This is a genomic window from Methylobacillus flagellatus KT (genome assembly GCF_000013705.1).
Lineage (GTDB): Bacteria > Pseudomonadota > Gammaproteobacteria > Burkholderiales > Methylophilaceae > Methylobacillus > Methylobacillus flagellatus.
In genome coordinates, this window is record NC_007947.1 from 1,251,630 (window position 1) to 1,713,002 (window position 461,373).

A 461,373-nucleotide genomic window follows, 5' to 3' on the forward strand; every position below is an offset into this window, starting at 1 on the left:
AGCAGGAAGCACGAAAACTATGTTGTTCATGCAACTGCTGCCACTTTACGCCAAGTTCCGGTTTTCCAGCGCTTCCCAGCGCGACATGGCCTGGTCGATTTCCGTGTCGATCTCGTTTAGGCGCTGTTGCAATGCACGTACTTGCTCAGCGTTTTCCCGATAGATTTCTGGATTAGCAAGTGCGGCATTGATGGAGGCTTGCTCTGCCTCAAGCGCTTCAATCCTGGCGGGCAGGCTCTCTAGCTCGTGCTTTTCCTTGAAGCTGAGCTTGGTCGCGGGTTTTCTGGTAGTCGCCTCCGGCTTGGGTTTGTCGACGTGCGCTTTGGCAGCGGCCTCAGTGGCTCGGGCTTGTGTATGCCGGAACCAGTCATCGTAGCCTCCGCCGAATTCACTCAACACGCCGCCGCCTTCAAAAGCGATGATCTGGGTGACGGTGTTTTCCAGGAAGGCCCGGTCGTGACTGACTAGGAATAATGTGCCCTCGAATTCCTGCAGCAGGCTTTCGAGCAATTCCAGTGTTTCGATATCCAGGTCGTTGGTCGGCTCATCCAGTACCAACACGTTGGCTGGGCGGGCAAACAAGCGGGCCAGCAGCAGCCGGTTGCGTTCGCCGCCGGAGAGCGACTTGACGGGCGATCTCGAGCGCTGCGGCGGAAACAGGAAGTCTTCCAGGTAGCTGATGACATGCTTGCGCTCATTGCCGATCTGTACAAACTCGGAACCGGGGCTGATCGTGTCAGCCAGCGTAGCTTCTTCATCCAATTGCTCACGCATCTGGTCGAAATACGCCACATTGAGGTTGGTGCCGCGCTGGATACTGCCGCTGTCAGGTTCGAGCTCACCCAGAATCAGTTTGAGCAGGGTGGATTTGCCTGCGCCATTCGGCCCAATGAGCCCAATGCGGTCGCCGCGCAGGATGCGGGTGCTGAAATTCTGGATCAGTAGTTTGCCGTCATAACCCATGGAAACCTGCTCCAGCTCGGCAACCAGTTTGCCGGAGCGTTCTCCGCTATCCAGCGTAAGCCTGACATTGCCCTGACGTTCACGACGGGCAGCCCGTTCCAGACGCAAGGCTTCCAGCCTGCGTACCCGGCCTTCGTTGCGGGTGCGCCGCGCCTTGATGCCCTGGCGTATCCAGGTCTCTTCCTGCGCAAGGAATTTGTCGAACTTCGCGGCATGGGTCGCTTCGACCGCCAGCAGTTCTTCCTTCTTTACCTGATATTGGCTGTAATTGCCCTGGAAGTCCGTCAGGCGCCCCCGGTCCAGCTCGACGATGCGGGTGGCCAGGCGATCAAGAAAGCGGCGGTCATGCGTGATGAAGAGTAGGCTGCCGTGGAAGTCCAGCAATAGGTTCTCTAGCCATTCGATGGCGGCAAAGTCCAGATGGTTGGTGGGTTCGTCGAGCAGCAATACCTCGGGCTCAGCCACAAGTGCGCGGGCGAGGGCGACCCGCTTGCGCCAACCGCCAGAGAGCGTGCCGATTTTCGCTTCCGGATCGAGATGCAACCGGCTCAGTACGGCATCAACGCGTGCCTGGGACTGCCATCCATCCTGTGCCTCGAGCTCATGTTGTAGGCTCTGGATCCGAGCAACCAGGTGATCGATGTCCGCATCTGGCTCTGCCATCTGCTGCGATACCTGATGATAGTCCATCAATACCTGGCGCAGCCCACCCAGGCCTTCTGCCACGGCCTCGAAAATAGTGTGTTCCGGCGCCAGGGATGGTTCTTGCGGTACATAGACGACACGGGTGTCGGGGGCGCGCCAGAGGTTGCCGTCATCCAGCTTGCTTTCTCCGGCAATGACCTTGAGTAGGCTGGATTTTCCCGCGCCATTGCGGCCAATCAGGCCAACCCGTTCACCAGCATCAAGCTGGAAGTCGGTATGATCGAGCAAGGGGTAATGTCCATAAGCCAGGCTGGCTTGATCTAGGGTGATATAAGGCATAGGGGCGTATTGTATCAGCGGAGCGCTGTCGGCTATATGGCCCATTCGGGCCTAGTCAAGACCCTGGCAGGTATTGGTTTCAATGCCCTGGAACCACCGGCAAGGGAGATGGTGGCGGCGGGGAGGATACATTTTCCGGAGGTGTCCCGGAATCTTGGGGTGAGGAGGCGCTGAGTGCTTGGCCGCAAGGGTGGGTGGCGCTACTGGAACCGCTGTCCAGGTAGGGCAGGATGGCAGCCAGCGGATTGACGAAAGCCAGCGCCACACTGCCAAGCAGGCGGGCAGCAATCGGCGCAGCTTCGGGGCGCACCTTGGGGGCGGCGAAGCTGCCTTGCACCCTGATCGGCGAGCGTACCGTGAAAGGCGAGAAGTTCTTGGGTTTGGCGGCAAGCAGCAGATCCAGCTCTTCCTGCCCGAGATTGATACTGCCATCAATCAGTACCAAGGTGACAGGCGTGTCGATAAGCGCGACTTCGGGCCTCACCACGCCATCGGATGCCTTGAGGTCCATGACGGCACACTGCAGGCGTTGCGACTGGTCGCCCCCCAGCCAGGCACTCACGCTTTGCGCAATGTCCAGCCCCAGCAGCTCCATGATCAGCCGCGATATTTCCCCATGCTCGACGAACAAGGTGGTTTTGCCGTTGAGTGAGCCCAGCAGCTCGGCGGTGGTCGAACCCTTGCCGGTGAGATCGGTGTGGCCGTTGAGAGTGCCTGTAATATAGGCAGGCGGCACTGGCTTACCTTGCTTCCTGGCTTCTTCCTGCCGCGCTTTGGACACTTGCAGCCACTTGCCGAGATCGATGTCTTTCCAGCCAAGCTGGATCCGCCATTGGGGCGGGTATTGAGCCTGGTCGAGATTTTTGTCCTCATGGGCATCGACCGAGAAGCTGCCTGTCAGGGTGCCATCCGCCGTCTGTGCCAGGATTTCGCCGATCATGAATTTGCCTTTGTCCAGGCCGAGCTTTGCCTTGAACGGGGAAATCGGCAGGGCGAAGGCGTTACCGAGTTCCATGTAATCCAGCTTGATTGTGATATCGGCATCCATGAGGTTGAGTGAGGGCAGGTCCAATGGCCGATCGGGGATGACGCGTCCCTCGACAGGCTCGGGCTTACTGCCGTCTGCTTGCAGTGTGCCGAATGCGGGCGCCAGGTCAGCCAGGTAGAAGCGGCTGCCATCGATATGCCCGCTCAATATCGGAATCCCGGTGGTTTTGCTGCGCGGATCATACTGGAACGTGGCGGCAAGACTGCTCCTACCGATCTTCGCCGAATCCACATTGACCTCCCATACATCCTTCTGCTTGCTCAGGCTGGCGCTGAGGCGGAATGGATCGGTCGTGGGGAAGACGCTACCGACTAGTTCGCCCAGCACTGAAAGCGAAGGACCGGTCACAACGGCGCTGCCCTCGATGTTCAGCCTCCCGAACAGGTCAGCGGCCTGGCCGTCGAAGTCCACGCGGAGCTTGCCATATTCCAGCCAGCCCTTGGACTTGATCGGCGGGGAATCCTCGTCATGGGTGGCGACCGGGAGGAATCCGGGGGTTTCGAGGAAAGCCTTCAGCGGACGATGCTTAAACTGGCCGTCGACGCTGACTTCGGAGCGCAGTGCTGCCTGCTTGGCACCTTCGTCGGTCTTGAATGTCGCTTTCAGCTTGGTGGCGCTGATCGCGTCGTCGATATGACCACTGCCGTTTCTTACGATGAGTGTTTCAATGATGGGGAAGGGAGAGGCCGGTTGACTCTCATCCTTGGGAAAATCCCATGAGGCGCTGCCGTCCGCGTGACGTACCAGTTGTCCATCAATGGCATCCACGATGATTTCGTGAATGCGCAGTTCGCCTTGCTTCCTATAGTGCCAAAGGTCGCGGTAGCGCAACTTGAGGCGAATGTTGTCAGCGTCGACCAGGTGTGGAACATTGAATTTTTCTGGAGCAGAGATATAAAGATGGCCCAGGTCGAGCTGGATACCCGATAACAAGCGCAGCCTGAAGGGTTTGTCCAACCTGACGTCGCGTTCCAATTGCTTGCTCAATAGTGACTGGGCAGGTTCGCGCAGGAAGCTCCAGCCCTGGACTTCGCAAATGACGAAAGCCAGGATCACGCCCAGGAATAGCCAAAGCAGGATTTTGCCGAATTTGATCAATCTGCGGGCAGTTTGCCCGGCAAGCGGTTGCGCCATGGTTTACCTTTGCGATTATCCAGCCCAGGCAAAGTTTGCAGGAGCTGATGGTTACAGGTTCTTTTTTCCGTAGTGCCGCATGCTGTACACGGTCAATAATGCCCCGCATACGGCAACGGCTGCGCTGGCCAGTGCCACAGCAGGCAAGCCGAAACCGAAGTGGATCACGGCACCGCCCAGGAAGGCGCCGCCCGCATTGCCCAGGTTGAATGCACTCTGGTTGACGGTGGAGGCCATCAGCGGTGAGTCGCCGGCCTGGGCCATGGCATTGGTCTGCAGGCCGGGGCCGACGGCAAAGCTCACCATTCCCCAGGCAAATGCCGTTAGCACGGCTGCCAGCGTGAACTGCATGCTCCAGGCGAACAGCATTCCCAGTAAGGCCATGCCTGTCAGTGAGATGGCGATTGTCGGCAATAGTTTCCAATCCGCCATTTTCCCACCGATATTGAGCCCGATGGTGGCTGCGATGCCCATCGCGACCAGCATGGCACTGACGTTGCGGGGAGAGAGTCCTGCCATGTCTTCCAGGATAGGCGTGATGTAGGTGAAGATGGTGAACACCCCGGCGAAGCCGATGGCCGTAATGGCCATGGCCAGCAATACACTGGGTTTGAGCACGGCTCGCATTTCGCGGCGAATGTCGGGCCTGGGCATGGCGCTGAGGTCGTGGATGAAGCGCCAGATGGCATAGAGGGCGACTGCCCCGCACACTGACACCGTCCAGAACGGGATGCGCCAGCTGGTTTCCTGGCCCAGCAATGTGCCCAGCGGCACGCCGAGCACGTTCGCCATGGTGAGCCCGGTGAACATCAGTGCCAGGGCGCGGTTGCCTTGGCCCGGAGGAGCCAGATAGAGCGCGACCACTGCGGCGATGCCGAAAAACGAGCCATGGCTCAATGCGGTGAAGATGCGGGCAGCGGCCAGGGTGAGGTAGTTCGGCGCCAACGCGCACAGCATGTTGCCGAGAGTGAAAATCGCCATCAACCCCAGCAGCGTGGCCTTGCGTGGACGGTTGATCGTGAGCGCCACCATCAGGGGGCCGCCAATCACTACACCGAGAGCGTATACGGTGACGAGGTTACCGGTGGCCGGGATGGAGACATCCAGGTCGTGCGCAATGTCGGGTAGCAAACCCATGGGGAGAAACTCGGTCATGCCGATGCAGAACGCACCAGCGGCCAGTGCAATCATCCAACTGCCCATACTCGCCTTACGATGAATTGAGAAAAACAGGACTTGAAAAGAATACCCTGTGCTTCCGAATGAGCGGAGCGCACGAAAGGAAAAGCCATTCAGGCGCGCTACTTTACCATGCCGCGGTGTCTTGAGGATGAATTTATGGGACGTAAAACAGCATCAGGAAACATTGCCAGTCCCACTGCCCAGCATAGCCCGGATTTGTGCCATGCGCTGCCGTGCGTTTTCCTTGCTGGCAGCCGGGTCGCTCTGTGGTTGACCGGAATGGCGCACATCTTCTTCCGGCAGCTCGGCAATGAAGCGGCTGGGCTCGCAGGACTCAAACTCTCCAGCACGCTTGCGTTTGCGGCACCAGGAAATGTGCAGTGACTTCTGCGCCCGGGTGATGCCGACATACATGAGGCGCCGCTCTTCCTCAATCTTGCCCTGATCCACACTTTCACGGTGTGGCAGGATCCCTTCCTCGCAGCCAACCAGGAAAACGTGGCCGTACTCCAGCCCCTTGGACGCGTGCAAGGTGGAAAGCTTGACGGCATCGGGCTCTTCATCCTCGCGGCCTTCGAGCATGCTCATGAGTGAAATCATTTGCGTCAGCGCGAGCAGGTTCTTTTCGTCCTCGTCGCCTTTGCGTGTCAGCCAGCCGACGAAATCCAGCACGCTCTTCCATTTATTTTCCGCACTGCGGGGCTCTTCGGTATCGTAGAGGAAGGCTTCGTAGTTGATGGCGTTGAGCAGGTCGTTCAAGACCTCGCCTGCCGGGTCTTTCTCTGCACGCACCTGAATGCGGTTGATGAATTGGCAGAAGGTCAGTAAATCTTCCAGTTGTCGGTTGCCCATGGTGCGCTGGAAGTCTCCCTCGAACGCGGCCTCGAACAAGGACATCTTGTGCGCGCTGGCATACTCGCCCAGTCGTTCAAGCGTGGTATTGCCTATGCCTTTTTTCGGCGTGGTCGCAGCGCGGATGAACGCAGGATCGTCGTCCTCGTTGGCAATCAGCCGCAGATAGCTGACAAGATCCTTGATTTCCGCCTTATCGAAAAACGACTGCCCGCCCGAAATAGTGTAGGGAATCTTGTGCTGGCGCAGCTGCTGCTCAAAAATGCGCGCTTGGTGATTGCCACGGTAGAGAATGGCGTAATCGAGGAACTTGGTGCGGTGTTCGAACTTGTGCGCGAGCAGCTTCATGACGACGGATTCTGCTTCGTGCTCCTCATCCTTGGCGGCGCTGACCTGGATCAGGTCGCCCATGCCGAGCTCGCTCCAGAGTTTTTTCTCGAACAGTTTGGGATTGTTGGCAATCACCTGGTTGGCGGCACGCAAGATGCGCACCGTGGAGCGGTAGTTCTGCTCCAGCTTGATCACCTTAAGCCGGCTGAAATCCTCGGTAAGCTGGCGCAGGTTCTCCACGTCGGCGCCGCGCCAGCCGTAAATCGCCTGGTCATCGTCGCCCACCGCGGTGAAGCGGCCCTCTACGCCGGTGAGCATCTTGACCAGCTTATACTGGCAGGCATTGGTATCCTGGTATTCGTCGATCAACAAATATTTCAGCTTGTGCTGCCATTTGCGCAATGCGTCGGGATGCTGCTCGAACAACTCCACCGGCAGCTTGATCAGGTCATCGAAGTCCACCGCCTGGTAAGCTTTCAGTGTCTGCTGGTAAACCTGGTATACCTTGGCTGCGGCATGGCTGAGTTCTTCATCCGCAAGCGCTGCGGCCTGGTCGGGGTTGATGAAGGCATTCTTCCAGCTGGAAATCTGCCATTGCGTCTTGCGCAGTAACTGCTTGTCCGTGGTGGCCAGCGCATCGGAGAGGATCTTGAAGCTGTCGGAGGAGTCGAGGATGGAGAACTGCGGCTTGTAGCCAAGTAGTTCGGCTTCCTGACGCAGCATCTGCAAGCCGAGCGAGTGGAAGGTAGCGATGGTAAGCCCTTTGGCGTTGGTGCCTTGCAGCAATTGACCAACGCGCTCCTGCATTTCCCGTGCTGCTTTGTTGGTGAAGGTGATGGCGGCAATTTCCTTAGGGGCGTAGCCACACTGCTCAATCAGGTAGCTGATTTTCTGCGTGATGACACGGGTCTTGCCGCTGCCGGCACCGGCCAGCACCAGCAGGGGGCCGTCCAGATATTTCACAGCTTCCCGCTGCTGGGGGTTCATGGAATTCAGCATGTTGATCTGCCTGCAGGCTCTATGGATGAATCTTGGAGAAAAGCTGCTACAAGCGTGTAACAACATCGGGTGGGATTTTAGCCTGTGACAGCTTGACTGGTCTAGGGCGGTGTGAGAGAGAGGCAAAAAAAAGCCTTGCCCAATCTCCGGGCAAGGCTGTTCAAACAGGGGCTGAGCTTGATCAGGCGTACAACCGGTTCGCCTTGCGGCGCGAAAGGAATCCTACCAGGCCCAGGCCTAGCGCCAGCATGGCATAAGAGCTAGGCTCTGGCACTGCAGTGACGCTGTAGAAGGTGAAGTCCGATTGCTTGACATTGGCAGGCGAGGTAAGGGCGAAAGACTTCACCGCATTGTCGCCAAATGGATTGTCCAGGCTCCAGACGCCACCCATATCGTAGCTAGCAGGGCTGAGGTTGGTGACTGTGCCGAAGGGAGCTGTCCAGGTGGCGGTGCTTTCCCCAATCGCGGTCAGGCTGAATGTTGAAACTGTGTCATCGAAAAAGGTCACAGTGATGAGGGCAGTTTCGTGGTGGTCGTTGTATTCAGGTCCATCGAATAACAATCCGAGAGTAAGGTTGCTGACGACGCGGGCGTCACTGAAATCCGCAATGATCCACTCGTGCTTGTCGATTTCCCCTACATGGGCATCTGACCCTTTAATGGGAGAAACCCCTACGCCTTGATAACCATCTTGCCCAGGCTTGAAGCTGAATTTGCCATTGGTGAGGTTGTCAAGGTCTGGGCCTGTTTTTGCAGTGAATGTGACGGTAGTGCCGGCAATGGATTCAGTTGTGCTACTGCTGCCAGCAGTAAAGGTGTTGCCATAGACGGTATCTGCCGCAAACGTGGTCAGGGATGAAGCCATCAATACGCCACTTGCCGCAGTGACCAGTATCTTGGAAATGCTCATGTTGTTTCTCCTCATTAGCAGTCAATTAGGTTGATTGTTTTTATTTCGATGTATTTGCAATCCCATCCTAGCGCTGCATTGCGGAAGTGCTCAATAGTCTGTTGTGGCTGATACGTTTGGACTAATTCATGAAGATTGACATGAGAATTTATATCTATGTAATTGAATTTATTGTCTATTTTATAAATGATAAAAATGAAATGACGTGTCTTAAGGTTCTGTCTTGGTTTTTTCTTCCTGGCTTTCCTCCCTTGCCTTCTGCCGGGCCAGCGCTTCTGTCATCATGGCTGCGCGTGATTCCGGCGTTTCGAGGCTAATGCGCCCGAGGGTGCCGGAACGATAGTCCACGAGAAAGGCCATCGCGGTCTTTTCCATGTCCAGCGCGCCGCCCTTGAGCAGGTAGCCTCGTCGTTTGCCGATCGCTTCGAGCAGGTCAATCGCATCCATGTTGCTTACATCTATCTTGTATCGCGACTGTAGCAGGGCGGGGTAGCGCTCCAGCAGGATACCGGCGAGAAATTCCGCGACTTCCTCATCGATCACGGCATTGCGGCCAATGGCATGGCTGGCGGCGAGCATATAGCCGTCGGAGTCGTACTTGATTTTCGGCCACATCATGCCCGGGGTGTCGGTAATGGTGAGCTGGGGACTGAGTTCGAAGCGCTGCTGGCTCTTGGTGACGGCGGGCTCGTCGCCGACCTTGGCAATGCGGCGGTTGAGTAAGGCGTTCATGAGCGTGGATTTGCCGACATTGGGAATGCCCATGATCATCATGCGCAGTGGCTTGAGGTGGCTGCCACGATGCGGTGCCAGGCTGCGGCAGAGGTCGGGAATTTTCTTTGCGTCGCCCGGCTTCTTGCAAGACAGCGCCACTGCCTTGATGCCGTCCTGGCGGTTGAAGTGGTTGAGCCATGCCTGGGTGACGGCAGGGTCGGCCAGGTCGGCCTTGTTGAGGATTTTGAGGCTCGGACGCTGGCGGTGCAGGCGCAATTCCTCAATCATGGGGTTGTGGCTGGCTTCCGGCACGCGCGCATCCAGCACTTCGATCACTACATCAGTGAACTCCATGGTTTCTTCCGCTTTTTTACGGGCGGAGGTCATGTGTCCGGGGAACCATTGAATTGCCATGATGAACTGCTCTACCTGAAAGTCGATGATGAAAGTATGCGGTTTTTTGCTCGAGGGTGCAGCCTAGTCCCGTGCGGCTGTCATTTTAGCATTCCGCTTGCTATTTCGGCCCGTCTTTGCATCTTTGTTGCAAAAATGAAGGCTAGGCACCGTTTTGACATAGTCCATTCGGACTATTCTGTGTCCATCTGGTTAACACAACTGCTTCCTACTATGGCTCCCGGATTGTTTCCAACTCTTACCTAAACAAAGGGGAATCACCATGAAGTTTCAAAAACATGGCGTAGCGCTGGCCCTGGCCAGCTCCATGCTGTTTGCTGTGCCTGCATTTGCGCAGGAAGTCATTGTCAATGGCGGCTTCGAGGCCGATGCTGCCGAAAGTTACAACCCTCAAGGTTGGCAAGTGGCCGAACAGGGGATTTATGGTTCTGTGCTGGCGACGGATGCCACCGAGTCCTATGGCAGCGGTTACAAGACAGTTGGCGCTGCCAGCGGTCAGTTCTACGGCTTCCTGGATTCTGCTTATCCTAGCAGCCAGGCGCTTTACCAGAATTTCTCGATCAGTGCCGTGACTTCCGCCGTACTGTCCTTCCAGATGTTCGTCAATGACCAGAGCGACAACGGTATTGTGTATATCAATCAGGCTGGCCTGGATGCCACCACCGGCGGCAGCTACGAAGCCAACCAGCACGTCCGTGTGGATATTCTCCGTGCGGACGCAGATCCATTTTCCGTTCATGCTGCTGACATCATCGGTACGTACTATCTTGGCGGTGCCAATGGCCGTCGCTTTGATGGAGCAGACAATGTGAACCAGTATGTGGACTACAGTTTTGATGTGACCGATGCACTGGCTGCCGGAGGCGAATACACCTTGCGTTTTGCCGCAGTGAGCAACCAGGGCGCCTTGCAGGTCGGTCTCGACAATATCAGCCTGAACGTTACCCCAGTGCCTGAAGCCGATACCTACGCCATGCTGCTTGCTGGCCTAGGCGTACTTGGCCTGGCTTTGCGTCGTCGTCAAACAATTTAATCAACCCCGGGAGAGCATAAAATGAAAAAGGCAACAATGAAGGTATCCGCCTTGGCGGTCACGATGGCCCTGGCTGGCCAGGCGCTGGCAGAGGATGCCAATACCTGGTACCAGGATGGACAAGATGCGCTGGCAGCTGCCAAGAAGCTTTATCCCAATAACCGCAAGGCCAAAAACGTGATCCTGTTCGTGGGTGACGGTATGGGTATTTCGACTGTGACGGCAGCCCGCATCCTCGAGGGCCAGATGAAAGGCCGTGATGGAGAGCGCAACAAGCTGGCTTTCGAGACGCTGCCTTACCTCGCCTTGTCCAAGACTTACTCTGCCAATCAGCAGACACCTGATTCCGCGCCCACCATGACGGCCATGGTGACCGGCGTGAAGACCAACGACGGCGTGATTTCGGTAGATCAGCGTGTGTTGAACGGCGATAAGGACAACAGCAAGGTACAGGCCGCCAAGCTGGCGACCATTCTTGAGCTGGCAGAGCAGAATGGCCGTGCCACTGGCGTGATTTCCACAGCCCGCATCACGCATGCGACGCCTGCGGCAACTTATGCCCACACCTCCGCCCGTGACTGGGAGTCCGATAACAATGTGCCTGCCGATTCCGAAGTCAAGGATATTGCCTCCCAGCTGATCGACAATTTTGGCGCCGGCGCGATTGGCGACGGGATTGAAGTGGTACTGGGTGGTGGCCGCAGCCGCTTCCTGCCCAATACTGTCGATGATCCTGAAAATGCAGGCCGCAAGGGCGAGCGCCGTGATGGCCGTAACCTGGCCCAGGAATATGTGGAGAAGTTCGGCGGCAAGTTCGTCTGGAACCAGGCACAATTCGATGCCATCAATCCAGCCAATACCAACCGTTTGCTGGGCTTGTTCGAGCGCTCCCACATGCAATACGAGCATGACCGCCCGAATGACACAGGCAAGGAGCCATCCCTGGCTGACATGACAGGCAAGGCAATCGATATCCTCAAGAAGAATCCCAAGGGCTTTTTCCTGATGGTGGAAGCTGGCCGCATCGACCATGGCCACCACGCCAACAATGCGTACCGTGCGCTGACCGATACCATTGCCTTGTCTGATGCGGTGAAAAAGGCCCTGGAAAAGGTTGACCTCACTGATACCCTGGTCATCGTGACTGCCGACCATAGCCATACCATGACCATTGGCGGCTATCCAGAGCGCGGCAATCCCATCCTCGGCAAGGTGATGGTCGATGGGCGTCTGAGCCTTGCGACAGACGGTAACCCATACACCACCATTTCCTATGCCAATGGCAAGGGCTACTACCCAGAAGTGCCGGGTGAGGAAGTCTATAACTACCCAGCACGCAGTGGCCGTATCGAAGACATGACCAATGTCGACACCAGCCACCCTGATTTCCACCAGGAAGTGACTGTGCCGCTGAACTCTGAAACGCATTCAGCCGAAGAAGTGCAGATTTTTGCCGGCGGCCCCAAGGCGCACTTGTTCCATGGTATGCATGAGCAGAATTACATCTTCCATGTCATGAAGGATGCCTTCGGCTTCTAAACAGTGGCTTGATGCTGTGTCATTGAGACGGATGGAATGGCGGCAAGCCATTCCATCCATTTTGTTTTATTAGTATGCGAGAGTATTCAACATGCAAAACAACATGAAATGTATCGGGTTGGTCGCGCTAGCCTTGTCGTCCAACCTGGTCTTTGCTGACACGCTGCCCGCGCTTGATGCGCGGTTTGAAACTATCCAATGTGCCTTGCCTTGCCAACGACCAGTGACGCGAGCATGGTTGATGCTGCGTGAGGCCGGGCAGGTTGAGTTGCGTGACGTGGGTGCAAGCCAGAGTGATCTGTGGCAACGCCATCCCAATGGTGATCTGGAGTATCTCTACCTGATGCACGAGCAGCAGCGTGCCATCAATTACAATAGCGTGGATATGCGGATGCTGGGGATGCCGGTTGGCGATTCCAAATGGCAGGCCCTGACCCAACTAGTGACCAAAAACGAACTGGCGCAACTGGAAAAGAAACCAGGGCAGCCTTATCAACAGATGCCTACGGAGATCTACAGCGGCAAGCTGAATAATGTCGATACTGAAATTACCTGGATTCCCGCGCTCGCAATTCCATTGCAGGTGGAATACCGCCATCCCACGCATCATGTGACAGTGAAGCTGGTGGAACGCTACCAGGGCAAGCTGCCCGTGGAGAAAACGACCGAAAAGATCCTGCAAGGATATCAACACGTCGATTTTGCCGATATTGGGGATATGGAGCATGACAAGAATGCCCTGGCATGGCTAGCACATGCGCAAGGCGCCCCAGGCGTACATGCCCATGCGCATGACAAGCATGGCGAGCAGCAAGATCACGCGCATTAACCGTTGTGTCTGGCTGACATCGCGATGATGTCAGCCACCTCGTGGGTGAGTGTTAAAATGCCGTCATGACACTCATCCCGGAAATCAAGCCCCAGCAATCAATCGAGCTCCTCAAGGAGCTGCATATCCTCACGCGGGAAGGCAAGCTCAACCAGGATACACGGCGGAAACTCAAGCAGGTATACCACCTGTATCACTTCATCGAGCCCTTGCTGCTGGAAGTGATGGAAAGCCGCGCCGATCCCATTCTCATCGATCATGGCGCGGGAAAATCCTACCTGGGATTTATCCTTTACGACCTGTTCGTCAAGCAGCAGGCGGCCGGCCGCATTGCTGGCATAGAAGCACGCGGTGAGCTGGTGGAGAAGTCGAAGTCGCTTGCGCAAAAGCTGGGTTTCAACCGCATGGACTTCTTTCACCTGACGGTGGAAGAGGCCATGGCCTCACCTGCATTGCCTGACCAGGTTGATATCGTCACCGCATTGCACGCCTGCAACACGGCGACTGATGATGCTATTCGATTTGGCCTGGAGAAAAAAGCCCAGTTCATGGTACTGGTGCCTTGCTGCCAAGCCGAGGTGGCCGAAGTGTTGCGCAAGCACAAGAATGAATCCTTCGGAAAAACACCGCTGTCCGAGATATGGCGCCACCCGATCCATACGCGCGAATTCGGCAGCCAGATCACCAATGTGCTGCGCTGTCTGCAGCTGGAAGCTCACGGTTACCAGGTGACCGTGACCGAGTTGGTAGGGTGGGAGCATTCCATGAAAAACGAACTTATCATTGCACGCTACAAGAACAGCCCGCGCCGCAATGCCCAGGCCAGGCTGGAACAGATACTGGAACAGCTTAATCTGCAGGATCTGCGCGACCGCTTTATCTACTAAGGTCGCGAGGTGGGTTGTGATCCGCCCACCGGCATTACTTGAGCGGAATCTTGTCTGTGGGGATGCCGCGCAGGCTGCCAAATGTGAGGGCGTATTGCCGCGTGATTTCGGCGCCGAAGAAAAAAATCTGCGCGGAGTAATACACCCATAGCAACAGGGCGATCAAGGAGCCTGCCGCACCGAAGCTTGATGCCACCGCGCTGTTGCCCAAATATATCCCGATCAGGTATTTCCCAAGGCTGAACAGGATGGCGGTGAAGGCGGCCCCTATCCAGACATCCGACCATGGCAGCTTCACGTCAGGCAGCATCTTGAAGATGACGGCAAACATCGAGGTGATCACGCCAAAGCTTACCAATGCGGAAATGTGCTTGAATACGCCGATGGCCGTAATGAAGCGGCCAACGAACTCCGCGAAGAACTGCTCGACCAGCGCCAATCCGGCATTCACCAGCAATGAAGTCAGCAACAGGAAGGCGAGCGAGACGATGATGCTGAATGAAAGCAGCCTTGTCTTGACCAAGTTGCCAATGGCTGCCTTGCCGCCCCGGGCCGTGTCCTTTGAGACTTCCCAGACTTCATCCAGGCTGGCCTTGAGTTCGGCAAACACTGTCGTCGCCCCGATGAACAGCAGGGCAGAGGCGATCAACGTCGCCACGATGCCGGACTTGGGATTGCTCGACTTAGCCAGCATGCTCTGGATCACCTGCGCGCCGCTCTCGCCCACCAGGTCCGATATCTGCGCCACAATTTCGCCATGTGCGGCACGCTCACCGAGGAAGTATCCTGCAATCGCAATCACCAACACCAGGATAGGGGTCAGCGAGAACATGGTGTAAAAAGCCAGCGCGGCCCCCTTGCTGGTGGCGCGATGGGAAAACCATGACAATACCGATTGCACCAACAGTTGGCGCAAACACTTGAGCCTATGCAGGGCTTGTTCGCTCAAGCCTTGTAGCAGTTTGGCAACCAAAAGCGTACTCCTGTTTATATTCGGCGGCGGATATGTCAGTGTGCGTGATGCTCCATCCCTTGGTGGGAGACGGCCCGTCCGTTGAATACCGCGGAGACACTCTCCTGCACGGCTTGCCCGTCTTCAAATACCAGGGTCAGCGGAATGGCATCGCCCACCTTCACAGGGCTTTTGATCCCAATGAGCATCAGGTGCGCTCCGCTAGGCTTCAATTCTACAGGGGTGTTGGCCTTGAGTTCGAGTCGCTGCAGCGGGCGCATTTTCATGATGCCGTCATCCATCAGCATTTCATGGACTTCAACCTTGTCCGCATGACTGGAGCTGGCCGAGACCAACACGACATCCTTGTCCGATACGATGCGCGCATAACCAGCTGCCACCTTTTGCCCAGGTGCAGTGGTGCGCACCCACGGCTCGACGATGGTAACCTCGGCCTGTGCATGGAGACTGCAAAGCAATAGCAGGCTTAGGCAGATGTGTTTCATTGTGGATCTCCTAGGGAAAGAGGTTCAGTGTAGGCGCTGATGCCGGGCAGGGCGAGTGCCGCTGGCCCAAGCGTCAATGTTTGCGAGACGAGCTGGTGCGAAAGCGCCACGCACGCGATACATGGCGTAAGCGGCTTGGTGCTAGAAGCCGGGGCAACAATGCAAAGCTCGCCAAAGAAATCCGCACCGGCAGGGCCGTCGCCCATGGTCGCGGTCTGCAGCAATAACCAGCAGCCGAATCCCAACAGCAGGAAAAAGGCGCTCATCCCGCCTACCAGCTTCAATTGATCAAATTCCATCCCGCTATCTTAACATGCGTCTTTCAACAGATAACGCCCTGCGTCGAGTCAGCTTTGCTAGGAAAAGGTGGATTGACCCTTAGTTCATACAATGAGAAATGCATGAATATCCCCTGCATGCAGGGGTGTAAGTTGTGTTCTGCTCATTGTTTATTGCAGGTTTTGATTTTGGGTTTTGGTTTCGCGGCGAACATTGCTGATAAGCACACCCAGGCCAGCGAGCAGCAGCGCATAAGTGGCAGGCTCGGGCACCGGTGTGAGCAGGTAGGCGTGGTAAAAATTGTCGTCATCTATTCTTCAGCATTGATGAAATTGTGGGTGTTGAGACTGTCTCGTTGGGCATAAAGCACTATTGTCAGGGCCTGAAAACAAGGGCAGCCATGCTAAAATCCATTCCCATCTATGACGACAACCAGTTCTATCAATGAGCGCCAAGTGCTGAAGCACTTGCAGGCGCAACTTCCCGATTGTTTATTGCTTGACCGCTTCCATTTAAAGCGCCGTTTGCAGCAGGTTGGTGCCATGCTGGAGCAGGGCAAACCGGTTGATAAACTGATGACAGAGCTGGCAACAAAAGTCCAGACCTCTCTTCAACGCCGACAGTTAAGGCAGGAACAGTTACCTAAGCCCGAATATCCGGCTGAATTGCCCGTTAGTGCACGCAAGGATGAAATTGCGCAGGCGATTGCCAAGCACCAGGTGGTCATCGTGAGTGGGGAGACAGGCTCTGGTAAGACGACACAATTGCCGAAAATCTGCCTTGAGCTGGGGCGTGGTGTTGCCGGGTTGATCGGGCATACTCAGCCGCGGCGGATTGCTGCGCGCTCGGTGGCGTCGCGCATTGCACAGGAGCTGAAATCCCCATTGGGCGAGGCGGTAGGTTACAAGGTGAGATTCAACGACCGACTCTCGGAAACCACCTATATCAAGCTGATGACGGACGGTATTCTGCTTGCGGAAACGCAGGGTGACCGTTTCCTCAACGCCTACGACACCATCATCATCGACGAGGCGCACGAGCGCAGCCTGAATATCGATTTTCTGCTTGGCTATCTCAAGCAATTGTTGCCGCGCCGGCCTGACCTCAAGGTGATTGTCACCTCGGCGACCATTGATGCCGAGCGCTTTTCACGCCATTTCAACGGCGCGCCGGTGATCGAGGTCTCCGGGCGGACTTATCCGGTGGAAATCCGCTACCGACCCCTGGGCAGTCGCCGCATGGTGGTGGCGCCGCCAGCGCCAGTCGCTGCGCCGGTGCCAGTCGTGGCGCAAAAAGAAGAGGCGCCGCAGGAGGATATCATTGATATCGGCATCAAGCGCAAGGCAGGCAATATCGATCCTTCCATCCGCAAATGGCTGGAGGACGATAATGACGTGGAGGTGCTGGGTCAGGACATCATGGGCATCCAGCGCAAGCCGCGTGCCGAAGCCAAATGGCTGGAAGAGGACGATGCCGAGGAAGCGATGGAGGAGGCGATCCTCGATTCCGTGGAGCAACTGTCGCGGCTCGGCGGCGGCGACATCCTGGTGTTCCTGCCGGGCGAGCGCGAGATTCGCGAGACGGCGGATTACCTCAACAAGCACCTGCGCCATGTGGAGATATTGCCCTTGTTCGCGCGCCTCTCCATAGAAGACCAGCAGAAAGTATTCCGCTCCAGCGGCGGGCGGCGCGTGGTGCTCGCCACCAATGTCGCCGAGACTTCGCTCACCGTGCCGGGCATCAAGTATGTGATCGATACCGGTCTGGCGCGGGTCAACCGTTACAGCGCACGCGCCAAGGTCGAGCAATTGCAGGTGGAGAAGATCTCCCAGGCGGCGGCGCGTCAACGAGCCGGTCGCTGCGGACGCGTGTCCAACGGTATCTGTATCCGGCTGTATGACGAAGCGGATTTCAATCACCGTCCCGAATTCACCGATCCCGAAATCCTGCGATCCTCGCTAGCCGCTGTCATCCTGCGCATGGCTGCGCTCAAGTTGGGCAACGTGCAGGACTTTCCATTCATCGAAGCACCAAGCTCGCGCTATATTGCCGATGGCTACCAGCTATTGCAGGAGCTGGGCGCGGTGGATGCAGAGCAGAATATCACCGATACCGGACGTCAGTTGGCGCGCCTGCCGCTGGATCCACGCGTCTCGCGCATGATCCTGGAAGGCAAGAAGCAGGGCTGTGTGCGTGAAATCCTCATCATCGCCAGCGCGCTGGCGATACAGGATCCGCGAGAGCGTCCCATGGACAAGCGCGAGGCGGCTGATCAGGCACATGCCAAGTTCAATGTCGAGCATTCCGATTTTCTTGGCTTCATCAAGCTGTGGGAGTGGTACGAAGACGCGCTCAAGACCAAGAAATCGAACAAGGACTTGCTCAACAAGTGCCACAGCAATTTCCTCTCGTTCCTGCGACTCAAGGAGTGGCGCGAGCTCTACCAGCAGCTCAGGGAAATTGCCGAGGAGCTTGAACTTAAGCTCAACGAGCAGCCTGCTTCCTATGAGCAGGTGCACCGTGCCTTGCTTGCCGGGTTGCTCGGCAATATCGGTTTCAAGGATGGCGAAGCGGACAATTATCTCGGCGCGCGAGGCATCCGTTTCCATATCGCGCCGGGTTCCACGCTGAAGAAAGCGCGGCCCAAGTGGGTGATGGCCGCCGAATTGATGGAAACCACCAAGCTCTATGCGCGCTGTGTGGCGCGTATAGAGCCGGACTGGATAGAGCCCCTGGCGCGCGGCCTGACACAAAGCCACTATAGCGACCCGCGCTGGGACCGCAAGGCTGCCCAAGTCGTGGCATGGGAACGCGTGAGCCTGTATGGCCTCACCGTGGTGCCGCGCCGCCGCGTGCATTACGGCCCGATCAATCCCCAGGAGTCGCGAGAGATATTCATCCGCGAGGCATTGGCGAACATGGAATTCGATACGCGTGCGCCGTTCTTTGCCGCCAACCGCAAGCTGATTGCAGAGATCGAGGAGCTGGAGCACAAGGCGCGGCGGCAGGATGTGCTGGTGGACGAGCATACGCTGTTTGCGTTCTACGATGCCATCATTCCGGCAGGCATCGTCAATGGTGCAGGATTCGAAAAATGGCGCCAGGAGGCGGAAAGGGAAACCCCGCGCCTGCTGTACCTCACGCGCGACCACCTGATGCGTCATGGCGCAGCGGGTGTGACCGAGGTGCAGTTCCCGGAAAGCCTGGAGCTGGATGGCGTGAAACTGCCGTTGAAATACCGTTTCGAGCCGGGCCATCCGCTTGATGGCGTGACGGCGACCGTGCCGCTGGCCTTGCTCAATCAGCTCAACCCGGTCGAGGCGGAATGGCTGGTGCCGGGCATGATACGCGAGAAGGTCACGGCGCTGATCAAGGCGCTGCCCAAGACGCTGCGACGTGTCTGCGTGCCGGTGCCGGATTTCGTGACCGGCTTCCTGGAAACCGCAACCAGGAAGGACGGCGCATTGTTGCCTGCATTGGCGAGCTATATCCAGCAGCGCACCGGCTTGAAGCTGAGTGCCAGCGAATGGCAGGCCGATGCGCTGGACGCGCACCTTTACATGAACTTCCGCGTGGTGGACGAGAAAAACCGCGAGCTTGGCAGCGGCCGCGACTGGCACGCACTCAAGGCCCAGCTTGGCCAGGCCGCGCAGCTGACCTTCCGCAGCAATTCGCCCGGTATCGAGAAAGCCGGCCTCAAGCAATGGGATTTCGGCGACTTGCCGCCGACATTGAGTTTCAGCCGTGACGGGCGCCAATTGACTGGGTACCCGGCGCTGGAGGACAACGGCGACAGTGTTGCCATCAAGCTGTTCGATACCGAGCTGGCCGCGCGGCAATCCCACCGGGCAGGAGTACGCCGGTTGATGCGTTTCGAGCTCAAGGAACAGATGAAGCAACTGGAAAAAGGCCTGCCGGGCTTCAATCAATATGCCTTGCAGTTGCGCAGCATCATGAGTCCGGAAGAGTTGCGCGAGGACATGCTGGTCGCGATCAGTGATCGCGCCTTCATCGGCGAGGATGAGCTTCCGCGCAACAGCCAGGACTTCATGGCATTGAAAGCCCGTGCCCGCACGCGCCTACCGGCAGTCGTGGAGGGCGCAGGCCGGTTGGCAACCGCAATTGCTACGGAATACACGCAGCTCACACAAAAGTTGAACGCCGCTCCGGCCAGCCTGTCCAGAGTCAAGAAGGAGCTGGAGGGCCAGCTTGCGCGCTTGCTGCCCAAGCGTTTTTTCAGTGCGACGCCTTGGGATACCCTGCAGCACCTGCCACGTTATATCAAGGCCATGCGGCTGCGTCTGGAGAAATATCCCGGCGCGATAGAGCGTGATACTCGCAGCGGCCAGGCCGTGCAACAGATCTGGGAGCGCTGGGAATCTCATGTGCAGGGATTGCGCAAGGCAAACCAGGAAGTGCCGCCAGCCGTGCTGGACTATCGCTGGCTGATCGAGGAACTGCGCGTTTCCCTGTTTGCGCAGGAGCTCAAAACACCGTTCCCGGTATCGGTGAAGCGCTTGGATAAGGCCTGGGAAGACATGGTTCGTGCTTAGCGCCGCTCACAAAACCCTTTTGGCGTCGTTGCTCCGCCTTGCCGTACTTGTTGTATTGTCTGCGGCAGAGCGTCTAGCCAAAATCGCTTCGCTGGGCTTTGTCCGTAGCGCTTAATACGCGAATTGTCGCCAGCCAGGTCCATTTGATGATGCATCAAAGCATCGCGAGATTGAGGAGGAAGCGTTGTTGAAATTGCGCCGTTCACTAGCTTTTATATTGGTTTGCAGCCTGTTTTACAGCGCGCTGTCGCATGCTGACGGGCAAAGTTTCGACGAATGGATGCAAGACTTCAACCGTGATGCCCTGTCGCAGGGGATTTCCGAAACGACTTTGCAGGCGGCCTTGGCTGATGCCGAGCCGATCGCGCGCGTGGTCGAACTGGACCAGGCACAGCCTGAATTCGTGCAGACCTTCCTCAATTACCTCAATCGGCGCGTCACCCCCAAGCAGATCGCGCGCGGGCAGGCCTTGCTGCAGGAACAGGAGCATCTGCTGCGGTCTGTGGAGCAGCAGTACGGCGTGCCTGCCGCCATACTGCTTGCATTCTGGGGGCTGGAAACCAATTACGGACAGACGCTGGGCGGTTTTTCCACGCCCCAGGCACTGGCAACGCTGGCTTATGAAGGGCGCCGTCATGCGTTCTTCCGCAGCCAACTGCTTGACGCCTTGCGCATCATCGATGCAGGCCATATCGAGGCTGGCAACATGGTCGGGTCATGGGCTGGCGCGATCGGGCATATGCAGTTCATGCCCTCGACCTTCCTGGCCTATGCCGAAGATGGCGATGGGGACGGCAGAATCAATGTCTGGCAATCCATTCCCGATGCCATGGTTTCCGCCGGGCGTTATCTGCATTCGATAGGCTGGAGGCGTGGTGAGCCAGTTGCCATCGAGGTCACGCTCCCTGATGATTTTGCCTGGCAGTATGCCGCCCTCAACCAAAAGCGCAGCGTGGAACAATGGCAGGAGCAGGGCGTACAGGCGGCGGACCAGCAGGCACTGCCCATTGGCCTCAATGCGGCGATTGTCTTGCCGCAAGGCTGGCGCGGCCCTGCTTTCATGGTGTTCGACAATTTCAGCGTGGTGATGCAATGGAATCGTTCCACCAGCTATGCGTTGACGGTGGCGCATCTTGCCAGCCGCCTGCAGGGTGGGCCTGCCTTGATTGGCGGTATAGGTGCCGAGCAGGAGGCGGTGAGCATTGATGCCGTCAAGCGCCTGCAGCAGCAGTTGACGGAACTGGGTTTCGATACCGGGGGTAGCGATGGCTTGCCTGGCCCCCGGACGCAGGCAGCCATTAGGGGATACCAGTTCGCACATGCCTTGCCGGCGGATGGCTACGCATCACCTAGTCTGCTGCAGCATGTGGCAACTACGCTTGCCAGCCAGGCAGAGGACACAGAATTGATCCCGGGCTTTCCTGGCACCCAGCCTTGACCATGCCTGCTGTAGCAGAAGTGCCAGGCCAGTGCGCACAGGTAAGAGTAGTATCCAAATAATAGCCAAAGGAGAAACCGTACATGAGCCAGAGTAACGTGAGCCCCCAGCGCAAACTGCGCTGGGGAATACTGGGCGCCGCGCGCGTCAATGAGCGCCTGTTGCCCGCTATCGTGGATGCAGCCAACGCCGAGCTGGTGGCGATTGCCAGCCGCCGTCCGGGTGCTGCCGCTGCCACAGTGCAAAAGCATGCACCCCAGACGGCAAGCACTGTCAAGTGCTATGACGTGCCCGACGCATTGCTCGATGATGCCAATGTCGAAGCGGTCTACTTGCCCATGTCCAATCACGAACATACCGAATGGGCGCTGAAGGCCATCGCGAAAGGCAAGCATGTCCTGATCGAAAAGCCGCTGGCGCTGACGGTGGCAGATGTCGATGCCATCGCGAACGCAGCGAAGCAGCAGGGTGTGACGGTGATGGAGGGCTTCATGTATGTCTTCCATCCGCAATTTGCGCGCGTGCAGGAGCTGCTGCGTTCCGGCGTGATCGGCGACATCAAGTTCGTGCGCGCGAGCTATTCCTTCCTCATGAAGCCGGCCCGCCTCTATCGCCTGGAAAGAGACGTGAACCATGGCGGCGGCGCGATGTGGGACATCGGCCCTTATGCGGTCCATTCATTGAGGCGCTGCTTTGGCACCGAGCCCAAGCGCGTGGTGACGATCGCCAAGTATGCCGAGAGCGGTGCGGATATCGCCACCAGCGGTGTCTTCGACTTCGGTGAAGGCAGGCATGGCCATTTCGATATCAGCTTCGAAACCTCCCGGCGCTCCGAATATGAGGTGACAGGCAGCAAGGGTGGCTTGAAATGCCATACTGTCTGGCAGCAGGCAGGCGATGTGCCCGTGATTACCTGGTGGACCGAGGATGGCCGCTTCTGGGAAGAGCGCTTGCCCGTGAGCAGCCATTTCATCCTTGAAGTCGAGCATTTCAGCGACTGCGTGCTCAATGGCAAGCCACCGTTCCTCAGCCTGGCGGATGCGCGTGGCAACTGTCAGGCGATTGTGGCGGCAATGCAGTCGGCAGCGGAAGGGCGGAGCATTAATATTGAGTAAGAAGGCAGCTATCGAACTTCCCTATAGATAGCTGATAATGGCATTGATCCTGTAGAATTCAGTGCTTTGGAACTCAATTAAGTCGTGAGGATGAATATCACTGAAAGCCAGATTGAGCAGAATCTAATTAACAAGCTAGCCGATCTCAAATATACCTTGCGTCCAGATATCCGAGACCGTGCGACCTTGGAAGCTAACTTCCGAACCAAGTTCGAAGCGCTTAATCGCGTACGCTTGACTGACAATGAATTTCAACGCCTGCTTGACAGCATCATCACGCCCGACGTTTATAGCACTGCTCAAACATTGCGCAACATCAACAGCTTCGAGCGCGACGATGGCACACCGCTGAACTACACTCTGGTCAACATCCGGGACTGGTGCAAGAACGACTTCGAGGTTGTCAACCAGCTACGCATGAACACTGACAACAGTCATCACCGCTACGACGTGATGCTGCTGATCAATGGCGTGCCCGTGGTGCAAATTGAGCTGAAGACGCTGGCCGTTAGCCCACGCCGCGCCATGCAGCAGATCGTTGATTACAAGGCTGATCCCGGCAATGGCTACGGCAAAACGCTGCTGTGCTTCCTGCAGCTCTTCATTGTCAGCAACCGCACGGATACCTGGTACTTCGCCAACAACAACTCACGTCACTTCAGCTTCAACGCGGATGAGCGTTTTCTGCCGGTTTACCAGTTCGCCAGCGAAGACAACAAGAAGATCACCCAGCTAGATAGCTTTGCCGAGAAGTTCCTGGCCAAGTGCACCTTGGGCCAGATGATCAGCCGCTACATGGTACTGGTGGCTAGCGAGCAGAAGCTGCTCATGATGCGGCCTTACCAAATCTATGCCGTCAAAGCCATTGTGGAGTGCATCCACCAAAATTGCGGCAACGGCTACATCTGGCATACCACCGGCTCAGGCAAGACGCTGACTTCCTTCAAAGCGTCCACCCTGCTCAAGGACAACCCGGACATCGACAAGTGTCTGTTTGTGGTAGATCGCAAAGACCTGGATCGGCAGACCCGCGAAGAATTCAACCGCTTCCAGGAAGGCTGCGTCGAAGAGAACACCAACACCGAGACCCTGGTGCGCCGCCTGCTGTCGGATGATTATGCCGACAAGGTCATCGTCACCACCATTCAGAAGCTGGGTCTGGCGCTGGATGGCGCCAACAAGCGCAACTACAAAGAACGGCTGGAACCGCTACGCAACCAACGCATGGTGTTCATCTTTGATGAGTGCCACCGCTCGCAATTTGGTGACAACCACAAAGCCATCAAGGAGTTCTTCCCCAACGCCCAGCTTTTTGGCTTCACCGGCACACCTATCTTCGAGAAAAACGCCAGCTACCAGCAAATCGAAGGCCAACAGGCCAGCTATCGAACCACCGACGATTTGTTCCAGCGCTGCCTGCACCAGTACACCATCACCCACGCCATTGAAGATCGCAACGTACTGCGCTTCCACGTGGACTACTTCAAGCCTGAAGGGAAAAAACCGCCCAAGCCCGGCGAAGGCATCGCCAAAGCCAAGGTCATCGAAACCATTCTTGCCAAGCATGACACCTCCACCAATGGCCGCAAGTTCAATGCCGTGTTGGCAACCGCCAGCATCAATGACGCCATCGAATACTTCGAGCTGTTCGCGGAAATTCAGCAGCAAAAAGCCGAGCAAGATCCGGAGTTCCGCCCGCTGAACATTGCCTGCGTATTTTCTCCGCCTGCAGAGGGCAACAAAGACGTACAGCAGATTCAGGAAGACCTGCCGCAAGAGCAGGAAGATAACAAAAAAGACCCAGAGGCCAAAAAGGCAGCGCTTACACGCATCATCGCTGATTACAATACCCGCTTCGGTACCAATCACCGCATCAGCGATTTCGATCTGTATTATCAGGATGTGCAAAAGCGCATCAAGGATCAGCAGTATCCCAACAGCGATCTTCCCGCCGCGCAAAAGATCGACATCACCATCGTGGTGGACATGCTACTCACCGGGTTTGACTCCAAGTACCTCAACACCCTGTACGTGGATAAGAACCTCAAGCATCACGGCTTGATCCAGGCATTTTCACGCACCAATCGCGTACTGAACGACAGCAAGCCTTACGGAAATATTCTCGATTTTCGCCAGCAGCAAAGCGCGGTGGAAGAGGCCATTGCCCTGTTTTCCGGCGAACGGATCGACAACCCCCGGGAAATCTGGCTGGTGGAATCCGCGGCAGAGGTTATTCGCAAATACGAAGCCGCTGTGGCGGGCATGTCGGACTTCATGGCAGACAAGAACCTCGTTTGCGAACCCGAAGCGGTCTACAACCTCAAGGGCGATACGGCGCGTATCGAGTTCATCAACCGTTTCAAGGAAGTGCAACGGCTGAAAACCCAACTTGACCAGTACACCGATCTGGCACCCGAACAGAAAACCCGCATTGACACCATCCTGCCACCCGACCAGTTGCAGAGCTTCCGCAGTACCTACCTGGAAACGGCCAAGCAGCTGAAAGAAATTCAGAGCAAGGAAGGTGATCAAGCTCCGCCGGAAATACAACAACTGGACTTTGAGTTCGTGCTTTTTGCGTCGGCAGTGATCGACTACGACTACATCATGGGCCTGATTTCACGCATGACGCAGCAAGGCCCCTCGAAACTGAAGATGAACCGTGAGCAGTTGATCAGCCTGATCCAGTCCGATGCCAAGTTTATTGACGAGCGCGAGGATATTGCCGAGTACATCCGCAGCCTGCCAGCCAATGAGGCGCTGGATGAAAAGCAAATCCGGGCGGGCTACAACCGCTTCAAGGATGAAAAGAAGGCAAGAGAGCTGACTGACATTGCCAGCCGTCATGGGCTGGAACCCGATGCCTTGCAAGATTTTGTCGATGAAATCCTGCGTCGTTGCATTTTTGATGGCGAGCGCCTTTCCGAGCTAATGGCACCGTTGAACCTGGGCTGGAAAGCACGCACCCAGAAGGAGCTGGCACTGATGGAAGAGCTGGCACCGCTGCTGCACAAACTTGCTCAGGGGCGTGAGATTTCCGGGCTCAAGGCCTACGAGGAATAAGCATGGACAAGCAAGGCAAGAAGGCGCTGGTGCCACGGTTGCGGTTTCCGGAGTTTTGCGAGGATCGACCTTGGAGCTTTCAGCCACTCGGGAAACTTGCAAGACGCTCAACCAAAAAAAATGCCGATGGCGATATCACTCGTGTTTTGACCAATTCTGCTGAATATGGCGTGATTGATCAGCGCGACTTCTTTGATAAGGATATAGCCAATCAAGGAAACCTAGAGGGCTATTACATTGTTGAGATGGGAGATTACGTTTATAACCCCCGTGTCTCTGTTAGAGCCCCCGTCGGACCTATTTCGAAAAACAGGATAGGGCTCGGTGTGATGTCGCCGTTGTACACAGTATTCAGATTCGGTGACAAGCAAAACGACTTTTACGCCCACTATTTCAAATCGACGCATTGGCATCACTACATGCGTCAGGCATCGAGCACAGGCGCTCGCCATGACCGTATGAGCATCACGAACGATGATTTTATGGCGTTACCACTTCCGGTTTCGAAGCCCGAAGAACAACAAAAAATCGCCGATTGTCTGACTTCGCTGGATGAGGTAATTGCTGCCGAGAACCAGAAACTCGATACCCTCAAAACCTATAAAAAGGGCCTGATGCAGCAGCTGTTCCCCCGCGAAGGCGAAACCGTTCCACGGCTGCGGTTTCCGGAGTTTCGGGAGACGGGGGAGTGGTGCGAGAAACCGCTTTCCAAAGTGTGCAACGTGCTCCAGGGCTACGGATTTCCTGAAGTTCTACAGGGCAAGAGCGAAGGAAAATATCCATTTTGCAAGGTGAGCGATATTTCGAGAGCTGTTGCCGAAAAAGGTGGTGTTCTGGACGAAGCGACTAACTACGTTGGCGACGACGAGCTGTTGAAGCTGAAAGCAAAGCCAGTCCCGAAAGGTGCAACGGTGTTTGCCAAGATTGGCGAGGCGCTTAGGCTAAATCGGCGTGCCTACGTTCAGAAAGCGTGCTTGATAGACAACAACGCCACAGGATTGAAAGCAATCGATGGCATTGCAGATGATTATTTCGTCTATTTGTTAAGTCAGCTTATCGACCTCAACAGGCATTGTGGTGGAGCTGTGCCATCTGTGAACAAGACCACCCTAGAGGAAATCGAAGTTGTTGTCCCCGGTCTTGATGAGCAAAAGCGAATCGCAGAAAACCTGTCGTCTCTCGACGACCTTATCACCACCCAAAGCCAGAAAATCGACGCCCTCAAGAACCACAAGAAGGGCCTGATGCAGCAGTTGTTCCCTGTGCTGGATGAGGTTCCGGCATGACCTGGCTGGCAGCTTACCAAGCCGGACACAACTGCGTTTCCTGGCAGGGGCACTGCGCGCAAGAAGGCGATGCGTTTGATGCTTTCCTGCAAGGGCCGGTGGCTGCTCGTCTTCATGATGCGGCAGGCCATGATGCCCTGACCGAGCATCTGCGTGGGCTGAGCCTGACCGGCATGGGGCAGGAAGCACTGGAAGAAGTGCTGGCGGCTGAGGTGCCGGAAACCCGTGATTGGGCCGCCGGTGAGGCGCTGGCCGAAGCCGTGCTGGAAGCGCAGCACGATGTGGTGTTGCCGTGGAATACCGAGCGCGACAAACGCAATCCCCTTGCCTCCCTGCCCGGCGCGGATATCGTGGGCTTTCAGCGCGATGGAGAATCCCACCGGCTGGCACTGGGGGAAGTCAAATGCTCGTCCGAAGTCCAGTCGCCGCCGCAAGTCATGAGCGGCCGCAGCGGTATGATGCACCAGCTGGATACGCTCGCCAGCAACCTTGCCACCCTCTGCCAGTTGCTCAAGTGGCTGCTGCCCCGGGTCAAGGGTACTGAGCATGAAACGGCGTTCAACAATGCTTGCACGCGCTATTTGAATAGCGGGAAGCGTGATCTGGTGTTATTTGGCGTGCTGATTCGTGACCAAGCCGTGCGTGAATCCGATTTACAAGCGCGTGGCCGCACCCTTGCAGCTCGCCTGCAAGCCCCCAGTTGCTGCCAGCTGCTGGCGTTGTATCTGCCCTGGCCGATTGCCCAACTGCCCGAGCGTGTCGGGCAGGGAGGCGGCGTATGAGCCATTGGTTGCTCGATGCCATTGCAGACAAGCGTAGCCTGGCGCTGCACGAAGCCGATCGGGTGCAGTTCTATCGCGAAATGTCGCCGGAAGTACCAGTCTTCGATACACAAGCCATGCAGGATGTGGTCGCCGCGCTGGAGTTGGCAGTGCTGGATATGGAGCTGGATCGCTTTGCCGATGAGGAAGCTTCCCTAAAAGTGATGCGTCAAGCGGCTGAAGATGCTTTCCGCCTGCTGCGCGTTCTGCCTCTGCCTGAAGCGCCGATGGACGCGGCCACACAGCTTTTGCGGGCTTCAGCCCTGGCTGTGATCGGTGATCGTGGTGCGGATGCCGCCCGCTGGCTACGAGCGATGGAGGGCGATCAAACCGCGCCAGCCCTGCCGCTGGAGTCTGAAGATTGGGGCGAGCGCTGCCGGGCGGTGCTGACCGACATCTGGCTGCGCTTGGTGCGCAAAAAAGGCTGGTCAGACCGTGATGCCGTTCTGGAGCGCGTGGCGGCATTGCGAGCTGCCCAGCAGGAGTTCGAGCGTGACTATCTGGGCACCTTCGAGCCACTTGCCGCCAAGCGCTCGGCGCTGGAGCTGATTGCCATCTACCACTTGGCCAAGGCAGCCGAGGTGCTGGCTCACTACATTACTGACGGCGTGGTGGACGACAGCTACCAGATTCAGCCTTTACTGGATTCACATTTCGACCGCGCCATCGCTGCTTGCGATACGGGTCAGTTGCTGGAGTTGGGGCCACTGACCCGCCTGTTGGCGCGCGCTGCTGCGCAGATGGTGGAGAACTCGCTGTGGACAGTAACCCGCGCCGTGAACTCGCGGGTTACCCGATTCGTGCGTGAGCTGGTAAGCCGGGGGCGCGGTGACCGGGCGCTATTTGAAGTGTTGCCACCGCAACGGCGCACACTGGCAGAACAAGGCTTATTGGGCTCCAGCCGCCGTGCAGTAGTGGTCAGTTTGCCGACCTCCAGTGGCAAGACGCTGATTGCCCAGTTCCGCATGTTGCAGGCGCTGAACCAGTTTGATGACCAGAAAGGCTGGGTGGTCTATCTCGCGCCCAGCCGGGCACTGGTGAATCAAATCACACGACAGCTGCGGCGTGACTTCCAGCCCCTGGGTGTGGTTGTTGAGCGTGTCAGCCCAGCGCTGGAAGTCAATGGCATCGAAGCCGGTCTGCTGGCGGAATCGCAGGACGATACCCAGTTCCGTGTTCTAGTGGCGACACCGGAAAAGTTCGACCTGATGCTGCGTCAGGGTTGGGAGGAAAAGATTGGTCGTCCCCTCACGCTGGTGGTGGTGGATGAGGCCCATACCATTCAGGACAAGGAGCGCGGGCTACGGCTCGAACTGTTGCTGGCAACCATCAACCGGGAATGTCGTGAAGCGCAGTTCCTGTTGCTGACCCCCTTTATTGAAAACGCCCGAGAGGTTGCGCGCTGGCTGGGCGGGCAAAATTCGGACGACATCAGTCTGGGCGTGGATTGGCAGCCTAATGACAGAGCGATTGGTATTGTCAGCCCGGTGGATGCTGGCGCTATAGATGGTCGCAGTCGAGATTATCAGCTGAACTTCCAGACGGTGCATACCTCGCGCCCAAGCATTCGTTTGGATGAGGACTTTTCCCTGGGCAAAGAAGAAGCGCTGGCTGCTTCTCTATCAAAAGCCAAGGATATTGGCACCTTGGCTGCGATGACAGCCCGCAAGCTGTCGGCGCGAGGCCCGGTGATTGCCATGCACAGCCGCCCGGATTATGTCTGGAAATTGGCTGAGAAGCTGAAAGGCAATCGCTGCGACACCTTGCCGGATGATGTGCGCTTTGTTCAGAACTACGTGGCTGCCGAGTTGGGGGCAGCCTTTCCGCTGGTCGATTTGCTTGCGCACAAGGTCGGGGTGCACCACGGCGGCCTGCCTGAAGAAGTTCGAATGTTGATGGAGTGGCTGTTCGAGCAAGGCCATCTTGATGCCTTGGCGGCCACCACCACGCTTGCGCAGGGGGTGAACTTTCCGGTCAGCGGTGTGGTGATGGCGGCAATCCAGTACCCCTTTGGCCAGGACATGCCGCCTGAGGATTTCTGGAATATTGCCGGTCGTGCCGGGCGCGTTTCTCAAGGCCAACTCGGTGTGGTTGCTCTGGTCGCGAAGAATGAAAGTGAAGTAGCACAAAGGCGAGAATTTATTAATCGAAACACGGGCGACTTGAATTCTGCACTGATTCAGATTGCGCGTGCTGCAGCCGATGGACTGGAAGACCTGGGGCTCATCGTTTACCACCATCCGGAATGGTCGAGCTTCTTGCAGTATCTGGCTCATACCTATCGCCAGATGGGGCAGCCATCGAACTTTGCGGATCAGATCGAACAGGTACTGCGTGGCACCTTTGGTTTTGAGAAATTGCGCGTATCGGATAGCCAGATTGCCCGCCGCTTGCTGAATGGTATCCATCGCTATGTCGATTATCTCGCCAGCCCTTCCCAACCGCTAAAGCTGGTCGACAGTACCGGATTTTCATTGCAAAGCATCAGGACGGTGTTGACGCATAAAGGCGACCTGGGGCCGGATTCCTGGAATCGTGAGCGGCTGTTCCGTTCTGGTGACAACACCCTACAGAACATGATGGGCGTGCTGCTGCGAGTACCCGAATTGCGCGACAACCTGAATTCGGTGCTGGGTGGCAGATCACCGGATGGTGACAAATTAGCACGAATTCTGAAGGATTGGGTAAACGGGGCAGATATTGCCCATATCGCGACGCAATATTTCAGCGAGGGTGGTGCAGATGCTGTTACTGCCTTGACCAAGTGCGGACAAAACCTGTTTGGCAAACTGACACATACCACGTCCTGGGGCTTGAATGCCCTGTTGGCTATTACCACAGCAGAACTGGATGATGATGAACGTAGCCAGCTATCCAATCTGCCATCGCAGGTGTACTACGGTGTCTCCACGGATGAAGCTGTATCTCTGCGGCTGCTAGGTGTTCCGCGCCGTGCTGCGCCGCGTTTGGCAGAAGCATTGCGTTTAACTCGGCAAGACTCACTGCCTTCGATTCGCCAACGCTTGGAAAACTTGCCGGAGCAGGTTTGGAGTGAGGCCTTGGGTAGTCAAGGCGCTATCTATCGCAAGGCCTGGATGATTCTGGATGGGGCTCAGTGATGACACGAAATACTCCGCCCATTTTCTCTGATCTCACCGCATTAGCTACACACCTGCGTAGCGAGTTGGAGAACAAAAAGGCCATCCTGCTCTATGCCTACAACGGCACGGGTAAAACACGCCTGTCCATGGTCTTCAAGGACATCGGCAAGCAGGGCGAGGCTCGCGATACGCTGTATTTCAACGCTTTCACCGAAGATCTGTTCCATTGGAACAACGATCTGGAAGGTGATGAGGATAGGCGCTTACTGATCAATAAAGATTCACGCTTTTTCCAGGGCCTGTTCGAGATGGAGATGGACAACCGTATCCGCCCGCTGCTGCGACGTTACGCGGATTTCGATTTCCGCATCGACACTCAGGAGCCAGAGTGGGCCGTGCGCTTCTCGCGCTTGGTGGATGGACAGACCATTGACAATATCAAGGTATCGCGCGGTGAGGAAAACATCTTCATCTGGTGCTTCTTCCTCGCGGTAGTCGAATTGGCGATGGACCCGGAAATCGAGGCGTACCAGTGGGTGAAGTACCTGTATATCGACGATCCGATCTCATCGCTGGATGAACACAATGCCATCACTGTCGGCAACCATTTGGCTCAAATATTGGGCAAAGCAGGCAATCCGTTAAAGGTGGTGATTTCGTCGCACCATCCGTTGTTCTTCAATGTGATGCACAACGAGCTTGATGCGCGAAAGTCGAAGAAAGTCTCCGCTCACTTCCTGTCGCGTTCCAAAGTGGATGGCTCGTACACTCTGGCCCACACCGGAGCGACACCGTTCTTCCATCATGTCGCTGTGTTGACCGAGTTGTACAAAGCCGAGCAGTCGGGAGAGTTGTATACCTACCATTTCAACATGCTGCGCTCCGTGTTGGAGAAGTCGGCGAGCTTTCATGGTTTCTCGAATTTCTCGGCCTGTATACCGACCGATGATGTCGACGATCCGGACGGCGTGCTTCATGCACGGCTCATCAATATCCTCAGTCACGGCAATTATTCCTTGTTTGAGCCGCAGCCGATGCTGGAAGAAAATAAGGTCTATTTTAAGAAAATTCTGGACGATTTCCTGAAGCGTTACCCCTTCAATCCCGATTTATTTCCTCAGACCGCTGAGGCTGAAAATACAGGTACACCATGACTGAATCTGAAAAACAGAAACTGGGCAAGACCCTCTGGGCCATCGCCGACCAGTTACGTGGCGCAATGAATGCGGACGATTTCCGCGATTACATGCTGGCTTTTCTCTTCCTGCGCTATCTGTCGGACAACTACGAGGCCGCCGCGCAAAAGGAGCTGGGGACGGACTATCCAGACCTTCCTTCCGATGTGTTGAGGCAGACCGGCGTGAATACGCCGCTTCAAGCGTGGTACGAGGAAAATCTGGACGACGTATCCGAATTCGAGAAGCAGATGCGCCGCAAGGTGCATTACGTGATCGAACCCCAATACCTGTGGGGCAACATCGCAGAGATGGCGCGTACGCAGGATGACGAACTGCTGCACACCTTGCAGAAAGGGTTCAAGTATATCGAGGAGGAATCCTTCGCCAGCACCTTCCGTGGCTTGTTCTCGGAGATCAATCTGGCGTCGGATAAGCTGGGCAAGACCTACACCGAGCGCAACGCCCGCCTGTGCAAGATCATCGCCGAGATCGCCAAGGGACTGGGGCAGTTCTCTACCGATAGCGACACGCTGGGTGATGCTTACGAGTACCTGATCGGCCAGTTTGCAGCAGGCTCTGGCAAAAAGGCTGGCGAGTTCTACACGCCGCAGCGTATTTCAGACATCTTGTCGGCCATCGTTACGCTGGACAGTCAGGAGCCTGCCACAGGCAAGCGCTCGCATCTGGATAGTGTCTTCGACTTTGCCTGTGGCTCGGGCTCCTTGCTGCTCAATGTGCGCCGCCTGATGGGGCCGCACGGCATTGGTAAGATTTACGGCCAGGAAAAGAACATCACCACCTACAACCTGGCGCGCATGAACATGCTGCTGCACGGGGTGAAGGACTCGGAGTTCGAGATTTTCCATGGCGATACCCTGCTCAACGAGTGGGATATGTTGCGCGAAACCAACCCAGCGAAGATGCCGAAGTTCGACGCGGTGGTGGCCAACCCGCCGTTCAGCTATCGCTGGGAGCCGAGCGAGGCGCTGGGCGAAGACGTGCGCTTCAAGAATTATGGCCTGGCACCGAAGTCCGCCGCTGACTTTGCCTTCCTGCTGCATGGCTTCCATTTCCTCAAGCAAGACGGTGTGATGGCAATCATATTGCCCCACGGCGTGCTGTTCCGTGGTGGTGCCGAGGCTCGCATTCGTACCAAACTGCTGAAGGATGGGCATATCGACACCGTGATCGGCCTTCCGGCGAATCTGTTCTTCTCCACCGGCATCCCGGTGTGCATTCTGGTGCTGAAAAAATGCAAGAAACCGGATGATGTGTTGTTCATCAACGCTGCCGAGCACTTCGAGAGGGGGAAACGGCAGAACCAGCTCTTGCCGGAGCACATTGACAAAATCATCGACACCTACCGCTACCGCAAGGAAGAGCCGCGCTACTCGCGGCGGGTAAGCATGGAAGAGATCGAAAAGAACGATTTCAACCTCAACATCTCACGCTATGTCAGTACTGCTATTACAGAGGAGGAGGTTGACTTAAACGCGGTAATTGGTCAGTTAAAAGCAATAGAACAGGAAATTTACCAAGCTAAATCTAAGCATAATGAATTTCTAAAAGAGCTTGGATTGCCATTATTGCCTTAAGAGTTAATTTTTCATATTTAGGTTTGCTTCTCGAAAGGTATGTCCATGTATCAGGTAATGCTCGTGGCCCTGGGTGGCGCGATCGGCTCCGCCGCCCGTTTTACGCTGTCAGGGTTGGTCTTGCGTTATAGCCTGGACTGGCGGTTTCCTTTGCCCACCTTTACGGTCAACATCATCGGTTGCCTGGTCATCGGGATGTTGGCCGGGCTGGCCTCAAAAGAGGGGTTCATTTCCCCCGACATGCGTGTGCTGCTTTTTACCGGGCTTGTCGGCGGGTTTACCACGTTCTCGGCATTCGGCTTGGAAACATTGGTCTTGTTGCGGGAAGGGCTTGTCGGGATCGCCGCTGCCTACATCGTGTCGAGCATCGTCGTCGGCTTGGTCCTGATGTGGTTGGGCTTCGAGCTGGTCAAAATGACGATGCAGGCATGAACGGATGCTCTCGCTGAAACGCGGCTGATGGGCCTGGCAATCTATATCCACTCCATATGCCGCTGATGCCGCAGCGCGATCACGCCATACTAGTATCAGCAAGGGGAAACGCTATGAGGAAGGCCAGCAGCGTCGAAGCCAGGTTCGCGACATGGCTCGCTACATTGATGATGCAACTGGCTAGAGAAATCACCGCTTGGTGGATGCGCATGATTCGGTCGCCTGCGTGAGAAGCTGGGAGATCTCTTCTGGGCGCTGAGGACGCACCACCCGCCCGACTTCGACGCCATTGTGCAGCAGAACCAACGTAGGCCATAGTTTGACCTTGAAGCTGCGTCCCAACCGTTTGCCCCTGCCGTCCTCGATGCGTTCGTGACGCAGGCCGGGAAATTGTGCTAGTGCCTTGCCGAGCATGGGTTGGATCGCTTGGCAAAATCCGCACCAGTTGGCGCCGAATTCCAGCAACAGCCATCCTGTCATGGCGTCAAGATCGCTTCTGTGTGGTTCAGGGTTCCAGGCTGGTTTCATCGCGTTGCTCGGCAGTCATGGTGTTTTAGGTTGGTTGGTGATGGGGGCTGCGGTGTGCCATGAGTGACCGCAACGAGGGCTGAAAATTCGCTGAAAATTTACCCTTAAAAATCCAGCATATACCTCATTGGAACAATATATAGTGTTTTTTGGTGTACACAAACACATTTTATTGCGATATAGTCCACACCATCTACGGTGTCCGGCGATTGTTCGATCCAGCCGGAAACAGGGAATGCGGTCAAGGGAATATCCTGTCAAGCCGCAGCTGCCCCCGCAACTGTGACCAGTGAGCGGCAAGCCAAATAGAAGGTCACTGGGCCTGGAAGTTTGAGGCCCGGGAAGACAGGCTGTCCGCGTGGACCTGGGAGCCAGGAAACCTGCCGTAGATCATTTTCATAACGTTTGAGGCGGGGTGTCCTCGGCTGGATAGGGTATCGCTGATGCGTCGGCGCCTTACCTGTCATGCTGTTTCATGATTGTTGCTTGATTGCCTTGGGCAATTCATGTCCGCTCATGAGGAAACCCTGCTTCCTGACTGGGAGCCTAAGATGACACAGTACGAATCCATGAAAGCCACCAAGCGCGATGGCCGCCAGGAACCGATCAACCTGGACAAGATCCATCGCGTGATCGATTGGGCGGCGCAGGGGCTGGACAATGTATCGGTATCGCAGGTCGAGCTGAAGTCGCATATCCAGTTCTATGACGGGATTCGCACCGACGTCATCCATGAAACCATCATCAAGTCCGCCGCTGACCTGATTTCCGAGGAAACGCCCGACTACCAGTACCTGGCTGCGCGCCTGTCGATTTTCCATTTGCGCAAGATCGCCTATGGTCAGTTCGAACCGCCGCATTTGTTCGATCACGTCACCAAGCTGACCGAGATGGGCAAGTACGACAAGCATATTCTGCAGGATTACAGCCGTGAGGAGTTCGACGCGCTGAACGATCATCTCGACCACTGGCGGGACATGAATTTTTCCTATGCTGCGGTGAAGCAGCTGGAAGGCAAATACCTGGTGCAGAACCGGGTGACCAAGAAAATCTACGAAAGCCCGCAATTTCTCTACATGCTGGTGGCGATGTGCCTATTCGCCAGGTACGAGGGCAAGACGCGCCTGGAATACATCAAGCGCTTCTACGATGCGGTGTCCACCTTCAAGATTTCACTGCCCACGCCCATCATGTCCGGCGTGCGCACGCCGACGCGCCAGTTCAGTTCCTGTGTGCTGATCGAGTGCGATGATAGCTTGGACAGCATCAACGCCACGACCAGCGCCATCGTGAAATATGTATCGCAACGTGCCGGCATCGGTGTCAATGCTGGCCGCATCCGTGCGCTGGGCAGCGAGATCCGGGGCGGGGAGGCGCAGCATACCGGCTGCCTGCCGTTCTACAAGCTGTTCCAGGCGGCAGTGAAGTCCTGCTCACAGGGCGGCGTGCGCGGCGGCGCTGCAACCTTGTTCTACCCGTTGTGGCACCTGGAGGTCGAGTCGCTGCTGGTGCTCAAGAACAATCGTGGCGTCGAGGAGAACCGTGTGCGCCACCTCGATTACGGTGTACAGATCAATCGCCTGCTGTACCAGCGCCTGATCAAGGGCGGCAACATCACGCTGTTCTCACCGCATGACGTGCCTGGCCTGTATGACGCTTTCTTTGCCGACCAGGATGAGTTCGAGCGCCTATACACGCAGTACGAGGCGAACGACAGCTTGCGCAAGCGCATCGTGCCTGCGGTGGATTTGTTTTCGCTCCTGATGCAGGAGCGTGCAGGGACGGGGCGTATCTATATCCAGAACGTCGACCATTGCAACACGCACAGTCCGTTCAATCCCAGACTGGCACCGGTACGCCAATCCAACCTGTGTATGGAGATTGCGCTACCGACGCGACCGCTCAATGACATCAATGATGAGAACGGCGAGATTGCATTGTGCACTTTGTCGGCGTTCAACCTGGGGGCGCTGGAAAGCCTGGATGAACTGGAAGGGTTGGCCGACCTGGTGGTGCGTGCGCTGGATGCCTTGCTGGATTACCAGGATTATCCGGTCAAGGCCGCGTTCAACGCTACCCAGAAGCGCCGCTCGCTGGGCGTGGGCGTCATCAATTACGCCTATTACCTCGCCAAGAATGGCACCGGTTACACCGATGATGCGGCGCTGGGGCTGACCCACCGCACCTTTGAGGCAATCCAGTACTACCTGTTGAAAGCCTCGGTGCAGCTCGCGCGCGAGTTCGGCCCGTGCGGCGCATTCAATGAAACCACTTATTCGCAAGGCATCCTGCCCATCGACACCTACAAGAAGGACCTCGATGCCGTCTGCCAGGAAGCACTGCAACTGGACTGGGAGCAGCTGCGCAAAGACATCGTCGCACACGGATTGCGCAACTCCACCCTGACCGCGCTGATGCCTTCCGAGACTTCCAGCCAGATCGCCAACGCTACCAACGGCATCGAGCCGCCGCGTGGCCTGGTGTCAGTCAAGCAGTCCAAGGACGGTATCCTGCGCCAGGTGGTGCCCGAGATCGAGCGCCTGCGCAACCAGTACCAATTGCTGTGGTCTTTGCCCAACAACGACGGCTATCTCAAGCTGGTGGGTATCATGCAGAAATTCGTCGACCAGTCGATTTCATCCAATACCAATTATGACCCCAAGCGCTTCGAAGGCGGCAAGGTGCCGATGAAGCAATTGCTCAAGGACCTGCTGCAGGCCTATAAGCTCGGCATCAAGACCCTGTACTATCACAACACTCGCGACGGCGCGAGCGAAGGCGGCGCCGAGGCCGGGGATGATGGCTGCGAAAGCGGCGCGTGCAAGATCTAGGGGCGAACCCCAGTCAGGGCAATGGAATGGGCAGCAGCTTTGCTGCCTGATTGAAGGGTATAGAGACGAATCATGGCATATAGCATTTTTTCCAAGGTCGACAACGAGCAACTGAAAGAGCCGATGTTCTTCGGTCAGCCGGTCAACGTGGCGCGTTACGACCAGCAGAAATACCCGGTGTTCGAGAAGCTGATCGAAAAGCAGCTTTCCTTCTTCTGGCGTCCGGAGGAGGTGGACGTGTCGCAGGACCGCATCGATTACCAGGGCCTGCCTGAGCATGAAAAGCATATTTTCATCAGCAACCTGAAATACCAGACGCTGCTGGATTCCATCCAGGGGCGTAGTCCCAACGTGGCCTTGCTGCCGCTGGTGTCGCTGCCGGAGCTGGAAACCTGGGTCGAGACCTGGGCGTTCTCGGAAACCATCCATTCGCGTTCCTATACCCACATCATCCGCAACATCGTCTCCGACCCAGCGCTGATCTTCGACGATATCGTACGCAACGAGAACATCGTGGCGCGGGCGAGCGATATCTCCGCCTATTACGACGACCTGATCCACTACACCATGCTGTATTCGCAATTGGGGAAGGGCGACCACGTCATCAACGGCGAGACCAAGACGGTCAACCTGCGTGAGTTGAAGAAGCTGCTGTACCTGTGCCTGATGAGCGTCAATATCCTCGAGGCAATCCGTTTCTACGTCAGCTTTGCCTGCTCATTCGCATTTGCCGAACGCAAGGTGATGGAAGGCAATGCCAAGATCATCCGGCTGATCGCGCGCGACGAGGCGCTACACCTCACCGGCACCCAGCATATGCTCAACATCATGCGCAGCGGCCAGGACGACCCCGAATTCGCCGGCATTGCCAGCGAGCTGCAGGACGAGTGCTTCGAGATGTTCAAGCGCGCGGCGGAGCAGGAAAAGAAATGGGCCGACTACCTGTTCAAGGACGGTTCCATGATCGGCCTCAACCGCGACATTCTCTGTCAGTACGTGGAGTACATCACCAACAACCGCATGGCCTCGGTCGGCCTGTCTGCCGCGTTCCCCAATGCCAAGAATAATCCCATTCCCTGGATCAATACCTGGCTGGCATCCGATACGGTGCAGGTCGCCCCGCAGGAAGTGGAGCTGAGTTCCTACCTTATCGGCCAGATCGATGCCGAAGTCAGTTCGGAAGATCTCGGCGACTTCGAGCTTTGAGCACGGTCCGCACCCGGCACACCAGCTTCAGCCTCATTCCTCAGGAAACCCTGCTTGAGGGGCTCGAGCGTACCGGGCACGAAGTGGAATACCAGTGCAGGGGCGGCTATTGCGGCCTGTGCCGGGTGCGCCTGCTGGATGGCGAGGTGCAGTACCTTGAGCAACCATTGGCATTCATTGCCTCCGACGAAATCCTGCCATGCTGTTGCGTGCCCCGGTCGGATCTCAGGGTGGATTGCGAACTCAGGCCGGAATTCAGGGGCTGGCAGGAGCAGGAAGATATGTTCCCAGTTCAGGCCAGCCTGTTTGCAGATGACGCATCATTGCAGATGAGCCAGCCGCGCCAGCCAAGCAAGCGCCCGCGGAAGAGGAGGCCGCCTAGCAGGCTTCCAGCGCAGGGAGTTCTGTTCGACTAGCCTCTGTCCAGTGGACGGGCGGTGGAAAAAATATCCCACATGGTGATGAACAGCGCGGCAATCAGCGGTCCGATCACGAAACCGTTGAGACCGAATACTGCCATGCCGCCTAGCGTGGAGATCAGCACGACGTAATCCGGCAGCTTGGTATCCTTGCCAACCAGGATGGGCCGCAGGATATTGTCCACCAGGCCGATCACGAATACCCCGAATGCAATGAGAATGACGCCTTGCCAGATGGCGCCTGTGGCAAGAAAGTAGACGGCAACCGGTGCCCAGATCAGGCTGGCCCCCACTGCTGGCAACAGCGAGAGGAATGCCATGATCACGGCCCACAGCAGCGCTGCCTGGATGCCGAGTATCCAGAAAATCAGCCCCCCCAATGCGCCCTGGGTGATGGCGACAAGAATATTGCCCTTGACCGTAGCACGGATGACAGTGGTGAATTTGTTGAACAGGTGGCGTTTATGCTCTGCACTGAGCGGAATGGCTTGCTTTACCCGGATGGAAAGGGAGCTACCGTCCCTTAGCAGGAAGAACATCAGGTAAAGCATGACGGCAAAGCCGACCACGAATTGGAAGGTATTCTGCCCGATGCTGAGTGCTTTGGTGGCCAATAGCTGGCTACCCTCCATGGCAAGCTGGGAAAGCTTCTCCTGGAAGCTTTGCACGTCGGACAGGCCAACACGTTCCAGGATGCGATGCACGGGTGCTGGAGTTGCATCAAGTATTTGCTGGGTATACAAGGCAGGGTTGATCTGTCCTGTCTTGATCTTCTGGAACAACATGGTGCCTTCGTGTACCAGGGAGCTGGCAATGATAATGACAGGCACGATGACAATGATGATGCAGGCGCTCAGGGTGCCCAGTGCAGCGAGGTTCTTGCGATTGCGTGTGGTGACGAGCAGGCGCCGGTACAAGGGAGTGAAAAGGATGGAGAGGATGACGCCCCAGAACACTGCTCCATAGAATGGTAGCAGGATGATGATGAGCCCGGCGGAAACCAGCAGGAGCAGGAAGACGAACGTTTTATGGTGGAAATCGGCGCTGTTCATGAATGAGGAGGTCTACTAAAGGGTGCGCTGCTGCCAGCCTGTTATTTCCACGTGACATCGCTTTGGTTTGTGACTGCAGATTGTAGCAGTTCCACCAATGGCAAGGCGCGTTGCTTCAAGCTGATATGACGGGCTTCACCATCCCCTGTCGGTTCGGCACCATCTGGCCCACCAGCACTTTCCAATGCGCGTTGAAGACGCTGTAGCGCATGAGGCACATCGGCAGCAAGAATCGCACCTGGAATCGTACCGCTATGCCCCATGAGATGAAGAAGCTGCTTGGCGACATCACCAAACAGCATGATGTCGCTATAACGCGCCGTGGAAAAAGTGACAAGCATATTGTGACCTTAAAAGCGATGGAACAGGTAAGTGGACTGGCCATCCCGTGAACGCCGGATGGCCGATGTGCATATCAGTCGGTTTTACTGCCTGGGCCGGCTAAGTACCAGACAATCAGGCCAAGCACTGGGAAAATCAATACACCAAGAATCCAGAGGATTTTCTTTACCGTGTCTGCCGAGCTCTGGATAATCTTAACTATCGCATAAATGTCGGCGATGAGGATCAATAGACCGATGATACTTTCCATGATGTTTTCCTTCTTGTGGATAGTGAAAGAAACGGCAGAAACTCCCTGCTGCAGCCTGAACAAGAGTATATGCTGTACATGCGATCCGTAATATCAGACTACACTGACTTACAAGTAGGACTTTACCGACTCGCCGTAAGGCTTGGCAAGCGGAGATTGCATGACATGATGAAGCAGATACATGATTGAAAATACGCGCCTACCCATTACCGTGCTGACCGGGTTTCTCGGTGCCGGAAAGACCACATTACTCAACCGGTATTTGCGGCATCCGCAGGTGCAGGATACCCTGGTCATCGTCAACGAGTTTGGTGAAACCGGCCTCGATCACCTGCTGGTGGCGTACCAGTGCGACCAATCCATGCTAGCGCAGCCCATGGTGGTGGAGCTGAACAATGGTTGTCTATGCTGCCAGCTGCGTACCGACCTCAAGCAAACGCTGAAGGACATTCATTGGCGCTTTTCCCGCAACGGCGTGCGGCAATTCAAGCGTGTGGTGATCGAAACCAGCGGCCTGGCCGACCCCGCCCCTGTGCTACATACCCTGATGACCGACGCCTATGTCGCAGCAGCCTACCAGCTGGATGGTGTGGTCACGCTGGTCGATGGACTGCTGGGGAAGGCGACCTTGCAGCATCACCCGGAAGCACTGAAGCAAGTGCAACTGGCAGACCGCTTGCTGGTTTCGAAGGCCGACCTGGCCGGCAGCGACACATTGCATCAGCTGGAGGCTTATCTTCATCAACTCAACCCTGTGGCGGCGCTGACCAGGCTGGATTCATCCCGGCCTGAGGCATCAGGGCCTGCGCTGTTGTTCGGGGCGGGGGCAACCGCAGGCTTTCCGCATTGGTTGTCAGCACTGGCGGCGCCGGCCCTGCATGGCGGGGAGGCCGCCTCCTTGAGCCTGTCGCTGGCCAGGCCTGTACCCAGGGCGGATTTCGAGCGCTGGCTAGATATATTGCGCGATGACACCAGCCCCGGCCTGTTGCGCCTTAAAGGCGTGTTCCACATTGAAGGGGAGCCCGACCCGATAGCGGTGCACCGCGTGCAGCACGTATTGCATGTGCCCGAGGCCTTGCCGCATTGGCAAGGCCGTGACCGGCGCAGCCAACTGGTGCTGATTACCCAGTCGGGGATCGGCAATGAGGAGAAGCGACTATTGCAGCCGCTTGCCAGGTTCCTGGATTAAAGACGATTGATCGTGCCCGCTCCGTGTTGACGTTTTCACCTCGCCTATACCTGCATCAACGCATCGCGGATCTTGATTTCATCCAGTCCCTTGCCGATCAGGACAATGCGGGTGATCGGCTCATCTTCGTCCCATCCTTGCAGCAGGTTGGGTGGGTACAGCGTATGGTGCACGGCATGCACTGCCAGTGGCGCGGGCTGGTCTTCGGCATGGATGATGCCTTTCATGCGCAGCAGGTTTTCGCCATGGGTCGCGCAAAGCCATTGCAGCACAGGTTCGAGCTGTAGCCAGGTCAGCGGCTTGGGCATGGTCACGGTAAAGCTGCTGATCTCGTCCTCATGCACTGCTTGTGGCAGCATGCCGCGCCTGGCCTTGGAGCGGGACGGCGCACGCAGCCAGCGTTGCGGCTGCGCTTGTGTGCCGCCCGGGTTGAACAGGCCTGCATCAATTACCGCCGCGGGATCTATCTCGCCATGGCTGATGCGGTATTGGGTGGCGCCGGGGTTGAGTTCCTGCAGCGCAGCCGAGAGCGCCTCCAGGCTTTCCTCTGATGCCAGGTCTGTCTTGGTGATGAGCAGTACGTCCGCCACGGCGGCCTGCTTGCGTGCCTCTGCGTGCCCTGCGATCTGCTGCAGGCCGTAGGTGCTGTCTATGGTGACCACTACCGCATCCAGGCGATAGGTGGAGGAAATCACCGGCTCATTGAGCAGGTTGGCCATGATGGGGCCGGGGTCCGCCATGCCGGTGGTTTCGATCACCAGGCGGGAAAAAGCGGGTATCGCTTCCAGCTGGCGCTTGAAGAACAGGTCACGCATGGTGTCTGCCAGCTCGTTGCTTAAGGTACAGCACAGGCAGCCCGACTCCAGCAGCACGGTGTTGTCGGCAATATGCTGGCTCTCGACGGTACGCGCGAGGATATGGTCCAGCCCGGCGCTACCGAGCTCGTTGATGATGACTGCGGTGTCCTTCATACCGGGGTGGTTGAGCAGTTTGTTGAGCAGCGTGGTCTTGCCGCTGCCGAGAAAACCGGTCAGCAACGTCACCGGGATGCGATGGTCCAGCGTCATTGATAAATTCCTTGATTGCCTTGAGGTTGTGGTGATGGTAGCCAGATGCCGTATTGCGGTGGCGGCATTCGCATTTTAAACGAGAATGGCAGTGCCTGGCTTAAAGACAAGCGTGCCAGCAGGATTCAGGCCGAGCTTTCTTCCGGTTGGCGATCCCAGGCTGGGAAGGGGTCGTTGAAATTCTTCCATGCCTGCATGCCGAGCCTGAGTTCGGCATCGGTCAGCAGGCAATGGTCGAACGCCTGTCTCAGGGCAACTTTGTCCATGCTGCTCCCGATCAGCACGATCTCCTGCTGGCGGTCGCCAAATTCACCGGAAAAGCGCTCACGGATGGCGCTGAGCGATTCCATGTCCTCGGGCCAGTAGGCCTTGGGTGTGGCGGCCCACCAGTATCCGGCCGGTCCGTGCCGGGTGATGGAGCCGGCCTGCGACCAACTGCCGCAATGGGCGGGGCGGCTCGCCATCCAGAAATACCCCTTAGAGCGAATGACGTTCGGCCATTCGCGCGAGAACCATCGCCACAGCCGCTCAGGGTGGAAAGGCCGGCGCGCACGGTAAACGAAGCTCGTGATGCCGTATTGCTCGGTTTCCGGCGTATGTTCGCCGCGCAATTCCCTCAGCCATCCTGGGGCAGACTGGGCTGCGGCAAAATCGAACAGCCCGGTATCGAGCACCCGGGCTAGCGGCACACGGCCGAATTCGCTTTCCACGATCCGGGCGCGTGGATTGAAGCTTTTCAGGATGCCGTGCAATTGCTGCAATGCTTCCTGGTTGACTAGGTCGGTCTTGTTCAGCACGATGACATCGCAGAACTCCACCTGCTCGACCAACAGGTCGACGACGGTGCGCTCGTCGCCTTCACCCATTGATGAGCCGCGTTCTGCCAGCATGTCGCGCGAGGCATAGTCGCGTAGGAAATTGAAGGCGTCCACCACAGTGACCATGGTGTCGAGCCGGGCAATATCGGAAAGGCTGGCGCCGTTTTCATCGCGGAAGGTAAAGGTCTCGGCAACGGGCAGCGGCTCGGAAATACCGGTGGATTCGATCAGCAGGTAGTCGAAGCGTCCGGCCTCCGCCAGACGCTTGATCTCGACCAGCAAGTCTTCGCGCAGGGTGCAGCAGATGCAGCCGTTGCTCATCTCCACCAGTTTCTCTTCCGAGCGCGACAGACCGGCTCCGCCTTCGCGGATGAGTTGCGCGTCGATATTGACCTCCGACATGTCATTGACGATGACGGCAACGCGCTTGTCCTCGCGGTTGTTCAGGATGTGGTTGAGCAGGGTGGTCTTGCCGGCGCCGAGAAAGCCGGATAGCACGGTGACGGGAAGTTTGCGGGTGATTTTCATGATAATTCCTGGAGTTTGATGATGCTTAGAGAGTGACTAACAACACGCTCCTGGCGTTTTTGCCTTGCTACTCGTACTGCCGCAGCTGAGTGTCTAGCCAGACCGCCTTACTGAGATTGGTGAGCCGTTTTTCGTTAGTGGCTGTATTGGCGCTCGCGCCTTTCATGCCGCTCCTGTGCCTCCAGCGCAAGGGTGGCAGTCGGGCGGGCGAGCAGGCGCTGCAGGCCGATAGGCTCGCCGGACTCTTCGCAATAGCCGTATTCGCCATCGCGGATACGCTGCAATGCCGCGTTGATTTTCTTTTCCAGCTTGCGCTCACGGTCACGCGTGCGCAGTTCCAGTGTATGCAGTTCTTCCTGCGTGGCACGGTCGGCTGGATCGGGAAATTCTTCGTGTTCTCTCAAGTGTTTGCTGGTTTCGGCAGCGTTGTGGCGAATATGGGCGAGCTGCTGTTCGAGCAATCGTTGGAAGAAGGCGAGCTGCTGCGGATTCATGTAATGGTCGTCAGGCATGGCAAGCAGTTCTTCAACGCTGACGATATCTAGGTTCAACATGGCTTTGGCTAATAATGCAACAATGTTGCATTTTAGGGTGGGGCGACTTTATATGCAACTATGTTGCAATTAATTTTGTTTCAGGGGAGATTGATACCTTGGATGTGCAATGGCAGGCCCGCTTGGTGAGAAAAGCCCTGCCGGGAGGGATCAGTTAGCTACGGAATTACAGTGGTCGCATTGACCTTTTATATTGAGTTCGACCGACTCGACGGTAAAATGGGAGGGAACGCTATTGGGAATGCGCGGCTTGACTTCGTCCAGGCAAAATATCTTGCCGCAGGATGAGCATTCGAAATGCGCATGGTGGTGCTTGGCATTGCGCTGGGTGAGCTGGAAGCGCCTGGCGCGGTCGTCGCCCATGATAGGATGCACGAGGTTGCATTCCACCAGCCAGTCGAGAACGCGATACAAGGTGACGCGGTCAAAGGGGGCTTCCTGGGTCAGGGTTTGCAATATTTCATGATGCGTGAGTGGGAATTCCGACTCCATCAGAACATTCAATACGGCAACACGTGAGGAGGTCGGGCGCTGCCCAATCTCATGTATCATTCGTTCGGCGTTATGCATAGGCGCTAAATTACAGACAATCATCACGTGCCGTCAACAGGGCACGTCCAAAAAGCAGGATTATGAACGTATTTTTTGAAGAAGAGGGCAGTTTCAAGGTTGCCTCGGTCATGACGGAAAACCCCAGCTCTCTCCAGGTGGAGGCCATTTCCGGCAAACGCTCCAAGATCAAGTCCGCCAACGTATTGATGCGCTTCGAAGGCGCATTGTCGGGATTCATGGAAAGCGCCAGCGCAGAGGCCGAGGGCCTCGATGTGCCATTCCTGTGGGAATGCTGCGGCGAACCCGAGTTCGGTTTCGAGGAGCTTGCCGAGGAGTATTACGGCGGCAAGCCGACTTCCATCCAGGCGGCCGCCATTGCTATCCGGCTGCATAGCGCTCCCATGTATTTCTATCGCAAGGGCAAGGGGCGTTACAAGGCCGCCCCCGAGGAAACCTTGCAGGCCGCGCTGGCGGGGCTGGAAAAAAAGCGCCAGCAAGCCGAGAAAGTGGCGCAGTATGTGGAGCAGCTCAAGGCCGGGCAGTTGCCTGCCGAGTTCGATGGCAAGGTGATCGATGCCTTGCTCTACCAGCCCGACAAGAACAGCCTGGAATGGAAGGCACTGGAGCAGGCGGCAAGTGAAACCAATCAGCATGTCGTGCGCGTGCTGGCGTCGTGCGGTGCGATTGCATCCGTGCATGACTACCATCTCGGCGCATTCCTGCGGGAATACTTCGCCGAAGGGCAGGGCTTCCCCGACATGGAGCCGCCCATCGTGCCGAGCGATCTGCCGCGCGCCGAGGCTGAGGCATTCAGCATCGACGACAGCACCACCACCGAGATCGACGATGCCTTCACAATTGTGCCGTTGGCCGATGGCGTGGTCAGGGTAGGCATCCATATTGCTGCACCGGCGCTCGGCATTCTGCCGGGCAGCCAGCTGGATCAGGTTGTCATGCAGCGGCTTTCCACCGTCTATATGCCGGGCCACAAGATCACCATGCTGCCGGATGAAGTGGTGGCGCCGTTCAGCCTGAACCAGGGCGAGTGGCGGTCGGCGCTTTCGCTTTACCTGGACGTGGCGCCCGACTTGAGCATCGTTAAGCGGGAAAGCCGCGTCGAGCAGGTCAAGGTTGCCGAGAACCTGCGCCATGACACGCTGGAACCTTTCTTCAACGAAAACACACTGGATCAAGACACGGGACATCCCTATTGGCAGCGACTGCTGTTCCTGTTCCGGCTGGCCGAGTCGCTGGAAAAGGCGCGTGGCAAATATGACCCTACACGTCCGGTCCAGCTCGACTACAGTTTCTATGTGAACGATGGCCGGGTGCGCATCCTGGCGCGCCGTCGCGGCGCACCGATCGACAAGCTGGTGGCCGAACTCATGATCGAGGCCAACAGTCATTGGGGAGGCCTGCTGGCCGAGCACCATGTGCCGGGCATTTACCGTGCCCAGAACGGTGGCAAGGTCTACATGACGGTCAAGGCCGAGCCGCACCAGGGACTGGGTGTGAGCCAGTACAGCTGGAGTACCTCACCATTGCGCCGCGCGGTGGACCTGGTCAACCAGCGCCAGATCATCTCGGTGGTGCAGGGAGATGAGCCTGTCTACCCACCAGGCAGCGACGATCTGGCCGTGGTGATGCGCAACTTCGACCTGACCTACAACGCCTATAACGAGTTCCAGACACGCATGGAGCGTTACTGGTGCCTGCAATACCTGCTGCAGGAAGACATCCATGAGATCGGCGCCACTGTCTGGCGCGAGAGCCTGGTACGCCTCGACGGCATGCCGCTGATCGCGAAGGTGCACGGAATGCCCGAGCTGGCGCCCGGCAGTCGCGTGAGGATTGAAATCCAGAAGGTCGATACCTTGCTGATCGAGCTCGAAAGCCGCTTCAAGTCGATGGAGCATGCCGAAGCCGCGGCAGAAAGCGAGGCGGCCTGATGTTCAGAGTGGGGCGCAAGATTGCGCGCAGCATACACAAGGCCATTACCAGCGAAGACAGTGTCGATGTAAGCGAGCTGGACGGCGTGCGTTCCCTGCACCTGGGGTCGGACACCATCCAGAGCTCAATGCGCATCAAGGATCCGTATGCGCTGGAACTGCGCTATTCGCGCGGCATGATGGTCTACCTACTGTTCCAGAAGCAACCGCGTGACCTGGTGGTGCTAGGCCTGGGCGGCGGTTCGATTCCCAAATACGTTTACCACCACCTGCCGCAGGTAAAGACGCGGGTGGTGGAAATCAACCCGCGCATCATCGAGGTGGCGCGCAGCCATTTCTTCACTCCGGAAAACGACGAACGCTTCGAGATCATCGAGGGCGACGCGGCTGCTTTCCTGCGCGACAACCCGGCCACGACTTCCATGCTCATGATGGATGCGTTCGGTAGCAATGGCTTGCCTCCCGACCTATGCTCGCAGGATTTCTTCGACTCCTGCTTTGAGGCGCTGACGCTGGATGGCATGTGCGCGATCAACCTATGGGGCAGCGACAAGCATTACGATGTCTACCTGCAGCGCATCGAGACCAGCTTTCATGGTCGCATCCTGGTGATGCCCACGGGCAGGCCTGGCAATGTAGTCGTGTTCGGCTTCAAGCGCGCGCCTAACGACCTGCGCTGGAGCACGCTGCGCGTTCGCGCCAAGGCGCTCGAAGCCGAGCACAAGATCGAGTTCCTTGAGTTCGTCGAGCGCTTGCGCGAGCACAACCCGAGTACTAGCAACCGCTTGTTGCTGGAATCCTAACAAGCCTTCAGGATACCGCATGCATTATCAGTTTTTTGCCACTTGTCCGCGCGGACTGGAACCTCTGCTCGAAGACGAGCTGAACAGCATCCGTGCGCGGCAAATCAAGCCGACCGACGGGGGCGTGGGTTTCGCCGGGGACATGCTGCTCTGCTACCGTGCCAACCTCGAGAGCCGTATTGCCACGCGCATCCTGCTGCAAGTCGGCAAGGGGCGCTACAGCAACGAGGATGAGCTCTACCAAGGCGCATACAAGATTGACTGGGTGCAGTGGTTCGAGGTGGAACAGGATTTCATGGTCAAGGTGACCGGCGTGAGGTGCCCGCTCAAGAGTCTAGAATTCGCGACCCTGCGTATCAAGGACGCCATCTGCGACCGCTTCCGCGAGGAAGTCGGCAGCCGGCCTTCCATCGATACCCGCGAGCCGGACGTGCGTGTGCATGCCTACCTGGGAGCCGAAGAATACCAGCTTTACGTGGATACTTCCGGCAATGCCTTGTATCAGCGTGGCCTGCGCCGCGCCAGCATCGAGGCGCCGTTGCGCGAGAACCTGGCGGCAGGCATCCTCAAGCTGTCGGGCTGGCAGCCTGGCACACCCTTGCTCGATCCGATGTGCGGTAGCGGGACGTTTCTGCTCGAGGCAGCGATGATCTCGCTGGATATCGCGCCGGGGAGCAACCGCAGCTTCGGTTTCGAACGGTTGAAGAACTTCAATGCCGGCGCATGGCAATCCCTGCTCAAGCAAGCCAAAAGCCGGGCCAAGCCTGTGGCATTCCAGGGTATCTACGGCAGCGATGCGGACCTGCGCGCGGTGAGGATAACCCGTAAGAATCTGGAGCAGGCCGGGCTGCTGGACGCGATGCAAGTCGCCCATCGCGAGTTCACCGATGTGGTGCCTCCCGCTGCCGAGGGTATCCTGGTCGCCAACCCGCCGTACGGGGTGCGAATCGGCGAAGATGAGGAGCTGGCGGCGCTCTATCCCAAAATGGGCGAGGCGCTGAAAAAGAAGTTCGCCGGCTGGAACGCCTATTTCCTCACCAACGACATGCGCCTGCCCAAGCTGATGCGGCTATCGCCTACCAAGCGCACACCATTGTTCAACGGCCCGCTGGAATGCCGCGTGTTCGAGATCAAGATGGTGGCCGGTTCCAACCGCAAGGAGAAAAGCAATGACTGATGACAGCATCCGGCCGGATTCCCTGGAAAACCTGCGCGCGCGGATCAACCACTTTGTCGCCGAGCGCGAATGGGACCAGTTCCATACGCCCAAGAACCTGGCCATGGCGATGATCGTGGAAGCGGCAGAGGTGGTGGAGCACTTTCAGTGGGACAGCCCGGCTGAGAGTAGCACGCTGACCGATGAACGCAGAACCGAGATCGGTCACGAGCTCGCCGATACCTTCGTATACTTGCTGCGTATTGCCGAGGTATGCGGTATCGACCTGATTGCGGCAGCCAATGCCAAGATAGACCTCAACGCGAAGAAATATCCCGCTGACAAGGCGCGTGGCAGCAACGCCAAATACACCGCATACCAGGAGCAGTGATCGTTGGCGAATCACCGACAGGCTTGCTTGCATGATGAGGTCGAACGACATGTCGGAGACAGCATCTGTTGCTACTATTGAACCTATTTAACCTGAAAATCCAGCCAAAGAAGAAATGCCATCCATGTTCCCAGCTACCGAAACCGCGCCAACAACGATCTATCTCAAAGACTATACGCCCGCACCTTATCTCGCCTCTCGCATCGCACTCAAGTTCGAATTGTTCGAGGACAAGGCCATCGTCAGGTCGGAAGTCGCCTATGTGAAGAACCCAGCGACCAACTCGAACCGGCTGGTACTGAATGGGCAAGACCAAGTCATCCGGGCCGTGGAATTGGATGGGGCACCGTTCGACGGCTATGTGCTGGACGGCGATAAGCTCATCATCAATGATGCGGCCGAGGCATTCACGCTTGCGATCACGTCCGAGATCCACCCGGAAAGCAATACCGCGCTGGAGGGGCTGTACAAGTCCCAAGGCACTTTCTGCACCCAGTGCGAGGCAGAAGGGTTCCGTCGTATCACCTACTTCCAGGACCGGCCCGACGTCCTGAGCATCTTCTCGGTGCGCATCGAGGCGGACAAGGACAAGTACCCGGTATTGCTGTCGAATGGCAATCTGATGGCATCGGGTGAACTGGCGCAAGGACGTCACTTCACTGAATGGCACGACCCGTTCCCCAAGCCTTGCTATTTGTTCGCGTTGGTGGCCGGCGACCTCGTGCGCATTGCCGATACCTTCCGTACCAGGTCTGGCCGCCATGTGGACCTGCACATCTACGTGCGCCAGGGGGACGAGGGGCAATGTGGGCATGCCATGGCATCGCTCAAGAAGGCCATGAAGTGGGATGAAGACAAATACGGGCGTGAATATGAGCTGGACCTGTTCAACATCGTGGCGGTCAGCGACTTCAATATGGGGGCGATGGAAAACACTTCGCTCAATATTTTTAATACCAAGCTCGTGCTGGCTCACCAGGAAACCGCGACCGATGCCGATTTCACCAGCGTCGAGGCGGTGATTGCGCATGAGTACTTTCATAACTGGACCGGCAACCGCGTGACTTGCCGCGACTGGTTCCAACTGTCATTGAAAGAAGGCTTGACCGTATTCCGTGACCAGGAATTCAGCGCGGACATGAACTCGCGCGCGGTCCAGCGCATCGATGACGTCGACCAATTGCGCAGGCTGCAGTTTCCCGAGGATGCGAGCCCGCTGGCGCATCCCGTGCAGCCCGATCACTTCATCGAGATCAGCAATTTCTACACCATGACCATCTATGAAAAGGGGGCAGAGCTGATCCGTATGCAGCATACCCTGCTTGGCGAGGAGAGGTACCGACAGGCTACCGATCTTTATTTCCAGCGCTACGATGGTCACGCGGTCACCATCAACGATTTCGTCCAGTGCATGGCGGATGCCTCGGGGCGCGACATGACGCAGTTTTTCCGCTGGTACAAGCAGGCTGGTACGCCTAACCTGCAGGCAAGCGGACGTTACAACCCGGAAGCCGGGCAATACATCCTGACCCTCAAGCAATCCCAGCCGGATACGCCAGGGCAGACCGACAAGCAGCCGTTGCTGATCCCGGTTGCGGTGGGATTGCTCAATGAAGCGGGTGAGGAGACGCACGCCACCCGAGTGCTGGAAATGACGGAGCCCGAGCAAAGCTTCATTTTCGATAATGTGCCATCGCGCCCCGTGCCTTCCATTTTGCGTGGTTTTTCCGCGCCGGTGAAATTATCCACAGACCTCAGCGACGACGACCTGCGCCTGCTGCAGCTCAAGGATACAGACGGTTTTAATAAGTGGGAGGCCGGCCAGACCATTGCGCTGCGCACCATTCAGCGAGTCATGGCCGACCCTGGGGCGGACATCGCACAATTCATTGCCGACTTCGGCGTCCTGCTAGAACAAGGCTTGAGCGAGGACACAGACAAGGCCCTGTTGGCACGCGCCTTGTCACTGCCCTCCATCGCGGTCATCAGCCAGGCACAGGAGGTGGTTGACCCCGCGGCTATCGATGCTGCCCGGACCAGCATCCTCAAGGCCATCAAGCAGGAGCACAGGGAGATCCTGGCTAGCCTGTATGAGCACCACCGTGGCAATGGAGCGTTCTCCATTTCGCCAGCCGAGATGGGCCGCAGAGCATTGCGCAATACCGTGTTGCAACTGCTGACCGTGACCAATGGCACCGGATGTGCCGCGCGTGCCAAGGCGCATTACGACAATGCCGACAACATGACGGATCGCGTGGCCGCCTTATCTAGCCTGGCAGATAGCAACAAGCCTGAACGCGATGAGGTGTTCGCGGATTTCTATGAGCGTTTCAAGGGCTACCAGCTTGTGGTGGATAAATGGTTCTCCCTGCAGGCGATTGCCAACCGGGAAAGCATCTTCGAGGATTTCGCCCGATTGCGCCAGCATCCCGAATTCAATATCCGTAATCCGAACCGTGTCAGGGCGCTCTATTCGGCGTTTGCCGTCAACAACCCGGTGAAGTTCCATGACCCCAGCGGGCAGGGCTATGCCTTGCTTCGGGATGTGATCATCGAGTTGAATGCGATCAATCCGCAGATCGCTGCGCGACAGGTGACGCCTTTCCGCGAATGGAAACGCTATACGCCGGTGCTCCAAGTGCAGATGCAGGATGCGCTGCGCGCCATCATGGATACGCCCAACCTGTCCAACGACGTGTTCGAGGTGGTGAGTAAATGCCTGCAGGCATAGCAGAACAGTAAGTCTGGGCCGGCAGGGCGGGCGCGCCTGGGGCCGATGCTCGACGGGCATATCGACTACAGGGATGTGTGCGTTTTTCCGGGACACCCATGCTCAAGCATATTGCCGACAGTTTGTGGATGGGCTGCCAGATGCACCGACATATGCACCGCAAACCGGGAGAGCTGCCGACTGGCCTGGCTCACAGCGCGATGAAGGTGAGCGCGGGTGTGCAGGGCGCCCATTTCAAGGTCTTCCTGAAACCGGAATCTGGCGCCTGCGATGCCGAACTGCACGATGATGACATCCCGCTCCCTGTCGCTGCGATTGGGGTTGCCGCCATGCAAAAGGCGCGGGTGGATGGCCAGCACATCGCCTGCCTCCACATCCGGGTGGGCAATAGCGTCTTTATCCAGTGTGTGCTTGTTCATGCTGTGATCCAGATGGCTGCCAGGCACGACTGCTGTTCCGCCGTTTTCCTGCGACATGTCCTGCAAGGGGATCAGCAGGCGTAAAAAGTCGTCCCCTTCCGGGCAGAAGTAAGTATTTTCATTGTCGCGGTGCCAACTGATCGCCGGACCTATTCCCGCGGGTTTGCGCGTCAGGTTGGCGTAGTGGAATATGATGTTCCCGGCTTGCGTCTCCAGCAGGTTCGCCGTGATCGACCAAAGCGGATATTCTGACAGCAATGAAACAAAGCGCCTGTCCAACGTGAGCATATCGCCGATGATGTACGGCTCATGGATCAGCTTGCTGCCATCAATGCCGGGATTGCGTTCGGGTTTCGCGAGCGAGAACTCTCCCAGGCTGACGCCGTTCCGCTGCGCCAAGGGCGCATTGGTGCGGTATTGCCTGATGATGGATGCCACGGCATCGCGCGTACAATGCAGCCAGGATGGTGAAAGCACACGCCTGAAAACCTGGAACCCATGCGTGGAGTAACAGGCAGTATTGGCTGGGTTCATGATGGGAGAAAGGCCGCCGCGGGCTGGCTGCGGCGGCGTAGTGCGTTACAGTGCGGCTAGTGCGGCGTCGTAGTTGGGTTCGTTGGCAATTTCCGCGACCAGCTCGCTATGCAGCACCTGATTGTTTTCATCGAGCACCACTACGGCACGTGCAGTCAGGCCAGCCAGGCTACTATCCAGGATTTGCACGCCATAATCCTTGGAGAACTTGGCGGTATCGCGGAAAGTGGAGAGGGTGATGACATTTTCCAGGCCTTCGGCGCCGCAGAAACGGCTTTGTGCAAACGGCAGGTCGGCGGAAATGCACAGTACCACGGTATTGGCCAGGCCGCTGGCCTGCTTGTTGAATGTGCGGACCGAGGTGGCGCAGGTTGGGGTGTCAATGCTGGGGAAGATGTTCAAAACCTTGCGCTTTCCGGCAAAGTCGGCAAGGCTGACCAGGTTGCGTTTCGCATCAGCTAATTGGAAATCGGGCGCGGTTTCGCCTTTTTGTGGCAGGTTTCCGCCGATTTGTACCGGATTGCCTTTAAGGGTAACGGTTGCCATAAATCAAGTCCTTTTCTGTCTGGTTGAGAGGTGTTGGTGATTGACTAGCCATCAGTGTGGCTATTGTTTAATAGTTTCGCTATTTAGCGCTCGGCTATCATAACGCTTCGCTCAGATAACCGATGGTCATGGTCTGGTTGTGCAATACATTATCCGTGGTGTTGGGCCGCGGACAGAATTCCCCGTAAGAATAGAAGCCGGTTAGCGCAGTCTGGCTACCCAGCGTTTGTTGCACCGCCTGGATCTCATCCGCAATCTGCTCGGCCATCACCAGTTTGCGCCCGACGCAGCTGACACACAAGGCCAGGCCGGGCTGGCTGGTATCCAGGTTTGCGGTCACCAGCCTCGCAGCGCCGCCTGCGCCCTCGACCAGCCGGTCATGCGTGGTTTGGCAGAGGCGCACGGTTTCGCCTTCCTCCACGTTTCCGGCAAAGGTCAGGCTGTTTTCTTCCGGATCGATGGCAAGCAGGGTGCGCACTTTTTCCACTTCGCGCTTGCCTTCCTCGATGACTGCAAATGGGAAACGGAGGCCCGAGCCGGGCAAGGCTTTGGCGTTTTGTTCGCCGATGTACATGCGATAGAGCGGTAGCGCCGGTTTGCCGTCCATTTCATACACCACATTTTTTTCCGAGCGCGTGATCTTGCGTGGCGGACCGTAGGGTTTCCATCCGCCCAATGCGCCACTGGCGGTGATGAGCTTGTCGCCATAGAGGCCGATGGCAACCACCAGGCCTTCTTCAATGCTGTCGTTAAGCAGCTGTAGTGTCCGGGAGAACTCGGCATTGTCGCCCGCCATGCCGCCGACGATCGGGATGTCGCCCAGCACGCTCTGAAAGCCCTGCAGCAGTTCCGAGCCGTTGATATGCAGGCCGTCGGAGAAGACCAGGATGGTGCGCAGACTGTCCGATTTGAGTTGCTTGGCAAGGTTGATGGCCGTTTCGGCCGATGTCTGCATGTTGTTGGCGCGAGCATAGGTGACGCGCTGCATGGTGTTGTCCCAGGCGATGGCGGTGATCTGCAGACTGTCGTCGCTGACGCCATGGGGGCCGATTTCACCGGAGGTGGTGCAGCCGACGATCTGGGCGGCTGGGTAGCGCTCCTTGAGCTGGGTCGGCAGTTTGCCATCGCTGAAGCGCCTGACCGAACCAAATACCAATACGAGATTGGCATTGGGTAATGGTGAAGACGATGGCAAATCCTTGATGCTCATCTTCGACGATAGAGCTTCCTGTCTGACTAGCATGATCTCCGTTCCCTAGATGGCCGCTGATGGTTGGCGCGGCGCTTCTGGTTATTGTTGTTTTGTGCGACTATGCAGATGACGTTCCAGGTCATCGTACTTAGCAGGCAGGTTATTTAACCTTTTTGTTCGCGGATTGACAACCTGCTTTTTATGGCACCGGTATTGCACGGCGTCGAAGTCTGTAGATAGAATGGTGCGAAAACCGGGCGCTTTTTCATGAGCGCTGAACTCAAAGTGGCTAACAACATTCAATGCAGCGTTCCTGGATAGGCGTCTTGTCGAAAGCTTTACAAGACAGGGTGCCGCTGCCGGGGGTCAGCCGCGCTAAGCCTGCTGCTCAATGCAGCCTGTCAATACAGGGGATAAAGGGTGGGGGATACTGATCTATCTGGTGTGAAGGTCATGGTCATAGATGACAGTCATACCATACGCAGGAGCGCCGAGATTTTCCTCCGGCAATCGGGGTGCGAGGTATTTCTGGCCGAGGATGGCTTTGATGCCTTGTCCAAAATCGCCAGCCATCCCCCCGATGTGATCTTCGTCGATATCATGATGCCGCGCCTGGATGGCTACCAGACCTGTTCCCTGATCAAGCGCAACCCCCGCTTCAAATCCATTCCCGTGATCATGCTGTCCAGCAAGGACGGCTTATTTGACCGCGCGCGCGGCCGCATGGCCGGTTCCGACCAGTACCTGACAAAGCCTTTTACGCAAAATGCCCTGCTCGACGCTGTGCGCCAGCATAGGCAGCACAGTCCGGGCGAGCTAACCATGGAACAAGAGTAAATGACGATCAAGAAAATCCTCGTGGTGGATGATTCGGCGACTGACCGTTTGTACTTGAGCGAGCTCCTGCAGAAAGCTGGCTTTGAAGTGAGTACGGCAGAAGATGGCCAGGACTGCCTGGAGAAGGTCAGCGCATCTATGCCGGACTTGGTACTGATGGATGTGGTCATGCCGCGCCTCAATGGTTTCCAGGCCACGCGGTCCTTATCCAGGAATCCCGACACTGCGCATATCCCCGTTATTGTCTGCACAGGCAAGGAGCAGGCCACCGACCGGATGTGGGCGTTGCGGCAAGGGGCCAGGGATTGTGTCATCAAGCCTGTGGATGCGGACGAGCTTTTGTCCAAGATTGCGGAGATTTGCTGAGGTGGCCAGACCGAGGATTAATCTGCAGGCTTATCAGCAAGGTATCTTGGAGCGCCTGCAGCATGTCGCGACGGACTCGGGTGCGGCGGACAATGCCAGGCTGGGTATCCATGCCGGGGGGCAGCAATACCTTGTGGCCTTGCGGGATATTAAGGAAGTCTTGCCTGTACCGGAAATCCACGCCGTGCCTCTGGTACAGCCCTGGTTTCTTGGCATGTGCAATATTCGCGGCAACCTGTACGCAGTCACCGATTTGGCCAGGTTTCTGGGGAGCAGGCACCAGCCGGCCGTCATGACGGCCGAAAGCCGGTTGATGCTGGTGCATGATGACTTTGACATCAATGCTGCCTTTCTCATCGACAGCCTGGCCGGGCTGAGAAGTCTTGGGGATTTCAAGCCGCTGGAAATGGTGGCTGATGGGCCATCCTATATCACGTCGCGGCATGAGGACGATCAACATCACCTGTGGGAGGAGCTGAACATGGCCCTCATCCTTGAAAAGCAAGAATTCCTGCAGGTTGCCGCCTGACGGAAAAGGGAGATAGTAATGGCAGTAAGTTTTGCGAGACTCAATCATTTATTCAAGAGAAAAAAAACCAAGGATCAGGCTACGGCGTCTCCACAAGTAGGAAAAGCCAGCCGGGTCTTGGTGGGGGCCTTGCTGCTAGCCATGGTGCTCGCCTTGCTAGGATTGCTATTCAATCAATTGCAGGTGGTGCGTAACAATCAGTTTGCCGACATTGCCACCAGCCTGAAGGTGGCGGCACAGCAGGTGGCGCGTGATGCCGCATTGAGCGCTGGCGGGGAAACTACCGCCAGCGAACGTCTGCGCATTACGCTGGACCAGGCTTTTGCCAGCTTGGCAGCGTTGCGCGAATTGCAGCAGGTAGCCTTGCTGCAAAGCGACGAAGTGACCGGCAGTCTTTTGCGCCTGGAGCAGGTCTGGAGCGAGCTGCGCAGCCAGGCATTGGCATCCGGGGAGCTCGCGCAACTGGCAGCACAGAGCGATCTGGCCGTACAGGCAACGCACCAGGCCTGGCAAGCCTATCTTGATCAAGGCAAGGCAGGATGGTGGCTGGCGTTGTCAGTGATTGCAGGTCTGCTTGCCCTGGCGTTGTTGATTCGCATCGGCTACCAACAGGTTGCAAGTGCGCGCAGCAGGTTTGAGGAAATCGAGCGGACCAACCTCAGCAACCAGGAAGCGATCCTCAACCTGCTGGATGAAATGGGCGATCTGGCGGACGGTGACCTGACAGTAAAGGCAGAGGTGGCAGAAAACATCACTGGCGCGATTGCAGACTCCATCAACTACACCATCGACAGCCTGCGCGACCTGGTGGCCGAAATCAACCGCGCGACAGAGCAAGTGAACCAGGCGACGGCACAGGCACAGGAAACCTCTGCCGAGCTGTTGAAAGCAGCCGAGCTGCAATCGCAGCAAATCACGGATACGGGCGAGGCGGTCAATCATATGACCCAGTCCATCATGCAGGTGTCGAGCAATGCGGAGGAGGCTTCCAAGGTTGCCCGCCGCTCCCTGGACGCGACCAGCCAGGGCACGAGGGCTGTGCAGAATACGATTGCCGGCATGAACGAAATCCGCACCCAGATACAGGAAACCTCGAAGCGCATCAAGCGCCTGGGCGAAAGTTCCCAGGAGATCAGCGAGATCGTCGACCTTATTTCCGACATTACCGAACAGACCAATATCCTGGCCTTGAATGCCGCCATCCAGGCGGCATCTGCTGGCGAGGCTGGCCGCGGCTTTACTGTGGTGGCGGAGGAGGTGCAACGCCTCGCTGAACGTTCTTCTGAGGCGACCAAGCAGATCAGTGCCATCGTGAAAACGATTCAGACCGATACCAATGGCGCCGTGGCCGCGATGGAAAAAAGCACGGAAGGCGTGGTGGAGGGCGCCCGCCTGTCTGATGCGGCAGGCAAGGCGCTGGGCGAAATTGAGAATGTGACCAATAACCTGGCTCGGTTGATTGAGGAAATCTCGAGTGCAACAGAGGCGCAGACCAAGGCCGCTGCTACCGTCAGTATGAATATGCAGCAGATTCAGAATATTACGTCTCAGACCTCGGAAGGTACCAGGAAAACGGCCAGTTCCATTGGACAGCTCACCAGCCTGGCGGAGGAGTTACGGGCTTCGGTGGCAGGCTTCAAGCTCAACTAGGACATATTGGTGGAAGATTTCGATATCGGCCCGCTGAGCTGGGTCAAGGGGGAGATAGACCAGGCCCTGGAGCAGGTGTTGATGCAGCTGGATGCGCTAAGTACCAATGCCAGCGATTTGTCGCCGCTGCGTTTCGCCAAGACGCATCTCTACCAAGTCAATGGCGCGCTCGACATGGTCGGGCTGGAAGGGTGCAGGCGCTATTGCAGCGAGATAGAAACGGTCGTTTCCAAGCTGGACAAGGCAGAGCTCAGCCTGGAGCCGGAATGTCTGGATGCTCTACGCTACGCTATCCTGCATTTGCAGCAATACCTGCAGGACCTCATGAACGGCGAACCGGATCGACCCCTGCGCCTTGCCCCGCCCCTGCACAGGCTGGCAGCTTTCCATGGTGCAGCGTTTGAGGACGCCGAACTGTTCTTCCCTGATATCAGTCAGCGCCTTCCCAAGGATATCCCGACAGAAGCACTGGATTCCCCAGCCTTGCTAGCCACTGTCAAGGAGCAGCGCGCGCACTTCCAGAAATCCCTGCTTGCCTGGCTGAAGGGGGATGCCGAGGCGCCGCAAGACATGGCTGCTGCGCTGGAGCGAGTGCAGCTTGTACAGTCTCACCCCGCCCAGAAAACCTTGTGGTGGGTGGCGGTTGCATTCACCGACACCCTGGCCGATGAATCGCACCGTAGGAATGCCGGTATCAAGCGGCTGTGCCGCCGTCTTGATCAGGAATTGCGCTCCGTCAGCGAGGGGGCAAGCCGACCGGCAAGCGGCCTGTTGCGCGACTTGTTGTATTTCATCGCGGTGAGCAAGCCTTTGAGCGCACGTATTGCACAAGTGAAGGCGCTGTTCGAGCTGGATGAGCTGATCCCTTCAGGGGAAATCTTTGTCCCAGACGGCGAGGAGCGCCAATATATCAGGCAATGCCAGGTGGCCCTGGATGCGCTGACGGAGCTGTGGACGCATGCCAATGAAGGCGACGGCGCCTTTGATCAATTCATGACCCGCTTTGCGGGTATCCTCAACACCTATCCGGCGTTATCGTCTGCACCGGTAAAGCAGCTGTTTGCCGCCGTGTATGACCAAGTGGCCGCTCTGCAGAAAGGCAACCACCCTCAACAGGAGGCTGCCTTGGTCGAAGTGGCATCTGCCTTGACCTTGTTATCCGACGCATTGCAGCACTATGGGCAGCAAGGGGAGCAGGCGGCACTTGAAATGGAAAAGCAACAGCAACGCCTGCAAGCCCTGCTGCAGGGGGAGTTGCCTACACTGGCGCCTGCGCCTGGCGTGCAGCAGGCCGCGCAACAGGCATTGGCGCGCGAAACGGCTGCGTCGCTCCAGGAAATAGAGCAGCTGTTGGACGCTTATTTCCGGCAGCCGGATGATGTTGCTCCACTGTCGCAGGTAGGCACTCCGCTGCAACAAGTCTCCAGTGCGCTGGATATGCTCGACATGTCTGAAGTGAAGGGCTTGGTGACGACTGCTCATGAAGTGATTGGCGGGCTGCATCAGGGGCAGATTGCCAAGAGCCAGGAGGTGTTTGAGTCGTTGGCGGACAGCCTGAGCCTGGTCAGGATGTATGTTGAGCAATATCCTCATGTGGTGGGCGGGGCATTGGCGCTCAAGGATGCGCTGGAAAGGCTGCAGGCCGTCCAAAGCGCTGGGCCGGCAGCACAGCCCATCGAAACCGCAAACGTTCCGGACGCCGATACTCCAGCGGTTGGACTGCCTGATGACGAGCTGCTGGACATCTATCTGAGCGAAGCCGAGGAGGTGTTGGCAAATGTCGCGCAGCATTTGCAGACATTGCGCGTCAATGCTACCGCCCACCAGGCGTTGGTCGAGGTGCGCAGAGGTTTCCATACATTGAAGGGCAGTGGACGGACGGTGGGCCTTGCCGAACTCGGCAATGTGGCAGCCATTGTCGAGACCCTGCTTAACCGCTTGATCGAACGCAAACTGACACCCACCACTGCCATCATCTCTTTTGTTGAAGAGGCGACGGCTGCTTTCGCCGGCTGGGTCGCAGCGTTGCGCGGAAAAGAACATCCTGTGGTTGATGCTGCCTTGTGGCAGTCGCGGGCTGACGAGCTGGAATCCAGCATGTCTGGCTTGCCAGCCAAGGGACAAACGGAGGAAGTGCTGATCGGCGGCACGCGTAAGATCAGCCGTGCCTTGTTCGAAGTATTCCTGCAGGAGGCAGGGCAACACCTGGAGCAATTGCAGGATTGGCTGCAGCTTGTCCTGCATCGCAGCGAACCTGTGCTCAAGCCTGGTCAGGAAACCTGCAGGGCAGCCCACACCCTGGCAAGCAATGCCGGCTCCACCGGCTTCAAGGCAATGTCGGACTTGGCACGTGCGCTGGAGAGCTGGCTGGATGTACATCAGGGCAATTGGACGGAGCAGACCGTTACCCTGCTGCAGAATGCCGTCAGCACGCTGGAAAAGATGCTGATCAAGGCGCGAGAGCGTAAACAGTCGCGAGCGGCGACAGCATTGCTGCGTGCGCTCAAGAAGGCTGCGCAGGATGCGGCTATTCCAGTGATTGATGCGGCTACTGGCAGCAATGTCGTGCCATTGGCCCCGCGTCTGGCCAAGGCTGAGGATGTCGTCGCCAGCCTGCTGGAGGCCGAGGCCAACATGAAAGGCCTGGTCGATGGCTCCTTGTCCCTGCCGGAGGCTGGGACGGATACCCACGATGCTGGGCCTGAGGGGCATGCCCCAGAGCAGCCCGAACCAGAAGCACCCACTGAGGAGGCTGTTGTCTCACCGCAAGCAGTGGACCAGGAGCTGTTTGCCTTGTTCGTGGAGGAGGCGAGCGACCTCATGCCCGTCATCGGCGGCGAATTGCGCGCGTGGCATGCAGCTCCCGATGAGGCTGAGCATCCAGACATGTTGCAGCGTGCGTTGCATACGCTCAAAGGAAGTGCGCGCATGGCGGGCCAAGGCAGTCTGGGTGACGCGGTGCATGGCATGGAAGACTTGGTGATGCGTGCCTTGAAGCGGATGCCGCAGGCCGATGACTTTGCCGAGATGTTTGCAGCGCTGGATCATATAGGCGCACTGCTCGAGGATGCACTGGGAGGGCAGACCACATTGGTGGCGGGCCGCCAGTCGGCAACCCAGCATTCCGGGCGGGAACGGCGGACGCAATACCTGCGGCTGCGCGCTGATACGCTGGACCGCTTGATCAACGAAGCGGGTGAGGTGAGTATTGCACGCTCACGCCTGGAGCGTGAAATGCAGGCATTCAAGCAATCCTCGTCGGACCTGACCGAAAGCTTGCAGCGTCTTCGCGGTTATCTGCGTGAGCTGGAAATCGAGGCAGAAAGCCAGCTGCAATCGCGCATGACATTGCTGCAAGAATCGAACGAGACCTTTGATCCACTGGAATTTGACCGCTTTACGCGCTTGCAGGAGCTGACCCGCATGATGGCGGAAAGCGTCAACGATGTCGCCACTATTCAGCAGGGCCTGCTGCGCAACCTCGACGAGGCCGATGCCGCATTGCTGCATCAGGCGCGCATGAGCCGTGACTTGCAATACGGTCTCATGAATGTGCGCCGGGTGCCGTTCTCCCTGGTGACGGAGCGGCTGCACCGTATCGTGCGTCAGACCGCACGCGAACTCGATAAGCGGGTTGAGCTGACGCTCGAAGGTGCCGACACCGAGATTGACCGCAGCGTACTGCACCGCATGGGCGCAGCAGTTGAGCACATCCTGCGCAATGCAGTGGCGCATGGCATAGAGCCGCCCGACGTGCGGCGGAAACAAGGTAAGCCTGTGGCAGGAAGCATCACGCTCAAGGTGAGCCAGCAACATGACGAAATCATGCTCACGGTCAGTGACGATGGCGCCGGGATTGATCTGGACCAGGTGCGGGATCGGGCATTGGCGATGCATTTGTTGCAGCCAGGCCAGGAAGTGGGTAGCCAGGCACTGCTGGCACTGATTTTCGAGCCGGGCTTTACCACGGCGAGCAGCGTGTCGCAGATATCTGGCCGCGGAGTGGGGTTGGATGCCGTACGCAGCGACATTACGGCATTGGGTGGGCGTATCGAGGTCAGCAGTACCCAAGGGGTTGGGAGCATTTTCAGAATATTCCTGCCCGTGACCCTTTCCGTGTCGCAGGCGGTATTGGTCAGGTACGGCAACCGCCAGTTTGCATTGCCTGCGGTGATGGTGGAGCAGGTGATGAAGCTGAAGCCGGATGTATTGACGGCTGCCTATACGGATGGCAAGTTGCGCTGGGCTGATCATGATTATCCTATTCATTTCCTGGGCAGGCTGTGTGGCGACCCCCAGGCGGTAGCGCAAAGCCAGCGTTATACGCCAGTCATGCTGTTGCGTAGCGGCGAGTACCGTCTCGCATTGCATGTGGACGACATTATCGGCAACCAGGAAGTCGTGATGAAGCAGATTGGCCCTCAACTTGCACGCGTGCCCGGCATGGTGGGGGCCACTGTGCTGGGGGACGGCGGTATCGTGCTGATCATCAATCCCTTGCAGCTTGCCAATCGGGAGGCTTTGTCGGCCGGCAGCCTGAATGTGGCGGTAACAGCGGCTACACCGTTGCCGTTGGGCAAGCCGGTGGCATTGCTGGTGGATGATTCCCTCACCATGCGCAAAGTGTTGGGGCGCTTCCTCGAGCGAGAGGGATATGAGGTCGTCACGGCCAAGGACGGCATGGAAGCCCTCCAGGCCATGCAGCAGTCCCTGCCGGCGGTGATCGTGACCGATATCGAGATGCCACGCATGGACGGGTTCGAGCTTGCACGCAATGTGCGCGATGACGAGCGCACACGCCACATTCCGCTAGTGATCGTCAGCTCTCGCACGGCGGAAAAGCACCAGACGCTGGCAAAAAGCCTGGGCGTTGACGCATTCTTCGGCAAGCCGGTGCAGGAGGAAGAGTTGGCGGCCACGTTGCGCCAGTTGCTGGCCTGATACCAGTGAAGGGCAGGGGTGCGGATGCAATCTCCTGGCATCAAGCGAGCCTGAATCAGGTAAAATCCAGGCAGTATGTCGAAACCTTCATTCATCCATCTCCGTTGCCATAGCGAGTACTCGGTGGTCGATGGCACCGTGCGTATTGGCGATTATGTCAAGCAGGCGGTGGCAGACCAGATGCCCGCATTGGCCCTGACCGACCTGAGCAACTTATTCGGGGCAATCAAATTCTACAAGGCAGCCCGCGGTAAAGGTGTCAAGCCCTTGATCGGTGCCGATATCTGGCTGGAAAACGAATCCAAGCGTGACCAGCCTTACCGCTTGCTGCTGTTATGCCATTCGCATGTGGGCTACCTGCGCCTGTGCGAGCTGTTGAGCCGTGCTTTCCTGCATAACCAGTACCGTGGTCGCGCCGAGATCAAGCGTGAATGGTTGCGCGAAGGCGGAACCGAAGGCTTGATCCTCCTGTCTGGCGCCATGGCAGGCGACATCGGACAAGCCTTGCTGCAAGGCAATTTCAGCCAGGCGCAGACGCTGGCCGGGGAGTGGGCCGCCCTGTTCCCGCAGCGCTTTTATATTGAGCTGCAGCGAGCAGGCCACCCCCAGCAGGAGGCCTATATCGCCAGCGCCCTTGCCCTCGCCAGTGAGCTGGAGTTGCCGGTCGTGGCGACCCATCCAGTGCAGTTCATGGCGCCGGACGATTTCAAGGCGCATGAGGCGCGCGTCTGTATTGCCGAAGGCTATGTGCTCGCCGACAATCGCCGCCCCAAGCTGTTCACCCCGGAACAGTACTTCAAGTCACAGGCGCAGATGGCGGAACTGTTCGCGGATATTCCCGAGGCGCTTGCCAACAGTGTGGAGATCGCCAAGCGTTGCAATCTCACCCTGACGCTGGGCAAGAATTACCTCCCGCAATTCCCCACGCCTAATGGCGAAAGCCTGGATGAATACCTGGTTGCCCAGGCCAAGGCTGGCCTGGAAGAGCGGCTTAAGGTGCTCTTTCCCGACGAAGGTCAGCGCGAGGCGAAGCGCCCGGAATACGAGGCGCGGCTGCAGTTCGAGACCAATATCATCATTCAGATGGGGTTCCCGGGCTATTTCCTCATCGTGGCAGACTTCATCAACTGGGCCAAGAATAACGGCGTGCCGGTCGGCCCGGGTCGTGGTTCCGGCGCCGGCTCGCTGGTGGCCTACAGTCTGGGGATCACCGATCTCGATCCGATGCGCTATGCACTGCTGTTCGAGCGTTTCCTCAACCCGGAACGGGTTTCCATGCCCGATTTCGACATCGATTTCTGTCAGGAGGGCCGCGACCGCGTCATCGACTACGTCAAGCGCAAGTATGGCCTGGATGCCGTGTCCCAGATTGCTACTTTCGGGACCATGGCTGCCAAGGCTGTGATCCGCGATGTGGGTCGGGTGCTTGACCTGCCATTCACCTTCGTCGACAGTGTGGCCAAACTGATCCCGAACGAGCTGGGCATCAGCCTGAGCGAGGCACTGGAGAAGGAGCCGCAGCTCAAGGAGCGGCGGGAGCAGGAAGAGGAAGTGGCAGAGCTGCTGGAGCTTGCGCTGAGGCTGGAGGGCTTGACGCGCAACATTGGCATGCATGCTGGCGGCGTGCTGATCTCTCCGGGGAAGATTTCTGATTTTTCCCCGGTCTATTGCCAAGCGAGTGGGGAAAGCGTGGTGAGTCAGTACGACAAGGACGATGTCGAGGCAGTCGGTCTAGTCAAGTTCGACTTTCTCGGCCTGCGGACATTGACCATCCTGGCCATGGCGCTTGAAAGTGCCAACCTGCAGCGCGCAGAACATGGCCTGGAGCCGCTCGACTTCGAGACATTGCCCATCGACGACAAAGCCAGCTATCAATTGCTCAAGGCGGCTAACACAACGGCTGTGTTCCAGCTGGAATCGCGCGGCATGAAAGACATGCTGAAGCAGGCCAAGCCGGACGTCTTCGAGGATATTATTGCCCTGGTGGCGCTTTACCGCCCCGGACCGATGGACCTGATTCCGGATTTCTGCCGCCGCAAACATGGCCTGCAGCGCGTGGAATATCCGCATCCTGCGACCGAGCCCATCCTCAAGGAGACCTATGGCATCATGGTCTATCAGGAGCAGGTGATGCAGATTGCCCAGGTGGTGGCAGGTTACAGCCTGGGCGGTGCGGATCTGTTGCGCCGCGCCATGGGCAAGAAGAAACCTGAGGAAATGGCCAAGCAGCGCAGCATTTTCATCGAGGGAGCCGTCAAGAACGGCACCTCTGAAAAGCAGGCCGGGGAACTATTCGACTTGATGGAGAAGTTCGCTAGCTACGGCTTCAACAAGTCGCACGCTGCTGCCTACGCCTTGGTGGCCTATCAGACCGCCTATCTCAAGGCACATTACCCGGCGGCTTTCCTTGCCGCCACCATGTCAGCCGACATGAACAACACGGATAATATCCATCTGTTTTATGACGACTGCATTTTCAATGGCCTGGAAGTGCTGCCTCCGGACATCAATGCCAGTGAATACCGTTTTAAGCCGATCAATGCCAAGCAGATCCTTTACGGGCTGGGTGCGATCAAGGGCACGGGCTGGGCGGCGATCGAGTTGATCCTGGCAGCCCGCCAGGAGGGCGGGCCATTCAAGGATTTGTTCGATTTCTGCAGTCGCCTGGATTTACGCAAGGTGAACCGCCGCGTGATCGAATCCCTGATCCGTGCTGGCGCCTTCGACAAGCTGGAGCCCAACCGCGCCGCGTTGCTGGCTGGCGTGAGCCTGGCAATCAGTGCTGCAGAGCAGAGTGGTGCGGCCAGCGGGCAGGATAGCCTGTTTGGCTCGGTGATCGACAGTGCCGTGCATGTACTGCCTGAGACGCCACCATGGACGGAGAAACAGCGCCTGCAGGAAGAAAAGGCGGCACTGGGCTTTTATTTCAGTGGCCACCCTTATGCCGATTACCAGAAAGAAGTCGCGACTTTCGTGCGGAGCAATCTGGCAAACCTCAAGCCCAGCGATCAGCCGCAACTACTCGCAGGGGTGGTGATGGGCGTGCGCATACGCATGACAGGCCGGGGCAAGATGGCGATTGTGACCCTGGACGACATGGCAGGACGCGTTGATATCGTGGTGAGTGGAGAGCTGCTCAACGAGCATGCTACGCTGCTCAAGGAAGACCAGCTGCTCGTGGTGGAGGGGCGCGTCAGCCATGACGATTTCTCGGGCGGACTGCGCGTCAATGCACGCCGCCTGACCGATATTGCTGGCGCGCGCAATGCCTATGCCAACCTGCTCAAGCTGAGCTGCAACGGCCAATCCGATGCGGGCAAGCTGCGCGCGCTGCTCTCTCCTTACCGCAGTGCCGGTTCTCCGGAAGCAGGGCGGGGTTGTGCCGTGAAAATAGCCTACCACAACGATGAGGCGCAGGCCGAGCTCATGCTTGGCGATGATTGGCGTGTAGCGCTGCAAGATGAATTATTGCATGGGCTAAAGAGTTGGCTCAGCGATGAAAACGTGAAAATACTTTATAATTGACGCCCTATGAACGCCAAAACCAACAACGTGAAAACCAGTTTCCTGGAATTCGAGCAACCCATTGCCGAACTGGAAGCCAAGATCGAAGAGCTGCGCTACGTGCAGGACGATTCCGCACTGGATATCTCAGAAGAGATAGAGCGCCTGCAACAAAAGAACAAGACACTGACCAAGGATATCTATGCCAAGCTCACTGCATGGCAGATTTCCCAAGTGGCGCGCCATCCCCAGCGGCCCTATACCCTGGATTATATTCGCGGGATATTTACTGATTTTGAGGAACTGCATGGCGACCGCGCCTTTGCAGACGACCCGGCCATCGTCGGCGGCGTCGCCCGCTTTGAGGGGCAGCCGGTCATGGTGATCGGCCACCAGAAGGGCCGCGACGTGAAGGAGCGCCAGTATCGGAACTTCGGCATGCCGCGTCCTGAAGGCTATCGCAAGGCGCTGCGTTTATATCGGCTCGCCGAGAAGTTCAGGTTGCCGATCATCACCTTGATTGATACGCCGGGTGCTTATCCAGGCATCGGAGCCGAAGAGCGTGGCCAGTCCGAGGCGATTGCGCGTAACCTGTATGTGATGGCGGAACTGACTGTACCAATCATCGGCGTGATCATTGGTGAAGGCGGCTCAGGCGGCGCATTGGCGCTGGGTGTGGTCGACCACCTGATGATGCTGCAATATTCCACTTACTCCGTCATCTCGCCCGAGGGCTGCGCGTCCATCCTCTGGAAGAGTGCTGACAAGGCATCGGAAGCCGCCGAAACGCTCGGCATTACCGCTACGCGCCTCAAGGCGCTGGGTCTGGTGGACCGTATCGTGCCGGAGCCCATGGGTGGTGCACACCGTGCCCCCGAGGACATGATGCAGAACCTGCGCCGTGCATTGGCCGACGAGCTGGCACATTTGCAGGTCAAGTCCATCGATAACTTGCTAGAGGCCCGCCATGAGCGCCTCATGAGCTATGGCAAGTTCAAGGAAGTCCCTGTCAAGTAACCCTTCATCCGGGCGTGCAGAAGATCCTCAGCACGCCCGTGCTTCCGCTGTTCAGTCCAGCCAGCCATCTGCGCTGGCGCACCGCATAGACAAATTCCTGTCGACACATACCCGGCCCGGGCAGCGCTTGCTGATCGCATTCAGCGGAGGGCTGGATTCGCGTGTGCTGCTGCAACTGCTTGCACAATGTAGTCAGCAGCATGGTGTCCTGCTCGAAGCCATGCACGTGCATCACGGCCTGAGCCCAAATGCTGATCGCTGGGCGGCTTTCTGTGCGGCAGAGTGCCAGGGCTTGGGCATTGCATTCCACTGTCAGCGCATATGCGTCGATACGTCGTCAGGCCTGGGTATAGAAGCGGGTGCCAGACTGGCGCGCTACACGGCCTTGCTGTCCCACGACGCTGATTATGTGTTGCTGGCGCATCACCAGGACGACCAGGCGGAGACCCTGCTGCTGCAATTGCTGCGCGGGGCGGGCGCCAAAGGGCTGGCAGCCATGGCGATACACGATCCATCCCGCAGGCTGCTGCGCCCCTTGATCGATGTTTCCCGTGATGAGATTCAGGCATATGCGAAGCATGCCGGCCTGCAGTGGGTGGATGACGAAAGCAACCTGGATACGCGTTATGACAGGAATTTCTTGCGGCATATGGTGTTTCCTGTGTTGGCGCAGCGGTATCCTGCTGTACGAAGTACATTGGCACGCTCGGCGGCACATCTGGCTGAAGCGGCATGCCTGCTGGATGAGCTTGCAGCGCTGGATGCTGATGGTATGGTGGTGGATGGCAAGGTCAATGTCGACAGGCTGGGCATGTTGTCGAGCCAGCGTGCGCGCAACCTGTTGCGCTGGTGGCTGGATGCGCATGGCTTGCCGATGCCAGGATTGCCGCGCCTGCAGGAGATGTTACAGCAGTTGTTGCACGCCGGAGGGCAGGCTGCCATCAAGATTCGGGTATGTGAGTCCACCTATCTGCGGCGATATCGTGGCTGGGCCAGCCTGAGCGCTGAGCCGCCTGTACCAGAGCCTGCAGGCTTGTGCTGGCAGGGTGGCGATAGGCTGTTGCTGCCGGCCAACGGACAGCTGATGGCCCGGCATGTGATGGGAGACGGGCTGGCCATATCACGATGGCAGGGATGCAGGCTAGATATACGTTATCGTAGCGGTGGCGAACGTTTCAGGCTTGATGCCCGGCGCCCCAGCCGTACGCTCAAGCAACTTTTTCAGGAGGCGGACATTGCCCCCTGGCTGCGGGAGCGCCTGCCATTAATTTATATCGAGGATGAGCTCGTGCTGGTGCCCGGCGTCGGGGTGGCCGCCGGCTGGCGGGCACAGCCTGGAGAGCAGGGCTTAATGCTCGACTGGCAGCCGCTGCGGCCAAGCCGCGATGAACCATTCAGGCATTAGGTTGATTTGTCGCGCTTGAGCAGTGGCTCCAGTTGCTTCCAGACGTTTTCCAGGATCTTTTCCTGTGCATTGGCCTTGGGATGCAGGCCGTCCTGCTGGGTGAACTCTGGCTTGCCGGCAACGCCCTCCAGCAGGAAAGGGACAAGACGCAGGTTGAATTCTTTTGCCAGTTCCGTATAGCTGGCAATGAACTCTCGCGTGTATTTAGGGCCATAGTTTGGCGGGATCATCATTCCTGCCAACAGCACTTGCGCCTTGGCTTCGTGGCTGGATTTGATCATGCTGGCAAGGTTGTTGCGCATCTGGTCGACTGGTAGGCCTCGCAGGCCGTCGTTTGCGCCCAGCTCGAGAATGACGATATCGGGTTTGTGCTGGGTGAGCGCAGCCGCAATACGGCTGACTCCGCCACTGGTAGTTTCTCCGCTGATACTGGCATTGACGACCTTGTAGCCGGGATATTGGTGTGCAATGCGCTTTTCAAGCAAGGCTACCCAACCTTGCTCGCGTGGGATGCCATAGGCGGCTGAAAGGCTGTCGCCATAGACCAGGATGGTGGCGGCATGGGCAGTGCTGGCCAGCATGGCGCAGGCAAGACTGAATAACAATATGAAACGGAACATCATTGATGCAAACACCTTTGGCTGTTGAAGCGGTTAATCTCGATAAATATATAGAAAATGGGGACGGCAGGCTTGATATCTTGCGGTCACTCTCACTCCAGGTAGCAGCAGGGGAGAAAGTCGCCATCATCGGCAGCTCCGGATCAGGCAAATCAACATTGCTCAGCCTGCTTGCAGGCTTGGACAGCCCCAGCGGTGGAAAAGTGCTGGTCAATGGTACGGAAATCAGTCACCTCGATGAAGACGGCAGGGCTGCCATCCGCGGCAAGCGCATGGGATTCGTCTTCCAGTCATTCCAATTGTTGCCCTCCCTCACGGCGCTGGAAAACGTCATGCTGCCCTTGCAGCTGGCTGGACGCAAGGATGCCCGTGATAGGTCGAGCGCCGCGCTGGAAAGGGTAGGGCTTGGTCAGCGGCTCTCACATTATCCGCGCCAGATGTCAGGAGGCGAACAGCAAAGGGTTGCGATTGCGCGGGCCTTTGCCCCGCAACCTGCCATCCTGTTTGCCGATGAGCCTACCGGCAACCTGGATGAGCATACCGGCGAGCGCATTGTCGAGCTACTGTTCGGCCTGAATGCTGAGTCCGGTACGACCTTGATTCTGGTGACGCATGACATGCAACTGGCATCGCGCTGCCAGCGCAAGCTGCGCTTGCATGATGGTCAACTGCACGAGGAAGGTCCGACATGATGGCGTTCATGATTGCCTGGCGCCAGCTGCGCAGCCAATGGGCGGCTGGCGAGGTGCGCGTCCTGGTCTTCGCCCTCATATTGGCCGTCGCCGCCACGACCTCGGTCGGTTTCTTTACTGACCGCATTGAGTCTGCCCTGGTGCGGCAGGGCGGCATGCTGCTCGGAGGCGACATCATGGTGGCTGCGGATCATGTCATTCCTGACAGTTATATCGAAGAAGCCAGGCGGCGTGGCTTGCAATCGACGCATGCCACCGAGTTTGCCAGCATGGTCCTGTTTGGCGATGAGAGTCAGCTCGCGGAAATTAAGGCCGTAGGGGCAGGCTTTCCCTTACGCGGCGAATTGACCGTGCTGGAGCAACGAGTTGAGCCCGCCATGATGCTGACGGGCGGACAAGCTGCAAACGGTATTCCTGCGCCGGGTACAGTCTGGATAGAGCCGCGCCTGGCCTCCAATCTGGGGGTGAACATAGGCGACACCCTAGAAGTCGGCGAACGTAGCATGCAGGTGTCTGCCATCCTGCAGCGCGAGCCATCGCGTGGCGGGGATATGTTCAGCATCGCGCCCCGCGTGATGATGAATGCGGCAGACCTTGCCTCGACCGGATTGATCCAGTTTGGCAGCCGGGTCAAGTACCAGCTGCTGTTGGCAGGCGACGCCACACAGGTCGATGAGTTCTCTGGCTGGCTCAAGCCCAGACTGGAACGGGGAGAGCAGTTGCAGAAGGTGACCGATGCCCGACCCGAGATGCGCAATGCCCTGGAAAAAGCGCAGCAGTTCCTTGGTTTGTCAGCCATGGTGAGCGTGATCCTGGCCATGGTGGCAATGTTCCTTGCCAGTCAGCCCTATGTGCAGAAAAGTCTCGACAGTTATGCGCTCATGCGCTGTTTCGGTGCCTCGCGGCGTTTCATTTTTCGCATCCTCATGAGCCAGACCTTGCTGATCGCCGCTTTCGGCAGCGGCATGGGCGTATTGCTCGGCTTTGCCGCGCAGGCTGGCCTTGCGGTGCTTGCGGACAGGTTGCTGCTGGAAACACTACCGGCGCCCGGCTTCATGCCGGCAGTGTCGGGGGCGGCGGCGGGGTTTGCCGCCATGCTTGCCGTGGTCTGGCCACACCTTGCCCGCCTGCGTGACGTACCTGCCCTGCGCATCCTGCGCCGTGACCTGGGTGAGCAATACCGGGTACATTGGCTGCATTTCGTCCCGGCCCTGCTGGTGTTGGCGGGCTTGATTCTGTGGCATGCGGGAAGCGTAAGGCTGGGTGGCATCGTACTGCTGGCGCTGGCAGGCTTGGTATTGGCCGTGGCATTGCTTGCCTGGCTGGGCATGCGCCTGTTGGCGCGCTTGCCGCAGAATGTGACGGGCTCCTGGCTGCTGGGCCTGGCAGCCCTGAAGCGCAGGCCTGGCTTGGTGGTTGCCCAGGTGCTGGGATTCAGCCTGGGGCTGATGGCGCTGATCCTGCTGGCCATCGTGCGGGGCGACTTGCTGTCGAGCTGGCAGCAGAGCTTGCCTGAGGATGCGCCGAACCGCTTTATCATCAATATTCAGCCTGGCCAGGTTGCACCGCTCAGGCAGTTTTTCGACCGCAGCCATCTTCCTCATGTCGAAATATTCCCTATGGTGCGTGGGCGCTTGCTGGAAATTAACGGCAAGCCGCTCAACGTGGAGGATTACCAAGATGACAGGGCGCGGCGGCTGGCGGAGCGTGAATTCAACCTGTCATGGGCGGCGGATATGCAGCAGGACAACCAGCTGCTCGAAGGGCGTTGGTGGCAGCCGTCGGATCATGGCAAGCCCATGCTGTCGCTGGAGCAGGGAATTGCACATGACCTGCACCTGAAGCTGGGTGACCGCTTGACCTATGATGTCGCCGGGACGCGGCTGGAACTGGAAATTACCAGCTTGCGCAAGGTGGATTGGGATACCATGCGGGCGAATTTCTTTGCCGTGACGCCACCGGGCGTGCTGGAGGGATATCCTGCCAATTACATCACCAGCTTCCATCTTCCGAGCGGTCAGGAACAGCTCCTCAATCAGCTGGTACGTGAATTTCCCAACCTGACTGTGATCGATGTCGCAGCTTTGCTCGATCAGGTGCGCGAGATCATGAGCAAGATGAGCCATGCATTGGAATACGTGTTTGCCTTCAGCCTGTTGACAGGCTTGGCGGTGCTCTATGCGGCCCTGGTGGCGACCCGTGAAGAGCGCGTCAAGGAAGCAACGCTGTTACGCGTGCTGGGCGCTTCCAGGCGGCAGGTGTTGCAGGCGCTCTGGACCGAGTTCGCAGTCATTGGTGCATTGGCTGCGCTGGTTGCCACGCTGGCGGCTGCCATCATGGCGTATTACCTCAGCAGCCAGGTGTTCAATATTCCTTACCAGTTTAATTTGCGGGGTGCTTTGGGCGTCATGGTGCTGGCTGCTTTGCTGGTGCCTGCCGCCGCATGGCTGGGCATGCGGCGCTTCCTCAACCAATCTCCGCGCGCTATATTGCAAAGTATATGAATGGGGTGGTTATATACAGCCAATTTGGCTGTATATAACCACAATAATTGGTTGTTTATAACCGATTCAAACGAAGTTCTGATATTCTCTTTCACAGAAATCCATGAATACAATCACTTACCGCCTGCCTGAAATCCGGCATGAAACTTGATAGATGGAGATGCCGGAATCATAAATATAAACCGGCGATCACAACAACTATGGAAGGATTGTATGTTAAAAAGAGAGAATCTGAGGTTGAGTACGGTTGCAGTGCTGGTTGCCAATGCCTGTATCAGCTTCCAGGCATATGCAGCAGATGCAACGCCTATCACTACGGATAAGGTCAATGTGGTGGGCACGACGCCGCTGCCTTCGCTCGGTCTGCCATTGGCGCAAGTGCCTGCAGGCATCCAGCTCATCACCGGCCCTCAAATGCAAAAGCAGCGCAGCGTCACGATTGCAGACTTTCTGCAAAACAATGTGCCTGCGGTTAACGTCAACGATACACAGAATAATCCTTTCCAGCCCGATATCAGTTTCCGCGGCTATTCGGCCTCCCCATTGCTCGGTACGCCCCAGGGCTTGTCCGTTTATGTGGACGGCGTGCGCGTCAACGAGCCGTTTGGCGATGTCGTGAGCTGGGACCTGATCCCTGTCAATGCCCTGGCCAATATGGCCTTGATTCCGGGTTCCAATCCATTGTTCGGCCTGAACACGCTTGGCGGAGCCTTGTCCTTGCAGACCAAGAGCGGCCGCGACAATCAGGGCGCCGCTCTGGAGGCCAGTGTCGGCTCATGGGGCCGCAAGGCGGGATCTGTCGAGTATGGTGGTGTATCGCAGGACGGTTCGGTCGATTTCTTCATCACGGCCAATTCGTTTCGTGAAGATGGCTGGCGTGACTACTCCCCGACCGATGTGCGGCAATTGTTCGCCAAGGTGGGCTGGCAGAATGAAACCAGCAAACTGGACCTGAGCTACACCGGCGCCGACAACGATATGATCGGCAATGGCATGACGCCATCCGACATGCTGCGCACGCTGGGCCGCGATACCATCCTCACTCGACCCGACCAGACCCGCAATACCCTGTCGTTCCTCAACCTGACCGGTTCGCACTGGTTCAATGACGACGTGATGCTGAGTGGCAATGTCTACTACCGCCAATCCAGGACCCGTACCTTGAATGGGGATGGCAATGATGATGTGGAAGATGCGGCGATCAGTGCTGTGGGGATTTGCGGCACAGATGCCAATTGGGGCTTTGAGGATTCCTGTAGTGGCGCCTTGAATCGCAGCAAGGCGCGCAAGGATTCTTATGGCTTGACTACCCAGCTCAGCTTCAACCAGGATTGGATGCAAAAGAAAAACCAATTGATTGTCGGACTGGGGCTTGATCAAAGCAAGACTCGGTTCGGGCAGTCTTCCGAGCTTGGCACGCTGACTTCCAGCCGTGGCGTGTCGGGGATTGGTGAATTCAGTGATGAGGGGGAAGTGAGCCTGACAGGCCGTACCCGCACCTGGAGCGTGTTCGCTACCGATACCCTGTCGCTCAATGATTTCTGGCACCTGACAATGTCGGCGCGTTACAACCATACCAAGGTGGAGAATCGTGATCACCTGGTTGCAAGCGGTGCCGAATCGCTGTCCGGCGATCACGGCTTCAACCGCATCAATCCGGCAGTGGGCCTGAACTTCACGCCCACCAAGGATTGGACATGGTATGGCTCGTATAACGAGGGCAGCCGTGCGCCAACCGCGATCGAACTAGGTTGTGCCAATCCGGATGTACCTTGCAAACTGCCCAATGCCATGGCCGGCGATCCGCCCTTGCAGCAAGTGGTGGCGAAGACATATGAGGCCGGCGTGCGGGGCACGCTGGCGGAAGGCTTACGCTGGACTGCCAATGTGTACCGTGCGCAGAATGACAACGATATCCAGTTTATCTATGCCAATTCCTCGGGTTACGGCTATTTTGACAATGTCGGTAAAACCCGCCGTATGGGCTTGGATACGAGCCTGGTAGGCAGCCAGGGCAATTTCAACTGGATGCTGGGCTATAGTTACATCAAGGCTACCTATGAGAGCGATATCAGCCTCGCCAACGAGGTGAATACCTCCTCAGACGGCGATAGCATCAATGTCGGCAAAGGCAGTCGATTGGCCGGCATTCCCGCCCATCGCCTGAAGTTCCGTGGCGAATACGCCATTACGCCTCAATGGAGCATAGGCACCAACGTCCTGGTGTTCTCCGATCAATATGCCCATGGCAATGAGAACAATAAGGACCAAGGAGAAGGTGCGAAGCTGGGCGGTTATACCATCGTCAATCTGGATACCCGCTATCATTTCGGCAATGGCTGGCAATTGTTTGCCAAGGCCGTCAATATCTTCGATCGTGAATATAGTAGTGGCGGCATGATCGGCGAGTCCTACTTCCTGGCTGACGGCACTTATGACGGCGGCGAGGATCACCGGGCGAGCTTGCGTGCCCCAGGTGCTCCGCGCGCAGGGTGGATTGGTGTGCGCTGGGATTTTGGTGGCGCCAAGCAAGCGTCTTTCACCAATTAAACTGACTTATTATTGATTACGTTAAGGAGTGACTTCGCGATGCAGGAGCAGGTGACTGGGCAAGATCAAAAGTTTCAGGCCGGACGATCTAGGCCCAAGCTGCGCGTCCTGCTCGTCGAGGATGAAGTGATCTTTGCGCGTGCCGTGGCCAAGCGACTGCAGCAGGCAGGATATGACTGCGAGCACGCCGCCACCTTGCAGGCCGGGCGTGAGCTTGTGCGGCAGATGGCACCCGATATGATATTGCTGGATATGCGCCTGCCCGACGGCAACGGCCTGGATTTGCTGCCGGAGTTGGTTGCCAAGGGGATTTCCGTGATCTCCATGACGGCCTACGGGGAAGTGGCAGATGCTGTCTATGCAATGAAGCTGGGGGCGACAGACTACCTCAAGAAGCCCGTGGATCTTGACGAGCTGCTCCTGACGATAGAAAAGGCGCAAGCCGCCACCCGGTTGAAACATCATCTTGATTATTCACGGCAGCGCAATATGCATGCCACTGAAGGCGTCGAACTGCTCGGGGACAGCCCCGCGATGAGCAGCGTGAAGGCACAGATAGAGCGCTTCGCACAGTTGGTCACTTTTTCCGATGCCATTCCACCCACCGTCCTGATCCAGGGGGAAACCGGCACGGGCAAGGACGTGGCCGCCCGGCTGCTGCATTTGTCATGTGCGAACAGCGACCGGCCTTTCGTGCATGTAGATTGTGCCTCCTTGCCGGCCGAGTTGATCGAGAGCGAGCTGTTCGGTCACGAAAAGGGCGCTTTCACGAGTGCGCAAGGTTCTCGTTGCGGCCTGATCGAGGCTGCTGAAGATGGCACCCTGTTCCTGGATGAGATTGGCGAATTGCCATTGGCGCTGCAGGCCAAACTGCTCAATGTGCTGGAAAGGCGCATGGTGCGCAGGCTGGGCTCAACCAAGGAGCATCCCGTGCTGGCGCGGTTTGTGGCTGCGACCAACCGCGACCTGCATCAAATGGTGCTTGAAGGCCGCTTCCGCTCGGATTTGTTCTACCGCCTCAATGTGTTGACCATGAACATGCCACCCTTGCGCGAGCGCGGGGATGACATCCTCTTGCTGGCAAAGCATTTTGCCGTCCAGACCGAGCGCCGCTATGGGTTGCAGCCGCGGCCATTTTCCGCTGGCGCCACGAGTATGATTCGTGAGTATCACTGGCCCGGGAATGTGCGTGAACTCAAACACCAGGTGAGCCGGGCCGTGCTGCTTGGTCGCGAAAGCCAGATCATGCCACATGACCTGGCCTTGCCCGGAAGCTTGCAGCCCGAACAGGCCATGACCATTCCGGAGCGCGGTGTCACCCTCGAGTCTGCAGAGAAGGCGCTGATCGAGAACGCACTGCGTCAATCCAATAACAATGTATCCGAAGCTGCCCGCCAATTGGGCATTACCCGCATGGCAATGCGCTACCGCATGGAGCGCCACGGCATCAAGGTTTGATCCGCCTGCCCTCGCTACGGCCTGTGCCTGCCTGGGCGGCAGCATGGGGCGGCTCGTGGTATCATGCCGGGCATTTCCATGCCATTCAATTGCGGAGCGTTCATGAATATCGGTACCCCTCTCAGTCCTGTTGCCACGCGTGTCATGCTGCTGGGGAGCGGGGAGTTGGGCAAGGAGGTAATCATCGCCTTGCAGAGGCTGGGGGTCGAGGTTATTGCAGTGGATCGTTACCAGAATGCGCCCGGCCATCAGGTCGCGCATCGCGCCTATGCCATCGACATGACGGACCCCGTTGCCCTGCGTGAGCTGATCGACAAGGAAAATCCCCACCTGATCGTACCTGAGATCGAGGCGCTGAACACCCAGTTATTGGCCGAGGTCGAGTTGGCCGGCCATACCCGTGTGGTTCCCACAGTCAAGGCCGTGCAGCTCACCATGAACCGGGAAGGCATACGCCGCCTTGCTGCGGAGGAACTCAAGCTGCCGACTTCGCCTTATGCGTTCGCCGATAGCGAGCAGTCGTTGCGGACAGCGATTGAAAGCGGCATCGGTTATCCCTGTTTCATCAAACCCACCATGTCGTCCTCCGGCAAGGGCCAATCCCGCATCACTTCCCCCGAGCAGATTGCCGCTGCCTGGGAATATGCAGCCACTGCCGGGCGCGTCAACCAAGGCAAGGTGATTGTCGAAGGACAGATTGATTTTGACTATGAAATCACCTTGTTGACCGTGCGCGCTCTGGATGCAGAGGGCAAAGTGGAAACGAGCTTCTGCGAGCCGATCGGCCATTTGCAGGAGAAGGGCGACTATGTCGAGAGCTGGCAGCCTCAGCCCATGACGGCATTGGCATTGGGGCGTGCGCAGGAAATTGCCCGGGCCGTGACGGAAAGCCTGGGCGGTCTGGGCTTGTTCGGGGTCGAATTGTTCGTCAAGGGCGACCAGGTATGGTTCTCCGAAGTCAGTCCGCGTCCGCATGATACCGGCATGGTGACAATGGGCAGCCAGCGGTTCAGCGAGTTCGACCTGCATGCGCGCGCCATTCTCGGTTTGCCGGTCAATGTCGCCTTGAGCCGGCCGGGGGCCAGTGCTGTTATTTACGGCGGGCTGGATAGCAGCCAGCTCGTGTTCGAGGGTGTCGAGCAGGCGTTGGCAGTTCCGGAGTCCGATATACGCCTGTTTGGCAAGCCGGAGTCATTCGCGCGCCGCCGCATGGGCGTGGCCTTGGCGACCGCCGACGATGTTGAGAAAGCACGGGCGCGTGCCCGCACGGCGGCAAAGCTGGTCAAGACGCGCGATGGAAAGTAAGAGAAATTAGACATGCTGGACAAGATAGGCGAGCCAGGGAGCAGTAAAGCCACCCTGTTCGAATTGCTGGGCGGGGCGGAGCAAGTTCGTGCCATCGTCGAACGCTTCTACGACATCATGGATACCGATCCGCGCGCTGCGGGCATCCGCGCGATGCATGCGCCCGACCTTACCTCTGCGCGTGAAAAGCTGTTCATGTTCCTCACCGGGTGGACCGGCGGGCCACAGCTTTATATGGAGCGTTACGGGCATCCCCGTCTGCGCATGCGGCATATGTCATTCCCGATTGATGACTCTGCCCGTGACCAATGGATGTATTGCATGGTCAAGGCCATGCACGATACCGGCGTGGATGAGGCCATCATCGAGAAAATGGGCGCTGCGCTGTATGGCGTGGCTGACTTCATGCGCAACCGTGAAGGTTGAGAGAGGCCCAGGGCGATTCGAGGGCGTATCTGAGGATAATTAAAAAGGCGCCAAAGGCGCCTTTTTAATTATTTGCGGTTCAACCCGCCGAGCAGGGCGGGAATTTCCTTTTTCGATTTTTCCCGGGAATGCATGGGCTTGGGCGCCGGCGCATCTGTGGAAGGCTCATACGGCTTGAAAAACCATTCGTCTTCCTTGTTGCGGCCAGCATGCCGTTGGCGCGGAGCAATACTTGCCGGAGCCTTCTGTCGTTGGGTATCCTGCCCGCGGCGTACAGGCTGGGGAGCATTCGCCTGTTCTTTTGGCAATTCCCGCTTGATGAGCTTTTCGATTTCCTTGAGGAACTTCTCCTCCTCACTGGATACCAGGGAAATGGCGATGCCGGAAGCACCGGCGCGACCAGTGCGGCCGATCCGGTGTACGTAGTCCTCGGCGGCGCTGGGCAACTCGTAATTGACCACCATGGGGAGCTGGTCGATATCCAGGCCGCGTGCGGCCACATCGGTCGCCACGAGTGCTGTGATTTTGCCTTGCTTGAAGGCATCCAGCGCCTGAATACGCTCAAGCTGGCTCTTGTCGCCATGAATGGCGCCGGCGGCAATGCCTTCGCGCTCAAGATGGCGCGCCAGGCGGCTTGCGGAAAGCTTGGTCTTGGTGAAGACGATGACCTGTGTTGCTTCCTTGCGCAACAAGTCGGCCAGCACGTGCTGCTTGTGCTCGCTTTCCACCAGCAGGATTTTTTGCGTGACGTTTTCTGATGTCGCATTGCTGCGGGCGACTTCGATCAGTACAGGCTTGGTCAGGAACTCTTCGGAAAGCTTCTTGATTTCAGGTGAGAATGTTGCGGAAAACATCAGGTTCTGCCGTTGTTTCGGCAGCAGTGCGAGAATGCGCTTGAGATCTGGCATGAAGCCCATGTCCAGCATGCGGTCTGCTTCATCGAGCACTAGCATCTGCACTTGGCCCAGCTGCACTGTGCGCTGTTCGACATGGTCCAGCAGGCGCCCTGGAGTGGCTACCAATATCTCCACTCCTTTCATGAGGGTGGGCGTCTGGGATTTGATATCCACTCCACCGAAGACAACCAGCGAACGTAGCGGCGTATGCTTGGCATACGTCTTGACACTTTCTTCCACCTGGATTGCCAGTTCCCGGGTCGGGGTCAGGATCAAGGCCCGCACCGGATGCCTTGCGGGCGAGGCACTACTGCTGGCCAATGGCAGCAGCTTCTGCAGTAAGGGCAAAGTAAAGGCGGCTGTTTTGCCGGTCCCGGTCTGTGCGCCGGCCATCAGGTCGCTGCCTTCCAGCACGACAGGAATCGCCTGGGCCTGAATCGGGGTTGGCGTGGTATAGCCTGACTCATCCAGCGCCTTCAGTAACTCGGGCGCCAGATTGAGCGATGCAAAACTGATAGTGTCTGTATTCACGTTGTCTTCGGGTTGAGCGTTCACAAATTAACTACTTAAAGAGGCGATTAGGCAAAGCTGCGCGAGCGGCGTGCCGGACGGTCACTGTCCTGGCGCTTGGCTGGGCCACGATTTGCATCGGTGCGGCTGCCTGCTGCCCGGTCGCCAAATGAGCGGCCTTCCGAACGGTTGCCATCGCGGCTGGCGTAACCCTGGCCGCGTGGCTTGTAACCGCCACCACCTGGACGTTGACCAGGGCGGCCACTGCGTGGCTTGTCATTGTGATCCATACGTGGGGCTGGGCGCTTTGGCTCCAGGCCTTCAATCACGGAAATCTCCAGGCGCTGGCCTGTATATTGTTCGATCTTGCGCAACTGGTGCCTGTCCATGTGCGAAGCAAACGAGAGTGCCACACCGGTATTGCCTGCACGTCCTGTGCGGCCGATGCGGTGGACATAGTCTTCCGCAAACTTCGGCAGGTCATAGTTGATGACGTGGGTAATGCCTTGCACATCGATGCCGCGGGCCGCGACATCGGTTGCAACCAGCACGCGTACATCACCATGGCGCAGCTTGGTCAAGGTGCGATTGCGCGCGCCCTGGGTCATGTCGCCATGCAGTGCGGCAGATTTGTGGCCTGCAGCATACAGGTCTTCCGCCAGCAGGTCGGCGTGACGCTTGGTGGAAGTGAAAACGATGGCCTGGTTGACACCGGGAGCAATGAGCAGATGTTCCAGCAGCTTGTTCTTGTGCGCCATGTCATCGACGAACAATAGCTTTTGCTCAATATTGGCGTGCTTTTCCTTTTGTGCCGCGATCTGAATGACCTTGGGGGTTTTCAGCAACGTCTTGGCAATGTTGGCGATCTGGCCTTCGAAGGTGGCGGAGAACATCAATGTCTGGCGCTCGCTAGGCAAGGCGGAGGAAATGCGCTCGATATCCGGCATGAAGCCCATGTCCAGCATGCGGTCGGCTTCGTCTAGGATCAGCATTTGCAAGCGGGACATGTCGATGCGTCCGCGTTCCATATGGTCGAGCAGACGGCCCGGCGTGGCCACGAGAATGTCGATTGGCTGCGACAATAACTTGTTCTGCAATGGATAGGGCATGCCGCCGACAATACTGACAGTGCGGGCGCGCAGGAACTTGCCGTATTTGCGCGCTGCTTCGTTGACCTGTGCAGCCAGTTCGCGGGTCGGGGTCAATACCAGGATGCGGGGGCCGCGGCTCTTGGCAGGGTGCGGCGTAGCCAGCAGGTTGAGTGCTGGCAGGGTGAAGGCAGCGGTCTTGCCGGTGCCGGTCTGGGCAGAGGCCATGAGGTCATGGCCTTCTAGGACTTCAGGAATCGCCTGGGCCTGGATGGGTGTGGGGGTGCTATAGCCAGCCTCGGTCAAGGCACGCAGGATGGCTGGATGTAAGTTCAAATTTTCAAAAGACACAAAATTCCCTTTCAAGGAAAACTGAAGAGGTCTTGGATAAGACCCCAAAAGGGCGCAAGCAGCCATCGTGAGCATGCCTTGGTAGGCAGTTCAATATCAGGCGCAATGACTAAAATTTTTTAGCATTCTTACCGGCGCACGGGCATAGCCACTAACCGGTAACAAATGCAAGAGAGCCGTAAAATTGCACAGGCTTCGAGAGGCTAGGGCGATGAATCATCGATTCAGTGTGAATCGAATCAGGTCGCCAGTATATAGGTTGGATGCAATTTGTCAAAGGTTTTAACGCGGATTTAATCAACTATGTGTTAAAATCGCGCACTTTTTCGCATATAGAGTAATTACATATCATGTCGCGCGCCCTTCGTAATATCGCCATCATCGCCCACGTGGACCATGGCAAGACCACCATGGTGGACAAGCTCCTGCAACAGGCCGGTACATTTGCCGCCCACCAGCAGGTTTCAGAACGTGTCATGGACTCCGGTGATATTGAAAAGGAACGTGGCATCACGATTCTTGCCAAGAATACTGCCGTCAATTATGAAGGCACGCATATCAATATTGTCGATACGCCAGGACATGCCGACTTCGGTGGCGAAGTCGAGCGCGTACTGGGCATGGTGGATGGTGTGGTATTGCTGGTCGACTCCGTGGAAGGCCCGATGCCGCAGACCCGCTTCGTGACCAAGAAAGCGCTGGCGTTGGGATTGCGTCCCATCGTGGTCATCAACAAGGTGGACCGCCCGGGCGCACGTCCTGACTGGGTCATCAACCAGACATTCGACTTGTTTGCCAACCTGGGGGCCACAGACGAGCAACTGGATTTCCCGGTTGTCTATGCCTCTGGCTTGAATGGTTTCGCAACACTGGACCTCAACAAACCGTCGGATGACATGCGTCCCCTGTTCGAGACCATTCTCAGCCATGTCCAACCGCCCGCTGGCGACAGCAATGCTGGCCTGCAGCTACAGATTTCTGCGCTGGACTACTCTACTTATACCGGCCGTCTTGGGATTGGTCGTATCCGCAATGGCCGGATCAAGCCAGGCCAGATAGTGGCGGTCATGAAGGGCGATGAGCAGGTGGCCCAGGGCCGCATCAACCAGGTGCTGGGCTTCCGCGGCCTGGAGCGTGTACAGGTGGAAGAAGCCGAAGCTGGGGATATCGTCATCATTTCCGGGATCGAGGAAATCGGTATCGGCGTCACTGTGGCCGACCGTGATAACCCTGTCGGCCTGCCTATCCTGGCTGTGGATGAACCGACGCTGACCATGGACTTCATGGTGAATACATCGCCGCTGGCTGGCACCGAGGGCAAGTTCGTCACCAGTCGCCAGATCCGTGATCGCCTGAACAAGGAATTGCTGACCAATGTGGCACTTAAGGTCGAGGATACTGAAGATGCAGACGTGTTCCGCGTTTCCGGCCGGGGCGAACTCCACTTGACTATCCTGTTGGAAAACATGCGCCGCGAGGGCTATGAAATTGCTGTTGGCAAGCCGCGCGTGGTGTACAAGGAAATCAACGGACAGAAGTGTGAGCCTTATGAAATCCTGACAGTAGACCTGGAAGACGACTGCCAGGGCGCCGTGATGGAAGAGCTTGGTCGCCGCCGCGGAGAGCTTCAGAACATGGAATCCGATGGCAATGGCCGCACCCGCCTGGAATACAAGATTCCGGCACGCGGGCTGATCGGCTTCCAGAGCGAGTTCCTCACCATGACGCGTGGCACTGGCTTAATGGCACACATTTTCGATGAGTATGCCCCGGTCAAGGCCGACATGCCCGGCCGCCGCAATGGTGTCCTGATTTCTTCCGAGCAGGGCGAGGCCGTGGCCTATGCCTTGTGGAAACTGCAGGACCGTGGCCGCATGTTCTCTTCACCCGGTGACAAGTTGTATGAAGGCATGATCATCGGTATCCACAGCCGCGAGAACGACTTGGTGGTGAACCCGATCAAGGGTAAGCAGTTGACCAACGTCCGGGCCTCTGGCACCGATGAGGCTGTCCGGCTGGTACCACCTGTGCAGCTGACGCTGGAGTCCGCAGTCGAGTTCATCGACGATGACGAGCTGGTGGAAATCACGCCCAAGAGCATCCGTATCCGCAAGCGCCACTTGCTGGAGCATGAACGCAAGCGTGCCGCCAAGGACTAAGCGCCTTGACTTCGTGAAGTAGTTAAACCATGCACAACCCCGGTTTTCCCGGGGTTTGTTATTTGTGATCACGCTTTTTGTCACACTGGCCAGTGTCCATGATCTTTGGCAATTCATTAATAACGTGCAGCCGATGGCTGCGTTACGCGGCCAGGGGAGGAGTTGAAATCATATACAAGCTTGCTTGCGGGCATCACCTTTTGTCGCCGCTAAAACAATAGCCGAGGGGCCTGAATAGGAGCTCGCATCAATAGATAACCCGCTACGGCGGGTTTTTTATTGACGGAAACATGAGTGAAATGTAAAAAATGTTTCTAATTTGTAACAGAATCTATTGCCAGCAGGGGGCACATTCATGCAGAATACTTACTGAATATACAAATTTGTATATCTGCCGGGCCGGGAGAAGCGGAACGGTATTGCATGAGCAGCCGACAGAGTTGCAATGCATCAAGTGAACTATGGAGATGAGCTATGAAGCAAGGTATGCAGGTAGCCCGGCAGCCTGGCCAGGGCGAAGTTCATGCGCTGTTCAACTTATATAATACCGGCCAGCTTCATGAGGCGGAAATGAAAGCGCGTGCATTGATTAAGCAATATCCCGGCGCGCTGGTTGTCTACAACGTGCTGGGCGTGGCGCTTGAGGGGCAGGGCAAGCTGCAGGAGGCGGTACAGTGCTACCGCAGGGCGCTGGCTTTGAATCCTTCTATTTCAGAAATGCACTTTAACTTGGGATCGGTGTTGTCCCAACTTGGACATGAAGACGAAGCGATCACTTCGTACAAGCGTGCTATCCAGATCAGCCCGGGTCTTGCAGTGGCCCATTTCAATCTCGGTACCCTGTTGCAGAAAAAGCAGCTGCTTGAGGAGGCCATTGCACACTACCGCCAAGCAGTCGTGATCGAGCCGGGGTTTTTCGAGGCTTACGGTGCCATGGGTACGGCCCTGCAGCAGCAGGGCCACCTGGATGATGCGATTGCATGTTATCGCCAGTCGTTGGCAATTTCCGACCATGCGCTAGGACATTTCAACCTGGCCACTGCCTTGCGTGACCGTGGTGCGCTGGAACAGGCGGTTTCGCACTACCGGCAGGCTATTGCCTTGCAGCCCAATTATGCCGATGCGCACAACAATCTTGGTGAAGTGTTTCGTGATCAAGGCGACATGGAAAATGCCGTGGCTTGTTATTTGCAAGCACTGCGCATGAAGCCAGGGCACCAGGCTGCCTCTTTCAACATGGCGCAGTTCCTGTACGATGCCGGGCGCTTCCTCGAGGCGATCCCTTATTTCGAGGATTCACGACAAGAGGATTGGCAGGAAAGAATACTCTACTGCCTTTATAAATCGGGGCAGTATGAAATATTCCGGCGCCGCTTGCTGCCCCTGCTGGAGGCCAAAGACCATGTTTCGCCTTTTCTTGCTACCTTGTCCACGCATTACGCGACCAATTTCCGCGTGGAGGATCACTACCGCTTTTGCCCGAACCCGATGGATTTCGTCTTCCATCGCAATATCAAGTCATTGGCGGAGGCGGGCAGCACCTTGCGGGCACAACTGCTGGAAGACATCCAGCTGACTGAAATTGCCGAGCGCAAGCAAGGGCGCCTGCATCACGGCATGCAGTCTGCAGGCAACCTGTTCAAGCGCAAGGAGGAGTCGTTCCGCCAGCTTGCCGACTTGATTCGCGCTGAAGTATTGGCTTATGCGCAGGCGTTCGAGGGCCGGGATTGCGACCTCATGCGCCATTTTCCCGAACAGGTTGAATTTGCCAGCTCCTGGTATGTGCGCATGCGCCAGGGGGGACATCTTACATCACACATCCATGAAATTGGCTGGCTGAGTGGCTGCGTCTATCTCACATTGCCGCAAGCGCTGGAAAACCGAGATGAAGGCTGCATTGAATTCAGCACTCATGGCGATGATTATCCCAGGTTGCACGATGACTTTCCGGTCCGCGCGATCAGGCCTCATGTGGGTGATATCGTATTGTTTCCATCTTCGCTGTTTCACCGTACCGTGCCGTTCCATTCGGACGAAGAGCGTATCTGCATTGCATTCGACATCAAGCCGCGGGCATGCTTTTCCCAAGGTGCTTTGCGCTTGGACAGCATGAAGGTCATGCTGGTCGCAGGCTTCAACCTGCTTGTGACTGAGCTTGCAGAAATTTCAAGCTGGTCGTTGGTGGTGCTGGCCTGACACTTTTTACTGACTGTCCCGGATTTCTCCTTGCTTTTTCCTAATCTGATCCGGGGCGGTCACTTTTTATCTCGAGCTTCTGCAGGCATGAGGTCGCTTGCCTGCATCGCTATCAATAGGAGGGCCAACAGGGCCCGACGAAGCGGTCCTGGCTGAGCGTTGCGTAGCAGATAGACAAGCCGTATGACAAGGCAGAGCAACAGCGTCAGGCGCGTTTTGTCAGTCACTCCAAAACGGGCCGCGGGGGTAGGCGGGCGATGCGGTATAATTCCACCGCTATGACAGACATTCTGCTTCTTTCCGCTGCTTTCGCTTCCTTGCTGCTTTTGCTCTGGATCGCCTATCGTCAATCGCGGGGCGGTGATGCCGGCCAGCTGTTGCTGCAGCAGTTGGAGGAAAAGCACCGCGAAATGCTGCGCGACCTGAATGACGGTCTCAACAAATTGGGCGACCGCCTCAACCAATCCTCGCATGATCAAGCCGAGCGCTTGCGTACAGCAGTGGCGCAGGAGTTGCAGCAGACGCGCGACGCCATGAGGGCACTGGAGCTGAGCCAGACAGCAAGCCTGGCCCAAACACGCGAGACCATGCTGGAGCGCCTGCATATCACCCTGGCCGAGCAAGGCAAGGCGGAACAGTCCATGATCCAGGAAAGCATGCTCAAGACCGCGACCCAGCTGACCAATACGATAGAGTTGCTGACCAAGGCGGTGGATGCTCGCCTCGAGGAAATCGGCGGCAAGGTGTCGGAGCGTCTTGATGAGGGATTCAAGAAGACCAACGATACCTTTGTGCGCGTGATGGAGCGCCTGGCAACCATTGACGAGGCGCAGAAAAAAATCGACGGATTGACGACCAATGTAGTGAGCCTGCAGGAGCTGCTGGGCGACAAGCGATCGCGCGGCGCCTTCGGCGAGGTGCAACTGGAGGCGCTGGTGCGTAATGTACTGCCGGTGACTTCCTACGCCATGCAGCATGTGCTCGGTAACGGCACACGCGTGGATTGCGCCTTGTTCCTGCCAGAGCCTACGGGCACGGTCGCCGTGGATTCTAAGTTTCCCCTGGAAAACTACCATCGAATGCTGGACCGAGACATTGGCGAGGCGGAGCGCATCGCCGCGCAACGTCAATTCAAGGCAGATGTCAAAAAGCATGTGGATGATATTGCAAATAAATACATCATCCCCAATGTCACTTCCGACGGTGCCGTGATGTTCATTCCGGCGGAAGCGGTGTTTGCCGAAATCCACGCCTACCATCCGGACCTCGTCGATTACGCAATGAGCCGCAGGGTATGGGTGGTGTCCCCCACTACCCTGATGGCGGTGCTCAATACCGCGCGCGCAGTGCTCAAGGATGTGGAAACGCGCAAACAGGTGCATATCATCAAGGATGAGCTGGGCAAGCTTTCCAAGGAGTTCTCGCGCTTCGACGTGCGCATGAAGAAGCTTGCCGACCATATTCGGCAGGCGCACGAGGACGTGCAGGATGTACATACGACCAGCCAGAAGATCTCGCGCCGCTTTGCGCAGATCGAGCGCGTGGAGCTGGAAGGCGAGCCGCAGGCCGGCCTGGCACTACCTGACAATGACTTAGAGGAGTAAATCATATGAGCGATGAACAAGGACTGATCATGCTGATTCAGCAATATGCCAGCAAATTCGGGATTACCTTCAGTTCCAGCCTGATGGACAACGAAGAGCACAAGCAGAAATTGTTGGTGCTCATGATGGAAGCGATCAATGGCAAGCGCGGCCCGGTGACCGATCAGGACGTGACCGGCGCATGATTCAGCTACTGTACTTCGCCAGGCTGCGTGAAGCGCTTGGGACCGAAAGCGAAAGCCTGCACTGGCCGGAACCAGCGACGGTTTCTGCATTGATGCAGTCGCTGGCTACGCGCGGTGGAGTATGGGAAGAGCAGTTTTCTGGCAATACTCACCTGAGGGCGGCGGTCAACCAAGAGCTGGCGCCGGAGTCGGCGCTGGTCAGGCCAGGCGACGAAGTGGCTTTTTTCCCACCCGTCACAGGAGGGTAGATGACGGTACGCGTACAGGAGCAGGATTTCGACGTAGGCGAGGAAATCACGCGCCTGCGACTGCAGTATCCACAAGCGGGCGCGGTCGTGTCGTTTACGGGGCAAGTGCGTGACCTGAACGATGGCCAGTCAGTTGCCAGCCTGAAGCTGGAGCATTATCCGGGCATGACGGAGAAATCGCTGGCTGCCATCGTTGAGCAGGCGAGAAAGCGCTGGCCCATCTTCGATGCCGTCGTGATCCATCGCATCGGCACACTGGCGCCGCAGGCGCAGATCGTGCTGGTTGTTGTGGCAAGCGCACATCGGGGAGATGCCTTTGCCGCCTGCGAATTCATCATGGACTACCTCAAGACCGAAGCGCCTTTCTGGAAGAAGGAAGCGACACCGGAAGGTGAAAAATGGCTGGATTCCCGCGAAAGCGATCAAGCCGCTCGCGGGCGCTGGCAATAGTACACTCCTGCAAATTCAACCCTGACCATACTTTTACCTGATGCTAAGCAAGCTGACACCGCAACAACTCAATATATCCATTGATCCGCAAAGCCTGGGCTTTGACACTACCGCAGAATTGTTACTGCATGGTCAGCATGACGTGGCGCAATGGATAGGCCAGGAGCGGGCATTCGCTGCAGCCAGCCTTGGCTTGCGCATGCAGCATCCCGGCTATCACATGCTGGTGATCGGCGAGCCAGGTTCTGGCCGGATTTCCCTGGTTAGGAAGATGATGGAGCAGGCGCTGGCAGAAAAACCTGCGCCGGCGGATCTGGTGTATCTGCTGAATGTTCAATTGCCGGAAAAGCCGATTCTGCTGCGCCTGAAGGCCGGCAGGGGGAGTGAGCTCAGGCATTTGCTCGAGCAGTTCGTTCGCAAACACTTGCGCATCATCCCGGCATTGCTGCAGCGCAGGCCGTCCACGGAGACTGGGAGCGGTGCGGGGGGCGAAGCCAGCCTCAAAGCATCGCTGGAGCAGGAGCTGGGAAGGATTCGCCAGCAGATACTGCCGGGATTGCTTGAGCCGGAGGTGTTTGAGCGTTGGTCGGCAGGGCTGGTGCAGGAAGTGCTCGATCATATCGAACTGTTCTCCACGACAGCCAATCACCAGGAGGCCGACGATATGCAGGACGCCTTTCTCGGGCGGTTTCGTGCCAACCTCTTGCTTAGCAATGACGGCCTCTCTGGCAGCCCTGTCATCTATGACGCTGATCCCAGCCATGCTTCCTTGTTCGGCGGTGTGGAAGCGATGGCCGATCACCACTTCGCAGATTTCATGCGCCTCAAGGCGGGCAACCTGCTGCGGGCAAATGGCGGGGTGCTGATCCTGCATCTGGAAGATATTCTTGGCGACCGGCAGGACGGTAGCAGTCCATTATTGGAAAAACTGGGGCGCGTGTTGCGAAACCGTAAGCTACAGATCGAGGATGCAGGCAGCGCCTCGGGCAATGCCGCGCTGAACACATTGATGCCGGAAGCCTTGCCCCTCGACTTCAAGCTGATCCTGGTGGCGAGCCGCGACGATTATTACTACCTGCATGAACAGCATGCCGACTTCCTGCAGTATTTCCGCATCAAGGTCGAGTTCGCGGACAGTGTCAAAGCCACACCGGACATTTATCGCCAGATAGCAGGCTATATAGCGCACCATGCTGACGGCAACGGCTTGCCGCATTTTTCTGCGCCTGCGGTGGCGCGGTTGCTCCAGGTATTACATGAGTGGGAAGAGGACAAGTGCCGCGTCAGTCTGGCGCTTGGTCGTTTGCTGCCCTTGCTGCAGGAAGCTGCAGCATTGACCCAGCCCGGCAATCCGACCGGTGTGGCCGAAGTCGAGCAGGCCCTGGCAGCAACACGGCAGCGCCATGATTATGCCGAGGAGCAGATCCGGGATTCCATCCTTGACGGTGAGCTGAAAATTGCAGTGACGGGCCGCCAGGTCGGGCGCATCAACGGCCTGACGCATATTGATATGGGAGACGCTGCGTTCGGGTCTCCCGTGCAGATTTCCGCGCGCTGCCATCCTGGCCGGCAAGGCATCATCAATATCGACCGCGAGGTCAAGCTGACAGGACCGCAGCATGACAAGGGCATGTTCATCCTGCAGCACTGGCTGGCCGCCATGTTCGTGCAGCAGGCTCCCTTGTCGCTCAATGCTTCGCTGGTGTTTGAGCAGGAGTATCACGGCGTGGAAGGTGATTCCGCTTCTTGCGCGGAGCTGTACGCCTTGCTTTCCAGCCTTTCTGGCCTGCCGCTGGCGCAAGGCATCGCCGTGACCGGGGCAATGAACCAGCATGGCGATGTGCTGCCGATAGGCGGCATCAATGAAAAAATAGAAGGGCACTTCCGCTTGTGCGAGAAACTCGGGCTGAATGGACAGCAAGGCGTGTTGTTGCCCGCGAGTAATCTGCGCCATGTGCTGCTGCACCGAGATATCATCCTTGCAATGGCCGAAGGCAAGTTCCATCTGTACACCATGGAGCACGTACTGGATGGAATCGCGCTACTGACCGGGCTTCCGGCAGGTAGCGCGGATAAGGAGGGCGCTTATCCCGCAGATACGGTGCTTGGCCATGTGCAGCGCAGCTTGCGGGCTTACCAGGATATCTACCGACGCAATCACTACCATACAGGTTGAATCGCATGAGTGAACAGGAAAGCAAGTGCCGCCTGGACAAATGGTTATGGGCGGCAAGATTCTTCAAGACCCGCAGCCTGGCGTCGGAAGCCGTGGACACCGGCAAAGTGCATGTGGACGGAGACAGGGTGAAGCCCGCCAAGGAAGTCCGCCTGGGGCAACGTATCCACATCCGCCGCAAGGAGATGGAGGTGGAAGTTGTCGTGCGCGGCCTGAGCACGCAGCGCCGTGGCGCACCTGAGGCAGCGCTGTTGTATGAAGAAACCCCTGAAAGCATCAGCAGGCGCGAAAATCTCACGGTTACCCGCGAGCATGAGCATGCTAGGCGCGAGCGCGGCATGGGTCGGCCAACCAAGCGCCAGCGCCGCGACATCAAGAAGTTTACCGGGATAGACTGGTAAGCGGGTTGGGATTAGAGGCGTAGCGCTGGTACCGAAAAATGCCGGATGGAGTCCGGCATTTGACTGAGGGGCATGCTCTCATCACGAGACCCCAGGAGAAAGCTGGGTCCGCAACTGCCAAGCAAGGTGCGCCGGCTGGCTTTATATCCTGCTCACAATCTTAGAACAGCCCCAATTGTTCCGGTTTTCCAGGAGGCCGGAACAATGAAGTATCCATTTCCATGCTGCGCTGGTTGAGCCCCAGCTTTCTGCATGCCAGCCTGAAACGCTGGCGTATCATCTCTGCGAACAAGCCATTCCCTCGCATACGTGCATGGAAGTCCGTATGGTTGGTTTTGCCGTCGCGACTCTGGCGAATGATGCTCATCACATGGCTGGCTTTGAGCGGGTAATGGTGCTGTAGCCATTCCTCGAACAGCGGCGCGACTTCCAGTGGCAGGCGCAGCAGAACATAACCGGCGCTGCTCGCTCCGGCTTCGCTTGCAGCGGCCAGGATATGTTCAAGTTCCGGATCGGTCAGCACAGGAATGACAGGAGCTGTCATCACCCCCGTGGGGATGCCGGCTTGATGCAGACGCCTGATGGTGTCGAGCCGGCGTTGCGGTGCGGCAGCGCGAGGCTCCAGCGTGCGGCTGACCTGGTTGCTCAGCGTGGTGATCGAAATGAACACCTGCACAAGCCCTTGGCTGGCCATGGGGGCAAGGATGTCGATATCGCGTTCCACCATGGCTGCCTTGGTGACGATGCTGACGGGATGCCTGAATTCTGCCAGCACTTGCAGGATTTGCCGCGTGAGCTGATGCTGCTTTTCCAGCGGCTGGTAAGGGTCGGTATTGGTGCCCATGGCGATAGGCGCGCAGCGGTAATGCTGTTTGCTCAACTCCTGGCGCAGCAGGCGGGCTGCATCCGGCTTGACCAGGATGCGGCTCTCGAAATCCAGCCCTGCCGACAGTCCCAGATATGTATGGGTGGGGCGCGCAAAGCAATAGATGCAGCCATGCTCGCAGCCGCGATAAGGATTGATCGAGCGGTCAAAAGGTACGTCAGGCGAGTTGTTCCAGTTGATGATGGAGCGGGAATTGTCGATCAGTACTTCAGTGGGTAGGGGAGCAAGGTCTTGGTCTAGATTGTGCCAGCCATCGTCGATATCCGCATGCTGCAGGTGGTCGAACCGACCATCGTGGTTACTGAGTGCGCCACGCCCCTTGAAAACCAGGGGGCGTAGTACTCCATGGGGATGCAACGGCTTACCAGGGGATCTCTTGTCCGTCATACGCATAAAACTTGCCTGCATCCGCAAGCGTGGCGCGGTCTATCACCTCACGCAGGCCGCTGATGCTTTGCTCGACAGTGATCAGAGCATTGGGGCCGCCCATGTCGGTCAACACCCAGCCGGGATGCAGCACCAGTGCTGTAATGCCTTCTCTTGCTAGCTCGATGGAAAGACTCTTGGTGACCATGTTGAGGGCGGTTTTACTGGAGCGGTAGATGTAGCTGCCGCCGCTGGTATTATCGCTGATGCTGCCCATCTTGCTGGTCATGTTGACCAGCTTCTTGAGCTGCCCTTGCTTCAAATGTGCCGTGAATGCCTGGGCCATCTTGAAAGGCGCGATGCTGTTGATGCGGAATGCCTGCAACCAGGCCTCGTAATCAGCATCTCCAAAGATATGATGGGGGCTATCGGGATAAATGCCCGCATTGTTGATCAATACATCAATAGGCTGGCTTGCCAGCGAGGCCGCCAGCTCATCGATCTGGTAGAAATTCCCCACATCCAGCTTGTGCACGCTGACTAGGTGCTTGAAGCGTGAAGCAAGCTGCAGCAGCTCCTCGGCCGTTTCTGGGTGACGGCAGCAAGCCAGTACGTGCCAGCCAGCCTCGGCATATTGCCTGGTGAATTCCAGCCCCAGGCCACGGTTGGCGCCGGTGATCAATACATTTGCCATGTGAGGAGACTCCTTGATGAACGTAGTTTAAACATACTCTTGTAATCCAAGAGTTTAACTTGGGATGAGATATTCTGAATTGGTTGAAGCGTAATCTTTTAAAATTTTTGGGATGTGTGTTATTTAGTATTATGATTTTTATGATGTTTTTTTATTGTTAAATATTGTTTTTAGTAGCAATATTTTTTATATAATTAGATTTCATATTGAATGCTCAAGATTTAATTTAATTCAGTATTTAAAACTCTTTAGGTATAATGAGCCAATTTTATAAAAAAGTTTTTTAATGCTGCTTCCTGTCATTATGTCTGGCGGGGCCGGTTCCAGATTATGGCCGGTTTCTCGTGAAACTCTAACTAAGCCATTTATCGAATTACCTGATGGCAGAACCCTTCTGCAGAAGACTTTGCAACGTACTGCTTGCCTGGATGGTGTGAGCGAAGTGCTCACAGTAACGAATAAGGAATATTACTTCCTGACACGTGATGTCTATGAGGCAACAGACACTAATGTTTCCCATAGCTACTTACTAGAGACGATAGGGCGCAATACTGCTCCTGCCATTGCAGTTGCTGCACTACATGCCGCTGCGAAACATGGGGAAGATGTAGTGCTGTTGGTGATGCCGGCAGATCATCTTATTGGTAATCAAAAAGTTTTTTCAAAAGCAGTGACTGTTGCGACAGATATGGCGGTGAATGGCTGGATAGTCACGTTTGGTGTAGAGCCAAGCACGCCTGAAACAGGTTATGGCTACATTGAAGGCGGAGAGTCAATTGGGGACTCAGGCGCGCGTAGAGTCGTTCGATTTGTCGAAAAGCCAGATTTGGAAACTGCTGAGAAATATATTGCTTTAGGTCGATTTACATGGAATGCAGGTATATTCTGTTTTACTGCAAAAACCATTATTGCTGCACTTGCGGAGTATGTTCCAGAAGTGCTTGAGATAGCAAAAAAGACCCTGGCATCTAGTGACTCCAAAACTGAGCCTGTTGTATTGGGCGAGGAGCACTTTGCATCAAGTCCAGATATTTCCATAGATTATGCCGTCATGGAGCGTGCTTCAAAAGTGGCGGTAGTCGCAGCTGATTTTGACTGGAGCGACATTGGTTCATGGAGCGCCATGGCTGAGTTGGTCCAGTCAGATGAGCGTGGGAATAGGGTGAATGGCGAAGCTTTATTGGTGGATGCTAATAATTGCTATATCCAAAGTGATTCCCGTCTTGTGGCTGGTATAGGTATTGATAACCTGCTGGTGGTCGATACACCCGATGCCCTGCTTGTGGCTCATCACTCCAGAGCTCAGGATGTCAAAACCGTTGTGAAGCAACTCAAGCTTGAGTCCCATAGTGCGGCAAATTACCATCGCAAGGTACACCGTCCATGGGGCACATACACCGTATTGGAAGAAGGCGCTAATTTTAAGATCAAATGCATCAAGGTAAAGCCTGGTGCCAGCCTGAGCTTGCAAATGCACCATCATCGTAGTGAGCATTGGGTTGTAGTAAGCGGTATAGCTAAAGTTGTCAACGGCGAGCGCGAGCTGCTCATTAATGCCAATGAGTCTACTTACATTCCAGCAGGACACAAACACCGTCTTGAAAATCCAGGTTTGCTTGACCTGGTGATTATTGAAGTTCAATCCGGGGAATATTTGGGCGAAGACGATATTGTTCGTTTTCAAGATATCTACGGACGCACTTGATGATCAGCATGTTAAAAGCCTTATGGCTTTATCGCGGCTTTGTGTTGGGCAGCGTCAAGCGCGAGTTTCAATCCAAGTACCGTAATTCGCTGCTAGGCGCAGTCTGGACGGTCTTGAACCCCCTCGCAATGATCGTAGTGTACACAGTGATTTTCTCGCAGGTAATGAAGGCTCGTTTGCCTGGCGTGGACAGTACTTTTGCGTTTAGCATTCATTTATGCGCTGGCATACTCACCTGGGGCTTGTTTGCTGAGATTGTCGGGCGCTCACAGACCACGTTCATCGATAATGCCAACTTGCTCAAGAAACTGAGTTTCCCCCGTCTATGTCTGCCAGTCATCGTCACCGCCACCGCGCTAGTTAACTTTGCCATTGTTTTTGGGTTGTTCACAGCGTTCTTGCTGCTGATCGGTATGTTTTCGGGTTGGCCTTATTTGGTGCTGATCCCGGTATTGATACTGATGATCGTCTTTGCTCTAGGCTTGGGTATTATATTGGGCGTTCTCAATGTGTTTTTCCGCGATGTAGGTCAGTTCTTTGGCATTGTGCTTAGTTTCTGGTTTTGGCTTACGCCGATTGTCTATCCGGTCAGCATTCTTCCAGAACGGGTACAAGATTATATGCGGCTTAACCCCATGGCGCGCTTGATGGAGGCTTTCCAAGGAATATTGGTACAAGCAAAATGGCCGGACTGGTACAGTCTATGGCCAGTGTTTGCGCTGTCTATCGTGTTGTGCCTGCTGGGGCTGTCTTTATTCCGCAAACATGCGGGCGATATGGTGGATGAACTTTAATGGGTACTATTGTTGTCACCAACCTGGGTAAGGCCTACAAGCAATACCCCAGTCGCTGGTCTCGGTTGTTGGAGTGGATAGATCTGAGGCGTAAGCCGCACCACCAATTGAAGTGGATTCTGCAAGGAGTAAGTTTTCATATCCAGCCAGGAGAGACGGAGGCAGCTTTGCCGTGACTGCTGCCAAGCGTTCTAATACGAGTATTAAGCCTAACCTTGCAGTGATCAATTGGATGCTTGAGCAAGAAGACCGGATGGGATTATCTACCCCAAGGCCTTATCGTGAATTTGAGGAGCGTGTATATCGTCATCGCGATGATCTCAGGCGCTTAATTCATTCGTTAGTAGCTGACGGCAAAAAAATATATGGGTATGGAGCTTCTGCCAAAGGTAATGTAGTACTACAATTTTGTGGCTTTACTTCTGAGGAAATCCCTGCCATTGCAGAAGTAAACGAAGAAAAATTCGGACGAGTCACTCCGGGAACGCATATTCCCATTATTTCGGAAAAAGAGGCGCGCGCTGCCAAGCCCGACTACTTCTTGGTGCTTCCATGGCATTTCAAAGATGGTATCCTGCGCCGTGAAAAGGACTTTCTAGCTGATGGCGGCAGGTTTATCTTCCCATTTCCTGAGATCGAAATCGTCTAGTTTCCAAAAAAAGATGAAGGAAAATAATAAGATAATTTAGACGCTGTTCTAACGAATCCATTATTTACATACCATATATACATATACAGTAAGACTTTAAATACATAAGGCATAATACGATGACCATAAAAACTGCCATCATTACCGGCATCACAGGCCAAGATGGTGCATATCTCGCAGAACTTCTCCTTAGTAAAGGCTATAAGGTTTACGGTACCTTCCGCCGTACAAGCTCGGTCAACTTCTGGCGTATTGAAGAGCTGGGAATTGAAAATGACCCAAATCTTCTTTTGGTTGAATACGACCTGACCGATTTGTCAGCAAGCATCCGTCTATTGCAGAGCACAGGTGCAACAGAAGTGTACAACTTAGCTGCGCAAAGTTTTGTGGGCGTGTCTTTTGAGCAACCTATTACTACCGCGGAGATCACAGGTGTCGGTGCGCTCAATCTTTTGGAGGCCATTCGTTTAGTAAATCCCAATATTCGCTATTACCAAGCATCCACATCCGAAATGTTCGGCAAGGTGCAGGCGATTCCACAAACGGAAGATACGCCTTTCTATCCACGCAGTCCTTATGGTGTCGCCAAGCTGTATGCGCACTGGATGACTGTTAACTATCGTGAAAGCTATGGAATCTTCGGATCTAGCGGTATTTTATTCAATCATGAGAGTCCGTTGCGTGGTCGCGAGTTCGTGACGCGCAAGATCACGGATTCGGTGGCCAAGATCAAGCTGGGGAAACTTGATTGCCTGGAGTTGGGTAACTTGGATGCAAAGCGTGATTGGGGCTATGCCAAGGATTATGTGGAAGGCATGTGGCGCATCCTGCAGGCGGATGAGCCGGATACCTTTGTACTGGCGACCAATCGTACCGAGACTGTGCGCGATTTTGTAAGCATGGCGTTCAAGGGGGCTGGCATTGCTGTTGAGTTCAAGGGCAAGGGCGAGGACGAAGTTGCCGTGGATACTGCAACCGGTAAGATAGTGGTTCGGGTCAATCCGAAGTTTTACCGTCCAGCGGAAGTGGACCTACTGATCGGTAGCCCAGCCAAGGCCAAGGCCAAGCTGGGTTGGGAACCGAAGACAACGCTGGAGCAACTCTGCCAGATGATGGTCGAGGCCGATCTGCGCCGCAACACGGAAGGTTTCTCATTTTGAGAATTCTGCTTACTGGTGCTGATGGATTCACCGGGCGCCATTTTCTGACGGCCGCGAAAGCGGCCGGCCATGAGGTTGTTGCACTGAGGGCCGATTTGACGGACAAGGCTGTATTGCAACGCGAAGTTGAGGCGGCTCGTCCGGAAGCAGTGGTTCATCTGGCAGCGATCAGTTTTGTTGGTCATGCGGATGTTAGTGCCTTTTATGACGTCAATGTGATCGGTACCCTGAACCTGTTGGATGCGCTGGCTGGCTTGTCCGTGACGCCGCGCAGCGTACTGCTGGCAAGCAGTGCGAATGTGTATGGCAATGCAGCGCATTCACCTATCACCGAAGAGCAGGCGCCGGCGCCGGTCAATCACTATGCAATGAGCAAGCTGGCCATGGAGCACATGGCCCGTACCTATCTGGACAGACTGCCGTTGTTTTTTGTGCGGCCGTTCAATTACACGGGGCCGGGGCAGGCTGAGTCTTTCGTGATTCCCAAGCTGGTGGCGCATTTCGCGTGCAAGGCGCAGACCGTGGAACTGGGCAATCTGGATGTGGAGCGCGAGTTCAATGATGTGGCTTTCGTTTGCGAGGCCTATCTGCGTTTGTTGGACAAGGCTGTGCCGGGTGAGGTGTTTAATATCTGCAGCGGTGCTCCGGTGACATTGCGTGCAGTAATCGGGATGTTGAGGGAATTGACGGCGCATGATATCGAGGTCAAGGTAAATCCGCAGTTCGTGCGGAATAACGAGATCAAGACATTATGCGGTGATCCATCAAAGCTGTTCCGTACTATTGGAGAGGGGAGGCTGGTTCCTTTAGCGCTTACCTTGAAGATCATGCTGGAACACGCTACGCGAAAAGAAAAAAAATGATGAAGGTAGGTTTTGGTGTCACCGTGCTTACACGTTGCCTGGCATTGGGGGGAATCGATGGAATTGGTAGTTATACCCGGGAGCTGATGAAAAGACTCGAGGCTGACCCGGCCGTCGAGCTTTTCCCTATCTCGTACGGGTATTCTCCGTCACAGTTTCCTATCGGCTCACGTGCTCCGACGACATTTGGACGATATGCGCCGCTTGCTGCAGTATCGGCTGTATCCGGGTTTCCCTTTCTGGGAACAGCTCAATTGAAGGAGCGTGTTGATCTGATTCATGCGCCTGATCATCTTATTCCCAACTACGGAAAAGTTCCTGTTATTGCATCCATCATGGACGCGATTCCCTTGTCGCATCCGGAGTGGGTATCCCCCAAGTTGCGCAAGATGAAAAATGCGTTATGGAAGCGCTCTGCGCACTGGGCATCGCATATCATTACTATCTCTGAGTATTCGAAGCAGGAAATTTCACAGCATTTCGGTATTGAGGCACAAAAGATCAGTGCCATCCCGCTTGGCGTGGATGAGCGGTGGTTTCAGCCGTTGGAAGAAGAGGCGATGAAGGTGGTATTGAGACGGTACAATCTGCCTCAATACTATTTTCTTGTCGTGGGGACGCTGCAGCCAAGGAAGAATGTCGGCCGGGTAATCGAGGCATATCGGTCCTTGCCCCAAGGGATACGTAACGAAGTGCCGTTGGTGATTGTTGGTAGGGCAGGGTGGCGATGCGAGGATGTGGTTGAAATGTTGACTTCGTCTTCTTCAGGAAATTCTCTGAGGTGGCTCAAGCATTTGCCGGATGCCGACTTGCTTGCAGTGTTGAAAGGTGCAACGGCTTTGGTCTTTCCTTCGTTGTATGAGGGATTTGGTTTGCCCGTAGTCGAAGCTTTTGCGGCTGGAACTCCCGTTATTACTTCCAATACCACTTCTCTTCCAGAGGTGGCGGGCGATGCCGCCATGCTGGTGAATCCTCTGAATGTCAGCGACATTGCCGCTGCAATGCAATCGATGCTGGAACAGCCGGAACTGGCAGAGAGTTTCAGGAACAAGGGGCAAGAACGCGCATTGGCATATTCGTGGGACAAAACAGCCTCCATGACGCTTGACGTCTATAAAAAGACGCGAGAGGCTGCTTAACATCAACGCACCGTCAAACATCGCACTCCTTCCCTTTTTATGATCATCCGTTTTCTGGGCGCACAGTGGCTCGCCGTTGGTTTTGTCGGGGTCATCTCTCTGGCGGTCAGCATTTTGATTGCGCGGACGCTTGGGCCGGATTCATTTGGTGTTTATTCGGTTGTCTTGTCCGGCGGAGCCATTGCCGCCATTCTGCTTGATGGTGGTTTCGGGCGATTGTTGCAAAGAGAACGCGCCCATCCCACACCTGCATTGCTCAGATTCCTGCCCATATTGCCGCAGGCTGCCTTGGGGCATGTGATTATCGCGGCCAGCATATTTTCGTTGATCGCTTTATTGGTACTGCCCAAGCATGCGCTGACGATTGTTGCGGTTATCTGGTTTTTCGCAGCATCTGTGACCAATCAGTTCGGTTTGAACATTCTCCGCGGAGATGGGCGGATGGTAAGGGATGCCTCGTGGCAGATGGGCAATCGAACCTTCACAGCTGCGTGCGTGTGCATTGTCATTCTGATGGGAGCTGAGAAACCGTGGCAGGTATTCTTTGCCCAGTTTGTCGGTGCGACCGCCTTCGGTTTGCTGATCATGCACTATCTGCGCACGCGCCCGCTATGGAAGATTCCTCCTACTCTTTATGCGGCAACCTTGCCATTCGTGTGGTTGGATCTCGCGACAGTCCTTTATTTTCGAGCGGACATGCTGTTGCTGGAATGGTTAGATGTGTCCAAGTTTGAAGTCGGGAAATACGGGGTTGCCTGCCGCTTGATTGAGGCGGTGATTCTGCTTGCTTCGCCGCTCTGTATTATTTTGTTCCGCAAGTTTCGTCTGGGTAGCGCTTCTCCCCGACTGATGTTGCGGAGAATGCTGCCGGTGCTGGCAGGGGCGCTGATGGTTGGAGTGTTCTTCATGGTGTTTTTCTGGTTGTGCAGCACGCCTTTGATCGCGGTTGCATATGGCGAGGCCTATGCGGGAGCTGATCATATTCTGGCGATACTCGGCTGCGCTTTGCTTTTTATTTTGCCAAATGGCGTGCTGAACCAAGCTGCGCTAGCGCTGGGTATCGAACGTTGGCTGGCAATGTCGGCATCTTTTGCCGCAGTGCTAAATATTGCAGGAAATCTCTGGCTGATTCCCCAATATGGGTTGATTGGAGCTGCCTGGATGACTGTTGTGACCGAAGCGGTGTTAGGCTGCTGCGTTGCGTTAGGGCTATGGCGCCACCGTAATAGGAGTGTTTAATGCAGGATCTTGCCGTTGCTCATGTTTATCGTACCTATTTTCCTGACCCTCCAGGCGGGTTGCAGGAGGCAATTCGCCAGATTGCCCTCACGACGGGTATGCAGGGCGTCGATAATACGGTGTTTACGCTTTCTCCGCAGCCGCGTCCGGCAATCTTGCAGCGTCCGGAGGCTTGTGTTGTTCGTTGCCGCTCCTGGGCGGCTCCGGCATCATGCGATCTGGGCGGTATCGGCGCATTTCTTGCGTTTTCCAGGTTGGCGGAAAAATCTGATGTGCTACATTACCTTTTTCCGTGGCCATTTGCGGATGTTCTGCATACGGTGGTTCGCCCAGGTTGTCCGGCCGTCATGACTTATATCTCGGACGTGGTGCGTCAGCAGCTTTTAGGGAGGTTATATGCTCCTTTGATGTGGAAGGTGTTGCGCCAGATGAGGCTTGTGGTGGCGAATTCTCCAGCGTATGCACGCACCAGTCCCGTTCTCTCCCATCCTGAGATTCGCGAAAAAGTCAGGGTTATTCCACTTGGTATTGAGGAGTCTTCTTATCCTAAATCAGGGGATGAGGAGATTCTGCAGCGTCTAGGCATTGGGAAGGATGAGCCTTATTTTCTTTTTATTGGCGTTCTTCGTTATTACAAAGGCGCGCATTTTCTGGTCAAGGCAGCAAAGCGGATAGGCGCAAAGGTGGTGTTTGCTGGCGCGGGGCCGGAAGGCGCGCGCCTGAAAGCATTGGCTGGCGAAGTCGGTGCAGAGAATGTGATTTTTGCCGGGATGGTGACTAACGCGGAAAAAGTAACCTTGCTTCAATGCTGCAGAGCGCTTGTGTTGCCATCGCATTTGCGGTCTGAAGCGTACGGCATGGTGCTGGTAGAGGCTGCCATGTTCGGGAAGCCGCTGATTTCTTGCGAAATTGGCACAGGCACTTCATATGTCAACCATCATGAAGAAACAGGGTTTGTCGTTGAGCCGGCCTCTCCTGAAGCATTGGCGTCGGCGATGGCGGTTTTGTTATCAGAGGATAGGCTGGCTACAGAGATGGGAGCTGCTGCTCGTCAGCGGTATGAGCTGCTCTTTTCCGGCCCGGCATTAGGAAAGGCATATGCTGCATTGTTCCGCGAAGTTGACGCTTCGTAGCAGAGTGCGTCATGATGAAGTAGCCAGAGTTGTAACGTTTTTGGGATTATCCTGTTGGTTTTCTTGATTGTTAATACATGATGCAATTACTGGTGACAGGCGCTACAGGGTTTGTAGGTAAAACTTTGTGCAGTGCGCTAAGGCGGCAGAGCTTCCCCGTAAAAGCAATTGGGCGTGCGGGCACTATCCGGGCTGACGCTTTGGGTGATCAGGTTGCTTCAATTGACGGTCAAACGGATTGGTCACTGATATTGGACGGCATCAATGCCGTCATCCATCTGGCAGCCAGGGTGCACGTCATGCGGGAACAGCTTGCTGATCCCTTGGCGGCATATCGTGAAACGAATGTCGAAGGGACGCTGAATCTGGCGCGTCAGGCGGCAAAGGCCGGAGTTAAGCGGTTTGTATTCATTAGTTCCATCAAGGTCAACGGCGAACAGACTCTACCTGGAAAGCCTTTTACTGCGTACGATGTACCAGCTCCCGAAGATGCGTACGGTATTTCAAAGTTCGAGGCAGAGCAGGGTTTGCTGGCCCTGGCGCGGGAGACAGGGATGGATGTGGTGGTTATTCGCCCTCCTTTGGTTTACGGGCCTGGAGTGAAGGGTAATTTTGCCAGTATGATGAAGTTGGTGAAAAGTGGAATACCGTTGCCTCTGGGCGCCATTCATAACCAACGGTCTTTGGTGGCGATTGATAATTTGGTGAACCTCATCGTCACGTGTATTGACCATCCCGCGGCAGCCAACCAGGTTTTTTTGGTAAGCGATGGCGAGGATTTGTCCACTTCAGATTTGTTGCGGCGTTTGGCCAAGGCTGCGGGCGTTTCCTCCCGATTGATGCCAGTGTCTGCCCGCTGGCTAGAGATGGGTTTGCGTATGTGTGGCAAGCGATTGATCGCCCAGCGTCTCCTGGGATCATTGCAAGTCGATATTTCCAAGACGCGCGAGTTGTTGGGGTGGGTTCCGCCGATCTCAGTGGATGAGGGCTTGAAGCGCTGTTTCTCTACCAAGGGCTGATTCTTGATCCGATTTTTTGACATTATTTTTTCGGTGATAGGCTTGGTACTGGGATTCCCGCTATTGCTATCGATTTATACCCTCGGCTTGTTTGATACAGGTGCTCCCTTGTTTCGCCAGGTGAGGGTTGGGCGCTACCGGCAGCCGTTTACTTTGGTGAAATTTCGGACGATGAAGGTGGATACGGCTTCTGTGGCGAGCCATCTGGCTTCCACCAATTCCATCACCCGGCTCGGACGGTTCTTGCGCAGGACCAAGCTGGATGAGCTGCCCCAGCTCTGGAATGTCCTGAAGGGAGAAATGAGCCTGGTGGGGCCTCGACCGAACCTGTTCAATCAGGAGGAGCTGATGGCCGAGCGCGAGTTGCGTGGCGTTTACCATGCGCGGCCAGGGATTACCGGCCTTGCACAGGTGAATGATATAGACATGTCGACGCCAAGGCTGCTTGCCGAGACCGATGCCAGGATGCTGCGCGAGATGAATGTACGGCTTTATTTCAAGTTGCTGATTCAGACGGTGCTGGGTCGAGGACAGGGCGACCGGGTCGTGCGCTGAGCTCGGCAGGAACCAATGCCTGGCTACAAAGTGTTGATCCATGATTGGTCGTCACTGTCCCGTGGTTTTTAGTAGAATGTTATTCATTTTCACTTTAGGCTGGGCGCGTGCTGCATTATTTCCCCTCATTCAAGTGGTCGAACTACATCAGTTTGAAGAATCCACGCTCTTTGAGCGCTTGGATATATGACATTGTTGCTGCTGCGCTGGCATGGTGGGCAGCCTTCCTGTTACGGTTCAATTTTGATATTCCGGCCAATTTTGTCCAGAGTATGCTCGACAGCGCAGCATGGGTGATTCCGCTGCAGGCATTTGTGTTTCTGCTGGCTGGGTTGTACAAAGGCGTCTGGCGTTTTGCCAGCCTGCCGGATTTGCAGCGCTTGGTGCGCGCGATTGCGATCAGCGCAGTGCTTGTGGTTGCGATCTTGTTCATGTTCAAGCCACACGGCATTGTTCCTCGCTCGGTGCTGATCTTGGATCCTATGCTGTTGCTGCTGTTGATGGGCGGCAGCCGCTTTGCTTACCGAGCATGGAAAGAACATCGCCTGTATGGTTCTGCCCAGTTTTCCGGAAAGCCGGTGCTGGTGCTCGGCGCGGGTGAGGCAGCGATTGCCTTGTTGAAGGATCTTTCCAAAAGCCGTGAATGGCATGTCGTTGGGTTGCTGGACGATAAGAAAACCATGCATGGCCGAGAGCTACTGGGCGTCAATGTGCTGGGGTCGATTGCGCAATTGCCACAGATCGCTGCGGATTTGTCGGTCAATCATGTGATTGTGGCCATGCCATCCGCGCGTCATCAACGACGCAGGGAAATCGTCGAGCTGGCAAGCAGAAATGGGCTGACTGCGCTCACGGTGCCGTCGTTTGATGACCTGATGAGTGGCCACCTGAGCATGGCACAGATTCGGCCGGTCGAGGTGGAGGACTTGCTGGGGCGGGAGCCGGTCAGTCTCGATGGAGAGGGGCTCCAGCATTTGATCGAGGGGCAGGTGTTGCTGATTACTGGTGCAGGTGGTTCCATCGGTTCTGAGTTATGCCGCCAGGTGCTGAAATACCGTCCAGCTTGCCTGGTCTGCCTGGATCAGTCGGAGTACGCGTTGTATCGGTTGGAGCAGGAGTTTGACAATCTGGAGTTTGATACCCGCATTGAATACGTGGTTGGCGATGTCAGGAACGCACGCCGGGTGGGGCAGGTGCTTGGCCGTTATATGCCCAAACTGGTGTTCCATGCTGCTGCGTATAAGCATGTGCCTTTGATGGAGAACCGCAATGTGGCGGAATCATTGTCAAATAATGTCAGCGGTACTTACACGCTCGCCCAGGCATGCAAAACTGCAGGGGTTGCCAAGTTCGTGCTGATTTCCACCGATAAGGCGGTTAATCCCACCAATGTGATGGGGGCCAGCAAGCGCCTGGCGGAAATGATATGCCAAGGCCTGCAGGAGGAGTCGGGTACGCGTTTTATCGTGGTGCGCTTTGGCAATGTGCTGGGCAGTAGTGGCAGTGTAATCCCCAAGTTCCGTGAGCAGATTGCGGCGGGCGGGCCAATTACCGTTACCCATCCCGAGATCACTCGCTATTTCATGTCCATCCCGGAGGCGTGCCAGCTGGTCATGCAGGCTGGATTGATGGGTGGTGGCGGGGAGATATTTGTGCTGGATATGGGAGACCCTGTGCGGATTGTGGACTTGGCCCGTGATATGATCCGGTTATCCGGGCTTAATGAAGATGACATTCAGATTGTATACTCTGGCTTGCGGCCCGGCGAAAAGCTGTACGAGGAACTTTTGGCTGACGACGAGCTCACTGTACCAACACCCCACGACAAGCTACGTATTGCCGTGGCGCGAAGCGTGGATGGTGCTTGGGTTCAGGCATTGCTGAAATGGATCGACAGGGCATCGCTCATAGATGAATCTGTCATCAAGCAAGAGCTGGGCATGTGGGTGGAGGAGTATGCAGGGGATATTCATGCCAATCCATCCATGATGTTCCCCCCCGAGTCTTCAACCATACATTAGAAGAAAGATAGATAGAAATGGCAAAAAAAATTACCAAGGCAGTATTTCCAGTGGCAGGTTTAGGGACACGTTTCCTGCCAGCAACCAAGGCGAGTCCCAAGGAAATGTTGCCAATTGTGGATAAGCCTCTGATTCAGTATGCAGCAGAGGAGGCTGTGGCCGCCGGTGCTACCGAGCTGATTTTTATTATCGGGCGCAACAAGCGCACCATCCCGGATCATTTTGATAAGTCCTTCGAGCTGGAAGCGACGCTTGAGGCAAGCAAGAAAACCAAGGTGCTGGAAGAAATCCGCAATATCCTGCCAAAAAATGTTTCCTGCATCTATATTCGCCAGGCCGAGGCGCTTGGTTTGGGGCATGCGGTATTGCTTGCCAAGTCCGTGGTCGGCAGCGAGCCTTTCTCTGTGATCCTGGCCGATGACCTTATTGATGCCGACAAACCTGCCATGCAGCAGATGACAGAGCTGTTCGACCAAGAGGGTGTCAGCATTCTGGGTGTCGAGGATGTGGAGCCCAGTGAGACGGCAAGCTATGGCATTGTGGATGCGACAGAGGTGAGTGGCCCGAATGTGTTGCAATTGAATGGCATTGTGGAAAAACCGCAGCCGGAAGAAGCGCCCTCCAATCTGGCTGTTGTCGGTCGGTATATTCTCACGCCTGAAATTTTTGAATGCCTGGAGAACGTCAAGCCGGGCAAGGGCGGGGAAATCCAGTTGACTGATGGCATTGCCGCCTTGATGGAAAAACAGAAAATCCTGGCTTACCGTTTCGATGGGAAGCGCTACGATTGCGGCAGCAAGCTGGGTTATGTCAAGGCGAACGTCGAGTATTCCTTGAAGCATGAGGAGTTTGGCAAAGAGTTTGCCCAGTACTTACGTGATCTAACCAAGTAGCAGTCGTGGTGGTACTTGAGGGTAACCCCGATCTCATTCTGCAGCGATCCACGCTGGTCTCTTCTGAAGAGGAAGTGAAGCAGGCGGTGACGAGGGTGGCGCAGGAAATCACTGCCACGCTAAGGCAGGACCAACCTCTCGTCCTGTGTGTCATGGGAGGCGGGGTGGTATTCACCGGGCAATTATTGCCACAGCTGGTTTTCCCTTTGGAGTTCGGTTATGTGCAGGCCACCCGCTATCACAACCGGACACATGGCGATGCCCAGCTGGTGTGGAAAATGAAGCCCGGGGAGGAGGTGCGCGGCCGTACCGTTTTATTGCTCGATGATATTCTCGATGAGGGGGTCACGCTGGCAGAAATCAAGGCGCAGTGTCTGGCACTGGGTGCCAGCAAGGTTGTCGTTGCGGTCTTGGTTGAAAAAATGCTGGGGCGGGTCAAGCCGATCAGGGCTGATTTCGTCGGACTGGAGGTGCCGGACCAGTATGTATTCGGATGCGGAATGGATGCCTATGGGTGGTGGCGTAATTTGCCGGCCATTTATGCCATGCAAGGGGAAGCTTGATTAATAATGTTCTGGCTGGGTCTTGCTGTCTGACCATAGTAGTGAATCGACGATCTCTGCCAGCCGGATCGGGCTGAAAGGCTTGACCAGATATTCGTCGCAGCCTGAGCGGTATCCGTCGACCATGTCCTGTTCCTGCGCGCGCGCAGTCAGGAAAATAATTTTCGTGTTCTTGAAATCTTCCCTCTCTTTCAGTATGCCGCATATCTGGTATCCATTCATGATGCCGGGCATCATGATGTCCATCAGAATCAAATCTGGTTTCAATTGTTCAGCGAGAGCCAGACCGGTGTCCCCGTTGCTTGCTTCATGGATGGTGTATCGATCATTTCCCAAGCTCATATGAATGAGTTTGCGCACATCTTCTTGATCTTCGATGATGAGTATCTTGCGCAATGCTTGATCCCCGGAAACTGATGTAGTTAGCATGACATTTTTATGATTGGCAATTCTTATCATTTTTATCATATCTGTGAGATATGTCAACGAATGTATAAGGAGTATTAATCTATCTGATTGATTTTTATTTATTATCTAGGATAATGTATATGTATATTACATTCCGATAATTGTGTCATGGTGAATCAAAATTCTGGGAAGGAAGAGTTCCTATCTACGCGAGATGCCTCGAAAGTGCTAGGGGTGTCTCTACGTACAGTGCAGCTATGGGTTGAGTCCGGAGTGCTGAAAGCATGGAAGACTGCCGGAGGCCACCGCAGGATTGCACGCTCTTCGATCGACCGTATTCTCAACCAGCGTAAGCAGGCCATTATGCCTGTCAACGGTTTGTCTTCGAAGCACAAGGTATTTCATATTCTTTTGGTTGAAGACGATAGCGCATTGCGGAATTTATTTTCATACTTTTTTTTCCAGTTGGAAGCATCCGGTGCGTATTGATGTGGCGACAGACGGCTTTGAGGGGCTGATCAACCTTGGGCGTGAAGTTCCCGATCTCCTGATTACGGATTTGAACATGCCCGGCATGAGTGGTTTCGAGATGCTGCGGCATTTGAAAAGCTCAAACCAGTTCAGCAAATTAAATATCATTGCCCTGACCGCATTGAATGACGACTATATTCAGGATAAGGGCGGTTTGCCGGATGGGGTATTATTATTCCGCAAACCTGTAGTGCTGAGTGAGCTCGAGCCCATCATCGAGTCCATGATCGCAGATACCATTGACCAAGACCAAATGAAAGCCCATGCGTCAATTTAGGCCTGCATTGCAATTACCTAAATCAACTCCAGACCTACTGGCCACATTTCCCTTTCACGTCATTGTCGATGAGCAATTGATCATCCATCATGCAAGTAGCGCCTTGCAATCATTGGATGCTGGCCGCCTTGTCGGTCGCAAGATGGATGAATGTTTTGCATTACTTTGCCCTACCGAGGTGTTTTGCCTGGCATCCTTGCGCAACCTGCGCAGGCAGGCTTGCTTGCTGAAGCACAAGCCGAGTGGGTTGGTATTGGGTGGTAAGGTGGCATCACATGAGGAAAAATATGCTGCTTTTCTGCTGATGCCCTGGATCGAGGATACTGCTGACGTAAGCAATCTGCGTAGCATTCCCAAGTTTTCAAGGGTTGCAGGCTCACAACGATTGTATTCATCCGTAGTCAATGTGCGCAAGCTGAATGCTGAGAAAAAGCGGCTGTTTCAGGCGCATGCCTTGCTGTCGATGCGCGAGTCGGAGTCCAGGACGCTTACGCATATCGTTTCCATGACCGATAATTCAGTGGTCATTGCCAATGCGCTGGGCTATGTGGAGTGGGTCAATGATGCTTATGTGCGCCGCTCCGGATACTTGCCGGAGGAGGTGGTGGGCCGGTATCTGGGAGACCTGATGGATGGAGACGAGGAAACCGTTGAGCAGATCAGGCGACAACTGGATGCCAAGCAAAGCTATCAAGCCGAATTGCTACGCACGGCGAAAGATGGCTCGAACTATTGGGTAGATCTCGATATCGAGCCATTGTTCGATGGCAATGGGCAGGTATTCAACTATATTGCCGTCGCGCGCGATATCACCGAAAAGAAAATGGCGCAGGAAACCTCCAGCCGCTTGCATGGCATCATGCAAAGTACCTTTGAGCTGAGTCCGGATGGACTAGTGACCTTCAATAAGAAAGGCATGCTTAGCACCTTCAATCCGGCTTTCCTGAATATGACGGGCCTGAAGCCAGAGCAACTGCGTGAAATTTCGCAAAGCGAGTTTATTCGCCTCTTGAAATCGCTTTGCCAGGATGACCAGGGGGCAGTATCTCAGCGCTTGCCTGATGCGGTGGTGATGCGCATGACGAAACCCAAGCTGACGGTCATCAAGCACTCTGTCCGCGAGGCGCATGATCCGGAAAATCGCTTTGTCGGTACTATTCATTACTTTCGCGACATTACTCAGGAGTCTGAGCTGCACCGTATGAAAGGGGAGTTTCTTTCCATGGCGGCACATGAGCTGAGGACGCCGATGTCAAGTATCCATGGTTTCACGGAATTGCTACTGAAGCGGGAATTTACCCCCGAGCAGCAGAAGGATATGCTGGCCACCGTCCACCGGCAATCTGTGAGATTGACCAAACTGATCAATGATATGCTTGACCTTGCCAAGATTGAGGCCAGGAAGGGGATGAGCTTTGACATCAAGCCATATCGCCTGACGGATATCGTGGATACCGCGCTCAAGGAGTTTCTTGTGAGCGGGGAGGGCCGTGCGATCAAGTTTCATTTCAATAACCATGCCCTCAAGGTCTCTGCAGATTTTGATAAGTTGATCCAGGCGCTGGTCAATGTGCTTTCCAATGCGCATAAATATTCCGATCCTTCTACAGAAATTCATCTCTATATCAAGGAGAAACAGCAATATCAGCATACTTATGTGGGTATCGCTGTGGAAGATTACGGAATCGGGATGAGTAAAGAGCACATGGATCACTTGTTTGAACGCTTTTATCGTGCTGATGTTTCCGGGAGCATCCCAGGTACCGGATTAGGGCTTTGCCTAGTCAAGGAGATTATGGAGATCCATGGCGGCTGGGTAGATGTGTCCTCTGTTTACGGCGAGGGCAGTGTCGTAACACTATGGTTGAAGAAGTTGAAAGACTAGTTGTAAAAAAAACCACATCCATCATTTATCTAAGTTAATTTAGCGGTTTTTCATTAAATATCAATAGGTAAGCCACTTTCTGGAGAGTCAAGAAAGTGGCTTTTTCTTTTTTATCTTAGCCCATCCTTAGCAATTAATTGACACTTTTGATAAAAGTGATAAAAATGATAAACATGTGGTTCTGTAATTGCTACCGACCACTTAAACGACAACGAGCTGCCCCATCAAGTCACTTAATATGTTTCAGGGGCGCTTGGCGTTATGTATGGAACGGATCCAAGTTGTCATTGGCTCCATTAACATTTGAAGGGGAATGTAATGTCCACTAAAGCAAAAATGCCGCTGAATCATACGGTCAGCCTGGCTGTAATTTGCTCATCCATCGCATTGATCGGTTGTGATGGCGGGGGAAGCAGCAATGTCAGGCCAACCAACACTTCCAATAACCCGCCTATCGTGACAACAGCTGACAACACGCTGAATGATACGATTGATACGGTCAATGACCTCACCAACGACGTGCTTCAACCAGTGACCACAGCCTTGCAACCCGTCACTGATCCACTCGGCAATGCGCTGGATCCCGTTCTTGAGCCTGTTGTGTCTGCTTTGCAGCCAGTGCTGAATCCGGTAGTGAGTACGCTGAGCCCGGTGACAGCTGCACTTGCGCCTGTCACGGATAGTTTGCTGCCTGTGACCGGTGTGCTGGGAGAGGTACTAGCACCTTTAGGCACAGCTCTCGGCCCTACGTCCGAAGCCCTTTCTGGCGCTCTAGAGCCGCTGGCGACAGCCTTGGGGCCGGTAGCGGGCGGATTGAATGGCACATTGCTGCCTGTGACGACGGCGACGGGCAATGCCCTCACGCCTGTATTAACTGGCGTGGGAACATTGCTTGAGCCTATTGCGGGCCCGTTGGCACCTGTGATCAATACGGCAGGCGGTGTCTTGCAGCCAGTGCTTCAGCCTGTGGCAGGCGTGCTGGCGCCCGTGGCACAAACACTGGCACCTGTGACGGATACCCTGGCGCCTGTCATCAATACCGTTGCAGGTATTGCCAATCCGCTGCTGGATACTGTCAATGGCGTGACTGCGCCTTTGGCATCGACATTGGCGCCAACATTGGAAACAGTGGGCAATACAGTGGGTTCTCTTGCTAACGTGACTGGCACGGTTGGCGGTACGGTGGATGGCATTGTCACACCATTGACAACAACGGTCGGAGGTGTAGTCGGCCAGCTTGGATCCACTTTGACTGGCGCTATTCCAGGAGTTGAGGGTGGACTGGGCCCCGTCACTGACTTGCTGGGTGGTGGCAATGGCCTGGCAGGCTTGGATGGGCTTGGCAATGGCTTGGTCACCCAAGTGGCGGCGACGACGAAATTTACTGTCGACAGCGTCGCTGGCCTGGCCAAAACAGTAACAGGATCCATTGCAGGCAATGGCGCCCTGGCTCCAGTCACCAATTTATTGGCCGGAACCAATGGGCTGCTTGACCCATTGATCGGCACGAATGGCATTTTGCCTCTGACGACTGACGGAGATCAGACACTGCTTGATCCGCTGGTCGGCAAGAACGGTGTATTGGCCCTGACCAGTGGAGAGGCCAGCAATGGCCAGCCAGCGTTGCTTGATCCGTTGATTGGAGAGGGTGGTGTATTGCCTTTGACCAGTGCGGAGGGCAATCTCACAACGCTTGATCCGTTGATCGGGCATGCTGGTGTATTGCCTTTGACCAGCAATGTACCTGCCGGTGGCAACGGCGGCATACTTGCCCCTGTGCTGAACTTGTCCTCAGGCAATCTGGGCGGCTTGGGTAGCGTGCTGGCACCGGTGACCAATATTCTAGCCGGAGGCGGGGCGAACGGGCTGAATGGGTTATTGGCCCCCGTGACCGGACTATTGGGTGGCGCACTGCCTGCCAATGGTGGTCTGCTCGCTCCTGTAACAGGATTATTGGGCGCTGGACAGCCTAATGGCGGATTGCTGGCACCGGTAACTAATATTCTGGCGCTGGGCGGCGGTAGTGGAGGCAGTGCTCCTGCCAACCTCCTGACACCCGTCACAGCATTGTTGTCAGGTAATAATGGTGGTGGTCTACTTGCACCTGTGACCAATATTCTGGGGGGGATTACTCAGAATGGGGGGGGAACTGTTGCAAGCCCATCTGCGACCGAAGGTGGCAATCCTGTCAATGGATTGTCTGGCCTGCTGGGCGCTCTTTTAGGGCTGTAAAGCTTTAAAAGCCATAAAGTCCCGGTGGTAGTTTTCTACTACCGGGATTTTTATTTGAATGACTGCATAGGGGAGAAGATGCAGAAGAAAAAATGCCAGCATCAGGCAGGCGCGGTGATGCTGATGACCAGCATGCTGTTCAATCCATATCATCTGTACGCGGTAGAAAATCCTGTAGACACCCTGCCTAAGGCCGAAACACCTAAAACCAGGCCGCAAGCAGATGTGCAGGTAGAGACAAAGCAGGAGATATCGCCCGAACTTCAGAGACTGATGGCGACTGAAGTCCAGCCAGCCAGTTTTGGTATTTATGGAGTCAAGGCGGTGCCCTTTGAGGAAGTGAGTGCCTTTTTTGCTCCTTATGCCAATAAAAGACTCACCATTGGCAAGATAGTAGAGTTGTCGAACCAAGTCACCCAGTTCTACCAGCAACGCGGCTTGCCACTATCGTTCTGCTACATTCCAGCACAAAACTTCACTGAGCCAATTATCAAGGTTATTGTCATCGAGGGGCATATCGGCTCAGTCAAGATAGAGGGCAATCCCGGGGCGACAGAGGAGAAGATCCGTGAGATCACGGCGCCGTTGCTTGCAGAAAAGCCATTGACCCGCACCACCATGGAGCGATATACGACCATGCTGGGATTGCTTCCTGGCTTGAGGATACAAGCGACCTTGCCTTTGCCACAGCAGATGGACGGCGCGTCGGTACTTTCCCTCAAGGTCGAACGCAGGCCCGTGGAAGCCTTGGGTCGACTGGAAACAGTGCAGCCGTTTACCCGCGGCATCTTTACTGTCAAAGCCAGTGGCAATACCCGGCTGGCTGAGGAAATCACGGCTTCCACCCTGATTTCTGCGGAGAATGAGCAATACTATGCATTAAGCTATGCCCAGCCCATTGGAAGAGAGGGGCTGGTCGTCAGGGTGGATGCGTCAGACTACGACGGCAAGCCAACTGCCGAGTTGGCTTCCGGGCTCGGCCGCCAAGTGAAATCGCAGCGTCTGAGCGCGGGCTTGAGCTACCCCTTGCTGTTGCGTCAAGACAGAAGCCTGTTGCTCAGCGCATCGTTGACGGCCAACAATTTTGAAGATGAAATCAGGAACAAGCAGAATGGCGCTGCCGTTACGACAGTCTCCGATGTGCGTACAGTCACGATCGGAGGCAGTTATAGCGACAGTGCGGCCAGGCGCGGTCGCCGGCTACAGCTGATGATGAGTCGCGGCCTGGATGCCATGGGAGCATCAAAGGAGATTGTCACTAATTTTCCTTCACAGCCCATTCAGAGCGATATCGACCTGAACTTTTCCAAGTATGTCGTCAATTTCGTCCAGCGCAATTATTTCGATGGTGCCTGGGGAACATCGGTATCTGGGACGTTACAGTATTCTCCGGACAATTTGCCCATTACCGAGAAGGTGCAGTTCGGCGGCTATCAACACGGCAGAGCTTACCGTCCTGGTCGCCTCGTAGGCGACTCGGGGTGGGGAATTACGCTGGAGGTGAACCGCACCGTGCCATTCAATTACAAATTGCCGTTCTACCAGATGGTGGGGCTGCAACCTTACGCACTCTTCGAATCCGCGCGCATCTATGAGCACGTCGAGACTCAGGAGTTCGAGCGTATGAGTTCAGTCTCGCTGGGTCTGCGTTTGATCAGCAATCAGCCTGACCGAACCAATCTGGATTTTTCCATTTCTAGGGCAATTACGTCAGGAGGGCGCAGCAATGCGCTGAAGGATCTTATATTCGGTTTCAATTTCGGGATACCGTTCTAAGGCAGAGAGCGGGTATCAACAAGAGCACCCCTGGGGTGCTCTTGTTCTTGAGAAGGCAAGCGCTTAGACCACGCCTTGCGCCAGCATGGCTTCCGCTACCTTGACGAAGCCGGCGATGTTGGCACCATCCACATAATTGACGCTGCCATCCTCACGCGTGCCGTATTGTACACAGGCATCATGGATGCCCTTCATGATGTCGAACAGACGTGCATCCACTTCTTCACGTGTCCATGAGAGACGCATGGCATTCTGGGTCATTTCCAGGCCGGACGTTGCCACACCACCTGCATTGGTTGCCTTGCCTGGCGCATAAAGAATATGGTGCTCGTCGAACAGCTTCATCGCTTCGGCCGTGCATGGCATGTTGGCACCTTCAGCTACACACAACACGCCATTTGCGATCAGGGTTGCTGCGTCAGCCTTGGTCAGTTCATTCTGCGTGGCGCACGGTAGTGCCACTTCAGCCTTGACACTCCAGGGTGAGCCGCCAGGGACGTAAAGTGCGCCAACCCGCTCAGCATAATCCTTGATACGGCCATACTCGACATTCTTGACCTGCATCAGGATTTGCAGTTTCTCGGCAGTGAAACCAGCCTCGTCAATTACGGTGCCGCTGGAGTCAGAAGCGGTGATGACCTTAGCACCGAGTGCCAGGGCCTTCTCAATCGCGTATTGCGCCACGTTACCTGAACCCGAGACAGCAACGCGCATGCCTGCGATGGTGCGGCCGCTGTGGCGCAGCATTTCTTCGGCAAAGTAGACAGTGCCGTAACCGGTCGCTTCCGGGCGGATGAGCGATCCGCCATAGCTCAGTCCCTTGCCGGTCAGGACGCAATCGGCGCGATTGGTCAGTTTCTTGATCATGCCGGTCATGAAGCCGATCTCGCGTGCTCCAACGCCGATATCGCCAGCCGGGACATCCGTATCGGAACCCACGTGGCGGAACAGCTCACTGATAAATGCCTGGCAGAAACGCATGACTTCGCCATTACTCTTGCCCTTTGGATCGAAATCGGCACCACCCTTGCCTCCGCCCATGGGCAAGGTCGTCAGGGCATTCTTGAAGGTTTGCTCGAAAGCGAGGAATTTCAGAATGGACAAGTTGACGGACGGATGGAAACGCAAGCCGCCCTTGTATGGGCCAATGGCACCATTATGCTGGATACGGTAGCCGCGGTTGACCTGAACTTCGCCTTTATCATCAACCCAGGAGACACGAAACAGGATGGCACGTTCCGGTTCAACCAGCCGGTCAAGAATGCCGTGTTCGGCGTAGCGCGGATTGGCGCTGATGAATGGCCAAAGGCTTTCGACGACTTCAGTGACTGCCTGCAGGAACTCCGGTTGACCGGGATTTTTTTGTGCGACAACGGCTAAGAAATCATGTGCCGATTGATACTTCATTCCTTCTTATCTCCATGAGCGTGAGCGAAAATAGTGCATTTTCTCTTATTGGAAATAAAAATGCACCAATATAATTCGTCTTGTTCGGAGATTTTGCCCCAAATGTGTGCATTGTTGGGGCAGAGTGTATGGTTTTCACCAATCCAGATTGATGTTTGGGAGATATAGAAGGATATTCTGTATCGGCAACATGGATCAGACGTGCTGTACGGACTCGCCAGAAAGCGCTGCATATCCTATGAAAAACATGCTGATCCGAATGGAAGCGTGAGGCGTAGGTAGCGATGCGATGTTTGATTCTTCCATCGCGTGGTAAGCTATGCCGCGATCCTGAAACGCGTGATGCAAGCGATAACCAGGCCGAGCTTCTCCATCCTACCTTTCCGTAAAGTGCCCAATGATCATGCCCCCTTTTTCTACCTTGACACCGGACCTGATTCTCGACGCCATGAACAGTGTCGGCATCCTGGGTGATGGGCGGTTGTTGGCGTTGAACAGCTATGAGAATCGTGTTTACCAGGTGGGTGTTGAGGATCAACCGCCCGTGATTGCCAAGTTTTATCGTCCGGGTCGCTGGAGCCGGGCGCAGATACTGGAAGAGCATGCATTCTCACTGCAGCTTGCGGAAGAGGAGATACCAGTAGTGGCGCCACTGCTCATCTCCGGTAGTACGCTGCAGCATTATCAGGGATTTTATTTTGCAGTTTTCCCCAGGCGTGGCGGAAGGATCCCCGAGCTCGACCAGCATGGGCGGCTGGAATGGATAGGGCGTTTTCTCGGGCGTATTCATGCTATCGGTGCGCAGAGCCCATTCCAGCATCGTCCTGCCCTGGATATCGAAAGTTTTGGCGAGGAGCCTGCCACTTGGTTGATGGAGAACAATTTCATTCCCGCGGATATCCTACCTGCATATCGTAGCGTGGTGGAGCAGGCGCTGGCGGGCGTGAGGGTGTGTTTCGAACGGGCGGGGGATGTCGCAGCCTTGCGCTTGCATGGTGACTGCCACTTGAGCAATATGCTGTGGACGGATGACGGTCCGCATTTTGTTGATTTCGACGATAGCAGGATGGGGCCTGCCATACAGGATTTATGGATGCTGCTTTCCGGATCGCATGCCGACATGAGCCTGCAGCTTGGCGAGTTGCTGGAAGGATATGAGTGCTTCTATGATTTCAATCCAGCAGAGCTGCACTTGGTCGAGGCATTGCGCACCTTGCGCCTGATTCATTATTCCGGATGGTTGGCGAAGCGCTGGGATGATCCTGCTTTCCCAATGACGTTTACCTGGTTCAATACCCAGCAGTATTGGCAGGATCGTATCCTGGAGTTGCGGGAACAGGTGGCATTGATGCAGGAACCGCCGCTCTCGATTGCAGGAGGGAACCGATAGGGTGTAAGGGCGATATAAATGAACAAAATTGAGGCCGCTCACCACCAGTGCTGAGCGATGGCATCACTTGGCACTTCCCGCCGTCTTTTTCTGTATATGAAAAGTCAAGCAGGTTTTGCGCAAACAGCATCAATGATGGGGCGCCATTTAAATATGCAACAATGTTGCAATTTTGGGGTGAATCGAGCATAATCCGGGGCCTGTCCTGCATGAGGAGCTTGCCATGAAAATCTTGTCGTCACTCAAATCTGCCAAAACGCGTCACCGCGACTGCAAGGTCGTGCGTCGCCATGGCAAAATATTTGTGATCTGTAAAAGCAATCCACGCTTCAAGGCGCGCCAGCGCTAAGTCAAACAAAGGGAAGCGATGCTTCCCTTTTGTTTTTCAGTTGCTTTTGGCAGATTCCAGCACAAAGCGATTCGCACCCGCTCTGCTGCCATGGTATAAGCCTGCGAGCGTGATGGCAGTGATGAGCCAGCCTGCTTGATCCCAATTGCCGCTCGCCTCATGAAGGAGTCCCATCAGCAGTGGGCCCAGCGATGCCAGCGTATAGCCCACCCCTTGAGACATGGCGGAAAGCTGCCCAGCCTGGTCCGGGTTGCGGGTACGTAGCACGATCATGGTCAGTGCCATGGCAAAGCCTCCGCCTTGGCCCAATCCCAGCAATGCCATCCACCACCACATATGAGCAACAGGCGCATAGAGTGCGCCCATGAACCCGATGTAAATCAAGGCGAACATGATGCCATTGGCGAGCTTCTGGTCCCGCAGATACGAAGATAGCCAGGGAACCAGCAGGGCGGAAATGACCTGCACCATCACGGAACCCGAAAGAAACAAGCCAGCCTGCACGGCAGGCACGTCGCGATCCTGCAAGATGGTAGGGAGCCAGCCAAATACGCAATAGGCCAGCGCGCTTTGTGTTGCCATGAATAAGGTGACTTGCCAGGCGAGGGAATCACGCAACAGAGGCAGAGGATGTTGGCGATCTGCGATGATGGCGGCGGGCCTACTTACCAAATGACGGAGTGGCCACCACAACAAGGCGGCCAGTATGACAGGCAGGGACCAGAAAGCGAGTGCTAATGGCAGGCTGCCAAAAACTTGATGCAAAGGCACCGATAATCCTGCCGCCAGGGCCGTACCCAGGCACAAGGCCATGGTATAGACCCCGGTCATGAGGTCTGGATGGCGTGGGAACTCTCGCTTGATGACGCTCGGCAGCAATATGCCCAGCAAGCCGATGCTCATGCCTGCAAGGCCTGTGCCGAGAAATAGGCTGGCAGTATTCCATACGCCGCGCAAGGCGAGTCCTGCTGCCAATACCAGCAGCAGCGGTATGACCAGCTTTTCTGTCCCGTAGTGCTTTGCCAGCCATGCAGCGAAAGGAGCAAATACCCCGAGGCACGCCACGGGCAGGGTCGTCAGCATGCCGGCGGCACTGGCACTCAGGCCCAGACTCAAGCCGATATCAGCCAACAACGGGGATACACTGGAAAAGGCTGGTCGCAAGTTGATGCCGACCAGGATGATGGCAATCACGATTAACGCGGTAGGCGGCCGATGGTACATACTGCCGTCCGTATTATTCATATGTAAACGTCAGTCCTGTCCGACTGGGATTTCGGAACAGGCTGATGGGGGAAGAGATAGTGCACTCTTATAGTGAGCATATAAATTGTATTTAAGCGGGTACTGATATATGAGCATTCCATGCATCAATGTATCACAACAGTGATGGGTTGCCTGTTGATGATGCTGGCATGGCGATAGTATCGAGCTGGGTGTAACAATCGGTTTATCCTGCCAAGGGAAGCTCAAATTCCAGCTTCATCAGTACATCATTGGTACTGGTCTTTGACCGTTGGGAAGCCAAACGAGTGTTTGTGGCCGGATTCGATGGTGGGCAGCTTAACGATGGAGATGCCCGCCTACGCGCATTTCCATTATTGGCAATTTACTAGAGAAGAGGAAGCAAAATGGCGGATTATGTGGATAGTGTCACCGGTATTTATCCCACCCTTGATGATGCCCATAAAGCGGCGCAAATACTCATCGACAACGGCTTTAATCGCGACCAGGTACAAGTCGCGGCTGGGCATACCGATCATGTCGAACAGGATGAAGACAACAAGGAAGTATTGAAAAACGTGGTCGTGGACAGCGCTATCGGTACGGCAGTGGGGGCTGGGGTAGGCGCGCTCGGGCAATTAGCTATTGTGGCAGCCAATGTCAGTCTGTTCGTGGCTAGCCCGCTAGTAGGTCCTTTATTTATGGTGGGATGGGGAGCGGCTGTTGGTGGCTTTATTGGGGCCGGCAAGGGAATTTCCAACCAGGATCGACGTTATTCCGATTTAATTGCGAATGCCGTGGAGAAGGGGCATGCCGTCCTGGTGGCATATGCCAGGACGGAAGCAGAGGCTGAGACTGCGCGTGCTGTGGTAGGTGCTTCCATGAACCAATATGCATAAGCTGGGAAGCAGGCAATAAAAAGCCGTTGCATGCAACGGCTTTTTATTTGATCAAGGAAAGGGGGAGGAACTTTAATCTAGTCAATCCACCTTGACTTGATGTTCGATGATCGACGGCATGCGTGCGGCGACCCAGACGCCATCCTTGTGCGGTTCCTTGAAATCGATCGACATCATGACGCTCAAGGCGGTAATGGTAATGATCGAAAACATGAACAGTTTTTTTGCCCATATCTGGTCGTTATTTGTCTTGTAGCCTGCCAATGCCAATCCCAGCCAGTAAATGCTAATGACACCGGCTACTACCAGGTAATGGTTGCCGGTATAGCCGCTGAGGGTCAGCATGACGGCAGCGATGACGAACGCCACGATATAAAGCACGATGTGCTTCTTGGTAGCGAGAATGCCTTTCTTCACCGGCAGGACAGGAATGGCCGCTGCCGTGTAATCCTTGAGCCTGAAAATGGCAATAGCATAAGAGTGGGGCATCTGCCAGAGGCTAAAGATAATGAGCAGGATCACTGCCCCCATGTCGAACTCGTTGCTGACGGCGCAATAGCCGATCACGGGCGGTGCCGCACCGGACAGGCTGCCAATCAATGTGCCATATACCGAGTTGCGCTTCAGGTAGAGGCTGTATGCCCCTACATAGATCGCAAACCCGAACAGGGACAGCCAGACGGTCAGCATATTCGTGGTGGCGTAGAGCAGGGCGATTCCTGCAATCCCCAGCAGGTAGCCGTAGATCGCGGCGTTCCTGGCGGGAATGAGGCCACGTACCAGTACGCGGTTACGGGTGCGTTCCATCTTGCTGTCAATGTCGCGGTCGATGTAATTGTTGAGGACGCAGCCAGAGGCAATCACCAGCGAAATGCCGATGGCGGTTGCCAGGAACAGGGCAACATCAATGTCGCCCCTAGAGGCCAGGAAAAAACCTCCGGCAACCGAAATCAGGTTGCCGAAGATAATGCCCGGCTTGGTGATGAGTAGATATTGCTTCATCAATCTGGCTTTAGAAATGCCTCATCATGTTGTGGTTCAGGTGGAACATGACCCACAGTGAGCCCACCACGACGATTGCGAGAATGATCACGGTAAATATAAAGGCCATGACGTTCCAGCTCTGTTCGGAGGAGGTGTTCATATGCAGGAAGTACACGAGATGCACCACAATCTGTACCACCGCGAACACCAGGATGGTGACGAGGATGGTCGAGGATGACAGGTCATTGGGGAACATCAGCAAGCCGAACGGAATGACCGTCAGGATCACGGAAAGAACAAAGCCGATGATGTAAGACTTGACGCTAGCGTGGCCTGCGCCAGCGCGCTCAACGTGCCCATGTGACATTTACAGCACCCCCATCAGATAAACAACAGTAAATACGCAGATCCAGACAATATCCAGGAAGTGCCAGAACAAGCTTAGGCACATCAGGCGGGTATTGTTGGTTTCGGTCAAACCCTTGGTCCAGATCTGGGCCATCAGCACTGCCATCCAGATCAGGCCGCAAGTCACGTGCAGGCCATGGGTGCCGACCAATGTGAAGAATGCGGAAAGGAAGGCACTGCGGTCAGGGCCGAATCCTTGGTGGATCAGGTGATGGAACTCGTTGACTTCCATCACGATGAAGCCAAGGCCGAACAGGAAGGTGATGGCGAGCCAGTTCAGCACGGCCTGCTTGTTACCCTTATGCTGGGCAATCATGGCAAAGCCGTAGGTGATGCTGCTGAACAACAGCAGGAAAGTCTCGATCAACACATAGTCGAGTTCGAAGATATCCTTACCGGTGGGACCGCCGGCAAAGCTGGTACTCAGGACTGCATAGGTCGCGAACAGGGTCGCGAACAATATCAGGTCCGTCATCAAGTAAATCCAGAACCCGAATATCTTCGTGCCGCTGGCATCGTGGTGATGCGCATGCTCGTCGGCATGCGCGTGTTGAGTATGCAAAGTTTGACTAGACATGGTTACGCCTGACTCGCTTGTTTGATTTGAAGATGCTTGTTTTCAATAGCCGTGACTTCTTCGACCGGCACGTAGTAGTCGATATCCTCGTTGTAACTACGCGCAATTACAGTCACCAGCATCGCGATGGTGCTGAGGATCACCAGCCACCAGATATGCCAGATGAAGGCAAAGCCGAACACCAGGCTGAACGCGCTGATGATCACGCCTTCAGAAGCATTCTTGGGCATATGGATCTTCTCGTATTTGGCAGGGGCCTTGGTGGCGCGGCCATCCTGCTTCATTTCCCACCATTCATCCAGGTCCTTGACGACAGGGACATGAGCAAAGTTGTAGAAAGGAGGAGGTGACGAGGTGGACCACTCCAGTGTGCGGGCTCCCCATGGATCGCCAGTCAGGTCCAGGTTCTGCTTGCGGTCACGGATGCTGACGTAGATCTGAACCAGCTGAACCACGATAGCTGCTCCGATGATGAATGCGCCTACGAGCGCTACATACATCATTGGTGTCCATGCGGGGTTGTCATAGTTATTGAGGCGACGTGTCATTCCCATGAACCCTGCCATATACAGGGGGATGAAAGCCAGGAAGAAGCCGCTGATCCAAAGGTAGGCGGCGATACGGCCCAGTTTTTCATTGAGTTTGAAACCAAACGCCTTGGGGAACCAGTAGGTAAAGCCTGCCAGATAGCCGAATACTACACCGCCGATAATGACGTTGTGGAAGTGGGCGATCAGGAACAGGCTGTTATGGAGCACGAAGTCAGCTCCGGGTACTGCCAGCAATACCCCGGTCATGCCGCCAATGGTGAAAGTGATCAGGAAGCCGATGGTCCAGATGATCGGGGTGGAGAACTCAATACGGCCACGGTACATTGTAAAGAGCCAATTGAATATCTTCACGCCGGTTGGTATCGAGATGATCATGGTTGCAATGCCGAAAAACGCGTTGACATTGGCGCCTGCACCCATGGTGAAGAAGTGGTGTAGCCAGACGATGAACGACAAGATGGTGATGGCTGCGGTTGCCCACACCAGCGAAGTGTATCCAAACAGCTTTTTCTTCGTGAAGGTCGCGACAACTTCAGAGAAAATGCCGAAAGCAGGCAGGATCAGGATGTACACTTCAGGGTGGCCCCAGATCCAGATGAGGTTGACGTACATCATCTGGTTACCGCCCATGTCATTGGTGAAGAAATGGGTGCCTAGATAACGGTCCAATGTGAGAAGGGCGATGGTCGCCGTCAGTACCGGGAAAGCTGCCAGGATCAGGATGTTGGTACACAGGGCAGTCCAAGTGAATACCGGCATTTTCATCAATGTCATACCGGGTGCGCGCATCTTCATGATGGTCACGAAGAAGTTGACCCCGGTAAGCAAGGTGCCTAACCCGGAAATCTGCAAGCTCCAGATCCAGTAGTCGACGCCTACGCCCGGGCTGTATTCGATGCCGGAAAGCGGAGGGTATGCCAGCCAGCCGGTCTGCGCAAACTCACCGACGCCGAGCGAGATGTTGATCAGCGCAACACCGACGACGAACAGCCAGAAACTCAGGGAATTCAGGAACGGGTAGGCAACATCGCGCGCACCAATCTGCAATGGCACGACAATGTTCATGAGGCCGACCATGAAAGGCATCGCCATGAAGAAAATCATGATGACGCCGTGAGCAGTGAAAATCTGGTCGTAGTGATGTGGCGGGAGGAAGCCTTCGGCCCCACCAGAAGCGACCGCGAGCTGGCCGCGCATCATGATGGCGTCGGCGAAGCCACGCAGCAGCATGATGAGGGCAACGGCGATGTACATGACACCGATCTTCTTGTGGTCTACTGAAGTCAGCCACTCGGACCAGAGCCATTTCCATTTTTTAAAATGGGTGAGAGCAGCAACGATGCCCAAGCCCAACACGCCGACAACTGCCAGCGTGATCATGATGATCGGTTCGTGGTAGGGAACCGCTTCCAGGGTTAATTTGCCAAACATTTTTACTCCTTGCCCTCCGAAAGTGAGCGCGTATTCGAACCAGTGGAATGGGTGTATTTCGCGACAATGCTGTCATAGAGATCGGGCGTGACGGTAGAGAAACGCTCAATCGGATTGTTGTATGAGGCTTTCTCCAGTGCAGCGTACCTATCAAGGTCAAGCGCAGTGCTGGATTGCTTCACTTGCTGCACCCATTCATCGAACTTTTCCTGGGAAGTGACATTGGCATTGAATTTCATGCCGGAGAAGCCGTGGCCACTGTAATTGGCGGAAAGTCCGCGGTAGACGCCCTCTTCATTGGCGATCAGGTGCAAGGTATTTTTCATACCAGCCATGGCATAGATTTGGCTGCCTAGCTGTGGGATGAAAAACGAGTTCATGACAGAGCCCGAGGTGACTTCGAAACGCACCGGGACATTGGCAGGGAATGCCAACTCATTTACGGTCGCAATGCCTTGTTCCGGATAGATGAACAGCCATTTCCAGTCCAGCGATACGACTTGGACCGTCATGTGGGGGTGTTCTGAATCAATCGGTTGGCGCGGGTCTAAGGAGTGAGTGGTTTTCCAGGTGATCGTGCCTAGAACCAGGATGATGAGGATGGGAACGGTCCAGACAACAACTTCAATCTTATTGGAGTGCGCCCAGTCTGGGGTGTAGGTAGCTTGGGTGTTGGAAGCGCGATAGCGCCAAGCGAATACGATTGTCATGATGATGACTGGAACCACGACAATCAGCATCAGTAATATCGCGGTGATGATCAGGGATTTTTCTTCAACTCCTACCTGGCCCTTGGGGTCGAACAGCACAAAGTCGCAACCACTCAGCAACAACGTGACACCTAGAGAAGACAATAGACTGAAAAGTCTGGGATATCGCTTTTTTATCATTTCAGCATCTCAACTATAAAAGACGTATAAAACCATTGCCATACACCCCTGGACGACATTGTTGCCTGCCACCCAGGAATACCTATCATCGGCTGGTAAGCCACCGACATTTTGAAGTGTTGCCTGTAGGCGACACTTCAGGCTGGTCATCCATTGCCACCTTCGAGAATGCAACTCAAGTAAGTAATCATGAAAAGGGAGGAATGACTACATGCATGATAACCGCTCCCGATGAGTGGGCTGATCCCCCTACCAGCCCTATATTTTATACGATTAAACGCCTTAGGCCCACACCAAATAAGGACATTTTTTGTGATGGCTGGCGGGGTTTTGATGAGGATTGAAACAAATTGTTACAGCTGTCGTCTTGAAGTAACGGAATGTTACATGTCGGCTTGCGCAGACGATTGAGAGCCAATCAGTCTTGCGGTACGGTCTGAAATTCCTGTACCGGTTGCCAAGTGCGGTATCTCAATTCAAATCCCTGGGGAATGTAGACGACCACGGGCAGTTTACTGTTGTAGCGCACCACAAAACCGTTGCCATGAGCGGCAACAAACTTGGAGGTTTCGGTCCCGGATGGGCAGGCCATGCGGGTGGAGATCGGGCCGCCGATACTATTCACCTCATAATATGGATATCCCCAGCCTTTCACTGTGTGTTCAACCACTGTTGCGCCAAAGCTGTGGTGGTTGCAGTCGACCTGCATGGTTTTGCCGACCTGTAGCTCCAGTTTGGTGTTTTCCTCATCAGCTAACATGGGCAGATGAATGACGTTCCGCTGATAGCCATCTGCGGGCTGGGGGTACGGAACTTTCTCATCGAGCTTTCCGGCATGGGCGCAGCCTTGCAGCATTAACATTGTCAGGGAGGCGATGGCGGTTTCAATGGGGCGTAAGGACATGGCAAGCTTCCTCGAGAGTTAAAGGTAGCGTTACTCTACTCCGGGATTGCCATCTTGGTAAGTCACGAAGGTAAGGATCAAGCGGCTCCTGACAACTCAACGATTTCCACGATCCAGTAAGCCAGTATCGCGATGAGGATGGCGGCGATGGTGAAGATAATGACTTTATGCATGGCTGAGTGCAGTGGAATTGACGAACTCACAGTATGTGGCGCGCAACCTGTGGGAAGGATTCCGTGATTATCCGAAACCGCTGTCAGAAAAACTAACGCCATCTATCAAAATGGCGCCGCAAAGGGCGCCATTCTTGCTCAAATCATGTTGTTGTCTAGACCCGCTCAGGGCGGAATGGCTCCAGTACGCAACGGATCTCCAGCACCTTAGCTTCGTTTTCAACCCCTTCTTCCTTGGTAAAGCTTACCTTGGTATTCCGTGGGGCCGTATAGACGACGTTTCCGGCCTTCTTGATCTGTTCTGCAGTGTTTTGCAGGCGGGCAGAGCATGCTTCGATATCATCGTGCACGGAAGTCTTGAGTAGGTAGTTGTTTTCCAGATGGTCGAAAATCGCAATCACTGTGCTCCATTGGCCGGGTTGGGGGTTGAGCTTGGATACGTCTTCAGCGGCATATGCTTGTGCGGAAAAAGCACCGATCATGGTCAGCGCGGCAAGAGTACGTTTCATCATGTTGGCTTTCCTCATATGGGTTATTCATTTATTGAGTGTTGCGAATGGGAGTAGACCGCGACAGTCGCAAAAAGTGCCCACCAGACCAGGATGCAATGTTTCATGCACATGTTCTGTGGATAAGGTTGTGGGAGATATCAGGATGGCTGGCCTAAGTGCTTGTCGAGGCAGTACAAGCCCGGACTGACCATATTTTGGGCAACACCGAGGGCATGTTCAGCAGGACGGGAACTCTATGGAAAAACAGTTGTAAAAGGGCAGTGTTGAATACAGTGGTCTCAATTTGATGACATAATGCATCATGGTGTTTGTTCCTGATCTCCTTTCTCAGGCCAGCGCGCAAGGAGCGCTGGATGTTGGGGCCTGGCTTGCATCCCTGGAAGGGCAATTCTCTACGGAAGAGGTTGCGCTCATTCGCCACAGCGTGGATTTTGCCGCGCCGTGCTATGCCGGCAGCCTCGAAATCACGACGGTGCCTGTCTTGCACCATGTGTTGGGAGTGGCCTCCATCCTGGTCGGGATGAGCATGGATGCGGAAACGATTGCCGCCACGGTGCTTCATGCCTGCCCGGAATATCTGCCTGGATGGAAAGAAAAGCTGCAACAGGCGTTCTCGCCGCAGATAGTGGCCTTGGTTGAGGGCTTCGCGCGTATGGAGCAGATCCAGAGCTTCAGCCGTCCGGACATCGGCCGCACCAAGGATCGCAAGAAGGACAGCGAGGCCCAGCAGGCACAGGTCGAGAGCATGCGTAAAATGCTGCTTGCCATGGTGGAGGATATCCGCGTGGTGCTGATCAAGCTGGCAGACAGGGTGGAAACCCTGCGCAGTCTGGCGGGAGCGCCCGAGGATGAGCAGCTGCGCATCGCTGAGGAGGCGAAGACGATTTATGCGCCCCTGGCGAATCGTCTTGGTGTCTGGCATATCAAGTGGGAGCTGGAAGACCTCTCGCTGCGCTTTCTCGAGCCCAAACTCTATAAGGAAATCGCCAAGCTGCTGGCCGAGAAGCGTGTCGGCCGTGAGCAATATATCAAGGAAGTATTGGAGATATTGCAGCAGCAATTGCAGTCTGCAGGCATTCAGGCTGACATGATGGGCCGCCCCAAGCATATTTACAGCATTGTCAACAAGATGCGCCGCAAGCAGCTTTCCTTCAACGAGTTATACGACGTGCGCGCAGTGCGCATTCTCGTGGACGATGTCAAGGATTGCTATGCAGTGCTCGGGCTGATCCACAATCTTTGGCAGCCTATCCCCAAGGAGTTCGATGACTACATCGCACGTCCCAAGAGCAACAATTATCGTTCCCTGCATACGGTCGTGATCGGTCCGCGTAACCTGCCGCTGGAAATCCAGATCCGCACTCATGAAATGCACTATCACTCCGAGCTGGGCGTGGCTGCACACTGGCGATACAAAGAGGGCGGCAGGGCCGACAGCAAGTTCGATGACAAAATCGTCTGGTTGCGGCAAATCCTCGAGTGGAGGCAGGAGGTATCCGATGACGGCGGGAATGCAGGCCATTTCAGGAATGAAATGTTCCAGGACAAGGTCTACGTGCTGACTCCGCAAGGAAAAGTCGTGGACCTGCCGCGGGGTGCGACGCCGGTGGACTTCGCCTACATCGTGCATACTGATCTTGGGCATCGAACCCGCGGCGCCAAGGTGGACGGCAGCATTGTGCCGCTCAACTACAAATTGCAAAATGGCCAGCGCGTTGAAATTCTCGCGGCAAAACAAGGGGGGCCAAGCAGGGACTGGCTGAACCCCAACCTTGGCTACCTGCAAAGCTCGCGCGCTCGCGCCAAGGTACGGCATTGGTTCCGCTACCAAAACTTCGAAGAGGATGTTGCCCAGGGTCGTCTACGGCTGGACAAGGAGTTGCACCGCTTGGGCGCGGTTGACGTCAACCTGGAAAAAATTGCCCAGAAACTGCATTACCCCAAACTGGAAGAGTTGCTGGCCGCGATCGGCCGCGGAGAAATCGGCGAGCACCAGATCACCCAGGCCGTGCAAAGCGAATTGCCGGCCAAGCCTGAGCAGGACGTGCCGTTCCTGCTCAAGTCGGGAGGCGATACTGACTCTTCAGGCGTCTTGGTAGAAGGGGTCGGCAACCTGATGACTTATATGGCGAAGTGCTGCAAACCTGCACCGCCGGATGCGATCATCGGCTACGTGACGCGGGGGCGGGGCGTGACCATCCATCGCCAGGCCTGCCCCTTCATCAAGCGCTTGCCCGAGGAAAAACATGACCGGCTGCTGGCAACCCAATGGGGCAATCGCCAGGAAAAGCTTGCCGGCGTGGACATCGACATCGAGGCCTATGACCGCCAGGGCTTGCTGCGCGACATCAGCGACCTATTTGCGCGCGAGCGCGTGAATGTCACGCAGGTCAGGACGCAGAGTCGCAATAACCAGGCCAGGATGAGTTTTTCCATTGAGATTGCAGACCTGGAGCAGTTGGCGAGGTTACTGGCTTTGTTACGCCAGGTACCTAGCGTCAATTCGGCACAGCGGCACCTATAGCTCCTTTGATATAAGAAGATAATGGCTAAGGTGGGAGATAGTCTCGGGGCACGTGCCACAAATACCAGGCGGCGCTGCTGCGGTGGGGGCTCCACGCCAATCCGATGTCCCGCAGGAGGCGAGGGGTGGGCGCCGTGCTCAGCCCCTTCAGTCGGCGGAATCCCTCGCGTACACCTAGGTCGTCAACGGGCAGGATATCGGCACGCCTCAAGGTGTGCATGAGCATCATTTCCACCGTCCAGCGCCCGATTCCCGGCAATGCGGTGAGCTGGGTAATCAACGCCTCGTCCTCCATCGCCAGCGCAGTTGCATGGTCGGGGATGTTCCCGGCGAGCGCCGCCTGGGCAAGGCCGGTAATGTATGTGATCTTGCGGCCGGAAAACCCGCACGCGCGCAGTTGCGCGACATCGGTGGCCAGTAATGCGGCAGGCGCGGGGAACTGTCCGCCGTGCAACTCCAGTAGTCTGCCGAGGATCGCGGCGGCAGCCTTGCCATGCAGTTGCTGGTAGGCTACCGCCCTGACCAGCGCCTCGTATGGCTCCTGGGTGTCGGGAGCGGTGTCAGGCCTGGGCCTATCATTGTTACCAGCCTGGCCCAGTCAGCATCAAGCGATGCCAAGAACTGGCTGGCTTCTGAAGGGGATGGCATGGAATATCCGGTGTTCTCAAGTTTTCGGGGAGAATGGCAGCATACGCGTTTCGTCAGCCAGATGGAGATAAATTCAATCACAAGAATCACCAAACCTGCACCTGTTGAGGTTTGCTAGACTGATGGCATGTTATGCCATGAAAAGAAGGCTGCTCGGGGGTGAGTCAATGACGCCAATGAATTCAGGGGATAAGCCAACGAGTGCTATGCACGGTGACTTGTTCAGCGAGGCATCGACCCCGGCAGCGTTGGTCCCCGGTGCCTATATCTTACGTGGCTTTGCCAGCGAGCAGGATCAACAGCTCCTGCATGACTTGCAAACCGTATTGGCCCAAGCGCCATGGCGGCATATGCAGACGCCGGGCGGCTTAGCCATGTCGGTTGCCATGTGTAACTGCGGTCGATTGGGCTGGGTGTCGGACCGTGCTGGGTACCGGTATACCACCCATGATCCCTTATCCGGCAAGGTATGGCCGGCGATGCCGCCATCCTTTGCTGCGCTGGCCCAATCCGCCGCCGCTACTGTCGGGTTCGCCCGGTTCGTGCCGGATGCCTGCCTGATCAACCGCTACCAGACCGGTGCCAAGCTCAGCCTGCACCAGGACAAGGACGAGCAGGATTTCTCGCAGCCTATCGTATCGGTTTCCCTAGGGCTGGCGGCTACCTTCCTGTTTGGTGGCCTGCGGCGGAGCGATCCGGTGTTGCGTACCGAGCTCAATCATGGCGATGTCGTGGTCTGGGGTGGCCAGGCCCGCTTGCGTTACCATGGTATCCTGCCGCTCAAGCCGGGCGAGCATCCCTTGACGGGCGATGTGCGCATCAACCTGACTTTTCGCGCGGCAGGCTAGTGGCTAATCTATCGTCTCAACCTATCTTCCAAGTTGTGTTTGTTGTTAAATGCAGCTTGCTTCACTTTTGACCACGATAATCAGGAACATGTCATGAAAACCGCTGTCGCCCTGCGCCACATTGCATTCGAGGACCTTGATGGAATTGCACCTTTACTCACTCGCGCAGGCTATGAAGTGCATTACGTCGATACGCCCAATGCCACGGATAAGGCACTCAAACAGGCAGGTGATGCTGATTTGTTGGTGATATTGGGTGGGCCCATCGGCGTCTACCAGACCGTGGAATTCCCCTTTCTGCAAGCGGTGATCGACCTGGCTCAAGCCCGCTTGCAACATGGGCAGCCGACATTGGGCATATGCCTGGGCGCGCAAATCATGGCGTTGGCGCTGAATGCCAAAGTGTATGCTGGAGAATCAGGCAAGGAGATAGGCTGGAGCCCATTGAGTCTGACTGCGGAAGGCCGGCAATCTCCCTTGACCGCATTGGGGGAGGAGCAACCAGTGCTGCATTGGCATGGCGATACCTTCGACCTGCCGCAAGGCGCGGTCCGATTGGCGTCATCAGCGCTGTATGCCAATCAGGCATTTGCTTACGGCAAGCACGGCTTGGCTTTGCAATTCCATATCGAGGTGACGGCGGCAGGGCTGGAGCGCTGGTATGTCGGGCATATCGGCGAGCTGGGCGGATTGTCGATACCCGAGTTGCGCAAGCAGGGGCAGGTACTGGCGCCGCAGCTTGCACCCAAGCTCGAGAAAGTGATCGCGCAGTGGCTGGGCCAGTTGTCTTGACGACATGAGCTATCGCACGAATGAATATGGGCAGCCTGTCGGGGAGGCCTTGCCCGACTGGACGCCGCGTCCGCTTCCATCCCGTGTCACCTTGCAAGGCCGCTACTGTCGGCTGGAACCCATCGCAGATCGCCATGTGGCAAGCCTGTTTGCCGCATACCATCAGGCACCTGATAGCCGGGACTGGACGTATATTCCCTTGGAACGGCCGGAGAGCCTGGACGATTTCCATGCATATGTCTCGTCGTTGCAAGCATCGGCAGATCCGCTGCATTACGCGATTGTCGATTCTGTCACTCATCATGCACTGGGCATGCTCGCACTGATGCGGATCGCGCCTGCGGCAGGCTCGGCGGAGGTTGGTTATTCGCCCGCCCTGCAGAAATCCACGGCGGCGACCGAGGCTCAGTTCCTGCTGATGCAATATGTATTCGATACCCTTGGCTACCGGCGCTATGAATGGAAGTGCGACAGCCTGAATGCGCCTTCTCGGGCTGCCGCGTTGCGGCTGGGCTTTCAATTCGAAGGCATTTTTCGCCAGGCGGTCGTGTACAAGGGGCGCAACCGGGATACGGCCTGGTTTTCAATGATCGACAGCGAGTGGCCGAGGCTGTCGCAGGCATACCGGCAATGGTTGTCACCGGACAATATTGATGCGTCGGGCAAGCAGCTTCAGCGGTTGAAGGCCTTCATGCCAGCGCGTGGTCTTGCAAGGTAGTAGGGCCTTCGCTGGATTACTGTCAGCAACAGTCTATCAATGCGGGTGAAGGAATCCAGGCTCCGGTCGGCAAGGTCAATAGCCGGTTGCACTTGAACAGGTAGTCGAGGATCTCGCGAGAGTGCCGCCAGGGCTGCATGCATCATGCCCGTCATTCCGCCCAGTTCATGCTATGGCCTGTTGCCAATCATGATGTCGTCTTGCCTATTGCCTGACCATCGCAAACTTTTCAGATGTCTGCCGGCAGTTTGCCGGAGTGTGCAATACGCCGCTAAATCATCGTCGTCAGATTATTGTCAGCCAGGGTTAAGGTTGGTGTATGGACCGCCTGCCTACAATCTGGCCATCATGCAGAAAAGATGGGGCCGTTTGCTGTGCATGGCTGTGCTGGTATCGTCGGGATGGGGTGCCACCCCGTTGCAGGCGGAAGAGCCTGAGCCATTGACCCTGCGCCAGCTGGCGCAGGAGTTGCGTGCGCGCAACCCGCAGTTCGTGCAGGCCGAGCAGGCGCGTGCACAGATCGAGGCGCGCATTCCCCAGGCGCTGGCATGGGACCAGCCCATGATTGGCATGGAGCAAACACCGTTGCCGCGTAGCCCGCTCAATATCAATCATTCCCAGGGCATGAGTTACCGCCTGACGCAAACCATGTCGTTCCCGGGCAAGAAGCGCCTGGCCGCTGACATCCTGGAAGCAGAGGCGGGCAGCGCTGGTGCGCAGATCGACGGCTTGTATGTCGACCTGCTGGCGCAATTGAAGCGCCAGTACTACCAGTTGCTCGCCCTGCAGCAACTGGCCGACATCAACCGCAACACGATCGAACGCCTTGGCCAGATCAAGCAGGTGGCCAAGGTGCGCTATGCCAACAATGCCGCGGCATTCGTGGAGTACATGAACGCCCAGGTGGCGCACGGCAGCGCTGAAAATAACATCTACCAGACCCAGCGCCTGATCGAGCAAACCCAGCAGGGGCTGAATGCCCTGATCGGGCGCGACCCCGCCCAGCCGCTTGCCATCATGGCCGAGACATGGTCGGGATTGGAGCTGCCGCCGCTGGCGGAATTGACCAGCCGGGCACGGGAGCTGCATCCAAATTTGCGCGATTCGGCCCACCGATTGCAAGCGGCGCAAAAAAGTCTGGACCTGGCGAAAAAAGCCTATTACCCAGATATGCAGCTCATCCTGACCAAACACAGCAACAATCCGCCTTATGGACTGGCGGGCAACGAATATGGCGTGGAGGTGGATTTGATCCTGCCGACCTGGTTCTTCGAGCGCGAAAAAGCGGGCGTCAGCGAGGCCAATGCAGGTGTGATCTCCGCGCAGGCCGGGGTAGAGCTGGCATGGCGGCAGGTGCAATTGGAGATTGCCAATGCTTACAGCCGATTGCAGCAGGTTATCAAGGAAAGAGAGCTCTTGCAGCAGCGCCGTTTGCCGGAAGCGCAAGCCGCTTACCGCCTTGCATTGAACAGCTACGCAAACAACGCCGGGGATTTTAACGGGCTATTGCTGGCCCAGCAAAACCTGCGCGATACCGAGCTTTCAGCTGCCTGGGTCGATAGTGCGTTGCAGCAAGCCAAGGCTGCGCTGGATGCAGCCATAGGACAAGCAATGGAGTCACCATGAAACGGTTCTTGTTGCCATTGGTATTTCTATCGGGCGTAGGGCTGGGAGGCTGGCTGATGCCGTGGACCTCAACCCCGTTGCCCGAGCCGGAAGCTGTCAGTCAGCCCGCGCATCACGAGGATGCGATGAGCGCGGATAAGGTCGCTGCAGATTTCTTTGTCAGCGCCTTGCCCGAGCAGCGCGAAATAGAGGATGTGGTGCCATTGATGGGACGGTTGGCGTTCAATGCCGAGAAAACGCACCTGGTATCGGCGCGTATCGCCGGCAGGCTGGACCGCATCTTCGCGTTCGAGGGCGCACAGGTCCGGCAGGGGCAGCCATTGGCAGCGCTCTACAGTCCTGAATATATTTCAGCGCAGAATGAATTGCTGCTGGCACATAATACCTGGCGCACCCTGCAGGCCAGTAAGGCCACACAGGAACTGGCACAGGATGCCGAGTCGACCCTACAGTCCGCGCGTGAGCGCATGCGGGTGATGGGCGCTTCCGAGCAGGATATTGCCGCCCTGGAGCAGAGCAGGCGCATTCATGAGCATCTACTGTTGCGTGCCCCGATCAGCGGCGTGGTGACACAACGCAACCTCGACCCTGGTGCCTTCATCAACCTCGGCGACAGCTTTATGTCATTGGCCGACACTTCCACGCTCTGGTTCTTCGGGCATGTTTATGAACAGGATTACCAGCGCATCCGCCAGGGGCAGCCTCTGCAACTGGAGGTGCAGGCGCTGCCGGACAAACGCTACAGTGCGCATGTCGATATCCTGTCCCCTACACTGGATGTTGAGACTAATACGTTGCGTATCCGCTGCCTGGTGGTCAATGATGGCACATTACGCCCGGATCTGTTTGCCACTGCTGGCCTCAGTGTTGGCAAACGTCAGGCCTTGCTGGTGCCGATGGATGCTGTAGTGCGCTCGCAACAGATGGATTTCCTGATCGTGGAAACGCCGGATGGCCACTACCGCAGGCGGCAGGTCAACGTCAAGCCATACAGTGAAGGGGTGGCTGCTGTGATGGAAGGCTTGTCCGCCAATGAAAAAATAGTGGTGCGTGGGGCTACCTTGCTCAACCAGAAGCTTTCAGGAGCCATCTAGTGCAGGCGACCGGCGCGTTCATCGCAGGCGTATTGCGCCGGCGCCTTCTGATTCTCGGGTTGTCGTTCGGCCTGCTTGTGCTGGGCTATATCAGTTTTATCAAGCTGCCGATCGAGCCTTACCCCAACATTTCACCACGCAATGTGCAGGTCATCACGCAATGGCAGGGACGCGGCACCAACGAGGTTGAGCGACAGATCACAGTGCCGGTGGAAACGGCCCTTGCCAACCTGCCGCATCTCAAAACCTTCCGCTCGGTATCGTTGTTCGGACTATCGGTAGTGACGCTGCAATTCGAGGAAGGGACCGACTCCTTTACCGCTAGGCAGAACGTGCAGCTGCATCTGGATAGCGCCGAGTTGCCGGAGGGAGTTCAAAGTGAATTGAGCCCGGATGCCGATGCCTTGGGTGAAGTGTTACGCTACCGCGTGACGTCAGAGAGCGGTGATGATGTCATGTTGCTCAAGTCCTTGCAGGACTGGGAAGTCTACCGCCAACTCAGAACAGTGCCAGGCATTGCAGACATCAATAGCTTTGGTGGACCGACCAAGCAATATCAGGTGCTGCCAGATATCCGCAAGCTGCAATCCTTCAATATCTCGCTCAACGAGCTGGTTGAGGCATTGAGCAATGCCAACGCCAATGCCGGCGGCGGCAATCTGAGGGCGGGGGAGCAACAGTACGTGGTGCGCGGTATCGGCTTGATCAAGACCCTGCAGGATGTACGCAATATCGTGATCGTGTCGCGCAACGGCTTGCCGATCCGTGTGGGCGATGTGGCGCGCGTGGAGTTCGGGTTCGCGCCGCGGCTGGGCGTGGTGCAGTACAACCAGGACCCGGATGCGGTAGAGGGCATTGTACTGATGCGCCGTGGCGGCAATGCGTCTGAAATGCTGGCGCGCGTCCACGACAAGGTCGACGAGATCAACCGCGGCGGCATCCTGCCGCAAGGTATCAAACTGGAGCCTTTCTATGACCGGCAGGAACTGCTGGATTTGACCATGGGCACGGTGCACCACACCTTGCTGTTCGGCATGGCGCTGGTACTGATCGTGTTGTTCATTTTTCTCGGCAGCCTGCGCGCCGCGTTGACTGTGGCCCTGGTGATTCCTCTGGCGCTCAGCGTTTCTTTCGCCGGCATGGTATGGGCGATCCCGGCCAACCTGATTTCGCTGGGCGCGATCGATTTCGGCCTGATCGTTGATGCGGCCGTGATCGTGATCGAGAACATCATGCGCCGCATGGAAAACGGCACCAGCAACCTGCGCCAGACCATTGTCGCGGCGGCGGCGGAGGTGCAACGCCCGATGATCTTCTCCACCATGATCATCATCATGGCTTATGCGCCGCTGTTCATCATGGGCGGCGTGGAAGGCAAGATTTTCCATCCCATGGCCTATACCATGGGTCTCGCCTTGCTCGCCTCCATGGTGTTGAGCCTGACTTTCGTTCCCTCCGCGGCTTCCTTCCTGTTCAAGCCGAACAAGCTGGAGCACAGGCCTGGCATGATCAACCTCCTGCTCAAGCTCTATCGCCCGGTACTGGCCAGGCTGATGCACAATCCAGGCCTGGTAGCCTTGGGGGCGGTACTTGCTTTTTCCCTTGCCATGTTTGGCGCCAGCCGTCTGGGCACCACTTTTTTACCGACATTGGAGGAAAACAATCTCTGGGTGCGTATCAGCCTGCCTAATACCGTGGACCTGCAATATTCGTCGGGCTTCGCTACCCAGGTGCGCGGCTACCTGCTAGAACAACCTGAAGTCAAGACTGTCGTGGCACAGATCGGTCGCCCGGACGATGGCACCGATGCGACTGGGGTATTCAACGTCGAATTCGGGGTCTACTTGAAAAAGCCTGAGCAGTGGCCGAAAGGCATTACGCGTATCGACCTAATACGCCGAGTGGAGGCCTACCTGCAGCGAATACCCGGCATCGAATACAACTTTTCTCAATATATTCAGGATAATGTGGCCGAGGCCCTGTCGGGCGTGAAAGGAGAAAACTCAGTCAAAATTTTCGGCGATGATCTAGATGTGCTGCATGCAAAGGCCTTGCAAGTGCAGACCATTCTGCAAGGCATCAATGGGATGAGCGATGTTGGCATCTTCCGCGAGCTTGGACAGCCGACCATGAATATCCGCGTCGACCGCGAAGCCAGCGCGCGCTTCGGCCTCAATGTGGACGATATCCAGACACTGGTAGTCAACGCGATTGGCGGCAATCCCATCAGCAAGGTACTGGAGGGCGAACGCACTTTCGACTTGGCCTTGAGATTCCCGGAAGGTCAGCGTAACCGCCTGGACCTGGTCCAGCGCCTGTTCGTCGATACACCTGATGGGCAGCGCATCCCGCTCTCCATGGTGGCGCAAGTAGAGCTCAGCGACGGTCCATTTTTCATCTATCGTGAATCCGGACGGCGCTTCATCGCCATTCGCTTCGGCGTGCGCGACCGCGACCTGGGCAGTGCCGCGGCGGAGGCACAGAAACTTGTGGCTGAGCAAGTTGAGCTGCCGCGCGGCTATCGTACGCAATGGGATGGGCAGTTTAACCAGATGAAAGAGGCGCACAAAAAACTGGCCGTCATCGTGCCACTCACCCTGCTGGCCATTTTCATCATGCTGTATTCGGCATTTGGCTCCGCCAAGGATGCTGGCCTGGTGCTGCTCAACGTGCCATTCGCCACCATAGGCGGCATTGCCGCACTCTACCTGGCGGGAGAAGAGCTTTCTATTTCCGCGGGTATCGGCTTCCTGTCATTGTTCGGCATTGCCATCCAGGATGGCGTTATTCTGATCTCGTATATCAAGAGTTTGTATAATCAGGGAGAGCATGCGCTGGAAGAGGCGGTTCTCGAAGGCGCTAGCATGCGCCTGCGGCCAGTGTTGATGACGGCGATGCTGGCTGGCCTGGGCCTGCTGCCCGCCGCCTTGTCGCACGCCATTGGCTCTCAAGCGCAGCGCCCGCTGGCGCTCGTGATTGTGGGCGGCATGGTCACGACTACTTTGCTGACCCTGTTGGTATTGCCTGTGGTGTTTGGCTGGATTTACCGCCATTATCCCAAGAGCGCCAGCGCACAGCCAGCTTACTAAGACCGGTGAATGTTGAGGAAGACCATGCGTATATTGGTTGTTGAGGACGATGCCATCCTGGCCGAAGGCACTTGCGAGTCGCTTTCCAAGGCTGGTTATGCCGTGGACCTGGCAGAAACCGGCACGAAGGCCAATGCCATGATGGAAGCTGGGCATTACGATATGTTGCTGCTCGACATCGGCCTGCCGGGAATGGATGGCTTCGAGGTGTTGCGTCGCCTGCGCAAGCACAACAACAGCATTCCCGTTCTCATCATTTCTGCGCGTGACGATGTCGATTTCCGTATTTACGGACTGGATCTGGGCGCAGATGACTTCATGCTAAAACCTTTTGTACTCGCCGAATTGCATGCGCGCACCCGTGCCTTGCTCCGTCGTCATACCCTGAGCGAACGCAACACCCTGGCCTGCGGCAAGCTGATGGTGGACCTCGGCGCCCAGCGCGCCAGCGTCAATGGCGAGCCAATCGAGCTCTCGATCCGCGAGTGGGACGTATTGGTATACCTGTTGCGCAACCTCGGCAAAGTCGTGCGCAAGGAAGCCATCATCGAAACCCTGTGTGACTGGAAAACCGATATCAGCCTCAACGCGGTGGAAGTCTATATCTCGCGTCTACGCAGCAAGCTGGATGCGCATGGCATTCATATTCGCACGGTCCGTGGCTTCGGCTATCTGCTGGATGATCCGGTGCCATGAAAGCTGCCAACAGCTTGCGGCGCAAGCTGCTACGCTGGCTGCTGGTCGCGCTGACTGCGCTGGTGGCCGTGGGGATTCTCACAGATTACTTCATGGCCTTGGAGCCTGCGCGTGAAGTCTACGACCAGCACTTGCTCAAGCTGGCCTATAACCTGGAGCGCTCGCTACCGGATGATCCAGGAGAATGGCATGGGGCTTACCCCCAGATCGAACGTAGCCTACTGCGAAGCGAGCAGGACAACTACGATGCGGCCAAGGCGGCCATCTTTGATCTGCAAGGCCAGTTTCTTGCTGGCGTGGCAGACCTGCCTATACAGCTGCCCTCAGCTGACCACAAGCCTTACTTCTACGACGCCGAGTACCAGGGAGACCCGATCCGGGTCGTTGCCATCAAGAGCCCGGTGCTGGATGCTGTGCTCTACCTGGCAGAAACCACCTACAAGCGCAACCGCCTGGTGCAAAAGACTCTGATCCACATGATCGTGCCCGAGCTCGTCTTTGCGGTTTTCTCGATTGTCGTGCTTTGGGTCGGGGTGGGGCGAGGGCTGCAGCCGCTGGCACAAATTCGTGCCCAGATCAACGCACGCTCTGAAACCGACCTCAGTCCCATGGACGAAGGCAAGGCGCCGGTAGAAGTCCGCGAAATCATTGTCGCCCTCAACTCATTGCTTGCGCGGCTTGATCGCTCCCTGAAACTGCAGAACCAGTTCCTGGCCAATGCCGCACACCAGTTGCGTACACCGCTGGCAGGGTTGCAAATGCAGCTTGAACTGGCATCCGAGCAAAGTCCGGAGGAAAGGATGCAATCTCATGAACGCATGCTGGTCAGCACTCGGCGCATCGTGCGCCTGGCCAACCAACTATTGGCATTGGCGCGGGCGGAAGGAGAGGGCGAGGTCAACAAGTTTGCCGAACTGGACATCAGCAACGCGATCGAGGCCATGGCGACGGAATGGCTGTTGCGTGCCGATGCGAAAAGCATAGACTTGGGCTTCGACCTGTATCCCGCCAAAGTCAGCGGCAGTCTATGGCAAATCCAGGAAATGCTCGCCAACCTGGTCGACAACGCTTTGCGTTACACACCCATGCACGGCAACATCACCATCCGCTGCAAGCAACAGGAACAAAAGGTCGTCATTGAAGTGGAAGACAACGGTCCCGGCATCCCACAGGATCAGCATGAAAATGTTTTCAACCGCTTCTATCGTCTGGATGAGGACCCTGAAGGCTGCGGCCTGGGCCTATCCATAGTCCGCGAAATCGTGCGCCATCATGGCGGGCAGGTCACTCTACAAACGCCAGTTCATCATGGCCAAGGACTGTTGGTACGCATTCAATTGCCTGTAATGACCTAGCGGAAATTGCACACTTAAGCCGCTAATTGTTGATAAACCGTGCTGGGCGCTTTCATCTCCAGTGCCTGATGAGGCCGTTGCTCGTTGTAGTAATTGAACCACGCCCTCAATGTTTGTCTGGCTTCATCCAGTGACTGGAAGTGATGAAGCCAGATGCACTGCTCTTTCACAGTTCGGATCAGCCGCTCGACCATTCCGTTCTGCTGTGGGGTATGGGGCCGAATGAACTCCTGTTTCAAACCATACTGGTGCACCGTCCGGGTGTAGTGCCGAGAGGTAAATACCAGGCCGTTGTCACTACGCAGAGTGATCGGATCCCGAGCCCTACCCAGCGTGCCATACCGGCTAATGAGTGCTTCTTCCAGAGCCGCTTCAGCTGCTTTGGCGTTGCCGCTGGGGCTCAACCGCCAGCCCAATGCTTCGCGGGTATGGCAGTCCATGACGATGGTCAGGGCACACCAGCGATGAACCGGACCACACCAGACCCGTGCAATGTCTGTTGCCCAGCGCTCATTCGGACGCGAGGCCACCGAAGGTAATGCCTGCACCCGCGATCGGGCTCCGCTGCGACGTTTGCGTACCTGCCAGCCCTTGAGCAGGAACAGGCGCTGGATAGTGTTCTTGTTCTCGCCCAGTAGCCAGGCAACGGTACGGTAGCCGGCATACGGCAGGTCGGTGATGATACGTTTGACCCGCGCAGCCAGATGCTCATTGATGCTGGGTTTGGTTTTAGTAGACCGATAGTAATCACTGCGGCGGGAGATACCGGCCCAGCGACAGGCCTGCACCACCGTCACCACATCGCCAACGGCCGCCATCTCACTCATGGTTTGCTCGATCAATCGTCGGTCGAGTCGAGATGGCGCTGCAACTTTTTTCGGAACTTGAGCTCCAGCATCGCCTCGCCATAGGCTTTCCTGAGCTCGCGCAGCTGGGCTTCATACTGCTCGGCAATATCCTTTGGATTGGCCTTCAGGGCGTTTTCCATCCCAGTTTCGGCATCATCCATCCACTTCTCGATCTCTTGCTGGGTGAGGTCGTAGTGGCGCGCTGCCTCGGGCACTGTGGTCTGCCCTCGGTAGATCTGCTTGATCAGCTCCGCTTTGCGTTTGGCTGTCCAGCGCTTGATGTCAGATTCTTGCGTCATGCTTTACTCCAATTTCTGAAGCGACTTTAGCATGTGTAGGTTTTCAATGCGTCATTACAGCTGGACATTACGCAACAAATATCCAGCTTCCAGCCCACGACAACAGGTGTGAATCAGTCGCCAACACTGTTAAAGCGTGAAATCAAGACGGTAGTGAATACCAGGAGCGGTGAATTGATCCTGCTCGGCGTCTTGAATGAGTCCTGGCTCAGCAAACAGCGCCAGGGCTTGAGCTTCCTGCCAAGGTTGTTCAATGCTAACACCAATTCAGATGAGAAAAGCGACATCCTGCTTGTGATGCAGATTCAGCGATTGTAATGCAATAAGGCTAGCCATAGTGGCCATGTCATGTTCCATAGAAATAAAGATGAAAAAACCTCGTTTTATAAGGTCTTTGGATGTCAGCGTCACCTCTTTGTTATTGAAGCCTTTTTTCAGATAGCTAATTGAAACTGATAGTAGGACGACAGAAAGCAATACTAAGTAAGCAATCAAAATCCCATGCATAACACACCCTTTGTCAACAAGACCTTCTGCATTCTACATCTGGGCGATTTGAGGTTTGGAAAAACTGTAGTGAAGCGGAACCTCGGCATTCCCCAATACCTAGGCAATAAAAAAGCCCGGCTTAACCGGGCTTATTCATCAGGCAGCGTGTTTCAGCTTCCCGCTCTGCTTACTGACCGACAACATCTCAAAACCGACAATGTTGCCCAGGGCATCATAGTCCAGGATCACGCCTGGGCGGATCTCCTCGGTACGCTCCACATCATTCTCGCTCAGCGCGATATACAAGGCATCTGCAATCGGATCAAACTCAATTTTCATATTCATCACCTATTCAAAAAATACCGTGACAACCGTCACTGGCTCAGTGGTTTCGTTATAGATGACACGCAACTGCTTAAATCCCCGATCAGCAATAGCCTTGACCGCATGAACCAACATAATGTCATCTGCATCATTGCGCGTCGCATCAGGGTTGGCCAACGTCTCCCTAACCCATTCCTCCTTCACGCCGCGCTTCACCATCCGCTTCAACGCATGGTCGCTTAACCTGTATTCCATAAGGCTATCTTACCTTGTTTAAACTACCTGTCAAAAAATCACCCTGGCCATCGCGTTTAGGACTGCCGTTGGTATGGGCTGCTGTGCCCGGTTTTGGCACAGATGCCCGTGCCAAACGGCATGGCCGACCAGCAACACATGGAGAAATAAGGATCAAGGCAGAAACCGCGAAGCGGCGCGGTAAATGGCAGGGGCCCACGCAGTGGGAAGGAAGCCGTTTAAGGAGCGGCCTTGATGCTTATTTCTTCATGTGGTTCCCGCGAACCTCGGGAATGCCTCAACTATGAGCATCAAGAAAACCCCTTCCGGCTGGCTCGTCGATATCCAGCCCGGTGGCCGAGGAGCGAAGCGCTTCCGCAAGACCTTGCCCACCAAAGCTGAAGCTTTGGCCTGGGAAGCCTGGGTCAAAACTCAAGTCATCCAAACCCCAGCATGGCAACCACCCAAAAAAGACAAACGCAGACTCAGCGACCTGGTCGACCTCTGGCACGAACACCACGGCCAGCACCTCAAATCAAAGAATACACTCCCAAAACTGAAGAACATCTGCAAAGCCCTGGGCAACCCCTTTGTGGATGACTTCAATGCAGAACAATTTGCAGCATATCGTGCAAGACGTCTTGAGGCGGGCATATCAGCCAATTTCATCAACCGTGACTATGCCTACCTGCGGGCCGTATTCAACGAACTCAAAAGACTAGGCTACTGGAACAAAGAAAACCCGCTATCCAAAATCCGGCAATTCAAAATCGAAGAAAAAGAACTTGCCTACCTCACCCAAGACCAGATCAGGCAACTATAGGCCTGCCTGAATGGTGACGCACTCCTCATCATCAAAATATGCCTCTCAACAGGAGCCAGATGGAGCGAAGCAGAAAGCCTCAAAAACACCCAGGTCAAAGACGGCATGATCCACCTGAGCCGCACAAAATCCGGCAAGAACCGCTCAATTCCCATTGATGCAGCCCTCTATGCAGAACTGGCAAACCTCAAGCCAAAAACACTAGGCGGCAACCTCTTCAAGCCAGCCTACAACCAATTCAGGCACGCCGTTGAAAAAAGCAACCTCCAACTCCCACAAGGCCAACTATCCCACGTGCTGCGCCATACCTTCGCCAGCCACTTCATGATGAACGGTGGCAACATCCTCGTATTGCAACGCCTGCTTGGCCACTCAACACTCACCATGACCATGCGCTACGCACACATGGCACCAGATCACCTGCAAGAAGCAAAGACCCTCAACCCGCTGGCGAAATTGACTCTTTATTGACACGAAGGGGAAGTGCAGAAGGAAGTGAAAAACCTAAGTGATTGATTTCTCTTGGTGCCCGGGGCCGGAATCGAACCGGCACGCCCAAGGGGCGAGAGATTTTAAGTCTCTTGTGTCTACCAATTTCACCACCCGGGCAGGAAGTGCTTGAATCGCACCGAACGGAGCGAGGGCGTATTCTATCATCGGATAACGATGCTTGAGTAGCTGAAAATGATCAATCCTAGAACGGGGGCTGTGTTCAGCAGTATTTAGCCATCGACATGGATGTGGAGCAAAATGAAATTGACCGGGGCATTTGCTGATCTCGAGTGCGGGGAGATCATTCCATGGTGAGTCCAGTACGGTTCAATTTAACGCTATTGTAAGTTTATTGATAATGCATCTGCTTGGTGAAGTAATACTGTTAAAAGCCGATGGAATAACCAATAAATCCAAGTGGCTGCGCTCTCGTTTCTACAATGGGGCTATCCGCTTGTTCATTGCCTAAGCGGTTGATAATCAGGCCGAAGAACAAGGCTTGATTTTCTTTTACACTGTAAATGCCATTGACCCCTATTTGGTATTGAGTTCCAGCGCTCGCTTGATAGGCATGGCGCCCGGGCCTGACTTCATCATTGTCTACGCCAAAATAATAATCATTGAACTTCTTGTTGTTCCATTGAATGCCAACGAGCCCATTGATGCGGAGTTGGCTGGATCGATACAGGCTGCGAATGAACTGTAGCTGAATATTCTGCCCGTTGCTTGCATTCCCGGCATCAAACCCCCATTGCGCGTTTATCGTTCCGTAGTCTGTTTGCCAGCGGAGGATCGGGCCGACATCTACCGAGAAGTCGCGATCATGCATGCCTTTGGTCCGGCTATTGTCATCAGCATCCCAACCAAACCTGGCATCTGCTGACAATCCAAACCTGAGTCTTTTATCTGTGGAATCCAAAAGCCAAACGCCGGCTTGTAGGCCATTGATATAGAATCGGTCAGCATAATTGGCATTGATGACCGGTAGTACCAGTGTCCGGAAGCTTTTGGAGCCAGATGCCTCAGGAATCATGCCGATCCCGATCCCATACATGTTTTTTTGACGAGGCATGGCAGTTTCGGTTTGACGGTCAATCTTGGGTTCGGCCAATACGTTTGTGCTAGTCAATGCCACAGCAATCAATCCCACCATGCATTTGATTTTATTCATCAATTTTCTTTCTTCTCTCGTTTAAGGGATAAGGCGCGTGCTTGTGTTTTGATTCGGCCATCATGTTCGGTCAGGGTGTGTGAGATGATTCAGGATAGCCCCACCGTCTGTCAACCATATTGCAAGTGATGAATGATAGGTGCATGGAGATTGACTAGATTGTAGTAGGTGCAGAGCGGAAGTTTGAGATGCTATCGGCTGGGAATTCTTTAAACCCTCCAGATTGTGCTGATCGCACTTCAGCCTTGATACCACTGACCAGCACGATTCTCTTATGCAGTTTCCTGAACCTTGCCCGTCATTGGAAGTCTCTTGAAGATAATGCTCCGTCCGGTTTTCATGAAAAAAATCATATTGTCAGTGCTCTTGCTCTCATTGGGTGCATGTGCCGGGGCTTTGCTGCAGAGAACTGCAAGCACTCCCGTGCCGCCAGATCGGGTGTATGCATCGTATCCTAAATTCTTTACAGGCGCCTATGTCACTGTACGCCGGGATCCTTCTCCTAAAGAGATCGGAATCGGTTGTGAGAACGAGCTGTATATCGATAATGTTCGCTCTTTCACCATCATGCCGGGGGAGTATGTGACGTTCTTCCTCACCGACGGCAAGCATGTACTCAAAGTGGATACTGGGCGTGGTTCTTGCCAGGGTCGGCCGGGTGCTGTAGAGATCAATGTTTCGAACGGGATTTCCCAGGAATACAAGATTTTCAGCCCACCTGGGGATGTGCTGCGATTATTCCGTATCATGTAATGTAAAAGGCATTGTGGTTCCTTTCCCTGCAATGTTTTCAAATGAAAAAAATGATAATCTTGTGTTTCGCGATGGAAGTTGTCACGGTTGACCATATATATTCAGTCAGGAGATTTAAATGTTAAAGAAAACGCTCGCCATCTCTATGCTGGCTATGCTAGGTAATGCGTATGCCGCTACGCCTTCCGATGAGCTGATCTTCAAGTTCATGGAGGTGTCCAACGTTAAGGGTGCCCTGGAAACTATGCGGGCCAATGCCGATACGGCATTGCGCAACAACCTGCTGCAGTCGCTGCAATACCAGCAATTGAACGACAGGCAAAAAAAGATTGCGGAGGAGGCCAGTGAGAAAGTGGTGAGGATACAGCAGGAAAACTTGTCTTATGACGCGATCATCAAGCTGGTGCTGCCCTTGTACCGCCGTACATTCACCCAGGATGAGCTGCAGGCCGCCATCAACTTCTACAGTTCGCCTGCTGGAAAGTCTATCAATCAGAAGATGCCACAACTGGCAGCTGAGTCGATGAAGTTGACCAATGAGCTCAACCAGAAGGTCATTCCGCAATACCAAAAAATTGCCCAAGAGGCGGTGGAGCGTATCAAGCAGGCAAATTAGCGGGTACAGCGGATGGATGGACTCAATCCGCTGATTCCGGTAGTGGCAGGTGACTTTCTTCTTTAGGGAGGGTGTGGATTTGTTCAATGTGCGGCTCCGTCCGCAGCATCATGATAGCTTCCAGGGCTTTGTGCTCGTCGAGGGGAGGTTCGTCTGGCTGCAGCAAGGACTGCCAGTGCGATTGCACAAAATTTTTGGCCTGCCGTGTTTCATGTTGCAGGTCCACTAATAATGGCAGCCGTACGGCGCCGGTATTGGAAAGAGCAAACAAGCCGATTGCCATCGTCAGCAGGACCATGATCCATTGGATGCGCGCGCTGTCGCGATGCCTGCGGTTTTCTTCCTGGAAATCGCTCAAGCTTTTCCAAGCCAGGCCTGTGACCTTATATTGACCCTTGGCAGTCATTTCCAAATCATGCGTTTCCACTAGGGATGCCAACTGGTATTTCATCTTCTGAAGGTGCCAGTTGCGGTCTTCCTGCGTGAAGCATAGGTAGCCGACCATTTCCGCCATGAGTTCGTTGAGTGTAAATGGGGTTTCGGAGACCGCTTTGTGTGCCACGATGTACTTGAGCAGGTCGTAGCGTTCACGAGTTTCCGTCGGCCTGCGGTTGAGGAAGACATTGCCTAGGAAATGCTTGATATTGGCGCCCCATCGATGGAGCGGGGTAAGGATGAAGGGAAGCGCCAGCAATAGCCGCCCCAGCGAAGTATAGCGGCGGAAGCGGTTGTTTCCCGCGACCGTATAACGGTATTCGACCACAATATTCTGGTAAGGGAAGCGCTCTACCGGGCTGGCAATCACATTGCGGGAAAGTGCGCCCTCGGGATTGAGAGACTGGCCATATACATTGCTGCCATCCACCGCCAGGATTTTTTGCACGCCGTAGTGCGATGTCGTGGCGATGATGTTGAAGGAGCGTTCGCGCCTACCAAGCAACATGATCATGAGCAGCCAGAGGTTAAGCTTCATCGGGAAGGTGGCGAAATCATCTTGGTTGTCTTGAGAGTTGGATACTTTACACTGAGTTGATGTTTTGATGAAATGGGTTTACCCAATAGTACTAATGACCGTGGGCTGGTCAAATAAAAAGCCTGCATCGGCAGGCTTTTTATTTGAATCAAGAGCGGTCGGGTTAAGGTTCGATTAATTCGCCAGAGCGCGCTCGATACGCTCCAGCGCCTTCTTGAGGTTGTCCATCGAGGTGGCGAAGGAAATGCGGAAGTAGCCCTCGGCACCGAATGCGGAGCCTGGCACCACAGCAACACCTTCTTGTTCGAGCAGGTATTCGGATAGGGCCATGTCGGTGGCTTGCTTGATCTTGCCTGCGGCAAACAGGTTGTGGATGGCTTCGCGTGCATCGGGGAAGGCATAGAATGCGCCGCCCGCCTTGATACACTTCAGGCCCTTGATCTCATTGAAGCGCTTGACGACGAACTCGTGCCGTTCGCGGAAAGCATCCAGCATCGGCGTGATGCACTCCTGCGGGCCTTCCAATGCCGCCTGGGCCGCCACCTGGGAAATCGAGGTCGGGTTGGAGGTGGATTGCGACTGCAGGATTTCCATGGCCTTGATGATCTTGGCCGGGCCTGCGGCATAGCCGATGCGCCAGCCGGTCATGGAGTAGGCCTTGGAAACGCCATTGAGTACGATGCAGCGCTCCTTGAGTTCAGGCGCGGCATTGAGGATGTTGTAGAACTTGTCGCCGGTGAGATTGACGTGTTCATACATATCGTCGGTAGCCACCAGAATGTGTGGGTGCTTCTTCAATACCGCGCCCAGGGCCTTGAGCTCTTCAAGGCTGTATACCGCGCCGGTCGGGTTCGAGGGCGAGTTGATCATGAACAGCTTGGTTTGCGGCGTGATGGCGGCTTCGAGCTGCGCGGCTGTGAGTTTGAAACCTTGCTCGATACCACATTCGATGATGACAGGCTTAGCCCCCGCAACCAGGGCGATATCGGCATAGGACACCCAGTAGGGCGCAGGTACGATCACTTCATCACCCGGGTTCAGTACGGCGAGCGCGAGGTTAAAGATACATTGCTTGCCGCCCACGCCGACGATGACTTCCTTCTCCGTGTAATCGAAGCCGTTCTCCTTCTTGAACTTGGCCACGATGGCTTTCTTCAGGCCAGGAATACCAGCGACGGGGGTGTATTTAGTGAATCCTTGGTCAATCGCTTGCTTAGCTGCGTCCTTAATGTGTTGTGGCGTATCGAAATCCGGTTCGCCTGCGCCCAGGCCGATGATGTCGCGGCCCTCCGCCTTAAGTTTTGCGGCTCGAGCAGTAACAGCCAGGGTGGGTGATTCTTTGATGGATTGAACGCGCTGCGAGAGTTCCAAGATCTGAAATCCTATAGAGAAATAATGAAGACGATGGCAGAACGTTAATTTTACTCATATTATCCGCAATGCGGAATACGGAACCTAACGATATTTTGACGGGATGCACGCTAATTTGTTATATGGCGAGCATGGGGTCGCGATCATGGAGTGCCATCGATGTGGCATCACCCGTTCGCTTGAATGCTCTGGTCCTGCTCTTTGGGGTGTGATGGCACCAGGCTTCAGGCTGGTTTACAAGAATCTGTGGCAACAGGCGCGCAGAATCCGTTGGCCTGTTAGAATCTCAGTTCATTCTCATTGGTGATTGATGTGATTGTCACTTTTCCCAACAGCAAATACAAGCTTTTCCAGCCTTTCCCTCCAGCAGGCGACCAGCCGGCGGCAATCGAAGCGTTGACGGCTGGGGTGAACGAAGGACTGAAGTTCCAGACATTGCTCGGTGTGACGGGCTCCGGCAAGACGTATACCATGGCGAATGTCATTGCCCGCACGGGTCGTCCTGCGATTGTGATGGCGCCGAACAAGACATTGGCCGCTCAGCTGTATTCGGAATTCAAGGAATTCTTTCCGCAGAATGCCGTGGAGTACTTCGTCTCATACTATGACTATTACCAGCCGGAAGCCTATGTGCCTTCGCGTGACTTGTTCATCGAGAAGGACTCCAGCATCAACGACCATATCGAGCAGATGCGGCTGTCTGCCACCAAGGCTTTGCTAGAGCGGGAAGACAGTATTATTGTTGCCACGGTATCAGCGATTTACGGTATTGGTGATCCTGGTGAATATCATGGCATGGTGCTGCATATCCATCTGGGCATGAAAATCAGTCAGCGCGATATCGTCAACAAGTTGATCGCCATGCAGTATGAGCGCAACGACTTTGATTTTTCCCGTGGTACATTCCGTGTCCGCGGCGATGTGCTCGATGTGTTTCCTTCGGAAAACAGTGAAACCGCAGTGCGCATCAGCCTGTTCGACGACGAGATTGAGAACATTACCTTGTTCGATCCATTGACCGGGCAGATTTTCAACAAGATCCACAATTTCCGCATCTTTCCGTCGAGCCATTATGTGACGGCACGCGAGGCCACGATCCGCGCGATGGAAACCATCAAGCAGGAGTTGCGGGAGAGGGTGGATTTCTACATCAAGACCGGTAAGCTGGTAGAGGCGCAACGCATTGAACAGCGTACGCGCTTCGACTTGGAGATGCTCAACGAAATCGGCTTCTGCAAGGGGATCGAGAACTACAGCCGGCACTTGACAGGCAGGCAGCCCGGCGATGCACCGCCGACATTGATCGACTACCTGCCCAAGAATGCGCTCATGATCATCGATGAGAGCCATGTCACTGTGCCGCAGATTGGTGGGATGTACAAAGGTGACCGTGCGCGCAAGGAAAACCTGGTCGATTATGGCTTTCGCCTGCCGTCGGCCATGGATAATCGGCCGCTCAAGTTCGAAGAGTTCGAGCGCATCATTCCGCAATGCATTTTCGTGAGTGCGACACCGGCAGAGTATGAAGCCACGCACCAGCAGCGCATCGTTGAACAGGTGGTGCGGCCTACAGGACTGATCGATCCAGAAATCATCGTCAAGCCTGCGGATACACAAGTGGATGATTTGCTGTCTGAAATCAAGCTCAGGGTCGAAGCAGGCGAGCGCGTATTGGCCACGACGCTTACTAAACGTATGGCGGAAGATCTCACGGACTACCTGTCAGAACATGGCGTGCGGGTAAGATACCTGCACTCCGACATCGATACAGTAGAGCGCGTGGAAATCATCCGCGACCTGCGCCTGGGCGAGTTTGACGTGCTGGTGGGCATCAACCTGTTGCGCGAAGGTCTGGATATTCCCGAAGTATCGCTGGTGGCAGTGCTTGATGCTGACAAAGAGGGCTTTCTGCGCTCAGAGCGGTCATTGATCCAGACTGCCGGGCGCGCGGCCCGCAACCTCAATGGCAAGGTCATCTTTTATGCCAACAAGGTGACGCGATCCATGAAGCTGGCAATGGACGAAACCCAGCGCCGTCGTGCCAAGCAGATGGCTTTCAACGCCGAGCACGGCATTACGCCTAAAGGCGTCAACAAGCGTATCAAAGACATCATTGAAGGTGTCTACAGTAAAGAAGACCATCAGCGGGACCGCAAGGTGGCCGAAGAGCGGGCCAGTTATGCCCAGATGACCGAAAAGCAGTTGGTCAAGGAAATGAAGCGTCTGGAGAAAGCCATGCACGAGAGCGCAAAAAATCTGGAGTTTGAAAAGGCTGCCGAGTATCGCGATCAGCTGAGAAAGCTCAAGAATAATTTCTATGGTGCGGAAGTGACGGATGAGTTGGCGGATTGAACCGTGCGGCAAACCCCTACGTATGTTGAAGGCATAAGCTGGGGTTCCTCGGAATAAAGTGTATGTTCCTCAAAAGAAAAAGCCCTGATAAGTCAGGGCTTTTTTTTAATGCTGCTTGAGCTTATTTCTGAGTTTCCACCATCACCAGCTCTTCGCTGACTGCGGCTTCCTTGGCCGCTTTTTGTTGCCAGGCTGCAGGTTTGCGAGGGGCGCGAGGCGCAGGCGCTTCCTCAACAGCGATGACTGCTTGAATGGCTTCGGCCTTGGTTTCTACCAGTTGCAAGCCAGAATCCATCAAGTCGGCCGGCTTCTCTGCTTCAACCTTGCGGCGGCGAGGTGCACGGGGCTTCTTTTCAGGCTTCGCAGCTTCAGTAGGCGCTTCATCCGCCAACGCCTCAAGAGGTTTTTCCTGCTTGGTATCAGCAGGACTCTCGGCTAAAGGCTCGCTCAAGTGAGCTGATTTTTCTTCCTTGGTCCGAGTTTCCTTAACTGCCGTTGCATCAATGGCAGGCAGGCTTTCTTCAGTCACGACCACATCTTTCCTGATGGCGGGCGCAGGCGCTTCCTTTTGGGGCGCAGCTTCAGTTGCAGTATGGACCGTCTCGGTGTTTTCCTTCACCTGGGTGATGGGCGCTGCTTCCGGGGTGGTGGGGGCTGTCTTGGCCTCCACTGGTCGCTCAGCTGCCTCAACGGATGCAATAGGTGCTGCGGCTGCGGCATGCAATTCTTCCGCTGCTTGCTGGCGGTTTTCGCGGTTTGCATTGTCGCTGCGGGGCTGGCGCTCGCGGCGGCCGTTGCGTCCGCGGCGGTTGCCACGTTGTTCGCTGTTGGCCTCTATAGGAGTTTCAGACTGCAGCGATGGGGTGGGCTGCGGCTGTTGCACCTTGGGCTGGCGCTCGTTGCGCTCCGGACGCTCGGCTCTTTCTTGACGGCCTTGAGCGGCGCGCTGTTCTGCCTGTTGCGGGCGGCGCTCCTGTTGACTCCGTTGTTCCTTGCGCTGCTCTTGACGCTGCTCGTTTTGCATCTGTCGATCGTTGCCGGTTCGTTCGCTGGCGCTACGCTCGTTACGCCTGTTGTTGCGGCGTGGGTTCCGGTTGCTGTCGCGCTGCTGGGTTTCTTCCTGTGGCTTGACTTCGGGTTTGGGCGCAGCGACGCTGGCTAGCCAAGACTTGAAGCGATGGAGCAGGGATGTGCTGCTGGGTTTTTCTTTTTCCCTGGCTGCGGCGGGTGCGGGAGAAGCTGGGGTAATCCCCTTGACGGCGGCTTCGGCTTTTGCAGGCTTTGGTTCCTGGGCGAGTGCCGTCTCGAGAGTCTCGGACGGCAGCTCAACCATTTCATAGCTGGCCCGGCCTGTTTCTTCCACATCATCATGGCGAATGCGCAGGATGTTGTAGTTGGGAGTCTCCATGTGGATGTTGGGAATCAGCACTACCTGTACGCCCATGCGCTGCTCGATCTTATGGATTTCCGAACGCTTTTCGTTGAGCAGGAAAGTGGCTGCTTCGACAGGAAGCTGCACTTGAATGATGGCGCTGTTCTCTTTCATGGCTTCTTCCTGCGTGATACGCAGGATATGCAAAGCGGTCGACTCTATGCCACGAATATGGCCTGTGCCATGGCAACGCGGACAAGGGATATGGTTGCTTTCGCCGAGGCTGGGGCGTAGGCGCTGGCGCGAAAGCTCAAGCAGGCCGAAGCGCGAGATCTTGCCGGTCTGCACACGAGCGCGGTCATGGTGAAGCGCTTCACGTAGACGGTTTTCGACTTCGCGCTGGTTGCGCTGGTTTTCCATGTCGATAAAGTCGATGACGACAAGGCCGCCCAAGTCGCGCAGGCGCAGTTGGCGTGCGACTTCGTCCGCAGCTTCAAGGTTGGTGTTGAATGCAGTCTGCTCGATGTCGCTGCCCTTGGTGGAGCGGCCAGAGTTGACGTCTACGGATACCAGGGCCTCGGTATGGTCAATGACGATCGCGCCGCCGGAAGGCAAGCGCACTTCGCGCGCAAAGGCGGACTCGATCTGGTGCTCGATCTGGAAGCGGGAAAACAGCGGGATTTCATCACGGTAGAGCTTGACGCGCGATACATTGTTCGGCATCACGTGGTTCATGAACTGCACGGCTTGCTCATAGATGTCGGGCGTGTCGATGAGAATCTCGCCGATATCCGGCTGGAAATAGTCACGGATCGCGCGAATGACCAGGCTGCCTTCCTGGTAGATCAGGAATGGGCCGCTCTGGATGGTGGAGGCGCTTTCAACGGCAGTCCATAGTTGCAGCAGATAGTTGAGGTCCCATTGCAGTTCTTCCACACTGCGACCAATCCCTGCGGTACGGGCAATGATGCTCATGCCGCTGGGGACTTGCAGCTGCGCCATGGTGTCGCGTAACTCGTTGCGCTCTTCACCTTCGATACGGCGGGAAACACCGCCACCCCGAGGGTTGTTCGGCATCAGCACCAGGTAGCGTCCAGCAAGCGAGACAAAAGTGGTGAGCGCAGCTCCCTTGTTGCCGCGCTCGTCCTTGTCTACCTGCACGATCAGCTCCTGGCCTTCCTTCAGCACATCCTGGATGCGTGGGCTGCGGCCTGCATCGCTATCGTTCAGGAAGTAACTGCGGGCGATTTCCTTGAAGGGAAGAAAGCCATGGCGGTCGGTACCGTAATTGACAAAAGCGGCTTCGAGAGAAGGTTCTATACGGGTGATGACACCCTTGTAGATGTTGCTCTTGCGTTGTTCTTTGCCTGCGGACTCGATATCAAGATCGATGAGTTTCTGTCCGTCGACGATTGCGACGCGTAGTTCTTCTGATTGCGTCGCATTAAATAGCATGCGTTTCATTGTGTACTCCCGCGCTCTTCAAGCGGGCAGCAGGCCGTGCATGGCTTCTGGGGCAGCAGCGGTATGACTGAAACTTCCATGTATGCGCCTGCTCAATGAGGCAGGCGATAACAACACGATACGAGCAGATCAAAGTCCGCAAGAGGTAACGCGAAGCAATAGTTTCTCAATTTTTCAGCTAGGCAGTTCTTTGCCTTCAGGCTGCTTTTTCCTTATATGCGTTTTTAGTGCAGTTTTGAGGTGTCGTCTTGGGCCACCCGGAAAAAGATTTTCTAATACTGTTGTGCCACAGTATCAGCTTGAATTTGTTAACGAAAGCTTTCGTAAACTATTGGGTCTAAACCCCGGTACGTCTATTTCTGTCTCGGATTAGCCGTCATTATCGGCTAATATGCTATCTATTCAGTATATCCTGGGCTGTTGCGCCACATGAGCTGTATCGGTCTGCGGCGGCTAGAGCGCATCTATTTAGTTGTTGCAAATCGCTACTTGATGTTGATTGGCGAGCGAGTTAACCAAGGTATTTTTTTGTTCCAGTTGTCATTCTTGAAGAAGCGCTTAGCGCATTGACCTCAAGATGGTCGTAGTATAGGTGAGATGATTCATTTAAGCAAAACAAGAAATCAATATAACCCTGCCGTCGTCAACCTGCTCACCATTGATGAAGCTAGTGAAGGCCAGCGTGTTGATAATTTTCTGGCAAAGATACTCAAGGGTGTTCCTAAAAGTCATATTTATCGCATTCTGCGTAGCGGAGAAGTTCGCGTCAACAGTAAGCGCGTGGATTCAAGCTGTAAGCTCAATCTGGGTGACCAGGTGCGCGTGCCGCCGGTGCGTATGGCGCAGCCGCAAGCCGAATCGGTCGCAAGGCCGCAGGCTTCCAGGTTTGAGGGCGCCATTATTTTCGAGGACGAGGCATTGCTGGTCATCGACAAGCCGGCTGGGTTCGCCGTGCACGGCGGCAGCGGCATTAGCCGCGGGGTGATCGAGCAACTGCGCCTGGAACGTCCGCATGCCAAGTTCCTCGAGTTGGTGCACCGCCTGGACCGCGAAACCTCCGGCGTGCTGCTGCTCGCCAAGAAACGCGTGGCGCTGGTCAATCTGCATGACGCCATCCGAAACAACCAGACCGACAAGCGCTACCTGGTGCTGGTGCATGGCAAATGGACCGACCAGAAGCGCCGGGTCAAGTTGCCTCTGCATAAATTCGTACTGCCAAGTGGGGAGCGCAGGGTGGCCGTGCAGGATGGCGGCCAGAATTCCGACACTATCTTCTACCTGCGCAAGCCCTTGGGGGAGTTCACCTTGTTGGAAGCCCAACTTGTCACCGGTCGTACCCACCAATTGCGCGTGCAATTGTCGCACCTGGGTTTCCCGATTGCCGGTGATGATAAGTATGGTGACTTTGCCCTGAACAAATCCTTGCAGAAGCGTGGTTTGAAACGCATGTTCCTGCATTCTGCGGAAACGAATTTACGACATCCCGTGAGTGGAGAAAAATTGAAATTGATCGCACCTTTACCTGATGAGCTTAATAAATTTATTGAAATGCTGAGCGTGGAGTCCAAGCATGGCTAAGCGGTTTGACCTCATTGTGTTCGACTGGGATGGCACGCTGGCCGACTCTACACAGATCATCGTCGATAGCATTCGCAGGGCTGCCGTGGAAACCGGCCTGAAAGATCCTGGGCAGGAAGCGGCAAGCAGCATTATCGGTTTGGGGCTGCGCGAGGCGATCGAGCAGTTGTTCGGTGTGATGACGCAGGAGCAGATCCAGCAGATGGCAGCCCGCTACAATATGTATTACAACGCACACCAGGATGACGTCGTGTTGTTCGACCATGCGTACGACACTGTGCGCAGGCTCAATGAGCAGGGTTATATGCTAGGGGTGGCCACCGGCAAGGGGCGTCGCGGATTGAATCATGCGTTGGCCCATAGCGGCCTGGGAGAGTTCATCCATGCCACGCGTTGTGTCGACGAGTGTCCTTCCAAGCCACATCCGCAGATGCTGCTCGAGCTCATGGGCGAGTTTGGCGTCGAGCCAGAACGCACATTGATGATCGGGGATACCAGCTTCGATTTGCAGATGGCACAAAATGCCAAGGTATCCAGCCTGGGGGTGACCTATGGCGCCCATCCATTGGAACGTCTGCTCCCACATTCTCCACTGGCGCATTTCGATGATTTTGCTACACTCAGCCAGTGGCTGCAGGAAAATGCCTGATTGGCCTGAGCGCTGATCTGGAAGATGGCGGCTGCGGCATACTTCAAGCTGCCGGAACTTGGCTGCCCCATGTCCCTGGATTAAACGCTAAAGGCCCATGTCCATGCTAACCAGCGTGCGCATATCCCATTGGCGCCGAACTGGAACCATGACCAGTTTTCTGATGTCAGTGCGCAGTACCTGATCTGCGCTGACCATGCTGCGCATGTTTTCGGCCGGACATAGGGAATTTGTGTAGCGAGGCCATGCCATGGATAGCGCTTGCGCCTGTTCATGTCGAAAAGCAACAACACAACATATTGATCAACCTGGAAAGCTTAATGAATGTCTGACAACTATCCTAACGGCTCCAACTGGGAGCGTGAAACACTGCATCAGCTTGCCTTGGCTACGGTCAAGGAGCAACGGCGTTCGCGCCAATGGGGTATTTTCTTCAAGTCACTTGGGTTCCTTTACCTGTTCATTATCCTGTTCTACATCACAGGGTGGAATGAAGGTCGATCTGCCTCGATGGAGCATACGGCATTGATTGATATCGATGGTGTGATCGGTAGCGATGATGTGGTGAATGCGGATAGTGTGATTGCAAGCCTGAAGTCCGCATATGAAAGTAAGGGAACCAAGGGCATCATTCTGCGCATCAACAGCCCTGGCGGCAGCCCGGTCCAGGCCGGCATCATTAATGATGAGATCAAACGCCAACGCAAGCTGCACCCTAATATCCCGATATATGCCGTGGTGCAGGATGTATGTGCATCTGGCGGCTATTACATCGCAGTGGCAGCGGACAAGATTTTCGTCGACAAGGCCAGCATCGTCGGCTCGATCGGTGTATTGATGGATGGGTTCGGTTTTACGGGTGCCATGGACAAGGTTGGCGTAGAGCGGCGACTGATGACGGCAGGGGAGAATAAGGGGATGCTGGATCCATTTTCGCCTGTCAGTCCAAAGCACAGGGAATTCGCTCAGCAGATGCTGGACCAGATCCATGCCCAGTTTATTGCCGTAGTGCGGGAAGGCCGCGGGAAGCGTCTCAAGGAAACGCCTGAAACATTCAGCGGCTTGTTCTGGAGTGGTGAAAGCAGTGTGGCCATGGGGTTAGCCGACGGCTTTGGTAGTTCTGACTATGTAGCGAGGGAAGTGATCAAGCAAGAAAACCTAGTTGACTTCACTGCCAAGGAGGGGTTGGCTGACCGGTTTGCCAAGCGCCTAGGGGCAAGCGTGAGTGCGAGTGTGCTTGGCAGGAAGTTCGGTTTGGAATAACTGCACGCGTAGCGGTGCTCAATCAATAAGAAAGCCACGATATTTCGTGGCTTTCTTAATTTCTATTGTCTTGGACGGTGGGCTTGTTTAGGTGCCCGAGGATTGTGTCCGCGATTTGAAGTAATTCATCAGGCCATTGGTCGAGCTGTCGTACTCAGTCGATGCCTGATCTTCGCTCAGCTGAGGCAGGATTTTCTTGGCAATTTGCTTGCCGTATTCTACGCCCCATTGGTCAAAGGAGTTGATGTTCCAGATGATGCCTTGCACGAATATCTTGTGTTCGTAGATCGCGATCAGCTTGCCCAGGGTCTTTGGCGTCAGCTTGTCGAACAGGATGGTGGTGCTTGGGCGGTTTCCCTCAAAGACTTTGTGCGGCAGCAGGGTTTCCAGCGCTTCACCAGTCAATCCTTGCGCAACCAGTTCGGCCTTGGCTTCATCCAGTGTCTTGCCCTGCATGAGCGCGCTGGTTTGCGCGAAGCAATTGGCCAGCAGGATGAGGTGGTGTTCATTGCCATTTTTGCCCATGCTGTAGTGGCTCTGCAGTGGCATCATGAAATCGCAGGGGATCAGACGGTTGCCCTGGTGGATCAGTTGGTAGAACGCATGCTGGCCGTTGGTGCCAGCCTCGCCCCAGATGATGGGGCCGGTGGTGCATTGCACAATGCGGCCGTCTCGGGCGACAAACTTGCCGTTACTTTCCATATCGGCTTGCTGCAGGTAGGCAGGGAAGCGGGCAAGCCCCTGGTCGTAAGGCAGGATGGCGAGGCTGTCTGCACCGAAGAAATTGTTGTACCAGATGCCCAGCAGCGCCATGATCACGGGAATGTTCTGCTCCAGCGGCGCATTCTTGAAATGCCGGTCGATTTCGTAGCCGCCTTGCAGCAACTCCTCGAAATGATCCATGCCGATGTAGATGGCAATCGAGAGGCCGATTGCGGACCATAGGGAATAGCGCCCGCCTACCCAATCCCAGAATTCGAACATATTGGCGGCATCGATGCCGAACTTGCCGACTTCGTCCGCATTGGTGGAAATCGCGACGAAGTGTTTTGCAACGTGCGCCTCATCCTTGGCTGCCTGCAGGAACCAGCTGCGGGCAGAGCGCGCATTGGTCATGGTCTCCTGGGTGGTGAAAGTCTTGGAAGCGACGATGAACAAAGTGGTTTCCGGATCGCAGCGTTCCAAGGTCTGGGCGAGGTGGGTGCCGTCGATATTGGACACGAAATGCGCGTTCAGCCCAGCCTGGGCATAAGGCTTGAGCGCCCCGCACACCATGACTGGGCCGAGGTCCGAGCCGCCGATGCCGATGTTGACGACATCGGTAATGCGCTTGCCTGAGTAGCCTTTCCATTCCCCAGAGCGGATGCTGGTGCTGAATTTACGCATCTGGGCCAGTACGCGGTTGACGTCGGGCATGACATCCTTGCCATCCACATATACGGGCGTATTGCTACGGTTGCGCAAGGCGGTATGTAGTACAGCACGGTTTTCCGTAAAGTTGATCTTCTCGCCCGCGAACATGCGGTCACGCCATTCCTCGACCTTGGAGTCGCGCGCGAGCTTGAACAGTAGCGGCAGGGTTTCATCCGTGATGCGGTGCTTGGAGTAGTCCAGCAACAGGCCTTCCGCTTCCAGGGAGAACTTTTCGAATCTGCGCCCATCCTTGGTAAACATGTCCCGCATCTGCAGGGGGAGGACTTCTTGATAATGGGCACTGAGATCATGCCAGATCGGACAGTTTGTTGGATTTGTCATTGCGGGTTATGTGGTTATTGGTAGTCTTTAAAGTGGTTTGGCCATCTGTCTGTTTGCGAGGCTTGGTGTTGAGCTGGCATCTCATCCGATGCAGCTTGACGTATATGTATGACCAAGTTCAATCCTGACGATTCTATTCAATTCTGAGTAAATAGACAATTTTAGTATTCAGCACTTTCCTCAGGATGCCCGAGGCGGTGTAGGTTGTGATTGATTCATTGACGTTTTTAGGCTATAGTCGCCGGTTTTCCACCTTGCCTCACCGTTGCGCATGCGGGAGGCTATCAATCCAAAAGGAGATTCTATGCGACATTATGAGATCGTTTTCATTGTCCATCCGGACCAGAGCGAGCAAGTACCTGCCATGATCGAGCGTTACCGTACGCTCGTGACTTCGAATGGCGGTACCATCCATCGCCTGGAAGACTGGGGCCGCCGCCAGCTGGCTTACCCAATCCAGAAAATCCACAAGGCACATTACGTGCTGATGAATATCGAAGTCAGCCAGGAAGTATTGAACGAACTAGAGCATGCATTCAAGTTCAACGATGCAGTATTGCGTCACCTGACCCTGAATACCGACGAAGCTGTGACTGCGCCATCCCCAATGATGAAGGAAGAGAAGTCCAAGTCATTGCTGGCCAAGGACGAGGCTGCTGCACCTGCACCTGCGCCCGCAACAGAGCAGGCCACCGCTTAAATAGTGAGCTTGAACAGGCTGGAGTTGGACGGCGAGTTCACGCAATTGGCGGAACTGCGCTACACCCCGGCAGGAATACCAGTATCGAGCTTCGTCCTGAAGCATGTGTCTGAACAGGTCGAGGCGGGAATGAAGCGCAAGGTTGAATGCGACGTGTCAAGCATGGCGATGGGGCCACTGGCACTGGAAGCGCAAAACATCAGCGAGGGGTCGAGTGTGAAAGTGACCGGGTTTCTCGCAAAGCGCAGCCTCAAGAGTTCGCAGCTGGTATTGCATATACAAACATTGGAAAGAATTATCTGAAAGGTTTTCATCATGGCACGTGACATGTTCAAACGCCGCCGCTACTGCCGCTTCTCGGCAGAGGGCATCAAGCAAGTGGATTACAAGGATGTTGATCTGCTGAAGGACTTCATCAACGAAAACGGCAAGATCATCCCAGCCCGTATTACTGGCACCAAGGCCAAGTATCAGCGTCAGCTGACGACTGCAGTGAAGCGCGCCCGCTTCCTTGCCCTCCTGCCATACACTGACAAGCACTAAGAGGTGACGCCATGCAAGTTATTTTGTTGGAAAAAGTAGTTAACCTGGGCAATCTCGGCGACATCGTCAAGGTAAAGGACGGCTATGGCCGCAACTTCCTGATACCTCAAGGCAAGGCAAAACGTGCGACAGAAGCCAACAAGGCAGAGTTCGAGGCACGCCGCGCCGAACTGGAAAAACAGCAGGCCGAGCAGCTGGCTGCCGCGCAAAAGCGTGGCGAGAAGCTGGCTGGCTTCATGCTGCAAGTGACTCAGAAGGCTGGCGTCGACGGCCGCTTGTTCGGGTCTGTGACCAATGGCGATATCGCTGAAGCGCTGACTGCTCAGGGCTTCGAAGTTTCTAAATCCGAAGTGCGCTTGCCAGAAGGTCCGCTCAAGGCGATTGGCGACTACCAGGTTCACATTGCGCTGCACCACGATGTTGTTGTCGAGATCACTGTTTCCGTGCTCGGCGAGTAATACTGCATCCGGCTTTCAAGCCATCGAAAGGGCTGCCATCGGCAGCCCTTTTGTTTTGAAGATTCCAGCGCATATTGCCGAGAACGGGCAACCAACCCGCAAGCCTAATTGTTATAATGCGCCATGGCTGACGACACACTAGAATCCCTGAAACTTCCCCCGCATTCCGTAGAGGCAGAGCAATCAGTATTGGGCGGCCTGCTGCTTGAAAATGAGGCGATGGACCGCATTGCCGATATCCTCGGCGCCGACGATTTCTACCGGCATGATCACAAACTGATCTTCCAGCACATCAGCCGCCTGTTCGAGCGCAGCAAGCCCGCCGATATCGTGACCGTGGCCGAGTCGCTGGAGAATTCGGCTGAGCTGTCCAGTGTCGGCGGGCTCGCATACCTCGCTGCATTGGCCCAGAATACCCCGACTGCAGCCAACATCCGCCGCTATGCGGAAATTGTGCGTGAGCGCTCTGTGATGCGCAAACTGGTCGAGGTGGGTTCCAGCATTGCGGAGAGTGCCTATAATCCGTTGGGCCGAGATGCCCAGCAGCTGCTGGATGAAGCAGAAGCCAAGATTTTCCAGATCGCGGAAGGTGGCAAGCGCTCGACCCAGGGCTTTCTCGATATGAAGACCCTGTTACCGCAGGTGGCCGACCGTATCGACTATCTTTATCAACGCGACAATCATACCGATGTCACCGGTATACCGACTGGGTTTACTGACCTGGATGCGATGACTTCTGGCATGCAGCCCGGAGACTTGATTATCGTCGCAGGCCGTCCTTCCATGGGCAAGACCTCGTTCTCGCTCAATATCGCCGAGAATGTCGCCCTGGACACTGGATTGCCCGTCGCTGTCTTTTCCATGGAAATGGGGGCGACACAGTTGGTGACCCGGATGATCGGCTCCGTTGGCAAGCTTGATCAGCATCGCATGCGCAACGGTAACCTGGAGGATGAAGACTGGGTGCGCCTGACGACGGCGCTGGGCAAGCTCAACGAAGCGCCCATCTACATCGATGAGGGCGCTGGCCTGAGTTCATTCGAAGTGCGCGCGCGAGCGCGACGCCTGCATCGGCAGGTCGGCAAGCTTGGCCTGATCGTGATCGACTATCTGCAGCTGATGACAGGTGCCTCATCCGGCGGCGGCAGGAGCGAGAACCGCGCCACGGAAATTTCCGAAATCTCGCGCTCGCTCAAAGCCCTGGCGAAAGAACTGGACGTGCCCCTGATCGCGTTATCCCAGCTCAACCGCAGTGTGGAGCAGCGGCCAGACAAGCGACCGGTCATGTCGGACTTGCGCGAGTCTGGCGCGATCGAGCAGGATGCCGACTTGATCCTGTTCATCTATCGCGATCAGGTCTACAACCCGGATAGCCCGGACAAGGGCACCGCCGAGATCATCATCGCCAAGCAGCGTAACGGTCCGATCGGCCGCGTGCGTCTGACCTTCCTTGGCGAAAACACCCGCTTCGAGAATTTCGTGGGGCAGTATCAAGATAATTATGGCGAGTAGGCATGCGTGCGACCACAGCGACGATTGACCTGGGCGCGCTGCGCCATAACCTGAATCTCGTACGCCAGCGTGCGCCGGGCTCCAGGGTGCTGGCGGTGGTCAAGGCGGATGCCTACGGACACGGCCTGCTGCGGGTTGCGCCGGGGCTGGCGGAGGCCGACGGTTTTGGCGTATTGCGCCTGGAAGAGGCCCTGGCATTGCGAGAGGCGGGCTATCGCCAACGCCTGCTACTGCTGGAAGGAATATTCAGCATGGATGAGCTGGGCGCCGCCGCCCAGCACGGCATCAGTGTTGTCGTGCACAACGCACAGCAGCTCGCCATGTTCGAGGCAATGGCAGCTGCCTCCGTCAAGCCTATCTCGGTATTCCTCAAAATGAACAGCGGCATGAATCGACTGGGATTCAAGTCTCAGGCCTACAAACAAGCGTTGCAGCGGCTGGAGGCTTGTCCTGTGGTAGCAGACGTCAGCTTGATGACGCATTTCGCCACAGCGGATGAAGAGCGGGGCATTGCCGACCAGCTCAAGGAGTTCGATGCTGTGACGGCAGGCTGGCACCATCCCGTCAGCCTGGCCAATTCTGCCGCAATCTTGCGTTTCCCGGAGGCTCATCGCGATTGGGTGAGACCCGGCATCATATTGTATGGCGCATCCCCGGTTTCAGGCGTCAGTGCGGCCAGTTTCGGGCTGCGGCCCGCTATGCGTTTCACTAGCGAAGTGATCGCAGTGCAAACGCTGGAGGCCGGGGATATCCTCGGATACGGTGCGCGTTTCACCGCTACGCAGGCAACCAGGGTCGCGATTGTCGCCTGCGGATATGCGGACGGCTATCCGCGCCATGCGCCCAACGGTACGCCTATCGCCATCGACGGGCATCGCACCCAAACCCTGGGACGCGTCTCCATGGACATGCTGTTTGCCGACATCAGCCAGTTGCCCGATGCCGATGTCGGCAGCCAGGTGGAACTCTGGGGCGAGGTTGTGCCTGTGGATGCCGTTGCCGAAGCCGCGGGTACGGTAGGGTACGAGTTGTTGTGCGCGGTGGCGCCGCGCGTGGTGTTCAAGGTGACAGGCTGATGGCGAAGGCAAAAACGGCGTATAGCTGTACCGAGTGCGGCGGACAAACCCCGAAGTGGCAAGGGCAATGTCCCTCGTGCATGGCATGGAATACATTGGTCGAAAGCGTGGTGGAAGCTGCCCCCAGCCAGAACCGTTATGCCGCGCTTGCGCAATCCAGCGGTTTGCAGAAGTTGGCCGATGTCGAGGCTGCGGATGTGCCGCGCCACCCAACGGGCATCCACGAATTCGATCGGGTTCTGGGTGGGGGGCTGGTGCCGGGCGGCGTGGTGTTGATCGGGGGAGATCCCGGCATCGGCAAGTCCACCTTGCTATTGCAGACCTTGTGTCATATCGGCGGTATGCGCAAGGCCGTCTATGTCTCAGGTGAAGAGTCCGCACAGCAGATCGCCATGCGTGCCAAACGATTGGGCCTTGACGCCGGTCCGGTCGAGCTGCTGGCGGAAATCAGCCTCGAAAAGATCTTGGCTATCCTGCAGCAGCACAAGCCCGAAGTGGCTGTTATCGACTCGATACAGACCTTGTACTCCGAGGCCTTGCAATCTGCGCCTGGTTCCGTGGCGCAAGTCCGGGAATGCTCCGCCCAGCTGACGCGTTTCGCCAAGCAGACCGGTGTGACCATGATTTTGGTCGGGCACGTGACCAAGGAGGGATCTCTCGCCGGACCACGCGTCCTGGAGCATATAGTCGATACCGTACTGTATTTCGAAGGGGGCCAGAACTCCAGCTTCCGGCTGGTGCGCGCCTTCAAAAACCGTTTTGGCGCCGTGAACGAACTGGGCGTGTTCGCCATGACCGAGAAGGGGCTGCGCGAGGTCAGCAATCCTTCAGCGTTATTCCTGTCGCATCATGCAGAACAGGTTGCAGGTTCCTGCATCACCGTAACGCAGGAAGGGAGCAGGCCGCTCCTGGTGGAAGTGCAGGCACTGGTGGACGAGGCGCATGCGCCCAATCCCAAGCGCCTGTGCGTCGGCCTGGAACAGAACCGGCTTGCCATGCTGCTGGCCGTCCTGCACCGCCATGCCGGCGTAGCCTGCTTTGACCAGGACGTATTCATCAATGCCGTTGGGGGCGTCAGGATCAGCGAGCCTGCTGTGGATCTCGCCGTGCTGCTTGCAATTGTTTCCTCACTAAAAAACAAACCCCTGAACAATAAATTGATCGTATTCGGCGAGGTTGGCCTGGCAGGCGAGGTCCGCCCGGTGCAGCGCGGCCAGGAGCGCTTGCGGGAGGCCGCCAAGCTCGGCTTCACCCACGCCATCGTTCCCAAGGCCAACTTGCCCAAGCAAGTGATCGATGGCTTGGACGTCAAAGGAGTGGAGCGCCTCGACCAGGCTTTGCAGCTGTTGCGTAACGGGTGAGCCATTAGGCTTATGATTTATTACGATAAATGAAGAATGATGCTGTCATTATCCATCGACCGTGCTGCCAAATTAAGCATTTTCTTGGGCAAAACCCTTGGTCAGTGCCTGAGATTTAATATATAATCCGGCCTCGTTTTGCGGAGAGGTGGATGAGTGGTTTAAGTCACCACCCTGGAAAGGTGGCACAGGGGCAACTCTGTCGAGGGTTCGAATCCCTCCCTCTCCGCCAGGTTACTCAAGACCCCGATATATCGGGGTCTTTGCATTTCTGGCCTATCAATTCCAGTCTTGATGGCACCCTCCCTCATACTCAACATCATGCAGTCCCTTTGCTAAATCGCTACCGGTGCGTTCTGAAGGGCTGAATGAAATTCCTACAGCGGTTTCAGGTATCCCTGGCTTATGTTCTCCACTCGATTAAAGCACCATGCTAGACAGTATGAACGCTTGAGCGAATGTTGCTTCACTATCTTGGTGTCGCCTTACTCCCATCGCTTACGCAGAAATTCTTTTCTTAAAATCTATCTTTGCCAAGGAGGACTGACCATGAGAGCGAACCTTTTAGTGTTATTGGCTTTAACCGTGGCATATCCGGCAGCAGCTGATATGGCGCAAGACAATATTGTCATTGCAGGTGCAGCAGGAACAGGTGCGACAGGAACCTCGCCTAGTACTTCTCCAAGCACCTCACCTAGTGATACAACAGGTACAACAGGTACAACAGGTACAACAGGTACAACAGGTACAACAGGTACAACAGGTACAACAGATCCGGGTGCTCCAGGAACGCCGCCAGGTATTCCGCACGGCGCACCAGCCGGATCTCCCTCCAGCCCGGGCTCCACGCTAGATAATGGGGCAGAACCGTATGGGCAAGGCAACATCAGAGGAATCGGGCAATAAGCATCACCGGATAGTGCTTGGTGAGTGAATGAACCCGTCTCAATGCAGATCGAGACGGGTTTTTCATGTTTGTTATTTTTTATTTATTCAAGCGCCGGGGATGAGCTATTGTCTGTCTCAGGCATGTAGGCAAATATCCAGTCTATATAGGCTTTTTTCTTTTCAAATTCCTGGTAGGGCGGCGGGAAGTTCCGAGTTTTGAAAGGGCGGTCGCCCGAGAGGCTATATATGCCCATGATGCCGCCGCTGGGTGCATAAAGCAGGCCCCAGCCTTCTCTTTGCGTGACGGGGTCGATATAGAGTTTGCGCAAATGGCGTTGTGGGGTGGGGAAGCGGTTGTCCTTTAATAGCGAGTCCAGTGTAGGCGGAAACTGTTTCACCATGCCGGGAGACTGGTTGTAATAGGACCCGATGGCTTTGCGGATGGTGTCGCCTACCTTTATCAGCTCTTGTTCGCGCTCGCGCCGCTGCATGTCGCTCCAGCGGTTTCCCGCTTCAGCCAGGGCTAATCCCATGAGGATGATCACAAGCAGCGCGCCCATCAGCGCCATGCCTTGCTGCTGCTTACCATTCGGCATAGTAGCTCCCGTCCGCGGCCATGGCCTCCGAGCCGCTGCGGATGTCATAGATTTCGCCTGGGATATTGGTATTCTCCGGCGGCACCAGCATCCAGGTCTCGGTACTTTCGGTAATGGGGTCTTCCGGGATCGCGCGCAGGTACTTGCGTTCCACCAAGTCATACAGGGTGTCGGGATAACGCCCGGTATCGCTGTAAAACTTGTCGATGGCATCGCGCATGACGATGAGGTCATGCTTGAGAGAGTTCTCGCGGGCGCGGTCTATGCTGGAGAAATAGCGCGGCGTGACCAGGCTCAGCAGCGTGGCGATGATGGCGAGCACCACCAGTACCTCAATCAGGGTGAATCCCAATATCCTTGCTGGTTTTTGTCCTGGAATTGGCCGCATGCTTACCATTCCCGGTACGGCTGCTGGTTGAGCCCGGTATCGCCGGAGAGGGAATAGACGTCGTAGACGTCCTCGCCCTCGGCAGGCTCCTCGAACGAGCTGGCATAGCTGCGCTTGCCCCAGGTGGCTTCATTCGGCAGCTCGGGATCGGAGGCGAAGGGGTCGCGCGGAATGCTGCGCAGGAAGTGGATTTTGCGCTTCTTGGGGTCGCGCGGGTTTTCCACGCCCTGCACCAGGATTTGCAGGCTGGGGGGATAGCCGGATTGCCCTGGGGTTTTCTTGATGAGCCCGTCATCTACGGCTTTCTTGTAAGCGTCGATTGCATCGCGCAATTGCCAGAGGTGGCGCTTGAGTTCCTGTTCCTTGGCGCGCTTGGCCGTCACCTGCATCACGGGCGCGGCCGAGCTGAGGATCAGCGCCAGCAGCACCAGCGCCACCATGAGCTCGATCAATGTAAAGCCGTAAGATGGTTTCGAGCACTGCTTCATTGTTGCTCATCCGGGCTCGCAATGTCTTCCACCGGACGCATGACCGATCCGGCAAAGGAACGGTCCGACTCGGCGCGTTCGGCCTGGATTTCCTGCGGGGTCTTGACCGGTGTAGCAGGTGCGGCTTGCGCGGTGACGGTGCCTGGTTCCGCGGCCCGGCCCGGCCTAGATGCGCTGCGGTCTATCCCGGCCGGGAAGGTTGTGTAGATGGCATTTTCCGGGGTGAGGTTGCTGATGATGCGTGGCGTGATAAACAGGGCGATCTCTTTCTTGCTTAGGTCGTTGTTATTGTTGTTGAACAGTTTGCCGATCAGTGGCAGTTTGGAAAGCCCCGGCACGCCGTTTGTGATCTTCTGTTCGTCGTTGCGCATCAGGCCCGCAAGGATTTGTGTTTCTCCATCCTTCAATCGCAGGATGGTGCTGGCATTGCGGGTGCCTATGGTATAGGTGACGGTGCCGGAACTCGTCTCCATGCGGTCGGTCTGGTTGCTGACTTCCAGTCCAATCTTGATCGATACCTCATCGCGCAGCAGGATGGTGGGCTCGACGTCGAGTTTGACCCCTACCTCGATGTAGTTCACCGTCTGCGATATAAAGCCGGTGGAGTTGGCGACGCTGGTAAGCACCGGGATGCGATCGCCGACGTGGATCTTGGCCTTTTCGCGGTTCTTGACGCGGATATGCGGATTGGCCAGCAGGTTGGTGTCGGTGTCCTGCTGCAGCAGGTTCAGTGCCAGCACTGGGTCGCTGATGCTGAAGACGCCGAGGTTGGAATTGAAGTTCTTGAGCTCGTTGATGGTGAGCTTGCCTGGCGTGAGCGTGGTGGTGCCGTTGACGGTATCGCGACCCTGCACGTCGAGGCTGACATTGGTGGGATAGCGGATGCCGATGTTCTCCAGGCTGCGGCGGTTGATTTCCAGCACCTCGACCTCGAGCATGACTTCCGGCTCGGCCATGTCTTGCGACATGATGAGCTTCTCCGCGGTGCGGATCGCTTCCGGCGTATCCCGCATCACCAAGGTGTTGAGTTTCTCGTCGATATAGATGTCCTTGGTCTTCACCACGGTCTTGATCATGGCCATGAGCTTCTTGGCATCGGTGTTGCTCAGGTAGAAGCTGCGCACGAAGGTTTCCTGGTATTCCTGGCTGCGGCTCAAGGGGTAGATCAGCAGGGTGTTGTCATTGAGCACTTTCTTGCCGAGCTGGTTGCTCGCGAGGATGACATCAATGGCTTCCTCGATCGGCGTGTTGCGCAGGAAAACGCTGGTGCGCTGGTCGCTGCGCAGTTCCTGGTCGTAGGTGAAGTTGATCGCGGCGGCCTGCGAGATGAACTCGAACACTGACTTGATGGTGATATCCTTGAATTCCAACGAAATGGGACGCTTGAAGGAAGAGCGGATGTGAGGCGGGTTCACCACCTTGTCCATGCGTTTCTGCTCGATCTGCTCGAACAGGGCGCGCGCGCTGCGGTTGCTGGAATCTTCCGCCAATACCGTGCGCGCCAGGTTCTGCGCGCCTTCCCAGTCCTGCTTGGCGAGCAGTTCGTCGGCGCGCTGCATCATGGCGTCGTGCGTGGTGGCGATGCGCATCTGCTGGATGCCGTTCTGCGCACGCTGGTTCTGGCTGTCGAGCTCGAGCACGCGCCGGTAGGCGATGTCGGCTTCGCCCCAGCGTTTTTGCCGCTTGAGCTGGTCCGCCTCCTTGAGCAGGATGGCAAGCTGAATGTCCTGCTGCTGCTTGAGGTAGTTGCGGTATTCCGGATTGTCGGGGAAGGTGCGCACCAGGCTCTTGAGCCGCTCTATCCCGGCCTCGACCTGTCCGGCGTTGATCATGTCCCTGGCTTGCTGGAACTCCAGGTTGGTCTGGTTCTGCCGCATTTCCGTGCCGGAGCAGGCGGCGAGCATGATCGCGATAAATACCGCGCTGAATTTCAGGCTTGCGTGCGATGTGGTGTTCAATTGCTTTCTCCAATCATCAATGGCACATCAGCACGCAATGGCTGATAGCTCAGGATCATGCGGGAAGGGGTGATTTCCTTGATCTTCCAGTCGCCGACGATATCGCCGGTCTTGACGCTGACATTTTTTTCTCCGAGGGAGAGAAAGACGGTGAATTGGCCGTGGTCCTCCAGCTTGCCCGCATACGTAAAGGGGACCGGTGGAATTTCCATGGCCTGCTGCACGATGGGTTGTTGTGCGGTTTCGGCCTGGGCGACGAGTTGCCCGCCGCCGAATAAATTGTGCTCGCTGTCCTGCCAGGGCGCGCGTTGCAGCTGGGCCACGTCCAGGGAGTCCGCACCCGCTGGCCGGGCCTCGCCAGACGTCCTGGATTTCGGCTGATTCTTTACCTCGGTACTCACCCCTTGCGGACGCGATGCCGCGACGTGCACCTCGTCAGCCTGTTCGCCATTCAAGGCGGTCCACGCCGTGGCAGCCAGCGTCATGGTCAACGCGACCCATACCAGCCGCTGTCCCGGCGTCTGCTTCATTGCCCGTCCTTGCGCAGGTAGAGCGTGAGTTTTAACCTGGCTTCGACATGGTCGCTCAGCATGTCTTCGCGTTTGAGCGAAATATCGTTTAGCGCGGCCGATGGCAGGGTGTTCATGACGTCGGCAATGAAGCGGCGGATGTCGAGGTATTGTCCCTGTAGCGGCAGGCTGAGCTGGTACTTGGAGAACGCTGCCGATGATTGCCGGCTCAGGGTGTAGTCGACCTTTTCCGGCACCAGGCCGTGCTGCTCTGCAATATCCAGCACCTGGTTCAGCAGGGTGGTGGCTTCGCTCTCGCGCGGCAGGAACTGGTAGAAGGCATTGAGCGAGGCCTGCGGCGAACGGTCTATCCACTGGCCCTGGTGCTGTGGCATGGCGCGGTGCATAGCGGCGACATCGAGCTTGAGCTGCTGCAACGCCCTGGCATGCGGCCAGGCATAGGCGAGGGCAACGAGCAGGCAGGCTGCCAGCAAGCCTAGCCCCAGCTTGCTGAGCCCGTCGAGCTGGCGGAGGCGGTAGCGCAGCTTATGCAGCTTGCCGACACTCATGGCTGCTGTATCCATACGGCCTCCACTACGAAGCGCACCGGCATGGGTTGGTCGTGATGAAACTCATGCGACATCAGCAGCACGTCGTTGAATACGGACTGCTCGGAGAGGCCACGCACGTATTTGAACATATTGACCACTTCATTGGTATTGGCCGTAATCCTCAGCTTGTGCAGCCTGGCGTTGGGCTCGATGCTGGCGAGCTTGATATCCGCGACCTTGATGCTTTCCAACGCCAGGAACAGTTTCTGCCACGGCAAGGCGAGCTCGTGCATGGCGGCTTGCACTGCCGCGATCTCTTGCTGCTTGGCTTGGTCTTCCTTGGGGTTGAGCCTGGGAGCGCTGACCGGGGCCTGCATCTGCTGCAGGTCTGCGTTCAGCCGTTGGCGCTCCGAATTCAATTGCTGCATCCAGCCCAACAGCGCGATGCCGCAGGCTGCCGCCAGCAGGAGCGTCACGATTCCCTTCACAGGCCGGTCTTGCAGCAGGGGGGCGTGGTTGATGGAGATGACGGGTAGCATTACTGCCATGCCTCCATGCCGTGTTGGTCTTGCGAGGAGGCCAGGATATTGTGCACCTTACGCCCGGGAAGCTGGAGCGCTGGCCGGCCGTCCGCGGCGTAGAACACGACAGGCCACTCGCTGTTGTCCACGTCTGCGATGATGGATTCGCGGTCCAGCAATGCCTGCAACTGGTTTTCGATATCGCTTTCCGCGGCATAGCTCTGTAGGCTCAGCCATTGCCCGTGCTGCACCAGGGCGATGGTGATGCGTTCGTTTTCCAACATGATCAGGTTCAAGGCGTTGGGTAAAGGGGTGCGCGCCAGCTTGCGCCGGATGACGTCGGTAGCGATCATCAGGTGGGGGTGGATGTGCTGCACCGGCATTCGCGCTTGATTGAACTCCTCGCGCAGGGCTTGCAGCAGCTTCTCGTCAATGGCGCTGGCAAAGGTCGGGTGGCCGTAGGCCACCGGCGTGGTGCGGATGTCCCATGCACGTGAAAACTCGCCGTAGACCTGCGTGAAGTAATGCCTGACGAACGCGCTTTGCTCCTTGCGGGTATGCAGGCTGGCGTTCCACGGCACGATGGCATAGTGCGCGAAATAGTTGGAGACCACTACCCTGGGCTGGCAGCCTCGCCATTGGCGGTTTTGCAACTGCTGGTGCAGGCTGGAAACCGCCGGCTGCCAGAATTCCCGGTTCTGGAACGACTCGCTGGTGGAGCGCAATGCAATATCTTCTTTTGCCACGACCTTGGCCTTCATGCCGCGCTTGATCCTGAGCATGGTGAGCGTGCGCGGCTGGATCAGGACGCGCAGCTCGTCCCGCCATGGAAAGGCCCACGAGGCGGAAGGCCAGCTAAACGAGCGAGGTAACACGGTTGATCTCCTGTAGGGTGGTTTCGCCGCGCTTAACCATGTCGAGCGCGGCTTCTCGCATGGTGCGGGTACCGTTTGCGCGTGCGGCCTCCTTGACCTTGCGCACCGGTTCCCGCGTGATGATGAGCTCGCGGATGACGTCGTTGAACACCAGCAGTTCCGCCACGGCCTTGCGCCCCTTGTAGCCGGTGCCATGGCATTGCCCGCAGCCCTGGCCGGCACGGAAGCGGTATCCGTCGATCGACTCCGGCGCAATGCCGGACTTGGCGATCAAAGCGGGGTCGGGCGTGTCGTCGATGGCGCAATGCGGGCAGATCGTGCGCACCAGCCGTTGCGCCATGATGCCGTTGATCGCCGAGACGAAGCTGTACGGGTCCACGTTCATGTTGGTGAAGCGGCCGATGACGTCGAATACGTTGTTGGCGTGCACCGTAGTCAGGACCAGGTGGCCTGTCAGCGCGGATTGCACCGCGATCTGCGCGGTTTCCGCATCGCGGATTTCGCCCACCATGATCTTGTCCGGGTCGTGGCGCAGGATGGAGCGCAGGCCGCGCGCGAAGGTCAGGCCCTTCTTCTCGTTGACCGGGATCTGCAGCACGCCTGGCAACTGGTATTCCACCGGGTCCTCGATGGTGATGATCTTGTCCTGGCCGTGGTTGATCTCGGAAATCGCGCCATACAGCGTGGTGGTCTTGCCACTACCGGTTGGCCCGGTGACCAGCAGCATGCCGTAGGGCTCCTCGGCCAGCAGGCGGAAGCGCGCCATGATGTCCGGTTCGAAGCCCAGCACGTCGAGGCTCAGTCCCTGCGCCTGATCTGAAAGCGCCTTGCGGTCAAGGATACGCAGCACAGCGTCCTCGCCGAACACGCTGGGCATGATGGAAACGCGCAGGTCGACTTCGCGTCCCAGCGCCATGACCTTGAAGCGGCCGTCCTGTGGGATACGGCGCTCGGCGATATCGAGCTCGGACATCACCTTGATGCGCGAAATCGCTTGTTCCGCCTGCATCACGCCGTGGATGCTGCCCACGCTGCTCAGCACGCCATCGATGCGGTACTTGATGGTCAGGCCGTGCGCGTCGGTCTCCATGTGGATGTCGCTGGCGCCTGCCTTGAGCGCGTCATACAGGGTGGAGCGCACCAGCTTCACCACCGGCGAGGTGTCTTCCGCGATCGAGCGCAAGGAAATGTCCTCGATGGCGCTGTTGCCGCTCTCGCTCTCGACTTGTTCCGGCAGCAGGCCATCCATGGCGCGCATGCTTTCCTCGAAACGGGAAAGGAAGGCGGCAATATCCTTGCGGTGGGCGATGCTCCATTGCGCAGGCTCGGGCAGCAGTTGATTCATGCGGCTGTATAGCTGCGCATCGAAAGGGTTGGCATGCACCATGTGCAGCTTGCCGGCCTCGTCGCGCAAGGCGAGGCATTCCTGCCTGCCGGCCTCGGCAAAAGGCAGCAGCTGGAAATCCGGCTGCCACTCGTACAGTTGCAGGATGCCGAGCACGGGGTAACGCATGAGCCTGCCAAGCGCATGCATAAAGGTGTCGGCATCGAGGCCGGAAATCTCTTCCAGCACGTCCAGCAGCGGCTGTTTGCCTTGCTGCGCCAACGCGCGCGCCTGCTGCACTTTCTCCAGCTCAATCCGGGCGAGGCCGGAACCGGCCTGCAGGGAGGGGAGGTCCAGCGGCTGGTTCATTGTATGCTCCCGGCCAGGTCGAAAATCGGCATGTACATGAGCACTACCACGACACCGATGATCAGGCCGATCACCACCATCAGCAGCGGCTCCAGCAAGCGCGTGAACCAGTCCACGGCGCGGGCGATTTCCTCGTCGTAAAAGCTGCCGATGCGCTCCATCATCTCGCCCATCCGCCCCGTACGCTCGCCCACGCGCAGCATGCGCAGCGCAATCGACGTGGTCATGCCGTGCTCCTCCATCGCGCTCGACAACGGCTTTCCTTCGCGGATGTCATGCTCTGCCAGTTGCAGCTGGTGCTTCAGGCTGGGCTGCAGCAGGGAGGCGACCATCTGCATGCCGGTCACGAGTGGGATGCCGCCTTGCAATAGCATGCCCAGCGTGCGGTAGAAGCGCGCCAGTTGATAGATGCGCATGGTTTCTCCCAGCGCGGGGATTTTCCATAGTTGCTGCAGCAAGGTGTTGCGCACCACAGGGCGGCTCAAGGACACACCCAGCAGACTAAAGACAATGACGGAGGCCAGCAGGGCGACTTTTCCATGCTCGTGCAGCAGGCGACCCCAGGAGAGCAATAATTGCGACATCCAGGGCAGGTTGTCCCCGGCGCTTTCATAAATGGCGCTGAAGCGCGGCACGACATAGCCGAGCAGGAACAGCATGACCAATCCGCCGACGACGATCAGCAATACCGGGTAGATGGAGGCTGTGGTGATCTTTTTCTTGACCGCATCCAGCTGGCCCTGGTAGGTCACATGGCGGTTCAGCGCCTGCACCATATCGCCGGTGCGTTCGCTGCTGCGGATCAGCGCCACATAGAGCGGGGGGAATGTGTTGGGAAACTTCTCCAGCGCGCCCGACAGCGGCAAGCCTTCATAGAGCAAAGCCAGCAATTGCTTGAGCAATGTGCGCGACTCGGCATGGCCTTCCTTCTCCGCCAGGGCCTCGATGGCCTCGACCAGGCTCAGGCCAGAGTCCAGCAGGGACAGCAGCTCTTGGCTGAACAGCATGAGGTTGAACCTGGGCTTGCGCAACCGGGCGCCTATGCCAGCGCTTTCAAGATGCTTCAAGCCCAATACGCTGTAGCCCTGCGCTTCCGCCTGCAGCTGCGCCTGCAAACCATCGCTGGCCTCCAGGGTCAGCGACTGCACTTCTGCGCCGCGTGCGACTTTAAGCTCGAATTTCATGCGCGATGGTGTCCGTCAGGCGCTACTGCCAGCTCACGATGTCGGCAGATTCCTCGCTGCCGCCCAGTTGGCCATCCTTGCCGAACGACCACAAATCGTAATCCCCATGCTCGCCGGGAGAGCGGTATTGGTAAGGTTTGCCCCATGGGTCCTGCGGCAGGGCTTTTTGCAGGTAAGGGCCATGCCAGCGGGATTCGTCCGAAGGCTGCGCGTTGAGCGCCGCCAGGCCTTGCTCAGTGCTGGGGTAGCGCCCGGTGTCGAGCCGGTATTGGTCCAGCGCCTTGCCCAGCGCCTCGATTTGCGCCTTGGCGGTCTTGGCTTCCGACTTGCCGATCTGGGCAAAATACTTGGGGCCGACGTAACCTGCCAGCAGGCCGATGATCACCATCACGACCAGCAGCTCCAGCAGCGTGAAGCCGAGGTTCTGCTGTTTCGAAGGCAAGGGCTGCATGGCAGGGCTGTCGGTCATATCAGTTTTCAATGAGCGGGTGCGGGAAAACGGCATGGCGGTATCCTCAAGGTTGCGGTGTTGTGCTGTTGATTGCGGGTTTGGATAACAAGCCACTGGGTACAAATTGACTCGGTACGAAGCCAGGCACGCTGAGTTCGATAAAGGGAGCGATGGCCTGGCGCAGGCGGATCGCCTGCGGCTGTTCGGCCGGCGTTTCGTTGCTGCAGGGCGCTTTCACGTACAGCATGGGCGAGGCCGGGCGCTTGGGCAGGCCGACCAATGTCGTGAAATTGACCCAGTCGTCGTTCAGGGAAGCGGTTTGCTGGCTGAAGGAAGGAACGGCGCGCTCGGATGTTTCCACGCCGTTGACGGCTTCGCGGAAGGCAGGCTCGGTAAGCGGCTGGCGCTCGTAGCCAGGGCGCTTGTAATACTGCACGGCAGTAAAAGTGCGGCCGATGCGGTAGACGGGCTCCGCCCCCGTGGCATACATCGCATAGGCGACCTCGATGTCCTGGCCGGCAAAGCCGCCTCTCGCAATATCCGTGATGCGGAAGAACTGCTTGCCGGGCATTTGCATGTTGTAATCGGCATCCAGGCTGGACAATGCCAAAACCCTGGTGCCGTAGATGCATTCGCCTACGGCCGGGTTGCGCCAGACCACATCCATCACATTGGCGATCTTCTTGTCCGTTTGCCCCGTCAGCGCATTGTTCATCACCGCCTGGCGGTTGGCGTGCTTGAACAGCTTGAAGCCGGGCAGGGGGGCGGCGATTTCGTTTTCGGGAAATATAGCGCAGGCATTGCTATGCTCGACCGTGGGTTTGCGCGGGGCCATATGGCGGCCTTCGGGGTCGAACTTGCCGGTTGCATTGCAGAGAATATAGGCGCTGCTGCCGTGCTCCAGCAGCACGCCGCTGATCGGCAGCGGCTCGAAGCCCGAAGCATGCGCAATGGACAAGAACATGAGCAGGCCGGTTGCCCAGCAGCACTTAAAGCATGTGCCGGGATTGCGGGGGATGGGGTGCATGGGCATGGCGGGCATCATGGTCAATTCGCCGCAAAATACTGGTTCAATGCATGCAGCTGGGCCTCGTTGAGCATCCCGGCGGCTTGCTTGAGATTGATGATGTCGTTGACCAGCACGTACTGCACGCGGCTGAGTTCCAGCCGGCTGCGGAACAGCTTTTGCTGTGCGTTCAGCACCTCGATGTTGGTGCGTGTGCCCGCGGCAAAGCCTTTCTGCGTGCCTTCGAGGGCGATCTCGCTCGATTTCACCGCCTGGCGGTAGGCGGAGAGCGCCAGCAGCCCGCTGCGTATGCTGTTGAGGTATTTTTTCGTATTGGCCTCGATGTCGCGGGTGCGCAGGTTGAGCAGCTCCTCGGCCGCATCCACCCTGTTGAACGCCTGGCGCACGCTGGCGCTGGTGAAGCCGCCCGCGAACAGCGGCATGTTGAGTTGCAATGCAATGGTAGTGGTGTCGAAGCGCGAGCCCAGGGTATTGTTGCTGTCGTTCTCGCTAAAGGAACGGACGCCGACCAGGTCCAGGGTGGGGAAATGCCCGGCGCGCTTTTTCTCCACATCCTGCCTTGCGACTTCCACCGAGAGCCGGGCGGCGGTGATCTCCGGGTTGTTGCCCAGCGCCTGCTGCATCCAGAATTCAAGGTCGTCGGAATCCGGCACCCCGGCCGGCAGCTGGGCGATGTCGAGCGGGGCGATGTCGGTGACGGCGACGCCGCTCATATTGCTCAAGGTCTGCTTGAACACCGCCAGCGAATTCTCGGTGGTGATGAGCTCTGCCTGGGCCAGCTCCAGGTTGGCTTGCGCCTCGTTGATCTCGGTCACGGTGCCTTCGCCGTTGTCGTAACGCCGCTGGGCCTGGTCGAGCTGCTGGCTGGTGGCGGCGATATTGCTGCGCAATACCTCCACTTTTTCCTGCGCATACAGGGTTTCGAAGTAGGTGGCGGCAAGGCGGCTGATCAACGTGGCGTTTTCCTTGAGCAGCAGGGCTTCCTTGCTTTGCACGTTCGCCTCCGCGCCGCGGTAGGTGGCGATGTTTTCCTTGTTGAACAAGGGCTGCCTCAGGCTCAGCGCATAGTTCTGGATGTCATAGTTGAGCCGGGTGTCGATGGCGCCCAGGCTGGTTTGCGTGGTGCGGTCGGTGGCGCCGCGGCCGACGCTGGCGCCGAATTGCACCCTGGGCATGAACAAGGCGCGGCTCTTGTTGATCTCCTCGCGTTCCGCCGCCATATTGGCCTCGGCCGCCTTGTACTGCGCATCGTACTGCAAGGCTTTTTCATAGAGGCTGAGCAGGTTTTCCGCGGCATGCAGCGGGGCGCTGGCGTAGATTGCCAGTGTGCAGAGCGCGCGCGCCAGCGCCAATCGGTTCAATCTCATGCGGTAACGGCGGGTCATCATCCTGCGGGCTCCTCACTCTTCCTTCATCGAGGCCGCAATCCGCTTCACGAGCGGGTGCATCAGATAGGTGAGCAGGGTGCGCTCGCCGGTGCGGATCACCACCTGTACCGGCATGCCGGGTTGCAGGCGGCGGTCGCCAAGGGTTTTCATGCCGTCCTCAGTGATGTTGATGCGCGCAAGGTAATAGCTGGAAGGCGCCTGGCCGCCTGTGCCGGGGTCTACCAGCAAATCGCTGGAAACGGTCTTGACCTGGCCTTCCAGCAGCAATTGTGGCGTATTGGAAAAGCTGGAGAAGCGCACGTCTGCATCCTGCCCGGTATGAATCTTGTCGATGAGGTGGGGAGGAATTCGGGCGTCGAGGATCAAGGGCTCGTCGAACGGCACGATATCCATGATTTTCTGTCCGGGCTGGATGACTGCGCCGACGGTATGCACCTGCAAGCCGACGACCTGGCCGCTGACCGGCGCAGTGACGGTGATGCGCTGCAACTCATCCCAGAGCGGCTTGTACTTCTCGGCATCGGCCTGCACCGCGAGCTTCACCTGCGCCATCTCGGTGTCGATTTCCTTCTTCTCGGTTTGCTCCCGAGCGGTGATGCGCTGCTGCAGCTCGAGGATGGCCTTGCGGCTGCGCAGGATGTTCGAGTCGTTGGTGGCGATCAGGCCGTAGGTCTGGGCCAGCTTTTGCTCCAGCTCGTTCTGCTGGTTGCGCGGCGCGAAGCCCTCGCTCACCAGTTGCCTGATGCCGGCCAGTTGCTGGGTCAGCAGTTCCAATTGCGATTGATAGCTGCCGGCCACCCCCTGGTAGCCTTCGATCAAGGCCTGCTGGCCCTGGATGGATTCGCGCATCGCCTCGACATCGGCGCGCAAGGCCTCCTGGCGCGCGCGCAGCAGTTGGGACTGGTTCAGCATGAGCTGCTGCACATAAGGGTCGCCTTGCTGCTTGATCAGCTCTTCATGAAACACAATGCTGCCCGCGCCCAGCTTTTCCGCGAGCAGGCGGCTTTCCTGCGCCAGCAGCCCAAGGTAGCGCTGGCGCACCTCGTCGAAGCGCGCCTTGCTGGCGGTGGCATCCAGCGTGAACAGCACGTCGCCGGCCTGCACCGCCTGGCCTTCGTGCACCATCAACTGGCTGATGATGCCGCCATTCAGGTGCTGTACGGTTTTATGCCGTCCTTCCACCGTCACCAGGCCCTCGGTCGGCACGCCTTCGTCCAGCGGGGCCAAGGCGGCCCAGGCGAGAAAACCGCCAAAACCGAGCAGCAGGATGATAAAGCCCAGCCGGGTTGTGCGCTGTTCATGGACATGCCCGGCTGCCTGCTCGTGCAAGGGGATTACCTTGGATTCGTGCGCAGGCGCATCGGGCGCCGCGTGTTGTAAAGGCAGGTTCATGTTGTTCATCCTTATGCCACCTTGCTTGCCGGGGTTTGCCTTGCCCGGTTGAGTTCTGCGATCACCTGGTCGCGCGGGCCATGGCAGACCATGGCGCCCTGATCGAGCACCAGTAGCTTGTCCGTAATGTTCAGGATGTGCGTACGGTGCGAGACGATGACGATAGCCTTGCCCTGGTTTTTCAGGAGCAGCAGCGCGGTGATCAGGCTGGCTTCGCCCTGGTCGTCCAGGTGCGAGTTCGGTTCGTCCAGGATGATGACGGCAGGCTGCTGGTAGATGGCCCTCGCCAGGCCAAGCAATTGGCGTTGGCCGCCTGAGAGCACGGGTGCCTCGGCGTCGATGCGGGTGTCGTAGCCTCGCGGCAGCCGCAGGATGGCGTCATGAATGCCTGCGGTTTGCGCAGCCTGGATCACCTTTTCTGGGTCCGGCTGCGTGAAGCGGGCAATATTCTCGGCAATGCTGCCTTCCAGCAAGGCGACCTCCTGCGGCAGGTAGCCGATCGCTGCCGCATATACATTGGCAGGCAGACGCGAGAGCGCAATGCCGTCGACGAGGATTTCGCCTTCGCGGTTATCGCAGATGCCCGCGATGCAGCGCACCAGCGTGGTCTTGCCCGAGCCCGATGGGCCGAGAATGCCGAGAATCTCGCCCGGCTCGATGTCCAGGTTCAACGGGCGGAGCAGGGGCTTGCCGCCGGATGCCTTCACGGCGATCTGCACCAGTGCCAGCCTGCCCTTGATTGGTTCGCCCGGCGTGGTCAGGTACACAGGGTCTTCCTCTCCATGGGCGCTGGCAAGCAATTGGTCGATGTTGGAGGCAGACGCCTTGGCCTGGATGAACTGTTTCCAAGTGCTCACGATGACGTCGAAAGGCTGCAATGTGCGTGCGATCAGCACATTGGAGGCGATCATTGCGCCGATCGAGATATCGCCTTTCACCGCCAGTAGGGCGGCCACGCCCAGCATGCCTGATTGCATGGTGTAGCGCGCAAACTTGTTGACCTGCTGATTGCGGCTCTGCACTTGGTTTGCCTGGGCGTCCAGCGCATGCCAGCGCGACTGGATGCTGACCCAGCGTTGCCACAGGGACGGCAGCATGCCGAGAACGTGCAGCGTCTCAATATTGCGCAGCTTGCTGTCGAGGAATTGCAGCCCCTGCTGGCGGGCCTCGGCCGTTTTTTCCAAAGGCAGCGCCGTACTGCGCTGGTTCCAGAGCGCGAGTCCGAACTGGACCAGGCACAAGGCAATTGCCAATGTCCCCAATATCGGACTGAGGACGAACAGCACCGCCACATACAGCAATGTCCAGGGCAGGTCGAAAAAGGCGAACAAGCCGTTGCTGGTGACGAAGTGGCGGATGAAGGTCAGCTCCTGCATGGCCTGGTGCGTACCGTTCAATGCAGGCGCCTGCGTTGTCAGGCCGAGCGAGAACAGCCTGGAGGTCAGCAACTGATCGAAGCGCACGCCTGCCTTGATCGCGACCATGGAGCGCACCCAGTCTGAAAACGCCATCACCATAAACAGGAACACGGTGATGAGGGTGACGGCGAGCAGCGTCATCTCGCTGCGGCTCAGCAATACCCGGTCATAGAGCTGCAGCAGGTAGAGCGTGGGCGCGAGCATTAATATATTAGTCACCATGCTGAATGCGGCAATGGCCCAGGCTTCACGCCTGAACAGCGCCAGGTAGCCGCGCAGGGAGGCGGGCGGCCTGTTCATGCCTGCATCCTCGGCGTGTTGCCGGCTTGCTGCAACGAGGCCAGCACTTCATCCGGCTTGCCGTAGCGCAGCATCTGGCCCTTCATCATCACCATCATGGTATCGGCAACGTGCCGGATGCCTTGCAAGTGGCTAATGATGACGAACGTCGTTCCCTGCGCCTTGAGCGTGCGCACCGCGTGTTGCAGGCATTGTTCGCTGGCTTCGTCCAGGTTGGCATTCGGTTCATCCAGGACCACGACCGCAGGCTTGCCGTAAAGGGCGCGCGCCAGGCCGACCAGCTGCCTGCGGCCGCCGGAGAGCAAGTGGCCCTCATGGCCGATGCGCGTATCGAGGCCGTCGGGCAAAGAGTCTATCCAGGCTTGCAATTGCAGCAGTTCAACCACATTTGCCAGCTTCTCCTGGTCTGGCGTGCCGAAGCGGGCGATATTTTCCGCGACCGAGCCGTCTAGCAGGGCGATTTCTTGCGGCAGGTAGCCCAGGTGCTGCCCGAGCTCCGCCTTGTCCCACTGGAAGGCATCCACGCCATCCAGCCTTACCTTGCCGGTGCTGGGTTGCAGCAGGCCGACCAGCAACTTCGAGAGGGTCGTCTTGCCGGAGGCGGATGGGCCGGTAATGAGCAGCACCTCGCCCGGATGCATGCGGAACTGGATATTGCGCAGCAAGGGTTCGCGCGCGTTGTCCGGCAAGGCGTAACTGAGGTTTTCCACCGAGATCTGCCCGGTCGGCGCAGGCAGCGCCATGCCGGGCCGCTTGGCCGGGTGTTGTTCCAGCAATTCGTCTAGCCTGACGTATGCCTGCCATGCATTGGCAAGGCTGCGCCATTGGGCTATGAGCTGGCTGAACGGCGCCAATACACGTGCGGCCAGGATAGAGGCGACGATCATCATCGCAGCCCCATTGACCAATGCCTGGCTGACGACTAGGTAGCAGCCCAGCCCCAGCACCAGCGACGTCAGGGTGATTTGCAGGAATTTCGAATATGCCGCGTGCCGGCCTGCAATTTCGGAGGCCATGGCCTGCTTGCTGAGAAAGGCTTGCTGCTTGTCCTGCCAGCGCGCCTCAAGCGGCGCTTGCATACCCATGGCCCTTACCACGTCCGCATGCTGTTGGATATTGCTGAAATAACTCTGTGCCGCCAGGGCGTATTGATTGGCTTCCTGCAGTACCGGCTGCACGCGCACCTGGTTGAGCAGCGCGACCACGGTCTGGATTGCCAGGCCGAGCAGGGTCAGGTAACCCAGGCTGCTATGGATGAAGAAAATTGCGACAACGAAGATCACGATGAAAGGAATATCGATCAGGCCGAGCAGAGCGGGGGAGTAGAGTATTTCCCGCAGGCTGCGATAGTCGGCAAATACGCGCTGTGCGGGGAAGCCGGCATTGGCGAGCTTGGCGGCGAATGCGGCATTGAAAATACGATGGTTCAATGATTGGTCAAGCTGGCCGGCCGCTTGCAGCATCATGCCGCGGCGCACCCATTCCAGGCTTTCCATGATCAGGTAAATAAAGACCACCATCATGGTGAGCATGAGCAAAGTACCAAGATTGCGACTGAAAATCACGCGATCATAGACTTCGAGCATGTACCACGATGGCGCCAACACAAGAAGGTTGGTAAAAAAACCGAAGAAAATCACTCGACGGAAGAGAGAGATGAGATCCATCAAGGACTTCTTCAGTTGAGCGGAGTTGCTGCTTTTAGTCACGTAAACAGTATTCCTGGAAGTAAAAACGTAGAAAGCCGATTGGGCCGGTACGGGACCGGCCCTGTTGCCAGGGTCTGTTGATGCTTTGTTCGCGAGCCGCGTTGCTGCGACAAATGGTGATAGGCAAGGCGCGGGACACAGGCAATGGTCATCCCCTTGTCAAGTCTCGCAACGCAGCATGGCATCATTTGTCACAGCAACCCGAAGGGCCGGGCCGGTTTTTTTGCACGGTGCTGCGTTATTCGTCGTTTATTTGGAATAACCAAACTTCACTCCTCATGCCTTGCTCCGTACAAAAACTGGCTCTGGCGCGGTCGTGAACAAAACTTCAATAGACCCTTTTAAACAACCACGATATCTGCCGCAGTGATCGAAGTGACGCCTGTCAGGATCGCGATATCCACCGCTGTGCTTCCGCCATTGCCGTCTGCGTAATACTGCAGGGTATTGGTGGAAGTGTTGAACACCAGGTAGTCATCTGCATCGAGCGGGCCCGAACCGACCACCAGGTTGCCGGCATTGAAGCCGACCAACGAGGCGAACTGGTCCGTATTGAGCTCGATCTTGTCGACGCCGCTGGCGAAGTCGGTGATGGTATCGGTGTCAGCGTTAGTGAGATCAACCCCGACGTTTTCATACCATTGCACTTCGTCGTCATCGCCGGTCACGGTTTGCGTCCAAATCTTGCCAAAGACAAAGGTATCGGAACCAGAACCGCCGGTCAGGGTATCGTGCCCGCCGTTGCTGATGAAGCGGTCATCCTGAGTCGTGCCGATGAAGGTCTGGGTGTTGCCGTTGCCTTCAAAGGTCAGGCCGTTGGCTGTCACGCCGGAAGCATCCACTACGACATTGTTGATGGTGCCGCCATTGTTGCCCCTAGCATTGGAGAGGTCTGCGACAGTACCGCCAGCATTGAAGAAATAGTGGTCATTCAGCAATTGCAGGGCTGTGTTTTCCACGTTCAAGCGACCCACGGTGCCGCCTACCTGCACCACTTCCATTTCCTGGAAGTTGGCATCGTTGAGCACGATAGTGCCTGCAGCCTGGGTGTTGGCGCCGATGCCAGTGGTGATGCGCAGGGTATCGGTACCTTCACCGCCGACGATCACGTCATGCTTCTCGCCAGTGGCGATCCACTCGGGGTTGCCATCATCAGCCTTGGAAGTAGTGCCTTGTACGCCGCTGCCGAAGCCACCGATCAGGAAGATGTCGTCGCCTTCACCACCGTCAAGGTAATCCGCACCGCCGTGACCAACCAGCAAGTCGTTACCGCCATTGCCGTAGACCACATCATCGCCCAGGCGAGCAGTGACGTAATCCACGCCATCGCTACCCAGCACGATTTCGCGGGCACCGTCGGTTTCATTGGCACCGTCGATACGGACATAGCTGCCAGCCTCGCCCTCGGTGGCATCGTAAATGATGTCCACGTTGTGGAAGAGCTCGGCGACGGAGTAGTCGTCTACTTCAAATACAGCGGCATCGTATTCGACCTCATCAGCCCCTTCAACATCGGGCTCGAATTCCTCTTCCTCGAATTCCAGCTTGATGGTGACGGATTCGGTAGGACCGCCAGCGACGCCGTAGATATGAGTGCCGGGATTGAGGAAGCCAAGGCTGAGGGATTCACCGTTGTTTTCAAGCTGTTCGGCGGAGAGGGTGATGTTGACGCCGCTGGCTAACTCAATACGCTCAATGCCTGTGAAGTATAGTGATTCTGAAAAATCACCAGATTGAGTAAACTCAAGCGTATCAACGGCGTTGTAACCAGCGATGGTAGTAGCATAAGTGCTGATTGCGTCGGAGCCAGGGCGAGTCTGAATATTGAGGCGAACATCAGTCTCAATTTCTTCAGACATTTCCTGATCTTCGATTTCAACCCACTCACCGGTGACAGTGTCGAAGACAAAAAGCTCTTCCTCCTCTTCACCTTCTTCCTCTTCTTCTTCGCCTTCAACTTCAGTGATGTCGATATAGCGCGCAGGATTGCCAGAATTATCAAGATTTGAAACACCGCCTTGAATAATGGTCAAGCCTTCAAATTCATCGCTAATACGAAAGGTATCGTTACCGCTACCCCCGATCAAGACATCGTCAGGAGCAACTAAATAGACATTACCATCGATTGTCTCATCACCTGCAGTACTGCCGCCGCCTTCGATGTAATCAGTACCTTCACCTCCAGACAGCAAATCATCGCCATCTCCAGCAAAAATAACATCATTGCCGTCGCCACCAAAAATAGTATCATTGCCAGCACCTGCATAAATGTTGTCATTACCGCTCCCACCAAACACAACATTATTGCCATCTCCTGCATCGATAACATCATTACCATCGCCACCAAAGATGATGTCATTGCCATCACCGCCAATGATAAAATCATCACCATTTCCGCCGAAAATGATGTCGTTGCCATTGCCACCAAAAATAGTGTCATTTCCATCACCAGCAATAATGATGTCATTGCCGGAATCACCATCGATAAAATTATCTAGGTTATTGCCGATAATAATGTCTGAATCGCTAGTACCGGTATAAGAAGTCTCGCTAGAGTTAAAAATCTTTATAGCCATTTTCTATAACCTCCAAAATTATTTACAAACTCACTAAATTAGCTCGCAGGTAGAGGCCAGAAAGGTCTCTACCTTTACACTAACTAGAATTAATAAGGATCAGTATGAGCTGGAGTAATTGAGCCGCCAGGGGGAACGAAGCCACGTACTTTTACTTCGATGAATGGATTGTCTGTTATTCCATCCCCCGAGAGTTCTTGGAATGTTTGACGAAGGCGGATGGCTTCATCATGCTCACTCGTACTCGGCGCAGCAGATGAGCATGTTGTTTTTACATATACCATGCCTGATGCTGCCACTGAACTACCATCATCATCCAGAAAATTCACATCGGTAGTGAATTCAACCCAGTTGGGATGAATATCTGCAAGTTGCTGGGTGGGAGATGCCGTACCTGGATATGAGTTCAATCCATTGATTGATGGATAGGATCCTAAGCCTGTGAGAGGCTGTGCAGCATAGCTTGAGCTACGGTGCTGAACAGACGTATATGCTCTTCCTATTCTGTATACAGGGTCAGAAACAACGGGAATGGTTGAGTAAGCAACATCAACCGGTAACCCTGCAAATCCACCACGTGCAATACCATTGACTTCAAAGTATTGGTTGCCAGATGCGATAGTGTTGTAGTCAGTACTATTGTTAACCACTTTTGCACCATAAATGCACTCATAGGTTGAGCCTGTTTGTCTACGCCAAACATATTCTGTCACTGTACCTACAGTTTTGTTGGTATTTCCTGTGTATATGTTATTCATTACAACAGGGCGGGATGCTGATGCAACAAAACTAAATCCAGTTTCCGGCGCAGCAATTTCGCTGCTAGGGAAGACAGCGCAAGTGTTATTGGCAGAGGGTGTTGGCTTTGTCGTAATTCCTGAACCGAAATTACCGGTTGTATTACAAAGCGTGTAGGCACTTGTTCCACCAGAAACGGGAAAACCCGTGGTAGGAAGATTGACGAAGCCAGTCGCATAAGATTGCATGCTAATTGCGCTTAAGGCGCTTAATACAGCAAGTTTCAATGTCACTTGTTTCATGCTTATTCTCCTTTGTATTACAATAAGCAGGCATTTGTGGCTGCCTGACGACACCAATTCACCCGAATCTGTTCAAGTTCTTTGCGAGTCCTTTAGCTGATTCTGGTTGAATGCTTGAGTTAGGTAGACCACAAATGCTCCTTATTTTCTGGGGTCAAACTCATAACTTAAACTGATCCAAAATGCTCTTGGAGCTCCAGGCGCCAAGAAGTTGGTGGTAAGCCAATCATTGGAGTTGTGGTTATAACCATCAGGGCCGATTGCACCATAGACCGATGGGGAAAATGGATTTCTCCCCAAACTGCCAGCGTTGAAATATTCTTTATCCAAGATATTGTTCACCCTCAAACCCAGTGTCCATTCGGAATTGAGCTTGTAGCTGGTTTGCAAGTTAAAAGTTATGTACCCCGCTACCGTGCCTGCTGAAGTAGTAGGGCTGCGCGCAATCTGACGTACTGCACCTGTCGCAGTATCTTCATAGCTGTCTATCAAGGTTACGCCTGCTCTATGTTTATTGTTTTCATTGCCTCGAACATAGGCCATGGAGTGGCCGATAGCAGTTAAGCCAATCTGCCAGTTTGAGGTAATTGCGTAACTTAATGTTGCATTGAGATTGTGGAGTGGTACACCAGGCATACGGTCACCCGGAGTGACCTGAATGCGGCGGCCGAATTGATTATTGCCGATGACATTTTCAACTGAACTGCTATTGTCATTTGCCGCCATCCAGAAGGTGTCTTGGAAAGTGGCATCAGTAAGAGCATAGTTGAGACGTAGTTTTAATTTATCAAAAGTGGCAGTAATTCCCGCTTCTATGCCTTGCCTTCTGGTATTTCCTATCGTGTCAAAAAAGCTTCGGTTACCTGGAAAAGTGACCATGTAAATATCGTCTTTTAAATCTGTACGATATGCGCCTAAATTCCATTCAATATTTTCATTCAACTTGCCTCGCAAGCCGATATCAAAAGTTTGTGCTTTGATCTGAGGTAAATAGGGGTCGCCAGATAATGTGGTTGGCAGTGAGCATGAACGATTTTGGGCTAAACTACGCTCAAGGTACTTTCCCGGGCCAATTTGAACTGGTGTGTCGTCAAACGCACAACCTAATTCAATCACTGATGGGACGCGAGTGCCTTGTGACCAGCTGCCATAGATATTGAGATTATCTTTGGCTTGCCAGCTTATTCCCAGAGACGGGTTAAGTGAGTAATAAGAAAACTTTTCTTTTTCGGGATCATTGAGTATACCGGAAGCGTCCGGAGTGATATATCCAGTGGTGGGGCAAACGCCATTTCTGCATACCCCATAATCATCCGGGAAAGCTTCAAGATCGGAAAGGTCATATACGTTATAACCAAAAGTACGCGAAGCAATTTTGTTTTTTCCTTTTGTCGCGTTATAACGTGCAGAGCCGGTGATGTGAAAGGTTTCTATAGGGCTCCATGTCTCACTGAAATAAATACTCTTGGTGACTTGTCTGCCACTAAAGTTATTATTGCTGATCGATTGATCAGCTGCGGCATATTGATCACGGATTGCATCTGGCGCTAGATAAGCATCGCGTTCGGCATCAAACAAACCAAGCATTTGGCTGCTTTTGTACCTTGCTGAAGGCATATCAACCGAGGCCCCCACCATGAACTTATGCTTTTCAAAATTCCAGTTGAACTGGATGGATGCGCCTTCAGTGACTTGGGTGATGTTGGTATCTGTCAATATGGAAGTGGGTGTGCCTTCCACCACGCCAGGTGCGGTTCCTCCCGGCTGAGCCGCCCCATCCACGAATGTAGGGTCTGTAGTATTGCCATATGGCACTTCCAATGGGTCTCGCCCGGTGAGGTCGGTGCCGTCCGCCCCCCATTTCCACTCTGCGCAAGTCGAAGCATTATTCGGGAATACAGGTACTACTACGTGTTTGACGCCATCGTCCGTGTAGTAGTAAAAGTTCGACATGGCAATACCGGCTTGAGAAAAAGCATCGCCGACGAATTCGCGGTATTGGAGTAGAACTGATGGATCATAAACCCACCCTGGTTCAAATCCACTGCCAACAGTGGGCTCCCCCATTGAAGTATCCGGAGGGGCGCCATTTTGGGCCATATAGAGCAGCCGTGCCCGGTAATTTTGAAAGGGACCATAAAAATTCCTTTGCGCGCCGGCAATGAATGCTGCCGCTTCTTCTGGCAACGGTTTGTTGAATGACTCTTCAGGAGGATTTCCGGAAATGAAATCCCAGAACTGTTGATTTGCTGCCATATCACCAAGATCGGACGGATTGCCCAAGTCAATGAGGTAGTAATCGGGCAAGCCATAATCATTGGTACTGTCAAACAGGCAGGTAAATTGCTCGCCTGGGCGTAGATTTCTTTTAACTGTTTGTGTGCCATGTTGCGTATATACATCAGCTCCCAGGGATTTTCTTTTACTATTTCGTCGATAAGCTTGTGCTGTAATTGTGAAGTTATCATTGACGAAATAACTGCCTGAGAGTTGGAACTGCCATAGACGGTTATCGGTGGTATCAGGAGAGGTAAAGACTCCATTTCTATCCTGTTTATACATCTCATTTGGCATCAGGCCGTTGCCGATCAGGTCGTTCCAGACCACAAGGGAACTAAGGTTTAGGTCTAGCTTGTCGGTGCGGTAACTACCCTTGCCAAAAACCTGATTAACCTTGCTGGGAGAGTTCTCACGCCAGCCATCCTCGAGGAAGATATTCGCTGCAGCAAAACCTGCCACAGTGCCATTGTTCCAACCACCTTCGGCTTGAAGTTGGCGCCTACCAAATGAACCAGTCAATATTTCTGCATTGACTTCGGTATTGTTGAAACCATCCTTGGTTTTCATGGAGAGGGCACCGCCCAGGGTGCCTAAGCCGAAGATGGGATTGGAGCCGGGAAAGACGTCGAAGCTCGCTAGCGCATTCAGGGGAATCATGTCCCAGTTCACGACGTCACCGAAAGGTTCATTCACGCGGATGCCGTCAAAGAAGACTGACAAGCCTTGTGGCGTCCCGATCTGGGGACCTGCTGTAAAACCTCGGTACTGGACGTCCATCTGGAACGGGTTGCCTTGGTAGTCGTTGACGTTGACCGATTGCAGTTTGGAGTTCATTAGGTCAGTCAAACTTAAGGCATGGGCTTCTTTGATATCTTTGGCTGTGAGGCTCTGGACGTTGCCGGGAATTTCTTCTTTAGTTAATCCTAATCCAGGTAAAGGGCCGATTTCATAAAAACGCTTGGCACGTACTTCCACGGCATCTACTTGCTGGAAGTCGATCGCGGATTTTTCTGCTGCAGGCTTGATGACGGCATTGTCTTTATCAATCGTGGATTCCAGCCCACTGCCTGCGAGCAGCAATCTGAGAGCTTCGTCCGCTTTCATTCGGCCTTTGACGGCTGGAGCGGTCTTTCCTGTGGCGAGCTTGCTGTCGAAAGCGACACTAATGCCTGTGGTGCGTGCGAGTTGCTTGAGTGCTGCATCCAGCGGCTGGCTGGGGATATCGATGTTGCTGGGCGCGAACGAGCCTGTGCTTTCATTGCTGTTGGGCAATGTTGTGTCGAGCTCGGCTGCATGTGGCTGAAACGGCATGATTCCGACCATTGCCGTCAGCAGTACAGCGCTTTTATGGCTATAAACGCGGTGCAATGCATGTGATAGCTTCTTGAATTGTAGTTGTTCATGAAAAGTTCTCCCTCTCTTGCTCATCCCTTGCTCCATATGTGTATGTTTAATAATTTTTTATTCTTGTTTTTGTGATCGAATTTCTCGGCATTGAAGGCACGGCCTGACGCCAGGCGGATTTCTTCAAGTCGGATGAAGAGTGCAAGATTCGCCCTTCATGTTTGTTTAACCGTTGAGTTTGAGAAACCCTGACGGCATTTTTTTGAGAAAAACTGAAAATTGATTGCGGCGATTAATTATCTATTTAAAACAATAAGTTAATCGTAAGGGGGATTTTCCTGACTTTTTTGGGATTTTTGGAAGGGGGATTGGGAGTGTAAAAAACTGGTTTTATTTAGCAGCCGGCAGTGCGGCAAGAGGGATGTCGATTGAGGCGGCAGAGTTAGTATGAAAACCTTGCTATGTCGGGCTATAACCAGACATGAATAGGAATTCGCTTGGTTTTTTTAGCTTTCCAGCTAAACCTTGGTTGGAATATTGCCGTTTGCCTACAAGGAAAACGAGAGGGTGCCGAGCAATATGATGAAGAGCAGTGCGGTCAATGCGATCACCATACGGTACATGAGCTTGAAGATATCCAATTTAATTCTCCTGAAAAATCGGTCTTACTACCGATATAACCGCCAGGGAAACAAAACCCTGATGTCTGTGATGAAAATTCGGGAATATTTTTATGGCGACTTGAAAGTAGGAAGGGGCAGGTACCAATACATTCTCCGCTCATGCGTGATGATTTGTTCCGACCTATATCTTGCAAACGAGCGATGCCTGTATGAAACAGTGTCGCAAGATGCTATTGCTTACGGGAGGCTTGGGTTTTCTTTGGCGTCAGGAGGGTCATGTCGCCCTCCGTGGTGACCTTGACCGGAGCGATGACAGGCAACTCTTTGATGAAGCGCTCTACATATTTAGACTGGATGACGGCAGTGATGCTGACGTCCTGTTGGGCGGCGAACTCGGCGCTGACCGGCAAAGTACGGTAGCGGGAAAGGGTTTCCGCGATTTCCTCCAGGCCGGCCTGGTCGAAGGTGATGGTGCCGTACTCAAAGCTGAAGGCATCCTCCGCTGAGCGTTGCAGGCGCTTGGCCTCGCCGTTGAGGTTGATTTCCGCCACTTCATTGTCTCGCAGCGTCAAGACGTGCTCGGCATAGCGGTTGGGGGCGGTTTTTTCTGTGGTCAGATATTGCTGAGGCTCGATCCGCACCACGCCATGGTCGACGCTGATCCGCACTTTGCTGCTGAATCTGTTGACGGCAAACCGGGTGCCCAGCACGGTGATCCGGGCAAGACCGCTATCGACGACGAAGGGCCGGTCGGGATTTTTTGCGATATCGAAACTGGCTTCGCCGCGTTTCAGGATGACGCGGCGTTCTTTGCGGGTGTAAGTGACTTCAATATCGCTATTGGCATTGACCATGAGCTTGGTGCCGTCTTCCAGTACCTGGGAGCGGATCTGGCCGATTTCGGTACTGGCCGCCATGTGCATGGTAGGTTCGTTCTGCCATGACTCGTAACCGTAATAGCTGGTGATGCCGAGTGCGGCAAAGAACATGACGCTGAGGGTGCGGGTGATGACGGTGCGTATTTTTTTGCTGCGATCGGTCTTCTCGATGAAGATCTTTTGCTGCATGGCGCTTTCAAGATGCAGCAAGCGGTCGGAGGAATCCAGGTCCTCCCATAGGGCGCATACTTCCTGATAGGCACGTTGGTGCGCAGGGTGGGAAAGCAGCCATTCCTCAAAACGGCTGCGCTCGGGATGCTCGGTATCGGCATCCTGCATGATGACAAACCACTTGATGGCGGCTTGGCGTGCGCTCCGTTGTGCAGGGCTATGGCTCATTTTCTTGGTTGGCGGCAGCGCCTGCAAAGGCGCTACCCGGACATGGCTAATTGATCAGGTCTTTTGCTTCGAGCAAGTCTAGCATGGCGCGCATGATATGTTTCTGTACCATGTTGACGGAGATACCCAGTTTTTCGGCAATTTCCTGTTGGGCCAATCCCTCGATGCGGAACAGCACGAACACTTCCTTGCAGCGTGCGGGCATGTGGTCGATGATGTTGAGCAGGATGGAGAGCCGCTGCTGCATATCGAGCAGGTGTTCGGTGGAGGGCGCCACCGGCTGCTCAAGCTCATAGCTTGCGCCGATCTCTTCGTCCACCAAGGGCAGGAAGCGGGATTGGTCCTTGTAGCCATCGACCAGCAGGTTGCGAACGATGGTGCGCAGGTAGGCATGGGGTTGTTCCATGCGCCCGGCATTGCTGGAGATGGCAAATCGGATCAGCGCATCGTGCAGCACGTCGCAAGCGGTGCGACGGTAGCCTGTTTGACGGTAGATAGTAGGCAGCAAATCTGAGTAAGCCCAGTGTAAGTCGATACCATGCCATGTTGGATTACTTCTCATGCTGAACTACTCTTAAAAAGACAATCTTGCTAAAAATATAGCAATAAACAGGCCTAACGCGTCAGTTATTTGTAAGGATGTGATTTGTATAGCATTGCAGCAATATCTTGTTTTGTTTAAAGCGGATTTTGGTTGCAAATGTGGTGGCTGTTTGCAGCCAATTGGTTGTAAACAGCCAACTGGCTTTATCCGGGGATGGCTTTTATCAACGGCGGCAACATTGCGCAAACGGGGCGTAAGCGGTGATAATCAGGCATGAGCCATCACTTCGAGTCCATTTCTTTCTGTGGAACGCAGCCGGGAAAACGCCTGATTGTGCTGGGTGGCGTACATGGCAATGAGCCTTGCGGCACGCTGGCAATCCGCCGGGTGGTCGACGAATTGAAGAGCGGTGCGCTCACTATCCTTGCGGGCAGCGTCACATTTGTGCCGGTCTGCAACCCGCTGGCGCGGGCACAATATACCCGTGCGGGCGAGCGCAATCTCAACCGCAAATTATTTCCCACAAAGAACCCGCAGCAGTTCGAGGACCATGTAGCCAATTGGCTTTGTCCGCTACTGGCCAGCCATGACGTACTGCTGGACTTACATTCCTTCCATACCCCAGGTGAGCCGTTCGCCATGCTGGGGCCCAAGAATAACCAGGGCAGCCTGGAGCCTTTCGAGCATGATGTCGAGGAAGAGGCATTGGCGCGGCACCTGGGCGTCAAGCTGTTCGTGGATGGTTGGCTGGACACTTATGCCAATGGCGTGGCTCAACGCCAAGTTCGATTGGACAAGGAAGGTGCCGATGTGCGTTACGGTGTGGGCACCACTGAATACATGCGCTCACAGGGCGGCTATGGCCTGACACTGGAATGTGGGCAGCACGAGGATGCCGAGGCGCCCGCCGTCGCTTACCGGGCGATTCTGAATACATTGGCGTGGCTGGGATTGAGCGGACATGATAAGCCCGAGGAGACTCGGGGCAGGAGAACCTTGCGTTTGTTTGAGGTCGTGGACAAGCATCATGCCAGTGACCGCTTGGCGCGTGAATGGCGCGGCTTTGAGCGCCTCGAAGCCGGAACGCTGATTGGAACCCGGCATGACGGGGAGGAAATCCGCCCGACTGAAACGGTTTACATCGTCTTTCCCAATCCCGGAGCGGAACCGGGAAGTGAATGGTTCTATCTTGCAAGAGCGGTTGAACGGGTGTGATACTTGATGCAATGAGATATGAATGGAGGTCAGGATGAAAAAACTTTCTGTAGCCATGCTGGGCATGGGCTTGCTGCTCGCCCAAAGCGCCGGTGCAGATTGGACACTGGACAATGAGGCATCGGTCCTCAATTTTGTGTCAATCAAGAAAAACACCATTGGCGAGGTGCATCGGTTCAGCCAGCTGACCGGCACGATCAGCCAGGATGGGGCTTTCAAGGCGAGTATCAAGCTCGCCAGCGTGAATACGAATATCCCGACCCGGGACGAGCGCATGAAAACCATGCTGTTCGACCTCGCCAACTTTCCCCAGGCCGACATCACGGGAAAGACCATCAATGCATTCAAGGCACCTGCCGCTGGCGAGGTCAAGACCGAGGCCGTGAAGCTGCAGCTTGCCATCAATGGCAAGACGATTCCGCTGGAAACACGCTTGCGCGTGGCAGGGCTTGGCAAGCAGGGTTTGCTGGTCAGCACGATAGAGCCACTATTGCTCGATGCCGCAGCGCTCGGGTATGGCGAGGGGATAGATAAACTGCGCGAAGTGGCGCAGCTGCCCTCCATCAGTACAGTGGTGCCAGTGACGTTCAGCCTGGTATTCGAGCATCAACGCTAAATCAATCCACAGCGCAAACTAACAGTAACAAGCCAGCAGACTGGCGAAGGAGGTTCTCCCCATGGCAAATAGACACCTACTGGCACAGAAGGCCTGGCGGGCATTGACCAGTCTGCCTTTTCTCATGGTGCTCGGGTTCTGGGTTTCTTATCTTCTGTTCGGCTACTTTGCCATTAACCCGATTGCCCAGCGTCTGCTGCCATGGGTGGCCGAAAACAAGCTGGCCAGCCGTCTGCAGGTGGAGCGTGTGGATTATGATCCCTTGCGGATTGCGCTGACGGTAAACCAGCTGCAATTGACGACGCCGGAAGGCGTGTCGCTCGCAGGGTTCGAGCGCCTGCATGCTGATCTCGAGCTGAGCGGGCTCTTCCGTCTGGCTTGGCGACTCAAGGATATCCAGCTGAGTGCGCCACATGTCAGTGTCGAGGTATTGCCTGGCGGCGAAAGCAACTGGGCAAAATTGATTGCCAAACTCAACGAAAACCCGGACGAAGAGAAAAGCGAAGGCATGACGCGCTTGCTGGTGGATCATATCCTCATTGAGCGCGGCGACATCGAATACATGGACCACAACCGTCCAGAGCCATTCCGGGCTGTGCTTGAGCCATTGGGGCTGGAGCTGGACGGATTTTCCACATTGCCCGAAGACCTTGGCGATTACGCCATCCTGGCGAAACTGCCGGAACAGGGCGGCACATTGAAATGGAAGGGCGAGCTTGGCCTCAACCCGATGGTGTCCAGCGGCAAGGTCGAGCTGGAAGGGCTGAAATTGGCGAAACTGCTCGAAGTGCTGCCGCCCGAGGCATTGCCGGTCAAGTTGGAGGCTGGCCTGCTCAGGACACGGCTGGATTACCAATTCGCACTCGTGGAGGACAAGCCAGAGGCAACTATTCGAAATTTCAGCCTGGCGCTGGATGAGGCGGCCGCCACCTTGTTGCAATCTCAAGCGCAGCAAGGCAAGGTGGCGCTCAAGCAACTGGCGGTTGAATTGCCGAGTCTGCAGTTCAGGATGAACGACCAGGCCCAGATGCAATTCGACGCGCTCAAGCTGGTGCTTGACGGCCTCAAGCTGGCGCAGGATGACAAACCGTTGCTGGATTTGCCTGCCGTGACGGTCGCGGATGTCGCGCTGGACCTGCAGGCGCGCAAGCTCGATATCGGCAGCTTCAGTATCGAGCAGGGCGAAGTGAAAGCGGTGCGACAGCGGGATGGCAGTGTGAATTGGCAGCAGCTGCATATCGCGCCAGAGCAACCTGAGCAGCAGCCTGCCGAGGTCGAGCCGGATGCTGAGGCTGCAGTAGATACAGAAACTCCATGGAGTATTCACCTGAACCAGGCCAGGATTGATGGCCTTAAACTGGATTATCAGGATGAAACCTTCAAGCGGCCCCTGCAGGTCGCGGCTGACAAGCTCTCGCTCAATCTGGCGTTCGCCAGTGAGCAGGGAAACAGCAGGGTGGAAAGCTTGCAGGGGAGTATCGGCCCTTTCTCTGTGCGCTCGGGTGCAAATGGCAAGCCTGTCGCGCGCCTGGAGAGTCTGGTTTTACAGGGTGGGCAGGTTGACCTGGCAGCGCGCCAGGCCGGCTTGGAGGCGTTAGTGTTGAAAGGGCTGAGTGCGGATGTGCTGCGAGATGCCAAGCAGGTCAATTGGCAGGCGATTCTGGAGCCTGCTCAGTCATCAACATCGCAGAAAACCCAACCTAAAACAGCACGAGCCGAGCCAGGCACGGGTGAGGCTCCCTGGGCGTTCGACCTCAAGCGCTTTGCCATCGAGGACGCAGGTCTGCACTTCCGCGACCAAAGCGCGAACAGCCCTGTGGCCCTGGACATTGAAAATGCCAATCTCGAGGTCAAGGACGTCAGCTTGGACACCAAGCGGGCGCTGCCTGTCAGCCTGGCGTTCAGGGCAAAGCAGGGGGGGAGCTTCAATGCCAGCGGCAAGCTGGCGCCAGCACCCATGCAAGGCGATATCAAGGTCAAGCTTGCAGGGTTTTCGCTCAAGCCTTTTGCCCCTTACGTCAACCAGTTCGCCATGCTCAAGCTGAACAGCGGCGCGGTCAGCACGCAGGGCGACTTGAACCTCAAGCAGGGCCAGAAGCTCGCAATGCAGTATAAGGGTGGCTTCAGCGTCGACAAGCTGGATATCGTGGAGGAGGATACGGGGCAGGCATTCCTGGGATGGCGCAGCTTCTCCACCAACAGTCTCCGACTGGGGCTGGCGCCCGATAGCCTACGTATCGGCGAATTGAAGATCAGCGAGCCGCGCGGCAAGTTCATCATTTACGAGGACCGCACGCTCAATGTCAAGCGCATCTTGCGCGAGCAGCCGGCAGACGCCCAAGCCCAGGCTGTGCCATCTCCGGTTGCTGCCCAGCCCGCAGCCCAGGCTGCCGAGCTGTTCCCAGTCGCGATCGAACGTATCCGCATCGACAATGCCAACCTCGAATTTGCCGACCTTTCGCTCACGCCGCAATTTGGCACCCATATCAACAGTTTGTCCGGGGTGATCAATGGCATGTCCACCAACCCCAGCACAACAGCTCAGGTGGAGCTGGACGGCAAGGTGGATGATTATGGCTCGGCAAGGATTCGCGGTTCTGTGCAGCCGTTCCAGGCTACGGAATTCACCGATCTCAAGCTGGTATTCCGCAACCTGGAAATGAACCGCCTGACGCCATATTCCGGCAAGTTTGCCGGGCGCAGGATAGATTCCGGCAAGTTGTCGGTCGACCTGGAATACAAGATCAAGAACCGCCAGCTCGCGGGCGAGAACAAGTTCATCGTCAACAAACTCAGGCTGGGTGAGAGGGTGGAGAGCGAGGATGCGGTGAATCTGCCGCTGGACTTGGCGATTGCCCTGTTGGAGGACAGTAGTGGCGTGATCGACCTCGACTTGCCGGTGTCAGGAAGCCTGGACGATCCAGAGTTCAGCTACGGCAAGATCGTCTGGAAGGCGGTGGTCAATGTGCTCAGCAAGTTGGTGACTTCGCCGTTCCGGGCATTGGGCAACTTGCTTGGTATCAGCTCCGAGGCACTTGAGGCATTGGTATTCGATCCGGGAAGCGCCGAGCTTGCGCCGCCGGAGCAGGAAAAGCTCAAGGTGATCAGCGAAGCCTTGGCCAAGCGGCCAGCCCTGATTCTCCAGGTAGCGCCCGTGATCGACGAGCAGGCTGACGGACGCGCCTTGCAGGAGCAGCTGGTACGCAACCAGGTGGCTGCCAAGATGGGGATCAAGCTGCAGCCAGGTGAAAAACCGGGGCCGATAGATACGTCGAACAAAAAGGCGAGGTCTGCGCTGGACAAGCTAGCCAAGGAGCAGTTGCCGCCGGACATGCTGGATGCCATCAAGGCGAAAAAGAAGGAAGACAAGGATGAAGCGGCCTATTACATCGCATTGCTTGACGCATTGAACAAGCAGGCCAAGATCGAAGCGTCTTCGCTGGAAGCGCTTGGCAATGCGCGCCAGGAAGCCGTTCAGCGCTATTTGCTGGAGACATTGGCCCTTGATCCCGGGAAGTTGCAGCTCATGCCGCTGAACAGGCAATCAACAGACGGCGGCGAGGTGAAAATGCCGCTGGAACTGGGTACGGCCCGCAAGGCGGAGTAAGCGGTACGCACTTCTGCCGCGTATGATGGTCGTATGGAATATGGCTAGGAGAGGGATTGAGCTTCAGCGCATAGCGGCCTTTGAATATGCATGCATGTCAACCAGGAGGAGATCGTCATGAAAGTGGATATTTATAAAAGTGCGACCAGTAGCAATAAGTATATTTCGGTCAAGGCAGGCGCGGATATTTCCAAGGTGGAAGTGCCCGACCCCGACTATGCCAAGCTGATTCACCAGACGGCAGATGTCGAGGTGGATGAAAGCCAGGGACATGTGCATTACGATGCTGCCTTGATCATCAAGGATATTGAGCAACACGGCTATCACCTTCACCACGTCAAGCGCAACTTCAGTTGACGAACAAAAAGAGCGGCTTGGCCGCTCTTTTTAATTCTGTATCCCTAAATCAAGTATTCCTAGGCTCAGAGCTCACCGAAGTTCGGGTTTTTCATGTCTGTCTGTGCAAAAAAGTGGCCCAGCCGATCGCGTTTGGTCAACAGGTATTGCAGGTTGTCCTGGTTGGGCTGGATGACCAGCGGAATGCGCTCAGTGACAGTCAATCCCGCTTGTTGCAGGCTGGAGACTTTCTCCGGGTTGTTGGTCAGCAGGCGCAGCGAGTGCACGCCCAGATCCTTGAGGATATCCACGGCGGCGGCATAGCTACGCTGGTCGATCGGCAGGCCTAGGTGTAGGTTGGCATCGACGGTATCCAGGCCGCGGTCTTGCAAGGCATAGGCATGGATCTTGTTGGCAAGCCCGATGCCGCGCCCCTCGTGCCCCTTGAGGTAAAGCAGCACGCCCTGGCCGGCTTCCGCGATCATGCTCTGCGCCAATACCAGCTGTTCGCCGCAATCGCAACGGTTGGAGGAGAAGATGTCGCCCGTCAGGCATTCGGAATGCACGCGTACCAGCACGTTCTCATTGTTGAGCACATGGCCTGCCACCAGGGCGACATGCTCCTGGCCGGTTTGTACGTCGTGATAGACATGGATAATGAATTGACCGTACTTGGTGGGCAGGGTGGATGAAGAAATTTTACTGATCGTGCTCATATGGGTAATGCAATGGTTGAGTGCTGCTGCGAAACGCAGACAGGCAGATTAAAGTAAATCTGCCCATGACGCCAGGGTTTGTTGCCTTTTGTTGAGGGGCTGGCGCGCTCAGGCTGGCGTTGAGATGTCGTTATTGGCGTCCTTTTCGGTATTGAGTTGGGAATAAACGCATAGTGTATCGGCATTAAGTTTTTCTGGTTTAAATTTAAATTAATTCATATGGTTACATTGAAAACTTAAAGTCATCACTTGCTGATGGAAAAGCAGGATGAGGAATGCATGCTGAGCTGTCAGCATGGGAGTACGCATTGTAGCGGTCTGCTATTGGATGGCGATGGTTCCACGGCTCATGAAGCCTGCCATTCGCCTCCCAGCACCTTGAACAGGTTGATGCTGTTGGTCAGGCTCAATTGCTTGAGCTGGACTAGCTGCTGCTCGGATTCGAAGAGGCTGCGCTGCGCATCCAGCAGCTCAAGGTAATTGGCAACGCCTTTGTCATAGCGGCGCATCGCCAAGCGCAACCGCTCGCGGTCGGCATCCGCAATGCGGGTTTGCGAGGCAATCTGCGCTTCTATTTGTTCGCGGTCAAGCAGCACGATGGACACCTCGCTGAACGCGGTTTGAATGGCTTTTTCATATTCCGCCACTGTGATTTCCTTGCGTACGCGCGCCAAGTCCAGGTTGGCCCGGTTGCGTGCGTGGTTGAATATGGGCAGGGTGAGTTGCGGGCTGAATGCCCAGGCTTTGTCGCTGCTGCTGGAAAAGAGGCTGCTCAGGTGCTCGTTGACCAGGCCGACATTGGTCGTGAGCTGTATGCGCGGGAAGAAGGCTGCCCTGGCAGCGCCAATGTTGGCATTGGCAGCTTTCAGCCTGTGCTCGGCTGCCCTGATGTCGGGGCGTCGTTCCAGCAAGGTGGAGGGAAGTCCGACGGGCAGGGGGCTGAACGCAATGCGGTCGAGCCGCTCCTGTGGCACGGTGATGGCGAGGCCGGGCTGGCCAGCCAGCAGCTGCAATGCATTGACCGCCTGCGTGTATTCGCGCTGCAAGGCGGCAATGCTGGCCTGGGCGGTTTCGAGCTGCATTTCCGCAGTCTTGAGGTCCATGGCGTTGTCCAGGCCTGCCTGATGGCGGCGCAGGATGCGGGAATAGGCCAGATTGCGCGCATGTTCAGTGTCCTTTGCCAGGGCCAGCCGCTCGGCCAGGGCGCGGATATTGACATAAGAGGCCGCAACTTCAGCAATCAGGCTGGTTCTGGCGGTCTGCTGGGCTTCCTGCGTGGCCAGGTATTGTTCCAGCAAGGCGGTGGTCAGGCTCTTGACCCGGCCAAAGAAGTCCAGCTCGAAGCCGCTGATGCCGACACTGGCGCGGTAGAGGTCAACGTCGAAGGTCTGGCCTTGCGCAAATATCATCTTGCTGCGCTCATAGGTGCCAGTGGCATCCAGGGTGGGCAGCCGATCTGCGCGTTGTATGCCGTATTGCGCGCGCGCTTCCTCGATGCGCAGCGCTGTCATGCGTAGGTCACGGTTGTTTGCCAGGGCAATGTTGATCAGTTTCTGTAGTTCCGGGTCGGTAAAGTATTCCTGCCAGCTCGTGGGCAATGGCAGGATGTCGGCATCGGCGTTGATTGGATACTGCACCGGCACCGGCGCTGCTGGCCTGTGGTATTCCGGATTAAGCGAACATGCGCCCAGCAGCAGCCCTGTGGCGAATACGATAGGTTTCAATGCGTGGTTCATGCAGACTCCCGCGTATGGTGTTGCGGTCGCTTGATATAGCGACCGATCACGGCGAAAAACAAGGGGACGAGGAAGATGGCGAGCAGGGTTGCAGTGATGATGCCGCCCAGCACGCTGGTGCCGATTGCCGACTGGGCGCCGGAGGCGGCGCCTGTGGCAATGGCCAGCGGCAATACGCCCACGCCGAAAGCCAGGGATGTCATGACGATGGGGCGCAGTCGCAGGCGGGCAGCTTCCAGTGTCGCTTCCATGAGTCCCATGCCGTCGGCATAGAGGTCCTTGGCGACTTCCACGATCAGGATTGCATTCTTGGCGGAAAGGCCGATGGTGGCGATCAGGCCGACCTTGAAGTAGATATCATTGGGCATGTCGCGCAAGGTCACGCCCAGCAATGCACCGAGTATGCCCAAGGGCACCACCAGGATCACGGCCAGGGGAATCAGCCAACTTTCATATAGCGCTGCCAGTGCCAGGAAGACGATCAGCACGGACAAGCCGAACAGCATGGGTGCCTGTGCGCCCGAGCGGCGTTCTTCCAGGGATTGGCCTGACCAGTCGTAGCCAATGGTGCGGGGCAAGCTGCGGGCAATGCCTTCAATCGCTTGCATGGCCTCGCCGCTGCTGTAGCCGGGGGCGGCATTGCCGTTGATGGTGAAGGACGGGTAGCCGTTGTAGCGCGTGAGCTGTGGCGGGCCGGAAATCCATTCCAGTTGCACGATCGAAGATAAAGGCACCATGCTGCCATTGCTGCTGCGCACCCTGAGCTTGCGGATATCCTCCAGTTCCAGCCTGTCCTTGCCGTCCGCCTGCATGATGACGCGGCGAACCTGGTTGCCGTGCATGAAGTCGCCGATGTAGTCGGAGCCGAACATGGAGGCCAGCGTGATATTGATCTCATCCATGCCTACGCCCAGTGCCTCGGCCTTGCGGCGGTCTATGTCGAGGTTCACCAGGGCGGCCTCGGGTAAGCCTGCAAAAATGAGGTTGGTCAGTACCGGGCTTTTCATGCCTTCGCTCATGAGCTGGTCCTTGGCGGCAAGGAATGCCTGGTAGCCTGCCGAGCCACGATCCTGCAGCCGCAGGTCGAACCCGTTGGAGGAGCCCAGCTCGGGAAGTGGTGGGGTGTTGACCGCGAATACCGTGGTGTTTTTCAGCCCCATGAATTGCATATTGACGCGGTCTACAATCGCCTTGACATGCTGCCCGGCATCCTCGCGTTCCTTCCAGTCCTTGAGGGTGGCGAAGATCATGCCGCTGTTGGAGCCGGTGCCATAGAAGCTGAAACCGCCGACCTCGTAGACGTATTTCACCGGCTCGTTCTCATTCAGGTAATGTGCGATGTGTGCCAGTGTGCCCATGGTTTCATGCATGGTGGCACCGGCCGGCAGCAGCACGGTAATCATGAAGTCGCCCTGGTCCTCATCGGGCAGGAAGGCTGTGGGCAATCGCACGAACATGAATACGACCACAGCGATGATGGTGCCATATACCACCAGCCACCTGATGGGACGCTTGATGATGGCACCGACGCGCTGCTGGTAGCGGCCGGTCAAGGCTGCAAACATCCGGTTGAACCAGCCGAAGAAACCGCGCTTTTCATGGTGGTCCTGGATAATAGGCTTGAGCAGTGTAGCGCACAGGGCAGGCGTGAGCGAAAGTGCGAGAAAAGCGGAAAAGGCAATCGATACGGCAAGCGACATCGAGAACTGGCGGTAGATGTTGCCGACCGCGCCGCTGAAGAACGCCATGGGCACGAAAACGGAAATCAGCACGACGGTGATGCCGATGATCGCGCCGCTGATCTGCTTCATGGCCTTGATCGTGGCCTGCAACGGCGGCAGGCCTTCTTCTGCCATGATGCGTTCGACGTTCTCTACGACGACAATGGCATCATCGACCACGATGCCGATGGCCAGCACCATGCCGAACATGCTCAACACATTGATCGAGAAGCCAGCCGCGAGCATCACGGCAAACGTGCCAAGCAGGGCGATGGGCACGACGATGGTGGGAATCAGCGTGGCGCGCAGGTTTTGCATGAACAGGAACATCACCAGGAACACCAGCACGATGGCTTCCAATAGGGTATGCACGACTTTCTCGATGGAAATCTCGACAAAAGCGGAAGTGTCATAGGGAATCTGGTAACTGACGCCAGCCGGCAGATAGCGCACGAGCTCATCCATGGTGGCGCGAATGCGCTTGACGGTGGCGACGGCGTTCGAGCCCGGCGCCATTTTGACGGCCATGCCGGCAGCGTTATTGCCGTTCACGCGCGACACGAACGCGTAATCACTGCCACCGAATTCTACCCGCGCGACGTCTTTGAGCAGGATGGCCGAGCCGTCGGCCCTGGTACGCAGCGGAATGCGCTCGAAGTCTTCCGGCGTTGTCAGGGCGCTGTCGGAAATGACATTGGCGCTGATGGGTGCGTGGTCTGGCACCGCCCGGTTGCCCAAGTCGCCAACCGTGACACGGGCATTGTGGCTACGGATTGCAGAGGCGACATCGGAAGCGCTGAGGTTCATTGCAGTCAGTTTGGCGGGGTCGGGCCAGATACGCATAGCGTATTCCGGGCTCCATATCTGCACCTTGCCCACGCCCTCGACGCGCCGTAATGCCTGCAGTACGTTGGCTGCGGCCAGCTCGCCCAGCTCGATCTCGGTCAGGCGATTGCCTTCGGAGGTGAGGGAAACAATCAATTGGATGCTGTCTGCGGATTTCTCGATGAAGATACCGTTGCGGCGTACGACTTCCGGCAGGCGCGCCTCCACCGTCTTTAAGCGGTTCTGCACTTCCACCGCCGCCAGATCCGGGTTGGTGCCCTGGCGGAAGGTGAGGCTGAGCGAAGCCGTGCCCGGGCTGCTGGTGGCCGAGATATACATCAGGCCGGGCGCACCGTTCATTTCGCGCTCGATGATGGCAGTGACCGATTCCTCGATCACCTTGGCGGACGCCCCTGGATAGGTGGCGGAAATGTTCACTACTGGCGGCGCAATGTCCGGATATTGCGCGACCGGCAGGCCGCGGATCGCGAGCAGGCCCGCCAGGATGATCAGTAGGGAAATGACCCAGGCGAAGACTGGGCGTTCAATGAAAAATCGAGCCATGAATTCTCAGTCCGTCGATAGGGATGAAGGCTTGCCGCCGGGTTCGCGGTCACGCACCTTGATTGCAGTGCCGGGAGCCATCATGGCCGGGGTGGTGACGATCACGCGCTCGCCGCCCTTGAGGCCGCTGGTGACAACCCAGAACCCGTCACGCATGGCATTGGCCTCGACGTTAACCGCCTGCACCTGCTCGTGATCGTCGACGATCATGACGCTGCTCGATTCCGCCGTGCGGACAAGCGCATCGCGGGGTACCAGGACCGAGGACGGGTTTTCTGCCTGTTTCAGCTTGACCTGCACATACGCCCCTGGGAGCAGTTCACGTTCAGGATTCCTGAACAGCGCCCGCATGGCCACGGTGTCGGTATTGCTGTCCACGGCAAGGTCCGAAAAGAACAATTTGCCGGGATGCTGATATTCAGTGCCATCCGGGAACAGCAGTTTCACCTCAATGCTATTTTGCGCCACGCCTTTCATCCTGCCGTTCCTGATGGCGCGCTGCAGCGCCATCACATCCGTTGCCGGCTGCGAGAAGTTGACGTAGATGGGATCGATCTGTTCGACGGTGGTGAGGGGCGTAGGGGAATCCAGTCCTACCAGCGCGCCCTCAGTAACCAGCGCACGGCGGGCGCGCCCGTCGATCGGGGAAGTGACCTTGGCGTAGCCGAGGTCCAGGTTGGCCTTGTCCAGTTGCGCCTTGGCCGTCAGTACTTGCGCCTTGGCCTGCAACTCCTCGGCAACGGCCGCCTGGTAATCACGCTCGCTGACCGAATGGTCGCTGGCAAGGTCGCGATAACGCTCCAGCTTGTCCAGTGCATTGCGATGGCTGGCTTCCGCACTTGCCAGGACGCCGGCTGCCTGGTCGCGCGCGGCAGTCAATAGCTCGGGGTTGATCAGGAACAGGGGCGTCCCTTTTTTTACTTCCTGGCCTTCCTGATAAAGGCGTTCGGTGACGATGCCAGCGACACGGGCGCGGACTTCAGCCTGGCGATAAGCCTCCAATCGTCCGGGGACCGAGACTTCGACCGGGATAGTCGCGGTTTGGGTGATATATACCTCGACTTCCGGAATGCCAGCATTTCCTGCTGGGGGCTGCTCCTGGCTGCATGCTGTGAGGCCAAGCATGAGAGAGGCGAACAGCCACAATCGGCTGCGTCCAAATGGTGATGATGGCATAGGCGTACTCTATGAGCGTGAGTTGAAATGGTAGCTGGAATTGATTCAGCCGTTAAATTTCGTGCACTATATCATAATCATTCATGACTGATTAATTATTTCGGTATAATGACAGGGATTAAGTTGAAAATGAAACGGAGCTGCAGTGGCCAGAAAAACGAAAGAGGATTCCCTGCGGACGCGCTCCAGCATTCTGGATGCTGCAGAACGCGTCATTATCCAGCGGGGCATCAGCTATGCCACGATGGCGGATATCGCCCAGGCTGCAGGCGTGTCGCGTGGCGCGGTGTACGGGCATTTCGAGAACAAGATGGAGGTGGCCATCGCCATGTGCGAACGGGCATTGGCACTGGCGGTCGCGCCGGAGCGAAAGCCCGGCACATCGGCGCTGGAAACGCTTTATGAGCAAGGCATGTATTTTCTCAAGCTCTGCAGTGAACCTGGTCCGGTGCAGCGTGTATTGCAGATCCTTTATATGCAGTGCGATACCAACGAGCACAATTTGCCGCTGCTGGAAATCCGTGACCGTTGGGAAATGGAATGCCGTGAAGATGCAGAAACATTGATCCGCGAGGCGGTGGCCAGTGAAGAGCTGCCTGGAGATATTGACGTCGGCCTTGCCAATCTCTACCTCTTTTCCCTATTCGATGGCATCTACAGTACGTTATTCTTGGCCAATCGCATCAAGCAGGACCGCTGGCAAGTGGCCGAGGCGCTATACCGTGCTGGTTTTGCAGCCTTCAGGACGGCGCCCGAGCTGCGCAAGAAGGCTGCAGGTTAGGCAGCACCGTACAGGTGTTTGTAAAGGATCAGGCTGCCGATCCCGATCAGGATCAGTCCGCCGATAATTTCCACCGTATGTTTTGAAGCCGAACCAAGCACGCGGCCCAGCATGACACCAGCGCTTACCATGATGCAGGTCACGATGCCAATGGCGAAAGCCACGGGTACGATATCGATATCCAGGAACGCCAGGCTGACACCGACACTCATCGCATCGATGCTGGTGCCCAATGCCGTCATCGCCAGCAGGATAAAAGAGTGGCTACGTGATTTCTCCACGACTTTGCCATCATGCTTCAGTCCCGACCAGGTCATGCGGATTCCAAGAAAGGCAAGGATGCTGAAGGCGATCCAGTGATCCCATGCCGTCACGTAATCTGCGGCCACCCGCCCCAGGCTCCAGCCGACCAATGGAGTAGTGGCCTCGATCACGCCGAAAATCATGCCGGTACGCAGGGCTTCGATGATGCGAGGTCGGTGCAGCATCGCCCCTTTGCTGACGGCGGCAGCAAAGGCATCGGCCGACATGGCCAATGCCAGAAGCAAGGTTGAAACAATATTCATGAATTCAGTGTGGGGTTGGGCGTGATTAAATGGCCGCCAGACCGCCCAACCGGAACGTACTGGCATCCATTAGTCTCGCCAACCAGGATGGCTGCCCGCACCACGGCCAAGGCCGATCATGTTGATGGGGGCGCTTCGGAAAGAAGCAGGCTACTCCCTAAAGATTAGGCGCATTTTACTACAAATTACCGGCGTGGAAGAGGGCGAGCGGCGGGTGAACAGTTTTTGCATGCCCGACGGCGGCGATGGGAGGCTCAGGTTTTCGCTTTGCGACGGGTGCGGTCCTGGATCAGCCTGGCAATCCATTTGAGTGCAGTATCGAGTTTGTGGACGCCATAGTATCGCTTGAGGAAATATAGCCGGGTGGTGCGGCTCAGGTGCATGAGCTCGCGGTTGAGCGTGGCGAGATCCTGCAAGGTGCGCAACAGCGGAAATAGCCGGATGCGGGCTTTCTCCAGGTCGATCAGTGCCATGTCGAAATTGCCACTGGGGGTTTCCTTGACGAGAATATGCTTGGGGTAGAGGGCGCGATGCTGGAGGCGTGTCGAGTGAAATTTGCTCACTGCGTCCGCTACCGATGCCGCGAGCTTGCGCTGCCTGGTGATACTGACATCCGCCTTGAAAATGTCTGCAGCCAATTGATCAAGTGGAGTAAATCCGACCAATTCGGCAGTGACCAGGATGGCACTGACGTTGCGGCCTTCTTTCTTTTCAGAAAAGAAAAGAGGGGCCGGAACAGGCACGCCAAGCTTCAACAGGCGGAGCAGATGATGGTATTCGCAATAAAAGGTGGATACGCCGTGCCACGGGTGACGCCAGGTCCTGCGCATGAAGTTGTGCTGGCGCTTGAGAAAAGCGTAGAGGGGCCTGTTTCCATCTGCCGGACCCAACGGGGTCCTGCTGACGCCGCTCCAGCCCTGGCGATACACATTGGGCGCTTCAAACCATTCTCCGGGATGGTGCCAGAGCGTATCGAAATCCATTCCGGGTACGGTGACAGGCTTACGGTGTGGCATAAACACCTCAATGAAATGATGTCATTTGTCATTGAAATTTCATCTATCTTACCCATGGATGTAGCGAATGTATGCATTTTGAAATGCAAGAGAATGATTTTTTTATGGGAAATGCAATTTTTCGGTATTACTGCAACAGTGATTAAGGACAGGGTCGAACATGTGGCATTTTTCTCTGGAACTACTGCTGGGCTTGGTGGTGTTCGCAACAGTGACTTCCATTACACCAGGACCGAACAACCTGATGCTCATGGCCTCGGGCTTGAATTACGGCTTCCGGCGCTCGCTTTCCCATTTGCTGGGGATCAGTATCGGGTTTGGCGCAATGGTCTTGATCATTGGGCTGGGAGCACAAAGCCTGTTCGAGCGCTATCCATTGTTGCACGTATTGATGAAGTACGCGGGCGCGGTATATCTCTGCTGGCTGGCATTCCGGATTGCAGCGGCGCCGACGGATGGGGTGGGCGGCCCGTCAACAAACACCGCCAAGCCCTTCACTTTTTTCCAGGCTGCCGCGTTCCAGTGGGTCAACCCCAAAGCCTGGGTCATGGCAGTCGCTGCGTTGACAGCCTATTTGCCGCAGCCCTCAGGCACCGCTGATGTTGTCCTCTTGAGTGGCGTATTCATGCTGGTGAATCTGCCTTGTGTGGGGGCGTGGGCAGGGTTCGGGGTGATGTTGCGCCGTATCCTTTCCCAACCACGCAGGATGAGGATGTTCAACAGGGTGACGGCATTGCTTCTGCTGATGTCGATTTTCCCGATACTGACTACTCAGGTGCCATGAAAATGTGACACGTAATAAAAGACAGCCGGACTCAGCAGTAGGTTAAGGATGCTCAGGCAGTCGGTCAGCTGGTGGATGCGCAGCAGGTGGTGATGTCGTTTGAGGAAACGTATCCGAAACTGGCTTTTGTCTTCATTTTTCAACACCTTGATATCAAAGATGTAACGGTCGGTGATGAAGTTCATGCCCATGGAGACGGCTGTGCAGAGGATCAGGAATCCCAGTGCGATGAAAAACACACTGGGATCCTCCGCAACATCCGTCATGAGGACGGCGAGCAAAGGGAAAAGGTAGCCAACAAGCAACACGAGGAGGCTTGAATAAATATATCGCCTGGCCAGGGCACTGTATTCACTCATCTGGGGGGAGGGGGGAGGTCAATGGCAATGTGAATATATCACCTCAAGACCATTTCCGGGCGCACATGGGTCGGATATTTACATTCGGCAGCCAACTTCGCCTAGCGAGCATTTCCTGGTGTCGCCACCAGGCATCCCATCCTGCCGCCGAGCAGTTAGGGCCAAAACGCTCCTGGCGCAGGCCGTCTCGTCGTACGCTTTACTGTAATACTGTCTGTGGATAGTGCCTAAACCAGGATGGTGTTGTTGGCTGTGCCTTAGCCCGGTTGAATGATGACGCCTCCCAGGGGCGGGATGGTAACGACGAGGGAGTGCGAATGCCCCATCCAGGGATATGCCTCGGTTTGAAGCCCGTTGCCGTTACCCTGGTTACTCCCACCGTAATATCCGGCGTCGCTGTTGAAGATTTCACGGTAATGTCCGGCCAGGGGGGTCCCGACGCGGTAGCCGCTGCGAAGGACTGGGGTGAAGTTGAGCAGCACCAGCACAAAGCTGCCGTCGCGAGCCCGCCGCAGGTAGTTGATGATGGACTGGTCACTATCGCTGCAATCTATCCATTCAAACCCATGGGCGTCGAAATCGAGCTCATGCAGTGCGGGCACTTGGCGGTACAGGTGGGACAAATCGCGGTGCAGGCGTTGAATGCCTTGGTGCCAGTGCAGGTCAAGGAGGTGCCAGTCCAGGCTGCTGTTGACGTTCCACTCCCGTCCTTGCGCCAGTTCGTTACCCATGAAGTTGAGCTTCTTGCCGGACGCTGTCATCTGGTAGGTGGCGAGCAGGCGCAGGTTGGCGAATTTCTGCCAGGTATCTCCAGGCATCTTGTCGAGCAGGGAGCGTTTCCCATGCACGACTTCATCGTGGGAGAAGGGCAGGACGAAATTCTCGCTATAGGCGTAAATCTGGCCGAATGTGAGTTTGTCGTGATGAAAGCGTCGATGGATGGGGTCGTGCTGCATGTAAGAGAGGGTGTCGTTCATCCAGCCCATGTTCCATTTCATGGAAAAGCCCAGGCCGCCAAGGTAGACCGGGCGGGATACCATGGGCCAGGAAGTCGACTCTTCCGCTATCGTCAAGGCGCCCGGGAAGTCCTCATGCACCATGACATTGAGCTGCTTGAGGAAATCGATGGCTTCCAGATTTTCGCGTCCGCCATGCCGGTTCGGCAGCCACTCGCCCTCTTTGCGCGAGTAGTCCAGGTAGAGCATGGAGGCCACGGCATCCACCCGCAACCCGTCCATGTGGAACTCCTCCAGCCAGTAATGTGCGCTGGCCAGCAGGAAGTTGCGGACCTCGTTGCGGCCATAATTGAAAATATAAGTCCCCCAGTCCTGATGCTCCCCCAACCGGGGGTCCTCGTGCTCAAACAATGCCGAGCCGTCAAAACGCGCCAGTGCCCAATCGTCCTTGGGAAAATGCCCCGGTACCCAGTCCAGGATGACGCCTATCCCGGCCTGGTGGCATTGGTCGACAAAGTAGCGAAGGTCGTCCGGGCTGCCAAACCGGTTGGTGGGGGCGAAATACCCGGTCGTCTGATAACCCCATGATTCATTGAGCGGGTGTTCGGAAACCGGCAGCAATTCGATGTGGGTATAACCCATTTCCTGCATATAAGGGACAAGCTGGTGGGCAAGTTCGCGATACCCCAGGAATTCGCCATGGGCATCTCGCCGCCATGAGCCAAGGTGGACCTCGTAGCAGTTGAAGGGCGCGTGCAACCAGTCGGCTCGCGCCCGATCTTCCAGCCACTCTGCATCCTGCCAAGCGTAATGACCGTGTGCCGTGACCCTGGCAGCCGTACCTGGCCGCTGTTCAAAGCTGAAACCGTAGGGGTCGGTCTTGACCAGGATCTGTCCGGTTTGCCGGTTGCGGATCTCGAATTTGTACAGGTCGCTGCTGGTCAGCCCGGGAATGAAGATTTCCCATACGCCGCTGCTTCCATGCACACGCATCTGGTGCATGCGGCCATCCCAGTGGTTGAAGTTGCCGATGACGCTGACACGTTCTGCATTAGGCGCCCATACCACGAAGCGCACCCCTGCCACTCCTTGCTGCTCGCACAGGTGCGCCCCGAAAGTACGGTAGGCTTGTTTCAGCCGGCCTTCGCCAAACAGATACAGCTCCTCAGGCGACAGCGTGGTCCAGAAGGTATAGGCGTCATATGTCTCCCAGCTATGGCCGTTTTCCTCCAACCGTATCCGGCAGGGTACCGGCGGCGGCGTATTGCCTTTCCACTCGAACAGGCCGGCTTCATGGCTGCGCTGCAATGGCACCCATCCCGACGCCGTTTGCAGCCAGGCACGCGCTGCGAAGGGCTGGAACAGGCGCAGGATATATTGCGTGCCATCCTGGTGCAGACCCAGATACGAAAAAGGGTCATGATGGCGCGCATTGAGGATATGGTTGAGGTGAGGATCTTGTTTTGATTTAGTCAACATCGTTTCCCATAAGTGGTAGAGATGGTACGTTGCCGAATCGCTAGCTGTGAAGCGCTTTTCCGGTAAATTGCCTATAGCTTACTGAGAGGCTTCGTGCCTATAATGGTTCTGCAGAAGTTTAAGACTGATGCGAATAGGCCCGGTTCGCACCCTGTTGTACAAGATCATGTCCAAACTATAAATCAGGAGGGGCAAAAATGCAGCAGCATGAATTGAGTTCTTCTCGTTTTGTCAGTACCTTGACCAAAAATACAGTCGCCCTCATCCTTGCAGGGGGCAAAGGCAGCCGCCTTCGGGACCTGACCAACTGGACGGCCAAGCCTGCCGTGCCGTTTGGTGGCAAGTTCCGCATCATTGATTTTCCGTTATCCAACTGCATTAATTCCGGGGTTAGGCGCATCGGGGTCGTCACCCAGTACAAGGCACACACCCTGATCCAGCATATCCAGCGCGGATGGGGATTCCTGCGAGGGGAATTCAATGAATTCGTCGAGCTGCTGCCCGCCCAGCAGCGCATCCAGGAAGAATGGTACAAGGGAACTGCCGACGCTGTGTTCCAGAATCTGGATATTTTACGCCAGACCAATATCGAATTCGTCCTGATTCTTGCCGGCGACCATGTCTACAAGATGGATTATGGCCAGATGCTGGCCGCGCATGTGCGCAACAAAGCGGATATGACGGTAGCCTGCATCAATGTCCCGCTCAAGGAAGCCAGCGCTTTCGGCGTCATGGGGGTGGATGAAAACGACAGGGTGGTCGACTTCGAGGAAAAGCCGGCCCATCCGTCCAGTCTGCCGGATGATCCCGACCATGCGCTCGCCAGCATGGGAATCTATGTCTTCAACGCGGCCTTTCTTTATGAGCAGCTGATCCGCGATGCGGATGACCCGAAGTCTTCGCATGACTTCGGGCATGACATTATTCCCTACCTGATCAAGAAATACCGCGTGTTTGCCCATCGTTTCACCGACAGTTGCGTGGGGGCGGCCGATGGCAATTATTACTGGCGGGATGTGGGGACGGTAGATGCGTATTGGGAAGCCAATATGGAGCTGACCAAGGTCGTGCCAGAGTTGAACCTTTATGACCGGCAATGGCCTATATGGACCTATCAGGAGCAATTGCCGCCTGCCAAGTTCGTGTTTGACAACGAGGAGCGCCGTGGACAGGCGACAGACTCGTTGATTTCTGGCGGGTGCATCGTGAGTGGCGCGAATGTCAGAAATTCTGTGCTGTTTTCCGATGTGCGGGTTAATAGCTACAGCAGCATCGAGCAATCCGTGATCTTGCCCAAGGTGGATATCGGGCGGCATGTGACATTGCGGCGCGTCGTGGTCGATAGCGGGGCGCGCATTCCGGATGGCATGGAGATCGGCGTCAACCTGGAGTTGGACCGCAAGCGCTTCCATATCACGGAGCAAGGGGTTGTGTTGGTGACGCCCGATATGCTGGGACAGAACCTGCACCATATACGTTAGCCTCAGGACCTGGCGCAATCCGGGCGATAGTTCAATACTTTATTTCGGGTAAAGGTGGATATGACGGCATCACTTCCAAAGCTGTACCTCAATCTGTATTGGCATATGCACCAGCCGGATTACCGCGATATCCTCAGTGGAGAGTATGTGCTGCCCTGGACCTATCTGCATGCCATCAAGGACTACACAGATATGGCCTATCACCTGGAGAGCAATCCGGATGCCCGGGTGAGCTTTAACTTTGTTCCGATACTGCTGGACCAGCTGGAGGATTATGTCCAGCAGTTCGACAGCGGTAATATCCGTGATCCGCTGTTGAGGTTGCTCATTAAACCGGATATGAAGGCGCTGACACAGGATGAGCGTTGCCTGATACTGCACAGTTGCTTCAAGGGGCACCATGAGAAAATGCTCGCGCCGTTCGAGCATTACCAGTGCCTCTACAATATGTACGTCAAGCTCGAGCCCCATGGCAAGAGCATGTTCAATTACCTGTCCGGCCAATACATGGCCGACCTCATCGTCTGGTATCACCTGGCCTGGACCGGGGAGAGCGTGAGGCGCAACTACCCGGAAGTCCAGGCCCTCATGGGCAAGGGCAGCCAGTTCACCCTGGAAGACAGGCAAACATTGTTCAACCTGATTGCCGACCTGATGCGCAACTTGATCCCACGTTACCGCGCACTCGAATCGGCAGGGCAAGTGGAGATCTCGACCACGCCGCATTACCATCCTATCCTGCCCTTGCTGCTGGACTTTCGTTCTACCCGTGATGCCATGCCCTATGCGCCCTTGCCTCATAGCGCGCAATATCCTCACGGCAGGCAGCGCGCTCAAGTGCATATCGCCGAGGCGCAGGCCTCGCACCGACGCCGATTCGGCAAGCCGGCTGCTGGCATGTGGCCAGCCGAAGGCGCAGTCTCGCATGAAGCACTGACCTTGCTCGCCGAGCACGGCGTGATGTGGGCGGCCAGCGGCGAAGGCGTGCTGGCCAATAGCTTGTACAAGTCGTTCGATACCAGCGAACTGCCGCCGCGCCATGAATATTTGTACAAGCCTTACCGCGTCGGTAACGGCAAGGATCATATCATTTGCTTTTTCCGCGATGATCATTTGTCAGACAAGATCGGTTTCGAATATGCCAACCTGCATGCCGATAATGCCGTGGCAGACTTCATTGCCTGCCTAGAAAGCATCCATGCCCAGAATGCCAGTGATCAGTCACCCGTGGTGAGCGTTATTCTCGATGGGGAGAACGCCTGGGAATACTATCCCTACAATGGCTACTATTTCCTGAGCCAGCTGTATGCAGCATTGAGCCATCACGACAACATCATCATGGCTACGCCCAGCGAGTTGGCTACGCAAGCACTCAGGCCGGACTCCGGCCTGCCCATCGGGGAGCTGCCGGCAATCGCTGCGGGCAGCTGGGTCTATGGCAGTTTCAGTACGTGGATAGGCAGCCCCGATAAGAACCGGGGCTGGGATTTGCTGTGCGAGGCCAAGCAAGCCTACGATGCCGTGATGCGGGAAGGAACGCTTAGCGATGTCGAGATCGCCGCCGCGAGCCGACAGCTCGCGATCTGTGAAGGGTCGGACTGGTTCTGGTGGTTTGGCGACTACAACTCGGCACTCAGCGTGAGCAGCTTCGATCAACTATTCCGCCGCAATCTTGCCAACCTCTACCGCCTACTCGGGCTGGAGGTGCCGGAGCGCGTGCGGCAGGCCATCAGCAAGGGTTCGGCAGACGCTGATGCTGCCAATGCAGGCACCATGCGCCGCGGCCAAGCCGCGGAGTATTCCACTTAAACCCTTCATGACAGGAGCAGGAATTGGCTAGATCTGTTGCGTTGTTGCTCGGCGTGCATGCCCACCAACCGGTAGGCAATTTCGAAAGCGTGCTGGAAGATGCCCATGCGAGATGTTATGGACCCTTCCTACGGGTGATGCATGAGTATCCGGCGTTTCATTTCGCCATCCATATCAGCGGATGGTTACTGGAGTACATGCTCAAGCACTTCCCTCAGGAGATGGCCTTGCTGCGCGAGATGGTGGAACGCGGACAGGCAGAGCTGTTCGGTGCCGGCTTCACCGAACCTGTACTGGCTTCCATTCCCGTGCGGGACCGAATCGGGCAGATCAACACCTTGTCGCATTTTCTCGCCGAAAAGCTGGGCCATGCGCCGCAGGGTGCATGGCTCACGGAGCGGGTCTGGGAATCGGCCGTCGTGCCAGCGTTGGCAGAGGCCGGGATCAAGTATGTGACCGTGGATGACTACCATTTCATGTGCGCAGGCAAGCAAACTGACGCACTCAATGGCTTCTACACGACGGAGGAGGACAGTCGTCATGTCGACCTATTTCCCATCTCCGAAGCGTTGCGCTACCGCATGCCGTTTTCTGCTGCCGACGAGGTGGTGGGTTACCTGGAAAGCCTTGCGGGTGAAGGGGGGCAGGACGGAGAGCTGCCTGCCGCCGTGTATTTCGATGACATTGAGAAATTCGGTATCTGGCCTGAGACCTATAACTGGGTATACGAGCGCGGATGGTTGCGCCAATTCATCGAGGGGGTGCTCAATTCCGACGTGATCAAGCCCATGCGCTATGCCGATTATCACCGCCAGGCACGGACAAAGGGCGTGGTTTACCTGCCCACGACTTCCTATATCGAGATGAATGAATGGACCTTGCCAGTGCCAGCGGCACATCATTATGCCGACCTGGTGGCGCAGGAGCGGCAACACCAGCGCTACGATGTCACCAAGCCGTTTGTGCGCGGCGGCATCTGGCGTAACTTTCTAATGCGCTATCCCGAGTCCAACTGGATGCACAAGCGCATGCTGGGGCTTTCTCAGCGTTATCACAGCCTGCCACCGGACTTGCAGAATGCCCAGATGTTGAAGGCCCTGTATGAGGCGCAGGCGAACGATGCCTATTGGCATGGCCTGTTCGGTGGTCTGTATCTGCCACACCTTAGGCGCGCGGTCTACCATGCGCTGATCAAGCTGGAAGCGCTGCTGGACCAGGTAGAGGAACGTCCGGCCATAGAGGCGCTGGATCTCGACCTTGACGGCCATGATGAGTTGTTCATCCAGAATGGTTCGCTGCAGGCCGTGGTCAAGCTGGATGAAACGGCAGCAGTGGTCGAGCTGGACAGTTATGCGCTCGGACATAACTTTGGCGATACCCTGACGCGGCAGCCGGAGCATTACCATCGCAAGATTCATGCGACAGGGGAACATCAATCCCATGGCGAGGGCATTACCAATCCGCATGAGCAGATGGGATCCAAGCATGAAATCCTGCCTGGCGATCTAGACACCGATACTTACCGCAAAGCCTTGTTTCATGACAGCTGGCTGGACAACGGAGCCAATATCCAGATTCGATACCAACAGGATGGTAGGCCCAAACCGGAGTTCTCGGGCTTTTTGCCGGGCGGGGATGCGGCTTTCCTGCGTAAGCAATACAGACTTGAGGGCAATGCGTTGCAGGTTACCTATCAGGCATTGGATGTGACCGGGGTCTCCGGCAGGTTGCGGGTCGAGCTTAACCTCGCCATGCCCAGCTGCGATGGACCAGCGGGACGTTTCCGGCTGCAGGATGATATTCTGGGCGGCTTCGGGCAGGCGCTCAGCATGGATGAGTGGCAGGAACTGTTCCTCGATGATGATGTACTGGGTGGTACCCTCCATCTACGCAGCAGCGTTCCGGCAAATTATTTCAGCTATCCGCACTGTTCCGTTTCGCAGTCCGAGGCTGGGTTTGAAAAAATCATGCAGGCTGTGACCATGGTTCTGGAATGGCCATTGGAGCAACTTGTCTCTGGAATTAATCTGCATATTGAATTCATTAAAAACAAATAGATATTAAATTTATTTGATCTTTATGATGAGGTTGTGACCTGGCGATCATGGCGAAATTACGTTTGGGTGTGGATATTGGCGGCACCAACCTGAGGGTGGGGGTGGTGCAGGACAAAAAAGTGATTTATGAACAAAGGTTTCCTGCGAATTTCTCATCCATTTGCAAACAACACGCCCCGGCTATCGCTTTGCAGGAAATCCTGAGGGTCAGCTTGTCTGCATTGCAGCAGGCGATCAAACTGCATCCTGGCATAGAATCGATCGGCATGGGTTTTCCCGGTTTCATCGACCCGCAGTCGGGCCATGTGACGCAGTCGCCTAACCTGCCTGGCTTGCGCAACGTAGACATTGCAGGCGAACTATCCCGGCTGCTCGGGTTGCCGGTCAAGATGGAAAATGATGCGCTGGTGGCGGCATTGGGAGAATTCATGTTGCTCGATACTATTCCCCGCAGCATGGTCTATATCGGCCTCGGCACTGGCGTGGGGGGTGGGCTGATCCATGCTGCCAGGCCTTATCCTGGCGATCATGGCATTGCCATGGAAGTCGGGCACTTGATCACCGAGCCTGGCGGGCGCAAGTGCGGTTGCGGCAACCATGGCTGCCTCGAACAGTATGCTGCCGCGCCAGGCGTCATTGCCAGCTATGCGCTCGCTACAGGGAAGACGCTTTCTGCCCGGGATATTGCAGACAGGGCAGCCCAGGGCGATAGCGCGGCTTTGGATGCTTACGCCCTGGCAGGACAGCATCTAGGAAGGGCGATTGCCCATGTCGCCAAGGTTCTGGACCCACAACTGATCTTGATCGGGGGAGGCTTGAGCCAGGCCTGGCCTTATTTTTCGTCTGCGCTACACGCCCAGCTTGACCTGGATTCGATCCCGGTATTCAAGGGCAAGATAGATATCCAGGTATCCAGCAGCAGCGACCAGGCCGGGATTATCGGTGCGGCCCACTTGGTACATGGCTGATATTCCCTCACTCTGTGTGCTCGGAGTTGAAGAGGGCAGATAGATGCACTGGAGAAGCAGTTCATTCAATATTGCGATGCGTAAAACAAAAACGGCCATGAAAATTCATGACCGTTTTTGTTTGCCTGATGCCGCTACTGCTTGGGCGGGCGGTCCGGCAGCTGCGCTATGATTTGGCAAGCCAGCGTGCTCCAGTAAGGCAGGGACTGCAGTGTCAGCATGGTGACCCAGAGCTGTGCATCGAGGTTATTGATGCCGCGTGCATAGATCATTGCACTGGCGGAGACAATCAACGCGAGCAGCAGCAGCACTTCTTCACGGATGGGGGTCAGCAATCCAAAGATACTCCCCTTGTCTGCCTTGCCCTTGTTGGTGGTCTTGAACACTCCGCGTTTCTGGATCAGCCCCATCATGATGCCGCGTGCGATCGTATGGGAAAGACCCAGGCCAGCCAGGGATGCGCCGAAAATGTCGGACCATTTGCACTCCTTCATTGTCTTGCGATAAAGGATGGGGCCCAGTGCGCCCTTGACGACCAGGAAGCATAGGACAGGTGTGAGCATGATGGAAACCGGCAAGCTGAATGATTTTGGAAAGGCCAGCATAGCCAGGGTCCAGCCGATCGAACTCAAGGTGAAGAGCAGTTGCAGGCCGTCGCCCAGCCAGCCCATCCAGCCAGTGAGGAAGTGGTAGCGCTGACCAAAGCTGAGCGTGGATTTGCCGAGCAACTTGGGCAAGTGGTGCTTGAGTATCTGCATCGCGCCAAAGGCCCAGCGGAAGCGTTGCGACTTCAATGCCTCGAAGTTGGCTGGCGTGAGGCCACGACCGAACACGCGGTCGATGTAGCGCAGTTCGTAACCGCCTTCCAGCAACCTTAGGCCGAGTTCTGTATCCTCGCAGATGCACCATTCGGACCAGCCGCCGAGCTCAACCAGAGCCTTACGGCGTACCAGTGTCATGGTGCCGTGCTGGATCAGGGCATTGCGTTCATGCCGATGGTGCATGCCGATACGGAAAAAGCCCTCAAACTCCCAATTGCTCATGCGACGGAAGAAGTTGTTCTCGAAATCGCGGTGTGCCTGAGGAGCCTGCACCACGGCTACGCCTGGATCCATGAAGTGTGGAATCAACACAGCCAGCCAGTCAGGGGTGACGACGTAATCGGCATCGACCACGCCCACCACCTCGGCTCTCGGGTCGGTTTCCTTCAGCGCGAAGTTGAGGGCGCCAGCCTTGAACCCTGGCCATTGCGGCAAGTGGTAAAACTTGAAATTGTCCGGCAGCTTGGACATGTATTCCTCGACTGGCTTCCACTTGCTCTCGTCCTTGGTATTGTTGTCTACCACCAGTACTTCATAGTTGGTGTAATCGAGTTTCACTAGGCTCTCGATCGTTGCAATCACCATTTCGGGAGGCTCGTTGTAGCATGCCAGGTGGATGGAGACAAAAGCTTCCTGCTCGGCTGGTACCGGTGTGGCCGGCTTGTAGGCGCGAATCCAGTAACCTTTGAACATGACTTCACTGAACTCGATGGCATAGGTCATGAGCACGGCCGTGGTCATGAGCAGGGCGAGGATGAGCGCGACCAGGATGATCATGTCGCGCAGCGAATAGTAATAGTCTCCAGGCAGGTTCCAGGTCACGACGAGCACGGTGATGCACGCCTGCAGCAGGATTGCCAGCGATATCTGTGCGCCGGTGCCCCATTCGCGGAATCGCACGGCAATGAAGAATATCGGGATGAAGGCAAGCAATGAACCCCATAGCGCCTTGGACACCCAGCGCAAATCCTTGGGAACCGCCCCGTGCAGGGAGTATTTCTCCTGGCGCTCGGCATCGAACATGCCCCAGTAAGCTCCCGCCCAGCCCTCGATCTTGACCTTCCAGGGCTGGTCAATGGCCTCCATGAGATAGTAATCAAAGGGCTCATAGGCAGTCTTGGCGAGGAATTCGCGCACAAAGCGGGCCTGGTTGACGTTGGAGGCGACAGAAGCGTCGATGGTGGGGCCTTTGCTCGGCCAGCCTATTTCACCGATGACGATCTTCTTGCGCGGATATTTGTCGAGGAGTTCGTGATAGCGCTCTAGCGCATAATCCACGGCTTTTTCAGCAGGCAATCCCTCATGGTAGGGCAACAGGTGCACCGTGATAAAGTCGACGTGCTTGACCAATTGTGGATAGCGTAACCAGACGTGCCATGGTTCGGCAGTGGACACCGGCACGCGCGAAGTGCGGCGCGCTTCTTCGAGGTAGCCGATCATTTCCTCGGGGGTCAGGTCGCCACGCAGGATGGCCTCGTTGCCGACGATGATGCGTTCGATATTGGGATATAGCGCTGTTCTGGCCAGCAAGGCTTCCAGTTCGCGCTGGTTATCCTCGTGAACAGGCCCCAGCCAGGCGCCTGCCGTCACCTTGAGCCCGAGGCGGGCAGCAAGTGCGGTCGTTTCCGGATTCTCCAGTGCGCCGTAGATGCGGATGCGGTTGGTGTACTTCTTGAGCAGCTCCAGGTCTTTCAATATTTCTGTTGTGCTGGGATATTTGCGCTCCTGGGGGCTCTGCCCGATCTGGTAGCCGCTGTAAGCGAAGCCATTCACGATGGGCGGGGCATCGATCAGCGGTAACGCGCGGTTGATGACTTCCCATATGGCGAAGTGGAGTAGCGTGACTGTCAGGGCAATCACCAGGGCTTTGGTATATTTGTTGATAAATTTCATATCGTAATCTTTTGGTGTTGAGCGATTGGTGCCAAGGAACTCCTCAAGCCCTAGCTTCCTTGCGCGGCCAGCTTGCATATGCCAGCAATCCGATGACGCCAAGCCATAAGACCGCGTGCGTGTTCAGCGGCTCCAGCACTAGGCAAGTCAATGCCGCAACCAACGCAATGATGTTGATTCTGCGGTATCGGCCAAACGTGGTGCGCTGCAGCAGGCCCAGCAACACCAAGCCGATGGCATATTGCAATGCTGGCAGTGCGTAGAGCGGCAAAGGGAAGTTGCGGTATCGGCCGTCCATCATGTAAATGATATGTCCAAGCATGGGGTGCAGTTCGACATCTCTCGGGATGAAGCTCATTTTCGGGATCAGCAGGAAGCTGGTGACCATGCCGGCAAACACCAGCACGAACAACAGGCTGTGCGCCAGCTTGTTTGGCCCGCGTGTGATCATGGATGGCAGGTTGAGCAGGGCAACGACGCCCACTAGGCTGATGCCTGCCAGCACGATCCACTCCATCAGATCACGGCTGGCAGCGAGTAGGTAGCCCCATTGTAAGTAGGCGGTGGCCCCGGTCAGAATGCCGAGCGAACCCATCGCCAGCAGCGCGGGCAGCCTGCGTTCCTTGTGTGCCAGCGTCAAAATGATGAAGGCGGCCAAGCCCGCCAATGACCAGATGAATGGCTGAATGCCATCACGGCGTTCAGCCACCGGCCCCGTGAATTCAAACTTGCGCTCCAGCTCGGTATTGTAAAGCCCCCAATAGCCACCGACAGTGCCTTCGAGTGCACGTTTCCATGGCTGGTCGATGGCCTCGATCAGGTTATAGTTCCAACTCTTGTCATGGGCAACCTGCACGAATTGACGCAGATAGGATGCCTGATTGACCAGGCTGGGCACGGAAGCGTTGCGGTGTTTGCCAACCGAGGGCCAACCTGTTTCCCCGATGAACACCGGTTTGGAGAACGTCTTGCCCATGGTGTCCATGACGAATTCTGCATGGTGGATTGCATGATCCAGGCTTTGCGGGTCATCTTCCCAGTAGGGGAGGATATGCACAGTAATATAGTCTACGGCCTGCTCGAGGCGGGGATGCTTGAGCCAGAACTCCCAGACATCCGCATAGGTGATGGGGACCTCGGTGCTTGCCTGGGCCTGTTGCAGGTAGGCAAGCATGACATCCTCGGTCTGCTCCTTGCGCAGCAGCACCTCATTGCCAATGATCAAACCCTTGACCGTGTTCGGATAACGATTGGCTAGCGCGATGGCCAGCTCGACCTCCCTGTCATTTTCGAGTTTGACATAGCCTATCCATGCCCCCAACAGCACCTTCATTCCCAGCTTGTCGGCTGCCTCAGGTACGTAGTCCAGCCCTTGGTTGACAGAGTAGGTGCGGACGCAGTCGAAGCGCTCGGATAATAGGCGCAGATCGCTTTCTATCCTGGATTTTTCAACGACAGTTGTAGCAATGAAAGGTGTCTCGCCCTTGCCATAATATGGCGCATAGGACACACAATTGAGCTTGCCGCTCGCGGAAAGCTCGGGTTCGGGCAGTGCAACCGGCTGGTTTTGCTGCCAGAACCAGTGGGCCAGCAATGCAATGAGCAAAAAATTGAAAATACTGTATCGCCACAAGGCTGCAGTTTTTAGCATGATTTGGATTGAAAGTAGTTGGTATTGTTTGTGAGCCGAACAGCTGTGTTGGATCTACGCCTTAGCGACGGCCTATATTAAAGCACCTGACCTGCAAATACAAAAATGTGGTTTGTTTGGGACCTGATCGGCATGAGATTAGTTGCATGGGCAGCCTGGGGAAGTATTTCCCCAGGCTTGCAGAGATGCCATATATACGCGTTACAATAGCCCGCTATTGTCACAATAATCAGAGTCCTTCGGATGAAAAAAGTAATCATCATCTCAGCCATGCTGGCTTTTCCAAGCCTGGCTCAAGCAAAACCTGCTTTTACCGGTGTCAATTACACCGGCCTCTACGAATGCAAGGGGGAGAACTCCTCTATCGGCGCTTATGATGTCCTGGTCGCCTTGCGACTCAACCGCGTGAGTAGCCATGGCAAGTTTGGCGCCTATTACTATGAAACTGAAACCGTGAACTCCACCGTCTATCACGGTCAGGCGGTCGTCATCGGCAACCGCATGGCGATCAGCTTCAATATCCGTGACAAGAAAAACAATGTCGACCACAGCAAGGGCTTGGCTACGATCAAGAAAATAGGCAAAGACCGATGGAGCTTCCGCAAGGAGTATTTCGAGCCCGACAATAGTGGCGGCAGCTATGGCACTGAAGATTGCGTCATGAAGGTGCTGACGGCCGAAGAAAAGGAAGCCCTGGAGAAGAAGAGCCAGGACAAAACACCTCCCAAGCCTGCGGCCACTACGCCGCGCAGCAGTAAGACACAATAATGAAACAGGCCCGCAAGGGCCTGTTTTGCTTAAACAAATTTCCGACATAATCAGCCAGAGAGCAATTGGCTGGCTTTTGTCGGCTCAATGTTCATCTCCTGCAGCATCTCGGCAAAGACGGAGCTGGAAAATACTTCATATTCGACAGGGCGAGCCCGTCGGATTGGGTCTGTATCATCTGCGCTAGGTAGCCCGGGATGACACATCAGGGCGCACAGGCGTTTTACTCTGGTTTCTGTGACTGCGATGGTCAGCCATGCCCTCAGCTGTTTTTGGTAGGTAGCTGCGTTGCTATCAAACCCATAGACGCCTAGTAAGGTGTCCGTAACGGCAAATCCGCGTCTCAATGCTTGCTTACGCATTGCCTGACTTCCCAGTGCTAAAATCACTCTGCCTTTGACACCGTCATACGCGGAATGCGAAATCCTGATCCAGGGTAATTTGTCGGCATAGCGGGATTGCAGCTCCGCCAGCAATACATCGCGCACTTGGGGCAGCTGGTGCACATGCTGGTGGCCGTCGACATAATCCGGGGCGCTGTTCATTTCCTGCTCGAAAGCGTCCAATTGTTGCCTAATCATGGTTTTTAGCTGCTCAGGATCCAGACTTCTCAGCAAGCTCCGTATGACCAATTGCGGATGCGGGTATCGCGTGGGCCTGGAATAAGCGGTGAAATCCAGATGCAGGCCGATGTCTGCCTGTTCCCTAATTGCGGAAGTAATGGATGTGGCTGCTTCACGCCAGCGCGGGCTGAGGCTCAGGCATGAGGTGGCGGTTAAACGTCTCATGCGGATAAGATCTAGGATGCCTTGGTCGATGGCTGCTCCTTGGGCATAATCGTCCGCACTGATGATCAACGGGGTGACCATTTCAAATTCCTTCCTTGAATGCCCAGAAACGGCTCAGCAAGTAGGTCGATACGGCCACGACCACCATTACGGCCGCCAAGGCCAGCCAAAAGGGAAGCTGGCTGAAGTGTAGCAGGCTGAGTAGCATGAGCTGGTTGCTGGCAAACCCGGCACAGGCCACTAGCAGGAATCGGGGCAGGGCATTTCCGTGCGTATTGGCGCTTCCAGCAAACGATAAGGCATGATGGCCAATATAACTTATCGGGAAAGCCAGAAGGAAGGCGAGGAAGTTTGCCAGGCCAGGACTGAACCCAAACCAGCCCTCGAGAACAACCGCGCTGAGGTAGTGCATGAGCGCAGCCGCGGCCCCGACAATGCTAAACCACGAAATCGACCTGGCGTACGCGCGAGCGCTCATAGCTGCGACTCCTTCCCCTGGTAAGAGGCAGAGACTTCGGCGACGATATAGGGGGGACGCCCCTTCACCTCATCGTAAATGCGCGCGATGTACTCGCCTAAAATGCCGATGAACAGCAGTTGCACCCCGGAAAAGAACATCAGGCTGGCCACTACAGTGGGCCAACCTGGGATGGATTCGTGGAAGAACATTTTTTCCAGGATCACCCAGATGCCGTAAATAAAGGCCAGCAAGGCCAGCAGCCCGCCGACCGCGCTCGCCAGGCGCAACGGGATGACCGAGAAGCTGGTGATGCCAGTCCAGGCCAGCTGTATGAGCTTGAGGCGGGAAAAGGTGCTGACGCCATGGCTGCGTGGGAGCGGAGTGTAAGGAATGCCGATGGATTTATAGCCGACCCAGGCGTACATTCCCTTCATGAAACGGTTGCGCTCGGGCAGCTTGCGCAGTGCGTTCACGACATTGCGATTCATGAGGCGGAAATCCCCGGCATCGCGCGGGATGGTAATGCGCTCGCCCAATGTCATGATTTCATAGAATAGCTTTGAGCCCCAGCGCTTGAAGCCTGATTCTATATGCCGGTTCTGGCGTACGGCATAGACCATGTCATATCCTGCGCGCCATTTCTCCAGCATCTCGCTGATCAGGGCGGGGGAGTGCTGCCCATCGGCATCCATGCAGATCACGATGTCGCCGCTTGCATATTCTAGCCCGGCGGTAATCGCGTATTCCTTGCCGAAATTGCGCGAGAAGCGTACCAGCGTGGTGCGCAAGTACGCAGGCAGGCCACGCACGATATCGGCGGTCTTGTCGCGGCTGCCGTCGTCGATGACGACGATGTCCCAATGCGGGCTCAGGGTGGCGAGCTGGTTAGCAATGTTCTCCACGGTCGAGGTGATTGCCGAGGATTCATTGAAGGCGGGCACGATCACGCTGATGTGGGGATTGGACTGGCTACGGTCTGTTGTCATCTATATGCCCTCAAGTTTCAATGGCAGGTGGGTTCAATGAGTGGTAACAGGAATACGGGGCTTGCGCTGGTGTGCCAGAAGCTGGCGTCTGTCCTTGACTACGGCAAGGACGACGCCCATGCGTTCCACCTCGCCGATGATGTTGCCCTTCATGACATCATCGCATCCCATATTAGTCGTGGACAGATAGAAATCCGCCGCTTCCCAGTTCTTGGTGACGCTGAAGCGTTGGTCAAGGTAGGCGGTTCCCTGAATATTTTCGGCACAGACTGCGACCAGGTAGGGCACGATATTGCCGTCAGCGTCGCGCTTGGGCTTGGACGATATTTCCTTTTCCAATATGTCGGCTGCCTCGCGCAGGCTGCTGGACCAGTAATCGCCTTCCCATTCCTCTTCAGCCTCGGCCATGGTGCCGGCCAGGTTGTTGTAGTAGATATATTCATAGGGATGAAGGCGCCACAGCGTAGTTACCGTCAACAGGCATAGCGCGGCGCAGGCAATGCCTAGCCCCCGGCGTACGCGCGGCCATCTGTGCAGTGCATCCCAGCTCAAGGAGAGCCCCAAACCTGCCAATACCGCGATCGGCGGCACGACGAAGGTGAAATGCCGGATGCCGTTGTAGAGCGCAGGCTTGTCGATGACATTGAACATGATCGGAAACAGCGCGGCGATGAGCACCGCCAGCCAAGGGAGGAGCTTGCCGCGATGGGCGGACAGCTTGTCCAGGTGCAGTGCCGCGACCGCCGCCAGGCCAGCCAGTCCGAGCAGGAAGACTTCAGGCAGGCGCACCAGCAGGTAGGCGGGCAGGTAATAGCGCGGCACGTCGCCTATTGGCATCACCCTGCCGTCCATGATGGTAAGCATATTGAATGCGAAGTGCGAGAACGACTTGGCCGCCAGCAGGGGGTGGTCTGGCGACATCACGCCCCAAGGCCAGAAAACCGCCATGAGGATAAAGGCGGCGATTCCCGTGGGCACCAGACGGATCAGGCTATTCAGCCAATAACTTACGCGGGCTTTCCAGCTCGTCGCATTGACTAACCCGGCTAGGCCCAGCAGCAAAAGCAGGTAAATCACGGCAAATGCGCCGCCGATGCGTAGTCCCAATGCGCAACCAACCGCGATGCCGAGTTTGACCGACAGTCTGAGCGGCGGGCGCGGCAGTGTTTCTATGACCAGCATGGTGTAATACAGGGCCCAGGTCATGCAGGTGGCGAAAGGCACGTCCTTGGTATGGGTGAACATCACACCGGACCAGGCACCCGTGATGGCCAGCAGCAGTACCGTGAAAAAGCCGGCGCGCTCGTCACCTAGCCGCCGCGCGATCTTATAGGCCGCGACAATACCTGCTAGGCCGAATAGGGCCGACAGCAGGTGCCGCATATCCCATACCCAGATCGGAAGGATGTGCTCTAGCAAGGCTGCGATTAGGTCGAACAAGCCGCCGTAGAGGAAGAGATTGCGGTATTCGAATGCGGACTTGTCGGTGAAGCCGGAACTATAGAAATCCAGCAACAGGCGGCCATAGATATGCTGGACCTCTTCGTCGTTACTGATGCCGTGCTGGAAGAAAGTGAAGGCAATAAAAAGGCCCAGGGCTGCAAACAGCGCTAGGCTCAAGCGGCGAAACACGAGAGGCGTGAACATGTGCCGGTCTTTATCGGATTTGGAGCGGCGATTATACAATCGGCCCGGATTTTTTAGTATGGCTAGATAAATAAATTTCTGCCGTGGTTTTATCGCTTTTTTTTATGCTGGTTCAATGCCCAAGCCACGTGTTCACGGACCAGTTCGGAAGGGTGGTTGCGCCGGTGCTCGAGTGCCTCGATCACCTCGGGGGTCGTGGCGGCATTGCCTAGTCCCACGGCAAGGTTACGCAGCCATTGGATATGGCCAATGCGGTAAATGGCGCTGCCTGCCATTTTTTCATTGAAGGTGACCTCGTCCCATTTGAACAGCTCCACCAGGCTGATATTGTCCAGGCCATGACGGACATGGAAATCATCCTGTTGCGTAACTTGGGCGAAACGATTCCAGGGACAAGTCAACTGGCAGTCGTCGCAGCCGTACACGCGGTTGCCGATTAACGGTCGTAGGTGTTCGGGGATGCTGTCCTTGAGCTCGATGGTGAGGTAGGAGATGCAGCGCCTGGCATCCACCTGGTAAGGCGCGATGATTGCCTGCGTCGGGCAAACGTCGATACAGGCGGTGCATTTGCCGCAATGGCCAGAGATGGGTTTATCGATGGGCAATGGCAGGTCGGTGTAGATTTCACCGAGAAAAAACCACGAGCCGGCATTCCTCGATAGCAACAGGGTATGCTTCCCACGCCAGCCCAGGCCAGCTTTCTGCGCCAGCTCGACCTCCAGCACCGGTGCACTGTCGGTGAATACCCGGTAGCCGAATTCCCCCACCTGCTGCGCGATCATGTCGCTGAGCTTCTGCAGGCGGTTGCGCAGCACTTTGTGGTAGTCGCGCCCCAATGCGTAGCGCGAAATGAAGGCCAGGCGCGAGTCCTGCATGACCACTTCGCTGTCGCGCGCGTTGGGCGGCATGTAATCCATGCGGGCTGATATGATGCGGATGGTGCCGGGGACCAATTCCGCCGGCCGGGTGCGTTTGTCGCCGTGTTTTGCCATATAATCCATGGCACCATGAAACCCCTGGGCGATCCATTCCCTGTGGTGCGGCTCGGCGGCGGACAGGTCGGTATCGGTGATGCCGATCTGGCTGAACCCCAGCGTCACCCCCCAGCGCTTGATATCTTCCGCGAGGGATTCCCAGTTGTTTAAAGTTTGAGGCATATGAGTGAGAATTTTACACTGGCATTGGCCGATGAGGCAGCCACGCTGGCATTGGGCGCCAAGTTCGCCCACGTGCTGGCGCCAGGGATGACGGTATACCTGCATGGCGATTTGGGCGCGGGCAAGACGACGCTGGTGCGGGGTCTGCTGCGAGCACTGGGCCATGCGGGCAAAGTGAAGAGCCCGACCTACACATTGGTTGAACCTTATACGGTTTCTAGATTACACTTATATCACTTTGATTTATACAGATTTGTTGATCCGGAAGAATGGGACGCTGCCGGATTCAGGGATTATTTCAACCCAGAGTCCCTATGCCTGGTCGAATGGCCGGAAAAGGCCCGGGAGCTGTTGCCTGCGCCTGACATCGATGTCCGCCTCCAGCCCGAAGGGCAGGGCAGGCGGGCCATAGTTAGCGCCAATACTGATTCAGGAAAGCAATGCCTCAAAAAACTCAACGTTGTATTCTAATCTGCCTGCTGGGCTGGATATTTGCCTTGGGGCTGCTGCCTGCCCATGCTGCCAGTAGTATCCAGGTTTCAGCAGCACGGGTCTGGCCTGCCGAGGACTATACCCGCATTACGCTGGAGACCAGCAAGCCGGTCAGCCACAACATGGTCATGCTGAAAGACCCTGAGCGCCTCGTGCTGGACTTGGACAATGTCGAGCTCGGCACCGTGCTCAAGGCACTGGGTGAAAAAATCGATCCTAACGACCCCTATATCCGGCAGGTGCGCGTAGGTAATTTCAAGCCCGGCACTGTGCGCATCGTGGTCGACCTCAAGGCCGAAATCAAGCCGCAAGTATTTACCTTGGCACCTGCCGGGGAGTACAAGGACAGGCTGGTGGTGGACATTTATCCAGCCCAGGATCCCCTGATGGCCATGCTGGAACAGCGGGGCAAGCCGGAAAATGCCCAGGCACCCTTGCCTGGGCTCCAGGTGGCGCCGGAATCCCCGACGATTGCCGATGTCACCCCTGATCTTGCCCCAGGTGCCCCTACCGCGGATAAGCCTTCTGCGGTGATTGCCCCTCCCAGCAATAAGAAGCCCGAGGCACGCATCATCACCATTGCGATCGATGCCGGCCATGGAGGAGAAGACCCGGGCGCCAAGGGCGCCAGGGGGTCCTACGAGAAGAATGTGACCTTGGCCATCGCGAAGAAGCTGAAAGCCGCCGTTGATGCCGAGCCCAATATGCGTGGGGTACTGACCCGCGACGGCGATTACTTCATTCCCCTGCATGGCCGGGTAGTCAAGGCCAGAAAGATGAATGCAGACTTGTTCGTCTCCATTCATGCGGATGCGGCATTGAGCGCGCAGGCGAAGGGTTCTTCTGTGTTTGCCTTGTCGGAGACAGGCGCTACCAGTGCTATGGCGCGGTTGCTGGCACAGCGTGAGAATGAATCAGACTTGATCGGGGGGGTGAGCTTGAGCGTGAAAGATCCCAACCTGGCCCGCACCCTGCTTGATTTGTCGCAGACTGCAACTATCAATGACAGCCTCAGGCTGGGCAAGCTGGTACTGGACCATATGGGCACCATCAATACCTTGCACAAGCGCCATGTCGAGCAGGCCGGGTTCGCGGTGCTGAAATCCCCGGACATCCCTTCCATCCTGGTCGAAACCGCTTTCATCACCAATCCCGAGGAAGAGCGCAAACTCAATGACAGCGCCCATCAGGACAAGTTGGTGAGCTCCATCCTTTCAGGCATCAAGAAATATTTCGCGGCGAATCCGCCCTTGTCCAAAACCAGAATGGTAGAAAAATAAACATGCAAATCAGTTTTTTCGGTGCTGCCGGGACAGTGACGGGTTCCAAGCACTTGGTGACCAGCGGCAATCGGCGTGTGCTTGTCGATTGCGGATTGTTCCAGGGGTTGAAGGTATTGCGCCTGAAGAATTGGGCCAGGTTCCCGATCGATCCGGCCACCATAGATGCCGTGGTGCTGACCCATGCGCATATCGACCATACCGGATACCTGCCGTTGCTCGTCAGGCAAGGTTTCCGCGGCAAGGTTTACTGCAGCGAGGTGACCTTGTCGCTATGTCAGCTGCTGTTGCGGGATTCCGCACACTTGCAGGAAGAAGAGGCACGCTATGCCAATAAACGCGGCTATTCCAAACACAAACCTGCTTTGCCGCTCTATACCAAGGAAGATGCCGAAGCTGCATTGGAGCACCTGGTTCCGTTGCCAGTGGGCCGCGATGTGCAAATCCTGGACGGCATCACAGTCAAGCTGCAGCTTGCAGGACATATCCTGGGTGCGTGCACGGTGCTACTGAAGGATGAGCAGACCTCCATCCTGTTCTCGGGCGACCTGGGGCGCATGGAAGACCCTCTGCTGTTTCCTCCTGCACCACCCGAGGCGGCGGATTATCTGGTGGTGGAGTCGACCTACGGCAACCGATTGCATGAGAAAGCTGCGCCCGAGGCCCAGCTTGCGGAGGTCATCAACCGCACCGTCAAGCGCGGGGGAAGCGTGCTGGTGCCTGTGTTTGCCGTCGGGCGGGCGCAGGAAGTGCTGTACTACATCCACAAGCTCAAGCAGGCGGGGGCGATTCCCGCCGATATCCCGGTGTATCTGAACAGTCCGATGGCAGTTGATGCAACGCTGATTTTTCTTACCCACCATGCCCAGCACAAGCTTGATGCGGCGCAGTGCCGCGAGTTGGCGAAAGTTGCCAAGGTCGTGAGCACTGTCGAGGAATCGATGTCCTTGAACGAACTACGCGAGCCTGCCATCATCCTGGCCGCCAGCGGCATGGCCTCCGGCGGGCGCGTGGTGCACCATCTCAAGGCACTTGGCCCTGACCCGCGCAACACCGTGCTGTTTGCGGGTTTCCAGGCAGCGGGCACTCGGGGTGCGGCGCTGCTCGACGGTGCCGAAAGCGTCAAGATTCATGGCGAATATGTGCCCATGCGCGCCGAGATCGCGTCCATAGACAATCTTTCCGCGCATGCGGACTACCAGGAAATCATGCAATGGTTGTCGCAATGCCCGCAGCCGCCGAAACAAACTTTCATCGTGCATGGTGAACCTGTCGCTGCGGATGCACTCAGACACAGGATAGAAGAGGAAAGACAATGGAATGTCATGGTTCCAGAGTATTTGCAAACTGTGGAGCTCGATGGCAAGTAGGGGCTGTTGCTGCCGGGGTTACCCACCAAGCGGCACAATAGACTCCAGTCAGCCCATCAGGCTGGCACGAAAGGTGCGTACCAAAAGTACGTGAATGCAGTCACTAAGGAAAGAAGCAATGAGTAAATATGCGCTGTACATCAAGTTGGAAGCACGTCCGGAAAAGCGACAAGAGCTTGAAAATTTTCTGAAAAAAACGCTGCCGGTGGTCAAGGAAGAGGATGAAACCAAGACTTGGTATGCTTTCAAGGCAGCAGAGAATAGCTATGTGATTTTTGACACCTTCACCAGCCAGCATGGCCGCGATGCCCATTTGGAGGGCAAGGCGGTGGAAGCGTTGCGCCAGGTATCGGACGATTATCTGGTGCGGCCTCCCGAATTCATGCCCGTCGATTTGTTGGCTCAGAAAGTTGGCCTGGAAACAGAAGTGGTGAACGATATCGAGGTCAAGAAATACGATCTGCGCTTCATTGACGGCCTGTGACCGGCTGAGATATTCGCCTGATATGGCATGCCGGGGTAGAATAGGCGGCTCGACCGTCCTTCAGCCTGCCTTGCTCCAGTTATGCCATCCATCAAGCTATTACCAGATCAATTAATCAGCCAGATCGCTGCGGGCGAAGTGGTCGAGCGACCCGCTTCCGCGCTCAAGGAGATCCTGGAAAATAGCTTGGATGCGGGAAGTACTGATGTTGCCGTGGCATTGCAAGCCGGGGGCATCAAGCAGATCAAGGTCACCGATAACGGCGGTGGCATTGCGCGTGACGAGCTCCGCCTAGCCCTGACCCGGCATGCCACCAGCAAGATTGCCAGCCTGGAAGACCTGGAATGTGTCGCTAGCCTGGGGTTCCGTGGCGAGGCGCTGGCAAGTATCGCTGCGATTTCCCGTACCCAGATCACCAGCTACCATCCTGATGAAAGGCATGCCTGGCGCATTGCTTCCGAAGGCTCTTTCCTGACCGATATCGAGCCCGCTGCTTTGGATGCCGGCACCATCGTGGATATCCAGGACCTTTATTTCAATACGCCTGCACGGCGAAAATTCCTCAAGACCGAGAATACCGAATTCGGCCATTGCGAAGAAGCTTTCCGCCGCATTGCGCTGTCGTGCCCAGATGTGAATATGCTGCTGCAGCACAACGGTCGTGCCGTGGCGCGGCTGGCTGCAGGCAGCGCGGATAAGCGTTTCGAGGACATCCTGGGGCAGGAATTTGCCGCCGAGGCGTTTTACCTCGACGAGGTGGCCGCAGGTCTCAGAGTGTGGGGCATGGCGGCCAAGCCGACATTTTCGCGCCATGCGCGTGATACGCAGTATGTCTATGTCAATGGCAGGTTCGTGCGCGACAAATTGATCAGCCATGCCATCCGCCAGGCCTATCAAGATGTGCTGCATCACGATCGCCACCCGGCGTTCGTCCTCTTCCTCGAGCTTGATCCTGCGCTGGTGGATGTCAACGTCCATCCGAGTAAGACCGAGGTGCGCTTCCGCGATGGGCAATCGGTCCATCGCTTCATTTTTCACGCACTCCATAAATCCTTGGCAACCCCGGTGGGCCTGCCTGGCTCCTTGATGCCGGGCCTTGCCACAGGCGAAAAAGCGGCGGCACCGGCCCAGGCCCCTAGTTACCCGCGCTTCCAAAGCAACATCGATCTTCGCGCCAGCGAGGCGTCCGGTGGCTTTTACCAGGCTTTGTTCGGCAATTTGTCACAGGTGCCACAGCGTCAAGCGGAGTCTGCCGATGACGTCATCACGGCGCAGTCGACTTCCGTTGCAACTGCGATGGGGGAGGGGGGGCAGGTAGAGGTGGAGGATTTTCCGCTGGGATTTGCCGTGGCGCAGATCCATGGCGTATATATCCTTGCCCAGAACAAGCTGGGGCTGATCGTCGTGGACATGCATGCCGCGCATGAGCGCATCATGTACGAAAAGCTCAAGAATGCGCTGGATGCCAGTCGTGTCGCCATGCAGCCATTGCTGCTACCGGTCAGCTTCCAGGCCGACCGCCTCGAGGTGGCAACGGTAGAGGAGCAGCAGGCGCTTGCTGAAAACGGCCTGGCCCAGCTCGGGTTCGATATCGCCGTGCTGTCACCCACGACGTTGGCCGTAAGGGCCATTCCCGTCATGCTCAAGGACGCCGATGCCGTTGCTCTGGCGCGGGACGTGCTTGCGGACTTGCGGCAGTACGGCGCCAGCCGCGCATTTACAGAGCGGCGCAATGCACTGCTCGGGACCATGGCTTGCCATGCTGCGGTCAGGGCCAACCGCACCCTCACCATTCCCGAGATGAACGCGCTGTTGCGCGACATGGAAGCCACCGAGCGTTCTGGGCAATGCAACCATGGCCGGCCGACCTGGTTCCAGATGACCATGGGCGAGCTGGACAAGATGTTCATGCGCGGCAAGTAGCCTGCAGCCCCAATCAATGCTGTGCTGAATATGCTCATTTCCCAACCTCCCGCCATTTTCCTCATGGGGCCGACTGCTAGTGGCAAGACCGGGCTTGCAGTGGAGCTGGTACAGGCCATGCCGCTGGAAATCATCAGTGTGGATTCGGCCCTGGTCTACCAGGACATGGACATCGGCACGGCCAAGCCCGGACAGGAGGTATTGCAGCGCGCGCCGCATCATTTGATCGATGTGATCGACCCAATGCAGGTCTATTCTGCCGCGCAATTCCGCGAGGATGCCTTGCGCTTGATGGCTGACATCACTGCCAGGGGTAAAGCGCCGTTGTTGGTCGGCGGCACCATGCTTTATTTCCGCACATTGGAGCAAGGCCTGGGCGGCTTGCCAGAGGCAGATGCCCAAGTACGCGCCGAACTGGACAGGGAGGCTGCGAAAATAGGCTGGCCGGGCATGCATGCGAAGCTTGCCGCCATCGACCCGGAAACCGCCGCCCGCTTGCAGCCTGCGGATTCGCAACGCATACAGCGCGCGCTGGAAGTGTACCGCCTGACCGGGAAGAGCATGACGGCCCTGCACCGGCAGCAGGCTGCCGAAATCTTGCCTTACCGCCTGCTCAAGATCGCGCTGCAACCCTCAGACCGTTCCGTGTTGCATGCGCGGATCGCTGAGCGCTTCGTCGCCATGATGAAGGGCGGACTGCTGGAAGAGGTGCAGGGGCTGCTGAAAAAATACCCCGGCCTACACCCGGACATGACCTCCATGCGCTGCGTGGGCTACAGGCAAACACTGGAATACCTAGCGGGCAATATTGATGATGAGGCATGGAAGGCGCAAGGCATCGCCGCCACGCGCCAACTTGCCAAACGTCAGCTCACCTGGCTGCGGGGCATGGACGATACACTGGTGCTGGATTGCCTGGAGCAGGATGTATACGGCCAGGCGCAACGCGCGATCAGCGGCTTTCTGTCAGCCGTCTAGGAGGCGACACACAGCTGATGAATACGCTCGGCTGCTTCGACGCACTCAGCCAGCGATGCGACCAAGGCAATGCGAATGAAGCCTTGGCCTGGATTGACTCCATGCGCCTCGCGCGCGAGGAAGCTGCCTGGCAGTACCGTCACGTTGTATTCGCGGTATAGCTTCAGTGCAAACTCGGTGTCAGCCTGGCCGGTATACGCCCACAGGTAAAAAGCCGCATCAGGCATTTGGACATCCAGCACATCTTGCAACAACGGCGTGACGGCGGCGAATTTCTCTGCATACAGGCGTCGGTTTTCCACTACATGCACTTCATCCTGCCAGGCTGCGATACTGGCTGCCTGCACTGCCGGGTTCATGGCGCACCCGTGGTAGGTGCGGTAGAGCAGGAATTTCTCCAGCAGCTTGGCATCCCCCGCGACAAAACCCGAGCGCATGCCCGGCACGTTGGAGCGTTTCGACAGCGAACTGAATACCACCAGGCGGCTGTAGTCGCGTCCGAGCAGACGCGCAGCCTGCAAGGCCCCCAGTGGCGGGTCGGCCTCATCGAAATAAATTTCCGAATAGCACTCGTCCGCGGCAATCACGAAGCCGTAACGGTCTGAAAAAGCGAAGATCTCCTTCCACTGCTCGATCGACAGTACCTTGCCGGATGGGTTGCCGGGCGAGCACACATATAACAACTGTGTGCGTTGCAGGACACTTTCCGGCACGGCGTCAAGCGCCATGCTGAAATCATTGCCGGGCAGGGTATTGAGGAAATAGGGTTCTGCTCCTGCTAGGAGTGCCGCACCTTCGTATATCTGGTAGAAAGGGTTGGGGCTGATGACGACAGGCTGTGGCAGGCTGCTGTCGACCACGGTTTGCGCGAAGGCAAACAAGGCCTCGCGGCTGCCATTGACCGGGATGATCTCGGTATCCGGGTTGGGGGCAGGAACTTGGTAACGTTGAGCGATCCAGCCGGAAATCGTCTCGCGCAACCTGGCTGTGCCGATGGTCGTGGGGTAGGTGGCGAGGCCGGACAAGTTCTCGGCCAGCGCCGAGGAAATCAGGGTCGGCGTGGGATGTTTGGGCTCCCCGATCGATAAATTGATCGGCGCGTATTCCGGGTTGGGGACAGTGCCAGCGAACAAATCGCGCAGGCGCTGGAAAGGATAAGGCTGCAGTTTGTAGAGGTCGGGATTCATAGGGGCATTATAAACCCTGGCGTGCTTAGGCAGTAGCGCTCACTGTGCCCAGACAGGCTAGGCGCCGAATTCCCCCTTGGCGCTTTCTTGGGTAAACCTGATCCTGAGGGACAGGTCGTTGCGTGAATCGGCGCTTGCGAGCGCATTGTCTTCCGAGATGGCGCCCTGGTTGAAGAGATCGAACAGGGATTGGTCGAAGGTGCGCATGCCGATGTCCTGGTTGTTGGCCATGGCTTCCTTCACTTCATCGAGCTTGGATTTGAGGATAAGCTCGGCAATGTAGGGCGTATTGATGAGGACTTCAGTGGCGACGACACGCTTGGCCTTGATGCCGGGCACCAGGCGCTGGGAAATGATGGCCGCCAGGTTCAGCGCCAGGCTGAGCTGGATGCTTTGCTTGCTGTCCGGCGGGAAGAACGACAGGATGCGTTCCAGTGCTTGGTTGGCGTTATTGGCATGCAGTGTGGCCAGGCATAGGTGGCCAGTCTCGGAATAGGCGATCGCGTGCTTCATGGTTTCCATGTCGCGGATCTCGCCGATGAGAATGACATCGGGCGCCTGCCGCATGGCATTCTTGAGGCCGTTCTCGAAGCTCAGGGTGTCGATGCCGACTTCACGCTGGTCCACGACGGATTTCTTGTGGTCGTGAATAAACTCGATGGGGTCTTCCAGGGTCAGGATATGACCGTCGCGGCTGGCGTTGCGGTGGTCGATCATGGAGGCCAGTGTCGTTGACTTGCCGGAGCCGGTCGCGCCCACCACCAGAATCAGTCCACGCTGGCGCATGATGAGCTCGTTCAATACAGGGGGTAATCCCAGGCTTTGCAGGCTGGGGATGACATGCTTGATATGGCGGACCACCATGGCGACTTCCCCGCGCTGGCGGAAGACATTGATGCGGAAGCGGCCAAGCCCATGCAGGCTGAGGGCGAAATTCATCTCCAGCGTCCGCTCGAACTCCTGTTGCTGAGCTGGAGACATCAAGGCATAGGCGATTTCCTTCACCATGCCTGGTGCCATGACCTGGGCATTGATGGGGACGGTCTGGCCCTCGATATCGATATGGATGGCTGTCCCGGTACTGAAGAACAGGTCGGAACCGTTTTTCTCGACCATGAACTTGAGGATGGGGGTGATATCGATTGCAGCCATGTCGCCTTCCTGATTTTTGTTTGCAACTACTTTATCACAAGGCATTGAAGCCATGCTGGTGCGTACACGGCTTCGCAGTGCTGCGTGCGCACCAACTCGAGGCATGATGCGGCAAACATCCGCCATACCGCGCTTGAACGCTGGTTGACAAGGCAGGTTTGTGTGCTTGTGGACAAGACTGGCAGGGCCATCATGCGAAAAACAGGTATAAAGCGTCATGGCGTCTCGCCGCTGGCATAAGGATTGCATTGCTCCAGGCACAAGCCCCACTTTTCCTACGAGCAGGCCATGCAGCTTCATATCAAACTCCCGAACAGACCTTTGCCGCCAGTCTTGGAAACACATGTTTCCCAAAGCGCTGCACCAGTAGTCCTCGCATTCTCTTGCCGGGATGACGAGGAGCTCCTGCATACCCTCGACAAGCTGTCACGGCAATATACCGAGCCTGTCCTCGAGGAGGCTTATGCATGGTACGGGCCGGAAGGCAACCAGAATATCGAGGTCCTGATGTCCGGTGTCATGCCGTTCAATACCTTCTATGCCCGCAAGCGGCACCCCTGGCTGCTGGACGACCTGAGCCTATATGTGGAAATGCATTTCCAGCCCATCGTGGATTTCACCCAGAACGGCAAGATTTTCGGCTACGAGGCCTTGTGCCGCCTGCGTGACCCGGGTGGTAACCTGCTGAATGGCGAAGATGCGTTCCGGCTTGCCAGGCAGGTGAACCGTGCTGTCGAGCTTGACCTGGTATGCCAGGATCTTGCCCTGGCAGGCAAGGCCAGGGCCATTCCCGATGGTGCTCCCTTGTTCATCAATGTGCTGCCCCAGACCATCATGCGCGAGGGCTGGCTGTCAGCAATGCTGAAGGCAATCGACCGCCATGGCATCGATCACCGGGACGTGGTGATCGAAGTCGTCGAGAGCGAGGATGTATCTCCTCGCTTGCTTGCCAAGCACTGCGACGTAATCCGTACCCAGGGGCTGCGCATTGCGCTCGACGACATGGGCTCGGGTTTCAATGGCCTCAGTACACTGGCCGTGGTGAAGGCGGACTTCATCAAGATCGACCGGGCGATTGTCCATGAAGCACAAGGCAGCCGAGTGCGTACCGTGTTACTGGAAGCTATCGTTTCCATGGCGCAGCGCCTGGGGTGCACGATTGTGGCCGAGGGTCTGGAGCGCGTGGAGGACATTACTTATTGCCAGGATCTCGGCCTGATGTATGCGCAAGGATTCTATTTTGCCAAGCCGGAAGCCGTGCCGGCACAAATGGTGACAGCCTTGCCGGCAAGGGACGAGTCCCATCGCTCCATCCCCGACGAGTTCCGCATCAATGAGTTCGTCAGCCGGGGCGTCACCGTCGAGGTCAATACACCGATAGACCAGGCCAGGAGGATATTCATTGAAAACCCAGACCTGGCTTGTGCCGTGGTGCTTGACAATCTGCGGCCCATCGGCCTACTGAAGCGCGGCAAGGTATTCACCCACCGCAATGATGCCCTGGGCAACTATTGCGACCCGTTGCCGCGCATGATCACTACTCGCATGCCTTCTTCTGCGCTGGCGCGCGGTCTTTACCTGGAGCGTGGCGAAATCGAACCCTGGATCATGGTCAGCGAGGATGGCGTCTATATCGGCATTGTGCATCCGCTGGAAATCATGTCACAGATCATTAGCCGCAAGACCAGTTCAGGCAACCTGCATCCGTTGAGCCACCTCACCACGGGCCCCACCCTGCGCCAGTCGCTGGATATCAGCTTGCGCAACAACCCGAGCACGCAACTGGTGTATATCGACCTGGACCATTTCAAGGCTTATAACGACCGTTATGGCTTCATCCGGGGCGATGCCATGATTCGCCTGCTGTCGGAGATTGTGCGCCAGGAGTTCAATCATCGCGCCGGTGTACTGGTCGGCCATATCGGCGGGGATGATTTCGTCCTGATCCTGGACCATGAGGATCCCGGCCTGGTCGATTTGCTATTGAAGGTGGTAAGCCACTTCCAGGCCCTGGCTGTGCATCTATACGACAGCAGCGACCTGGAGCGGGGCTTCTTCACCACGGAGGACGGCAAGGACCATCCTGTCGCCAGTGTTTCCATTGCGGTCGTCAACGGCAGCCAAGGGCGCATCTCCAATAGCGTGGCAGCAGCAGAGCGTGCCGCGACACTCAAGAAAATCGGCAAGTCCAACATCGGCAGCATCATCGTGGTGGAGTCCGATCCGCCGCAATTGGTCATCCCCCGTAGTGACGAATACATCAACTGGCAATCGCGCGCCCTCAATGCGCTCAAGATACTGCAGACCATGCCGCGCAGTGCCGATGCGCATTGCCTGGATAGTTGCTTCGCAGATTACCCCTTCTTCGAAGTGATATTCGAGCTCAACCCGGATGGCAGCCAGCGCTTCGCGAACTGGATCAACCCCAATATGTACGGCAGGATCAAGGCTGGCGGGGCAGGGGCTGACCGCAGTCTGCAAGCCTACTACACGGCCGTGCGCGATTCCCTCAATCCCTATATCTCAAGTATTTACCTATCTACGGCAACAGAAGACTTCTGTCTCACGGTGTCTTTGCCCCTGTTCGATGCCGATGGCAGGTTGAGCAGCATCCTGGTGGCCGATATCAATATCGCCGCCATGGCAATGCTGAGCGGCCTGCCTGCAGAGGCTGAAGCGCCTAGGCTTGCTTCTGCCGATGCAGCCTGAGATAGAGCGCCTCGAGATCTCGGGTGAAGCGCTCGGTATCGAACAGCGCCGAGTGGTGGCGCGCGTCCATCAGCTTGTCTCGATAGTTTCGCAATTTTTCCGGGTCATGGGCGAGTTGCCGCGCCAATGTCTCGTAGGCAAACAGATCAGTCGTCACCAGTTCTTTCAGCCCCACTGCCTGCAGCAGGCTTGCGGCTACGCGGCTGGCAAAGGCGTCGCCGCTGCAAGTGATGAGCGGCACTCCCATCCACAAGGCGTCGCTTGCCGTGGTGTGGGCATTGTAGGGTAGCGTATCGAGGAATAGGTCGGCATGGGCATGCCGGGCAAGATGTTGGTCCATCGGGACCCTGGGGGCGAAAACCAGCCGCGAAGCGGCAACCCCATGGTGTTCTGCTGCCTGCCTCAGGTTGTTGCAGGCGTTTGAGTGGCCTTCCAGCAGCCATAGCACACTGCCGGGAGTGGCCTGGAGCAGCCGCATCCAACAGGAAAATACTTCTGGCGTGATTTTAAAGCTCTGGTTGAAGCAGCAATACACGAATGCATCTTCCGGAATGCCGCAGGAGGCGCGGCTGGGCGAAGGTGCTACTGGCCGTTGGCGGTCGTTGGGCTGGTAGGAATGCGGCAGCAATGCCAGCTGCTCTGCATAATGATGTTGCTCGGTTTCAGGCGTGATGATGGCGTCGCTGATCAGGTAGTCGACGAACGGCGCCCCCATGGTGCCGGGAAACCCTAGCCATGATGCCTGTATCGGCGCAGGGCGGAATGCCAGTATGCCGCTACGGCTGGACTGGGTATAGCCGGTGAGGTCAACCAGGATGTCCACCTTGTCGGCATGTATTCGCGCTGCAGCGGCCTGCAGCGGCAGCGGACGGATATCGACGAAATGATCCACGGCCTGCTGCAAGCGCAAACGCGCCGATGTGCGGTCATCTGGCCCATAGGAATAAGCGCTGATCGTGAAATGCTCCCTGTCGTGCAATTCCAGCATCTCGGTAACCAGAGAAGCAAGCGGATGCAGCCTGAAATCGCAGGACAAGTAGCCGATATGCAGCTTGTCGCCTGCCTGGGGCCTTGCCCGGGAGGGTGCGGGCTGCGTTAGAGGCGTTACGGAGAGCAACCGGCCATGCCGGTTGGTTGTCCAGTTCCGCGCACACTTCAGCTGCTCTGCAGGTGTAGTACCCGGCATGGCAAGAAAGGCAAATGGCGATACCTGGGCTTCAGGGATCTGGCTGACCCAGCGCCGGATCTCGGCAATATCGGCGTCGAGGTGCCGCCAGTCACACAAGTGTTGCCGCTGGTGCACCAGGTGTACCCGAGCGTGGTAGAGCGCTGGGTTGATCGCCAGCGCTCGTTCATAGCAGGCGATGGCTTCAGGGAGCTGCTGTAGCTCGCGCAATACGTTGCCGAGGTTATTGTGTGCATCCGCATCATCTGGGGAGATGGCGAGCGCGCGACGGTAGCATTCCGCAGCCTGGGCAGCCTGGCCTTGTTCGCGCAAGGCATTGCCCAGGTTGTAATGCCAGGCGCCATTGCCTGGCTGCAGTGCAATGAGGTCGCGGAAGTGCTGCTCTGCCTCGGCGAAATGGCCAGCCTGCTGCGCCCGGTTGCCGAGGGCCTGCAAGACGCTGCATAGGCCGGCCTGGATATCGGTATCCTGCGGTGCGCGTTGTCTGGCCTCCAGATAAGCCGTCCTTGCCGCAGCAAGGTCACCTGCTGCATGTTGGGCTGCGCCCAGGTTCTGCCAGAGATCGCTGTCGCCAGGCGCCAATGCCAGGCCTTGACGGAAATGATGAATGGCGGCGTCGAGTTGGCCGCAGGCACGTAGGGCCAGCCCAAGGTTGTTGTGCTGGTCGGCATTGCCGGGATTGAAGCGGATCGCATTGCTGATCAACTCGACCGCCTGCTGGGGTCGGCCTGACTGGTAGCAAAGCACTCCATAATAATGCAAGCCGACGGCATGCCTGGGAGCGATGGTCAGCAATTCCTGGTAGTGCTGTTCTGCCTGTTTCAGTTGTCCGCGCCGGTGCGCATCAAGGGCTGAGTGGAGTAGCTGATCTGGATTCATGCCCTGCATTAAACCATATTCGCCTCATCGGCGCAGGGGATGGCAGGCCAGGCCGCGCACCAGGCGCTTCAGTCCCAGTTTGCGCAATACGAAGCGGTTGGGGTCGAGGACGGCTAGCAGTTCGCTATCGACCGGGGCAGGCTCGTGGTGGATGGCGCAGGCCAGCATTTCCGCCGCGATGGGGGCGGTGGTGAGCCCCTTGGAACCATGGCCGGTATTGACGTACAGGCCCGGCAGCCACGGTAGGCTGGAAGCCGGGTCGGCAGTGTAACGCGGCGGCCTGGCCTCCAGCAGGGCGGCATCCAGGACAGGGCCCACCAATGGCAGGTAATCCACGCTGGTGCAGCGGACGGCGGCACGTCCTGTTGGCGCTTGAGGCATCAGGGTATCGTATAGCGAAGGTGCCATGTGCTTGAGCATGTCCAGGTTCTGCGCGTGCTCTTCATCCCGCACGGATGTCGTCGTATCTCCTGGAACAAAAGTCGCTCCGAGGCAATAGGCGCCATCGATCAAGGGACTGATATAGCCATCCGTGCACAGCAGGGCATGCAATACCGGGGCCCCGTCGACATGGTGAAGCCGACTGATCTGCCCGCGCACCTGTTCCAGAGGCAAGTGGCGGGATTGAACAAAGCTGGCAGCCTGCGCGGCATTAGCGATGACGACGATATCCGCCTCGTCCAGTAATTGTTCTCCGGTCCATACCTGCCAGGCGTTGCCGTGCTGGCTGAGCCCAGTGACGCGCGTGGCAAGTGTCCGTGTGATGTTGGCATGGCCGGCGAGCGCTTCGCAATAAGCCCGCGGCCTGACCCAGCCGGCTTCGGGAAAGTACAGTGCGCCGTATTGCAACGCTATGCCCGCAATATTGCCGGCCTGTTCCTGATCGACCCAATGCAGCAGTTCAGGCGGAAAGCCCTGTGCAGCGATGGTCTGGCAACGCTCCAGCTCGCGTTGGTCGAAAGCCAGTTGCAACATGCCGCAACGCGCATGGGCGGTGGCATCCAGGCCAAGCTGCTGCAACAGGCGCAGGCTATGCAAGTAACCCGCGAGCGAAAGGCGGCCCAATGGCACATCCTTGCGCGCCAATTTGGGATAAAGCACGCCTACAGGGTTGCCGGAAGCGTGCTGTGCCAGTGCCGGCTCCTGCTCGACCAGGTTCACTTGCCAGCCGCGCTCTGCGAGCATGTGGCTGCTGGCGGTGCCGGCAATACCGCCGCCGATGACGACGGCGCGTCCGGCCCGCATCGCGGGGCGTTCATTTAGCGTGAAGCGTCCGCACAGCATGTCGCGCTTGCGCCCGTGCCCGGCGACCTTGTGCACCTCGAACCCGGCCGCCTGCAGCCCGCGCTTGACGATGCCTGCGCTGGTGAACGTGGCAAAAGTAGTGTGCTTGTGCGAGAAAGCCGCCATGTTGTCGAACAGCGCCTCCTGCCACATTTCCGGGTTGCGCGAGGGCGCAAAGCCATCCAGAAACCAGGCGTCGGCATGACTGCTTAATTGCGGCAGCAATGCGAGCACATCACCAACCAATAACGTCAGTTGCACGCGCCCCTGGCAAAACACCAGCCTTTGCCAGCCCGGGACGATTTGGTGATATTGCGCCAGCAAAGCCGTGCTGTATTGCCTTAATTCCGGCCACAACGCCAATGCGCGAGCGAGGTCGGCATGGCTGAGCGGGAATTTCTCGATACTGACGAAGTGTAGTCGCACATGTGAAGGTGCGGTGTGCTCCCACATTTGCCAGGCGCAGAGGAAGTTGAGCCCGGTGCCGAAACCGGTCTCGACGATGGTGAATGCGTCCTGCTGCATGGTCTGCCAGCGTTCCGCAAGCTGGTTGTGGCGGAGAAACACATGGCGCGTTTCTTCCAGCCCGCTTTCGCGCGAGAAATACACATCGCCGAAATGCGCCGAATAGGGCTGGCCTTCGTGCCATTCCAGCGATGCTTGGGAGAATGGAGGTATGGACATATTCTTTTTTGATCGGCTTTATTATAATATTTCGTTATATTTTGGTAAAAATAATGAAGTCATCGTCAACCTGGCATCCTTCCAAAGAGAACACATCATCATGAAATCCATCGTCTTGCGCCTGGCCTTGTCCTTGAGCCTGGTATTCAGCCTAGCCGTGCATGCGGACCCGGCACGTGTCGCGGCGGCAGCCGACCTCAAGTTTGTCCTCGAGGAACTTGCCCAGGCATTCGAGAAACAGGGAGGGGGAAAGCCTGCCGTCACTTATGGTTCATCCGGCGCCATCACGGCGCAAATCAGTAACGGTGCTCCCTTTGAGCTCTTCCTTTCCGCGGATGAGGAATATGTTGCCAGGCTCAATAGCGGCGGCTTTACCCGCGACGAAGGCGTATTGTACGCTACCGGCCATCTGGTCATCGTTGCCCCCAAGCAATCTGCATTGGAGGTTGACGCCGAACTCAAAGGATTGCAGGCTGCCTTGAAGGCTGGCAAACTGCAACGCTTTGCCATTGCCAACCCCGAGCATGCCCCATATGGTCGCAGGGCGGTCGAGGTGCTGAAGCATGCGGGCATCTGGGACCAGATACAGCCCAAGCTGGTGCTAGGGGAAAATGTGGCACAGGCAGCCCAGTTTGCAACCAGTGGTTCGACCGACGGCGGTATTGTGGCGCTGTCGCTGGTGAAATCGCCTCAATTGGCCAATACCGTGAAATATGCAGAAATCCCTGAAAGCTGGCACAGTCCGCAACGCCAGCGTATGGTATTGCTCAAGAATTCTGGTGAAAACGCCAAGGCATTCTATGACTTCCTGCAGCAGCCTGCGGCACGCCAAGTATTCCGTCGCTACGGCTTTGTCCTGCCCGGCGAATAAGCTCTGATGGATTGGATTGCTCTCGGGCTGTCGCTCAAGCTCGGTATCATGACCATCGCCGTGCTGGTGCCGTTAGCGCTACTGACAGCACGCTGGCTGGCCTACCGCCAGTTCATCGGCAAGCCAGTCATGGAAGCCTTGCTGGCCGTGCCCTTGGTGCTGCCGCCTACCGTGGTGGGCTATTACCTCCTGGTCGGCCTCGGCAGCCAGTCCTGGCTCGGGCAGTGGCTGATGCAATGGACCGGCCATTTGCTGGTCTTCCATTTTTCCGGACTGTTGATTGCCTCCATCATCGTCAATATCCCGTTTGCGGTGCAGCCCATTCAGCGCGCGTTTGAATCCATCCCGCAGGAAGTGCGGGATGCTGCAGCGTGTTGCGGCATGTCTCCGCTCCGCACCTTGTTGACTGTGGAGCTGCCCTTGGCTTGGCCCGGCATCGTGACTGCCATGGTACTGACGTTTGCGCACACGCTGGGCGAGTTCGGCGTTGTTCTCATGGTAGGCGGTAGCCTGCCGGGCGAAACCAAGACCATTGCCATTAGTATCTACGACCGGGTGCAGGCGCTGGATTACGAGGCAGCGGGTAATATGTCGCTGCTGCTATTGCTGTTCTCCATTATTGTGCTTGCGCTTGCCAACAGTCTTTCCAAGCGTTTTGGTCAGCGCGGAAATTATCATGACATCTGAACTGCGGCTGGACATCCGGCAACAACAGCCTTTTGCACTCACTGCCGCATTGCGTTGCCGGGCCGGCGAGTTGTTGGCCTTGCTCGGGCCGTCGGGCTGTGGCAAATCCACCTTGCTGCGCATGATCGCAGGCCTGCAGCATGCCGAGTCAGGCATCATCAGTCTCAACGGCAGTACCTGGTTCAGCGATTCCACCAGGCTGAAGCCCCAGCAGCGCCGTATCGGCTATGTGCCGCAGCACTATGGCCTGTTCCCCCACATGACTGCACTGCAGAATGTAACTGCAGCCTTGCACGGCTTGCCCAGGCAGGAGCAGCTGACGCGTGCCCGAGCATGGCTGGACAAGGTGCAACTGGCCGCCTTTATGCAGCGTAAGCCGGCCGAACTTTCCGGCGGTCAGCAGCAGCGTGTTGCACTGGCCCGCGCCCTGGCCGCCCAGCCCAGCATCCTGCTGCTGGATGAGCCTTTTTCAGCGCTGGACAGCATCACCCGTGATGGACTATATCGCATCCTGGCTGCGCTGAAGCCGCAACTCAACATCCCGATCATCCTAGTGACGCATAGTCTCAACGAAGCCCAATTGCTGGCGGACAAGATTGCCGTGATGGGACAGGGCTGCATCCTGCAGGAGGGGGAGTCCGATAGGGTGGTGAGGCAGCCCCTGAACCGGGCCGTGGCGGCATTGATCGGCATGCGCAACATCTGTTCCGGCACCATCACCCGCACCTCAGGCGATCATAGTGTACTTGCGGTGGGCGAACAGGAGCTGGTGCTGCCGCGTGCGCTTCCGGCTGGCGCAACGCTGCATTGGTGCCTGCCGCAGGAAGCAATACGTCTGGCATCATTAGCTGATGAGCCTGGCTGCCTGGCAGGGAATATCAACGATCTGGTTCGCCTGGGTGAAAGATGGCTTGTCAGTGTCAGGCTGCCGGGAACCAGCGACACACTGGAACTGCATTGCCCCGCAACTAAGCCGCTGGCCCTTCATCAACCAATCCGGTTAGCGGTTGATACCGGGCAACTCCATATTCTCGAGGCCTAACGCCGTGAGTGCTTCAGCAATACAAGCCTCACCTCCTTCAGCATGGCTCGTCGCGCACAGCCGCCGCATCAAGCCGGGTGGGCGGGTGCTGGATGTGGCTTCCGGTACCGGTCGCAATGCGGCCTGGCTTGCGCGGCAGGGGTTCCAGGTGACTGCGGTGGATCGTGACGCAGCAGCCTTGGAAATCCTGAAGGCCCAGGCGCCGGAGGTTGATGTGCTGGAGTGGGATCTGGAGCAGGGAGCCTGGCCTTACGCAGGCCGCCAGTTCGATGCAGTCGTGGTATGCCGCTACCTGCACCGCCCGTTACTGCCTACATTCGCAAATAGCCTGGCGCCTGGAGGGGTGCTGATCTATGAAACCTTCATGCGCGGGCATGAACAATACGGCCGGCCGAGCAATCCGGATTTTCTTCTGGCCAGCAATGAACTGATCGATGTATTCAGGCCATTGCTGACTATCGCAGCCTACGAGGAAGGATTGCTGCAGTTACCGCCTCATCCCGCAGTATTGCAGCGCCTTGTGGCAATCCGGGCCTAAAGCTTGAAGCGGCCGAACTTGAATGGGATCACCTTGCCGATGACCTTGAAGCGCTTGGCTTCTTCTGCTGTATAAATTTCCGGCGGCAAGTCGCCATCGTTGTCGTTCCTGACCACTACCGTGCCATCCAGGCGCAGCTGCACCCGCTTGATACGGATGATGTCGTTCTGGCCAATGACAAACACGGCATTGTCGTCGAAAGAGCGGCAACGAATATCCACCAGCACTTCGTCTCCGTCATGCATGGAGGGCTCCAGGCTCGTACCCCTGACCGTGAATATTTTCAAGTACTGAAAGGGCGTATCCAGCTGGTTGCTGGCAGGGTTGAAGTCGATGCTCTCGACCAGATATTCTTCCAGCGATTCATAACGGTAGTTGGGCCTTTCATAGCGCACGACGCGGCTGGAGGCAACCGCATAATCGTTCGCTACATGCGCTTTCGCGCCAGAACCCGTGCTATAGCGATGAGGCGCAGGCCTTCCATTGGGATATTGCTTATTGATGAGTTCCCGCAGCTCCGCTGGAGGATGATATTTCTTTGTGCGTCCTTTCCTGCCTCTGCTCGCCACTTCAATATAGGGCCATTTTTCCGCATTGACGATGACATCCCAACCCTGGCGGGTGCCTGGCTTGCCAGGCAGGCGCAGCTCAGCCAACTCTTTGCATGAAAAATACTGGGATTCATTCTCGACTTCGGGGGGAGTAGGAGTTTTCATAAATAAATGTCTATTTGAATATTGACAATTGATAATTTCTTATTTACTATAAATTCGATGTCAAAAGTGTTGAAAGCGTCTCCATTTTCTTGATCGCTCAAGCCGTTGCAAAAACGTGATGAGCATGTACCAAGGCGAGCAGTGCCAATCGAATATCATACTCCCGATGGTTGCATATGTAACCCACATATGGGAATGCATGGTTTTGTTTTATTAATTGAGAGATTGCAATTAATTAATAAGCCACCTGTTTTCAAAAGTTATCGTCTTCTCCACGCCATCCGGCATCTTTTCTCGGCTGCTGCTATTTTCACGCACGCCATTGACCAAAGTTACTTATTTCTACGTGCCCGTTCAGGCATATCCCTGGAAGAGTCTTTACAATACGCTGCGCTGTCCTATTCGGTTTCGATGCATGAGGCATTGAAGCAAGGGTGTGATATGCACAGGCGGAATTACTTGGCCGCTCCCGTCAGAAACACCGACGGTCATGTTGTCGCTGTCACGACGATCCTGCGGGAAAGCGAATCCAACTGGCGTCCTGAAGAGGTTGACGCTTTCAGGTTGGCATTGAGTTTTATCGAGCACCATGTTGTCGAGCATGACGAAATGTAAGGCGCCAACTCACTCCTGAATTGCTCAACTTGAGCCATCCGTGCTTATATATGGCATCTATGATCATATTTGCAGTCAGGATGAAAATGCCTCTTTCCCAAAATATTCGTACTCTCCTCATGATGCCGGTCATGCTCTTGCTGCCATCGCTGACTTGGGCTGAAGAGCAATGGCTCGTCGTCGCACAAGAGGAAGTGATCAATGTCGGCCAGCCCTTGTCGTTCCAGGTCATAAAGCCTCCTCATGTCACCGCATGGCCTGCCAGTGTGCGCATGAAACTTTCCGGCACGGGCATGAATGATGAAATTGAGATGAGGGCGCAAGGGGACGCTAACAATGATGGCCAGCTCAGCAAGGTATATAGCGGTACACCACGACAGGATTTCGTCGGTGTAGTACGCGCGGCCTTGATCGAGCAACCTTCTAATACCGTGCTGCTGATTGCCAACAATGAAAATGTCACTGTTGCCGCAGTAGAGCCCATGGTGTCTGGAGAGTCCGGGACAAGTCGCAACGTTGCGCCACAGGTTGTCATCGCTGCGCCTGATGACGAGCCTGCGTTGAGCGCTGAGGAGCCAATCTACTTCCTGTTTGGCAATGGTGATGAATATGGCACGGATGCGCGCTTCCAGATCAGTTTCAAATACCGCCCGTTCGAACCCAAGGGTTCTGTAGCACAGTATGCGCCGTTCCTGAGCAATCTGTATTTTAGTTACACGCAGACGACCTTGTGGGATATAGGAGGGGGCTCAAGCCCGTTTCGCGATACCAGTTACCGGCCTGGCTTGTTCTATCGCTGGGCGGGCAGTTCCAAGGGCTTGTTTCCCGATAGCTGGCGGGTCGGCGTAGAACACGAATCTAACGGACAGGGCGGCCTGGATTCGCGCTCGCTCAATATCGCTTATTTGCGTCCCATGTGGCATATGGATTTTGCCAATGGACGCCGGTTGACGTTTTCCCCTAGGATTTATGCCTATCTCGACAAGGATGAAAATCCTGACATCCAGCATTATCGTGGATATGCGGATTGGCAGTTACGCTATGGTCGTGAGGATGGCTTGATGGTCACCGGGCTCTACCGGCAAGGGACGAAAGGCTATGCGATGGGCCAAGTGGATATTTCTTATCCCTTGAGCGATCGTATCCTGTCGCGCACCGGCACATTTGCCCATCTGCAGATTTTCTCAGGCTATGGCGAAACCCTGCTTGACTACTACAAGGATAGGGACACCCAGATTCGATTGGGAATTTCAGTGACACGGTAGGATACAGGCAATAAAAAACCCAGCATCTGCTGGGTTTTTTATATTGGCGTCCCCACGGGGATTCGAACCCCGGTTACCGCCGTGAAAGGGCGATGTCCTAGGCCTCTAGACGATGGGGACTTCATCGTCATGATGTCCGGATGGGTCCAGACATCAAATTATGGTGGAGATAAGCGGGATCGAACCGCTGACCTCTTGCATGCCATGCAAGCGCTCTCCCAGCTGAGCTATACCCCCGAAAAAGAGCCGCTATATTAATGATCCGGGCTGTAGCTGTCAACGCTTCAGGAACATTAATTTGCAATAAGCGCTATTTTTTCTTGAACGCGCGCCTGATGGCCTTGCGGCCTATGCGTTTTTTCATGCCGACCTTGATATCGTAGAGATAGAAAGGCAGCCGCTGACGCCAGCCGAATTCTTGCTTCATGGCCTGGAGGTACATGCCCACCAGCTGTTCACGACCATGCCATGGCAGCTTGACGCATACGCGCGTGAGGTCCGACAGCCGCTTGGACAAGGGGATGCCATGGTTGAAGAAATGCGCACGGTTGGTATCGATCAGCGAGAACGCGAGCTGTCCGTCCTCCAGCTTGGTAACCAGGATATTGCCGCCGGAGAGGTCACGGAAGAATACGCCCCTGTCATGCATGTTGAGCAGGTAACGTGTGAGTTGTGGGTAGATTTGCTCAGCGGTCACGCCTTGGTATGAGGTTTGCCCGTCGTAGAAAGCCGCAAAAATATCGCGGATGGAAAAGTCGGTGCGGACGAATTCGCATATGTAGTAATTTTGCAGCAGGGAACGGTCGCCGTGCTTCTCGAAATAGGCGACCGGCGCTGCTGCCTCAACGCCGCGGCGCAGCAGCTCATTGGTGCCGTTCCAGCTGCGCTTGGCTTTGGATAGCTTGAACTGGTCCAGCAGCTTCTTGTGCACATGCATCTTGACCGGCTGCTTCACCACGAGTTTGCGCGAAGGGTCTCGCGGGTCTTCTATGGTCCAGATGGCGTTGCGCGCGTTGCGCAGGATGGCGTCCTTGGGCGGCTTGCCCAGTCGCGAAGGATGGAGTGCCTGGCTGAGCAGTGCAGCCTCGGCATCGTTGGCCGCGACCAGAATGCCGCGCCATTCCGCATCCTGATAGGCATGGTAGTGCTTGTTTTCGCCATGTTCTCCATGCCGCTGAATCGACAGGTGTTCAAACAGGCTTTTTTCAGTTTTCAATGCAATATTCCTTCCTGCTGGCCATGTGATGTAGATTGGCGACTCGCTGGCAAGTCCGGGGTTGCTTTTCATTTGCGTGCCGTCGCGGCTGGTGTAGTGGGCGTGCAGCAAGTCATCCAGGTGGTAATGGTCGGCCAGCACAGCGCCCTTGCCATTGGTGGTCCAGACCGCATGCACTAGAGTCTGGCCATCCTTGAACGCATGGATTTCCAGGCCGTTCCTGCCACCCAGCGCCCCAAGATAATGGCGCCCCGGGATCAGCTTTGCGAAGGCCTGCATGCTATAGAAGCTTGGTCGGGGCCGGAATCGCTGGATATCGCCGGTGACGCTGGCATAGTGGGTGATCCGCTCGAGCCTCGGGTAGCTGTCGCTGCCATCATCAATCAAGCCCTCTCGATGGCAGATCAGCGGGCCCCAGAAGGCTTGGCGCAATGCCCCGGATGCAGCGCACAGGATCATGTAACGCGCAAGGTAATCTGCTTGCTTTTGTTCGCCATCCGGCAACAAGCGCAGGATGCGCGGCAAGGTCCAGAAAGCGGAGGGCGACATGACCTCATGCACCCCATAGTCTCTGGTAATCTTGTGTAGCAGGCGCGCTTTTTTTATCAGGTTGAATTTGAGCGCGGCGGCTCGCCGGTATTTCAGGATGCGGTGGTCGAAGCGCTCGGGCTCTGTCGAACGCTCGCTGAACAGGTTGTTCGTATGGATGTCGGGCAGTTGATTGCGCTGCCGGAATATGTCCAGCATGCCGATGTTGTACAGCGGCTCGAAGTCGCTGATATTCGGGCCAGCAAGCGTGATGTTGCGGCGCTTGACTTCGTGATGGGCAATTTCCCAGGTCTTGAGGAACCCTTGCGGCGTATAACCGGCCCAGCGCTTGCGATTGACTGTGGAGCCGATCTCAACCATGGTGACGCGACTGCCGTAGCGGTCCAGTACCTGTTGCAGGAATGCCTGCCAGGCTTGCTGGGCTGCGGCTTGCTCCATGGCGATGGCAGCGTCGAACGGCTGCACCAGATGCAGGATGATGTTGTATTCCCTGTCCAGCAGTTTTTCGAGCAGGCGGGCGGCGTTGTGATCAATATCCCCATAGCTGAAATCCAGCCTGGCCTGCCGCAGGCCTAGTTCTTCAAGGCGGGCAATGACATAGTCATCCACTTCGAGATCGCCTGACGTAGCGACCCCGACCCCGGCGAAATCCGCAGGGATATCATGCGCAGCCGGAGGGATATGGCTGTTCGGCACCATCATTTTGCCCTTGAGAATGTAGGCGAGTCCCTTGCGGATGATCTCCCAGGTCAGCATGGAAGGCTGATGCAGGTGCGTCTTGGAGCCAGATGGAGGGACATATCCCTGGATAGGTGTTTTCTCGGTCATATCCATCACGTTTTACTGATGCTCGTTTTCTTGGGGCAGAACATGATAGAGACGTTCACGGTATAGCAACGACGGCAGTAGGGAGTTCGCCAATGCGCGTTTCTCGAAATCTGCCTGGTCTGCGGGAGGCGGCGCTTGGGTGAACTTCTTTTGCTTGATGTCCCAGATGCCGTGCGCAGGATCTTTGCCGGGGCGCAGTACCACCACCCGGTTTTCTTCCATCCAGGCAAAGTTGTTCTCGAATTGCATCATGGCGCGGCCTGGCCGGTCGCCGTTGCCGCGGCTCAAGTCCCGTCCCGTCATCGGATGTTGCGCTTGGATGCCCATGAGGGAAAGTGCAGTCACCGGCAGGTCGATCTGACTCGCCACGGTTTGTATCCTGCGTGGCTCGATATCCGCACCCAGGATCAGCGCGGGGATGTGGAAGTGGTTGATGGGCACCATGTCGTGTCCGTGAACGCGAATGTCGTGATCGGCGACCACGATGAACAAGGTGTCTTTCCAGTAGTCGCTCTTCTGCGCCTTGGCAAAGAACTGGCCCAGAGCATAGTCGGCATATTTCACTGCGTTGTTGGCAGTTGCCTTGATCGGGTCATAGAGGTCTATGCGGCCATCGGGAAACTCAAACGGCGCATGGTTGGATGAGGTGAAGACTAAAGTGAAAAATGGCTTGCCGCTGGCATGGCTGGCCATGATTTCGTCATGCGCCTTGTTGAACAGGTCCTCATCCGAGACGCCCCAGCTGCCGACGAACACGGGCTTTTCATAGCTGTCGAAATCCTGCTCGCGCTGGAAGCCGTTGCCCATGAAGAATCCCACCATATTGTCGAAGTGGGATTCGCCGCCGTAGATGAACTCGGTGCTGTAGCCTTGCTGTTCCAGCAAAGATGCCAGAGTAAAAAAGTTGCGTTGCGACAAGGATAGCTTGACGACGCTTTGCGCTGGTGTCGGCTGGAAGCCCGTGACCACGGCTTCAATGCCGCGTACGGAACGCGTGCCTGTTGCATACATCTGTTCGAACCACCAGCCTTGCTCCTTGAACTTCTCCAGGTTGGGGGTCACTGGCGTTCCGCCTAACGACTCGACGAAGGTCGCGCCCAGGCTTTCCTCAAGAATGATGACCAGGTTGAGCGGGCGCTCGCGCTGGCGCGACGGCGTCAACTGCGACAGCGTGGGCAACCCAGGGTGATCCACGGGCGAAAAGCTTTCATCGAACCTGGCGCGGGTTTCCCTCACGATCCGGTAGACTTCCTCATCCGGGAGAGTGCCGTACATCTCGCTCGACTTATTTTCATGCTTGAGGCTGTATATTGCATGGATCAGGGACCACGGAGAATTCAGGATCACGCTGTTGACCATGGAGTCCGTTGTGCGCGCAAACATGGCTGGGTTGGCCGGGCGGTGGCTGATAGTGCCGCGCACCACCAATGCGACAAGGATGAACACCAGAGGCCAGCTCAACCATAAGGTCCAATTCCTCCAGCGTTGCTGTTGACTGAGCCAGGGGGTCATGAGCCAACCGGTGGCCAAAGCCGCCAGGCATGTGCCGAGAACGCCGACGCACAGATGTATCCTGAAGCCATTCCACAGCATGGACCAGACTTCATTCGGGTATTTGAGGTATTCCACGAAAAGCCGGTTGGGACGGGTTTCGTATTCCCCGATGAAACCCGGGGTTGCAAGCTCCAGCAATATTACCAGGCTGATGCAAAGCACCACCCAGGAATAGGTGAAGCCGCGCCACAGGCGCCAAAACCTTCCGATGGCGAGCAAAGGCGCCAGCAACAGCGCAGGCAGCCACATCAAGCCGATCTGGATGCTATCCACGCGCAAGCCGTTCAGCATGACCTCTTGCCAGCTGGAGACGGCGGAGACCCGGTCGTATTGCCAAGCGACCAAGCCTGCCCGGGAGAGGCTGAAGATGAGGAAGCTGACCAATGTCATGACCAGCAGCGGCGCATAGGGGCCAAACCTACCAGCCAGTGTCCAGAGTGAGCTGCGGCTACGTTCCAACAAACCGACCATGTGATGACGACTTTCGTTAATTGATAGAATATTTAACCGCGGATATTCGATTGTGATTCAAATTCGGCCAGTTCGACGCGAGGCTGCGGCTGCCAGCCCGGCTTGCGGTGTTCGGCAACCACGTTGGTAAAGATGCCGCCGCGCACGTAGAACTTGGCAGTAAGGCGCATGAACTTGGGATCGGTCGCCACGACCAGGTCATCGAGGATTTGGTTGGTCACGGCTTCATGGAAGCAGCCTTCGTCGCGGAAAGACCAGATATAAAGCTTGAGGCTCTTCAACTCGACGCATTTCTGGTCGGGAATGTAATCCAGATAGAGCACGGCGAAATCCGGCTGGCCGGTTTTCGGGCACAGGCAGGTAAATTCCGGGATCTCCATGTGAATATGAAAATCGCGTCCCGGAGTGGGGTTGTCGAAGGTTTCCAAGGCTTTGCTGGGTTGACTAGACATAAGGGCTACCGTATAAATCGGATTATCAAAAAAGTGTCATTATAGCCAAGACCTCCACCAATTGCGCCTGACTCATCTAAAGCTCGCAGGTTTCAAATCCTTTGTCGACCCCACTACCTTGCATATCCACGGCCAGCGCGTCGGCGTAGTGGGCCCCAATGGTTGCGGCAAGTCCAATGTCATGGAATCGATACGCTGGGTGCTGGGCGAGTCCAGCGCCAAGGAAATGCGCAGTGAATCCATGGCTGACGTTATTTTTAACGGTTCGGGAAATCGCAAGCTGGCTTCCCGCGCCAGTGTGGAGCTCATCTTCGACAATAGCCTGGGCGGCGCGGCAGGGGAATGGTCGCAATATGCCGAAATCTCCGTCAAGCGCGTGATCGAGCGCGAAAAAGGTTCCAGCTACTTTATCAACAACACAGCTGTGCGGCGCCGTGACGTGGCCGACCTGTTCCTGGGCACCGGGTTGGGTGGCCGCGCCTATGCCATCATCGGCCAGAACACGATCTCCAGGATTGTGGAAGCCAGACCCGAGGAAATGCGCGTCTTCCTTGAGGAAGCTGCTGGCATTTCCAAGTACAAGGAGCGCAGACGCGAGACCGAGAGCCGGCTACGGGACACGCGTGACAACCTGGTACGCGTGGAGGATATCCGCCAGGAAATGGACAAGCAGATCATACGCCTGGAGGCACAGGCTGCGGTCACTTTGCAGTACCAGGCCTTGCAGGCCAACCTGCAGTTGGCGCAAGGGCAGCTCTGGCTGTTGAGGATGCGCGACGCCAGCAACCAGTGGGAGAAGTCGAAGGCCGCCATGAACCGGCTTGGCATCGAGCTCGAAGCGCAGATGGCCGCCCTGGGTCAGGCGGAGAGCAGCCTGGAAATCTTACGTCAGCGGCACCAGGAGGCCTCGACCCAACTGCAGGCGGCGCAAGCTGCTTATTACGAAGCTAATGCCGAAGTCTCCAACCAGGAACAGCAATTGCGCCACACGCAGGAGGCGCGATCGCGCCTGCAGGCGCAATTGCAGCAGATAGCAGCACAGTCGCACAAGCTCGAACAGCAGCATCAGGAATTCAGTACCAAGCTGCAGGCATTGCAAGCTCAGCAGCAGGTAGCGCTTGCCGAGGAAACCGAGGCCGGCGAGCAACTGCAGGCATTGAAGCAGAGGCTGCCGGAAATGGAGCGTGCCTTCCAGTCTGCCTTGCATATCCACTCCGCCGCACAACGGGCATTGCATGAGGCGGAGCAGGTCATACGCCTGGAGGAGACCAATCTCAAGCATGCCGAGCGCACCTCAGAGGATACTAGGCTGCGCCTGCAGCGCATGCAGCAGGAGTCAGACAACCTGAAGATGCCGGACGAGGCAAGGTTGCATGAGCTGGAAGCCGACTTCAAGCAGGCGGCCGGCCAGCAGGCTGAACTTGAGCAGGAACTACAGCGACTACGGGAGCTTGAGCAGGAACAGGCCGGGCAGGTCCAGGCATTGCGCGAGCAGCAGCTGCAACATGAGCGCCGCCTGGCACAGGCAGAGGCCGAGGTTGCCTCTTTGCGCAAGATACAGGCAGCGCTGGGCAAGCAGGGGCAGTTGGAGGGCTGGCTCAGCGCGCATGGCCTGCATGACAGTGAGCGCCTCTGGCAAAAGATCAGGATCGCGCCGGGGTGGGAAACCGCGGTTGAGGCGGTGCTGGGCGCCCGCCTCAACACGATTGTCGGCATGCCGGAGCAGGAGGTGGCGAGTCTTGTGGCAGAGCGTCCTCCCGCGGCACTGGTGCTTGCTCTTGCAGGCGACTCAGTGTCGGCTCCCGCCCATGCGCAGCAATTGAGGGCCATGGTAGAGGTGCAGGAGCCTGGATTGCAGGGACTGCTGGCCAACTGGCTGGACAATGTCCTGGTCGCGCAAACGGTGGACGAAGCAGAGAAGCTGCGCCTTTCATTGGAAAACGGGCAATGCGTGGTCACTGCGACAGGTGATATCTATGACCGCCACAGTATCAGCCTGCATGCGCAGAACTCGGAGTTGCACGGCGTGCTGGAACGCCAGCGAGAACTGGATATGCTGGAGGCTGGCCTGCCGCAAATGCAGCAGTCGCTTCAGCAGGCCAAGCACGCTTTGCAACAGGCAGAGCTCAAGCAGCAGGAGTTGCGCCAGCAGCAACAGCAATTGCAGCAGCAATTACGTAGCACGACACAGGCGCAACACCAGCGCAGCTTGCAGATCCAGCAGCTCACTCAAGAAAGGCAGCATATCGCCCAGCGCCGCCAAGGACTGGAGAAAGACATTGTCGTCCTTGGCCAGCAATACCAAGAATTACAGCAGGGTTGCCAGCAACAGCAGCAAAAGCTCGGCCAGCTACGGGCATCCCTCAGTCAACTGCAATCCGAGCGCCAGGAAACCCAGGCCAAGCGACATGCCGCTGAAAATGAGTTGAATGCGGTGCGGGTTGCCTGGCAAAAAGCCGAGCGGGCAGCACAGGAAAAAACTTTCAACCACAAGCTGCTGGCGACTAGCATCGCTGATAGCCAGAGCAGATTGAACGCGATCCAGGAAGAGCAGCAAAGCCTCACCACTCGCCGCCAGGAAGCGCAGGCACTGCTCGAGGCTGCGGCAATGGAGCACCTCAAGGCCAATCTGGAAGCCGCGATCGCCCGCAAGCAGCAGTACGAGGCTGCGCTGGCCACCGCACGCGACGCGTTGGCGGAAGCCGACAATGCATTGCAGCAGCAGGCACGCAACCGCATGCAATGCGAGCAGGGCCTGCATCCCTTGCGCGACAAGCTCGAGCAGTCGCGCCTCAATGAACAGCAGGCGCGACTGCACTTTGAGCAATGCCAGCAAAACCTGCAGGATTGCGGGCTGGAGGAAGGGTCCCTAGTCCAGGGGCTGACTGCCAATACAAAAACCAGCGACCTTGAACGCAGGATTGCGGCATTGGGTGTGGAAATCGAGGCGCTGGGGCCAGTGAACCTCGCCGCATTGCAGGAATTGGAAAGCGAGCGTGAGCGCAAGCAATACCTGGATAGCCAGTCGGCAGACCTGGAGCAGGCCGTCGCCACGCTCGAGGATGCGATACGGCGCATAGACCGCGAAACGCGCATCCGACTGCAGCATACTTATGACGAGGTCAACCGCAACTTTGCGGAGTTGTTTGCGGAGTTGTTTGGGGGCGGGCAGGCCAGGTTGGAAATGCTGGGCGATGAAATCCTTGACACTGGTATGCAGGTTTTTGCCCAGCCGCCGGGCAAGAAGAATAGCACCATCCATTTGCTGTCGGGTGGCGAGAAGGCGCTGACGGCCCTCGCGCTGGTGTTCGCCCTGTTTCGGCTCAACCCGGCTCCGTTCTGCCTCATGGACGAGGTGGATGCACCATTGGACGACAGCAATACCGAGCGTTTTTGCGCCTTGGTGAAAAAAATGTCGGAGCGCACACAATTTTTGTTTGTGAGCCATAATAAAATAACCATGGAAATGGCGCAGCAGCTCATTGGCGTCACCATGCAGGAATCCGGCGTCTCCCGCATCGTGGAAGTGGATATCGCGGCGGCATTGCAGATGCATGAGGCGGCATGAGTGGATCCGTTCTCAATGCTCACTGGCACGCATGGCACGCCGGCAACACTCTTGAATAAACCAAGATCATTTATCAGATCAAGAAGCTTGGAGTATTAACATAATGACTGACCTACATTGGGCCTTACTGGGGCTGGGCGTCCTGATCATCGGCGCCGTGCTGGCCTTCAATTGGTGGCAGGAGCGCAAGTTCAGGCAGGAGACTTTCAAGCGCTTTGATGAGCCCAAGTATGATGCCTTGATGGAAGAGGCGCGCGCCCTGCGCAATGAAGAGTTCCATATAGACCCGCATGCGGTCAATGATGTGGATGATGGTCAAACTGCCGATCCTAGTACCGTTAAGCAAGCCTCTTTCGAGGAGCAGGTTGATCTCCGGGATGTGCCGGAAGAGCAGGGCGCAGCCTTGGCTGGCTCCTATGCCGGGACCCAAGAGTCAACGGATGAGGTAATGGTAGAAAGCGTACCGGAAGAAACGGAGCTGCCACCATGGGAAGACCATGCCCAGGATGAAGGCAGGGAACCGGTGGAATCTTTCACTGCTGCCTCCGCGGAACCGGCGCCTGCTGCCCACCCTGTGCTGACTATTCCCCCTGAGGTGAATCCCGACATTGACTTCGTCGCGGTGCTTTCATTGCCTGCTCCCGTCAGCGGCCAGGCATTGCGGGAATTCCTCCATACCATCACGGATATCGACAAGCCAGTGTATGCCTATGGGCTGGGCAGCGACCAGCGCTGGCACTTGCTGACAAGGGAGCAGGAGTCTACCCAGTTTAGTGCTGCCGTCTGTGCCTTGCAGCTTGCAGACCGTGCAGGCGCAGTCTCGACAGGCACCCTGTCCCGCTTCCACCTTGCAGTCGAAGCGCTGGCCAAGTCCCTGCATGCGTCCATTGAATGGCTGAATGCGGAAAACCCATTGCAGCAGGCTGTCGAGCTTGACCAGTTTTGCGTGGAAGTGGACAAAATGGTTGGTTTCCACCTTGCACAAGGTGCAAACGGGCCGTTTACGGGTACCAAGTTCCGTGGCCTGGCTGAAGCAGGCGGCCTGACGCTGGGAGAGGACGGGGCCTATCACTACATCATTGAGGACAGTAACGGTGACCGGCACGTATTGTTCTCCGTGGTCAATCATGACAAGTTGCCATTCAGTACCGAAATGCTGCGTACTTCGGTGATCCGTGGAGTGACCTTCCAGCTCGATATCCCGCGGGTACAGAACTGTAGCGAGGCATATAACCATATGGTGCTGCTGGCCAGGCAAATGGAGCATGGCCTGGGAGCCCGCCTGGTGGATGACAGGCAGCATGAGTTGAGCGATGCCCAGATCGACAAGATCCGCCACCAGATCAAGTTGATCCACGACAAGATGATTGCGCATGGCATCGTGCCGGGCCAGGCTTACGCTCTGCGCTTGTTCTCCTGACATGACGGGTATGCAACACGGCTTGTTTTCGCCGCCAGCGCCTGCCGGCCTGGCTGAAAAGGTGGAAGCATTGCGCGCCACGATAAGGCGCTACGACTACGAGTATTATGTATTGAATGCGCCCAGTGTGCCGGACAGCGAATATGACCGGGTATTCCGCGAGCTCAAGGCGCTGGAAGATGCGCATCCGGAGCTGGTGACGCCGGACTCTCCCACGCAGCGGGTCGGCGGTGCAGCCATGGCGGAGCTCATGCCGGTGAGGCATCACGTGCCCATGCTGTCGATCGAGACGGAAACTGATACCACGCCCCAGGGTGCCTATAACTTCGATGCACGCGTACGCAAGAAGCTGGGACTGCTGCCGGAAGATGGGCCGATTGAATATGCAGCGGAGTTGAAATTTGACGGCCTGGCGATGAGTCTGCGTTATGAACATGGCCTGCTGGTGCAGGCGGCAACCCGTGGCGACGGCGAGGTCGGCGAAGACGTGACACATAATATCCGCACCATGCGCCAGATTCCGCTGCAATTGCACGGCGAAGCGCCGGAAGTGCTTGAGGTCCGGGGTGAGGTGTACATGAGTCGCCCAGATTTCGAGCGTTACAATGCACGCCAACGTGAACACGGCAAGCCGACCTTGGTCAATCCGCGCAACGGCGCGGCAGGCAGCATCCGTCAGCTCGACCCGCGGCTTGCCGCCCAGCGCCCTTTGTCATTCTTTGCCTATGGTCTTGGAGAGACCAAGGGGTGGCAGGTACCTCTCACGCACGCCCAGGTGCTGGATGCGCTCAAGGCCTTGGGTCTACCTGTGTGCAACGAACGTGCCGTCGGTATGGGCGCAGAGGCACTGGCGGCCTTCCATCAGGCCATTTCCGCCAAGCGGGACCAGTTGCCTTACGATATCGATGGCGTAGTCTACAAGGTCAATCGCCTGGACTTGCAGCGCGAGCTTGGTTTTCGTTCCCGTGAACCGAATTGGGCCGTGGCCCACAAGTTCCCGGCGCAGGAAGAAATGACGGTGCTGGAGCATATCGATGTCCAAGTGGGGCGCACCGGCGCCATCACCCCCGTGGCGCGCCTGAAGCCGGTATTCGTGGGAGGTGTGACTGTCACCAACGCCACGCTACACAACCAGGATGAGATCGACCGCAAGGACGTGCGCATCGGCGATACCGTGGTGGTGCGCCGCGCCGGCGACGTCATCCCCGAGGTCGTGTCCGTGATCAAGGAAAGGCGTCCTGCTGGCTCCCAGCCCTACATTCTGCTTGATGCGATAGGCGGCTTATGCCCGGTATGCGGCTCTCATGCCGTCCGGCTGCCTGAAGAGGCCGCTGTGCGCTGCACAGGCGGCTTGTTCTGCGCGGCACAGCGCAAGCAGGCCATCCTGCATTTCGCTTCCCGCCGTGCCATGGATATCGAAGGCCTGGGAGAAAAGCTGGTCGACCAGCTGGTCGACCAAAACATGGTGGAAACCCTGGCGGATCTATATGACCCGGGGAAAATCAATCTGGAAACGCTATCCGGGCTGGATCGCATGGCCATGAAATCTGCCCAGAACCTGCTGGATGCGTTGCAGAAAAGCAAGCAGGCGACGCTGAACAGGTTCATTTACGCACTGGGCATACGCAACGTGGGAGAAGCGACGGCAAAGGACCTGGCGCGTCATTTCGGCAGGCTGGATGCGCTGCAAGCAGCAGATGTCGACACTTTGCAGCAGGTGCCGGACGTCGGGCCTGTTGTTGCACGCTCAATCGCGGAGTTTTTTGCCGAGGAGCATAACCGTGAAGTGATTAGGAAGCTGCGCGATGCCGGCATCCACTGGAGCGAGACTGATGGCCAGCCAGCCAGTTCCAGCAAGCTGGAGGGAAAGACCTTTGTATTGACTGGTACGCTGCCAACTATGTCCAGGGATGAGGCCAAGGAAAAGATAGAGGCGGCTGGAGGCAAGGTTAGTGGCAGCGTTTCCAAGAAAACCAGCTATGTCGTGGCGGGCAGCGATGCCGGCAGCAAGCTTGCCAAGGCGCAGGAGCTGGGGCTGGCGATACTGGACGAGGAGGGGCTGTTGAGCCTGCTCGCTGAATGAGTCATGCGCTGCTCCCGGCATTGATCCGATTGGCGCATAAGGCCGGGGATGCCATCATGCAGGTATACCGGGGAGATTTTGCAGTACAGCGCAAACAAGATTACTCTCCCCTGACAGAGGCGGACCTGGTTGCCCATGGTGTCATTGCCGCGGGCTTGCAGCGCTTGACACCGGGCGTGCCCTTGATTTCCGAGGAGTGCGAGCTTGCTCCGTTCTTGGAGCGTCGGCAGTGGCGGCAATACTGGCTGGTAGACCCTCTGGACGGCACGCGGGAGTTCGTCAAGCGTAATGATGAATTCAGCGTCAATATCGCCCTGATCGATCAAGGCCGGCCTGTACTCGGGGTCATCCATGCGCCAGCACTGGGGCTCAGCTATTATGCCGACGGTAAAGCTGCCTATAAGCAATCTGGCAGCGGGTCAGCCATTAGGATTCACGCGCGGACGCTGGATTTTGGGCATATCACGGTAGCGGTCAGCCGTTCCCATCTCAACAATAAAGTCCAGGCAATGCTGCGCAACATTGCCAAGCGGCATGGCGAGCCGGATATGATCAGCATGGGGAGCTCTCTCAAAATATGTCTGGTGGCGGAAGGGCGGGCTGATGTCTATCCTCGCCTGGGTCTGACATCGGAGTGGGATACGGCAGCCGGGCAATGCGTGCTCGAATGCGCAGGCGGGCAAGTGGTGGACCGCCATGGCCTGGCCCTGCAATACAATGGCAAGGATACGATTCTCAACCCAGAATTCTTTGCGCGTGGCGCGACAGCGCACGACTGGAATCAATATATGGAGTAACAATGTTTTTTTTTAGAGTACTCATGCTAGGCATGTTTGCCAGCGGTCTTGTTCACGCCGGCACAAACCCGGCCGAGGGCTGCCTCGGAGCGCTGGGTGAAGACGATGCCGCCGCCGCATTGGCGCAAGCGAAACAGGGCCTGGGAAAACAGCCGGGACAGCGCGATCTGTTGCTGTGCAAAGGCCGGGCGGAATTGAGCCTGGGGCAGGGTGAAGCGGCCATCGAGAGCTTCACTGCCGCAGAGTCGCAGGCGTGCACAGGACATGAGCGCCTGGTGACCCATTTATTCAAGGGGAATGCCTACAATGCATTGAAGCAGTATGCGCAGGCGCAATCCAGCTATGAAGCAGCACTGGTGCTTGCCGAGCAAGAGAAAAACCAGAAATTCCAGTTCATTTCACACCTGTTGGCAGGTGAGGCATTGATGCAGCAAGCCTTGTTGCCGCAGGCGCAGCGCCACTATGAAGCGGCGCTTGAGCTTGCCGGCAATAATAACGAGCGGGCCGACGCCAACGAACACTTGGCGCAGCTCAAGGCCAGGCAGGGGCTTTATGATGATGCCATCGCGCACCAGGTCAAGGCATTGGTCATGCAGGCGAGCGATGGCAGCTTCGATGCCTATGCCAATGCCGGATTGGAATTGGGCTCGCTCTACATCAATGCCAAAGATTTTCAAAATGCAGAGAAAAATCTCAACAGGATCATCCTCAAGGCAAAGGATGCCGGCGATGGCTATTGGGTAGCCAAAGGTTACTACTATCTGGGACTGAACTTCATTGCCGCAAGCCAGCCTGACAAGGCGAAAGCGATGTTGACGCAGGCACTTGAAATTGGTGAGGCCATAGGCGCAGACAAGTTGATGGCGGAAGTGAACATGCAGCTGCAGAACCTATCACAGCGCTAATTACTCTTGAGCGGCGTAGGCAGGTCAGCTCCTGTTGACAGGGGTGCATGGTGTGGCGCGCCAGTCCCCGATAAAGCAGCATCCCGCGATTCCGTATACTCGGGAAAGCTGCATGCGGACAGCGGGAAAAGCTGATCTCTATCCCAATATACAATTATTTCTATACGTTCGGTTTGAGCGCTGATTTGCTGTTCATAATAAGCTTTTTTTGTGCTTTTTAAGCTGCGGTTGAAATAAAAATATATTATTAATCAAATTATTAAATAATTTTTCTATATTTAACTTTAACTTAAAAAAGTTATTTGTTTGCGGACATTCCGCATTTACGGGAAAATACCTGTCCTATCCTGAACAGCCAGGTATTACCGCTCTGGTTCAAAAGACCTGTTATCAAGGTCATCAATAAATAGAGGAGTGTGCTTATGCAACAGCAGATTGATATTTTTCTCACGTCGCTCAATGAGTTCTGGAGTCAGGTGGCATATTTCTTCCCCAAGTTGCTGGCCGTGATCGTGATCCTTGCCTTTGGTTGGGTGTGTGCCAAGGTTGCCTGTCTGGGCGTCAAGCGCATTCTCGAGCTGGCCCAGTTCGACAAGTTTGCCGATCGTTCCGGCCTCGAGGCATTCCTCAAGCATGGCGATTTCGACCTCACCCTGAGTGGCGTCATCAGTCAAGTCATCTATTGGCTTGTGATCCTGCTGTTCGTCATCACCGGCGCCAATACGCTCGGACTCAATGAAGTCGCCCACATGCTGAACAACCTGGCCAATTACCTGCCCAAGATCATTGTCGCCATCCTTGTGTTGATCTTCGGTACGTTGCTGGCACGCTTCGTCAACCGTCTGGTGTTCGCATGGTTGCATGGTATGAAATATGATGGTGCGCTCAGAATCAGTACCACTGTTGAGTATGGCATTCAGATATTTGCCCTGTTTGTTGCTCTTGAGCAGCTGGATATCGGCACCCAGCTTCTGACTGCATTGTTTGTCATTGTGTTTGGCGCGATCTTCCTGGCACTTGCGATTGCATTCGGCCTGGGGGGGAAAGACCGGGCTGCCCGTTTTATCGAGGAAATACAATCCAAACGTAAATAACATCAACCTCTGCTGCAATCCTGTCAGGGCCGCAAATGCGGCCCTGAGCTTTTCTAACTGTAGGAAAGCACCTACAGCACAATCAGCAAATGCTTATCCGCCAGCCTGCCTGCTTGTTTTAGCATGCAATTGCAGTCAGTTCTTAGTTTTCATATTTGGAGAGATGATATGGCACTTGGTACAGTCAAATGGTTCAACGATGCAAAAGGCTTCGGATTTATTTCGCCGGACGAAGGAGGCGATGACTTGTTCGCGCATTTTTCTGAAATCCAGACTAGCGGATACAAAAGCCTGAAAGAAAATGACAGGGTGCAATTCGAAATAACCCAGACAGCCAAAGGGAAACAGGCGTCCAATATCCAAAAAGCCTGATCCCGGACATCTGCAACATGAAGGGCTGATCCAATTGATCAGCCCTTTGTTTTGACTATTCCCAGTCTCTTCCTGCCCAGGCTCGTATTCTGCCGCCCTGGCGTTTCTGCGTTTCCTGAGATTATGTTTTATAGCCACCTATGCTAGAATCTCCAGTTAATATTCATGTCCAATCCTGCACTGTGATTGGCAGGATTGAAGCGAATGCTGGCGTAAAACTAGAGTCATGGTTTTGCAATTTTTAATTTTCAATAAGTTGACCGGGGCGAAGGCCGCATTTTCAGCATCGCCCGTCAGCGCATAAACTCGATTTAAGGAACACAGCAATGCAAGCAACCGTTGAGACCATCAGCAATCTTGAGCGCAGGATGACGGTTTCTGTACCAGTACAGCCGCTGGAGTCAGAAGTGAACGAGCGTATTAACCGCCTGGCTCGCACTGTCAAGATGCCGGGTTTCCGGCCTGGGAAGGTACCGTTGAACATTGTGCGTCAACAATACGGTGCGCAAGTGCGCAATGAGGTGCTCTCCAATGCAGTGGAGCGCAGCTTCAGTGATGCCGTCGAGCAGAATAAGCTGCGAGTCGCCGGATACCCCCATATCGAACACAAGCCCTATGCAGAGAATGACCCGCAGATTGAATATGTTGCCACTTTCGAGGTATTCCCCGAAGTCAATATAGGCGACCTGTCCAAGGCCAAGATCGAGCGCCCTGTTCTCGAGGTGGGTGAGGCAGAGGTCAAAAAAACGATTGATGTATTGCTGCGCCAGCGTGCGACATTCGAGCCCGTCAAACGCGCTTCCAAGAAAGGCGACAAGATCAACATCAGCTTGATTGCCTACATAGATGACCAGGAAGTCGAGCGTACCGATGAAAATGGTCTTGATCTCATCATTGGTGAAGGCGGCCGTTTCCCTGCATTCGAGAGCGAGCTATCCGGGAATAAGGCAGGTAGCAACAAGGTTTTTGAAATTGCTTACCCCGAGGATCACAAGCCCGAGCAACTGGCAGGAAAAACTGTCCGCTATGATGTCACATTCAATACTGTCGAACAGGCCAAGCTGCCTGAGTTCGATGCGGATTTCGCCCGTAGCCTGGGTGTGGAAGACGGCGATGTCGAGAAGATGCGCGAGGAAATCACGGCCAGCCTGAAACAAGAGGTGGAAAAGCGCATACGCGTCAAGCTCAAGGAGCAGGCTTTCCAAGCTCTGTTGGATAATACAGCGCTGGAGGTGCCTAAGGCATTCATCAATGCAGAGGTTGGTCGGTTGATCCAGAGCACGCAGGACAATCTCAAGCAGCGTGGTGTCGATCTTGCCAATGTCAATCTCGAACCTGCATTGTTTGAGGAGCAAGCTACGCGCAATGCTAGCCTGCGCCTCATTCTTTCCGAGCTTGTCAACCGCGAGAACCTGCAGGCGAATGCAGAACAAGTGCGCAATATGGTGAATGTTTTTGCGCAAAGTTTCGAGCGTCCTGACGATGTGGTGACCTGGTACTACGCTGATACCAAGCGTCTGGATGAGCCTGCTGCATTGGCGACTGAAGATAACGTGGTTGAATGGGTATTGAAGTCTGCCAACGTCGTAGACAAGAAAGTCAAGTTTGATGACCTGATGGGAAATAGCTAATGATTCACTATCCAGCAACCGCGCAGAGCCAGTTCGAGGCACAAGGTCTGGGGTACATCCCCATGGTCATTGAGCAGAGTGGCCGTGGTGAGCGCTCTTATGATATATATTCCCGCCTGCTCAAGGAACGCATCATTTTCTTGGTGGGGCCAGTCAACGACGCAACCGCCAACCTGGTGGTGGCTCAGTTATTGTTCCTGGAAGCAGAAAATCCCGACAAGGATATCTACTTCTACATTAATTCCCCAGGCGGTTCGGTAACGGCAGGGATGGGTATTTACGATACTATGCAGTTCGTCAAGCCGGACGTCAGTACCTTGTGCGTGGGGCAAGCAGCCAGCATGGGCGCCTTGCTACTAGCGGCAGGCGCGCAGGGCAAGCGTTTCTGTCTGCCCAATTCCCGCGTCATGATTCACCAGCCACTGGGCGGTTTCCAAGGCCAAGCATCCGATATCGAAATCCACGCCAAGGAGATACTGTTCCTGCGCGAAAAACTCAATCACATCCTGGCCAGCCACACGGGCCAGCCGGTAGAGAAAATTGCCTTGGATACAGATCGTGACAACTTTATGAGCGCTGAGCAGTCAGTAGCTTATGGCATCGTAGACAAGGTGATTGCCAGTCGGGCAGATGCTGCATAATATAGTAGGCAAACCTTTAGTTTATTTTAGGATAGTTTGATGACGACAAAAGCCGAGGGCGAAAAGCTACTTTATTGCTCGTTTTGCGGCAAAAGCCAGCATGAAGTACGCAAGCTGATTGCGGGCCCATCCGTTTTCATCTGCGATGAATGCGTTGACTTGTGCAACGACATCATTCGCGAGGAGGTGCAGGAGGCGGATGGCCTCAAGCCCAAGAGCGGCAAATTGCCGACTCCCAAGGAAATTTGCGCCATCCTTGATCAGTACGTGATCGGGCAGACACAGGCGAAGAAAAACCTGGCGGTTGCAGTTTACAATCACTACAAGCGTCTGGAGCAGGGTGGTCAGAAGGACGATGTCGAGATCGCCAAGAGCAATATCCTGGTGATTGGGCCTACTGGTTCCGGCAAAACCCTGCTGGCGCAGACGCTTGCCCGTTTGCTGGACGTGCCTTTCGTCATGGCCGATGCGACGACGCTGACAGAGGCTGGCTATGTAGGTGAGGATGTCGAGAACATCATGCAGAAGCTGCTGCAAAAATGCGACTATGATGTAGAGAAAGCGCAGCGCGGCATCGTATACATCGACGAAATCGACAAGATTTCACGCAAGTCGGACAACCCTTCTATCACCCGGGACGTATCGGGAGAGGGTGTCCAGCAGGCGCTGCTCAAGTTGATCGAGGGCACGGTAGCGTCGGTGCCGCCACAAGGTGGTCGCAAGCATCCCAACCAGGAGTTTGTCCAGCTGGATACCACCAATATTCTTTTCATTTGCGGTGGTGCGTTTGATGGCTTGGAAAAGATCATCCGCCGCCGTTCCGAGAAGGGCGGTATCGGATTTGGCGCCGAAGTAAAGAGCAAGGAAGATGCACGTGCAATTGGCGAGGTGTTGCGGGATGTCGAGCCCGAAGACCTAATCAAGTTCGGCTTGATTCCTGAGTTTGTCGGACGGCTGCCTGCTATCGCAACCTTGGAGTCCCTTGACGAAGACGCATTGGTGACAATCCTGGTCGAGCCCAAGAACGCCCTTACCAAGCAATACATCAAGCTCTTCAAGATGGAGGGGGTTGATCTCGAGTTTCGTGAAGCGGCGCTCCGCATGATCGCCAAGAAAGCGCTGGAAAGAAAGACTGGCGCACGTGGCCTGCGTTCCATTATGGAGCATGCCTTGCTGGAAATCATGTACGATCTGCCCTCCATTCCCAACTTGCGCAAGGTGGTTGTGGACGAAGGCGTGATCAAAGGGGATTCCCCGCCCATCCTGATTTATGCGGATGAGCCTCGGCTCGAGACTGCAAGCTAAGACGTGTACTTAAAGGCTGCTTTGCAGCCTTTATTTATGTGAAAATCCAAGCGTCGGCACTTGAAGTGCCGGTGCTTGTCCCCATTGATGTATAAAGCAGCCGGCGTGTTGCCGTGCTGCTGACAACATTGAAAGTTTCCTCATGACAGAACAAACATTACCGGTTTTCTCTCCAGAGTCTGGCTTGCTGCCATTATTGCCACTGCGCGATGTGGTGGTATACCCGCATCTAGTCATTCCCTTGTTTGTTGGCCGCGAAAAATCGGTAAAGGCGCTGGAGCTCGCTTCTGAACAGGATAAACAGATACTGTTGGTGGCGCAGAAATCTCCCAACAAGGATGAGCCTGATGCTGAGGATCTTTATGAGGTAGGCACGGTGGCAACCGTACTGCAGATGCTCAAACTGCCAGATGGCACAGTCAAGGTGCTGGTCGAAGGCTTGCACAGGGTCAAAGTACTGGAGTTCGTCGAAACCCAGGAATGCTTTGCTGCCCGGACGGAAAAGATCGAAAGCGCCGCAAGCGACGACAGCCAGACCCAGGCGCTGATGCGTACGGTGTTCACGCAGTTTGACCAGTACGTCAAGCTGAACAAGAAAATTCCCCCTGAAATCCTGACTTCACTGGCCACCATAGATGACGCGGGGCGCCTTGCCGACACCATCACTGCACATTTGACGCTGAAGCTCGAGGAAAAGCAGAAAATCCTGGAAATGTTCAATGTGTCTGAACGGCTGGAGCATTTGCTGGGGCTGCTTGAGTCCGAAATCGATATTCTGCAGGTGGAAAAACGCATCCGCGGCCGAGTCAAGCGCCAGATGGAGAAGAGCCAGCGTGAGTATTACCTGAATGAACAGGTGAAGGCCATCCAGAAGGAGCTGGGCGAGCAGGACGAGAATGCTGACATAGAAGAGCTGGAGAAGCGGATCGCCGATGCGCGTATGCCCAAGGACGCGCTTGCTAAAGCCAACGCCGAACTCAAGAAGCTCAAGATGATGTCGCCCATGTCGGCTGAAGCTACCGTGGTGCGCAATTATATCGAGACCCTGGTCAGCCTGCCGTGGAAGAAGAAGACCAAGATCAGCCGCGATCTTGGCACGGCAGAGGATATTTTGAATGCTGACCATTACGGCCTGGAAAAGGTCAAGGAAAGAATTGTCGAGTACTTGGCCGTTCAGCAGCGCGTGGATAAGCTCAAGGCTCCTATCCTTTGCCTGGTCGGGCCTCCCGGGGTGGGCAAGACCTCCCTGGGCCAAAGTATTGCCAAGGCAGTCAACCGCAAATTCGTCCGGGTGGCATTGGGCGGCGTGCGTGACGAATCCGAAATCCGCGGCCATCGTCGCACCTATATAGGCTCCATGCCCGGCAAGATCCTGCAGAGCATGGCCAAGGTAGGCGTCAAGAATCCGTTGTTCCTGCTGGATGAAGTTGACAAAATGGGCCAGGATTTCCGAGGCGACCCTTCTTCTGCCTTGCTGGAGGTGCTGGATCCTGAGCAAAACCATACTTTCGTCGACCACTATGTCGAAGTGGAGTACGACCTGTCCGACGTCATGTTCGTCGCGACGGCCAACTCCCTGAATATCCCAGGCCCATTGCTTGACCGCATGGAAGTGATCCGCTTGGCCGGGTATACCGAAGATGAAAAGGTCAATATTGCGATGCGCTATCTCTTGCCCAAGCAATTGAAGACCCACGGCCTGAAGGAAAGCGAGATCAGCATCTCCGAAGCAACCATAAGGGATGTGGTCAGGTACTATACCCGTGAAGCCGGGGTTCGCGGCCTGGATCGCGAGATTTCCAAGATCTGCCGCAAGGTGGTCAAGGAAATCCTGACCTCCAAGCCGAAAGCGGGCGCAGCTTCGCGCAAAGTGACCGTTACTCCGAAGAACCTGGAAAAATACCTGGGCGTGCAACGCTTCGATTATGGCGTGGCGGCGAAGGAAAATCAGGTCGGGCAAGTGACAGGCCTGGCCTGGACTGAGGTGGGTGGCGAGCTGCTGACGATCGAGTCGGTCTTGCTTCCTGGCAAGGGCAAAGTGATTACGACCGGCAAGCTTGGCGAGGTCATGCAGGAATCCATCCAGGCTGCAATGAGCGTTGTGCGCAGCCGGGCCAAACGATTGGGCTTCCCGGATGATTTCCATGAGAAGCACGACATCCATATTCACTTGCCGGAAGGTGCCACGCCAAAGGATGGCCCAAGTGCTGGCATTGCCATTTCAACGGCGCTGGTATCGGTACTGAGCAATATCCCGGTTCGTTCCGATGTTGCCATGACGGGTGAAATCACCTTGCGCGGCGAGGTGCTGCCGATCGGTGGCTTGAAGGAGAAGCTTCTGGCTGCGCACCGCGGTGGAATCAAGACGGTCCTGATTCCAGAGCAGAATGTCAAGGATCTGAGTGATATCCCAGCCAATATCAAGAACCATCTTGATATCCATCCTGTGAAATGGATTGACGAAGTCTTGCAGTTGGCACTTGAGCGCATGCCCGAATCAGCCGATGCCGAGGTCGCCGTGGCAGGGGTGGAGTCCAAAGACAAAACGGCCAAATCGTCCTCAGTCACCAAGCATTGATACCCAGTAGCACTGCAGGCGCGGGAAAGGCTTGACATAGCCTTTTTCCGCTTGCTATAAAGCAGGGCACAGGGTCTTTTCGCACCTGTTCTTAAACAACGTCGAAAGGGGATTTACATGGCAAACAAGTCTGAATTGATTGAGCAAATCGCTAAATCAGCTGGGCTGTCCAAAGCTGCTGCTGGTCGTGCTCTAGATGCTACAACTGCTGCAATTACCAAATCGTTGAAAAAGGGCGAGCTCGTTACCCTGATCGGCTTCGGTACTTTCTATGTTGGCAAGCGTGCTGCGCGCAATGGTCGTAATCCCCGCACCGGCGCCACGATCAAGATTAAGGCTGCAAATTCCCCCAAATTTAGGGCTGGCAAAGCACTCAAAGATGCTGTAAACTAGCGGTCTTCGTTGGTTGAGACGGGTGCTTAGCTCAGTTGGTAGAGCGTCGCCCTTACAAGGCGAATGTCGGCGGTTCGACCCCGTCAGCACCCACCATCAATCAGCTTCAAAGTCGTTGGTTCTAAATAAAGCAACGCGAAGTCAAGGAGCGGTAGTTCAGTTGGTTAGAATACCGGCCTGTCACGCCGGGGGTCGCGGGTTCGAGCCCCGTCCGCTCCGCCAGAAAAAGCGAACCGCTTGGTTCGCTTTTTTTATTTTCGCCGTTGTTTATTCCTGATATAGCCAAATTGTTCTTTCTGTTGCTCTTTCTGGGCCTGCCTTGCTTTCTGCATGTGTGGTATATTCAAAGGTTATGTTTACAAGTCAGTCTTGGTTGGGCTGATCATTTCAAAAGATTGAAGATAAAGAAGGCATATTGTTATGTTGGAAGCAATTCGTAATCGTTCCAAAGGGTGGCTGGCCAAAGTCATTCTTGCCGCCATTACCATCCCCTTTGCATTGGTCGGCGTTGATAGCTATCTGCGGGATGCGGGTTCAAGCGTTGCTGTTGCCAAGGTGGATGGAGAATCAATTACGGTACAGGAATACAGTAATGCCTTGCAAAACCTGCGCAACCGCCTACAAAGCGAGGGCAAGGTGGACCAGGCTGTCATCGACGGCCCTGAACTGAAGCAGGCAGTGATTGACCATCTCGTCGAAGGCAGGCTATTGGCCAATGAGGTCAAGCGTGCAAAATTCGTTGTGAGCGACGAGCAGCTTTCCCACTACATTATGCAAGAGGAGTCCTTCCACCAGGACGGACAGTTTTCTCAGGCGTTATATGACCAATTCCTGGCAGAGCGCCGCCGGACGCCATCTCAATTTGAGAACGAGGTGCGCACTGACCTGTTGACGATGCAGGCGCGCGAAGGTCTGTCCGCATTAGCTTTCGTACCCAACGGCGTTGCCAACAATGCCATCAAAGTCGCACACCAGTCGCGAGAGGTCAGCATCGCAGAGTTCAGGACCGCTGACTACTTGTCCCAGGTGAAGGTGACTGAAGACGAGGTCAATGCTTATTACAAGGAGCATCAGGACAAGTTCAAGGTGCCCGAGCAAGTCAAGCTCGAATTCGTACTGTTGTCGGCAAATGCCTTGATTCCCAGCCAGCAGGTCACGGAAGAGGAAGCCCGGGAATATTATGCCCAGAACGCAGCACAGTTCCAGGGGGACGAGCAGCGGCGTGCGAGCCACATCCTGATCGGTTTTGGCGTCAGCCCCACGCCAGAGACAAAGCAGAAAGCCAAAGAAAAAGCCGAGGAAGTGCTGGCCTTGGTGAAAAAGAATCCAGAGCGCTTTGAACAGCTCGCCCACCAATATTCACAAGACCCCGGTTCAAAAGACAAGGGTGGCGATCTCGGCTTGTTCGGTCCCGGCACCATGGTCAAGCCATTCGAGGATGCGGTGTTCTCCATGAAGCCAGGCACTATCAGCGATCTGGTTGAAACCGATTTCGGCTATCACATCATCAAGCTGACCGAAATTCACGGTAGCGGCCAATCATTTGAAGACGTACAAGGCCAAATCCGCGCAGAGCTGATGTACCAGAAAGCTCTGGCTCAGTTCTCCGAACAGGCTGAGAATTTCAGCAACATGGTATATGAACAGGCAGACAGCCTGGAACCTGTGGCCAAGGAATTCGGCTTGCAAGTACAGACCAGTGGCTGGCTGAGCCGCGCGGATGGCGCCAAATTCTTCAAGAACGATAAATTGATGAATCTTGTCTTCAGCGACGAAGTATTGAAGGACAGGCGCAATACCGAGGCCGTTGAGGTCTCCCCGAACAACCTGATCTCAGCCAGGGTCGTGGAACATAAGCCTGCGGCTGCGCGCGCTTTCGAAGAGGTAAAGGCTGGGATCGAGGATTTTCTGAAGCACGAGAAAGCCGCCAACTTGGCGCGTGAAAAGGGTGAGGCAGCGCTTGCCGAGCTACGCGCAGGCAAGGCGGTGTCTCTCAATTGGACAGAGCCTGTGACCGTGGACCGTTACAACCCGAATACTCTGACTGAATTGTCGGTATCTACCGCCTTCAAGGCAGATGCTTCCAAACTGCCAGCTTATAACGGTGTGGCAGACCGTAACGGTTACCTGATCGCCAAGGTTCACGCTGTCAAGTTCGCCGTGGAAAGCGAAGAGGACCAACGGGCTGCCAAGGCACAATTGCAGGCCGCATTGGCTGCAGAGTACAGGCGTGCTTATATCAATTCGCTGAAGCAGAAAGCCAAGGTGACCATCAACACGCAGTTGCTGGATACTGAATAGACCGGCCCTTGATTCTCTAATCAATACTGCAAAATAAAAAAGCTCCAATAGGAGCTTTTTTATTTGTGACGCTGTGGCATTTATATCCGGCCAGTCAGCAGCAGGATGATGAGGATCAGGACAATCAGGCCCAGGCCTCCGCTCGGACCATAGCCCCAGCTTTTGCTATAACCCCAGCTAGGCAGGGCTCCAATAAGCAGCAGAACCAGAATAATCAATAAGATGGTAGTAGCAGACATATGTTTCCCTCCAGTGAGTTGAGTCCATATCAACAATAATTCATGATCAATTGTTCTCGGCACTTGCCTCACCAAAGACAAGGCCAGACGACGATTGCCCGCTTATCACGCTAGGCCATGCTGGCGCTGCCATACCTGCTGTCTCCAGCAAGGGTCCAGGTATGTCAGGCACAAGGAACAGACTGTGATAAAGGATGTGCTTCCAGTCATCGCTTGGACCTGGAGATTCAATTGTTTTCCTTTAGGAAAAATCCATCGGGCGGTGGTGCGATCTTTTGGTCTTCATGATCCTCGGTTTCATCTTCATCAATGATTTCTGGCTGGACGTCAGGTTCATCAGGCTCGACAGGATTGTACGGCTCCTCAGGCTCCGGCTTGACTGGCTTATCTGCTGCATGGATGCGGCTGGCCTCCTTCAAGGACTTGATGGCTTGCTCCTCGTTGCCCTTGTCCTGGGAGTCTTGCAGCTTGTTGCCGGCAGGGTGGTGTGTATTCTCTGCAGCACTCATCGGGGCACTCCTTTTTATTCGGTGGAGCGGGCACTATACGTTGCTAGGCCTCACGGTCCGTATCAGCCAAGCACGCTTGCTGATGTAAGAAACGGATACGGGAAACAGGCTCATTGCTTCGTGTCGACCGCAAGCGTTGCCCACGGCAGCCTGGAGAACAGGTCACGCACCAGGATCTGCCCGGCGTAGACATGGTACGGCTGTCCGGAAATGACGTTGTACGCTTCTGTGTTCAGTCTGTCGGGAAGATGGACAATCGTGTCTTGCCATGCATCTGCGGAAATGAGCAGGCGCTGCCGCTCCGGCATGAGAGGAGCTGTCAGCCGAGGTACGACCACGATCAGTGCATGGGAGCCCTCTGTCCGCATAAACGCGAGGAGATGGGCTGCACGCGCACCGCTCACTTTCAATGGCTGGTAGTCACCACAGTTGAACAGGGCGGCATGTTGTCTGCGAAATTGCAGCAATTGCTGGATGAAATGCTGTTTGATGCCGCCATTCTGCCAATTGGTGATTTTCTCGTCCAAGGCCACCTTGGTCGCCAAGAGCTGTTCCCTCGGCTCATACTCCACAGGGGAGCGGTTGTCGGGGTCCAGCAGACTGAAATCCCAGATTTCCGTTCCCTGGTAAAGATCCGGAATGCCTGGCGTGGTCATGCGCAGTATGGTCTGGGACAAGCTATTCACTGCGCCAATCGTTGATATTTCCTGGACAAAAGAATATGCGGACTGCAGGAAGGGCAGGCTGTGCTCGGGATCAAGGATATGGAAGAGCAAGTCGCTGCATGCATTCTCGTATTCTTCGTTGGCCTGCATCCACCCCGAGAGGCGCTTGGCCTCGCGTATGCTCTTGATCAGCCATCGGTTCAGGCGTTCTGCATAGGCTTTCAGCCCTTCATCGTCGTCGATCTGCAGATGGTAAGGCCAGGCGCCGATGAGCGTCTGGTAGAGCATGATTTCATGCTGGGGACGGGGCGCGCTATAGCTGGCGGCGAGGTTTTCCTCCGGGAAAATGTTCTGGTGGAAACGCGCATTCATGACAAACCATTCTTGCAGCAATGACTCCCATCGTTGCGGTACCTGGCTCAGTGCGGCAATGCGCATGCGTGTATCCTCGCCGCGCTTGTGGTCATGCGTGGCCGTGGCCAGCATGGTGGCGGGGAAGCGCTCCCGGCGCTGGATACAGGCCTGGTGAAAGTCTTCGGTGGAAAGCGAAAAGATGTCCGGATTGCTGCCCACTTCGTTGCGCGACAACAAGCGCCCGAAACGATAAAACGCGGTATCTTCCATGGATTTTGCGCATAGTGCAGGCATGAGTTGCTGGAAGCGTGTCATGGCGCGTCGTGACAGGTCTGCCAGCGCACTGCCTGGGTCGGCCACGACCAGCTCAGCGCTCAGCCAGCCCAGTATGATGTCTACCAGGGGCTTGTCCACCAGGCCCAGCGTGCGACGCGCCTGGCAGGCGGTCTGCTCGAGCATCTCGCGGTCAATGGGGGCGGGGCCGGTATCCTCCACGTAACTGCGATAGGCGGGAAAATGCGCAAGGATTTCCATGAGCGCCCGCTTGATGGCCGCCAGGGAATAATCCCGTGTGCGGATTTCGGCGCGTGCAATGCGGTGGATGGCGATAGCCGCGGCATTGAACTCGCCGACTAGATTTTCCGACAGCAGCTGGTAGCGGGCACTGCGCACATGGCGGGCAAAGTCGTATTGGTCGCCGGTATATCTCTGCCAGCATTCAGTCAGCGGCCGCGCGCCGCGCGGGTCGTGCAGGACCGCGCTGACCTGATCCATGAATTCATAGCCGGTCGTGCCATCAAGGTTCCAGTCGCTACGCAGCCATTCCCCGGGGGCGAGGATTTTTTCGGCAATGATGTAGGGAGGATGCTGCAAGTGCTTGGGCCTGTGCCTCGACAAGCGTTGCAGGCGCTGCCGTAGTTTGTTGCAATACTTCTGCGGATGGGCCAGGCCGTCTATGTGGTCAAGCCGCACGCCATCGACCAACCCTTCACGGTACAGGCTGAATAGGAGCGCGTGCGTGGCCTCGAACACTTCGTCCAGCTCCGCGCGGATACCTGCCAGCTCGCTGACTTCGAAGAACCTGCGCCAATTGATTTCATCAGCAGCATTGATCCACCAGGTGAGGCGGTAATGCTGCCGCTCCAACAATGCATGAAGCTGCATGCGGCGCTCGCTGTTGTCTTGGTTGTAGTAGGCCAATGCAGACTCGAGCGCGGCATTGCCTGTAGGCACGCTTGCCAGCTCCTGCAGCATGTGCCTGGCTTGCGCAGCCTTCTTCTCCAGTGCGGGATAGGGCTGCTGCCGGTCCAGGGCATCCAGGCACGCTATCAATGGCGCTAGCAGCTTGTTGTCGGCGCGACGCAGGATCTCCGGATAGTCGAACGGCGACACCGGGAATCGGTTGTTGAAATAGTCTACGACGATTTGCCCTGTATCCTGGACATAAGCCAGCTTCAGTTCTCCCTTGTTCAGTACGTCGCCATAAGGCTCTCCCAGGAAAGGGGCCAGCACTTTGTTATGCAGGGCAGGGTCGGGGGAGTGCCAGTCGATGTCGAACCAGGTCGCGTAAGGACTGACCTGGCCCCATTCGAATATATGCTGCCACCATGGATTTTCCGCCCCGCCTATGCCCATGTGATTGGGTACGATATCCATGATCAGCCCCATGCCTGCATCGCGCAGTCCCTCGACCAGGCGCCTGAAACCTGCTTCGCCTCCGAGCTTCGCATCGATCTGGGTGGGGTCGACGATATCGTAACCGTGGGTAGAGCTGCTGCGGGCAGTCAGGAGAGGAGACGCATAGATGTGGCTGATGCCCAGTTTGGCAAAATAGGGGATGCGCGCCAATGCGTCTTCGAACGTAAAGCCTTGGTGGAATTGCAGGCGGATGGTGGCGGTGATGTCTGTTCTGGGCATGATGCACCTATGCTTGGGGATGTTCCAGGCAAACGAAAATGCTGCAGGCCGGCATTTCTCCAGCCTGCAGGGCTGCGTGCGCATTGCCGTGGTCCAGCAATATCTGCGCAGGCCCGGATACCAATTGATCCAGGTGCCGGGCGGCATTCACTGCACCCAGGTTGGCGGCGATGGTCAGCATGTCCCCATTTTCCAGCTGCCACTGGGCATGGACGGCATGAGTTCCGAAAGCGGCATATCTCAGCGCGCGGCAATGCCCAAGATGCGGCAACAGGTGCTCATGGCGCAGATGCAGCAAGTGCGTGACCCATGCTCGCCATGCCGCCTGCGCCTTGGTCTGGCGGTCGCGGGGAATGGATTGCTCGAAGCTGGATTCGGCATTGGGATCCGGAAGGCGCTCAACAAGCGAGGTGTCCTGGAACTGGGGAAAAACAGCAAACTCGGCCCTGCGGCCTTCGCGAACGGCATGGGTCAATCCGGGGTCGCTGTGGCTGGTAAAGTAGAGGAAGGGCTCCGTTGCGCCGAACTCCTCCCCCATGAATAGCATAGGCACCTGGGGACTCAGCAGCAACAGGGCCGTGGCCACCTTGAGCGCTGGTTCCGGAACCAGCGTGATCAGCCGCTCGCCGAAAGCGCGGTTGCCGATCTGGTCGTGATTCTGCAGGAACAGGACAAAGCTGGACGGTGGCATCTCGCTGCTGGGCTCGCCGCGCGGCGAATTGTGGCGATGCGCCGAGATTTCTCCCTGGTAGATGAAGCCTTCCCCCAGGCAGCGAGCCAGTTGCTCGATGGTGTTGTCCGCGTAGTCGGAGTAATAGCCGCCGGTTTCGCCGGTCAGCAATACATGCAGGGCATGGTGGCCGTCGTCGTTCCACTGGGCGTCATAGCCATTCTGCAGCAGCGTGACCGAATTGTGGTCGTTTTCCGCGATCAAATGGATATGGCGCTTGCCGTGGAACTCGGTGCGTATGCGTCCGGCAATACTCACCAGGAACGCCGGGTCCCAGATGGCATGGCAGGCATCGAAGCGCAGCCCATCGAACTGGAACTCCTCCAGCCAATAGAGTGCGTTCTCGCCATAGAACTCGATGACCTCCTGCTGGGCGAAATCGATGGCGTCCCCCCATGGCGTCTGGTGCTCATGGCAGAAGAACTGGGGCGCGTAATGGGCAAGGTAGTTGCCCTCCGGGCCGAAATGGTTGTACACCACGTCGAGATAGATGCTGAGACCCAGGCCGTGCGCCTCATCCACCAGTGTCTTGAGCTGGTCGGGCGAGCCATAGCTGAACTGCGGGGCGAACTGCAGCACCCCGTCGTATCCCCAATTGCGCTCGCCGGGGAAGCTGGCAATCGGCATCAGCTCGATGGCGGTGAACCCCATGGCGGCCAGTTGCGGCAATTGCGCGCGCAAGCCCTCGAATCCTCCCAGGCAGCCGACGTGGGCTTCATACACGACGGACTCGTGCCATGGCCTGCCTGCCCATCCGGAATGGCGCCAGGTGTAAGCCTGTGGATCTACCACGATGCTGTCGCCGTGCACGCTATCGGCTTGGGCGCGCGACCAGGGGTCGGGCACTGTGAGCTCGTGGCCTTGCTTATTGAGGATACGGTAGCGGTAGCGACTGCCCGCATCCGCGGCAATTTCCCGGCTGAACCAGCCTGGCTTTGCGTCGGCTGCCATTTCATGCTCTTGCAGCGCGGGCGGTTCGTCGTCCGACTGCAACCCAGATAGAACGACCCACACTTTTTCCGCATTCGGCGCCCATATCCTGAACCTGACCTTGCCAGGCTGCACGATATGCGCACCGGCAGGCAGCGAGCGGAAATGTGTGCTCTCTCCCTCAGGCGCATGCGGCTTGGCGTCCGGCTTGTCATCAATGTGCAGTTGCAAGGTCATTGTCTCGTATCCTTAAGGGCAAAGTGAGGCGGAGGGTAGTGGCTCAAGGTTGTTCCGGATTGCCGTCGGCCCGCATTTCATCCAGGAGGCCTAGCAGGCCGCGCATGGGAATGCCGATCCAGGCAGGCCGGTTTGCAGCCTCGTACGCGATTTCATAGATCACTTTTTCCAGCAGGCATAGGTTCAGGATGGCCTGATCCCCGGCAGGCAATTCTTCAGCCAAGACTGGAGCGGAATCAGGCGCTTGAGATGTCGGTGGCAGGTGGGAATGTGCAAAGTAAGCCTGCATGAAGGCGCGCTTCGAGCATCCCTCATAATCGCGCAACAGCCCCTGGCGCCGCTCCGCATGCTCGCCGGCAGGCTTGCCCATGTCGCTTTTCTCGACATGGGCGGCCGCATAGGAGAAAGAGCGCAACAAGCCTGCCACGTCGCGGAACGGATGGTCTTTCTGACGCCGCTGCTCCAGGCTGCGGGCCGGCTCTCCCTCGAAGTCGATGATCATCACGTCGCCGGAAATCATCAGCACCTGGCCCAGATGGAAATCACTATGGATGCGGATGCGGGGTTGACCAACCACGTGCTGCACCAATTCATCGATTGCCTGGAACAACTGTTCCCGGCGCGAACATATCGCCGATGCATGCTGGGCATCCGCATCGCCGGACCATGGTCCGCGGTCAAGCAATGCCAGCACATCGTCCGCTTGTTCATGTAGCTTATCGCGCCAAGTCTCGACCTGCGCGGCGGAAAATATCTCAGGGCTGAAGCTAGGGTTGTCCGTATCCTTTGTCAGTGCAATGTGCAGCTCAGCCAGGCGCTGCCCCAGCATGGCGGCGAAATTAGTCAGCTCCTTGAGCGGGCTGGCGTCGTCCACGGCCAGCGCCTGTTTCATGAGGTCGGCGGAGAGGTTGTCGTGCAATAGGCGATTGAGCCTGTCCAGCGTCCACTGCCATGCATTGCCCTGGTTGTGCACGAATGCCTGCATGATCACCTGGGTATGCGGCATGCCGTCGGCATCGATGAAGGTAACATCGCCCAGCAGGGGCGGGGTGTTGGCATAGCCGACCTTGGCCAGGTGGCGGGCCACCTCAAGTTCCGGATTGATGCCGGGTTGCACGCGCCGCAGCAGCTTCATGACGGCCAGGTCGTTGATGATCAGGGAGCTGTTGGACTGCTCCTGGTCCGTACGCCTGATTTCAAGCTCGGTTTTGAAGTCGACCTGATGCAGCGATGCCGTGCTGTTGAAATGAATGCTGCCTTGTTCGCTGTCCAGCGTGCTATCACTCCTCAGATGGTGGAGCACTGCCCGCACGAAGCCATCGAGCGCGAAAGCGTCGGTGAGGGCACCCACACGCGGGCCCCTGCGTACATTGGCCAGTGCGAGCCTGCGCACCAAGGCTGGCATTTCCTGCTCGTCGGACACCACGCCCATAGGCAGGAAATATTGGTCGGCTCCTGTGGCGGTGGACGTTTCGACCTGCGCTAGCAGGAATGGAGGTTCCGCAGGGTCGATGGCGTCCAATACACCCAGCAAGGTGAGCTGGATTGCCGCCAGGGTATCTTTCTGTTTGCCTGCGTACCAGCGCTGGCAGGGGAGGTAGGCCGGGAGAATGTCCTGTTCCATGGTCCTGCGCAATTGCGGCGCAAACAGGCTGGTCAGTTGCTGGTTCAGCACCAGGGTGAGATATTCCGGCAGGCTGCCGTCCTGCTCGCCTGCGCCATTGAGTGGCTGCCTGTTCTTGGTGAGGCGGAACCAATAAAAATCGTAGGCGCCCAGGGTCAATACGTAAGGCTGCTGCCCGATGCGGGGGAATACTGAGCCCCCCATCATTTCCATCGGGTCGTAGCCGGAGAACTCGGCAAGATCGAGCTCCACCGCCTGCGCAGTGCTCGAGATATTCGCCACGCAGAGGATGATCTGCTCTTCATCGGCGCTCTCGCCGCCCGGGATATGGGTGCGCAGATAGCTCAATATCTTGCGGTTGTTGGGGTAGAGCAAACGCATGCTGCCGCGCCCGAACGCGTGGTACTGCTTGCGTATCGCCAGCAGGCGCCGCATCCAGTTAAGCAGGGAGTGCGGATCGCTGCTTTGGGCCTCCACGTTGATGGCATGGTAGCCGTATTGCGTATCCATGATCGGGGGCAGCACCAGCCGCGCCGGGTCGGCATGGGAAAAGCCGCCGTTGCGGTCCGGGCTCCATTGCATCGGGGTGCGCACGCCGTCGCGGTCGCCCAGGTGGATGTTGTCGCCCATGCCGATTTCGTCGCCATAGTAAATGACCGGAGTGCCCGGCATCGACAGCAGCAGGCTATTGAGCAGTTCCAGGCGCCGCCTGTCGCGCTGTAGCAGCGGCGCCAGCCGGCGGCGGATACCGACATTGAGGCGGGCGCGGCTTTCCGTGGCGTAGAAGTTGAGCATGTAGGCCCGCTCCTTGTCCGTGACCATTTCCAGCGTCAATTCATCGTGGTTGCGCAGGAAAATGGCCCATTGGCAGGTGGGCGGGATTTCCGGCGTCTGCCGCAGGATGTCGCTGATGGGGAACCTGTCCTCCTGCGCCAGCGCCAGGTACATGCGCGGCATCAGCGGGAAATGGAACGCCATGTGGCACTCGTTGCTGCCGTCTCCGAAGTATTCCTGCACGTCCTCCGGCCACATGTTGGCTTCGGCCAGCAGCATGCGGTCCGGATAGTTCTGGTCTATTTCGCTGCGGATGCGCTTGAGGATTTCATGGGTTTCCGGCAGGTTCTCGTTGGAAGTGCCTTCGCGCTCGATCAGGTAGGGCACGGCATCGAGCCTGAGCCCGTCCACGCCGAGGTCCAGCCAGAAACGCATGATGCTGATGATGGCTTTGAATACCCGCGGATTGTCGAAGTTGAGGTCGGGCTGGTGCGAGAAGAAGCGGTGCCAGTAATAAGCGCCCGCCACCGGGTCCCAGGTCCAGTTCGATTTCTCCGTATCGGTGAAGATGATGCGTGTCTGGCTGTAGGCGGTATCCGTGTCCGACCAGACATAGAAATTGCGTGCCGCCGAGCCTGGCTTGGCCCGCCGCGCCCGCTGGAACCAGGGATGCTGGTCGGAGGTGTGGTTGATGATGAGTTCCGTGATGACCCGCAGCTTGCGCTTGTGGGCCTCGACGATGAAGCGCTTGACGTCGAACAGCGTGCCGTAGTCAGGATGGACGCCCTTGTATTCGGCAATATCGTAACCATCGTCGCGGCGCGGCGAAGGGTAGAACGGCAACAGCCAGATGGTGTTGACGCCGAGCTCGACGATATAGTCCAGCTTGCGGATTAAACCGGCGAAATCGCCGATGCCGTCGTTGTTCGCATCGAAAAACGACTTGACGTGCACCTGATAGATGACGGCGTCCTTGTACCACAGAGGGTCATCATTGAAGCGCAGGTCTTTTTCCGCCTTGAGCTTGCCCTGCAGTTGCCGCTTGTTCATTGCACCGGCCCCTTCCTCTGGATTTGCCAGATGGCGTAGGGCATGTCGTGCGGATCCATGCGTAGTTGCTGCCACTTGCCGTGCCAGTCAAAGCGGTAGCCGCGTACCAGATCCTCCACCTCGACGGTATCGTGGTCTTCCAGCCCGAGCAGGTGCAGCGGCAATTCCATGGTGCCTTCCTGCACATGGTGCGGGTCAAGGTTGACGGCTACGACGATCAGGCGCGCATGGGGCAGGGCTGAACCAGGTGCATGCTTGGAGTAGAAGATGACCTGGTCATTATGGAAGGGATGAAAAGCCACCCCCAGATGGGTTTGCAAGGCAGGATACTGACTGCGCAGCCGGTTGAGCGTGGTGATGTCCTCAATGATGTTGCCGGGGCGTTCCCAGTCCCAGGCGCGGATTTCGTATTTTTCCGAATTGCGGAACTCCTCGCTGTTTGGCAGGGCTTCTGCCTCGCACAGCTCGAAGCCGCTGGATATGCCCCATAGTCCGGACAATGTTGCCGCCAGCGCTGCCCTGACCAGAAACCCCGGCCGGCCGGAATGCTGCAGGTAGCGAGGATTGATATCTGGCGTATTGACGAAGAAGTTCGGCCGGAAGAACTCGGTCTGGTCAGGGTCGTTCAATGCCAGCAGGTATTCCGTCAGTTCCTGCTTGGTGTTGCGCCAGGTGAAATAGGTGTATGACTGCGTGAAGCCTATTTTCGCCAAGCGGTTCATCATCTTGGGGTGGGTAAAGGCCTCGGACAGGAAAATCACGTCGGGGTATTCGTCCTGGACCTCGCGGATGACCCATTCCCAGAACGGCAGCGGCTTGGTGTGCGGATTGTCCACCCTGAAGGTATCCACGCCTTCGCTTGCCCACAGCATGAGGATGTCGCGCAAGGCCAGCCACAAATCCGGCACCGCCTGCGGCGCATAGAAGTCGACATTGACGATGTCCTCGTATTTCTTGGGTGGGTTCTCGGCATAGCGGATGCTGCCGTCCGGTCTCCAGTTGAACCATTCCGGGTGCTGGGTGAGCCAGGGATGATCGGGCGCGCACTGGATCGCGAAGTCCAGGACCAGGTTCATCCCCATGTCGGCGAGCTGCGTCTTCAGGCGGCGAAAGTCTTCCCAAGTGCCCAGCTCGGGATGTATCGCCTCATGGCCACCTTCCTCCGCGCCGATCGCATAGGGGCTGCCCGGGTCCCCGGGCTGGGCCTGCAAACTATTGTTGCGGCCCTTGCGGTTGAGACGGCCGATGGGGTGGATGGGGGGGAAGTACAAGGTGTCGAACCCCATGGCGCGAATCGCCGGCAGCCGGCGCATCACGTCATCGAAGGTGCCATGGCGGGACGCGTCTCCGCTTTGCGAGCGGGGAAACATTTCGTACCAGCTCGAAAATGCTGCAGCCTTGCGATCGATGCGCAGCGGAAAGTCGCGGCTGCGCACCACGAAATCGCGGCTATCGACGTGCCGGCTTAATTCGTTGGAAAGCAGGATGCGCAGGCAGTCACGCTGGTTTTCCGCATAGGCGGAGAGCAAGGGGGCCAGGTCGGCAAATGCCGAGGGTTCCAGCCCGGAGGCCAGGTGCTGTGCTTCTCCTGGGGCTTCCAGCGCCTTCACGGCCTCGGCGAGGAATGCTTCCTCCTGCGCATGATCTTGACCAGCCTGCAGCCGCGCCAGCAAGAGCAGGCCTTCCCGTATTTCGAGCGCGACATCGGCTCCAGCCAGGACTTTTTTCAACAATCCGGCCCGGTAGGTCGCGAATTCGTCCCGCCAGGCTTCCACCGCAAACTGGTAAAAGCCGGGAGCGGAGGGCGTGAAGCTTGCGTTCCATCGATGGTTGTCAGCGAGCGTCATGGGCACGACGTGCCATGAAGCGGTATCGCTTTCCCGCCACAGCAGCTGGACTCCCAGCTTGTCATGGGTATCCATGAAAATATCGGCCTCCACTGTCACAGGCCGGCCTACGCAACGCTTGACGGCAAACCTGCCTTCGTCGATGCAGGGGCTTACCCGATCCACCACGATCCGTGGCGCGTCGAGCAGGGCTTGACGTGCCTCGTCCCGCCTGTCAGCGCCGTGGTCGGCATGGGATTGCATTCGTGCGCCTGAGCGCCGCGCCGGTGTCTCCATCGTCAATGATTACCTGTCTGATGTGGTTGCAAAGAGGGTCGTGCGAAACGCATTCCGGCACCAAAAGTGCCTGAACGGTCGGTGCATCATAAGAACGGGGGAGTGCCGCTACCGATCAGTGCGCTACTGATTTAGCTGTAGGATTTCTTTTATGACTTTTTATTTTTTATATAAAAATCATATGGATATGATGGAGGTGCGGATTTTATGCTGTGTTGCAGGCAATCCAAATAAGCGGTTTCATAGGCGAAAGGCTAGCCTCTGCGGCTAGCGTGGTTTCCCCAATGATCGTCACGACAGTACTGGAGGATAGGAAATGAAACATGGCCCGATATGTCTTGCCGCCTTCCTGATGGCGAGCGTCATGGTCGTCGGTGTACAGGCAGATCCCGTTCCCATCGACAACACGAAGCCGCCTTGCGACCGTAATCCTGCTACTGGCAAGCCGAATTGCGAAGTGGATTCGGAGAGCATCAAGGCGCCGCCTACTATGCCCAGGGAGCGTGACAGCGTGATCGTCCCGCCAGAAGTGCCGGCCAAGGGCTTGCCCAATGACCCCGGCGCGCGCAAGCCAGGCAGTGGCGATAGGAATATGCGCAAGCAGCAGTGATGTCACCCTCGATGCCGACAAGCCTATCATCCGTGCGGGAGCTGCCAATGCCATCCAACCAAGCGTCATCTGTTTCTCCTGAAAGTGCCCTGTTCCGTGTGGGGCACAACTGTTGGAAACATTCGCACGCCAGCTACATGGCGCCGGTGATCGATTGCGCCAATTACTACCGTGCCTTGCATGAGGCGATCTGCCGTGCGCAGCATTCAATTTTCATCCTCGGCTGGGATATAGACAGCCGCATTGAGCTCATCCGTGGGAGTGAGGCGGAAGCACGGGCCTGCCCGACGGCCCTGTTCGAGCTGCTGCAATGGAAGGCGCGGCAGACGCCCGACATCCAGGTCTACCTCAACCGCTGGAATTACTCCGTGTTCCTGTCCGCGGAGAGGGAGAGCTTTTCCGAAGCGAAATGGGCATTGAGCGGGGCGGACAACCTGCATTTCATTTTTGACGGCCAATTGCCCCTGGGCGCCAGCCATCACCAGAAGATCGTGGTGATTGACGACGAGGTGGCATTCTGCGGCGGCATGGATGTCGCCATCGCACGTTGGGACAATCGCCACCACCGCCCCCGCAATCCGCATCGCGCAGATCCCGACGGTAGCCTGAAACTGGGGATGGAAAAACGCTTCGACCCTTATCACGATGTCCAGATGCTGGTAGCAGGGCCAGTCGCTGCCGTGCTGGCCCGCCTAGTTCGCTACCGCTGGCATTTTGGCGGCGGCAAGCGTGCTGTCAAGAGGCGTCGCGTCGATCCCAAGGCCTGGCCGCCAAGCTGGCCCGCCTGCATCAAGCCTGTCATGGAGGACGTCAGTGTGGCTGTCTCGCTGACCATGCCACGCTTCCACCGGCAGCCCCAGATCCAGCAGATCGAGCGACTGTATCTCGACATGATCGCCCAGGCAGAATATTTCATCTATATGGAGAACCAGTTCTTCACGCATCGCGGCATTGCGAAGGCGCTCAATCAGCGACTGCGGGAAAACCCCAGGTTGAAGGTGCTGCTCGTTAGTTGTTACGACGCCCAGGGCGTGATGGAGCGCAAAGCGCTGTTCCATGCCAGGTTGATCTTCCGCACAATCGTCGAATCCCATGGTGTGGCCGACCGAGTGGTGCTGGCTTATCCCGCGAGTGCCGAACATGGGGAGGAAGCGCCAGTCCGCATCCATTCCAAGCTCATGGTCGTCGATGACCGCTATCTCCGCATCGGTTCCAGCAACATCAATAACCGCTCCATGGCGCTGGACAGCGAGTGCGATCTCGTCATCGAGGCCAAGAGCGCGCTGCAACGCAAGCAGATAGCCGACATACGCAACGACCTCATTCGCGAGCATACCGGGCTTGAACTGGAAGAAATCGAACGCATCGCACGCCAGGTGGGCGCCCCCGTGGCGGCATTTCTTGCCGAGCTGGAGCACAGCCGCCAGCACTTGCGCAGGATCAATGACGACCAGTATCGCCATGAACGCTTCACCCGGCTGGCACGGCGCTTTGCCGACCCCTCGCGCCCCATCCTGCCGGGTATATTCACTTCTCGCCGGGTATTTGGGGCGAGGCGGCGGCGCATTCCTTTCCGCCTGATTGCCGGCATCGCGCTGGTCGCGGCGGTTGCATTGTCCTGGAAAGTCACGCCGCTTGCGGAATATGCCGATCCGGAGAAGATCATTCCGCTGCTCGAGCAAGTGCAAAATACTGCCTGGGCTTTTCCTGCCGGCCTGGTTGCCTATGTGCTGGGCACGCTGGTCTTCCTGCCCCATATGGTCATGACCGGGACAGTCGTGGTTGTGTTCGCGCCGTTGGAAGCCTTTCTGATTGCCATGCTGGGCTCGCTCATCAGCGTCAGCATCGGCTGGGTGGCGGGACAAGGCCTGGGAGAGCGGTCGTTGCAGGCCATGCTGGGCAGGCATGCGGAAAAAATTTCACAATATGCCCGCAACGGTGGCGTCATGGGCCTGACCCTATTGCGCCTGCTGCCGGTCGCGCCGTTCACGGTGGTCAACCTCGTACTGGGCATGATGAAAGTGCCTTTTGTCACCTTATTGATCGCCACGGCCCTGGGTCTGCTGCCAGGAACCCTGGTATCGGTGTTCATCGGCCAATCCGCCGTGGCCTTGTTCAAGAACCCCGACCCGCACAATGTCATGCTGGTAGGCGCGGGTCTCCTGTTATGGGGGGCGGTGATCGCGGGCGCCCATTTTCTTTCTCGGCATTGGCAGCGCAGGCTGCGTGAGAATAAATGATTCCCCTTCGTTCCAAAGCGACCATGCATGCAAAAGATAAGACTGCTCTGTTTCAATATCCACGGCGGACGCAGCCTGGACGGCAAGCGCGACCTGAGTCGGGTACACGGCCTGATGCAACGGCTGGATATCGATATCGGCGTCTTCCAGGAGATGGAAACCCGCCCGTCGCGCGGTGGGGCGTCCAACGACGTACAGACGCTGGCCGGCCCGGAGCGCCCACACCATTTGATCTGCCCCAGCATGGAGGAAGGGGCGGGCTGGTATGGCAACCTGATCGTCAGCCGCTACCCCATCATCCGCGGCCTGCGGCATAACCTGGAAACCCATCCCAGCCTGGAACCGCGCTATGCGGCCGACGCGCTGGTGCAGCTGCCCTGGGGAAGGCTGAGGGTGATCGGCACCCATCTTTCGCTATCGGTCTTCGAGCGCCGATCCGAGGCGGAAAACCTGCTGCGGTTGATGCAAGCCGTGGAAGAGGAGGAGCGCAGCCCCATCCTGCTCATGGGCGACATCAACGAATGGCAGGTACCTTCCCCGTTGCTGCGCTATCTCAATCGTTGCTTCACGCCGCTGCCCTGCAAGCCTACATTTCCGTCGCTGTGCCCAGTATTCCGCCTGGACCGCGTGTGGCACGATGCCCCCGGCATCAGGGTCACCGCGCACCGCCTGCCGGGGAAGGGGATCAGGAAACTATCCGACCACTTGCCACTGGTGGTTGAACTTGAATACTGATCATGGTCGTGGAAGAAGCAAGGCCTGCCCGTTCCGGGAGGCATGAACGCATCACAAAAGGAGTATGCATGGATGATATCGACTGGCTGCAATGGCCCGCCATGGTGGTCACGATTGCGGCCGCCTGGCTGGTGGGCTCGACCGCCAAACGCAGGCGCAACTGCGGTTTCTGGATGTTTATTCTGAGTAACGTGTTATGGATCGCCTGGGGTTGGCATGCACATGCCTATGCGCTGATCGTGTTGCAAGTCGGGTTGGCAGCCATGAATATCCGCGGCGTGCGCAAGAATACGGCCGCCGAGCGTGAGCCAAGCGTGCCGCCATCCTAAGTGACGGCGCGGTTGCTGCTCAGCTCAGCCACTGGGCCTTGAACATCCTCGTGGCGGCAAGCCCCACTGGATGATGATGCAGGGCAGGGGACATCCAACTCGCCAGGAATTCCATCAAGGCATCCTTGCTCTTGAGTGATGCCAGCTGCTGATTGAATAGGTGCTCTGCGTCGACCTCGGGCACTGGTGCTGGTGCCCCCAGCCGGATGATATTGGACGGTTGCTGGGTGGGGCTGGACGCCTGTTGACGCTTGGCCTGTCGTTTCTGGATGCGCCAGGGTTCTCCCAGGCGCTCGCGCTTGGGCAAATGCTCCAGCGCGTCGCCTGCAATCCAGTCGTACAGCACCTGTTTCTCGTAAGGGCTGAATACTCCGAACATCTGGCCCTGGCCGCCTTCAACCAGTTTCCAGAACCTGGAGTCCTTGGGATCCTGGTGCCGCTTGATCCATCCATGCTCCTGCAGGGCGCGCAACAGGTCAGGCATCTGGTCGCCGTCGGACAGCCACTCCCTGAGGGTGCGCCCGGCAATCCGGCAGTGAGGCTGGTGCATGAACTGGCCGATCGTGGCTTTCTGGCGGAATATCGCCGCCAGCTCTTCCTCCAGGTCGAAGGACGCCATGATGTCGACGGAACCGAGGCCGGCATTATTGAGCTTGGCGCCGTTCACCACGCGCTTCATGAAATCCCGCTCATGCGCGAAATGCGGGAGCAGGGCGCGGACTGCATCCACCGCCTTGACGGCATGACCAGACAAGGCATTGTCGATGGTGATATGCAGGGTGAAGTAATAAGGGTCGATGTTGAGCTCATTCAGCTCTGCCGCGGTGATCAACAAATGCAGCGGCAACTGCTCGTAGGCCAGGTTGAAACCGATGACCTCAGGCAGGAACTGGTCCGTATGCACGGACAAGGCGAGCTGGGTCGCACCCTGCACGAAGTACGCATCATCCAGCGTCTTCCATTGTTCACAGCCATGCGCATGAATCAGCTTGCGGTAAATGGCGACATGGTTGTCTTCCTCGACGCCGTCGCCCAGCTCTTCCAGATAGATGTCGAGCAGGGCATGGAAGCCCGGATCCTTCCAGCGCTGCACCAGGCCGTACAGCCACGCACCATCAACCATCTTGGTGGGGGCCACCGACTTGATGAAATTCAGGGCGTGGGCCTTGCTGGTGAAATAGCGCCTGGGAGCGCCGCGCTTGCGCTCTTCCAAGTATTGCTGGTAGCGCTGGCCTGTTTCCATGCTGCCCTGCACTATCCATTCCTCGAGCTGGTCTATCTCCGAGGGGAAAGGGTCCGGGTCTGCCGCGCAGGCTTCAAGCTGCTGTTGCAGGAATGCGAGCGCACTGGCGTGATAATCCTTCGGCGAGGTGCTGCGCACAGTACCAGGGTTCAACAACCCGAAATACAACTCGCGCGCCGATATGGCGGGCTGGGCGGCATGGTGCAATGAGGTGGAAGGTGCTGTGCTCAACATTGGAAATGGCCATCCTGGAAGCGTAGATAGACTCATTCTCTTTTCCCCATACTCAACGGGTTATCGGTCATCCCCTTAATCTCGTGTCAGACATGGATGACAGGCAAGGCGGATTTATTTTGTTAAGCTGCCACCAGATCAATCGGCCATTCCATGACCATGTACAAGGACTTCACGCCATGACCATTGCCTTCGAACCAATGCCCGGTGCAGCAGAGGAAGCTGCTTCCCTGGTGGCACTGCTGGAATGCCTGCGACAGCAGTCTTATGCATTCACCACGATTTCCCCTGCCAGCCATGCCTTGGTCAACAGCCGTCCCGGTAATCAAACCGCCCGGGACATCCGCGGCGTCTTCGGCTGGAGCAGGCCTTTCGCTCCCGATGTGGTGGGCGAGGCGCTGTTTGCCCTGATGGGGCGGGCGGGCGCCCTGGAACAGGACGGCCATCTGTGGCGCAGTCGTTTCCGGGTCTCCAGCCTGGCGGGGCAGCTTTTCCTGCACTCGGCATTTCCCACGACCCAGGGCGACGCCATCTTTTTCGGGCCTGACACCTACCGTTTTGCCCGTGCCATCGAGCGGCACCTGACGCGGGCACGGGTACGCGTGTACCGCGCAGTGGATATCGGCAGCGGAAGTGGCGCCGGTGCCATCATGCTTGCGCAGCGCCTGCCTCAAGCCGAGGTGTATGGCGTGGATATCAATGACCAGGCCCTGGCCCTGGCTGCCATCAACGGCATTGCCGCAGGCCTGTTCAACCTGCACTGGCTGCATAGTGACCTCTTGCAGGCGCTGGATGGCGAGTTTGACCTCATCATCTCCAATCCGCCATTTCTGGTGGATGCCGCAGGGCGGGCCTATCGTCATGGCGGTGGCCCCCTGGGTGCGGAACTGTCGTTGAACATCGTGGATACCGCGCTGGCGAGGCTTGCCCCGGGAGGCAGTCTGCTGCTGTATACCGGAGTGGCCGTGATGGATGGGCAGGACCTGTTTTTACGGGAAGTGCAAGCCCGGCTGCAGGACCGCGGCTGGCATTACGAATATGAGGAAATGGATCCGGATATTTTCGGGGAGGAGCTGGGCAATCCGGTGTACGCCCATGCCGACCGGATCGCAGCCGTGGTCCTGACGGTGCAACGACCGGGGTAGCGGCCGGGCGCAAGCCCGGTTGCCCGCGGCAGCATGCTTGGAGGCGCGCCGCCGACCCCTGGGCTTAGGGGTGCCGCCGGCGGGCGGCTACCTGGAAACGTGTTCCGCAGCGGCCTCCAGGGCCGAGGCTTGCCAGGCTGTCGCCTGCTTCTCGCTGCTTCTAGCCGTTGACAATGGAGCCGCCGTTCGGGTGGATGATCTGCCCCGTCAGGTAGGAGCCGTCATTGGACGCAAACAGCACATAGGCCGGTGCGACCTCGCTGGGCTGGCCTGGCCGCCCCAGTACGGTGTGGCGCCCGAACTTTTCCACCTGGTCGGCACTGAAGCTCGCTGGGATCAGCGGCGTCCAGATCGGGCCGGGCGCGACGGCATTGACCGTAATGCCCCTTTCCCCCAGCTCAATGGCAAGCGAACCTGTGAAAGCGACAATTGCTCCCTTGGTCGCCGCATAGTCGATCAGGGTGGAGTGTCCCTTGTAGGCGGTGACTGAAGCGGTGTTGATGATCCTGCCCCCTTCGCCCAGCAGAGGCAGGGCGGCCTGCGTCAGGTAGAACATGGAGAATATATTGGCGCGGAAGGTCTGTTCCAGTTGTTCCGGCGAGATGTCCTCGATGCTCGGTTGCGGATATTGCTGGGCCGCGTTGTTGACAAGGATGTCAAGTTGCCCCAGCGCTTCCACGGTTTGGGATACCAGTTCCTGGCAGAATTGAGGGTCGCTGACATCGCCCTGGATGGCAATTGCCTTGCGGCCTTGTTCACGGATCAGTGAAAGGGTTTTTTCCGCATCCTCGGTTTCATCGTCGCTCAGATAATTGATCGCGACGTCGGCTCCTTCCATGGCGAAATGAATCGCAACAGCCCTGCCGATGCCGCTGTCTCCGCCGGTGATAAGGGCAGTCTTGCCTTCAAGCTTTCCGCTGCCGCGATAGGAGGGGTCGACATATTGCGGACGAGGCTCCATGTCCGCTTCCACGCCGGGTTGCCGCTCCTGGTGCTGGGCGGGCTGGTCAATATCGCGATGGTCCTTGTCTGGGTTGTAATCGAGTGTCATTTTTTCCTCCGTCAGTAAATGGTGGATATAGAAGTGGCATACATGAAGAGGAGGAAGAAGGCGGTCGGCGCTTCTTCCGCATCATGGGCTAACGTCCTCGGCCATTGGAAGCCTGGTCGCCTTTACGGCCCGCCTTGCGCGCGGAGTTGGTGTCGAATTCGTGGGAAGTGCCCCTTGCATGGGCTGCCTTGCCACCCTGGCTCGCGATTTCACGTTGCTTTTCGGGATTCATCGCGGCGAATCCGCGATTGGCAGTATTTTGCTGGGTCATGATATTTCTCCTTGAACAATTGGTTGAAAAACCTTGCACGGCAAACCCGCAGTGAAAGGGGTGAGTCCATGCTAGGCCACCGATGCGGGGGCGATCATCGTCAGGCGTCCTATTCAATTGTGAGAATCCGAAACATGCGTCAGGCCGTGCTCCTGTGGTCGGGAAAGATGTCCTGGCGTGTGTGCGGGCCTGGCTTGTCAGCGCTTTCTGTCAAGAAATTCAGGCTTATCCTCTGGCAGCCTCCTGCCGCTGGCCGCTAGAGTCGGCATTGCTCCGGCATGTTCACCCTGACATGGCTGGGTTGCGACACCCTAGTATTTCAACCAGGCATATGCCATCGACCGACAAGGAGAGCAGCAATGGACCCCGTTTATCCCGCTGGCAGTGGTACCAAGGCCGCCATTAGGCGCCACCCCATCCATCCAATGTTGGTATCCCTGCCAATCGGCCTGCTGATGGGAGCACTGCTGAGCGATATCGCATTTGCGGTACTCGAAGACACCTTCTGGGCCGAGGCCGCTTTCTGGCTGCTGGCGGCCGGGCTGGCAAGCGGCCTGCTGGCGGCGTTGACCGGGGTGATCGAGCTCCTGGGTGTGCAACGCGCACGGCGGCTTCCCATGGCATGGCTGCACGGCATCATCAATCTTGCCGTGCTCGGACTGGCCAGCGCCAATGTCTTGCTGCGCATGGACGACATGCTGGGGATACTGCCGCTCGGGCTGGGATTGTCCATGGCGACCGGTGCCTTGCTGGGCGTTTCCGGCTGGCTGGGCGGAGAGTTGACATTCCGGCACGGCATCGGGGTGTCGGAAAGGATAGGGGGCGTCGATGCCCCCGAAGCACAGCAGCGCGCGCCCGCGCAACAGAGGTGAGGCCCGATGGGACAGACCTTTGCCGTCTTGACGGGCCTGCACTTTATTGCGTGCAGCCTGCTGTTGCTCCCGGTGACGGCGCTGGGCCACAGCAAGCTGCTCTTCTCCGAGCCGCAGGATGGCGCTGTCTTGTCCGCGCCTCCAGAGAAAGTCACCCTGCATTTCAACAAGCCGATCGAGGCCCGCTTCAATCGTGCGGAACTATGGCAGGAAGGGGAGTGGGCTAACCTGCCGTCGACGGCTACGCCGGAAAGACTGGTCATCAGGCTGGATGAGGCAAAGCCCATGTCAGAGTACCGCATACGCTGGAGCGTCATGTCCCGGGACGGTCACCGGCAGCAGGGCACCTTGCGCTTCCTCGTCCGGTAAGCATGCCTACCGTATTCGACCATGCCCATCTGCTCGATGGCGCGCTGGCCCGTGCCTGCGCCTACCTGGCGCTGGCTGTGCTCGCTGGCATGCAGTTGTGGGAGTGGCGTTTCAGCCATTCCCTGGTGTGGCGGCGCTACCTTAACTGGGGAGCGCTTGCGCTTGGCAGCATGGCCTTGTTGTTCGCGCTGAACAGCGCCGCGCTGAATGACGGCGATGTTTTCAACGTGGCCGCCATGCCTGTGGCCAGCCCCGCGGACATGCTGGCATTGGTGCGGTTCAGTGTGTTCGGCCAGGCGTGGCTGGCATACTGGCTGTCTTTGTTGCTTGCCGTTTTTTGCAGGCCGGCCTGGCTGGCCATGTTGCTGGCATTGGCCCTGGCTTCTCATGCCGGCGAGCTGGGCATGGCCAGCCTCGCCTACTGGACGGATCTGCTGCATATGGGATGCGCGTTACTCTGGCTTGGCGGAATGAGCTTGATGCTGGTGTTCAGGCTGGCTGACACTGCCTGGATATCGCCGCCCGATCTCGGTTTTTTTTCCCGCCTAGCTTTGCCGGTGTTTTTGCTGACACTGGTCAGTGGGGCGGCGAGGGCGTGGCTGCAATATGCAGATGAAGGCGGGCTGGCGTGGACCTATGCGGCCATGCTGGGGCTCAAGCTGGCTGCCGTGGCGGCGATCGCCGCCTGTGCCTGGAGGTTGAGGCGGCTATTGCGTCAACCTAGGTTCAGCATGGCGGTTTACGACAACGGCCTGACGCTGGAATTCTTTTTCGCGCTGGTACTGCTGTTGTTCACCGCGTTGCTGACACAACTTCCGCCGGGCTGAGTTCGGTAGGCTGGGAATTGACTGCCTCGCCGCCGTGCCTAAGGAGTATCTTTTCGATCCGTTTCGCCTCTTCAGGTGGCTGCAGGTAGACCAGCAGCAGCATCGCATCGTCCCGTTGTAAGGCGCGCTGCATGACGACATTGGTATCGCTTTCACGCAGCCAGCCGTACAGCGCCCCCAAGGCCGCGCCAACAATGATGCCGATATCGGGGCCCAGCAGCTGGACGAGCGCCATTTGGTCAGTAACTTCATACCCCATCAGGAGGATGATGCCCAGGGTCAGCGCAGAACTGATCAGCAGGCCCGCCAGGGCACCCCTGCCAGTCCAGGCGAACCAGCTGTCGGTATTCTTCTTGGCGCGCAGGGTGGGGAATTTCGCCGCGGCTCCCTCCGAAAGCGCGACATCGATCAGGTCGCGCGGAATGCCCAGCCGCAGGCACTCCGTCAACACGGTGTCCACTTGATCCTGCTGTTTGAAGAATCCCGATACGGTGAAGGATTCCTTGAGTCCGATATGGGGTTTCATGGCTACAGGGCCTCCAGCTCAGGGGCGGTCCATGGCGCTTGCCTATCCTTGAACCGCTCGCGCACCTGCTTCACAAAGGCCGCATCTACCTTGTCCGCAGCATTGTCGCCGAGTTCGGTACGGATATAGGTGGCCACCGCAGCCACTTCCTCATCGTCCAGCTGTTCGCCCCACGGCGGCATGACGCCGTTATAGGTTTTTCCCGCCACCACGATTTCTCCCGTCAGGCCATGCAGGATGATGTTGACCAGTACCTCGGGGCTTTCGAGCACATATTCTGCGCCCGCCAGTGGAGGAAACACCCCAGGCACGCCCTGGCCGTTGGCCTGGTGGCAACTCGCGCAGCGGCTGCTGAAGACTGCTGCGCCGGAGACGGTGGAGGCCGACGATCCTTCCTGCGCCTGGCCTGGCTGACCGCCCGCCTGCAGGAAGCCGATATGCGCCGCCGTGTCCAGGCTGCCCATATGCCGGCCGAGATAGAATGCGCCCACGACCAAGGACAATACGATGAATATATAAAACCAGAGGGGTCCCTTGATGGTGTCCTCGACAGGCTCGGCCGTCTCATGCATGGCATCATCGTGCAGGGCCAGGGTCGATACCTCGTTTTTCTCCGACTGGATGGGTTGGTCATGCTGACGTTTTTCATCAATCATGGCTGCGCCTCTTCTGCATTGTCATTCTCCGGGATGCTGTTGGCAGGGGCGGGATAGTCGTGTTTCAGACTCAGCAGGTAGGCCACCAGGGCCTCCGCCTCTTCAGTCACGACGATCACGCCTTCTGCCGGGGCATAGGGTTGGGGTACGTCCAGCACCTCGTCGCCGGGCTCGGCCTCGGCTTTGTGCCGGAACAGGAACGGGAAGGCCGGCATGATGGACCATGGCACCAGCGCGCGCGGCTGGTAAAGGTGCAGCAGCTGCCAGTTGCGGTCAGGCAACCGCGACCCCACGTTGAACAAGTCCGGGCCGGTGCGCATGGTGCCAAGCAGGTGCGGATTGTCGTGAATGTAATCCTCCGGTACAGAAGGCCGGTTTCCCAGCCCCTTGCGGATGTCGGCGGTAAAGCTGGGGTCGCGCACCTGCTGGGTATGGCAGTAAACGCATCCGTTGCTGATATAGAGCTGGCGTCCGGCCAGTTGCTGCGCGGTCGGCGCTTCGAGCCCGGGAGGTGCCTGCAGCGTCGAGAGCATGCTCTTGGGCAGCACCACCAAGATAACCAGGGCGAATATCACGGTTGCCATCGCCCCCATGATCAATACGAGCAATCTGGTCATGGCGCCTTCTTTCTGACCAGCACAGGCTTGATCTCAAAGAAGGGAGGATGCCGGCGGGCGCTGCCATGCTGTGTAAAGGCCATGAGGTACACGTGATAGGCAAAGATGAGGTGCCCGGCGGAAATGATCACGGCAGCCACGCTGCGCAGGAGCAGCCACGGGCGGGTGCTTGCCACGGAAGCCTCGAACCCCTGGCCCGGCGCAAGCAGGCTCAGGCCCTGCAGCACGCCGCCTATGCCCAGGACGACAACATAGAGCACCATGCCGCCCCCTGTGAGCAGGATGTGCATGCGGATCAGCCGCGTGCTCGGCCATTCCTTCTTGAGCACGCGGGGCAGGATGTAATACATGCCGCCAAACAGGGATAGGGTCACGAACATATAAAGCCCGAGGTGCGAGTGGGCAATGGTCCAGTGTGTGAAATGGGTGATGCGGTTAACGCTCACCAATGCAGTCAGAATGCCCTGCAGCGAGACGGCGGTATAGGACATCGCGGCAATGACGGCCAGGGTCAGCGCCGGGGAATAGCGCATGGCGCCGAAACGGCCGACTACGGTCATGTGGTGATTGATGCCCACTGCAACGACGGGTATGACCATCATGATGCTGGCCGTGATCGAGGTGGCAATCATCCAGGATGGCAACGGCCCGCCGATCAGGTGGTGCATGCCGTTGAGCGCATAGAACAAGGCCAGCCCCCAGAAGCCGATCAGGGACAGCCAGTAGGAGTAGATCGGGCGGCCGATGATCTTGGGCAGCAAGTAGTAGATCAGCCCAAGGTTGACGGTAGTGAGCCAGAGGCCGAGGGCGTTATGGGCATAGAACCAGTTGACCGCCGCCGACTCCACGCCCTGGAAGATGGGCAGGTTGCCTGCGATGAAGATGATGGCGAACCAGGGATAGGATGCCGCCACATACCATACCGATACATAAAGGTGATGCACATTGCGGACCGAGAGCGTTTTCCAGATGGAAGCGCCCACCAGGGAGGCGCCCACCACCAGGAGCGGATCGGCCCACACGCGGTCAAGCTCCAGCCATTCCAGCCCGTCGCTATACCCTGCGAGTAACAGAACCAATCCGATGACGAGCCCAAGGGTCCAGATCAGGATGCCGGCGACGGCAGCCCCGGCCCAACGCAGTTGCGTGCGACACAGCCTGGGCATCAGCCAGAGGGATACCGAGAACATGGCCGTGGAGGCCCAGCCGTAGACCATGGCATTGAGGTGCGCCGGGCGGATGCGCCCGAAGGTCAGGTAGGCCTGCTCGGAAAGGAAATCGGGACGGTCGAACTTGAAACTGCTGATATCCCCCATGACCGTGCCTATCAGCAGCCACACAATGGAGATGAAAAATCCCAGCAACACGGGTTGCCTGCCGGAAAGGTCATAGGCGGAGACCTCCTCGGCGCTTATCCTGAGCTTGCTATGGTCTAGCGTGCTGTCTTGCTGGGTACGCGGCGAGGCCACTTGCTCGATCATAACCAGCGCTCCCATTCCTGTTGGGGATTGCGGAGCAGGCCGCCATGCTGCCGCATGCGCTCCTCCGCTTGTTGGCGGGTTTCCCAGGGCCGGGAGTAGCGCAGCTCCTCTGCTTCGAAAATCGAGTCCGCGGTGTTGCCGATATTGTCGAAATGCCCGTGGGCAATGGCGAGGAACAGGAATACCAGGGGGGGGATTCCCACGATCAGGCTGAGCAGGATGATCGCAAATGAATTGGCAAGCATTCAAACTCCTCTGTAGGCTTGGGTGATCAGATGAAGCGAATGTAAAGGTGGATCTGTGCCGTTGGCAGTCCAGACTTCTCCGAAAGCCATGTCAGAAAAGCAAACCACCAGCATGACCTGCAGGCATGACAAAGCCCCTGGCAGGGGCTCTGTGGCAGGTTAATGCATGGAAGAGGGCGGGGACTTCTGCATGCCCAACTCGGCACCCGTCAACGGGCTGGCATTGGGGTCGGACTGGGTCCGTAGCGCCATCTGCATGTTCAATGCCTCTTCGTCAGTATTGAGAGAGACGGTCGCGAGGCCCGACCCAGCATCCATGGCACCGGGCTCGTCCACATACTCCCATTGTCCGCCTTGATTCCACGGCCCCCGGACCTCGTCGCCCGATGACATGTTGAGATAAAGGTCGGTGAAGCGCGGGTCGCCGGGAAGTTTGCCTGGTGGGAAGTTCGGTTCGATGGCATACAGCGCCTTCTCAAAAGACTTCTGGTGCGCGATTTCGCGCGTCATGAGGAAGGTGAGGGCATCCTTGACCCCGGGATCGCTGGTCAGGTTGATCAGGCGTTCATAGACTATCTTCGCCCGAGCCTCGGCCGCGATATTCGAGCGCAGGTCAGCCGTAGGCTCGCCGATGGTATCGATGTAGGCCGCTGTCCAGGGCACTCCCGCCGAATTGGTCAATGGCGCGCCCGAGCCATACAGCAGCTGGGTAATGTGGCTGTCATTGCCGCTGCCGGTGAGGGAGCGGTAAATCTCGGCCTCGCTGTTCACGCCTTCTGCAAGCTTGCCCTTGCTCCCCTTGTTCAGCATGCAGACCAATGAGCCAATGATTTCCAGGTGGCTGAGCTCTTCTGTCGCAATGTCGAACAGCATGTCTTTACGGCCGGGATCATCCTCTGCCAATGCCTGGGTGAAATACCGGCAGGCCGCAGCCAGCTCTCCCTGGGGGCCGCCGAACTGTTCCAGCATCAAGTTGGCCAATCCCGGGTTGGGTTCCGAGACATGAACGGTGTATTGCAAACGCTTGTTATGGGAAAACATGACTTTCTCCTTTGCATGAGCACTAATGAAGGCCCCGGCGGTGATGACCAGGGTGTTAAGCAATGTACAAAGGGAATGGCGCCGCAGTAATGAGAGTCAGCCTGCTTTTGCAGTCAGATGAAATTAACGCCGCCAGGCCTGCGCTGCCCCTGGGTCAGGCAGGCTTGGCGACCATGAGGTAAAAGACGCACGACAGGGCGAAGAAGGCCGGAATGCCGAGCAGCACCCAGTAGCGCAGGTATGTGCGGTAAAGCGGGGGCAGGGGCTGCCTGTCGTGGGCGGCGAGCACGGCCATCCTGTGCATGCGGATTTGCAGCCATACGACAGGCAGCCAACATGCCCCGGCCAGCAGGTAGAGGGCAATGGACCATTGGATCCAGGCTTGCGTAAAGGCGTACCCTGCCAAGTGCATCAGGTAGAAGCCTGTCACGGGCTGCACGATGATGGCTGGGGTGGTGAATATCCAGTCGGCGATTACGACCAGCCGCGCCACGCAGGCAACCTCCCTGGCGTCAGCCCTGAGGCTGGTAGCGAGCATATAGAAGGCGGAACCGATGCCGGTGCCGAACAGGATGGTGGACGAGACGATATGCAGCCACTTAACGACGAGATAATCCATGTTGGCGCTCCAGTGTCATCAACAGGTAGATCAGGGCCACCATCGGCAGGTTCTTGAGCAGGGGGCCGAAAGGATGCAGCCAGAATGCCGGGATAAACCAACTCAGGATCAAGGTATAGCCCAGGATCACGGCAATCTGCATTTGCCAGAGCAAGCGACGCTTGCGCAGCCATAGCGTAGCGATGCCGAAGCCTATATCGAGCAGGGCTGCCCCGTACAAGGCCACGCTCGCCGCCGTTCCCTCCAGGCCGACCTCGGCAAGCAATGCATAGCTTTCTTCCACTGGGTAGAGGCCGAGCGACACTAGCCCCGTGACGATCCATACCACGGCAATGCTGAACCTGAGCAAGGGTTGCAGCCATCCGAGCAACGCGAGCGCGCGCCATCCGTCGGCCTCTGCTGGATTGATGAAGGAGGCGACCGGCGTGGGGTCACGGCCCAGGAAAAATCGCATATCCTCGATGTCCGCAGTATTGCTGCGTTCCAGCATTGCCAGCGTCTCGGGCGTCAGCAGGCTGGAAGACATCCATTGCCCGGCCTGCGCTGCCAGCTTGGCTAGTATGCGGTGCAGGCTGAATGCCCTGAGGGGCCCAAGGCCCATCTGCCGCCGCAGGAGGTCGGTATATTCACGCAGGGTCAGCGCCTGGGGGCCCGCCACGGCAATCGTAATCGTCCCCGCCGGATTGAGAGGCGTCAGCGCTTGCACCAATGCCGTCAAGTCATGGATATGCACCGGTTGCAGAAGCTGGCATCCGCCGCCAGGCAACGGCAGCACGGGCATGCTGGCCAGCATGGTGAACAGGCGTGCGCTTGAGCCGTCCGGGCCGAAGACCAGTGAGGGCTGCAGGATGAATGCGGGAATATCCAATGTTCTGAGTACATCGTCGGCAGCCTTCTTGCTCAGGTGATAGGCGCTGGCAGCCGCTTCATCGGCCCCCAGGGCGGATATCTGGATGACCAGTCCCACCTGGGATTGCTGGCAGGCCCTGAACAGGGCGGCAGGCGCCTGTTCATGCAGGGTATCGAATGTCTGTCCGTCGTGTTCGCGCAACAGGCCGACGGCATTGATGACGACATCCACGCCTTCGAGCACGGGCAGCCAGTCTTGGGGGGCTAGCCCTTTGGTGAAGTCCGTTTCGATGTAGGTGATATCGGGATGACTGGAGGCAGGCAGCTTGCGCACCCCAGCGATGACGCTGTGGCCTTGCGCCATCAGCGCCGAGACGATGTGCCTGCCGAGAAAACCGTTTGCCCCCAGCACCAGCACGGTCCTGGGCTTTGCCATGTTCTCAGGCAAGGGCGCTGCCGTCGTTGAACTTGCTCTCGATGTCATGGCTCTATGCAAGGAGCCGGAGACGCTGGCTGCGAGTTTTTTCAACCAAAGACGGAGATGCATCATGCCAAGAGGATTATGCAGGCGCGGGTTGAGTTCGGGGACATATGCCAGCTTGAGTTCGGCTGTGGCGCTGGCCATTTGTGGGAAGCTGGAGAACGGGTCATATGTGGCTCCTATCAATGCCATCAGTCATTGGGTATGGGGCGACGACGCGGCACGGCACGACGGTGTTGATGTCATGCACACCCTGCTGGGCTATACGATCCACCATGCCTCTGCCACTTTCTGGGCGCTCATCTACGAACATGTCACCAGGTCGCGACCAACGGGCAATGCCTTGCAGCTTTATGCCGACGCCGCCGTCATTGCGGCCTTGGCATCCTACGTCGACTACCACCTGACGCCGCGCCGCCTGAGGCCCGGCTATGAAATGCGCCTTTCCCGCCTGTCGCTGCTCGTGGTATACGCCGCATTTGCTTACGGGCTCGCTCGGCAGAAGCTGGCCAGGCGCCGGACGCACGCATTGGCATCCAGCGCGCCGGATCAACTCAATAGGTAATCTGCCTGCACACAATCTTGTCAATCATCCCATTGGGCAGGCGGCTGGTCTCGATGCCATAATCGTTGCCCATACTGCCGAAGACAGCCATGACGATCTTCTGGAAATCCTGCAGGGCATGAAAGGAATCGTTGACCGGCCGGATCACGAAACCATGGCCTTCGGCCATGGTTTCAGCGCGATGCAGCGGTGAGGATAGGTTGAATTCATCTACTCTTGCCATGATGTGTCTTTCTGTAATCTGATGAGGACCTCGGAATGAGGTTGTCCATGTCAGCACTGCTCAGTGCAGGCCCGGAGTCAGCACGACCTTGCGGCAGTTTTCCTCTGCGTCGTTGAAGATGCGGTAGCCCAGCGGCGCATCTTCCAGCGCCATGCGGTGGGTAATGATGTCGGCCGGGTGCAAGTCGCCGTTTTCGATAAATTCCAGCAGCTCGGGAAGGAAGCGGTGGACATGAGTCTGACCCATCTTAAACGTCAACCCCTTGTCGAACGCATCCCCGATCAGGAAGCCGTGGATAAAGCCCGCATATACGCCAGGAATGCTGACCGTGCCACCGCGCCTAGTGGCGGCAATGCATTGGCGGATCACCTTGCCATTGCTGGTTTCCAGCTTCAAGGCCGTGAGGGCGGACTCCACGACGCTGCCTTTGGCTTCGAAGCCCACGGCGTCGATCGAGCCATCGACGCCACGATGCGCGGTATGTTCCAGGATATAGTCGGCTGGGTCTTCGACCTCGTCCAGGTTGATGCTGATGGTGTTGTACTGTGCCTGGGCAAAATCCAGCCGGTATTGCAGGTCGTCGATCATGAAAATCGTCTCGACCCCCATCATCCGGGCACAGGCCGCTGCCATCAGGCCGACCGGGCCCGCGCCGAAAATGGCGAGGCTGCTGCCTTTGCCTACTCCGGCATTGAGCACGGCCTGGTAACCGGTGGGCAGGATGTCGGTGAGGAACAGCACCTGTTCATCCGCCAGGCTGCCGTTGATCTTGAATGGCCCCACATTTCCATGCGGCACACGGACCAGCTCGGCCTGGCCGCCCGGGATCCCGCCGTATAGGTGGCTGTATCCGAACAGGGCTGCTGGCGGAGTGCCGCTTTTCTTATTCAGACTGGGGCCTGGGCCGGGGTTGGTGGTTTCGCAAGCGGCAAACTGCTGCTGCGCGCAGAAAAAGCAGTGCCCGCATGCAATCACGAACGGGATGATCACGCGGTCGCCTTTCCTGACTTCCGTGACACCATGGCCGGTATCTTCCACGATGCCCATGAACTCATGCCCGAGGATATCGCCGTCATGCAGCTGGGGGATCTTGCCTCGGTAGAGGTGCAGGTCCGAGCCGCAGATCGCAGTAGAGGTAACGCGGATGATGATATCGTCATCTGCCTGCAGGACCGGGTCTGGAACTGTTTCGATACGGACATCTTTGCTGCCATGGTATGTCAACGCGCGCATGAGGTGCTCCTTGTACTTGATGGGGGAGGATAGGCCAAGAGGGCCCGCTACCGCTGCCGGCGCGAAGGACTGCGAGGCCCGGCAGTAGCAATGGGCTGATCCTAGCGAAGCCTGGACGGCTCTTTCATCCGCGCTTCGCTGAAAGCCTTGTAAGAATTCCATTCCCTTGAGGAACACCTGGGGTGACCGCCCGGGAATAGTCATATTGTCTGACAACAGAATCCGATATTTACGTCTGCCGCGCTCCAAGGCCTTCATGGACGATCTCGGCACCACAAACCCCGCATTGTCTTGACCTTACCGAAAAGGGATTACATGGCTAGGCCTCCGCTTGAAAGCACTTATGCGCTATGGAAGAAGGGCTATGTCTTCATCGACAGCACATGTCGCGCGCTGGGAGTCAAGGCCTTCAGGACGCGCCTGATGATGCGGCCGGCCATCTGCATGCAGGGCGAGGCCGCCGCCAGGCTTTTTTACGACAATGAGAAATTCATGCGTGCTGGCGCCATGCCGGCACGCGCCAAGAAAACCCTCGTCGGTGAAGGCGGCGTGCAAGGCATGGACGGGCATGCCCATCGTCACCGCAAGCAGATGTTCACTCGCGAGCTCATGTCCCCTGAGCGCATCGAGCACCTGGTGTGCCTCCATCGCGGGCATTGGAAAGAGGCGATCCAAGCATGGAAGCCAGGCAGCGAGATCGTATTGTTCCGCGAAGCGCAGAAACTCCTGTGCAAGAGCGTATGTGCCTGGGCAGGTGTACCCCTGACCGGCCATGAACTGGATCGGCGCGCACGGGAATTCGGCCACATGATAGACAGTGGAGCCAAGCTCGGACCGCATCACTGGCGCGGCAGATGGGCACGCAAGTCGTGCGAGCGCTGGCTAGGGCAACTGATAGAGGATATCCGTCATTACGGCGAACAAGGCCAGGCAGGCAGTATCTTGCAGAGCATCGCCTGGCACCGTGACGAGCACGGGCAGCGCTTGCCACTACAGGTGGCTGCCGTCGAGCTGATCAACATCCTGCGCCCCACCGTCGCCATCGCGCAACTGGCGGTATTCTGCGCGCTGGCCCTGCATTCCTTCCCAGCCTGTCGGCAAAAGCTGCAGCAGGGCGATGAAGATTACCTCGGCTGGTTCGTACTGGAGGTAAGGCGCTTCTATCCATTTTTTCCCTTTCTCGCCGCCGTCGTGCGCGAGGATTTTCGTTGGCAGAACCTGGAGTTCAAACGCGGGCAGCGCGTATTGCTGGATATCTACGGTACGCATCGCGACCCGGCATTATGGCAAGACCCCGCGCAATTCATCCCTGAGCGCTTCAAGGACTGGGATGGCAACAGCTTCGGTTTGATCGCCAATGGCGGCGCCACCTACGAATACCATCACCGCTGCCCGGGCGAATGGATCACGATCGCACTGATGAAGGCGATCACCCGGATGCTGGTGCACGAGATCGAATACACCGTTCCTGCTCAAGACCTGAGGCTGGACCTTAGCAGGATCCCGGCATTGCCGGAAAGTGGATTCATTATCCAGCCTGTTATCACACCTCGATATTTGGAGAAAAAGCATGCAAATTCATGAGCTGACATCGTTACAGTGGAAGGCATTGAACAAGGTGTGGAAAGCTGAGCAGGAAGGCATGACGGCAGAAATTGCCGACGGCCTGCGCGACTTTCTCGTCAAGGCTGAGCTGATCCTGCCGGACATGGAGCAGCATCACCGCATCACGGAAAAAGCCAGGTCCATGCTCGTCAAGTCCTGACCAGCAGCGCTGCCATGTCTGGCTGCCTTGTTCTGCATGGCCTGATGGATAGATGCTGGCGTTGGTTTTTCAGACAAAGATCCATGAGGTTTTCCAGCGTTGTTTCAGCGCCTGGACTACATGGCCCAGCCCCCGGCCCGGTTATGCTCGGATTTCATTCACACGAAAGGAGTAGACCGTGAAATCCATCGTATGCATTGCCGCTCTCAGCCTTGGTCTTGGCCTATCCGGCGCCTATGCGGCGGAAGAAATCAACCCACGCACGCTGGACGATGCCAACACGCCGCGCCAGCAGGATGAGAAAGCGGCGAGAGGAGGCAAGCAAAAGGCCATTGAAAACGCCACCGAGCAACAGGCGGACCCCAATGTCACCCCATCCCGCCATGACGCGCAAGGGCATCCTTCGACAGAACAGCCGCAGGACAGACTGGAGCGCCGTTAACCCTGTCAAGGGATACACCGGAGTATGGGCGAATGCCCGCAGGCTTTACATGAGAGCCTGCGGGCATTTACTTTATGTGCGCCAAGGATGCTTGGGCAGGTCGCAACTGCCTGCCGCCTCGGCGCCGGCCTTGGCCACGATATGGTCGTTTTCCACCGTGTCGCCGCTGACGCCTATCGCGCCCACCAACACGCCTTCGTCGTCCACGATAGGCAGGCCGCCCGGAAAGGTGATGAGTCCTTCATTGGAATGCTCAATCCCATACAAGGGCTGGTTCGGCTGCGACAATTGGCCGATATCCCCCGAAGGCATGGCGAAAAAGCAGGCAGTCTTGGCCTTCTTGATGGCGACGTCTATGCTGCCCACCCAGGCGTCGTCCATGCGGGAGAACGCCTTGAGGTTGGCGCCCGAGTCCAGCACGGCAATACAGCTTTTCACGCCGATGGCCTCGGCCTTGCGCGTGGCCTGTTCTATGATGATGTTCGCTTGCTCGATGGTGACATGCATGATGTTCCTCCTTTGTGGTTGGTGAAGTAAGGGTGATGCAGGTTGATTCGCTTGCCCAGCTTGCGTGTTGTCAGCCCGTCCGTCTTGCCATTGGCCGGTCTTGGGCCCCGGTGCTGAGCAGTCGGTAGCAGATCGCCAAGGCGACGACCAAATACGCCATTCCGCCCGGTATCCACATGATGAGCCCGCCCAGTTGCTGGTCCTGCAAAGCCAGCTCCAGGCTACCTGCCGGAATGATGTAGCTGTGGTACCAGACCCGGCTCGAGAAGGTCAGCAGCGCCCCCAGCAGTGCGGTGTGCAGCGCGGTGGTGAACAACGAGACCAGGCCAGAGACAGCTGGGCTGCGCGTATTGCTCAGGCGCATGAGCGACCACCAGAACAGCAGCGCGGAGAAAAAGAAGCTCAGGTGCTGCAGGTCGTGTATCAATGGATAATGCAGCGCCATCTCGAACAATTCCGGCACGTGCCACCCCCACAGCACGCCTGCATGTATTGTCCATGCGGAAAGCGGGTTGGTCAGCAAGCGCCAGAAGCGCGAAAAGCTGGGGCTCGAGGTTGTTTTGCCAACCTTGGCCGCTGCACCGGGAAAAGCCCATGCCCACATCGGGAGGGGGCGGGCCATGACGAATAGCGGCGCCGCCACGATCATCAACAGCTCGTGCTGCACCATGTGCATGGAAAAATAGGCATTGCCCAGCGTATCCACCGGCGAAAACAGCGCCACCACCAGCGTAAGCCAGGCGAGCAGGAATGCCTTGGCGCGCATGGGGGCATCGCTGGTCGGTCTGCCTATCTTGCGCGTCATGCGGTAAAGTCCGGCAAGGTAGAGGACAAGCGCCAGCCCGACCGGAAGCGCCACCCAATAATCCTGCAATAGCTGCAACCAGGGGTTGGCGTGATGATGGCCGCCGATCGGGTGGCCCCACGCTTGTGTGGAATAGAGGGCGGCAATGGTGATGAGAAGCTGCTTCATATGCATGGATCCAACATCAGGACAGGTAGCCACTGGATCACGATCACCAGTAGGAAGAACAGGCTCAACATGAAACCTGCCAGCGCCATGAATTGGCGCGGGGGCATCTCGCTTTCGCTTTCGCTGCCGCGCTTGTGCGATTGCGGGTTTTCATTGATGCGGGCCAGGGTCTTGTGCAATTTCAGGTTGTGCCAGCTCAGGTAGGCGCTCGTGACGCTGAGCAGGAAGGCAAGCAAGGTGGCCGCATGCACCGGGATCAGCTGCTCTTGCCGGCATGTCCAGTCCAGGATCGGGTAGGCCACGGCCAGCTGCATGCTCCAGCTGACGGGCCCTGCCAGGATGCATAGCCAGAGCAGGGTGAGTGCAAAGCTGGGATTATGTTCCGCGATTTTGATCGGGTCGCGCATAGGTTTCCTTTATTCGTTCAAGGCCTTAGCTCCAGATACGGGAGCCCAGGTAGATGGTCATGTAAAGCGGTATCCAGGCCGCCGCAACGAAATACCAATACAGGCCATTCACGGTGACGGCGATCCTTTTCTCCGGCGTGAAATAACGCCTGCGCGCCAAATAGACGATCACCAGTGTCTTGAAAATCACCGCGATCACATGGGCGCTATGGAAACCGATCATGAGCCAGACCACCGAGCCGTAGGCATGGGTGTCCCAGCGGAAATCGACATGACTGGCATATTCGTAGGCCTTGATACCGAGAAATACCAGTGCCAGGGCGATGCTGATCAGCGGCATCCATGCCAGCGGCTTGGGGTCGCCACGCTTGAAGGCCTTGTCCGTGAGATAGACCGGCACCATGCTGACCAGCAGGACCACCGTGGACAGGGTGGGCAGCAGGAGCTCTGGCGGACTGGTGCCCGCGGGTGGCCAGGCCGTATGGTTGCCTTGCAGGTAGAAGAAGCTCGCGATGAGCGTGGCAACCACCGTTCCCTCCACCGTCATGAGCCCGACGATGCCCCACCACAGGGGCGACCTGAAGTCGTAGCTGTAATCCGGCAGCTTGCTGGCGTCAATGTCGGCATGCAGGGTCATTTTGCTACTCCCAATCGTTTTGGCCATACCCAGCCGGTGATCGCGATAAAGCACAGCACAAAGCCCAGCAGCGGGATGGCCAGGTGCGCCATCAGGCCAGCGAAGGTAATCGCGGTGGCAACTGCAAGCCAGAAGGGCCACGGTGATGGGCCGGGTAGCGGCTGTCTCGCTTCCGGGTGCGATTCGAGGATGGAGGTGAGCAGGATCTCGCGCCGGTCGCTGCGGATGCCGGTGACGACGGGGTTCTGCTCCAACCCGCCAGTGCCGGACCACAAGGGATAGCGGCTGTCCACGGTGCGGATATGGCGGAAATTGTACGAAGGGGGAGGAGAGCTCGTCGCCCATTCGAGGGTGTCTGCATTCCATGGGTTGTCCCCGGCGATGTTGCCGCGCTTGAGGCTAATCAGCACATTGACCAGGGTCAGCATCAGGCCCAACGTGAATACGGCTGAACTGATGCTGATGAAGAGGTTGGCCTCGTTCCAGCCCAGGCCGTCGAGATACGTGTAGACGCGCCTGGGCATGCCTTCCAGCCCGAGCTTGTGCATCGGGAAGAAGGTGAGGTTGAAACCGGCGAAAGTCACCCAGAACGCGACCTTGCCGAGACGCTCGCTCATCATGCGGCCTGTGAACTTGGGGTACCAGTAGTACAGCCCGCCCAGCAAGGGAAACACCGCACCGCCGATCAGCACGTAATGGAAGTGGGCGACAACGAAATAGGTGTCGTGTGCCTGCATGTCGAACGGCACCGAGGCCACCATGACGCCGCTGAGCCCGCCGATGATGAAAATGAGGAAAAAGCCCAGTACGTGCAGCAAGGGCGTGGCGAGCTTGGGCTTGCTGCCCCAGAGCGTCGCGATCCAGCAGAATATCTGCACGCCGCTCGGGATGGCGATCATGGCGCTGGATGCGGTGAAGAAGTTGGACCCGAGCTGGGGCAGCCCCGCCGTGAACATATGATGCACCCAGAGACCGAAGCCGATGAAACCAATGGCGACGATCGAGAGCACGATGGGGATATAGCCAAAGATGGGCCGCTGCGTGAAGGTAATGATGATGCTGGAGACCATGCCCAGTGCGGGGATGAAGATGATGTACACCTCGGGGTGGCCAAAGAACCAGAACAGATGCTGCCACAGGATGGGATCGCCCGAGGCCGCAGTGAAGAAATGCATGCCGGCCATGCGGTCGAGCGCAAGCATTAGGCTTGCGATCACCAGCGGCGGCAAGGCAAACACGATCATGAACGACATCACCAGCACAGCCCAGACGAAGATCGGCATGCGGTTGAGCGACATGCCAGGCACCTTGCACTTGAAGATGGTGGCGATAAGCTCGATCGCGGCAACCAACGCCGAAATTTCCATGAAGGTCACCACTGTCGTATAGAAGTCCAACCCCAGGCCGGGCGAAAAGCTGGCACCGGCCAGCGGCGGATAACTGAACCAGCCCGCATCGGGCGCGATTCTCAGCAGCAGTGCGGCATACATCATGACGCCGGCAATGAGATAGATGTAGTAACCAAAGGCATTGAGCCGCGGAAAGGTCATGTCCCGCGTGCCCAGCATGAGCGGAATGATGTAGACCGCAAAGCCTTCCATGACGGGGATCGCGAACAGGAACATCATGGTGATGCCGTGCATGGAGAACACCTGGTTATAGGTTTCGGGATCCATGAAGTCGTTCTCGGGCACCGCGAGCTGCAGGCGCATCAACAGCGCCAATATCACGCCCAGGATAAAGAAGATAAACCCGGTGACGATGAAGCGCATGCCGATATTGGTCTGGTTGACATGGGTGAACCAGGCGAAGAATCCGGGCGGGGAGGCCCAGGTGCGCTCCAGTTGCCGGGTTTCCTCGTCGTCGTGGTGGATGGATGCTGAGTCGGTCATTCGTTACTCCAGGCTAAGCAAATATTCGACAAGGTTGCCAAGATCCTCTCCGGTGAGCATCGTTGCCGGCATGTGGCTGCCGGGCTTGAAGCTCTGCGGGGTGAGTATCCACGCAGACAATGTGCCGGGCATGTTCTCCAGCGTGCCCGCCGCCAGCGTCTTGCGCGAGCCGATATGCGTCAGGTCCGGCGCGACGCTGGCAAGAGCGGTAGTACCGCGGATCGCATGGCACATGGCGCAGCTCGAGCGTAGGAATACCTGCCTGCCCTTGGTTTCATTCTCGGTGGCGGGCTCGCGTGCCGGCTGCGCCTGCCGCTGCAACCATGTCTCGAAATCCTCTTCCGGCACCGCATCCACGGTGAAGGCCATCTTGGCATGCTGCTTGCCGCAGAACTCGGTGCACTGACCGCGGTAGCTGCCGGGCTGGTCGGCCTGCACCCAGGTCAGGTTGCGCTTGCCCGGCACCATATCCGTCTTGCCGTTCAATTGCGGAATCCAGAAGCTATGGATGACGTCGCTGGCTTCGAGCGCAATGCGCACGGGTTTGCCAACCGGGATGCGGATCTCGTTGGCCGTCTTGGCGACATGGTTGCCTTCCGTATCGAGGTAGTCCACCTCCCACCACCATTGGTGGCCCGTGACCTTGATGGTCAAGGCATGCTCGGGCATCGGTGCGACGATTTCGCGGTTGACCGCGGCGCTGGAGATGACGAAGACCGTCAAGATCAGGGCCGGGATCACCACGCCCGAGATGAAAACCAGGTTGCGGCTTTGCGTAAAGGTAAGCGGGCGGGGTTCGGCATTATTCCTCGCCCTCAACAGAGCCACGGCGAGCATGGCCAGCACGATGAAGAGGATGAGACCGCCAACTGCCACCATGCCCCAAAACAAGTCCGCGACGACCTTCGCCAGCGGGCCTTCGGGCTGCAGGGCTGATTGGTTCGCATCGGCGGGTAAACAAATGCACATGAACCAGGTGCTTGCCCAGGCAGTGCCTGGCAGTACGGAAGTTCGGTGTGAAGATTGTTGCTGTGGCGGGCTCATGGCGTCTTGACCTCGCGCTTGTCGGACTCGGCCTGCTCCTGTAGTGGTCGGCTGCTGGCGCCAGCAGGCAGGTCCTTGGAGAGCCCGCCTAGGGAGCGGACATAGGCCACGATCTTCCAGACCTCCTGCTCGGGGATCTTGCCATGAAACGCCGGCATGCCGTTGGGGCGGCCTTCCATGATGGAGGCAAAGATCTGCGCTGGCTCGCTGCCGTAGATCCACTGCTTGTCCATGAGCGGCGGCCCCATGCCGCCACCGCCGTGGGCGTGACAGCCAGTGCAGTTAAACCAGCTGTAAAGCCGTTTCCCCTCGTTGATGGCATGGCGGTTGTCCATGTAGGGATGTTGTGTGATGGTCGCATCCTCGGTCCCGGGGCCAAATTCCGTCATCCGGGCAGCAGGAGGCGAGGGCGGGTTGTCGGCATTGCGCAGGGCGGCCTGGTCTTCGCAGCCGCTCAGCATCAGTACAGCGAGCATGGCCACCGTTTTGTTATAGGGAAAACACATACAATTGCCCTCCCTTGTCAGTATGTTGCGGCAAATCCTTCATGGCATTGACGAAGCCCAGGGCCGCAGTGCCGTCGCGCGCATCCAGCCCACCGGAAACGATGGCGCCTGACCAGCCACCTACACCAGAAAATATGGCGACGTACTGCTTGCCGTCTTTATCCTGGAAAGTCACCGGCTGTCCAACGATGCCGGAACCTACGCGATATTTCCACAGCAGCTCACCGGTCTTGGCATCCAATGCCTTGAACCAGCGGTCCATGGTGCCGTAGAACACAATGTCTCCCGCAGTCGCCACTGTACCGCTCCAGACCGGGAATTCCTCCTTGATGCTCCAGACCTTGCTACCCGCGACCGGGTCCCAGGCCGTATAGGCGCCACGGTGCCCCCCAGGCCCGGCAAACATCTTCACATCGGAGCCAACGTAGGGTGTCCCGGCGATATAGTTGGCCTGCGTACCGTGCATATCCATGCACAGATTGTTATGTGGCATATAGATGAGCCCGGTTCTGGGGGAATAGGCGGACGGCTGCCAATCCTTGCCGCCAGGGGCCGCAGGGCAGATGTTGTGCACCGTGCGGTTGGTCCCGGGCTGCTTATCTTTCACCTTGCGCATCTGACCGGTCTTGAGGTCGACCCCATCTGTGACATTGACTGGCACGTAGGTGTTGGCGGACAAGACCTCGCCACTGGTGCGGTCCATTACGTAGACATGACCGTTGCGCTCCGGCCTGACCAATACCTTGCGCTGCTCACCGTTGAAGGGCATGTCAATCAGCAGGCTTTCGTTGACGCCGTCGTAGTCATAGAGATCGTGCGGTTCAATCTGGTAGGCCCAGATCGCGCTGCCATCGTCCGGGCGGCGCGCGAATACCGTCAAAGTCCACTTATTGTCCCCGGGTCGGAAGTCTGGGTTCCAGGGTCCGGGATTGCCTGTGCCGTAATAGACCAGGTCCAGCTCCGGGTCATAGGAAAGCCAGCCCCATACCGTGCCGCCACCGATTTTCCACATTTCTGGCGGCCAGCTACTGGCTCCGAGGTCCTTGCCTTGATCCTGCGCATAAAACGGCCTGAACTCCTCGCCGATCAATACATCCTTGTCCGGGCCGGTGCTGTACGCGGTCCAGAGCAGTTCGCCAGTCTCGGTGTCCAGTGCCTTCAACCAGCCGCGCACGCCCATCTCGCCGCCGCTGTTGCCAACCAGCATTTTCCCCTTGACCACCAACGGCGCCATTGTCATCGTCTCTCCGCGCTGGAGATCGCCCACCTTGGTTTTCCATAGCTCCTTGCCCGTGTCTGCCTCCAGTGCAATGGCATGGTTATCCAGCGTATTGAAGAACAATTTGCCATTCACATGCACCAAGCCGCGGTTCACCACATCGCAGCAGGCCATGCCTTGCGATTCCTGATGCGTATCAGGTTTGTATTCCCATTTTTTGCTGCCATCCAATGCCAGTGCATACACGGTATTCGGGTAAGGCGTGACCACATACAAAGTATCGTCAACAAACACGGGGGCCGCCTCGTGCCCGGGGGTAAGGCCGGTCGAAAATGTCCAGGCAAGCTTCAAATCCTTCACGTTATCGCGATTGATTTGAGAGAGGCCGCTATAGCGCGTGCTGGCATAATTTTTTGCCGGCATGGTCCATTGGCCATCCTCATCGGCTTCCAGCCAGGTAGGGGGGGAAGAATTGTTATGTGGATAATTGCCCTGGGCAACTGAAGGTGGCGATGAATCAGGGTTGGGGGGCGCGCTATCCTGACTACAGGCAGCTGTGAGAAAACCGATCAACAACAATATTGAGTAAAGGAAAAAATCTTTGTATTGATGCACGCGATAATTCCTTTCAGCAGTGTTATCAGGAAACAGGAAATGCAATCTAAAACGTGGTTTTCTCCTATTGGTAGGAATTCCATTGGGTAAGTTTCACAAAATATTTCATAAAAATATCCAATGTAATTTCATGTAAATTTTTCCGTATAACTCAAGTCAATGCTAATGCATTGTGTAGTATTAACTTTCTTCATTTGCCAAAATTTTTTGTAATACTCTCTGACAGAAAAATTAGAATAATCCGATTGATATCCACGACTCATCTCAGGCGGAATGAATAATCTTGGGCAGGGAAGGGCAGGCTGTCATTCGCTCTCAATATAACCTTGGAGGAATCGAATGCAGGATTTTTTGGAAATCAATACCTTTATTGGGCTGTCATTATTACAATGGCTTACATTAATAATCGTTGCAATATCTTCCTACTTTTTTCTCAGCTACCTTTGCTCGATTGCAATCAAGAAATTATCAGTCGATGTCAGTGGAACGGAAAACAGATTTAATCATGCACTGGCGGAAGTGCTGCGCAGTACCCAGAAAATCACCTTGGCATTATTTGCGCTACTGATTGCTCTGCAGTTTCTTGATCTTTCTGAAAAATGGGAACACCGCCTGAGCCACTTGACCTTCTTCGTGATTGGCATCCAGCTTGCACTCTGGGTGAGTAAGAGCATTACCATCTGGTCCAATATGCAATTGCTGGAAAAGGATGAGCAAGCGCCTAATCCCGTCATCACCTCAATGCTCAGCTGGATACTGAAAGTTGCCATCTGGTCCATCGTCCTGCTGGCGATTCTTTCCAATGTCGGCATCAATATCACCGCATTCATCGCCAGTCTGGGTGTGGGGGGCGTTGCAGTCGCCCTGGCGGTTCAGAATATTCTGAGCGACCTGTTTGCCTCCCTGGCGATTGGCTTGGATAAACCATTCGTCATCGGTGACTTTGTTGTTTTCGGCGAAGTAGCTGGCAGCATCGAGAGAATAGGGCTGAAGACCACGCATATCAGAAGCATCAGCGGCGAGCAAATCGTATGCAGCAATACGGAGCTTCTCAAAAATACCATCCATAACTATAAGCGCATGTCAGAACGCAGGGTGGAGTTCAAATTTGGTGTCACATACGATACCCCTCCAGCCATCCTTGCCAAGATCCCCGGCATTGTAAAATCTGCAATAGAAAAATCTGAACATACGAGATTTGATCGAGCACACTTGAAAGGTTTTGGCTCCAGTTCATTGGATTTTGAAGTCATCTATTTTGTCGACTCCAGCGATTTCAATTTATACATGGACATACAACAAGAAATTAACTTAGACCTGATTAAAGAATTTAATAAACTGAACATTAGCTTCGCCTTGCCCACGACAAATATGCACATTCGGACACTGGAAGCTGTAGCGGCATGATATGGAAACTCTGTTTCGAATCATTTTCAGTCGCGCGCTTTGATCGTGGTTGACAAAGTCAAAATATCGAAAGACCAGCAACTATGACTCAATCTTAATGGAGTACTCCTAAAAACGATGCTGACGGAATTTCCGGCGCTATGTGGCGTTTTCGGTATGAATTGATACTTATCAATGGTTGCCAGAAAACGTTGGGTGGATGTCAGGTTTTCCTATTTAAAAATCAGCTAATGCTTATCTTGTATTAGATTTAAAAGCATAAAATCACCGACTATGTCGATATTTGAGCTTTTAATGGTACAAGTGGCTATTGGGGTGATACTCTGTGTTGTACTCAGACAATCCGCTTTCAAAGCGACAGAGCTTGATCTTCTCATGGCGCGCCTGATTGCGGCCTGCGATGGCGACACGGAAAAAGCTTGGCTTTTGATTGATGATGAACGCAAATTGGATTCGTGCAGTATGACGATCGATGCCGTTAGAAGTGTGCTAAATCGTATTGAGAAATCCAAACGCTAACTGCCGAAGTCTAGGGCTGCCTGAGGCCATCATATAGACCAGCACCATTATCCAACGCGCCAAGGCGTTTTGACGAGAGCTGACTCCTCAACCTCTGCCACAAGTATTTCTCGCCTGGTAGATAAAAGGTGTTAAGGTGTATTTCGCCTACGGAAAATCCGCAAAGCGTAACTTAGGAAATTCATGAATTTCAATAACGGTTACGGGGCATCAGGCCTTATTGTGCTGATGATTATTGTCGTCTCACTGAGTTGGATAGCTGCAAAAATACTAAACTATCTATAGCAGGTAATACAAAAAAGCCCTGATCAGGGCTTTTTTTGTTGTGTGAGTGCCTAAGTGCCTCCTATTTAGCTTTCAATCAAGAAAAAGATTTTAGTTAGCTTTACACTTCGCATAATGTATATTATGTAAAATTGACGGACAAATTTTTATGGTCCGTTCTGTAGATCAATTCGAGACTCTTCTGAGGATTCGGGTTAGCCAAGACCTGTTCCAGACGCCTGCCGCTAACGACACTCAGTTCACAGTAATACCTGCATATCGCATTCACTAGTTCTTGGTCATATCCCATTTCTACTAAACGCAGCTTTTCCTTCAGCACATATCTATAATATCGACGCCGTTTAACCCTGGAATGACGTTCAACACGAATCACCCAATATAACTGTTTCAATTTATCTGCCCATAAAGGCACATCAACATAATGGAATTGCTTAGACTGGTAACTCATTTCTACGAGCGATTTTTTTCTTGTTACCTATATCTTACCCTTAACCGGCGATTTTAAACGCGTTCTGCAAATATGAAAAAACCCCGCAATTGCAGGGTTTGTGAAATTAACTACTTTTTACCGTAGGTTGCATCGTGATCAGGCTCAATGGTAAGAAATCTTAAATACTCACCTTGCCTAATGGCCGTTGCTCTACGTGCCTGAGTGATACGAAGAGAATATATAGCATCAATTCCTTGAGGTGGTTTGATACTAATAATCTTTTCCCATTTCAAGCCTTGATCTCTATATAACTGATCCCAATCAAGCTTGGAAAGCTTTTCAAGTGTATTGATCACTCGATTGCGTTCAGTTTTGTCGAGACCAAATAAGTTTTGTTGGAATACTTCGTTATTAATATCCAGTTTAACTCTTATGCTCATCGGAATTGATCTTTCTTGATAACGCATCAAGATCATTGATTTCCTCAGGTTTGGTGCTTAAAGCAATGTCTAAAGCACGATCCAAATCTCTCTTTGCACCTGCTTCATGTAGCCATAGTTCGTTATCAGGAATGATACGTGCTGTACGTATAAGCCAGACACCTGGCTCGCGCTCCTCAACTAAAACTTGCCTACCAGCGAATTCCTTGCCTAATGAGATCTGTCCGTTAGAACCAATCATTTTGACGCTGGATTTAGAAATATCTTGCGTATTCATGAATTTTTCTCACCTCCTCAGAGGTCATGTGTATGTTTGCGTGTATGTGTATGTTTGCGTGTATGTGTATGTTTGCGTGTATGTGTACCTAATTTGGTGCCGCACAAATTAACTATAGCACTATTTTCGTCTATTCAGCAAGATCAAAACTATTTGAGAATGAAAGTCTCAGATTCCTGGCTCCTGATAGCCATAACAACGTTCTATCTCGGCTTTGCATAATTTGCGCTGGGAAGTCTTCCAGGCCGTGCAACATGGCGATGTCAAAGGCATCTTTGATCATTTCAGTAATATTTTGGGAACCCAGCCAATGCTGAACGACTTCAGGTTTTGGAGCGCCCTTACTAGCCCAATAGCGTTTTGATGAATGCTCGAGCATGTTGAAGGATTTATCCAGGTACTTTGTCAGGTAACTGGCGAGCTTGGCGCTTTTCCATGTGCCTTTAGGTTGCCCAAACCGCTTTCTAGGGCCAACGACATCGACTTGCCCCATGACATCTTTACCAGTAGCACCCAAGCAGCCGAGAACCTTGTACCAGCAGGTACGCATGTATTTGATGTCCTGGCGACCTTGCACGGCCAAGTGCAAATGCCAAGCACCACGTTCTTGTTGTTCTCTTGCCGCAACGTATTTCCAGTCTGGATACCTGGCGAGCATGAGACGGCGGAATTGGTCAAAATCGCGCTTGAGCTGCTCGGTGTCTTGCATGTTGTCTCGATAGGTCAACGTCACCAAGTGATCAGCCTTGAGACGATGGACTAGCCATCTGATGCTTTGCTTTGCTCGACGGATGGCGCGGAGCTTGTTTTCTTCGTCTTTACGCGCCCTTTCTTCCTCAGGCAGCTCTACCTTGGAAGGCGCTTTCTTGAGGCCGTGAGAGCGACTACGCGCCAGCTCCAGCATATGATTTACGGGTTTTACTGTTACTTCAATGACTTCTGGGAATTTCCGGACGGTCATTTTGAAGCTTGCATCAATTCCGTGTGCTACACTATTCAACATGTCGCATGAGTTCCTTCAAGATGGTCATGTGGCAGGGCTAGGACGGGTGCAACCGACTAGCCCATTTTTTTATCTACTACTTCCCTACTCTGTTTTATATGCCCTATTCCTCGGGCGTTTTCCTCTTCATTTACGTTATGTGTCCGTAAGATGAATCTAGGCGCGCTGCCGCGCGCTATCGCGTGCGGTCAGCGCACCTTAATTTCATGCGACGACAGCAAGCCTTGTAATAGCCGGGGCTTTGCCGCCCCGGACCCTGCAAGAGGTTAAAGCGAACGTGTTCGCTAGCGCTCATTTCTATTGAGGTGCTGGAACTACATATGAGCAATAGCATCAAGACCGCTCCTTAAACGGCATCCTTCCCATTCAAAATTCAGAATGGGCCCCTTCCATTTACCGCGCCGCTTCGCGGTTTCAGTCTTGACCCTATCACTCATATCCAGCAGTCGGCAGGTATGCCGTATGTGACGCAAAAACACGTCACATACAGCACACCTGGAGCGCACAATGAAGATTAACCGGCAGTTCATGAAGCAAAAGGAATTCAAAGAGCGACAGCTTTGGCTAGACTTTGAATGCGCGACGGGCATTGCTTTGCAGGCGATCAGCGAGGACATGGAAAAAGCCAGAGCTTGGTTTAAACGATGGGTTAAGGGATTCAAAACAAGACCATCCAGGCAACGAATTGAACAAGAGGATCTATTTAAAGGCGCTGTACCTGCATAACTAGCAGGATGTCGCTTTTCTCATCTGAATCGGTGTTGGCATTGAACAACCTCGGCAGGAAGCTCAAGCCCTGGCGCTGCTTGCTGAGCCTAGACTCATTCAAGCCGCCGAGCAGGATCAATTCACCGTCTCTAGTATTCACTACCGTCTTGATTTCACGCTTTAACAGTGTTGGCGACTGATTAACACCTGTTGTCGTGGGCTGGAAGCTGGATATTTGTTGCGTAATGTCCAGCTCGATGGTTTCGGCGAGAATTTTGGGAGTGATCTCCAGGATGACGCCGGATGGCCTGTAAATGATGGACTGGACGGGATTGCCGTTATTGGTTTGTGTCGTAGATGCGATCGTGGGTGTTTCAGTGCCCACGCTGAAGCGGGAGTTCTTGCCGTTCTTGACGCGCAGGGATGGCGCACTGACTTGCTTGAAACGGTTATCCGAATCAAAAGCCGAAATCAGGACATCGATATTGGGCAATGACAGCTTGAGCTGATTGGATTGCGTTGCGCCATTTTCAATCGTAATGCCCAGCCTGGAGTTCAACAGGCTGACAGCAGCAGATATGGCATTCAAGTCGCGGACCGTATTGGTAACTTCGTAGATATAGGCTTTAACAACGACTTCATTCGCCGGCCTGTCCAGGTCAGCGAGGATAGTTTTCAACATGTCTTGCTTGGATTCATCCGCCCGGTAAAACACAACGTCATCCGTGATGGCCTGGACTTCAGCACCGGCAAACTTGAGTAAATCGCCGATTTCCTTTTGGTCACGATATTGCGGCCGGTATGAATAGACCGGCAGGTCAGACGGCAGCGCAGCCTGCGGATGATCCTGGGCAGGTTGCTCATGATCAGCAGCCATTGGCGGAGGATCACCCGGCAGCGATGGAGGCATATCCATGTGTGCCTGATTTCGAGTCAGGTATAGATACTCGGAGCGCTCCTGCAACAGGATGCCGTTCTGTTCCAGGACATCCGCTACCAGGGATTGAAGCTTGTCTTCCTTGGCTGCCTTGATGGAGACGGTAATGGTGCGGCCATCGGTCAGGACGTCAGGAGACAGGATGTAGTTTTTCTTGATGATGCCCTTGAGGACGGTTTGAGCAAATTCCGGAATGGTAACAGCGGCGAATTCAAGATTGACTTCAGCCCGGGCCAGAAGCGGCATGGAAAAGATCAGGATTGCGAAGGCTTTTTGTACCATGATTGGCCTACCTTATAGTAAGTGCCGGTAGCGTCTTTCCTAGACTCCCATGATTCCAGGACAAGACCGGCTTTTGTGGTGATGATGAAATGATCGCCGAGGTCCATGAGGCCCTTGATTTCCTCAATGGAGGCCGCAGGCGCAGCGGTGACGGTTTGTGGCTTGACGTTGTTTGCGTAGCTGATCCAGGAGAACAAGGCAACGATGGCGATAGAGATGCCGGCAAAGGCATGGATGGCATAGGACCAGCGCTGGTAAAAGGACATATAGCGCCCTTTCAAGTGCCAGGGGCTGAGCACGCAGAATGTGCCCGTGACTTGTGCCGGATATTCCTTGACCTGGCGCTTACCAGATTGATCAATGATGTAGCCATACAGGGTCAGGTCACGTTCAATTTCATCCGTGAATACCTGGTCAGTGTTATAGGCGTCATAAAGCTTGTTGCCGCGATACCACCAGGTATCGACTTTCGGGGAGTAGTCCTGTTTGCCATAGCGGACGATGCCCATATGAACTTGTGGCAGCCTACCTTTCAAGCCGAGCAGCCGGAGGATAGGGCCGAGAAATGGGATGCTGAGGCGATCCGTACGTTTGCAGACGACTTTATGCTCAATGAGCGCCCTTCTGGCCTGGGCATCGATGGATTCGATGTCCTGAGTAATGAACAAGGTATGCCAATGGTTTTTACGCACATGGCGCAGGTATTTGATTACCTGGTCACGTGCCTTGCCTTGCCATTCTCTGGAATTAAGAAAGACGGCGAGTTCATCGAGCGCGACCAATCCGAACGTGCTTTCATTTCGGCTGCTTGAAGCCATACCCAAAGCCCAAAGATCATCAGCAGAAGGAAAATCCGGTAGCCTGACATGTGTAGCCCTACTGGTAGGAGGAAGAAAGTTTTCTGGGTAGATATCCATATTAGTGGCGACAGGCAGGCCAGCGGCGAGGAAGTCCATGATTTTGCCGGTGGAGATGATGGACTTCCCCGCACCGAGATCACCCGTTAACGTCCAGTTCGCCATGGTCAGAAGCGCAATGTAGCCTGGGTGAAATCACGGCTCAGGTGCTTATGCCAGTCATAGACCCGCTTGGTAATCAATACCGTGACGTAGAAAGAGATGAAGGCCGGCGTGGACGGCGGCAGGAAAGCCAGGCCGAAAGCAACCCCTGTTGGCGTAATGGGACGGAGCACATTCAAGCCAATATAGGTAGCAGACAAGAAGGCAGTGAACAGCCCGATAATGAACGTTACATAGCCAAGAAAATAGGCGCTTTTCTTGAGGCCGCGAAGGATAAACCAGGTCACGACCTTTTCAACAATGCTAGCCAGACCGATGAAGAGCCAATGCATCATGCACCCCCTTCTGGGCGTTCAGTGATGAGGTTGAAAACACCTATAGCGGTCAGGACAAAGAAAATAAAGGCCAGTGCAGGATGCAGGTAAGGCTGAGCTTCGCAGATGCTGATTTCATAGGACTGGCCGAGGAACTGGAAACTTAGATTGCAATTGGCGGATTCATCCTGCATTGCCAATGTCCATGGAGACGCAGGCAGGACTTTTTCTGTATAGAGCTGCAATAGGCCGGATTCATTGACCATGGAGCGCATGTTGGCCGTCAGCGTGGTAAAGGTGGAATCCTGGGATGCGTTCAACACGTCAGGCAGCCCCTGCCCCGCCAGTTCAGGTTGAGCGCCCTGCCCTGAGAGTAACTGCCTGGTGTCATAGGTGATGTCACGGAGATTGGATAGCGTGACTTCAGTAGCGCAATGAGCACAGTCGCCAGTGCCGGAGCCAGTGCCACCGGGAATGAGTGTCGTGCCAGTCAGATCGCCAGTGCCAGGATAGGTAGCCGTGGATTGTCCGGAGACAGTGGATCCGGAACCAGAGCCGGAACCGCCAGAGATGGTCGTGACTTGCTGGCTTGTGGTGTTGTTCCCGTAATTAGGGACTGTATGCGTGACAGTCGCGCCGCCAGTAGCCGAGTTCAGTTCTATAGTGACTTTTTCGCCTGTTGAAGCATCCGTGTAGCTGATTCTATTAGGTGCTTCCTGGACTAGATTGGGATTGTTGTCCGCCGGGTTTTGCTGAGGATCACGGACGAATTGATTGCCTTCACGGCGGAATTCATCCTTGCCTTTTTCTGGCTTTTTGACTTGTTCGGGATTCTGTAGGACACAAGAGGTTGTCCCAGAATAGCCAGGAGGACAAGTCATTACCTTATCAACAGTACCACCCGGGAAAGTACCAGGGACAACATTGTATTGATTAGGGACGAAATCGACTTCACTCACGGTCATGGTAACTGCACATCTGCCATTTCCGTCATCAGCATATGTTGTCGTTAAAGTGTATTTGCAAACGCCATAATTCTGACACTCAGCCCTGCTTGACGTGGAAGCAGGACAAGACAATTGGACATCCATGGAAGGAGGCGGAGTCTTATCATCCTGCCAGCCCTCAGGAACAGTTAAAGGCTTATCAGGATCAATTTGAACGGTAATTGGCTTAGACGCCAGGTCAGAATTTGAATTGTTGTCTTTTGCAGTTATGGATAAAGCAGCAACCAAGTTAGCAAACCCGAGCCCGCTAATCAAAAGTGGTCCGCCGAGATCACCGGCAGATACCAAAATAGCAATACCAGCCAATGGAAGAAACGCCTTGGCAGCGACAGGGATAGTCAAGGCCGCAATGGCAGTTAAGGCAATGAAGGTTTTTTTGATTGGCTTCATGTTGAAAAAGCCGGGTTTCCCCGGCTCTCCGTGATTACTTCACGCCAGCCTTGCCAAGGCCTTTCTTGGCAGCGGTCAGGATGAACCAGGCAATGGATACACCGGCAACAATGGGGATGAATTGCACGGCGATATCCTTGACGGTATCAATGGCGTCAGTGCCGATGCCAGTCAGTGCGTCAGCAGGCAAAAGGCTTGCAGCCGAAGCGATTTCCGGCATGGTGACGGTTGCGACAGCAGCAGAGGCCATCAATGTTTTGAGCAAAGCAGATGCTTTCATGATTAACTCCTTGTGAAATTTTGAAAAAAAGAAATAGCGCTCCCCAGCATGAAACCAAGGATGTAGCTTGCGCCGAAGCTGACAAAGAACCACTTCATAAATATTGCAATTGTCATCTTGCAATGCCTTTTCCGCCGCTGATCCCGAAACTAAAGCCAAACAGGGAGGCAAAGAGAACAGCGCAGAGAATGATGATGTCATCACCCGAAATGCTCGAAAGCTTGGTGTCAGGCGTGACTGTTTCCAAAGGGGGCTGGACGATTCCAGGCGTGCCGTTACCGTTAATGACTACATTGGCTGGCGTGGGTGTGTGGTCAGTGTCGCAGGCTTGGAGTATTACGGTTTTCCAATCATTCGGCGAATATGTATTGTTATCCCACCGTACTTTAAACGTCACTGTAGACGTTGCAGGATTGAAAGATATTGATTCAGGAAAATTATAAAAATGACCAGTATTGTCAAAGTGATGCGATGAATAGACCGCAGTAAAAGCATTCACCACTTGTTCAGAGGTGGTATAGCAATTCCCCAATACAGACCAGCCGGCAGCCATTTATGCAAGCACCCAAAGAAATCTAGCCAATGAGAAGACCAAGGCAATTACGCCCATGCCAAACAGGCATAGAAATAGCGCAATAAAAAATGGCCATAAATCACCAGTTACCTGATCAATAGCTTTAATAATTGCGTGGTATCGGTTCATGTTGGATTACCTAAATAACAAGAAATAAAAAAAATTAAACTTGATCCACTCGAATTAATTTATATGTGTACTCGATATCTATACGCACCCATGACGGGAGATGGTCATAGTCTTTATTGGCGTACATTTTTGAATATCCCGATTGGGATAGAAGACGCTTGCGACTAGGCAAGCTAAGGTTATTCCAGATGGTAGCCATATGATTTCCCCTGAAAGAATGGGGAGCGCTGCGCTCCCCTACCCTATTACTTGCCTGGTGCAGCCGGAACGAGCTTAGTTATACCGCCGCCGAGTTCCATGGTTTGATTGTTAACACGAGGTTCAAAGTCAGCCAGGTAGCGACCAGGCTTTGGCAATTCGGAACCACTAGGAAGCACAGTGCGGAATATTTGACGATCCTCACCGATTTCAAGAACACCTTGAATGCGGACCATTTTGTATGGATTGCCGGATGACTTGGCGATGCCTTCAATGAGTTCGGAGGCAGTAACATGGACTGGATACTGAGACATTTTCGAGTTTCCCTTTCTGGAAATTGATCTAAAAGAATCTAATATCCAATGGATATAAGATTAATTCTTACATTAAAGAATAAATCTTATATTGTCAAGAATTTTTCTTAAGTAGTACTATGAAAGAAAAAATCTTTCAAAAAAGGAAGAAAATCCAATGAAAACAATACTTTTGATTGCAACAGGGATATTGCTTGGAGGCTTAATGTTGGACTCAGCGTTGATTATGAAGCGCTATGGCAAGGCAGACTTCATCGGCAATATGTTCACAGAAAGGCAACACCTGGTAGGAATCGAAAAACTAGGGGTTATGCCGCTGAAGCAAGAAAACGGAAAAATTCAATACGTAATGGTGAAAGGTAGAGATACCGCCGAATGCAAGAAAATCTACAAAACTGACGCCATTACTAATGAAGTAGCCAGATGCACTGTAGATCACTGGGAACCTAAGAGATGAACGCTTATATATTGGTAGAAATAGGAAAGCAAAAGCAGCAGATTGCAAGCGATAGAGCTTTTGCATTGAAAAATGGCTTCACAACCCAAAACATTACCGATTGGAAATCAGGTAAATCTTTACCAACTTGGCAAAACATGGAAAAGCTAGCTAGCGCTGCCAACCTGGAATTGTGGGAAGCAGTAAAGATCATGAAGGAAAACGAGGCGAAACTTAAGGAAGCAGGTTTTGCAAGGATGGAAATGATGGCAGTGCTGGGAACCGTTTCCGGTTTGACATTGCTGGGAGCGTCAGCCCTACCCTCTCAAGCCTTATTTGGTGCGCTTGCGCTAAGCCAGCTTTGTATATTATGTTAAATTATGGATCAATAATTACGCTTCGATCGATAGATGAACTCCAAGCTCATCTGCCTGGGTGGTCTATCCATCAACTCCAACATATGCCTGCCGCTAACTGCGCTCAAGCTGCATAGATATCTGCAAGTCGCTTCAATTTGCTCCGCTAGTCGGAGCTTTTCTTTTGCTATCCATCGATACAGCTTTCTACGCCTAGCGCCTTTGGGCCGTCGATCGACGGCCCTGATGATGAAATCCGTGTAGATATGCCATGCAGGAACGATTTTTTGTTGTTACTGATACCTTACCCCTAGGACACGCTTTTAAATGCGTCATCAAATGGGTGAATATTGGCTTGTTTGCGGTTGACTGCCTTGTTAGCAGGAGTTTTGACGAGGTTTGTCTACAGGGCGCGATTGAACCCATCGGTTAATACCGATACATAAAATCACGCGAAAAGGGGAAATAACAGGTGGGCGGGCGTAATGTCTACATGGGGGCTTAAAGCAGCCCCATACCCCTGCCATAATTAGGAGATTCAAATGAAAGCAATACTTATAGCACCCAGATCCTATATTAAAGACGGAATAGTTAATCTCGGAGATGGACCTAATGCAAAAATCGGAGATAATCTTTACTATCTTTTTGGGAGCGGGCGATACGGAACTATAGAATGCATTAATGAAGAAAATCAGCTAATTACCCTCAAACGCAGAGGCCATTTGAAAATATTTCCTATGCACACGATAGCAACAATATTATCTACAAAACCTTCGTAACAAAAAGCCCCGAAAGGGGCCTAAATTCAATTCAGGTGAATCCGCAGATCCCGCGGCAAGTGGTAATGCTTGGTTTTGTGACTGTATAGCGCCTGCAGGATCTGCCCTCGCCCGATCATCTGCATGACGGTGCTTTGCTTGAGGTGCTTTTGCTGGCAGAAGGTGCGCAGTCGGATATTTTCCAACCCTGAAACTTTCTCACCGCAGGTGATTTAATTCCAGGTTGATCCTGTTTTTTGACTTTGGATATAGGGGAAATATGAGGAAACTGGCGGAAGCGGTGAGATTCGAACTCACGAACCCTTTCGGGTCGCCGGTTTTCAAGACCGGTGCCTTCAACCACTCGGCCACACTTCCGTTTTAACATCAGTCATGTTGACTGAAGAAAGGCCGCCATTCTATCACAAGATTAATCGTCTTCCACCACCATCCCGGGGAAAAGCACGTCGGTAAAGCCAAACTGGGCAAGGTCACGGATTCGCATCGGGTAAAGAATACCGTCTAGGTGGTCGCATTCGTGCTGTACCACTCTTGCATGGAAACCGCTAACCAAGCGGTCTATTGGGTTTCCATATTGGTCATAGCCGGTGTAATGCAACCGCTGATACCGAGGAACTATGCCGCGCATGCCCGGGACGGAAAGGCACCCTTCCCAGCCATCCTCCAGCTCTTCACCTATCGGGGTCAGCGTGGGATTAACCAGTACTGTGTAGGGTACCTGCTCGGCATCCGGATATCGCGGATTATGGCCCACACCAAAAATTACGACCCGGAGGCTGACACCAATTTGCGGGGCGGCGATCCCAGCACCGTTCAAATGCGCCATGGTGTCTTCCATATCTTTGATCAACGCATGAAGTTCAGGTGTATCGAATTGTTGGACAGGCTCTGCCTTTTGCAATAGCAAAGGCTCTCCCATTTTTAGCACAGGTTTAACAGGCATGGCCTACCACGACCCTTTCTATCAGATTTCGGACACGTTGCATGGTTTTGTTGAGGACATCCCCCATGTTGTCGTATTGGATGCCCTTTGCGCTACTTCCCCGCCCCGCCGCATGATTGGCCACGGGACAAATGGCCGCGTAGTGCATATCTAGCTCCCGTGCGAGCGCCGCTTCCGGCATGCCTGTCATGCCAACCATGGTAGCGCCGTCCCTTTCCAGGCGGTTGATTTCTGCGGCAGTTTCAAGACGGGGGCCTTGTACACATGCATATACGCCCCCGTCGATGATGGACTCACTTATATTGGTTGCAGCCTCCAGACACAAGTTGCGCAACCTGTCGCTGTAAGGCATTGTGAAATCAATATGTTTCACCGGCAGGTCGCCGCCGTCATAATAGGTATTCTTGCGTCCGTGCGTATAGTCTATGATCTGGTCCGGCAACGCAATCACGCCCGGATCCAAGCGGGGATGGATGCCCCCAACGCTTGCGACGGACACAATGTCCCGTACGCCTTCGGCATGGAGCGCCCAAATATTGGCACGATAATTGACGATATGGGGTGGAATGGTATGTCCATGCCCATGCCGGGGAAGAAAAATCACTTCGTAACCGCAAATGTCGCCGTAAGTTAAAGGGCCGGAAGGTTCGCCATAAGGCGTGCGTACAATCTGCCTGCGCTTGATCTTGAGATTGGCCAACTTGGTCAGCCCCGTACCTCCAATAATACCTAGCATGAAAACTCCACAATGACGGATTGACACATTGTAGCGCAACAATCTTCACGTGCCACCCAGCGCGATAAAGGGTATTTTATGGCATACTTTATGCTGCTTATGACCACACCCATTCAAGCCACTATCCAGCAGAGCATGGCGCTTGCCAAAGCCCATTATGAAAATTTTCCTGTTGCTTCTGTGCTCCTCCCCAAGGATTTGCGTGCACCCGTTGGCTTGGTCTATGCCTTTGCCCGCCAGGCTGACGACTTTGCCGACGAAGGCGAACTGTCACCGGAAGAACGGCTGGCGTTGCTAGATGGGTTTCGCTCACAGCTAGACCAAATCAAGCATGGAGCAACGCCTGACACGCCTTTGTTCCAGGCATTGCAGGCCATGATCCAAGAGCGCGATCTACCACTGGAACCATTTTACGATTTGCTTTCCGCATTCAGCCAGGATGTCGTCAAGGCTCGCTACGCCAATTTCGGTGAGGTGATTGATTATTGCCGTCGCTCAGCCAACCCGGTCGGCCGGTTGATGCTGCATCTATATAAGCAAGCAACGCCCCGCAACGTGGCTTTGTCGGATGCAATCTGCACTTCGCTCCAGCTGATCAACTTCCTGCAGGATGTCGATGTCGACTATCGCAAGAACCGCATTTACCTGCCACTAGATGAGCTGCAGAAATACAACATTACAGAGCAGCAGATTGCCGGTCAGCATAGCGGAGGCACTTGGAGTCTATTCATGGAATTCCAGGTAAACCGCACGCGCAAACTGCTGCAATCCGGGGCACCGCTTGGCCTTGCCCTGCCAGGCCGTATTGGGCTGGAAATGCGGATGATCATTGCCGGCGGTGAGCGCATCCTGAAAAAGCTTCATCATGTTCGGGGCGATGTGTTCAACCAACGCCCAACCCTCAAGCCAACGGACTGGGCCTACATGCTGTACCGCGCAGTAAGAAAAAAATGAGCCCGCAAGAATATTGCCAGAATAAAGCCGCTGCCAGCGGCTCCAGCTTCTACTATAGCTTCCTGTTCTTGCCGAAAGCCAAACGAGAGGCCATTACCGCCTTGTACGCTTTTTGCCGGGAGGTAGATGATATTGCCGATGACGTTCAGGATGTCAATGTCGCGCAAACCAAGCTCAACTGGTGGCGGAGTGAAATCATCAATCTTTTCGAGGGGAAGCCACAGCATCCCGTTACCATGGCCCTACAGTCTCCGGTAAGGGAGCTCAAGCTCAAGCAGCAGCATTTTCTCGAGATCATCAATGGCATGCAGATGGACCTGGAGCAAAACCGTTATCGCGACTTTGAAGAGCTCGAGCTTTACTGCTATCGCGTTGCCAGCGTAGTTGGCTTGCTCTCCGCCTCCATTTTCGGGTACAGCAACCCGCAAACCCTGCAATATGCATTGGATTTGGGCATGGCCTTTCAGCTTACCAATATCACGCGTGATGTCGGTGAGGATGGCCGCAGAGGACGGATTTATCTGCCGCTGGATGAAATTAGTCGCTTCGGGGTCAGCGAGCAGGATATCCTGCAAGGCAAGGCCTCAGACAATATGCGGCAATTGCTTGAATTCCAGGTGGAGCGTGCAGAACGCTATTACGAAAAGGCACTTGCCGAACTGCCTCTGGAAGACAGAAAGCAACAGCGTACTGGCCTCATCATGGCATCCATTTACCGCACCTTGCTCAAGGAAATCAAGAGAGACGATATTCAGGTTGTGCTGAATGCGCGTGTTTCCCTTACTCCTATACGAAAGCTCTGGCTTGCCTGGTTGACATGGATCCGCAATTAGCGCCGCGTGTTGCGGTGATTGGCGGCGGCTGCGCCGGTCTGGCCGCTGCCGTTAGACTGACACAAGCCGGTTTCAAGACTACCCTGTTCGACGCTAGCCACCAACTGGGAGGCCGGGCACGAAGCATCACTTGGCAAGGTCTTTCGCTGGATAATGGACAGCATATCCTGCTTGGCGCATATGCTTCTAGTCTTGAGCTCCTGCAAACATGCGGGGTAGAAATCCGAACCAGCTTGTTACGCTTACCGCTCAAGCTGGAAATTCCGCATGAGTTTTCCCTTAGAAGCATGCCTGCCCTGCCTGCGCCATGGCATATCCTCGGTGGATTGCTGCAAGCGCAAGGCCTCAGTTTTCAGGAGCGCCTTGCTGCCGTGCGCTTCATGGCCAGTCTGCGGTTACAACGGTTCCGCCTGCCAACCGACATGCCACTGCACCAAGTGCTGGCAAGTCAGCCCACGAGACTCATTACCGTGCTATGGGAGCCACTCTGCCTGGCTGCCTTGAACACACCGATTGCTACGGCAAGCGCACAAGCATTTCTCAATGTGCTACGCGATAGTTTTGCGCACAAGAAATCTGACAGCGACTTGCTTCTGCCTCGCGCCGACCTCACGACACTCATTGTCGAGCCTGCAGCAAACTTTATCCAATCGCATGGTGGCCGGGTCAATCTCAATGCACCGATAACTAGCCTGCATGCGCAGGATCATGGCGTACGACTCAAGTCCAGGACTGAAGAGCAGGATTTCACCCATGTCGTCATTGCCACCTCCCCTTTCCGGGTCGCGCCATTATTGCAAACGCTGCCTAGCATGGAGGATATCATTGCCCAGTGTCAGGCGTTGCAATACCAGCCTATTTACACGGTCTACCTGCAGTACCCTTCAGCCATTGCCTTGCCTCAGGCCATGCATGGACTCGCCGGAAAATTGGGGCAATGGGTGTTTGACCGGGGTCAGCTATACGGGCAAACTGGTCTTCTTGCTGTTGTCATCAGTGCAGAAGGCAAGCATCAGGCACTGACACAATCCGATCTTGCCACCAAGATACACCAGGAACTCCAAGACGTTTTTCCTAGGCAGCTGGGGACGCCGCCACTATGGCATAAAGTCATTGCAGAAAAACGCGCAACCTTTGCTTGTACAGCTGGCCTACCTCGGCCGGTGCAGGCTACGCCGCACCCGCGCATACAGCTAGCAGGGGACTATGTCAGCACCGGAGATGCTTTCCTGGACTATCCCGCCACGATTGAAGGCGCCATCAGGAGCGGCTTTCAGGCAGCTGAAAATATTATCAAAGAACATTAATTTATCTTATTAACAAAATGATAATTAACAATTTTTTAGACTTTATTACCCACTGGGCAATCATGAGTCTATCATTATGGATCGCCAGTATGATTTTTCCGGGAATCACGTTTTCCTCCAGGTTTTCCCTGCTTATATCAGCGCTGGCACTTGGCTTCGTTAACGCCGTTATTCGCCCCCTGTTACTCGTTCTCACCTTTCCACTCACGCTGGTAACGTTCGGCTTTTTTGCGCTCGTCATCAATGCCTTGATGATCATGCTGGTTGCCAAGCTGATCAAGGGGTTTGAACTCTCGGGGTTCTGGACGGCATTCTTTGCCAGCATTTTCATTGCCATATTGAGCTTTTTCATTGAATGGATGCTTCCCAGCCAGGGTGTCGACCTGGTGATGCCGGCCATTGGCAATAACCCAAATACCATCTCGATCTAGTGCCATGCATTCAGCCCGGATAGTGGATTCTCGCCTTCCTGGTTATTTGATATGCTTGAACGATAAAAGAAACCGAGCCGCTTGATCTTCAACTCCCCAAAAAAGCAAAGAGCACATACCTTGCGCATCCTTTTTGTCACTTCAGAGGCCTACCCCTTAATCAAAACTGGCGGCCTCGCAGATGTCAGCGGCTCATTGCCAGCCGCTATACGCGACCTTGGTATCGATATCCGCATATTGCTGCCAGGTTATCCGGCAGTGCTGGAAAAGCTGCAAGAAAAACACCTCATCACGCAGATTCATGGCCTGCCGGAAGTGGGCAGCGTTAATCTGCTGGGGGGCAAAATGCCGGATACAGGGGTCGATGTCATGGTGGTTGAACATGCCCAGTTGTTCGAAAGACCGGGTGGCCCGTACAACGACGGCCAAGGCATTGACTGGGGCGACAATGCTCTGCGCTTTGGCATCTTGTCCAAAGTAGGCAGTATATTGGGCGGCCTACACTCGCCCTTGCAGGACGACTGGATCCCTGACGTTGTCCACTGCAATGACTGGCAAAGTGGGTTAACTCCTGCCTTCCTGCATCATTCGGCCAGCCCTCATGCAAGATCCATTATCAGCATTCACAACCTAGCATTCCAGGGCAACTTTGCGCCGGAATGGGTACAGCGGCTGGGCCTGCCTAACCACAGCTACCAGATGCACGGCCTTGAATATTATGGGCAGATGTCTTTCCTGAAGGCCGGAATCTACTATGCCGATAGCATTACTACCGTCAGCCCGACCTATGCCCGTGAAATCCAGACGGAGCAATACGGCTTTGGCATGCAGGGATTGCTGGCAGCCCGAAGCCATGAAATTCATGGCATATTGAACGGGATTGAAATTCAGGAATGGAATCCGGCTACCGACCCTTACCTTGCAAAGACCTACAACCTGGAGCATCTTGCAGACAAGAAAATCGTCAAGAAAGCACTTCAAGTCCAGTTGGGGCTCGAGACCGCACCCCACAAGCCACTGCTTGGCGTCGTCAGCAGGCTTACACACCAGAAGGGCTTGGATATTTTCCTGGAAGTGGCAGAGAGCCTATTGGCAAAGCACTGCCAGATTGTCGTACTTGGCAGCGGTGAAGCACACATGGAGAACGGATTCAAGGATCTGGCGAGACGATATCCCCGCCAGGTGAGCGTAACGATTGGCTATAAGGAACCCTTGTCCCATCAGATCATGGCAGGTGCGGACATGTTCATCATGCCATCCCGTTTTGAGCCTTGCGGACTCAACCAGATGTATGGCCTGCGCTATGGTACCCCCCCTGTCGTGACCCGCACTGGCGGGCTGGCTGATTCAGTCCAAGACAGCAATAGCACTACAATGAAAAACAACACGGCAACGGGATTCGTACTGGAATCTGCGGAACCTCGCCAACTGCTTCATACTGTGCAGCGGGCCTTGGTGTATTATCACGATCCGAGGGCATGGCGCAGAATCCAGCGTAACGGCATGCGCCGCGATCTGAGCTGGACCAGCAGTGCAAAACTCTATCTGGACCTGTATCAATCACTTGCCCAGCGCCGCTAGGCCGCCCATCTGCCAACGTCAGCCCTGCCAATATCCATAGTTAGCAAACTGTTACAACTGTTTAACAGTTTGCTAACCATTTTGCCTGTCCCGGCAATAATTCAGCAATACTTCGACTTTAATATGCTACCTAACGCAGAGTAAATGGCATAGCCAATGCTTTTTAATGTGCGAGCTTTCTCCAAAGCTATACTTCTCCTCCCTTAGTGGGTGCGTTTAACGCACCCCTTTTTTTTGCCCGTCGCTCCCGGCTATCTACGCCATCCGAATGAAGTGCTCGCGGTAGTATTTGAGTTCATCGATCGACTCGTAAATATCTGCCAGCGCCTCATGTTTACTGGTTTTCTTGAATCCAGCGACCAAGGCTGGTCGCCAGCGCCTGGCCAGCTCCTTGAATACACTCACATCCAAGTTACGGTAGTGGAAGTAAGCCTCCAGTTCTGGCATATAGCGCGCCATGAAGCGCCTGTCCTGGCAAATGGAGTTGCCACACATCGGGGATTTTCCCGCAGGCACATGCTCTTTGAGGAAGTCGATCATCTGCTGCGAAGCTGCCGCTTCATCCAGGGAGGAAGCCTTCACCTTCTCAATCAGTCCGGAACGTCCATGCGTTCCCTTGTTCCAGGCATCCATGCCATCCAGAACGGCGTCAGACTGGTGAATTACCAGCACTGGGGATTCACCGAGTACATTCAGCTCTGCGTCAGTGACAACGGCTGCCACCTCCAAGATGCGGTCACTGTCTGGCTGCAAACCGCTCATTTCCATATCCAGCCAGATAAGGTTATCGTTGTGTTGTGGCATCATGATTTCCATTAAAATGTGCGCGGATGCAAAGAAAGGTGAACCTTCCACCGCGTTCTTGCTTCAAAATAAGCGTGATATTCTAACTGATAAATAAGCAAAATGATGGCAACGAACCTGACTATCCTGTTCATCTCTCTCCTCGTATTCACTACCCTTGTCCGGATCTGGCTGGGTAGGCGGCATGTCCACTATATCCAGCGTCACCGAGACAAAGTACCGGATGCATTCAGCTCCAGCATCAGTCTGGGTGCTCACCAGAAAGCAGCAGATTACTCTTCGGCCAAGACGCGTCTTGCCCTTGTGGAAACCACGGTTCAGGCCGTGCTGTTATTACTGCTGACGATAGGCGGGGGGCTGCAGCTGATAGATGAAATATGGCGCGGCCTATTGCCAGATCACGACATCATCCGCGGGGCTGCGGTCATTCTGAGTGCATTGCTGGTGAGCAGCGTGGTGGACCTGCCCTTCGACTATTACCGTACCTTCGTGATCGACCAACATTTCGGCTTTAATAAAATGACGCCTGCGATGTACTTCAAGGACATGGTCAAACATGGGATCGTCGGATTGTTGCTTGGTGCCCCTCTGCTGTTTGCCGCGCTCTGGCTCATGCAGGGTGCTGGCGACTACTGGTGGTTTTACTTGTGGGTGGTATGGAGCTTGTTCAATCTGTTGATGCTGGCGATTTATCCGACATTCATTGCGCCTATGTTCAACAAATTCTCCCCGCTGGGCGATGAGTCGCTGAAACAGCGCATCGAAGCCCTGTTGACTAAGTGCGGATTCAAGTCGCAAGGATTGTTCGTCATGGACGGTTCCACCCGAAGCAGTCATGGCAACGCCTACTTCACCGGTTTCGGCGCAAGCAAGCGAGTCGTCTTTTTCGACACCTTGCTGGAGCGCCTGAATGGAAATGAAATTGAAGCTGTCCTCGCTCATGAGCTCGGTCACTTCAAGCACAAACATGTGATCAAGCGTATCGCCTTGATGTTTTTCGTCAGCTTCATTGGGCTAGCTTTGCTTGGATGGCTTGCCCGCCAGGATTGGTTTTATGCCGGGCTCGGCGTTCAACAGCCCAGCGACTATATGGCGCTGATCTTGTTCCTGCTGGTTACTCCAGTGTTCTTGTTCCTGTTGCGCCCCCTACTTGCAGGTTACTCGCGCAAGAACGAGTTCGAGGCAGATGAATATGCTGCACAGAATGCCGACGCACGCTACCTGGTCGAGGCATTGGTCAAGCTTTACCGTGACAACGCGTCCACGCTGACACCAGACCCGCTGCATTCGGCATTTTATGATTCACATCCGCCAGCCAGCATTCGTATTTCCCGGCTTAATGCATTGATCGTACACTAGCCTTGTCCAATATGCTTTTAAACGGACTGGTGGTTGCATCCTACGGCAAGCGCTACGGAGTGGAGCTGGAGGATGGTACGGAGCTGAGCTGCGTGACCCGAGGGAAGAAAACAGACCTTGCCTGCGGCGACAAGGTCAAAGTCAGGCTGACTGGCCCGGGAGAAGGCGTGGTAGAGCAGCTCGAGCCTAGAAGCAGCCTGCTCTATCGCAGCAATAGCTTTCGCAGCAAGATGCTTGCCGCCAACGTGACCCAGGCAGTCATTGTGCTGGCGACGCAGCCCAGTTTTTATGAGGAACTCTTGAATCGTTGTCTCGTGGCATGTGAGGCCGCCGGAGTCAAGGCATTGATTGTGCTTAACAAATGCGACCTGGACAATGCCAACGAGGCCATGTTGAGACTGCAAGACTATGCTGCACTTGGCTACAATATCCAGCCTTTGTCGGCACGGGATAATGTTGCCCCGCTCAAGCCCTGGCTCCGAGGGGAGACGAGCGTGCTGGTTGGTCAGTCTGGCATGGGAAAATCCACTATCGTCAACGCATTGCTGCCGGGAAAAATGGTCAGAACCCAGGAAGTCTCGACTGTGCTTGATAGCGGCAAACACACTACCACAGCAGCGCACCTCTATCACTTGGATGCCGAAAGCAAGCTGATCGATTCCCCAGGCCTTCAGGAATTTGGCTTGCATCACTTGAATGCCGAACAGTTGGAGCTCGCGTTTGTCGAGTTCCGGCCCTACCTCGGGAAATGCCGGTTTAACAATTGCCGACACCTCAAGGAACCTGATTGTGCCATCCAGGCGGCAGTAGACGCCGGCGACATATTGCCGCGCCGATTTGCCTGTTATCAGCAGTTACGCCAGGAAATTCCATGAGCACCGCGCTGGTGTCTCATCCTGATACGCTGCTGCATGTCATGGATGGTCTGCATCCCGAGTCACCAGCACGCATCACGGCCATCATGGACGCGTTGGCAGAACACCGGTTATTAGATAAGCTGCAGCGCCACGAGGCTCCCCAAGCCACGGATGAAGCACTGTTGCGCGTACATGATGCTGCCTATATCAAGCATATCCGCAGCATTGCGCCTCGCGCCGGTATCGTGAGGCTGGACCCGGATACCGCCATGGGGCCAATGTCATTGTCGGCTTGCCTGCATGCTAGCGGCGCCGTTATCAAAGCCGTTGATCTGGTCATGCAAAAGCAAGTAACCAATGCATTCTGTTGTGTCCGACCGCCAGGACATCATGCAGGCAGGGCGCGCGCTGCAGGCTTTTGCATTTTCAATCATATTGCAGCAGGCGTTGCTTATGCGCTGGCCTCCTACAAACTCAAGCGCATTGCGGTTCTCGATATTGATGTGCATCACGGCGATGGCACCGAGGATATCTTCCGTAACGACCCGCGCGTCATGCTGTGCTCCACCTTCCAGCATCCTTTCTATCCGCACAGTGGGGCAGATACGCGCCTGGACCATATCGTCAATGTTCCCTTGCCTGCGGAAAGCGACGGCGCAGCATTTCGCGAAGCGTTCCTGCTGCGCTTCGAACCCGCATTGCAGCGATTCCAGCCCCAAATGGTCTTCATCTCTGCTGGATTTGATGCACATGCAAACGATCCACTGGCACAGTTGATGCTAAAAGGTGAGGATTACCACTGGATCACGCAGTTCGCGATGAGAATCGCCGAGCAACATGCAGACAATCGCATCGTATCCCTGCTGGAGGGCGGCTACCATCTCCCATCGCTCGCGGAATCGGCAACAATCCATGTCAGGACCTTGGCAGGACTTTGACGACTGAAGGCATCCATCAGGATGCTGAAGTCACGATAGTCTTTGCTGTTATAATCGCGCCATGCAAATCACCACTCGCCTTGAGTTCGACGCCGGACACCGTATCCCCAGCCACAAAAGCCAGTGCCGTAACCTTCATGGGCACCGGTATGCGCTGGAAATCACGCTTTCGGGGAATATTATTGAGCAGGAAGGCGCATCCGATCATGGCATGGTCATGGATTTCTCCGACGTCAAGGCCATAGCCAAGCGCTGCGTCGTGGATCAATGGGATCATGCCTTCCTGGTATACGAAGGCGATAAAGTCGTGCTGGAGTTCCTGCGCAGCCTGCCCAACCACAAGACTGTCATTTTCAGTAGTGTGCCAACGGCGGAAAATATGGCGGCAGAGGCGTTCCGCATTCTCAAGGCACAATACCACGATACCTACGGCACTCAGCTAAAGCTAGAACGCGTCCGTCTCTACGAGACCCCTAACAGCTGGGCTGACGCGTTGGCTTAAGCCACATATCACTGGGGCCAAACGCAGGCGCCACTCTTGCTCATAGCCTGCAGATATTCTTCATGAGCTGCGAGCTCGGCCTCGCTGGCGGTCAAGACCAGTAATGGCTTGCTGCGCGTCAACCTGATCTCTCCACTACCCTCTATTGGCCCCTGATCCAGCATATCAATCATCAGGCTTTCCTGCCCGCGGGTCATCGCCATGTAGACATCAGCAAGCAACTCTGCATCCAGCAAGGCGCCATGCAGGGTACGTGAGGAATTGTCTATGCCGTAGTGCCTGCACAACGCATCGAGATTGTTGCGTTGCCCAGGCCGCATTTCCTTGGCCATTTTCAGGGTGTCGATAATTTCAAGCACGCTATGTTCGATGTTTTGCCGCCCCACCCTATTGAGCTCGGCATTGAGGAAGCCGATATCAAACGGTGCATTGTGGATAATCAGATCTGCCCCTGAAACGAATTGCAGGAACTCATCGACGATATCGGCAAAGCGCGGCTTGTCCTGCAGGAATTCCAGCGTGATGCCATGAACCTCCTGCGCCGCCTCATCAATTTCACGATCCGGGTTGAGGTAGACATGGAAGTGGTTATTGGTCAGCCTGCGGTTGACGAGCTCAACCCCGGCAATTTCAATAATGCGATGCCCTTGAGCGTGATAAAGCCCAGTGGTTTCAGTATCCAGAAAAATTTGCCGCATACTCATTCCCTATACCACCTCTCGACCCAATACCTGGTCAACACCCTTGTTGGCCAATGCATCGGCGCGTTCGTTGCCCACATTGCCCGCATGCCCCTTGACCCAGACCCATTCCACCTGATGCTGTTGCACCAAACTATCCAGTGCCTTCCAGAGATCGACATTCTTCACAGGTTTTCTATCACTGGTGAGCCAGTTTCTGGCTTTCCAGCTATGTACCCATTCAGTGATGCCTTTCTGCACATACACCGAGTCCGTATAAATCCTGACAGAACATTGGCGCTTCAAAGCCTCCAGCGCCCGGATGACCGCGGTCAGCTCCATACGGTTATTGGTCGTCACCAATTCGCCTCCCCACAGCTCTTTTTCATGGCCGGCAAATGAGAGCCACGCTCCCCAGCCGCCGGGCCCTGGGTTGCCTTTACAGGCGCCATCTGCATAGATTTCGATCACGTTGCTACTCATGTTTATTCTGTATATCCGTCCTCTGGGTTGGTGTGGGCAATAGGCCTGCCTTGAGCTTGGATTTGTTCCATGCGGGTTTGATCAGGCGCATGCCGATGACACGCTTTTTCGCGAGCACAAAGTAGACCCCACCCATCAAGGGCCAAAACCTCGCCCCTAGGCGCTCAATCATGCGGAGTTTACCCTGGCCGCTGCTATTGCGGAAAGGTGGCATGTGGCAGGCCATCCTGACTTCGATAACCTCAAAATCCAATAGCGTCAGCCAATCCTTGATCCGCATCAGACTGAGAAAATTGGCATCCCAGGGATAGATTTCATGATCGCTTGCCAGGCGGCGTGCCCCCCAGGTGCTGACCGGGTTGAAGCCGGTAATGGCGATGTGTCCTTCAGGTACCAGGACACGCGCGGCTTCACGTAGCGTCTGGTGCGGATGCTCGCTAAAATCCAGAGTATGCGGCAATAGCAGTAAATCCAGGCTCTCCGCTTGAAAGGGAAGTTGATGGGGCGCGCAGCGTATGGCGCCACCCCCGCCATCTGCATTGAATTGATATGGGATCCGGCAATGCCGCAACAATGGCATTTTCAACATGCCGAACTGCATGGCATTGAAGCCGAAGATATCGTGCACCACCTGGTCGAACAATGCCTGTTCCTGCTCCTGCAGGTATTGCCCTAAAGGGCTCTCAAGCCATTGCTCCTGCTTCTCTATTGACATCGGGCCCTCAACATATCATTAATAGGCATCACGCTTGGACCGATCACTTTAATGTTTGAGATTATCCCGATTCTTGCCTTCGAGGACAATTATATCTGGCTGTTGCACCAGCACGGACACGCCCTGGTAGTAGACCCAGGTGATGCGCACCCGGTGCTGGAAATACTTGATGCGCGCGGTTTGCAGCTGCGTGCGATTCTGGTTACTCACCACCACCAGGACCATACAGGGGGTGTCGAGGAGCTAATCCAGGCCACCTCCGCCCAGGTATTCGCACCTGCCAAAGAACAATTTTCCTTCCCTCATCATCCAGTCACCGCTGGCGACAGGCTGGATATTCCAGGAATTGCACTGTCCCTGTCGGTACTGGACGTTCCTGGACATACTGTTGGCCATGTGGCCTATTATGGCGATGGTATGCTGTTCAGTGGAGACACCTTGTTTGGTGCTGGATGCGGTAGATTGTTTGAAGGTACGCCTGGGCAAATGTACTCTTCGCTACAACAGCTCGCCCAATTACCTGTGAACACGAGGGTGTATTGTGGACATGAGTATACCGAGCGCAACCTGGCATTCGCCTTATCCCTGGAGCCCCACCATGAAGCGCTGCTTTCCCGCCGAGAAGCAACGGCCGCCTTACGCGCACAAGGTTTGCCCAGCCTGCCATCCAGCATGGCGCTAGAGTTGGCGACCAACCCCTTTTTGCGTTGTCATGAACCCGGGATAATCGCAGCATCAAAAAGTGCAGCCACTGATCCAGTGAGCGTCTTTGCAGCAATTCGTGAAATGAGAAATCATTTTTAATCATTAAGATAATGAAATGACTTCAAGTGCGTCGTTTATTTCCGTCATAGGCTTGACGCTGCATTCCCTCATTCGCTACTATCCTAGCACCCCAAGCCATCACGAGAAATGTGAATGACTGTGAAGTCCCTGCTGAAGCTGGTATTACTGGCGTCCCCCATCATTACAGCTCCCGCAGCTTATGCTGTCACCAATGTGGTCGGCGATGAAATCATCATCCTTGGAGACTATCCCAGTGATGACGTAGCAAGCTACATGCCCGATGGCACACACCTTCAGAACGAGGAAAATCTCGCTACCCTGGATTTATGGCAACGCATTCGAGATGGCTACGGTATCCCGGACTTACAATCCCCCATCATCCAAACGCATGAAAGCTGGTACTCATCCCGCCCTGATTACGTCAAACGCATGGTCGAACGTAGCCAACGCTATCTCTACCATATAGTAGAAGAAGTGCAGAAACGCGGCATGCCGACAGAAATTGCGCTTCTACCTATGATAGAAAGCGCGTTCAATCCCCTTGCACTTTCGCGCAGCAGCGCCTCGGGAATCTGGCAATTTATCCCATCGACCGGCAAGAATTTCGGTCTCAAGCAGGATTGGTGGACTGACAGCCGCAGGGATATCACGGCAGCCACCAATGCCGCCCTTAACTATCTGCAAAAGCTTTACATCATGTTTGGCACATGGGATCTCGCCCTGGCAGCCTACAACGCGGGAGAAGGCACTGTGAGCCGCGCCATCGCTCGTAACCGCAGCCTTGGGCTTCCTACTGACTATCAGAGCCTTGAGCTTTCTGATGAGACCAAAAACTACGTGCCCAAGCTGCAGGCGATCAAGAACATCATGACCAACCCGCAACGCTACGGATTGGATGTACAGAGCATTCCCAATCGACCTTACTTCGTCAAGGTCACGGCTCCGCAGAAGATAGACGCGGAATTGGCTGCAGAGCTGGCAGGCATTACCATCGAGGAATTTTCCTCATTGAATCCTGAATACAACCGCCCGGTACTGACTGCCAAAGGGCAGGTACATGAAATTCTATTGCCGATCACTGCGGCACAAACTTTTACCAGCAATCTGGCCGTGTACGACAAGCCACTGGTCAATTGGCAAACCTATTACGCCAAGCGAGGCGATCGCATGGACAATATCGCCCGCAAATTCGGCATCGATCCGGTAAAACTGCGCGAGGTCAACGGCCTGACGACGAATAACCTTGTCCACAATATGCCCTTGCTGGTGCCTTTACAGGCTAATGCAGGCGACAGTGCTGAGATTGCCGTCACCGAGCATGACCGGTTAACCAACATTGCCGCCAGTGCACCAGCTTCCGGCACTAACAAGCATATCGTCAAGAGTGACGATACCATCAGCGGCATCGCCAAACGCTACAACATGAGCAGTAAGCAGTTGATGAGTCTGAACGGCCTGAAATCCAGCGCCTTGAAGCCAGGTCAGACGCTGATGCTGGCAACCTCATCAATAAAACCCGCATCCAAGGCGCCTAGCCGCCATTATGTCGTCAAGCGTGGCGACACCCTGGACAGCATTGCACGTAAGTTTGATGTGCATAGCAAAGACTTAAAACGTTGGAACAATCTGACCAATTCTCACATCGTTCCTGGCAACAAGCTGACGGTTTCCCGTCCAGGCGAGGCTTGATGGCTTTTCCACATGCGTGATTCCTTATCTGACTTGAGCCATGTTGCAGCGCTGACAGTATTGCTGGCTGTCTGCCTTTCTGCTTGTGGTCGTGCGCCAATAGAACCAATCGTCAATTACGACCTTGAATATCCGCCTGAGTATGGCGGCACGATGATCGATGCCACCCGCGGTGAACCGAGCGGCCTGATTACGATGATCGCCGGAGAATCGGCAGCATCTGCAGTTGCGCAGAATATTTTCAGCAGTTTATTGCGTTACGACAAGAATCTGGAGTTCGAAGGGGAGCTGGCAGAATCATGGGCAATATCGCCAGACCAGAAAGTCATCACCTTCAAACTTAAACCCAACCTGAAATGGTCGGATGGCAAGCCGCTCACCAGTGCAGATGTCCTCTTCACATGGAGGCTTATCACAGATGAAAATACGAGGACACCGTATGCCTCGGACTATAAACTTGTGATCAAGGCAGAGGCGCCTGATGAACGCACATTCCGAGTCAGCTATGCCGAGCCTTATGCTCCAGCGGTCAATTCCTGGGCCGGGCTGGACATCCTGCCCAAGCATCTGCTTGAGGGCAAGGATATCAACAATACGCCTTTTGCCCGCAATCCAGTAGGCAGCCATTACTACAAGCTGGAGAAATGGCGTCCCGGCGAACAGATATCTCTTGTAAGCAATCCCTTGTCAACACAGGGAGTGCCGCGCATAGAGCGCCTGGTCAGCAGGTTCATTCCGGATGAGGCCTCGCAGTTTCTGGAGTTGATGGCTAACAATATCGACACCATGACCTTGTCGCCGGTGCAATATGCTCGCATCTTCCCCGCCAGGCCCGAGCTGCAGAAGAAATTCTCGCTCTATAAAGAGTTGGGCAATAGCTATACCTATCTTGGCTTCAACCTTAAGCGCAAGCCTTTCAATGACGCTCGGGTGCGCAAGGCCATTAACTATGCCATCGATAAACAGGAGTTGATCGACGGAGTATTGCTCGGCATGGGAGAGCCGGTGGCTTCGCCCTACAAGCCGGGCACCCGTTGGTCCAACCCCCACCTCCAGCCATACCGCTATGATCCGGCCAAAGCTCAAGCTTTACTCGAGGAAGCCGGGTTCAGAAAAAACAAGGATGGCATCATGGAGCGTAACGGCAAGCCTCTCTCGTTCGAAATTCTGACCAATCAGAACAAACAGCGTGAAATGAGCGCAGTCCTGATTCAGCGCCGGCTCAAGGAAATCGGCATTGATGTGCGGATCAGGGTGCTGGAGTGGGCCAGTTTCATCGGTCGTTTCATCAAGACCGGTGATTTCGATGTAGTGTTGCTTGGATGGCAGCTGGCGATCGACCCTGATCAATATGCCATTTGGCACTCATCTCAACAGGCGCCCGGACAGTTCAACTTCATCGGGTATAAGAATCAGCGCGTTGACCGACTGTTGGAACGTGGCCGCATGGAACTCGATCCCGACAAGCGCATGCGCATCTATCACGAGTTTGCTGAAATCCTGCTCGAAGATAGCCCTATTGTCTATTTGTTCGCAGGCTATGGCCTGCAAGCCATACATAAACGCATCAAAGGCATCGACAACCCTGCCCCGCCCGCCGGGATTGGACACAACACTCAGGACTGGTATATTCCCAGGCCTTTGCGACGCATGGAGATCAGCCAGTGAGGAAGATGAATACTGGCGGCCGCCCTGCGCATCACTTGCCTCGTCGAAAGGCTAGCGCATGCTGAAATATTTATTGAAGCGCCTGTTCTGGATGGTGCCGTTGCTGATCGGCATCAGCCTGGTTTCCTTCCTGATTATTCATCTCGCCCCGGGCGACATCACCATGACCGAAGCCGGGTTCGACCCCAAGGCAAGCGAAGAGTCACGCCAGAAGCTGCGTGAATTATATAACCTCGACAAACCTGTGATCGTGCAGTATGGCTTGTGGCTGCAGCGCATGGCCAAACTGGATTTCGGCACTTCATTTGCTTCTCACCAGCGCCCCGTGTTCTGGCAAACCAAGGACAAGAATGGCAATGTCACACCGGGCATGATCCAGGAGGCGCTGCCAATTACCCTGCTCATCAATGTCCTGAGCCTGGGTTTAATCATTCTCGTTGCGCTACCGCTGGGCGTCATCTCCGCCCTGACGCAGAACCGGCTGCCGGACCGGGCCATTACCTTGTTTGTATTTGTTGGTTTCGCCGTCCCCGGCTTCTGGCTAGCATTGTTACTGATGTACTGGACCGGCGTCGTTCATGACTGGTTGCCTATTTCAGGCCTGCATAGCCAGGATGCGGAGCACATGCACTGGCTTGCGTATACCTGGGATGCTTTAAAGCATCTCGTGCTACCAGTCTTTATCTCGGCACTGAGCGGGCTGGCTGGCATTTCCTTGTTCGTGCGCAATGGGATGTTGGACGTATTGCACCAGGACTACATCACGACTGCCCGCGCCAAAGGGCTGCCTGAGCATACCGTCGTGTATGGCCATGCCTTACGCAACGCATTATTGCCGCTGATCACGATTCTCGGTCTTTCCATCCCCGGGCTGATTGGCGGCTCGGTGATTGCGGAGTCCATCTTTGCCATCCCTGGCATGGGAAAGTTATTCTATGACGCTGTTCTGATGCGGGACTTCCCTGTCATCATGGGCATCTTGACCATAGGCTCAGCCCTGACACTGCTTGGCAACCTCATGGCCGACCTTGCCTACGCCTGGGCCGACCCTCGAGTACGCCGTGGAGTCATGCAATGAAGCGTGTGCTATCCAACCCGTTAGCCCTTGCAGGCTTCATCATCATTACCAGTATTTTCCTGCTGGCGTTGTTTGCACCCTTGATCGCGCCCTACGACCCGGAGGCCATTGACGTCAAGGCGATCCTGCTCAGCCCTTCTTCCGCTCACTGGATGGGAACCGATGCCCTGGGCCGTGATGTATTCTCGCGTATGCTGTTCGGCGCGCGCATTTCCCTGCTGGTAGGATTGGTTGCCGTTGGCATTGCCACATTTATCGGCATCATCCTTGGCGCCATCGCAGGCTATTATCGCGGCTGGGTGGACGTGGTCATCATGCGGGCGGTCGATGTCATGCTGTCGATCCCGACTTTTTTCCTGATTCTGGCCGTCATTGCATTCCTGACGCCATCCATCTGGAACATCATGATTATCATCGGGCTGACTTCTTGGATGGGTGTTACCCGTCTCGTGAGGGCCGAATTTCTCAGCCTGCGCAACCGCGAATTCGTCATGGCGGCGGAAACCCTTGGCGCCAACGACAATCGCTTGATCTTCAAACACTTACTGCCTAACAGCATGACGCCGGTGATTGTTAGTTCAGTACTCGGCGTGGCCAGTGCAGTGTTGATTGAATCAGGCTTGAGCTTCCTGGGATTAGGCGTACAGGCCCCACAAGCATCATGGGGTAACATTCTCACCGACGGCAAGGAGTATATTCAATTTGCCTGGTGGCTATCCCTATTCCCTGGTCTGGCGATTCTGATCACAGTATTAGGATACAACCTGTTTGGCGAGGGTTTGCGCGATGCTTATGATCCACGCTCCTCGCAGTCACACTGACGCTGCGTGCCTATTGGTAAAAACAAAAAGCCGGGAAACCCCGGCTTTGATTTATCGATTATTGAAGAATGCGATATTCACGCATCGGTCATTTACAAATGTCAGTTCAATGGTTTTATAGGTCCGCTTAGGATCATACTTCACCAGGTCCTTGTAGTACCACATCTCCACTTGGTCAGGCTTGCCCTGTTTTTCCGTAGGACGCCCAATGATGTTGGAGGCATTGCTTGGCTTCACAGACTGCTCTTTCTTGAGTGGCTCGCCAAGCTGCTTGGCAACGACGCTACGCGTCTTGTTGCCAAATGCGTTCAGAAACTCCTCTTCGGTATAGGTCGTCTTTTTGGGTTCGGCCATCAGGGGCGCATTCACCATGACAGATGCAAGCAAGGCACCAGCCACCAGTAGATATTTTTTGTGCAAAGCCATACAACAACTCCTTCTTCCTCTATATGTCGGACTCATCCGTCATGCGGCAAGCCCTTTGCATTAAAAATCAGCTATTTCAAGCTTGAGGCCATCATACCCTACCTGCACTGATGATGGCAGCATTTTGCTGACCGCCTCATACTCCATTTCATGCGTCATATGGATGAGGTAGGTTTGCTTGGCGCCGATGATAGCGGCCTGCTCCAGACTTTGCTCAAGACTGAAATGCGTGTAGTGCGGAGTATAGCGCAAGCAATCCAGCAACAGGACATCAAGACCTTGCAGCAATTCCAGCGACGCTTCTGGAATAGCTGAGGCGTCTGTGAGATAAGCTAGCCGACCAAGCCTGTAGCCATACATTTCCAGCCGGCCGTGCAGGATAGGCACGGGAATGATTTCCACATTGAAGAGCTCGAATGCCTGCTCTACCGGACTCACACTCAGAATGGGGAGATCCCAATAATCGCCCGGATCGCGGATCGCGTAGCCGAACTTGCTGACGATATGCTCCATGGCATCCGGCTTACCATATAAGGGGGTCGTCTCAGAAAACGGAAAAAATCGTACGCTAAGCCGGTTGCAGCGGCCGTAGCGGCCTGAACTTGCCTGCGCCGATCTTGGCGCTGCTACGCCAGAGGTAATCGCCAGTCAGGTTGATGTGTTCCCAGCCGAGCGGCGACAGGTACTGCTTCACTCCAATACTGTATGTCTGCAAACAGCGCTCCGCGCGCATCAAGTGAGACTCAGGCGCAGTGCCAGCGCTGCCAGGGTCGCCGCGAGTACGGGGACGGTTAGCACAATGCCCACCTTGAAGTAATATCCCCATGTGATTGTCATTCCCTTGCGCGCCAGCACATGCAACCAAAGCAGCGTCGCCAGCGAGCCGATGGGGGTGATCTTCGGCCCCAGGTCACTACCAATCACATTGGCGTAGATCATCGCGTCCTTCACCACGCCCGTTGCGCTCGTGGCATCAATGGATAGGGCGCCCACCAGTACCGTAGGCATGTTGTTCATGGCCGAGGACAGGAGCGCTGTGAGGAAGCCAGTTCCAAAGGCGGCACCCCATACGCCGCCTTGTGCGGAGTAATCCAGCAGCCTTGCGATATGCTCCGTCAGTCCTTGGTTACGCAACCCATAGACCACGAGATACATTCCCAGCGAGAAAACGACGATTTGCCAAGGCGCTTCACGGATCACTTTGCGGGTGCTGATGACATGCCCGCGCGCAGCGACTACGAGCAACAGCAGGGCGCCTGCGGCAGCCACGGCGCTAACCGGCACGCCTAGCGGCTCAAGGCCGAAGAATCCGACCAGCAGCAGGGCCAGAACCACCCAGCCGAAACGAAACGTAGCCACATCGCGAATGGCCTCTTTCGGCTGTTTCAATTGATTCACGTCGTAGCGTGCGGGGATGCTGCGGCGGAAATAGATCGACAGCACGGCCAGAGAGGCAATGATGGCGACAATATTCACTGGAACCATCACCGCAGCGTAGTCATTGAACCCGATATTGAAAAAGTCGGCAGAGACGATGTTAACCAGGTTGGATACGACAAGCGGCAAGCTGGCGGCATCTGCGATGAAACCGGCCGCCATGACGAAGGCGAGCGTTGCCGCCGGACTGAACCCCAGTGCCAACAACATGGCCATGACGATTGGCGTGAGAATCAGTGCTGCGCCATCGTTGGCGAAAAGCGCGGCGACGGCTGCACCCAGCAGGATGATCAGCGCAAACAGCAGACGTCCTTTCCCTCCGCCCCAGCGTGCGACGTGCAAGGCTGCCCATTCGAAAAACCCGGCCTCATCGAGTAACAGGCTAATGATGATGATGGCAATGAATGCGGCTGTGGCGTTCCAGACGATCTGCCAGACGACAGGAATGTCACCGAAGTGAACGACACCGGACAGTAACGCCACGACAGCGCCAAGCGTCGCACTCCAGCCAATGCCCAGCCCGCGCGGCTGCCAGATCACCAAGGCGATAGTGGCAAGAAAAATCAATAGGGCAGCAATCACGTCAATTCTCTCTTTTCAGGGGGTTTTCGAGTTCTTTAAGAAGGCTCAAGAGATCAATCCGGGAGATGACGCCGATCACTTTCCCATCCTCCACGACAGGAAGGGACGTTAAGTGATGATCCACCATCAGCCGGGCTGCAACGGAGGGATGCATGGCCGCCGCGACGCTATGCACTTCCGTGGTCATTACCTCTGCGGCAGTACGCCCCCCGGCCTTGTCGCGCTGCGTCCCTTTTGGGCCAAGAAAGGAAACCCAGAAGTTCTCCTTCCAGACCGATTCACGGGGTTCGAGCCGTTCGTCCGCGCCCCGGTGAATCAAGTCCTCCGCAGTCACAACGCCGATCAGCCGACCAGCGCCTTCGATCACTGGACCATTGATACGATGGGCAAGCAGCAGCCTCGCAATGTCGTCAACCGGTGTCTCAGGTTGAACGGTTACCGGATCGGGCGTCATGAAATTTCAGATCAACATGGTCGATCTCTTATGCTTGAGGATGGATGAGCGCACGCAGTCGTTCTGTACCGATCGGTTCTTCCTTCAGCAGCGGGACAACCGCGTAACGGTCCGCGTGCTGATTCGCCACAGCGCTGATTTCGCGTAGCTCGTTGGCCGCACGCTGACGCAGTAACGGCGACTTGGCCGAAGCTGCCGCCACGCTGGTGTTGATGATCCAGGCCCAGGGCTCGATCCCGGCACGGCGCAAATCAGCTTGCAGGTTGGCGGCCTCCAGTACCGGCGTCGTCTCCGCCAGCGTGACGACGAGTACCTTCGTTTGCTTCGGGTCCTGCAATTGCATCATCGGCGTCGTGAAGTGCACGCCGGTCTTGCCCATTTGTCGTGACACTTCGCGGTGATACGCACCCGTCGCGTCGAGCAGGAGCAAGGTGTGCCCGGTCGGGGCCGTGTCCATGACGACGAACTTTTTCCCGGCCTCGCGAATGATGCGGGAGAACGCCTGGAAGACAGCAATCTCTTCCGTGCAGGGCGAACGCAAATCCTCTTCCAACAGCGCGCGACCTTCGGCATCGAGTTGAGCGCCCTTGGTTTCCAGGACGTGCTGGCGATAGCGCTCGGTCTCGGCATGCGGATCGATTCGGCTCACGGTCAGATTATCGAGCGAGGAATCCAGTGTGTCGGTCAAGTGGGCAGCAGGATCGGAGGTCGTCAGATGCACCGGTAAGCCGCGATGCGCCAGTTCGACCGCGATGGCGGCCGCCAGGGTTGTCTTGCCTACACCACCCTTGCCCATCAACATGATCAGCCCGTGTCCATCCGCCGCGATGCCGTCGATCAGCTCGGCCACGCTGGGCTCGTCGAGTTCGATCGGGGAATCAACCGCTGCGGGTGCTTGTGGAGGAAGGTCGGTCAGCAACTGCCGCAGTGCTTCAAGGCCGACGAGATTGAAGGGCTTAAGTTCTACGTGATCACGCGGAAGCGCAGTCAACGTAGCCGGGATGTTCTTCAGCGCTGTTTGTTCCCGTTCGTGGATTGCAGCGGCCAGCGGGTCGGTAGCGGCTTCGACGTGCGGCAGGATGCCGTTGATGACGAGATGTTGCTGTTTGAGGCCTATGGCTGCCAGTTCTTCGTGGGTTCGGGCGACCTCGCGCAAGGCCGCCTGCTGGGCGCGAGCGACCAGCACCAGGCGGGTTTGCAGCGGATCAGCCAAGGCTTCAACAGCCGCCTTGTACTGAGTACGCTGCTTTTCCAGACCGGCCAGCGGGCCTAGGCACGAGGCATCACCCTTGCCAGCTTCCAGGAAACCGCTCCACGCGCCCGGCAGTTGCAGCAAGCGGATGGTGTGGCCGGTGGGCGCAGTGTCAAAGATGATGTGCTCGTAATCAGCCGTGAGTGCCGCGTTGGTCAGTAGCGCAGTGAACTCGTCAAATGCGGCGATTTCGGTGGTACACGCGCCGGACAACGATTCCTCGATGCCCTTCACCACGTCATCAGGAAGCACGCCGCGGACCGGGCCAACCAGGCGCTCCCGATAGGCACTGGCCGCTGCCTCGGGATCAATCTCCAGAGCAGAAAGACGTGGAACCGCCGGAATCGGTGTGACGCGATTACCGATATCGACACCAAATACCTGCCCGACATTGGATGCCGGGTCGGTACTGACCAGGAGGACGCGCTTTCCGGCTTCGGCTAACTGAATGGCCGTGGCGCAGGCAATCGAGGTCTTGCCGACGCCACCCTTGCCCGTGAAAAACAGAAAACGGGGAGGAAGTTGCAGGAATTTCATCATTGTTTTCTCCATGTTGTTCAGCAGCAGCCACGCGGGCCGGAGCAGCAACCGCCCGTCGCCGGCTTGGCGGCGTCTGCCGGTTGATCAATGCCGATCCAGAGGGCCAATTCAGCCCGCTTCGGATAACGTCCCGCGAGCGCCACTTCACCATCGACCAGGATCAGTGGTAGCGCACCCTGACCGGAGCGCTGCAAAAATCCTTTTACGGTCGCGTTGTCGGCAAACATCTGTGGCTGCTGCGCCAGGTTGTAGCGCTCGATGTGCGCGCCGTTCTGCTTCGCCCAATCAACATCAGCAGCAAAAGTCACCAAGGCTTGGTCAACCTCCACGCCGCAGACGCCGGTGCTGCAACACAGCGATGGGTCAAACACTTCGATCTTCTTCATTTAAACTCTCCATCAAGTATTCAAATATAAGTTAAAAAAACTACGCCGAAAGCGCCCCAATCCGATCCAGTTCCGCCTTCAAGCGTGTCCGGTCGCGCGCAAGCTCCACCAACGGCAGCGCGAGGAAAGCTTCGATGCGACGCCGCAAGATACGGTAGGCCGCCGTGAACGCTGCTTCGATTTCCGCTTCGGTCCCTGTGGCATGAGCGGGATCGTCAACACCCCAATGCGCACGCAGTACCGCGCCAAGATACGCCGGACAGGTTTCCCCAGCAGCATTCGAGCACACGGTGATGACCACATCCGGGACCTGCGGCAGGTTGTCCCATGATTTACTGTGCAGTCCGTTCGTGTCGATACCTTCACGCGCCAAGAGCGCCAGGGAACGCGGATGGACGGTCCCGGTCGGCTGACTTCCCGCACTCATGGCTTTCCAGCCTGTCGGAGCCAAGTGGTTAAAGACCGCTTCCGCCAAAATAGAACGGCAGGAGTTACCGGTACAAAGAAACAGGATATTCATGTTGTCGCTTTCGTTGGAGTGGGTGACAGGGGGGGGCAACAGTTCCTTGGCGCAGTTCGAGGCAGCAACCTTTTCTACGCATTTAGCGGGACTGCCAGTGCAACACTCATCCGTGAGGTAAGCGATCAGATCCAACATCAACGGGATGTCCGCTCGGTAACGTTGGAAGCGGCCCTCCTGCTCAACCGTCACCAAGCGAGCTTGTGACAGCGCCTTCAGGTGAAAAGAGAGGTTGGCCGGCGGCACATCCAGCGCGTTCGCAATCTCGCCCGCCACCATGCCGTCTGGCCCCTTCTTGACCAACAGCCTGAACACGTCCAAGCGCAAGCCCGATGAGAGGGATTCGAAGATCGATGTTGCGACTTGCTTTTCCATATTTAAATAATACTACAAATATCAAACGATGCAAGCGCGTTGCTCTGTCCGCTTAGACTATACCCTAACCTGGCGTCAGACCGTCCAATGCGCAAGCGTCAGAATAGAGTCGCCTTCCGAATTAATTGACATCCGCCGTCAAGGGTCATAGATTTCTTCCTGACACATTACCCTCAGGAGGACACGTTGCACGGTCAACGCATCGGCTACGTTCGCGTCAGCAGCTTTGACCAGAACCCGGAACGCCAGCTTGAGCATGTTTTGGTGGACCGGCTGTTCACCGACAAGGCGTCGGGCAAGGACACCCAGCGCCCCGAGCTGGAACGGCTGCTCGCCTTCGTGCGCGAGGGCGATACGGTGGTGGTGCACAGCATGGACCGCCTGGCGCGCAACCTGGACGACCTGCGCCGCCTGGTGCAGAAGCTCACTCAGCGCGGTGTGCGCATCGAGTTCGTCAAGGAGAGCCTGACCTTCACTGGCGAGGACTCGCCGATGGCGAACCTGATGCTGTCGGTGATGGGCGCGTTCGCCGAGTTCGAGCGGGCCTTGATCCGTGAACGGCAGCGCGAGGGCATCGCGCTCGCCAAGCAGCGCGGTGCGTACCGGGGTCGAAAGAAGGCGCTCTCGCCGGAGCGGGTCGCCGAGCTGCGCCGACGGGCCGCTGCCGGCGAGCAGAAAGCCCAGCTCGCCCGCGAGTTCGGCATCAGCCGCGAAACCCTCTACCAATACCTGAGAACGGACGACTGACCATGCCCCGACGCTCCATTCTGACCGCCGCCGAGCGGGCAAGCCTGCTAGCGTTACCCGATACCGAAGATGAATTGATCCGGCACTACACGTTCAGCGAGGCCGACCTGTCACTGATTCGCCAGCGACGTGGGGATGCGAACCGACTGGGTGTCGCGGTGCAGTTGTGCTTGCTGCGCTTCCCCGGTCAGGGCCTGCTTCCCGACGCCGCGGTGCCGATGTCCCTGCTGCAATGGATCGGACGGCAACTGCGGCTCGACCCGGTGTGTTGGCCGCAGTATGCTGAGCGGGAGGAAACCCGGCGCGAGCATCTGCTCGAACTGCGGGCGTACCTGGGCATGGAGCCGTTCGGCCTGGCGCACTATCGGCAGGCCGTCCATGCCACGACCGAGCTGGCCTTGCAGACCGACAAGGGCATCGTGCTGGCCGCCAGCGTCCTCGATGCGCTGCGCCACCGGCACATCATCATTCCGACGCTGGATGTCATCGAGCGCGTCTGTGCCGAAGCAATCACCCGCGCCAACCGGCGCATCTACGACGCCTTGACCGAGCCGCTGTCGGACGGGCATCGCCGCCGCCTCGACGATCTGCTCAAGCGCCGGGACAACGGCCAAACGACCTGGCTTGCCTGGCTGCGCCAGTCGCCCGCTAAGCCGAACTCGCGGCACATGCTCGAACACATCAAACGCCTCAAGGCGTGGCAGGCACTCGACCTGCCTTCCGGCATCGAGCGGCTGGTTCACCAGAACCGGCTGCTCAAGATCGCCCGCGAGGGCGGCCAGATGACGCCTGCCGACCTGGCCAAGTTCGAGGCGCAGCGCCGCTACGCGACCCTGGTGGCGCTCGCCATTGAGGGCATGGCCACCGTTACCGACGAAATCATCGACCTGCATGACCGCATCCTGGGCAAGCTGTTCAACGCCGCCAAGAACAAGCATCAGCAGCAGTTCCAGGCATCCGGCAAGGCGATCAACGCCAAGGTGCGGCTGTTCGGCCGCATCGGTCAGGCACTGATCGAGGCCAAGCAATCGGGCCGCGATCCGTTCGCCGCCATCGAGGCCGTCATGTCCTGGGACGCCTTCGCCGAGAGCGTCACCGAGGCGCAGCGGCTCGCGCAGCCTGAGGACTTCGATTTCCTGCACCGCATCGGCGAGAGCTACGCCACGCTGCGCCGCTACGCGCCGGAATTCCTCGACGTGCTCAAGCTGCGGGCCGCGCCCGCCGCCAAGGACGTGCTGGAGGCCATCGACGTGCTGCGCGGCATGAACAGCGACAACGCCCGCAAGGTGCCTGCCGACGCGCCGACAGACTTCATCAAGCCGCGCTGGCAGAAGCTGGTGATGACCGACGCCGGCATCGACCGGCGCTACTACGAACTGTGCGCGCTGTCGGAGCTGAAGAACGCGCTGCGCTCCGGCGACATATGGGTGCAGGGTTCGCGCCAGTTCAAGGACTTCGAGGACTACCTGGTGCCGCCCGCGAAATTCGCCAGCCTAAAGCGGGCCAGCGAATTGCCGCTGGCCGTGGCCACCGACTGCGACCAGTACCTGCACGACCGGCTGACGCTGCTGGAAATGCAGCTCGCCACCGTCAACCGCATGGCACTGGCCAATGACCTGCCAGACGCCATCATCACCGAATCGGGCCTGAAAATCACGCCGCTTGATGCGGCGGTACCCGACACTGCGCAGGCCCTGATTGACCAGACGGCGATGATCCTGCCGCACGTCAAGATCACCGAACTGCTGCTGGAGGTGGACGAATGGACGGGCTTCACCCGGCACTTCACGCATCTGAAGTCGGGCGACCTGGCCAAGGACAAGAACCTGCTGCTGACCACGATCCTGGCAGACGCGATCAACCTGGGCCTGACCAAGATGGCCGAGTCCTGCCCCGGCACGACCTACGCCAAGCTGGCCTGGCTGCAAGCCTGGCACATCCGCGACGAAACCTATGGGGCGGCGCTGGCCGAGCTGGTCAATGCACAGTTCCGCCACCCGTTCGCCGAGCATTGGGGCGACGGCACCACGTCATCGTCGGACGGCCAGAACTTCCGCACCGGCAGCAAGGCCGAGAGCACCGGCCACATCAACCCGAAATACGGCAGCAGCCCAGGGCGGACGTTCTATACCCACATTTCCGACCAGTACGCGCCATTCCACACCAAGGTCGTGAACGTCGGCGTGCGCGACTCGACCTACGTGCTCGACGGCCTGCTGTACCACGAATCCGACCTGCGCATCGAGGAACACTACACCGACACGGCGGGCTTCACCGATCACGTCTTCGCCCTGATGCACCTCTTGGGCTTCCGCTTCGCGCCGCGCATCCGCGACCTGGGCGACACCAAGCTCTACATCCCGAAGGGCGACGCCGCCTATGACGCGCTCAAGCCGATGATCGGCGGCACGCTCAACATCAAGCGCGTCCGCGCCCATTGGGATGAAATCCTGCGGCTGGCCACCTCGATCAAGCAGGGCACGGTGACGGCTTCACTGATGCTGCGCAAACTCGGCAGCTACCCGCGCCAGAACGGCTTGGCCGTCGCCCTGCGCGAGTTGGGGCGCATCGAGCGCACGCTGTTCATCCTGGACTGGCTGCAAAGCGTCGAGCTGCGCCGCCGCGTGCATGCCGGGCTGAACAAGGGCGAGGCGCGCAACGCACTGGCCCGTGCCGTGTTCTTCAACCGCCTGGGGGAAATTCGTGACCGCAGTTTCGAGCAGCAGCGCTACCGCGCTTCCGGCCTCAATCTGGTGACGGCGGCCATCGTCCTTTGGAATACGGTCTATCTGGAACGGGCCGCGAACGCCTTGCGTGGCCACGGCCAGACCGTCGATGACGGTCTGTTGCAGTACCTGTCGCCGCTCGGCTGGGAACACATCAACCTGACTGGCGATTACCTCTGGCGTAGCAGCGCCAAGATCGGCGCAGGCAAGTTCAGGCCGCTACGGCCGCTGCAACCGGCTTAGCGTACGATTTTTTCCGTTTTCTGAGACGACCCCTATAAGGGGATCTGCTGGCGTTGCTTCTGGCAAAAGGCGCGCAAATCATCAATGCCGTGCAGATGATCTGCATGGGTATGGGTATAGAGTACGGCATCTATATGTGAGATGCCTTCGCGCAACGCCTGCAGGCGGATATCTGGTCCAGTATCGATCAGGATATTTTTACCATTGCTTAAGGTAATTAATGAAGAGCAACGGCTACGCTTATTTTTGGGATTATCTGACACGCAAGTGGCGCACTGACACCCGATCACCGGGGTCCCGGCACTGGAGCCCACGCCCAGCATGGTCAGGCGCATGGACGCGCATCCTTGAACAAGCGGAAGAAGTTTGCCGTTGTGGCCAGCTCAACCTCTTGATAACTGATGCCACGCAGCTTGGCAAGCTCCTCAGCGACATAACGCACATAGGCAGGTTGGTTGACCTTACCGCGAAACGGTACAGGAGCAAGGTATGGGGAATCTGTTTCAACCAGGATGCGGTCCAGCGGCAATACCCTGGCCACTTCCTTCAATGCCAAGGCATTCTTGAATGTGACGATGCCTGAGAAAGAAATGTAGAAACCGAGATCCATTGCCGCCAATGCGACTTGCAGACTTTCAGTGAAGCAGTGCATCACGCCACCAACCTGCTCTGCATGCTCCTCCCGCATGATGCGCAGCGTGTCCTCAGCTGCATTACGCGTATGAATCACCAACGGCTTCCGTGCCCGAATGGCCGCCCGGATATGAGTACGAAAGCGCTCGCGCTGCCACTCGAGGTCGCCGGTAAGTCGGAAATAATCCAGACCTGTTTCGCCGATAGCCACGACTTTAGGATGGGCAGCCAAACTCACCAACTGATCCTCTGAGAATGCTGGCTCATCCTCGTAATCCGGATGCACCCCTACCGAGGCATAGAAATTCTCATAGGCTTCCGCCACGGCCAGCACCTCGGGAAAGTCTGGCAACGTCACCGAAATGCATAATGCATGCCCTACCCGCTCTCGCTGCATAGCCTCACGCAATGTTTGAAGATTTTGGCGCAGCTCGGGAAAGTTCAGGTGGCAGTGAGAATCAACCAACATAAATAAAATTTAAATCAAAGTATTAGGAGTTAATGTTAAAGCAAAACATTACATGGTATGCGTTGGGCGCTGCGATTTTAGTGCGTTACCCAACAAACCCTCGATCTGGTTGCGTACCTGCAAGCCACCGTCCTTTTCACTCAGCTGCACTCCAATCCCTTGCGGTCGATTACCATGCGCTGCTGGACTGATCCACACTACCCTCCCGGCCACTTTGAACTTGTCGGGGTTATCCAGCAGGCTTAGCAACATAAAAACCTCGTCGCCGATGTTAAATGGCTTGTTGGTAGGAATGAATAATCCGCCGCCTTGGATAAACGGCATATATGCCGCATACAAGGCAGCCTTTTCCTTGATGGCAAGTGACAATACGCTGGGCTTGTGCGCTGCCTGCTTGCCTGCGCTTTCTTGTTCGCTCACCTTGCGCTCCCTATTCGGAAAACAGCTTGCTGTATTGCAATAGCAAATGCTCAAGTTGCAGTTCGTTGTTCAGAGGATGACTGGCCGAACGCTTCACCTCATCAAGCTGGCGCTGAAACGCCAGTAACGCGCTCAAGTCTACCTTTTTGCCCAATGATTGCAAAGCGGCGATATCCCGCAGATGGTAACGTGCTGCCGTATTCAGGGTAACGGCCACAAGATCATACAGCCACTTCTGGAATGCCGTCGCCGCTGCCTCCATGCCAATCGAGGCAAACTCACCCGCTGCGCTGAATGGGTCAAGTTTTCTGCCCTGGGCAAGTCGGGCGGGAACAAGCTGCACCTGAGCATTATTGACAGCGGCCTCCGCGGCGCTGAGAGGCGAGCCCCCGCTGTATGCTAGCCAGTACCGGGCTTCGCCAATGCCTTGCTGCTCCAGCCATGCCAGCGCTTCCTGCTCCGAAGGGACAGGCATTTCCAACTGCTGGCAACGACTCATGATCGTAGGCAATAAGCTTTGGGGATGGCTGGTCACGAGGATAAACATGACATCTGCCGGGGGCTCTTCCAGCATTTTCAGCAGGGCATTGGCCGAAGTCTGGTTCAAGGCATCGGCCGGATGGATCACGACGACACGCATCCCATGGCTCTGGTGGCTGGAAAGCTCGAGGAAGCCGGCGAGTTCGCGTATCTGGGTCACAGAAATTTGCGTGCTCTTGCGGACTGGCTTTTTGCTTGCCGCCGGAGTCTCGGGAATATCTTCCTGCTCTGGGCTCAACAAGCGATAATCAGGGTGGCTGTTCTGCACAAACCACCCGCAGCTGATACAGTGACCACAGGCATACCCATCGGCGGATGGCGACTGGCATAACATGGCGTTTGCCAATGTACTGGCGAACGCCAGCTTGCCAATGCCCTGCTTGCCCTTCAGTAGCAAGGCGTGATGCCTACGTTCACTCGAACGCTGCAACCGTTGCCATGCGCTGGCATGCCAGGGATAGCGCAGCAGCGTCATGCTTTGAACTCCCGCATGATATCAAGCACTTCTTTTCTGACTGTGTCCATCGGGCGATTGCCATCAATCAACCGGAAGCGCTGCGGCTGAGCCTCAGCCCTTGCAAGATAGCCATTGCGGATACGACGAAAAAACTCTGCACTTTCTCGCTCGAACTTGTCTGGTGTTCTGGCTGCTGCCAGGCGCGCAACGCTGATTTCTACCGGCACATCGAATAACAAGGTCAGGTCTGGCTGCAGATCCGGATGCACCCATGCCTCCAGTGCCTCTACCTTTTCACACGGCACCCCGCGCCCGCCGCATTGGTAGGCAAAAGAGGCATCGGTGAATCGATCGGACACCACCCAGGCACCGCGCGCCAATGCCGGTTCTATCACTTCGGCAATATGCTCACGCCTCGCCGCGAACATCAGCAGCGTTTCGGTCTCCACATGCATACGCTCATGCAGTAACAATTCGCGCAGCTTTTCCCCCAATGGGGTACCTCCAGGCTCGCGTGTGGACACTACTTCCAATCCCCGCCCTTCCAGCACCGACACAATGCTCTCTATATGAGAGCTCTTGCCTGCGCCATCCATGCCTTCCAGCGTGATGAATCTACCGCGCATTGCCGCCTTTCAGTTGATACCGTACGACCGCTCGGTTGTGCTCGCTAAGCGTGCGGGAGAATTGGTGACTACCGTCTCCCTTGCCAACGAAATACAGAGCATCGGTCTTGGCTGGGTGCAGCGCCGCATTAATGGCCGCCATACCCGGCATGGCAATGGGCGTGGGAGGCAGGCCGGCCCGCGTATAGGTGTTGAAAGGCGTATCGCGCTGAAGGTCACGCTTGCGCAGGTTGCCGTCGAATGCTTCCCCCATGCCATAGATCACCGTGGGGTCGGTCTGCAGGCGCATGCCTATACGCAGGCGATTGAGAAAGACACCGGCGATAATGGGCCTCTCACTTGCCTTTCCTGTTTCTTTCTCCACGATCGAGGCCATGATCAATGCTTCATAAGGCGAATTGTAGGGTAGCCCTGGTGCACGCTGCTCCCACGCCGCCTTGAGGCGATTTTGCATCGCAGCATAGGCCCGTTTGAGAATATCCTGATCGCTCATGCCCTTGCTGAAGAAATAAGTGTCCGGAAAGAACATCCCTTCGGGTACGGTCTCAGTTGCACCGATATTGCGCATGATTTCTTCGTCGGTATAAGCCATGGTGAGATGGCGCACGGATTCATGCTGATTCAATGCTTGGCGCATTTGCGCAAACGTCCACCCTTCGATGAAAGTAATGCTGTCCTGAGTCACATTACCATTGCTTAGGGTAATGAACAGCTCGTAGGGTGTCTGGCCAGACTCCAGTAAATAGTTACCAGCCTTGATGCCACCAGCCATCTTCATGGCCCTAACCAATAGAATGAAGCTCCATGGTTCCTTGAGCACGCCTTGGGCTACCAATTGATCGGAAATAGTGCGCAGGCTGCTGCCCATGCGCAAATCCAATTCGACCGTCTCCGTAGGGAACTGCAAGGGCGTGGTCACAAAGTAAGCCATCCATGCAGCAAAGGTGATGACCGAAAATGTCACTAAAACGAACAATATTTTCAATATGCGCATGCTATTCCTGCAAAACTAGCTGCAACTTGCTGGCCAACTGTCCTGGCAACCAGGATCGACCATTGAAATTCACAACCTGCCAGGCGCCATACAGACTGTTGCACATCAGGACCTCATCCGCATCCATTAAGTCAGCCAATGTCAGCGATGTGATGGAAGGCGTCAAACCAAGGGCAGGCGCCATGGACAGAATACGTTGGCGGGTAATGCCCGCGACACCACAACGTTCCAAGCTGGGCGTCATCAGCATTGTACCTGAGCGCACCAGAATATTGCTCATTACCCCCTCAACCACCAAACCATCCTGATCCAGCATGACGCCTTCGCTGATAGTGGGATCGTCCCATTCCTGCCTTGCGAGGACATTTTCCAGGCGATTGAGGTGTTTGATACCAGCCAGCAGAGGTTGGTGGGACAGTCTGGTATTGCATAAGCGGGCACGAATACCCACAGTGGCATTCTGCACAGGATAGAGAGGTAGTGGGCTGCGGATAGCGATACGGGTGATCTGGATATGATCGGTCACGGCATATCCACGTTCGGCAATGCCGCGCGTCAAGATAAGCTTGGCAACGCCATTACCCTGGTCGGAAAATAGTTGAGCCAAATCTGCCCGCCAAACGACTGCATCAGGACAGGGTAGCTTGAGGCGCCCACTGTCGTCAGCCAGTTTGGCATAGTGCTCGTCCCACGCGACCGGCTGCCCATTGATCACACGAATGGTACGAAATACGCCATCGCCATAGTGCAGGCCGCGATCCAGTGGGGAAACCATTGCATCCGCGATGCCGTTAATCAGAAAGGTAATTTTGCTCATCAGGGTGTATGGAATCAACAGCCGCCCATGCTAAAGCATATGCACCAGCTTAGAAAGAATTTCTCTCCACAAAAGCTGTGGATAATTTTGTGGATGGACTTTGGAAACTATTGCTAAGCTGCCGTTACCATTACAGTTTTTCTGGATCGCCCAGTTTTTAGGCAAATAATTTTATTTTTAAAAATCAAAAACTTATAAAAATGTCCATATAAACAAGCGGTAAAGCCTACATCTTATTGTCATATGCCACAACTCTGTGCATAAAGGCCCGCGACTCTCCATGAGAGTGCACGGGCCTTTAAGTTTTTTGCCGTGAGAAATTAAATCTTGCGGAAAACCAGACTGCCGTTAGTACCACCAAATCCGAAATTATTTTTCACCGCTGCATCTATCTTCAAATCCCTGGCTTCATTGGCGCAATAATCCAGATCGCATTCGGGATCCTGATTGAAGATGTTAATGGTTGGCGGAGAAATTTGATGATAGATGGAGAGTACGGTAAATACTGACTCCAATCCGCCGGCGCCGCCTAATAAATGCCCCGTCATCGACTTCGTGGAATTCACCACCAGGTTCTTGGCGTGGTCGCCAAATGCAGCCTTGATCGCATTGGTTTCATTCACATCGCCTAGCGGCGTGGAAGTGCCATGTGCATTCACGAACTGAATCTGGTCGGGATTGAGGCCAGCGTTTTTCAATGCATTGGCCACGGAGCGGCGAGGACCATCCATGCTGGGAGCAGTCATATGGTACGCATCGGCACTCATGCCGTACCCGACCAGCTCTGCATAGATCTTGGCACCACGCTTCTTGGCCGACTCATATTCCTCCAGCACAAGGACACCAGCCCCTTCGCCGATTACGAAACCATCGCGATCAGCATCCCAGGGACGGCTTGCTGTGGCAGGATCATCGTTACGGGTCGACAAAGCGCGCGAGGCAGCAAAGCCACCCACACCGAGTTTGGTAATCGGCGCTTCCGCACCACCCGCCACCATGATATCGGCATCGCCATATTCGATCATACGCGCTGCATCGCCTATCGAGTGCGTACCGGTAGTGCAGGCAGTCACGATAGCGACATTAGGCCCCTTGAATCCATACATGATAGAAAGGTTGCCCGAAATCATGTTGATGATGGTGCCAGGAATGAAAAACGGCGAAATCTTTCGAGGACCGGACTCGTGATAAATCTCGTCCGTATCCTCGATCAACTGCAGGCCGCCAATGCCAGAACCGATGGAAACCCCAATGCGTTCGGCATTCTCTTCAGTCACTTCAATGCCCGCATCCTTCACTGCCTCGATTGCAGCCGCCATGCCATACTGGATAAATGTATCCATGCGACGGGCCTCCTTGGCTGGAAGGTATTGGGAAACATCGAAATCCTTCACTTCACCCGCAACTTGCGAGGAAAATGGGCTGGCATCGAATTTAGTGATATTGGTGATACCGGATTGACCGGCCACAAGATTGGCCCAGGAGGTTTGTACACCGATACCGACTGGTGACACAACGCCTAGGCCAGTTACAACTACCCTACGCTTGGACAAGACGACCCCAAGAAAAAAGTCAGAAATGGAAAAGAAAAAATTATTTCAGGTTTGCGTTGACGTAATCAATCGCTTGCTGAACTGTTGTGATTTTTTCGGCTTCTTCGTCAGGAATTTCGCAGTCGAATTCTTCTTCCAGCGCCATCACTAATTCTACGGTGTCGAGAGAATCAGCACCCAGATCGTCAACAAAGGAGGATTCGTTCTTGACGTCAGCCTCGTTTGCACCAAGTTGCTCGGAAACGATCTTTTTAACGCGTTGTTCGATGTCAGACATCTAAATTATTCCTTTCAAGTTTAAGTCGCTTAAAAAAGCTCGGGCTATTCTATCAAAAGTCCCGAGGAATTCAAAAAACAGAATGACTAGCGGGCATAGGCCATCATGTAAGGCATTACGCCATGTACATGCCACCATTCACATGCAGGGTTTCCCCAGTAATGTAGCCAGCTGCTGGTGACGCCAGAAAGGCAACAGCTGCCGCAATATCCTTTACATCGCCAAAGCGCCCTGCCGGCACGCGCTTCAATAATTCCTCGCGGACATTATCAGGCAGTTCCCGCGTCATATCGGTATCGATGAAGCCGGGCGCTACACAGTTAACTGTAATACCACGGCTGCCGACCTCTGCCGCCAGCGAGCGTGTGAATCCTGCCATGCCGGCCTTGGCCGCAGCATAGTTGGCCTGGCCGGGGTTGCCCATATGGCCTACCACCGAAGAGATATTGATGATACGGCCACTTCTTGCCTTCATCATCGGGCGCAGCACCGCTTGCGACATCCGGTAGACGGATGTCAGGTTGGTCGCGATCACGGCATCCCAATCCTCGTCTTTCATACGCATCAACAAGGTATCGCGCGTGATGCCCGCATTATTCACCAGGATGGTGACATCGCCAAACTGGCCGGCAATATTCTTCAATACAGCCTCGACCTGCCCGGCGTCGTTGACATCAAGCGCTAATCCGATGCCGCCGTGGGCGCTCAACGACTGCGTAATATTGGCAGCGCCGGACTCGCTGGTCGCGGTGCCGACTACCTTGGCGCCCTGTTTTGCCAGCTCCTGCGCAATGGCGGCGCCAATCCCACGGCTGGCGCCGGTGACTAGGGCAACTTGTCCTTCCAACATGACGGCCTCCTCTTTAATACTTAAATACTTATTGATTGAATTGCGCCATGGCTTCTGCCAGGGCTTCTTGATTGACCAATGCGATGCATGGCAGCTCGGCGACCGTACGCTTGACCAGCCCGGCCAATACTTTGCCAGGGCCGCACTCCGCACTGGCCGTCACTCCGGTGGCATGCACAGCTTGAACTGTCTCTACCCAACGCACAGGGCTGTACAACTGGCGCACCAGAGCATCCTTGACCTTGGTCGCATCGTCATACGCAGCCACATCTGCATTATGCAGTACCGGGATTTGGGCGGATGCGAAATCCACATCCTTGAGATACTCGGCCAGCTCGTCTGCCGCAGGCTTCATGAGGGCACAATGGGACGGTACGCTGACCGGCAGCAGCAAGGCGCGTTTGGCGCCTTTCGCCTTGGCAGCCTCAATACCACGCTCAACCGCAGCCTTGTGCCCCGCGATCACGACCTGACCCGGGGAGTTCAGATTGACTGCTTCCAGCACCTCTCCTTGCGCGGCCTCGATACAGGCTGCGCGAACAGCATCATCGCCCAACCCAAGCACGGCCGCCATGGCACCCACACCTTCTGCCACGGCGCGCTGCATGACGTCGGCCCGGAAACGCACCAAAGGCAATGCAGCCTCATAGGACACGATGCCGGCCGCAACCAACGCAGTGTATTCACCCAGGCTATGGCCAGCTAGCACGGTTGGCAAGGGCCCACCTTGGGATTGCCACGCGCGCCATGTCGCAACGCCGGCAGCCAGCATCAGTGGCTGCGTATTGGCAGTCTGATTGAGCGCATCGTTAGGCTCTGTTGCCATGCGCCAAAAATCGACGCCAAGCACATCGGAAGCCTCGACGAATGTATCCTTAATCACAGCAAGATCGCCAAACCCCTGCATCATGCCAACGGATTGTGAACCTTGCCCCGGAAAGAAAAATGCAAATTTCATGAAGCGGCCTTTTAGGTCGTAAGAAATGGATCGAATGAATAGCTTGTTGCTTAAAACTTGAGGAGTATGGAGCCCCAGGTGAAGCCGCCACCAAAGGCTTCCATCAAGACCGTTTCACCATGCTTGATGCGACCATCACGTACGGCAACATCCAGGGCCAGGGGTACAGATGCAGCTGAAGTATTGCCGTGCTTATCCACGGTCACAACCACTCGGGCCATGTCCATACCGAGCTTGCGTGCGGTCGATTGCAAAATGCGGATATTGGCCTGGTGCGGAACCAGCCAATCGATGTCCGATTTTTGCATGCCGTTAGCCGCCAGGGTTTCATCGACAATGGCATCCAATGTATTCACGGCAATCTTGAACACGGCGTTGCCTTCCATATGGATGGTCCGCTCCGCCCCCGGATTCGAAACACCGCTTGGCACATTAAGCAATTGCGTATAGCTGCCATCGGCATGGAGGTGAGTGGAAATGATTCCGGGCTGGTCACTGGCCCCCATCACTACCGCGCCGGCACCATCTCCCCAAAGGATACAGTTGCTACGGTCAGTCCAGTCAGTGATCCTGGACATGGTTTCGGCGCCCACCACAAGCGCCGTGCGTGCTGCACCACTCCGTATAAAGCTGTCGGCAGTGGCAACCGCATAAATGAAGCCGCTGCATACCGCCTGCACATCGAATGCAGGCGCACCACGATTACCCAGTTTATGCTGCAACAGGCAGGCCGTACTTGGGAATACGTGATCAGGCGTCGTAGTGGCAACAATAATCAGGTCTATGGCGTCAACTTCGACACCCGCGGCTTCCAATGCACGCTGTGCGGCATGAAAAGCCAGGTCACTGGTAAACTGGTTCTCTGCAGCAATATGGCGCTGGCGGATGCCAGTGCGGGCATAAATCCACTCATCCGTTGTGTCAACCATGCGCTCCAGGTCAGCATTGGTCAGTATTTTCTCAGGCAAGTAGCTGCCCGTTCCCAAGATGCGCGAATAGATGGTCATATGCCCTCTTTCAAATATTCTCGACACCCTGCGCAGCAGGCTGTGGCTTGAGATGTTCGATTTCGAGTTGCTCGGTAATGCGGTTCAGGACGCCATTACGCGACTCCTCTGCCGCCGCCTGAATGGCATACTGGAAGGCTAGGCTATCAGCGCCGCCATGGCTTTTCACCACAACGCCCCGCAAACCTAGGAAAGTGGCGCCGTTATAACGACGCGGGTCTAGCCTGCGTTTGAAAGCCTTCAGCACTGGCATGGATATCAGCGCCATCAACTTGGTCATCCAGCTGCGCTTGAACTCCTGCACCAGGAAACGATTGACCATCTGGGCCAAGCCTTCCGAGGTCTTGAGCGCAACATTGCCGACAAAGCCGTCGCAGACCACGACATCCGTGGTGCCCTTATAGATATCGTTACCTTCAATATTGCCATAGAAGTTGAGACGGCTTGCCCGCAGCAATTCGCCCGCCTGCTTTACCACTTCATTGCCCTTGATGTCTTCGGAGCCGATATTGAGGAGACCTACACTCGGCCTTTCCTTGTGTTCAACACAAGAAACCAGCATAGCACCCATGATGGCGAATTGCAGTAGATGCTCAGGCGTGCAATCGGCGTTGGCACCAAGATCCAGCATGTAGACCCTGCCCTTTTGGGTTGGCAGTATGCCTGCAATCGCGGGCCTGTCTATGCCCGGCAATGTTTTGAGGACGAAACGCGCCGTCGCCATCAAGGCCCCGGTGTTACCTGCGCTGACGCATGCTGTCGCCTCGCCGCTTTTGACAAGGTTGATGGCCACGCGCATCGAGGAATCTTTTTTATTCTTGAGTGCGCTTTGAGGGGACTCATCCATCGCCACCACTTCAGTAGCATGATGAATCCTGAGACGCGGGCCTACCGTAGCCTTATTGGCAGACAGTTCGGCCTCGATGACATCCTTCACTCCAACAAGAATGATATTTAATTGGCTATCCTGCCTGATAGCATTGAGCGCTGCGGGAATGGTGACATGAGGGCCATGATCGCCTCCCATCGCGTCGATAGCAACAGTTATATCCATGCTCACAATCGGAGGTTAAATACAAAAGCGCCAGCCATAAAGGCTGGCGCATACACGTGCAAAATCAGGGAAATTACTCACCCTTTGCTGGCAATACCTTGCGACCACGATAGTAGCCATTGGGGCTGACATGGTGGCGCAGATGAATTTCTCCACTCGTTGGCTCAACTGCCAGGGGCGGATTGGTCAGGAAATCGTGGGAACGGTGCATACCACGCTTGGATGGTGACTTTTTATTTTGTTGAACGGCCATAATTTGCTCCTAAATTAAACTAATCGTTTTGGCTTCCGCCAACCTTAAAATCCTTCAACGCGGCAAAAGGACTCGGTTTTTCCAATTCGACCTTGCTCGAGGCCAAGCAATCCTTCTCAGCATGCTTGGGCGCCAATGGCAAAGCCAGCAATATCTCGTCTTCTACCAGGTCCATCACCGGCATCTGCGTTTCCGCCACCAAGTAATCAACCTCATCGTCATACTCATCCGAATCTGGCGATGGAATCGCATCTTCACTGGTGACGAGCACAAAATCCGCAGTCACATCCAGCAGATATTCAAATGAATCCAGACAGCGCTGACAAGTCAGGTTGAGTGCCCCCTGCACCGCCAGGCGGAGCCCGGGCTCGCCCGACTTGCCAACCACGCCACTCAGGGTAATATCCAGTGAACCGTTGGCATCAGCCAGATACTCACCCAGGCGAGAAAATCGCAAGAGCGGGATTATATCATGAAACTCTTGTGCTTTTCTCGAGAAGTCGAGACTATTGATAACAGGCATATGGATTGCTTGTGCATTCATAAGCCGCGCATGATATAATTTGCAGGTTTCCCTGTCAAAAATCAGCACTATTTTTCAGGTTTAGGTTTACTACGTGATCAAAAAAATTCTCATTGCCAATCGTGGCGAAATAGCCGTGCGTATCGTACGGGCATGCTCCGAAATGGGCATCAAGTCTGTTGCAATATATTCTGACGCTGACCGCCACGCATTGCATGTCAAAAAAGCGGACGAGGCCTACAATATTGGATCTGATCCAGTACTGGGCTATCTTAACGCACATAATATCGTCAACCTTGCCGTTGCATCCGGATGCGACGCACTCCATCCCGGATATGGTTTTCTTTCCGAAAATCCCGAGCTCGCTGAGATTTGCGCACGACGCGGTATCAAGTTCATTGGCCCGGATGCCAAGGTCATCCGTCAAATGGGGGACAAGATTCAGGCACGCACTGCCATGATCAAGGCCGGCATCCCATGCGTGCCCGGCAGCGAGGGTAACTTGGAAAATCTGGAAGAAGCGCGCAAGCTCGCCGCCAAAATTGGTTATCCGGTTATGCTCAAAGCCACCAACGGTGGAGGCGGTCGCGGTATTCGTCGCTGTAATGATGAAAAAGAGCTACTGAGCAATTACGACCGCGTGATTTCGGAAGCCAGCAAGGCATTCGGCAAGCCCGAGGTATTCCTTGAAAAATGTGTGGTCAATCCGCGCCATATAGAGGTACAAGTGCTGGCCGACAGCCATGGCAACGTCATTCACCTGTTCGAGCGCGACTGTTCGATCCAGCGCCGCAACCAGAAGCTGATCGAGATTGCGCCCTCGCCCCAGCTGAGCAAGGCACAGCGCGAGTATATCGGCAACCTGGCCGTCAAGGCAGCCAAGGCTGTAGGCTACAAGAACGCAGGTACAGTCGAGTTTCTGCTGGACTCGGACAACAATTTCTATTTCATGGAAATGAACACCCGCTTGCAAGTGGAACATACCGTGACCGAACAGATCACCGGCATTGATATCGTGCAGGAGCAGATCCGCGTCGCCGACGGTCAGCGCCTGCAATACAAACAGTCGGAAGTGCAATACCGTGGCTTTGCCATGGAGTTCCGCATCAACGCCGAGGATCCCAAGAACGACTTCCTGCCGAGCTTCGGCAAGATTACCCGCTACTACGCCCCCGGAGGCCCCGGCATCCGCATGGATGCCGCCATGTACAGCGGTTACGTGATACCGCCCTACTACGACTCCATGTGCGCCAAGCTTACCGTTTGGGCATTAAACTGGGAAAGCGTCGTAGAGCGCGGTCGTCGTGCGCTCAATGACACTGTGGTGTATGGCGTCAAGACAACGATTCCTTATTATCAGGAAATCCTCAAGCACCCGGACTTCCGCAATGCTATATTCAATACCAGCTTTGTCGAGTCCCATCCCGAACTTGCCAACTATGCAACCCAGTTCCCACGGGAGCTGGTTGCCGCGGCGATTTCAGCCGCAATAGCTGCCCACGAGGGTATCTAAGGCTTACAATTAACACCTTGAAGTGGTAGATAAAGATTATGGCAAAAGTACATGTAACCGATGTAGTTCTACGTGATGGTCACCAATCGCTGATCGCGACCCGCATGCGTACCGACGACATGCTGCCCATCTGTTCCAAACTCGATGCAGTCGGCTATTGGTCTCTGGAAGCCTGGGGCGGCGCAACATTTGACGCCTGTGTGCGCTACCTGCGTGAAGACCCCTGGGAACGCCTGAAAAAACTACGCAAAGCATTGCCCAATTCACGTCTCCAGATGCTGCTGCGCGGTCAGAACCTATTGGGCTACCGCCACTATTCGGATGATGTGGTCCGCGCCTTCGTGCAGAAGTCCGCTGATAACGGTATCGATGTGTTTCGTATTTTTGATGCCATGAACGACCTGCGCAATCTCAAGGTGTCCATCGAGTCGGTCAAGGCAGTTGGCAAGCATGCGGAAGGCACCATCAGCTACACCACAAGTCCCGTGCATGACATCCCCTATTTCGTCAACCTGGCGAAGGAGCTGGAAAGTTTCGGTTGCGACACCATTGCCATCAAGGACATGGCCAGCCTGCTCACCCCCCAGGTCACGGGCGATCTCGTCAAGGCTTTGCGCGAGGCTGTCAGCTTGCCTATACACCTGCATGCCCACGCCACTTCCGGCTTGGCCAGCATGTCAATTCAGCGCGCGGTCGACAACGGTGTTGCCATCGTCGACGGCTGCATCTCCTCATTTGCCGAAGGCGCCAGCCTGCCAGCCACCGAAAGCATTGTCGCCGCGCTCAAGGGCACCGAGTACGATACAGGTCTCGATATTGGCCTGCTGCAGGAAATCTCGGCTTATTTCCGGGAAGTGCGCAAGAAGTACTGGCAGTTTGAAAGCGAATTCACCGGCGTCGATACCCGAGTGCTGGTCAACCAGGTGCCTGGCGGCATGATTTCCAACCTGTCTAACCAACTGAAAGAACAAGGCGCGCTGGACCGTATGGACGCAGTACTGGACGAAATCCCGCGCGTACGCGAAGACCTCGGCTACCCTCCGCTGGTTACCCCTACTTCGCAGATCGTCGGCACCCAAGCAGTGCTGAACGTCATGACAGGTGCGCGCTATAAGTCGGTGACCAACGAAGTGAAGAACTATCTGCTAGGTCATTACGGCAAGGCACCATCCACAGTCAACCCGGATGTGCGCAACCTGGCCGTCGGTAATGCACAAGTCATCGAATGCCGCCCTGCCGACCTCTTGACTGCAGAAATGGAAAAACTGCGCAATGAAGTGGAAGGCTTGGCCAAGAGCGAGGAAGACGTGCTCACCTACGCCATGTTCCCAGACCTTGCCAAAACTTTCCTGCAAGAGCGCAATGCCGGCTCGCTCAAGCCTGAACCATTGCTGGACAAGGAGGCGGTCACCTCCAGAGAGTCCCATTCACGCTTCGCGCCTACTGAATTCAATGTCACATTGCATGGTGAGACTTTCCATATCAAGTTGACCGGCAGCGGCCACCATGGCGAAGAGCAGCGTCCATTCTATGTTTCGGTGGATGGAGTAACAGAAGAAGTTGTCGTGGAAATCCTCAATGAAATCGAGGTGTCCGGTGGCGGTCAAAGCAGCGGCGAAGCAAAAAGGAAGGCAAGCAGCGCTGCCAGCAGCGGTCGCCCCCGCCCGACCCATGCCGGCTGCGTCACTACTGCCATGCCTGGCACTATTGTAGACGTCAAGGTCAACGTGGGCGACAAGGTAAGTGCCGGGGACGCCGTTCTCGTGATCGAAGCCATGAAAATGGAAAACGAAATCCAGGCTTCCAAGAGCGGCGTCGTCGTGGCAATTAACGTCAAGAAGGGCGATAGCGTCACGCCAGATGAAGCCTTGCTGGAAATCCAGCCAGACTGAGAGTCATTGAACTTTCTACTCAAAGCCGGCCCAGGCCGGCTTTTTTATTGCTATTTTTGCCTCATCAGCAACACCGTGCCACAATGAAGTTTTGACCGCTCAACCTTGTATGCCACCCCTGATCCTTGCTTCCTCCTCCCCTTACCGGCGCGAATTGCTCGCTCGCCTGCAGTTGCCCTTCAGCGTGCAATCTCCCAATATAGATGAGTCGCCACAGCTCGGGGAAGCCCCGGAACATACCGCTCTGCGTCTTGCCCAAGCCAAGGCCAGGAAAGTGGCAGAGACATTTCCCAATGCATTGATCATTGGCTGCGATCAGGTGGCAACCCTGGATGGCCTACAGCTCGGCAAGCCCTTAACGCATGACAATGCAGTGAGACAATTGACCTTAATGCGCGGGCGCAGCGTGGTTTTTCACAGCGCCCTATGTGTCTACAATGCACTCACGCAGGAAATGCAGGCCGATGTCGTGCCGTATACGGTGAAATTCCGCGACCTGAGCGACCGGCAGATCGAGAGTTACTTGCAAAAAGAACAACCATATCAATGCGCCGGTAGCGCAAAGTCAGAAGGACTGGGCATCGCCATCATCGCTGCCATGCAGGGCGACGACCCCAATGCGCTGATCGGGCTGCCATTGATACGCCTCATCGACATGCTGGCCAGCCAGGGTGTCGATGTCATCTAAACATAGTTTCCTCTAAGGAGATTCCATTGATCTTGAAACGCACAATGATTGCCGCGAGCCTGATGGTCGCATTCCACGCTGTTGCAGGCCCGGATGAAATCCGCAGTACTCTACATGACCAGCAAAGCATCGCCGTGACGATTTACAACGGCGACCTCGCCCTGGTGAAAGACCAGCGCAAGGTCAACCTGCAATCGGGCCTCAATGCCTTGGCCTTGCGCGACGTCAGTGCACAGATCCGGCCTGAGACTGCCTTATTACGCAGCCTGAGCGGGCAATTGCAAACATTGGAACAGAACTTCGACTACGACCTGCTCAGCCCGGAGAAACTGTTGGAGAAATATATCGGCCAGATGGTACAGGTGATTCGTACCAACCCAGCCACGGGTGCTGAAACCGTAGAGCAAGCCTATGTACTGGCTGTCAATAACGGAACAGTGCTCAAGATGGGCAACAGAATAGAAACCGGGGTCCCTGGCCGCATCGTGTATCCTGACGTGCCGGAAAACCTGCGAGACCGCCCGACCTTGGTGACCCAAGTCACCACCAGGCAATCAGGCCCACAGAACATCGAGTTGAGCTACCTTACCCACGGCTTGAGCTGGCAGGCCGACTATGTCGCCGAGCTGAATGCCGCAGAAGACCGCCTTGATCTATCCGGCTGGGTCACACTGTCCAATACCAGCGGCACCACATATCGGGATGCCAAGTTGCAATTGGTCGCCGGCAACATCAACCGGGTCGCCCCGCCACCCCCGCCGATGGCATTGATGCACAAGAGCGAGATGATGGTGGCAGATGCGGCGCCTGCCATGGCCCAGGAGGCGTTGCTCGAATATCACCTTTATACACTCGAACGCCCCACTACCCTGGCTGAAAACCAGACCAAGCAGGTGGCTTTGCTCAGCGCCCAGTCAGTGCCTGTGCGCAAGGAGCTGGTATTGAGAGGCTCTCCCTACTACTACCAGTCCAGTCAGGGAGACCTGGGCCAGAAACTGAAAGTGGGCGTTTTCGTCGAGTTTGATAACAAGGAAAGCGCAAAACTCGGCAAACCCATACCCAAGGGCATCATGCGGGTATACAAGAAAGACAGTCAAGGCAACGCCCAATTTGTCGGCGAGGATAGTATCGACCATACGGCCAAGAACGAAACCGTGCGTCTCAAGCTCGGGGAAGCCTTCGACGTGACCGCCAACAAGAAACAGACGGACTTCAAGAAACTACCCAGCCCTGCCAAGGGCAGCAGCCAGTTCGAGAGCGCTTACGAAATCGTAATCAAGAATGCCAAGGACCAGGCTGTCACCGTCAAGGTCGTTGAGCCGATTCCCGGCGATTGGAGCCTGCTTGCGCAAAGCCATCCCAGCACAAAAACCAGCAGCAACACAGCCACATGGAATATCAATGTCCCGGCGGAAGGCAGCGCCACGCTCACCTACCGCGTACAGGTGAAGCATTGACCACAGGTACGCTATATATGCTCCCGGTGACGCTGGGCACGGACAATATCCATCAAGCTTTGCCACAAGAGGTTATTCAACTGGCCCAAGGTCTGGAAACCTTTATTGTCGAGAACGAGAAATCCGCACGGCGCTTTCTCGGCCTGGTCAAGCCGGCCAAGCCCGTCCGGGAGCTGACATTGCTAACGCTTAACGAGCATACGACGGATGCCGAGCTACCTGCCTTGCTGGCACCATTGCTCGCCGGGCAGGATGTGGGACTGATGTCCGAGGCGGGCTGCCCCGGGATTGCCGACCCTGGCGCGCGCCTGGCAGCAATGGCTCATCGAAAAAATATTCGCGTCGCGCCGCTAGTCGGCCCTTCTTCCATCCTGCTGTCATTAATGGGGTCGGGATTGAACGGGCAGCGTTTCGCCTTCCTCGGCTACTTGCCCAGCGACAAGCAAGCCAGGATCCAGAGGATCAAGGATATCGAGCGTCAATCAAGGCAACAGCAGGAAACGCAGATCTTCATCGAGACTCCCTACCGCAACCAGCACCTGTTGGAAGACATGCTCACTCATTGCGCTGCGGAGACCAGATTGTGCATTGCGCGCAATATCAGCCTGCCAACCGAGTTGATCGTCAGCAAGTCCATCAAGGATTGGAAGAAGTCGGAATTACCGGAATTGCACAAGCAGCCAACGGTGTTCCTGCTGCTTGCATGAAAGGCCGGGACTAACTCTTTCCAGGCACAGCATTAATGCCTAGACCAGTCCTAACACTTTCTTGACAGGCGCGTAGCTGCGCCTGTGGATCTCGCAAGCACCGTGCTCGGCGAGCAGCCTAAGATGGTGGGCTGTCGGATAACCTTTATGCTTGGCGAAATCATACTGCGGATATCGCGCATGCATTTCCACCATTTCATGGTCGCGCGCCGTCTTTGCCAGAATGGAGGCAGCTGCAATCTCCTGCACCTTGCTGTCTCCCTTGACGATGCCTTGTGCAGGAATCGCAATCCCGGGGCAATGCAAGCCGTCGACCAGCACCTGCGTAGGCATGATCGTCAATTGATCGATTGCGCGCTTCATCGCCAGCAGGCTTGCCTGCAGGATATTGATCTCGTCGATTTCTTCGGCGCTGCACGAGGCAATCGTCCAGGCCAGGGCATGTTGCTTGATCTCGATGGCCAGCATATCGCGCTTCTTCTCGCTGAGCGTCTTGGAATCAGCCAATCCCGGAATTGGGTGCTGCGGATCCAGGATCACGGCAGCAGCATACACAGCTCCAGCCAGCGGACCACGTCCAGCCTCATCGACGCCACAGATCAACACACGTTCATTGCTCATTTGATGAAAGACAGCACTGCCCGTGCCGCCTTTTCCTCGGTATTCTGCCGCAGCAGCTCATGCATGCGACGAAACTCCGTTTGTATGTCGGCGATCTGGGATTTGTCGCTGAGCATTTGCAGCAAGGTCGCCGCCAACTTGTCAGGCACGGCATCATGCTGCAGCAATTCCGGCACGATAAACCGCCCAGCCAATACGTTCGGCAAGCCGACATAAGGCAGGTACTTCATTCGCTTCAATATCTGCCAGCTCAAGTTGGGCATGCGGTAGGTAATGATCATGGGGCGCTTGATCAAGGCAGCCTCCAGGGTGGCGGTGCCGGAGGCCACGATCACGGCATTTGCAGCCTCCATTGCCTGGTGCGCATGACCGAACATGATGCTCACGGGCAAGTCATAACCTTCATTGGCGTATAAGGCGCGCTCGAAGATAGCGCGCGTCTCACGGGTGATCAATGGCACCAGAAAGCGCGCATCTGGCCGTTCGGACAAGATGAGCTTGGCGGTCTTGATATAGAGGTCCGCCAATTGCTGCACCTCGCTCTGGCGGCTGCCGGGCAGCATAGCGACGACCAGGCTGTCCTGCGGCAGTTTGAGCTCCTCACGCGCACCCTCCATGTCTGGCTCCATGGGCAACATGTCCGCCAGCGGATGACCAACATACGAAACGGCAACCCCTGCCTGGCGGTAGATTTCCGGCTCGAATGGGAATAGCGCCAGCATATGGGATACTGCCTGCTGGATTTTCTTGATCTTGCCACGCCGCCATGCCCAGATTGAGGGACTGACATAATGTACGGTGGGAATGCCCTGATGCTTGAGCTTGCGTTCCAGCGTGAAGTTGAAGTCCGGCGCATCAATCCCGATAAATACGTCAGGACGATGATCGAGAAAGTATTGCGCTACCTCCTTGCGAATCTTGAGCAAGCCGGGCAAATGACGCAGCACCTCGACGTATCCCCTGACGGAAAGCCGCTCCATGGGGAACAGGGTTTCCGCGCCCTCAGCGATCATCTTGGGTCCGGCAATGCCGACGAATTTGAGATCAGGGCGCTGTTTTTTCAGCGCCCTGATCAAATGGCTTCCCAATAAGTCGCCAGAAGCCTCTCCGGCCACAATCCCAATGGTCGGCATGACGCACCCTGTTTCTAGCGGACGATGCCGCGGGTTGATTGATTGAGGAAGTCAACCAGAATATTCAGCTCTGGCGATGTCTTGCTTTGCTCTGCCAGCTGCTGCTTGGCTTCTTCGAGTGTCAGGCCGTTGCGGTACAAGGTCTTGTAGGCACGTTTGATCTGCAGGATATTGTCCGCAGAGAAGCCCCGGCGCTTCAACCCTTCTGAATTGATGCCATGCGGCTTGGCGTCATAGCCGGCAGCAGTGACGTAAGGCGGAATATCCTTGAATACGACCGAGCCCACCGCGGTAATGACATGGGAACCTATCTTGCAGAACTGATGGATCAAGGTAAATCCGCCGAGGATGGCATGGTCATGCACGTCGACATGCCCCGCCAAGGAAGAGTTGTTGGCAAAAATGGTATGGTCACCGACTACGCAATCATGGGCGATATGCACGTAGGCCATGATCCAGTTGTGGCTGCCGATCTTGGTTGTACCCTTGTCCTGCACGGTGCCGCGATTGAAGGTGCAGAATTCGCGGATGGTATTGCCGTCGCCGATTTCCAGCAATGTGGGTTCATTCTTGAACTTCTTGTCTTGCGGCACCTCACCCAGGGAGGAATACTGGAATATCTGGTTATCCCTGCCAATGGTGGTAGGTCCCTTGATCACCACATGGCTTGCCACGCGGGTGCCTGCGCCGATACGCACATCTGGCCCGATGATGGTGAAAGCACCTACTTCGACACTAGAGTCAAGTTCAGCCCTGGAGTCAATGATCGCCGTAGGATGTATCCTTGGTTCAGTCATGCTCAATCAATCGCCTTCAGGATACACATCATTTCTGCTTCAGCCACGACTGCACCGTCCACCAGTGCTTCTCCCTTATATCTCCATATTCCGCGCAATATACGGTCTATGCTGACCTTGAGAATGAGCTGGTCGCCCGGCGACACCGGCTTCTTGAAGCGGACATTGTCCATGCCGGCAAAATAGTACACGGATTTGTCATTGGGCTTGGTCCCCATGGTCTTGAACGACAGGATGGCAGCAGCCTGCGCCAGTGCCTCCACGATCAATACACCTGGCATGACTGGGTGGTAAGGAAAATGCCCCGGGAAAAAAGGTTCGTTGATGGTGACATTCTTGACAGCCACGATCTCTTTATTCAATTCCAGGGAAAGCACACGATCCACCAATACAAAAGGATATCGGTGTGGCAGGTAATTCAGTATTTCATGAATATCCATGCTCGTAATAGCTTGTTCAGTCATGGCTTTTCTCGTTTCTCAACATCAAATTATTATTTATCTCTCTGGATACCAGATACCTGCTGGGGCGCCAATTGCTTTTCCAATTGCTTGACCCGTTCAGCAAGCTCTCCCAATCGTCTGATACCCGCAGCAGTCCTGAGCCATTCGTCATGGCTCTGAAAAGGCATTAATGCCGTGTAGGTGCCTGCCTTCATCAACGAACGTGTAATCATACTCCCAGGCGATACAGTCACGCCATCAGCGATTTCCAGGTGGCCGAGGATCATGGCCGCCCCACCGATCCGGCAGTGCTTTCCCAATACTGCGCTGCCAGCAATGCCAACACAGCCTGCAATCACGGAATGTGCGCCTATGCGGCAGTTATGTCCGATCTGCACCAAGTTATCAATCTTGCAGCCTTCATGAATGATAGTGTCGTCGATCGCACCTCGGTCTATGGTCGTATTGGCACCGATATCCACATCGTGCTCGATGACGACACGCCCAACCTGGGGAATCTTCACCCAGCGCCCCTCTTCAGGCGCGTAGCCAAAGCCATCTCCACCGATGACGCTGCCCGAGAATATGTTGCAGCGTTCGCCGATCATGCAGTGATGATAGATCGTGACATTGGCATGCAGCACTGAATGCGCACCGATTTCCACACCTTCGCCGATCACGCAACCTGGATGAACCACCACATGCTCGCCCAATACCACATTGGCACCAACCACAGCCTTTGCCATGATGGTGCAGCTGGCTGGCACTTGTGCACTGGGGGCAATCACGGCAGTGTCATCCACGCCTGCCACATATTCCGGCTTCGGATTGAGTAAATCTGAGACCTTGGCAAAATAGGCGTAGGGATTATCCGTGAGTATCCTTGGCAACGCTGTGATATCGCGGTTTTGCGGGGTCAATATGACGGCGCTTGCGTTGGTGGTGGCAAGCACGGATCGATACTTGGAGTCGGTCAGGAAGCTGATCTGCCCTGGCTGGGCATTGGCCAGGGAGGCAACGCGAGAGATGAGGACATCGTCCTTACCCAGCAACTCACCTCCCAGTGTGGATACAATCTCCCGCAGGGAATAGGACTTATTCATTGAGTAGCGACTAGCTGGAGGGCTTATTTCTTGCCAAGAGATTTCAATACCTTGTCGGTAATATCAATCTTCTTGTTAGCATAAGCCACACCGCCGTACACCACCAGGTCATAGCCTTCGGCTTCTGAGACGGCTGTCACCGCCTTGTTGATCTTATCCTGCAGAACACCCAACTCCTCATTCTTGCGCAGATTGACGTCCTCTCTCAGCTCACGCTGCTTGCGCTGGAACTCAATCTTGAGATTGGAAGCATCTCGCTCCTTGTTGCGGCGGTCAGCTTCCGACATGGTAAGGCCATCCTTTTCCAGAGCAGCTTCCAAATCGCGAATTTGCTTTTGCAGACGATCAAGCTCGTTAGTACGCGGGCCGAATTCCTTTTCCAGCTTCTTGCCGCTTTCGGCTGTCTGCGGTGCTTCCTGCAGAATCTTGTCAACCTGCACATAGCCGATCTTCAACTCTGCGGCCTGGGTACTGGCTGCGAAAGACAAAGCAGTGGCAACCAACAGACTTTTCAACAACTTATTCAATTGACTTTCTCCTGATATACAAGCTTTTGCTTCAATAATTTCAAATTAACCATACAGTATTCTAGACTAGCTTAGAACTGCTGCCCCATCTGGAATTGCAGCATCTGGGTACGATCGCCATCTTGCTTGTTGAGTGGCTTGGCCAGCACCAGCTTGATCGGGCCGAACGGCGACAGCCAGCTGACCCCGATGCCCGTGGAGTAGCGTATATCGCTTAAACTTGTTGAATATGGGCAGCCTGACACTTGTCCACGGCTATCTATACAAGCACCAGACTCATCAATGCCATCGCCAGCAATGGAACCTGCATCAATGAAAGTACTTAAGCGCAAGGCATTATTGTCCTTCATACCTGGTATGGGAAAATACAGTTCTGCATTAGCAAGAAATCGCTTCGTACCACCGGCAGCAAAATCACGATACTGGCCTTGTGTATCATAAATACGAGGACCAATCGAACTCTGCTCATAGCCACGTACTGAGTTCACGCCACCGGCATAGAAGTTCTTGAAGAATGGATAATCTTTATCGCCATAGGTATTGCCATAGCCGATTTCACCATTCAGCATCAGAGTGACGCTCTTGCTGATATCCTTGTACCAGGCATGCTTGTATTCCAGTTTATAGTACTGTAAATCAAGGCCGGGCAAGGCAACCTCGGAGCTGATGCGCTGCAGCACCCCTTTATTCGGGAACATGATGTTATCGCGCGTATCATGCGTCCAAGCCAGGTTAACAAACCAGGAGCTGTTGCTGCAACTGTTGGCGTCTTCGGAACTGCTGCAATAGCGCTTGAACTGCGGCGGGCTATTGCTGCTCAGCTCAACGTCAGTGTAATCAAAGGTCAAGCCGGCGCTGACGAAATCCCGCTCATTCAACGGCATGCCGAAATTCACGCCCGCACCGTAAGACGCGGTCTTGTAATCACCGGTACGCAGGTAAGTCGTATCGACCTTGCGATGGTAGACGTTGAAGCCGCGGCTGATGCCATCTGGCGTGAAGTAAGGATCCGTGTAGCTCAACGAGTACACCGTATTGATCCTGCCGGTATTGACTTGAGCCGCGACGCGGTTACCAGTGCCAAGAAAGTTGTTCTGGTTGATGGTCACACCCAGCACCACCCCTTCAAAACTGGACAGGCCGGCACCGAACATCACACTGCCAGTCGAACGCTCGGTCACGTTGATGTTGAGATCAACTTGATCATTGGTACCTGGGACTGCCGGCGTTTCGACATTGACATCCGAAAAATATTGCAAGCGGTTCAACCGCTGTTTGGAACGTTCGATCTTGTCCGCCCCATACCAGGCCGATTCCAGTTGGCGCATCTCACGACGCAATACCTCGTCCCGCGTCCGGGTGTTGCCCGTCAGGTTGATGCGGCGCACATACACGCGGCGACCCGGATCTATGTAGAAAGTAAATGCGACAGTATGTTTTTCCTTATCGACCTCTGGAATTGCATTGACATTGGAAAAGGCATACCCGTCATTGCCTAAGCGATCATTGATGGCCTTGCTGGACTCCGTAACACGCTGGCGGTTGAAGATCTCGCCGGGAGAAACCGAAATGAGGCTGCGGGCCTCAGCTTCGGGAATCAACATTTCACCGGCCAGCTTGACGTCAGTCACTGTATATTTTTCACCTTCGGTGATGTTGATGGTGATGTAAATATCCCGCTTGTCTGGCGTAATGGATACCTGCGTTGAATCAATATTGAACTCGAGATAACCCTGGTTCATGTAGAACGACCGTAGCGCTTCGAGATCCGCCGTGAGTTTCTGGCGAGAGTACTGGTCGTTCTTGTTCCACCAGGTGAGCCAGTTGGGCGTGGTCAGCGTCAGCTTTTCCAGCAGCTCTTCCTTTGTATATTCTTTGTTGCCGACGATATTGATGTTGCGGATCTTGGACACCGCCCCTTCTTCGATATCGAAGCGCACGGCAACTCGATTGCGCTCTAGCGGCGTCACTGAAGTCTTGACCGAGGCGCCGTACTTGCCCTGAGACAGGTATTGACGCTTGATCTCCTGCTCCGCGCGATCCAGCATGGACTGGTCGAAAATCAGACCTTCCGCCAAGCCGATCTGCTTGAGGCCCTCTTTCATCTTGTCCGTGGGAAATGACTTGTTGCCATTGAAGATGAGCTGTGCAATAGCTGAGCGTTCCTGCACCATCACGACGACAACACCGTTTTCGGACTCGATCCGTACGTCCTTGAAGAAACCCGTGCCATACAAGGATTTGATCGCCTGCGTGGCCTTTTCCTCTGTCATGGTGTCACCCACGCGCACGGGTAAATAATTAAACACCGTCCCGGCTTCAGTCCGTTGCAAGCCCTCTACGCGGATATCCTTCACTACGAAAGGTTCCTGAGCCAATGCTGAGGTGGAATACAAAGCCAGGATTAGCAGCGGAATATGTTTAAGCTTCATGCCAAACTTCATTAAGATCAACCTGTTATAAACCTGGTTATGTCATTGTAAAAAGCAACTGTCATCAACAAAGCCAATATTGCCAAACCAATACGCTGGCCCACCTCCATGGCGGCTTCAGAGACCGGACTACCCTTGAAAATCTCTATCGTATAATACAGCAAATGCCCCCCGTCCAACACTGGCACAGGCAATAGATTGAGCACTCCGAGACTGATGCTGATCAAGGCCAGAAAGCCAACAAACGACTTCCATCCGATGTGGGCGCTTTGGCCAGCATAGCTCGCAATCGTCACCGGCCCGCTGACGCCTTTCCATGAAGCTTCTCCCGTCACCATCCGTGCCAGCATCTTGATGCTGAAAACCGAGGTTTCCCAGGTTTTATCCACTGCCCGGCTAAAGGATTGCAAAGGATCATAGCGCACGGTAACGCTCAACTTTTCCAGCAATCCTTGATCCACCTGATACGCAGCCCCTATCCGGCCAATCCGCTTGCCATGTTCATCGACAGCCTGGGGAATGACCACCGCATCCAGTTCGCGCTCGCCACGCTTCAATCGCAATGTCAGTGGCTGTTCCGGTTTCTCGCGCACCAGGGTGACGAATTCCTCCCACTCGGTGATAGGCTTGTCGTTGACCGCCAATATCTCGTCACCAGTCTGTAATCCAGCGTTGGCTGCTGCACCATCAGGCAAGATTTCTCCCAGTCTGGCTGGCATGGCTGGGCGATAAGGCACCAGGCCAAGCTTCTCGAGAAAATCGGACTCGAAATCCTCCTTCTCGATGTCATCCAGCTTCAGTTCGGTTTCGTGCTCACGCAGCGAATCATCCTTGACCTTGACTGTCACGGCTGGCGATTTGATTGCCTCCTGCAACAGCTTCCAGCGCACATCGGTCCAGGTAGAGACTGAATCTCCCGCAACGGCAATGATCAGGTCATGAGCCTTCAAACCGGCTTGCGCAGCGGCTGTCTGTGCTGGCACATCTCCCAGCACAGGGCGCATGCCGGGCACACCCTGCATGAACAATACCCAATAAAGAACAATTGCCAGCAACAGGTTGGCTGCCGGGCCGGCAGCGACGATCGCTATTCTTTTCCAGACAGACTGGCGGTTGAACGCACGTGTCAGATCATGCTCGCTAACAGCGCCCGGTGTAGGCAGTTCGCGCTCGTCCAGCATTTTGACGTATCCACCCAACGGCAAGGCGGAGATCACGAATTCCGTGTTATCCGCGCCAAAACGCCGACTGAAAATAGGTTTGCCAAAGCCCAAGGAGAAGCGCAGCACCTTGACGTTGCACCAGCGTGCCACTTGGAAATGACCATATTCGTGCACTGCGATGAGAATACCCAGCGTCACGAGGAAAGCGATCAAGGTCAGCATGCTTCCAATTGCCTCCACTCCAGGGCATGAGCACGCGCCAAGGCGTCGACCTCAATCAATTGTGAAATGGATGTGACGGCCTCAATATCCATGGCTGTCAACACAGCCTCTATCAGGCGAGGAATGTCCTGGAAACCGATGTTGCCATTCAGAAAAGCATCCACTGCCACTTCGTTCGCGGCATTCAGAATAGCGGGCGCCGTGCCGCCATGGCGTAAGGCATCGAAGGCCAGCCGCAAGCATGGGAAACGTGCAGTATCGGGCGCTTCGAAATCCAGCCTGCCGACCTTGAACAAATCAAGTGCATTGACCCCCGCCTTGAGTCTTTCTGGGTACCCCAAGCCATAGGCAATCGGGGTGCGCATGTCGGGGTTCCCCATCTGGGCCAGAACGGAGCCATCTATATATTCCACCATGGAATGAATCACGCTTTGCGGATGCACCACGACCTCAATCTTGTCTGCCGGCGCATTGAACAGCCAGTGCGCCTCAATGACCTCGAGCCCTTTATTCATGAGGGTGGCGGAATCAATGGTGATCTTGGGGCCCATGACCCAGTTAGGGTGGTTCAATGCCTGTGCTGGCGTCACCGCCATCAGCTCAGCGAAGCTTGATTTGCGGAAAGGCCCGCCCGAGGCGGTCAGCAGAATGCGCCTGATGCCGCCATCCGCAAGGGCTGATAATCGCGCTGGAGGCATGACCTGGAAAATTGCATTGTGCTCGCTATCAATAGGCAGCAAGGTAGCGCCGCCCTCTTCCACTGCCTGCATGAACAGCTTACCCGCCATGACCAAGGTTTCCTTGTTGGCGAGCAGAATCCGCTTGCCGGCGTATGCCGCCGCCATGGCTGGCTTGAGCCCTGCTGCGCCGACGATGGCGGCCATGACCACATGGGCCTCCGGGTGAGCTGCGACCTCTTCCAGCGCTGCCAAGCCCGAAAGCACTTGGGTTTCCAAGCCTTTCAGCTTTTGCTGCAGTTTTTCTGCGGCGCCGCTGTCCAGCATGACGGCATACCGGGGCCGATGCTGCAGGCACAGCTCAGCAAGCTCATCAACGCGGGAATTAGCGGTCAGGGCAAACACACGGTATCGCCCCGGATGCCTGGAGATCACATCCAGAGTGTTGAGGCCTATCGTACCGGTCGCGCCCAGAATGGTGACATTTTGCAACATGGGCATCATGGCGTGGAATACATCCATGCCTGGTAGTAAAGAGGCAAGTGGAGAAAAAACGCAGCCATTGGCAGGCTGGAAGTCAGGCCGTCGACACGGTCGAGGATGCCGCCATGGCCGGGCAACAGGTTGCCGCTATCCTTGAAGCCACCCTGGCGCTTGATCAAAGACTCAAGCAAATCCCCCATAATGCTGAATATCGTCAGTATCCAGAACCCGACAATCAGCAAGGCATTCAGGTCAAATGCGATACATAGGGCTGCCCCGTACAAACTTACGACGACCAGCGCGCCGAGTACACCCTCCCAGGTCTTGCCCGGACTGATATTGACTGCCAGCTTGCGCTTGCCGAAGCGCTTGCCAGCAAAGTAGGCGGCGCTATCGGCAATCCATACCACGAGCATGATGGACAACAACAGCCAAGGGCTGAGCGCGCGCAAACTGACGAGCGCCAGCCACAACGGCAGGACTATCCACCAGCCCGCCAGCATCATGAGATAGATATTCTGTACCCGAGTGCGGCGCCACAACCATATTGGCACCAACACAATCCAGAAGGCTGCGGCCAAGGGCAGCCCCCAGTAGAGTGCATATTCCTGCATGAAAGCGTTTTCAGGCCCATGCCAGAAAGCAAGAAACACTCCGGCAATGGCTGAAGCAGTAATATACAGGTAACGTACAGCGGGTTTGAAGCCGGCCATATGCGCCCATTCCCACAAGCCTATCAAAACACCAGCCAGCATGAGCAGGGACCAGTAGGGCTCGGGCAGCAGAAAAAGTGCTGCCAGGAATGCAGGAATCAGTATAGCGGCAGTGATCAACCGGGTTTTCAGCATATTAATCTGCGACCAACTGCTCGCTCGTGCGACCGAACCGACGCTCGCGTTGCTGGTAGGACACAATCGCTCGCTTGAATTCTGCCTCATCAAAGTCCGGCCACAAGGTCTCGGTAAAATACAATTCGCTATAGGCAAGCTGCCACAACAGGAAATTGCTGACGCGCTGCTCCCCGCCTGTGCGGATGAACAAGTCGGGCTCCGGTGCGTAATGCATGCTCAGGTAGGCAGCCAAATCCTCCTCTGTGAAGCTCTGCGCGAGATCCGGCTTTTCTGCCAGTAGACGCTTCATCGCCTGCATGATGTCCCAGCGGCCACCATAGTTGACCGCGACTGTCAGCGTCAGGCGATCATTGCCGGCTGTCCGTGCCTCGGCCTCGGCAATCTTGGCCACCAAGGCAGGATCGAACCGGGAGCAATCCCCAATCATGCGCAGGCAAATATTATTTTCGTCAAGCTTACCGACCTCTTGCTGCAGTGCTTCCATGAACAGGTTCATCAAGAAGCTGACTTCATCCGCAGGACGGCGCCAGTTCTCGCTGCTGAACGCAAACAGGGTCAAGTATTTCACGCCATGGTTGGCACACAGGCGCACGACCTCGCGCACGACCTCAACGCCTCGCTTGTGCCCTGCCACCCGGGGGAGAAAGCGCTTCTTGGCCCAGCGACCATTGCCATCCATGATGATGGCAATGTGCTGGGGAATGTCGCCCGTTATCGGGATAGCCTGGGTGGAGCTGGAAAAAAGTGCCACTCAATGCTCCATGGGATTAGAACAATATAAAACCACTGGCTGCAATCACACAGCCATCAACTCGGCTTCCTTGGTTTGCAGCAGTTTGTCTATTTCCGCGACAAACTTATCCGTGAGCTTCTGCACCTCATCCTGTGCACGGCGCTCATCGTCCTCACTAATCTCCTTGTCCTTGACCAGCTTCTTGAGCGCGTCATTGGCATCGCGGCGTACATTGCGTATCGCCACCTTGGCATTTTCCGCCTCTGAACGGACGACTTTAACCAGGTCGCGGCGACGCTCTTCTGTCAGCATCGGCATGGGAACCCTGATGATATCGCCATTGGTGGCGGGATTGAGGCCTAGGTCTGCATCGCGGATCGCCTTTTCCACCTTGGGCGTCATATTCTTTTCATATGCCTGCACGTTAAGGGTACGTGCATCCCCCAGGCTCACGCTGGCGACCTGATTGATGGCCACCATGGAACCATAATATTCGACCTGCACATGATCGAGCAGACCGGTATGCGCACGACCAGTGCGCACCTTGCTCAGATCAGCCTTCAAGGCTTCTATGGATTTCTGCATTTTCTGTTCTGCAGTGTTTTTTACGTCTTGTATCATGATATCTCCTGCTAAGACATGTATCCGGGCGATCAAGGCAGAACGCGTGTTCCCTCGTCTTCACCCAGCACGACCCGTTTCAGCGCTCCCTGGCGGAAGATGCTGAACACGGAGATTGGTAACTTCTGGTCGCGGCATAGCGTCAAGGCTGTCGCATCCATGACTTTCAAGTTCTTGACGATAGCTTCGTCAAACGTCAGTGTCTTATAGCGCATGGCTTCTGGATTGCGCTTAGGATCATCCGTATACACCCCGTCCACCTTTGTGGCCTTGAGCACGATTTCCGCATTGATCTCCATGCCACGCAGCGCGGCTGCGGTATCGGTAGTGAAGAACGGGTTGCCCGTTCCCGCGCCGAAAATGACTACGCGACCTTCTTCAAGATAGCGGATAGCCTTGCCACGGATATAAGGCTCAGCTACCTGCTCGATATTCAAGGCGGATTGCACACGGCTTACCAGGCCGATATGGCGCATGGCATCCTGCAAGGCCAGGGCATTCATGACTGTCGCCAGCATCCCCATGTAGTCGGCGGTAGCCCTGTCCATCCCTTCTGCTGCTGGCGCGACGCCTCGGAAAATATTGCCTCCACCGATCACCACTGCCACCTCCACGCCGAGATCAACCACCTCCTTGATCTCTTCCACAATCCGGGAAATGGTCGCTCGGTTGATACCGTAGCTGTCGTCGCCCATCAAGGCTTCACCAGAGAGTTTCAATAAAATGCGTTTATAGGCGGGAGTGCTCATGGGGCTCCTTATTGTTATGCAAATTGTGCAAAACGTGAATCATCCCACAAAGACGATTCACGTTCATTGACTACAGGTTAGTCGCAACGAGTGCAATCAACAGTTTACACCTTGGCGGCAGCAGCAACTTCAGCAGCAAAATCGGTGACGACCTTTTCAATGCCCTCACCCACGACATACATGGTGAAAGATGCAATGCTGGCGTTGTTGGCCTTGAGCAGTTGTTCGATGGTCTGCTTGTCATCCTTGACGAAAGGTTGGCTCAGCAAGGTAACTTCCTTGAGGAACTTCTGCACAGTACCGTCAGCAATCTTGTCCAGCATGGCTTCGGGCTTTCCTGCCTCCTTGGCCTTTTCGATGGCAACGCGACGCTCAGCCTCGATCAATTCTGCAGGAATGCCGCTGGCGTCCAGGGACTTAGGCTTAGCTGCAGCGATATGCATAGCAATATCCTTACCCAGGGTTTCGTCGCCACCGACCAGGTCGACCAGCACACCGATCTTGCCACCGTGTACATAACTGACAAGCTTGCCCTTGGCTTCAGTCACTGCGAAACGGCGCACAGTGATATTTTCACCGATCTTGCCGATCAGTTGGGTGCGGATATCTTCCACGCTACCACCGTCGATCTTGAGCGCGGACAAGGCCGCGACATCGGCAGGCTTCTCAGTAGCGGCAGCTTCAGCCACCTGAGCCACAAAGGCAAGGAAGTCTGCATTCTTGGCACAGAAATCAGTTTCAGAGTTGATTTCGACAATCGCACCCAACTTGCCATCCGCCTTGATACTGACGGCCACGACACCTTCAGCAGCCACACGGCCGGCAGCCTTGCTTGCCTTGTTACCAAAACGCACACGCAGGATTTCTTCCGCCCTTGCCATATCGCCTTCTGCTTCCGTCAGCGCCTTTTTGCAATCCATCATGGGCGCATCAGTGCGCTCACGCAACTCCTTGACCATGCTTGCGGTAATTTCAGCCATTGTTTACTCCTTGAACATTATTTTGTTGGCGCGTAGCCAGGTTTCACTTAACCAAATCCGGATACAAAAAAAGGGGGCCAGAGCCCCCTTTTGACAGGGTCTTACTCTGCCGCGACTTCTTCAACTTCGACAAACTCCTCCTCGGAGGCTGCCTTGACGATTTCATTGATGCTCTGGTTACGGCCTTCCAATACCGCGTCAGCAATGCCGCGGGCATAGAGACGAATCGCACGACTGGAGTCGTCATTTCCGGGAATGACGTAAGCCACGCCTTCCGGGGAGTTGTTGGTGTCAACCACGCCAATCACAGGAATCCCAAGCTTAGCGGCTTCAGTGACAGCACCACTTTCGTGGCCAACATCAATAATGAAGATTGCATCTGGCAACCCGCCCATTTCCTTGATACCACCGATGGAGCGTTCGAGCTTTTCCACTTCGCGCTTGTAACCAAGGGCTTCCTTCTTGCCGAACTTCTCAATACCACCATCCTGCAAGAGAGCTTCGTATTCGGTCAGACGCTTGATCGACTGCTTGACGGTCTTGAAGTTGGTCAGCATGCCGCCCAGCCAGCGATGATTGACATAGGGGCAACCAGCGCGCTGCGCCTCTTCCTTGATAATGTCGCGGGCTTGACGCTTGGTACCGACAAACAGGATGCGCCCCTTGTTTGCAGACAGTTGGCGGACATACTTCAACGCGTCCTCAAACAGCGGCAGGGTTTTTTCCAGGTTGATAATATGAATTTTGTTGCGTTCACCAAAGATGTACGGTGCCATCTTGGGATTCCAGTAGCGTGTCTGGTGGCCGAAATGGACACCAGCCTCCAGCATTTGACGCATGGTAACGGACATTCTAATCTCCAGTAAGGGTTATTGCTTCCATACACCCAACAACATCCGCATTCTCATGCGGACACCCTGTACGGGGTATATGTGCAGATTTGCAGCCGCCATCACGGCGAAACTGCGGGATTCCATTTGGCAAGCATTATTCCTGCCAAATGGGTGCGGTATGCTACCATAAGCGGCTGTACGAACTCAAGGAAAACCTGGGCGCAAGCCTTGCAATACAATGGCAATCAACATCAAGACCGAACAAGATATCGAAAAAATGCGTGTGGCCTGCAAACTGGCCTCTGAAGTCCTCGATTTTATCACACCCCATATCCAAGCTGGCGTGACCACGGGCGAACTGGATGAGCTGTGCCACGACTACATGGTCAATGTGCAACACACCATCCCCGCCCCTCTCAACTACGCACCCCACGGCCATTCGCCATTCCCAAAATCTATCTGCACATCCGTCAACCACCAGATATGTCACGGCATCCCTGGCGCCAAAGTATTGAAGAATGGGGACATTCTTAATATAGACATCACGGTCATCAAGGATGGCTATTATGGCGACACCAGTCGCATGTTCCATGTCGGCGACATTTCGATCCAGGCAAAACGCCTATCGGAGGTCACATACGAGTGCATGTGGCTGGGCATAGACCAGGTCAAGCCAGGCGCGACACTGGGAGACATCGGCCACGCCATCCAGACTTATGCGGAAAAACAGGGTTTCAGCGTTGTTCGCGAATTTTGCGGGCATGGTATCGGCAAGAATTTCCACGAAGACCCGCAAGTGCTACATTACGGGCAGCCCGGCAAGGGAGCTGTATTGAAACCCGGCATGATTTTCACCATAGAGCCCATGATTAATGCCGGCAAGCGGGATATCAAGCAGCTTGGCGACGGTTGGACCATCGTCACCAAAGACCACAGCCTTTCGGCCCAGTGGGAGCACACCGTATTAGTCACTGACACTGGGTACGAGGTGTTGACCGTTTCAGCCGGCACGCCTCCGGCACCTGCCTTCATCAATAAATAGCGGTATGCAGCCATCCACACGCGCAGATACCTCCCTTGCACGCCAATGGCGGCAGGAGCTGCAATCCGGTCAGAAGTCATTGAAGCAGGCATTTCTGAACAAGCCGAATGTCAGCCAGCTGTTGCAAGCACAAGCATCCCTGACTGATCGGGTGCTGCGTGGTTTATGGCAAGCATTTGAGCTGGACTCGGAGGCCAGCTTAGTGGCGGTGGGAGGCTATGGCCGCGGCGAGCTGTTTCCCTACTCCGATGTGGACATTCTGATCCTGCTGAGCCATGAAGCCTCCGCATTGACCAATCGCAAGATCGAGGAACTAGTTGGAGTCTTGTGGGATACCGGCCTTGCCATCGGTCACAGCGTCCGCACCCTGAATGAATGCGTCGTCGAGGCACGGGAGGACGTCACAGTACAGACCAATCTGCTTGAGGCGCGTTACTTGTGCGGACATGCTGGCTTGTACGCCGACTTTCTCCATGCGGTCACATCCGCGATGGATGTAGCGAAGTTTTTTGAAGCCAAGGTGGCAGAGCAGCATCAACGCCATGCCCGCTTCAACGATACGGCATACAATCTCGAGCCTAACATCAAGGAAAGCCCGGGCGGGCTACGCGACCTGCAGAACATCATCTGGATTGCGCGTGCCCTCAATCTTGGCAGCAACTGGCGCGAACTGGTCAAGAACCGCATTTTGTCCAAGCACGCCGCGCAACAAGTGCGCCGCCATGAACGCAACCTCCAGATGCTGCGCACACGGCTACATTATTTGGCCAACCGCCGCGAGGACCGCCTGCTATTTGACTTCCAGAATGAACTGGCATCTCAGTTAGGCCTGGTCACGACCAAGCGCAGGCGCGCCAGTGAACAATTGATGCACAGCTTCTACCAGAGCGCCAAGTTCGTCGGCCTGATCAACGAAATATTGCTGCAGGTACTGCATGAGCGCATCTATCCCGAACAGCATACCGTCGTCAGTCTCAACCATCGCTTTGAAGCCGTGAACGGCTTCTTGGAGACTAAAAGCCCGACCCTGCTTTATGATGACCCCTCTGCCATTCTAGAAAGCTTCCTGGTGTTGCAACAGCACCCTGAACTCAAGGGCATGGGCGCGGACCTGTTGCGCGCACTACACCGCACCAAGCACGAGATCACTCCACAGTTCCGCAAGGATGAAAAGAACAAGGCGCTGTTCATGCAGATACTGCAGCAGCCCCAAGGCATTACCCATACGCTGAAACTCATGAACCGCTATGGTGTCCTGGGCCGCTACATTCCAGCTTTTGGGCGTGTATCAGGCCAAATGCAGCATGACCTGTTTCATGTCTATACTGTAGACGAGCACATCCTCAACGTACTGGCCAACCTGCGCCGATTTGCACTGGCGGAGTTTTCACACGAATTCCCGCTGTGCAGCCGCCTGTTCCAGGAATTTCCCAAGCCTCACCTGTTGTATCTCGGCGCCTTGTTCCACGATATCGCCAAAGGACGCGGTGGAGACCATTCCACCCTAGGGGCCGTTGACGCGCGCCGCTTCTGCAAGCAACACAACCTCCCGACCGAGGACGGCGAACTCGTGGCCTGGCTGGTAGAAGCCCACCTGGTCATGTCGAACACGGCGCAGAAATCCGACCTGTCAGACCCAGCAGTGGTAGAAAAGTTTGCACATTATGTCGGCAGCGAATACCGCCTGGTGGCGTTATACCTGCTGACGGTCGCCGATATCCGCGGTACCAGCCCCAGAATATGGAATGCCTGGAAAGGCACTTTGCTCGAAAGCCTATTCCGGGCCACCCAGCGCATCCTGCGCGGAAGCAACCCGGACGACGAACTCAAGGCCCGCCAGCAACAAGCCAAGGAAATCCTCAGCTACTATGGCGTAGTGGAACAAACCTACCAGCCGCTGTGGCAACAATTGGGCCCCGCCTACTTCTTGCGCCATGAAGCCCAGCTGATCGCCTGGAATACCCGGCTGCTGCTCACCCACATCAACACGCTTGTCCCCATCGTACGCGCCAGGCTTAGCCCAGCAGGCGACGGTATCCAGACCATGATCTATATGCCCGATCAGGCCGATATATTCGTCCGCATCTGCAGCTTCTTTGGCCGCCTGGGCTATAACATCGTGGAGGCCAAGGTACACACGACGCAGCATGGCTACGCGCTTGATAATTTTCTAATTCTAGATCAATCAGATAACAAAATAAATTATCGTGACTTATTAAGTTTTATCGAATATGAGCTGACACAAAAACTGCTCAGCAAGGCACCGCCTGACGCGCCGGTGCAAGGTCGTATCAGCCGCCAGGTCAAACATATGCCGATCAAGCCTGAGCTGACCATCCAGCAAGAAGACAATGGCCCCAACACGATATTGGACATCGCCACCAATGACAGGCCCGGCTTGCTCTCACGCATTGCTCATGTTTTGCAGCAACACCATATCCGCCTGCATACGGCAAAAATCAACACACTTGGCAATCGGGTTGAAGACACATTCCTGATCGCAGACCAGTCAGGCCAGCGCTTGACCGCCGAAGTCCTGGCTGCACTCGAAAGATCGTTGCGCACCCAGCTGTAGCGTACCAACAGGCAATAAAAAAGCCCCGCTCCATAGCGGGCGGGGGCTTTTAACATACTACTTGCAGAATCAACCGTGCTTGTAGTGCTTGCGCAGTGGCTTCACCACTTCCCAGTTGCTTTGCAGGCCGACAGGGAACACGACCAGGTCGCCTGGAACGATGCGAACAGGTTCGCCACCCTTAGGGGTCACCAAGATTTCACCTTCCAGGATATATGCAGTTTCCTTGATGCCGAAATCCAATGGGAACTTTGATACTTCCTTTTCCCAGATGGACCAGTTTGCCACACCCAGCTCTTTCAGTTTTTCTTCACTTGGGTTGTGCTCGATAGTAATTTGACTCATTTATAAATCCTTGATTAATCAATAAAAACTGCACGAAAAAACAGCCGTAACAACCGGCTTGCACGAGATTCTAACATGCGACAGTAGTCAGGCATACCTGCCATTGGCAAACGGCAGGTTGGTCAAGCAGTGCCAGGGAATGCCTGATGCTTTCTATTGACTGCAGCTTTTAAAGTCTCCTGGCCAACTGGCTGAATACTTTAAGTGTCTCTTAGACCCTCGCAACGTACCCCTTATGCTACAAGTATAGGGGGGGTACGTTTCTGCAAGTGCTCAACCGACAGCGCGCAAGGCTGGTGCGCTATCGTGACCGCGCACCAGCGGCAATACTTCCTCCCCTACCCGGTATGCCTCTTCCAGGTGCGGTGTGCTGGCGAGGATGAAGGCATCCGCGCCGAGCCTGACCAGGTCATCCAGTCGTTCGGCCACCTGCTCGTAGCTGCCGATGATGCCCTGGGTCTGCCCGCCGCGCAGCAGGCTGAGGCCGGACCAGACGTTGGGATGAATGATGAAGTCGCGATAATCATTGAGCTCCTTCGGCGCAGTGCTACGCTGGCGGCTGGCCCCAACGGAATCGCCGGTTTGCTGGGCGAAACGCTTGTAACGCTCGCGCGCAGCGTCATCGAGGTTTTCAAACCCGCGTCGCACTTCGCGCCAAGCTTCCTCCTCGGTGCGACGCGCAATGATGTCCACCCGTACTGCGCATTTGATCTTGCGACCCAATGCGGCAGTGCGTTCCTTCACTCGATCGAACTTATCGCGCAGCTGGTCGAAAGGCTCCAGCCATGAAAGGTAATATTCCGCATGCTTGGACGCGGAAGCCAGGGCCGCGTCGGACGAGCCTGAGAAGTAAATCTCTGGAAAATCCTGGCCCAGGAGCTGGGCTGGCAGGGCCGCATTCTCCACTTGGTAGAACTTGCCCTGGTAGGAAAAACTGTTCCCGCTCCATACCCCGCGCAATACGTCCAGGAATTCTGTCGTACGCGCATAGCGGTCATCGTGCGGCGCTACATCGCCCCACCACAGCTGGGCAGGCCCCCCGCCACCAGTGATCACATTAAACAGCGCCCGACCACGAGTAGCTCGCTGCAGGCTGGCTGTCATGCGTGCAGCCACGACGGGGTTCAGGAAGCCAGGCTGAAACGCAATCATGAAGCGAAAAGTACTGGTCTCGCGCGCGAGGAACGAAGAAATCGCCCATGGCTCATCCGTCATTGGGAAGGAAGGAATCAATCCGCCTTGAAAACCCGAGATCTCGGCAGCGCGTGCCACCTCAGCGATATAGTCGAGATTAGTAAAACCGTCACCATGACCCCCGCTGAGACCTTTATGCACGATATGGTCGCCCTCTTGCTGTGACCAGTCGCCGCGGTGATGCAGCTTGTTGCGCAGTGAGCTGGGCTCGCCGTGCGTAGGAATTCTCCAGAAAACATCAATTGCCATAATATCTCGACTCCTCTATCAGGCTGCGCGCTGGCTGGCGCCGTTTATCAGGGAACGCAATGACGGCAAGACATACTCGCCGATGCGGTAAGCCTCTTCCAGGCTAGGGACGGCACCAAGGATGAATTGCTCGACCCCCGCATCCGCAAACGCGGCCAACCGCTCAGTGACCTGTTCGAAGCTGCCGACCAGCACGGCGCTAGCGCCGGTACTGGCTGTGGTCAAGCCCTGCCATAATCCTGCGACATTGTTGTCAATGGTCTTTTGGCCGGTCTGCTCGGCATAACGCTTGGCATCGAATACCGCTTCTTCCTCGGTTTCACGCACTAGCACATCCACGCGCAGGCCAATTTGCAAAGCCCGGTGATGGCTGCGTGCCAAGTTGCGTAATTGCGCAATATTGCTGGCTATTTTGTCTAGCGGCTGTGCATCCAGCACATGCACGTCAGCCAGCTTGGCGGAAAGGGCATATGCCTCATCCGTCTCACCAGATAGATAGACGGGCGGAACCTTCTGGCCGGAAAGCGGCCCTTGGAAGCCGCCTTGCAAGACCTGGAAAAACCGGCCATTGAAATCGTATCCGGTCGTGGTGATGACGTTGCGGGCCACAGTGACGAACTCTTCCACCCTGGGGTACAGATCCGCCTGGGCGACGAAGTCGCCTTGCTGCCGGCGCTTTGCCTCGTCAGGCTCCACGCCGATCTGCCAGGCAAAACGGCCTTCGGTAAAGCGCTGGTAGCTCACCGCATTCTTGGCAGCATAGACTGCCGAGCCGCGCGAGGCGTCGAACTCGGCCAGCACGGTGAGGTAGCGTGTGGCACGGCTGAGATAGCCGGCAACAATCCAGGATTCGTCACCCTCCGGGTCGTTCCTGACCTTGATGCCGTCGAACTTGGCGAGTTCCACCGCCTTGGCGATCTGGTGCAAATGGTCGAAATAATTGAATCGCTGACCGCGAGGGTCGGTCACGCCCGGCAGGAAATAGGGTCGGCTATCGGCCCTTTCGCCGCGGATGTGTTTCTCGGCATCAGCATAGCGCCCGTCGCCCGCAGTTGGGACTTGCCAGAAAAATTGAACTGTCATGCATCGTCTCCGCAATCACTCTACTTGAATCCCCTTAGCTCTCGCAGAAACCATGCCATTTGTCTTCAAATCCCATTATTATTTTATGGGAATCTTAAGATGATTGAATTTATTCAACTAATCTTGACCAGCGCTGCCTAGGGACAGTAAGGCGCCATGTCACATCACAGCAAATACAAACCCGAAGTGTCTGTATAACAACAGCCCACCCTTCCAAACTGCTCGAAATCAAACAGTTGATGGCTGGGCAACAATCCAGTCTTTCAGTAGGTTCAGCTCATGAGGATGATGAAATACATGCAGGCATCGGTGCGGAAGCAATTCCTCAAGCGAACCATATCCCCACAAAACAGCAGCAGAAGGCAGGTGATTGACCGCTGCCGCACTCAGGTCCACATCCCGGCCGCCTATCATCAGGGTTTCCTCAGTCACCAGTCCAAGTGCCTTCAGCGCTGCAATCTGCTGCCACTTTTTGATGCCAATATCCCCTCCGCTGACGAACTGGAAATATTGCCTAAGATTGAATCGTTCCAGAATTTTTTCAGCATAGACCTGGGGCTTGGAAGTGCACACAGCCATCATGGCACCAGCAGCATGCAAACCTGCAATGGTGGCATCCACATCCTGATATAACTGGTTCTCTGCATACCCAATGTCGGCATATCGCTCCCGGTATTTCTCCACCAATGCCTTGATCTTCTTCTGGTCACGGCTTCCCGTGATCGAATGAAACGTCTGATCAAGCGGCGGCCCGACGAAAGGACTCAATTCAGCTTCGGTATATGTGCGATATCCGGCATGCTGCAACGCATGATTGATGCAGCGCGCAATTCCCGTCAAGGGATCACTGATCGTGCCATCTAGATCGAAAAGCAGCTTGTCGTAGCGCATTTCCATCATTCAAGGCAAAGCTGCTTTTTCATCGGCCACAAGATGACTGGCAATCTTCCATAGGCCATGTTCAAATGCGAGCACGCGCAAATCGCGGGTTTTCCTCAAGGGGTATTCCGCCCCGCTCGCTGTTTTCTGTCCGGCAGTTTCCCTGTATGACGTCACGACTGCAATATCGGGACGGATAAAGCGAATGGAAGAGATCGAGGATGTACTGCGTCGCGAGGTCACCTGGGGAGAGTGATAGATATTGCGCAAGTACTGAAAAATCTCCTTCCTGCCGTGCTTGAATACGCCGAAGGCATTGATCCAATCTGCATCTTCCGCATAATCCCGAGAGGCGAGCGCGGCGTCAAAATCCGCCCATCCCTGATCCCACCGTGACACGATGGCCTTGATCAGGCTCTCGTGCGCCTCCAACCCGTCATCCGCCATTGCGCTACTCCTTGAAGTTGAACTGGCCTTCGGCATAAAAGTTCGCCAAGGGCTTGCGCGGGGTCGGCTGTTCTCTGGCCTGGATATCCTCGGGCAAGGCCGCCCTTTCCCCCTGCTTGCCGATGGCGATCAATATCTCTACCTGGAAGCCTTCGGGCACCCCCAGGACGGCCGGCGCATTGTCGCGATCGAATCCGCCGATCGCGTGGGTGGCCAAGCCGACATGCACGGCCTGGAACGCCAGGCTGGCCCATGCCGCGCCTGCATCCAGGGAATGGTTGCGCAGGGGCGTCGGCTCGGTATCTCCGTTGCGGATATGGGTTTTCTTGGAGAGCAGCGCCACCAGCACGCCTGCGCGCGAAGCCCAGCGCCGGTTGTTTTCGTTCGCCAACCCCAGCAGCTTGTCCCAGCCTGTACCGCCGTTCTTCGCATAGATAAAGCGCCATGGCTGGGAATTGTTGGCCGAAGGCGCCCAGCGTGCCGCCTCGAACAGGCTGAACAATGCGGCGTCTTCGACCGGTTCCCCGGTAAACGCTCGCGGAGACCATCGGTTCACAAAAATTGGACTGATTTCGTATTCCGTCTTACGCGGATTGATGGGGTACACAGCACTCATCTCATTCATTCCTTTTGATTAATGTTAAAAAACGCGCTTCTACCAACCGCCGGCAGCGCGCTAGAAGGCTATTTCCTATCATCCATATGGCCGGGGCTGCCTGCCGTGCCGTCCCACCACCAGTTGATTGCCCAATCCTGCACGCCGTAATAAAGCGGCAACGTATCCGGCCTGCGCAAACGGTGGTTATAAATAATGTAGTGGTTGACCAGGTAGCGCCACGGCGTCAGGTAATGGCTGTGGATCAAGACTCTGTCCAAGGCCCGGCCAACGACTTGCTGTTCTTCCTGGCTATCGGCGTCTAGCAGCTTCTGGATCAGCTCGTCCACTACTCGCGACTTGACGCCGATGATGTTCTCCGAACCCGGCACGTCAGCATCCTTGCTATTGAAGTTGCGCCACAATTCCACGCCGGGCATGCGATTCTCCCGCAAGGAGACGCTGGTATAGTCATAATTGAAGCCACCCCGCATCAGGCTGCGCGTAGTGGCCGCATCCGATACGCGTTTCTTCACGACGATGCCGAGTTTCTCCATATTGAGGTAAATGACGTCCATGAACGGGCTCGGGGCCCTTGTCGTCGATACCTCAATAACGAAGGGCTCGCCCTGGCTGTTGCGCAGCACGCCGTCGCGGTTATGCCACCCTGCCTCGGCAAACAGCTCCAGCGCTTTGGTCAGGTTATGGCGGATGCTCGACGGCGGCTTGGTGCTGGGCTGCACGAACATCGGCCCGAACACTTCGGGCGGAATCTCGTCACGGTACGGCTCGAGCAGCTTCAGCTCCTCCTCGCTGGGCAAGCCGGTCGCAGCCAGGGGCGTCGTAGCGAAGAAGCTTTGCGGGCGGATGAACTCGTCGGCGAAGATCTTCTGGTTCATCCATTCGAAATCCATCGCATAGTTCAGCGCCTTGCGCACCCGGATATCCTGGAACCGCGCCTTGCGCAGGTTGACCGCATAGCCATTCATGGCCGGCGGATTGCGGTGCGGCACCACTTCCTTGACCAGTTCGCCGCTATCGAAACGCTTGCCTATGTATTGGCAGCACCAGTAGCGCATTTGCGGATCGCTGACGAAGTCGAAGTCGCCGGCCCGCAGCGCGGATACCTGGGTATCCTTGTCCTTGTACAGCTTGAACTCCACCTCGTCGAAATTGAAGCTGCCGCGGCGGACGGCAATGTCATTGCCCCAATAATCCGGATTGCGCTGGTAGATGATGCCCTTGCCGCTGACCGCCTTCTTGATCAGGTAGGGGCCGCTCGCGACCGGGATTTCCAGGCCCAGCTTGTCGAAAGGCACTTTTTCCTGGCCAGGCTGTTCTCCCCATTTGGGCGAGAACACGGGCAGGCTGCCCGCGATAAAAGGCAGGTCTCGCCCTTTCCTGCTGAAGTCGAAGCGCACGGTATGGTTATCCAGCATGATCAGCCCGCTGATTTCCGCAAAATAGGCCTTGAACCGCGGGTTGCTCTTGAGGGCGTCGAACGAGTAGCGCACGTCGCTGGCCGTCACGGCATCGCCGTTGGAAAACCGCGCCTTGGGGTTGATGTGGAAAGTAGCCGAACTGAAATCGTCGGCTACGTGGATATCGTCGGCCAACAAGCCGTACTGGGTATTGGTCTCGTCCAGACTGTACACCGTGAGCGTCTCGAACATCAGCTCGATCAGCCCCGGGGCGGGCTTGCCGCGCCGGCTGAACGGGTTGAATTTGTCGAAGCTGCTGTTCTGGCTGACGACCGCCAACGCCAGCCTGCCGCCGCGCGGGGCTTCCGGGTTGGCATAGTCGAAATGGCTGAAATCGGCCGGATATTTAGGCTCGCCGAACTGGGCGACCGCATGCGCGGCCTGTGCCCGGTCCGGCACATGCAATACGCCGATCAGCAAGAACAGCACCGCCAGCTTCAGCCAGAGCTTGAGGTTGAACATACGGGAGAAAAATCCGGGAGACTAAGAGACTTCATGAAACGGCCTTGTGGTTACAGCGAAGCCTGGACCAGGCTTTGCGTATAAGGATGGCGGGGACGCTCGATCACCTGCTCCGTATCGCCCGATTCCACGATCTCGCCATCCTTGAGCACATATACCCGATGCGCCAACGCATTCACCACAGTCAGGTCGTGCGTGATGAGCAGGTAACTCAGGCGGTATTTCTCCTGCAGGCTTACCAACAGCTCGAGCACCTGGTTCTGGATAGAGACATCCAGGGCCGAGGTCGGCTCGTCGAGCACCAGTACCCTGGGCGCGAGGATCAGTGCCCGCGCGATCGCGATGCGCTGGCGCTGCCCCCCTGAGAACTCATGTGGATAGGCATTGAGTACGGTCTCAGGCAGGCCAACCTCACGCAGCACATTGACGATTTTTTCGTGCTGCTCCTCAGGATCGAGCGCGGGGAAATGCAACGCCAGTCCCTCGCCGACGATCTGCCTTATGGTCTGGCGCGGCGAAAGCGAGCCGAACGGGTCCTGGAACACGACCTGGAGCCGAGCGCGCAGGGCCCGCTGCCGGTATTTGCTCAATCTCGCCACCGGCGCGCCCTCAAACTCGATATCGCCGGATTCAGCCGGAATCAGGTTCAGGATGGCCTGGGCCAGGGTAGACTTGCCCGAGCCCGACTCCCCCACCACTCCAATGGTCTCGCCTTCACGCAACTGGATATCAGCCCCCTTGAGCGCAACATGGCGGCTGGTGCTGAAAATGCCACGCCAACTGTTGGCGGCCTTGCGGTATTCCACACGCAGCCCCCGCGTTTCCAGCAACATGGGAGCCGCTTCCTGCACAGGCACGATATTGCGTACCGGGATGCTGTTGATGAGCTTGATCGTGTAAGGATGCTGCGGGTTGGCGAAAATGGATTCCGTATCCCCGGTTTCGACCAGTTTGCCACGTTCCATCACGGCCACGCGCTGGGCGAATTTGCGCACCAGGTTGAGATCGTGGGTAATCAGCAGGATGGCCATGCCGGCGTCGCCATTGCGCTGGATTTCCTCCTGCTGCAAATCCAGCAATGTCTTGACGATGCGCGCGCGTATCGTCATATCGAGGGCGGTCGTCGGTTCGTCGGCAATCAACAGCTTGGGACGGCACGCCAGCGCCATCGCAATCATCGCACGCTGACGCTGACCGCCGGAAAGCTGGTGCGGAAAGCTGTCTATGCTGCGCTCCGGCTGGCGTATGCCGGTCCTGATGATCAGTTGCAGCGCCTTGTCTCGCGCCTGCTTCTTGCTCAGGCCCTCATGCAGCTGCAGCGTCTCGACAATCTGGTTGCCGATGGTGAACAGCGGGTTGAGTGCAGTCATCGGCTCCTGGAAGATCATGGCGATGTCACGGCCCCTGATCTGGCGCAGCTCGTGTTCGCTCTTCTGCAACAAGTCTTGCCCCTGGAAATGGATGCTGCCCGATATTCTGGGCTGGCTCAGCAAGCGCAGGATGGACAGCGCCGTGACCGTCTTGCCCGACCCGGATTCGCCGACCAGAGCAAGACGCTCGCCGGGACGTACCTCCAGGTTGAGGCTGTCCACGGCCAGCTTGTTGCCGAAGGCGATGGAGACGTTCTCCAACGCAAGCAAAGGCGCGGCCATCAAATGCCCTCCGCTTTCGGATCGTCCGCGATGCGGGTATCCAGGGCGTTGCGCAATGCTTCACCCATGAAAGTCAACAGCAACAAGGTGACGACAAGCACGCCGAATGCTGAAACGGCAATCCACCAGGCATCCAGGTTGGCCTTACCCTGCAACAGCAATTGTCCGAGGCTGGGCGCTGGCGCAACAACCCCGAGCCCGAGGAAATCCAGGCTCGCCAGCGCCATGATCGCCGCGCTCATGCGGAACGGCAGGAAGGTGATTACCGGCGTCAAGCTGTTGGGCAGGATATGGCGCCAGATAATCTGCAGGTTGGAAAGGCCCATTGCCTTCGCCGACTTGATGTATTCCAGCTGCCGGTTGCGCAGGAACTCGGCGCGCACATAGTCGGAAAGATGTATCCAGCCGAACAGCGACAGCAGCAGGAAAATCAGCAACAGGCTGTGGTTGAAGATGGAAGCGAAGATGATCAGCAGATAGAGCTCGGGCATCGAGCCCCATACGTCGATCAGGCGTTGCGTCACCAGGTCAACCCTCCCCGCGAAATACCCCTGCACCGCACCGATGATGATGCCGAGCAAAGTACCCACAAACGTCAGGCCAAGTGCGAACGTGACCGAGGTACGGAACCCATACAGCAGGCGGGCAGCAATATCGTAGCCGGCGATATCCGTACCCAACAGGTTTTCACTATCCGGAGGGCCCGGATAATGGTCCGCCTTGGAAAAATAATTCAAGGTATCGTAGTAATAGGGATTCAGCGGATAAACAGCAAAATTGCCGGGCTTGTCGAATTGCGCCTTGATGAAAGGGTCGTGATAATCGGCATTGATGGGCAGGTTGCCGCCGAAGACGGATTCGGGATAGGTTTTCACCAAGGGAAAATACCATTGTCCTTCATAGCGGACGATCAATGGCTTTTCATTGGAAATCACCTCGCCCGCCAGCGACAGCACATACAGGAGAATGAAAATGACCAGACTCCAGTAGCCCAGGCGGTTGCGCTTGAAGCGCCGCCATATCCGGCTACCAGGCGACTGCTGCGCTTCGACCCGTGCTGTAGCTGTAGATAACCCTTTGGGGGAAGAAGGCGGATTGCCCACACCCTGCTCTAAAGTCTGCGTCGTCACGTTATGGCTCCAAGGCGTCAAATTTGATACGTGGGTCAGCCAGCACGTAGGCGATGTCGCCTGCCAACTTGACGAACAGTCCAACCAACGTGAAGAGGTAGAGGGTGCCGAGCACGACCGGATAATCCCGACTATTGATGGACTCGAACGATAGTAGCCCCAAGCCGTCGAGCGAAAACAATGTCTCGATAAGCAGGCTGCCGGTGAAGAAGGCGGCAATGAAAGTGCCCGGGAAGCCGGTAATCAGCGGAAGCAAGGCATTGCGGAATACGTGCTTGTATAGCACCTTGTTCTCGGAAAGTCCCTTGGCTCGCGCGGTCAATACGTACTGGCGGTTGATTTCCTCGAGAAAGGTGTTCTTGGTGAGCAATGTCTTGAAGGCGAAGGTGCTGACTACTGAGGCCGTCACCGGCAACGTGATGTGCCAGAGATAGTCGGTCACCTTGCCCCAGGCATCCAGCTCCTCCCAGTTGTCCGAGGTCAGGCCGCGCAACGGGAAGATGTCCCAGAAGGAACCGCCGCCGAACAGGACAATCAGCAATACACCGAGCACGAAGCCGGGAACTGCATACCCTGCCAGCACCAGCAACGTCGTGATGATATCGAAGCGGCTGCCGGCACGTACGGCCTTGGCAATCCCGAGCGGGATGGATATGAGGTAGGTCAGGACAAACGTCCATATTCCCAGAGAAACCGAGACACCCAGCTTGTCCTTGATCAATGACCAGACGCTTTCGTTACGGAAATAACTCTCTCCCACGTCGAAGCTGAGGAAATTCTTCAGCATCAACAGATAACGCTCAAGCGGCGGCCGGTCGAAACCGTACAAAGCGGTCAGTTGCTCCACCTGCTGCGCGTCTATGCCTTGCCGCGCGGTATAGCTCCACCCGCCTCCGCTGGACCCATCCTCGCCTGAACGCACGTCTTCGGCATCCAGTTGCGAAAGCACACTGTCCACCGGCCCGCCAGGCACAAACTGGGTGACGAAGAAAGTCAGCGTCAGCACGCCGATCAATGTCGGCACCATAATGAACAGGCGTTTTATCAGGTAGGGCCACATAGTCTCTGCATTCCTCTAAAAGCCGGCAATTCCGGCTTAAGGCTATCTGAGGAAAGACAGCAGAATCCATACCAACTAGGCCACTGAAAATAAACTCATATCAATATCAAATAGAAACAATTAGTTAGGGAAGACCGTACGCCTGTTTGAAAAAATCAATTGCTTCAGTACGAACAGTATCCCCATGAAGTGTTGCTGGGATAGCAGGAAGAAGTTGGAGAAAACCACATTCGGCTGAATATGTGGTCGCGCTTTCAAGCCAATTTCAGCGACAAACAGCCAATGCCACGGAGACAGGTCGCCACAGCCCATTGAGTCAGTCGTGGTACAGCCTATTCCTCTACACCACGATTGATGATGTCAGGCAGAAGCAGCATGTTATCGACCGTCTGTACCGCACCTGCCTTCAGCAAGCGGCTGGCCTCCATGGTGCCGGTATAGGCACATACCCGCATGCCGGCGGCAACTGCGGCTGTCACACCAACATCGGTATCCTCGATGACAAGGCAATCGGATGGCTTGACCCCTTGGCTTTCTGCCGCCCTGAGATAAACGTCAGGTGCAGGCTTCGGCTTTCCCAGGTCTGAGGCGCTGAATATCTTGTCGTGAAAATAAGGGCGTAGCCCCGTGATATCCAGCATTTCACGCACTTTGGCGGCACTGCTGTTCGAAGCCACACAATGTGGCAATTGCAGTTGCCGCAACACCTGCTCAATGCCAGGGACAGGCTGCAATCCTTTACGTAATGCAGCATCCCGCCTGGGCCGATAGCGGGCAAGAAAATCTGCCCCAGGCCGGCGACCATAAATGCGGGCGATAATGTCCATGCACTGTTCGAGCGAATGGCCGACAAAATGCCTGGCCATCTCCTCGATCCGGGCTGGTATGCCTTCCTCATTCAATACATCGACAAATATTTGGTTGGTGATTCTCTCGCTATCGACCAACACTCCGTCACAGTCAAACACGACCAATTCGTAAGCAGGCATGATTCCCTTGTCGTACCAGAGCCGCCGACAACTCACTCTGGCGTTGGCGCCCTGCCATAGCGCACCACTTGTACTGCTGCTTTTGGCAGAATGCCTAGCCAGAATCGCTGAGCTTGGTCGGCGTCTTCAAAGGTACGCTGTTCAAAGCACAGAATGATGCCTTAAAACCAGAAACGATGCAGCTCCCGGCTTCGCCTCATGCGCGCAATGCCTGCGGCGACGCCTGGGTATTGGGATTGGCCGGTCGGTCCAACCCCAGCCTTTCGCGGTAGGTTTTGCCGCTGTACTCCTTTTGGAAAATGCCGCGACGCTGCAGCTCGGGCACGACCATGCGGGCAAAATCCTCCAATCCCTTGATGGAGTAAGGCGGCACGACATTGAAACCGTCCGCGCCCTTCTCGACGAACCATTGCTCGATCAAGTCAGCCACGGTTTTGGCCGAGCCGATGGCCTGGATATGGCCGCGGGCCACCCTGAACTTGAGTACCAGCTCGCGGATGGTGAGGTTTTCGCGCCGGGCCAGCTCCAGCTGCTGCTGGAAACGCCCTCGACCATTCTCTCCCGCGTCGTAGGGCAAGTCCGGCAACGGGCCATCCAAGGGATATTGCGAAAGATCGAAACCGCCAAACTCCAATTCGCTGAAATCCACCAGCGCCTGCAGCTCGCCATATTTGTCCTGTGCCTCTTGGTCGGTTTCCGCCACTACTACATTCAGGCCCGGGGTAATCTTGAGCTGGTCCTCTGCCCTGCCATACTTCGCCATACGGCTCTTGACGTCCGCATAGTACTCCTGTGCCACCTTGAGCGAGGTTGCCGAGCTGTAGGTCATTTCCGCCACTCGCGCGGCAAATTCCCTACCAGTCTCTGAATTGCCCGCTTGCACAAACACGGGATATCCCTGGATCGGCCTGGGATAATCCAGCAAACCTTCGCAAGAAAAAAAGTTGCCTCGGAAATTCACTGGGTGTGCGGATGCCAGGTCATAGAAGTTACCGGCGCTCTGGTCGGGATGGTCGAATGCATCATCATCCCAGCTGTCCCATAATGCCTTGGCGAGGTTGACGAACTCTTCCGCACGCGCGTAACGCTGCTCGTGCGTGCGATTATCCTGTATGCCGAAATTCTTGACCGTGGCGGGATTCAATGACGACACCACATTCCAGCCTGCGCGGCCGCCACTGATATGGTCGAGCGAGGTAAACTGCCGGGCGATGTTGTAGGGCTCTGAGAAATTCGTATTCACCGTGGCGACCAAGCCGATATTCTTGGTCTGTGTCGCAATCGCCGACAACAAGGTGAATGGCTCGAAATGGAAGTTGGACGGGTTCTTGGCTGCCTGCGGCGTCAGCTCGCCTGAACGGCCAATGAAATCGGCCACAAAAAAGGTATGGAACTTCGCCTCCTCTGCGATTTTTGCGGCGCGTACCCACCATTGCAAGTCCGGGCGGCCGTTTTCCTTCCAGACCGGATGTCGCCAGCCCGCTGGATGGTGACCGTAGCGAAGCAGGAAAACGTTCAGGATCAATTGACGCTTGTTATCACTCATATGGAGGCTCTCTTAAATATAAAAAGCCGGGCATCGAGGCCTGTTGACCCTAGCCCGGCTATGTCACGAGGCGGAGGCCTAGGCGATGTCTTCCAGGTAACGGCCACTATATGCCTTGGCCTTCTCAAGCAGCCCGGTGCGCTTCCACTGCACTTCCAGCGCGCCTGGCGTGTAATGCTGCGCCCCACCGATCTGCTCGGCGATTGCCTGATAACGCGCGGCTTCTTCTACGAACAGGATTAACTCCGAAGTACGGATGATGCCCTTGCCCCAGAAATTGACGCCGCCGTTGGATTCCAGCAAGGCAGGAGGAGGCGCCAGCTCCGGGTACTTGTCCAAACGCTCCTTGATGACATCCAGCACGCTACGCGTGCGGTCGAGATGGTTGGGAATTTCGCGCGCCAGCAAATGGCGGGCCGCTGCCACATACAAAATCGGGAATGGCTTGTGTGCCAATGACCATGCCGAAAGGAAGTTGGTATGGATATGAATGGCAGTATCCGCATCGAGGCGTGCCTCGTTCAGGATATGTTCCTTTTCGTCAGAAAACTTTGTAATACGCAGGCTAGGTGTCTGATCGCGCGCAAGCCCGCCCGGGAAGCGGATATGCAACAGCTTGTCGTGGCCCGGGATCTTGTGGGAAATATGGAAGGTCAGACTCGCAGACAGGGTGCCATTCTCGCGCAATACGTTGAATGCGTGGATCGCATCGGCCTTGGCTTCATCCACATAAGACAACAGGTCGATTTCGGATAGGTTCTCACTCATTTCACATCCTCCAGTTAAAAATTAAATACCGCTGCTAAGCAGCTATGTTGTCAGGGAAATTTCCGAACCTTAGCTGTGCTTCCACCAGTGTGCTGGCGGCCTCCAGCGGCTCATGGACTACCCAATCCCTGATATCGAAATCGTCCGTAAAATAGCCCCACTCGTGCAGAAAGTCCTTTTGTACTTCCAAGCCACGGATATACTCCTCGGATAGTGTTGGGGTAAACGATAGGTGCACATCCTTGCCATGCGAGCCGACAATATCCTCGGCAGAGACACCCCCGCCCTCAGGCAACAATAAGTTCACAACTTCCGCTGGGTGCTCGGCGGCCCAGGTCGCGGTCCTGAGCAGGACGGCCAGGTAGCGGGCCACGATATCGGGATGCTTTTCAAGGAAGGGGCGATCGACGGTCACCGGACGGGGTGTACCGTTATTCACACGCAGCAAAGGATCTTCCAAGTCGTTGATATTGAGCAGCTGCCGGTAAAGCGGACTCTTTGCCAGTTGATAGCCGCGGGCGAACCGGACAAAAATCGCATCCGCTTCGCCGCTATTCAGTGCATCCAGCTCCACATGCCGGTATTCACGCGCAATTCGAGGACCTGGCTGCGTGTCATAGCTTTCTGCCTTGATATCGACGAAGTGAGCACCCTCGCGCCCCAGCCCGGCAAGCTTCAAGGCGGTGGTAAAACCATGCTGTGCAGCACCCCGCTGGAAATCGATGACAGCACCGGCATGGTCGGGGATGGCTAGGCGCTTGCCTTTCAGGTTGGCCAACTCATGGATATCACTATCTGCCTTTACGATCACGCCTTGATATTCATCGAGCCAGGTAATTGCCACGACCACGGTATCCTGACCGATCCCCTTGGCCCATATTGGCGGGATATTCCCACCCTCTCGGAACAAACCCGATTGTTTGTGATGAAAATGCGCGTTACGCAGCTCAAGGCTGTCCGAATCTCGCAACGAGTGGAGGATAGTGCCGTCCCGGGCAAACTCGGCCTGTAGCCAGCCTTGGCGGATCGCCAACGCGGAAGCGGTGGCAGCACCACAACGGGTATACCATAGGTGCACTGGTCCTGCTGGGCTCTGTGCCATACATCCTCAACAACGAGTTATCTGAGCCCACTCAGTCGCAAGCAATGTGCCAGAATTGAATCAAATACAACCAGCAGGTGTAATTTAAAATTTAATCTAATTTATTAATAAAATTAATTAGTATATTGATTATTAATTTAAATTAAATATTTAATACTGCATAAAAACCACCATAAATGCTTTCAATATTAATGGCCGTGAACCAGCAATGCCACTAATGAGTCATGTTGCTTCTGTTGGAAAACAAACATCCCCTAGCTCCCCAACCTCAATTGCTGTTTGAAAAACAACATTTGTTCCAAAAGAAACAGTTTGTATATTGCATCCTAAACAGCAGCATCGCTGGCACAAAAATTATAAAATCCAGATACATTCATAAAATTCAAATAGTTAATTCCATCCATTACAAAGAAACAGGCACTGGCACGAATCCTGCCGATAGTGTTACCAGTGCCCGGCAATGCGCAGGGCCATTCAATTCACTTTTTAGCAGGAAAATTCAATGTCCAGGAAAAGTATGCTACCAACTGAATCGGCCTCAAGCCCATTTAGAAAACGACAACTCATCATTGCCGTAGCTGCCGCCTTTGCAGGCAGCCTTTTTATCTCCCCAACATATGCGGCTGATGAGCAAACCTCTCAAGCTGGAGATACCTCGATAACAAAAGCCGCCCCTCACAAAGAAAAGACTACTCCAGCCGAAGCGAAGGATGTTGAATCATCTCTTGGAAGCATCGTTGTAACGGCCCAGCGCCGCGAAGAAAATGCGCAGGAAGTACCGACCGCCATTTCCGTACTTGGAGGTGAAGAATTCCTTCAACGAGGCATTGGTCGTTCTGCAAGCGAAATCCTGAACAATGTTCCCAACTCATCGGCCGGGACTATTCAGAATGGCCGTCCACGCTGGTGGATCCGTGGTGTAGGCGCAGGTCAGCAACAACTGGACTTCCCTAACCCTGTCGGCTTCTATATCGATGACGTATTTATCAGCAATGCCAGTGCTACCGGCCTGCCTATTTTCGACCTGGAACGTGTAGAGGTTCTTCGCGGCCCACAAGGTACGCTCTGGGGCAAGAATACGACAGGAGGTGCCATCAACATCGTTTCCAAGAAACCTACCTTCTCGGAAAATCCTGAGGGTTATGCCAAAGTGGATTACGGCAGCTTTGGAGACAAAGTGATCCAAGGTGCTGTAGGCGGTACTATCGTTGATGAGCGTATCGCGGGTCGAATTTCCTTCTACAATCAAGACCTCGATGGTCGCTTTACCAACCAGTTCAATGGCAAGACCAGTGGCGGCCTTGAAGACTCGGTCATTCGTGGTCAGCTGCTATTTGCGTTGACCCCTGACCTAGATGCGCTGCTCAACGTCTATCACCGCAAGTATAAAACCGACGGTAATGTGGGTACGGTCTATACCAGGACCGGCGAGTTCCGCAACGGCTACAGACCCAGCCGGGATATCAATCATGTCAGCAGCAATGCCGAAGACAGCAATGATGTTACCCAAAACGGCATCTCATTGAATGTAAATTGGCAGTTGGGCAAACTAACATTAACCTCGATCACGGCCTATGCTGATTACAAGGCAAATACATTCAGCGACTCAGACAATACTCCTTTAGAAATCGGCCGCGGCTACACAGATGCAAAAAGTAAGCAGTGGACGCAGGAATTTCGCTTGGCTTCTCCTCGTGAAGACCGTTGGAACTGGCTGACAGGCTTCTTTTATTTCAAGGAAGACATCGACTCATTTAGTGCGGCTGCCAGACTACCGAATGGAGCTGTGCCGCAATTGCAGGGCTCCTCACAGGCCAATACATTCAATCGTACCGACTTGGCTCATGAAACTGAAAGCTACGCTATTTTTGGCAGCACCACTTACAACTTCACCGACAAATTCGATACCACGCTTGGCGCTCGCTGGACAACAGAAGAAAAAAACTATGATCTAGATCGCCGCAGCAATGCATTACTAGGGGGCCCCAATGCCGGTACCGACACAAGCTGGTCAGACTATGGGGCATGGTGGAACTCATACACTGGCGCCATTGGCGGCACCGGGACTTTTGTAGATGCCCGCGACAAGCGCTGGAACGCCTTTACTTACGACATTACGCCACAATACAAGATCACGGAGACTGACCGCATTTATTTCAAGTTTGCTCGTGGCATCAAGTCTGGAGGCTTCAATACGGCTGCCACCAATCCCCTGGCACTCAATACGTTGAAACCGGAAGAATTGAATTCCTATGAAATCGGCTATAAGTCGGAATGGTTGAATGGTCGCTTGAACTTCAATGCCAACGCTTTCTATTACGATTACAGTAATGTACAAGTCAATGTCGTAGGTACCAATCTTGCCGTGCCGATTTCCTACTTGCAAAACGTAGAAAAAGCCAGCGTCAAGGGAGCTGAGTTTGAAATTGAAGCATTGCCAACCAACCATCTGCATCTGAATGCCAATATCGGCATCCTTAAGACAGAGTTCGAAAAGTTTGACGTACTCAATGGTGGTGGCAACCACGATGGTAACGAGTTCGTGCGTGCCCCTCGCTGGAGCGCTCAAATACGCGGTACCTACAATATCCCACTCGAAAACGGCAGCAGGATATTGTTGGGAGCAGATGCGCGCTACCTGGGTAAACAATATTTCTTTGTTGTCCCTCAGGATAATGACCTGCTGAATCAGGGAGCATACACCTTGGTGAACGCACGCATCAGCTACCTGACTAAGAACGATAGGGTCGAGATCACTGGATATGTCAACAATTTGTTCGATAAGGAATACCGCTACCATGCGTTGCCTGCCAGCAATGCCAGCGGCAACACCGTGTATTGGGGTAACCCGAGAACGATAGGCGCATCATTGACCTACCGCTTCTAAAAACCGCGCCAATGGCATCAACGCCACTTGACTTTATTTGAAAGAACAGTCCGGCTTCCGGGCTGTTCTTTTCGTTGAGCCACATGGTCGGTTGCTATTCCGTTTTCCCCTCTGCCAATCTATATCCTCATCACTCATGAAACCATACCCTCTCCTCCGCTGCCTGCTTTTGTATCGCCATATGCCATACAAATTTGCCTTGACTGCTGTCTTGTTCACCCTCGTCAATATTGGCATGGCGTGGCAGCTGTGGCTGGTCGGCCAGGCGGTCAACGATGTCCAGAGCGGCAATGCCATTACCAGGCTGGCAGATGGCAGCCTGGAATACTCTCAAGCAATGCACTGGGTTGTTTTATTGCTACTGGTCGCCTTTGGCAGGGGCATCTTGCAATATGTCGGCGGATTGATGTCCCTGGTGATTGGCCAGGACCTGCTCACCATCCTGCGCGAACGCATCCTGCAGCAGGTACAGCGTCTGGACCTCGCCTATCATTGGCGCCATGGTATGGGAGAAATGGTCACACGCACCACGCGGGATGCCGATAAAGTGCGCGACGCATTGATCAACTTCTGGCGGCAGGTGTTCGAGGCCAGCCTCTGGGTACTGGTTTCTGTCGCCCTGCTCTCCTGGTACCACCCATGGCTGGGCTTGGGCACGCTGGCATTCACACTGGGCGGCATCACGCTGTTCGTGACGCAGACTGAAAGACTGGTCACGCTGGATCGTACCGTAGGCGCGGCCTACGACGCCGTCAACCAGGAGTTGAGCGAGGGCGTGAACGGTGTGCGCGTCATCAAGTCTTTTGGCCTGGAGCAGCAGCGCATCGCGATTTTCACGTCGCGGGTTCAAAGCTTCATGCAGAATGCGCGTGGCGCATTGGCCTATGCCGCCTCGCGTATTCCATTACCCCAGACGGTGGTGGCCTTGAGCCACGTCTGGATCCTGGCGTTAGGCGCCTATCTGGTGCAGCAAGGCGCGCTCAATATCGGCGAACTGGTTGCCTCCGTACTGGTCGCCAATGCGCTGGTGTTTCGTATCGAGGGTATCGGCCGGGTGATCCAGATTTTCGCCGATGCGCGCGCCTCTGCCGCCCGCATCTGGGAGTTGCTTGATGAGCGGCCGACAATCAAATCCGGCACCGATTCCATTCCAGATGGTGCATTGGGCATCCGCTTGAATCGTGTGGCCGTCCAATCTCCTGGCCAAGGCAATGCAATATTGCAGGATTGCGATTTGGAAGTCGCCCCAGGCGAGGTGGTGGCAATCGTGGGCATGACAGGTTCAGGCAAAAGCAGTTTGGCGGGATTGCTACCCCGTTTGCTGGATGCAGATGCCGGCAGTGTGGAAATCGGTTCACCCTGGGCTGGATGGAAAAACATAAAGTCATTTAAATTAAATGAATTAAGAAAAAAAATTAATGTCGTTCCTCAAGAAAGTTTCTTGTTTTCCGACACATTGGAAGCCAATCTGCGGTTAGCCAAGCCGGAGGCAAGCGAGCAACAAATCCTGCAGGCCCTGGAGCAAGCAGGCGCAACGGAAGTGCTCGACCGCCTCAGCAACGGCCTGCAGACCAGAATTGGCGATCGCGGCATCACTTTGTCCGGTGGGCAGCGGCAGCGCATTAGTCTGGCACGCGCATTTCTCGCGGAGCCTTCCATCCTGGTGCTGGACGATGCCACCAGCGCGCTGGATGCCATTACCGAGCGTCAAGTGCTGGATAACATCCGCAAGCTGCGCAATAGCAACGGCCAGCCCATTACTGTCATCCTGATTGCCAGCAAGCTTTCCACCATCCTGCTCGCAGACCGCGTCGCCATGCTCGATCAGGGCCGCATCAGCGCCCAGGGCACACATGAACATTTATCCGCCACCAATGCGCAATACCGCGACCTGCTGGGAGTCAGCCATGGCAAATGATTTCCGCGGCGACAAGCCGCTTAATGACATCGAGCTGGAACAGGCCTTCGCCCGCAAAAAGCTGGATCGCAGCATGTTCTGGCGCCTGCTGCCGCTGCTACAGGATGTGAAGGGCCGAATTCTCGTCGTCATCCTGCTCGAAATCATTCTGGTGGGTGTGATCTTCATCCGCCCGTGGTTCCTGCGCGAGGTGATCGACAACGGCTTCCTCCAGACCGCGCAAGGCATCGTCCTCAATACCCCGCTGCTAGTCTGGATGTCGGTCGCCACCGGTTTGAGCTGGGCATTGCGCTTTAGCTTGGGCAGCTATTCGCAATACCTCGCCGGCACGGCGGCCATCGACATCCTCAACAAGTTGCGCATTCGCGTGTTCAGCCATGTGCAGGCGTTGAGCGTGCGCTACTTCGACCAGACCAAGGCAGGCCGCATCATCTCCCGCGCCGACCGCGATATCGATACGCTGGAGCCCTTGCTGGTGCAAGGTCCGCCCGAGCTGTTCTCGGCGGTGTTGCGCCTGGTCGTGGCCTCGCTGGCCCTGTGGTGGATTTCGCCCAAACTGTTTTTAGCCCTGGCCAGCATCGTCCCTTTCCTCATTCTGGGCACGTGGCTGTTCAAGCGCATCTCGGAGAAAATCTGGGGCCGTGTCGCCGAGGCGCGTGCGCGCTTTACCGCGCACTTGGTGGAAACCGTCTCTGGCGTGCGCATCCTCAAGCAGACCGTCAACGAGTCTAGCAACGCACGCCGTTATCGCGGATTACTGGAAGACTTCAACAATATCCTCATCAGGGGGTCCATGAAGTCAAGCTGGTTCCTGCCGTTGACGCAAGTGCTCAGCATGGTCGGCATGGCTCTCCTGCTCATGGTAGGCGGTATCGGCATTGCCGACCAGGAGATGACAGTCGGCCAGCTCGCGCAAAGCCTATTCTACGTCCAACTGTTCCTCGGGCCGCTGCAGGAGCTGAATGATTTGTTTGAGCGCTACACTTCAGGTGCTTCATCGGCGCAGCGCATTTTCCTGATGCTGGATACCGAGCCTGAAATCCAGGACCCGGCAATGCCCTCGACGCCTGAGCAGGAATCCGGCAAGGTGGAATTCGACAACGTTGTTTTCGGCTACCAGCCGGAAAAGCCCGTCATCCGCGGCTTCAACCTCGACATTCATCCGGGCGAAGTATTGGCGATCGTCGGGCCGACCGGGCATGGGAAAAGCACATTGGTACAGCTGCTGACGCGCTTCTATGAAGTCAATGCGGGCGCGGTCAGGATAGACGGCCAGGATGTGCGGGAGTATGCGCAGCAGGATCTGCGCCGCAAGGTAGGCATCGTGCTGCAGGACAACGTCCTGTTCTCCGGGACAGTGCTGGACAACCTGCGGCTGGCAGCGCCTGGAGCCAGCGACGAAGCCCTGATTGCCGCCACACGCGAACTGGGTGCGGATGAAGTGCTGGAGCGACTGCCTGAGGGCTATCGCACCCAAGTCGGACCGCTTGGCGCATTCCTCAGCCACGGGCAGCGCCAACTGGTTTGCCTGGTACGCGCCTATCTCGCCAACCCATCTGTGCTGGTGCTGGATGAAGCGACTTCTGCCGTGGATATCCACACAGAGCGTCGTATCCAGGCCGCCCTGCGACGCTTGTGCGAAGGCCGCACCGCCATCATCATCGCCCACCGGCTTGCCACCATCCGGGATGCAGACCGTATTGCCGTTATCTGGGACGGCAACATCCAGGAGCTGGGCAACCACCAAGTGCTTATCCAACAAGGCGGCGCCTACTCCCGGCTTTACCAGGCATACGAAGAAGCCTCCAATACCAACAACCAGCCTGCCTAGCTCAGCCACGACCAAGGCTACTGTTTCATGACCAACAGCAGCCTTGGCTGGTGTTGCTTTACAAGCACCTGACAATACTAAAAAACATTAAAAAATTAAAACAACATATTGATAAATAAATAATTTATACAATTTAAATTTTCATGCCTGTCTTGGCATGGAACATGCCATTAATAAAGCTCCCACCTGCTCATCTGCGCAGGCTCAATTACAAGGAGACTTTTCATGTCGTCAGCAAGCTCTCAAAACACATCCGTGGATACCCTTTGGTACACACGCTGCCCGGTCCCTACGCCGCTCGGCCTCGCAGCCCGCCAGGACTGGTTCAAACAGGAATTCCAGCCGGACAACATCACGATCAACACCCTGCAAGAAACCCGCGACCCGGAACTGCTGGAGTCGCACTATGACCACAAACTGCCGCATTCCTTCCGCCAAGGCGGCAATGTCCCGGCCATCTGGGCCCGCGCCAATGGCGCAGATACCAAGGTCATCGGCCTCAACTGGGTCGACGAAGCCCAATTGATCCTTGCCCTGCCTGCATCCGGCATCAAGGAACCCAAGGATCTCAAAGGCAAGAAAATTGCATTGCCATTGAATCGCATCAGTATCGACCATCAACGCGCCAGCGCACTGCGCGGCATCGTCGTCACGCTGGAAACAGCAGGACTTTCCACCACGGATGTGGAATTGATCGATGTTGAAGTGCCGCAATCCGCGCCTGGCTTTAGCTGGGGCAATGGCACCCGCGTTGCCTATGCGACCGAGCTGGAAGCGCTCAAGAGCGGCAAGGTTGATGTCATTTTCACCAAGGGCGCGCGCGGTTACGAAGCCGCCGAAGCCAACGGCCTGACCATTGTCTACGACGTACGTCACCATCCCGACCCGAAAGTCCGTGCCAACAACGGCGCTCCACGCCCCATCACGGTCGACGGCGAACTCCTGCGCCAGCGCCCTGACCTGGTAGCCCGCTTCCTGCGCCGCATCGTCGATGCAGGAGACTGGGCAGCAGCTCACGAGTCTGAAACCGTGGCCTACATTGCCAAGGAGTCCGGCTCTACCGACGAGTACGTGCGCAAGGCCTATGGCAACGACATCCACCTGCACCAAGGCACTGACCTGAACCCAGAATTCATCGCCGCGCTGGAAGGCTACAAGAATTTCCTGCTGGAATGGGGCTTCATCAAGGCTGACTTCGATGTCAAAGCGTGGATAGATCCTGCCCCGCTGGCCGAAGTATTGCGCTCGCTCTCACAAAAAGCGGCATAATAAGCATATAACAAATAACCATAACAGCTACAGGTGCTGTATGGTTAAAATCGAGGCAGCCTTCGTACGATTGAGGGCTGCCTTATTTCATGATTGATGGCCCGGTGTAAAAGCTTGGTGGTCGTCAATGCAAGTTCAAAGAACCAATCAGGAGGCCTCAAACATGGCAACACTACGCTTGGGCGATACCGCGCCCGACTTCACCCAGGACTCCAGCATCGGCCCTATCTCCTTTCACGAATGGCTAGGCGATAGCTGGGGAATCTTGTTTTCCCATCCGGCCGACTACACCCCGGTTTGCACGACAGAGCTTGGTGCGACTGCAAAACTTGCTGAAGAATTCAAGAAACGTAACGTCAAACCCATTGCGCTTTCCGTCGACCCGGTAGAGTCTCACAAGGGCTGGATTACTGACATCAACGAAACACAGGGCGCCGAAGTCAATTTCCCCATCATCGCCGATGCCGACCGCAAGGTGTCGGAGCTCTACGATCTGATCCACCCCAACGCCAGCACCACCGCCACCGTGCGCTCCGTCTTCATCATCGACCCGAACAAGAAAATCCGCCTGACGCTGACCTACCCTGCCAGCACCGGCCGCAACTTCAACGAAATCCTGCGCGTGATCGACTCGCTGCAACTGACCGAATACCACAGCGTTGCCACCCCAGCCAACTGGGAAGACGGCGACGATGTCGTCATCGTGCCATCGATCACCGACCCGGAAGTGCTCAAGCAGAAATTCCCCAAGGGTTACAAAGCCGTCAAGCCTTACCTGAGGCTAACTCCCCAGCCCAATAAATAAACGCTGTACCTACTTAAATGCCCGGCCTGTCCGGGCATTTTCATCTGATCGATTACCGAAAATCGGCATTCATTGTCAGCGCATCTTGGCGAAGCGGTATGGGAATAATTGATTCAAAAAGAAAATTTCAGACCATAAAAAATATGGCCAAAACCGGCATCGAAAATCTGTGGTTTTTTTGCAGAAAATAGTTGACCACTCCCCGCCAGGCCAGTATAGTAGCGGCTTCTCGATTCCCCGATAGCTCAGTCGGTAGAGCAACGGACTGTTAATCCGTGTGTCCCTGGTTCGAGCCCAGGTCGGGGAGCCAAACAGGAAAAGGCCCACAGCAATGTGGGCCTTTTTTGTTTTTCCTGCAAATGTTGCGTTTCCGTATTTTATTTCATCAGCACCGTGTTGCTTGGTTGCAACACTTGATGTCTAATTCCAAGCTACATCTTGGGAGGCATTTCTAGACTGCTTAGCTCCATTCGCTGATATATTGACGCGGCGACACTAGGCGTGCTGGTTTCCACCCTGGCCTACGAAGCTTTCAATTTCATTACACTTAACAAATCTAATTAAATTCAAAATTCAGCGCCATGATTTATCTCAATATTTTTCTCGTCGCATTCGTGGCGTTTGCTCTGAGCATGGTGTGCGGAGGTGGTGCCGGGCTCTTGCTCATTCCCATCCTGGGTTATGTACTGCCAGCCGCCCAGGTGCCTGCAGCCCTTTCCATCGGAACATCCGTCAGCTCATTGACCAAACTTTACCTGTTTTTCCGGCAGGTCAATTGGACCATCGTGAAGCACTTCCTGCCATCCGCGCTGCCAGGCGTGTTGATCGGTGCATGGCTGTTGAGCTATCTCGCCCCCATGTATATAGAGTTATGCATGGCGGTCTTCCTTGTTTCCAATTTGCCTTATCTATTCAGGAAAGAGCCCACCGCTAGCAAGGACAAGCCACGGTATTCCAATCACTTCCTCAAGCTCATCGGCTTTCTGGCCGGTTTTATCTCCGCCTTGACTGGAGCCGTGGGAGTGTTGTTCAACGGCGTCTACCTGCGTTACGGGCTGGCGAAAGAAGAGATCGTCGCTACCCGGGCCGCCAATGAGCTCATCCTGCACCTAGTCAAGTTATGCTCCTATGCCTCACTTGGGCTGTTTACGCTGGAGGCGTTCAATCTTGGCATCCTCGTCGCAATGGCCGCCATCGTCTCGACTTACCTGATGAAATATGTCCTGCCGCGAATATCCACCCGGATTTTCAGCAAAATAGGCTACGGCGCCATGGTGCTGTCGGGCATATTGCTACTGAATAGCGCCGTGGTCAGGATACAGGAGGCACATCACCCCCACATTGACATCATCAGGGTATCAAAAGGCTACGATGCGGCATTCAGCTGGAACGACTTGATCTACACCATCGAGTTCAAGTACGGGGAGGGTTTCGAATTCGAAAAAATCATTCCATTCTCAGACCTCGACCCGTCCAGACAGGCTCATGTACTTTCGCAAGACGTCGGGGCTGCAAAGATCGTGATCGAGAAGGTCTATGCCTTGAAGAAGATGTCGTACGAAGCGTATTACTATGACCAGGACGATCAGCTGATCAAGAAAATCAAGTTTCCATAGCCCTTGAAAAAGCAAAGGCCTGCATTTCCGCAGGCCTTTGAATCAGGTGCTGGCGACCATGCCTCAATGCGCAACGACCTCGACAATCGCAGACTGGATCATGTCAGCGCTAAAGGGCATGCCCGCGGCTCGCAGGGCCACCACGAGATCGTCGATTTCATGCACCTTGCCGGAATCATCGTTGGCAATCAGCTGGTTATATTCCATTTCATCCATGATGCGCTCCTCAATTCAAGTGGTGAGTCGATCATAAGCAGGCCGTGTGAAGGCTGTATTACAAATACCCCCGATATGCCCTCAATAGTCTGATCGAACTAATCCTGCCCCGCCAGGGATTCGATCGCACGCATGCCCTGCTGTACAATGCCCCCATACCCAGAGCCAGTCTCCTCCCATCATGCTGCCCGCTTATGTACTGTTAGACCTCGAAACCACTGGCGCAACGCCCGTCACTGACCGTATCACTGAGATCGGCCTCATCCGCTATGAGAATGGCATCGAGGTGAAGCGCTGGCAGACTCTGGTGAATCCTGAAATGCACATTTCGCCGTTCATCACCTCCATCACCGGCATCAGTAATGCCATGGTCAAGGACGCTCCTCTGTTCAAGGATGTCGCCAATGAATTGCTTTCCCACCTGCACGGGGCGGTATTGTGCGCGCACAATGTACGGTTCGATTATGGATTCCTCAAGAACGAGTTCAGGCGCCTGGATATCACATTGCGGCAGAACGTGCTCTGCACCGTCAAGCTATCGCGCAGACTTTATCCCGAATACAAAAGCCACGGCCTGGATGCCATCATCGCTCGCCACGGCATTGCCTGCGCTGCCAGGCATCGCGCCATGGGCGATGTGGAAGTCATGGCGGAATTCCTGCACATTGCAGAAGCCGAGCATGGACTCGAGGCATTGAGGACTGCAGCCGGGGAGCTGCTGAAGGGCCAGTCGCTGCCCGCAGGCATCGACCCGCAATTAGTGGACGACATACCAGAGGCGCCCGGCGTATATATCTTCTATGGCGAAAACGACCTGCCCTTGTACATTGGGAAGAGCGTCAACCTGCGTAACCGCGTGCTATCGCATTTCAACAGCGATCACGCGCGGGCGCGCGGCATGCGCATTACCCAGGAGATCAAGCACATCGAATGGATAGAGACTGCCGGAGAATTTGGAGCGCTGTTGCTGGAAGCGAGACTGATCAAGGAGCGTCAACCGATACATAACCGGCAGTTGCGACGCGAGCAACAGCTTTGTTCCTGGCATCTGGCGCCTTCTGCCACGCAACATCCGCTGCTGACCCTGGTCGCCCAGGACGAAATGACACAGGACCTGCTGGGCGAGCTCTACGGGACCTATCGTACCAAGCGCCAGGCCATAGAAGCGCTGCGCCAGCTTGCCCTGGTGCATGGGCTTTGCCCACAGTATCTAGGGCTGGAAAGCGGCAATGGGCCGTGTTTTTCATACCAGCTCAAACGCTGCAAGGGAGTATGCTGCCACCAAGAGCCGCCGGAAATGCATTACCTGCGCCTGAAGCAGGCACTGATCAGCCATCGCTTGAAATCATGGCCCTATCCCGGCAAGATCGGCATCCGCGAAACCAATCCCAAGCGTGGAAAATCCGCAGTACATGTGTTTGAGCACTGGTGCTACCTCGGCTCGGCGGATGACCATGACAGTCTGGATATCATGCGCCACACGAAGACGGCATTCATCTTCGATATCGATACCTACAAACTGCTGTTAAAACAGCTCAACAAACCCGGGGTGCAACTGTTACAACTCTAATTTAAAATTCCTGCCCAGCCTCATAGGCGTGATACAGCGCGGCATAGTGCCCGCCCTGGCGCATCAACATATGGTGCGTCCCCTGCTCCACTACCTGGCCGTCGCGAATGACGGCAATGCGGTCGGCGTCGCGGATGGTGGCAAGCCTGTGGGCAATGATGATGGCGGTGCGCCCCTCGCACAATCGTCGCAAGGCGTGCTGTATCTTGCGCTCGGTCTGGATATCCACGGCGGAAGTGGCTTCGTCAAGGATCAGGATGGCTGGATCTGCCAGGTAGGCCCGCACCAGGCAGACCAGTTGCCGCTGCCCATGGCTCAGGTGGCTGCCCAAGGCGCCCACTTCCGTCTGGTAGCCATGCGGCAAGCGGCTGATGATGTCGTGCACGCCTAACGCCTCAGCCGCTGCGACCAGTTCCTGTTCGCTGGCGTGCGGCCTTGCCAGCCGCAGGTTGTCTATGATTGTGCCGCTGAACAAGACATTGTCCTGAAGCACGACACCGACATGATGGCGCAACTCATGCTGCGCCACAGACTTCACATCCTTGCCGTCAACCAGCACCGAGCCGCCCTGTACTTCATAGAACCGCGTCAGCAATTGCACCAGTGTGCTCTTGCCATGGCCGGTAGGACCGACGATCGCCAGCACCTCACCTGCTCCCACCTTGAGATTCAGATGGCGTATGACCGGGTTCTCGCCGTCCGGGTGATAGGAGAACACCACATCGCGGAACTCGACATCGCCCTTCACCTGCGGCAACGGCATCGGGTGCTCGGCATCGCGGATCTCCGGCTGGGTGTCGAGCAGCAGGAAGATACGCTGGGCAGAGGCCACTCCATTGATGTAGCGCTCGAACAAGTCGCCCAGCTCCTGCAACGGGCCGAGGAACATGAAGACATAGAACATGCTCGCGGCCATCTGCCCAAAGCTGATATGTCCCAGGGCGACTTCGCGGCCGCCGAAAACGATCAGCAGCATCATGCCCAAGGTTGTCAGCACGCCGGTGAAATGCGAGAACCAGCCCGACATCAGGGTATTGCGGATCAAGGCGTCGATGAAGTCCTGGATCAGCGCGCGGTAGCGCTCACGATTGTTGTCTTCCTGTACCGCCTGCTTGATCAGGCGCACGCCGGCCACTGTCTCCACTAGATGCGCAGTGAAGCGGGCGCGGTTTTCCGCCACCCTGGCGTAATTGCTCTGCGCCAGGTATTTGAACAACCATGTCGCCCCGAACAGCAGGGGAATCACGGATGCCAGGCTCAGGAACAACACCGGCGAGGTCAGCCACAACAATGTCCCGGCCACCACACTGCGCAGCAAGGCCGACAGCAGCTCGGGCGGCCCTTGTATCATCAACGGCTCCAGGCTGTCGACATCGCGGTCTATACGCGAGACGATGCGGCCGGACTTGGTACGGTCAAAATAACCTATGCTCAAGTGCTGCACATGATTGAACACACTTACACGCAAGCTGTTCAACACACGGATGGCCGCCGAGCCGGAAAGGAACTGGGAAGCACCTGCTAGCCCGAAGCGCCCTGCCCAGGAAATGGTCATGCCGATCAAAGCCCACAGGATGACATGCGTATTGAGCGTATAGCTTCCCGCCATCTCCTCGACCAGGCCATGATCGATGACCTGCTCGATCAAGTAAGGCCGCAGGAACACGAGCGCGACCAATATGACCTCTGCAATAATGGCTCCAAGCACGAAATGCTTTACAGGTCGCAGCAGAGGTAGCAGACGCCAGAACATGCCTCGCTGCAATTTCTGCTGCGCCAGCATCTCCTCCAGCTCGATGTCGGACAGGACACGCAGCGCGGGTGCTTTATCACTGGCCACTGTTCACCTCCGTCAACGCCTGCACCCCCATCAATTCCCTGTATTCCGCGCTTTCCTTCACCAGGCTCGCGTGCGTCCCCTCCGCCATGATGCGACCGCCAGAAAGCACCAGCACGCGATCCGCCAGCAGGATGGTGGACAGCTTGCTGGCAATCATCAACACCGACACTGCCTGGCCTGTGTCTTCAGGCAGGCGGCGAATATTGTTCAGCACCGTACGCTCGGTCACGGCATCCAGCGCGCTGGTGGCATCATCAAGTACCAGGATGGCAGGTCTGGCAATCAAGGCGCGCGCAAGGCAGATCCGCTGCCGCTGCCCACCCGAGAGCGTGATGCCCCTGTCGCCGATACGTGTCTCCAGGCCCGAGGCCAACCGGGCCAGCACTTCCTCTGCCGATGCCATGCGTAGCGCCCACAACAATTCCTCATCGGTCGCATCCTGAGTCGCTAAACGCAAATTGCTCGCCAGGCTGTCGGAAAACAAGAACCCCTCCTGCGGCACGACGTGAATAGCACGCCTCAAGGCGTCCAGGGTAAAGTCCCGCACATCGTGCCATTGATCATCCCATCCCAGCTCGATCTTGCCGGTCTGGGCATCGACAAGCCTGGGCAGCAAGCTCGCCAGCGTGCTTTTGCCTGAGCCTGTCGCCCCGACCAGCGCCACCACCTCGCCAGGCTTGAGTTCAAAGCTACACTGATCAAGCACCGGATTCCCCCCACCTGGAGGCTCAACGCTCACATGCTGTAACCTGACGCCAAGCGCCTTGCCTTGGGGAACATCCAGCGTTCCCCCCTCAATCTCGGGCAAGGCGTCCAGCAGCTCCCATATGCGCGCAGCCGACGAACGTGCATCGGCAAACACCTGCATCACCCTTCCTACGCCTTCCACCCTGAACACCAGTGTAGTAGCCATCAACAGGGAAGCGACCAACTCGCCGTAATTCAATTGCCCGGCATGGACCAAGTAAGCGCCTGCGCCCAACACCCACACCTGCCCAAGCCCCACGACAAACTGGGGGATAGGAATCCTGCTGACCGAATAGCGCAAGGCCTCCAGGGCCTGGCTGACAAAAAAGCGGACATGCTGCTCGAACTGTGCGACGCGGCTGGCCTCCAGACTGAAGGCCTTGATCACGCGCACGCCATTCACCCCTTCGGTCAGATCCTGGTTGACGTTGTCGAAAGCCTGCCCCACGGCGCGGTCGAGCTGTACCAAATGATCGGTCTGGCGGAACAGGATGTAGAAACCCATGGTCGTCAACAGCAAGGGGCCAATACCCAGCAGCGGGTGATACCAGAACAGGAAGCCAACAGCGGCAATAATAATGAAAGAAGTATCGACAACTTGGCGCCAGAAGCTGATCAAGGCATCGCGCAGCTTGTCCGCGTCGCGCGTGGTGCGCGTCACGATCTCGCCCGCGCCATGCAGCCAGTGGTAGGCCAAGTCCAGGCGCTGCACCTGCACCAGGATCATTTCGCGCAAATATCCCAGCAAGTCCTGCTGGATCACCAGCGATAGCCAGCCGACAAAGTACATCAGCAGCGCGCGGCCAGCGGCAATGCCCACGATGACCAGCAGCCAGTGCCAGGCGACGCTGGCGTCCAGATTGCCCGCCGCGTCTACGATGACGGCAACGCCCTGCTCTACATCATGCACCGCACGCGCAATCATGCCTTGTTGCCACACCAACATGAAATTGGCAAAGGCAAACAGGGCGGTGGCTATCCAGAATCGTACGGGAGTGCGCCGATAGAGCCACAAGCACCGCAGCAAGGGGTAGGAACGGAGATTCACAAACTGGGCTTTCACAAGACAAGGTTATGCGCCATGCCCGGGAAAAGCAGGCATGGCGACGGTTCAGGCACTGTATTATATTGCTTAGCGCTAGCGCAGGTTGCGCCAGCGGAACAGATAGCGTCCCACCTGTTGGATGAGCAGGTTCATCAGGTAGCCCAGCAGTCCGATCAGGGCGGTGAGAATGATCAGGATATCCATGCGAGAGGCGGCCTGTGCATTCATCATGATATTTCCCAGGCCGGCGCCGGCGCTGAACAGGATCTCGCTGCCGATCGTTGCCAGCCAGGCAAACGCCAGCGCAAATGACACCCCGGTAAAGATGCTTGGCAATGCCGCAGGCAGGAGTATCTTGAAGAAAGTCTTGCTGCGCCCCAGCTTGTAGACATCCCCCACCTCTTTATACTTCTCCTCTACCTGGTGCAGGCTTTCGTAAGTCGCCAGCACCATGGGATAAAATGCCGACAGGCACACCACCAGCAACTTGGACGGATCGCCATTCCCCAGCCAGAGACTGAACAAGGGCACCAGCCCCATCAGGGGTACCTGGCGCAGCATATGGTACAGAGGCCCGATCAATATATCTGCCACGCGCCATAATGCCATCACCGCACCAACTCCGAAGCCGATCGAGCCGCCTATCAGCAGCCCGAGAAAAGCGCGCTGGAGACTGGCAGCAACACCTTGCTGCAATTCGCCTGTTGATATGATTTCGAGGAAGCCATGGTAGATCTGCGAGATAGAGGCGAATGCATAGGCATGTTCAGCACTCTGGCGTGACATCACTTCCCACACCAGCAGCAATGCAAGCGGAATCAGCCAGCCGCGGCTGCTTTGCAAAATTCGGTATCTGGATAAAGTTTGCGTTGTCATTTTGCTTCAACCTTGCGCCACGGAATCAGATTGGCCTCGCCCCACTTGAATAGGCGGTCAATGCCAAAACCGATGAGTCCGGTCAGCACCACGCCGACCATCACGATATCAATGCGGAAAATCTCGCGCCCCATCTGCATCATATGGCCGAGCCCGCTATCGGCTGCCAGCAGCTCGGCTGCTACCAGGATGGTCCATGAGCGCGCAAATGCGATGCGGAGCCCGGTCAGGACGGGAGGCAGGATTGCAGGCACCACCATCTTGGCATACAAGCTGCGGTTAGGCAGCTGATACGCCTGCGCCACCTCGAAATAATGTTTGGGTATGCCCTTGGTCGCTTCGTAGGACGCCAGCGCCACGGTGAAAAAGGCCGCCTTGGTCACGATGGCAATCTTGAACAGCTCCTCGATGCCGAACAACAGAATGAAGATCGGGATCAAGGCAATGCTCGGCACTTGGCGCAATGCCTGGAACAACGGGGAGAAGAAATCCTCCACCGTGCGCGACAATGCCATCAAGATACCGAACAACAGCCCTGAGCTGGCACCAATCAGGAAACCTATTCCCAAGCGTGACAGGCTCACTGACAAATGCGCCCATAATTCACCCGAACCCAGCAGTTCATGCAGGCTGGCAAGCACCTCCCATGGAGAAACCAGCAATTGGGGAGAGAAAATCTCCAGCTTGGTCACCCCTGCCCATAGCAAGAGGAACACAACCGGGGAGATGAATGCCGCCAGTCGCAACCTGCTGCGGCGACGAAACACCGGGTCGGCCTGGTTGATGCCAAGTGCGACCCTGATACCTATGCTCATGAATATAGCTCTTTCCCGCTAGATAATAGAAGCCGCTAAACCGCGGCTGACAAAACGCAGTGAACCCCTCCGCCAGGTGCTCTGCCGGGTAACCGTAGTAGCGCTCGGCAGAGCACCATGCAGGAGGTTGTTGTAACCGCTCTCGTTCTTATTCTGCCTGGGTCAGCACGGCTAGCTTGGTGATGCCGGCGCGCTCGATGGAGGCCATGACTTTGGCGACAACGCCGTAGTTCACGGCTTCGTCAGAGCTCAAGTGCAATGCCAGGTCGGGGTTGGCCGCATGACGCGACTTCAACTCGGATTCCAGTTGCGCCACCGGCACCTCTTGCTTGTCCACGAAGATCTTGCCTTCTGCATCCACGCTCACTGTCACCGGCTTTTTCGGCTCGGGTGGCTGCGTGGCTGCCGTCTTGGGCAGGTTCACTGTAATCGCATTGTTGAGTACCGGAATGGTGACGATGAACGCCACCAGGAGCACCAGCATCACATCCACCAAGGGGGTGATGTTGATTTCGCTCAATACGTCATCTGATTCACTACTGGTCGAGAAAGCCATTATGCAACCGCCTCATTTTTCAGGTTAACCACGGAAGAAGAACTTTCTTGCCTGGTTGAGCCAAGCTCGACGGGCTTGCTACCGGCAAAATTAGCCTTGCGGGAAAGTCGGATCAGATCGGCGGCAAAATCGTCGAGATCGCCGTTGATCAGTTTGAGCCTACGAGTGAAAAAATTGAATGCCAGCACAGCAGGTACCGCAACCGCAATCCCGAGACCCGTCGCTACCAGGGCTTCGCCGATCGGCCCGGCCACAACTTCCAGGCTGGCTGAGCCCAGCGCACCGATATTCGTCAGTGCATTCATGATCCCCCATACCGTGCCGAACAGGCCGACGAATGGCGAGGTGCTGCCAATACTGGCCAATACGGCAAGGCCGCTATCCAGGCTGCGGCGCTCCTTGAGAATTTGCTGGCGCAGGGAGCGCTCGAGCAGGTCCTGGCGATCGCCGGTATGCTCAAGGTCGTGGGAGGCATGGCTGTCTATATCGCGCAGGGTGTTGAAGCCGGCCTGTGCCACACGTGCCGCAGGACCGTCGACATCCTGGATCTCGGATGCGGCAATGATATTCGGCGCACTCCAGAATGCCTTCTTGTAACGCTTGGTCTGGCTGGCTGCCCGCCAGTGCTGGTAGCCCTTGACCAGCAACAGCGTCCATGTCACGACAGAAAAGGCAATCAGCGCATAGAGCACACCATCAACAATCAATGAATTGGATTCTGCAATATCAAACATCTTTAATGTTCCTTCAAATATTTACGTCAATTAAGGTTTATGAAGCCAGCTTGAACTCAATTGGCACGGTGGCCCAGCCATCTATCGGCGTATTGCCACGCTTGGAGGGTGCGAATTCCCAACCTTTCACGGCTTCTATCGCGGCCTCATCCAATGTCTTACGGCCGCTGGACTGCTTGATCTCCACGCTCTGCACCTTGCCGTTGGCCAACACTCGAACCCTCAGCACTACGGTACCCTGCCATCCCTGCCGTTGCGCGAAGGATGGATACTTTGGTGCAGGATTGTTCAAGTAGCCCGCATAGCCCATAGCCTCGGTCACTGGTTCCTCAGCGGGCTCAGGCGGCGGTGGTGGCGCGGGCGGCGCCGCCTCTACTGGCTCAGTGGTTCTTTCCGCCGTGGTGTTTTCCTGCACCACAATATCGTCCGGCTTGATATCAGGCTCGGCCTCCGGCGTTTTCAGCGCCGGTTGCGGTTTGGGTTGTGGCGGCGGCTGCTTCACCACTTTCTTGGGCGGTGGCGGCGGAGGTGGCGGCGGTGGCTTCACCTCAGGGGGCGGCTCGATCACCGGCTTGATGATCTCGATTTCCACCGGCCGCGGCTTGGGCACGATCGGCGTATGGTCAGCATTAATATAGAAGTAAGCCCCGGCCACATGCACAGCAATCACGATCAAGCCCAAGGCCAAGTAGTTTCGGCCGCCGCCCGGGGAGGCCAACTCTTGCTGAAGTTCTTTCTGGCGCAGGTAAAATGCCTGGTCGAGCCGTTTGCCTGCTTCGGCAATGCGCTTCGATGGCTCATCCTTTTTCTGCAGGAAGTCGCCGCTCTCAAGCAAGCCGCCAGCAGGCCTCAAGGCAGATGTAGACACGTATATCCTCCTTTTATGTCGTATTGCAATGTGCTAGACGAAATCTGTCAGCACGTCATCCTTGATACGCTGAAATTCCAGACTGGAACGTACGCGCGGCCGTGGCAGATCAACAGGAACTATGCGCTTGATGCGCCCCGGGTGAGACTGCATCACCACGACACGATCTCCGAGGAACACAGCCTCTTCCACATCGTGGGTAACCAGGATAGTGGTCAGGCCCTCCTGCTCCCACAAGCGTTGCAGTTCCTGTTGCAGCTTCAGCCTGGTCAACGCATCCAGTGCCGCAAATGGCTCATCCAGCAGCAACAATTGAGGATGCAGCACCAAGGCCCTGGCGATCGCCACCCGTTGGGACATCCCGCCGGAAATCTGGTGGGGATACGCTTTTTCAAAACCAGACAAGCCCACCAGGTCTATCTGTGCCTGGACGCGGCGCTTGCGTTCCGCCTTGGGAACATCCGTTGCAGAAAAAGCCAATGCGATATTGGCTTCTACCGTCAGCCATGGGAACAAACGGTGTTCTTGAAACACAATGCCGCGATCGAGGTCGGTTCCTTGAATACGCTTACCCTGATAGACGATGTTCCCTGCATACTGGGTATCCAATCCCGCGAGCAGCTTCAGCAAAGTCGATTTGCCGCAACCGCTGGCACCAACGATCGAGATAAACTCGCCAGTGCGCACCTCCAGATTGATATCGGAAAGCACCTGCAGGCGCTCGCCTGATAGCTGGAAGGCTTTTTCAACGCGTTCTATCGTCAAGGCGACCGGTTTCAGGCTGGTCCGCTGCCTTGCCACCTCTTCATCATGCAGCACTTGTTCACGCTTGAAATTCAGCACCGTATTCAATGCACTCAATTCTTGCTTCTTTCTGCCACCTGGGCATTGAAGTGCCCTGCGGCACACTACTCCAAATAACTTTTTTTAATAACCCACAACAAAAACATATAAAGGCAATTAAAAATATATTTTGGTTATATAAATGCAATCCTCGTGCCAAATTCTCAAGAAAAATAATTTTCTATTTAAATTCATTGAATTGGGAAATATTCGCTCTTCTACTGACAGCAAAACTGTTTCCATGGCAACAAAAATCGGCCCCAAGTGTTTCCATGGAAACAGATATCGCTGATGCAAATGAAACAGTGCCGATGAATCAAAGGCGTTATATTGCTTGTAATTGAAAATGGTCGGACATGGCCCTGACACTGTTGTGACACCTCAAGGCCAAGATCCAACCGATACTGTTTTTACAGCAGAGCGCCTCACCTGGATCGCTTCCCTGAACGCTCTTGGGTGCATTTAGTTCGGAGTCCAGAAGCCCTCAAGTTTGAGTTCCTTCAATGCCGTGGCAACAAAATGCGGGTTGAGCATCTGCTGAACATCCGCTTGCGTTCGCGTCAACCCGGATGCCTGCGCATAGGCGACTGCCTTGCGATAATGTTCTTGCAAGGCTACATCGTAGAGCGGCGACCAGCGCTGGCGCCAGCTCACATTATCTTGGTCATATTCTCTGCGGTTCACGCTTTCCGGATAGATCTTGTTGGAATATTCCCGGATGTAGGTTTCCTTGTTTTCATCCTGCGCTACCCAGTGCACGCTTTTCAGGTAGGCAGTGACGATGGCCTGGGTTATCTCGGGGTTCTGCTTTACAAAGTCATTGCGCGCCCACACACCGCCCATCAGTTTCCAGTCCACTGGCGCAGTCTTGGTCGACCAGATAATTTTGCCCACCCCCCTGTCTTCAAGGATGTAAGAGTCAAACAGGCTGAAAAAACCATCGACAGTACCGCTCGCCAAGGCGGCAGCACCGACTTGCGGATTGACATTGACGATCTTGAAGTCCTTGAATGTCAGGCCTTCGCTCTGCAACAGGTTGGAAAAAGCCAGCTCCCATGGGCGGCCGCGGTGCAAGGCGATCTTTTTACCCTTGAGGTCCTTGATGCTCTTGGCTGTCGAGTTCTTGGGCACAACCAAATAGGAATTGGAAGTCGTGCCCCAAGGCGCCACCAGCTGCACAGTGGGTTTGCTTGCATTGAGGATGATAGGCGGCAGATCGCCATAGATGCCAAAATCGATCTTGCCGCTGGCAAAACCTTCATTGATTACGGGACCAACAGACGCCATCGCCGCAGGCACCCATTCCACCTTGATACCCTGCTTGCGCAGCTCTTCCGGGAAAGCACCATTGACAACAAGAGAGGCACTACCGGCATATACCGTCTTGCCGCCGACGTTAGTCGCCACCGAGGCGATACGGACAACCTTGAGATCTTCGGTATGGGCTGTAGGGAAATAGCCCAGGAATGCTGCCAGCAACAAGGCGGGCAAAACGGTCAACCTCATCATTTTCCCTTAACCTCTACTGAACTGAGCTGAGCCTGATTGATCTGCTGGCTTTGCCAGTAGTGCTCAAGATTCAGCTCTTTGAGCGCATGTTCGACAAACTTTGGGTTGAGCAATTGATCCAGCTTGACTTCGTTGCGCACCAAGCCTGATTGTTTGGCATAACTCGCCACTCGTTGGTAGTGCGCTTTCAGGGCGTCGTCATAGAGTGGAGACCAACGGTCTTTCCAGGCGACAATGTCATTGTCGTAATCCTTGCGCACTACCTCTTCCGGCAAGGCATTGGTGGCATATTCCTTGATGTATTTGTCCTTGTTCGCATCCTGGGAAGTCCAGTAGTTGGTTTTGACATAGGCAGTCACGATGGTCTGGGTAAGCTCAGGATACTTATGGACAAAATCATTGCTGGCCCATAACCCGCCCATCAGTTTCCAGTCGGGGGGCGAGTTTTTGGTAGACCAGATGATGCGCCCGACCTTGCGTTGCTCGAGAATATACGCATCATTCAGCCCAAAGAACCCGTCTACTGTGCCGCTTGCCAAGGCGGCGGCACCGACCTGAGGATTCACGTTGACGATTTTAAAGTCCTTGAAGCTAAGGCCCTTGGATTCGACCAAGTTTGCAAACGCAATTTCCCATGGCCGGCCACGATGCAAGGCAATGCGTTTGCCTTTCAAATCTTCGATCGTACTGGCCTTGGATTTTGCAGGCACCACAAGATAGGAGTTGCCGCTACGCCCCCAGGGCGCCACTAATTGCACAGTGGGCCTGGAGGCATTCAGGATCACCGGAGGCAAATCACCATAAGAAGCAAAATCGATTTTACCGCTGGCAAAGCCTTCATTGATGATCGGCCCCACAGCGGAATGAGAGGCAGGCACCCACTCGATTTTCACGCCTTTTTTTGCGAGTGCCTCTTCCAACCCTCCTTCAGTCAATACTGCTGCGCCATTGAGGTAAGTGGTTTTGCCCGCAATGTTATACACCACTGCTGCAATCCGCACGACCTTGGGTGTTTCCTCGGCAAGGCTGGCAAAAGCCGGCAATGCCATCATGGCAGCCAGCGCCAGATGATAAATTTTTCTATGCAACATTCAACTCACTCCAAAACATGTCGGGCCTGCTTAACAATCCAGTGCGGGGTTCGAAACTCATGAAAATCCAATGAAAAACAGTGTGTTCACCCGCAGTCGGGTAAAACACACCGGTTAAAAGACTGGCTTGAATACCATGACTACCGACCAAGATCAGGCAACCTTGGCCTCCAGCTGCCTTTTGGCTTCCTGCAATGGGCGTTGATCCACCCATGCGTCAAAGTCGAAATCACGGTCAAGCAGGCCATAAACCCACATAAAATCCTTCTGTTTGCGGAATAGCGCGAGACGGTCAGGCGTCAATGTCGGTTCGAGGTTGAGGTGAAAATCGTTGCGGTATGCAGTCGCTACGCTCTCGGCCCCAGCAAAGGTCTCATCCTGAAGAATCGCATGCACACCCTGAAGATTATGCTTGGCCCAATCGGCCGCACGCAAAGTCTGGTAAAGGAAGCGGACCACGAGGTCGAAATGGTTCTCCAGCAAATCCTCGTGCACGGTGATGGGCCGCGGCGTGCCATTGTTCACCCTTACACGCTTGTCGGGATAGCTATCGAGGTCGATCCCGACCACAACACCTAAGCGCTTGGCCGCCTCGACAGCGGAAGCGCCCTTGACGTAAACCGCATCGAGATTTCCTGCAACCAGCTCATCCAAACCGGCCCACAGACTGCCCACCACTTCACGACTGCGCCTGCCATCTCCCCGCCCTTGCCCTGCCGCAGCCACTTCGACAAGTTCGACATCATCCAGGGTCAACCCTGCAATGCCGAGTGCGCCTTTATAACCGTGCAGGCTCATGCCGCGCGCAATACTGCTACCGCGCACATGATCCTTGATCGGGTGGTCAACGAATGCAGGCAACGCCAGCCGCTTGCCCTTGAGCTGGTGCGGCTCGGTAATACCGGAATCAGGTCTCACCAGAATCGCCTGCCATTCATCTATCCATGTCAGGCCGATCAGGCGAGTAGGCGCATATTGCGCGCGAGCTGCGATCGCCAGCAAGCTGCCGCCCTCACGGATGAGCGTAGGCAATTGATGGTCATAGTGATGCCGGTTATATTCCCGCGGACCATCCTGTAATGTAGAGACGGCAATACCATCTTTTGCAAACTCTTCATCCAGCCAACCCAACTTGTAGGCAATACCGGTCGCAGTCGGCACAGGGCAACGGGTAAACCAGATCCTGTCCACCCCATTGATCAACTCGCTCATGACCGCTCCTTCGATTAACGCAGGTCAGTGGAAGGCAGCAGGTTCAATTCCCTGGCCTGATCGTAAATCTTGGCCATCTTCCATTGCTGAGCCAATACACCGGGGCCGTAATCACGAGAGCCGCCGATCGCGTCTGCCAAGGTCTGGATTTGTGCACCCTCTTCAAGAATCAGAATAAATTCGGCAGTCTTGCGCAAACCTTGCTTGCCCCAGACGGTAGAACCGCCATTAGCCTCTAGAATTGCTGTGTTGTGCGGGTTCAACCTGATCTGATCCAAGATGAAATCCACTTCCTGCTGGCGCCTATCAATATAAATAGGAATTTCACGAATCAGGTTATAGCGCTGTACCGGCACATAACGAATTGGCAGTGTGCGATGGGTTTGTGCCCACGCTCCCAGATACGGCGAATGCACGTGCGAAATCGTCGTGATATCCGCATGCTCCTTGAATAACTTGGTATACCGAGTCGCACCGGCTGCACTGCCCTTGCCCAGCACCACATTTCCTTCAAAGTCCACGACCACCGCCTGCAGTTCGCGGTTATCCCAATTGAACGGGCCCGGATCGTTCACGATTACAAGCTTTTCTTCACCGGGAACGCGCTCGACAAAACCTACCGTGCCGTTCGCAGTAATGGTACCGGTGCTGCGGAAGGCGGCAAATGCAATCTTGGCATCAGCCAGCACCTGGGCAGCAAAAGCTTCCACATCGTTTTCTGTATCAATTGCGGTTACAGTCATTATTCACCTCTATCGTCATCAAGAAAGGCAGTACATCTGCCAGGTATCCTTGGGTGATAAAAGCGCAAGACATATGCCAACATTGGAAAATCTTGGCAATCTCCACAATAAATCAATTATTTCATTAGGTTATGAAAAGCATTGCCAATCAGCAACACACTTTTTACTGCTGAATTAGCAACAGTTGCTGCAAACGAAGCATTAGTGGCCATGAAGGCGTTGTACTAAAAGCAACACTCAACTTTCCGCCGCTTCACTTATTAAAAAAAAGAATATAGATATGAAAATATAGTTTTAGACCAGATAAAGAATTGTGCGTATATTTGTGCGATGTTTCTACAAGAAAGTCCTTAGCTAATGCATGCTGAACTATGGAATTATGAGCGGGCATTCGAGACTGCGGATCATGTCATCACGCATCCGAATCCCAGCGCGGTTAGCCTCTCCGTGCGCGCAAGCGCACTGGTTTTCAGTGACCCCAGGTCTCAGGAATTACTGAGCCTGATCGAGAAAATTGCCGCCAGCAATGCCACCGCCCTCATCATCGGCGAAACGGGTACCGGCAAGGAGTTGATCGCGCGTCACATCCATGCACTCAGCAATAGACGCGATGGCCCTTTTCAGGCCATCAATTGCGGGGCTTTTTCAGAGACCCTGGTAGAAAGTGAACTGTTCGGCTACGAACGCGGCGCCTTTACTGGTGCAACCAGTGCCAAGACAGGGTGGTTCGAGTCCGCCAATGGCGGCACCCTGTTTCTTGATGAAATAGGCGACCTGCCGCAATCGACCCAGGTCAAGCTGTTGCGCGTATTGCAGGAACGGGAGGTCGTGCGGTTGGGCTCGCGCAAGGCCACCCCGATTGATGTCCGCCTCATCGCGGCAACCAACGTCGACCTGGAAGAAGCCGTGCGTGCCGGGCGCTTCCGTGAAGACTTGTATTACCGTATAAAGGTGGTACCCATTGCCTTGCCGCCCTTGCGCGAGCGGCCAGGCGATATCCTACCGCTGGTTGAACACTTCCTGAATGTTTACAAATCCCGACTGCACACCGGAATCCCCAAACTCGCCCCGGAAACCATTCAGCAGTTACTTCATTATCCGTGGCCAGGGAATATTCGTGAGTTAGAGAACGTCATCCACCGCGCGTTGCTGATTTCCACATCGGAGACCCTGTACCCCAAGGATCTGGGCCTTCCACCGATCGGGACCGTGCCACTGGAGAAGCAAGACACCAAGTCGGCATGGGCTATTAATCAGGATACCAAGCTGGAGGCTACCGACTCCTCAACACCTCATCCGGCGACGGAAACTTATCAGCTGGAACGCGTGTTCAGCCAGCTTTTCGAATCCCCACCACCCAAGCTGTTCGAGCTGGTCAATGCAGTCCTGGTCGAGAAAGCTTATGAGTTCAGCAACAAGAACCAGGTACACACCGCTAGGCTGCTGGGTATTAGCCGCAATATCCTGCGGGCAAGGCTGAAAGAGTTAAAGCTGATTGCCTGATGAAGATTCTTCCCTATTCTTGACTGGATTGACCAACGTCCTCGCGGATTGCAGATTGCTTGGCTTCGAGAAAATCGTCGTAGCCCTTCTGCACTAGCGCATACGTGTTGGCAATATCTGCAGCAATATCGCTACCTTCCCCCAACACACCTAGTCCGGCGAGAATATCTTTGGCTTCGGCATAGCCTTTCTCGAAGCCACCCCGGATCAATGCCACGAAATCACGCACCACTTCTTCCGGATCCTGATCCGGATGCCGTGCAGCATAGGCATCAAAAAAGCCCGTTGACATGGAAAGGATGCGTCCTGCCGTCGCTTCGGCACTATGATCTCCGGCCATGGCGTTGCCGATGGCATTCGCCCCCAGCTGAGGCTCCAGTACGGCATTGATATGTTCTATGGCGGAGCGATACAGCAAGGCCAAGCCGTCATTGCCGGATTGAATGGACACCTTTAACGAAGCTTGGAGGATTTTTGCGTTGAGCATCGTCTTCTGCCCATCCGGTCGCGCTTCAGCAGCCTTTTTAGCCTCACTCAATGCTTCATTGGCCGGCCCCGCAGTACTGTTAGCAATATTATTGCTCGGTGCAACCATGTGTCCTCCTTGATCTTGTTTCTTGATGATATCCATCCATATCGGCTGAAACTCAAGAAAATGAAGCCATGCGGGCGCATCAAAGATTCAGGGAGCAGCCAAAAACCAAAAAGGGGCTGTTTTTCAGCCCCTTTTATATCTTAGCCTGGCCGGTCTTTACGCCACCAGGACTTGAGGCACCTGCGGATGCTTCAACAGGAATTCCGCCTGGTCGACAGCTACCGCGATCCGCTGACGGATGGCATCACTGGTCAGCTGATAATGGGCAAACTCACTATCTCTGGCATAGATAGCCGTTGGCGCGGTATATACACTAAAGAAGCTCACCAGCGTCCGTAACTGGTAGTCCAGTATCATGGCGTGCTGATCACTACCGCCAGTGGCACCCAGAATGGCAACCTTGCCGACCAAGGCCTTGGGGTCGAGCAAGTCGAAAAAGTGCTTCAGCAAGCCGGTATAAGAAGCCTTATATACAGGGCTGGCGATCACGAGCAAGTCAGCTGCCTGGACTTTTTCGTAAGCCTCCGATAACTCAGGGGGAAATTCCCCATACGATACGGTGCTGCCCAGGACGGCTGCAATCCCGGCAATATCAATCACCTCCGCTGGCGCATGCAATTGATGCGATGCCCTTGCAGCAATCTCTTCCACAAGCGCCCTGGTCCTGGACGGCTGCGATAAACTGCCCGAGATGCCCACTATTCTTGCCATACCGACTCCTACTTTCAAAGATTAATCCAATTCATGCCAAGGCATGCATTGAATAAATTCAGCAATAAAAGTGCCAGGGCAAAATGTAATTATAAATCAATTAAGAGCAATAAAAACCTCAAACCATTTCATGGTTAACTGCTGCCAGGGCAACAGCCAAACAGCACATATGCATCTACACCAACAGTTCAGCCGGTCATGCATCGGCAACAGCCTTGGAAATCAGGTAGCTCCTGAAGATGCAAACTTGATTCGGGAATAGCATCTTCAGGCTAACTGGAATATCTCCACGGCCCTCCTCAGGCTGCCGGCCTGCTCATCCAATGCAGTCGCAGTTGCGGCAGATTGCTCAACCAATGCGGAGTTCTGCTGAGTAGCAGCATCCATCTGCGTGATGGCAAGCTTGACCTGCGCAATACCGGTTGCCTGCTCACTAGAAGCTGCCGCAATCTCCCCGATCAGGGCAGCTATCTGATTGACTGAATTTGCAACCTCGTGAATTGTATTGCCTGCAGAGGTGACCTTGCGGGTACCTGTATCCACGACCTCGCCAGAAGCGGCGATCAGCACCTTGATCTCTCTGGCGGCGCTGGCGCTACGCTGCGCAAGTGAACGCACTTCGCTTGCCACCACGGCAAACCCCTTCCCCTGTTCCCCTGCCCGCGCGGCTTCCACGGCAGCATTCAGTGCAAGAATATTGGTCTGGAAAGCAATGCCGTCAATCAGCCCGGTAATCTCCTCGATCTGCGCAGATTTGGCGCTGATCTCCTGCATGATCCGCACGACCTCATCCATGGCAGCCTCGCCTTGCTTTGCCACAGCCACCGTATTTTGCACCATGCCTGTCGCCGTCCTAGCGTTTTCTGCATTATGCGCCACGGTTTCCGCGAGCTCCTCCATGCTGCTGGCAGTTTCCTCGAGCGAACTCGCCTGCTCCTCGGTACGGTGCGAAAGATCGTTGTTGCCCTGGGCGATTTCGGCGGTGCCGTTGTTGATCTGCTCAACACTATCGCGTACCTGGCGGACCATCTTGGCAAGACTGTCTTTCATGTCGATCAGGTAAGGATATATCTGCCCTGGACAATTCTTGCCGAATGGCTCTATAGGAAAGGTGAGGTCCCCATCGGCAATTTTCTGGAAATACGCTTTCACCTGATCCAACGGCATCCGGACAAAATGCACAACATACCGATCAGCCAGAACCAGCAGTACTAGGCAGACGCCGAGAACGCAAGCCACTGCAACCATCAGCAGCTTGCGGTTTTTCTGTGCATTTTCCAGCATGGCTTGCCCTTGCTGCTCCAACAGACCATTGACTTCCCGGGCCGCATTGCCGAAGTGACGACTGGCGCCAGCAACGACGCTGATATTATGCTGCCTGTACTTGGTAATATCGCCTTGTTCAAGCAATTCAATCAGCTTCTCCACTTCATCATGCACCAGGATGTAATGGGCTTTGAGCTGACGAATTGCATCGATGTCTACTGATGATGCCCCCTGCAGGAAAGCATTGAAACTGGCATCGGCCTCCTTCATTGCAGAGCGGACATGCAGAGATTCGGCCTGGCTTGCCTTCAGGTCTCCAGCCTCAAGATAATCATGTTGCCTGACCAGCCTGAGCCGGGCGCGCAGCAGATTTTCATTGGCCAAGACTAGGGATTGGGATTGCCTGAGCGTCGCGTGGCTGACCTCAAGCTCCTTCCCTGCCGCATTCATCCCAGCCAATCCTATGGCGGAAAGGGTCAGGATCAGGATGCTGATGAAAACCAGCACGATCATCACCATACGGTGAACTGTAATATCCTTCAGGAGTTGTTTCATGCTATTCCTTCGTCAATGAGCCCAATGCTGCGCGAACTCGCACACTGGATGACTGCAATAACGGAGGAAAAAGCAAAAAAATTTAAATTAAATATGCAAATAGCAAATGTTGCAGAATGGCGTGATTGTTGGGATTCAGGTCATCTTGATACATCAACATCATGTTTGTCCATCCTTCCCTTAAGCAAATAGGTCACTACTTTGCCTTTTCCCTTGACATCCACACCACAACGCGGCTCAAAGCAGTAATCCGCCTTCAGCAGCTCATAGGTAGCGGCTGAAACTTGGATTTCGTTGGGCAGCCCGGTCGTTTCCATACGGCTGGCGATATTGACAGCATCCCCCCATAAATCGTAGCTGAACCGGGTGTTGCCGATAATACCGGCCACCACTGCACCACTGTTCATTCCAATCCGCATTGCCAATGGCATGCCGATCTCTCTGGAAACCTTGTCGAGCAAGGCAGGCACTTCCAGCGCCATGTCCGCCATGACGTGGGCATGGTCTGTCCGGGGACTGGGCGCCCCCGCAATCACCATGTAAGCATCCCCTATAGTCTTGATTTTTTCCACGCCATACTGGGCGGCAAGCTGGTCGAAGCGGGAAAAGACATGGTTGAGCAGGTCAACCACAGCAGCAGGTGTCATCCCTGCCGAAATCTGGGTGAAGTTCACGATATCCGCAAACAGGATGGTGACGGCGTCATGACTATCTGCGATGCGGCCACACTGGGTTTCATGCAGCCGCTTGGCAACTGACTCCGGCAATATGCTTCGCAACAGTTGCTCCGAACGCGATTTTTCCACCGCCAATGCTTCCAGCACTTTCGCTTTCTCAGATTGGAAATAGCGCATTGCGATGTACAGGATGACCGATACCCCGGCCATATTGATCGCAAAAAATGCATCCCGGATATCCCCGGGGATCGGCAAGGCATGCATGGAAAACTGGTCGTTCAGCCACCATGACAGCACTGCCAGCAGCCCAAATAAGATGAACCAGGGGGTGGACTGCCGGGTGCCCAGAATCATCAGTGCGCCGACGGGCGACAGTATGGCCCAGAAAGCAACACCGCTAGAGGCCTGAAGCCCGCCAATGATCCATTGCATAAAGAACGGCATCACCAGCAGCATGACCAGTTGGGTGAAGGTAAAGGCATCGAAACGCTTGAAATGGTAGAACACCAGCAAGCTGCTATAGGAAATGATGATGTAGATGTACGGCACGGCCGCCATCACTGCATATCCTTCCCCCAGGCTGGAAAGAGTGAATATCCAGAAGACGCAGGCCAAGCTTTCCGCCAGCACCAGGATGGATAGGATTGCCATACCAAGTACAACTGCCTTGGCGATTTCTGGTGGCTTGTTTCCCAGGAAAGGCTGGATGAGCCGCATAAAATAACGGTCAGCCTGATGCATCATGGCGCTCTCTATTGTTAGTTATCATTCATTGTGCTTTGCCCAATATATCGCAAGGATGGTACTTAATCTATCTTTGTCTTGACCGATGAAAGCGCTGGTGGAGTGCCGCAGGTTTGAGTTAGAATGGCGTCTGGCGGGCCTCCCCGCATTGCAAAGTAGCCAACCTGGTCAGGTCCGGAAGGAAGCAGCCACAACTATTGAAGCAAGTGCCGGGGGTTGGGCTCGCCTCTTAAATTTAGAGAATCAGACACGCCTGATTGCATGGGAAGCGCCGGATCAATTGTTCCAAATGTGCACGCCACTGGCAAAGCAGGCACCTGCAACGCATGACATCCAATGAGTTTATACGCCGATGAGCTATCAGGTTCTTGCCCGCAAATGGCGTCCAAAATCCTTTGATGAGCTGGTAGGTCAGGAGCATGTGGTGCGCGCCCTCACCAATGCATTGCAGCAGCAGCGACTACACCATGCATACCTGTTCACGGGTACCCGCGGCGTTGGCAAGACCACCCTCTCCCGTATACTGGCAAAATCCCTGAATTGCGAACGCGGCGTCAGCGCAAACCCTTGCGGCCAATGTACGGCCTGCGTCGCGATCGACAAGGGTAGCTTCCTCGATTATGTCGAGATGGATGCCGCATCCAACCGCGGGGTTGATGACATGACCTCGCTGCTGGAAAAAGCCATTTACGCCCCCACCCAGGGCCGCTACAAAGTCTACATGCTTGATGAAGTTCACCAGCTCACCGGGCATGCCTTCAATGCCATGTTGAAAACGCTGGAAGAACCCCCGGCCCACGTCAAGTTTATTCTGGCCACCACTGACCCGCAGAAGGTCCCGGTTACCATCCTGTCGCGCTGCCTTCAGTTCAACCTCCGGCAAATGTCGAGCAGCGGTATTGCCGCACACTTGCAGCATGTATTGACCCAGGAAAACATTACCTTCGAGCCTGTTGCACTGCAATTGATAGGCCGCTCTGCCAATGGCAGTATGCGTGATGCATTGTCCCTGCTGGATCAGGCGATTGCCTATGGCGGCGACAGCGTCAACGAAAAAGAGGTGCGTACCATGCTGGGTGCAATCGACCAGGCTTACCTGTTCGAGCTGCTCAACGCCCTGCTCGCCCAAGATGGCAATGCCTTGCTCGCCCAGGCGCGCGCCATGGAAGAACGCGCGATTTCCTTCGACGCGGCATTGAGCGACCTTGCCAACCTGCTGCATGAAATCGCCATTGCACAAGCTGTGCCAGATAGTATTGCGATTGACCATCCCGACCGTCAGACTCTTCTCGACATCGCGGCTCGCATGCGCCCAGAGGAAATACAGCTCTATTACCAAATTGCCCTTCTCGCCAGGCGAGATCTCGGCTTGGCGCCCGATGAGTTTGCTGGGTTCACCATGGCATTGCTGCGTATGCTGGCATTCCGCCCAGGAGAACAAACATCTTCGACAAAGGCAGCACCACCGCCAGCGGCATCCTCTACCGTTGCAGAAAGCACGCGGCCTCGCGCCAGTGCCGCTCTTGCCGTCAGTGAACCAGCTGTCAGGATCCCTGCGCCGAACATGCGCGAAGCCAGCCCGGAGCCCACGCCTGAGTCAGCGACCTCTCGGGACTCTCAAGCGCTCAGCCCAGGCGCCTTCTCCGCCGCAGCATCCAGCACGCAAGAAGCCCCTGCCTCAGCGGTCACGCGAAGCTTCGACGGCAATTGGCGTGCATTGGTGGACAGGTTGAAACTCGGCCTGGCCCGGGCGCTGGCACAAAATTGCGAAGTAGCAAGCTTCGATGAAGACCATATTGCATTCTCCGTGCCGCCGACGCAAAAGCACCTGCTGGGCATGGGTTATGAGGAAAAGCTGCAAAGTGCCGTTGAGCAGCATTTTGGCCGCAAGATCAAACTGACTTTCGCCCTGGGCGGCAGCGGCAATACGCCAGCCCAGTTGATGAGTCAGGAAAAAGCCGCCCTGCAGGCCCATGCGGAGAACGCAATTCACAATGATGGCTTTGTGCAAGCGCTGATCAAGGATTTCGGCGCCCAGATCATTCCATCAAGCATCAAACCACTTCAATAAATCCGGAGGATACAGACATGATGAAAGGCGGCTTGGGCAACCTCATGAAGCAGGCCCAGCAAATGCAGGAAAACATGAAGCGCGCCCAGGAAGAATTGGGCAAGATTGAAGTCGAAGGCCAAGCAGCCTCGGGCATGGTCAAGATCACCATGACCTGCCGCCATGAAGTGCGCCGTGTCAGCATCGACGACAGTGTACTGGGAGATGACAAAGAGCTATTGGAGGACATGATTGCGGCAGCCTTCAATGACGCGGCGCGCAAGGCCGAGGCTACCTCCCAGGAACGGATGAGCAGCCTGACGGCGGGCCTGCCAATCCCCCCTGGCATGAAACTGCCATTCTGATTTACCTCAGCCGGCATGCGTAACCCTCCTGCCCTGGAACAACTGGTCGAAGCCTTACGCTGTCTGCCGGGCGTAGGGCCAAAATCCGCCCTTCGCATGGCTTACTACTTGTTGCAGCGCGACCGCAAGGGCGCTGGCATACTTGCCAAGTCGCTGGACCAGGCTTTGCAAGTAGTCAGCCATTGCAACCTGTGCAACAACTTCAGCGAGCAGGAGATTTGCCCACTTTGCGCCTCTCCGGCTCGAGACCGTACATTGCTCTGCATTGTGGAAATGCCCAGCGACCTCATGATGCTGGAACAAACCCAAACCTACCAGGGCATGTATTTTGTCCTCATGGGCAGGCTATCACCGTTGGACGGCATCGGTCCTCGAGACATCCACCTGGATAAGCTGCTCAAGCGTGCCCAGGATGGCAAAGTGGAAGAAGTCATCCTAGCCACGAACTACACCGTGGAAGGCGAAGCAACTGCGCATTACGTCAGCGAACTATTACGCGCCCGAGGTATCCAGGTCAGCCGCATTGCGCGAGGCCTGCCCATGGGAGGAGAGATCGAGCATGTGGATAGCGGCACCCTCGCCCAGGCCCTTCTGGAGCGCCGCCACGTACGCTGATCAATGAGTGATCCGGGCGGCGGGATGGATGGGGGCGCTAGCCTTAATGTTCTTCACAGCGATCAGCCAAGCGCTGCTGCCAGGCAACCAGGCAGGTTTCTATCTCGGCTACCTCATGTACGACATAATCCGCGCCCCATTCGAGTGGGCGGTCTGCCTGGTCAAGGTATCCATAGAGCGCCGCGACTGTAGGCATGCCGGCTGCAATCCCGGCTGCAATATCTCGTTGTGCATCCCCAATATAAATACATACCTCTGGCAGTACACCGGCCTGCTCACAAGCCGCCAATAAAGAGTCTGGGTGCGGCTTGGCACGCGGCACGTCATCCGCGCACACCAGGCAAGCCATCCGCTGTTCAAGCTTCAATGCCGCCAGCAAAGGGGCAGAAAAACGCCTGGGCTTGTTCGTGACGATGCCCCAACGAAGGCCTGCAGACTCCATCCTTTGCAACAATGTTTCCATGCCCTCGAACAACATGGGAGTGCGGGTATAGACCTCTTCATACAGTGCCAGATACTCGTCACGCATGGCAGCAAAATTTGCATCCTCCGGTGTGATATTGAACCCGATAGCCAATAACCCCTTGGAGCCATGCGATGCATAGGGACGGATGATATCCTGATCCAGGAAAGGCAGCCCGTGCCGCTTGCGCTGCAAGTTGAGCGCCAGCCCAAGGTCGGGCGCCGTATCGACCAAGGTACCATCGAGATCGAACAAAACAAGATTTCCCATGGCTTACTTGACCGTCTGTAATATGTAATTAACGGAGACGTCATTGTTCAGCTTATAGCGCTTGGTCAACGGGTTATATCCCATACCCTTTGATGCGATGACGTCCAGGCCTGCCGCGCGCGCCCAGCCTGCCAACTCGGAAGGCTTGATAAACTTCTCATATTCATGGGTGCCGCGCGGCAATAGGTTGAGCACGTACTCGGCTCCCAGCACGGCAAAAAGGTATGCCTTGGGGTTGCGATTGATGGTGGAAAAAAATACCTTGCCACCGGGCTTTGTCAGCCGGGCACAGGCACGCACGATAGCAGCCGGATCTGGCACATGTTCCAGCATCTCCATGCAGGTGACGATGTCAAAGCTTTCTGGCGACTCCTGAGCCAGTTCCTCGACCGAGATCAGTCGATAATCGACTTTGGCACTGCTCTCATATTGATGCAGCTTCGCCACCTTGAGCGCCTTTTCCCCCAGGTCTATCCCTGTCACCTCGGCACCGCGCTCGCTCATGGACTCGGACAGGATGCCGCCGCCGCAACCGACATCCAGTACGCGCTTACCTGCCAAGCCTGCATGCTCGTCTATGTAGTTGAGGCGCAACGGGTTGATTTCATGCAACGGCTTGAATTCGCTGTTCTTGTCCCACCACTTATGGGCAAGCTCGGCAAATTTCTGCAACTCTGCCTGGTCTACGTTCACGCCAGATACTGACTCAGTTTGGTCTGCCATTCGGTACTGATCTCCTTTAATTCCGCAGGTTCGATATTGGCATAGACGCCGGCCTGCCCTTGCAACTTCTGATATTTCAATTCCCCGGCCACCCACACATGACTTACATGCTCCCGCCCGGCACTGTATACCAGATGAGAAATGACATTGAAACAAGGCTGCAACTCGGCTGCGGCCAGGCTAACCGCTGTCATATCGGCATATTTCCCTGGCTCCAGCGAGCCTAGTTCGGACTCTTTTCCCAATGCCTTCGCTGCATTGATTGTCGCCATCGCCAGGGCCTCGGCAGCCGGTACACTGGCTGCGTCACCACTGCTTCCTTTGCTCAGCAAGGCAGCCAGGCGCATTTCTGCAAACATATCCTGACGATTATTACTGGCGGCCCCATCAGTACCGATCGCGACATTTGTCCCTGCTTTCAACAGCGCATCTACCGGTGCAATACCGCTGGCCAGCTTGAGATTCGATGCCGGGCAATGTGCGATATGGCAGCCATGGGCGGATAACAAGGCCATCTCGGCTTTGCTCAAGTGAACCCCGTGCGCTGCCACGAAGTTGGGGCCCAGCACGCCAAGTGACTCGAGGCGTTGCAGCGGCCTTACTCCATATTGTTTGATACTGTCTTCAATCTCAGTACGCGTCTCATGCAAGTGCGTATGAATATTCAAACCCAGCTGCTCTGCATAAGTGACAATATTCTCAAAGGTGCTGTTGCCGACTGTATAAGGAGCATGAGGTGCCAGGCTGGCGCTCAGTAGTGCACTATCCCTCCACTCGTCTCTTGCCTGCAAGCCCTTCTGTAGATAGTCCTCTGCATCATGCGCATAGGCTGTGGCAAATTCCATGACCACCAAACCGATATTCGCACGCATACCTGCCTGAACTGCGGCTTCTGCCACCGCATTTGGGAAAAAATACATATCGTTGAAGTAGGTTGTCCCTCCAGCCAGCATTTCAGCACATCCGAGTAAGGTGCCCTGGCGCACAAAACGCTCCGAAACAAAGCGTTTCTCTGCTGGCCAGATATGTTGTTGCAACCACTGCATCAAAGGCAGGTCGTCCGCCAGCCCTCGCATCAGGCTCATCGCTGCATGCGTATGCAGGTTGATCAGCCCAGGTATTAATACATGATTGTCCAGTACAACTGTCTGCGCCAGGGGATAGCGTTGCCTGGCCTGCTGCGTCGGTAGGATATCCAGGATCCTTTTTTCCTCGACAATCACGCTATGCTGCTCCAGGACTGCACCCAAAGGAAGCCCTGGCACCAACCAGCGCGCCTCCAAGGCATGCAAAGCAAGTGAATTGGAAGAATGGTGTTTCGAGTTCTGATTCATGGAAGGGTGACTATATATAAAAAAGCCCCGCAGTGCGGGGCTTTTTCAACGCTCAAGCTAGATTATTCGCTAGCGCGCTGTACTTCAATCTCAACCACAACACGACGGTTAGGCTGCAAGCACTCAATTGCCTTCTTGCCGCGTACGCCAGCGCATTCGACAACAGGCTCGGACTCACCCTTGCCAACTGCATGCAGACGGCTTTCCTCGATACCTTGAGAAATCAGGTATTGCTTGACAGTATTGGCACGACGCTCAGACAACTTCTGGTTGTAGGTTTCGTCACCGATGCGGTCGGTATGACCCGTGATCAGTACCAGCTCAACTTCGGGATGTGCCTTCATTTTTTCAACAACGTCGGCATTCAGTTTTGCCTTGCCTTCTTCCTTCAGGTTGTCCTTGTCGAAGCCGAAGAGCACTTCAGAAGACAATGTCACTTTCTCGAACGCTGGCTCTGCAGGACCTACGGGAGCTGGAGCTGGCTCAACAACTGGTTCTGGCTCTGGAGCCACTGCAACTGGCTCAGGCGTTGGCTCGACTACCGGTGCTGGCTTAGGCGCGCCAAAACGGAAAATGGCACCAAGGTTCAAATAGGTATTGCTGATGGTATGGGTATCGATAATGCCACTGGAACCAGCATATTCAGCACGGCTCCAGACTTGGCGCAGGTCAGCCTGCAGACCAAAGTTTTCGTTGAAGAGATATTGTGCACCAAATCCAACGTTAGCCATCCAAGAAGTCTTCTTGTCGCCCAGGTCAGCACCAGTTACATCACTAGTGTAATCTACGTTGTTACGGCCTGCACCCACCCCTGCCAAGAGGAAAGGACGGAACTTGTCGCGGCTAAAGAAGTAAAGGGCATCCACGCCAAACAATGTTTGACGATACTTGCCACTCACACCCTGCAGGTCACTGTCAGCGCTGTTATGACTCAGACCGATTTGTACATCCCAATGCTCGCTGATTTCTTTGCCAAACTTCAGGAAGCCCCCAACGCTACGAGGTTCAGCCTCCAAGTCACTATCTGCATGCATGACATTGACACCTGGCAAAGCATACCAAGCACCGTCATATGCGACCTCAGCAGCACTCGCTGTCGATGCCGCAAACGCAAATGCGCTAGCAACTGCAAAACCAATCAGATTTTTTTTCATTCGATTTAACTCCTGATGACTAACGGACGACTTGACTATACTCAATGCATAAAAGCCACGCAATGGGTGTAGCCGGGGAAATCAAGCTAGATCGGCACTTTCGACCGACTTGTTGCAATTATACAACAACCTGTTAAGCGCAGACACTTTGTCTTTACACAGTTTTGCAACACGGTCAAACCCCATGCAAACTGCACCACGTACACCAATATAGGAAGGTTTCATTTTAACTATATTTTCAATATTTTCCATATTGAGAGAACCTGCCAGGCCTGTCTGCATCCCTTCGGCCATTCGCAGGAAAATCGCCAGGCTCTCCATGTCCAAATGTGCAAGCAGACTTCGGCCATCTTTATTGGCAGTATCCAGCATGACACCCCAGAAACCTGCCTCGCGCAACAAAGGCAGCAAGCTAAATTGAGGTGAGAGATCTGCCATCAATACTGCGACGACTGCCAGGTTATGCCTGGCAATCAGCGGCTGCACAGCATGAATGCAGGCAATATTTTCCTGTTCATTGCCAAAAAAACCTATTTTAATAATATCGACACCTGTGGCCGCCATCTGCATGACAGCATGGCAAATCAGCGTAGGCGACATCGGCAAATCGCCAGTCGTTGCACTGGTTATCCTGCGGCCGCCAACAGCTATCACTGCTTCACTGACGACTGATAGGGGTAAGGCCCCTAGCGCCCCTTGGGAGGGATTTTTCATGTCAATAATGTCAGCCCCCCCCTCCAAAGCCAGCAAGGCTTCTTCCACTGAGGTTACGCTGATCAGCAACTTGCTCATGCCTGGTTATCTCCCGTCATTGCAGCCTTATGATTCTCTACCTTGTCGATCAGCCACTGCCAGGCTTCCAACTCACGCTCTCCAGCTGTTTTCTCTACCGCAATTCTCAAATAATTGATTTCAGTCTCGATCTTTTCAATCGGTAGCATGTGCAGGCGGCTTACCAGCACCGCAAGCTCAATCACCGCGGCTTGTGCGCGGTTGAATCCGCGAAATGCAGCATGAATTTCTTCATGGACAATGCGGCAATAGAGCTCAGGACGCGTCTGGTCGTCCTTGACTTCTACCAGCTCCAGCTCCTGATGCGTCAGGGCAGATGCCAGCACCACACCATTGATCTTGCAAGCATTGGTGAGTGGCCAATCATGGCGCCCGGTCACCCCACCGGCAAAAGGCCGGACATCATCGGTAAAATTCAGGACGGCTTGTCGTGTCGAAAGCAGGTTGTCCAATGTCACCGAAGGCCTGAATGGCGCGATCAATACGAGTCCATTGTGCTCCCTCACTCCAAATGGGGCGATATGGGCTTCCCCTTTACAGCTGAGCGAGGTCAGTATGCTTTCATAAATCATGTGCCAGGCACTTTCCTTGTTCTGCGAGGCCCGCAACTCACCTCATCGGCCGTCGACTCCTGCATGGCCTCTTCGATCCTGCGAGGTCCGCAAGCCGTTGATTCACTGCCTTGCTCACCCCGCCTCTCCCTTTTCTCTTTCAAGGCGGCATCCCGATGCCCCACTCTGCCGCCCGGGTTCTTTGCCAAGGTGGCGCAGCCCCATTCCAGCTCCTCGTCCTGGCTGTAGCGCTTCTTCAACTGCCACGCAATCTGCGCACGCGCCAGCTCCACGCCAAGATAAAAAGCATGCGAGCCGTCTTGATCTACATTGAGATAGGGATAAAGCCTGAAAGGATCAGTATCGCAGTACAGTCCATCCCGGTTGAAGATATGCATGCCATGCTTGCTGGTAATAATGCGAAAACTCGGATCCTTGATCTGGGAGGCGAGCTCCTGCACCTCCTCAGGCGTATAGGTGAAGGGGCGCTTATCATGCAAACCTAACAGGCCGTCACTGTAATCCCTGGGCAGACGTTTTTCTTCTCGGGCTGCATACATCATGCGCCGCGCGACATCCGCCTCAGCCACTGCATATACGGCATGTGAGCTGACGGACGTTGCCAGCACGGCATTGATCCCGAGCTCGGTGATGATACCGAACAATATCGCATTGATGCCGGTAGTATCCGCATCCGTCAGCTCAGTCAGGTTGCCCACCCCCATCATGATGTCTATTTCCGGGTAGCGTTTCCTTAAGCGCTGGTAACGCACGATAGAGTCAGTGAATCCAAACGGGATCGGATCCAGGATAGCATCCGCAATAAATGGCTTACCGCGCTTCAGCATCACCTCTATGGCACGGTAAAGTGATCTGGGATTGGTTGGCGTGGTCGGAATCAGGATGGGCGTAGCGTCTACCTCATCAGCAATCCACAGGGTTTTTTCTGTCAGGCTCAACAGGTAATCTGCACCGGCTTTACCCGCTAGCAACAAGTCATCGGTGTTCAACGAGTCCACGCTTACCTTGAAGCCTTCCTGCTTCAGCGCATCAATAGCGTCCTTTAGGTGAGGGAAAGGCGTGTTGGGCAGGCAGCCCAGGTCAATCACATCAGCCCCTTGGCGGCGGAACTCCTGCGCACGCGCCACCACGCCATCCACAGTCAGCTGAGGCGCTTCGACAATCTCGGCAAAAATCTTGACGTCGAATTTGGACAAATCCACCTCGCGCCCTCCTCTGCCAAAAAACTGTGGTAAATCCTTGAGGTCGTCGGGCCCCCGGACGACGGGAACGCCATATTTCTCCTCAAGTAGCCCCAAATCACCCTTACAGAGCCCCGGAACAATGATACGGTCAGCATCCCCTGCATCAGGCAGGCGCCGCATGATCAGTTGTGGGGTCAACAAAGCAGCCACAGAGACACCGAGCTGAGCGATGCGGTAGTTGAACTCGGTAGGCTGCATATCCTCAAGCACCTTATGCAGGCTTTTTTCTGCAAGCTTCCCGGTCAGGAATAAGATGTTTTCAGACATGCGAGCCTAGCTTGAATTGCCGCTTGCAATTGCTGCATATCATTGACCACCGTGGTGTCCTCATAGGTCTGGAGCCTTGCGATGTTATCCAGGTCAATACGACGCGGAAACACCTTGACCACATTGTCGCGAGGAGCTTCCGATTCCAGCTCGGGAGCGGTATCACATGCAAACACGATACTTGGCACACCGCATTTTCCCGCCTGTGCATATACGTTGGTCACGAGCGTGTCAGAAATTCCATATACCATCTTGGCAATGGTGTTGGAGGTTGCCGGCGCGATCACGACACTGTGATAGTTGCCGTAATAAAACATTTCTACGGGAACCGCGCTTGCCGTCTTGTCCTGAAAAACCTTGGCCACGCTATGCTTGAAACCGTACTGCTGAAGTACCTCGGCTGCCGCACGGCTCAGGAAAAGATCGACGTCTTGCAGGCCGCTAATGATCTCCAAGCACTCCCGCAGATAATGGCCGGAGCCTGTAATTGCCCAAGCCAGTTTTGGTTTTTCTGCCGTTTTCACGCCTGCCTTAAGCCCCGAAAGGATGACGCAAGACGATGGTTTCATCGCGCTCAGGGCCTGTGGAGACGATATCCACAGGGACTTCGCACAACGCCTCCAGGCGCTTGAGATAATTGCGGGCATTTTGCGGCAGGTCTTCCCAGCGGCTGATGCCGAAGGTGCTCTCATCCCATCCCGGCAATGTCTCGTAGACCGGTTGGCAACGCGCCACATCGTCCGCACCCACCGGCAACAAATCGACAGGCTTGCCGTCCAACTCATACCCGGTACAGATATTCAGCTCCTTGATGCCATCCAATACATCAAGCTTGGTAATGCACAAGCCCGTCAGGCCGTTGATACGGGCGGAGCGGCGTAAAGCGGCAGCATCAAACCAGCCGCAACGACGCTTGCGCTTGGTTACGGTACCGATCTCACGGCCCTTATCGGACATTTGGAATCCTGGCGAATCTTCGGTCTCGATGTCCAACTCGCTTGGAAAAGGGCCGCCACCGACACGGGTAGTATAGGCCTTGGTAATGCCGAGCACATAGTGAAGCATGCTCGGACCGACACCGGTGCCCGCCGCGGCCTGGCCAGAGATGCAATTCGAGGACGTCACGTAAGGATATGTGCCATGATCAACGTCGAGCAATGTACCTTGCGCGCCCTCGAACAAAAGGTTCTGCCCAGCCTTGTTGGCCTCATAGAGTGCAGCCGAGATATCCGTCACCAGCGGTTGAAGCAACGGTGCCTTGGACAAGGCCTCATCCAGTTGTTGTTGATAGTCTACAGCCTCGGCATTGAGGTATTTGGTCAATACGAAATTATGGTAGTCCAGCACTTCCCTGAGCTTTTCGGCGAAACGCTCAGGATAGAACAGGTCATAAACACGCAAGGCACGACGGGCGACCTTGTCTTCATAAGTCGGGCCTATCCCCTTGCCTGTGGTGCCGATCTTGCGGCCAGGTTCGCGCGCAGCCTCCCGCGCCTTGTCCAAGCGCACGTGATACTCCAGAATCAATGGGCAGCCTGGGCTGACCTTCAAGCGGTTGCGAACCTCGAGACCAGCCTTTTCCAGACCATCGATTTCGAACAAGAGATGATTGGCATCAAGTACCACGCCGTTGCCGATATAGCAATTGACGCCTTCGCGTACAATGCCCGAGGGAACAAGATTGAGCTTATATTCTTTCTGTGAGGCACCTTGACCGATGACCAAGGTATGGCCCGCATTGTGGCCACCCTGAAAACGCACGACACCTTGTGCGTGGTCCGTCAACCAGTCTACGATCTTACCTTTACCCTCATCTCCCCATTGGGTACCGATAACGACGACGTTCTTACTCATGAATAGATCCAATAGATAGATTTATAACTCGGGAGCGGCCACTACGACCCACTCTCCATTTTGCTGGACCAAGATGCGATCGCAACCCAGTTCCGCACGATAGGGCTCCTGCCCCGGCAAATCTTGAATAACCACCTGCCCCTGCGCGCGCAAACTCTCGACCACAAAGATTAGCGCATCATCTGCAATAGCCGGTGCAAAAATAGCGCCCACGGTCTCAGCGACGGGCAATGAGCTCACCACGCCGCGCAAGTCCAGGCTGAAACCGGTCGCTGGTCGGGCCCGACCAAAAATGGCGCCTACCTCGTCGTAGCGGCCACCCCGCGCCAACGGCCCGGCATATCCTTGCGCGTAAGCGGCGAAGACGATGCCGCTATGATAGTGATAGCCACGCAACTCTGCGAGGTCAAAGCATACCTTGACATCAAGATCGTCCAAGCCTGCGCCGACCGCCTTGAGGTCACGCAGCGCCTGCTGGATTTTTTCTGTCTGCGGCAAGCGCTTGGCAGCTTGCTCAAGCACGCTGATATCACCACTCAGCTCGGTCAGACTTGACAGGGCCTCCAAGGTATCCGGGTTTAAACCTCGCCCCAGCGCACGTACCGCCGCCTGATCCTTGCTTTGCAAGGCTGCGTACAGCTCCTGCTCCTGAGCCTCACCGATCCCGGCATGTTCAAGCAGGCTGGCAAAAATGCCGACATGACTGACATCAATATATAAGGTATCCAGGCCAACCGTATGCAAGGCCTTGATCATCAGCCGCTGGATTTCAATATCGCTCTCGACGCCAGCATGTCCATAGAGCTCAGCACCGACGTGCAAGGGCTCGCGGCTGCGCGCAAGACCGTCTGGCGATGTGCGCAATACGCTGCCGGCATAACACAGGCGAGTCACTCCCTGATTGTTCAGCATGTGCGCATCAATACGGGCTGTTTGTGGCGTGATATCCGCTCGGATACCCATGAGCTTTCCGGTCAACTGGTCAACCACCTTGAAAGTGGCAATATCCAGATCATGGCCGATACCAGTCGTCAATGATTCCATATACTCCATCATGGGAGGAATCACATACAGGTAGCCATGCACCTTGAACAAATCCAGTAGGCTGCGCCGCAATTGCTCGACGCGGGCAGCCTCTGCCGGGAGTACATCTTCGATGTATTCAGGAAGTAACCAGTTACGCATTATTTTCTATGAAGTTGAGAGGCTAGTGCAGCAACAGCACAATAAGCAAGCCAGCCAGCATGGATGCCAGCCCGACAAAACGCAACTGTCCATCCTTCATTTCCACCATGCGCTGAAACGTCTGCCTCCAAGCCTGCGGGGCGACCAAGGGCAGTATGCCCTCGATCACCAGCACCAGTCCAAAGGCAAGCAGCAAGCTGGATGTCAAGATCTAAGTTCCCGGCTATTTGCCAGTGCTGCCTGCACGGCCCGAATTACGCATATATTTGAAAAAGTCCGAGCTGGGATCCAACACCATGACGTCACTCTTGCTATTGAAGCTATTGCGGTAAGCGTCAAGGCTACGATAGAACGCATAGAACTCAGGATTCTTGCTGTACGCCTGGGAATAGATTTCAGCTGCCTTGGCATCCCCTTCGCCCTTGATTTTCTGAGCCTGGCTAAATGCTTCGGCAATGATGACCTCACGCTGTTTGTCAGCATCAGCCCGGATTTTCTCCGCTTCTCCGGCCCCCCTAGAGCGCAGCTCATTGGCAACACGCTTACGCTCGGCTTCCATCCGTTGGTAGACAGATTCGCTCACCTCCTGAGGAAGATCGACCCGGCGCAATCGCACGTCCAAGACTTGGATACCCATCTGGCGTGAGTCACGGTCTGCACGTTGACGCAGAATCTCCATGATCTTGCTACGCTCCCCAGACACTACCTCATGAATGGTACGCTTACCAAACTCGGCACGCAGGCCATCGTTGACCGTCTGAGACAGTCGGCGCTCTGCCTGCAACTCATCACCCTTGACGGAGACGTAATATTTGGCTGGATCAATGATGCGCCACTTGATGAAAGAGTCTACCAGCACGTTTTTCTTTTCACTGGTCAGAAAGCGGTCGGGCTCCACCCAGTTCAACGTCAGGATGCGTTTGTCAAAATAACGCACGTTATCCACCAATGGCACCTTGAAGTAAAGCCCGGGCTCTTTTTTCACTGCGACAATTTCCCCCAGCCGGAATACCAAGGCATATTCGCGCTGATCCACACTAAAGGCAGACAAGCTCAGCAGTAGCAAGGCGGCAATCAGGCCCAAGAGTACTGTTCCAAGATTTCGCATTATCGGCTCTCCCTGTCTCGACTACGGAATGAATCCCGTGAACGCTGGATACTGGTATCAAGCTCAGAGGAGCTGCTTGGCATGACCGGTTGCACGGAAGGTGCAGTCGCCGGATTCGCGCCCGAAGCCGATAATAGCTTGTCGAGTGGCAGGTACAGCAAGCTGTTGTTACCCTTCTGGTCAACCACGACCTTACTGACGCTGGACATGATCTGTTCTTGCGCGTCCAAATATAAGCGCTGACGCGTAACTTCAGGCGCACGCTGATACTGGGTCAGGATTTGTTCAAACCGGCTGGCGTTACCGCGGGCCTCATTCTCGACGCGCAACTTGTAACCTTCAGCCTCTTCCAGCAAGCGAGATGCCGTACCACGCGCACGAGGAATGACATCATTAGCATAAGCATATCCCTCATTCTTCTGACGCTCGAGATCCTGTCCTGCCTTGACAGCATCATCAAATGCCGCCTGCACCTGCTCTGGCGGTTGAGCATTCTGCATCGTGACATTGACAATATTAATGCCTGTGGAATACCTATCCAGGATCTCCTGCATCAATTGCTTGGCCAGCACAGCAATTTCTTCACGACCTTCATATAGTGCAAAGTCCATCTTGCTCTTGCCTACGATTTCCCGAATTGCGGTTTCGGCGATGCCGCGCACAGACTCCTCCGCAAATCGGTTATTAAACAAGGTCTCTTCCACATTCTTCAGGTTGTACTGAACCGCAAACTGCAGATCAATGATGTTTTCATCATCCGTCAGCATGAGCGATTCCCTGAGCTCGCGCCCGCGGGTAGAACCACCTTCGGCAGAACGATACCCGACTTCTATGGTGCGCACCTGCTCCATATTGACTACGGTCACACTTTCTATCGGGTATGGCAGGTGCCACCGTGGGCCTGGCATAGTGGTTTCCACATGCTTACCGAAGCGTAGAACGACGCCACGAGACCCTTGATCGACAATATAGAAACCCGTTGCAAACCAAATGACGGCAACAAGGCCCAAGGCAGGCAATACCGGAATTGTCCTTGCTTCGGGATTAGGCTCACCGCCTGTACCGCCACCCTTGCCGAACAAGCCACTCAACTTGCGACTGAACTGTCGGAATACTTCATCCAAATCGGGCGGACCATCGTTATTACGATTGCCCCAACCGGGATCGTTAGCCATGCATCACTCCGAAAAAATCAAAAAATTATGCGTTTTGATAGGATTGCGTCAACTGATCTTGCAACCCTTGCTGATGTTCAAGCAAAGCTTGACGTAAGAGGTCAAGCCCTTCTCCTGTCTTGGCAGAAACACGCACTTTCGAAATTCTACCATATTCGTCGCGATCAAGCCCGGGCGGGATTCCAACACGATCAATCTGATTCAACACCAGCACCTGCGGAACATCTTGGGCGCCAATCTCGGACAGGACAAGATTAACTTGCTCAACTTGCTCATCGCGACTATCGCTAGCCACATCGACGATATGGAGAAGTAAGTCAGCCTGCACCGCCTCCTCCAGCGTCGCACCGAACGCCTCGACTAGCGCATGAGGCAAATGCTTGATAAACCCTACTGTATCCGACATCACGACCGGACCGCCGTCAGGAATGTAGAGTTTACGGGAGGTGGTATCCAGGGTAGCGAACAACTGGTCAGCCGCATAGACACCGGATTGAGTCAACCTATTGAATAAAGTGGATTTACCGGCATTGGTATAACCGACCAGAGAGACTGAAAGAACCTGGGAACGCCGACGGGCACGACGCTGCATGCCACGCTGTTGCTTGAGCTTGGCGAGCTTCTCGCGCAATTGCTTGACGCGTATACGCAACATGCGCCTGTCCAGCTCAAGCTGGGTTTCGCCGGGGCCTCCACGCACCCCAATGCCGCCCTTTTGACGCTCAAGATGGGTCCAACCACGCACCAATCGCGTAGACAAGTGCTCCAGCTGGGCAAGCTCCACCTGCAGCTTGCCTTCATGGCTTTGTGCACGGAGTGCAAAGATATCGAGGATCAGCCCCGTCCTGTCGACGACACGTACTTCCAGCAACCGCTCAAGATTACGCTGCTGTGAAGGGCTGAGATCATGGTTGAATACTGCGACCTTGGCATCGGTAGTCTTCACTACGGCTAGCAACTCATCCGCCTTGCCGCTACCGACAAAAAACTTGGGATCAGGTTTGGGACGGCGTGCTTCCACCGTCCCGGCAATCGACATACCAGCGCTGACAACGAGCTGTCGCAACTCTTGCAGGCTTTCCTCATACCCAGGATCGCCAAAATCCACGCTTACCAGTACGGAAGCATCTCCACCGACTGGCCGATCAAACATACGAGCAGATACTTAACAAAAATTAACTTTCGGACGTAGGAGTGGGCCCGTGGGGAATGGAAACCGCACGGCCTGGCACAATGGTGGAAATAGCATGCTTATATACCATCTGGGTGACGGTATTCTTGAGCAGGATGACATATTGATCAAAGGAATCCACCTGCCCCTGCAATTTGATCCCGTTGACGAGATAAATCGAAACAGGCACGTGCTCCTTGCGCAATGTATTCAGAAAGGGGTCTTGTAACATCTGCCCTTTAACGCTCATATTGATGCTCCTTTACCTTGTAGTTGTATATATAGGGAGTTTTATTCTTGAAAAGCAACTTTACGTGAAAAACTTTCCCCAAGCTAGCGCTTGCCACCAGTGACTGGCAAATTCCCTGCCTCTCAATAGTGGGGCCTACAGGCTGAAAAACAAGTGCTACGCCGATGCCGCAGCGACAGAACATTGCCAGCTTGTGATTAGGACTACAGAGAAACCAAATTGTTCTATCGTTTGGCAGGCTTTTTTATCATACGTTAACTTGCAATACGGATCGCATTCTTGCCAAGCTCTCCTCCTGTCCCAACAGCACCATCACAGCATCAATACTGGGCGACTGGTCACTGCCGGTCAGCATCACCCGCAATGGCATTGCCACCTTGGGAAACTTGAGCGCGTTTTGGGTAACAGCCCCCTGAATGACCTCATGAAGTTTTTCCCGCGTCCACTCTATGTCCTTCAACTCCTCTAACAAGGCAGTCAGGACGGGCAATATCTCAGGAGTCAAATATTTTTCCAGCAGTGAAGCTTCAATATTGGGCCTACGGTAGAAATAGGCAATACTGCCTGCAATCTGGTTGAGCGTACTGGCGCGATCACGGTACAGCGCAATCACTCCCTGCAAATCCACACGATCACTTACTTGAATGCCGGCATCGGCCAGACGCTTGGCAATATCCACTGCCAAACGCCCTAGCTCCGCCTGTTTAATGTAGTGGGCATTGAGCCAATTGAGCTTTTCTGTATTGAATTGGGCTGCAGAAGGTGTGATATGGTCGAACCCGAACCATTCACAGAATTGGCTCATGGTGAATATTTCGTCGTCTCCATGAGACCACCCGAGACGGGCCAGATAATTCAGCACTGCTTCCGGCAAATACCCATCTTCATGATATTGCATGACGCTGACGGCGCCATGGCGCTTGGACAGTTTCTGTCCGTCATCTCCGAGAATCATGGAAAGATGGGCATATTGGGGGATGGTCGCCCCAAGAGCCTGCAGCAAGTTGATCTGGCGTGGCGTGTTATTGACATGGTCATCTCCGCGGATGACATGGGTAATGCCCATGTCCCAGTCGTCGACCACAACGCAGAAATTATAGGTAGGTGTACCATCTGCCCGCGCAATGATCAGGTCGTCCAACTCTTCGTTCGCAATGCTGATCTCCCCCTTGACCAAGTCATTCCAGACGACATTGCCTGCGCGCGGATTCTTGAAGCGTACGACAGGAGGAATATCCGCCGGTATAGCGGGCAACACTTTGCCCGACTCAGGACGCCACCGCCCATCATAGCGGGGCTTCTTGCCTTCCCGCATTTGCTGCTCGCGCAATGCATCCAGCTCCTCGCGGCTACAGTAGCAATGATAGGCATGACCTTCATCCAGCAGTTTTCCGATCACCACCTTATAGCGATCCATGCGCTGCATTTGGTAAAACGGGCCCTCATCCCAGTCCAACCCCAACCAGCGCATACCATCCAGAATGGCTTGCACGGCTTCCGGTGTCGAGCGCGCCACATCGGTATCTTCAATTCTCAAAATAAAAGATCCAGCATGCTTGCGGGCATAAGCCCATGAAAACAAGGCAGTGCGGGCGCCTCCAATATGCAGGAAACCGGTAGGACTGGGAGCAAAACGGGTACGAACTGTCATGAGAAATGATGGTGGTTGTAAACGGGCAATTCTAACATGGCCCTATAGAATTGATGATAAGCCTAGTCACATTGAGAAACCGGCACAAACACGGTCTCTCAATGCAAGGCCATACACACACAAACTATTTGCTCGCGTGCCTGTCAGGCTGCTCATACTGTGCAGTCTTCCACCCACCACCCAGCGCCTTGAACAGGTCAACTGTTGCCGTCAAGCGTGCCTGGCGACTCTGGATGAACGCAAGTACCGCATCATTGTAGACACGTTGCGAATCCAAGACGTCAAGATAGGCCGAATACCCTGATTTATAGCGATTCTCGGAAACCTCCAACGCCTTCTTTGCCGACTCCTGGCTGACCTTCAGAGCTTCTTCGCGCTCTCGACTCTGGCGGACCGCCACTAACGCATCCTTTACCTCCTTGAATGCTGTCTGGATAGAACTCTGATAAGTCGACAAAGCTTGCTTTTGTCTGGCTGTCGCCTGATCCACTCGCGCAGACAAACGGCCTGCGTTGAAAATTGGTAGATTCAGGCCGAGCCCCGTTGTCCATACCCGCGAAGGAGATTCCAGCAGCCGGTTCAAATTGGCACTCTCTCCTCCATAATTTGCGGTCAAGGTAATGCTAGGAAACAATGCAGCTTTCGCAACACCAATCTGCGCGTTCTCCGAAATCAGCGCCTGCTCTGCCTCGCGGATGTCAGGACGTGCCTCCAGCAAGGTAGACGGGAGCCCTGCAGGTGGCACAGGCGGACTCGGCAACTGATGGATATCACCGCTTACCGGCACATTGAGCTCCAAATCCCCAGTCAAGACAGCAAGCTGATGTTGAATCACTTCACGCTGCCGCACAAGGTCGGCCAGCTGCGCCACCAGATTGGAGTGGGAAACTTCGGCCTGATGCACATCCAGGATGGAAGCTACACCGCCATCAAGACGACGCTTGGTCAACGCCAGGCTTTCCTCCCGGCTTTTCAGCGTTTCCCTCGACACAGCAATCTGGGCTTCCAAGCTGCGCAACAGCAGGTAATTGCTGGCGACCAGACCTGAAAGCGAAAGGCTCACTGTATCCTTGGCAAAATAAGTTGCCAATGCCTGGGCACGTGCAGCTTCACGCGCACGGCGTAGCCTTCCCCAGAAATCCAATTCGAACGATGTGCCCAGCTGCAGGTTGTATGTTTCACGAATGACAGGAACCCCTGGAAAGATCGGGAAGGCCCCGGTTTCGGTCACTTTCTGGCGAATTGCATTTCCTGTCATGTCGATCTGGGGAAACAAGGCAGCACCCGCTTCCCGCAAGGCGGCATCAGCCTCCTCTATACGAGCTACCGCTTTCGCAATATCGACATTATCCGCAAATGCCTTTTTCATGAGGTCATTCAACACCGGATCCTCAAAACTCTCCCACCAAGCATCCAGGTCTAATGAAGCCTGTTCGGAAGCCGGCGTAGCTTCAGCAGCACTAAAACTGGCTGGCAGTTTCGTCGCTGGCCGATGGTAATCCGGCCCTACCATGCAACCGGTCAAAGCCAAGGCAACGGCAGCATAAATCAGTTTATGACGCAACATCATGCTGTTTCCTTTTGATCATCGTGATGCACACGTTTACTGGTTTCACTGGACAACCAGGTAAAAAACATCGGAATGAATATTGTCGCAATAAATGTAGCCATCAGCATTCCGCCAAAAACACCGGTTCCCATGGATTGGCGAGCCGCAGCACCTGCACCTGAAGCAACCACCAAAGGCACAATACCCAGAACGAAAGCCATCGATGTCATGACAATCGGGCGGAAGCGCAGCTTTGCTGCTTCGATGGCCGCCTGCTTGAGCGGCAACCCCTCTTCCAGTTTCTGGCTCGCGAACTCAACGATCAAAATGGCATTTTTCGCAGCCAAGCCCACCAGGGTGACCAAGCCGATCTGGAAATAGATGTCGTTAGGCATGCCCCTGAACATCACAGCCAGCAAGGCACCTACCAATGCGAACGGTACAGCCATGATGACCGCAAGCGGCAAGGCCCAGGTTTCAAACTGCGCCGCCAGAATCAGGAACACCATCACGATGGCAAAACTGAATGCGAAGATCGCCGCATTGCCTGTGAGCTTCTCCTGGTAAGCTTGGCTGGTCCAGGCCAATTGGTATCCAGAAGGCAAGGTGTCATTGGCAATCTGCTCGATTAGCTTGATCGCATCACCCGAGCTGACGCCATAAGCGCCTCCCCCCATCACCTTGGCCGCCAGCAGGCCCTGGTAGCGCTCCAACTGCTCGGCACCAATGATTTCCTTCACCTTGCTCAGCGCCGACATGGGGATCATTTCCCCTCCGGCAGACCTGACATAGACGCGCCCGATATCCTCAGGCTTCATCCGATATGCCGGCTCCGCTTGCAATTGCACTCTATAAGTCCGGCCAGAACGATTGAAGTCATTCACATATAAAGTGCCCATCGTGCTTTGCAATGTAGCGTAGACATCAGCAATCGGCACGCCCAGAGACAACGCCTTGGCTTCATCTACCTCAATCGCGAGCTGTGGCACAGTCGGCCGAAAGAAAGTATTGATCCCTGTCAAACGCGGCTCTTTGCGCAAGGCGTCCATAAAGTTATTCACCACCTCTGAAAGATGGATAGGGTCAGTATCTTCGCGGCTCTGAATATACATTTCCATACTGCCAGAACTACCAAGGCCACGAATGGCAGGAGGATTGAATGCAATCGCCATGCCATCTGGCTGCATCATGCCGATGCCAAACAGGCGCTGCACAATCTGCTCTGCAGTCGTGGTTCTATCATCCCAGTCTTTCAGTCGCACAAACATCGTGGCTGCACTGGTTTTATTACCACCACCAATCAAATCGAAGCCATTGATTACGAACTGGCTGGCGACCGCAGGATCTTCGGCAATGGTCTTGCGGACATTTTCCATCGTCTTGCTCGTGCGCGAAAGGCTTGCACCATCGGGCATGATCGCAGCCGTCACTACATATCCCTGATCCTCGGGAGGCACAAAACCTGTTGGCACGGTGCGGAACAAATAAGCCCCCGCAATGATGATGCCCACGAACACGCATGCTCCGATGATCCGATGCCGGAGAGTCACTCCGACTACAGATGTATAAAAGTTTGTCAGCTTGTCAAAACCACGATTGAAAGGTCGAAAGAACTTAGACTCGCCATGCGCATGCTTGAGCAGAATGGCACAAAGTGCAGGCGTCAAGGTCAATGCGACAATCCCTGAGATCACTACAGAAACAGCAACCGTTACCGCAAATTGGCGGTACAGCTCACCCGCGATACCTCCCATGAAAGCCACGGGAATAAACACAGCACACAACACCAGTACGATGGCCACTACAGCCCCGGAAACCTGCTGCATGGACTTGATGGCTGCATTCAAAGGAGAAAGCTTTTCCTGGCTCATCAGGCGCTCAATATTCTCCAGCACCACAATGGCATCATCCACCACGATACCAATCGCCAGCACCATGGCAAATAGCGTCAATGTATTGATCGAGAAGCCGAACAGCCATAATCCGGCAAACGTGCCGATCAAGGAAATCGGCACTGCAATGATCGGGATGAGAGTGGCACGCCAGCTCTGCAGAAACAGGAAGACCACTAATACCACCAAGATCATGGCTTCTCCTAGCGTATGCACTACCTCACCGATCGAAGCCTTCACAAAATCACTGGTATCGTAAGGAATACGATAATCCATATCTTCGGGGAATCGCTGCTTCAGCTCCTCCATCTTGGCTTTAATTGCCTCGGCAGTATCCAGTGCATTCGCCCCTGTCTGCAGGAACACCGGTATCCCTACCCCTGGTTGGCCTTGTAGAGTAGTCCGGATATTGTAATTCTGTGCACCCAGCTCTATCCGAGCGACATCCTTAAGATAAAGTACACCGCGTGGACCATTCGCCTTGACAATAATATTCGCAAACTGCTCCGGCTCGATCAAACGGCCTTTCGCGGTCACGGTGTAAACAATTTGCTGATCATCTGGTGCTGGATCTTGCCCTATCCGGCCTGCGGCATACTGTGCATTCTGAGAAGCAATTGCGGCGGCAATATCACTGGTAGTAACCCCTAATTGCGCCATCTTATCCGGACGCAACCATATCCGCATTGAATAATCCTGGGTGCCGAACACAGTCACATCGCCCACGCCTTTGATACGCTTCAACTCATCCAACACATTAATGGTTGCATAATTACTGAGATAGAGCGGATCGTAGGTCTTGTTCGGAGACACTAGCATCAATGCCATCAAAATGTCATTCGACCGCTTCTGAACGATCAAGCCGGTCCGGCGCACATCTTCAGGTAACCGTGGCGTAGCAATATTGACACGGTTGCTCACATTGAAGGTCGCCTGATCTACATCCGTTCCAGTTTCAAAGGTCACGGTAATAGTCAAGGTGCCGCTGGAATCAGCGCTGGATTGATAATAAAGCAAGCCCTCGATGCCACTTAACTGCTCCTCAATCGGCGCAGCCACAGTCTTGGCCAAAGTCTCGGCGCTTGCTCCTGGATAAGTGGCTGTCACCATGACTGTCGGTGGGGCAATTTGCGGATATTGTGCGATGGGAAGCTGGAGTGCAGCAGCCAACCCAGCCAGCACAATAATGATCGATACGACCGATGCAAAAATCGGCCTGGTGATAAAGAATCTCGTCATGATTGTCCTCGCTTAGGCCAATGTGCGACTGATATTGGCTGCGGACTTCTGCTGCCCTCCCTGAGGAAGGGCAGCTTCTTCGGCAGGAGGGTGCGGCTGCAAAGGCGCACCGGGACGAATCTTGATTAGGTTATCAACCACTACCTTCTCGCCAGCATTCAAGCCATTGAGAATCACCCAGTCACGACCTATCCAATCCCCGGTCACCACGGGTCGCACCACAGCATGGTTATTTTCATCCACTACATAAACAAACCTGCCTTGCTGCGAATTCATTACTGCCGACTGAGGCACAAGGAAAACGCCCTCGCGCTCCCCGACCACGACCTTGGCGCGAACAAACTGGCCGGGCAGCAATTTTTTATCTGCATTAGCGAAGGTCGCCCGTAATTGCTGCGTACCAAGCGCAGGATCGATCTGGCTTGCCGCGAAATTGAGCTTGCCAGCCTCGTTATATTCGGAACCGTCCGGAAGCTTCAAAGTAATTTTTTTCACCGTTTTTTCGGTAACGGGGCCACCGAGCTGCTGAATGTCATTATCGGACAGGCTGAAACGCACCCAGATAGGGGACAATTGCACAACAGTAGTTAACAAACTTTCATTGGCGGAAACAAGCGCCCCTTCCGAGAACTGGAAGCGGCCCGAAATACCACTGACAGGGGCTGTCACCTTCGTATAGGATAGATTGAGCTCAGCTTCCCGTACAGTCGCCTGAGCCTGAAGCAGTGATGCCTTGGCTACATCGTCATCAGAGACGGCATTATCGTATTCCCGATGACTAATGGAATTAGACTCCAGCAATCCTTTCAACCGCTCCGCCTCGCGCTTGGTCTGCGCAACCTTTGCCTGGGCTTGCGCCAACTGAGCTTTCGCCTGCTCTAGCGCAATCTGGTATGGCTCTGGATCAATCTGAAACAAGACTTGACCCTCTTTGACTGGCGCCCCCTCTTCATATAACCGCTTTAACAGGATACCGCCAACACGTGGCCGGATCTCGACTTCACGAGCACCTTCAGTCTGGGCCACAGCCTCTGCTGAAATAGGAACGGTAGCGGGCTGCAACTCAACAACGGTAACAGGCAACGCCTGAGCTTCCCCTTGCCCAGCCTGCTGCCCTTCCTTACCACAGGAAACCAAGGTAACGACCACCATCATCGCAAGCACGACCTTCTTGCCAAAATTCATGACCATGGCATTGGCATGAACTGAATTCATTACGCGCACCCTCATATATAACCCCATGTCTTGTAAACAAATTACTTGTTTACATTCATCAAAGAATGTATATTATATACAATCATGTTTGTATGTAAACTATTTTCAGGAAGAACTTAACCGCACATGGCACGCAAAACCAAGGAAGACGCCGAACTCACCCGCCAGCGCATCATCACTGCTGCGCGTGAAGTATTTGCTAAACGAGGGGTCAGCCATACCACCATGGAGCATATTGCCACGCATGCGCAAGTTACCCGTGGTGCCGTTTATTGGCATTTCGCCAATAAACTAGAGTTGTTCCAGGCCATGCGCGACCAAGCCATGCTGCCCTTTATCGATCAATTGGATGCTGCGGCATTAGATAACCAATCAGAAGACCCCTTAGCATCCATAGAGCATTTTTTCTGCAATACGATAAAAACGCTGGAAAAAGACGCCTCGACCCGACAAACCTATGAAATCATGATGGCGAAGTGTGAATATGTTGGCGAATTCAACGACGTACTACAGCAGCTTCTCATCACTTGCCAAGGCTTCATAGACAAAATCCAGCTACTGTACAAAAAAGCTCAGCAAAAAGGATTAATCCATCCAGACCTTGATCCTGCCGCATTAGCAATGGATACTCAACTGTTTTTTGGCGGCGTCCTTAATATGTGGATCAAGGACAATTCGGGTTTAGGATATCGATCAAAGGCCATAGATTTCATAAAGCAACACATTCAGTTTCGCAGAATGACGCAACCCCGCCGTTGAATTCATCAACCTTGTCAACTTCAAGCCATAACGATATGATTTGGAAAAGTATTGGAAAAGGCAAATCGTGGATATTCACAGCGGCGAGATCTATGGCAAACAGACGGGCAGCAAATTTGTCATGTATAACGTGCTCAAGGTTGGAAAACACTCCATTACCCTGCAGAACATAGACAATCCGCTGAGCCTATTTGAAACTACGTTGGCAAAGTTACGCGCATCCGGTTATGTGCGCATCAGCCAGACGCCTTACATCAATATGAATGCTACCGGCAAGAAGCGTAAATCTATTCGCAATCCCACACGTTGCCCTCATACTCTTGACTTTCTGGAAGAACGCGCAGACTCGGAGCGCCCCACCCCTATCATGCCCGACCTGTTCAGCTAAGTTGGGCACCCGCCGCACTATTGACTTAATCTCTTGCTGGCGGCGCGGCCCATAAATCGTGACCGTCAGAATTGACGATCTGAGCCTCCACCAGATCTCCCGGCTGCAAACCATCCGCACCTGACAGATACACGACCCCATCAATCTCAGGCGCATCCGCTGCGGTACGTCCGATCGCCTGATCGCCATCTATGTCATCAATCAGAACTGTTTCAATACGACCAATCTTGCGCCTTTGCTTTTCAGCGCTGATGCTTTCCTGCACCTCCATAAAGCGCGCCAGGCGTTCCTGTTTCAACGGCTCCGGCACAGGATTGTCTAGGGCATTTGCTGCCGCGCCATCCACTGCAGAATAAGCAAAACATCCAACCCGATCCAACTGAGCTTCCTGCAGGAATTCGAGCAGACATTCAAAATCCTCATCGGTCTCACCGGGAAAACCGACGATAAAGGTGCTACGAATCGTGATATCGGGGCAAATTTCTCTCCACGCATTGATCCGCGCCAAATTGTTCTCACTGCTGGCCGGGCGCTTCATGGCCTTGAGAATGCGCGGGCTGGCATGCTGCAAAGGGACATCAAGGTAAGGCAATATCAAGCCATCCGCCATCAATGGGATGATTTCATCTACATGCGGATAAGGGTAGACATAATGCATGCGTACCCAGACACCCAAGCTACCAAGCGCACGCGCCAGCTCCGTCATGCGCGTCTTAACCGGGCGCCCATTCCAGAAGCCTGTTCGGTATTTGACATCAACACCATAAGCGCTTGTATCCTGCGAAATGACCAATAACTCTGCAACACCGGCGTTCACGAGGTTTTCTGCCTCTGTCATGACATCGCCAATTGATCGGCTGACCAGGTCGCCACGCATGGAAGGAATGATGCAAAAACTACATCGATGATTACACCCCTCTGAAATCTTCAGGTAGGCATAATGCTGCGGAGTCAAGCGTATCCCCTGCGGCGGCACCAGGTCAGTATAAGGGTCATGCAGCTTGGGCAAATTGGCATGCACGGCCGTCATCACCTCTTCCAAGGCATGCGGTCCAGTCACAGCGAGCACACCTGGATGCGCAGCCTTGACGACATCACTTTTCGCGCCAAGGCATCCTGTCACGATGACCTTGCCATTTTCAGCCAACGCTTCGCCGATGGCGTCCAAAGACTCTTCCACCGCACTATCGATGAACCCACAAGTATTCACAACAACGAGATCCGCGTCGTCATAGCTGCCAGAAATGGCATAGCCTTCAGCGCGCAGCTGAGTCAGGATACGTTCGGAATCGGAAGACGCCTTGGGACAACCCAGTGACACAAAACCAACCTTGGGACTTTGCAAACTCATATATCAATCCAACCCAATTAAAATAAACCCAGTCAGGCCTATCATCTATCAAAAAAACATCAAATTCGGTCAGCCAACTCACCTGCAAGCCATATGGACGACACCCCCAGACCGATAAGGCCGATCTGCTGCCATGTTGCCTGCAGTTCCGTTCGCCGATGCAAGCTGGGAATCAAGTCCGCAACCGCTACATAAATCATACTGGCGGCAGCCAACCCAAGAATGGTGGGCACCCAATGCTGCACCAGACCCAGCGCAAAATAAGCGCCTAGCGCTCCTGCAAGGGTGGCCATGCTTGACAACAAATTGAAAAGCAACGCCTGCTGCTTGGTATATCCTGAATGCATCAAGATCAAGAAATCGCCGACCTCCTGCGGTATCTCGTGAGCAATGATGGCAATCGCCGTCACGAACCCCAGCCTGACGTCCACCAGAAAAGCTGCTGCAATCAATATCCCGTCCACGAAATTATGGAAGGTATCGCCAATCATGATCATCAATCCGCTACGCCCGTGATCATGCCCCTGATTGCTCTGCCCCTCATGCACCTCGCCCACCTTACCGTGGTGATGTCGCCATAAGACGAGCTTTTCTAATATGAAGAACAGCAAAATTCCCACCAGTACCGTAGCGGACATAGCTTCCAGGCTACTTGATAGTTGTAATGCATGCGGCAGAACTTCAAGAAATACCGCTCCTAGCAATGCGCCAATGGCATAACTGATCAATACAGGCACCCAGGCGGCTCTTGCCTTGAGCGCAACAAATGCTGCAGCAAGCACGCTCAACACGCCACCAGCAACGCTTACCAAAATAATCATCAGCAATATGGACATAGCGCGAAATTATACGGGATCACCCTGCTTTTTCTTCCGGGCAGGCTTGCTTTTTTTGTAAAACCCATTTATCTTAATGTTAATAATTATTATTTGTAGTTGCAGGCGCATTTCCAACTCCCCCCTTCAGGAAAAAGCCGCAATGACTTCGGATAACGCTCTTGCTCATAGAGAGAATATCCACCTGCCCCGACGGAGAGAGTCCGTGGGGTTTTTGCATGAAATCGAGTGCCAGCACCTTCTCGGGGAAGGGACCGTCAGGCACTCTCTAGCGAGGAAAACATCAATGAAAATGACAAACACACTTGCCGCCTTGGCGTTGACTGGCAGCGCCTTCTTCAGCAGTCAAGCGTTCGCTATCAACAATGTGTGGATTTCAGAAACCCCTTGGGGGAATGCCGAGACCAGCGATTATGCAGAATGGCACACGTTCAGCAGCGCTTCAGATAGCAACCCCAACTTCGGCGCCAATGGAGCCATTTATGAAACAACAGGCCGTGCCTTTGTTGCCAGCAGCGGCAACCTATATAGTTTCAGCGGCCCTGCAGCTTATACGGCTGTATTGTCTGACG

The 461,373-nt window shown here is 55.8% G+C and carries 407 protein-coding genes, 8 tRNA genes, 1 other RNA gene, 3 pseudogenes and 1 riboswitch (1 of these 420 cut by a window edge); of the genes and pseudogenes, 191 read left to right on the forward strand and 228 right to left on the reverse strand.

What is annotated here, in order from left to right; translation table 11 throughout:
* Positions 1–45: 45 nt before the first annotated feature.
* From MFLA_RS06135 to ylqF, 6 genes are all read right to left on the reverse strand, one after another.
* On the reverse strand, positions 46–1,947 hold the full coding sequence (locus tag MFLA_RS06135) for an ATP-binding cassette domain-containing protein (protein ID WP_048811874.1): 1,902 nt from the start codon (positions 1,945–1,947) through the stop codon (positions 46–48).
* A 79-nt stretch (positions 1,948–2,026) separates the two neighbouring features.
* Positions 2,027–4,129 (reverse strand): AsmA family protein, encoded by a 2,103-nt coding sequence (locus MFLA_RS06140; protein WP_011479422.1) that lies wholly within the window; start codon positions 4,127–4,129, stop codon positions 2,027–2,029.
* Between the two features lie 51 nt (positions 4,130–4,180).
* Positions 4,181–5,332 (reverse strand): MFS transporter, encoded by a 1,152-nt coding sequence (locus MFLA_RS06145; RefSeq protein WP_011479423.1) that lies wholly within the window; start codon positions 5,330–5,332, stop codon positions 4,181–4,183.
* 153 nt (positions 5,333–5,485) lie between these two features.
* A complete protein-coding gene (locus tag MFLA_RS06150) occupies positions 5,486–7,492 on the reverse strand; it encodes a UvrD-helicase domain-containing protein (RefSeq protein ID WP_048811587.1) in 2,007 nt (668 codons plus the stop codon).
* A 181-nt stretch (positions 7,493–7,673) separates the two neighbouring features.
* Entirely contained in the window at positions 7,674–8,402 is a 729-nt protein-coding gene (locus MFLA_RS06155) for a PEP-CTERM sorting domain-containing protein (RefSeq protein WP_011479425.1), read from the reverse strand.
* 210 nt (positions 8,403–8,612) lie between these two features.
* On the reverse strand, positions 8,613–9,530 hold the full coding sequence (gene ylqF, locus MFLA_RS06160) for a ribosome biogenesis GTPase YlqF (RefSeq protein WP_011479426.1): 918 nt from the start codon (positions 9,528–9,530) through the stop codon (positions 8,613–8,615).
* A 262-nt stretch (positions 9,531–9,792) separates the two neighbouring features.
* Here ylqF and MFLA_RS06165 point away from each other — a divergent pair, with 262 nt between their 5' ends.
* The 4 genes from MFLA_RS06165 (at position 9,793) to MFLA_RS06180 (ending at position 13,818) form a co-directional block, all read left to right on the forward strand.
* Positions 9,793–10,563 carry a PEP-CTERM sorting domain-containing protein gene (locus MFLA_RS06165; protein ID WP_011479427.1) on the forward strand — a complete coding sequence of 257 codons (771 nt, stop codon included), beginning with the start codon at positions 9,793–9,795 and terminating at the stop codon, positions 10,561–10,563.
* 21 nt (positions 10,564–10,584) lie between these two features.
* Positions 10,585–12,102 (forward strand): alkaline phosphatase, encoded by a 1,518-nt coding sequence (locus MFLA_RS06170; protein ID WP_011479428.1) that lies wholly within the window; start codon positions 10,585–10,587, stop codon positions 12,100–12,102.
* 103 nt (positions 12,103–12,205) lie between these two features.
* Positions 12,206–12,931 (forward strand): hypothetical protein, encoded by a 726-nt coding sequence (locus MFLA_RS06175; RefSeq protein WP_195742100.1) that lies wholly within the window; start codon positions 12,206–12,208, stop codon positions 12,929–12,931.
* A gap of 65 nt (positions 12,932–12,996) precedes the next feature.
* Entirely contained in the window at positions 12,997–13,818 is an 822-nt protein-coding gene (locus tag MFLA_RS06180) for a class I SAM-dependent methyltransferase (RefSeq protein ID WP_011479430.1), read from the forward strand.
* A 34-nt stretch (positions 13,819–13,852) separates the two neighbouring features.
* Here the strand turns inward: MFLA_RS06180 and MFLA_RS06185 are convergent, their stop codons facing one another.
* From MFLA_RS06185 to MFLA_RS15080, 4 genes are all read right to left on the reverse strand, one after another.
* Positions 13,853–14,791, reverse strand: coding sequence for a YihY/virulence factor BrkB family protein (locus MFLA_RS06185; protein WP_011479431.1), 939 nt, complete (start codon positions 14,789–14,791; stop codon positions 13,853–13,855).
* 35 nt (positions 14,792–14,826) lie between these two features.
* Positions 14,827–15,276: a copper chaperone PCu(A)C gene (locus MFLA_RS06190; RefSeq protein ID WP_011479432.1), complete on the reverse strand. Its 450-nt coding sequence runs from the start codon at positions 15,274–15,276 to the stop codon at positions 14,827–14,829.
* Positions 15,273–15,575 carry a hypothetical protein gene (locus MFLA_RS06195; RefSeq protein WP_011479433.1) on the reverse strand — a complete coding sequence of 101 codons (303 nt, stop codon included), beginning with the start codon at positions 15,573–15,575 and terminating at the stop codon, positions 15,273–15,275. The genes MFLA_RS06190 and MFLA_RS06195 overlap by 4 nt, the downstream gene beginning before the upstream one ends.
* Before the next feature lie 150 nt (positions 15,576–15,725).
* A complete protein-coding gene (locus MFLA_RS15080) occupies positions 15,726–15,827 on the reverse strand; it encodes a PEP-CTERM sorting domain-containing protein (RefSeq protein ID WP_195742101.1) in 102 nt (33 codons plus the stop codon).
* A gap of 150 nt (positions 15,828–15,977) precedes the next feature.
* Between MFLA_RS15080 and hrpA the strand changes: the two genes are divergently transcribed.
* The 10 genes from hrpA to crcB all read left to right on the forward strand — a co-directional run bounded on the left by hrpA (position 15,978) and on the right by crcB (position 34,137).
* Complete coding sequence (gene hrpA, locus MFLA_RS06205; protein WP_011479434.1) at positions 15,978–20,108, forward strand: ATP-dependent RNA helicase HrpA; 4,131 nt, start codon at positions 15,978–15,980, stop codon at positions 20,106–20,108.
* Positions 20,109–20,295: 187 nt separating this feature from the next.
* Positions 20,296–21,546, forward strand: coding sequence for a lytic murein transglycosylase (locus tag MFLA_RS06210; protein ID WP_229407196.1), 1,251 nt, complete (start codon positions 20,296–20,298; stop codon positions 21,544–21,546).
* An 83-nt stretch (positions 21,547–21,629) separates the two neighbouring features.
* Entirely contained in the window at positions 21,630–22,661 is a 1,032-nt protein-coding gene (locus tag MFLA_RS06215; RefSeq protein WP_011479436.1) for a Gfo/Idh/MocA family protein, read from the forward strand.
* A 90-nt stretch (positions 22,662–22,751) separates the two neighbouring features.
* Entirely contained in the window at positions 22,752–25,724 is a 2,973-nt protein-coding gene (locus MFLA_RS06220) for a type I restriction endonuclease subunit R (protein WP_011479437.1), read from the forward strand.
* Between the two features lie 2 nt (positions 25,725–25,726).
* Entirely contained in the window at positions 25,727–27,010 is a 1,284-nt protein-coding gene (locus MFLA_RS06225) for a restriction endonuclease subunit S (RefSeq protein ID WP_011479438.1), read from the forward strand.
* A complete protein-coding gene (locus tag MFLA_RS06230; protein ID WP_011479439.1) occupies positions 27,007–27,792 on the forward strand; it encodes a hypothetical protein in 786 nt (261 codons plus the stop codon). Before MFLA_RS06225 ends, MFLA_RS06230 begins: the two co-directional genes overlap by 4 nt.
* Positions 27,789–30,950, forward strand: a complete 3,162-nt coding sequence (locus MFLA_RS06235; protein ID WP_011479440.1) for a DEAD/DEAH box helicase — start codon at positions 27,789–27,791, stop codon at positions 30,948–30,950. Before MFLA_RS06230 ends, MFLA_RS06235 begins: the two co-directional genes overlap by 4 nt.
* Entirely contained in the window at positions 30,950–32,086 is a 1,137-nt protein-coding gene (locus MFLA_RS06240; protein ID WP_011479441.1) for an AAA family ATPase, read from the forward strand. Before MFLA_RS06235 ends, MFLA_RS06240 begins: the two co-directional genes overlap by 1 nt.
* The gene (locus MFLA_RS06245; RefSeq protein WP_011479442.1) at positions 32,083–33,705 is read left to right on the forward strand and encodes a type I restriction-modification system subunit M; all 1,623 of its coding nucleotides are present in this window, start codon (positions 32,083–32,085) and stop codon (positions 33,703–33,705) included. The genes MFLA_RS06240 and MFLA_RS06245 overlap by 4 nt, the downstream gene beginning before the upstream one ends.
* A 45-nt stretch (positions 33,706–33,750) precedes the next feature.
* On the forward strand, positions 33,751–34,137 hold the full coding sequence (gene crcB, locus MFLA_RS06250) for a fluoride efflux transporter CrcB (protein WP_011479443.1): 387 nt from the start codon (positions 33,751–33,753) through the stop codon (positions 34,135–34,137).
* A gap of 189 nt (positions 34,138–34,326) precedes the next feature.
* Here crcB and MFLA_RS06255 read toward each other — a convergent pair whose 3' ends face one another.
* Positions 34,327–34,665 carry a thioredoxin family protein gene (locus MFLA_RS06255; RefSeq protein ID WP_011479444.1) on the reverse strand — a complete coding sequence of 113 codons (339 nt, stop codon included), beginning with the start codon at positions 34,663–34,665 and terminating at the stop codon, positions 34,327–34,329.
* A gap of 179 nt (positions 34,666–34,844) precedes the next feature.
* Positions 34,845–35,068: riboswitch (cobalamin riboswitch) on the forward strand.
* Positions 35,069–35,216: 148 nt separating this feature from the next.
* On the opposite strand from MFLA_RS06255, the gene nrdA reads away from it, so the two are divergent.
* The 3 genes from nrdA (at position 35,217) to yfaE (ending at position 39,118) form a co-directional block, all read left to right on the forward strand.
* On the forward strand, positions 35,217–37,496 hold the full coding sequence (nrdA, locus tag MFLA_RS06260) for a class 1a ribonucleoside-diphosphate reductase subunit alpha (RefSeq protein WP_048811882.1): 2,280 nt from the start codon (positions 35,217–35,219) through the stop codon (positions 37,494–37,496).
* Positions 37,497–37,568: 72 nt separating this feature from the next.
* A complete protein-coding gene (gene nrdB / locus MFLA_RS06265) occupies positions 37,569–38,702 on the forward strand; it encodes a class Ia ribonucleoside-diphosphate reductase subunit beta (protein WP_011479446.1) in 1,134 nt (377 codons plus the stop codon).
* Positions 38,699–39,118, forward strand: a complete 420-nt coding sequence (yfaE, locus tag MFLA_RS06270; protein WP_011479447.1) for a class I ribonucleotide reductase maintenance protein YfaE — start codon at positions 38,699–38,701, stop codon at positions 39,116–39,118. The genes nrdB and yfaE overlap by 4 nt, the downstream gene beginning before the upstream one ends.
* Here yfaE and MFLA_RS06275 read toward each other — a convergent pair.
* The 3 genes from MFLA_RS06275 to MFLA_RS06285 form a co-directional block, all read right to left on the reverse strand.
* The gene (locus MFLA_RS06275) at positions 39,115–40,173 is read right to left on the reverse strand and encodes an AI-2E family transporter (protein WP_011479448.1); all 1,059 of its coding nucleotides are present in this window, start codon (positions 40,171–40,173) and stop codon (positions 39,115–39,117) included. The two genes, yfaE and MFLA_RS06275, sit on opposite strands and share 4 nt — an antisense overlap.
* Positions 40,174–40,214: 41 nt before the next feature.
* Complete coding sequence (locus MFLA_RS06280) at positions 40,215–40,514, reverse strand: DUF1840 domain-containing protein (protein WP_011479449.1); 300 nt, start codon at positions 40,512–40,514, stop codon at positions 40,215–40,217.
* A gap of 74 nt (positions 40,515–40,588) precedes the next feature.
* Complete coding sequence (locus MFLA_RS06285; RefSeq protein WP_195742102.1) at positions 40,589–40,765, reverse strand: PLD nuclease N-terminal domain-containing protein; 177 nt, start codon at positions 40,763–40,765, stop codon at positions 40,589–40,591.
* Positions 40,766–40,946: 181 nt separating this feature from the next.
* Between MFLA_RS06285 and MFLA_RS06290 the strand changes: the two genes are divergently transcribed.
* Positions 40,947–41,954: a CobW family GTP-binding protein gene (locus MFLA_RS06290; RefSeq protein ID WP_011479451.1), complete on the forward strand. Its 1,008-nt coding sequence runs from the start codon at positions 40,947–40,949 to the stop codon at positions 41,952–41,954.
* A 44-nt stretch (positions 41,955–41,998) separates the two neighbouring features.
* On the opposite strand, the gene MFLA_RS06295 is transcribed toward MFLA_RS06290, so the two are convergent.
* From MFLA_RS06295 to MFLA_RS06310, 4 genes are all read right to left on the reverse strand, one after another.
* Positions 41,999–43,021 (reverse strand): CobW family GTP-binding protein, encoded by a 1,023-nt coding sequence (locus MFLA_RS06295; protein WP_011479452.1) that lies wholly within the window; start codon positions 43,019–43,021, stop codon positions 41,999–42,001.
* A 125-nt stretch (positions 43,022–43,146) separates the two neighbouring features.
* Entirely contained in the window at positions 43,147–44,367 is a 1,221-nt protein-coding gene (gene zigA / locus MFLA_RS06300; RefSeq protein ID WP_011479453.1) for a zinc metallochaperone GTPase ZigA, read from the reverse strand.
* 134 nt (positions 44,368–44,501) lie between these two features.
* Positions 44,502–44,921: an RNA polymerase-binding protein DksA gene (gene dksA, locus MFLA_RS06305; RefSeq protein ID WP_011479454.1), complete on the reverse strand. Its 420-nt coding sequence runs from the start codon at positions 44,919–44,921 to the stop codon at positions 44,502–44,504.
* A 150-nt stretch (positions 44,922–45,071) separates the two neighbouring features.
* Entirely contained in the window at positions 45,072–45,473 is a 402-nt protein-coding gene (locus MFLA_RS06310) for a Fur family transcriptional regulator (protein ID WP_229407207.1), read from the reverse strand.
* Between the two features lie 80 nt (positions 45,474–45,553).
* Here MFLA_RS06310 and MFLA_RS06315 point away from each other — a divergent pair, with 80 nt between their 5' ends.
* From MFLA_RS06315 to pepN, 5 genes are all read left to right on the forward strand, one after another.
* A complete protein-coding gene (locus tag MFLA_RS06315) occupies positions 45,554–47,422 on the forward strand; it encodes a ribonuclease catalytic domain-containing protein (RefSeq protein ID WP_011479456.1) in 1,869 nt (622 codons plus the stop codon).
* Positions 47,422–48,225 carry a polyamine aminopropyltransferase gene (locus MFLA_RS06320; RefSeq protein WP_011479457.1) on the forward strand — a complete coding sequence of 268 codons (804 nt, stop codon included), beginning with the start codon at positions 47,422–47,424 and terminating at the stop codon, positions 48,223–48,225. The genes MFLA_RS06315 and MFLA_RS06320 overlap by 1 nt, the downstream gene beginning before the upstream one ends.
* 19 nt (positions 48,226–48,244) lie before the next feature.
* Positions 48,245–49,402 carry a THUMP domain-containing class I SAM-dependent RNA methyltransferase gene (locus MFLA_RS06325; protein ID WP_011479458.1) on the forward strand — a complete coding sequence of 386 codons (1,158 nt, stop codon included), beginning with the start codon at positions 48,245–48,247 and terminating at the stop codon, positions 49,400–49,402.
* A complete protein-coding gene (locus MFLA_RS06330; RefSeq protein ID WP_011479459.1) occupies positions 49,395–49,772 on the forward strand; it encodes a nucleotide pyrophosphohydrolase in 378 nt (125 codons plus the stop codon). Before MFLA_RS06325 ends, MFLA_RS06330 begins: the two co-directional genes overlap by 8 nt.
* A gap of 115 nt (positions 49,773–49,887) precedes the next feature.
* Complete coding sequence (pepN, locus tag MFLA_RS06335) at positions 49,888–52,503, forward strand: aminopeptidase N (protein ID WP_011479460.1); 2,616 nt, start codon at positions 49,888–49,890, stop codon at positions 52,501–52,503.
* A 65-nt stretch (positions 52,504–52,568) separates the two neighbouring features.
* Here the strand turns inward: pepN and MFLA_RS06340 are convergent, their stop codons facing one another.
* From MFLA_RS06340 to MFLA_RS06350, 3 genes are all read right to left on the reverse strand, one after another.
* Entirely contained in the window at positions 52,569–53,456 is an 888-nt protein-coding gene (locus MFLA_RS06340) for a phytanoyl-CoA dioxygenase family protein (protein WP_011479461.1), read from the reverse strand.
* Between the two features lie 45 nt (positions 53,457–53,501).
* Complete coding sequence (tpx, locus tag MFLA_RS06345) at positions 53,502–54,002, reverse strand: thiol peroxidase (RefSeq protein ID WP_011479462.1); 501 nt, start codon at positions 54,000–54,002, stop codon at positions 53,502–53,504.
* A 97-nt stretch (positions 54,003–54,099) separates the two neighbouring features.
* Positions 54,100–55,245, reverse strand: a complete 1,146-nt coding sequence (locus MFLA_RS06350) for an FIST signal transduction protein (protein WP_011479463.1) — start codon at positions 55,243–55,245, stop codon at positions 54,100–54,102.
* 402 nt (positions 55,246–55,647) lie between these two features.
* Between MFLA_RS06350 and MFLA_RS06355 the strand changes: the two genes are divergently transcribed.
* The 8 genes from MFLA_RS06355 (at position 55,648) to tilS (ending at position 69,443) form a co-directional block, all read left to right on the forward strand.
* The gene (locus tag MFLA_RS06355; protein WP_048811885.1) at positions 55,648–56,031 is read left to right on the forward strand and encodes a response regulator; all 384 of its coding nucleotides are present in this window, start codon (positions 55,648–55,650) and stop codon (positions 56,029–56,031) included.
* Positions 56,032–56,397, forward strand: coding sequence for a response regulator (locus MFLA_RS06360; protein ID WP_011479465.1), 366 nt, complete (start codon positions 56,032–56,034; stop codon positions 56,395–56,397).
* A gap of 46 nt (positions 56,398–56,443) precedes the next feature.
* Positions 56,444–56,926, forward strand: coding sequence for a chemotaxis protein CheW (locus tag MFLA_RS06365; protein WP_048811591.1), 483 nt, complete (start codon positions 56,444–56,446; stop codon positions 56,924–56,926).
* Between the two features lie 18 nt (positions 56,927–56,944).
* Positions 56,945–58,576, forward strand: coding sequence for a methyl-accepting chemotaxis protein (locus MFLA_RS06370; protein ID WP_011479467.1), 1,632 nt, complete (start codon positions 56,945–56,947; stop codon positions 58,574–58,576).
* Positions 58,577–58,585: 9 nt separating this feature from the next.
* A complete protein-coding gene (locus tag MFLA_RS06375; protein ID WP_011479468.1) occupies positions 58,586–63,517 on the forward strand; it encodes a hybrid sensor histidine kinase/response regulator in 4,932 nt (1,643 codons plus the stop codon).
* 75 nt (positions 63,518–63,592) lie between these two features.
* Positions 63,593–67,042, forward strand: a complete 3,450-nt coding sequence (gene dnaE, locus MFLA_RS06380) for a DNA polymerase III subunit alpha (protein ID WP_011479469.1) — start codon at positions 63,593–63,595, stop codon at positions 67,040–67,042.
* Positions 67,043–67,048: 6 nt separating this feature from the next.
* Positions 67,049–68,038, forward strand: coding sequence for an acetyl-CoA carboxylase carboxyltransferase subunit alpha (locus tag MFLA_RS06385; RefSeq protein ID WP_011479470.1), 990 nt, complete (start codon positions 67,049–67,051; stop codon positions 68,036–68,038).
* Entirely contained in the window at positions 68,007–69,443 is a 1,437-nt protein-coding gene (tilS, locus tag MFLA_RS06390) for a tRNA lysidine(34) synthetase TilS (RefSeq protein WP_195742104.1), read from the forward strand. Before MFLA_RS06385 ends, tilS begins: the two co-directional genes overlap by 32 nt.
* Here the strand turns inward: tilS and MFLA_RS06395 are convergent.
* A complete protein-coding gene (locus tag MFLA_RS06395) occupies positions 69,440–70,066 on the reverse strand; it encodes an arylesterase (RefSeq protein ID WP_011479472.1) in 627 nt (208 codons plus the stop codon). The genes tilS and MFLA_RS06395 overlap by 4 nt on opposite strands.
* A gap of 2 nt (positions 70,067–70,068) precedes the next feature.
* Between MFLA_RS06395 and MFLA_RS06400 the strand changes: the two genes are divergently transcribed.
* From MFLA_RS06400 to MFLA_RS06425, 6 genes are all read left to right on the forward strand, one after another.
* Complete coding sequence (locus MFLA_RS06400; RefSeq protein ID WP_011479473.1) at positions 70,069–70,755, forward strand: ABC transporter ATP-binding protein; 687 nt, start codon at positions 70,069–70,071, stop codon at positions 70,753–70,755.
* A complete protein-coding gene (locus tag MFLA_RS06405; protein WP_011479474.1) occupies positions 70,752–73,259 on the forward strand; it encodes an ABC transporter permease in 2,508 nt (835 codons plus the stop codon). Before MFLA_RS06400 ends, MFLA_RS06405 begins: the two co-directional genes overlap by 4 nt.
* A gap of 213 nt (positions 73,260–73,472) precedes the next feature.
* The gene (locus MFLA_RS06410; RefSeq protein WP_011479475.1) at positions 73,473–75,809 is read left to right on the forward strand and encodes a TonB-dependent receptor; all 2,337 of its coding nucleotides are present in this window, start codon (positions 73,473–73,475) and stop codon (positions 75,807–75,809) included.
* A 39-nt stretch (positions 75,810–75,848) separates the two neighbouring features.
* Positions 75,849–77,267, forward strand: coding sequence for a sigma-54-dependent transcriptional regulator (locus MFLA_RS06415; RefSeq protein ID WP_011479476.1), 1,419 nt, complete (start codon positions 75,849–75,851; stop codon positions 77,265–77,267).
* A gap of 102 nt (positions 77,268–77,369) precedes the next feature.
* The gene (gene purT, locus MFLA_RS06420) at positions 77,370–78,572 is read left to right on the forward strand and encodes a formate-dependent phosphoribosylglycinamide formyltransferase (protein WP_011479477.1); all 1,203 of its coding nucleotides are present in this window, start codon (positions 77,370–77,372) and stop codon (positions 78,570–78,572) included.
* Positions 78,573–78,584: 12 nt separating this feature from the next.
* Positions 78,585–78,998 carry a group II truncated hemoglobin gene (locus tag MFLA_RS06425; protein ID WP_011479478.1) on the forward strand — a complete coding sequence of 138 codons (414 nt, stop codon included), beginning with the start codon at positions 78,585–78,587 and terminating at the stop codon, positions 78,996–78,998.
* A 68-nt stretch (positions 78,999–79,066) separates the two neighbouring features.
* On the opposite strand, the gene MFLA_RS06430 is transcribed toward MFLA_RS06425, so the two are convergent.
* Positions 79,067–80,449: a DEAD/DEAH box helicase gene (locus MFLA_RS06430; protein ID WP_011479479.1), complete on the reverse strand. Its 1,383-nt coding sequence runs from the start codon at positions 80,447–80,449 to the stop codon at positions 79,067–79,069.
* Between the two features lie 23 nt (positions 80,450–80,472).
* The gene (locus MFLA_RS06435; RefSeq protein WP_229407236.1) at positions 80,473–81,828 is read right to left on the reverse strand and encodes a DEAD/DEAH box helicase; all 1,356 of its coding nucleotides are present in this window, start codon (positions 81,826–81,828) and stop codon (positions 80,473–80,475) included.
* A gap of 365 nt (positions 81,829–82,193) precedes the next feature.
* Here MFLA_RS06435 and typA point away from each other — a divergent pair, with 365 nt between their 5' ends.
* From typA to MFLA_RS06475, 8 genes are all read left to right on the forward strand, one after another.
* Complete coding sequence (typA, locus tag MFLA_RS06440; protein ID WP_011479481.1) at positions 82,194–84,002, forward strand: translational GTPase TypA; 1,809 nt, start codon at positions 82,194–82,196, stop codon at positions 84,000–84,002.
* A gap of 474 nt (positions 84,003–84,476) precedes the next feature.
* Complete coding sequence (locus tag MFLA_RS06445; protein WP_011479482.1) at positions 84,477–86,198, forward strand: tetratricopeptide repeat protein; 1,722 nt, start codon at positions 84,477–84,479, stop codon at positions 86,196–86,198.
* A 278-nt stretch (positions 86,199–86,476) separates the two neighbouring features.
* Positions 86,477–87,802, forward strand: coding sequence for a DNA recombination protein RmuC (locus tag MFLA_RS06450; protein WP_048811594.1), 1,326 nt, complete (start codon positions 86,477–86,479; stop codon positions 87,800–87,802).
* 5 nt (positions 87,803–87,807) lie between these two features.
* The gene (locus MFLA_RS06455) at positions 87,808–87,987 is read left to right on the forward strand and encodes a hypothetical protein (RefSeq protein WP_048811595.1); all 180 of its coding nucleotides are present in this window, start codon (positions 87,808–87,810) and stop codon (positions 87,985–87,987) included.
* On the forward strand, positions 87,984–88,235 hold the full coding sequence (moaD, locus tag MFLA_RS06460; RefSeq protein WP_011479484.1) for a molybdopterin converting factor subunit 1: 252 nt from the start codon (positions 87,984–87,986) through the stop codon (positions 88,233–88,235). Before MFLA_RS06455 ends, moaD begins: the two co-directional genes overlap by 4 nt.
* Positions 88,236–88,685 carry a molybdopterin synthase catalytic subunit MoaE gene (gene moaE / locus MFLA_RS06465; RefSeq protein ID WP_011479485.1) on the forward strand — a complete coding sequence of 150 codons (450 nt, stop codon included), beginning with the start codon at positions 88,236–88,238 and terminating at the stop codon, positions 88,683–88,685.
* A gap of 40 nt (positions 88,686–88,725) precedes the next feature.
* Positions 88,726–90,861 (forward strand): Lon protease family protein, encoded by a 2,136-nt coding sequence (locus MFLA_RS06470; RefSeq protein WP_011479486.1) that lies wholly within the window; start codon positions 88,726–88,728, stop codon positions 90,859–90,861.
* 5 nt (positions 90,862–90,866) lie between these two features.
* Positions 90,867–91,262, forward strand: coding sequence for an RNA-binding S4 domain-containing protein (locus tag MFLA_RS06475; RefSeq protein WP_011479487.1), 396 nt, complete (start codon positions 90,867–90,869; stop codon positions 91,260–91,262).
* Positions 91,263–91,422: 160 nt separating this feature from the next.
* Here the strand turns inward: MFLA_RS06475 and MFLA_RS06480 are convergent, their stop codons facing one another.
* Together MFLA_RS06480 and MFLA_RS06485 are read right to left on the reverse strand one after the other, a co-directional pair.
* Positions 91,423–92,535 carry a PA0069 family radical SAM protein gene (locus MFLA_RS06480; RefSeq protein ID WP_195742106.1) on the reverse strand — a complete coding sequence of 371 codons (1,113 nt, stop codon included), beginning with the start codon at positions 92,533–92,535 and terminating at the stop codon, positions 91,423–91,425.
* Positions 92,510–93,208, reverse strand: a complete 699-nt coding sequence (locus MFLA_RS06485; protein ID WP_011479489.1) for an SDR family oxidoreductase — start codon at positions 93,206–93,208, stop codon at positions 92,510–92,512. Before MFLA_RS06485 ends, MFLA_RS06480 begins: the two co-directional genes overlap by 26 nt.
* A gap of 286 nt (positions 93,209–93,494) precedes the next feature.
* Between MFLA_RS06485 and MFLA_RS06490 the strand changes: the two genes are divergently transcribed.
* The 14 genes from MFLA_RS06490 to MFLA_RS06550 all read left to right on the forward strand — a co-directional run bounded on the left by MFLA_RS06490 (position 93,495) and on the right by MFLA_RS06550 (position 106,941).
* The gene (locus MFLA_RS06490; protein WP_011479490.1) at positions 93,495–94,913 is read left to right on the forward strand and encodes a mannose-1-phosphate guanylyltransferase/mannose-6-phosphate isomerase; all 1,419 of its coding nucleotides are present in this window, start codon (positions 93,495–93,497) and stop codon (positions 94,911–94,913) included.
* Positions 94,913–95,707 carry an ABC transporter permease gene (locus tag MFLA_RS06495; RefSeq protein WP_011479491.1) on the forward strand — a complete coding sequence of 265 codons (795 nt, stop codon included), beginning with the start codon at positions 94,913–94,915 and terminating at the stop codon, positions 95,705–95,707. Before MFLA_RS06490 ends, MFLA_RS06495 begins: the two co-directional genes overlap by 1 nt.
* Positions 95,707–95,883 (forward strand): hypothetical protein, encoded by a 177-nt coding sequence (locus MFLA_RS14505; protein ID WP_229407244.1) that lies wholly within the window; start codon positions 95,707–95,709, stop codon positions 95,881–95,883. Before MFLA_RS06495 ends, MFLA_RS14505 begins: the two co-directional genes overlap by 1 nt.
* The gene (locus MFLA_RS06500) at positions 95,880–96,356 is read left to right on the forward strand and encodes a methyltransferase C-terminal domain-containing protein (RefSeq protein WP_229407246.1); all 477 of its coding nucleotides are present in this window, start codon (positions 95,880–95,882) and stop codon (positions 96,354–96,356) included. The genes MFLA_RS14505 and MFLA_RS06500 overlap by 4 nt, the downstream gene beginning before the upstream one ends.
* A gap of 119 nt (positions 96,357–96,475) precedes the next feature.
* The gene (gene gmd, locus MFLA_RS06505) at positions 96,476–97,516 is read left to right on the forward strand and encodes a GDP-mannose 4,6-dehydratase (protein ID WP_011479493.1); all 1,041 of its coding nucleotides are present in this window, start codon (positions 96,476–96,478) and stop codon (positions 97,514–97,516) included.
* Complete coding sequence (locus MFLA_RS06510) at positions 97,513–98,379, forward strand: GDP-mannose 4,6-dehydratase (protein WP_011479494.1); 867 nt, start codon at positions 97,513–97,515, stop codon at positions 98,377–98,379. The genes gmd and MFLA_RS06510 overlap by 4 nt, the downstream gene beginning before the upstream one ends.
* On the forward strand, positions 98,376–99,518 hold the full coding sequence (locus MFLA_RS06515; RefSeq protein WP_011479495.1) for a glycosyltransferase family 4 protein: 1,143 nt from the start codon (positions 98,376–98,378) through the stop codon (positions 99,516–99,518). The genes MFLA_RS06510 and MFLA_RS06515 overlap by 4 nt, the downstream gene beginning before the upstream one ends.
* 39 nt (positions 99,519–99,557) lie before the next feature.
* Positions 99,558–100,757 (forward strand): polysaccharide biosynthesis C-terminal domain-containing protein, encoded by a 1,200-nt coding sequence (locus MFLA_RS06520; RefSeq protein WP_011479496.1) that lies wholly within the window; start codon positions 99,558–99,560, stop codon positions 100,755–100,757.
* On the forward strand, positions 100,757–101,890 hold the full coding sequence (locus MFLA_RS06525) for a glycosyltransferase (protein WP_011479497.1): 1,134 nt from the start codon (positions 100,757–100,759) through the stop codon (positions 101,888–101,890). The genes MFLA_RS06520 and MFLA_RS06525 overlap by 1 nt, the downstream gene beginning before the upstream one ends.
* 77 nt (positions 101,891–101,967) lie before the next feature.
* Complete coding sequence (locus MFLA_RS06530) at positions 101,968–102,909, forward strand: UDP-glucose 4-epimerase family protein (protein ID WP_011479498.1); 942 nt, start codon at positions 101,968–101,970, stop codon at positions 102,907–102,909.
* Between the two features lie 3 nt (positions 102,910–102,912).
* A complete protein-coding gene (locus MFLA_RS06535; protein ID WP_011479499.1) occupies positions 102,913–103,464 on the forward strand; it encodes a sugar transferase in 552 nt (183 codons plus the stop codon).
* Positions 103,465–103,571: 107 nt separating this feature from the next.
* Positions 103,572–105,485: a polysaccharide biosynthesis protein gene (locus MFLA_RS06540; protein ID WP_011479500.1), complete on the forward strand. Its 1,914-nt coding sequence runs from the start codon at positions 103,572–103,574 to the stop codon at positions 105,483–105,485.
* A gap of 17 nt (positions 105,486–105,502) precedes the next feature.
* Positions 105,503–106,378, forward strand: a complete 876-nt coding sequence (gene galU, locus MFLA_RS06545) for a UTP--glucose-1-phosphate uridylyltransferase GalU (protein ID WP_011479501.1) — start codon at positions 105,503–105,505, stop codon at positions 106,376–106,378.
* A 5-nt stretch (positions 106,379–106,383) separates the two neighbouring features.
* The gene (locus tag MFLA_RS06550; RefSeq protein WP_011479502.1) at positions 106,384–106,941 is read left to right on the forward strand and encodes a hypoxanthine-guanine phosphoribosyltransferase; all 558 of its coding nucleotides are present in this window, start codon (positions 106,384–106,386) and stop codon (positions 106,939–106,941) included.
* On the opposite strand, the gene MFLA_RS06555 is transcribed toward MFLA_RS06550, so the two are convergent.
* Positions 106,942–107,400: a response regulator transcription factor gene (locus tag MFLA_RS06555; protein ID WP_229407249.1), complete on the reverse strand. Its 459-nt coding sequence runs from the start codon at positions 107,398–107,400 to the stop codon at positions 106,942–106,944.
* A 117-nt stretch (positions 107,401–107,517) separates the two neighbouring features.
* On the opposite strand from MFLA_RS06555, the gene MFLA_RS15085 reads away from it, so the two are divergent.
* The 5 genes from MFLA_RS15085 (at position 107,518) to MFLA_RS06580 (ending at position 114,050) form a co-directional block, all read left to right on the forward strand.
* Positions 107,518–107,838 carry a MerR family transcriptional regulator gene (locus tag MFLA_RS15085; RefSeq protein WP_195742107.1) on the forward strand — a complete coding sequence of 107 codons (321 nt, stop codon included), beginning with the start codon at positions 107,518–107,520 and terminating at the stop codon, positions 107,836–107,838.
* Positions 107,828–108,157 (forward strand): response regulator, encoded by a 330-nt coding sequence (locus MFLA_RS06565; protein WP_048811599.1) that lies wholly within the window; start codon positions 107,828–107,830, stop codon positions 108,155–108,157. The genes MFLA_RS15085 and MFLA_RS06565 overlap by 11 nt, the downstream gene beginning before the upstream one ends.
* Positions 108,144–110,042, forward strand: a complete 1,899-nt coding sequence (locus tag MFLA_RS06570) for a PAS domain-containing sensor histidine kinase (protein ID WP_011479505.1) — start codon at positions 108,144–108,146, stop codon at positions 110,040–110,042. Before MFLA_RS06565 ends, MFLA_RS06570 begins: the two co-directional genes overlap by 14 nt.
* A 318-nt stretch (positions 110,043–110,360) precedes the next feature.
* A complete protein-coding gene (locus MFLA_RS06575; RefSeq protein ID WP_011479506.1) occupies positions 110,361–112,274 on the forward strand; it encodes a hypothetical protein in 1,914 nt (637 codons plus the stop codon).
* Between the two features lie 78 nt (positions 112,275–112,352).
* Positions 112,353–114,050 carry a ShlB/FhaC/HecB family hemolysin secretion/activation protein gene (locus MFLA_RS06580; protein WP_011479507.1) on the forward strand — a complete coding sequence of 566 codons (1,698 nt, stop codon included), beginning with the start codon at positions 112,353–112,355 and terminating at the stop codon, positions 114,048–114,050.
* A gap of 63 nt (positions 114,051–114,113) precedes the next feature.
* Here MFLA_RS06580 and gdhA read toward each other — a convergent pair whose 3' ends face one another.
* Positions 114,114–115,457 carry an NADP-specific glutamate dehydrogenase gene (gdhA, locus tag MFLA_RS06585; RefSeq protein WP_011479508.1) on the reverse strand — a complete coding sequence of 448 codons (1,344 nt, stop codon included), beginning with the start codon at positions 115,455–115,457 and terminating at the stop codon, positions 114,114–114,116.
* Positions 115,458–115,854: 397 nt separating this feature from the next.
* Here gdhA and MFLA_RS06590 point away from each other — a divergent pair, with 397 nt between their 5' ends.
* Together MFLA_RS06590 and ykgO are read left to right on the forward strand one after the other, a co-directional pair.
* Positions 115,855–116,847, forward strand: a complete 993-nt coding sequence (locus tag MFLA_RS06590) for a serine/threonine protein kinase (RefSeq protein ID WP_011479509.1) — start codon at positions 115,855–115,857, stop codon at positions 116,845–116,847.
* Between the two features lie 223 nt (positions 116,848–117,070).
* Positions 117,071–117,196, forward strand: a complete 126-nt coding sequence (ykgO, locus tag MFLA_RS06595; protein WP_011479510.1) for a type B 50S ribosomal protein L36 — start codon at positions 117,071–117,073, stop codon at positions 117,194–117,196.
* A gap of 36 nt (positions 117,197–117,232) precedes the next feature.
* On the opposite strand, the gene MFLA_RS06600 is transcribed toward ykgO, so the two are convergent.
* Positions 117,233–118,441, reverse strand: a complete 1,209-nt coding sequence (locus MFLA_RS06600) for a CynX/NimT family MFS transporter (protein ID WP_011479511.1) — start codon at positions 118,439–118,441, stop codon at positions 117,233–117,235.
* 386 nt (positions 118,442–118,827) lie between these two features.
* Here MFLA_RS06600 and MFLA_RS06605 point away from each other — a divergent pair, with 386 nt between their 5' ends.
* Complete coding sequence (locus MFLA_RS06605) at positions 118,828–119,319, forward strand: hypothetical protein (RefSeq protein WP_011479512.1); 492 nt, start codon at positions 118,828–118,830, stop codon at positions 119,317–119,319.
* An 81-nt stretch (positions 119,320–119,400) separates the two neighbouring features.
* Here MFLA_RS06605 and cyoE read toward each other — a convergent pair whose 3' ends face one another.
* From cyoE to MFLA_RS06640, 7 genes are all read right to left on the reverse strand, one after another.
* Complete coding sequence (gene cyoE, locus MFLA_RS06610; RefSeq protein ID WP_011479513.1) at positions 119,401–120,321, reverse strand: heme o synthase; 921 nt, start codon at positions 120,319–120,321, stop codon at positions 119,401–119,403.
* A 10-nt stretch (positions 120,322–120,331) separates the two neighbouring features.
* Positions 120,332–120,670 (reverse strand): cytochrome o ubiquinol oxidase subunit IV, encoded by a 339-nt coding sequence (locus MFLA_RS06615; protein ID WP_011479514.1) that lies wholly within the window; start codon positions 120,668–120,670, stop codon positions 120,332–120,334.
* Positions 120,671–121,288 carry a cytochrome o ubiquinol oxidase subunit III gene (locus MFLA_RS06620; RefSeq protein WP_011479515.1) on the reverse strand — a complete coding sequence of 206 codons (618 nt, stop codon included), beginning with the start codon at positions 121,286–121,288 and terminating at the stop codon, positions 120,671–120,673.
* Positions 121,289–121,290: 2 nt separating this feature from the next.
* Positions 121,291–123,270 (reverse strand): cytochrome o ubiquinol oxidase subunit I, encoded by a 1,980-nt coding sequence (gene cyoB / locus MFLA_RS06625; protein ID WP_011479516.1) that lies wholly within the window; start codon positions 123,268–123,270, stop codon positions 121,291–121,293.
* 2 nt (positions 123,271–123,272) lie between these two features.
* Complete coding sequence (gene cyoA, locus MFLA_RS06630) at positions 123,273–124,160, reverse strand: ubiquinol oxidase subunit II (protein ID WP_011479517.1); 888 nt, start codon at positions 124,158–124,160, stop codon at positions 123,273–123,275.
* Between the two features lie 418 nt (positions 124,161–124,578).
* Positions 124,579–125,064 carry a serine protease inhibitor ecotin gene (eco, locus tag MFLA_RS06635; RefSeq protein WP_011479518.1) on the reverse strand — a complete coding sequence of 162 codons (486 nt, stop codon included), beginning with the start codon at positions 125,062–125,064 and terminating at the stop codon, positions 124,579–124,581.
* Positions 125,065–125,392: 328 nt separating this feature from the next.
* Positions 125,393–125,749, reverse strand: coding sequence for a hypothetical protein (locus MFLA_RS06640; RefSeq protein WP_011479519.1), 357 nt, complete (start codon positions 125,747–125,749; stop codon positions 125,393–125,395).
* A gap of 301 nt (positions 125,750–126,050) precedes the next feature.
* On the opposite strand from MFLA_RS06640, the gene MFLA_RS06645 reads away from it, so the two are divergent.
* Positions 126,051–128,273 (forward strand): RelA/SpoT family protein, encoded by a 2,223-nt coding sequence (locus tag MFLA_RS06645; RefSeq protein ID WP_011479520.1) that lies wholly within the window; start codon positions 126,051–126,053, stop codon positions 128,271–128,273.
* Between the two features lie 25 nt (positions 128,274–128,298).
* Here MFLA_RS06645 and MFLA_RS06650 read toward each other — a convergent pair whose 3' ends face one another.
* Positions 128,299–128,871, reverse strand: coding sequence for a DNA-3-methyladenine glycosylase family protein (locus MFLA_RS06650; RefSeq protein ID WP_324286810.1), 573 nt, complete (start codon positions 128,869–128,871; stop codon positions 128,299–128,301).
* Here MFLA_RS06650 and MFLA_RS14860 point away from each other — a divergent pair.
* The 9 genes from MFLA_RS14860 (at position 128,767) to MFLA_RS06690 (ending at position 139,139) form a co-directional block, all read left to right on the forward strand.
* A complete protein-coding gene (locus MFLA_RS14860; RefSeq protein WP_011479522.1) occupies positions 128,767–129,039 on the forward strand; it encodes a hypothetical protein in 273 nt (90 codons plus the stop codon). The genes MFLA_RS06650 and MFLA_RS14860 overlap by 105 nt on opposite strands.
* 49 nt (positions 129,040–129,088) lie before the next feature.
* Positions 129,089–129,769, forward strand: coding sequence for a DNA oxidative demethylase AlkB (alkB, locus tag MFLA_RS06655; protein WP_407635287.1), 681 nt, complete (start codon positions 129,089–129,091; stop codon positions 129,767–129,769).
* 93 nt (positions 129,770–129,862) lie between these two features.
* Positions 129,863–130,561, forward strand: a complete 699-nt coding sequence (locus MFLA_RS06660; protein ID WP_011479524.1) for a glutamine amidotransferase — start codon at positions 129,863–129,865, stop codon at positions 130,559–130,561.
* A 4-nt stretch (positions 130,562–130,565) separates the two neighbouring features.
* Positions 130,566–131,279, forward strand: a complete 714-nt coding sequence (locus MFLA_RS06665; RefSeq protein ID WP_011479525.1) for a GNAT family N-acetyltransferase — start codon at positions 130,566–130,568, stop codon at positions 131,277–131,279.
* Between the two features lie 348 nt (positions 131,280–131,627).
* Entirely contained in the window at positions 131,628–132,905 is a 1,278-nt protein-coding gene (locus MFLA_RS06670) for a TolC family protein (protein WP_195742108.1), read from the forward strand.
* Entirely contained in the window at positions 132,902–133,999 is a 1,098-nt protein-coding gene (locus MFLA_RS06675; RefSeq protein WP_011479527.1) for an efflux RND transporter periplasmic adaptor subunit, read from the forward strand. The genes MFLA_RS06670 and MFLA_RS06675 overlap by 4 nt, the downstream gene beginning before the upstream one ends.
* The gene (locus tag MFLA_RS06680) at positions 133,999–137,088 is read left to right on the forward strand and encodes an efflux RND transporter permease subunit (protein WP_011479528.1); all 3,090 of its coding nucleotides are present in this window, start codon (positions 133,999–134,001) and stop codon (positions 137,086–137,088) included. The genes MFLA_RS06675 and MFLA_RS06680 overlap by 1 nt, the downstream gene beginning before the upstream one ends.
* A 24-nt stretch (positions 137,089–137,112) precedes the next feature.
* Positions 137,113–137,784: a response regulator gene (locus tag MFLA_RS06685; protein WP_011479529.1), complete on the forward strand. Its 672-nt coding sequence runs from the start codon at positions 137,113–137,115 to the stop codon at positions 137,782–137,784.
* Positions 137,781–139,139: a sensor histidine kinase gene (locus MFLA_RS06690; RefSeq protein WP_011479530.1), complete on the forward strand. Its 1,359-nt coding sequence runs from the start codon at positions 137,781–137,783 to the stop codon at positions 139,137–139,139. Before MFLA_RS06685 ends, MFLA_RS06690 begins: the two co-directional genes overlap by 4 nt.
* Before the next feature lie 14 nt (positions 139,140–139,153).
* Here the strand turns inward: MFLA_RS06690 and MFLA_RS06695 are convergent, their stop codons facing one another.
* Both MFLA_RS06695 and MFLA_RS06700 read right to left on the reverse strand, forming a co-directional pair.
* Positions 139,154–139,966, reverse strand: a complete 813-nt coding sequence (locus MFLA_RS06695; protein ID WP_011479531.1) for an IS3 family transposase — start codon at positions 139,964–139,966, stop codon at positions 139,154–139,156.
* An 11-nt stretch (positions 139,967–139,977) separates the two neighbouring features.
* Complete coding sequence (locus tag MFLA_RS06700) at positions 139,978–140,286, reverse strand: DUF1153 domain-containing protein (RefSeq protein ID WP_011479532.1); 309 nt, start codon at positions 140,284–140,286, stop codon at positions 139,978–139,980.
* 60 nt (positions 140,287–140,346) lie between these two features.
* Here MFLA_RS06700 and MFLA_RS14510 point away from each other — a divergent pair, with 60 nt between their 5' ends.
* On the forward strand, positions 140,347–140,604 hold the full coding sequence (locus tag MFLA_RS14510) for a hypothetical protein (RefSeq protein WP_195742152.1): 258 nt from the start codon (positions 140,347–140,349) through the stop codon (positions 140,602–140,604).
* 327 nt (positions 140,605–140,931) lie between these two features.
* Here MFLA_RS14510 and MFLA_RS06705 read toward each other — a convergent pair whose 3' ends face one another.
* Both MFLA_RS06705 and MFLA_RS06710 read right to left on the reverse strand, forming a co-directional pair.
* On the reverse strand, positions 140,932–141,114 hold the full coding sequence (locus tag MFLA_RS06705) for a DUF2283 domain-containing protein (RefSeq protein WP_011479534.1): 183 nt from the start codon (positions 141,112–141,114) through the stop codon (positions 140,932–140,934).
* A 9-nt stretch (positions 141,115–141,123) separates the two neighbouring features.
* Complete coding sequence (locus MFLA_RS06710) at positions 141,124–141,354, reverse strand: DUF4258 domain-containing protein (RefSeq protein ID WP_195742109.1); 231 nt, start codon at positions 141,352–141,354, stop codon at positions 141,124–141,126.
* Between the two features lie 283 nt (positions 141,355–141,637).
* Between MFLA_RS06710 and MFLA_RS14865 the strand changes: the two genes are divergently transcribed.
* Both MFLA_RS14865 and MFLA_RS14870 read left to right on the forward strand, forming a co-directional pair.
* The gene (locus MFLA_RS14865; protein ID WP_011479535.1) at positions 141,638–142,156 is read left to right on the forward strand and encodes a phage integrase; all 519 of its coding nucleotides are present in this window, start codon (positions 141,638–141,640) and stop codon (positions 142,154–142,156) included.
* A 105-nt stretch (positions 142,157–142,261) separates the two neighbouring features.
* Positions 142,262–142,627 carry a tyrosine-type recombinase/integrase gene (locus MFLA_RS14870; protein WP_011479536.1) on the forward strand — a complete coding sequence of 122 codons (366 nt, stop codon included), beginning with the start codon at positions 142,262–142,264 and terminating at the stop codon, positions 142,625–142,627.
* A gap of 52 nt (positions 142,628–142,679) precedes the next feature.
* Here the strand turns inward: MFLA_RS14870 and MFLA_RS06720 are convergent.
* Together MFLA_RS06720 and MFLA_RS06725 are read right to left on the reverse strand one after the other, a co-directional pair.
* A tRNA-Leu gene (locus MFLA_RS06720) sits at positions 142,680–142,765 on the reverse strand.
* A 268-nt stretch (positions 142,766–143,033) separates the two neighbouring features.
* A complete protein-coding gene (locus tag MFLA_RS06725; protein WP_011479537.1) occupies positions 143,034–143,819 on the reverse strand; it encodes a MipA/OmpV family protein in 786 nt (261 codons plus the stop codon).
* A 339-nt stretch (positions 143,820–144,158) separates the two neighbouring features.
* On the opposite strand from MFLA_RS06725, the gene MFLA_RS06730 reads away from it, so the two are divergent.
* Positions 144,159–144,572: a hypothetical protein gene (locus MFLA_RS06730; RefSeq protein WP_195742110.1), complete on the forward strand. Its 414-nt coding sequence runs from the start codon at positions 144,159–144,161 to the stop codon at positions 144,570–144,572.
* Between the two features lie 118 nt (positions 144,573–144,690).
* Complete coding sequence (locus tag MFLA_RS06735) at positions 144,691–145,188, forward strand: DUF2059 domain-containing protein (RefSeq protein ID WP_011479539.1); 498 nt, start codon at positions 144,691–144,693, stop codon at positions 145,186–145,188.
* Positions 145,189–145,210: 22 nt separating this feature from the next.
* On the opposite strand, the gene MFLA_RS06740 is transcribed toward MFLA_RS06735, so the two are convergent.
* Entirely contained in the window at positions 145,211–146,161 is a 951-nt protein-coding gene (locus MFLA_RS06740; RefSeq protein ID WP_011479540.1) for a hypothetical protein, read from the reverse strand.
* Positions 146,162–146,335: 174 nt separating this feature from the next.
* Positions 146,336–147,532: a pyridoxal phosphate-dependent aminotransferase gene (locus MFLA_RS06745; protein ID WP_011479541.1), complete on the reverse strand. Its 1,197-nt coding sequence runs from the start codon at positions 147,530–147,532 to the stop codon at positions 146,336–146,338.
* A gap of 312 nt (positions 147,533–147,844) precedes the next feature.
* Between MFLA_RS06745 and uvrB the strand changes: the two genes are divergently transcribed.
* Positions 147,845–149,884: an excinuclease ABC subunit UvrB gene (gene uvrB / locus MFLA_RS06750; RefSeq protein WP_011479542.1), complete on the forward strand. Its 2,040-nt coding sequence runs from the start codon at positions 147,845–147,847 to the stop codon at positions 149,882–149,884.
* A 121-nt stretch (positions 149,885–150,005) separates the two neighbouring features.
* On the opposite strand, the gene MFLA_RS06755 is transcribed toward uvrB, so the two are convergent.
* Complete coding sequence (locus MFLA_RS06755) at positions 150,006–152,720, reverse strand: Rne/Rng family ribonuclease (protein ID WP_011479543.1); 2,715 nt, start codon at positions 152,718–152,720, stop codon at positions 150,006–150,008.
* A gap of 597 nt (positions 152,721–153,317) precedes the next feature.
* Here MFLA_RS06755 and MFLA_RS06760 point away from each other — a divergent pair.
* The 3 genes from MFLA_RS06760 to MFLA_RS06770 all read left to right on the forward strand — a co-directional run bounded on the left by MFLA_RS06760 (position 153,318) and on the right by MFLA_RS06770 (position 156,210).
* Positions 153,318–154,298, forward strand: a complete 981-nt coding sequence (locus MFLA_RS06760; RefSeq protein WP_011479544.1) for an RluA family pseudouridine synthase — start codon at positions 153,318–153,320, stop codon at positions 154,296–154,298.
* The gene (locus tag MFLA_RS06765) at positions 154,291–154,947 is read left to right on the forward strand and encodes an HAD-IIIA family hydrolase (protein ID WP_011479545.1); all 657 of its coding nucleotides are present in this window, start codon (positions 154,291–154,293) and stop codon (positions 154,945–154,947) included. Before MFLA_RS06760 ends, MFLA_RS06765 begins: the two co-directional genes overlap by 8 nt.
* Before the next feature lie 324 nt (positions 154,948–155,271).
* Positions 155,272–156,210 carry a S49 family peptidase gene (locus MFLA_RS06770; protein WP_011479546.1) on the forward strand — a complete coding sequence of 313 codons (939 nt, stop codon included), beginning with the start codon at positions 155,272–155,274 and terminating at the stop codon, positions 156,208–156,210.
* 87 nt (positions 156,211–156,297) lie between these two features.
* Here MFLA_RS06770 and pgi read toward each other — a convergent pair whose 3' ends face one another.
* Positions 156,298–157,965, reverse strand: coding sequence for a glucose-6-phosphate isomerase (pgi, locus tag MFLA_RS06775; protein ID WP_048811607.1), 1,668 nt, complete (start codon positions 157,963–157,965; stop codon positions 156,298–156,300).
* 304 nt (positions 157,966–158,269) lie between these two features.
* On the opposite strand from pgi, the gene rpsF reads away from it, so the two are divergent.
* The 8 genes from rpsF (at position 158,270) to MFLA_RS06815 (ending at position 163,847) form a co-directional block, all read left to right on the forward strand.
* Positions 158,270–158,665, forward strand: a complete 396-nt coding sequence (gene rpsF / locus MFLA_RS06780) for a 30S ribosomal protein S6 (RefSeq protein WP_011479548.1) — start codon at positions 158,270–158,272, stop codon at positions 158,663–158,665.
* Positions 158,666–158,674: 9 nt separating this feature from the next.
* Positions 158,675–158,968 carry a primosomal replication protein N gene (priB, locus tag MFLA_RS06785; protein WP_048811608.1) on the forward strand — a complete coding sequence of 98 codons (294 nt, stop codon included), beginning with the start codon at positions 158,675–158,677 and terminating at the stop codon, positions 158,966–158,968.
* Between the two features lie 12 nt (positions 158,969–158,980).
* Positions 158,981–159,208: a 30S ribosomal protein S18 gene (gene rpsR, locus MFLA_RS06790; RefSeq protein WP_011479550.1), complete on the forward strand. Its 228-nt coding sequence runs from the start codon at positions 158,981–158,983 to the stop codon at positions 159,206–159,208.
* An 11-nt stretch (positions 159,209–159,219) separates the two neighbouring features.
* The gene (gene rplI / locus MFLA_RS06795; RefSeq protein ID WP_011479551.1) at positions 159,220–159,666 is read left to right on the forward strand and encodes a 50S ribosomal protein L9; all 447 of its coding nucleotides are present in this window, start codon (positions 159,220–159,222) and stop codon (positions 159,664–159,666) included.
* A gap of 123 nt (positions 159,667–159,789) precedes the next feature.
* Entirely contained in the window at positions 159,790–161,178 is a 1,389-nt protein-coding gene (dnaB, locus tag MFLA_RS06800; protein WP_011479552.1) for a replicative DNA helicase, read from the forward strand.
* 2 nt (positions 161,179–161,180) lie between these two features.
* Positions 161,181–162,254, forward strand: a complete 1,074-nt coding sequence (gene alr / locus MFLA_RS06805; RefSeq protein ID WP_011479553.1) for an alanine racemase — start codon at positions 161,181–161,183, stop codon at positions 162,252–162,254.
* Positions 162,254–163,615 (forward strand): DNA repair protein RadA, encoded by a 1,362-nt coding sequence (gene radA, locus MFLA_RS06810; RefSeq protein ID WP_011479554.1) that lies wholly within the window; start codon positions 162,254–162,256, stop codon positions 163,613–163,615. Before alr ends, radA begins: the two co-directional genes overlap by 1 nt.
* A gap of 142 nt (positions 163,616–163,757) precedes the next feature.
* Positions 163,758–163,847: transfer RNA gene (locus tag MFLA_RS06815), tRNA-Ser, on the forward strand.
* A gap of 462 nt (positions 163,848–164,309) precedes the next feature.
* Here MFLA_RS06815 and MFLA_RS14995 read toward each other — a convergent pair.
* From MFLA_RS14995 to MFLA_RS06920, 22 genes are all read right to left on the reverse strand, one after another.
* Positions 164,310–164,432, reverse strand: a complete 123-nt coding sequence (locus MFLA_RS14995) for a hypothetical protein (protein ID WP_267864486.1) — start codon at positions 164,430–164,432, stop codon at positions 164,310–164,312.
* A 172-nt stretch (positions 164,433–164,604) separates the two neighbouring features.
* On the reverse strand, positions 164,605–165,099 hold the full coding sequence (locus MFLA_RS06820) for a type II secretion system protein (RefSeq protein WP_011479555.1): 495 nt from the start codon (positions 165,097–165,099) through the stop codon (positions 164,605–164,607).
* Complete coding sequence (locus MFLA_RS06825) at positions 165,086–165,487, reverse strand: type II secretion system protein (RefSeq protein WP_011479556.1); 402 nt, start codon at positions 165,485–165,487, stop codon at positions 165,086–165,088. Before MFLA_RS06825 ends, MFLA_RS06820 begins: the two co-directional genes overlap by 14 nt.
* Positions 165,488–165,489: 2 nt before the next feature.
* Positions 165,490–165,975: a type II secretion system protein gene (locus tag MFLA_RS06830; protein WP_011479557.1), complete on the reverse strand. Its 486-nt coding sequence runs from the start codon at positions 165,973–165,975 to the stop codon at positions 165,490–165,492.
* On the reverse strand, positions 165,972–167,879 hold the full coding sequence (locus tag MFLA_RS06835; protein ID WP_195742153.1) for a secretin N-terminal domain-containing protein: 1,908 nt from the start codon (positions 167,877–167,879) through the stop codon (positions 165,972–165,974). The genes MFLA_RS06830 and MFLA_RS06835 overlap by 4 nt, the downstream gene beginning before the upstream one ends.
* Positions 167,880–167,929: 50 nt before the next feature.
* Positions 167,930–168,463: a hypothetical protein gene (locus MFLA_RS06840; protein ID WP_011479559.1), complete on the reverse strand. Its 534-nt coding sequence runs from the start codon at positions 168,461–168,463 to the stop codon at positions 167,930–167,932.
* Positions 168,460–169,026, reverse strand: a complete 567-nt coding sequence (gene pilO, locus MFLA_RS06845; protein WP_195742111.1) for a type 4a pilus biogenesis protein PilO — start codon at positions 169,024–169,026, stop codon at positions 168,460–168,462. Before pilO ends, MFLA_RS06840 begins: the two co-directional genes overlap by 4 nt.
* Complete coding sequence (locus tag MFLA_RS06850; RefSeq protein ID WP_195742112.1) at positions 169,008–169,541, reverse strand: hypothetical protein; 534 nt, start codon at positions 169,539–169,541, stop codon at positions 169,008–169,010. Before MFLA_RS06850 ends, pilO begins: the two co-directional genes overlap by 19 nt.
* Positions 169,532–170,389 (reverse strand): hypothetical protein, encoded by an 858-nt coding sequence (locus MFLA_RS06855; RefSeq protein ID WP_011479562.1) that lies wholly within the window; start codon positions 170,387–170,389, stop codon positions 169,532–169,534. Before MFLA_RS06855 ends, MFLA_RS06850 begins: the two co-directional genes overlap by 10 nt.
* The gene (locus MFLA_RS06860) at positions 170,370–172,082 is read right to left on the reverse strand and encodes a GspE/PulE family protein (protein WP_011479563.1); all 1,713 of its coding nucleotides are present in this window, start codon (positions 172,080–172,082) and stop codon (positions 170,370–170,372) included. Before MFLA_RS06860 ends, MFLA_RS06855 begins: the two co-directional genes overlap by 20 nt.
* Complete coding sequence (locus tag MFLA_RS06865; protein WP_011479564.1) at positions 172,079–173,266, reverse strand: type II secretion system F family protein; 1,188 nt, start codon at positions 173,264–173,266, stop codon at positions 172,079–172,081. Before MFLA_RS06865 ends, MFLA_RS06860 begins: the two co-directional genes overlap by 4 nt.
* Positions 173,267–173,288: 22 nt before the next feature.
* On the reverse strand, positions 173,289–173,717 hold the full coding sequence (gene gspG / locus MFLA_RS06870) for a type II secretion system major pseudopilin GspG (protein WP_048811896.1): 429 nt from the start codon (positions 173,715–173,717) through the stop codon (positions 173,289–173,291).
* 64 nt (positions 173,718–173,781) lie between these two features.
* Positions 173,782–174,762, reverse strand: a complete 981-nt coding sequence (locus MFLA_RS06875) for a hypothetical protein (protein WP_011479566.1) — start codon at positions 174,760–174,762, stop codon at positions 173,782–173,784.
* A 2-nt stretch (positions 174,763–174,764) separates the two neighbouring features.
* Positions 174,765–176,132 carry a TolC family outer membrane protein gene (locus tag MFLA_RS06880; protein WP_011479567.1) on the reverse strand — a complete coding sequence of 456 codons (1,368 nt, stop codon included), beginning with the start codon at positions 176,130–176,132 and terminating at the stop codon, positions 174,765–174,767.
* A 12-nt stretch (positions 176,133–176,144) separates the two neighbouring features.
* Positions 176,145–177,524: an HlyD family type I secretion periplasmic adaptor subunit gene (locus tag MFLA_RS06885; RefSeq protein ID WP_229407262.1), complete on the reverse strand. Its 1,380-nt coding sequence runs from the start codon at positions 177,522–177,524 to the stop codon at positions 176,145–176,147.
* Positions 177,525–177,535: 11 nt separating this feature from the next.
* The gene (locus MFLA_RS06890; RefSeq protein WP_011479569.1) at positions 177,536–179,242 is read right to left on the reverse strand and encodes a type I secretion system permease/ATPase; all 1,707 of its coding nucleotides are present in this window, start codon (positions 179,240–179,242) and stop codon (positions 177,536–177,538) included.
* Positions 179,239–180,951 (reverse strand): type I secretion system permease/ATPase, encoded by a 1,713-nt coding sequence (locus tag MFLA_RS06895; RefSeq protein WP_195742113.1) that lies wholly within the window; start codon positions 180,949–180,951, stop codon positions 179,239–179,241. The genes MFLA_RS06890 and MFLA_RS06895 overlap by 4 nt, the downstream gene beginning before the upstream one ends.
* Positions 180,952–181,292: 341 nt before the next feature.
* Entirely contained in the window at positions 181,293–183,527 is a 2,235-nt protein-coding gene (locus MFLA_RS06900; protein ID WP_011479571.1) for a calcium-binding protein, read from the reverse strand.
* Between the two features lie 89 nt (positions 183,528–183,616).
* Positions 183,617–184,567 carry a hypothetical protein gene (locus MFLA_RS14515; RefSeq protein WP_195742114.1) on the reverse strand — a complete coding sequence of 317 codons (951 nt, stop codon included), beginning with the start codon at positions 184,565–184,567 and terminating at the stop codon, positions 183,617–183,619.
* Between the two features lie 141 nt (positions 184,568–184,708).
* Positions 184,709–188,287 (reverse strand): TonB-dependent receptor domain-containing protein, encoded by a 3,579-nt coding sequence (locus MFLA_RS06910; RefSeq protein ID WP_229407271.1) that lies wholly within the window; start codon positions 188,285–188,287, stop codon positions 184,709–184,711.
* A 757-nt stretch (positions 188,288–189,044) separates the two neighbouring features.
* Positions 189,045–190,091 (reverse strand): FecR family protein, encoded by a 1,047-nt coding sequence (locus tag MFLA_RS06915; protein WP_011479574.1) that lies wholly within the window; start codon positions 190,089–190,091, stop codon positions 189,045–189,047.
* A 46-nt stretch (positions 190,092–190,137) separates the two neighbouring features.
* Positions 190,138–190,653, reverse strand: coding sequence for a sigma-70 family RNA polymerase sigma factor (locus tag MFLA_RS06920; RefSeq protein WP_011479575.1), 516 nt, complete (start codon positions 190,651–190,653; stop codon positions 190,138–190,140).
* Between the two features lie 255 nt (positions 190,654–190,908).
* Between MFLA_RS06920 and MFLA_RS06925 the strand changes: the two genes are divergently transcribed.
* The 4 genes from MFLA_RS06925 to MFLA_RS06940 all read left to right on the forward strand — a co-directional run bounded on the left by MFLA_RS06925 (position 190,909) and on the right by MFLA_RS06940 (position 196,430).
* Positions 190,909–191,850, forward strand: coding sequence for a succinylglutamate desuccinylase/aspartoacylase domain-containing protein (locus MFLA_RS06925; protein ID WP_011479576.1), 942 nt, complete (start codon positions 190,909–190,911; stop codon positions 191,848–191,850).
* 34 nt (positions 191,851–191,884) lie between these two features.
* Positions 191,885–192,466, forward strand: coding sequence for a YceI family protein (locus MFLA_RS06930; protein ID WP_011479577.1), 582 nt, complete (start codon positions 191,885–191,887; stop codon positions 192,464–192,466).
* 61 nt (positions 192,467–192,527) lie between these two features.
* A complete protein-coding gene (locus MFLA_RS06935) occupies positions 192,528–196,073 on the forward strand; it encodes a DUF748 domain-containing protein (RefSeq protein WP_011479578.1) in 3,546 nt (1,181 codons plus the stop codon).
* Positions 196,074–196,163: 90 nt separating this feature from the next.
* Positions 196,164–196,430 (forward strand): hypothetical protein, encoded by a 267-nt coding sequence (locus MFLA_RS06940; RefSeq protein WP_011479579.1) that lies wholly within the window; start codon positions 196,164–196,166, stop codon positions 196,428–196,430.
* Positions 196,431–196,495: 65 nt separating this feature from the next.
* Here the strand turns inward: MFLA_RS06940 and ribA are convergent, their stop codons facing one another.
* The 4 genes from ribA to MFLA_RS06960 form a co-directional block, all read right to left on the reverse strand.
* On the reverse strand, positions 196,496–197,125 hold the full coding sequence (gene ribA / locus MFLA_RS06945) for a GTP cyclohydrolase II (protein WP_011479580.1): 630 nt from the start codon (positions 197,123–197,125) through the stop codon (positions 196,496–196,498).
* 347 nt (positions 197,126–197,472) lie between these two features.
* Entirely contained in the window at positions 197,473–198,861 is a 1,389-nt protein-coding gene (locus tag MFLA_RS06950) for an efflux transporter outer membrane subunit (RefSeq protein ID WP_011479581.1), read from the reverse strand.
* Positions 198,858–201,971 (reverse strand): multidrug efflux RND transporter permease subunit, encoded by a 3,114-nt coding sequence (locus MFLA_RS06955; RefSeq protein WP_011479582.1) that lies wholly within the window; start codon positions 201,969–201,971, stop codon positions 198,858–198,860. The genes MFLA_RS06950 and MFLA_RS06955 overlap by 4 nt, the downstream gene beginning before the upstream one ends.
* A 6-nt stretch (positions 201,972–201,977) precedes the next feature.
* Positions 201,978–203,147: a MexX/AxyX family multidrug efflux RND transporter periplasmic adaptor subunit gene (locus MFLA_RS06960; protein ID WP_011479583.1), complete on the reverse strand. Its 1,170-nt coding sequence runs from the start codon at positions 203,145–203,147 to the stop codon at positions 201,978–201,980.
* Positions 203,148–203,292: 145 nt separating this feature from the next.
* Between MFLA_RS06960 and MFLA_RS06965 the strand changes: the two genes are divergently transcribed.
* On the forward strand, positions 203,293–203,928 hold the full coding sequence (locus tag MFLA_RS06965) for a TetR family transcriptional regulator (protein WP_011479584.1): 636 nt from the start codon (positions 203,293–203,295) through the stop codon (positions 203,926–203,928).
* Here the strand turns inward: MFLA_RS06965 and MFLA_RS06970 are convergent.
* Positions 203,925–204,494 carry a manganese efflux pump MntP gene (locus tag MFLA_RS06970; protein ID WP_011479585.1) on the reverse strand — a complete coding sequence of 190 codons (570 nt, stop codon included), beginning with the start codon at positions 204,492–204,494 and terminating at the stop codon, positions 203,925–203,927. The genes MFLA_RS06965 and MFLA_RS06970 overlap by 4 nt on opposite strands.
* Before the next feature lie 254 nt (positions 204,495–204,748).
* Positions 204,749–205,510, reverse strand: coding sequence for a lipopolysaccharide kinase InaA family protein (locus tag MFLA_RS06975; protein WP_011479586.1), 762 nt, complete (start codon positions 205,508–205,510; stop codon positions 204,749–204,751).
* Positions 205,511–205,670: 160 nt separating this feature from the next.
* Here MFLA_RS06975 and MFLA_RS06980 point away from each other — a divergent pair, with 160 nt between their 5' ends.
* Entirely contained in the window at positions 205,671–206,294 is a 624-nt protein-coding gene (locus MFLA_RS06980; RefSeq protein WP_011479587.1) for a LysE family translocator, read from the forward strand.
* Between the two features lie 71 nt (positions 206,295–206,365).
* Complete coding sequence (locus MFLA_RS14875) at positions 206,366–206,614, forward strand: hypothetical protein (protein WP_229407273.1); 249 nt, start codon at positions 206,366–206,368, stop codon at positions 206,612–206,614.
* A 296-nt stretch (positions 206,615–206,910) separates the two neighbouring features.
* Here MFLA_RS14875 and glgB read toward each other — a convergent pair whose 3' ends face one another.
* Positions 206,911–209,088, reverse strand: a complete 2,178-nt coding sequence (glgB, locus tag MFLA_RS06990) for a 1,4-alpha-glucan branching protein GlgB (RefSeq protein ID WP_011479589.1) — start codon at positions 209,086–209,088, stop codon at positions 206,911–206,913.
* Positions 209,089–209,285: 197 nt separating this feature from the next.
* Between glgB and glgC the strand changes: the two genes are divergently transcribed.
* The 4 genes from glgC to MFLA_RS07010 are packed head-to-tail and all read left to right on the forward strand — an operon-like array spanning position 209,286 to position 215,403.
* Positions 209,286–210,569, forward strand: coding sequence for a glucose-1-phosphate adenylyltransferase (gene glgC / locus MFLA_RS06995; RefSeq protein WP_011479590.1), 1,284 nt, complete (start codon positions 209,286–209,288; stop codon positions 210,567–210,569).
* 60 nt (positions 210,570–210,629) lie between these two features.
* Positions 210,630–212,378, forward strand: a complete 1,749-nt coding sequence (locus MFLA_RS07000) for a glycoside hydrolase family 57 protein (RefSeq protein WP_011479591.1) — start codon at positions 210,630–210,632, stop codon at positions 212,376–212,378.
* Positions 212,379–212,401: 23 nt separating this feature from the next.
* Positions 212,402–214,435 carry an alpha-amylase/4-alpha-glucanotransferase domain-containing protein gene (locus MFLA_RS07005; RefSeq protein ID WP_011479592.1) on the forward strand — a complete coding sequence of 678 codons (2,034 nt, stop codon included), beginning with the start codon at positions 212,402–212,404 and terminating at the stop codon, positions 214,433–214,435.
* Between the two features lie 47 nt (positions 214,436–214,482).
* The gene (locus tag MFLA_RS07010) at positions 214,483–215,403 is read left to right on the forward strand and encodes an ROK family protein (protein ID WP_011479593.1); all 921 of its coding nucleotides are present in this window, start codon (positions 214,483–214,485) and stop codon (positions 215,401–215,403) included.
* Between the two features lie 134 nt (positions 215,404–215,537).
* Here the strand turns inward: MFLA_RS07010 and MFLA_RS07015 are convergent, their stop codons facing one another.
* Positions 215,538–218,117 carry a glycosyltransferase gene (locus tag MFLA_RS07015; protein WP_011479594.1) on the reverse strand — a complete coding sequence of 860 codons (2,580 nt, stop codon included), beginning with the start codon at positions 218,115–218,117 and terminating at the stop codon, positions 215,538–215,540.
* Between the two features lie 43 nt (positions 218,118–218,160).
* The gene (locus MFLA_RS07020; protein ID WP_011479595.1) at positions 218,161–219,768 is read right to left on the reverse strand and encodes a beta-1,6-glucan synthase; all 1,608 of its coding nucleotides are present in this window, start codon (positions 219,766–219,768) and stop codon (positions 218,161–218,163) included.
* 243 nt (positions 219,769–220,011) lie between these two features.
* On the opposite strand from MFLA_RS07020, the gene MFLA_RS07025 reads away from it, so the two are divergent.
* Positions 220,012–220,536 (forward strand): hypothetical protein, encoded by a 525-nt coding sequence (locus MFLA_RS07025; protein WP_011479596.1) that lies wholly within the window; start codon positions 220,012–220,014, stop codon positions 220,534–220,536.
* Positions 220,537–220,586: 50 nt separating this feature from the next.
* On the opposite strand, the gene MFLA_RS07030 is transcribed toward MFLA_RS07025, so the two are convergent.
* The 5 genes from MFLA_RS07030 to queG form a co-directional block, all read right to left on the reverse strand.
* Positions 220,587–221,405, reverse strand: coding sequence for a ChbG/HpnK family deacetylase (locus MFLA_RS07030; RefSeq protein WP_011479597.1), 819 nt, complete (start codon positions 221,403–221,405; stop codon positions 220,587–220,589).
* Between the two features lies 1 nt (position 221,406).
* Positions 221,407–221,802 carry a GtrA family protein gene (locus tag MFLA_RS07035; RefSeq protein ID WP_011479598.1) on the reverse strand — a complete coding sequence of 132 codons (396 nt, stop codon included), beginning with the start codon at positions 221,800–221,802 and terminating at the stop codon, positions 221,407–221,409.
* Positions 221,799–222,770 carry a glycosyltransferase family 2 protein gene (locus tag MFLA_RS07040; protein ID WP_011479599.1) on the reverse strand — a complete coding sequence of 324 codons (972 nt, stop codon included), beginning with the start codon at positions 222,768–222,770 and terminating at the stop codon, positions 221,799–221,801. The genes MFLA_RS07035 and MFLA_RS07040 overlap by 4 nt, the downstream gene beginning before the upstream one ends.
* Positions 222,771–222,803: 33 nt before the next feature.
* Complete coding sequence (locus MFLA_RS07045; RefSeq protein WP_011479600.1) at positions 222,804–224,417, reverse strand: ArnT family glycosyltransferase; 1,614 nt, start codon at positions 224,415–224,417, stop codon at positions 222,804–222,806.
* An 89-nt stretch (positions 224,418–224,506) separates the two neighbouring features.
* On the reverse strand, positions 224,507–225,574 hold the full coding sequence (gene queG / locus MFLA_RS07050) for a tRNA epoxyqueuosine(34) reductase QueG (RefSeq protein WP_011479601.1): 1,068 nt from the start codon (positions 225,572–225,574) through the stop codon (positions 224,507–224,509).
* Between queG and tsaE the strand changes: the two genes are divergently transcribed.
* From tsaE to miaA, 6 genes are all read left to right on the forward strand, one after another.
* Positions 225,575–226,045 carry a tRNA (adenosine(37)-N6)-threonylcarbamoyltransferase complex ATPase subunit type 1 TsaE gene (gene tsaE, locus MFLA_RS07055; RefSeq protein ID WP_048811614.1) on the forward strand — a complete coding sequence of 157 codons (471 nt, stop codon included), beginning with the start codon at positions 225,575–225,577 and terminating at the stop codon, positions 226,043–226,045.
* Positions 226,015–227,346, forward strand: coding sequence for an N-acetylmuramoyl-L-alanine amidase (locus tag MFLA_RS07060; RefSeq protein ID WP_011479603.1), 1,332 nt, complete (start codon positions 226,015–226,017; stop codon positions 227,344–227,346). Before tsaE ends, MFLA_RS07060 begins: the two co-directional genes overlap by 31 nt.
* Positions 227,347–227,348: 2 nt before the next feature.
* Positions 227,349–228,716, forward strand: a complete 1,368-nt coding sequence (locus tag MFLA_RS07065) for an MBL fold metallo-hydrolase RNA specificity domain-containing protein (protein ID WP_011479604.1) — start codon at positions 227,349–227,351, stop codon at positions 228,714–228,716.
* Between the two features lie 118 nt (positions 228,717–228,834).
* Entirely contained in the window at positions 228,835–229,200 is a 366-nt protein-coding gene (locus MFLA_RS07070; RefSeq protein WP_011479605.1) for a putative quinol monooxygenase, read from the forward strand.
* 81 nt (positions 229,201–229,281) lie between these two features.
* A complete protein-coding gene (gene mutL / locus MFLA_RS07075; protein ID WP_011479606.1) occupies positions 229,282–231,123 on the forward strand; it encodes a DNA mismatch repair endonuclease MutL in 1,842 nt (613 codons plus the stop codon).
* Positions 231,124–231,153: 30 nt separating this feature from the next.
* Positions 231,154–232,101 carry a tRNA (adenosine(37)-N6)-dimethylallyltransferase MiaA gene (gene miaA, locus MFLA_RS07080; protein WP_011479607.1) on the forward strand — a complete coding sequence of 316 codons (948 nt, stop codon included), beginning with the start codon at positions 231,154–231,156 and terminating at the stop codon, positions 232,099–232,101.
* Here the strand turns inward: miaA and dapC are convergent.
* Together dapC and MFLA_RS07090 are read right to left on the reverse strand one after the other, a co-directional pair.
* Positions 232,098–233,288, reverse strand: a complete 1,191-nt coding sequence (gene dapC, locus MFLA_RS07085; RefSeq protein ID WP_011479608.1) for a succinyldiaminopimelate transaminase — start codon at positions 233,286–233,288, stop codon at positions 232,098–232,100. The genes miaA and dapC overlap by 4 nt on opposite strands.
* A 57-nt stretch (positions 233,289–233,345) precedes the next feature.
* On the reverse strand, positions 233,346–234,440 hold the full coding sequence (locus tag MFLA_RS07090; RefSeq protein WP_011479609.1) for a PilT/PilU family type 4a pilus ATPase: 1,095 nt from the start codon (positions 234,438–234,440) through the stop codon (positions 233,346–233,348).
* A 288-nt stretch (positions 234,441–234,728) separates the two neighbouring features.
* On the opposite strand from MFLA_RS07090, the gene MFLA_RS07095 reads away from it, so the two are divergent.
* Positions 234,729–237,149, forward strand: coding sequence for an EAL domain-containing protein (locus MFLA_RS07095; protein WP_011479610.1), 2,421 nt, complete (start codon positions 234,729–234,731; stop codon positions 237,147–237,149).
* On the opposite strand, the gene MFLA_RS07100 is transcribed toward MFLA_RS07095, so the two are convergent.
* Both MFLA_RS07100 and mnmC read right to left on the reverse strand, forming a co-directional pair.
* On the reverse strand, positions 237,121–239,214 hold the full coding sequence (locus tag MFLA_RS07100; protein ID WP_048811902.1) for a tetratricopeptide repeat protein: 2,094 nt from the start codon (positions 239,212–239,214) through the stop codon (positions 237,121–237,123). The two genes, MFLA_RS07095 and MFLA_RS07100, sit on opposite strands and share 29 nt — an antisense overlap.
* A gap of 24 nt (positions 239,215–239,238) precedes the next feature.
* Complete coding sequence (gene mnmC, locus MFLA_RS07105; protein ID WP_048811615.1) at positions 239,239–241,182, reverse strand: bifunctional tRNA (5-methylaminomethyl-2-thiouridine)(34)-methyltransferase MnmD/FAD-dependent 5-carboxymethylaminomethyl-2-thiouridine(34) oxidoreductase MnmC; 1,944 nt, start codon at positions 241,180–241,182, stop codon at positions 239,239–239,241.
* Between the two features lie 100 nt (positions 241,183–241,282).
* Here mnmC and modA point away from each other — a divergent pair, with 100 nt between their 5' ends.
* Genes modA through MFLA_RS07125 form a run of 4 tightly spaced genes read left to right on the forward strand, consistent with a single transcriptional unit; the run spans position 241,283 to position 244,320 of the window.
* A complete protein-coding gene (gene modA / locus MFLA_RS07110; RefSeq protein ID WP_011479613.1) occupies positions 241,283–242,053 on the forward strand; it encodes a molybdate ABC transporter substrate-binding protein in 771 nt (256 codons plus the stop codon).
* A 6-nt stretch (positions 242,054–242,059) separates the two neighbouring features.
* Entirely contained in the window at positions 242,060–242,740 is a 681-nt protein-coding gene (gene modB, locus MFLA_RS07115) for a molybdate ABC transporter permease subunit (RefSeq protein WP_011479614.1), read from the forward strand.
* Positions 242,730–243,782 carry an ABC transporter ATP-binding protein gene (locus MFLA_RS07120; RefSeq protein ID WP_011479615.1) on the forward strand — a complete coding sequence of 351 codons (1,053 nt, stop codon included), beginning with the start codon at positions 242,730–242,732 and terminating at the stop codon, positions 243,780–243,782. Before modB ends, MFLA_RS07120 begins: the two co-directional genes overlap by 11 nt.
* 4 nt (positions 243,783–243,786) lie before the next feature.
* Positions 243,787–244,320, forward strand: a complete 534-nt coding sequence (locus tag MFLA_RS07125) for a class I SAM-dependent methyltransferase (protein ID WP_011479616.1) — start codon at positions 243,787–243,789, stop codon at positions 244,318–244,320.
* Here the strand turns inward: MFLA_RS07125 and MFLA_RS07130 are convergent.
* On the reverse strand, positions 244,317–245,036 hold the full coding sequence (locus MFLA_RS07130; RefSeq protein ID WP_011479617.1) for a S24 family peptidase: 720 nt from the start codon (positions 245,034–245,036) through the stop codon (positions 244,317–244,319). The two genes, MFLA_RS07125 and MFLA_RS07130, sit on opposite strands and share 4 nt — an antisense overlap.
* Positions 245,037–245,177: 141 nt before the next feature.
* Between MFLA_RS07130 and MFLA_RS07135 the strand changes: the two genes are divergently transcribed.
* Positions 245,178–245,651 (forward strand): GAF domain-containing protein, encoded by a 474-nt coding sequence (locus MFLA_RS07135; protein WP_195741970.1) that lies wholly within the window; start codon positions 245,178–245,180, stop codon positions 245,649–245,651.
* Between the two features lie 86 nt (positions 245,652–245,737).
* Positions 245,738–246,916 (forward strand): phospholipase A, encoded by a 1,179-nt coding sequence (locus MFLA_RS07140; protein WP_011479619.1) that lies wholly within the window; start codon positions 245,738–245,740, stop codon positions 246,914–246,916.
* A gap of 44 nt (positions 246,917–246,960) precedes the next feature.
* On the opposite strand, the gene MFLA_RS07145 is transcribed toward MFLA_RS07140, so the two are convergent.
* From MFLA_RS07145 to queF, 5 genes are all read right to left on the reverse strand, one after another.
* Positions 246,961–247,036, reverse strand: a tRNA-Glu gene (locus MFLA_RS07145).
* 41 nt (positions 247,037–247,077) lie between these two features.
* Positions 247,078–247,153, reverse strand: a tRNA-Ala gene (locus MFLA_RS07150).
* Between the two features lie 73 nt (positions 247,154–247,226).
* Complete coding sequence (locus MFLA_RS07155) at positions 247,227–249,515, reverse strand: lipopolysaccharide kinase InaA family protein (protein ID WP_229407300.1); 2,289 nt, start codon at positions 249,513–249,515, stop codon at positions 247,227–247,229.
* Between the two features lie 6 nt (positions 249,516–249,521).
* Positions 249,522–251,534: an LTA synthase family protein gene (locus tag MFLA_RS07160; protein WP_011479621.1), complete on the reverse strand. Its 2,013-nt coding sequence runs from the start codon at positions 251,532–251,534 to the stop codon at positions 249,522–249,524.
* Between the two features lie 32 nt (positions 251,535–251,566).
* The gene (gene queF, locus MFLA_RS07165; protein WP_011479622.1) at positions 251,567–251,986 is read right to left on the reverse strand and encodes a preQ(1) synthase; all 420 of its coding nucleotides are present in this window, start codon (positions 251,984–251,986) and stop codon (positions 251,567–251,569) included.
* 61 nt (positions 251,987–252,047) lie between these two features.
* Here queF and smc point away from each other — a divergent pair, with 61 nt between their 5' ends.
* From smc to MFLA_RS07240, 15 genes are all read left to right on the forward strand, one after another.
* A complete protein-coding gene (gene smc, locus MFLA_RS07170) occupies positions 252,048–255,554 on the forward strand; it encodes a chromosome segregation protein SMC (protein WP_011479623.1) in 3,507 nt (1,168 codons plus the stop codon).
* 103 nt (positions 255,555–255,657) lie between these two features.
* Positions 255,658–256,974 (forward strand): cell division protein ZipA C-terminal FtsZ-binding domain-containing protein, encoded by a 1,317-nt coding sequence (locus MFLA_RS07175; RefSeq protein ID WP_011479624.1) that lies wholly within the window; start codon positions 255,658–255,660, stop codon positions 256,972–256,974.
* Between the two features lies 1 nt (position 256,975).
* Positions 256,976–259,057, forward strand: coding sequence for an NAD-dependent DNA ligase LigA (gene ligA, locus MFLA_RS07180; RefSeq protein WP_011479625.1), 2,082 nt, complete (start codon positions 256,976–256,978; stop codon positions 259,055–259,057).
* Positions 259,054–259,854: a 3'(2'),5'-bisphosphate nucleotidase CysQ gene (cysQ, locus tag MFLA_RS07185; protein WP_011479626.1), complete on the forward strand. Its 801-nt coding sequence runs from the start codon at positions 259,054–259,056 to the stop codon at positions 259,852–259,854. Before ligA ends, cysQ begins: the two co-directional genes overlap by 4 nt.
* A 2-nt stretch (positions 259,855–259,856) precedes the next feature.
* A complete protein-coding gene (locus MFLA_RS07190) occupies positions 259,857–260,759 on the forward strand; it encodes a tetratricopeptide repeat protein (protein ID WP_011479627.1) in 903 nt (300 codons plus the stop codon).
* Between the two features lie 422 nt (positions 260,760–261,181).
* Positions 261,182–261,853 (forward strand): mechanosensitive ion channel family protein, encoded by a 672-nt coding sequence (locus MFLA_RS07195; RefSeq protein ID WP_011479628.1) that lies wholly within the window; start codon positions 261,182–261,184, stop codon positions 261,851–261,853.
* A 168-nt stretch (positions 261,854–262,021) separates the two neighbouring features.
* Positions 262,022–262,225, forward strand: a complete 204-nt coding sequence (locus MFLA_RS07200) for a cold-shock protein (RefSeq protein WP_011479629.1) — start codon at positions 262,022–262,024, stop codon at positions 262,223–262,225.
* A 326-nt stretch (positions 262,226–262,551) separates the two neighbouring features.
* Positions 262,552–263,856, forward strand: coding sequence for a trigger factor (tig, locus tag MFLA_RS07205; RefSeq protein ID WP_011479630.1), 1,305 nt, complete (start codon positions 262,552–262,554; stop codon positions 263,854–263,856).
* Positions 263,856–264,497, forward strand: coding sequence for an ATP-dependent Clp endopeptidase proteolytic subunit ClpP (gene clpP, locus MFLA_RS07210; protein WP_011479631.1), 642 nt, complete (start codon positions 263,856–263,858; stop codon positions 264,495–264,497). Before tig ends, clpP begins: the two co-directional genes overlap by 1 nt.
* A 39-nt stretch (positions 264,498–264,536) precedes the next feature.
* A complete protein-coding gene (gene clpX, locus MFLA_RS07215) occupies positions 264,537–265,802 on the forward strand; it encodes an ATP-dependent Clp protease ATP-binding subunit ClpX (protein ID WP_011479632.1) in 1,266 nt (421 codons plus the stop codon).
* Positions 265,803–265,944: 142 nt separating this feature from the next.
* Positions 265,945–268,380 (forward strand): endopeptidase La, encoded by a 2,436-nt coding sequence (gene lon / locus MFLA_RS07220; protein ID WP_011479633.1) that lies wholly within the window; start codon positions 265,945–265,947, stop codon positions 268,378–268,380.
* A 117-nt stretch (positions 268,381–268,497) separates the two neighbouring features.
* On the forward strand, positions 268,498–268,773 hold the full coding sequence (locus tag MFLA_RS07225) for an HU family DNA-binding protein (RefSeq protein ID WP_011479634.1): 276 nt from the start codon (positions 268,498–268,500) through the stop codon (positions 268,771–268,773).
* A 20-nt stretch (positions 268,774–268,793) separates the two neighbouring features.
* Positions 268,794–268,869, forward strand: a tRNA-Val gene (locus tag MFLA_RS07230).
* A gap of 49 nt (positions 268,870–268,918) precedes the next feature.
* Positions 268,919–268,995 (forward strand) — tRNA-Asp (locus MFLA_RS07235).
* Between the two features lie 198 nt (positions 268,996–269,193).
* Entirely contained in the window at positions 269,194–271,074 is a 1,881-nt protein-coding gene (locus MFLA_RS07240) for a SurA N-terminal domain-containing protein (RefSeq protein ID WP_011479635.1), read from the forward strand.
* An 80-nt stretch (positions 271,075–271,154) separates the two neighbouring features.
* Here MFLA_RS07240 and MFLA_RS14520 read toward each other — a convergent pair whose 3' ends face one another.
* From MFLA_RS14520 to MFLA_RS07265, 6 genes are all read right to left on the reverse strand, one after another.
* Positions 271,155–271,313, reverse strand: a complete 159-nt coding sequence (locus tag MFLA_RS14520) for a DUF3309 family protein (RefSeq protein WP_011479636.1) — start codon at positions 271,311–271,313, stop codon at positions 271,155–271,157.
* A gap of 227 nt (positions 271,314–271,540) precedes the next feature.
* On the reverse strand, positions 271,541–271,822 hold the full coding sequence (locus MFLA_RS07245; protein ID WP_011479637.1) for a hypothetical protein: 282 nt from the start codon (positions 271,820–271,822) through the stop codon (positions 271,541–271,543).
* 110 nt (positions 271,823–271,932) lie between these two features.
* On the reverse strand, positions 271,933–274,758 hold the full coding sequence (gene treY, locus MFLA_RS07250) for a malto-oligosyltrehalose synthase (RefSeq protein WP_011479638.1): 2,826 nt from the start codon (positions 274,756–274,758) through the stop codon (positions 271,933–271,935).
* 7 nt (positions 274,759–274,765) lie between these two features.
* The gene (gene treZ, locus MFLA_RS07255; RefSeq protein WP_011479639.1) at positions 274,766–276,655 is read right to left on the reverse strand and encodes a malto-oligosyltrehalose trehalohydrolase; all 1,890 of its coding nucleotides are present in this window, start codon (positions 276,653–276,655) and stop codon (positions 274,766–274,768) included.
* A gap of 43 nt (positions 276,656–276,698) precedes the next feature.
* A complete protein-coding gene (gene treS / locus MFLA_RS07260) occupies positions 276,699–280,103 on the reverse strand; it encodes a maltose alpha-D-glucosyltransferase (protein ID WP_011479640.1) in 3,405 nt (1,134 codons plus the stop codon).
* Positions 280,100–282,193: an alpha-1,4-glucan--maltose-1-phosphate maltosyltransferase gene (locus tag MFLA_RS07265; protein ID WP_048811618.1), complete on the reverse strand. Its 2,094-nt coding sequence runs from the start codon at positions 282,191–282,193 to the stop codon at positions 280,100–280,102. The genes treS and MFLA_RS07265 overlap by 4 nt, the downstream gene beginning before the upstream one ends.
* Positions 282,194–282,542: 349 nt before the next feature.
* On the opposite strand from MFLA_RS07265, the gene MFLA_RS07270 reads away from it, so the two are divergent.
* From MFLA_RS07270 to MFLA_RS07285, 4 genes are all read left to right on the forward strand, one after another.
* Positions 282,543–282,836: a hypothetical protein gene (locus tag MFLA_RS07270; protein ID WP_011479642.1), complete on the forward strand. Its 294-nt coding sequence runs from the start codon at positions 282,543–282,545 to the stop codon at positions 282,834–282,836.
* A 47-nt stretch (positions 282,837–282,883) separates the two neighbouring features.
* The gene (locus tag MFLA_RS07275) at positions 282,884–285,076 is read left to right on the forward strand and encodes a VTT domain-containing protein (RefSeq protein WP_011479643.1); all 2,193 of its coding nucleotides are present in this window, start codon (positions 282,884–282,886) and stop codon (positions 285,074–285,076) included.
* A gap of 27 nt (positions 285,077–285,103) precedes the next feature.
* Entirely contained in the window at positions 285,104–285,811 is a 708-nt protein-coding gene (locus MFLA_RS07280; protein WP_011479644.1) for an endonuclease/exonuclease/phosphatase family protein, read from the forward strand.
* Positions 285,812–285,879: 68 nt separating this feature from the next.
* Positions 285,880–286,140, forward strand: coding sequence for a hypothetical protein (locus MFLA_RS07285; protein ID WP_011479645.1), 261 nt, complete (start codon positions 285,880–285,882; stop codon positions 286,138–286,140).
* A 19-nt stretch (positions 286,141–286,159) separates the two neighbouring features.
* Here the strand turns inward: MFLA_RS07285 and MFLA_RS07290 are convergent, their stop codons facing one another.
* On the reverse strand, positions 286,160–287,617 hold the full coding sequence (locus MFLA_RS07290; protein WP_052286273.1) for an iron-containing redox enzyme family protein: 1,458 nt from the start codon (positions 287,615–287,617) through the stop codon (positions 286,160–286,162).
* A gap of 179 nt (positions 287,618–287,796) precedes the next feature.
* On the opposite strand from MFLA_RS07290, the gene MFLA_RS07295 reads away from it, so the two are divergent.
* Positions 287,797–288,762 carry a methyltransferase gene (locus MFLA_RS07295; protein WP_011479647.1) on the forward strand — a complete coding sequence of 322 codons (966 nt, stop codon included), beginning with the start codon at positions 287,797–287,799 and terminating at the stop codon, positions 288,760–288,762.
* A 160-nt stretch (positions 288,763–288,922) separates the two neighbouring features.
* On the opposite strand, the gene MFLA_RS07300 is transcribed toward MFLA_RS07295, so the two are convergent.
* Together MFLA_RS07300 and MFLA_RS07305 are read right to left on the reverse strand one after the other, a co-directional pair.
* Positions 288,923–289,813 (reverse strand): SDR family oxidoreductase, encoded by an 891-nt coding sequence (locus MFLA_RS07300; RefSeq protein WP_011479648.1) that lies wholly within the window; start codon positions 289,811–289,813, stop codon positions 288,923–288,925.
* An 88-nt stretch (positions 289,814–289,901) separates the two neighbouring features.
* Positions 289,902–290,084 carry a KGG domain-containing protein gene (locus tag MFLA_RS07305; RefSeq protein ID WP_011479649.1) on the reverse strand — a complete coding sequence of 61 codons (183 nt, stop codon included), beginning with the start codon at positions 290,082–290,084 and terminating at the stop codon, positions 289,902–289,904.
* Positions 290,085–290,443: 359 nt separating this feature from the next.
* Between MFLA_RS07305 and MFLA_RS07310 the strand changes: the two genes are divergently transcribed.
* From MFLA_RS07310 to MFLA_RS07320, 3 genes are read left to right on the forward strand one after another with little or no spacing between them, the layout of a single operon-like run.
* Entirely contained in the window at positions 290,444–290,956 is a 513-nt protein-coding gene (locus tag MFLA_RS07310; RefSeq protein ID WP_011479650.1) for a DUF2231 domain-containing protein, read from the forward strand.
* A 6-nt stretch (positions 290,957–290,962) separates the two neighbouring features.
* Positions 290,963–291,325: a copper resistance CopC family protein gene (locus tag MFLA_RS07315; protein WP_011479651.1), complete on the forward strand. Its 363-nt coding sequence runs from the start codon at positions 290,963–290,965 to the stop codon at positions 291,323–291,325.
* A 2-nt stretch (positions 291,326–291,327) separates the two neighbouring features.
* Positions 291,328–292,152, forward strand: coding sequence for a CopD family protein (locus tag MFLA_RS07320; RefSeq protein WP_011479652.1), 825 nt, complete (start codon positions 291,328–291,330; stop codon positions 292,150–292,152).
* On the opposite strand, the gene MFLA_RS07325 is transcribed toward MFLA_RS07320, so the two are convergent.
* The 8 genes from MFLA_RS07325 to MFLA_RS07360 form a co-directional block, all read right to left on the reverse strand.
* Positions 292,118–292,678, reverse strand: a complete 561-nt coding sequence (locus tag MFLA_RS07325) for a hypothetical protein (protein WP_011479653.1) — start codon at positions 292,676–292,678, stop codon at positions 292,118–292,120. The two genes, MFLA_RS07320 and MFLA_RS07325, sit on opposite strands and share 35 nt — an antisense overlap.
* A 2-nt stretch (positions 292,679–292,680) precedes the next feature.
* Positions 292,681–293,334, reverse strand: a complete 654-nt coding sequence (locus MFLA_RS14135) for a c-type cytochrome (protein WP_011479654.1) — start codon at positions 293,332–293,334, stop codon at positions 292,681–292,683.
* The gene (locus MFLA_RS07335) at positions 293,331–293,951 is read right to left on the reverse strand and encodes a cbb3-type cytochrome c oxidase subunit II (protein ID WP_011479655.1); all 621 of its coding nucleotides are present in this window, start codon (positions 293,949–293,951) and stop codon (positions 293,331–293,333) included. Before MFLA_RS07335 ends, MFLA_RS14135 begins: the two co-directional genes overlap by 4 nt.
* Positions 293,948–295,432: a cbb3-type cytochrome c oxidase subunit I gene (locus tag MFLA_RS07340; RefSeq protein WP_011479656.1), complete on the reverse strand. Its 1,485-nt coding sequence runs from the start codon at positions 295,430–295,432 to the stop codon at positions 293,948–293,950. Before MFLA_RS07340 ends, MFLA_RS07335 begins: the two co-directional genes overlap by 4 nt.
* Positions 295,429–295,677, reverse strand: a complete 249-nt coding sequence (locus MFLA_RS07345) for a hypothetical protein (protein ID WP_011479657.1) — start codon at positions 295,675–295,677, stop codon at positions 295,429–295,431. Before MFLA_RS07345 ends, MFLA_RS07340 begins: the two co-directional genes overlap by 4 nt.
* Before the next feature lie 159 nt (positions 295,678–295,836).
* The gene (locus MFLA_RS07350) at positions 295,837–296,718 is read right to left on the reverse strand and encodes a manganese catalase family protein (protein ID WP_011479658.1); all 882 of its coding nucleotides are present in this window, start codon (positions 296,716–296,718) and stop codon (positions 295,837–295,839) included.
* 154 nt (positions 296,719–296,872) lie between these two features.
* Positions 296,873–297,337: a DUF2269 family protein gene (locus tag MFLA_RS07355; protein WP_011479659.1), complete on the reverse strand. Its 465-nt coding sequence runs from the start codon at positions 297,335–297,337 to the stop codon at positions 296,873–296,875.
* Positions 297,318–298,811, reverse strand: a complete 1,494-nt coding sequence (locus MFLA_RS07360; RefSeq protein WP_229407024.1) for an SDR family oxidoreductase — start codon at positions 298,809–298,811, stop codon at positions 297,318–297,320. Before MFLA_RS07360 ends, MFLA_RS07355 begins: the two co-directional genes overlap by 20 nt.
* A gap of 28 nt (positions 298,812–298,839) precedes the next feature.
* Here MFLA_RS07360 and MFLA_RS07365 point away from each other — a divergent pair, with 28 nt between their 5' ends.
* Positions 298,840–299,232: a hypothetical protein gene (locus MFLA_RS07365; protein WP_229407025.1), complete on the forward strand. Its 393-nt coding sequence runs from the start codon at positions 298,840–298,842 to the stop codon at positions 299,230–299,232.
* Here MFLA_RS07365 and MFLA_RS07370 read toward each other — a convergent pair.
* Both MFLA_RS07370 and MFLA_RS07375 read right to left on the reverse strand, forming a co-directional pair.
* The gene (locus tag MFLA_RS07370; RefSeq protein ID WP_011479662.1) at positions 299,222–299,455 is read right to left on the reverse strand and encodes a hypothetical protein; all 234 of its coding nucleotides are present in this window, start codon (positions 299,453–299,455) and stop codon (positions 299,222–299,224) included. The two genes, MFLA_RS07365 and MFLA_RS07370, sit on opposite strands and share 11 nt — an antisense overlap.
* 60 nt (positions 299,456–299,515) lie before the next feature.
* Positions 299,516–300,688, reverse strand: a complete 1,173-nt coding sequence (locus MFLA_RS07375) for a zinc-dependent alcohol dehydrogenase (RefSeq protein WP_011479663.1) — start codon at positions 300,686–300,688, stop codon at positions 299,516–299,518.
* Between the two features lie 315 nt (positions 300,689–301,003).
* On the opposite strand from MFLA_RS07375, the gene MFLA_RS07380 reads away from it, so the two are divergent.
* The 3 genes from MFLA_RS07380 (at position 301,004) to MFLA_RS07390 (ending at position 302,895) form a co-directional block, all read left to right on the forward strand.
* Positions 301,004–302,272 (forward strand): cytochrome P450, encoded by a 1,269-nt coding sequence (locus tag MFLA_RS07380; protein ID WP_011479664.1) that lies wholly within the window; start codon positions 301,004–301,006, stop codon positions 302,270–302,272.
* Positions 302,259–302,453 (forward strand): hypothetical protein, encoded by a 195-nt coding sequence (locus MFLA_RS07385; RefSeq protein WP_048811620.1) that lies wholly within the window; start codon positions 302,259–302,261, stop codon positions 302,451–302,453. Before MFLA_RS07380 ends, MFLA_RS07385 begins: the two co-directional genes overlap by 14 nt.
* A gap of 178 nt (positions 302,454–302,631) precedes the next feature.
* On the forward strand, positions 302,632–302,895 hold the full coding sequence (locus MFLA_RS07390) for a hypothetical protein (RefSeq protein WP_011479665.1): 264 nt from the start codon (positions 302,632–302,634) through the stop codon (positions 302,893–302,895).
* A gap of 72 nt (positions 302,896–302,967) precedes the next feature.
* On the opposite strand, the gene MFLA_RS07395 is transcribed toward MFLA_RS07390, so the two are convergent.
* The 8 genes from MFLA_RS07395 to MFLA_RS07430 all read right to left on the reverse strand — a co-directional run bounded on the left by MFLA_RS07395 (position 302,968) and on the right by MFLA_RS07430 (position 310,695).
* On the reverse strand, positions 302,968–303,402 hold the full coding sequence (locus MFLA_RS07395) for a GlcG/HbpS family heme-binding protein (RefSeq protein WP_011479666.1): 435 nt from the start codon (positions 303,400–303,402) through the stop codon (positions 302,968–302,970).
* Positions 303,403–303,472: 70 nt separating this feature from the next.
* On the reverse strand, positions 303,473–304,375 hold the full coding sequence (locus tag MFLA_RS07400; RefSeq protein ID WP_011479667.1) for a cytochrome c oxidase assembly protein: 903 nt from the start codon (positions 304,373–304,375) through the stop codon (positions 303,473–303,475).
* Positions 304,372–304,782, reverse strand: coding sequence for a hypothetical protein (locus tag MFLA_RS07405; RefSeq protein WP_011479668.1), 411 nt, complete (start codon positions 304,780–304,782; stop codon positions 304,372–304,374). Before MFLA_RS07405 ends, MFLA_RS07400 begins: the two co-directional genes overlap by 4 nt.
* A 25-nt stretch (positions 304,783–304,807) precedes the next feature.
* Positions 304,808–305,419: a cytochrome c oxidase subunit 3 gene (locus MFLA_RS07410; RefSeq protein ID WP_011479669.1), complete on the reverse strand. Its 612-nt coding sequence runs from the start codon at positions 305,417–305,419 to the stop codon at positions 304,808–304,810.
* Positions 305,416–307,311 carry a cytochrome c oxidase subunit I gene (ctaD, locus tag MFLA_RS07415; protein ID WP_011479670.1) on the reverse strand — a complete coding sequence of 632 codons (1,896 nt, stop codon included), beginning with the start codon at positions 307,309–307,311 and terminating at the stop codon, positions 305,416–305,418. Before ctaD ends, MFLA_RS07410 begins: the two co-directional genes overlap by 4 nt.
* Positions 307,312–307,314: 3 nt before the next feature.
* Complete coding sequence (gene coxB, locus MFLA_RS07420; RefSeq protein ID WP_195741973.1) at positions 307,315–308,280, reverse strand: cytochrome c oxidase subunit II; 966 nt, start codon at positions 308,278–308,280, stop codon at positions 307,315–307,317.
* A 71-nt stretch (positions 308,281–308,351) separates the two neighbouring features.
* A complete protein-coding gene (locus MFLA_RS07425; RefSeq protein ID WP_011479672.1) occupies positions 308,352–308,861 on the reverse strand; it encodes a c-type cytochrome in 510 nt (169 codons plus the stop codon).
* Positions 308,845–310,695 carry a methanol/ethanol family PQQ-dependent dehydrogenase gene (locus MFLA_RS07430; RefSeq protein ID WP_011479673.1) on the reverse strand — a complete coding sequence of 617 codons (1,851 nt, stop codon included), beginning with the start codon at positions 310,693–310,695 and terminating at the stop codon, positions 308,845–308,847. Before MFLA_RS07430 ends, MFLA_RS07425 begins: the two co-directional genes overlap by 17 nt.
* A 339-nt stretch (positions 310,696–311,034) precedes the next feature.
* On the opposite strand from MFLA_RS07430, the gene MFLA_RS07435 reads away from it, so the two are divergent.
* Positions 311,035–312,102, forward strand: a complete 1,068-nt coding sequence (locus MFLA_RS07435; protein ID WP_011479674.1) for a mechanosensitive ion channel family protein — start codon at positions 311,035–311,037, stop codon at positions 312,100–312,102.
* A gap of 273 nt (positions 312,103–312,375) precedes the next feature.
* Positions 312,376–312,621 (forward strand): hypothetical protein, encoded by a 246-nt coding sequence (locus MFLA_RS07440; RefSeq protein WP_011479675.1) that lies wholly within the window; start codon positions 312,376–312,378, stop codon positions 312,619–312,621.
* 843 nt (positions 312,622–313,464) lie between these two features.
* Here MFLA_RS07440 and MFLA_RS07445 read toward each other — a convergent pair.
* From MFLA_RS07445 to MFLA_RS07455, 3 genes are all read right to left on the reverse strand, one after another.
* Positions 313,465–313,803 carry a hypothetical protein gene (locus MFLA_RS07445; protein ID WP_229407027.1) on the reverse strand — a complete coding sequence of 113 codons (339 nt, stop codon included), beginning with the start codon at positions 313,801–313,803 and terminating at the stop codon, positions 313,465–313,467.
* Complete coding sequence (locus MFLA_RS07450) at positions 313,760–314,053, reverse strand: hypothetical protein (RefSeq protein WP_011479677.1); 294 nt, start codon at positions 314,051–314,053, stop codon at positions 313,760–313,762. The genes MFLA_RS07445 and MFLA_RS07450 overlap by 44 nt, the downstream gene beginning before the upstream one ends.
* Positions 314,054–314,183: 130 nt before the next feature.
* The gene (locus tag MFLA_RS07455) at positions 314,184–315,056 is read right to left on the reverse strand and encodes a rolling circle replication-associated protein (protein WP_011479678.1); all 873 of its coding nucleotides are present in this window, start codon (positions 315,054–315,056) and stop codon (positions 314,184–314,186) included.
* Positions 315,057–315,563: 507 nt separating this feature from the next.
* On the opposite strand from MFLA_RS07455, the gene MFLA_RS07460 reads away from it, so the two are divergent.
* Positions 315,564–315,782: a hypothetical protein gene (locus MFLA_RS07460; protein ID WP_048811621.1), complete on the forward strand. Its 219-nt coding sequence runs from the start codon at positions 315,564–315,566 to the stop codon at positions 315,780–315,782.
* Here the strand turns inward: MFLA_RS07460 and MFLA_RS07465 are convergent.
* The 7 genes from MFLA_RS07465 to MFLA_RS07505 form a co-directional block, all read right to left on the reverse strand.
* Positions 315,760–316,983, reverse strand: coding sequence for a type II secretion system protein GspD (locus MFLA_RS07465; protein ID WP_048811622.1), 1,224 nt, complete (start codon positions 316,981–316,983; stop codon positions 315,760–315,762). The genes MFLA_RS07460 and MFLA_RS07465 overlap by 23 nt on opposite strands.
* Positions 316,956–318,005, reverse strand: coding sequence for a zonular occludens toxin domain-containing protein (locus MFLA_RS14525; protein ID WP_011479680.1), 1,050 nt, complete (start codon positions 318,003–318,005; stop codon positions 316,956–316,958). The genes MFLA_RS07465 and MFLA_RS14525 overlap by 28 nt, the downstream gene beginning before the upstream one ends.
* A 2-nt stretch (positions 318,006–318,007) precedes the next feature.
* Positions 318,008–318,337 (reverse strand): DUF5455 family protein, encoded by a 330-nt coding sequence (locus tag MFLA_RS07480; RefSeq protein WP_048811625.1) that lies wholly within the window; start codon positions 318,335–318,337, stop codon positions 318,008–318,010.
* Positions 318,334–319,713: a hypothetical protein gene (locus tag MFLA_RS14530; RefSeq protein WP_011479682.1), complete on the reverse strand. Its 1,380-nt coding sequence runs from the start codon at positions 319,711–319,713 to the stop codon at positions 318,334–318,336. The genes MFLA_RS07480 and MFLA_RS14530 overlap by 4 nt, the downstream gene beginning before the upstream one ends.
* Positions 319,714–319,747: 34 nt before the next feature.
* Entirely contained in the window at positions 319,748–319,993 is a 246-nt protein-coding gene (locus MFLA_RS07495) for a hypothetical protein (protein WP_011479683.1), read from the reverse strand.
* A 112-nt stretch (positions 319,994–320,105) separates the two neighbouring features.
* Entirely contained in the window at positions 320,106–320,546 is a 441-nt protein-coding gene (locus MFLA_RS14535; RefSeq protein WP_195741974.1) for a hypothetical protein, read from the reverse strand.
* A gap of 395 nt (positions 320,547–320,941) precedes the next feature.
* The gene (locus MFLA_RS07505) at positions 320,942–321,208 is read right to left on the reverse strand and encodes a hypothetical protein (protein WP_011479685.1); all 267 of its coding nucleotides are present in this window, start codon (positions 321,206–321,208) and stop codon (positions 320,942–320,944) included.
* Between the two features lie 157 nt (positions 321,209–321,365).
* Between MFLA_RS07505 and MFLA_RS07510 the strand changes: the two genes are divergently transcribed.
* Together MFLA_RS07510 and MFLA_RS07515 are read left to right on the forward strand one after the other, a co-directional pair.
* Positions 321,366–321,665 carry a hypothetical protein gene (locus MFLA_RS07510; RefSeq protein ID WP_011479686.1) on the forward strand — a complete coding sequence of 100 codons (300 nt, stop codon included), beginning with the start codon at positions 321,366–321,368 and terminating at the stop codon, positions 321,663–321,665.
* A complete protein-coding gene (locus tag MFLA_RS07515; RefSeq protein ID WP_048811629.1) occupies positions 321,662–322,021 on the forward strand; it encodes a hypothetical protein in 360 nt (119 codons plus the stop codon). The genes MFLA_RS07510 and MFLA_RS07515 overlap by 4 nt, the downstream gene beginning before the upstream one ends.
* Positions 322,022–323,048: 1,027 nt before the next feature.
* On the opposite strand, the gene MFLA_RS07520 is transcribed toward MFLA_RS07515, so the two are convergent.
* The 3 genes from MFLA_RS07520 to MFLA_RS07530 all read right to left on the reverse strand — a co-directional run bounded on the left by MFLA_RS07520 (position 323,049) and on the right by MFLA_RS07530 (position 324,458).
* Positions 323,049–323,136, reverse strand: a tRNA-Ser gene (locus tag MFLA_RS07520).
* Between the two features lie 52 nt (positions 323,137–323,188).
* Complete coding sequence (def, locus tag MFLA_RS07525) at positions 323,189–323,722, reverse strand: peptide deformylase (RefSeq protein ID WP_011479688.1); 534 nt, start codon at positions 323,720–323,722, stop codon at positions 323,189–323,191.
* Positions 323,712–324,458, reverse strand: a complete 747-nt coding sequence (locus MFLA_RS07530) for an S-methyl-5'-thioinosine phosphorylase (protein ID WP_011479689.1) — start codon at positions 324,456–324,458, stop codon at positions 323,712–323,714. The genes def and MFLA_RS07530 overlap by 11 nt, the downstream gene beginning before the upstream one ends.
* A gap of 99 nt (positions 324,459–324,557) precedes the next feature.
* On the opposite strand from MFLA_RS07530, the gene hpnC reads away from it, so the two are divergent.
* From hpnC to glgA, 5 genes are all read left to right on the forward strand, one after another.
* Positions 324,558–325,412 (forward strand): squalene synthase HpnC, encoded by an 855-nt coding sequence (hpnC, locus tag MFLA_RS07535; protein WP_048811910.1) that lies wholly within the window; start codon positions 324,558–324,560, stop codon positions 325,410–325,412.
* Positions 325,409–326,245 carry a presqualene diphosphate synthase HpnD gene (gene hpnD, locus MFLA_RS07540; RefSeq protein ID WP_011479691.1) on the forward strand — a complete coding sequence of 279 codons (837 nt, stop codon included), beginning with the start codon at positions 325,409–325,411 and terminating at the stop codon, positions 326,243–326,245. Before hpnC ends, hpnD begins: the two co-directional genes overlap by 4 nt.
* Positions 326,230–327,552 (forward strand): hydroxysqualene dehydroxylase HpnE, encoded by a 1,323-nt coding sequence (gene hpnE, locus MFLA_RS07545; RefSeq protein WP_011479692.1) that lies wholly within the window; start codon positions 326,230–326,232, stop codon positions 327,550–327,552. Before hpnD ends, hpnE begins: the two co-directional genes overlap by 16 nt.
* A 17-nt stretch (positions 327,553–327,569) precedes the next feature.
* Positions 327,570–327,983, forward strand: coding sequence for a phage holin family protein (locus MFLA_RS07550; protein WP_011479693.1), 414 nt, complete (start codon positions 327,570–327,572; stop codon positions 327,981–327,983).
* A gap of 120 nt (positions 327,984–328,103) precedes the next feature.
* Positions 328,104–329,564, forward strand: a complete 1,461-nt coding sequence (gene glgA / locus MFLA_RS07555; protein ID WP_048811912.1) for a glycogen synthase GlgA — start codon at positions 328,104–328,106, stop codon at positions 329,562–329,564.
* A 255-nt stretch (positions 329,565–329,819) separates the two neighbouring features.
* Here glgA and orn read toward each other — a convergent pair whose 3' ends face one another.
* Positions 329,820–330,368, reverse strand: a complete 549-nt coding sequence (orn, locus tag MFLA_RS07560; RefSeq protein ID WP_195742159.1) for an oligoribonuclease — start codon at positions 330,366–330,368, stop codon at positions 329,820–329,822.
* A 105-nt stretch (positions 330,369–330,473) separates the two neighbouring features.
* Here orn and MFLA_RS07565 point away from each other — a divergent pair, with 105 nt between their 5' ends.
* From MFLA_RS07565 to queD, 4 genes are all read left to right on the forward strand, one after another.
* Entirely contained in the window at positions 330,474–331,727 is a 1,254-nt protein-coding gene (locus MFLA_RS07565) for a M48 family metallopeptidase (RefSeq protein ID WP_048811631.1), read from the forward strand.
* A gap of 11 nt (positions 331,728–331,738) precedes the next feature.
* Positions 331,739–332,602, forward strand: coding sequence for a ribosome small subunit-dependent GTPase A (rsgA, locus tag MFLA_RS07570; protein WP_011479697.1), 864 nt, complete (start codon positions 331,739–331,741; stop codon positions 332,600–332,602).
* Positions 332,599–333,522, forward strand: coding sequence for a histone deacetylase family protein (locus MFLA_RS07575; protein WP_011479698.1), 924 nt, complete (start codon positions 332,599–332,601; stop codon positions 333,520–333,522). Before rsgA ends, MFLA_RS07575 begins: the two co-directional genes overlap by 4 nt.
* Before the next feature lie 61 nt (positions 333,523–333,583).
* Positions 333,584–334,024 (forward strand): 6-carboxytetrahydropterin synthase QueD, encoded by a 441-nt coding sequence (gene queD, locus MFLA_RS07580; protein WP_011479699.1) that lies wholly within the window; start codon positions 333,584–333,586, stop codon positions 334,022–334,024.
* Between the two features lie 8 nt (positions 334,025–334,032).
* Here queD and dnaQ read toward each other — a convergent pair whose 3' ends face one another.
* Genes dnaQ through MFLA_RS07595 form a run of 3 tightly spaced genes read right to left on the reverse strand, consistent with a single transcriptional unit; the run spans position 334,033 to position 335,902 of the window.
* Positions 334,033–334,722 carry a DNA polymerase III subunit epsilon gene (gene dnaQ / locus MFLA_RS07585; RefSeq protein WP_048811632.1) on the reverse strand — a complete coding sequence of 230 codons (690 nt, stop codon included), beginning with the start codon at positions 334,720–334,722 and terminating at the stop codon, positions 334,033–334,035.
* 9 nt (positions 334,723–334,731) lie between these two features.
* The gene (gene rnhA / locus MFLA_RS07590; protein WP_011479701.1) at positions 334,732–335,187 is read right to left on the reverse strand and encodes a ribonuclease HI; all 456 of its coding nucleotides are present in this window, start codon (positions 335,185–335,187) and stop codon (positions 334,732–334,734) included.
* Positions 335,180–335,902: a class I SAM-dependent methyltransferase gene (locus tag MFLA_RS07595; protein ID WP_011479702.1), complete on the reverse strand. Its 723-nt coding sequence runs from the start codon at positions 335,900–335,902 to the stop codon at positions 335,180–335,182. The genes rnhA and MFLA_RS07595 overlap by 8 nt, the downstream gene beginning before the upstream one ends.
* Positions 335,903–335,953: 51 nt before the next feature.
* On the opposite strand from MFLA_RS07595, the gene gloB reads away from it, so the two are divergent.
* From gloB to MFLA_RS07620, 5 genes are all read left to right on the forward strand, one after another.
* Entirely contained in the window at positions 335,954–336,706 is a 753-nt protein-coding gene (gloB, locus tag MFLA_RS07600) for a hydroxyacylglutathione hydrolase (protein ID WP_011479703.1), read from the forward strand.
* Positions 336,707–336,820: 114 nt separating this feature from the next.
* Complete coding sequence (locus MFLA_RS07605) at positions 336,821–338,377, forward strand: lytic transglycosylase (protein ID WP_011479704.1); 1,557 nt, start codon at positions 336,821–336,823, stop codon at positions 338,375–338,377.
* Between the two features lie 12 nt (positions 338,378–338,389).
* A complete protein-coding gene (locus MFLA_RS07610) occupies positions 338,390–340,045 on the forward strand; it encodes a peptide-binding protein (protein WP_011479705.1) in 1,656 nt (551 codons plus the stop codon).
* A 58-nt stretch (positions 340,046–340,103) separates the two neighbouring features.
* On the forward strand, positions 340,104–341,123 hold the full coding sequence (locus MFLA_RS07615; protein ID WP_011479706.1) for an ABC transporter permease: 1,020 nt from the start codon (positions 340,104–340,106) through the stop codon (positions 341,121–341,123).
* A complete protein-coding gene (locus MFLA_RS07620; RefSeq protein WP_011479707.1) occupies positions 341,120–341,944 on the forward strand; it encodes an ABC transporter permease in 825 nt (274 codons plus the stop codon). Before MFLA_RS07615 ends, MFLA_RS07620 begins: the two co-directional genes overlap by 4 nt.
* A gap of 51 nt (positions 341,945–341,995) precedes the next feature.
* Here the strand turns inward: MFLA_RS07620 and MFLA_RS07625 are convergent, their stop codons facing one another.
* The 9 genes and pseudogenes from MFLA_RS07625 to MFLA_RS14885 all read right to left on the reverse strand — a co-directional run.
* Entirely contained in the window at positions 341,996–342,370 is a 375-nt protein-coding gene (locus MFLA_RS07625) for a hypothetical protein (protein ID WP_011479708.1), read from the reverse strand.
* A gap of 60 nt (positions 342,371–342,430) precedes the next feature.
* Positions 342,431–342,904, reverse strand: a pseudogene (locus MFLA_RS07630) (MBL fold metallo-hydrolase); the annotation flags it as partial.
* A 34-nt stretch (positions 342,905–342,938) separates the two neighbouring features.
* Positions 342,939–343,085: a hypothetical protein gene (locus MFLA_RS14540; RefSeq protein ID WP_195741975.1), complete on the reverse strand. Its 147-nt coding sequence runs from the start codon at positions 343,083–343,085 to the stop codon at positions 342,939–342,941.
* A gap of 17 nt (positions 343,086–343,102) precedes the next feature.
* Positions 343,103–344,389, reverse strand: coding sequence for an arsenic transporter (locus MFLA_RS07635; RefSeq protein ID WP_011479711.1), 1,287 nt, complete (start codon positions 344,387–344,389; stop codon positions 343,103–343,105).
* 1 nt (position 344,390) lies between these two features.
* Positions 344,391–344,843 (reverse strand): CBS domain-containing protein, encoded by a 453-nt coding sequence (locus MFLA_RS07640; RefSeq protein WP_011479712.1) that lies wholly within the window; start codon positions 344,841–344,843, stop codon positions 344,391–344,393.
* Between the two features lie 28 nt (positions 344,844–344,871).
* Complete coding sequence (arsA, locus tag MFLA_RS07645; RefSeq protein ID WP_011479713.1) at positions 344,872–346,635, reverse strand: arsenical pump-driving ATPase; 1,764 nt, start codon at positions 346,633–346,635, stop codon at positions 344,872–344,874.
* A gap of 17 nt (positions 346,636–346,652) precedes the next feature.
* On the reverse strand, positions 346,653–347,021 hold the full coding sequence (gene arsD / locus MFLA_RS07650; protein WP_011479714.1) for an arsenite efflux transporter metallochaperone ArsD: 369 nt from the start codon (positions 347,019–347,021) through the stop codon (positions 346,653–346,655).
* Positions 347,022–347,061: 40 nt separating this feature from the next.
* Positions 347,062–347,541, reverse strand: a complete 480-nt coding sequence (locus tag MFLA_RS14880; RefSeq protein WP_048811914.1) for an arsenate reductase ArsC — start codon at positions 347,539–347,541, stop codon at positions 347,062–347,064.
* A 240-nt stretch (positions 347,542–347,781) separates the two neighbouring features.
* A pseudogene (locus tag MFLA_RS14885) lies at positions 347,782–347,916 on the reverse strand (winged helix-turn-helix domain-containing protein); the annotation flags it as partial.
* A 186-nt stretch (positions 347,917–348,102) separates the two neighbouring features.
* Between MFLA_RS14885 and MFLA_RS07660 the strand changes: the two are divergent.
* Positions 348,103–348,663 (forward strand): recombinase family protein, encoded by a 561-nt coding sequence (locus MFLA_RS07660; protein ID WP_011479716.1) that lies wholly within the window; start codon positions 348,103–348,105, stop codon positions 348,661–348,663.
* Positions 348,664–348,665: 2 nt separating this feature from the next.
* Positions 348,666–351,632: a Tn3 family transposase gene (locus MFLA_RS07665; protein ID WP_011479717.1), complete on the forward strand. Its 2,967-nt coding sequence runs from the start codon at positions 348,666–348,668 to the stop codon at positions 351,630–351,632.
* A 35-nt stretch (positions 351,633–351,667) separates the two neighbouring features.
* Here the strand turns inward: MFLA_RS07665 and MFLA_RS07670 are convergent.
* The 15 genes and pseudogenes from MFLA_RS07670 to MFLA_RS07740 form a co-directional block, all read right to left on the reverse strand.
* A pseudogene (locus MFLA_RS07670) lies at positions 351,668–351,967 on the reverse strand (MBL fold metallo-hydrolase); the annotation flags it as partial.
* Entirely contained in the window at positions 351,958–352,734 is a 777-nt protein-coding gene (locus tag MFLA_RS07675; protein WP_011479719.1) for a TatD family hydrolase, read from the reverse strand. The pseudogene MFLA_RS07670 and the gene MFLA_RS07675, both read right to left, overlap by 10 nt.
* Before the next feature lie 48 nt (positions 352,735–352,782).
* Complete coding sequence (locus tag MFLA_RS07680) at positions 352,783–353,154, reverse strand: PilZ domain-containing protein (protein WP_011479720.1); 372 nt, start codon at positions 353,152–353,154, stop codon at positions 352,783–352,785.
* A 10-nt stretch (positions 353,155–353,164) separates the two neighbouring features.
* On the reverse strand, positions 353,165–354,169 hold the full coding sequence (gene holB, locus MFLA_RS07685) for a DNA polymerase III subunit delta' (protein ID WP_011479721.1): 1,005 nt from the start codon (positions 354,167–354,169) through the stop codon (positions 353,165–353,167).
* Positions 354,166–354,777 (reverse strand): dTMP kinase, encoded by a 612-nt coding sequence (tmk, locus tag MFLA_RS07690; RefSeq protein ID WP_011479722.1) that lies wholly within the window; start codon positions 354,775–354,777, stop codon positions 354,166–354,168. Before tmk ends, holB begins: the two co-directional genes overlap by 4 nt.
* On the reverse strand, positions 354,767–355,771 hold the full coding sequence (gene mltG, locus MFLA_RS07695) for an endolytic transglycosylase MltG (protein ID WP_011479723.1): 1,005 nt from the start codon (positions 355,769–355,771) through the stop codon (positions 354,767–354,769). Before mltG ends, tmk begins: the two co-directional genes overlap by 11 nt.
* Before the next feature lies 1 nt (position 355,772).
* The gene (pabC, locus tag MFLA_RS07700) at positions 355,773–356,588 is read right to left on the reverse strand and encodes an aminodeoxychorismate lyase (protein ID WP_011479724.1); all 816 of its coding nucleotides are present in this window, start codon (positions 356,586–356,588) and stop codon (positions 355,773–355,775) included.
* A 320-nt stretch (positions 356,589–356,908) separates the two neighbouring features.
* Positions 356,909–358,141 (reverse strand): beta-ketoacyl-ACP synthase II, encoded by a 1,233-nt coding sequence (gene fabF / locus MFLA_RS07705; protein WP_011479725.1) that lies wholly within the window; start codon positions 358,139–358,141, stop codon positions 356,909–356,911.
* A gap of 40 nt (positions 358,142–358,181) precedes the next feature.
* A complete protein-coding gene (gene acpP / locus MFLA_RS07710) occupies positions 358,182–358,418 on the reverse strand; it encodes an acyl carrier protein (protein WP_011479726.1) in 237 nt (78 codons plus the stop codon).
* A gap of 115 nt (positions 358,419–358,533) precedes the next feature.
* Positions 358,534–359,268 (reverse strand): 3-oxoacyl-ACP reductase FabG, encoded by a 735-nt coding sequence (fabG, locus tag MFLA_RS07715; RefSeq protein WP_011479727.1) that lies wholly within the window; start codon positions 359,266–359,268, stop codon positions 358,534–358,536.
* A 28-nt stretch (positions 359,269–359,296) separates the two neighbouring features.
* Positions 359,297–360,226: an ACP S-malonyltransferase gene (fabD, locus tag MFLA_RS07720; protein WP_011479728.1), complete on the reverse strand. Its 930-nt coding sequence runs from the start codon at positions 360,224–360,226 to the stop codon at positions 359,297–359,299.
* 50 nt (positions 360,227–360,276) lie between these two features.
* Complete coding sequence (locus MFLA_RS07725) at positions 360,277–361,233, reverse strand: beta-ketoacyl-ACP synthase III (RefSeq protein WP_011479729.1); 957 nt, start codon at positions 361,231–361,233, stop codon at positions 360,277–360,279.
* Between the two features lie 10 nt (positions 361,234–361,243).
* Entirely contained in the window at positions 361,244–362,287 is a 1,044-nt protein-coding gene (plsX, locus tag MFLA_RS07730; protein WP_011479730.1) for a phosphate acyltransferase PlsX, read from the reverse strand.
* Positions 362,288–362,360: 73 nt separating this feature from the next.
* Positions 362,361–362,540, reverse strand: coding sequence for a 50S ribosomal protein L32 (gene rpmF / locus MFLA_RS07735; RefSeq protein ID WP_011479731.1), 180 nt, complete (start codon positions 362,538–362,540; stop codon positions 362,361–362,363).
* 19 nt (positions 362,541–362,559) lie between these two features.
* Positions 362,560–363,132: a YceD family protein gene (locus MFLA_RS07740; RefSeq protein WP_229407029.1), complete on the reverse strand. Its 573-nt coding sequence runs from the start codon at positions 363,130–363,132 to the stop codon at positions 362,560–362,562.
* Between the two features lie 25 nt (positions 363,133–363,157).
* Between MFLA_RS07740 and MFLA_RS07745 the strand changes: the two genes are divergently transcribed.
* The 5 genes from MFLA_RS07745 to MFLA_RS07765 all read left to right on the forward strand — a co-directional run bounded on the left by MFLA_RS07745 (position 363,158) and on the right by MFLA_RS07765 (position 369,320).
* Positions 363,158–364,576, forward strand: a complete 1,419-nt coding sequence (locus MFLA_RS07745) for an acetyl-CoA carboxylase biotin carboxylase subunit (RefSeq protein ID WP_011479733.1) — start codon at positions 363,158–363,160, stop codon at positions 364,574–364,576.
* Positions 364,577–364,614: 38 nt separating this feature from the next.
* On the forward strand, positions 364,615–366,468 hold the full coding sequence (oadA, locus tag MFLA_RS07750; protein WP_011479734.1) for a sodium-extruding oxaloacetate decarboxylase subunit alpha: 1,854 nt from the start codon (positions 364,615–364,617) through the stop codon (positions 366,466–366,468).
* Between the two features lie 109 nt (positions 366,469–366,577).
* Complete coding sequence (locus MFLA_RS07755) at positions 366,578–367,156, forward strand: Maf family protein (RefSeq protein ID WP_011479735.1); 579 nt, start codon at positions 366,578–366,580, stop codon at positions 367,154–367,156.
* Positions 367,157–367,218: 62 nt separating this feature from the next.
* The gene (locus tag MFLA_RS07760) at positions 367,219–368,613 is read left to right on the forward strand and encodes a DUF4139 domain-containing protein (protein WP_048811915.1); all 1,395 of its coding nucleotides are present in this window, start codon (positions 367,219–367,221) and stop codon (positions 368,611–368,613) included.
* A complete protein-coding gene (locus tag MFLA_RS07765; RefSeq protein WP_011479737.1) occupies positions 368,610–369,320 on the forward strand; it encodes an SAM-dependent methyltransferase in 711 nt (236 codons plus the stop codon). Before MFLA_RS07760 ends, MFLA_RS07765 begins: the two co-directional genes overlap by 4 nt.
* 39 nt (positions 369,321–369,359) lie before the next feature.
* Here the strand turns inward: MFLA_RS07765 and rnhB are convergent, their stop codons facing one another.
* The 15 genes from rnhB to rpsB form a co-directional block, all read right to left on the reverse strand.
* Entirely contained in the window at positions 369,360–369,941 is a 582-nt protein-coding gene (gene rnhB, locus MFLA_RS07770; RefSeq protein ID WP_011479738.1) for a ribonuclease HII, read from the reverse strand.
* Positions 369,938–371,074: a lipid-A-disaccharide synthase gene (gene lpxB, locus MFLA_RS07775; RefSeq protein WP_011479739.1), complete on the reverse strand. Its 1,137-nt coding sequence runs from the start codon at positions 371,072–371,074 to the stop codon at positions 369,938–369,940. Before lpxB ends, rnhB begins: the two co-directional genes overlap by 4 nt.
* 14 nt (positions 371,075–371,088) lie before the next feature.
* Complete coding sequence (lpxA, locus tag MFLA_RS07780; protein ID WP_011479740.1) at positions 371,089–371,871, reverse strand: acyl-ACP--UDP-N-acetylglucosamine O-acyltransferase; 783 nt, start codon at positions 371,869–371,871, stop codon at positions 371,089–371,091.
* Between the two features lie 2 nt (positions 371,872–371,873).
* Positions 371,874–372,335 carry a 3-hydroxyacyl-ACP dehydratase FabZ gene (gene fabZ, locus MFLA_RS07785; protein WP_011479741.1) on the reverse strand — a complete coding sequence of 154 codons (462 nt, stop codon included), beginning with the start codon at positions 372,333–372,335 and terminating at the stop codon, positions 371,874–371,876.
* Positions 372,336–372,364: 29 nt separating this feature from the next.
* On the reverse strand, positions 372,365–373,417 hold the full coding sequence (gene lpxD / locus MFLA_RS07790) for a UDP-3-O-(3-hydroxymyristoyl)glucosamine N-acyltransferase (RefSeq protein WP_011479742.1): 1,053 nt from the start codon (positions 373,415–373,417) through the stop codon (positions 372,365–372,367).
* A gap of 23 nt (positions 373,418–373,440) precedes the next feature.
* Positions 373,441–373,944, reverse strand: coding sequence for an OmpH family outer membrane protein (locus tag MFLA_RS07795; RefSeq protein WP_011479743.1), 504 nt, complete (start codon positions 373,942–373,944; stop codon positions 373,441–373,443).
* Positions 373,945–374,015: 71 nt separating this feature from the next.
* The gene (gene bamA / locus MFLA_RS07800) at positions 374,016–376,376 is read right to left on the reverse strand and encodes an outer membrane protein assembly factor BamA (RefSeq protein WP_229407030.1); all 2,361 of its coding nucleotides are present in this window, start codon (positions 376,374–376,376) and stop codon (positions 374,016–374,018) included.
* A gap of 17 nt (positions 376,377–376,393) precedes the next feature.
* Positions 376,394–377,761 carry an RIP metalloprotease RseP gene (gene rseP / locus MFLA_RS07805; RefSeq protein ID WP_011479745.1) on the reverse strand — a complete coding sequence of 456 codons (1,368 nt, stop codon included), beginning with the start codon at positions 377,759–377,761 and terminating at the stop codon, positions 376,394–376,396.
* The gene (ispC, locus tag MFLA_RS07810; protein WP_011479746.1) at positions 377,755–378,939 is read right to left on the reverse strand and encodes a 1-deoxy-D-xylulose-5-phosphate reductoisomerase; all 1,185 of its coding nucleotides are present in this window, start codon (positions 378,937–378,939) and stop codon (positions 377,755–377,757) included. Before ispC ends, rseP begins: the two co-directional genes overlap by 7 nt.
* Positions 378,939–379,769, reverse strand: coding sequence for a phosphatidate cytidylyltransferase (locus MFLA_RS07815; protein WP_011479747.1), 831 nt, complete (start codon positions 379,767–379,769; stop codon positions 378,939–378,941). Before MFLA_RS07815 ends, ispC begins: the two co-directional genes overlap by 1 nt.
* Before the next feature lies 1 nt (position 379,770).
* Complete coding sequence (locus MFLA_RS07820) at positions 379,771–380,523, reverse strand: isoprenyl transferase (protein ID WP_011479748.1); 753 nt, start codon at positions 380,521–380,523, stop codon at positions 379,771–379,773.
* A gap of 45 nt (positions 380,524–380,568) precedes the next feature.
* A complete protein-coding gene (gene frr / locus MFLA_RS07825; protein ID WP_011479749.1) occupies positions 380,569–381,126 on the reverse strand; it encodes a ribosome recycling factor in 558 nt (185 codons plus the stop codon).
* Between the two features lie 32 nt (positions 381,127–381,158).
* A complete protein-coding gene (gene pyrH, locus MFLA_RS07830) occupies positions 381,159–381,875 on the reverse strand; it encodes a UMP kinase (protein WP_011479750.1) in 717 nt (238 codons plus the stop codon).
* 104 nt (positions 381,876–381,979) lie between these two features.
* On the reverse strand, positions 381,980–382,855 hold the full coding sequence (gene tsf / locus MFLA_RS07835) for a translation elongation factor Ts (RefSeq protein WP_011479751.1): 876 nt from the start codon (positions 382,853–382,855) through the stop codon (positions 381,980–381,982).
* Between the two features lie 101 nt (positions 382,856–382,956).
* Positions 382,957–383,706, reverse strand: coding sequence for a 30S ribosomal protein S2 (gene rpsB, locus MFLA_RS07840; RefSeq protein WP_011479752.1), 750 nt, complete (start codon positions 383,704–383,706; stop codon positions 382,957–382,959).
* Positions 383,707–383,926: 220 nt separating this feature from the next.
* Between rpsB and map the strand changes: the two genes are divergently transcribed.
* Complete coding sequence (gene map / locus MFLA_RS07845) at positions 383,927–384,730, forward strand: type I methionyl aminopeptidase (protein WP_011479753.1); 804 nt, start codon at positions 383,927–383,929, stop codon at positions 384,728–384,730.
* A gap of 4 nt (positions 384,731–384,734) precedes the next feature.
* Complete coding sequence (locus MFLA_RS07850) at positions 384,735–387,305, forward strand: [protein-PII] uridylyltransferase (protein WP_011479754.1); 2,571 nt, start codon at positions 384,735–384,737, stop codon at positions 387,303–387,305.
* Positions 387,306–387,374: 69 nt separating this feature from the next.
* On the opposite strand, the gene MFLA_RS07855 is transcribed toward MFLA_RS07850, so the two are convergent.
* The 14 genes from MFLA_RS07855 to MFLA_RS07925 form a co-directional block, all read right to left on the reverse strand.
* Positions 387,375–387,650, reverse strand: a complete 276-nt coding sequence (locus tag MFLA_RS07855; protein ID WP_011479755.1) for a cupin domain-containing protein — start codon at positions 387,648–387,650, stop codon at positions 387,375–387,377.
* Positions 387,651–387,923: 273 nt separating this feature from the next.
* Complete coding sequence (locus tag MFLA_RS07860) at positions 387,924–389,093, reverse strand: LLM class flavin-dependent oxidoreductase (protein WP_011479756.1); 1,170 nt, start codon at positions 389,091–389,093, stop codon at positions 387,924–387,926.
* An 18-nt stretch (positions 389,094–389,111) separates the two neighbouring features.
* Positions 389,112–390,176, reverse strand: coding sequence for an LLM class flavin-dependent oxidoreductase (locus tag MFLA_RS07865; protein ID WP_011479757.1), 1,065 nt, complete (start codon positions 390,174–390,176; stop codon positions 389,112–389,114).
* 228 nt (positions 390,177–390,404) lie between these two features.
* On the reverse strand, positions 390,405–391,076 hold the full coding sequence (locus MFLA_RS07870) for an HAD hydrolase-like protein (RefSeq protein ID WP_011479758.1): 672 nt from the start codon (positions 391,074–391,076) through the stop codon (positions 390,405–390,407).
* Positions 391,077–391,502: an SgcJ/EcaC family oxidoreductase gene (locus tag MFLA_RS07875; RefSeq protein ID WP_011479759.1), complete on the reverse strand. Its 426-nt coding sequence runs from the start codon at positions 391,500–391,502 to the stop codon at positions 391,077–391,079.
* Between the two features lie 4 nt (positions 391,503–391,506).
* Positions 391,507–392,118 carry a nitroreductase family protein gene (locus MFLA_RS07880; RefSeq protein WP_011479760.1) on the reverse strand — a complete coding sequence of 204 codons (612 nt, stop codon included), beginning with the start codon at positions 392,116–392,118 and terminating at the stop codon, positions 391,507–391,509.
* A 68-nt stretch (positions 392,119–392,186) separates the two neighbouring features.
* Positions 392,187–394,040 (reverse strand): extracellular solute-binding protein, encoded by a 1,854-nt coding sequence (locus MFLA_RS07885; RefSeq protein WP_011479761.1) that lies wholly within the window; start codon positions 394,038–394,040, stop codon positions 392,187–392,189.
* A 50-nt stretch (positions 394,041–394,090) separates the two neighbouring features.
* On the reverse strand, positions 394,091–395,692 hold the full coding sequence (locus MFLA_RS07890; RefSeq protein ID WP_011479762.1) for an ABC transporter ATP-binding protein: 1,602 nt from the start codon (positions 395,690–395,692) through the stop codon (positions 394,091–394,093).
* Positions 395,692–396,822, reverse strand: coding sequence for an ABC transporter permease (locus MFLA_RS07895; protein ID WP_011479763.1), 1,131 nt, complete (start codon positions 396,820–396,822; stop codon positions 395,692–395,694). The genes MFLA_RS07890 and MFLA_RS07895 overlap by 1 nt, the downstream gene beginning before the upstream one ends.
* A 1-nt stretch (position 396,823) precedes the next feature.
* Positions 396,824–397,882 carry a microcin C ABC transporter permease YejB gene (locus tag MFLA_RS07900; RefSeq protein ID WP_011479764.1) on the reverse strand — a complete coding sequence of 353 codons (1,059 nt, stop codon included), beginning with the start codon at positions 397,880–397,882 and terminating at the stop codon, positions 396,824–396,826.
* A 332-nt stretch (positions 397,883–398,214) separates the two neighbouring features.
* Entirely contained in the window at positions 398,215–398,871 is a 657-nt protein-coding gene (locus MFLA_RS07910; RefSeq protein WP_011479765.1) for an HAD family hydrolase, read from the reverse strand.
* 196 nt (positions 398,872–399,067) lie between these two features.
* A complete protein-coding gene (locus tag MFLA_RS07915; RefSeq protein WP_011479766.1) occupies positions 399,068–400,417 on the reverse strand; it encodes an LLM class flavin-dependent oxidoreductase in 1,350 nt (449 codons plus the stop codon).
* Positions 400,418–400,495: 78 nt separating this feature from the next.
* Positions 400,496–401,185 (reverse strand): class II aldolase/adducin family protein, encoded by a 690-nt coding sequence (locus MFLA_RS07920; RefSeq protein WP_011479767.1) that lies wholly within the window; start codon positions 401,183–401,185, stop codon positions 400,496–400,498.
* 34 nt (positions 401,186–401,219) lie between these two features.
* On the reverse strand, positions 401,220–402,287 hold the full coding sequence (locus tag MFLA_RS07925) for an ABC transporter substrate-binding protein (RefSeq protein WP_011479768.1): 1,068 nt from the start codon (positions 402,285–402,287) through the stop codon (positions 401,220–401,222).
* Between the two features lie 502 nt (positions 402,288–402,789).
* On the opposite strand from MFLA_RS07925, the gene MFLA_RS07930 reads away from it, so the two are divergent.
* The 7 genes from MFLA_RS07930 to MFLA_RS07960 all read left to right on the forward strand — a co-directional run bounded on the left by MFLA_RS07930 (position 402,790) and on the right by MFLA_RS07960 (position 412,613).
* Positions 402,790–405,174, forward strand: a complete 2,385-nt coding sequence (locus tag MFLA_RS07930; protein ID WP_011479769.1) for a TonB-dependent receptor — start codon at positions 402,790–402,792, stop codon at positions 405,172–405,174.
* A gap of 136 nt (positions 405,175–405,310) precedes the next feature.
* Complete coding sequence (locus MFLA_RS07935; RefSeq protein ID WP_011479770.1) at positions 405,311–407,092, forward strand: ABC transporter ATP-binding protein; 1,782 nt, start codon at positions 405,311–405,313, stop codon at positions 407,090–407,092.
* Positions 407,082–408,923, forward strand: coding sequence for an ABC transporter ATP-binding protein (locus MFLA_RS07940; RefSeq protein ID WP_011479771.1), 1,842 nt, complete (start codon positions 407,082–407,084; stop codon positions 408,921–408,923). The genes MFLA_RS07935 and MFLA_RS07940 overlap by 11 nt, the downstream gene beginning before the upstream one ends.
* Positions 408,924–409,148: 225 nt before the next feature.
* Positions 409,149–410,192, forward strand: a complete 1,044-nt coding sequence (locus MFLA_RS07945; RefSeq protein WP_011479772.1) for an ABC transporter substrate-binding protein — start codon at positions 409,149–409,151, stop codon at positions 410,190–410,192.
* Positions 410,193–410,355: 163 nt separating this feature from the next.
* Positions 410,356–410,997, forward strand: coding sequence for a peroxiredoxin (locus tag MFLA_RS07950; RefSeq protein ID WP_011479773.1), 642 nt, complete (start codon positions 410,356–410,358; stop codon positions 410,995–410,997).
* A gap of 234 nt (positions 410,998–411,231) precedes the next feature.
* Positions 411,232–411,307 (forward strand) — tRNA-Asn (locus tag MFLA_RS07955).
* A 271-nt stretch (positions 411,308–411,578) separates the two neighbouring features.
* Complete coding sequence (locus tag MFLA_RS07960) at positions 411,579–412,613, forward strand: sulfite exporter TauE/SafE family protein (RefSeq protein WP_011479774.1); 1,035 nt, start codon at positions 411,579–411,581, stop codon at positions 412,611–412,613.
* Positions 412,614–412,676: 63 nt separating this feature from the next.
* Here MFLA_RS07960 and MFLA_RS14550 read toward each other — a convergent pair whose 3' ends face one another.
* Complete coding sequence (locus tag MFLA_RS14550; protein ID WP_195741976.1) at positions 412,677–412,829, reverse strand: hypothetical protein; 153 nt, start codon at positions 412,827–412,829, stop codon at positions 412,677–412,679.
* A 181-nt stretch (positions 412,830–413,010) separates the two neighbouring features.
* Between MFLA_RS14550 and MFLA_RS07965 the strand changes: the two genes are divergently transcribed.
* Entirely contained in the window at positions 413,011–414,399 is a 1,389-nt protein-coding gene (locus MFLA_RS07965) for an exonuclease domain-containing protein (RefSeq protein ID WP_011479775.1), read from the forward strand.
* A 1-nt stretch (position 414,400) separates the two neighbouring features.
* Here MFLA_RS07965 and MFLA_RS07970 read toward each other — a convergent pair whose 3' ends face one another.
* From MFLA_RS07970 to MFLA_RS08005, 8 genes are all read right to left on the reverse strand, one after another.
* On the reverse strand, positions 414,401–416,239 hold the full coding sequence (locus MFLA_RS07970) for an ABC transporter ATP-binding protein (protein ID WP_011479776.1): 1,839 nt from the start codon (positions 416,237–416,239) through the stop codon (positions 414,401–414,403).
* Entirely contained in the window at positions 416,229–417,932 is a 1,704-nt protein-coding gene (locus MFLA_RS07975) for an ABC transporter ATP-binding protein (protein WP_195741977.1), read from the reverse strand. Before MFLA_RS07975 ends, MFLA_RS07970 begins: the two co-directional genes overlap by 11 nt.
* 192 nt (positions 417,933–418,124) lie before the next feature.
* Positions 418,125–418,874, reverse strand: coding sequence for an ABC transporter permease (locus MFLA_RS07980; RefSeq protein WP_229407032.1), 750 nt, complete (start codon positions 418,872–418,874; stop codon positions 418,125–418,127).
* A 29-nt stretch (positions 418,875–418,903) separates the two neighbouring features.
* Entirely contained in the window at positions 418,904–419,722 is an 819-nt protein-coding gene (locus MFLA_RS07985) for an ABC transporter permease (RefSeq protein WP_011479779.1), read from the reverse strand.
* Positions 419,723–419,870: 148 nt separating this feature from the next.
* On the reverse strand, positions 419,871–420,278 hold the full coding sequence (locus MFLA_RS07990) for an ExbD/TolR family protein (RefSeq protein ID WP_011479780.1): 408 nt from the start codon (positions 420,276–420,278) through the stop codon (positions 419,871–419,873).
* Positions 420,278–421,012, reverse strand: a complete 735-nt coding sequence (locus MFLA_RS07995) for a MotA/TolQ/ExbB proton channel family protein (protein ID WP_011479781.1) — start codon at positions 421,010–421,012, stop codon at positions 420,278–420,280. The genes MFLA_RS07990 and MFLA_RS07995 overlap by 1 nt, the downstream gene beginning before the upstream one ends.
* A gap of 37 nt (positions 421,013–421,049) precedes the next feature.
* Positions 421,050–421,880, reverse strand: coding sequence for an energy transducer TonB (locus tag MFLA_RS08000; RefSeq protein ID WP_011479782.1), 831 nt, complete (start codon positions 421,878–421,880; stop codon positions 421,050–421,052).
* Positions 421,881–421,913: 33 nt separating this feature from the next.
* The gene (locus MFLA_RS08005; protein WP_229407033.1) at positions 421,914–422,741 is read right to left on the reverse strand and encodes an ABC transporter ATP-binding protein; all 828 of its coding nucleotides are present in this window, start codon (positions 422,739–422,741) and stop codon (positions 421,914–421,916) included.
* Between MFLA_RS08005 and MFLA_RS14555 the strand changes: the two genes are divergently transcribed.
* Positions 422,732–423,067, forward strand: coding sequence for a hypothetical protein (locus tag MFLA_RS14555; protein ID WP_195741978.1), 336 nt, complete (start codon positions 422,732–422,734; stop codon positions 423,065–423,067). The two genes, MFLA_RS08005 and MFLA_RS14555, sit on opposite strands and share 10 nt — an antisense overlap.
* 118 nt (positions 423,068–423,185) lie before the next feature.
* Here the strand turns inward: MFLA_RS14555 and MFLA_RS08010 are convergent, their stop codons facing one another.
* The 4 genes from MFLA_RS08010 to MFLA_RS08025 all read right to left on the reverse strand — a co-directional run bounded on the left by MFLA_RS08010 (position 423,186) and on the right by MFLA_RS08025 (position 427,278).
* On the reverse strand, positions 423,186–424,232 hold the full coding sequence (locus MFLA_RS08010) for an ABC transporter substrate-binding protein (protein WP_011479785.1): 1,047 nt from the start codon (positions 424,230–424,232) through the stop codon (positions 423,186–423,188).
* Positions 424,229–425,323, reverse strand: coding sequence for an ABC transporter substrate-binding protein (locus tag MFLA_RS08015; RefSeq protein ID WP_011479786.1), 1,095 nt, complete (start codon positions 425,321–425,323; stop codon positions 424,229–424,231). The genes MFLA_RS08010 and MFLA_RS08015 overlap by 4 nt, the downstream gene beginning before the upstream one ends.
* A gap of 153 nt (positions 425,324–425,476) precedes the next feature.
* Complete coding sequence (locus MFLA_RS08020; RefSeq protein WP_011479787.1) at positions 425,477–426,535, reverse strand: ABC transporter substrate-binding protein; 1,059 nt, start codon at positions 426,533–426,535, stop codon at positions 425,477–425,479.
* 14 nt (positions 426,536–426,549) lie between these two features.
* Complete coding sequence (locus tag MFLA_RS08025) at positions 426,550–427,278, reverse strand: class II aldolase/adducin family protein (RefSeq protein WP_011479788.1); 729 nt, start codon at positions 427,276–427,278, stop codon at positions 426,550–426,552.
* Between the two features lie 357 nt (positions 427,279–427,635).
* Here MFLA_RS08025 and MFLA_RS08030 point away from each other — a divergent pair, with 357 nt between their 5' ends.
* Positions 427,636–428,781, forward strand: coding sequence for a sigma-54 interaction domain-containing protein (locus MFLA_RS08030; protein ID WP_011479789.1), 1,146 nt, complete (start codon positions 427,636–427,638; stop codon positions 428,779–428,781).
* Between the two features lie 13 nt (positions 428,782–428,794).
* Here MFLA_RS08030 and MFLA_RS08035 read toward each other — a convergent pair whose 3' ends face one another.
* The 4 genes from MFLA_RS08035 to MFLA_RS08050 all read right to left on the reverse strand — a co-directional run bounded on the left by MFLA_RS08035 (position 428,795) and on the right by MFLA_RS08050 (position 433,329).
* Positions 428,795–429,376: a DUF5610 domain-containing protein gene (locus tag MFLA_RS08035; protein ID WP_011479790.1), complete on the reverse strand. Its 582-nt coding sequence runs from the start codon at positions 429,374–429,376 to the stop codon at positions 428,795–428,797.
* 156 nt (positions 429,377–429,532) lie between these two features.
* A complete protein-coding gene (locus tag MFLA_RS08040; RefSeq protein WP_011479791.1) occupies positions 429,533–430,087 on the reverse strand; it encodes an NADPH-dependent FMN reductase in 555 nt (184 codons plus the stop codon).
* Between the two features lie 267 nt (positions 430,088–430,354).
* Positions 430,355–431,908, reverse strand: a complete 1,554-nt coding sequence (locus MFLA_RS08045; RefSeq protein WP_011479792.1) for a methyl-accepting chemotaxis protein — start codon at positions 431,906–431,908, stop codon at positions 430,355–430,357.
* Between the two features lie 140 nt (positions 431,909–432,048).
* Positions 432,049–433,329 (reverse strand): adenylate/guanylate cyclase domain-containing protein, encoded by a 1,281-nt coding sequence (locus MFLA_RS08050; RefSeq protein ID WP_011479793.1) that lies wholly within the window; start codon positions 433,327–433,329, stop codon positions 432,049–432,051.
* Between the two features lie 132 nt (positions 433,330–433,461).
* Here MFLA_RS08050 and ffs point away from each other — a divergent pair.
* The 4 genes from ffs to recR all read left to right on the forward strand — a co-directional run bounded on the left by ffs (position 433,462) and on the right by recR (position 436,359).
* Positions 433,462–433,559, forward strand: an RNA gene (gene ffs, locus MFLA_RS14560) — signal recognition particle sRNA small type.
* 122 nt (positions 433,560–433,681) lie between these two features.
* On the forward strand, positions 433,682–435,400 hold the full coding sequence (dnaX, locus tag MFLA_RS08060; protein WP_011479794.1) for a DNA polymerase III subunit gamma/tau: 1,719 nt from the start codon (positions 433,682–433,684) through the stop codon (positions 435,398–435,400).
* A gap of 17 nt (positions 435,401–435,417) precedes the next feature.
* Positions 435,418–435,744, forward strand: a complete 327-nt coding sequence (locus MFLA_RS08065) for a YbaB/EbfC family nucleoid-associated protein (RefSeq protein WP_011479795.1) — start codon at positions 435,418–435,420, stop codon at positions 435,742–435,744.
* Between the two features lie 15 nt (positions 435,745–435,759).
* Positions 435,760–436,359: a recombination mediator RecR gene (gene recR, locus MFLA_RS08070; RefSeq protein WP_011479796.1), complete on the forward strand. Its 600-nt coding sequence runs from the start codon at positions 435,760–435,762 to the stop codon at positions 436,357–436,359.
* A gap of 43 nt (positions 436,360–436,402) precedes the next feature.
* Here the strand turns inward: recR and MFLA_RS08075 are convergent, their stop codons facing one another.
* The 19 genes from MFLA_RS08075 to MFLA_RS08165 form a co-directional block, all read right to left on the reverse strand.
* Complete coding sequence (locus MFLA_RS08075; RefSeq protein WP_011479797.1) at positions 436,403–437,092, reverse strand: HAD family hydrolase; 690 nt, start codon at positions 437,090–437,092, stop codon at positions 436,403–436,405.
* 3 nt (positions 437,093–437,095) lie between these two features.
* Positions 437,096–437,815 (reverse strand): bifunctional 2-polyprenyl-6-hydroxyphenol methylase/3-demethylubiquinol 3-O-methyltransferase UbiG, encoded by a 720-nt coding sequence (ubiG, locus tag MFLA_RS08080; RefSeq protein ID WP_048811637.1) that lies wholly within the window; start codon positions 437,813–437,815, stop codon positions 437,096–437,098.
* A complete protein-coding gene (locus tag MFLA_RS08085; protein WP_011479799.1) occupies positions 437,782–439,149 on the reverse strand; it encodes a TRZ/ATZ family hydrolase in 1,368 nt (455 codons plus the stop codon). Before MFLA_RS08085 ends, ubiG begins: the two co-directional genes overlap by 34 nt.
* 62 nt (positions 439,150–439,211) lie before the next feature.
* Positions 439,212–440,303, reverse strand: a complete 1,092-nt coding sequence (locus MFLA_RS08090) for an OmpA family protein (RefSeq protein ID WP_011479800.1) — start codon at positions 440,301–440,303, stop codon at positions 439,212–439,214.
* An 81-nt stretch (positions 440,304–440,384) separates the two neighbouring features.
* Complete coding sequence (locus tag MFLA_RS08095; RefSeq protein ID WP_011479801.1) at positions 440,385–441,095, reverse strand: (5-formylfuran-3-yl)methyl phosphate synthase; 711 nt, start codon at positions 441,093–441,095, stop codon at positions 440,385–440,387.
* A complete protein-coding gene (locus tag MFLA_RS08100) occupies positions 441,092–441,667 on the reverse strand; it encodes a DUF447 domain-containing protein (RefSeq protein WP_011479802.1) in 576 nt (191 codons plus the stop codon). Before MFLA_RS08100 ends, MFLA_RS08095 begins: the two co-directional genes overlap by 4 nt.
* A complete protein-coding gene (locus tag MFLA_RS08105) occupies positions 441,664–443,178 on the reverse strand; it encodes a DUF6513 domain-containing protein (protein ID WP_229407034.1) in 1,515 nt (504 codons plus the stop codon). The genes MFLA_RS08100 and MFLA_RS08105 overlap by 4 nt, the downstream gene beginning before the upstream one ends.
* The gene (locus MFLA_RS08110) at positions 443,154–443,702 is read right to left on the reverse strand and encodes a flavoprotein (RefSeq protein ID WP_011479804.1); all 549 of its coding nucleotides are present in this window, start codon (positions 443,700–443,702) and stop codon (positions 443,154–443,156) included. Before MFLA_RS08110 ends, MFLA_RS08105 begins: the two co-directional genes overlap by 25 nt.
* A gap of 7 nt (positions 443,703–443,709) precedes the next feature.
* The gene (locus MFLA_RS08115) at positions 443,710–445,032 is read right to left on the reverse strand and encodes an adenylosuccinate synthase (RefSeq protein ID WP_011479805.1); all 1,323 of its coding nucleotides are present in this window, start codon (positions 445,030–445,032) and stop codon (positions 443,710–443,712) included.
* A gap of 21 nt (positions 445,033–445,053) precedes the next feature.
* A complete protein-coding gene (locus MFLA_RS08120; protein WP_011479806.1) occupies positions 445,054–446,217 on the reverse strand; it encodes an ATP phosphoribosyltransferase regulatory subunit in 1,164 nt (387 codons plus the stop codon).
* Positions 446,218–446,239: 22 nt separating this feature from the next.
* A complete protein-coding gene (locus MFLA_RS08125; protein WP_011479807.1) occupies positions 446,240–446,425 on the reverse strand; it encodes a DUF2065 domain-containing protein in 186 nt (61 codons plus the stop codon).
* A 15-nt stretch (positions 446,426–446,440) separates the two neighbouring features.
* The gene (hflC, locus tag MFLA_RS08130) at positions 446,441–447,325 is read right to left on the reverse strand and encodes a protease modulator HflC (protein ID WP_011479808.1); all 885 of its coding nucleotides are present in this window, start codon (positions 447,323–447,325) and stop codon (positions 446,441–446,443) included.
* Positions 447,325–448,500: an FtsH protease activity modulator HflK gene (gene hflK, locus MFLA_RS08135; RefSeq protein ID WP_011479809.1), complete on the reverse strand. Its 1,176-nt coding sequence runs from the start codon at positions 448,498–448,500 to the stop codon at positions 447,325–447,327. The genes hflC and hflK overlap by 1 nt, the downstream gene beginning before the upstream one ends.
* A 25-nt stretch (positions 448,501–448,525) precedes the next feature.
* Entirely contained in the window at positions 448,526–449,653 is a 1,128-nt protein-coding gene (gene hflX / locus MFLA_RS08140) for a GTPase HflX (protein WP_011479810.1), read from the reverse strand.
* A 22-nt stretch (positions 449,654–449,675) separates the two neighbouring features.
* Positions 449,676–449,921 carry an RNA chaperone Hfq gene (gene hfq, locus MFLA_RS08145; RefSeq protein ID WP_011479811.1) on the reverse strand — a complete coding sequence of 82 codons (246 nt, stop codon included), beginning with the start codon at positions 449,919–449,921 and terminating at the stop codon, positions 449,676–449,678.
* A 247-nt stretch (positions 449,922–450,168) separates the two neighbouring features.
* Positions 450,169–451,572 (reverse strand): glutamate--tRNA ligase, encoded by a 1,404-nt coding sequence (gene gltX, locus MFLA_RS08150; protein ID WP_011479812.1) that lies wholly within the window; start codon positions 451,570–451,572, stop codon positions 450,169–450,171.
* A gap of 124 nt (positions 451,573–451,696) precedes the next feature.
* Positions 451,697–453,142 carry an efflux transporter outer membrane subunit gene (locus tag MFLA_RS08155; protein ID WP_011479813.1) on the reverse strand — a complete coding sequence of 482 codons (1,446 nt, stop codon included), beginning with the start codon at positions 453,140–453,142 and terminating at the stop codon, positions 451,697–451,699.
* Complete coding sequence (locus tag MFLA_RS08160) at positions 453,139–456,252, reverse strand: efflux RND transporter permease subunit (RefSeq protein ID WP_011479814.1); 3,114 nt, start codon at positions 456,250–456,252, stop codon at positions 453,139–453,141. Before MFLA_RS08160 ends, MFLA_RS08155 begins: the two co-directional genes overlap by 4 nt.
* 12 nt (positions 456,253–456,264) lie before the next feature.
* Positions 456,265–457,467, reverse strand: a complete 1,203-nt coding sequence (locus MFLA_RS08165; protein ID WP_011479815.1) for an efflux RND transporter periplasmic adaptor subunit — start codon at positions 457,465–457,467, stop codon at positions 456,265–456,267.
* A 126-nt stretch (positions 457,468–457,593) separates the two neighbouring features.
* Between MFLA_RS08165 and MFLA_RS08170 the strand changes: the two genes are divergently transcribed.
* Both MFLA_RS08170 and MFLA_RS08175 read left to right on the forward strand, forming a co-directional pair.
* Positions 457,594–458,226: a TetR family transcriptional regulator gene (locus tag MFLA_RS08170; RefSeq protein ID WP_011479816.1), complete on the forward strand. Its 633-nt coding sequence runs from the start codon at positions 457,594–457,596 to the stop codon at positions 458,224–458,226.
* Between the two features lie 67 nt (positions 458,227–458,293).
* Positions 458,294–458,614, forward strand: coding sequence for a hypothetical protein (locus MFLA_RS08175; protein WP_052286286.1), 321 nt, complete (start codon positions 458,294–458,296; stop codon positions 458,612–458,614).
* A 25-nt stretch (positions 458,615–458,639) separates the two neighbouring features.
* On the opposite strand, the gene rimO is transcribed toward MFLA_RS08175, so the two are convergent.
* Both rimO and MFLA_RS08185 read right to left on the reverse strand, forming a co-directional pair.
* Positions 458,640–459,965 carry a 30S ribosomal protein S12 methylthiotransferase RimO gene (gene rimO / locus MFLA_RS08180; protein WP_011479818.1) on the reverse strand — a complete coding sequence of 442 codons (1,326 nt, stop codon included), beginning with the start codon at positions 459,963–459,965 and terminating at the stop codon, positions 458,640–458,642.
* Between the two features lie 59 nt (positions 459,966–460,024).
* A complete protein-coding gene (locus MFLA_RS08185; RefSeq protein WP_011479819.1) occupies positions 460,025–460,801 on the reverse strand; it encodes a ZIP family metal transporter in 777 nt (258 codons plus the stop codon).
* A 286-nt stretch (positions 460,802–461,087) separates the two neighbouring features.
* On the opposite strand from MFLA_RS08185, the gene MFLA_RS08190 reads away from it, so the two are divergent.
* On the forward strand, positions 461,088–461,373 hold the beginning of the coding sequence (locus MFLA_RS08190; protein WP_048811639.1) for a PEP-CTERM sorting domain-containing protein. It continues 362 nt past the right edge of the window; only the first 286 of its 648 coding nucleotides appear in the window; the start codon lies at positions 461,088–461,090; the stop codon falls past the right edge of the window.

Coding starts and splice junctions, on each gene's coding strand:
- MFLA_RS06865 (WP_011479564.1), bottom strand. CDS start 173,266: ATGAAATTCGAGCTTAAAGTCGCACGCGGCGCAGAAGTGCAGTCGCTG.
- MFLA_RS06860 (WP_011479563.1), bottom strand. CDS start 172,082: ATGAACCAGCCGCTGGACCTCCCCTCCCTGCAGGCCGGTTCCGGCCTC.
- MFLA_RS07510 (WP_011479686.1), top strand. CDS start 321,366: ATGAAAACAATACTTTTGATTGCAACAGGGATATTGCTTGGAGGCTTA.
- MFLA_RS07960 (WP_011479774.1), top strand. CDS start 411,579: ATGATTTATCTCAATATTTTTCTCGTCGCATTCGTGGCGTTTGCTCTG.
- MFLA_RS06275 (WP_011479448.1), bottom strand. CDS start 40,173: ATGAACAGCGCCGATTTCCACCATAAAACGTTCGTCTTCCTGCTCCTG.
- MFLA_RS07400 (WP_011479667.1), bottom strand. CDS start 304,375: ATGAAGCAGCTTCTCATCACCATTGCCGCCCTCTATTCCACACAAGCG.
- MFLA_RS07325 (WP_011479653.1), bottom strand. CDS start 292,678: ATGAAACCCCATATCGGACTCAAGGAATCCTTCACCGTATCGGGATTC.
- tsf (WP_011479751.1), bottom strand. CDS start 382,855: ATGGCTGAAATTACCGCAAGCATGGTCAAGGAGTTGCGTGAGCGCACT.
- cysQ (WP_011479626.1), top strand. CDS start 259,054: ATGAGTCATGCGCTGCTCCCGGCATTGATCCGATTGGCGCATAAGGCC.
- MFLA_RS06970 (WP_011479585.1), bottom strand. CDS start 204,494: ATGAATATTGTTTCAACCTTGCTTCTGGCATTGGCCATGTCGGCCGAT.
- MFLA_RS06360 (WP_011479465.1), top strand. CDS start 56,032: ATGACGATCAAGAAAATCCTCGTGGTGGATGATTCGGCGACTGACCGT.
- alkB (WP_407635287.1), top strand. CDS start 129,089: ATGACGCCAATGAATTCAGGGGATAAGCCAACGAGTGCTATGCACGGT.
- MFLA_RS06385 (WP_011479470.1), top strand. CDS start 67,049: ATGAACGCCAAAACCAACAACGTGAAAACCAGTTTCCTGGAATTCGAG.
- nrdB (WP_011479446.1), top strand. CDS start 37,569: ATGGCATATAGCATTTTTTCCAAGGTCGACAACGAGCAACTGAAAGAG.
- MFLA_RS07345 (WP_011479657.1), bottom strand. CDS start 295,677: ATGCTTGCCAATTCATTTGCGATCATCCTGCTCAGCCTGATCGTGGGA.
- MFLA_RS06850 (WP_195742112.1), bottom strand. CDS start 169,541: ATGGCAGTAATGCTACCCGTCATCTCCATCAACCACGCCCCCCTGCTG.
- MFLA_RS08045 (WP_011479792.1), bottom strand. CDS start 431,908: ATGAAACAACTCCTGAAGGATATTACAGTTCACCGTATGGTGATGATC.
- MFLA_RS07200 (WP_011479629.1), top strand. CDS start 262,022: ATGGCACTTGGTACAGTCAAATGGTTCAACGATGCAAAAGGCTTCGGA.
- MFLA_RS08155 (WP_011479813.1), bottom strand. CDS start 453,142: ATGATGTTGCGTCATAAACTGATTTATGCTGCCGTTGCCTTGGCTTTG.
- MFLA_RS07975 (WP_195741977.1), bottom strand. CDS start 417,932: ATGTTGGTGTGGCAACAAGGCATGATTGCGCGTGCGGTGCATGATGTA.
- MFLA_RS07095 (WP_011479610.1), top strand. CDS start 234,729: ATGCAGCTTCATATCAAACTCCCGAACAGACCTTTGCCGCCAGTCTTG.
- MFLA_RS07530 (WP_011479689.1), bottom strand. CDS start 324,458: ATGCTAGGTATTATTGGAGGTACGGGGCTGACCAAGTTGGCCAATCTC.
- MFLA_RS07300 (WP_011479648.1), bottom strand. CDS start 289,813: ATGACACTCGATTACAACCCAGACAAGGACCATCGCGATATTGACCAG.
- MFLA_RS06755 (WP_011479543.1), bottom strand. CDS start 152,720: ATGAAACGCATGCTATTTAATGCGACGCAATCAGAAGAACTACGCGTC.
- MFLA_RS07620 (WP_011479707.1), top strand. CDS start 341,120: ATGAAGCGTGTGCTATCCAACCCGTTAGCCCTTGCAGGCTTCATCATC.
- MFLA_RS07380 (WP_011479664.1), top strand. CDS start 301,004: ATGGCTAGGCCTCCGCTTGAAAGCACTTATGCGCTATGGAAGAAGGGC.
- MFLA_RS06570 (WP_011479505.1), top strand. CDS start 108,144: ATGCGTCAATTTAGGCCTGCATTGCAATTACCTAAATCAACTCCAGAC.
- hpnD (WP_011479691.1), top strand. CDS start 325,409: ATGAGCCCGCAAGAATATTGCCAGAATAAAGCCGCTGCCAGCGGCTCC.
- MFLA_RS07760 (WP_048811915.1), top strand. CDS start 367,219: ATGGTCGCATTCCACGCTGTTGCAGGCCCGGATGAAATCCGCAGTACT.
- map (WP_011479753.1), top strand. CDS start 383,927: ATGGCAATCAACATCAAGACCGAACAAGATATCGAAAAAATGCGTGTG.
- MFLA_RS06915 (WP_011479574.1), bottom strand. CDS start 190,091: ATGAGCCATAGCCCTGCACAACGGAGCGCACGCCAAGCCGCCATCAAG.
- MFLA_RS06355 (WP_048811885.1), top strand. CDS start 55,648: ATGGTCATAGATGACAGTCATACCATACGCAGGAGCGCCGAGATTTTC.
- MFLA_RS07375 (WP_011479663.1), bottom strand. CDS start 300,688: ATGCGCGCGTTGACATACCATGGCAGCAAAGATGTCCGTATCGAAACA.
- MFLA_RS07995 (WP_011479781.1), bottom strand. CDS start 421,012: ATGTTTGATATTGCAGAATCCAATTCATTGATTGTTGATGGTGTGCTC.
- MFLA_RS14505 (WP_229407244.1), top strand. CDS start 95,707: ATGGGTACTATTGTTGTCACCAACCTGGGTAAGGCCTACAAGCAATAC.
- cyoA (WP_011479517.1), bottom strand. CDS start 124,160: ATGATAAAAAAGCGATATCCCAGACTTTTCAGTCTATTGTCTTCTCTA.
- MFLA_RS06220 (WP_011479437.1), top strand. CDS start 22,752: ATGAATATCACTGAAAGCCAGATTGAGCAGAATCTAATTAACAAGCTA.
- MFLA_RS06705 (WP_011479534.1), bottom strand. CDS start 141,114: ATGAAAATTGAGTTTGATCCGATTGCAGATGCCTTGTATATCGCGCTG.
- MFLA_RS07755 (WP_011479735.1), top strand. CDS start 366,578: ATGCCACCCCTGATCCTTGCTTCCTCCTCCCCTTACCGGCGCGAATTG.
- MFLA_RS06350 (WP_011479463.1), bottom strand. CDS start 55,245: ATGCTAGTCAGACAGGAAGCTCTATCGTCGAAGATGAGCATCAAGGAT.
- lpxD (WP_011479742.1), bottom strand. CDS start 373,417: ATGAATAAGTCCTATTCCCTGCGGGAGATTGTATCCACACTGGGAGGT.
- MFLA_RS06975 (WP_011479586.1), bottom strand. CDS start 205,510: ATGCCACACCGTAAGCCTGTCACCGTACCCGGAATGGATTTCGATACG.
- MFLA_RS06935 (WP_011479578.1), top strand. CDS start 192,528: ATGGCAAATAGACACCTACTGGCACAGAAGGCCTGGCGGGCATTGACC.
- MFLA_RS06980 (WP_011479587.1), top strand. CDS start 205,671: ATGTGGCATTTTTCTCTGGAACTACTGCTGGGCTTGGTGGTGTTCGCA.
- MFLA_RS06760 (WP_011479544.1), top strand. CDS start 153,318: ATGATTCATTTAAGCAAAACAAGAAATCAATATAACCCTGCCGTCGTC.
- MFLA_RS06605 (WP_011479512.1), top strand. CDS start 118,828: ATGGCGGATTATGTGGATAGTGTCACCGGTATTTATCCCACCCTTGAT.
- MFLA_RS07985 (WP_011479779.1), bottom strand. CDS start 419,722: ATGAGCATAGGTATCAGGGTCGCACTTGGCATCAACCAGGCCGACCCG.
- MFLA_RS06695 (WP_011479531.1), bottom strand. CDS start 139,966: ATGAGTGAGATGGCGGCCGTTGGCGATGTGGTGACGGTGGTGCAGGCC.
- MFLA_RS07045 (WP_011479600.1), bottom strand. CDS start 224,417: ATGTTCACGCCTCTCGTGTTTCGCCGCTTGAGCCTAGCGCTGTTTGCA.
- MFLA_RS07865 (WP_011479757.1), bottom strand. CDS start 390,176: ATGACAGTTCAATTTTTCTGGCAAGTCCCAACTGCGGGCGACGGGCGC.
- MFLA_RS14870 (WP_011479536.1), top strand. CDS start 142,262: ATGATCCACCTGAGCCGCACAAAATCCGGCAAGAACCGCTCAATTCCC.
- MFLA_RS07100 (WP_048811902.1), bottom strand. CDS start 239,214: ATGAATCCAGATCAGCTACTCCACTCAGCCCTTGATGCGCACCGGCGC.
- ligA (WP_011479625.1), top strand. CDS start 256,976: ATGACGGGTATGCAACACGGCTTGTTTTCGCCGCCAGCGCCTGCCGGC.
- gdhA (WP_011479508.1), bottom strand. CDS start 115,457: ATGAAGTATCAATCGGCACATGATTTCTTAGCCGTTGTCGCACAAAAA.
- MFLA_RS07495 (WP_011479683.1), bottom strand. CDS start 319,993: ATGAAAGCATCTGCTTTGCTCAAAACATTGATGGCCTCTGCTGCTGTC.
- MFLA_RS07850 (WP_011479754.1), top strand. CDS start 384,735: ATGCAGCCATCCACACGCGCAGATACCTCCCTTGCACGCCAATGGCGG.
- MFLA_RS07025 (WP_011479596.1), top strand. CDS start 220,012: ATGAAAAAAGTAATCATCATCTCAGCCATGCTGGCTTTTCCAAGCCTG.
- treY (WP_011479638.1), bottom strand. CDS start 274,758: ATGCCCAGAACAGACATCACCGCCACCATCCGCCTGCAATTCCACCAA.
- MFLA_RS07090 (WP_011479609.1), bottom strand. CDS start 234,440: ATGGCTGCAATCGATATCACCCCCATCCTCAAGTTCATGGTCGAGAAA.
- MFLA_RS06190 (WP_011479432.1), bottom strand. CDS start 15,276: ATGAAACACATCTGCCTAAGCCTGCTATTGCTTTGCAGTCTCCATGCA.
- MFLA_RS07070 (WP_011479605.1), top strand. CDS start 228,835: ATGAGTAAATATGCGCTGTACATCAAGTTGGAAGCACGTCCGGAAAAG.
- recR (WP_011479796.1), top strand. CDS start 435,760: ATGCGTAACCCTCCTGCCCTGGAACAACTGGTCGAAGCCTTACGCTGT.
- MFLA_RS06735 (WP_011479539.1), top strand. CDS start 144,691: ATGTTAAAGAAAACGCTCGCCATCTCTATGCTGGCTATGCTAGGTAAT.
- pilO (WP_195742111.1), bottom strand. CDS start 169,026: ATGGATACAGCAGCCATGAGTGTCGGCAAGCTGCATAAGCTGCGCTAC.
- MFLA_RS14865 (WP_011479535.1), top strand. CDS start 141,638: ATGAGCATCAAGAAAACCCCTTCCGGCTGGCTCGTCGATATCCAGCCC.
- MFLA_RS07360 (WP_229407024.1), bottom strand. CDS start 298,811: ATGGCCAGCGCCACAGCCGAACTCAAGCTGGCATATGTCCCCGAACTC.
- tpx (WP_011479462.1), bottom strand. CDS start 54,002: ATGGCAACCGTTACCCTTAAAGGCAATCCGGTACAAATCGGCGGAAAC.
- MFLA_RS06575 (WP_011479506.1), top strand. CDS start 110,361: ATGTCCACTAAAGCAAAAATGCCGCTGAATCATACGGTCAGCCTGGCT.
- dnaB (WP_011479552.1), top strand. CDS start 159,790: ATGGCTGACGACACACTAGAATCCCTGAAACTTCCCCCGCATTCCGTA.
- MFLA_RS14550 (WP_195741976.1), bottom strand. CDS start 412,829: ATGGATGAAATGGAATATAACCAGCTGATTGCCAACGATGATTCCGGC.
- MFLA_RS07340 (WP_011479656.1), bottom strand. CDS start 295,432: ATGATCGAGCAAGTGGCCTCGCCGCGTACCCAGCAAGACAGCACGCTA.
- plsX (WP_011479730.1), bottom strand. CDS start 362,287: ATGGATATAACTGTTGCTATCGACGCGATGGGAGGCGATCATGGCCCT.
- MFLA_RS06370 (WP_011479467.1), top strand. CDS start 56,945: ATGGCAGTAAGTTTTGCGAGACTCAATCATTTATTCAAGAGAAAAAAA.
- gltX (WP_011479812.1), bottom strand. CDS start 451,572: ATGACAGTTCGTACCCGTTTTGCTCCCAGTCCTACCGGTTTCCTGCAT.
- lpxB (WP_011479739.1), bottom strand. CDS start 371,074: ATGCCGACCATTGGGATTGTGGCCGGAGAGGCTTCTGGCGACTTATTG.
- MFLA_RS07385 (WP_048811620.1), top strand. CDS start 302,259: ATGCAAATTCATGAGCTGACATCGTTACAGTGGAAGGCATTGAACAAG.
- MFLA_RS06920 (WP_011479575.1), bottom strand. CDS start 190,653: ATGAGAAGTAATCCAACATGGCATGGTATCGACTTACACTGGGCTTAC.
- MFLA_RS07885 (WP_011479761.1), bottom strand. CDS start 394,040: ATGTTCAACCTCAAGCTCTGGCTGAAGCTGGCGGTGCTGTTCTTGCTG.
- MFLA_RS07515 (WP_048811629.1), top strand. CDS start 321,662: ATGAACGCTTATATATTGGTAGAAATAGGAAAGCAAAAGCAGCAGATT.
- treS (WP_011479640.1), bottom strand. CDS start 280,103: ATGAACAAGCGGCAACTGCAGGGCAAGCTCAAGGCGGAAAAAGACCTG.
- MFLA_RS06600 (WP_011479511.1), bottom strand. CDS start 118,441: ATGAATAATACGGACGGCAGTATGTACCATCGGCCGCCTACCGCGTTA.
- pabC (WP_011479724.1), bottom strand. CDS start 356,588: ATGAGCAAAATTACCTTTCTGATTAACGGCATCGCGGATGCAATGGTT.
- MFLA_RS06245 (WP_011479442.1), top strand. CDS start 32,083: ATGACTGAATCTGAAAAACAGAAACTGGGCAAGACCCTCTGGGCCATC.
- cyoE (WP_011479513.1), bottom strand. CDS start 120,321: ATGAAGCAATATCTACTCATCACCAAGCCGGGCATTATCTTCGGCAAC.
- MFLA_RS07035 (WP_011479598.1), bottom strand. CDS start 221,802: ATGAGCGCTCGCGCGTACGCCAGGTCGATTTCGTGGTTTAGCATTGTC.
- MFLA_RS06215 (WP_011479436.1), top strand. CDS start 21,630: ATGAGCCAGAGTAACGTGAGCCCCCAGCGCAAACTGCGCTGGGGAATA.
- fabG (WP_011479727.1), bottom strand. CDS start 359,268: ATGTTGGAAGGACAAGTTGCCCTAGTCACCGGCGCCAGCCGTGGGATT.
- MFLA_RS07910 (WP_011479765.1), bottom strand. CDS start 398,871: ATGCCTGCTTACGAATTGGTCGTGTTTGACTGTGACGGAGTGTTGGTC.
- MFLA_RS07315 (WP_011479651.1), top strand. CDS start 290,963: ATGGGACAGACCTTTGCCGTCTTGACGGGCCTGCACTTTATTGCGTGC.
- MFLA_RS07285 (WP_011479645.1), top strand. CDS start 285,880: ATGGATGATATCGACTGGCTGCAATGGCCCGCCATGGTGGTCACGATT.
- MFLA_RS14535 (WP_195741974.1), bottom strand. CDS start 320,546: ATGGCTGCCGGCTGGTCTGTATTGGGGAATTGCTATACCACCTCTGAA.
- MFLA_RS07920 (WP_011479767.1), bottom strand. CDS start 401,185: ATGAGTGAGAACCTATCCGAAATCGACCTGTTGTCTTATGTGGATGAA.
- MFLA_RS08025 (WP_011479788.1), bottom strand. CDS start 427,278: ATGACTGTAACCGCAATTGATACAGAAAACGATGTGGAAGCTTTTGCT.
- fabZ (WP_011479741.1), bottom strand. CDS start 372,335: ATGACTGAACAAGCTATTACGAGCATGGATATTCATGAAATACTGAAT.
- MFLA_RS06405 (WP_011479474.1), top strand. CDS start 70,752: ATGATGGCGTTCATGATTGCCTGGCGCCAGCTGCGCAGCCAATGGGCG.
- MFLA_RS07855 (WP_011479755.1), bottom strand. CDS start 387,650: ATGAGTCAAATTACTATCGAGCACAACCCAAGTGAAGAAAAACTGAAA.
- MFLA_RS07065 (WP_011479604.1), top strand. CDS start 227,349: ATGCAAATCAGTTTTTTCGGTGCTGCCGGGACAGTGACGGGTTCCAAG.
- MFLA_RS08120 (WP_011479806.1), bottom strand. CDS start 446,217: ATGCGTAACTGGTTACTTCCTGAATACATCGAAGATGTACTCCCGGCA.
- MFLA_RS06490 (WP_011479490.1), top strand. CDS start 93,495: ATGCTGCTTCCTGTCATTATGTCTGGCGGGGCCGGTTCCAGATTATGG.
- MFLA_RS07675 (WP_011479719.1), bottom strand. CDS start 352,734: ATGTTGGTTGATTCTCACTGCCACCTGAACTTTCCCGAGCTGCGCCAA.
- hpnE (WP_011479692.1), top strand. CDS start 326,230: ATGGATCCGCAATTAGCGCCGCGTGTTGCGGTGATTGGCGGCGGCTGC.
- MFLA_RS06820 (WP_011479555.1), bottom strand. CDS start 165,099: ATGCCGAATGGTAAGCAGCAGCAAGGCATGGCGCTGATGGGCGCGCTG.
- MFLA_RS07455 (WP_011479678.1), bottom strand. CDS start 315,056: ATGTTGAATAGTGTAGCACACGGAATTGATGCAAGCTTCAAAATGACC.
- MFLA_RS06470 (WP_011479486.1), top strand. CDS start 88,726: ATGCTAAGCAAGCTGACACCGCAACAACTCAATATATCCATTGATCCG.
- MFLA_RS06410 (WP_011479475.1), top strand. CDS start 73,473: ATGTTAAAAAGAGAGAATCTGAGGTTGAGTACGGTTGCAGTGCTGGTT.
- MFLA_RS06890 (WP_011479569.1), bottom strand. CDS start 179,242: ATGAACAGGCCGCCCGCCTCCCTGCGCGGCTACCTGGCGCTGTTCAGG.
- MFLA_RS07480 (WP_048811625.1), bottom strand. CDS start 318,337: ATGATGCATTGGCTCTTCATCGGTCTGGCTAGCATTGTTGAAAAGGTC.
- MFLA_RS06740 (WP_011479540.1), bottom strand. CDS start 146,161: ATGAAGCTTAACCTCTGGCTGCTCATGATCATGTTGCTTGGTAGGCGC.
- rimO (WP_011479818.1), bottom strand. CDS start 459,965: ATGAGTTTGCAAAGTCCCAAGGTTGGTTTTGTGTCACTGGGTTGTCCC.
- MFLA_RS06555 (WP_229407249.1), bottom strand. CDS start 107,400: ATGATAAGAATTGCCAATCATAAAAATGTCATGCTAACTACATCAGTT.
- arsA (WP_011479713.1), bottom strand. CDS start 346,635: ATGATGAAATTCCTGCAACTTCCTCCCCGTTTTCTGTTTTTCACGGGC.
- MFLA_RS06580 (WP_011479507.1), top strand. CDS start 112,353: ATGCAGAAGAAAAAATGCCAGCATCAGGCAGGCGCGGTGATGCTGATG.
- modA (WP_011479613.1), top strand. CDS start 241,283: ATGAAATCCATCGTCTTGCGCCTGGCCTTGTCCTTGAGCCTGGTATTC.
- MFLA_RS06955 (WP_011479582.1), bottom strand. CDS start 201,971: ATGGCTCGATTTTTCATTGAACGCCCAGTCTTCGCCTGGGTCATTTCC.
- MFLA_RS06445 (WP_011479482.1), top strand. CDS start 84,477: ATGAAGCAAGGTATGCAGGTAGCCCGGCAGCCTGGCCAGGGCGAAGTT.
- MFLA_RS06475 (WP_011479487.1), top strand. CDS start 90,867: ATGAGTGAACAGGAAAGCAAGTGCCGCCTGGACAAATGGTTATGGGCG.
- MFLA_RS06660 (WP_011479524.1), top strand. CDS start 129,863: ATGAAAACCGCTGTCGCCCTGCGCCACATTGCATTCGAGGACCTTGAT.
- MFLA_RS06950 (WP_011479581.1), bottom strand. CDS start 198,861: ATGAACCACGCATTGAAACCTATCGTATTCGCCACAGGGCTGCTGCTG.
- MFLA_RS07925 (WP_011479768.1), bottom strand. CDS start 402,287: ATGGCACAGAGCCCAGCAGGACCAGTGCACCTATGGTATACCCGTTGT.
- MFLA_RS08050 (WP_011479793.1), bottom strand. CDS start 433,329: ATGATGCATCAGGCTGACCGTTATTTTATGCGGCTCATCCAGCCTTTC.
- MFLA_RS06645 (WP_011479520.1), top strand. CDS start 126,051: ATGGTGTTTGTTCCTGATCTCCTTTCTCAGGCCAGCGCGCAAGGAGCG.
- glgB (WP_011479589.1), bottom strand. CDS start 209,088: ATGTTGACTAAATCAAAACAAGATCCTCACCTCAACCATATCCTCAAT.
- rsgA (WP_011479697.1), top strand. CDS start 331,739: ATGCTTTTAAACGGACTGGTGGTTGCATCCTACGGCAAGCGCTACGGA.
- tsaE (WP_048811614.1), top strand. CDS start 225,575: ATGAGTGAGAATTTTACACTGGCATTGGCCGATGAGGCAGCCACGCTG.
- oadA (WP_011479734.1), top strand. CDS start 364,615: ATGGCAAAAGTACATGTAACCGATGTAGTTCTACGTGATGGTCACCAA.
- MFLA_RS06925 (WP_011479576.1), top strand. CDS start 190,909: ATGAGCCATCACTTCGAGTCCATTTCTTTCTGTGGAACGCAGCCGGGA.
- MFLA_RS07950 (WP_011479773.1), top strand. CDS start 410,356: ATGGCAACACTACGCTTGGGCGATACCGCGCCCGACTTCACCCAGGAC.
- rnhA (WP_011479701.1), bottom strand. CDS start 335,187: ATGAGTAGCAACGTGATCGAAATCTATGCAGATGGCGCCTGTAAAGGC.
- MFLA_RS07440 (WP_011479675.1), top strand. CDS start 312,376: ATGTCGATATTTGAGCTTTTAATGGTACAAGTGGCTATTGGGGTGATA.
- gmd (WP_011479493.1), top strand. CDS start 96,476: ATGACCATAAAAACTGCCATCATTACCGGCATCACAGGCCAAGATGGT.
- rpsB (WP_011479752.1), bottom strand. CDS start 383,706: ATGTCCGTTACCATGCGTCAAATGCTGGAGGCTGGTGTCCATTTCGGC.
- MFLA_RS07875 (WP_011479759.1), bottom strand. CDS start 391,502: ATGGCGGATGACGGGTTGGAGGCGCACGAGAGCCTGATCAAGGCCATC.
- MFLA_RS06330 (WP_011479459.1), top strand. CDS start 49,395: ATGACTGATGACAGCATCCGGCCGGATTCCCTGGAAAACCTGCGCGCG.
- tmk (WP_011479722.1), bottom strand. CDS start 354,777: ATGCGCGGTAGATTCATCACGCTGGAAGGCATGGATGGCGCAGGCAAG.
- MFLA_RS14555 (WP_195741978.1), top strand. CDS start 422,732: ATGCACTCAATTCTTGCTTCTTTCTGCCACCTGGGCATTGAAGTGCCC.
- MFLA_RS06170 (WP_011479428.1), top strand. CDS start 10,585: ATGAAAAAGGCAACAATGAAGGTATCCGCCTTGGCGGTCACGATGGCC.
- ykgO (WP_011479510.1), top strand. CDS start 117,071: ATGAAAATCTTGTCGTCACTCAAATCTGCCAAAACGCGTCACCGCGAC.
- MFLA_RS07595 (WP_011479702.1), bottom strand. CDS start 335,902: ATGTCAATAGAGAAGCAGGAGCAATGGCTTGAGAGCCCTTTAGGGCAA.
- MFLA_RS07460 (WP_048811621.1), top strand. CDS start 315,564: ATGAAGATTAACCGGCAGTTCATGAAGCAAAAGGAATTCAAAGAGCGA.
- MFLA_RS07665 (WP_011479717.1), top strand. CDS start 348,666: ATGCCCCGACGCTCCATTCTGACCGCCGCCGAGCGGGCAAGCCTGCTA.
- MFLA_RS06480 (WP_195742106.1), bottom strand. CDS start 92,535: ATGACGGACAAGAGATCCCCTGGTAAGCCGTTGCATCCCCATGGAGTA.
- hpnC (WP_048811910.1), top strand. CDS start 324,558: ATGACCACACCCATTCAAGCCACTATCCAGCAGAGCATGGCGCTTGCC.
- MFLA_RS07195 (WP_011479628.1), top strand. CDS start 261,182: ATGCAACAGCAGATTGATATTTTTCTCACGTCGCTCAATGAGTTCTGG.
- rpsR (WP_011479550.1), top strand. CDS start 158,981: ATGGCACGTGACATGTTCAAACGCCGCCGCTACTGCCGCTTCTCGGCA.
- MFLA_RS06880 (WP_011479567.1), bottom strand. CDS start 176,132: ATGATGACCCGCCGTTACCGCATGAGATTGAACCGATTGGCGCTGGCG.
- mnmC (WP_048811615.1), bottom strand. CDS start 241,182: ATGTCCATACCTCCATTCTCCCAAGCATCGCTGGAATGGCACGAAGGC.
- MFLA_RS07445 (WP_229407027.1), bottom strand. CDS start 313,803: ATGCGTTATCAAGAAAGATCAATTCCGATGAGCATAAGAGTTAAACTG.
- MFLA_RS07370 (WP_011479662.1), bottom strand. CDS start 299,455: ATGGCAAGAGTAGATGAATTCAACCTATCCTCACCGCTGCATCGCGCT.
- MFLA_RS06325 (WP_011479458.1), top strand. CDS start 48,245: ATGCATTATCAGTTTTTTGCCACTTGTCCGCGCGGACTGGAACCTCTG.
- MFLA_RS06145 (WP_011479423.1), bottom strand. CDS start 5,332: ATGGGCAGTTGGATGATTGCACTGGCCGCTGGTGCGTTCTGCATCGGC.
- MFLA_RS07610 (WP_011479705.1), top strand. CDS start 338,390: ATGCGTGATTCCTTATCTGACTTGAGCCATGTTGCAGCGCTGACAGTA.
- MFLA_RS07395 (WP_011479666.1), bottom strand. CDS start 303,402: ATGCATGTCACCATCGAGCAAGCGAACATCATCATAGAACAGGCCACG.
- MFLA_RS06725 (WP_011479537.1), bottom strand. CDS start 143,819: ATGAATAAAATCAAATGCATGGTGGGATTGATTGCTGTGGCATTGACT.
- MFLA_RS06395 (WP_011479472.1), bottom strand. CDS start 70,066: ATGATGTTCCGTTTCATATTGTTATTCAGTCTTGCCTGCGCCATGCTG.
- MFLA_RS06340 (WP_011479461.1), bottom strand. CDS start 53,456: ATGAACCCAGCCAATACTGCCTGTTACTCCACGCATGGGTTCCAGGTT.
- dksA (WP_011479454.1), bottom strand. CDS start 44,921: ATGTTGAACCTAGATATCGTCAGCGTTGAAGAACTGCTTGCCATGCCT.
- purT (WP_011479477.1), top strand. CDS start 77,370: ATGAATATCGGTACCCCTCTCAGTCCTGTTGCCACGCGTGTCATGCTG.
- MFLA_RS07310 (WP_011479650.1), top strand. CDS start 290,444: ATGGACCCCGTTTATCCCGCTGGCAGTGGTACCAAGGCCGCCATTAGG.
- frr (WP_011479749.1), bottom strand. CDS start 381,126: ATGATACAAGACGTAAAAAACACTGCAGAACAGAAAATGCAGAAATCC.
- def (WP_011479688.1), bottom strand. CDS start 323,722: ATGCCTGTTAAACCTGTGCTAAAAATGGGAGAGCCTTTGCTATTGCAA.
- MFLA_RS06485 (WP_011479489.1), bottom strand. CDS start 93,208: ATGGCAAATGTATTGATCACCGGCGCCAACCGTGGCCTGGGGCTGGAA.
- MFLA_RS06180 (WP_011479430.1), top strand. CDS start 12,997: ATGACACTCATCCCGGAAATCAAGCCCCAGCAATCAATCGAGCTCCTC.
- MFLA_RS06700 (WP_011479532.1), bottom strand. CDS start 140,286: ATGACGCAAGAATCTGACATCAAGCGCTGGACAGCCAAACGCAAAGCG.
- coxB (WP_195741973.1), bottom strand. CDS start 308,280: ATGTGCATTTGTTTACCCGCCGATGCGAACCAATCAGCCCTGCAGCCC.
- pgi (WP_048811607.1), bottom strand. CDS start 157,965: ATGACAAATCCAACAAACTGTCCGATCTGGCATGATCTCAGTGCCCAT.
- MFLA_RS06135 (WP_048811874.1), bottom strand. CDS start 1,947: ATGCCTTATATCACCCTAGATCAAGCCAGCCTGGCTTATGGACATTAC.
- MFLA_RS06230 (WP_011479439.1), top strand. CDS start 27,007: ATGACCTGGCTGGCAGCTTACCAAGCCGGACACAACTGCGTTTCCTGG.
- hflK (WP_011479809.1), bottom strand. CDS start 448,500: ATGGCTAACGATCCCGGTTGGGGCAATCGTAATAACGATGGTCCGCCC.
- MFLA_RS06155 (WP_011479425.1), bottom strand. CDS start 8,402: ATGAGCATTTCCAAGATACTGGTCACTGCGGCAAGTGGCGTATTGATG.
- MFLA_RS15085 (WP_195742107.1), top strand. CDS start 107,518: ATGGTGAATCAAAATTCTGGGAAGGAAGAGTTCCTATCTACGCGAGAT.
- MFLA_RS07265 (WP_048811618.1), bottom strand. CDS start 282,193: ATGCAATCCCATGCCGACCACGGCGCTGACAGGCGGGACGAGGCACGT.
- MFLA_RS14520 (WP_011479636.1), bottom strand. CDS start 271,313: ATGTCTGCTACTACCATCTTATTGATTATTCTGGTTCTGCTGCTTATT.
- MFLA_RS06255 (WP_011479444.1), bottom strand. CDS start 34,665: ATGAAACCAGCCTGGAACCCTGAACCACACAGAAGCGATCTTGACGCC.
- MFLA_RS08035 (WP_011479790.1), bottom strand. CDS start 429,376: ATGGTTGCACCGAGCAATAATATTGCTAACAGTACTGCGGGGCCGGCC.
- MFLA_RS08100 (WP_011479802.1), bottom strand. CDS start 441,667: ATGATTTATGAAAGCATACTGACCTCGCTCAGCTGTAAAGGGGAAGCC.
- MFLA_RS14515 (WP_195742114.1), bottom strand. CDS start 184,567: ATGAAACAAGTGACATTGAAACTTGCTGTATTAAGCGCCTTAAGCGCA.
- MFLA_RS06835 (WP_195742153.1), bottom strand. CDS start 167,879: ATGCTCGCCGCCTGCTCCGGCACGGAAATGCGGCAGAACCAGACCAAC.
- MFLA_RS07295 (WP_011479647.1), top strand. CDS start 287,797: ATGACCATTGCCTTCGAACCAATGCCCGGTGCAGCAGAGGAAGCTGCT.
- MFLA_RS08085 (WP_011479799.1), bottom strand. CDS start 439,149: ATGAATCAGAACTCGAAACACCATTCTTCCAATTCACTTGCTTTGCAT.
- MFLA_RS08185 (WP_011479819.1), bottom strand. CDS start 460,801: ATGTCCATATTGCTGATGATTATTTTGGTAAGCGTTGCTGGTGGCGTG.
- MFLA_RS06840 (WP_011479559.1), bottom strand. CDS start 168,463: ATGAAGCAGACGCCGGGACAGCGGCTGGTATGGGTCGCGTTGACCATG.
- MFLA_RS06175 (WP_195742100.1), top strand. CDS start 12,206: ATGAAATGTATCGGGTTGGTCGCGCTAGCCTTGTCGTCCAACCTGGTC.
- mltG (WP_011479723.1), bottom strand. CDS start 355,771: ATGCGCATATTGAAAATATTGTTCGTTTTAGTGACATTTTCGGTCATC.
- MFLA_RS07245 (WP_011479637.1), bottom strand. CDS start 271,822: ATGAGTGCTGCAGAGAATACACACCACCCTGCCGGCAACAAGCTGCAA.
- MFLA_RS06495 (WP_011479491.1), top strand. CDS start 94,913: ATGATCAGCATGTTAAAAGCCTTATGGCTTTATCGCGGCTTTGTGTTG.
- MFLA_RS08040 (WP_011479791.1), bottom strand. CDS start 430,087: ATGGCAAGAATAGTGGGCATCTCGGGCAGTTTATCGCAGCCGTCCAGG.
- eco (WP_011479518.1), bottom strand. CDS start 125,064: ATGTCCTTACGCCCCATTGAAACCGCCATCGCCTCCCTGACAATGTTA.
- MFLA_RS06830 (WP_011479557.1), bottom strand. CDS start 165,975: ATGAAGCAGTGCTCGAAACCATCTTACGGCTTTACATTGATCGAGCTC.
- modB (WP_011479614.1), top strand. CDS start 242,060: ATGGATTGGATTGCTCTCGGGCTGTCGCTCAAGCTCGGTATCATGACC.
- MFLA_RS08030 (WP_011479789.1), top strand. CDS start 427,636: ATGCATGCTGAACTATGGAATTATGAGCGGGCATTCGAGACTGCGGAT.
- MFLA_RS06670 (WP_195742108.1), top strand. CDS start 131,628: ATGCAGAAAAGATGGGGCCGTTTGCTGTGCATGGCTGTGCTGGTATCG.
- ctaD (WP_011479670.1), bottom strand. CDS start 307,311: ATGACCGACTCAGCATCCATCCACCACGACGACGAGGAAACCCGGCAA.
- MFLA_RS06455 (WP_048811595.1), top strand. CDS start 87,808: ATGAGCGATGAACAAGGACTGATCATGCTGATTCAGCAATATGCCAGC.
- glgC (WP_011479590.1), top strand. CDS start 209,286: ATGCAGCAGCATGAATTGAGTTCTTCTCGTTTTGTCAGTACCTTGACC.
- pyrH (WP_011479750.1), bottom strand. CDS start 381,875: ATGAGCACTCCCGCCTATAAACGCATTTTATTGAAACTCTCTGGTGAA.
- MFLA_RS07040 (WP_011479599.1), bottom strand. CDS start 222,770: ATGACAACAGACCGTAGCCAGTCCAATCCCCACATCAGCGTGATCGTG.
- MFLA_RS07190 (WP_011479627.1), top strand. CDS start 259,857: ATGTTTTTTTTTAGAGTACTCATGCTAGGCATGTTTGCCAGCGGTCTT.
- tig (WP_011479630.1), top strand. CDS start 262,552: ATGCAAGCAACCGTTGAGACCATCAGCAATCTTGAGCGCAGGATGACG.
- MFLA_RS06520 (WP_011479496.1), top strand. CDS start 99,558: ATGATCATCCGTTTTCTGGGCGCACAGTGGCTCGCCGTTGGTTTTGTC.
- MFLA_RS07060 (WP_011479603.1), top strand. CDS start 226,015: ATGCCTCAAAAAACTCAACGTTGTATTCTAATCTGCCTGCTGGGCTGG.
- MFLA_RS07945 (WP_011479772.1), top strand. CDS start 409,149: ATGTCGTCAGCAAGCTCTCAAAACACATCCGTGGATACCCTTTGGTAC.
- MFLA_RS07335 (WP_011479655.1), bottom strand. CDS start 293,951: ATGACCAGATTGCTCGTATTGATCATGGGGGCGATGGCAACCGTGATA.
- MFLA_RS08090 (WP_011479800.1), bottom strand. CDS start 440,303: ATGAAAAAAAATCTGATTGGTTTTGCAGTTGCTAGCGCATTTGCGTTT.
- MFLA_RS07860 (WP_011479756.1), bottom strand. CDS start 389,093: ATGGCAATTGATGTTTTCTGGAGAATTCCTACGCACGGCGAGCCCAGC.
- rpmF (WP_011479731.1), bottom strand. CDS start 362,540: ATGGCCGTTCAACAAAATAAAAAGTCACCATCCAAGCGTGGTATGCAC.
- MFLA_RS08015 (WP_011479786.1), bottom strand. CDS start 425,323: ATGTTGCATAGAAAAATTTATCATCTGGCGCTGGCTGCCATGATGGCA.
- MFLA_RS06640 (WP_011479519.1), bottom strand. CDS start 125,749: ATGATGAAACGTACTCTTGCCGCGCTGACCATGATCGGTGCTTTTTCC.
- MFLA_RS14530 (WP_011479682.1), bottom strand. CDS start 319,713: ATGAAGCCAATCAAAAAAACCTTCATTGCCTTAACTGCCATTGCGGCC.
- MFLA_RS06280 (WP_011479449.1), bottom strand. CDS start 40,514: ATGCTTGTCACTTTTTCCACGGCGCGTTATAGCGACATCATGCTGTTT.
- MFLA_RS06710 (WP_195742109.1), bottom strand. CDS start 141,354: ATGGAATACAGGTTAAGCGACCATGCGTTGAAGCGGATGGTGAAGCGC.
- MFLA_RS07465 (WP_048811622.1), bottom strand. CDS start 316,983: ATGGTACAAAAAGCCTTCGCAATCCTGATCTTTTCCATGCCGCTTCTG.
- MFLA_RS14860 (WP_011479522.1), top strand. CDS start 128,767: ATGCAGTTGCTGGTAGGCTACCGCCCTGACCAGCGCCTCGTATGGCTC.
- cyoB (WP_011479516.1), bottom strand. CDS start 123,270: ATGTTTGGCAAATTAACCCTGGAAGCGGTTCCCTACCACGAACCGATC.
- MFLA_RS07000 (WP_011479591.1), top strand. CDS start 210,630: ATGACGGCATCACTTCCAAAGCTGTACCTCAATCTGTATTGGCATATG.
- alr (WP_011479553.1), top strand. CDS start 161,181: ATGCGTGCGACCACAGCGACGATTGACCTGGGCGCGCTGCGCCATAAC.
- ubiG (WP_048811637.1), bottom strand. CDS start 437,815: ATGGCAGACCAAACTGAGTCAGTATCTGGCGTGAACGTAGACCAGGCA.
- MFLA_RS07935 (WP_011479770.1), top strand. CDS start 405,311: ATGAAACCATACCCTCTCCTCCGCTGCCTGCTTTTGTATCGCCATATG.
- queF (WP_011479622.1), bottom strand. CDS start 251,986: ATGTCTAGTCAACCCAGCAAAGCCTTGGAAACCTTCGACAACCCCACT.
- MFLA_RS06885 (WP_229407262.1), bottom strand. CDS start 177,524: ATGAACCTGCCTTTACAACACGCGGCGCCCGATGCGCCTGCGCACGAA.
- MFLA_RS06400 (WP_011479473.1), top strand. CDS start 70,069: ATGCAAACACCTTTGGCTGTTGAAGCGGTTAATCTCGATAAATATATA.
- MFLA_RS06765 (WP_011479545.1), top strand. CDS start 154,291: ATGGCTAAGCGGTTTGACCTCATTGTGTTCGACTGGGATGGCACGCTG.
- MFLA_RS07405 (WP_011479668.1), bottom strand. CDS start 304,782: ATGCGCGACCCGATCAAAATCGCGGAACATAATCCCAGCTTTGCACTC.
- clpP (WP_011479631.1), top strand. CDS start 263,856: ATGATTCACTATCCAGCAACCGCGCAGAGCCAGTTCGAGGCACAAGGT.
- MFLA_RS07575 (WP_011479698.1), top strand. CDS start 332,599: ATGAGCACCGCGCTGGTGTCTCATCCTGATACGCTGCTGCATGTCATG.
- MFLA_RS08165 (WP_011479815.1), bottom strand. CDS start 457,467: ATGAATTCAGTTCATGCCAATGCCATGGTCATGAATTTTGGCAAGAAG.
- MFLA_RS06675 (WP_011479527.1), top strand. CDS start 132,902: ATGAAACGGTTCTTGTTGCCATTGGTATTTCTATCGGGCGTAGGGCTG.
- MFLA_RS06910 (WP_229407271.1), bottom strand. CDS start 188,287: ATGGAGCAAGGGATGAGCAAGAGAGGGAGAACTTTTCATGAACAACTA.
- MFLA_RS06285 (WP_195742102.1), bottom strand. CDS start 40,765: ATGGAAAGTATCATCGGTCTATTGATCCTCATCGCCGACATTTATGCG.
- MFLA_RS07990 (WP_011479780.1), bottom strand. CDS start 420,278: ATGGCTTTCTCGACCAGTAGTGAATCAGATGACGTATTGAGCGAAATC.
- clpX (WP_011479632.1), top strand. CDS start 264,537: ATGACGACAAAAGCCGAGGGCGAAAAGCTACTTTATTGCTCGTTTTGC.
- MFLA_RS07965 (WP_011479775.1), top strand. CDS start 413,011: ATGCTGCCCGCTTATGTACTGTTAGACCTCGAAACCACTGGCGCAACG.
- moaE (WP_011479485.1), top strand. CDS start 88,236: ATGACGGTACGCGTACAGGAGCAGGATTTCGACGTAGGCGAGGAAATC.
- MFLA_RS06240 (WP_011479441.1), top strand. CDS start 30,950: ATGACACGAAATACTCCGCCCATTTTCTCTGATCTCACCGCATTAGCT.
- MFLA_RS06290 (WP_011479451.1), top strand. CDS start 40,947: ATGATTGAAAATACGCGCCTACCCATTACCGTGCTGACCGGGTTTCTC.
- queG (WP_011479601.1), bottom strand. CDS start 225,574: ATGCCTCAAACTTTAAACAACTGGGAATCCCTCGCGGAAGATATCAAG.
- nrdA (WP_048811882.1), top strand. CDS start 35,217: ATGACACAGTACGAATCCATGAAAGCCACCAAGCGCGATGGCCGCCAG.
- MFLA_RS07890 (WP_011479762.1), bottom strand. CDS start 395,692: ATGGCCGCGCCTTTGCTTGCGTTGGAGAACGTCTCCATCGCCTTCGGC.
- MFLA_RS14880 (WP_048811914.1), bottom strand. CDS start 347,541: ATGAATATCCTGTTTCTTTGTACCGGTAACTCCTGCCGTTCTATTTTG.
- mutL (WP_011479606.1), top strand. CDS start 229,282: ATGCCATCCATCAAGCTATTACCAGATCAATTAATCAGCCAGATCGCT.
- pepN (WP_011479460.1), top strand. CDS start 49,888: ATGCCATCCATGTTCCCAGCTACCGAAACCGCGCCAACAACGATCTAT.
- miaA (WP_011479607.1), top strand. CDS start 231,154: ATGCTCATTTCCCAACCTCCCGCCATTTTCCTCATGGGGCCGACTGCT.
- fabD (WP_011479728.1), bottom strand. CDS start 360,226: ATGAAATTTGCATTTTTCTTTCCGGGGCAAGGTTCACAATCCGTTGGC.
- MFLA_RS08115 (WP_011479805.1), bottom strand. CDS start 445,032: ATGAGTAAGAACGTCGTCGTTATCGGTACCCAATGGGGAGATGAGGGT.
- MFLA_RS06770 (WP_011479546.1), top strand. CDS start 155,272: ATGTCTGACAACTATCCTAACGGCTCCAACTGGGAGCGTGAAACACTG.
- queD (WP_011479699.1), top strand. CDS start 333,584: ATGCAAATCACCACTCGCCTTGAGTTCGACGCCGGACACCGTATCCCC.
- galU (WP_011479501.1), top strand. CDS start 105,503: ATGGCAAAAAAAATTACCAAGGCAGTATTTCCAGTGGCAGGTTTAGGG.
- MFLA_RS06235 (WP_011479440.1), top strand. CDS start 27,789: ATGAGCCATTGGTTGCTCGATGCCATTGCAGACAAGCGTAGCCTGGCG.
- MFLA_RS06525 (WP_011479497.1), top strand. CDS start 100,757: ATGCAGGATCTTGCCGTTGCTCATGTTTATCGTACCTATTTTCCTGAC.
- holB (WP_011479721.1), bottom strand. CDS start 354,169: ATGACGCTGCTGCGCTATCCCTGGCATGCCAGCGCATGGCAACGGTTG.
- dnaX (WP_011479794.1), top strand. CDS start 433,682: ATGAGCTATCAGGTTCTTGCCCGCAAATGGCGTCCAAAATCCTTTGAT.
- MFLA_RS07225 (WP_011479634.1), top strand. CDS start 268,498: ATGGCAAACAAGTCTGAATTGATTGAGCAAATCGCTAAATCAGCTGGG.
- rplI (WP_011479551.1), top strand. CDS start 159,220: ATGCAAGTTATTTTGTTGGAAAAAGTAGTTAACCTGGGCAATCTCGGC.
- lon (WP_011479633.1), top strand. CDS start 265,945: ATGACAGAACAAACATTACCGGTTTTCTCTCCAGAGTCTGGCTTGCTG.
- MFLA_RS07290 (WP_052286273.1), bottom strand. CDS start 287,617: ATGTTGAGCACAGCACCTTCCACCTCATTGCACCATGCCGCCCAGCCC.
- MFLA_RS07505 (WP_011479685.1), bottom strand. CDS start 321,208: ATGTCTCAGTATCCAGTCCATGTTACTGCCTCCGAACTCATTGAAGGC.
- hrpA (WP_011479434.1), top strand. CDS start 15,978: ATGACGACAACCAGTTCTATCAATGAGCGCCAAGTGCTGAAGCACTTG.
- MFLA_RS06225 (WP_011479438.1), top strand. CDS start 25,727: ATGGACAAGCAAGGCAAGAAGGCGCTGGTGCCACGGTTGCGGTTTCCG.
- MFLA_RS08010 (WP_011479785.1), bottom strand. CDS start 424,232: ATGATGAGGTTGACCGTTTTGCCCGCCTTGTTGCTGGCAGCATTCCTG.
- MFLA_RS07320 (WP_011479652.1), top strand. CDS start 291,328: ATGCCTACCGTATTCGACCATGCCCATCTGCTCGATGGCGCGCTGGCC.
- MFLA_RS07240 (WP_011479635.1), top strand. CDS start 269,194: ATGTTGGAAGCAATTCGTAATCGTTCCAAAGGGTGGCTGGCCAAAGTC.
- ylqF (WP_011479426.1), bottom strand. CDS start 9,530: ATGGCAATTCAATGGTTCCCCGGACACATGACCTCCGCCCGTAAAAAA.
- MFLA_RS07410 (WP_011479669.1), bottom strand. CDS start 305,419: ATGACCCTGCATGCCGACATTGACGCCAGCAAGCTGCCGGATTACAGC.
- gspG (WP_048811896.1), bottom strand. CDS start 173,717: ATGCAGCCCTTGCCTTCGAAACAGCAGAACCTCGGCTTCACGCTGCTG.
- MFLA_RS07030 (WP_011479597.1), bottom strand. CDS start 221,405: ATGGTCACCCCGTTGATCATCAGTGCGGACGATTATGCCCAAGGAGCA.
- MFLA_RS07425 (WP_011479672.1), bottom strand. CDS start 308,861: ATGTGTTTTCCCTATAACAAAACGGTGGCCATGCTCGCTGTACTGATG.
- MFLA_RS06150 (WP_048811587.1), bottom strand. CDS start 7,492: ATGCTGAATTCCATGAACCCCCAGCAGCGGGAAGCTGTGAAATATCTG.
- MFLA_RS06665 (WP_011479525.1), top strand. CDS start 130,566: ATGAGCTATCGCACGAATGAATATGGGCAGCCTGTCGGGGAGGCCTTG.
- MFLA_RS06930 (WP_011479577.1), top strand. CDS start 191,885: ATGAAAAAACTTTCTGTAGCCATGCTGGGCATGGGCTTGCTGCTCGCC.
- MFLA_RS07550 (WP_011479693.1), top strand. CDS start 327,570: ATGATAATTAACAATTTTTTAGACTTTATTACCCACTGGGCAATCATG.
- bamA (WP_229407030.1), bottom strand. CDS start 376,376: ATGAAGCTTAAACATATTCCGCTGCTAATCCTGGCTTTGTATTCCACC.
- radA (WP_011479554.1), top strand. CDS start 162,254: ATGGCGAAGGCAAAAACGGCGTATAGCTGTACCGAGTGCGGCGGACAA.
- ispC (WP_011479746.1), bottom strand. CDS start 378,939: ATGCCCATGTTGCAAAATGTCACCATTCTGGGCGCGACCGGTACGATA.
- typA (WP_011479481.1), top strand. CDS start 82,194: ATGTCGCGCGCCCTTCGTAATATCGCCATCATCGCCCACGTGGACCAT.
- zigA (WP_011479453.1), bottom strand. CDS start 44,367: ATGAAAATCACCCGCAAACTTCCCGTCACCGTGCTATCCGGCTTTCTC.
- MFLA_RS06875 (WP_011479566.1), bottom strand. CDS start 174,762: ATGATGCCCGCCATGCCCATGCACCCCATCCCCCGCAATCCCGGCACA.
- treZ (WP_011479639.1), bottom strand. CDS start 276,655: ATGACCTTGCAACTGCACATTGATGACAAGCCGGACGCCAAGCCGCAT.
- dnaQ (WP_048811632.1), bottom strand. CDS start 334,722: ATGCGGCAAATTTTTCTGGATACTGAAACCACTGGGCTTTATCACGCT.
- MFLA_RS06590 (WP_011479509.1), top strand. CDS start 115,855: ATGATCATGCCCCCTTTTTCTACCTTGACACCGGACCTGATTCTCGAC.
- MFLA_RS07915 (WP_011479766.1), bottom strand. CDS start 400,417: ATGAGTGATAACAAGCGTCAATTGATCCTGAACGTTTTCCTGCTTCGC.
- MFLA_RS06685 (WP_011479529.1), top strand. CDS start 137,113: ATGCGTATATTGGTTGTTGAGGACGATGCCATCCTGGCCGAAGGCACT.
- rpsF (WP_011479548.1), top strand. CDS start 158,270: ATGCGACATTATGAGATCGTTTTCATTGTCCATCCGGACCAGAGCGAG.
- MFLA_RS06320 (WP_011479457.1), top strand. CDS start 47,422: ATGTTCAGAGTGGGGCGCAAGATTGCGCGCAGCATACACAAGGCCATT.
- MFLA_RS06425 (WP_011479478.1), top strand. CDS start 78,585: ATGCTGGACAAGATAGGCGAGCCAGGGAGCAGTAAAGCCACCCTGTTC.
- MFLA_RS07015 (WP_011479594.1), bottom strand. CDS start 218,117: ATGAAATTTATCAACAAATATACCAAAGCCCTGGTGATTGCCCTGACA.
- MFLA_RS06140 (WP_011479422.1), bottom strand. CDS start 4,129: ATGGCGCAACCGCTTGCCGGGCAAACTGCCCGCAGATTGATCAAATTC.
- MFLA_RS06295 (WP_011479452.1), bottom strand. CDS start 43,021: ATGACGCTGGACCATCGCATCCCGGTGACGTTGCTGACCGGTTTTCTC.
- rseP (WP_011479745.1), bottom strand. CDS start 377,761: ATGCTGACCTTGATCGCTTTCCTCGTGACGCTGGGTATTCTCATCGCA.
- hfq (WP_011479811.1), bottom strand. CDS start 449,921: ATGAGCGTTAAAGGGCAGATGTTACAAGACCCCTTTCTGAATACATTG.
- MFLA_RS07020 (WP_011479595.1), bottom strand. CDS start 219,768: ATGCTAAAAACTGCAGCCTTGTGGCGATACAGTATTTTCAATTTTTTG.
- MFLA_RS07155 (WP_229407300.1), bottom strand. CDS start 249,515: ATGGATATGACCGAGAAAACACCTATCCAGGGATATGTCCCTCCATCT.
- MFLA_RS06620 (WP_011479515.1), bottom strand. CDS start 121,288: ATGTCTAGTCAAACTTTGCATACTCAACACGCGCATGCCGACGAGCAT.
- MFLA_RS07305 (WP_011479649.1), bottom strand. CDS start 290,084: ATGACCCAGCAAAATACTGCCAATCGCGGATTCGCCGCGATGAATCCC.
- arsD (WP_011479714.1), bottom strand. CDS start 347,021: ATGAAGAAGATCGAAGTGTTTGACCCATCGCTGTGTTGCAGCACCGGC.
- MFLA_RS07010 (WP_011479593.1), top strand. CDS start 214,483: ATGGCGAAATTACGTTTGGGTGTGGATATTGGCGGCACCAACCTGAGG.
- MFLA_RS06730 (WP_195742110.1), top strand. CDS start 144,159: ATGAAAAAAATCATATTGTCAGTGCTCTTGCTCTCATTGGGTGCATGT.
- hflX (WP_011479810.1), bottom strand. CDS start 449,653: ATGTTTGATCGGCCAGTCGGTGGAGATGCTTCCGTACTGGTAAGCGTG.
- crcB (WP_011479443.1), top strand. CDS start 33,751: ATGTATCAGGTAATGCTCGTGGCCCTGGGTGGCGCGATCGGCTCCGCC.
- MFLA_RS08160 (WP_011479814.1), bottom strand. CDS start 456,252: ATGACGAGATTCTTTATCACCAGGCCGATTTTTGCATCGGTCGTATCG.
- MFLA_RS07175 (WP_011479624.1), top strand. CDS start 255,658: ATGACTGACCTACATTGGGCCTTACTGGGGCTGGGCGTCCTGATCATC.
- MFLA_RS06515 (WP_011479495.1), top strand. CDS start 98,376: ATGATGAAGGTAGGTTTTGGTGTCACCGTGCTTACACGTTGCCTGGCA.
- lpxA (WP_011479740.1), bottom strand. CDS start 371,871: ATGACTGAACCAAGGATACATCCTACGGCGATCATTGACTCCAGGGCT.
- MFLA_RS07565 (WP_048811631.1), top strand. CDS start 330,474: ATGGCAACGAACCTGACTATCCTGTTCATCTCTCTCCTCGTATTCACT.
- MFLA_RS07940 (WP_011479771.1), top strand. CDS start 407,082: ATGGCAAATGATTTCCGCGGCGACAAGCCGCTTAATGACATCGAGCTG.
- MFLA_RS06165 (WP_011479427.1), top strand. CDS start 9,793: ATGAAGTTTCAAAAACATGGCGTAGCGCTGGCCCTGGCCAGCTCCATG.
- MFLA_RS07275 (WP_011479643.1), top strand. CDS start 282,884: ATGCCATCCAACCAAGCGTCATCTGTTTCTCCTGAAAGTGCCCTGTTC.
- MFLA_RS06825 (WP_011479556.1), bottom strand. CDS start 165,487: ATGCGGCCAATTCCAGGACAAAAACCAGCAAGGATATTGGGATTCACC.
- MFLA_RS06615 (WP_011479514.1), bottom strand. CDS start 120,670: ATGTCACATGGGCACGTTGAGCGCGCTGGCGCAGGCCACGCTAGCGTC.
- MFLA_RS08105 (WP_229407034.1), bottom strand. CDS start 443,178: ATGTCTGAAAACATCTTATTCCTGACCGGGAAGCTTGCAGAAAAAAGC.
- dnaE (WP_011479469.1), top strand. CDS start 63,593: ATGTCGAAACCTTCATTCATCCATCTCCGTTGCCATAGCGAGTACTCG.
- MFLA_RS07280 (WP_011479644.1), top strand. CDS start 285,104: ATGCAAAAGATAAGACTGCTCTGTTTCAATATCCACGGCGGACGCAGC.
- MFLA_RS07605 (WP_011479704.1), top strand. CDS start 336,821: ATGACTGTGAAGTCCCTGCTGAAGCTGGTATTACTGGCGTCCCCCATC.
- MFLA_RS08020 (WP_011479787.1), bottom strand. CDS start 426,535: ATGAGCGAGTTGATCAATGGGGTGGACAGGATCTGGTTTACCCGTTGC.
- MFLA_RS07355 (WP_011479659.1), bottom strand. CDS start 297,337: ATGGATTATCTCGTCGTTAAGTGGCTGCATATCGTCTCGTCCACCATC.
- MFLA_RS08075 (WP_011479797.1), bottom strand. CDS start 437,092: ATGGGAAATCTTGTTTTGTTCGATCTCGATGGTACCTTGGTCGATACG.
- tilS (WP_195742104.1), top strand. CDS start 68,007: ATGGCAAGTTCAAGGAAGTCCCTGTCAAGTAACCCTTCATCCGGGCGT.
- ribA (WP_011479580.1), bottom strand. CDS start 197,125: ATGAGCACGATCAGTAAAATTTCTTCATCCACCCTGCCCACCAAGTAC.
- MFLA_RS06310 (WP_229407207.1), bottom strand. CDS start 45,473: ATGATACATGAGATTGGGCAGCGCCCGACCTCCTCACGTGTTGCCGTA.
- MFLA_RS07815 (WP_011479747.1), bottom strand. CDS start 379,769: ATGCTGAAAACCCGGTTGATCACTGCCGCTATACTGATTCCTGCATTC.
- dapC (WP_011479608.1), bottom strand. CDS start 233,288: ATGAATCCCGACCTCTACAAACTGCAGCCTTATCCTTTCCAGCGCCTG.
- MFLA_RS06450 (WP_048811594.1), top strand. CDS start 86,477: ATGACAGACATTCTGCTTCTTTCCGCTGCTTTCGCTTCCTTGCTGCTT.
- MFLA_RS07450 (WP_011479677.1), bottom strand. CDS start 314,053: ATGAATACGCAAGATATTTCTAAATCCAGCGTCAAAATGATTGGTTCT.
- MFLA_RS07640 (WP_011479712.1), bottom strand. CDS start 344,843: ATGACGCCCGATCCGGTAACCGTTCAACCTGAGACACCGGTTGACGAC.
- MFLA_RS06195 (WP_011479433.1), bottom strand. CDS start 15,575: ATGGAATTTGATCAATTGAAGCTGGTAGGCGGGATGAGCGCCTTTTTC.
- acpP (WP_011479726.1), bottom strand. CDS start 358,418: ATGTCTGACATCGAACAACGCGTTAAAAAGATCGTTTCCGAGCAACTT.
- MFLA_RS06940 (WP_011479579.1), top strand. CDS start 196,164: ATGCATGTCAACCAGGAGGAGATCGTCATGAAAGTGGATATTTATAAA.
- MFLA_RS07270 (WP_011479642.1), top strand. CDS start 282,543: ATGAAACATGGCCCGATATGTCTTGCCGCCTTCCTGATGGCGAGCGTC.
- MFLA_RS07435 (WP_011479674.1), top strand. CDS start 311,035: ATGCAGGATTTTTTGGAAATCAATACCTTTATTGGGCTGTCATTATTA.
- MFLA_RS07725 (WP_011479729.1), bottom strand. CDS start 361,233: ATGACCATCTATTCGCGCATCTTGGGAACGGGCAGCTACTTGCCTGAG.
- MFLA_RS07615 (WP_011479706.1), top strand. CDS start 340,104: ATGCTGAAATATTTATTGAAGCGCCTGTTCTGGATGGTGCCGTTGCTG.
- MFLA_RS07900 (WP_011479764.1), bottom strand. CDS start 397,882: ATGTGGCCCTACCTGATAAAACGCCTGTTCATTATGGTGCCGACATTG.
- MFLA_RS06690 (WP_011479530.1), top strand. CDS start 137,781: ATGAAAGCTGCCAACAGCTTGCGGCGCAAGCTGCTACGCTGGCTGCTG.
- MFLA_RS08095 (WP_011479801.1), bottom strand. CDS start 441,095: ATGAGCAAGTTGCTGATCAGCGTAACCTCAGTGGAAGAAGCCTTGCTG.
- MFLA_RS06960 (WP_011479583.1), bottom strand. CDS start 203,147: ATGCCATCATCACCATTTGGACGCAGCCGATTGTGGCTGTTCGCCTCT.
- MFLA_RS14135 (WP_011479654.1), bottom strand. CDS start 293,334: ATGATTGATGAAAAACGTCAGCATGACCAACCCATCCAGTCGGAGAAA.
- MFLA_RS07350 (WP_011479658.1), bottom strand. CDS start 296,718: ATGTTTTCCCATAACAAGCGTTTGCAATACACCGTTCATGTCTCGGAA.
- gloB (WP_011479703.1), top strand. CDS start 335,954: ATGTTTGAGATTATCCCGATTCTTGCCTTCGAGGACAATTATATCTGG.
- MFLA_RS07930 (WP_011479769.1), top strand. CDS start 402,790: ATGTCCAGGAAAAGTATGCTACCAACTGAATCGGCCTCAAGCCCATTT.
- orn (WP_195742159.1), bottom strand. CDS start 330,368: ATGCCACAACACAACGATAACCTTATCTGGCTGGATATGGAAATGAGC.
- MFLA_RS07625 (WP_011479708.1), bottom strand. CDS start 342,370: ATGGCTTTGCACAAAAAATATCTACTGGTGGCTGGTGCCTTGCTTGCA.
- MFLA_RS07140 (WP_011479619.1), top strand. CDS start 245,738: ATGCCTCTTTCCCAAAATATTCGTACTCTCCTCATGATGCCGGTCATG.
- MFLA_RS07880 (WP_011479760.1), bottom strand. CDS start 392,118: ATGAGTGCTGTGTACCCCATCAATCCGCGTAAGACGGAATACGAAATC.
- MFLA_RS07130 (WP_011479617.1), bottom strand. CDS start 245,036: ATGAAAACTCCTACTCCCCCCGAAGTCGAGAATGAATCCCAGTATTTT.
- MFLA_RS06530 (WP_011479498.1), top strand. CDS start 101,968: ATGATGCAATTACTGGTGACAGGCGCTACAGGGTTTGTAGGTAAAACT.
- MFLA_RS06900 (WP_011479571.1), bottom strand. CDS start 183,527: ATGGCTATAAAGATTTTTAACTCTAGCGAGACTTCTTATACCGGTACT.
- MFLA_RS08170 (WP_011479816.1), top strand. CDS start 457,594: ATGGCACGCAAAACCAAGGAAGACGCCGAACTCACCCGCCAGCGCATC.
- MFLA_RS06415 (WP_011479476.1), top strand. CDS start 75,849: ATGCAGGAGCAGGTGACTGGGCAAGATCAAAAGTTTCAGGCCGGACGA.
- MFLA_RS07870 (WP_011479758.1), bottom strand. CDS start 391,076: ATGATGGAAATGCGCTACGACAAGCTGCTTTTCGATCTAGATGGCACG.
- moaD (WP_011479484.1), top strand. CDS start 87,984: ATGATTCAGCTACTGTACTTCGCCAGGCTGCGTGAAGCGCTTGGGACC.
- MFLA_RS14525 (WP_011479680.1), bottom strand. CDS start 318,005: ATGGCGAACTGGACGTTAACGGGTGATCTCGGTGCGGGGAAGTCCATC.
- hflC (WP_011479808.1), bottom strand. CDS start 447,325: ATGCGAAATCTTGGAACAGTACTCTTGGGCCTGATTGCCGCCTTGCTA.
- MFLA_RS07160 (WP_011479621.1), bottom strand. CDS start 251,534: ATGGTCGGTTTGTTGGAACGTAGCCGCAGCTCACTCTGGACACTGGCT.
- MFLA_RS07120 (WP_011479615.1), top strand. CDS start 242,730: ATGACATCTGAACTGCGGCTGGACATCCGGCAACAACAGCCTTTTGCA.
- MFLA_RS08065 (WP_011479795.1), top strand. CDS start 435,418: ATGATGAAAGGCGGCTTGGGCAACCTCATGAAGCAGGCCCAGCAAATG.
- MFLA_RS06315 (WP_011479456.1), top strand. CDS start 45,554: ATGAACGTATTTTTTGAAGAAGAGGGCAGTTTCAAGGTTGCCTCGGTC.
- rnhB (WP_011479738.1), bottom strand. CDS start 369,941: ATGAGCAATGAACGTGTGTTGATCTGTGGCGTCGATGAGGCTGGACGT.